The sequence below is a fragment of the Candidatus Poriferisodalis sp. genome, assembly GCF_965208895.1.
Classification (GTDB): domain Bacteria; phylum Actinomycetota; class Acidimicrobiia; order Acidimicrobiales; family Poriferisodalaceae; genus Poriferisodalis.
Genome location: NZ_OZ242363.1, coordinates 57,672 through 519,044, shown reverse-complemented (window position 1 = coordinate 519,044; position 461,373 = coordinate 57,672). Strand labels below are relative to the sequence as shown.

General features: G+C 66.7%; 411 protein-coding genes, 4 tRNA genes, 1 other RNA gene, 9 pseudogenes and 1 other annotated feature (1 of these 426 cut by a window edge). Of the genes and pseudogenes, 174 read left to right on the top strand and 251 right to left on the bottom strand.

Annotated elements, in window-relative coordinates; all coding sequences use genetic code 11:
• Position 1: 1 nt before the first annotated feature.
• Positions 2-1,093, top strand: a complete 1,092-nt coding sequence (hisC, locus tag ACOGJB_RS02455) for a histidinol-phosphate transaminase (RefSeq protein WP_419839244.1) — start codon at positions 2-4, stop codon at positions 1,091-1,093.
• Between the two features lie 141 nt (positions 1,094-1,234).
• On the opposite strand, the gene ACOGJB_RS02450 is transcribed toward hisC, so the two are convergent.
• Complete coding sequence (locus tag ACOGJB_RS02450) at positions 1,235-2,707, bottom strand: pyridoxal-dependent decarboxylase (RefSeq protein ID WP_419839243.1); 1,473 nt, start codon at positions 2,705-2,707, stop codon at positions 1,235-1,237.
• A 199-nt stretch (positions 2,708-2,906) separates the two neighbouring features.
• Between ACOGJB_RS02450 and ACOGJB_RS02445 the strand changes: the two genes are divergently transcribed.
• Both ACOGJB_RS02445 and ung read left to right on the top strand, forming a co-directional pair.
• Complete coding sequence (locus ACOGJB_RS02445) at positions 2,907-3,992, top strand: phosphotransferase family protein (RefSeq protein WP_419839242.1); 1,086 nt, start codon at positions 2,907-2,909, stop codon at positions 3,990-3,992.
• Positions 3,993-4,017: 25 nt separating this feature from the next.
• A complete protein-coding gene (gene ung / locus ACOGJB_RS02440; protein WP_419839241.1) occupies positions 4,018-4,683 on the top strand; it encodes a uracil-DNA glycosylase in 666 nt (221 codons plus the stop codon).
• A gap of 42 nt (positions 4,684-4,725) precedes the next feature.
• Here ung and ACOGJB_RS02435 read toward each other — a convergent pair whose 3' ends face one another.
• The 11 genes and pseudogenes from ACOGJB_RS02435 to ACOGJB_RS02385 form a co-directional block, all read right to left on the bottom strand.
• The gene (locus ACOGJB_RS02435; protein WP_419839240.1) at positions 4,726-5,349 is read right to left on the bottom strand and encodes a VOC family protein; all 624 of its coding nucleotides are present in this window, start codon (positions 5,347-5,349) and stop codon (positions 4,726-4,728) included.
• Positions 5,350-5,446: 97 nt separating this feature from the next.
• Positions 5,447-6,064, bottom strand: a pseudogene (locus tag ACOGJB_RS02430) (CoA transferase); the annotation flags it as partial.
• 68 nt (positions 6,065-6,132) lie between these two features.
• Positions 6,133-6,261 (bottom strand): hypothetical protein, encoded by a 129-nt coding sequence (locus ACOGJB_RS02425; RefSeq protein ID WP_419839239.1) that lies wholly within the window; start codon positions 6,259-6,261, stop codon positions 6,133-6,135.
• Positions 6,258-8,327 carry a xanthine dehydrogenase family protein molybdopterin-binding subunit gene (locus tag ACOGJB_RS02420; protein WP_419839238.1) on the bottom strand — a complete coding sequence of 690 codons (2,070 nt, stop codon included), beginning with the start codon at positions 8,325-8,327 and terminating at the stop codon, positions 6,258-6,260. Before ACOGJB_RS02420 ends, ACOGJB_RS02425 begins: the two co-directional genes overlap by 4 nt.
• A gap of 34 nt (positions 8,328-8,361) precedes the next feature.
• Positions 8,362-8,745, bottom strand: a pseudogene (locus ACOGJB_RS02415) (FAD binding domain-containing protein); the annotation flags it as partial.
• A gap of 6 nt (positions 8,746-8,751) precedes the next feature.
• Positions 8,752-9,780 carry a hypothetical protein gene (locus ACOGJB_RS02410; RefSeq protein ID WP_419839237.1) on the bottom strand — a complete coding sequence of 343 codons (1,029 nt, stop codon included), beginning with the start codon at positions 9,778-9,780 and terminating at the stop codon, positions 8,752-8,754.
• The gene (locus ACOGJB_RS02405) at positions 9,777-10,910 is read right to left on the bottom strand and encodes an aromatic ring-hydroxylating oxygenase subunit alpha (RefSeq protein ID WP_419839236.1); all 1,134 of its coding nucleotides are present in this window, start codon (positions 10,908-10,910) and stop codon (positions 9,777-9,779) included. The genes ACOGJB_RS02410 and ACOGJB_RS02405 overlap by 4 nt, the downstream gene beginning before the upstream one ends.
• Before the next feature lie 229 nt (positions 10,911-11,139).
• A complete protein-coding gene (locus ACOGJB_RS02400; RefSeq protein ID WP_419839235.1) occupies positions 11,140-11,334 on the bottom strand; it encodes a helix-turn-helix transcriptional regulator in 195 nt (64 codons plus the stop codon).
• Between the two features lie 356 nt (positions 11,335-11,690).
• On the bottom strand, positions 11,691-11,960 hold the full coding sequence (locus tag ACOGJB_RS02395; RefSeq protein WP_419839234.1) for a hypothetical protein: 270 nt from the start codon (positions 11,958-11,960) through the stop codon (positions 11,691-11,693).
• Complete coding sequence (locus ACOGJB_RS02390; RefSeq protein ID WP_419839233.1) at positions 11,957-12,547, bottom strand: hypothetical protein; 591 nt, start codon at positions 12,545-12,547, stop codon at positions 11,957-11,959. Before ACOGJB_RS02390 ends, ACOGJB_RS02395 begins: the two co-directional genes overlap by 4 nt.
• Complete coding sequence (locus ACOGJB_RS02385; RefSeq protein WP_419839232.1) at positions 12,504-12,638, bottom strand: hypothetical protein; 135 nt, start codon at positions 12,636-12,638, stop codon at positions 12,504-12,506. The genes ACOGJB_RS02390 and ACOGJB_RS02385 overlap by 44 nt, the downstream gene beginning before the upstream one ends.
• Positions 12,639-13,160: 522 nt before the next feature.
• Between ACOGJB_RS02385 and ACOGJB_RS02380 the strand changes: the two are divergent.
• Positions 13,161-13,709 (top strand): annotated as a pseudogene (locus ACOGJB_RS02380) (IS256 family transposase); the annotation flags it as partial.
• Between the two features lie 121 nt (positions 13,710-13,830).
• On the top strand, positions 13,831-14,424 hold the full coding sequence (locus ACOGJB_RS02375; protein WP_419840661.1) for a transposase: 594 nt from the start codon (positions 13,831-13,833) through the stop codon (positions 14,422-14,424).
• Here ACOGJB_RS02375 and ACOGJB_RS02370 read toward each other — a convergent pair.
• The 4 genes from ACOGJB_RS02370 to ACOGJB_RS02355 all read right to left on the bottom strand — a co-directional run bounded on the left by ACOGJB_RS02370 (position 14,410) and on the right by ACOGJB_RS02355 (position 16,418).
• Entirely contained in the window at positions 14,410-14,634 is a 225-nt protein-coding gene (locus ACOGJB_RS02370) for a hypothetical protein (protein ID WP_419839231.1), read from the bottom strand. The two genes, ACOGJB_RS02375 and ACOGJB_RS02370, sit on opposite strands and share 15 nt — an antisense overlap.
• A gap of 260 nt (positions 14,635-14,894) precedes the next feature.
• Complete coding sequence (locus tag ACOGJB_RS02365; RefSeq protein WP_419839230.1) at positions 14,895-15,089, bottom strand: helix-turn-helix transcriptional regulator; 195 nt, start codon at positions 15,087-15,089, stop codon at positions 14,895-14,897.
• A gap of 339 nt (positions 15,090-15,428) precedes the next feature.
• Positions 15,429-15,671, bottom strand: a complete 243-nt coding sequence (locus tag ACOGJB_RS02360) for a hypothetical protein (RefSeq protein ID WP_419839229.1) — start codon at positions 15,669-15,671, stop codon at positions 15,429-15,431.
• A gap of 36 nt (positions 15,672-15,707) precedes the next feature.
• A complete protein-coding gene (locus tag ACOGJB_RS02355) occupies positions 15,708-16,418 on the bottom strand; it encodes a hypothetical protein (protein ID WP_419839228.1) in 711 nt (236 codons plus the stop codon).
• Positions 16,419-16,611: 193 nt separating this feature from the next.
• Here ACOGJB_RS02355 and ACOGJB_RS02350 point away from each other — a divergent pair, with 193 nt between their 5' ends.
• Positions 16,612-17,364 (top strand): pentapeptide repeat-containing protein, encoded by a 753-nt coding sequence (locus ACOGJB_RS02350; RefSeq protein WP_419839227.1) that lies wholly within the window; start codon positions 16,612-16,614, stop codon positions 17,362-17,364.
• Positions 17,365-17,791: 427 nt separating this feature from the next.
• On the opposite strand, the gene ACOGJB_RS02345 is transcribed toward ACOGJB_RS02350, so the two are convergent.
• The 6 genes from ACOGJB_RS02345 to ACOGJB_RS02320 all read right to left on the bottom strand — a co-directional run bounded on the left by ACOGJB_RS02345 (position 17,792) and on the right by ACOGJB_RS02320 (position 21,298).
• A complete protein-coding gene (locus ACOGJB_RS02345) occupies positions 17,792-18,097 on the bottom strand; it encodes a hypothetical protein (RefSeq protein ID WP_419839226.1) in 306 nt (101 codons plus the stop codon).
• Positions 18,094-18,288: a hypothetical protein gene (locus tag ACOGJB_RS02340; protein ID WP_419839225.1), complete on the bottom strand. Its 195-nt coding sequence runs from the start codon at positions 18,286-18,288 to the stop codon at positions 18,094-18,096. Before ACOGJB_RS02340 ends, ACOGJB_RS02345 begins: the two co-directional genes overlap by 4 nt.
• Positions 18,289-18,310: 22 nt before the next feature.
• Positions 18,311-18,715, bottom strand: coding sequence for a tyrosine-type recombinase/integrase (locus ACOGJB_RS02335; RefSeq protein WP_419839224.1), 405 nt, complete (start codon positions 18,713-18,715; stop codon positions 18,311-18,313).
• A gap of 24 nt (positions 18,716-18,739) precedes the next feature.
• Positions 18,740-19,390, bottom strand: a complete 651-nt coding sequence (locus ACOGJB_RS02330; RefSeq protein WP_419839223.1) for a tyrosine-type recombinase/integrase — start codon at positions 19,388-19,390, stop codon at positions 18,740-18,742.
• Between the two features lie 124 nt (positions 19,391-19,514).
• Positions 19,515-21,050 (bottom strand): IS1182 family transposase, encoded by a 1,536-nt coding sequence (locus tag ACOGJB_RS02325; protein WP_419839222.1) that lies wholly within the window; start codon positions 21,048-21,050, stop codon positions 19,515-19,517.
• 175 nt (positions 21,051-21,225) lie between these two features.
• Positions 21,226-21,298, bottom strand: a tRNA-Ala gene (locus ACOGJB_RS02320).
• 100 nt (positions 21,299-21,398) lie between these two features.
• On the opposite strand from ACOGJB_RS02320, the gene ACOGJB_RS02315 reads away from it, so the two are divergent.
• Positions 21,399-21,785, top strand: a complete 387-nt coding sequence (locus ACOGJB_RS02315; protein ID WP_419839221.1) for a pyridoxamine 5'-phosphate oxidase family protein — start codon at positions 21,399-21,401, stop codon at positions 21,783-21,785.
• A 70-nt stretch (positions 21,786-21,855) separates the two neighbouring features.
• On the opposite strand, the gene ACOGJB_RS02310 is transcribed toward ACOGJB_RS02315, so the two are convergent.
• Both ACOGJB_RS02310 and ACOGJB_RS02305 read right to left on the bottom strand, forming a co-directional pair.
• On the bottom strand, positions 21,856-22,869 hold the full coding sequence (locus tag ACOGJB_RS02310) for an LLM class F420-dependent oxidoreductase (RefSeq protein ID WP_419839220.1): 1,014 nt from the start codon (positions 22,867-22,869) through the stop codon (positions 21,856-21,858).
• Positions 22,870-22,886: 17 nt separating this feature from the next.
• Positions 22,887-23,933, bottom strand: coding sequence for a phosphotransferase family protein (locus tag ACOGJB_RS02305; RefSeq protein WP_419839219.1), 1,047 nt, complete (start codon positions 23,931-23,933; stop codon positions 22,887-22,889).
• Between the two features lie 141 nt (positions 23,934-24,074).
• Between ACOGJB_RS02305 and ACOGJB_RS02300 the strand changes: the two genes are divergently transcribed.
• From ACOGJB_RS02300 to holA, 4 genes are read left to right on the top strand one after another with little or no spacing between them, the layout of a single operon-like run.
• The gene (locus tag ACOGJB_RS02300) at positions 24,075-25,232 is read left to right on the top strand and encodes an MFS transporter (RefSeq protein WP_419839218.1); all 1,158 of its coding nucleotides are present in this window, start codon (positions 24,075-24,077) and stop codon (positions 25,230-25,232) included.
• Between the two features lie 10 nt (positions 25,233-25,242).
• Complete coding sequence (locus ACOGJB_RS02295; protein ID WP_419839217.1) at positions 25,243-25,887, top strand: helix-hairpin-helix domain-containing protein; 645 nt, start codon at positions 25,243-25,245, stop codon at positions 25,885-25,887.
• Complete coding sequence (locus tag ACOGJB_RS02290) at positions 25,874-27,739, top strand: ComEC/Rec2 family competence protein (RefSeq protein WP_419839216.1); 1,866 nt, start codon at positions 25,874-25,876, stop codon at positions 27,737-27,739. The genes ACOGJB_RS02295 and ACOGJB_RS02290 overlap by 14 nt, the downstream gene beginning before the upstream one ends.
• Positions 27,740-27,785: 46 nt before the next feature.
• Positions 27,786-28,757 carry a DNA polymerase III subunit delta gene (gene holA, locus ACOGJB_RS02285; RefSeq protein WP_419839215.1) on the top strand — a complete coding sequence of 324 codons (972 nt, stop codon included), beginning with the start codon at positions 27,786-27,788 and terminating at the stop codon, positions 28,755-28,757.
• Between the two features lie 43 nt (positions 28,758-28,800).
• Here holA and rpsT read toward each other — a convergent pair whose 3' ends face one another.
• Complete coding sequence (gene rpsT / locus ACOGJB_RS02280) at positions 28,801-29,064, bottom strand: 30S ribosomal protein S20 (protein WP_419839214.1); 264 nt, start codon at positions 29,062-29,064, stop codon at positions 28,801-28,803.
• Between the two features lie 54 nt (positions 29,065-29,118).
• Here rpsT and lepA point away from each other — a divergent pair, with 54 nt between their 5' ends.
• From lepA to hemW, 5 genes are all read left to right on the top strand, one after another.
• A complete protein-coding gene (gene lepA, locus ACOGJB_RS02275) occupies positions 29,119-30,960 on the top strand; it encodes a translation elongation factor 4 (protein ID WP_419839213.1) in 1,842 nt (613 codons plus the stop codon).
• Positions 30,961-31,040: 80 nt separating this feature from the next.
• A complete protein-coding gene (gene hrcA / locus ACOGJB_RS02270) occupies positions 31,041-32,114 on the top strand; it encodes a heat-inducible transcriptional repressor HrcA (RefSeq protein ID WP_419839212.1) in 1,074 nt (357 codons plus the stop codon).
• Between the two features lie 11 nt (positions 32,115-32,125).
• Positions 32,126-33,289, top strand: coding sequence for a molecular chaperone DnaJ (gene dnaJ / locus ACOGJB_RS02265; protein WP_419839211.1), 1,164 nt, complete (start codon positions 32,126-32,128; stop codon positions 33,287-33,289).
• A 1-nt stretch (position 33,290) separates the two neighbouring features.
• Positions 33,291-33,581: a helix-turn-helix domain-containing protein gene (locus ACOGJB_RS02260; RefSeq protein ID WP_419839210.1), complete on the top strand. Its 291-nt coding sequence runs from the start codon at positions 33,291-33,293 to the stop codon at positions 33,579-33,581.
• Positions 33,578-34,669, top strand: a complete 1,092-nt coding sequence (gene hemW / locus ACOGJB_RS02255) for a radical SAM family heme chaperone HemW (RefSeq protein WP_419839209.1) — start codon at positions 33,578-33,580, stop codon at positions 34,667-34,669. Before ACOGJB_RS02260 ends, hemW begins: the two co-directional genes overlap by 4 nt.
• Here hemW and ACOGJB_RS02250 read toward each other — a convergent pair.
• The 9 genes from ACOGJB_RS02250 to ACOGJB_RS02210 form a co-directional block, all read right to left on the bottom strand.
• Positions 34,666-36,126, bottom strand: coding sequence for a hypothetical protein (locus ACOGJB_RS02250; protein WP_419839208.1), 1,461 nt, complete (start codon positions 36,124-36,126; stop codon positions 34,666-34,668). The genes hemW and ACOGJB_RS02250 overlap by 4 nt on opposite strands.
• A gap of 70 nt (positions 36,127-36,196) precedes the next feature.
• Complete coding sequence (locus tag ACOGJB_RS02245; protein WP_419839207.1) at positions 36,197-36,703, bottom strand: hypothetical protein; 507 nt, start codon at positions 36,701-36,703, stop codon at positions 36,197-36,199.
• Complete coding sequence (locus tag ACOGJB_RS02240; protein ID WP_419839206.1) at positions 36,693-37,142, bottom strand: hypothetical protein; 450 nt, start codon at positions 37,140-37,142, stop codon at positions 36,693-36,695. Before ACOGJB_RS02240 ends, ACOGJB_RS02245 begins: the two co-directional genes overlap by 11 nt.
• A 12-nt stretch (positions 37,143-37,154) precedes the next feature.
• Positions 37,155-37,556 carry a hypothetical protein gene (locus ACOGJB_RS02235; protein WP_419839205.1) on the bottom strand — a complete coding sequence of 134 codons (402 nt, stop codon included), beginning with the start codon at positions 37,554-37,556 and terminating at the stop codon, positions 37,155-37,157.
• Complete coding sequence (locus ACOGJB_RS02230; RefSeq protein ID WP_419839204.1) at positions 37,553-37,873, bottom strand: hypothetical protein; 321 nt, start codon at positions 37,871-37,873, stop codon at positions 37,553-37,555. Before ACOGJB_RS02230 ends, ACOGJB_RS02235 begins: the two co-directional genes overlap by 4 nt.
• 77 nt (positions 37,874-37,950) lie before the next feature.
• Positions 37,951-38,676: a type II secretion system F family protein gene (locus ACOGJB_RS02225; RefSeq protein ID WP_419839203.1), complete on the bottom strand. Its 726-nt coding sequence runs from the start codon at positions 38,674-38,676 to the stop codon at positions 37,951-37,953.
• Positions 38,673-39,530 carry a hypothetical protein gene (locus tag ACOGJB_RS02220; protein WP_419839202.1) on the bottom strand — a complete coding sequence of 286 codons (858 nt, stop codon included), beginning with the start codon at positions 39,528-39,530 and terminating at the stop codon, positions 38,673-38,675. The genes ACOGJB_RS02225 and ACOGJB_RS02220 overlap by 4 nt, the downstream gene beginning before the upstream one ends.
• Positions 39,527-40,819, bottom strand: coding sequence for a CpaF family protein (locus ACOGJB_RS02215; protein ID WP_419839201.1), 1,293 nt, complete (start codon positions 40,817-40,819; stop codon positions 39,527-39,529). Before ACOGJB_RS02215 ends, ACOGJB_RS02220 begins: the two co-directional genes overlap by 4 nt.
• The gene (locus ACOGJB_RS02210) at positions 40,816-41,523 is read right to left on the bottom strand and encodes a hypothetical protein (protein WP_419839200.1); all 708 of its coding nucleotides are present in this window, start codon (positions 41,521-41,523) and stop codon (positions 40,816-40,818) included. Before ACOGJB_RS02210 ends, ACOGJB_RS02215 begins: the two co-directional genes overlap by 4 nt.
• A gap of 182 nt (positions 41,524-41,705) precedes the next feature.
• Between ACOGJB_RS02210 and ACOGJB_RS02205 the strand changes: the two genes are divergently transcribed.
• The 3 genes from ACOGJB_RS02205 to cysS are packed head-to-tail and all read left to right on the top strand — an operon-like array spanning position 41,706 to position 44,464.
• The gene (locus ACOGJB_RS02205) at positions 41,706-42,059 is read left to right on the top strand and encodes a helix-turn-helix domain-containing protein (RefSeq protein WP_419839199.1); all 354 of its coding nucleotides are present in this window, start codon (positions 41,706-41,708) and stop codon (positions 42,057-42,059) included.
• Entirely contained in the window at positions 42,056-42,850 is a 795-nt protein-coding gene (locus tag ACOGJB_RS02200) for a type II CAAX prenyl endopeptidase Rce1 family protein (protein WP_419839198.1), read from the top strand. Before ACOGJB_RS02205 ends, ACOGJB_RS02200 begins: the two co-directional genes overlap by 4 nt.
• A gap of 42 nt (positions 42,851-42,892) precedes the next feature.
• Entirely contained in the window at positions 42,893-44,464 is a 1,572-nt protein-coding gene (gene cysS / locus ACOGJB_RS02195) for a cysteine--tRNA ligase (RefSeq protein ID WP_419839197.1), read from the top strand.
• Positions 44,465-44,528: 64 nt separating this feature from the next.
• On the opposite strand, the gene nudC is transcribed toward cysS, so the two are convergent.
• The 3 genes from nudC to ACOGJB_RS02180 form a co-directional block, all read right to left on the bottom strand.
• A complete protein-coding gene (nudC, locus tag ACOGJB_RS02190) occupies positions 44,529-45,350 on the bottom strand; it encodes an NAD(+) diphosphatase (protein WP_419839196.1) in 822 nt (273 codons plus the stop codon).
• Positions 45,351-45,483: 133 nt separating this feature from the next.
• Entirely contained in the window at positions 45,484-46,140 is a 657-nt protein-coding gene (lexA, locus tag ACOGJB_RS02185; protein ID WP_419839195.1) for a transcriptional repressor LexA, read from the bottom strand.
• A 154-nt stretch (positions 46,141-46,294) separates the two neighbouring features.
• Positions 46,295-47,023, bottom strand: coding sequence for a dihydrofolate reductase family protein (locus tag ACOGJB_RS02180; RefSeq protein WP_419839194.1), 729 nt, complete (start codon positions 47,021-47,023; stop codon positions 46,295-46,297).
• Positions 47,024-47,284: 261 nt separating this feature from the next.
• Between ACOGJB_RS02180 and ACOGJB_RS02175 the strand changes: the two genes are divergently transcribed.
• Positions 47,285-50,140, top strand: a complete 2,856-nt coding sequence (locus ACOGJB_RS02175; protein ID WP_419840660.1) for a vitamin B12-dependent ribonucleotide reductase — start codon at positions 47,285-47,287, stop codon at positions 50,138-50,140.
• A gap of 54 nt (positions 50,141-50,194) precedes the next feature.
• Positions 50,195-50,371 carry a hypothetical protein gene (locus ACOGJB_RS02170; RefSeq protein ID WP_419839193.1) on the top strand — a complete coding sequence of 59 codons (177 nt, stop codon included), beginning with the start codon at positions 50,195-50,197 and terminating at the stop codon, positions 50,369-50,371.
• Here the strand turns inward: ACOGJB_RS02170 and hemH are convergent.
• Entirely contained in the window at positions 50,368-52,755 is a 2,388-nt protein-coding gene (hemH, locus tag ACOGJB_RS02165) for a ferrochelatase (RefSeq protein ID WP_419839192.1), read from the bottom strand. The genes ACOGJB_RS02170 and hemH overlap by 4 nt on opposite strands.
• Positions 52,756-52,846: 91 nt before the next feature.
• Here hemH and ACOGJB_RS02160 point away from each other — a divergent pair, with 91 nt between their 5' ends.
• The 5 genes from ACOGJB_RS02160 (at position 52,847) to era (ending at position 57,075) form a co-directional block, all read left to right on the top strand.
• Positions 52,847-53,065, top strand: a complete 219-nt coding sequence (locus ACOGJB_RS02160) for a DUF3039 domain-containing protein (protein ID WP_419839191.1) — start codon at positions 52,847-52,849, stop codon at positions 53,063-53,065.
• A 157-nt stretch (positions 53,066-53,222) separates the two neighbouring features.
• Complete coding sequence (locus tag ACOGJB_RS02155; RefSeq protein WP_419839190.1) at positions 53,223-54,185, top strand: PhoH family protein; 963 nt, start codon at positions 53,223-53,225, stop codon at positions 54,183-54,185.
• Positions 54,148-54,759 carry an rRNA maturation RNase YbeY gene (ybeY, locus tag ACOGJB_RS02150; protein WP_419839189.1) on the top strand — a complete coding sequence of 204 codons (612 nt, stop codon included), beginning with the start codon at positions 54,148-54,150 and terminating at the stop codon, positions 54,757-54,759. The genes ACOGJB_RS02155 and ybeY overlap by 38 nt, the downstream gene beginning before the upstream one ends.
• Positions 54,756-56,180 carry a transporter associated domain-containing protein gene (locus ACOGJB_RS02145; RefSeq protein WP_419839188.1) on the top strand — a complete coding sequence of 475 codons (1,425 nt, stop codon included), beginning with the start codon at positions 54,756-54,758 and terminating at the stop codon, positions 56,178-56,180. Before ybeY ends, ACOGJB_RS02145 begins: the two co-directional genes overlap by 4 nt.
• Positions 56,181-56,193: 13 nt before the next feature.
• A complete protein-coding gene (gene era, locus ACOGJB_RS02140; RefSeq protein ID WP_419839187.1) occupies positions 56,194-57,075 on the top strand; it encodes a GTPase Era in 882 nt (293 codons plus the stop codon).
• An 11-nt stretch (positions 57,076-57,086) separates the two neighbouring features.
• Here era and ACOGJB_RS02135 read toward each other — a convergent pair whose 3' ends face one another.
• Positions 57,087-59,057: an ATP-dependent DNA helicase gene (locus ACOGJB_RS02135; protein ID WP_419839186.1), complete on the bottom strand. Its 1,971-nt coding sequence runs from the start codon at positions 59,055-59,057 to the stop codon at positions 57,087-57,089.
• A 124-nt stretch (positions 59,058-59,181) separates the two neighbouring features.
• Here ACOGJB_RS02135 and uppS point away from each other — a divergent pair, with 124 nt between their 5' ends.
• Positions 59,182-59,904 (top strand): polyprenyl diphosphate synthase, encoded by a 723-nt coding sequence (gene uppS / locus ACOGJB_RS02130; protein WP_419839185.1) that lies wholly within the window; start codon positions 59,182-59,184, stop codon positions 59,902-59,904.
• Between the two features lie 73 nt (positions 59,905-59,977).
• Entirely contained in the window at positions 59,978-60,694 is a 717-nt protein-coding gene (recO, locus tag ACOGJB_RS02125) for a DNA repair protein RecO (RefSeq protein WP_419839184.1), read from the top strand.
• A gap of 202 nt (positions 60,695-60,896) precedes the next feature.
• Here the strand turns inward: recO and ACOGJB_RS02120 are convergent, their stop codons facing one another.
• Complete coding sequence (locus ACOGJB_RS02120; RefSeq protein ID WP_419839183.1) at positions 60,897-61,331, bottom strand: hypothetical protein; 435 nt, start codon at positions 61,329-61,331, stop codon at positions 60,897-60,899.
• Positions 61,332-61,442: 111 nt separating this feature from the next.
• On the opposite strand from ACOGJB_RS02120, the gene ACOGJB_RS02115 reads away from it, so the two are divergent.
• The 3 genes from ACOGJB_RS02115 to dnaG all read left to right on the top strand — a co-directional run bounded on the left by ACOGJB_RS02115 (position 61,443) and on the right by dnaG (position 66,554).
• Positions 61,443-62,807 (top strand): glycine--tRNA ligase, encoded by a 1,365-nt coding sequence (locus ACOGJB_RS02115; protein WP_419839182.1) that lies wholly within the window; start codon positions 61,443-61,445, stop codon positions 62,805-62,807.
• Between the two features lie 41 nt (positions 62,808-62,848).
• Positions 62,849-64,396 carry a putative PEP-binding protein gene (locus tag ACOGJB_RS02110; RefSeq protein WP_419839181.1) on the top strand — a complete coding sequence of 516 codons (1,548 nt, stop codon included), beginning with the start codon at positions 62,849-62,851 and terminating at the stop codon, positions 64,394-64,396.
• Positions 64,397-64,475: 79 nt separating this feature from the next.
• A complete protein-coding gene (gene dnaG / locus ACOGJB_RS02105; protein WP_419839180.1) occupies positions 64,476-66,554 on the top strand; it encodes a DNA primase in 2,079 nt (692 codons plus the stop codon).
• A gap of 5 nt (positions 66,555-66,559) precedes the next feature.
• On the opposite strand, the gene ACOGJB_RS02100 is transcribed toward dnaG, so the two are convergent.
• Positions 66,560-66,632: transfer RNA gene (locus tag ACOGJB_RS02100), tRNA-Asn, on the bottom strand.
• Between the two features lie 100 nt (positions 66,633-66,732).
• A tRNA-Ile gene (locus tag ACOGJB_RS02095) sits at positions 66,733-66,805 on the bottom strand.
• A 113-nt stretch (positions 66,806-66,918) separates the two neighbouring features.
• On the opposite strand from ACOGJB_RS02095, the gene ACOGJB_RS02090 reads away from it, so the two are divergent.
• The 7 genes and pseudogenes from ACOGJB_RS02090 (at position 66,919) to ACOGJB_RS02060 (ending at position 74,502) form a co-directional block, all read left to right on the top strand.
• Positions 66,919-68,979 (top strand): ABC transporter substrate-binding protein, encoded by a 2,061-nt coding sequence (locus tag ACOGJB_RS02090; protein WP_419839179.1) that lies wholly within the window; start codon positions 66,919-66,921, stop codon positions 68,977-68,979.
• Between the two features lie 107 nt (positions 68,980-69,086).
• Positions 69,087-70,175 (top strand): ABC transporter permease, encoded by a 1,089-nt coding sequence (locus tag ACOGJB_RS02085; RefSeq protein WP_419839178.1) that lies wholly within the window; start codon positions 69,087-69,089, stop codon positions 70,173-70,175.
• Positions 70,168-71,070 carry an ABC transporter permease gene (locus tag ACOGJB_RS02080; protein ID WP_419839177.1) on the top strand — a complete coding sequence of 301 codons (903 nt, stop codon included), beginning with the start codon at positions 70,168-70,170 and terminating at the stop codon, positions 71,068-71,070. The genes ACOGJB_RS02085 and ACOGJB_RS02080 overlap by 8 nt, the downstream gene beginning before the upstream one ends.
• Before the next feature lie 28 nt (positions 71,071-71,098).
• A pseudogene (locus ACOGJB_RS02075) lies at positions 71,099-71,491 on the top strand (ATP-binding cassette domain-containing protein); the annotation flags it as partial.
• A gap of 12 nt (positions 71,492-71,503) precedes the next feature.
• Positions 71,504-72,811, top strand: coding sequence for an oligopeptide/dipeptide ABC transporter ATP-binding protein (locus ACOGJB_RS02070; RefSeq protein ID WP_419840659.1), 1,308 nt, complete (start codon positions 71,504-71,506; stop codon positions 72,809-72,811).
• On the top strand, positions 72,808-73,989 hold the full coding sequence (locus ACOGJB_RS02065; RefSeq protein WP_419839176.1) for an ABC transporter ATP-binding protein: 1,182 nt from the start codon (positions 72,808-72,810) through the stop codon (positions 73,987-73,989). The genes ACOGJB_RS02070 and ACOGJB_RS02065 overlap by 4 nt, the downstream gene beginning before the upstream one ends.
• Before the next feature lie 87 nt (positions 73,990-74,076).
• Complete coding sequence (locus ACOGJB_RS02060) at positions 74,077-74,502, top strand: DUF1761 domain-containing protein (protein ID WP_419839175.1); 426 nt, start codon at positions 74,077-74,079, stop codon at positions 74,500-74,502.
• Positions 74,503-74,529: 27 nt separating this feature from the next.
• On the opposite strand, the gene ACOGJB_RS02055 is transcribed toward ACOGJB_RS02060, so the two are convergent.
• On the bottom strand, positions 74,530-76,110 hold the full coding sequence (locus ACOGJB_RS02055; protein WP_419839174.1) for a phosphotransferase family protein: 1,581 nt from the start codon (positions 76,108-76,110) through the stop codon (positions 74,530-74,532).
• Positions 76,111-76,155: 45 nt separating this feature from the next.
• Positions 76,156-77,052 (bottom strand): phytanoyl-CoA dioxygenase family protein, encoded by an 897-nt coding sequence (locus ACOGJB_RS02050; protein ID WP_419839173.1) that lies wholly within the window; start codon positions 77,050-77,052, stop codon positions 76,156-76,158.
• Positions 77,053-77,291: 239 nt separating this feature from the next.
• On the opposite strand from ACOGJB_RS02050, the gene ACOGJB_RS02045 reads away from it, so the two are divergent.
• On the top strand, positions 77,292-78,593 hold the full coding sequence (locus ACOGJB_RS02045; protein ID WP_419839172.1) for a dihydroorotase: 1,302 nt from the start codon (positions 77,292-77,294) through the stop codon (positions 78,591-78,593).
• Between the two features lie 7 nt (positions 78,594-78,600).
• Here ACOGJB_RS02045 and ACOGJB_RS02040 read toward each other — a convergent pair whose 3' ends face one another.
• Positions 78,601-79,791, bottom strand: coding sequence for a CaiB/BaiF CoA transferase family protein (locus ACOGJB_RS02040; protein ID WP_419839171.1), 1,191 nt, complete (start codon positions 79,789-79,791; stop codon positions 78,601-78,603).
• Positions 79,792-79,943: 152 nt separating this feature from the next.
• Here ACOGJB_RS02040 and ACOGJB_RS02035 point away from each other — a divergent pair, with 152 nt between their 5' ends.
• The 4 genes from ACOGJB_RS02035 (at position 79,944) to ACOGJB_RS02020 (ending at position 84,017) form a co-directional block, all read left to right on the top strand.
• A complete protein-coding gene (locus ACOGJB_RS02035; protein ID WP_419839170.1) occupies positions 79,944-80,267 on the top strand; it encodes a hypothetical protein in 324 nt (107 codons plus the stop codon).
• A gap of 60 nt (positions 80,268-80,327) precedes the next feature.
• On the top strand, positions 80,328-81,287 hold the full coding sequence (denD, locus tag ACOGJB_RS02030) for a D-erythronate dehydrogenase (protein WP_419840658.1): 960 nt from the start codon (positions 80,328-80,330) through the stop codon (positions 81,285-81,287).
• A gap of 171 nt (positions 81,288-81,458) precedes the next feature.
• The gene (locus ACOGJB_RS02025) at positions 81,459-82,673 is read left to right on the top strand and encodes an NAD(P)-dependent oxidoreductase (protein ID WP_419839169.1); all 1,215 of its coding nucleotides are present in this window, start codon (positions 81,459-81,461) and stop codon (positions 82,671-82,673) included.
• A gap of 36 nt (positions 82,674-82,709) precedes the next feature.
• Positions 82,710-84,017, top strand: a complete 1,308-nt coding sequence (locus tag ACOGJB_RS02020) for an MFS transporter (protein ID WP_419839168.1) — start codon at positions 82,710-82,712, stop codon at positions 84,015-84,017.
• A gap of 59 nt (positions 84,018-84,076) precedes the next feature.
• Here ACOGJB_RS02020 and ACOGJB_RS02015 read toward each other — a convergent pair whose 3' ends face one another.
• Positions 84,077-85,048: a methylenetetrahydrofolate reductase gene (locus ACOGJB_RS02015; protein WP_419839167.1), complete on the bottom strand. Its 972-nt coding sequence runs from the start codon at positions 85,046-85,048 to the stop codon at positions 84,077-84,079.
• Between the two features lie 12 nt (positions 85,049-85,060).
• Positions 85,061-86,770, bottom strand: coding sequence for a formate--tetrahydrofolate ligase (locus tag ACOGJB_RS02010; RefSeq protein WP_419839166.1), 1,710 nt, complete (start codon positions 86,768-86,770; stop codon positions 85,061-85,063).
• A 335-nt stretch (positions 86,771-87,105) separates the two neighbouring features.
• Here ACOGJB_RS02010 and ACOGJB_RS02005 point away from each other — a divergent pair, with 335 nt between their 5' ends.
• From ACOGJB_RS02005 to ACOGJB_RS01965, 9 genes are all read left to right on the top strand, one after another.
• On the top strand, positions 87,106-89,628 hold the full coding sequence (locus ACOGJB_RS02005; RefSeq protein WP_419839165.1) for an FAD-dependent oxidoreductase: 2,523 nt from the start codon (positions 87,106-87,108) through the stop codon (positions 89,626-89,628).
• A gap of 9 nt (positions 89,629-89,637) precedes the next feature.
• Positions 89,638-90,420 (top strand): electron transfer flavoprotein subunit beta/FixA family protein, encoded by a 783-nt coding sequence (locus ACOGJB_RS02000; protein WP_419839164.1) that lies wholly within the window; start codon positions 89,638-89,640, stop codon positions 90,418-90,420.
• Positions 90,417-91,505: an electron transfer flavoprotein subunit alpha/FixB family protein gene (locus ACOGJB_RS01995; protein ID WP_419839163.1), complete on the top strand. Its 1,089-nt coding sequence runs from the start codon at positions 90,417-90,419 to the stop codon at positions 91,503-91,505. The genes ACOGJB_RS02000 and ACOGJB_RS01995 overlap by 4 nt, the downstream gene beginning before the upstream one ends.
• A gap of 187 nt (positions 91,506-91,692) precedes the next feature.
• On the top strand, positions 91,693-93,042 hold the full coding sequence (locus ACOGJB_RS01990; protein ID WP_419839162.1) for a hypothetical protein: 1,350 nt from the start codon (positions 91,693-91,695) through the stop codon (positions 93,040-93,042).
• Between the two features lie 19 nt (positions 93,043-93,061).
• Complete coding sequence (locus ACOGJB_RS01985) at positions 93,062-93,622, top strand: hypothetical protein (protein ID WP_419839161.1); 561 nt, start codon at positions 93,062-93,064, stop codon at positions 93,620-93,622.
• A gap of 204 nt (positions 93,623-93,826) precedes the next feature.
• Complete coding sequence (locus ACOGJB_RS01980) at positions 93,827-95,539, top strand: IS1634 family transposase (protein WP_419839160.1); 1,713 nt, start codon at positions 93,827-93,829, stop codon at positions 95,537-95,539.
• A 188-nt stretch (positions 95,540-95,727) separates the two neighbouring features.
• Positions 95,728-96,051, top strand: coding sequence for a hypothetical protein (locus ACOGJB_RS01975; protein ID WP_419839159.1), 324 nt, complete (start codon positions 95,728-95,730; stop codon positions 96,049-96,051).
• Positions 96,052-96,155: 104 nt separating this feature from the next.
• Positions 96,156-97,109 (top strand): transposase, encoded by a 954-nt coding sequence (locus tag ACOGJB_RS01970; RefSeq protein ID WP_419839158.1) that lies wholly within the window; start codon positions 96,156-96,158, stop codon positions 97,107-97,109.
• Positions 97,110-97,365: 256 nt separating this feature from the next.
• Positions 97,366-98,697, top strand: a complete 1,332-nt coding sequence (locus tag ACOGJB_RS01965) for an IS1380 family transposase (protein ID WP_419837032.1) — start codon at positions 97,366-97,368, stop codon at positions 98,695-98,697.
• A gap of 243 nt (positions 98,698-98,940) precedes the next feature.
• On the opposite strand, the gene ACOGJB_RS01960 is transcribed toward ACOGJB_RS01965, so the two are convergent.
• Positions 98,941-99,696: an IclR family transcriptional regulator gene (locus ACOGJB_RS01960; RefSeq protein ID WP_419839157.1), complete on the bottom strand. Its 756-nt coding sequence runs from the start codon at positions 99,694-99,696 to the stop codon at positions 98,941-98,943.
• Positions 99,697-99,907: 211 nt separating this feature from the next.
• Between ACOGJB_RS01960 and ACOGJB_RS01955 the strand changes: the two genes are divergently transcribed.
• From ACOGJB_RS01955 to ACOGJB_RS01935, 5 genes are all read left to right on the top strand, one after another.
• The gene (locus ACOGJB_RS01955; RefSeq protein WP_419839156.1) at positions 99,908-101,881 is read left to right on the top strand and encodes a molybdopterin oxidoreductase family protein; all 1,974 of its coding nucleotides are present in this window, start codon (positions 99,908-99,910) and stop codon (positions 101,879-101,881) included.
• The gene (locus ACOGJB_RS01950) at positions 101,874-103,769 is read left to right on the top strand and encodes an NADH-ubiquinone oxidoreductase-F iron-sulfur binding region domain-containing protein (RefSeq protein ID WP_419839155.1); all 1,896 of its coding nucleotides are present in this window, start codon (positions 101,874-101,876) and stop codon (positions 103,767-103,769) included. Before ACOGJB_RS01955 ends, ACOGJB_RS01950 begins: the two co-directional genes overlap by 8 nt.
• Entirely contained in the window at positions 103,766-104,710 is a 945-nt protein-coding gene (locus ACOGJB_RS01945) for a 2Fe-2S iron-sulfur cluster-binding protein (RefSeq protein ID WP_419839154.1), read from the top strand. The genes ACOGJB_RS01950 and ACOGJB_RS01945 overlap by 4 nt, the downstream gene beginning before the upstream one ends.
• A 15-nt stretch (positions 104,711-104,725) precedes the next feature.
• Positions 104,726-106,168, top strand: a complete 1,443-nt coding sequence (locus ACOGJB_RS01940) for an MFS transporter (RefSeq protein ID WP_419839153.1) — start codon at positions 104,726-104,728, stop codon at positions 106,166-106,168.
• Positions 106,169-106,236: 68 nt separating this feature from the next.
• Entirely contained in the window at positions 106,237-107,061 is an 825-nt protein-coding gene (locus tag ACOGJB_RS01935) for a hypothetical protein (protein WP_419839152.1), read from the top strand.
• Positions 107,062-107,073: 12 nt separating this feature from the next.
• Here ACOGJB_RS01935 and ACOGJB_RS01930 read toward each other — a convergent pair whose 3' ends face one another.
• The 3 genes from ACOGJB_RS01930 to ACOGJB_RS01920 all read right to left on the bottom strand — a co-directional run bounded on the left by ACOGJB_RS01930 (position 107,074) and on the right by ACOGJB_RS01920 (position 108,956).
• Positions 107,074-107,337: a hypothetical protein gene (locus ACOGJB_RS01930; protein ID WP_419839151.1), complete on the bottom strand. Its 264-nt coding sequence runs from the start codon at positions 107,335-107,337 to the stop codon at positions 107,074-107,076.
• Positions 107,330-107,854 (bottom strand): AAA family ATPase, encoded by a 525-nt coding sequence (locus ACOGJB_RS01925; protein WP_419839150.1) that lies wholly within the window; start codon positions 107,852-107,854, stop codon positions 107,330-107,332. The genes ACOGJB_RS01930 and ACOGJB_RS01925 overlap by 8 nt, the downstream gene beginning before the upstream one ends.
• A 400-nt stretch (positions 107,855-108,254) precedes the next feature.
• The gene (locus tag ACOGJB_RS01920; protein WP_419839149.1) at positions 108,255-108,956 is read right to left on the bottom strand and encodes a hypothetical protein; all 702 of its coding nucleotides are present in this window, start codon (positions 108,954-108,956) and stop codon (positions 108,255-108,257) included.
• A gap of 351 nt (positions 108,957-109,307) precedes the next feature.
• Between ACOGJB_RS01920 and ACOGJB_RS01915 the strand changes: the two genes are divergently transcribed.
• Positions 109,308-109,649: an abortive infection family protein gene (locus ACOGJB_RS01915; protein ID WP_419839148.1), complete on the top strand. Its 342-nt coding sequence runs from the start codon at positions 109,308-109,310 to the stop codon at positions 109,647-109,649.
• On the opposite strand, the gene ACOGJB_RS01910 is transcribed toward ACOGJB_RS01915, so the two are convergent.
• The 9 genes from ACOGJB_RS01910 to ACOGJB_RS01870 all read right to left on the bottom strand — a co-directional run bounded on the left by ACOGJB_RS01910 (position 109,559) and on the right by ACOGJB_RS01870 (position 121,137).
• Positions 109,559-110,305, bottom strand: a complete 747-nt coding sequence (locus ACOGJB_RS01910; protein ID WP_419840796.1) for a hypothetical protein — start codon at positions 110,303-110,305, stop codon at positions 109,559-109,561. The genes ACOGJB_RS01915 and ACOGJB_RS01910 overlap by 91 nt on opposite strands.
• On the bottom strand, positions 110,302-111,711 hold the full coding sequence (gene pglZ, locus ACOGJB_RS01905) for a BREX-3 system phosphatase PglZ (protein ID WP_419839147.1): 1,410 nt from the start codon (positions 111,709-111,711) through the stop codon (positions 110,302-110,304). The genes ACOGJB_RS01910 and pglZ overlap by 4 nt, the downstream gene beginning before the upstream one ends.
• Entirely contained in the window at positions 111,708-112,496 is a 789-nt protein-coding gene (locus tag ACOGJB_RS01900; protein WP_419839146.1) for a C-terminal helicase domain-containing protein, read from the bottom strand. The genes pglZ and ACOGJB_RS01900 overlap by 4 nt, the downstream gene beginning before the upstream one ends.
• Positions 112,497-112,651: 155 nt before the next feature.
• Complete coding sequence (locus ACOGJB_RS01895) at positions 112,652-114,187, bottom strand: trimethylamine methyltransferase family protein (RefSeq protein ID WP_419839145.1); 1,536 nt, start codon at positions 114,185-114,187, stop codon at positions 112,652-112,654.
• A 67-nt stretch (positions 114,188-114,254) separates the two neighbouring features.
• On the bottom strand, positions 114,255-116,519 hold the full coding sequence (locus tag ACOGJB_RS01890; RefSeq protein WP_419839144.1) for an ASKHA domain-containing protein: 2,265 nt from the start codon (positions 116,517-116,519) through the stop codon (positions 114,255-114,257).
• Between the two features lie 10 nt (positions 116,520-116,529).
• Positions 116,530-117,459 (bottom strand): dihydropteroate synthase, encoded by a 930-nt coding sequence (locus ACOGJB_RS01885; protein ID WP_419839143.1) that lies wholly within the window; start codon positions 117,457-117,459, stop codon positions 116,530-116,532.
• Positions 117,456-118,319, bottom strand: coding sequence for a DUF1638 domain-containing protein (locus ACOGJB_RS01880; RefSeq protein ID WP_419839142.1), 864 nt, complete (start codon positions 118,317-118,319; stop codon positions 117,456-117,458). Before ACOGJB_RS01880 ends, ACOGJB_RS01885 begins: the two co-directional genes overlap by 4 nt.
• Positions 118,320-118,331: 12 nt before the next feature.
• Positions 118,332-119,054: a corrinoid protein gene (locus tag ACOGJB_RS01875; protein ID WP_419839141.1), complete on the bottom strand. Its 723-nt coding sequence runs from the start codon at positions 119,052-119,054 to the stop codon at positions 118,332-118,334.
• A gap of 370 nt (positions 119,055-119,424) precedes the next feature.
• The gene (locus ACOGJB_RS01870) at positions 119,425-121,137 is read right to left on the bottom strand and encodes a proline--tRNA ligase (protein WP_419839140.1); all 1,713 of its coding nucleotides are present in this window, start codon (positions 121,135-121,137) and stop codon (positions 119,425-119,427) included.
• Positions 121,138-121,435: 298 nt separating this feature from the next.
• On the opposite strand from ACOGJB_RS01870, the gene ACOGJB_RS01865 reads away from it, so the two are divergent.
• Entirely contained in the window at positions 121,436-125,011 is a 3,576-nt protein-coding gene (locus tag ACOGJB_RS01865) for a DEAD/DEAH box helicase (RefSeq protein WP_419839139.1), read from the top strand.
• Entirely contained in the window at positions 125,008-125,421 is a 414-nt protein-coding gene (locus tag ACOGJB_RS01860) for a hypothetical protein (protein WP_419839138.1), read from the top strand. The genes ACOGJB_RS01865 and ACOGJB_RS01860 overlap by 4 nt, the downstream gene beginning before the upstream one ends.
• A gap of 48 nt (positions 125,422-125,469) precedes the next feature.
• Here ACOGJB_RS01860 and ACOGJB_RS01855 read toward each other — a convergent pair whose 3' ends face one another.
• Complete coding sequence (locus ACOGJB_RS01855) at positions 125,470-126,186, bottom strand: DsbA family protein (protein ID WP_419839137.1); 717 nt, start codon at positions 126,184-126,186, stop codon at positions 125,470-125,472.
• Between the two features lie 113 nt (positions 126,187-126,299).
• Positions 126,300-128,051: an N-acyl-D-amino-acid deacylase family protein gene (locus ACOGJB_RS01850; RefSeq protein WP_419839136.1), complete on the bottom strand. Its 1,752-nt coding sequence runs from the start codon at positions 128,049-128,051 to the stop codon at positions 126,300-126,302.
• 437 nt (positions 128,052-128,488) lie between these two features.
• On the opposite strand from ACOGJB_RS01850, the gene ACOGJB_RS01845 reads away from it, so the two are divergent.
• The 5 genes from ACOGJB_RS01845 (at position 128,489) to ACOGJB_RS01825 (ending at position 131,810) form a co-directional block, all read left to right on the top strand.
• The gene (locus ACOGJB_RS01845; RefSeq protein ID WP_419839135.1) at positions 128,489-129,079 is read left to right on the top strand and encodes a transglycosylase SLT domain-containing protein; all 591 of its coding nucleotides are present in this window, start codon (positions 128,489-128,491) and stop codon (positions 129,077-129,079) included.
• A 78-nt stretch (positions 129,080-129,157) separates the two neighbouring features.
• Complete coding sequence (locus tag ACOGJB_RS01840; RefSeq protein WP_419839134.1) at positions 129,158-129,571, top strand: transposase; 414 nt, start codon at positions 129,158-129,160, stop codon at positions 129,569-129,571.
• A gap of 192 nt (positions 129,572-129,763) precedes the next feature.
• On the top strand, positions 129,764-130,126 hold the full coding sequence (locus ACOGJB_RS01835) for a TA system antitoxin ParD family protein (RefSeq protein ID WP_419839133.1): 363 nt from the start codon (positions 129,764-129,766) through the stop codon (positions 130,124-130,126).
• A gap of 15 nt (positions 130,127-130,141) precedes the next feature.
• A complete protein-coding gene (locus tag ACOGJB_RS01830) occupies positions 130,142-130,726 on the top strand; it encodes an AAA family ATPase (protein WP_419839132.1) in 585 nt (194 codons plus the stop codon).
• 109 nt (positions 130,727-130,835) lie between these two features.
• Entirely contained in the window at positions 130,836-131,810 is a 975-nt protein-coding gene (locus ACOGJB_RS01825; protein ID WP_419839131.1) for a nucleotidyltransferase domain-containing protein, read from the top strand.
• A 68-nt stretch (positions 131,811-131,878) separates the two neighbouring features.
• Here ACOGJB_RS01825 and ACOGJB_RS01820 read toward each other — a convergent pair whose 3' ends face one another.
• Together ACOGJB_RS01820 and ACOGJB_RS01815 are read right to left on the bottom strand one after the other, a co-directional pair.
• Positions 131,879-133,957, bottom strand: a complete 2,079-nt coding sequence (locus ACOGJB_RS01820; RefSeq protein WP_419839130.1) for a DNA gyrase/topoisomerase IV subunit B — start codon at positions 133,955-133,957, stop codon at positions 131,879-131,881.
• Entirely contained in the window at positions 133,954-136,440 is a 2,487-nt protein-coding gene (locus ACOGJB_RS01815) for a DNA gyrase/topoisomerase IV subunit A (protein WP_419839129.1), read from the bottom strand. Before ACOGJB_RS01815 ends, ACOGJB_RS01820 begins: the two co-directional genes overlap by 4 nt.
• Positions 136,441-136,707: 267 nt before the next feature.
• Here ACOGJB_RS01815 and ACOGJB_RS01810 point away from each other — a divergent pair, with 267 nt between their 5' ends.
• Positions 136,708-138,231, top strand: coding sequence for a hypothetical protein (locus ACOGJB_RS01810; protein WP_419839128.1), 1,524 nt, complete (start codon positions 136,708-136,710; stop codon positions 138,229-138,231).
• Here the strand turns inward: ACOGJB_RS01810 and ACOGJB_RS01805 are convergent.
• From ACOGJB_RS01805 to ACOGJB_RS01770, 8 genes are all read right to left on the bottom strand, one after another.
• Positions 138,184-138,591 carry an NUDIX hydrolase gene (locus tag ACOGJB_RS01805; protein WP_419839127.1) on the bottom strand — a complete coding sequence of 136 codons (408 nt, stop codon included), beginning with the start codon at positions 138,589-138,591 and terminating at the stop codon, positions 138,184-138,186. The genes ACOGJB_RS01810 and ACOGJB_RS01805 overlap by 48 nt on opposite strands.
• Positions 138,588-139,115 carry an N-acetyltransferase family protein gene (locus ACOGJB_RS01800; protein ID WP_419839126.1) on the bottom strand — a complete coding sequence of 176 codons (528 nt, stop codon included), beginning with the start codon at positions 139,113-139,115 and terminating at the stop codon, positions 138,588-138,590. Before ACOGJB_RS01800 ends, ACOGJB_RS01805 begins: the two co-directional genes overlap by 4 nt.
• Positions 139,116-139,161: 46 nt before the next feature.
• Positions 139,162-140,784, bottom strand: a complete 1,623-nt coding sequence (locus ACOGJB_RS01795; protein ID WP_419839125.1) for an FAD-dependent thymidylate synthase — start codon at positions 140,782-140,784, stop codon at positions 139,162-139,164.
• Positions 140,785-140,877: 93 nt separating this feature from the next.
• Complete coding sequence (locus ACOGJB_RS01790; RefSeq protein ID WP_419839124.1) at positions 140,878-141,507, bottom strand: hypothetical protein; 630 nt, start codon at positions 141,505-141,507, stop codon at positions 140,878-140,880.
• On the bottom strand, positions 141,504-143,918 hold the full coding sequence (locus ACOGJB_RS01785; RefSeq protein WP_419839123.1) for a DEAD/DEAH box helicase: 2,415 nt from the start codon (positions 143,916-143,918) through the stop codon (positions 141,504-141,506). Before ACOGJB_RS01785 ends, ACOGJB_RS01790 begins: the two co-directional genes overlap by 4 nt.
• Positions 143,915-144,772, bottom strand: a complete 858-nt coding sequence (tatC, locus tag ACOGJB_RS01780) for a twin-arginine translocase subunit TatC (protein WP_419839122.1) — start codon at positions 144,770-144,772, stop codon at positions 143,915-143,917. The genes ACOGJB_RS01785 and tatC overlap by 4 nt, the downstream gene beginning before the upstream one ends.
• Complete coding sequence (locus ACOGJB_RS01775; RefSeq protein WP_419839121.1) at positions 144,769-145,080, bottom strand: Sec-independent protein translocase subunit TatA/TatB; 312 nt, start codon at positions 145,078-145,080, stop codon at positions 144,769-144,771. The genes tatC and ACOGJB_RS01775 overlap by 4 nt, the downstream gene beginning before the upstream one ends.
• 85 nt (positions 145,081-145,165) lie before the next feature.
• Positions 145,166-145,435 carry a hypothetical protein gene (locus ACOGJB_RS01770; RefSeq protein ID WP_419839120.1) on the bottom strand — a complete coding sequence of 90 codons (270 nt, stop codon included), beginning with the start codon at positions 145,433-145,435 and terminating at the stop codon, positions 145,166-145,168.
• A gap of 18 nt (positions 145,436-145,453) precedes the next feature.
• Here ACOGJB_RS01770 and ACOGJB_RS01765 point away from each other — a divergent pair, with 18 nt between their 5' ends.
• Positions 145,454-146,182, top strand: a complete 729-nt coding sequence (locus tag ACOGJB_RS01765; protein ID WP_419839119.1) for a glycerophosphodiester phosphodiesterase — start codon at positions 145,454-145,456, stop codon at positions 146,180-146,182.
• Positions 146,183-146,200: 18 nt separating this feature from the next.
• Here ACOGJB_RS01765 and lepB read toward each other — a convergent pair whose 3' ends face one another.
• The 8 genes from lepB to arc form a co-directional block, all read right to left on the bottom strand.
• A complete protein-coding gene (gene lepB, locus ACOGJB_RS01760) occupies positions 146,201-146,899 on the bottom strand; it encodes a signal peptidase I (protein WP_419839118.1) in 699 nt (232 codons plus the stop codon).
• On the bottom strand, positions 146,896-147,912 hold the full coding sequence (locus tag ACOGJB_RS01755) for a DUF3866 family protein (protein WP_419839117.1): 1,017 nt from the start codon (positions 147,910-147,912) through the stop codon (positions 146,896-146,898). The genes lepB and ACOGJB_RS01755 overlap by 4 nt, the downstream gene beginning before the upstream one ends.
• 149 nt (positions 147,913-148,061) lie before the next feature.
• Positions 148,062-149,420 carry a Pup--protein ligase gene (gene pafA, locus ACOGJB_RS01750; protein WP_419840657.1) on the bottom strand — a complete coding sequence of 453 codons (1,359 nt, stop codon included), beginning with the start codon at positions 149,418-149,420 and terminating at the stop codon, positions 148,062-148,064.
• Positions 149,421-149,441: 21 nt separating this feature from the next.
• Complete coding sequence (gene prcA / locus ACOGJB_RS01745) at positions 149,442-150,182, bottom strand: proteasome subunit alpha (RefSeq protein ID WP_419839116.1); 741 nt, start codon at positions 150,180-150,182, stop codon at positions 149,442-149,444.
• Positions 150,179-151,024, bottom strand: coding sequence for a proteasome subunit beta (prcB, locus tag ACOGJB_RS01740; RefSeq protein ID WP_419840656.1), 846 nt, complete (start codon positions 151,022-151,024; stop codon positions 150,179-150,181). Before prcB ends, prcA begins: the two co-directional genes overlap by 4 nt.
• A 5-nt stretch (positions 151,025-151,029) precedes the next feature.
• A complete protein-coding gene (locus ACOGJB_RS01735) occupies positions 151,030-151,221 on the bottom strand; it encodes a ubiquitin-like protein Pup (RefSeq protein ID WP_419839115.1) in 192 nt (63 codons plus the stop codon).
• A 74-nt stretch (positions 151,222-151,295) separates the two neighbouring features.
• Entirely contained in the window at positions 151,296-152,804 is a 1,509-nt protein-coding gene (gene dop / locus ACOGJB_RS01730) for a depupylase/deamidase Dop (protein WP_419839114.1), read from the bottom strand.
• A gap of 11 nt (positions 152,805-152,815) precedes the next feature.
• Complete coding sequence (arc, locus tag ACOGJB_RS01725; RefSeq protein WP_419839113.1) at positions 152,816-154,579, bottom strand: proteasome ATPase; 1,764 nt, start codon at positions 154,577-154,579, stop codon at positions 152,816-152,818.
• Positions 154,580-154,753: 174 nt separating this feature from the next.
• Here arc and ACOGJB_RS01720 point away from each other — a divergent pair, with 174 nt between their 5' ends.
• Complete coding sequence (locus ACOGJB_RS01720) at positions 154,754-154,987, top strand: ferredoxin (protein WP_419839112.1); 234 nt, start codon at positions 154,754-154,756, stop codon at positions 154,985-154,987.
• Between the two features lie 111 nt (positions 154,988-155,098).
• Here the strand turns inward: ACOGJB_RS01720 and ACOGJB_RS01715 are convergent, their stop codons facing one another.
• The 10 genes from ACOGJB_RS01715 to thrH all read right to left on the bottom strand — a co-directional run bounded on the left by ACOGJB_RS01715 (position 155,099) and on the right by thrH (position 162,225).
• Positions 155,099-155,935, bottom strand: coding sequence for a S1 family peptidase (locus ACOGJB_RS01715; protein ID WP_419839111.1), 837 nt, complete (start codon positions 155,933-155,935; stop codon positions 155,099-155,101).
• Positions 155,936-155,994: 59 nt separating this feature from the next.
• On the bottom strand, positions 155,995-156,834 hold the full coding sequence (locus ACOGJB_RS01710) for a tRNA (adenine-N1)-methyltransferase (RefSeq protein WP_419839110.1): 840 nt from the start codon (positions 156,832-156,834) through the stop codon (positions 155,995-155,997).
• On the bottom strand, positions 156,831-157,082 hold the full coding sequence (locus tag ACOGJB_RS01705) for a hypothetical protein (protein ID WP_419839109.1): 252 nt from the start codon (positions 157,080-157,082) through the stop codon (positions 156,831-156,833). Before ACOGJB_RS01705 ends, ACOGJB_RS01710 begins: the two co-directional genes overlap by 4 nt.
• Positions 157,083-157,092: 10 nt before the next feature.
• Positions 157,093-157,338 (bottom strand): hypothetical protein, encoded by a 246-nt coding sequence (locus ACOGJB_RS01700; protein ID WP_419839108.1) that lies wholly within the window; start codon positions 157,336-157,338, stop codon positions 157,093-157,095.
• The gene (locus tag ACOGJB_RS01695) at positions 157,331-157,732 is read right to left on the bottom strand and encodes a hypothetical protein (protein ID WP_419839107.1); all 402 of its coding nucleotides are present in this window, start codon (positions 157,730-157,732) and stop codon (positions 157,331-157,333) included. Before ACOGJB_RS01695 ends, ACOGJB_RS01700 begins: the two co-directional genes overlap by 8 nt.
• 77 nt (positions 157,733-157,809) lie before the next feature.
• Entirely contained in the window at positions 157,810-158,520 is a 711-nt protein-coding gene (locus ACOGJB_RS01690) for an LON peptidase substrate-binding domain-containing protein (RefSeq protein ID WP_419839106.1), read from the bottom strand.
• The gene (dacB, locus tag ACOGJB_RS01685; protein ID WP_419839105.1) at positions 158,507-159,958 is read right to left on the bottom strand and encodes a D-alanyl-D-alanine carboxypeptidase/D-alanyl-D-alanine-endopeptidase; all 1,452 of its coding nucleotides are present in this window, start codon (positions 159,956-159,958) and stop codon (positions 158,507-158,509) included. Before dacB ends, ACOGJB_RS01690 begins: the two co-directional genes overlap by 14 nt.
• Positions 159,955-160,953: an ROK family protein gene (locus ACOGJB_RS01680; RefSeq protein ID WP_419839104.1), complete on the bottom strand. Its 999-nt coding sequence runs from the start codon at positions 160,951-160,953 to the stop codon at positions 159,955-159,957. The genes dacB and ACOGJB_RS01680 overlap by 4 nt, the downstream gene beginning before the upstream one ends.
• A gap of 55 nt (positions 160,954-161,008) precedes the next feature.
• A complete protein-coding gene (locus ACOGJB_RS01675; RefSeq protein ID WP_419839103.1) occupies positions 161,009-161,491 on the bottom strand; it encodes a peroxiredoxin in 483 nt (160 codons plus the stop codon).
• A gap of 104 nt (positions 161,492-161,595) precedes the next feature.
• Positions 161,596-162,225, bottom strand: a complete 630-nt coding sequence (gene thrH / locus ACOGJB_RS01670; protein WP_419839102.1) for a bifunctional phosphoserine phosphatase/homoserine phosphotransferase ThrH — start codon at positions 162,223-162,225, stop codon at positions 161,596-161,598.
• 102 nt (positions 162,226-162,327) lie between these two features.
• Between thrH and ACOGJB_RS01665 the strand changes: the two genes are divergently transcribed.
• Together ACOGJB_RS01665 and ACOGJB_RS01660 are read left to right on the top strand one after the other, a co-directional pair.
• A complete protein-coding gene (locus tag ACOGJB_RS01665; protein ID WP_419839101.1) occupies positions 162,328-162,891 on the top strand; it encodes a VOC family protein in 564 nt (187 codons plus the stop codon).
• Between the two features lie 110 nt (positions 162,892-163,001).
• Positions 163,002-164,159, top strand: coding sequence for an acyl-CoA dehydrogenase family protein (locus ACOGJB_RS01660; protein WP_419839100.1), 1,158 nt, complete (start codon positions 163,002-163,004; stop codon positions 164,157-164,159).
• 10 nt (positions 164,160-164,169) lie between these two features.
• Here the strand turns inward: ACOGJB_RS01660 and ACOGJB_RS01655 are convergent, their stop codons facing one another.
• From ACOGJB_RS01655 to ACOGJB_RS01640, 4 genes and pseudogenes are all read right to left on the bottom strand, one after another.
• Entirely contained in the window at positions 164,170-165,813 is a 1,644-nt protein-coding gene (locus tag ACOGJB_RS01655; protein ID WP_419839099.1) for a 2-oxo acid dehydrogenase subunit E2, read from the bottom strand.
• Complete coding sequence (locus ACOGJB_RS01650; protein WP_419839098.1) at positions 165,803-167,041, bottom strand: NAD(+)/NADH kinase; 1,239 nt, start codon at positions 167,039-167,041, stop codon at positions 165,803-165,805. Before ACOGJB_RS01650 ends, ACOGJB_RS01655 begins: the two co-directional genes overlap by 11 nt.
• Before the next feature lie 49 nt (positions 167,042-167,090).
• Positions 167,091-168,092, bottom strand: a complete 1,002-nt coding sequence (locus ACOGJB_RS01645; protein WP_419839097.1) for an alpha-ketoacid dehydrogenase subunit beta — start codon at positions 168,090-168,092, stop codon at positions 167,091-167,093.
• Positions 168,089-169,080, bottom strand: a pseudogene (locus ACOGJB_RS01640) (thiamine pyrophosphate-dependent dehydrogenase E1 component subunit alpha). Before ACOGJB_RS01640 ends, ACOGJB_RS01645 begins: the two are co-directional and overlap by 4 nt.
• A 322-nt stretch (positions 169,081-169,402) precedes the next feature.
• On the opposite strand from ACOGJB_RS01640, the gene ACOGJB_RS01635 reads away from it, so the two are divergent.
• Both ACOGJB_RS01635 and ACOGJB_RS01630 read left to right on the top strand, forming a co-directional pair.
• Positions 169,403-171,223: an IlvD/Edd family dehydratase gene (locus ACOGJB_RS01635; RefSeq protein ID WP_419840655.1), complete on the top strand. Its 1,821-nt coding sequence runs from the start codon at positions 169,403-169,405 to the stop codon at positions 171,221-171,223.
• A 36-nt stretch (positions 171,224-171,259) separates the two neighbouring features.
• On the top strand, positions 171,260-172,204 hold the full coding sequence (locus tag ACOGJB_RS01630; RefSeq protein WP_419839096.1) for a calcium/sodium antiporter: 945 nt from the start codon (positions 171,260-171,262) through the stop codon (positions 172,202-172,204).
• A gap of 5 nt (positions 172,205-172,209) precedes the next feature.
• Here ACOGJB_RS01630 and ACOGJB_RS01625 read toward each other — a convergent pair whose 3' ends face one another.
• From ACOGJB_RS01625 to ACOGJB_RS01615, 3 genes are all read right to left on the bottom strand, one after another.
• Positions 172,210-172,626 carry a hypothetical protein gene (locus tag ACOGJB_RS01625; RefSeq protein ID WP_419839095.1) on the bottom strand — a complete coding sequence of 139 codons (417 nt, stop codon included), beginning with the start codon at positions 172,624-172,626 and terminating at the stop codon, positions 172,210-172,212.
• A gap of 490 nt (positions 172,627-173,116) precedes the next feature.
• Positions 173,117-173,266 carry a hypothetical protein gene (locus ACOGJB_RS01620; protein ID WP_419839094.1) on the bottom strand — a complete coding sequence of 50 codons (150 nt, stop codon included), beginning with the start codon at positions 173,264-173,266 and terminating at the stop codon, positions 173,117-173,119.
• A gap of 13 nt (positions 173,267-173,279) precedes the next feature.
• Positions 173,280-174,725 carry an MFS transporter gene (locus tag ACOGJB_RS01615; RefSeq protein ID WP_419839093.1) on the bottom strand — a complete coding sequence of 482 codons (1,446 nt, stop codon included), beginning with the start codon at positions 174,723-174,725 and terminating at the stop codon, positions 173,280-173,282.
• 179 nt (positions 174,726-174,904) lie between these two features.
• On the opposite strand from ACOGJB_RS01615, the gene ACOGJB_RS01610 reads away from it, so the two are divergent.
• The 5 genes from ACOGJB_RS01610 (at position 174,905) to ACOGJB_RS01590 (ending at position 180,523) form a co-directional block, all read left to right on the top strand.
• Positions 174,905-177,097, top strand: a complete 2,193-nt coding sequence (locus tag ACOGJB_RS01610; protein ID WP_419839092.1) for a molybdopterin-containing oxidoreductase family protein — start codon at positions 174,905-174,907, stop codon at positions 177,095-177,097.
• Between the two features lie 95 nt (positions 177,098-177,192).
• The gene (locus ACOGJB_RS01605; protein ID WP_419839091.1) at positions 177,193-178,701 is read left to right on the top strand and encodes a class I adenylate-forming enzyme family protein; all 1,509 of its coding nucleotides are present in this window, start codon (positions 177,193-177,195) and stop codon (positions 178,699-178,701) included.
• Positions 178,702-178,796: 95 nt separating this feature from the next.
• Positions 178,797-179,747 (top strand): YihY/virulence factor BrkB family protein, encoded by a 951-nt coding sequence (locus ACOGJB_RS01600; RefSeq protein ID WP_419839090.1) that lies wholly within the window; start codon positions 178,797-178,799, stop codon positions 179,745-179,747.
• Between the two features lie 82 nt (positions 179,748-179,829).
• Positions 179,830-180,120, top strand: coding sequence for a type II toxin-antitoxin system Phd/YefM family antitoxin (locus ACOGJB_RS01595; RefSeq protein ID WP_419839089.1), 291 nt, complete (start codon positions 179,830-179,832; stop codon positions 180,118-180,120).
• Positions 180,110-180,523: a type II toxin-antitoxin system VapC family toxin gene (locus ACOGJB_RS01590; RefSeq protein ID WP_419839088.1), complete on the top strand. Its 414-nt coding sequence runs from the start codon at positions 180,110-180,112 to the stop codon at positions 180,521-180,523. Before ACOGJB_RS01595 ends, ACOGJB_RS01590 begins: the two co-directional genes overlap by 11 nt.
• Here the strand turns inward: ACOGJB_RS01590 and ACOGJB_RS01585 are convergent.
• From ACOGJB_RS01585 to ACOGJB_RS01565, 5 genes are all read right to left on the bottom strand, one after another.
• On the bottom strand, positions 180,509-181,894 hold the full coding sequence (locus ACOGJB_RS01585) for an McrC family protein (RefSeq protein WP_419839087.1): 1,386 nt from the start codon (positions 181,892-181,894) through the stop codon (positions 180,509-180,511). The two genes, ACOGJB_RS01590 and ACOGJB_RS01585, sit on opposite strands and share 15 nt — an antisense overlap.
• Positions 181,895-183,286 (bottom strand): McrB family protein, encoded by a 1,392-nt coding sequence (locus tag ACOGJB_RS01580; RefSeq protein WP_419839086.1) that lies wholly within the window; start codon positions 183,284-183,286, stop codon positions 181,895-181,897.
• A gap of 194 nt (positions 183,287-183,480) precedes the next feature.
• On the bottom strand, positions 183,481-183,666 hold the full coding sequence (locus ACOGJB_RS01575; protein ID WP_419839085.1) for a hypothetical protein: 186 nt from the start codon (positions 183,664-183,666) through the stop codon (positions 183,481-183,483).
• Positions 183,667-184,052: 386 nt separating this feature from the next.
• On the bottom strand, positions 184,053-185,351 hold the full coding sequence (locus ACOGJB_RS01570; RefSeq protein WP_419839084.1) for an ATP-binding protein: 1,299 nt from the start codon (positions 185,349-185,351) through the stop codon (positions 184,053-184,055).
• 119 nt (positions 185,352-185,470) lie between these two features.
• Positions 185,471-186,829 (bottom strand): AAA family ATPase, encoded by a 1,359-nt coding sequence (locus ACOGJB_RS01565; protein WP_419839083.1) that lies wholly within the window; start codon positions 186,827-186,829, stop codon positions 185,471-185,473.
• 920 nt (positions 186,830-187,749) lie between these two features.
• Between ACOGJB_RS01565 and ACOGJB_RS01560 the strand changes: the two genes are divergently transcribed.
• The 7 genes from ACOGJB_RS01560 (at position 187,750) to ACOGJB_RS01530 (ending at position 195,243) form a co-directional block, all read left to right on the top strand.
• Positions 187,750-188,535 carry a VOC family protein gene (locus ACOGJB_RS01560; protein ID WP_419839082.1) on the top strand — a complete coding sequence of 262 codons (786 nt, stop codon included), beginning with the start codon at positions 187,750-187,752 and terminating at the stop codon, positions 188,533-188,535.
• 559 nt (positions 188,536-189,094) lie between these two features.
• A complete protein-coding gene (locus tag ACOGJB_RS01555; protein ID WP_419837046.1) occupies positions 189,095-190,603 on the top strand; it encodes an IS1380 family transposase in 1,509 nt (502 codons plus the stop codon).
• A gap of 96 nt (positions 190,604-190,699) precedes the next feature.
• Positions 190,700-192,067, top strand: coding sequence for a DUF222 domain-containing protein (locus tag ACOGJB_RS01550; RefSeq protein ID WP_419839081.1), 1,368 nt, complete (start codon positions 190,700-190,702; stop codon positions 192,065-192,067).
• A gap of 201 nt (positions 192,068-192,268) precedes the next feature.
• Entirely contained in the window at positions 192,269-192,580 is a 312-nt protein-coding gene (locus tag ACOGJB_RS01545; RefSeq protein ID WP_419839080.1) for a maleylpyruvate isomerase N-terminal domain-containing protein, read from the top strand.
• Positions 192,463-192,819, top strand: coding sequence for a hypothetical protein (locus ACOGJB_RS01540; RefSeq protein WP_419840795.1), 357 nt, complete (start codon positions 192,463-192,465; stop codon positions 192,817-192,819). The genes ACOGJB_RS01545 and ACOGJB_RS01540 overlap by 118 nt, the downstream gene beginning before the upstream one ends.
• A complete protein-coding gene (locus tag ACOGJB_RS01535; protein WP_419839079.1) occupies positions 192,816-193,754 on the top strand; it encodes an MBL fold metallo-hydrolase in 939 nt (312 codons plus the stop codon). Before ACOGJB_RS01540 ends, ACOGJB_RS01535 begins: the two co-directional genes overlap by 4 nt.
• Positions 193,755-193,953: 199 nt before the next feature.
• Positions 193,954-195,243, top strand: a complete 1,290-nt coding sequence (locus ACOGJB_RS01530; RefSeq protein WP_419839078.1) for an ATP-binding protein — start codon at positions 193,954-193,956, stop codon at positions 195,241-195,243.
• 121 nt (positions 195,244-195,364) lie between these two features.
• Here the strand turns inward: ACOGJB_RS01530 and ACOGJB_RS01525 are convergent, their stop codons facing one another.
• Positions 195,365-196,816, bottom strand: coding sequence for an NAD(P)/FAD-dependent oxidoreductase (locus ACOGJB_RS01525; RefSeq protein WP_419839077.1), 1,452 nt, complete (start codon positions 196,814-196,816; stop codon positions 195,365-195,367).
• A gap of 179 nt (positions 196,817-196,995) precedes the next feature.
• Here ACOGJB_RS01525 and ACOGJB_RS01520 point away from each other — a divergent pair, with 179 nt between their 5' ends.
• From ACOGJB_RS01520 to ACOGJB_RS01495, 6 genes are all read left to right on the top strand, one after another.
• Entirely contained in the window at positions 196,996-197,694 is a 699-nt protein-coding gene (locus ACOGJB_RS01520; protein WP_419839076.1) for a GNAT family N-acetyltransferase, read from the top strand.
• A complete protein-coding gene (speB, locus tag ACOGJB_RS01515; protein ID WP_419839075.1) occupies positions 197,691-198,725 on the top strand; it encodes an agmatinase in 1,035 nt (344 codons plus the stop codon). The genes ACOGJB_RS01520 and speB overlap by 4 nt, the downstream gene beginning before the upstream one ends.
• A gap of 90 nt (positions 198,726-198,815) precedes the next feature.
• Entirely contained in the window at positions 198,816-199,946 is a 1,131-nt protein-coding gene (locus ACOGJB_RS01510; RefSeq protein WP_419839074.1) for an ABC transporter ATP-binding protein, read from the top strand.
• Between the two features lie 104 nt (positions 199,947-200,050).
• Entirely contained in the window at positions 200,051-200,965 is a 915-nt protein-coding gene (locus ACOGJB_RS01505; protein WP_419839073.1) for an ABC transporter permease, read from the top strand.
• 13 nt (positions 200,966-200,978) lie between these two features.
• Positions 200,979-201,815 (top strand): ABC transporter permease, encoded by an 837-nt coding sequence (locus ACOGJB_RS01500; RefSeq protein WP_419839072.1) that lies wholly within the window; start codon positions 200,979-200,981, stop codon positions 201,813-201,815.
• A gap of 115 nt (positions 201,816-201,930) precedes the next feature.
• On the top strand, positions 201,931-203,175 hold the full coding sequence (locus ACOGJB_RS01495; RefSeq protein WP_419839071.1) for an ABC transporter substrate-binding protein: 1,245 nt from the start codon (positions 201,931-201,933) through the stop codon (positions 203,173-203,175).
• A 27-nt stretch (positions 203,176-203,202) separates the two neighbouring features.
• Here the strand turns inward: ACOGJB_RS01495 and ACOGJB_RS01490 are convergent, their stop codons facing one another.
• From ACOGJB_RS01490 to ACOGJB_RS01470, 5 genes are all read right to left on the bottom strand, one after another.
• Positions 203,203-204,441, bottom strand: coding sequence for an acyl-CoA dehydrogenase family protein (locus tag ACOGJB_RS01490; RefSeq protein WP_419839070.1), 1,239 nt, complete (start codon positions 204,439-204,441; stop codon positions 203,203-203,205).
• Between the two features lie 212 nt (positions 204,442-204,653).
• Positions 204,654-205,499, bottom strand: coding sequence for an enoyl-CoA hydratase/isomerase family protein (locus tag ACOGJB_RS01485; RefSeq protein ID WP_419839069.1), 846 nt, complete (start codon positions 205,497-205,499; stop codon positions 204,654-204,656).
• A gap of 108 nt (positions 205,500-205,607) precedes the next feature.
• A complete protein-coding gene (gene infA / locus ACOGJB_RS01480; protein WP_323672860.1) occupies positions 205,608-205,832 on the bottom strand; it encodes a translation initiation factor IF-1 in 225 nt (74 codons plus the stop codon).
• Between the two features lie 206 nt (positions 205,833-206,038).
• Positions 206,039-206,572 (bottom strand): flavin reductase family protein, encoded by a 534-nt coding sequence (locus ACOGJB_RS01475; protein WP_419839068.1) that lies wholly within the window; start codon positions 206,570-206,572, stop codon positions 206,039-206,041.
• A gap of 72 nt (positions 206,573-206,644) precedes the next feature.
• On the bottom strand, positions 206,645-209,782 hold the full coding sequence (locus tag ACOGJB_RS01470; RefSeq protein WP_419839067.1) for a choice-of-anchor R domain-containing protein: 3,138 nt from the start codon (positions 209,780-209,782) through the stop codon (positions 206,645-206,647).
• 317 nt (positions 209,783-210,099) lie between these two features.
• Here ACOGJB_RS01470 and ACOGJB_RS01465 point away from each other — a divergent pair, with 317 nt between their 5' ends.
• The 4 genes from ACOGJB_RS01465 to ltaE all read left to right on the top strand — a co-directional run bounded on the left by ACOGJB_RS01465 (position 210,100) and on the right by ltaE (position 213,983).
• Complete coding sequence (locus ACOGJB_RS01465; protein WP_419839066.1) at positions 210,100-211,044, top strand: nucleotidyltransferase family protein; 945 nt, start codon at positions 210,100-210,102, stop codon at positions 211,042-211,044.
• Positions 211,041-211,184, top strand: coding sequence for a hypothetical protein (locus tag ACOGJB_RS01460; protein WP_419839065.1), 144 nt, complete (start codon positions 211,041-211,043; stop codon positions 211,182-211,184). Before ACOGJB_RS01465 ends, ACOGJB_RS01460 begins: the two co-directional genes overlap by 4 nt.
• A 73-nt stretch (positions 211,185-211,257) precedes the next feature.
• Complete coding sequence (locus ACOGJB_RS01455) at positions 211,258-212,931, top strand: N-acyl-D-amino-acid deacylase family protein (protein WP_419839064.1); 1,674 nt, start codon at positions 211,258-211,260, stop codon at positions 212,929-212,931.
• 47 nt (positions 212,932-212,978) lie between these two features.
• Positions 212,979-213,983 (top strand): low-specificity L-threonine aldolase, encoded by a 1,005-nt coding sequence (gene ltaE, locus ACOGJB_RS01450; RefSeq protein ID WP_419839063.1) that lies wholly within the window; start codon positions 212,979-212,981, stop codon positions 213,981-213,983.
• 296 nt (positions 213,984-214,279) lie between these two features.
• On the opposite strand, the gene ACOGJB_RS01445 is transcribed toward ltaE, so the two are convergent.
• Positions 214,280-216,409, bottom strand: coding sequence for a flavin-containing monooxygenase (locus ACOGJB_RS01445; protein ID WP_419839062.1), 2,130 nt, complete (start codon positions 216,407-216,409; stop codon positions 214,280-214,282).
• A gap of 248 nt (positions 216,410-216,657) precedes the next feature.
• Positions 216,658-217,161: an FABP family protein gene (locus tag ACOGJB_RS01440; protein WP_419839061.1), complete on the bottom strand. Its 504-nt coding sequence runs from the start codon at positions 217,159-217,161 to the stop codon at positions 216,658-216,660.
• A gap of 64 nt (positions 217,162-217,225) precedes the next feature.
• On the opposite strand from ACOGJB_RS01440, the gene ACOGJB_RS01435 reads away from it, so the two are divergent.
• Positions 217,226-217,576 carry a thioesterase family protein gene (locus tag ACOGJB_RS01435; protein WP_419839060.1) on the top strand — a complete coding sequence of 117 codons (351 nt, stop codon included), beginning with the start codon at positions 217,226-217,228 and terminating at the stop codon, positions 217,574-217,576.
• 69 nt (positions 217,577-217,645) lie between these two features.
• On the opposite strand, the gene ACOGJB_RS01430 is transcribed toward ACOGJB_RS01435, so the two are convergent.
• The gene (locus ACOGJB_RS01430) at positions 217,646-217,987 is read right to left on the bottom strand and encodes a peroxiredoxin (RefSeq protein WP_419839059.1); all 342 of its coding nucleotides are present in this window, start codon (positions 217,985-217,987) and stop codon (positions 217,646-217,648) included.
• Between the two features lie 18 nt (positions 217,988-218,005).
• On the bottom strand, positions 218,006-218,188 hold the full coding sequence (locus ACOGJB_RS01425; protein WP_419839058.1) for a hypothetical protein: 183 nt from the start codon (positions 218,186-218,188) through the stop codon (positions 218,006-218,008).
• 33 nt (positions 218,189-218,221) lie between these two features.
• Between ACOGJB_RS01425 and ACOGJB_RS01420 the strand changes: the two genes are divergently transcribed.
• A complete protein-coding gene (locus ACOGJB_RS01420) occupies positions 218,222-219,358 on the top strand; it encodes a DUF1295 domain-containing protein (RefSeq protein WP_419839057.1) in 1,137 nt (378 codons plus the stop codon).
• Between the two features lie 39 nt (positions 219,359-219,397).
• A complete protein-coding gene (locus ACOGJB_RS01415; RefSeq protein ID WP_419839056.1) occupies positions 219,398-220,531 on the top strand; it encodes a DUF1295 domain-containing protein in 1,134 nt (377 codons plus the stop codon).
• A gap of 23 nt (positions 220,532-220,554) precedes the next feature.
• On the opposite strand, the gene ACOGJB_RS01410 is transcribed toward ACOGJB_RS01415, so the two are convergent.
• Both ACOGJB_RS01410 and ACOGJB_RS01405 read right to left on the bottom strand, forming a co-directional pair.
• Positions 220,555-220,628: transfer RNA gene (locus ACOGJB_RS01410), tRNA-Val, on the bottom strand.
• Positions 220,629-220,649: 21 nt separating this feature from the next.
• The gene (locus ACOGJB_RS01405; protein WP_419839055.1) at positions 220,650-221,399 is read right to left on the bottom strand and encodes an inositol monophosphatase family protein; all 750 of its coding nucleotides are present in this window, start codon (positions 221,397-221,399) and stop codon (positions 220,650-220,652) included.
• A gap of 132 nt (positions 221,400-221,531) precedes the next feature.
• On the opposite strand from ACOGJB_RS01405, the gene ACOGJB_RS01400 reads away from it, so the two are divergent.
• The 5 genes and pseudogenes from ACOGJB_RS01400 (at position 221,532) to ACOGJB_RS01380 (ending at position 226,864) form a co-directional block, all read left to right on the top strand.
• A complete protein-coding gene (locus tag ACOGJB_RS01400) occupies positions 221,532-222,101 on the top strand; it encodes a hypothetical protein (RefSeq protein WP_419839054.1) in 570 nt (189 codons plus the stop codon).
• 142 nt (positions 222,102-222,243) lie between these two features.
• Positions 222,244-223,143: an SCO6745 family protein gene (locus ACOGJB_RS01395; protein ID WP_419839053.1), complete on the top strand. Its 900-nt coding sequence runs from the start codon at positions 222,244-222,246 to the stop codon at positions 223,141-223,143.
• A 6-nt stretch (positions 223,144-223,149) separates the two neighbouring features.
• Positions 223,150-224,961: pseudogene (locus ACOGJB_RS01390) on the top strand (glutamine--tRNA ligase/YqeY domain fusion protein); the annotation flags it as partial.
• A 74-nt stretch (positions 224,962-225,035) separates the two neighbouring features.
• A complete protein-coding gene (locus tag ACOGJB_RS01385; RefSeq protein WP_419839052.1) occupies positions 225,036-225,827 on the top strand; it encodes an SDR family oxidoreductase in 792 nt (263 codons plus the stop codon).
• A 149-nt stretch (positions 225,828-225,976) separates the two neighbouring features.
• Positions 225,977-226,864 (top strand): TIGR03619 family F420-dependent LLM class oxidoreductase, encoded by an 888-nt coding sequence (locus tag ACOGJB_RS01380; RefSeq protein WP_419839051.1) that lies wholly within the window; start codon positions 225,977-225,979, stop codon positions 226,862-226,864.
• Between the two features lie 183 nt (positions 226,865-227,047).
• Here the strand turns inward: ACOGJB_RS01380 and ACOGJB_RS01375 are convergent, their stop codons facing one another.
• The 6 genes from ACOGJB_RS01375 to ACOGJB_RS01350 form a co-directional block, all read right to left on the bottom strand.
• A complete protein-coding gene (locus tag ACOGJB_RS01375; RefSeq protein WP_419839050.1) occupies positions 227,048-228,259 on the bottom strand; it encodes a thiolase family protein in 1,212 nt (403 codons plus the stop codon).
• 78 nt (positions 228,260-228,337) lie between these two features.
• Positions 228,338-228,721, bottom strand: coding sequence for a Zn-ribbon domain-containing OB-fold protein (locus tag ACOGJB_RS01370; protein ID WP_419840654.1), 384 nt, complete (start codon positions 228,719-228,721; stop codon positions 228,338-228,340).
• Positions 228,722-228,843: 122 nt separating this feature from the next.
• Entirely contained in the window at positions 228,844-229,521 is a 678-nt protein-coding gene (locus tag ACOGJB_RS01365; protein WP_419839049.1) for a nitroreductase family protein, read from the bottom strand.
• A gap of 46 nt (positions 229,522-229,567) precedes the next feature.
• On the bottom strand, positions 229,568-230,233 hold the full coding sequence (locus ACOGJB_RS01360; RefSeq protein WP_419839048.1) for a hypothetical protein: 666 nt from the start codon (positions 230,231-230,233) through the stop codon (positions 229,568-229,570).
• 147 nt (positions 230,234-230,380) lie between these two features.
• Positions 230,381-230,872, bottom strand: a complete 492-nt coding sequence (locus ACOGJB_RS01355; RefSeq protein WP_419839047.1) for a proteasome activator — start codon at positions 230,870-230,872, stop codon at positions 230,381-230,383.
• A gap of 115 nt (positions 230,873-230,987) precedes the next feature.
• Complete coding sequence (locus tag ACOGJB_RS01350) at positions 230,988-232,124, bottom strand: alkaline phosphatase family protein (RefSeq protein WP_419839046.1); 1,137 nt, start codon at positions 232,122-232,124, stop codon at positions 230,988-230,990.
• Positions 232,125-232,321: 197 nt separating this feature from the next.
• Here ACOGJB_RS01350 and ACOGJB_RS01345 point away from each other — a divergent pair, with 197 nt between their 5' ends.
• Positions 232,322-232,789, top strand: coding sequence for an RrF2 family transcriptional regulator (locus ACOGJB_RS01345; RefSeq protein ID WP_419839045.1), 468 nt, complete (start codon positions 232,322-232,324; stop codon positions 232,787-232,789).
• 5 nt (positions 232,790-232,794) lie between these two features.
• On the opposite strand, the gene ACOGJB_RS01340 is transcribed toward ACOGJB_RS01345, so the two are convergent.
• The 3 genes from ACOGJB_RS01340 to ACOGJB_RS01330 are packed head-to-tail and all read right to left on the bottom strand — an operon-like array spanning position 232,795 to position 234,822.
• Positions 232,795-233,745 carry an RluA family pseudouridine synthase gene (locus tag ACOGJB_RS01340; protein ID WP_419839044.1) on the bottom strand — a complete coding sequence of 317 codons (951 nt, stop codon included), beginning with the start codon at positions 233,743-233,745 and terminating at the stop codon, positions 232,795-232,797.
• A complete protein-coding gene (lspA, locus tag ACOGJB_RS01335; RefSeq protein ID WP_419839043.1) occupies positions 233,742-234,227 on the bottom strand; it encodes a signal peptidase II in 486 nt (161 codons plus the stop codon). Before lspA ends, ACOGJB_RS01340 begins: the two co-directional genes overlap by 4 nt.
• 46 nt (positions 234,228-234,273) lie before the next feature.
• A complete protein-coding gene (locus ACOGJB_RS01330; protein ID WP_419839042.1) occupies positions 234,274-234,822 on the bottom strand; it encodes a TraR/DksA family transcriptional regulator in 549 nt (182 codons plus the stop codon).
• A 109-nt stretch (positions 234,823-234,931) separates the two neighbouring features.
• On the opposite strand from ACOGJB_RS01330, the gene ileS reads away from it, so the two are divergent.
• A complete protein-coding gene (gene ileS, locus ACOGJB_RS01325) occupies positions 234,932-238,180 on the top strand; it encodes an isoleucine--tRNA ligase (RefSeq protein ID WP_419839041.1) in 3,249 nt (1,082 codons plus the stop codon).
• A gap of 33 nt (positions 238,181-238,213) precedes the next feature.
• On the opposite strand, the gene ACOGJB_RS01320 is transcribed toward ileS, so the two are convergent.
• From ACOGJB_RS01320 to ACOGJB_RS01220, 21 genes are all read right to left on the bottom strand, one after another.
• Positions 238,214-238,828, bottom strand: a complete 615-nt coding sequence (locus ACOGJB_RS01320) for a hypothetical protein (protein ID WP_419839040.1) — start codon at positions 238,826-238,828, stop codon at positions 238,214-238,216.
• Between the two features lie 34 nt (positions 238,829-238,862).
• Entirely contained in the window at positions 238,863-239,132 is a 270-nt protein-coding gene (locus ACOGJB_RS01315) for a YggT family protein (RefSeq protein ID WP_419839039.1), read from the bottom strand.
• Between the two features lie 31 nt (positions 239,133-239,163).
• Positions 239,164-239,661, bottom strand: coding sequence for a cell division protein SepF (locus ACOGJB_RS01310; protein ID WP_419839038.1), 498 nt, complete (start codon positions 239,659-239,661; stop codon positions 239,164-239,166).
• A gap of 75 nt (positions 239,662-239,736) precedes the next feature.
• Positions 239,737-240,420 carry a YggS family pyridoxal phosphate-dependent enzyme gene (locus ACOGJB_RS01305; RefSeq protein WP_419839037.1) on the bottom strand — a complete coding sequence of 228 codons (684 nt, stop codon included), beginning with the start codon at positions 240,418-240,420 and terminating at the stop codon, positions 239,737-239,739.
• Positions 240,417-241,304 (bottom strand): polyphenol oxidase family protein, encoded by an 888-nt coding sequence (locus tag ACOGJB_RS01300; protein ID WP_419839036.1) that lies wholly within the window; start codon positions 241,302-241,304, stop codon positions 240,417-240,419. Before ACOGJB_RS01300 ends, ACOGJB_RS01305 begins: the two co-directional genes overlap by 4 nt.
• Positions 241,305-241,426: 122 nt before the next feature.
• Positions 241,427-242,503 carry a cell division protein FtsZ gene (gene ftsZ / locus ACOGJB_RS01295; protein WP_419839035.1) on the bottom strand — a complete coding sequence of 359 codons (1,077 nt, stop codon included), beginning with the start codon at positions 242,501-242,503 and terminating at the stop codon, positions 241,427-241,429.
• A gap of 153 nt (positions 242,504-242,656) precedes the next feature.
• Positions 242,657-243,412 carry a cell division protein FtsQ/DivIB gene (locus ACOGJB_RS01290; protein WP_419839034.1) on the bottom strand — a complete coding sequence of 252 codons (756 nt, stop codon included), beginning with the start codon at positions 243,410-243,412 and terminating at the stop codon, positions 242,657-242,659.
• The gene (murB, locus tag ACOGJB_RS01285; RefSeq protein WP_419839033.1) at positions 243,413-244,372 is read right to left on the bottom strand and encodes a UDP-N-acetylmuramate dehydrogenase; all 960 of its coding nucleotides are present in this window, start codon (positions 244,370-244,372) and stop codon (positions 243,413-243,415) included.
• A complete protein-coding gene (murC, locus tag ACOGJB_RS01280) occupies positions 244,362-245,741 on the bottom strand; it encodes a UDP-N-acetylmuramate--L-alanine ligase (RefSeq protein WP_419839032.1) in 1,380 nt (459 codons plus the stop codon). Before murC ends, murB begins: the two co-directional genes overlap by 11 nt.
• Positions 245,738-246,946, bottom strand: coding sequence for a UDP-N-acetylglucosamine--N-acetylmuramyl-(pentapeptide) pyrophosphoryl-undecaprenol N-acetylglucosamine transferase (locus ACOGJB_RS01275; protein WP_419839031.1), 1,209 nt, complete (start codon positions 246,944-246,946; stop codon positions 245,738-245,740). The genes murC and ACOGJB_RS01275 overlap by 4 nt, the downstream gene beginning before the upstream one ends.
• A 3-nt stretch (positions 246,947-246,949) precedes the next feature.
• Positions 246,950-248,065, bottom strand: coding sequence for a putative lipid II flippase FtsW (gene ftsW, locus ACOGJB_RS01270; protein WP_419839030.1), 1,116 nt, complete (start codon positions 248,063-248,065; stop codon positions 246,950-246,952).
• Complete coding sequence (gene murD / locus ACOGJB_RS01265; protein WP_419839029.1) at positions 248,062-249,465, bottom strand: UDP-N-acetylmuramoyl-L-alanine--D-glutamate ligase; 1,404 nt, start codon at positions 249,463-249,465, stop codon at positions 248,062-248,064. Before murD ends, ftsW begins: the two co-directional genes overlap by 4 nt.
• A 20-nt stretch (positions 249,466-249,485) precedes the next feature.
• Positions 249,486-250,538 (bottom strand): phospho-N-acetylmuramoyl-pentapeptide-transferase, encoded by a 1,053-nt coding sequence (gene mraY, locus ACOGJB_RS01260; protein ID WP_419839028.1) that lies wholly within the window; start codon positions 250,536-250,538, stop codon positions 249,486-249,488.
• On the bottom strand, positions 250,535-251,995 hold the full coding sequence (locus ACOGJB_RS01255) for a UDP-N-acetylmuramoyl-L-alanyl-D-glutamate--2,6-diaminopimelate ligase (RefSeq protein ID WP_419839027.1): 1,461 nt from the start codon (positions 251,993-251,995) through the stop codon (positions 250,535-250,537). Before ACOGJB_RS01255 ends, mraY begins: the two co-directional genes overlap by 4 nt.
• A gap of 9 nt (positions 251,996-252,004) precedes the next feature.
• A complete protein-coding gene (locus ACOGJB_RS01250; RefSeq protein ID WP_419839026.1) occupies positions 252,005-253,930 on the bottom strand; it encodes a peptidoglycan D,D-transpeptidase FtsI family protein in 1,926 nt (641 codons plus the stop codon).
• Complete coding sequence (locus ACOGJB_RS01245; protein WP_419839025.1) at positions 253,914-254,372, bottom strand: hypothetical protein; 459 nt, start codon at positions 254,370-254,372, stop codon at positions 253,914-253,916. Before ACOGJB_RS01245 ends, ACOGJB_RS01250 begins: the two co-directional genes overlap by 17 nt.
• A gap of 33 nt (positions 254,373-254,405) precedes the next feature.
• Positions 254,406-255,359: a 16S rRNA (cytosine(1402)-N(4))-methyltransferase RsmH gene (rsmH, locus tag ACOGJB_RS01240; RefSeq protein WP_419839024.1), complete on the bottom strand. Its 954-nt coding sequence runs from the start codon at positions 255,357-255,359 to the stop codon at positions 254,406-254,408.
• Complete coding sequence (locus ACOGJB_RS01235; RefSeq protein WP_419839023.1) at positions 255,356-255,802, bottom strand: division/cell wall cluster transcriptional repressor MraZ; 447 nt, start codon at positions 255,800-255,802, stop codon at positions 255,356-255,358. The genes rsmH and ACOGJB_RS01235 overlap by 4 nt, the downstream gene beginning before the upstream one ends.
• A gap of 213 nt (positions 255,803-256,015) precedes the next feature.
• On the bottom strand, positions 256,016-256,669 hold the full coding sequence (locus ACOGJB_RS01230) for a lipoyl protein ligase domain-containing protein (RefSeq protein ID WP_419839022.1): 654 nt from the start codon (positions 256,667-256,669) through the stop codon (positions 256,016-256,018).
• 75 nt (positions 256,670-256,744) lie between these two features.
• A complete protein-coding gene (locus ACOGJB_RS01225; protein WP_419839021.1) occupies positions 256,745-257,380 on the bottom strand; it encodes an HNH endonuclease in 636 nt (211 codons plus the stop codon).
• Between the two features lie 15 nt (positions 257,381-257,395).
• Positions 257,396-257,683, bottom strand: coding sequence for a hypothetical protein (locus ACOGJB_RS01220; RefSeq protein ID WP_419839020.1), 288 nt, complete (start codon positions 257,681-257,683; stop codon positions 257,396-257,398).
• A gap of 258 nt (positions 257,684-257,941) precedes the next feature.
• Between ACOGJB_RS01220 and ACOGJB_RS01215 the strand changes: the two genes are divergently transcribed.
• From ACOGJB_RS01215 to ACOGJB_RS01205, 3 genes are read left to right on the top strand one after another with little or no spacing between them, the layout of a single operon-like run.
• A complete protein-coding gene (locus tag ACOGJB_RS01215) occupies positions 257,942-258,922 on the top strand; it encodes an AAA family ATPase (RefSeq protein WP_419839019.1) in 981 nt (326 codons plus the stop codon).
• Positions 258,923-258,950: 28 nt separating this feature from the next.
• Positions 258,951-260,129, top strand: a complete 1,179-nt coding sequence (locus ACOGJB_RS01210; protein WP_419839018.1) for a DUF58 domain-containing protein — start codon at positions 258,951-258,953, stop codon at positions 260,127-260,129.
• The gene (locus tag ACOGJB_RS01205; protein WP_419839017.1) at positions 260,126-262,402 is read left to right on the top strand and encodes a transglutaminaseTgpA domain-containing protein; all 2,277 of its coding nucleotides are present in this window, start codon (positions 260,126-260,128) and stop codon (positions 262,400-262,402) included. The genes ACOGJB_RS01210 and ACOGJB_RS01205 overlap by 4 nt, the downstream gene beginning before the upstream one ends.
• Here ACOGJB_RS01205 and ACOGJB_RS01200 read toward each other — a convergent pair.
• The 3 genes from ACOGJB_RS01200 to ACOGJB_RS01190 all read right to left on the bottom strand — a co-directional run bounded on the left by ACOGJB_RS01200 (position 262,399) and on the right by ACOGJB_RS01190 (position 264,792).
• Positions 262,399-262,776, bottom strand: a complete 378-nt coding sequence (locus ACOGJB_RS01200; protein WP_419839016.1) for a DUF3040 domain-containing protein — start codon at positions 262,774-262,776, stop codon at positions 262,399-262,401. The two genes, ACOGJB_RS01205 and ACOGJB_RS01200, sit on opposite strands and share 4 nt — an antisense overlap.
• A 106-nt stretch (positions 262,777-262,882) precedes the next feature.
• Entirely contained in the window at positions 262,883-264,262 is a 1,380-nt protein-coding gene (dinB, locus tag ACOGJB_RS01195) for a DNA polymerase IV (RefSeq protein WP_419839015.1), read from the bottom strand.
• Between the two features lie 23 nt (positions 264,263-264,285).
• Entirely contained in the window at positions 264,286-264,792 is a 507-nt protein-coding gene (locus ACOGJB_RS01190; protein WP_419839014.1) for an NUDIX hydrolase, read from the bottom strand.
• Between the two features lie 237 nt (positions 264,793-265,029).
• Here ACOGJB_RS01190 and ACOGJB_RS01185 point away from each other — a divergent pair, with 237 nt between their 5' ends.
• The 4 genes from ACOGJB_RS01185 to ACOGJB_RS01170 all read left to right on the top strand — a co-directional run bounded on the left by ACOGJB_RS01185 (position 265,030) and on the right by ACOGJB_RS01170 (position 268,252).
• The gene (locus ACOGJB_RS01185; protein WP_419839013.1) at positions 265,030-265,449 is read left to right on the top strand and encodes a hypothetical protein; all 420 of its coding nucleotides are present in this window, start codon (positions 265,030-265,032) and stop codon (positions 265,447-265,449) included.
• Complete coding sequence (locus ACOGJB_RS01180) at positions 265,446-266,126, top strand: response regulator (RefSeq protein WP_419839012.1); 681 nt, start codon at positions 265,446-265,448, stop codon at positions 266,124-266,126. The genes ACOGJB_RS01185 and ACOGJB_RS01180 overlap by 4 nt, the downstream gene beginning before the upstream one ends.
• Positions 266,127-266,201: 75 nt before the next feature.
• Complete coding sequence (locus ACOGJB_RS01175) at positions 266,202-267,617, top strand: sensor histidine kinase (protein ID WP_419839011.1); 1,416 nt, start codon at positions 266,202-266,204, stop codon at positions 267,615-267,617.
• Between the two features lie 47 nt (positions 267,618-267,664).
• On the top strand, positions 267,665-268,252 hold the full coding sequence (locus tag ACOGJB_RS01170; protein ID WP_419839010.1) for a GerMN domain-containing protein: 588 nt from the start codon (positions 267,665-267,667) through the stop codon (positions 268,250-268,252).
• Here ACOGJB_RS01170 and ACOGJB_RS01165 read toward each other — a convergent pair.
• From ACOGJB_RS01165 to trkA, 3 genes are read right to left on the bottom strand one after another with little or no spacing between them, the layout of a single operon-like run.
• Positions 268,227-269,816, bottom strand: coding sequence for a TrkH family potassium uptake protein (locus tag ACOGJB_RS01165; RefSeq protein WP_419839009.1), 1,590 nt, complete (start codon positions 269,814-269,816; stop codon positions 268,227-268,229). The two genes, ACOGJB_RS01170 and ACOGJB_RS01165, sit on opposite strands and share 26 nt — an antisense overlap.
• A gap of 52 nt (positions 269,817-269,868) precedes the next feature.
• The gene (locus ACOGJB_RS01160; protein ID WP_419839008.1) at positions 269,869-271,572 is read right to left on the bottom strand and encodes a TrkH family potassium uptake protein; all 1,704 of its coding nucleotides are present in this window, start codon (positions 271,570-271,572) and stop codon (positions 269,869-269,871) included.
• Positions 271,569-272,912, bottom strand: a complete 1,344-nt coding sequence (gene trkA, locus ACOGJB_RS01155; RefSeq protein WP_419839007.1) for a Trk system potassium transporter TrkA — start codon at positions 272,910-272,912, stop codon at positions 271,569-271,571. The genes ACOGJB_RS01160 and trkA overlap by 4 nt, the downstream gene beginning before the upstream one ends.
• Positions 272,913-273,085: 173 nt before the next feature.
• On the opposite strand from trkA, the gene ACOGJB_RS01150 reads away from it, so the two are divergent.
• Complete coding sequence (locus ACOGJB_RS01150; protein WP_419839006.1) at positions 273,086-274,624, top strand: FGGY family carbohydrate kinase; 1,539 nt, start codon at positions 273,086-273,088, stop codon at positions 274,622-274,624.
• Position 274,625: 1 nt separating this feature from the next.
• On the opposite strand, the gene ACOGJB_RS01145 is transcribed toward ACOGJB_RS01150, so the two are convergent.
• From ACOGJB_RS01145 to queG, 4 genes are all read right to left on the bottom strand, one after another.
• Entirely contained in the window at positions 274,626-275,810 is a 1,185-nt protein-coding gene (locus ACOGJB_RS01145; RefSeq protein ID WP_419839005.1) for an aminotransferase class I/II-fold pyridoxal phosphate-dependent enzyme, read from the bottom strand.
• A 25-nt stretch (positions 275,811-275,835) separates the two neighbouring features.
• Positions 275,836-276,276: an SRPBCC family protein gene (locus ACOGJB_RS01140; protein ID WP_419839004.1), complete on the bottom strand. Its 441-nt coding sequence runs from the start codon at positions 276,274-276,276 to the stop codon at positions 275,836-275,838.
• Positions 276,277-276,404: 128 nt separating this feature from the next.
• Positions 276,405-277,520, bottom strand: coding sequence for a glycosyltransferase family 4 protein (locus ACOGJB_RS01135; RefSeq protein WP_419839003.1), 1,116 nt, complete (start codon positions 277,518-277,520; stop codon positions 276,405-276,407).
• Positions 277,520-278,731 (bottom strand): tRNA epoxyqueuosine(34) reductase QueG, encoded by a 1,212-nt coding sequence (gene queG, locus ACOGJB_RS01130; protein WP_419839002.1) that lies wholly within the window; start codon positions 278,729-278,731, stop codon positions 277,520-277,522. Before queG ends, ACOGJB_RS01135 begins: the two co-directional genes overlap by 1 nt.
• 84 nt (positions 278,732-278,815) lie before the next feature.
• Here queG and ACOGJB_RS01125 point away from each other — a divergent pair, with 84 nt between their 5' ends.
• Positions 278,816-279,706, top strand: a complete 891-nt coding sequence (locus ACOGJB_RS01125) for a serine/threonine-protein kinase (protein ID WP_419839001.1) — start codon at positions 278,816-278,818, stop codon at positions 279,704-279,706.
• Between the two features lie 3 nt (positions 279,707-279,709).
• Here the strand turns inward: ACOGJB_RS01125 and ACOGJB_RS01120 are convergent, their stop codons facing one another.
• Genes ACOGJB_RS01120 through ACOGJB_RS01110 form a run of 3 tightly spaced genes read right to left on the bottom strand, consistent with a single transcriptional unit; the run spans position 279,710 to position 281,350 of the window.
• Positions 279,710-279,946, bottom strand: a complete 237-nt coding sequence (locus tag ACOGJB_RS01120; RefSeq protein ID WP_419839000.1) for a hypothetical protein — start codon at positions 279,944-279,946, stop codon at positions 279,710-279,712.
• Position 279,947: 1 nt separating this feature from the next.
• Entirely contained in the window at positions 279,948-281,036 is a 1,089-nt protein-coding gene (gene trpD / locus ACOGJB_RS01115; protein WP_419838999.1) for an anthranilate phosphoribosyltransferase, read from the bottom strand.
• Positions 281,036-281,350: a WhiB family transcriptional regulator gene (locus tag ACOGJB_RS01110; RefSeq protein ID WP_419838998.1), complete on the bottom strand. Its 315-nt coding sequence runs from the start codon at positions 281,348-281,350 to the stop codon at positions 281,036-281,038. The genes trpD and ACOGJB_RS01110 overlap by 1 nt, the downstream gene beginning before the upstream one ends.
• Positions 281,351-281,502: 152 nt before the next feature.
• Between ACOGJB_RS01110 and ACOGJB_RS01105 the strand changes: the two genes are divergently transcribed.
• Entirely contained in the window at positions 281,503-281,949 is a 447-nt protein-coding gene (locus ACOGJB_RS01105; RefSeq protein ID WP_419838997.1) for a hypothetical protein, read from the top strand.
• Between the two features lie 40 nt (positions 281,950-281,989).
• Positions 281,990-282,377, top strand: an RNA gene (gene rnpB, locus ACOGJB_RS01100) — RNase P RNA component class A.
• Between the two features lie 221 nt (positions 282,378-282,598).
• Here rnpB and ACOGJB_RS01095 read toward each other — a convergent pair.
• From ACOGJB_RS01095 to ACOGJB_RS01080, 4 genes are read right to left on the bottom strand one after another with little or no spacing between them, the layout of a single operon-like run.
• Positions 282,599-283,195 (bottom strand): histidine phosphatase family protein, encoded by a 597-nt coding sequence (locus ACOGJB_RS01095; RefSeq protein ID WP_419838996.1) that lies wholly within the window; start codon positions 283,193-283,195, stop codon positions 282,599-282,601.
• Positions 283,196-283,249: 54 nt separating this feature from the next.
• Positions 283,250-283,771 carry a hypothetical protein gene (locus ACOGJB_RS01090; RefSeq protein WP_419838995.1) on the bottom strand — a complete coding sequence of 174 codons (522 nt, stop codon included), beginning with the start codon at positions 283,769-283,771 and terminating at the stop codon, positions 283,250-283,252.
• Positions 283,772-283,813: 42 nt separating this feature from the next.
• The gene (locus ACOGJB_RS01085; RefSeq protein ID WP_419838994.1) at positions 283,814-284,599 is read right to left on the bottom strand and encodes a zinc ribbon domain-containing protein; all 786 of its coding nucleotides are present in this window, start codon (positions 284,597-284,599) and stop codon (positions 283,814-283,816) included.
• Positions 284,600-284,633: 34 nt separating this feature from the next.
• The gene (locus ACOGJB_RS01080; protein ID WP_419838993.1) at positions 284,634-286,901 is read right to left on the bottom strand and encodes a transglycosylase domain-containing protein; all 2,268 of its coding nucleotides are present in this window, start codon (positions 286,899-286,901) and stop codon (positions 284,634-284,636) included.
• A gap of 237 nt (positions 286,902-287,138) precedes the next feature.
• On the opposite strand from ACOGJB_RS01080, the gene ACOGJB_RS01075 reads away from it, so the two are divergent.
• Together ACOGJB_RS01075 and ACOGJB_RS01070 are read left to right on the top strand one after the other, a co-directional pair.
• Entirely contained in the window at positions 287,139-287,843 is a 705-nt protein-coding gene (locus tag ACOGJB_RS01075; RefSeq protein ID WP_419838992.1) for a thiamine diphosphokinase, read from the top strand.
• Complete coding sequence (locus ACOGJB_RS01070) at positions 287,824-289,056, top strand: hypothetical protein (protein WP_419838991.1); 1,233 nt, start codon at positions 287,824-287,826, stop codon at positions 289,054-289,056. The genes ACOGJB_RS01075 and ACOGJB_RS01070 overlap by 20 nt, the downstream gene beginning before the upstream one ends.
• Before the next feature lie 77 nt (positions 289,057-289,133).
• Here ACOGJB_RS01070 and ACOGJB_RS01065 read toward each other — a convergent pair whose 3' ends face one another.
• From ACOGJB_RS01065 to ACOGJB_RS01045, 5 genes are all read right to left on the bottom strand, one after another.
• Complete coding sequence (locus ACOGJB_RS01065; RefSeq protein WP_419838990.1) at positions 289,134-290,681, bottom strand: glycoside hydrolase family 3 N-terminal domain-containing protein; 1,548 nt, start codon at positions 290,679-290,681, stop codon at positions 289,134-289,136.
• A 38-nt stretch (positions 290,682-290,719) separates the two neighbouring features.
• Entirely contained in the window at positions 290,720-292,897 is a 2,178-nt protein-coding gene (locus ACOGJB_RS01060; protein ID WP_419838989.1) for a thioredoxin-like domain-containing protein, read from the bottom strand.
• An 80-nt stretch (positions 292,898-292,977) separates the two neighbouring features.
• Positions 292,978-293,487 carry a CoA-binding protein gene (locus ACOGJB_RS01055; protein ID WP_419838988.1) on the bottom strand — a complete coding sequence of 170 codons (510 nt, stop codon included), beginning with the start codon at positions 293,485-293,487 and terminating at the stop codon, positions 292,978-292,980.
• Positions 293,484-294,773, bottom strand: coding sequence for an O-acetylhomoserine aminocarboxypropyltransferase/cysteine synthase family protein (locus tag ACOGJB_RS01050; protein WP_419838987.1), 1,290 nt, complete (start codon positions 294,771-294,773; stop codon positions 293,484-293,486). Before ACOGJB_RS01050 ends, ACOGJB_RS01055 begins: the two co-directional genes overlap by 4 nt.
• A 59-nt stretch (positions 294,774-294,832) precedes the next feature.
• The gene (locus tag ACOGJB_RS01045) at positions 294,833-295,087 is read right to left on the bottom strand and encodes a DUF6457 domain-containing protein (RefSeq protein ID WP_419838986.1); all 255 of its coding nucleotides are present in this window, start codon (positions 295,085-295,087) and stop codon (positions 294,833-294,835) included.
• Between the two features lie 114 nt (positions 295,088-295,201).
• Here ACOGJB_RS01045 and ACOGJB_RS01040 point away from each other — a divergent pair, with 114 nt between their 5' ends.
• Entirely contained in the window at positions 295,202-295,891 is a 690-nt protein-coding gene (locus ACOGJB_RS01040) for a TIGR02453 family protein (RefSeq protein ID WP_419838985.1), read from the top strand.
• A 90-nt stretch (positions 295,892-295,981) separates the two neighbouring features.
• Here the strand turns inward: ACOGJB_RS01040 and ACOGJB_RS01035 are convergent, their stop codons facing one another.
• The 3 genes from ACOGJB_RS01035 to ACOGJB_RS01025 are packed head-to-tail and all read right to left on the bottom strand — an operon-like array spanning position 295,982 to position 302,008.
• On the bottom strand, positions 295,982-298,369 hold the full coding sequence (locus ACOGJB_RS01035; RefSeq protein WP_419838984.1) for a molybdopterin-dependent oxidoreductase: 2,388 nt from the start codon (positions 298,367-298,369) through the stop codon (positions 295,982-295,984).
• Entirely contained in the window at positions 298,366-299,442 is a 1,077-nt protein-coding gene (locus ACOGJB_RS01030; RefSeq protein WP_419838983.1) for an LLM class flavin-dependent oxidoreductase, read from the bottom strand. Before ACOGJB_RS01030 ends, ACOGJB_RS01035 begins: the two co-directional genes overlap by 4 nt.
• A 37-nt stretch (positions 299,443-299,479) precedes the next feature.
• Positions 299,480-302,008 carry a CoA transferase gene (locus ACOGJB_RS01025; RefSeq protein ID WP_419838982.1) on the bottom strand — a complete coding sequence of 843 codons (2,529 nt, stop codon included), beginning with the start codon at positions 302,006-302,008 and terminating at the stop codon, positions 299,480-299,482.
• A 97-nt stretch (positions 302,009-302,105) separates the two neighbouring features.
• Between ACOGJB_RS01025 and ACOGJB_RS01020 the strand changes: the two genes are divergently transcribed.
• From ACOGJB_RS01020 to ACOGJB_RS01010, 3 genes are all read left to right on the top strand, one after another.
• Complete coding sequence (locus ACOGJB_RS01020; protein ID WP_419838981.1) at positions 302,106-303,272, top strand: hypothetical protein; 1,167 nt, start codon at positions 302,106-302,108, stop codon at positions 303,270-303,272.
• 230 nt (positions 303,273-303,502) lie between these two features.
• Positions 303,503-305,125 carry a carboxyl transferase domain-containing protein gene (locus ACOGJB_RS01015; protein WP_419838980.1) on the top strand — a complete coding sequence of 541 codons (1,623 nt, stop codon included), beginning with the start codon at positions 303,503-303,505 and terminating at the stop codon, positions 305,123-305,125.
• A 32-nt stretch (positions 305,126-305,157) separates the two neighbouring features.
• On the top strand, positions 305,158-307,068 hold the full coding sequence (locus ACOGJB_RS01010) for an acetyl/propionyl/methylcrotonyl-CoA carboxylase subunit alpha (protein WP_419838979.1): 1,911 nt from the start codon (positions 305,158-305,160) through the stop codon (positions 307,066-307,068).
• A gap of 61 nt (positions 307,069-307,129) precedes the next feature.
• Here ACOGJB_RS01010 and ACOGJB_RS01005 read toward each other — a convergent pair whose 3' ends face one another.
• Positions 307,130-308,467 (bottom strand): M24 family metallopeptidase, encoded by a 1,338-nt coding sequence (locus ACOGJB_RS01005; RefSeq protein WP_419838978.1) that lies wholly within the window; start codon positions 308,465-308,467, stop codon positions 307,130-307,132.
• 179 nt (positions 308,468-308,646) lie between these two features.
• Between ACOGJB_RS01005 and ACOGJB_RS01000 the strand changes: the two genes are divergently transcribed.
• Positions 308,647-309,543, top strand: coding sequence for an MOSC domain-containing protein (locus tag ACOGJB_RS01000; protein ID WP_419838977.1), 897 nt, complete (start codon positions 308,647-308,649; stop codon positions 309,541-309,543).
• Positions 309,544-309,609: 66 nt separating this feature from the next.
• On the opposite strand, the gene ACOGJB_RS00995 is transcribed toward ACOGJB_RS01000, so the two are convergent.
• Both ACOGJB_RS00995 and ACOGJB_RS00990 read right to left on the bottom strand, forming a co-directional pair.
• Complete coding sequence (locus ACOGJB_RS00995; protein ID WP_419838976.1) at positions 309,610-310,836, bottom strand: CaiB/BaiF CoA transferase family protein; 1,227 nt, start codon at positions 310,834-310,836, stop codon at positions 309,610-309,612.
• Positions 310,833-312,254: a CaiB/BaiF CoA transferase family protein gene (locus ACOGJB_RS00990; RefSeq protein WP_419838975.1), complete on the bottom strand. Its 1,422-nt coding sequence runs from the start codon at positions 312,252-312,254 to the stop codon at positions 310,833-310,835. The genes ACOGJB_RS00995 and ACOGJB_RS00990 overlap by 4 nt, the downstream gene beginning before the upstream one ends.
• A 278-nt stretch (positions 312,255-312,532) precedes the next feature.
• On the opposite strand from ACOGJB_RS00990, the gene ACOGJB_RS00985 reads away from it, so the two are divergent.
• The 3 genes from ACOGJB_RS00985 to ACOGJB_RS00975 all read left to right on the top strand — a co-directional run bounded on the left by ACOGJB_RS00985 (position 312,533) and on the right by ACOGJB_RS00975 (position 315,586).
• Complete coding sequence (locus ACOGJB_RS00985) at positions 312,533-312,925, top strand: limonene-1,2-epoxide hydrolase family protein (RefSeq protein ID WP_419838974.1); 393 nt, start codon at positions 312,533-312,535, stop codon at positions 312,923-312,925.
• 7 nt (positions 312,926-312,932) lie between these two features.
• Complete coding sequence (locus ACOGJB_RS00980) at positions 312,933-313,712, top strand: SDR family NAD(P)-dependent oxidoreductase (RefSeq protein ID WP_419838973.1); 780 nt, start codon at positions 312,933-312,935, stop codon at positions 313,710-313,712.
• A 125-nt stretch (positions 313,713-313,837) separates the two neighbouring features.
• On the top strand, positions 313,838-315,586 hold the full coding sequence (locus ACOGJB_RS00975) for an N-acyl-D-amino-acid deacylase family protein (protein WP_419838972.1): 1,749 nt from the start codon (positions 313,838-313,840) through the stop codon (positions 315,584-315,586).
• Positions 315,587-315,741: 155 nt separating this feature from the next.
• Here ACOGJB_RS00975 and ACOGJB_RS00970 read toward each other — a convergent pair whose 3' ends face one another.
• Both ACOGJB_RS00970 and ACOGJB_RS00965 read right to left on the bottom strand, forming a co-directional pair.
• Positions 315,742-316,974: a PLP-dependent aminotransferase family protein gene (locus tag ACOGJB_RS00970; RefSeq protein ID WP_419838971.1), complete on the bottom strand. Its 1,233-nt coding sequence runs from the start codon at positions 316,972-316,974 to the stop codon at positions 315,742-315,744.
• Positions 316,974-317,378 carry a nuclear transport factor 2 family protein gene (locus ACOGJB_RS00965; RefSeq protein ID WP_419838970.1) on the bottom strand — a complete coding sequence of 135 codons (405 nt, stop codon included), beginning with the start codon at positions 317,376-317,378 and terminating at the stop codon, positions 316,974-316,976. The genes ACOGJB_RS00970 and ACOGJB_RS00965 overlap by 1 nt, the downstream gene beginning before the upstream one ends.
• A 172-nt stretch (positions 317,379-317,550) precedes the next feature.
• Between ACOGJB_RS00965 and ACOGJB_RS00960 the strand changes: the two genes are divergently transcribed.
• Positions 317,551-318,912, top strand: a complete 1,362-nt coding sequence (locus ACOGJB_RS00960; RefSeq protein WP_419838969.1) for an ABC transporter ATP-binding protein — start codon at positions 317,551-317,553, stop codon at positions 318,910-318,912.
• Positions 318,913-318,991: 79 nt separating this feature from the next.
• Here ACOGJB_RS00960 and ACOGJB_RS00955 read toward each other — a convergent pair whose 3' ends face one another.
• The 4 genes from ACOGJB_RS00955 to ACOGJB_RS00940 form a co-directional block, all read right to left on the bottom strand.
• Positions 318,992-319,879, bottom strand: a complete 888-nt coding sequence (locus ACOGJB_RS00955) for an LLM class flavin-dependent oxidoreductase (protein ID WP_419838968.1) — start codon at positions 319,877-319,879, stop codon at positions 318,992-318,994.
• Positions 319,880-319,950: 71 nt separating this feature from the next.
• On the bottom strand, positions 319,951-320,679 hold the full coding sequence (locus ACOGJB_RS00950; protein ID WP_419838967.1) for a M48 family metallopeptidase: 729 nt from the start codon (positions 320,677-320,679) through the stop codon (positions 319,951-319,953).
• Positions 320,680-320,789: 110 nt separating this feature from the next.
• Positions 320,790-322,355: an acyl-CoA carboxylase subunit beta gene (locus ACOGJB_RS00945; protein WP_419838966.1), complete on the bottom strand. Its 1,566-nt coding sequence runs from the start codon at positions 322,353-322,355 to the stop codon at positions 320,790-320,792.
• Between the two features lie 142 nt (positions 322,356-322,497).
• On the bottom strand, positions 322,498-322,974 hold the full coding sequence (locus ACOGJB_RS00940; RefSeq protein WP_419838965.1) for a hypothetical protein: 477 nt from the start codon (positions 322,972-322,974) through the stop codon (positions 322,498-322,500).
• A 211-nt stretch (positions 322,975-323,185) separates the two neighbouring features.
• On the opposite strand from ACOGJB_RS00940, the gene ACOGJB_RS00935 reads away from it, so the two are divergent.
• The 8 genes from ACOGJB_RS00935 (at position 323,186) to ACOGJB_RS00900 (ending at position 332,856) form a co-directional block, all read left to right on the top strand.
• Entirely contained in the window at positions 323,186-324,277 is a 1,092-nt protein-coding gene (locus ACOGJB_RS00935) for an LLM class flavin-dependent oxidoreductase (protein ID WP_419838964.1), read from the top strand.
• A gap of 122 nt (positions 324,278-324,399) precedes the next feature.
• Positions 324,400-325,572, top strand: coding sequence for a Rieske 2Fe-2S domain-containing protein (locus ACOGJB_RS00930; RefSeq protein WP_419838963.1), 1,173 nt, complete (start codon positions 324,400-324,402; stop codon positions 325,570-325,572).
• 56 nt (positions 325,573-325,628) lie between these two features.
• Complete coding sequence (locus ACOGJB_RS00925) at positions 325,629-326,156, top strand: cupin domain-containing protein (RefSeq protein ID WP_419838962.1); 528 nt, start codon at positions 325,629-325,631, stop codon at positions 326,154-326,156.
• A gap of 24 nt (positions 326,157-326,180) precedes the next feature.
• Positions 326,181-326,279 (top strand): SDR family oxidoreductase, encoded by a 99-nt coding sequence (locus ACOGJB_RS00920; RefSeq protein ID WP_419838961.1) that lies wholly within the window; start codon positions 326,181-326,183, stop codon positions 326,277-326,279.
• Entirely contained in the window at positions 326,276-327,997 is a 1,722-nt protein-coding gene (locus ACOGJB_RS00915; protein WP_419838960.1) for a thiamine pyrophosphate-binding protein, read from the top strand. The genes ACOGJB_RS00920 and ACOGJB_RS00915 overlap by 4 nt, the downstream gene beginning before the upstream one ends.
• A gap of 58 nt (positions 327,998-328,055) precedes the next feature.
• Positions 328,056-329,570, top strand: a complete 1,515-nt coding sequence (locus ACOGJB_RS00910; RefSeq protein WP_419838959.1) for a 2Fe-2S iron-sulfur cluster-binding protein — start codon at positions 328,056-328,058, stop codon at positions 329,568-329,570.
• Positions 329,567-331,960, top strand: a complete 2,394-nt coding sequence (locus ACOGJB_RS00905) for a xanthine dehydrogenase family protein molybdopterin-binding subunit (protein WP_419838958.1) — start codon at positions 329,567-329,569, stop codon at positions 331,958-331,960. Before ACOGJB_RS00910 ends, ACOGJB_RS00905 begins: the two co-directional genes overlap by 4 nt.
• On the top strand, positions 331,957-332,856 hold the full coding sequence (locus ACOGJB_RS00900; protein WP_419838957.1) for a VOC family protein: 900 nt from the start codon (positions 331,957-331,959) through the stop codon (positions 332,854-332,856). Before ACOGJB_RS00905 ends, ACOGJB_RS00900 begins: the two co-directional genes overlap by 4 nt.
• A 29-nt stretch (positions 332,857-332,885) precedes the next feature.
• Here the strand turns inward: ACOGJB_RS00900 and ACOGJB_RS00895 are convergent, their stop codons facing one another.
• Genes ACOGJB_RS00895 through ACOGJB_RS00880 form a run of 4 tightly spaced genes read right to left on the bottom strand, consistent with a single transcriptional unit; the run spans position 332,886 to position 337,733 of the window.
• Positions 332,886-333,872, bottom strand: a complete 987-nt coding sequence (locus ACOGJB_RS00895; protein ID WP_419838956.1) for a CobW family GTP-binding protein — start codon at positions 333,870-333,872, stop codon at positions 332,886-332,888.
• A 28-nt stretch (positions 333,873-333,900) separates the two neighbouring features.
• Positions 333,901-335,562 (bottom strand): amidohydrolase, encoded by a 1,662-nt coding sequence (locus ACOGJB_RS00890; protein WP_419838955.1) that lies wholly within the window; start codon positions 335,560-335,562, stop codon positions 333,901-333,903.
• A gap of 43 nt (positions 335,563-335,605) precedes the next feature.
• On the bottom strand, positions 335,606-336,493 hold the full coding sequence (locus tag ACOGJB_RS00885) for an LLM class F420-dependent oxidoreductase (RefSeq protein ID WP_419838954.1): 888 nt from the start codon (positions 336,491-336,493) through the stop codon (positions 335,606-335,608).
• Between the two features lie 19 nt (positions 336,494-336,512).
• Positions 336,513-337,733, bottom strand: a complete 1,221-nt coding sequence (locus ACOGJB_RS00880) for a cytochrome P450 (RefSeq protein WP_419838953.1) — start codon at positions 337,731-337,733, stop codon at positions 336,513-336,515.
• A 160-nt stretch (positions 337,734-337,893) separates the two neighbouring features.
• Here ACOGJB_RS00880 and ACOGJB_RS00875 point away from each other — a divergent pair, with 160 nt between their 5' ends.
• From ACOGJB_RS00875 to ACOGJB_RS00855, 5 genes are all read left to right on the top strand, one after another.
• Positions 337,894-339,066, top strand: a complete 1,173-nt coding sequence (locus tag ACOGJB_RS00875) for an LLM class flavin-dependent oxidoreductase (protein WP_419838952.1) — start codon at positions 337,894-337,896, stop codon at positions 339,064-339,066.
• A 71-nt stretch (positions 339,067-339,137) separates the two neighbouring features.
• Complete coding sequence (locus tag ACOGJB_RS00870; RefSeq protein WP_419838951.1) at positions 339,138-340,610, top strand: AAA family ATPase; 1,473 nt, start codon at positions 339,138-339,140, stop codon at positions 340,608-340,610.
• A gap of 158 nt (positions 340,611-340,768) precedes the next feature.
• Positions 340,769-341,128: a hypothetical protein gene (locus tag ACOGJB_RS00865; RefSeq protein ID WP_419838950.1), complete on the top strand. Its 360-nt coding sequence runs from the start codon at positions 340,769-340,771 to the stop codon at positions 341,126-341,128.
• Positions 341,129-341,318: 190 nt separating this feature from the next.
• On the top strand, positions 341,319-342,110 hold the full coding sequence (locus tag ACOGJB_RS00860; protein ID WP_419838949.1) for an SDR family NAD(P)-dependent oxidoreductase: 792 nt from the start codon (positions 341,319-341,321) through the stop codon (positions 342,108-342,110).
• A gap of 149 nt (positions 342,111-342,259) precedes the next feature.
• Positions 342,260-343,498 carry an acyl-CoA dehydrogenase family protein gene (locus ACOGJB_RS00855; RefSeq protein WP_419838948.1) on the top strand — a complete coding sequence of 413 codons (1,239 nt, stop codon included), beginning with the start codon at positions 342,260-342,262 and terminating at the stop codon, positions 343,496-343,498.
• A 7-nt stretch (positions 343,499-343,505) separates the two neighbouring features.
• Here the strand turns inward: ACOGJB_RS00855 and ACOGJB_RS00850 are convergent, their stop codons facing one another.
• Positions 343,506-344,639, bottom strand: coding sequence for an IS630 family transposase (locus ACOGJB_RS00850; RefSeq protein ID WP_419838947.1), 1,134 nt, complete (start codon positions 344,637-344,639; stop codon positions 343,506-343,508).
• 340 nt (positions 344,640-344,979) lie between these two features.
• The gene (locus ACOGJB_RS00845) at positions 344,980-346,206 is read right to left on the bottom strand and encodes an IS256 family transposase (protein WP_419840790.1); all 1,227 of its coding nucleotides are present in this window, start codon (positions 346,204-346,206) and stop codon (positions 344,980-344,982) included.
• 90 nt (positions 346,207-346,296) lie between these two features.
• Between ACOGJB_RS00845 and ACOGJB_RS00840 the strand changes: the two genes are divergently transcribed.
• A protein-coding gene (locus ACOGJB_RS00840; RefSeq protein WP_419838077.1) for an IS3 family transposase occupies positions 346,297-347,561 on the top strand; the annotation gives its coding sequence in 2 pieces (ribosomal slippage) (positions 346,297-346,597 and positions 346,597-347,561; 1,266 coding nt in all).
• Positions 346,593-346,709: a sequence feature (AL1L pseudoknot), on the top strand. (Overlaps the previous gene by 117 nt.)
• Before the next feature lie 190 nt (positions 347,562-347,751).
• Complete coding sequence (locus ACOGJB_RS00835) at positions 347,752-349,101, top strand: RCC1 domain-containing protein (RefSeq protein WP_419838946.1); 1,350 nt, start codon at positions 347,752-347,754, stop codon at positions 349,099-349,101.
• Positions 349,102-349,354: 253 nt separating this feature from the next.
• Here the strand turns inward: ACOGJB_RS00835 and ACOGJB_RS00830 are convergent, their stop codons facing one another.
• From ACOGJB_RS00830 to ACOGJB_RS00815, 4 genes are all read right to left on the bottom strand, one after another.
• Positions 349,355-349,564, bottom strand: a complete 210-nt coding sequence (locus ACOGJB_RS00830; protein ID WP_419838945.1) for a type II toxin-antitoxin system HicA family toxin — start codon at positions 349,562-349,564, stop codon at positions 349,355-349,357.
• Positions 349,561-349,797, bottom strand: a complete 237-nt coding sequence (locus tag ACOGJB_RS00825) for a type II toxin-antitoxin system HicB family antitoxin (RefSeq protein WP_419838944.1) — start codon at positions 349,795-349,797, stop codon at positions 349,561-349,563. The genes ACOGJB_RS00830 and ACOGJB_RS00825 overlap by 4 nt, the downstream gene beginning before the upstream one ends.
• Positions 349,798-350,173: 376 nt before the next feature.
• Entirely contained in the window at positions 350,174-350,398 is a 225-nt protein-coding gene (locus ACOGJB_RS00820; protein ID WP_419838943.1) for a hypothetical protein, read from the bottom strand.
• Between the two features lie 96 nt (positions 350,399-350,494).
• Positions 350,495-351,397, bottom strand: coding sequence for a nitroreductase family protein (locus ACOGJB_RS00815; protein ID WP_419838942.1), 903 nt, complete (start codon positions 351,395-351,397; stop codon positions 350,495-350,497).
• A gap of 327 nt (positions 351,398-351,724) precedes the next feature.
• On the opposite strand from ACOGJB_RS00815, the gene ACOGJB_RS00810 reads away from it, so the two are divergent.
• The 4 genes from ACOGJB_RS00810 (at position 351,725) to ACOGJB_RS00795 (ending at position 355,475) form a co-directional block, all read left to right on the top strand.
• Positions 351,725-353,023, top strand: a complete 1,299-nt coding sequence (locus ACOGJB_RS00810) for an aromatic ring-hydroxylating oxygenase subunit alpha (RefSeq protein WP_419838941.1) — start codon at positions 351,725-351,727, stop codon at positions 353,021-353,023.
• A 9-nt stretch (positions 353,024-353,032) separates the two neighbouring features.
• Entirely contained in the window at positions 353,033-353,527 is a 495-nt protein-coding gene (locus ACOGJB_RS00805) for an aromatic-ring-hydroxylating dioxygenase subunit beta (protein ID WP_419838940.1), read from the top strand.
• Between the two features lie 73 nt (positions 353,528-353,600).
• Positions 353,601-354,944: an aromatic ring-hydroxylating oxygenase subunit alpha gene (locus tag ACOGJB_RS00800; protein ID WP_419838939.1), complete on the top strand. Its 1,344-nt coding sequence runs from the start codon at positions 353,601-353,603 to the stop codon at positions 354,942-354,944.
• A gap of 9 nt (positions 354,945-354,953) precedes the next feature.
• On the top strand, positions 354,954-355,475 hold the full coding sequence (locus ACOGJB_RS00795) for an aromatic-ring-hydroxylating dioxygenase subunit beta (protein ID WP_419838938.1): 522 nt from the start codon (positions 354,954-354,956) through the stop codon (positions 355,473-355,475).
• A 165-nt stretch (positions 355,476-355,640) separates the two neighbouring features.
• On the opposite strand, the gene ACOGJB_RS00790 is transcribed toward ACOGJB_RS00795, so the two are convergent.
• The 12 genes from ACOGJB_RS00790 to ACOGJB_RS00735 form a co-directional block, all read right to left on the bottom strand.
• The gene (locus tag ACOGJB_RS00790) at positions 355,641-357,221 is read right to left on the bottom strand and encodes an ABC transporter ATP-binding protein (protein ID WP_419838937.1); all 1,581 of its coding nucleotides are present in this window, start codon (positions 357,219-357,221) and stop codon (positions 355,641-355,643) included.
• 82 nt (positions 357,222-357,303) lie between these two features.
• Positions 357,304-358,530: a BMP family protein gene (locus ACOGJB_RS00785; protein WP_419838936.1), complete on the bottom strand. Its 1,227-nt coding sequence runs from the start codon at positions 358,528-358,530 to the stop codon at positions 357,304-357,306.
• A 166-nt stretch (positions 358,531-358,696) separates the two neighbouring features.
• A complete protein-coding gene (locus ACOGJB_RS00780; protein ID WP_419838935.1) occupies positions 358,697-359,629 on the bottom strand; it encodes an ABC transporter permease in 933 nt (310 codons plus the stop codon).
• Positions 359,626-360,774 (bottom strand): ABC transporter permease, encoded by a 1,149-nt coding sequence (locus tag ACOGJB_RS00775; RefSeq protein ID WP_419838934.1) that lies wholly within the window; start codon positions 360,772-360,774, stop codon positions 359,626-359,628. Before ACOGJB_RS00775 ends, ACOGJB_RS00780 begins: the two co-directional genes overlap by 4 nt.
• Positions 360,775-360,818: 44 nt before the next feature.
• Entirely contained in the window at positions 360,819-361,637 is an 819-nt protein-coding gene (locus ACOGJB_RS00770) for an enoyl-CoA hydratase/isomerase family protein (protein WP_419838933.1), read from the bottom strand.
• Between the two features lie 136 nt (positions 361,638-361,773).
• Positions 361,774-362,940, bottom strand: coding sequence for a diaminopropionate ammonia-lyase (locus ACOGJB_RS00765; protein ID WP_419838932.1), 1,167 nt, complete (start codon positions 362,938-362,940; stop codon positions 361,774-361,776).
• A 24-nt stretch (positions 362,941-362,964) separates the two neighbouring features.
• Positions 362,965-364,014: an amidohydrolase family protein gene (locus ACOGJB_RS00760; protein WP_419838931.1), complete on the bottom strand. Its 1,050-nt coding sequence runs from the start codon at positions 364,012-364,014 to the stop codon at positions 362,965-362,967.
• Between the two features lie 59 nt (positions 364,015-364,073).
• A complete protein-coding gene (locus ACOGJB_RS00755) occupies positions 364,074-365,009 on the bottom strand; it encodes an LLM class flavin-dependent oxidoreductase (protein ID WP_419838930.1) in 936 nt (311 codons plus the stop codon).
• A 66-nt stretch (positions 365,010-365,075) separates the two neighbouring features.
• Entirely contained in the window at positions 365,076-367,712 is a 2,637-nt protein-coding gene (locus tag ACOGJB_RS00750) for a molybdopterin cofactor-binding domain-containing protein (RefSeq protein WP_419838929.1), read from the bottom strand.
• 82 nt (positions 367,713-367,794) lie between these two features.
• Positions 367,795-368,721 (bottom strand): N-carbamoyl-D-amino-acid hydrolase, encoded by a 927-nt coding sequence (locus tag ACOGJB_RS00745; RefSeq protein WP_419838928.1) that lies wholly within the window; start codon positions 368,719-368,721, stop codon positions 367,795-367,797.
• Positions 368,718-370,124: a Zn-dependent hydrolase gene (locus tag ACOGJB_RS00740; RefSeq protein ID WP_419838927.1), complete on the bottom strand. Its 1,407-nt coding sequence runs from the start codon at positions 370,122-370,124 to the stop codon at positions 368,718-368,720. The genes ACOGJB_RS00745 and ACOGJB_RS00740 overlap by 4 nt, the downstream gene beginning before the upstream one ends.
• Positions 370,125-370,244: 120 nt before the next feature.
• Positions 370,245-370,502: a type II toxin-antitoxin system Phd/YefM family antitoxin gene (locus ACOGJB_RS00735; RefSeq protein WP_419838926.1), complete on the bottom strand. Its 258-nt coding sequence runs from the start codon at positions 370,500-370,502 to the stop codon at positions 370,245-370,247.
• Between the two features lie 131 nt (positions 370,503-370,633).
• Between ACOGJB_RS00735 and ACOGJB_RS00730 the strand changes: the two genes are divergently transcribed.
• The 6 genes from ACOGJB_RS00730 to ACOGJB_RS00705 all read left to right on the top strand — a co-directional run bounded on the left by ACOGJB_RS00730 (position 370,634) and on the right by ACOGJB_RS00705 (position 379,488).
• Entirely contained in the window at positions 370,634-371,185 is a 552-nt protein-coding gene (locus ACOGJB_RS00730) for a hypothetical protein (protein WP_419838925.1), read from the top strand.
• A 1-nt stretch (position 371,186) separates the two neighbouring features.
• Positions 371,187-371,636, top strand: coding sequence for a nucleic acid-binding protein (locus tag ACOGJB_RS00725; protein WP_419838924.1), 450 nt, complete (start codon positions 371,187-371,189; stop codon positions 371,634-371,636).
• 98 nt (positions 371,637-371,734) lie between these two features.
• Positions 371,735-373,291 (top strand): type I restriction-modification system subunit M, encoded by a 1,557-nt coding sequence (locus ACOGJB_RS00720; RefSeq protein WP_419838923.1) that lies wholly within the window; start codon positions 371,735-371,737, stop codon positions 373,289-373,291.
• Between the two features lie 134 nt (positions 373,292-373,425).
• Entirely contained in the window at positions 373,426-374,466 is a 1,041-nt protein-coding gene (locus ACOGJB_RS00715; protein ID WP_419838922.1) for a restriction endonuclease subunit S, read from the top strand.
• Positions 374,463-377,918: a DEAD/DEAH box helicase family protein gene (locus ACOGJB_RS00710; protein WP_419838921.1), complete on the top strand. Its 3,456-nt coding sequence runs from the start codon at positions 374,463-374,465 to the stop codon at positions 377,916-377,918. The genes ACOGJB_RS00715 and ACOGJB_RS00710 overlap by 4 nt, the downstream gene beginning before the upstream one ends.
• Before the next feature lie 19 nt (positions 377,919-377,937).
• The gene (locus ACOGJB_RS00705) at positions 377,938-379,488 is read left to right on the top strand and encodes an ATP-dependent nuclease (protein WP_419838920.1); all 1,551 of its coding nucleotides are present in this window, start codon (positions 377,938-377,940) and stop codon (positions 379,486-379,488) included.
• A 64-nt stretch (positions 379,489-379,552) separates the two neighbouring features.
• On the opposite strand, the gene ACOGJB_RS00700 is transcribed toward ACOGJB_RS00705, so the two are convergent.
• Positions 379,553-381,124, bottom strand: a complete 1,572-nt coding sequence (locus tag ACOGJB_RS00700; RefSeq protein WP_419838919.1) for a pyridoxal-phosphate dependent enzyme — start codon at positions 381,122-381,124, stop codon at positions 379,553-379,555.
• Positions 381,125-381,208: 84 nt separating this feature from the next.
• On the opposite strand from ACOGJB_RS00700, the gene ACOGJB_RS00695 reads away from it, so the two are divergent.
• Positions 381,209-382,204: an LLM class flavin-dependent oxidoreductase gene (locus ACOGJB_RS00695; RefSeq protein WP_419838918.1), complete on the top strand. Its 996-nt coding sequence runs from the start codon at positions 381,209-381,211 to the stop codon at positions 382,202-382,204.
• 145 nt (positions 382,205-382,349) lie between these two features.
• Here the strand turns inward: ACOGJB_RS00695 and ACOGJB_RS00690 are convergent, their stop codons facing one another.
• Genes ACOGJB_RS00690 through ACOGJB_RS00680 form a run of 3 tightly spaced genes read right to left on the bottom strand, consistent with a single transcriptional unit; the run spans position 382,350 to position 384,864 of the window.
• The gene (locus ACOGJB_RS00690; RefSeq protein WP_419838917.1) at positions 382,350-383,411 is read right to left on the bottom strand and encodes a phosphotransferase family protein; all 1,062 of its coding nucleotides are present in this window, start codon (positions 383,409-383,411) and stop codon (positions 382,350-382,352) included.
• The gene (locus ACOGJB_RS00685) at positions 383,408-383,893 is read right to left on the bottom strand and encodes a hypothetical protein (RefSeq protein ID WP_419838916.1); all 486 of its coding nucleotides are present in this window, start codon (positions 383,891-383,893) and stop codon (positions 383,408-383,410) included. The genes ACOGJB_RS00690 and ACOGJB_RS00685 overlap by 4 nt, the downstream gene beginning before the upstream one ends.
• A complete protein-coding gene (locus ACOGJB_RS00680) occupies positions 383,890-384,864 on the bottom strand; it encodes a DUF7065 domain-containing protein (RefSeq protein ID WP_419838915.1) in 975 nt (324 codons plus the stop codon). Before ACOGJB_RS00680 ends, ACOGJB_RS00685 begins: the two co-directional genes overlap by 4 nt.
• Before the next feature lie 242 nt (positions 384,865-385,106).
• On the opposite strand from ACOGJB_RS00680, the gene ACOGJB_RS00675 reads away from it, so the two are divergent.
• The 5 genes and pseudogenes from ACOGJB_RS00675 to ACOGJB_RS00655 all read left to right on the top strand — a co-directional run.
• Positions 385,107-385,574: a hypothetical protein gene (locus ACOGJB_RS00675; protein WP_419838914.1), complete on the top strand. Its 468-nt coding sequence runs from the start codon at positions 385,107-385,109 to the stop codon at positions 385,572-385,574.
• A gap of 65 nt (positions 385,575-385,639) precedes the next feature.
• Positions 385,640-386,515: a phytanoyl-CoA dioxygenase family protein gene (locus ACOGJB_RS00670; protein WP_419838913.1), complete on the top strand. Its 876-nt coding sequence runs from the start codon at positions 385,640-385,642 to the stop codon at positions 386,513-386,515.
• Positions 386,512-387,792 (top strand): aspartate aminotransferase family protein, encoded by a 1,281-nt coding sequence (locus ACOGJB_RS00665; protein ID WP_419838912.1) that lies wholly within the window; start codon positions 386,512-386,514, stop codon positions 387,790-387,792. The genes ACOGJB_RS00670 and ACOGJB_RS00665 overlap by 4 nt, the downstream gene beginning before the upstream one ends.
• The gene (locus ACOGJB_RS00660; protein WP_419838911.1) at positions 387,785-388,813 is read left to right on the top strand and encodes a phosphotransferase enzyme family protein; all 1,029 of its coding nucleotides are present in this window, start codon (positions 387,785-387,787) and stop codon (positions 388,811-388,813) included. Before ACOGJB_RS00665 ends, ACOGJB_RS00660 begins: the two co-directional genes overlap by 8 nt.
• Positions 388,814-388,852: 39 nt before the next feature.
• Positions 388,853-389,404: pseudogene (locus ACOGJB_RS00655) on the top strand (DUF917 domain-containing protein); the annotation flags it as partial.
• Between the two features lie 120 nt (positions 389,405-389,524).
• Here ACOGJB_RS00655 and ACOGJB_RS00650 read toward each other — a convergent pair.
• The 9 genes and pseudogenes from ACOGJB_RS00650 to ACOGJB_RS00610 form a co-directional block, all read right to left on the bottom strand.
• A pseudogene (locus tag ACOGJB_RS00650) lies at positions 389,525-389,641 on the bottom strand (hypothetical protein); the annotation flags it as partial.
• A 77-nt stretch (positions 389,642-389,718) separates the two neighbouring features.
• A complete protein-coding gene (locus ACOGJB_RS00645) occupies positions 389,719-392,025 on the bottom strand; it encodes a xanthine dehydrogenase family protein molybdopterin-binding subunit (RefSeq protein WP_419838910.1) in 2,307 nt (768 codons plus the stop codon).
• Positions 392,022-392,513 (bottom strand): (2Fe-2S)-binding protein, encoded by a 492-nt coding sequence (locus tag ACOGJB_RS00640; protein ID WP_419838909.1) that lies wholly within the window; start codon positions 392,511-392,513, stop codon positions 392,022-392,024. The genes ACOGJB_RS00645 and ACOGJB_RS00640 overlap by 4 nt, the downstream gene beginning before the upstream one ends.
• The gene (locus tag ACOGJB_RS00635; RefSeq protein WP_419838908.1) at positions 392,513-393,379 is read right to left on the bottom strand and encodes an FAD binding domain-containing protein; all 867 of its coding nucleotides are present in this window, start codon (positions 393,377-393,379) and stop codon (positions 392,513-392,515) included. Before ACOGJB_RS00635 ends, ACOGJB_RS00640 begins: the two co-directional genes overlap by 1 nt.
• A gap of 15 nt (positions 393,380-393,394) precedes the next feature.
• Positions 393,395-393,688, bottom strand: a complete 294-nt coding sequence (locus tag ACOGJB_RS00630; protein ID WP_419840789.1) for a type II toxin-antitoxin system PemK/MazF family toxin — start codon at positions 393,686-393,688, stop codon at positions 393,395-393,397.
• A gap of 11 nt (positions 393,689-393,699) precedes the next feature.
• Positions 393,700-393,909, bottom strand: a complete 210-nt coding sequence (locus ACOGJB_RS00625) for a type II toxin-antitoxin system CcdA family antitoxin (RefSeq protein WP_419838907.1) — start codon at positions 393,907-393,909, stop codon at positions 393,700-393,702.
• A 190-nt stretch (positions 393,910-394,099) separates the two neighbouring features.
• Positions 394,100-394,783, bottom strand: coding sequence for a VOC family protein (locus ACOGJB_RS00620; protein WP_419838906.1), 684 nt, complete (start codon positions 394,781-394,783; stop codon positions 394,100-394,102).
• Between the two features lie 74 nt (positions 394,784-394,857).
• The gene (locus ACOGJB_RS00615; RefSeq protein WP_419838905.1) at positions 394,858-395,868 is read right to left on the bottom strand and encodes an LLM class flavin-dependent oxidoreductase; all 1,011 of its coding nucleotides are present in this window, start codon (positions 395,866-395,868) and stop codon (positions 394,858-394,860) included.
• Positions 395,869-395,922: 54 nt separating this feature from the next.
• Positions 395,923-397,107 (bottom strand): NAD(P)/FAD-dependent oxidoreductase, encoded by a 1,185-nt coding sequence (locus tag ACOGJB_RS00610; RefSeq protein ID WP_419838904.1) that lies wholly within the window; start codon positions 397,105-397,107, stop codon positions 395,923-395,925.
• Positions 397,108-397,287: 180 nt separating this feature from the next.
• Between ACOGJB_RS00610 and ACOGJB_RS00605 the strand changes: the two genes are divergently transcribed.
• The 5 genes from ACOGJB_RS00605 to ACOGJB_RS00585 all read left to right on the top strand — a co-directional run bounded on the left by ACOGJB_RS00605 (position 397,288) and on the right by ACOGJB_RS00585 (position 403,194).
• Positions 397,288-398,058, top strand: a complete 771-nt coding sequence (locus tag ACOGJB_RS00605) for a glucose 1-dehydrogenase (protein ID WP_419838903.1) — start codon at positions 397,288-397,290, stop codon at positions 398,056-398,058.
• Positions 398,059-398,179: 121 nt separating this feature from the next.
• Positions 398,180-400,525, top strand: a complete 2,346-nt coding sequence (locus ACOGJB_RS00600; RefSeq protein WP_419838902.1) for a CoA transferase — start codon at positions 398,180-398,182, stop codon at positions 400,523-400,525.
• Positions 400,522-401,094 carry an O-acetyl-ADP-ribose deacetylase gene (locus ACOGJB_RS00595; RefSeq protein WP_419838901.1) on the top strand — a complete coding sequence of 191 codons (573 nt, stop codon included), beginning with the start codon at positions 400,522-400,524 and terminating at the stop codon, positions 401,092-401,094. Before ACOGJB_RS00600 ends, ACOGJB_RS00595 begins: the two co-directional genes overlap by 4 nt.
• A gap of 103 nt (positions 401,095-401,197) precedes the next feature.
• Entirely contained in the window at positions 401,198-402,748 is a 1,551-nt protein-coding gene (locus ACOGJB_RS00590) for a copper resistance protein CopC (protein ID WP_419838900.1), read from the top strand.
• A complete protein-coding gene (locus ACOGJB_RS00585) occupies positions 402,745-403,194 on the top strand; it encodes a c-type cytochrome (protein WP_419838899.1) in 450 nt (149 codons plus the stop codon). The genes ACOGJB_RS00590 and ACOGJB_RS00585 overlap by 4 nt, the downstream gene beginning before the upstream one ends.
• Before the next feature lie 122 nt (positions 403,195-403,316).
• Here ACOGJB_RS00585 and ACOGJB_RS00580 read toward each other — a convergent pair whose 3' ends face one another.
• The 10 genes from ACOGJB_RS00580 to ACOGJB_RS00535 all read right to left on the bottom strand — a co-directional run bounded on the left by ACOGJB_RS00580 (position 403,317) and on the right by ACOGJB_RS00535 (position 416,144).
• Positions 403,317-404,360 (bottom strand): ester cyclase, encoded by a 1,044-nt coding sequence (locus ACOGJB_RS00580; protein ID WP_419838898.1) that lies wholly within the window; start codon positions 404,358-404,360, stop codon positions 403,317-403,319.
• 109 nt (positions 404,361-404,469) lie between these two features.
• Positions 404,470-405,675: an ABC transporter ATP-binding protein gene (locus tag ACOGJB_RS00575; protein ID WP_419838897.1), complete on the bottom strand. Its 1,206-nt coding sequence runs from the start codon at positions 405,673-405,675 to the stop codon at positions 404,470-404,472.
• A gap of 16 nt (positions 405,676-405,691) precedes the next feature.
• Positions 405,692-406,768 (bottom strand): ester cyclase, encoded by a 1,077-nt coding sequence (locus ACOGJB_RS00570; protein ID WP_419838896.1) that lies wholly within the window; start codon positions 406,766-406,768, stop codon positions 405,692-405,694.
• Between the two features lie 3 nt (positions 406,769-406,771).
• The gene (locus tag ACOGJB_RS00565) at positions 406,772-407,863 is read right to left on the bottom strand and encodes a carbohydrate ABC transporter permease (protein WP_419838895.1); all 1,092 of its coding nucleotides are present in this window, start codon (positions 407,861-407,863) and stop codon (positions 406,772-406,774) included.
• A gap of 33 nt (positions 407,864-407,896) precedes the next feature.
• Positions 407,897-408,763 (bottom strand): carbohydrate ABC transporter permease, encoded by an 867-nt coding sequence (locus ACOGJB_RS00560; RefSeq protein WP_419838894.1) that lies wholly within the window; start codon positions 408,761-408,763, stop codon positions 407,897-407,899.
• Between the two features lie 163 nt (positions 408,764-408,926).
• Positions 408,927-410,447 (bottom strand): ABC transporter substrate-binding protein, encoded by a 1,521-nt coding sequence (locus ACOGJB_RS00555; protein WP_419838893.1) that lies wholly within the window; start codon positions 410,445-410,447, stop codon positions 408,927-408,929.
• 42 nt (positions 410,448-410,489) lie between these two features.
• The gene (locus tag ACOGJB_RS00550) at positions 410,490-411,620 is read right to left on the bottom strand and encodes a hypothetical protein (RefSeq protein WP_419838892.1); all 1,131 of its coding nucleotides are present in this window, start codon (positions 411,618-411,620) and stop codon (positions 410,490-410,492) included.
• Entirely contained in the window at positions 411,617-412,636 is a 1,020-nt protein-coding gene (locus ACOGJB_RS00545) for a LacI family DNA-binding transcriptional regulator (RefSeq protein ID WP_419838891.1), read from the bottom strand. Before ACOGJB_RS00545 ends, ACOGJB_RS00550 begins: the two co-directional genes overlap by 4 nt.
• Positions 412,637-412,719: 83 nt before the next feature.
• Positions 412,720-413,688: a nuclear transport factor 2 family protein gene (locus ACOGJB_RS00540; protein WP_419840788.1), complete on the bottom strand. Its 969-nt coding sequence runs from the start codon at positions 413,686-413,688 to the stop codon at positions 412,720-412,722.
• A gap of 170 nt (positions 413,689-413,858) precedes the next feature.
• Positions 413,859-416,144 (bottom strand): arylsulfatase, encoded by a 2,286-nt coding sequence (locus tag ACOGJB_RS00535; protein WP_419838890.1) that lies wholly within the window; start codon positions 416,142-416,144, stop codon positions 413,859-413,861.
• Between the two features lie 113 nt (positions 416,145-416,257).
• On the opposite strand from ACOGJB_RS00535, the gene ACOGJB_RS00530 reads away from it, so the two are divergent.
• Positions 416,258-416,677, top strand: a complete 420-nt coding sequence (locus ACOGJB_RS00530) for a DUF5367 family protein (protein WP_419838889.1) — start codon at positions 416,258-416,260, stop codon at positions 416,675-416,677.
• Here ACOGJB_RS00530 and ACOGJB_RS00525 read toward each other — a convergent pair.
• Positions 416,649-416,954, bottom strand: coding sequence for a hypothetical protein (locus ACOGJB_RS00525; protein ID WP_419838888.1), 306 nt, complete (start codon positions 416,952-416,954; stop codon positions 416,649-416,651). The two genes, ACOGJB_RS00530 and ACOGJB_RS00525, sit on opposite strands and share 29 nt — an antisense overlap.
• Positions 416,955-417,506: 552 nt before the next feature.
• On the opposite strand from ACOGJB_RS00525, the gene ACOGJB_RS00520 reads away from it, so the two are divergent.
• The gene (locus tag ACOGJB_RS00520; RefSeq protein WP_419840787.1) at positions 417,507-421,487 is read left to right on the top strand and encodes a DEAD/DEAH box helicase family protein; all 3,981 of its coding nucleotides are present in this window, start codon (positions 417,507-417,509) and stop codon (positions 421,485-421,487) included.
• 104 nt (positions 421,488-421,591) lie between these two features.
• On the top strand, positions 421,592-422,227 hold the full coding sequence (locus tag ACOGJB_RS00515) for a hypothetical protein (RefSeq protein ID WP_419838887.1): 636 nt from the start codon (positions 421,592-421,594) through the stop codon (positions 422,225-422,227).
• A 41-nt stretch (positions 422,228-422,268) separates the two neighbouring features.
• Here ACOGJB_RS00515 and ACOGJB_RS00510 read toward each other — a convergent pair whose 3' ends face one another.
• The 5 genes and pseudogenes from ACOGJB_RS00510 to ACOGJB_RS00490 form a co-directional block, all read right to left on the bottom strand.
• Positions 422,269-422,649: a twitching motility protein PilT gene (locus tag ACOGJB_RS00510; RefSeq protein ID WP_419838886.1), complete on the bottom strand. Its 381-nt coding sequence runs from the start codon at positions 422,647-422,649 to the stop codon at positions 422,269-422,271.
• Positions 422,633-422,932: a hypothetical protein gene (locus ACOGJB_RS00505; RefSeq protein ID WP_419838885.1), complete on the bottom strand. Its 300-nt coding sequence runs from the start codon at positions 422,930-422,932 to the stop codon at positions 422,633-422,635. Before ACOGJB_RS00505 ends, ACOGJB_RS00510 begins: the two co-directional genes overlap by 17 nt.
• Before the next feature lie 76 nt (positions 422,933-423,008).
• Positions 423,009-424,160 (bottom strand): annotated as a pseudogene (locus ACOGJB_RS00500) (redoxin domain-containing protein); the annotation flags it as partial.
• Positions 424,161-424,204: 44 nt separating this feature from the next.
• Positions 424,205-425,284: a hypothetical protein gene (locus ACOGJB_RS00495; RefSeq protein ID WP_419838884.1), complete on the bottom strand. Its 1,080-nt coding sequence runs from the start codon at positions 425,282-425,284 to the stop codon at positions 424,205-424,207.
• Positions 425,285-425,378: 94 nt separating this feature from the next.
• Positions 425,379-426,608 carry a hypothetical protein gene (locus ACOGJB_RS00490; RefSeq protein WP_419838883.1) on the bottom strand — a complete coding sequence of 410 codons (1,230 nt, stop codon included), beginning with the start codon at positions 426,606-426,608 and terminating at the stop codon, positions 425,379-425,381.
• A gap of 79 nt (positions 426,609-426,687) precedes the next feature.
• On the opposite strand from ACOGJB_RS00490, the gene ACOGJB_RS00485 reads away from it, so the two are divergent.
• Positions 426,688-426,882 carry an SDR family oxidoreductase gene (locus ACOGJB_RS00485; RefSeq protein WP_419838882.1) on the top strand — a complete coding sequence of 65 codons (195 nt, stop codon included), beginning with the start codon at positions 426,688-426,690 and terminating at the stop codon, positions 426,880-426,882.
• Between the two features lie 83 nt (positions 426,883-426,965).
• On the opposite strand, the gene ACOGJB_RS00480 is transcribed toward ACOGJB_RS00485, so the two are convergent.
• Positions 426,966-428,405, bottom strand: a complete 1,440-nt coding sequence (locus ACOGJB_RS00480; protein WP_419838881.1) for a N,N-dimethylformamidase beta subunit family domain-containing protein — start codon at positions 428,403-428,405, stop codon at positions 426,966-426,968.
• A gap of 80 nt (positions 428,406-428,485) precedes the next feature.
• Between ACOGJB_RS00480 and ACOGJB_RS00475 the strand changes: the two genes are divergently transcribed.
• Positions 428,486-429,196: a hypothetical protein gene (locus ACOGJB_RS00475; RefSeq protein ID WP_419838880.1), complete on the top strand. Its 711-nt coding sequence runs from the start codon at positions 428,486-428,488 to the stop codon at positions 429,194-429,196.
• Positions 429,193-430,419: a nucleotidyl transferase AbiEii/AbiGii toxin family protein gene (locus ACOGJB_RS00470; RefSeq protein WP_419838879.1), complete on the top strand. Its 1,227-nt coding sequence runs from the start codon at positions 429,193-429,195 to the stop codon at positions 430,417-430,419. Before ACOGJB_RS00475 ends, ACOGJB_RS00470 begins: the two co-directional genes overlap by 4 nt.
• Before the next feature lie 290 nt (positions 430,420-430,709).
• Here ACOGJB_RS00470 and ACOGJB_RS00465 read toward each other — a convergent pair whose 3' ends face one another.
• Positions 430,710-430,964 (bottom strand): hypothetical protein, encoded by a 255-nt coding sequence (locus ACOGJB_RS00465; RefSeq protein ID WP_419838878.1) that lies wholly within the window; start codon positions 430,962-430,964, stop codon positions 430,710-430,712.
• Positions 430,965-430,987: 23 nt separating this feature from the next.
• Positions 430,988-432,364 (bottom strand): hypothetical protein, encoded by a 1,377-nt coding sequence (locus tag ACOGJB_RS00460; protein WP_419838877.1) that lies wholly within the window; start codon positions 432,362-432,364, stop codon positions 430,988-430,990.
• Between the two features lie 148 nt (positions 432,365-432,512).
• On the opposite strand from ACOGJB_RS00460, the gene ACOGJB_RS00455 reads away from it, so the two are divergent.
• On the top strand, positions 432,513-433,274 hold the full coding sequence (locus ACOGJB_RS00455; RefSeq protein ID WP_419838876.1) for a recombinase family protein: 762 nt from the start codon (positions 432,513-432,515) through the stop codon (positions 433,272-433,274).
• A 359-nt stretch (positions 433,275-433,633) separates the two neighbouring features.
• Here ACOGJB_RS00455 and ACOGJB_RS00450 read toward each other — a convergent pair whose 3' ends face one another.
• From ACOGJB_RS00450 to ACOGJB_RS00435, 4 genes are read right to left on the bottom strand one after another with little or no spacing between them, the layout of a single operon-like run.
• The gene (locus ACOGJB_RS00450; protein WP_419838875.1) at positions 433,634-434,542 is read right to left on the bottom strand and encodes a haloalkane dehalogenase; all 909 of its coding nucleotides are present in this window, start codon (positions 434,540-434,542) and stop codon (positions 433,634-433,636) included.
• The gene (locus tag ACOGJB_RS00445; RefSeq protein WP_419838874.1) at positions 434,539-435,192 is read right to left on the bottom strand and encodes a hypothetical protein; all 654 of its coding nucleotides are present in this window, start codon (positions 435,190-435,192) and stop codon (positions 434,539-434,541) included. The genes ACOGJB_RS00450 and ACOGJB_RS00445 overlap by 4 nt, the downstream gene beginning before the upstream one ends.
• Before the next feature lie 53 nt (positions 435,193-435,245).
• The gene (locus ACOGJB_RS00440; RefSeq protein WP_419838873.1) at positions 435,246-436,067 is read right to left on the bottom strand and encodes an MBL fold metallo-hydrolase; all 822 of its coding nucleotides are present in this window, start codon (positions 436,065-436,067) and stop codon (positions 435,246-435,248) included.
• The gene (locus ACOGJB_RS00435; RefSeq protein ID WP_419838872.1) at positions 436,052-436,207 is read right to left on the bottom strand and encodes a hypothetical protein; all 156 of its coding nucleotides are present in this window, start codon (positions 436,205-436,207) and stop codon (positions 436,052-436,054) included. The genes ACOGJB_RS00440 and ACOGJB_RS00435 overlap by 16 nt, the downstream gene beginning before the upstream one ends.
• 111 nt (positions 436,208-436,318) lie before the next feature.
• Here ACOGJB_RS00435 and ACOGJB_RS00430 point away from each other — a divergent pair, with 111 nt between their 5' ends.
• Positions 436,319-438,649 (top strand): CotH kinase family protein, encoded by a 2,331-nt coding sequence (locus tag ACOGJB_RS00430; protein WP_419838871.1) that lies wholly within the window; start codon positions 436,319-436,321, stop codon positions 438,647-438,649.
• Between the two features lie 64 nt (positions 438,650-438,713).
• On the opposite strand, the gene ACOGJB_RS00425 is transcribed toward ACOGJB_RS00430, so the two are convergent.
• From ACOGJB_RS00425 to ACOGJB_RS00400, 6 genes are all read right to left on the bottom strand, one after another.
• On the bottom strand, positions 438,714-439,139 hold the full coding sequence (locus tag ACOGJB_RS00425; protein ID WP_419838870.1) for a PPOX class F420-dependent oxidoreductase: 426 nt from the start codon (positions 439,137-439,139) through the stop codon (positions 438,714-438,716).
• Between the two features lie 102 nt (positions 439,140-439,241).
• Entirely contained in the window at positions 439,242-439,754 is a 513-nt protein-coding gene (locus ACOGJB_RS00420) for an adenine phosphoribosyltransferase (RefSeq protein ID WP_419838869.1), read from the bottom strand.
• 227 nt (positions 439,755-439,981) lie between these two features.
• Positions 439,982-440,824 carry a class I SAM-dependent methyltransferase gene (locus ACOGJB_RS00415; protein ID WP_419838868.1) on the bottom strand — a complete coding sequence of 281 codons (843 nt, stop codon included), beginning with the start codon at positions 440,822-440,824 and terminating at the stop codon, positions 439,982-439,984.
• A 99-nt stretch (positions 440,825-440,923) separates the two neighbouring features.
• The gene (locus ACOGJB_RS00410; RefSeq protein WP_419838867.1) at positions 440,924-441,859 is read right to left on the bottom strand and encodes a phytanoyl-CoA dioxygenase family protein; all 936 of its coding nucleotides are present in this window, start codon (positions 441,857-441,859) and stop codon (positions 440,924-440,926) included.
• A 20-nt stretch (positions 441,860-441,879) separates the two neighbouring features.
• The gene (locus ACOGJB_RS00405; protein ID WP_419838866.1) at positions 441,880-442,338 is read right to left on the bottom strand and encodes a nitroreductase family deazaflavin-dependent oxidoreductase; all 459 of its coding nucleotides are present in this window, start codon (positions 442,336-442,338) and stop codon (positions 441,880-441,882) included.
• Positions 442,339-442,435: 97 nt separating this feature from the next.
• The gene (locus ACOGJB_RS00400; protein ID WP_419838865.1) at positions 442,436-443,323 is read right to left on the bottom strand and encodes a phytanoyl-CoA dioxygenase family protein; all 888 of its coding nucleotides are present in this window, start codon (positions 443,321-443,323) and stop codon (positions 442,436-442,438) included.
• A 151-nt stretch (positions 443,324-443,474) separates the two neighbouring features.
• On the opposite strand from ACOGJB_RS00400, the gene ACOGJB_RS00395 reads away from it, so the two are divergent.
• Positions 443,475-444,437 (top strand): alpha/beta fold hydrolase, encoded by a 963-nt coding sequence (locus tag ACOGJB_RS00395; RefSeq protein ID WP_419838864.1) that lies wholly within the window; start codon positions 443,475-443,477, stop codon positions 444,435-444,437.
• Between the two features lie 72 nt (positions 444,438-444,509).
• Here ACOGJB_RS00395 and ACOGJB_RS00390 read toward each other — a convergent pair whose 3' ends face one another.
• The 8 genes from ACOGJB_RS00390 to ACOGJB_RS00355 all read right to left on the bottom strand — a co-directional run bounded on the left by ACOGJB_RS00390 (position 444,510) and on the right by ACOGJB_RS00355 (position 455,379).
• On the bottom strand, positions 444,510-445,799 hold the full coding sequence (locus ACOGJB_RS00390) for a CaiB/BaiF CoA transferase family protein (protein ID WP_419838863.1): 1,290 nt from the start codon (positions 445,797-445,799) through the stop codon (positions 444,510-444,512).
• 18 nt (positions 445,800-445,817) lie between these two features.
• On the bottom strand, positions 445,818-447,191 hold the full coding sequence (locus ACOGJB_RS00385) for a sulfatase-like hydrolase/transferase (protein ID WP_419838862.1): 1,374 nt from the start codon (positions 447,189-447,191) through the stop codon (positions 445,818-445,820).
• Positions 447,184-448,269 (bottom strand): ABC transporter ATP-binding protein, encoded by a 1,086-nt coding sequence (locus tag ACOGJB_RS00380; RefSeq protein WP_419838861.1) that lies wholly within the window; start codon positions 448,267-448,269, stop codon positions 447,184-447,186. The genes ACOGJB_RS00385 and ACOGJB_RS00380 overlap by 8 nt, the downstream gene beginning before the upstream one ends.
• Entirely contained in the window at positions 448,266-450,320 is a 2,055-nt protein-coding gene (locus ACOGJB_RS00375) for a dipeptide/oligopeptide/nickel ABC transporter permease/ATP-binding protein (protein WP_419838860.1), read from the bottom strand. Before ACOGJB_RS00375 ends, ACOGJB_RS00380 begins: the two co-directional genes overlap by 4 nt.
• Complete coding sequence (locus ACOGJB_RS00370) at positions 450,317-451,261, bottom strand: ABC transporter permease (protein WP_419838859.1); 945 nt, start codon at positions 451,259-451,261, stop codon at positions 450,317-450,319. The genes ACOGJB_RS00375 and ACOGJB_RS00370 overlap by 4 nt, the downstream gene beginning before the upstream one ends.
• A 116-nt stretch (positions 451,262-451,377) precedes the next feature.
• The gene (locus ACOGJB_RS00365; protein ID WP_419838858.1) at positions 451,378-453,045 is read right to left on the bottom strand and encodes an ABC transporter substrate-binding protein; all 1,668 of its coding nucleotides are present in this window, start codon (positions 453,043-453,045) and stop codon (positions 451,378-451,380) included.
• Between the two features lie 247 nt (positions 453,046-453,292).
• The gene (locus ACOGJB_RS00360) at positions 453,293-454,504 is read right to left on the bottom strand and encodes a cytochrome P450 (protein WP_419838857.1); all 1,212 of its coding nucleotides are present in this window, start codon (positions 454,502-454,504) and stop codon (positions 453,293-453,295) included.
• A 29-nt stretch (positions 454,505-454,533) separates the two neighbouring features.
• Positions 454,534-455,379, bottom strand: a complete 846-nt coding sequence (locus ACOGJB_RS00355) for a TauD/TfdA dioxygenase family protein (protein ID WP_419838856.1) — start codon at positions 455,377-455,379, stop codon at positions 454,534-454,536.
• A 64-nt stretch (positions 455,380-455,443) separates the two neighbouring features.
• Between ACOGJB_RS00355 and ACOGJB_RS00350 the strand changes: the two genes are divergently transcribed.
• From ACOGJB_RS00350 to ACOGJB_RS00340, 3 genes are read left to right on the top strand one after another with little or no spacing between them, the layout of a single operon-like run.
• Positions 455,444-456,613, top strand: coding sequence for a TetR/AcrR family transcriptional regulator (locus ACOGJB_RS00350; RefSeq protein WP_419838855.1), 1,170 nt, complete (start codon positions 455,444-455,446; stop codon positions 456,611-456,613).
• A gap of 46 nt (positions 456,614-456,659) precedes the next feature.
• Entirely contained in the window at positions 456,660-457,898 is a 1,239-nt protein-coding gene (locus ACOGJB_RS00345) for a cytochrome P450 (protein ID WP_419838854.1), read from the top strand.
• 17 nt (positions 457,899-457,915) lie between these two features.
• A complete protein-coding gene (locus ACOGJB_RS00340; RefSeq protein ID WP_419838853.1) occupies positions 457,916-459,820 on the top strand; it encodes an alkyl/aryl-sulfatase in 1,905 nt (634 codons plus the stop codon).
• A gap of 6 nt (positions 459,821-459,826) precedes the next feature.
• On the opposite strand, the gene ACOGJB_RS00335 is transcribed toward ACOGJB_RS00340, so the two are convergent.
• On the bottom strand, positions 459,827-461,373 hold the 3' portion of the coding sequence (locus ACOGJB_RS00335; RefSeq protein WP_419838852.1) for an arylsulfatase. 715 nt of this gene lie beyond the right edge of the window; the window shows 1,547 of its 2,262 coding nt (coding positions 716-2,262); its start codon lies beyond the right edge, outside the window — the gene reads right to left on this strand; its stop codon occupies positions 459,827-459,829.

Here is a 461,373-nt window from a genome sequence, read left to right as displayed (position 1 = left end):
CATGATCGGACGACCCAGGGCGGCTGTGGAGGGCCTGCCGGAGTACAAGCCGGGCCGGTCGGCTGCGCAGGCCGCCGCCGAGCACGATCTGGCCGAGGCGATCAAGCTGGCCTCCAACGAGAACGCCAACGACCCGCTGCCGTCGGTGGCGAAGGCGGTCGCCGAAGCGGCCTTGGGCATGAATCGCTATCCCGACCACCGCTGCATGGAGGTGCGCGAAGCGCTGGCCGACCGGCACGGTGTGGGGCTCGACCAGGTCACGGTGGGCTCAGGCTCGGTGGGCGTGCTGCAGCAGCTCTTTGCCGCCTATGTCGACCCCGGCGACGAGGTGGTGTACCCCTGGCGCTCGTTCGAAGTACACCCGGTGTTCTGTGCCACCTCGGCCGCCCGCGCCGTCACCGTGCCGCTCACCGACCATGTCTTCGACCTCGACAGCGTGGCTGCAGCCGTGACGGATCGCACCAAGATCGTCGTGCTGTCGACGCCCAACAACCCGACCGGCACCGTCTGCACGACGGCACAGCTGTTGGGGCTGTTGGCCGCTGTGCCCGACGATGTCATCGTGGTGATCGACGAGGCCTACCGGGAGTTCGTCACCGACCCTGCAGTGGCCGACCCGATCGAGGCGATCCTGCCGAGGCACCCCAATGCGCTGGTGCTGCGGACCTTCTCCAAGGCGTACGGGCTCGCGAACCTGCGGGTGGGCTATGGGGTGGGGCACCCGGGCATCATCGGAGCGCTCGACAAGGTGGCCCTGCCATTCATCGTGAGCGGCATCGCTCAGATCGCAGCGCTGGCGTCGCTGGAGCCGCAGGCGGCTGCCGAGCTGGCCGAACGGGTCGCCGGCATCCTGGTTGAGCGCGACCGGGTGAACGCTGCGATGGCAGCGCAGGGCTGGCCGGTCGTGCCGAGCCAGGCCAACTTCGTGTACTTGCCGGTCGGCGACGGGGCGATGGACCTGTTCGTCCGACTGGAGCGCCAGGGGCTCGTGACTCGCCCATTCGAGGGCGAAGGCGTGCGTATCAGCCTGGGCACTCCCGCCCAGAATGACCGGCTGCTGGCCGCGCTGGGGACCTGCGACCCCACACCATGAGCTGGATTGGCTGACCAAGAGGCTGAGCCGATAGGCGAAGCCGTGGCCCGAGCGGCCCGTGAGCGACAGCGAACAAGAGCGGGGAACAATTGGTGCAACAACAGGAAGGCGCACGTACCCGTGCATTCTCTCCAAACCCGGCTAGACGGCGGCTTCGCTGATCGCCTTCCACAGCAGATCCAACTGGACGCGATCGGTTCGGGACTGGCCAACGGCCACCCGGATGATGCTGCGACCGTCCAGCTTCGACGGGGTCAGGTAGGCCACGCCGCTGTCGTTCACCGCTGCGGCGATCGCGTCGGTGGCGCGGTCTGCGGCTTGTGCGCCAGCGTCAGTCTCGTCAGCGGCCCGGCAGCGGAAGCACACCAGCGAGAACGGGTGCGGGGCGACGATCTCGAATCGGTCGTCGTCGTTGAGTTGGCGCGCCAGCTCCTGGGCCATGGCCACGTGATGGCGCACCATCTGCCGGATTCCTGTGGCCCCGTAGCTGCGAAGCACCCACCACAGCTTGAGCGCTCGGAAGCGGCGGCCCAGCGGCACCTGCCAGTTGCGGTAGTCGATCACACTGCCGGCATCGCTCTGGGCGTTTCGCAAATACGGCGGGTCGATCGACAACGCTTCAGTGAGCGCCTCTCGCTCGGCGACGTAGAACGCCGAGCAGTCGAAGTTCACCATCATCCACTTGTGCGGGTTGAACACGTAGCTGTCGACCAGCTCGGCGCCGTCGTTGTGGTGACGGAACTCGGGGCAGATCATCGCCGTGCCGGCATAGGCGGCGTCGACGTGGTGCCACAAGTTGTGTTCGATTGCAATCTCAGAGATGGCCCGCACCGGATCGACGGCGGTCGTGCCGGTGGTGCCGACGGTCGAGCCGACGAACGCCTGCACCAAGCCGGCTGCGGCGTCGGTCTCGATGGCTGCAGCGAGGGCGTCGGGCCGCATCGCCTGGTGCTCGTCGACCTCGATGAGCCGAACGTGCCCGAAACCTGCGATGTTGGCGCCCTTCTCGACAGAGCTATGCGCCTGCGCCGAGGTGTAGGCGACCATCTGCTCGGCGGGCTGGCCGCTGCGAGCGCTCACACGGTGACGGGCTGCAACCAGGGCGACATGGGTCGCGTCGGACGCACTGCCCTGCAGCACCCCGCCACCCACCGAAGTCGTCTTCCAGTGCTCGGGCAGAGCGCACAGATCCACCAGCCAGTCGAGCACGTGGCTCTCAACCTCGGTCACCGCCGGGGACGCCGACCACAGCAGGCCGATCAGCCCGAGTCCAGCGGACACCGCGTCGGCCAGCACCGACGGCGGCGAACTGTTTGCGGGGAAGTAGGCGAACCAGCCCGGATGCTGCCAGTGGGTGACGCCCGGCATCACCACCCGGTCGAGATCGGCCAGCAGGTTCTCGAACGGCTCGGGCTGCTCAGGAGCAGCGTCGGGCAGCAGCGCCCTGATGTCGCCGGGCTGTACGGTGGAAGCCACCGGCAGCGACTCGATGCGCTCCCAGTAGTCGGCGATCCAGTCGATGACTGCCCGGCCGTGCTCGCGGAACTCGTCGGGCGTCATGTGCGGGGGCGGCGACGTCATTGCCGCTGGCACGTCTGGATCGGTCTGGTCCATGGCGGCGACGCTACTGGCGGATGTTGCGGCGACCAGAGGCGAATTCGCTCAGCGCGCGAGACAGTTGTCGCGGGGCTGCACACCCGCAGCCATCGGCGGCACACGTTGCCTAGTGTGTGCGAGGCGCGCTGAAGTCATGGCGCCGCACAGCGCGCCCGCCGGCACCCCGGCAGCGCCACCGGTTGCGAGGGGAGACGAGATGGCGGACGGGGCGGGAGGCCCAGAATCAGCGGGGCCAGCATCGACACAGCCAGTCGTCGGTTACGACGTGCCGGCCGTGGAGGCGTGGATCAACGAGAACGTCGAGGGCCTCGAGCCGCCGTTCGAGTGGTCTCAGCTCGAAGGCGGCCACAGCAACCTCACCTACAAGCTGACCGCCGCCGACGGCACCACGGCAGTGGTGCGGCGACCGCCGATGGGGGAGCTGCTGCCCAAGGCCCACGACATGGGGCGCGAGTTCACGATCATCAGCGGCCTGGGGCCCACCGATGTGCCGGTGGCCATCGCATACGGCTACTGCGAGAGCCCCGAGGTGACCGGCGCGCACTTCTACGTGATGAGCTACGTCGAGGGCAAGCCCATGTTCGAGTCCGCGGATGCCCGTGAGCACCTCACCCCCGACGGCCGGGCGCATGTGGGCATGTCGTTCATGGATGTGCTCGCGGCGTTGCACTCCGTTGATCCCGACGATGTCGGGCTGGGCGAGCTGGGCAAGAAGGAGGATTACGTCGGGCGTCAGATCCGCACCTGGTATCGCTCGTGGACGGCCTCGGCGGAATCGGCGCAGTACGACACTCCCGTCGTGCACGAGCTGCACGACTTCCTGCTGGAGCGCAAACCCGAACAGGGTCCCGCACGGGTCGTGCACGGCGATTACGGGCTGCACAACTGTCTGTTCAATCCAGCCGGGGAACTGCAGGCCGTGCTGGATTGGGAGATCTCCACGCTCGGCGACCCGTTGGCCGACTTTGCGTATGCGCTGAACGGCTGGACCGAGGCGAGCGACGACATCCTGGAGGGTTCCGACCCGCCGACGCTGGTGGACGGATTCGTCGGGCGCGCCGACCTCATCGAGCGCTACGAGCAGCGCACCGGGGCCGACCTGTCGGACCTGTCGTACTACGTCAGCTTCAACCACTGGAAATCGGCGTGCATCATCCACGGCGTGTACGCCCGCTACATGCGCGGCCAAAAGCCCGCCGACGATGTCGACTTGGACCTGTACCGGGCTCGCATCGGCCGCGGCATCGAGCTGTCCGCCGCTGCGGCTGCGGCGATCTCCTAGCGCTGCGGGGCCCGGCAGACCGGCGATGCCGCGCACCGACTGGAATCCGATCCTGCGGGACGAGTTCTCCAAGCCTTACTGGCCGGTCCTGCAGCAGTTCGTCGCAGACGAGCGCGCCCAAGGGCCGGTGTTCCCGCCGCAGGACCAGGTCTTCGCGGCGCTGCACCTGACGCCCTATGCCGAGGTCAAGGTGCTGATCTTGGGTCAGGACCCGTACCACGGCCCTCGCCAGGCTCACGGCTTGTGCTTCTCGGTGCCCCGCGGCGTTCCCCAGCCGCCGTCGCTGCAGAACATTTTCGCCGAGCTGCGTGACGACCTCGGGATCGAGCCGCCGTCGCACGGCAACCTCGAAGGCTGGGCGCGTCAAGGAGTGCTGCTGCTGAACGCATTCCTGACGGTGCGTGCCCGCCAGGCGGCTTCGCATCGTTCGGCCGGCTGGGAGACGTTTACCGACGAGGTGATCCGCGCCGTCAGCGCAAAGCCCGAGCGGGTCGTGTTCATCCTGTGGGGCGCATTCGCTCGCCGCAAGAAATCGCTGGTCGACTTGACTCGCCACGTCGTCATCGAGTCGGCCCACCCGTCACCGCTCAGCGCGCACAACGGGTTCTTCGGCAGCAAGCCCTTCAGCCGCGCAAACGCCGCTCTAGCAGCCGCCGGCCGCCAGCCCATCGACTGGAGCCTGAGCGGTTAGCCAGCTCGAACGGTGGGGTACCGCTCGGCGTCGGACGAGGGTTCAGCGCAGGGTGACGCGGCCGTTGGGGGTGTCGAGCGTTGCCTCGAAGCTGACGGTGTCGCCTGCGGTCACGTCCACGTCGATGCCGATGGTGCTGTGCAGCGCCTTGATGTGGTCCGGATCGGGGTGCGTGCCCGCGAGCGAGACGAGCGTGCAGCCGGTCGGCGTGACCGTCGCCGGATGGGTGGTGTTGCCCCACTCGATGACAAAGGGGACCAGCCCAGGTCCGGCAGACATGGTCAGCGACCAGTGGATCTCCTCGCCGTCGGGCTTCACCCGGCTCATCGCCGAGATCGGGCCTGGATCCTCACCGCAGGCGGCCATGGCGGCGGTCACATCTTCGATGGTCTCGCCCTCAGATGCATGCACGGCGAACGTGATGAGCTGGCCCTCGCTCATGGCGTCGATGGCGAATGGGCGGCCGTGCGGCGGATCGGGCTGCTCGGGGTCGGGGGCGATGATCTCGAGGTAGACGTCGTCGCCGAGGGACATGAGCGTGTTGCGGGTGCCCATCCCCGGATGAGGCCCGCCCGGTGCGGCCGACATGCCGACCAGCGCCTCGACGGCTGCAGTCCCGGCTGCAAGGTTCGGTGCTGCGTAAACGATGTGATCGATGGCTGCCATGCGGGCACGTTAGCCACGGGCGGCAGACCCGTCTGCGCCTGCCGCCGCCGCCTCGCAGGGTCAGCGGCGCACCGACCAGCGAGCACAGCACCGACGACATGGTCGAGTTCATCGCCACGGCCTGCGCCGACACGTCGATGTGCTGGCCCAGCCCTGACTGGTTGCGTTCCACCAATGCGAGCGTCACTGCTGCAGCGGCCTGGCCGGCGGCATGGAGGAACGCTTGGGGCACGCCGACGCCCAGCGGGGCCCGGTCTTCGTCGCCGCACATGTGCATGGGGCCGCCCGATGCCCACACGGTGAGATCGGTGGCTGCCCAGCCGGCCTTGGGACCGGTCTGGCCGAACGGCGAGATCGAGGCGATGACGAGTGCGGGGTTGATCTCGGCAAGTGCTTCGGGCCCGAGGCCGAGCGACGCCATCTCGCCCGGATCGCCTGATTCGATCAGCGCGTCGGCACCGGCCACGAGCCGCCGCAGGGCATCGGCGCCGTCGGGTGTGGCGATATCGAGCTCGACAGATTTATTGCCCCGTGCATAGGGGGAGTGCACGAGCGAGTTGCCTCCGGCATCGAACGGCCCCAGCCGCCGCACCGGCGTGCCGCCGGGCGGCTCGACGGCGATCACTTCGGCTCCCAGCCTCGCCAGGATGAATCCCGCCAGGTGCCCCCGGTCGTCGGTCAGGTCGAGCACTCGATACGGCGACAGCAGCGTCATACGCCCGCCGAACCTATTCGCTTACGGCCCTGGGCTCAGTGTTCTGCTGCCCGGCGGCGACGGTGCGGTCAGCTTCCGGCTTCTCGGATGAGGCGTGACAGCAGCGCGGGCCGAAGCGGCTTGGTGTTGACGTTGACGCCGAGATCGGACAGAGCGTCGGCGACTGCGTTGACGATCGAGGGCACCGCCCCGATCAAGCCGCCTTCCCCGACGCCCTTGAACCCGCCGACGACATCGACCGCACCTGTGCAATGTGGGTGGCATTGGCCATGGTCACCAAGGGCGGATCGTAGAAGTCGGTCTCCTCGATGCCGAAGCTCTCGCCTTCGGGAAGATCGAAGGTGTTCATCGCGTACGCCGTCTCGGCGACTTCCCCGAACGAAAGGGCCCGGCTCGGCACGCCGGCGACGTGCAACCGGCCGCCGGCGACCACGATGTCTTCCGGAGTCGACTCGAGCATCGCCGCGGCGAGCCGCGCCAGCTTCAGCCTGGCCTTCTCCGACGCCCGTATCAGCGCCCCGCCGCCCGTCACTGCGCTGCGGCTGGCGAAGGTGTTCGTGCCATACGGCCCCGCCGCGGTGTCGCCCTCGACGACGGTCACATCTTCCAATCGGGCCCCGAGCTCGTCGGCGACGACCTGCGCGAATGTCGTGAAGTGGCCCTGCCCTGAATGAGCGTGGCTCACGAAGGCTGTCACCTTGCCGGTGGGCTCCACCTTGATCGTCCCGCTGTCGAATCCGGGCAGACGGGTCAGCCCGCGGGCACGCCACCCTGGGGCTCCCGTCCCGCTCACCTCGGTGAACGTGCAGATGCCGATGCCCCGGTACTTGCCGTCGACGAGTCGGCCCTGGGCCTCCTGGCGGGCGCGGAACTCGTCGTAGTTCGCCATCTCCATCGCTTGTTCGAGCGACTCGACGAAGCTGCCGGTGTCGTAGCGGACGCCGACGATGTTGGTCCACGGAAGCTCTGCGGTGGGCACCATGTTTCTCAGCCGAACCTCGGCTGGATCGAGCTCGAGCCGGCGGGCAATCCGGTCCATGATGCCCTCGATCGCCATGAAGCAAACCGGCTGGGCCACGCCCCGATACGCCAGCACCGGCGCGGTGTGGGTGGCGACGGCGGTGGCCGTGTAGGTGTATTCGGTGATCCGGTACGGCCCGACGATCATGCGGGCGCCGCCAGTGGTCTCGAGCGTGCAGCCGAATGGCAGCGCTGAGTAGGCGCCGCCGTTGGTCCGAATCTCGGCCTTCAGCGCGAGGACGATGCCGTCGTCATCGACCGCGGCCTGCACCCGGTAGTGGTTGTCACGGGCGTGCACATCGGTGAGCAGGGCTTCGTACCGGTCCTGGATCCACTTGACGGGCCGGCGAAGACGCAGGGCGAGCGCGGCGCAGACGAACTCTTCGGGGTAGAGGGCCGCCTTGATGCCGAATCCGCCGCCGACGTCGGGAACCACGACCCGCAGGGTTGACTCCGCGACGTCGAGGAACTCGGCCAGGGCAGTCCGCAGCAGATGGTGTATCTGGGTCGAGGAATAGAAGACGAGATTCCCCGCATGCTCGGGCACGGCAAGACACCCTCGGGGTTCGATCGGGACAGCGGTCACACGGTTCGAGTGGAAGTCTTCGGAGATGACATGGGCCGCTGCCTCGAAGCCGGCGTCCACGCCCTCGGTTGCGAATCGACCCTCGTAGTAGACGTTTCCCGGCACTGTCGGATTGACCTGCGGGGCGCCGGGATCGGTCGCTTCGCCGATCTCGGTCAACGCAGGAAGCGGCTCGTAGTCGACGTCGACCAGCTCGACGCCGTCTTCGGCGAGGTACGCGCTCTCGGCCACGACCACGGCCACTGCCTCGCCCGCAAAGCGGACTTCGTCGATTGCCAGCACGTCGCGGGTGTTGAAGCTGTAGCCGGGAAGCTCGATCTGAGCAGCGATCGGCTTCACCATTGCTGCGAGATCGATGCCGGTGAAAACGTCGACAACGCCGTCGAGCGCACATGCCTCGCTCACGTCAATCGACAGGATCCGTGCGTGGGCGTAGGGGCTCAGGACGAAGGCGAGGTGCAAGGTGTTGAGCGGCGCGGGCAGATCGTCGACGAAGCGGCCCTGGCCTCGCAGGAGGTAGTCGTCCTCTCGACGCAGGACGCTCTGCCCAACGGTGCCCTGCCCGACGGCGCCTTGCCCGACGGCGCCTTGCCCGACGGCGCCTTGTCCGACAGTGCCTTGCCCGACAGTGCGGGACCCGACGTTCGCCGGCGGCACTGGTGAGCACGAGCTCGGCCTCCAACGCGAGTGCAACGGCCGGCAGCTCCGCGAGCGGGTCGCAGTGGGCCAGGCTGCCGCAGACCGTGCCCCGGTTGCGTGTGGCGGGCAGCCCGATGTAGGGGAGCGCCTGAGCCAGCAGCGGGCACTCGGCGGCGACCAGCGGGTCGGTCTCGGCATCGATCTGGCGCACGAGCGCACCGACGACGAGGCGATCGCCGGAGACAGCGATGTAGTCGAGCTCCCGGCAGCGGTTGATCGACACGAGCACCTCGGGTCGGGCCAGCCGGAGATTCATGAGCGGAACCAGGCTCTGGCCGCCGGCGAGAATCCGAGCGTCATCGCCGTGGCGGGCCAGGGCTTCGACGACCTCGTCGAGCGACTCCGGTGCGACAAATGAGAACGGTGCGGGCTTCACGGCGACTCAGCCGACGACGGGGTGCAGCTCGGCCGTGAGAGCCACCAGCGACTCGGGTCCCACGATGGCACCGTCTTCGACGACACGTCGGCCGTCGATGTCGATCGTGTGCAGAAACAACACGGCGTCGGGGTGGTTCTCGCCGCCGCCGGGATCCCACCACGGCATGCCCATGCCGATGGCGTTGTTGCCTTGGGCCCGGGTGTCCTCGATGAACGAGTTGCCGGTGACACGGGCCGTGGGATGGATGCCGTGGGTGAAGTGGATGACATACCCGTACTCGCCGTCGGAGCCCGCCCGCCGCAGCGCTCGGTCGGCCACAAATCGCTCATTGCCTCCGCCCCCGATCGCACGGATGCGGCCGTCGATCTCGAGGCTCATGGGTGCAGCGAGCGGCGTGTAGTACTCGTGAAAAATGGCGCCGACCTCGATGCGGCCTTTCACCGTCTCGACATCGGGGAACAGCGTGCATTGGCCCGGTATCAAGACTGTCCCTGGCTTGTCGGCTCGTCGTGGCTTGGAGAATCCACGCTGACCGAGGGCGAAGCTCACGTCGGTGCCGGCGTTGTCGGTGATGCGCACGGTCTTGCCGACTGCTTCATTCACCAGCGCGTCGAAGGCATGGTGCACGGCGAAGTATTGGTCGAGATCGACCCGCCCGAACAGCCTCAACAGGCCACCGGCGTTCAGGTCGGCACCCAGCAGGTAGCGGATGTGGTTGCCCTCCATCGCCTGATCGTGAAGCCCCGAGCCAGCGAGGTAGGGGAACGTGAAGTCGATCCACACGTCTGCGGCCAGCGCCGCGGCCGAAACCGCCGGAGTGAGGTACGGGTCGGCAAGGCGGCCCTGATACGGAAGCGGCGGCATCAGCAGGACCGATGCGTTGGCACCCGCCAGCAATGATGCTTGAAGCACCGCCTGCCAAACCGCCTCGTCGCTGTCAGTGTCGGCGGTGATGAGGACGGTCTCGTCGGGTTCCAAGGCCATGTAGTCGCGCATCAGCACGTCGGCTGCGCGGGCGAGTGCGGCGGTCATGGGGTGGTTCCGCCGATGACGCGGTCGAGATAGCCGTTGAGGAAGTTGTGAACGCCCTTCTCCAGGGTGCTCATGCGCCCGGGCCGGTAGACGGGCGAGCTCATCGCCTTTTGCATCGACTCGATCATCACCCGGTCCTCTTCGAGTACCAGGATTTGGTAGTCGTGGTAGATCTTCAGCGTCTCGGCGAAGTCTGGCCGGTCGAAGAATTCCTCGGGGAACAGGTGGTAGATGACCACCCGGGTGCGGCCCTCGTCGATCGGCCACGCGACCATCGGCCGGATGCAGTCGATGCGGCCGAAGAACGTCAGGTTGGGTGATCTGTACGCAGTGCAGGCGAAGCTGTGCGGCCTGTCTTCGAGCCACGGCATCTTGCCGAGCAGCGGCTCGGCCCCCGGCGTGGGCGGGCCGGCGTTGTAGAAGATCGACAGACCGCCGTCGGGCTTGACGTTCACGTCGTCGGGCTGGAACTTGAAGTTGGCGCCGAAGCTTCCCGCGTGCAGAACACCGACGTGGTAGAAGTCCATCAGGTTCTCGTGCACGAACTTCCAGTTGCACGCAAGGTCGATTTCGAGCTTGTTGCCGAGGCGGCATTTCTCCCACCCGAGGAAAGCGAACTCGTCGTCGATCACGGCCATCGCGTCAGCCAGCGGCTTGGCATCAGGGTCGAAGTTGATGAAGATGTTGCCCCGCCAGACGTCGAGCTGCAGGGGGGTCAGTGCGCAGTCGGCGACGTCGAAGTCCTTGGTCTCGGCCATGTAGGCGGCGCCCTTGAGCTGGCCGTCGAGGCCGTAGACCCAGCCGTGGTACGGGCAGCTGAACGCCTTGAGATTGCCCGATCCGTATGCGATCTCGACGCCTCGGTGGACGCACATGTTGTAGTTGGCGTGGAGCTGACCGTCTCGATCGCGTGACAGCAGCACGGGCTCGTCGACCAGACGCAGCGCCATGAAGTCACCGGGCTCGGCCAGCTCCTCGACCCGTCCTACGTAGAGCCACTCGCGCTTGAAGTACTCGGCCACCTCGCGGCGGAAGATCTCCGGGCTGGCATAGATGGCGCCCGGCGCATGGGTTGCCTGGTCCAGCGCAGCCCTGGTGCCGCTCGGATCGACCCCAGCCGAATCTGACATCACGTCCCCCGTTTCCGCGGTTCCGCATCGCGGAATTCACCGCGCAGCCCGAAACTTAGTAGGGCACCGGCTCAACGACGAAGCCGACGAACCTGCGGGCGGGGGCCGGGACTTCCTGACGAGTCTCTCGGGTGGACGCTAAGGGAAACCGATACCCGCAGGTCAGCACTAGTGCAACCCGTCAGTTACCTATTCGTTACCCCAAACAGCACCCGAAGCAGCGAAGGGTTCAGTTCCCTCGGCGCGGGAGCGAGTCGATCCATTCGGCCACTTCGTCGCTGCGCCAGCGGGCCGCCGCGCCGACGTAGACCGGGCGCGGGAACTCCCCCAGTTCCATGCGCTTGTAGATCTGGCTTCGGCTGATCGCGCAGCGCTCTTCGACTTGCTGCCGGGTGAGCAGCGACACGTCGTCGGCTGCGCTCACCGTTCAGCGGGTGCGCGGGCGACGGTCCAGCCCGACCGGCGCGCTCGACTTCGCAGCCTGCCGATCGCGCCGAGCAGCGTCTCGGCGTCTGCTGCTTCAGCTGACGGTTCCAACGATGCCGAGCGCTCACGGCTCCTCACGCGACCAACGACGACCCGCAACAGCACCTCCAACCCGCAGAGCTAACCCGCATAGTTACTGGGCTTTCTCTGCCAGTCAGGACATTGCGTTAGGACCGTTTCTAGGCGTCGAAGCCCGCTCTCAGCGTGTCCCTGTAGGTCATACAGCAGAGAACCCGCCGACCGGAGCCGACGGGTTCCCCAAAGTTCCAGCGCCGACTAGGCGCAGGGACTCGCCTAGCCCGAATCCGCCAAGCCTTCCGAGACAGCGCTTCGCTCCGCACGACGTTTGAGAGTCTTCTGGCGGTAGATGAACAGAACCGTCAACAGCAGCAGCGCGAGCACGGGCTTGAGAACCGGCCCTGCAAGCGACAGCGGATTGCCTACCTGTTCAAACATCAAAACGAAAGCGAAAGCCCCAGTGAGCACGAAGATGTTGCGACGCACCTTGTGCCAGTCGCGCTGTCGAGATGTCTTCATGGTGTCAGTGTAGTTCGCGGCGCTCACTCGCAGGTTCCCGTCGTCGGGGTGCCATCGCCGTGGTGGCAGACCCATTCGTTGAGAAAGTCCGTCAACGCGTCAAGGTCGCCGGTCTTGTTGAAGTCCTCCATTGCCTCGGTGCAGGCGGCGTCTGTGAACTTGTCCGAATCGCCGTCGTTCTGGTCCTTGGCGTTGTTGACGTTCTTCTGGTCGCTCGGGTCCTGCTCGCCGCTGTCGTCGCCGCTGCTGTCGCCGTCGGGGCTGTCGTCGCTTGGGCTGTCGTCGCTGTCTTCATCGTTGCCCGAGTCTGAGAAGGAGTCAGAAAACGACTGAAGGGCGGCGCTACACGTTGCAACTGCTGCTACCGTCACGGCGGCGTTGGCAGGCGTAACGCTCGCCCCCTCCTCAACAGGTATCAAGAAGAAGCATGCCACGCCCAAGGCGGCTGCCTTTGCAGGGTTAGGCGCTTCTTCCCAGAGATTCTGTAGCGCATCGTGAATACCTTCGAGCGCCTGCCGCTCGCTCTCGGTCAACTCGCGAGTGGTAACCCCGGTAAGCACGAGGAAATGATCAATCGCTGCAATCCACGCCGACTCGCTCGACGCCGTGCTCATCGAGCAGGTCGATCGCGGCGCCGTAGTCGGCGGCGGTGTTCGGGAATGTGTCGTGGGTGATCTCCACGCCGTGAGGGTCGACGATCTCCACGGTGAAGGTGTCCTGGTGGGGGTCGATATCCGCCGACTGGCTCTGTCATAGGGTGCTCCTGCTGGAAGTGATGTTCCGGTGGGTCCCCGAACGGCAGGGGCGCTTCGTCACAACCGAGTCGCCACAGTCAGGCTCCCTACTGGACAGGAGCGCTCCTGCGGGTCCCACGCTCGACGCGACAGGTCAGACAACAGGCACAAGGCCAAAAGATTGTGGAGTCATCGCCGAGCGCAGGACCGGACCGCAGCCCCCTGGCTGGGAGCCCCGGCGACATCAACAGTGACACTCGGAAAGTTTGTGTAAGCGGCGTGGTCTGAGGGTCCCTGGCTGGGTGCTGGGGGCCGGGAAGGATCATGTCTGCGGCTGATCAGAATATGTCGGCTGTGTCGGCGGGAGAGGCCGTCGGCGAGACGGCGATGACCGACTGGGCCGAGCTTTTGGTGGCCCAGGCACGCGCTGAGGGCGTGGAGCCGGCCGGCGACGGCGGTCTTTTGACGGGGCTGGTGCGCCAGGTGCCCCCGGATCGGCCTGGAGGTCGAGACGAGCGAGCATCTGGGCTGCGAGCGTCACGCGGTCGAGGGCCGCGGGTCGGGCAACTTGTGCAACGGGTCGACCCCCAAGACGGTCACCACCGAGATCGGCGAGGTCGACCTTCGGGTGCCTCGTGACCGTGCGGGCACGTTCGAGCCCGTGACGGTGCCCAAGCACCGGCGCCGGCTGGACGGCTTGTCGGGCAATGTGATCTCGCTGTACGCGAAGGGGCTCACCACCGGGGAGATCCAGGCTCATCTCGAAGAGATCTATGACACCTCGGTGAGCCGGGAGACGATCTCGAAGATCACCGAGGGGATCGTCTCTGACATGGCGGCGTGGCAGAACCGCACCGCTCGATCCGGTCTATGCGGTGCTGGGTTCGACGCGATCGTCGTCAAGGCCCTTGACTCCCAGGTCGCGAACAGGCCCGTCTATGTGGCCATAGGCGTGGATCTCGGGGGCGAACGCGACGTCTTGGGCATGTGGCTGGGCCCGTCAGGCGGCGAGGGCGCCACCCAATGGGCGACGATGCTGACCGAGCTGCGAAACCGCGGCCTCGCCGACGCGTCGGTTCGTGTGCTGCGACGGCCTCAAGGGCCTGCCCTCGGCGATCCGGGCGACCTGGCCCGAAGCGACAGTTCAGACATGCGTCGTGCACATGGTCCCCAACAGCGGGCGGTACGCGTCCCGCAAGCACTGGGGCCCCATCACCAAGGCCATGCGCGACATCTCTGCACGTCGCCCACCGTCGAGGCCGCCCAGACACGCTTCGAGAGCTTCGCCGACGACTGGGAAGACACCCTGCCCCGCCATGATCCGCTCATGGCGCAACTCCTGGGACGAGTTCGTGCCGTTCGGGGAGTTCCCGCCCGAGCTGCGCCGAGTCGTGTACACCACCAACGCCATAGAAAGCCTCAACGCCAGATTCCGCAGAGCAGTGCGCCATCGAGGGCATTTCCCCAACGAACAAGCCGCGATGAAAGTCCACCTGCCTTGTCGCCAACGCTCGACACAAGAACCGCACCAACCTCACCGGCAAGACCAACGGCTGGAAAGCCATCCTCAACACCTTGACCGTCCACTACGGCGACCGGATCGCCGACCACATCCGATGAACACCACCACGACCGGATACACAGAAATTCCGAGTGCCCCTGTAGGTCATACAGCAGAGAACCCGCCGACCGGAGCCGACGGGTTCCCCAAAGTTCCAGCGCCGACTAGGCGCAGAGGGCGGCTACTCGACGGCTGACGCCGCTTGCTCGGCTTCGCGTCGGCGGGCGCTCTTGCTGGCCTCTAGCGCCTTTTCGAAGACTCGGAAACTGGGTATCCCGATTGCGGCAAACGCTGGCAAGAACAGGAGATGGTACGTGTCCGATTCGACCCGAGATGCGAGCACACCGAGCGCGCCAAGTGCCGCTAGGAGGATGATCCAGATCGTCCAAAGCTTGGCGGGTGTCATGGTCTCAAGGTAGTTCATGGCGCTCATTTGTGGAACCAGTCGATCTTGCGCGGGTCATTCGCCGAGGCTGGCGAGGGCTGCTTGGCATTGTGCCGCCGCCCATGCTCGATTGTCGTAGCTGCTTTGGTACTGGCTGTATCCGGCACCATTCACGAACAGAGTGACTCCGCTAAGGGAAACCGATACCCGCAGGTCAGCACTAGTGCAACCCGTCAGTTACCTATTCGTTACCCCAAACAGCACCCGAAGCAGCGAAGGGTTCAGTTCCCTCGGCGCGGGAGCGAGCCGATCCATTCGGCCACTTCGTCGCTGCGCCAGCGGGCCGCCGCGCCGACGTAGACCGGGCGCGGGAACTCCCCCAGTTCCATGCGCTTGTAGATCTGGCTTCGGCTGATCGCGCAGCGTTCTTCGACTTGCTGCCGGGTGAGCAGCGACACGTCGTCGGCTGCGCTCACCGTTCAGCGGGTGCGCGGGCGACTTCGCAGCCTGCCGTTCACGCCGAGCTTGGTTGCGCGTCTCAGCGTCTCGCTGCTTCCGCTGACGGTTCCAACGATGCCGAGCGGTCACGGTTGCTCACGCAACCAACGACGACCCGCAACAGTGCGTCCAACCCGCAGAGCTAACCCGTATAGTTACTGGGTTTTCTCTGCCAGTTAGGACATTGCGTTAGGACCGTTTCTAGGCGTCGAAGCCCGTTCTCAGCGTGTCCCTGTAGGTCATACAGCGCAGAGAACCCGCCGACCGGAGCCGACGGGTTCCCCAAAGTTCCAGTGCCGACTAGGCGCAGAGGGCGGCTACTCGACGGCTGACGCCGCTTGCTCGGCTTCGCGTCGGCGGGCGCTCTTGCTGGCCTCTAGCGCCTTTGTGAAGACTTCTTGGCTGAGCACCATGAACACGCCACAAAGTAGCAAGAGCAGGAGACGGGGCATGATCCAATCGGCATGCGACGCGAGTATGAACGTCGCGATGAATGCCGCTAGGGAGATGGCCCAGATCGTCCAGAGCTTGGCGAGTGTCATGGTGTCAATGTAGTTCATGGCGCTCATTTGCGGAACCGGTCGATCTTGCGCGGGTCATTGACCGAGGCTGGCGAGGGCTGCTTGGCATTGTGCCGCCGCCCATTCTCGGTTGTCGTAGCTGCTTTGGTACTGGCTGTATCCGGCACCATTCACGAACAGAGTGACGCCGCCGCGACCTGGGCTCCACGCGGACGCTGTCCACGGGCCGCAGTAGTTGCCCGCCGGGTTCTCGTCGGCCACGTCGTCGCCGGGGCTGTCGCCGTCGGTGTTCTCGTCGCCGGGGCTGTCGCCGTCATCGTCGCCGGGGCTGTCGTCGGCGGTGTTCTCGTCGCCGGGGCTGTCGTCGTTCGAGCCGTCCGGGATGCGTCTTTCGCCGATGGCGCACCCGACGGTTACGAGAAGCTCAGCGAGCACCTTGGGCTTCTTGGCGATCTTGCCCTTCGTGGTCGCGAGCGCCGCGAAGGTCACTGCCCAGCAGCCCGCGGCTGCGCCTCCGGTCCGCACGTCGTCGTTCAGGCTGGTCCACACGTCGGCTAGGTCGCGCAGGTCATTGAGCGTGACGGGGTCGAAGCTACTGTTTTCGAGCAGCGGGTTGAGCGCTTTGAGCAGCTTCTCTTGAGAGTCGCCGTCTGTGTGCAGGTTCTCCCAGTCGATCCCGTTCCACTGGTTCAACTTGTCCGCGGCTTCATTGTTGATCGTCTCGATAACGGCGTCTAGGGCTGCCGCGGTGCCTTTTTCGAGCAGGTACTGAATGCGGGTAGCCAAGTTGTCTGGCGCGTCGTTCTTGCGGCAGTTCTTCGAGCCGTGCCCGCCGGTCTCGGTGTGCCCAGCGGGACAGTGCGAGTCGTCTTGAGTGTGGCAGCCCGAGTCGGTGCTGCTGTCGCCTATGGGGTGCCTGTGACGCTGGTAGGTCCTCAGCGAGCCTTGGTACGGGGAGCACGGGTTGACCGTGTAGGTCGTGTCGGGTTCGGTGCTGTCGGGTTCGGTGCTGTCGGGTTCGGTGCTGTCGGTGTCGGTGCTGTCGGGTTCGGTGCTGTCGGGTTCGGTGCTGTCGGGTTCGGTGCTGTCGGGTTCGGTGCTGTCGGGTTCGGTGCTGTCGGGTTCGGTGCTGTCGGTGTCGGTGCTGTCGGTGTCGGTGCTGTCGGGTTCGGTGCTGTCCGGCTCGGTGCTGCCCTTGTCCTCGGCTTCTGCTGCTTCCTTGCGTTCGGCCTCGGCCTGTTCGCGTCTGCGCTCGTCCTCGGCGACCTGTTCGCTCGTTCTGGTATCGCGCGGCTTGCCCCACAGGTCTTGCTCAGTCGGCGGGTCGTGGCTGTGGCTGACGTTCTGGGTCCAGCACTGGTTGCCTGCGAATGGGTCGTACGCGCAGTATTGCTTGGTCTGGGTGTGTGCCGCCGCGGGCTGCGCTAGCGGCACGACGGCTAGCACCGTCGCGAACGTCAGCAGCGCGAGCAGCGCCGTGGTGAGCCTCTTGGGCATGGTGGTTCCCTCCTACCGGGAGACAAGATGTTTCTTGCCTGAACCACCGCGCCAGCCGATAGGAAGGAACCATGAAGCTTGGCTCCCGCGGATCGGCTGGCGCGGCCCAAGAGGGCACGCGGTGATTCAGGCGAGCGCGACTCTCGCGCGTTTCGCGGACGCGTGCAAGCGCGGGTGTTCGGTGTGGGGTGGGGGACCCTGTTCGCGACGTCGCGGCCTCGGCGCAGGGTCGTAGGGGTGGGTATCGACCTTCACACATCGCCCGCCGGTGGGCGATGCTGCTGTCCGGGGCCACAAGCCCCGCAGCAGCGCTCGCGGCCCGTGCGCTGCCCTCGATGCCTACGCGCCGCCAAGGGCCGCCCTGCCTCGGGCGCTGCGGGCAACCTCGCACGCTGCGCCGCCCGTGATGGCACCGTCCGAACCCAAACAGGCGGGCGGTACCGGTGAGGGGGTCACGAACTCCATGAATGGCCCCTCGGGGCCGCTGGGGGGGCTTGCGCTGAGGTGGCGGGGCGGGACTCCGGGCGGCGATAGGGGGCCGCGTCGGTCAGCTGCGGGCCTAGGAGTCTGGTCGGAAACGGGTGCCGGACCCAATCTGCAAGCCCCTGACCTGCGGTTTTGCATGCGCCAAACACCCGAAACGCGACTTTCCGACCACGCTCCTAGGGCTGCGCGAGAGGTCTTGTTTGGGGCGCGTCGTCGTGGGGGCCGCGAAAGCTCGCCAGATACAGCGCTCCGACCACGGTGATGCGGTCAGCGACGAACGCCGCCCGATAGGTGCCGTCATCAGCCACGCGGTGATTGTTGGCCGCGCCGTCGGGATTGCGCTCGCCGGGGTAGTCGGGGAACGGCACGGCTGCGAGCGCGGCGGGGAAGTCGAGCGCGTCGGCGTGCTCAGCCGTGGGCCTGCCCTGCGCCCACGCGTCGAGCAGGTCCAGCCCGAACCATCGCCAAGCGGGGCCGCTCACCACTGCGCGCGCAGCGCTTCGGCTTGCTGGGCCAGTTCGGCGGCGCTGTGCGGCCCCCCGTTGGGGTTCACCCCATTGCGGGCGCACGCTTGCAGGTATTCCTCCGCGGCAATCGACGCGGAGACTTCGGCGCTCAGCTCGGGTCCGCTGGCGCGTCCGCTGCGTGGGCGGTCCAGTGTCCTGCGTACCATCTCGGGGTCCTTCGCTAGCTAGCTAGCTTGCTCGCTCGCGAGCGGCGCACCGTGTTGGGGGCGGCGTGCTTGCGCCACTCGCCCTCGGGGTCGGCCATGAACCTTCCGGTGCGTTCGTCTCGGTAGCGCTCATTCTTGCGCCGCGGTCGTTTGTGGGCCATGCCCTCAGCATTGCACGCCACCCGGCAGCCCCACCCACCCGGCTCGGTGGGCTGGGGAATACGAGGCCACTGCCGTCGTCGAGTGGCTTGGCCTTTCCCAGCACGTCGAGGGCTTGACTACTGAGAGGCACCCGGTGCTCACCGTTGGCCTTCATACGTTCAGCGGGAATCGTCCACGTGGTGCTCTCGACATCGATTTCGGACCAGCGAGCCCCTCGTGTCTCGCCGGGTCGAACGGCTGTCAGAACCAAGAAGCGCAGGCACAACTTCGACGCTTCGCTGGCCTGGGATTAGGTGATCGTGTCCAGTGCTGCGGCCACCTCTGAGTAGGGGAATGCTCGCTGGTGGTTCTTGACCTTGGGCATCGATGGGAGTGCACCGTCGATTGCTTCGCCGGCGGGATTGGTATCCACCCATCCATGTGCCATCCCATACTGCATCACCATCCGAATGCGCTGGCGCACACGCCGCGCCGTCTCAGGCTTGGTGGTCCAGATCGGTGAGAGGACAGTGATGATGCCGCTGCGCTCGATGCGGTGCAGCGAGGCATTTCCGATACGGGCAAACGCATAGCGCTCGAGGCTCGAGAGCCACTCGTTGGCAGCTTGCTTGTTGCGCCAGCGCGGTCGGTTCATCTCGTGGACCGTCTTCGCTGCGGTGGCGAACGTCGGCACACGGTCGGCTTGATGAGGGCCGAGTGGATCGCCTCCCTCGACGGCGTCAGCACGTATCGCCGCGGCCCGAAGTCGGGCGTCGGCGAGGCTGACTGCGGGGTAGCCGCCGATGCCAACGTCGCGTTGCTTGCCGTCGACGGTCAAGCGCACGACCCACGACCGGGTGCCGCTCGTCTTGACAACGAGCGTGAGCCCATCGCCGTCTGCGTGCTTGTCCGGCGTTGCGTGTTGGACAGTCTTGGAGGTGAGCCGCCTGGAGCGTCGCACGAGTTCCCTTTTCCAGTTCCCATTTTCTAGGAGCTTGGTCGGTTATTGGGGTTTGCGGCGTGTGGGGCAGGGTTGAGGTGTGAGGTCGGGTTGGGGTGGCGGGCTGGGTGCGGACGCGGGTGTGTCACCCGATGATGCCGAGGCGGCCGATGCGGTCGAGGTTGATGGCGGCGGTTCGCCATTCGAGCCAGTGGCCGGCTTTGGCGAGGCCGCGCCACGGCAGGCGTTTGGTGCGGGCTTTGAGGTGGGCGATTTTTCGTTCGGCTTGGGAGCGCTGTCGGTATCTGGCGAGGAATTCGGGTTCGCGGCGTTGGGCTCTGGCGGGGGCGAGGAGCTCTTCGTGGGGGTTGATCTGCACGATGCGGCCGCCGGTGCGTGTGGTGCATCGAGTCTTGAGCGCGCACGCGTTGCAGTCGGCTGCGCTGAAGCGGGCCTGGCGGCGCTTTTGGCCCCGCGGCGGCGGGATCGCGACGGCGACGCCGGCGGGGCAGGTGATCGTCGCTGTTTCGGTGTCGATGCCGAAGTCGGCTTTGGTGAACATGTCGGGGTCTTTGCGGGCCGATATCGGCGGGGCGGGAGCGACCAGGTCGATGCCGCGGCCCGCCGTCGTGTGACGCGTGGGTCCCGACCCGTAGTGGGTGTCGGCGATGATCTCCGCGACCGGGACCGGGTCGGCGTCGATGAGGTCCTCGACCACTGCGGCGTCATGGACGGTCGCGAGCGTCGCTTTCGCCGAGGTGATCAGGTCGGAGTCCGCGTCGGCTGCTATGTGCAGCTTGTAGCCGTCGTAGCGGTCGCTGCGGGAGCGGTGCCCGTGGCGGGCGTCGGGATCGACGGTCGAGATCACCCGATCGGTCGCGGTGCCTTGGCGTATCCGCGCCACCGCCGCGCCGTCGGCGCCGTCGGCGATCTCGACGTCCTGGCCGGCGACGACGCGCAGCAGCTCCGCCGCCGCGGCCACATCGGCGTCGTCGAAGCGGGAACAGAACCCCACGACAGCGTCGGCGTCGCAGAACAGCTCCGCCACCAAAGCCGCCCGGGCTGCGGGGTCGGACCAGTTGATCTGCGGCTTGGCCGCCTCCCCGTAGTCGTCACGCGCCAGCATCGCGGCCAGCTCGCCAGCCGCTTCGGCGTCGATCCCCGACACAGCGTCAACACAGCGGCGGGTCTGAGAACGGATCAGCGTGACAGTGTCCTGAGTCAGCACGCTGTCCTCGATGCCGGTGGAGTCCACGCTGCGGCGATGGCCGATCACCCCGGCGCGCTTGGCTGCGATCTTGACCCGATCCCCCAAGAAGCTCTCCATCCCCGCGCGCACCAGCCGCGCCCGGAACTCCACCAGCACCACATGAGGGATCCCGCGATGATCCAGCGGCAGCCCCAACGCCGCTTTCCACGACATGTCGAACCGCGACCGCCGCTCGGCCTCACGATCGGACACCCCATAGAACAACTGGCACAACAACAACGACGCCACCACCGACGGCGGATGCGACGGACGGCCCCGACCAGACACATACAGCGCATCGAAATCGGCATCGCAGAACAGCTCGCCGCGAGCCCGCCCCAGCGTCGCCAAGAACCCCTCCGATTCCAGCAGACCGCCCACCATCACATCCACATCGAAGAACGAACCCTGATCGTCAGCCGAACCGCGCACCCCTGCATTGTCCCGCGCGCCCCCACACCGAACGCGGAAATCCACCGACTTTCCGACCACCCTCCTAGGGAACTGACGCTGCGACATGGGAACTGCCGAAGCAACCAATCTGCCAGAAATATCCTCTGACCTGCAGTTTTGGGAACTTCTGGGAATCCCTGACGAGTCTCTCGGGTGGAGCTAAGGGGAATTGAACCCCTGACCTCTTCCATGCCATGGAAGCGCTCTACCAACTGAGCTATAGCCCCGAGGCTCCACGACGATACCAGTGCGCTGCCGGGAATTGAGAGTGCATCGAGCGGACGAATCGGTGCGCAAGCTGTGCCTTATGGGCATATCGTCGAGTCCATGAGCATCCCCGTGGAGCCGGCTGATATCGGCCCTCAGATGGAGCGGTTCGGCACGGTGGCGTACGTGCTGACTGTGCGTGACGACGCCACGCCGCATATCGCCCACCTGGACATGCGGCTCGACGGCGACGTGCTGCGCTGCGGCGCCAGCCGGTCGGCCGCGGCGAATGTGACGCAGCGCCCGAACATCTCGGTGCTGTGGCCGCCGTACGAACCTGGCGGCTACTCGATGATCGTGGATGCGGCGGCCCGCACTGTCGACGGTGCCGAGGGTCTCGAGCTGGAGCTGCGTCCGACCTCAGGCGTCCTGCACCGGCCCGCGACACCGGCCACCCCGCCAACCAATCCCAACTGCGCTTCGGACTGCGCCCCGCTGGGCTCCTGAGCTGGTTGGGGCTAGCTCTTCAGGTCGTTGCTGTGTTTGATGCTTCAACGACGCTGCGAGCTGGCTGGCGCTAGCTCTTCAGGTCGTTGAAGATGGTCTGCCAGCGGGAGCGGTCGCCCTTGTAGGGGGCGTAGAAACTGACCCGGTCCACCACGTCGGAGAAGCGACGCTTCAGCTCGGTGGCAACTTGCTCGGGCTCGGCCACCACGGCGAACGCATCGAGAATGTCGTCGTCGACCAGGTTCGCCATCTCGACCCAGCGGCCTTCCTTGGACATGGCGTTCAGCTCGGTCTGCATTTCGCCCCAGCCGTGGCACTCCAGCACGGGCCGGTACGCCGGCGTGGAACCGTAGAACGCGACCTGCTGCTTGGTGGCGTCCTTGGCCTTGGCCATGTCCTCTTCGGTGTTGCCGGTCACGATGAACGACGGGCCCGAGATCGTGATCTCGCTGGGATCGCGGCCTGCGCGCGCAGCACCCCGTTCGATCGCCGGGATGGTCTCCTCACGCAGGTACTTCTCGGTGGTGAAGCCGTGGCAGAGGAAGACATCGCAGGTCTCGCCGGCCACCTCGGTCATCAGCGGGCCGACGCCGGCCAGGGCCAGCCGGGGAGCGCCGTAGGGGTTCGCGCCGGGGTCGAAGAACGGCGTCATCAGCGTGTGCTCGTAGAAGTCGCCACGGAAGTTCAGCTTCTCGCCGTCGTTCCAGCAGGCCCAGATGGCCTTGATCGCCAGGATCATCTCGCGCATGCGAGCGGCGGGCTTGGACCACTCCATCGAGAAACGCCGGGTGATGTGCGGGCGGATCTGGCTGCCGAGCCCCAGGATGAACCTGCCCTGCGACAGCAGCTGGATGTCGTTGGCGCTGTAGGCCAGTGACATCGGGTTGCGGGCGAAGCCCACCACGATGCTGGTGCCCAGCTCCACCGTCGAGGTGGCATGCGCCATGAGCGGGAGCATGGTGAACGGATCGTGGCTGGTCTCTGGCACCCACAATCCGTCGTAGCCCAACGCTTCTTGTTCTTGACTCGACTCGATGATCCCATCGAATCCGCTAGTGACTCCGAGGCCGCCGTCTACCTTCATGGCGGGGACGATAGTGGCTAGAGGCTCGCCAGGACTGACTCGGCTCGCTCGGCCAGCGCCACGATGCTGCGGGGAAACTCGTGCACCTCTGGGGGGATGTCGGGGATGGCACCGCCCACGTACCGGGCATGGACTCCTTCGAGGATGCAGGCCAGGCGCCAGCTCGCGAACGCAAAGAACCAACCCATCGCGCTGACGTCCCGGCCGGTGAGCTCGCCATAGGCGCTCGCCAGCTGCTCGCGTGTCCAGAACCCCGGCGCAGCGGTGGCGTCGTGTCCCAGCGGGTTGAACGCGTCGCCGGCCTCCACCCAGTAGCCCAGCGAGAATCCGAAGTCGGCCAGCGGGTCGCCCAAGGTGGAGATCTCCCAGTCCAACACCGCCGCCAGTACGCCACTCGCCCCCGACAGGCAGTTGTCCAAGCGGTAGTCGCCGTGCACCAGGGTGGCCTCGGACTGGGGCGGGATCGACGCCACGAGCACGTCGTGGACCCGTTCGATGATCGGCAGCTCCCGCGACGTCATGGCGTTGAACTGGCGCCGCCACACGTGCAGCTGCCTCGCGACGTAGTCGTCGGGGCGGCCCAGCGTGTCCAGGCCGGTGGCCTCCAAGTCGGTGCTGTGGATGGCGGCCTGAACCTCCACCAGCTGCCGGCTGAGTGCTCCCCGAGCCTCGGGCGACAGCGCCTCGGCATCGGCCAGTGACCGCAGCACGGTGCCCTCCACGAACCCGGTCACATAGAAATCGGCGCCGTTCACCTCGGCATCGGTGCACAGGCCCACCACCGGGGGAGTGGGGACCGGGGTGGGTTCCAGCGCAGCCAGGATCCGGTGCTCGCGAACCATGTCGTGTGCCCCGGCGAGCAGGTGGGCCAGCGGCGGGCGGCGCAGCACCCAGCGGTTGCCCACGGCATCGGTGACGCGGTAGGTGAGGTTCGAGTGCCCGCCGGCGATGATCTCGAACTGCAGCGGGGGGCTGAGCTCGACGCGCTCGGCCATCCACGCGGTGACCGGCCCAGGATCGATGCCGGCGACCGGGCCGCCCGGTTCGGAGACTGCAGCAGACACCGTCGTTCCCTCCCGAGGTCGAGCCCTGCGGGGCACCATCATGGCCGCAGCCGTGCAGCGGTGCCCGACAGCGGACGGCGCCGTCGGCGTCGCGACATGCCGAGCGGCCTAGCGCGACGACGGCACCAATACGCTGCGCCGGTGCTGTACGTGACGATCTACGCAACGCAGTTCTTCGTCACAGCCTCGCTCGGCGTCGTCTTCGCCTACCTGGCAGACCTCCAGGACCGTTACGGCCTCAGCCACCTGGAGCTGGGCATCGTTGCCGCTGCCGGCTTCGTAGCCGGGCTGGCGTCGCAATTGCTGCTCTCGCCGCTGGTGGACCGCGGCCACCACCGCGTGGTCGCATGGATCTCGGTGCTGTCCGCAGTGGCGGGCTCGTTCGGATTCGTGTTCGCAACCGCCACATGGTCGCTGACCGCGAGCCGGGCGCTGGCAGGCGTCGGCTTCGGGCTGTTCGGGCTGGTCGCCCGCAAGGCCCTGATCGGACGTGACATCACTGGCAGCGGCACCAAGGTGGGCGGCTTGCTGTCGTGTGCGGTGGCGGGGTTCATCAGCGGTCCTGCGATCGGCGCTGCGCTGAGCGGAATCTCCTTCGAAGCTCCGTTCCTGCTCACCGGAGCGCTGATGGCGGTGCTGGGCCCCTTCGCAGCGATGCTGATCGCGAGATCGCCGATCGCTGCGGTGCCCGTGGACTACTCCGATCTCGGAGACTTGCTCCGGCGCCCACGGGTGCAGGCGGCCATCTGCGTGCACGTAGGTGTCTGGGGGCTGATCGGAGTCTTCGACGCGACCGTGGACCGGTACCTGACCGACGTCGGGCTCTCGTCGAACCAGTTGGCCATCGGGCTGCTCATCATCGGAGTCCCGCTCATGTTGCTGCCGCCGTACACGGGAGCGCTCGCAGAGCGCCTCGGAGGTGGTCGGGTCGCTGTTCCCGCGCTCTTGCTGTTCGCGCCTTCGGTGGTGCTGTACGGATGGATCGGCGGCCTGCTGAGCTTCATTGTGATCGGTGTGCTGGAGGCCGTCGGCGAGTCCTACAGCGTGATGGGTGCCCAGGTGCTGGTGCTCGAGGCCGCCGGCGCCGAACGGGCCGCGATGGGCGGCGGGATGCTCGAGGCAATCGGGCTCGCAGTCGCCGGTGCCGCCGCACTCGCCGGCCCGCCGCTGTACGGCCAGATTGGCTCGCGGTGGCTCTTCGGCGGCTGGGGTCTGGTCTGCCTCGCGCTCGCCGGCGCAGCGGCACTGAGATTGAAAGCAGTGAAAATTCCACCAAAGGGAACAACACTCTCGCACTAGGGTCGCAGACATGCGGGCGCCGGACGCTGAGCGCTCAACAGACTGGCGTTCGGTAGCGGCAGAAGCAGCCGGTTTCGCACGGCGGGTCGGAGCAGTACCCGTGTTGGTGCTGCTCGTTGCCGTCGGCGCGCTTGTCGCCGCAGGATTCCTTGCGGGGGTCCGCCACGGCACGCCTGCGCCCATCGACCTGCCGCTCGCGGCGGGCGAGGCGCCGCCGCCGGTCGCAACCACCGAGCCGTCGCTCTTGCAGGTACACCTCGCCGGCGCCGTCCGCCAGCCAGGGCTGTACCAGGTCGCCGCCAGCTATCGCGTCGGTGACCTCATCGACGCTGCCGGCGGCCTGGTGGCCGATGCCGACGGCGCCGCAGTCAACCTCGCTGAACGGCTGCGTGACGGGCAGCAGATCTATGTGCCGGTGGTGGGCGAGCAACCCGCCGCCCCGACCCCGGGCGCGCTTGGGGGCGGGCAGATCGACGTCAACACGGCGACGGCGGCGCAACTCACCGAGCTTCCGGGCATCGGCCCGTCTTTGGCGGCGGCGATCGTCGCCTTCAGGTCCGAGCACGGGCCGTTTGCGACGCTCGACGCACTCGAGCAGGTGCCCGGGATCGGGCCATCCAAACTGTCCCAGCTGCGGTCTCATGCAACCGTCTGAGCCGCCGGGTGCGACCCGTTCGCCGCCGTGCGCTGCGCCCCGCCGTTATCGGGGTCTCAGCACCGTGGCCGACCGGTGGATCGTCGCGGGAGCCGTCGCCGCCGCAGCCGGCGCGTTGTGGGCGCCCCCGGTGGCGTGGTGGTGGGGCATCGTGGCGGGAGCCGTCGGGATTGCCAGCCGTGCACGGGCACTCATTCCGGCCGGCCTGCTGGTGCTTGCAGCCGCCGCCATGGGAGCGCAGCTCGCGGAGTTGAGCGCAGCTACCGGAGGGAGCTTCGACGGCGAGGTAGTGGTGGTCGGCGATCCGCGGTGGCGTTCCGGCGCCCTGGTCGTGCCGTTCCGCGCAACGCTCGATGGCTCCGAGCATCGCTGGGAGGGTTGGGCTCGGGGACCCGCCGCATGGAAGCTGGAAGACGCCGCCATGGGGGAGCGCTGGCGCCTGAACGTGACGGCGGAGCCAGCTGAGCCGGGCGAGCGGCGCTTCCTGTGGCCCAGACATCTCGTCGGGACGGCCCAGATCCACACGGCTCACCGTCTCGATGGCGGTGCGGCGCCGTTCCGTGTTGCCAATTCGCTGCGGCACCTCGTCGAGACGTCGGGCGAATCGCTGTCGCCGCGGGACGCGGCGCTGCTCGCCGGCTTCGTGTACGGCGACGATCGGGGGCAGCTGCCCGAGGTGGTGCACGACTTTCGGGCGACCTCGCTCACCCACCTGCTCGCTGTGTCCGGTTCGAACGTGGCGTTCGTGCTGCTGTTGTTCGCGCCGCTGCTGGCCCGGCTGCGCCTCGGCGCCCGGCTCGGCGCCGTCGCTGTGCTGCTCGCCCAGTTCGCCGTCCTGACCAGGGGCGAGCCCTCCGTGCTGCGGGCCTGTGTGCTCGCCACGCTCGCCGTCGGCGCGCACGCCGTGGGCCGGCGCGCCTCGGCGCCGCGGCTGCTCGCGCTGGCGGTCATCGTGCTGCTGCTCGTCGATCCTCTGCTGGTCCGATCCGTCGGCTTCCAGCTGTCTGTCGCCGCAACTGCTGCCATCGTCATCGGCGCCCGCCCCCTCGCCAGGCTCCTGTGGGGTCCGCCCTGGCTGCGCTTGGCACTTGCGGCGACGCTGAGCGCTCAGGTGGGAGTGCTGCCGGTGCAGCTTGCGGTGTTCGGCTCGCTGCCGCTCGTGAGCATCCCCGCCAACGTCCTTGCGGGACCGGTCGCAGGCCCGGCCATGGTCTGGGGCCTCATCGCCGGATTGGCGGGCGGTGTCTCCGGCGACGCCGTGGCATCGATGTTGCACCTGCCGACCAAGCTGATGATGGGCTGGGTTGCGGGCGTGGCGCGATGGGGGGCGTCGGCGGGCTGGCCTCAGATCGAGGCGGCCGAAGTCGGCTCAGCGTTAGCAGTTGTCGTGTTGTGCGCAGCAGGGGCATTTGTGCTGCGCAACCTTCCGGTCGCGTCTCGTGGCTTGGCCGTCGCCGCGGCCGCAATCGGGATCTGGCTGGTGGCCGGCACGCACCGCCCGCCGCTGCCGGGAGGATCCCAGATCTCGGTGCGCAGCAGCGATCCCGTCGTCGTGGTCGTGGATCGTCCGGATCCGGCCCGTGCGCTGGGCCAGCTCGCCGCGGCGGGAATCGATCGCATCGACGTGCTCGTGGCGCGCTCAGCCAGTCGCGCCGGGCGCGAGGCCGTGCGGGCTCTCGACGCCCGCCACGACATAGCGCACGTCCTCGCACCGGCTGGGCTCGGCGGCAACATCGCCTATGCGACCGTGACCGAGCCCGTCACCGTCGCGGGGCTCACCGTCGAGCCCGCAGCAAAGCGCCTGGCTGTCTCGGTGGAACTAGCGTCGGACGGGTGGCGGCAAGAACCGTGAGCCCGCTGAAGCACGGGCCGGCCGCCGCTGCGGGGGCACGGCGCTGATGGCCGGCGGAACCGTGAGACTCATCAGCGGCAGCGACGAGATTCTCTCGGCCGAAGCCGTGAGAACTGCCGTCGCTGACCTCGTCGGCGATGCCCAGCGGGCCGACGTGCTCGACGAGTACTCAGGCGATGAGTACACCCTCAGCGATGTCGCCATCGCTGCCTCGACGCCGCCGATGCTGGCCACCCACCGGGTGGTCGTGGCCAGGGGGCTCAGCCGCTTTGGCGCAGCCGAGCTCGCCCCGCTGATCGCCTGGTTGGATGATCCCTGCCCCACGACCGACCTCGTGCTCGAGTGGGACTCAGGCCGCGTGCCGCGCCCGCTCGTCGAAGCCGTCGAGGCCACGGGGGGCCAGCGGGTCGCCTCAGATGTGCCCGGCGGGGCACGCAATCGCCGGACATGGCTCGAAGAGCGCTTAGCGGAGGCACCAGTGCAGCTCGACGCTCGAGCCCGCGCGGCCATCTCGGAGCATCTCGGCAACGAACTGAGCCGGCTCGGGGCAGTGCTCGAGACGCTGGAGGCCGTCTTCGGCACAGGCGCCCGGCTTGTTGCAGACGACGCGCTGCCGTATCTCGGCGCCGAGGGCGATGTCCCGCCGTGGGAGCTGACCGACGCGATCGACCGCGGCAACGTCGGTGCGACCCTCGCCGTGCTGCAGCGCATGTGGGGCGCAGGCCGGCATCCCCTGGCGGTCACGGCGACGGTCTCGAACCACATCACCCGCATGGCTCGCCTTGACGGCGCTGATGCGGTGAACGAGAAGGAAGCCGCTGCGGTTCTCGGTCTTCGGGGCTCCACGTTTCCGGCACGCAAGGCGCTCGACGCGTGCCGACGGCGCGGCAGCGACGGCATTGCGCGAGCTGTCGAGCAGCTCGCCACGGCAGACGTGGACATGCGCGGCAGATCCGGACTCGACGCCCGGTGTGTCGCTGAGATCCTGTGCGCTCGGCTCGCCGCCGGCGCCCGCTGATTGCTGGCCCAGACCCAGCAGCCCAGACCCGGCCGTTCAGGCGCTAGGCACCGCTGGCCTGCATCGAGCGGGCGATGAGCCGGGACTTGCGCCGGCCTGCCTCGTTGCGATGGATGACGCCCTTGGCGGCGGCCTTGTCGAGGCGCTTTTGCACAGCGCGGATCAGCTCATCGGTGGGCTCGCCCGCAAGCGCAGCAGCCTGGACTGCCTTCTCGCGGGTTCGCAGCTCTGAGCGAATCGCGCGGTTGCGGACGCGGCGTACCTCGTTCTGGCGATTGCGCTTGATCTGGCTCTTGATGTTTGCCACGAAAGCGTGCTCTCCGTCTCGAAACCGGCCCCGGAGGGTACCGTGCGGCCTGCGATGCCCCACGTGCCCCCTGCGGCTGACATCCCCGACGGCGGTGTCAGAACCGGATCGACCAGCGCTGCTTCTATTCGGAACTTCTCGATCATCGCCCACATCGACCACGGGAAGTCGACGCTGTCGGATCGGATCCTGGAGTTGACGGGCGCCGTCGAGGAGCGTTCGATGCGCGCCCAGTACCTCGATTCGATGGAACTCGAGCGCGAGCGAGGCATCACCATCAAGGCCCAGAACGTCCGCGTGTGCTGGCGAGGCCACACCCTCCACCTCATCGACACACCGGGACACGTTGACTTCGGCTACGAAGTCAGCCGGTCGCTTGCCGCCTGCGAAGGCGTGGTGCTGCTCGTCGACGCAGCGCAGGGAATCGAGGCGCAGACGCTGGCCAACTGCTATCTGGCCCTGGAGTCGGATCTCACCATCGTGCCAGTGCTCAACAAGATCGATCTCCCCGCAGCCGATCCGGACCTGTATGCATCGGAGATCGAACGCGTTCTGGGCATCGACGCGGGCGAAGTCCTGGCGATCTCCGCCAAGACCGGCGAGGGCGTGGAAGCGCTGCTCGACGCGATCACCGAACGGATCCCCCCGCCGAGCGGCGACCCCGATGCCCCGCTGCAGGCGCTGATCTTCGATTCCCACTTCGACCAGTACCGGGGCGTCGTGTCGTCGGTCCGTGTCATGAACGGCCGGTTGTGCGCGGGAGAGCGGCTGCGCTTCATGCATGCCGGCGGCCAGCACCTGTGCGAGGAGGTCGGGCTGCGCCTGCCGGCTGTGACGCCGACCGACGAGCTGGGTCCCGGCGAGGTCGGCTACCTCATCGCGGGCATCAAGGACGTGGCACAGGCGCGCTCAGGCGAGACAGTGACCTCCGCGGCGGCACCGGCGGATGTACCGCTGGCCGGCTACGACGATCCCAAGCCGATGGTCTTTTGCGGGCTGTACCCCGTCGAAGGCGATGAGTACCCCGACCTGCGCGACGCGCTGGCGAAGCTGAGGCTCAACGACGCGTCGGTGACCTTTGAGCCCGAGACCTCCGGTGCGTTGGGCTTCGGGTTCCGGTGCGGTTTCTTGGGCCTGCTGCACATGGAGATCGTGCGTGAACGGCTCGAGCGCGAGTTCGGGCTCTCGCTCATCGCGACGGCGCCGTCGGTGGCCTACCGGGTACGGACCGACGACGATCAGGAGGTCGAGGTCGACAACCCGTCAGACCTGCCGCCTGCCGGTCAGATCGGCGAGATCGCGGAGCCGATGCTCAATGTGTCCGTGCTGACGCCGAGTGCCTACACCGGCGCCGTCATGGACCTGTGCCAGTCGCGTCGGGGCTCGATGATCTCCATGGACTACCTGTCGCCCGAACGCGTCGAGCTGCGCTATGAGGTGCCGCTGGCCGAGGTGGTGACCGACTTCTTCGACCAGCTCAAGAGCCGCACGCAGGGATACGCGAGTCTCGACTACGACCACGCGGGCTATCGCGCCGAGCGCCTGGTGCGCGTCGACATATTGCTCAACGGCGAATCCGTCGATGCGTTCTCGGCGATCCGCCATCGCGACGGCGCGTACCCCTACGGCAAGGCCATCACGGCGAAACTGGCCGAACTCATCCCGCGCCAGCTCTTCGACGTGCCGATCCAAGCGGCCATCGGCGGGCGCATCATCGCCCGTGAGACGGTCAAGGCCAAGCGCAAGGACGTGCTGTCCAAGTGCTACGGCGGCGACATCACCCGCAAACGCAAGCTGCTCGAGCGTCAGAAGGAAGGCAAGAAGCGGATGAAGGCCATCGGGCGCGTCGAGGTGCCCAACGAGGCCTTCGTCTCGGCACTGCGCCTCGACTCGTAAGTCGCGCCCGCTGCTCTTCCCCCTGTTGGACGGAGGGGCATCGGTAGCATCGCGAGGCAAGCTGCCAGGGTCCGCAAAGGATGAGCGGCGGAGGAGTGATGGACGAGCGCAGAGCCACGGTGCTGCAGGCGGTAGTCGAGAACTTCATTGAGAGCGCGCAGCCAGTCGGATCGGCCGCGGTGCTCGACATGACCCGCCTCGATGTGTCGTCTGCGACCGTCCGCAATGATCTCGCAGCGCTCGAAGCAGGCGGCTACCTGATGCAGCCCCACACCAGCGCCGGGCGGGTGCCGACCGAAGCGGGCTACCGCTACTTCGTGGACGGCCTCGGACCGGGTTCGCTGGACAACACGGAGGTCCGACAGGTGCGGGCGTTCTTCGCCCATGCCCAAGGGCAGATCGAGGAACTGCTGTCCGACACCAGCCGGCTGCTGTCGGACCTGACCGAGTACGCGGCCATGGTCGTCGCCCCCCGGCACGATCGAGACAGCATCCGGTCGGCCCAGCTGGTGGACCTCGGGGGCGGTCGGCTGCTGGTGGTGCTGGTGATGTCTTCGGGCGTCGTGGAGCGCACCTACGTCGACGTATACAACAACCGCGAACTCGCAGATGCGGCCCAGGGACCCGCCGCAGGGGCGGCCTCCGCGATCCTGGCCGAGACGCTCGTGGGGCGCACCCGGTTGCAGCCGCCAACGGTGCCTGAGACCGGCGATGCCGCAACCGATGCACTCGTGGCAGCGGCGCTGGCTGCGCTGGCCGACGACCAGCCGCACCCCAGCGAGCTCTACGTGGGCGGGACGGCCAAGATCACCGAGCAGTTCGAAGCGGTGTCATCGCTCCGTTCGGTCCTGTCGGTTCTGGAGGAACAGCTGATGGTCGTGACGCTCCTGCGCAGCCTCGTCGACCGCGGTCTCAGCGTGGCCATCGGGTCCGAGACCGGCATGAAGCCGCTGGCGGACTGCTCGGTGGTGGTCGCGCCCTACGAAGTCGACGGCCGTACGGTCGGCAGCGTCGGATTGCTGGGCCCGACGCGGATGGACTACTCGAAGGCGCTCGCGGCCGTGCACACGGTGAGTCGGCGACTGTCGGCCTCGCTCGGCGACGGTGACGGCGCGCATGCGCTGGCGGGTATCTCGCAGCCGATCCAGCAATAGAGCCGTCACCGATGCCTGCCGACTATTACGAACTGCTCGATGTGAGCCGCGACGCCAACGAGAGCGACCTCAAGCGCGCGTACCGGCGCAAGGCCCGTGAGCACCACCCGGATGCGAACCCCGGTGACGCCGGCGCTGAGGCCCGTTTCAAGGGGATCAGCGAGGCCTATGCCGTGCTCGCCGACCCTGAAGCACGAGCCAGGTACGACCGCTTCGGCCATGAGGGCCTGCGTGGCGGGATGGGCGGCCCGGCGTTCGATTTCGACCTCAGCGACATCTTCGAGTCGTTCTTCGGCGGCAATCCGTTCGGCGGCGGCCGGTCCCGCCGCCGGTCGGGACCGCCGCGGGGCGACGACCACGAGACCGTCGTCGACCTCGATTTTGACGAGGCGGTCTTCGGGGTCGACCGGCCGATCGAGGTACGAGTGCTGGTGTCGTGCGCCGATTGCGATGGCTCGGGCGCGGCCGAGGGCACATCGCCGACGATGTGCAGTGCTTGCGAGGGCATGGGGCAAGTTCGCCAGGTGCGTCAGAGCCTCCTGGGCCAGATGGTCACCGCTGCGCCATGCGCCCGCTGCCGCGGGATCGGCGAGGAGATCGCCGATCCGTGCCGGTCGTGCCGGGGCGAAGGGCGCCAGCCCGAGCAGGTGTCGCTGGTTGTGCGGGTGCCGCCCGGCGTCGATTCGGGTGCCACGCTCCGGCTGAGCGGCCGTGGATCGGCGGGGCCGCGCGGCGGGCCTGCAGGCGACCTGTACGTCCACTTGCGTGTCGCCGAATCCGACGTCTTCGTCCGCCAGGGCGACAGCTTGGTGGCGGAGCTGCCCGTGACGATGCTGCAAGCGGCCCTCGGCGCGAGCGTGCCGTTCGACACATTGGACGGACTGCAGGAACTCGTGGTGAAGGCGGGCACCCAACCGAACGACACGATCCGCTTGAGCGGGCTCGGCGTGCCGCGGGCCAACGGGCGCGGTCGCGGCGACTTGCACGTTGTGGTGCGCGTGGACATACCCAAGAAGCTCTCGAAGTCTGAGGCGGCGAAGCTTCGGGAAGTCGCCAGCGAACGTGGTGAGCAGGTGGAAGGCGGCACCGCCCCTAACCGCGCTGAGCGGGTTCGTGATGATGTCGACGGCGAGGAGTCGCCGCAGCGTCGTCGGAAACGGCGCCAGAGGCAGTGAGATGCCCGACGACCGGCGGACAGTCGATGCGCTTGTGGGCGAGCGGCTGCGGGCGGTGCGAAAACAGCGGCGCATGACGCTCGGCGAGGTCGAGGCGGTATCGGGCGGCGAATTCCGCACGTCAGTGCTGGGGGCGTACGAGCGCGGCGAGCGGGGCGTGGCCGTGAAGCGTCTGCTGCGCTTGGCGGAGCTGTACGGCGTGCCGCCCGCTGAATTGCTGCCGAACGGCGGCCGAGACGGCGGCCAAAGCCAACCGGCATCACAGCGCTACCCGGCCGATTCAGTGCTGTGACAGACGCCGGCAGCGCATCGCCGCCCTTCGGCGTCTATTGCCATATCCCGTTCTGCACGCATCGGTGCGACTACTGCGCGTTTGCAACCTGGACGGATCGCGAGCACCTCATCGACGACTACATGGCGAGCTGCCGCCGCCAGGCCCGCGAGCTGGCGGCGGAGCTTCCGGCGGTGACCTCGGTGTTCTTCGGCGGCGGCACGCCGAATCTGGTGGCACCTGAGCTGCTGGGGGAGGTGCTGGCGGAGCTCCCGCTGGCGGGCGGCGCCGAGATCACGGTGGAGTGCAATCCCGACCTCGTCACCGCCGAACAGATGCAGTCCTATGAGGCGCTGGGCGTGAGCCGCATCAGCCTCGGCGTGCAATCGATGAACGCTGGCGTGCTGGACGTGCTGGGTCGTCGCCACGACCCTGAGATGGTGGCTGCATCGGTTGATGCGGTCCGGCGGGCGGGCATCGGTCAGCTCAACCTGGACCTGATCTATGGCTCGCAGGCCGAATCGATGTCCGATTGGGAGCACACGCTGGTCCGCACCATCGACTTCGAGCCTGATCATCTGAGCGTGTACGGGTTGACCCCAGAGGCTGGCACCGCGCTCGGAGATGATCCGTCCCGCCATCCCGACGACGACGACATGGCCGACAAGTACCTGTTCACCGATGAGCTGTTGGCGCGCGCGGGCTTCGAGGCTTACGAGATTTCCAACTGGGCTCGCCCGGGCGCGCGATGCCGGCACAACCAGCTGTATTGGCGGCAGGGTGCCTACGCGGGCATCGGGTGTGCCGCGCACAGCCACCGTGACGGTCACCGTTACTGGAGCGTTCGCACCCCCGAGCGGTTCATAGCGGCGATCTCGACCGGGACGTCTCCCGTTGCCGGCAGCGAGGAATTGGACCCCGACGAGCGTCGCCTCGAAGCGTTGCAGCTCGCGCTGCGCACCTCCGACGGTGTCCCGGCCGGTTCGCTGCCCCACAACGTGGGGCACCTGCTCGAACCTGCTGGGGAAGGCCGGCTCAAGCTGACCGCTCGTGGGCGTCTGCTCGCCAACGAGGTTTCCGTCCGGCTGGGGCTGCCGTCAGCGCGCTAGCGCTGGGTGGCCTCGGGCGGCTGCTCACCCGCGGGCGCCGGTCGATGCGGCGGCAGTGTCACGTCCAGGTCGCCGTAGTGGATGACCAGCGCGTCACAGGGGAGCTGCGGTGCCACGCCGTCGGCGGCGTCTGGTTCGGGTCTGGTCGTAGACAGTGCACTGGCTGCGAGCGGCACATGGGCGACTCGCACAGGCACAACCGGGCCATCGGTGCCGGACTTTGTGCCGTAGAACCCGACCTCTCCCGTGGTTGGGCTCACGACCGCCAGTGTCGAATGGCCGTCGCAGTCCCAATCGCCGGTGGCCACCAGGTCACCGGAAGATCCAACCGTTGCCTCTGCGTCAGCAAGAGGCGCTGTTGCGGTGCTGTAGAGCAGCGTTGCGCCCTCGCTCACTGGCGCAGGCAGTGCGTCGGAGGCATCGAGAGGTGCTGAGGGGTCACCGGGATCAGCGTCATGGACCGCCGAGTCATCAAGCCCTACGGGAGAGACGCTGGGCGACGACGCGCCGGCAGCGGCGCTGGTCGCTGCGACGACGTGCGGCAGCCGGCTGGTCGATTCGGCCACCGGGCCGCCGCCTGCCAGGGCGCGCCAACCGGCGATCGCAGCGATGGCCAGGGTCACCGCCAGCACTGCGCCCGAGGCGATCCGGCGCCGGTCTGGCGTTGGTGCAAGCGCGCGTGACGCTTGCGGTGATCCGGGACCGATGCCGTCTGACGGCTCGGGATCGGGTGCTTGTGCACGCAGCCGTTCGCGAATGCCGTTGATGTCGTGCGCAGCGATCACGCCAAGCCCTCGAGCGGGCACGACTCCGTCGATGGCCTCGGGGTGGGTGCGTGCCGCGGTGTCGCGCAGGTGTCGCAGGTGGGCGAGCCACGTCGACAGCGGCTTGCCGTCGCGCGGAGCGATCGTCGCTGCGGAGGTGAGGCTCTCACAGGCGCGCAGCGATTCTGCAATCCAGTGACGCTCGCCGGCCTCGGTTGCCGTGCGATCTGCCCGCGTGAGCTCCGAGGCGGCGAGGGCGGCGAGAGCCGCGAGATCCGTGCCTGGCAGATGCTGCAGCTCGTCGGCTGGGCCCGTCGCCTCTCCGAAGCCGCAGAGAACTGGCCGATGCGGCGGGGCCACCAGCACGTGATCGCCGCGCAGTGCGCCATGGCGGATGCCGCGAGCATGCAGCTCTTCCAGCGTCGTGCCGAGCTCGATGAGCAATTCGAGCGTGTCCCGGGGCCCGAGCTGCGGCAATTCGGCGAGCGACGGGGCTTCGAGGTAGCGCAGTCGCATCTCGCAGCGATCGTCGAACTCGTCGAGACTGATGAAGTCGACGACCCCCGCCATGCGCGCTGCGGCGATCACCTGAGCCTCATGACGCAAGCGCGTCCGCTCGGCTCCGTCGGCGTGCTTGATCAGCACTGCACTGCCGGAAGGGTCTTCGCGGACAGTCGGACTTCTGAGCATCATCAAAAGATATAAAACATACTGAGCAATAGCTAAGTAATATGAAACATTGCGCTGCTGTGCCCTCGCGTCTTCAACCAGAGAGCCGGGCGCGCCCGACGGCCTCAGCGGAAACGGGACGGCTTGAGCGTCCGTTGACGTTCCCGATCAAGCCGATGATCCGTCGGGCCGAACCTGAGACCGAGACCCGCACAGCCGACGGACCTGCCGCGGTGATCGTCACCGAGACCGATCCGGGCTCGAATATCGCAGACAGCCGCTCCTGCGCCATTCGCTGGCTCCCCGCAGTGAGCTGGCGCAGTCGGGAGGCATCCACACGGTAGATCCCATGGTGACGAAGAGCGGCTTCGTCGAGCGCGAGCGAGACCAAGTCGTTGGCGAGCGAGGACGCTGCTGCAGATGCTTCGCGCTGTGCCAGGAACACGGCCGCGCTGTCAACGGTGATGCCAGCCAGCAGGACCACGATCAGCACACCGACTGGCACGAGCAGCAGCGCTGAGCCGCGCTCGACGTCACCGGCTTGGGTTGCCGGCGACCTGAGGGCCACAGCGATTGCGGGCGGCTTCGGCCTAGTGCGCACAGGGAGCACGCCCGCTGAGTCCGTGTCGGAATGGATCGACGATCTCGCTGGCGCGTGCACGCACCGACAGCGGCGACCAGCCGCCTCGCAGCAACGCCAGGCGTGGGACCTCCTGGGTCGCCTCGAAGGTCACCCGTTCACAGCGCCGCAGCCGGGTCGAACCGACCGGTTGCACAGACGCCTCGCCCCCGAGCCGGTATCCGGACATGGCCTGCGTGCCTGCGGCGATCGCAGCATCGGTGGCATCCGCGGAGCGCTGCCCGCCATGTTCCACAAAGGACCGTGCGGCCTCCCGGACACCGGCGACGGCAGTGATTTTCGCGTCCAGCGCTGCCCATGTCTGAGCGAACAGCAGCGTCCCTCCGACGAAGACGAGCACGATGAACGGCAGAACCTCGGCCCCGACCACGCCGGCGGAGTCACGTTGAGGGCATCTCACGGCGTCCTCGGTTCACGGGAGACCGGCGAAGCGCGCCAGCTCGCGCCGCACCTCGAAGCGGCGCTCGATGCTGCGTCGTCCGATGAGCGAGGAGGCATCAATGAGCAGCGTCGGCGGCCGCGCCGAGAGCTCCAGGGCCACGATGTCGCGATTCGAGCTCCAGTCCAGCCGTTCGATGCTGATTGCGGGCCCGATGCGCGACCGCAGCCAGCGTTCGGCATCGACGATCGCTGCAGAGTCGCCGCCCCCGAACGCTGCGCGCCGGGTGGCGTCATGACCCACCGCAGTCACGACCGAAGCGCTGTAGAAGTGCATGGCGACCTGGACTGCGAGCATCAGGAACGTCAGGAACGCCAAGATTCCCCACGGCAGGGCGACGAGGCCGGTGCCGCGCTCATCGCGGCGCAACCTCACTTGCCGATCTTCGCGATCTCGGAATTGGTGGTTTCCTCAGCATTCTCCCAGAGCGCCTTGAAGCCGACCCACATGAGGGCGCCGAGCGACGCGATGATCAGCACGGCAATGGCCGCGGAGATGACTCCTTCGCCTCGCTCGTTGCGTCCTGTGCCGCGCCGCAGCGCTGGCCCGATGGCGGGGGACTGCCATCGGGCCAGCGTCGCGATGCCGCCGCTGGCTGTGACCGCGCTGAGCGCAGCGACGGAGATCTCGAGCGCGAAGGCCGCGGCGGTGCCGAGGATGGCAAGAACCGTGGAGAGGGAGGCGGTGTACATGGGGTTGTCCTTTCGGTGAATGCAGGTCGTGGGAGGGGGGAGATGTCGGTGAGGCCCAGCGCCGGCGGATGGGCGGCTCACAGCGCCACGTATCCGCTGAGCGCATCGCTGAACGGAATCGCCAGCAGGACGCTCCCAGGCACGAGCGCAGCGACGGTGACAGGTATCCACACCTGCTCGTTGCGGCGCTCGATGTGGGCGATGAGGCGCCGGTGGGCTTCCATGCGGGAGGAGCGGGCCTCGTCCGAGACCAACGCGGCGATGTCTGTCGTGTCCTCGTGCAAGGTCAGCACGCCGACGAATCTGCGGATTTCCGCCGATCCGGCGTCGTCGGCCCATTCGGCCAGCGCCACCTCGACGGTGGTGCCGCCGGCGACCCGGGTGCCGACGCGCATCAATCCCTCGGCGCAGATCCCTTGGCCGCGACGCGAAGCGGCATCAAGCGCGCCGCTCAGCGACATCCCGCTCGCGAGCAGCATGCCGACCTGCTCGGCAACGATCGGCAGCTCCTCGGTGATCTGTGCGCGCCGCCCGGCAACCTGCCTCTCGAGGCTGTGCTCGGTGGCGCCGTATACGGCGGTGGCCACGGCAAGCGCACCGGCGAACACGAGCGGCAGGCCTATGCCCGCGGCACTCAGCACCCCGCCGGCGGCGACGAGACTTGCTGCTGCGCCGCCCACCTGCCGTGCGCGGAATTCGGACCCCGACCGCGAGCAGCCGGCTCGCCTCAGCCGGGCTGCAAGCTCGGCATCGCCGTTGGCGATCCCGGCGATGCGCTGCGCGAATACCCCGGAGGCGGTCACTGCACGAACACCCGCTTCCGCAGCGGGACCGCCATGATCCGACCCGCCCACAACCAGCAGCCGGCCACAGCGAGCACGCTGAGCACTACCAGAAGCTGACCGTCAGGCGACGCGTAGGCCTGCCTGCCGCTTCCGATGCTCAAGCCGATGACGCCCATGAATGCCGGCACCAGAGCGACGAAGCTGCGCGCGAATCGGGCTCCGGCCTGCTTGGCCCGAGCGTCCGAACGCGCTGCGGCCTCGGCCTGAGCCGCTTCGGCCAGGGCCCGCAGGCGAATGTCGACGCGCACCCCGCCGATCTGGTGCGCAGCCAACAGCGTCTCGCACACCGCGTCCGCGGTCGGGTCCGCGAGCGATGTCTTGAGCACTCGCAGCGACGCTTCGAAATCGGTGCTCAACGACCAAGTGCGGGCCGCTTCGGAGAATGCCAGGCGCATCTCCGGCGGTGCGTGGGCGTCGGCAGCAAAGAGCGCAGCGGGGATCGACTGGCCCCGGTGAGCAACCCCGACACGGATCTCCGCGAGCAGTCGGGGCCACGCCTGCCAGGAGTTTGCGGTGCGCTGCCGGCGCCGCTGTGATGCAGCACAGGGCGGGATCGCCGCACTGAACACTGCGACCAAGGCCGGCGCGGCGATGCCGCCGAAGAGCGTCCAGGCACCTGCCCACCCCCCAACCGCCGCGACAGCGCCAGCCAGCGTGCTGGCGACCAGGCGTGAGGTTGGCCTGGGCGCTGTCAGCGGTGCGGGGGGCTTCGACGGCACCAGCCGCCGCAGCGCCGCCGAGACATCGCCGTCGGGCGTCGCGAGCAGCCAGATGCCCAACGCGCCCGCGCCGATGAACAGCACACCGGTCATGTCGGCGTGACCGGTCGTGCGGCGAGGTCCGGTGTCGCGACGCCGGCGCAGGACAACCGTGAGGCAACGCGCCCCGAGGCGTTCGGAGTCCGCACCGGCGACTCGCCCCCGGCGGCGGGTGCGAACAGCGTCGTCGTTTCGAACGCAGCGTGGTGGTCACTGCCGGTCAGGTCCTCGACGGCAACCACCTCGGTGACGCGCACCCCGTCGGGACCTCGCCGCAGATGCACGACGATGTCGATCGACTCGGCCACAAGCTGGGTGATCGCCGCGACGGGCATCTCGCGAACTTCAGGCGCGAGCTGGCAGATGAGCCGTAGCCGCCCGAGCGCTTGGCGTGCGGAACCCGCGTGAATCGTCGCGTAGCCGGTGACGCCGCTCGACAGCGTCAGCAGCAAGGGGACCGCCTCGCGGTCTCGTACCTCGCCCACGATGGCCACGTCGGGGGCCATCCGCAAGAAGCCGGCCACCAGGCGCCTCAAGTCGACAGGCGCTCGCTCGGTGCGACCCGGTCGGGTCTGCATGGCGGCCACGTTGGGCAGCGGGATGTCGAGTTCGAACACTTCCTCGGCGGTCACGACGCGCAGGTGCGGTTCGAGCTCCGCGGCGCAGCATCCCAGCAGCGTGGTCTTGCCGCTGCCTGGAGCGCCGGCGAACAGGATCGACAGCCGGGCGCGCACTGCAGCACGCAGGAAATCGCTGATCTCGCGGGTCAGCGTCCCGACTGCTGCGAGATCGCTCAAGCTCGAGAACCCGATGCCTGTGAACTTGCGGATGTTGAAGATCAGGTGTCCGCCGCGGCCGATGTCGGGATGGACGATGTGCAGGCGGGCGCCGTTGTCGAGCTGGGCGTCTTGGAGTCCTTCACTGGGGTCCAGCTTGCGATGAGAGGCCGTCGCGTCGTCGATGATTCTCGTCAGCGTGCGCCGAACGTGCTCGTCGTCGTGGAACGACTCGTCATGGTCTGCGCACTGGCCATGGTGCCGCTTGACGAAGATCTCATCAGGGGCGTTGACCATGATCTCCCACACGTCGGCATCGGCCAGCAGCGCTTCGAGAGGTCCGTAGCCGAGCAGGTTGCGCCGGATTCGGTCGGCAACGGCGTCAGCGTCGCTCACCGCGTGGCGGTGAGTGCCGCCCTTGAAGCCGAGGTTCCAACGCCGGATCTCCTCGTGGGCGAGCGCGGTGATCGCACGGTCTGCGCCGGGGGCGCGCGGGTCCAATCCGCTGTGACGAGCGCGCTCAGAAACCGAGCGTTCGATCTCCGCGAGTGGCGTCGGGTCGGTCATGACGTGACCTGTGGCGATGCTCCCCACGCCCGGATCAAGGTGATGGCACCGGCATTCGCCGCTGCGGCCACGGAGACGGCGCTGGCTTGGTCGGGCACCTGCAGGGTGACGATCACCGTGTCTGGGACATGGTCGATGCTCGAGGGGTCGTCGACATCGAGCACGACGGCGCCGGTGGCCACGACCGATGCGCTGTCTGGGGACAGGTGCCCCGACACGACGAGGTCGACTCGCTCGCCGACGGCCACCAGGCCGTTGAGGGCGCGGGGACGATCGAGCTCGACAGAGATGGCATAGCCCGCATGGCGACCGGAGATCGACTGCGGCGAGCCGATGTCGCCACGAGTCAGCAATTCTCCGGCATGTACGGCCTCGACCACGAGACCGCCGACGACATCGGCGCCAGCGCCGAAGACGGTGGCTTCCACCTCGGTCGGCAGGCGAATCGACACCATTGCGACGTCGGCCGCTTCGATCACCCTGCCCGGTGCGAGCCGTGACCGCGCGACAGCGAAGCGGGTCTCGGGCTCAGCGGCTGCCTGCTCGAATGCCCACCACAGCCCGAGCGCTGCCGTGGCGCACAGCACGCCGCCCGCAATGACGCGCGCCTGGCGCGAGTTCTGTTTGGTGCCCGCGCGGGAATTCAGTCCCGTCGCGGACGGGGTTCTTCCCCGTTCGCTCGACAATCGCGTGTCTGCTGCCACGGTACAGATATAACTGTGCCTGATGGAAAATACAAGTAATTTATTGAAATCAATTCATATCAACCCGCTGTATAGACGAATGGCGTACGATGCTCAGCACGGCTATACTCAAAATCGAAATGCGCATCGACTTACTGTGCGCGCATGAGCATCCACCACGGTGCATCGGCAGCGCCAGAACCGTGGCGACCGACGATTATCCGCGAGGTGCGATGGTGCCCGAGACGCCGACAGAGCCAAGCGCAGAGGTCGAACCGTGCGAATTGCCGCCTGAAGCTCTCGACGACGAGATCATCTGGCTGTCCACGCTGAAGGCCGCGAACCGCATGGGCATCACGACCCGGACGTTGTACCGCTTCATCGACCGGGGCGAACTGGCGGCATACAGATTCGGACGCGTGATCCGACTGCGCCTCGACGATGTGAACGCGTTCATCGAGCAGAGCCGAGTCGAGCCGGGAAGTCTCGAGCATCTCTATCCCGAGGCGCGGCTGGCCGACCTCGATGACGAACCTGAGACGGTCGACGAGGTTTGAGCGGCGAGGGAACTCCACCCGCGGACGCCGACGCGCCAGAGGGCGTGTGGAGCACGATCAACCCGCGCTTCGGCGTCCGACCCGGTTGGCGGACTGCCGCCAGTCGGAAGACTTGGCCGAGAGGCCTCGCCCTCCTGTTCGTCATCGGTCTCGGTGGCTCGATCGCCTTGCTGTTCGTCTCGCTGGCAGCAGCGCAAACGGGTTTCGAGTCGACCTTGGAGGATCAGCTGCTCTCGGAGCCACTGCTCTGGCAGTTGATCTCCGTGGCTGTGGTTGCGCCCTTGTTCGAGGAAACTGCGTTTCGCCTGGCTCTCACCGCGCGGCCGAGTCTGGGCAAGCTGGCACTGCCGGGCGTGCTGGCGCTGTCGGGCGTGGCGGGGTTGGTGTACTTCGCACCCGGCGGAGCGTTGATCGTGGCGGGATTCTTCGCAGTGATCGCCGTCGTGGCGTTCGTGCTGTGGGCACAGTCGGCGATTGCTGAAATCGGGCTGGGCGATCCCAGCGAACCCCCTCGCAGCTACTGGTCTGAGCGCGCCGGTCGTTGGTGGTCGGCTCACCCCAGATTGATCATCTGGTGCTCGATCGCAGCGTTCGGTCTCGTGCATCTCGGCAACTACGACGTGAGCCTCTCCGTGGCGGCGGTGGTGGTCTCCCCGGTGGTGGTGAGTCCGCAGATCTGGCTGGGCCTCATGTTCACCATTGCCCGAGTGCGGTATGGGTGGTGGGCCGGTCTGGCGCTGCACACCTGTCACAACCTGGTGGTCTGGAGCGTGATCAGCGCGCTCGACTAAGGGTCCGCCAGAAGTCAAGTCGCGTGGTCTGCGCTCGGAACCATGCGTAACTCTTGGCAATCACACGGATCGTTCGCGCGACTTGACCCGCGGCGGGCCCTAATTCGCAGAAAACCACAGGGTTCGGCGCGCGGCTCGTCGGTACCCTTGGGCCCGATCGGGACTCCGGCATCAGTGAGCTTGCAGATCTTTGACACGATGACGCGGCGCAAGACCGCCTTCGTCCCGCGAACGCCGGGCGAGATCTCGATGTATGTCTGCGGACCGACGGTCTATGACGTGCCGCACCTCGGCCACGGCCGCACCGCGTTGACCTATGACATGATCCGGCGGTACCTGGAGTGGTCTGGATACGAGGTGACGGTGGCTTCCAATGTCACTGACATCGATGACAAGATCGTGGAACGAGCCCTACGGGAGGGTCGCGCCGAGTCTGATGTGGCGGAAGAATTCACTGCAGCGTACGACGAGCAGATGGATCGGCTCGGCGTGCTGCGGCCCCACACCCGGCCTCATGCGACGCACTTCATCTCCCAGATGATTGACGTGATCTCCGGGCTGCGGTCGATCGGGGCGGCATATGACGCACCCGGCAAGGGCGTGTATTTCGCCGTGGAATCGGTGCCCGGATACGGGCAGCTGGCAGGCCGAACGCTGGAGCAGCTCAATTCGGATGCAGGTGCGCGTGTCGACATCGACCTCGACAAGCGCTCACCCGTCGACTTTGCCCTATGGAAGGCCGCGCAACCCGGTGAGCCGCGTTGGCCTACGCCGTGGGGCGAGGGCCGGCCCGGCTGGCACACCGAGTGTGTGGCGATGTCGCTCAGCGCGCTCGGGCCTGGCTTCGACATCCACGGCGGGGGAGATGACCTGGTCTTCCCGCATCACCAGAACGAATGGGCCCAAGTGACCGCCACCGGAGAGTCGTTCGCGCGTTACTGGGTGCACAGCGCCATGGTGAATGTCGGCAGCCAGAAGATGGCCAAGTCGCTGGGCAACTACACGAAGCTCGCCGACGCGATCGACGCCGCGGGTGCCCGCGCTGTGCGCTTGCTGGTGCTGCAGACCCACTACCGGCGGGCGATGGAGATGGGTCCCGCGGCGCTCGAAGCCGCCCGCAGCGCCGTAGGCCGGCTTGATGCATTCAATCGCCGGGTCGAAGGTGCCGGTATCTCGACCGCCGTGGCAGCCGCAGTGCGACGGCCAGACATCGAAGGCGGGACCGCTTCCGATCTGGATACCGAAGCCGTGACGGCGTTCGCAGCGGCCATGGACGACGATTTCTCCACGCCCACAGCACTCGATGTGATCTTCCGGCTCGTGCGCCGCGCCAACGCCTCCCTCGACGCCGCTTCGCGCGCTGAAGCATCCCGCTCGGCACGCACAGCGCTGCACCTGCTCAGCGTCCTAGGCCTCACGTGCGGTGATGACGGAAGCGAAACCCACGTTGACGGCGGGCTCTCCGATGCCAAGGTGGAGGCACTCCTGGCACAACGGTCAGCGGCGCGATCAGCCCGCGACTTCGACACTGCCGACCGCATCCGCGACGATCTAGCGACAGCAGGCATCGTCGTCTCCGACGGCCCCGCCGGAGCCACTTGGCACCGCGCCTGACACCGAGCCACGAGGCACACAGGGGGTCCTGCCGCCTCCGCCGCGGACGCGCGTCTCAGCGCGACTAGACGGCGGCGGTTCGCTGCAGCCAGTCGTCGATGAGCCAGCCGGCGATCGACATGCCGCCTCGCGGGCATGGGGGCAGGTTGTCGGCGGTGTACCAACCGGCCTCGACGATCTCTTCGGGATCGATCTCGATCTCGCCGTCCTGCCAGTCGCAGACGAAGCCGCACATCAGCGAGTGCGGGAACGGCCACGGCTGGCTTCCGAAGTAGCGGACGTTGCTGACGGTGAGCTGGACTTCCTCGTAGACCTCACGCATCACGGCGTCCTCAAGACTCTCGCCGGGCTCGACGAACCCTGCGAGCGCGCTGTAGAAGCGGCCGGGAAACTGCCGGCCCCATGCGAGCAGCACTTCGGGCCCGCGCTCGACCAGCACAATCATGGCGGGGCTGAGCCTCGGGAACGCCATATGTCCGCACTCGCCGCAGACCCTTGCCCTGTCGGAGGCATTGGTGCGGGTCGGGGTCGCGCAGCGCCCGCAATAGCGATGGGTCCGCTCGAATTCGACGATCTGTGCGGCACGCCCGGCGATCTGCCAGTGCTCGTCGGGGATGCGCCCGTAGAGCTTGCGCAGCGGCACCGGCTCGAGGTCGCCTTCGTCCAGCGGCGGTTCTTCTGCGGGATCCATGTCGACCGCCCAGACACCTTTGCCGTCGAGCACGCCCAGGAATGCAGCAGGGGGCGAGCCGTTGCCGACCGGTGCCGCGGGGCTGGCACACAATCCGCCGCCTGGCTCAGTGAACACCGTGCCCGAGCGGATCGGCACCCACACCCGAGAGCTCTCGTCGAGGTCTTCAGGCGGCTGGTTCAGGACCGTGAACACGAGCCAAGTTGAGCACACCGCGCACGCGAGCGCAGTTTCAGAAGTGCCCGCGCCTACTGGCTCATGTCCTAAAGCCGGCGCCGTGTTTGATGCACCGACGGCTACAGCCGCCGCCGTGTTCGATGGTCCGCCGCTACAAGCGACGGATCACCGTCACCACCTTGCCGAAGATGGTGACTTCGTTGGTGGGGCGGATGATCGGGCGATGGTCGGCGTTGGCGGGTTCGAGAATGACCTGGCCGTCGGAGCGCCGGTAGCGCTTGACGGTGCCTTCCTCGCCGTCGATTCCGGCAACGACGATGTCGCCCGGTTCTGCCTCGGGCTGGTGACGCGCCACGACGTAGTCGCGATCCCAGATGCCGGCATCGATCATCGAATCGCCTCGCACCCGCAGCATGAAGAGCTCGCCGCTGCCGGTGAAGTCTGCGGGGAGCGGCAGCAGCTCTTCGACGTTCTGCTGGGCCAGCACGTCGGTGCCCGCCGCGACGTCGCCGATGAGCGGCACGTGACGGGTGGGTCGCCTCTCTCCCTTCACGCCGGTCTGCCAGTCGAAGTTGACGATGAGTGCCCGAGGACGTGACGGATCGCGCCGGATCCATCCGTCGGCCTCGAGCGATCGCAGGTGGCGGTGCACCGTTGCAGGAGAACTCAGATTGACTTGCTCGCCGATCTCGCGGACCGATGGCGGGTAGCCGCGCTCGCGCTGCATCTCGTCGATGAACTCGAGCATGGCGCGTTGACGCTCGCCGAGATGCGCGACCCGCTGATCCGCTGAGCTGATGTTCTTCATTGCCAACCTTTCTTCTCGGACCCCGCGATACCGGACCTTCGTCCGACCTCGCATGTCCGACCTGCCTTCACGATGCCTGCGGTGAGACGGAACTGTCGTTCCGGCCATTACACTAGCAACAACTGTTCGATATAGCGCGCATTTGTTCGGCAGCTCAGTGCTTGGAGCGCGTCCAGCGCACGAAGAGCACACCGTCGTGGGTGACAACCTGCGCCAATGAGTACGCGCGTGGCGCTGCCGACGGCACACGGCCCCCAGGCCCGGCGGTGATGCGCGGAGCGTCGGCTCCCACAGCCAAGGGTGCGTGGGTGAGATTCACCTCGTCCACCAGATCAGCCGCCAGCAAGCTGGCATTCAGCGACGGACCGCCCTCGCACAGCACGACGCGCGCCCCGAGCGAGCCCAAGTGCCGCATCGACTCCGCGAGATCCACAGACTCCCCGCCGGTGCGTACGAGTTCGGCGCGACCCGCCAGCCGCGCCGCGGCTGCGGGATCCGCACTCGCAGTGGTCACCACCAGGGGCAGCGGCGTCGCCGCCGGATCCGGTGGCGGGCTGAACAGCGGCAGCTCTGGGTCGACGCTCAGTGAACCGCTGATCACCGCGATGCGGGTCCCAGATCGCCGCGCTGGGCGGTACCGCTCGGCATTTGCGGTGCCCGCGCCGACCAAGATGATGTCGGCCTGCGCGCGCAGGGCCCCGAACATCGCCTTGTCTGGCTCGCTCGACAGCCCGCCCGACAGTCCGTCGATCGCCGCGGCGCCATCGATGCTCGCCACCATGTTGAGCATCACCCAGGGACGCTCAGCGTGCGACGCACGTGTCGAGCCGGCGGCCTGTGCTGCGTCGATCGTCCCCGCAGGCAAGGGGTACAGCCGCTCCACGCGGCGAGTCTGCCACCGTTGGGCCGAGTGGGCGTTCGGGGTGACGGCAGTCATCCACAGGCTGTGGAGAACCTGTCCACAGCACTGGGCAGTTGTGCACAGCAATTTCCCCATGAAAGCCCCGATGTTCACCACTTCCCGTCCACAGGCGGGCCGTCGTAGCGTGCGTCTGTCATTGGCGGCCACAAGACTCGGCATGCGCGTTCGCGCGAGTCGAGTTCGGTCCGCGACACTGGTGCAGGAGGTAGGCGGCAGGTGACGATGACCGAGGCGCAGCGGGCACAGGGCGAGAGCCCCGAGCGTCGATCTGGCGGCGCGCCGCTCGGTCTGCGCCGGCATTTCACCGCTGAGGGCACTCACCCCTACGACACCGTGCGTTGGGAACGCTTCGACGCTTCCATTACGAACGCGGTCGACGGATCGGTCGCGTTCTCGCAGCCCGACGTCGAGTTTCCTGCCGACTGGAGTCCCACGGCAGTCAACATCGTTGCCCAGAAGTACTTCCGCGGCACGCTCGGCACGCCAGAACGCGAGCACTCGCTGCGCCAGGTCATCGATCGTGTTGCAGGCACGATCACCCGTTGGGCGCGCAGCGACGGCTACTTCGATTCGCCGCAAGAGGCCACGACGTTCGAAGCGGAGCTGTCATGGCTGCTGGCACATCAGCGGGTGGCCTTCAACAGCCCGGTGTGGTTCAACATCGGCGTGCAGGGTGTGCCGCAGCAGGCATCGGCGTGCTTCATTCTCGCCGTCGATGATGAGATGGAATCCATCCTCGACTGGTACGTCACCGAGGGTCGTATCTTCAAGGGCGGCTCGGGGGCCGGCGTGAACCTGTCGGCGTTGCGGGCCTCGTGCGAGCCGCTGTCGGGCGGCGGGACGGCGAGCGGCCCGGTCAGCTTCATGCGCGGTGCCGACGCCTCGGCGGGCACGATCCGCAGCGGCGGCAAGACTCGGCGCGCCGCGAAGATGGTGCTGCTCGATGCCGATCACCCCGACATCGAGGCATTCGTGTGGTGCAAGGCGCGCGAGGAGCGCAAGGCGCGCGCACTTGCCGCCGCAGGTTTCGACATGGATCTCGACGGTGTCGACTCGTTCTCGGTGCAGTACCAGAACGCCAACAACTCGGTCCGGTTGTCCGACGGGTTCATGGAGGCGGTCGACGCAGACGGTCCGTGGGAGCTGCGTGCACGCACGAGTGGCGAGGTCACCTCGGCCATGCGCGCGCGGGAGCTGCTCGGCCAGATCGCTCAGGCGGCTTGGGAATGCGCCGATCCCGGCGTGCACTTCTCGACCACTATCAACGACTGGCACACCGCGCCGGCCCACGGACCCATCAGCGCCAGCAACCCGTGCAGCGAATACGTCCACCTCGACAACTCCGCCTGCAACCTGGCCAGTCTCAATCTGCTGTCTTTCTTCTCGGACCGTGCAGATGCGGGCGGCGGCGATTTCGACATCGAGGGCTTCCGACAAGCGGTGCGGATCACGTTCATCGCGCAGGACGTGCTGGTGAGCCATGCCGACTACCCAACCGAGCTGATCGGCGAGACGTCTCGGAGCTTTCGTCAGCTCGGCCTTGGCTTCACGAATTTGGGAGCGCTGCTGATGGCAGCCGGCGTGCCCTACGACTCGCCCCACGCACGGGCACTCGCGGCATCGCTGACTGCGCTCATGTGCGGCGAGGCGTATGCCACCTCAGCAGACATGGCTGAGCGGCTCGAGCCCTTCGACGGTTTCGAGGCGAACGCCGAGGCAATGTGCGGCGTGCTGCGCAGGCATCGCGACGCACTCGGCGGCATCGAGTCGCCTGGCCACGTCGTGAGCTCCGACAGCGCCGCACCCGGGGAGTCTGGGGCGACGGGTCTGGCTGTGATGGCAGAGGATCTGCGCGTCGCTGCGCGTGCACGATGGGACCGCGCCGTGAGCGGCTGCGAGGCCGGCGGCGTCCGGAACTCGCAAGCCACCGTGATCGCTCCCACTGGGACGATCTCGTTCATGATGGACTGCGATACCACCGGGATCGAGCCCGATCTGGGCCTCGTGAAGCACAAGAAGCTGGTCGGCGGCGGCGACCTGCGCATCGTGAATTCAACGGTGCCGATGGCCCTCGGCCGGCTCGGCTACTCCGTCGGGGAGATCGCCGACATCGAAGGGCACATTTTGCAGACGGGCCAGATTGCCGGTGCACCGCACCTGTTGGATGCCCACCGAGCGGTGTTCGCCTGCTCGATCGGCGACGATGCCATCTCGCCGCAAGGTCACATCGCGATGATGGCGGCCTGCCAGCCCTTTGTCTCGGGTGCCATCTCCAAGACCGTCAACCTTTCCGAGTCCGCAACAGCCGGCGACATCGAAGACCTCATTGTCGAGTCGTGGCGGCTCGGTCTCAAAGCGGTGGCGATCTATCGCGATAACTGCAAAGTGAGCCAGCCGCTGTCGGTCGGGCCCGCAGCATCAGACACTCTCGCATCGGCCGAGGGGGCCACTGCGTCTGCGACCGCTGCGCTGCGGGGAGCGCCTATGCCGCCGCGCAGCCGGTTGCCGCGCAGCCGCCAATCGCGCACGTTCTCCTTCCGTGTCACCGACTGCCACGGCTACATGACCGTGGGCGAGTACGACGACGGGCGGCCCGGAGAGATCTTCCTCACCGTGGCAAAACAGGGCTCCACGCTGGCGGGGATCATGGACGCCTTCGCCATCTCGGTCAGCCACGGCTTGCAGTACGGGGTTCCGCTGCGGTCCTACGTCGAAGCCTTCACCAATATGCGTTTCGAGCCGGCGGGGCTCACCGACGACCCCGAGCTGCGCATTGCCACCAGCATCGTCGACTACATCTTCCGTCGATTGGCGCTCGAGTACCTGTCGTTCGCGCAGCGCAGCGAACTCGGCGTGCTCAGCGTCGACGAGCGCACCGATCCGCCGCTGCCAGGACTCGAGGGCGCATCAGTCGAAACCGCGATCGGGGCCGAGCCGGCTCTGGACCCCCCGTCGTTCCGGACGGAAACGCACGGGTACGCCGATGCGCCGTTGTGCATGACCTGCGGCGACCGCATGGTGCGCGCGGGTTCGTGCTTTGCATGCCGCTCGTGCGGCGCAACCAGCGGCTGCGGCTGAGGCTCGGTCATCAACTGAGCTGAGGGCCGTGGTGCGGTCCATATACTCATGGACATGGCCGACGCCGCGGACCCTCTCAGCGATCTCCGGGACCACATCGACCGGCGATTCGACCAGGTGGACGCCGAGCTTCGAGACGTCAAGCGGATCGTGGGAACCACGAAAGTCGAAACCTCGGCGCTGATCGACGAGGTCGCGAACATCAACCGAAAGCTGCTGAGCCAAGACTAGCTCGCCGGGCAGCACCCAAGTGCGCATGCGTCCGGGTGCGGTACGAGGCGACCGACGGTCGGCCGATCAGCACGCAAGCCTGCCGTCTCCTCGACGAGATCAGCCAGCGCCTCAACGAACAGCGGGTGGGTGCCGACCGAGCGGGCACGCACCATGGTGATGCCTGAACGGGCCGCAGTCGCACGGGCGGTGCTGTCGAGGTCGACCAGCACTTCCATGTGGTCCGAGACGAAGCCCAGCGGGACGACGAGGACGGCACGGCAGCCTTGCGAGCCGAGCTGGGCGAGGCGGTCGTTGACATCAGGTCCCAGCCACGGCACATGCGGCGGACCGCTGCGGGATTGGTAGACGACCTCGATCTCGCCGGAAAGGCCCGCCACGTCGGCGACGGTCGCCGCGGCGTCTGCGAGTTGCGCCTCGTAGTCGCACGTTGCCGCCATCCGGCTGGGCAGGCTGTGCGCGGTGAACAGGGTGTGTACGTCGCTGCGAAGGTGTGCGCCGTCGAGCGCCTCACTGATGCGCTCGGCGACAGCCCCGGCGAATCCGGGGTGATTGCCGTAGACGCGCACCCGCGAGAGCTGAGGTGCGCCGGGCACCTCGCTTGCTGCCCGTGCGAGATCCTCGTGGTACTGGCGGCAGCCCGAATACGAGCTGAACGCGGAGGTCACGATCACGGCGGCGTGTCGGCGAACCTCGCCGACCATCTGGCCGACCGTGTCTCGCAGGTACGGATGCCAGTTGCGATTTCCCCAGTAGCACGCCAACGGCGTGCCCCGGCGAGCGAGCTCGCCAGACACCGCCGACAGCAAGGCGCGATTCTGCTCGTTGATCGGGCTCACGCCGCCGTGACGCAGATACTGCGCCTCAACCTGGGCGAGCCGCTCTGGCGGAACGTCGCGCCCCCGGGTCACGTTGTGCAGAAACGGCCTGACGTCATTGGGGCCATCAGGTCCCCCGAACGACAGCAGCAGCACCGAATCGATGGCTGCAGGCCCCAGTGTCCGCTCTCGTGGGGCACTTCGGAAGTGCAGCACCGTCGCAGGTCTGCTGTGCCCGGCGCTCGCAGCTCGAGCCACATCGCTCGGCTGGGCCACGAGCACGGGCTCGGCGTGTGCGCGAGCCGCCGCCGGCTGATCAGCGGCCTCACCACCGCCGACAGTCGCCAGCGCAACGGCACGCGTGCGCCCGGCTGCGATCAGCAGGGGAACCGAACACAGGGCGACCAGCATCGCTGCCACGATCGTGGCTCGGTAGCCGGCCCCGTCGATCAGCAAGCCGGCGAGTGGGGGTCCGGCGAGTCCGCCGACTCCGGCGGCGGTGTACAACGCGCCCAGGACGCCGCCGAGTCCAGCAAGCCCGAAGAGTTCCGCAGCCACGGCCGGAGACAGCGCGATGAACCCGCCGTAACTGCCGCCCATCACGAATGTGTAGATCACCAAGACCGCGTAGTTGTCGCCGGCGAAGAGCCAGATCAGATAGCTCAGCCCCATGATCGTGAACGAGAACTGGTAGAGCCGCATGAGCGGCAGCATCGTGCCGAGCGCGCCGAGCACCAGCCGGCCGAGCAGCGACGCCAGACCGATGATGCCGATCAGCCATTGACCTCCCGGTTTGCCGAGGTCCTCCAGGTAGTCCTTGATGAAGATGATGGGGACGAACAGGCTGGCGCTGAGCAGGAGCATGGACAGGTACAGCAGCGTGAAGCTCCGGTTGCGCGTGAGCCCGCGCAGCGACGGCATCTCGCTCTGCGGTGCCGGATTGGGAGGTCGCCGAGCACCGATCGCAGCCAGCAGCAGCAATGCCGTCGCTACGACAGCCAGCACTTGAAAGGTGTCCCGCCAGCCGGAGAGCTCGACCAGCCATTCCGCCGTCAGGGCCCCGACGAGCTGACCCAGTCCGATGCCCGCAACTGCCACGCCGAGCGCTGCTGTGCGGTGCCGCTCGAACCACCCGCCGACAACCGAGACCATCGGGACATACGCGCACGCCACGCCGATTCCCACACCGATCACGTAGGTGACCGTTGCCAGCCATAACTGCTGAGCCACGCTGGTCGCCCACAGTCCCGCTCCCAGGGCGACGGCGCCTGCCACCAGGACTCGCCGGGGCCCGTAACGATCGCCGAGGCGCCCGGTGAACACCCCGAGCACGAAGTAGATGAACGTTGAGACGGCGAAGAGCAGCGAGGTGACGCCAGTGCCGATGCCGAATTCGGCCCGGATCGAGGCGAGTACCACGCCGAAGCTGTACTGGACGCCGAAGACGGCGAAGGTGGCAAGCGACGCAGAGAGAGCGACTCCCCACCCGGCGGCGGAATCCAGCCCGGGGCTGCCGGCCGTGCCGGACGTCGGGCCATTTGCGGGCTGGGAAGACGACGTGGTCATACTGGGTCTGGGCTGCCCCTCGACGCACGAACGCACCGCTGCAGCGATTGCGACGCGAACGGGCACATTACTGCCGTACGGTGAAGGCCGTATGGAGACTGAGGTCATCGAGCGCCCCGACACCCGCACGACCGATGGCGACCACGATCGGTTCTCGCACTATGTCGACAAGACTGCGCTGACCCGCTCAGCGGTCAGTGGCGAAACCGTCGTGGCGCTGTGCGGCAAGAAGTGGGTGCCCACCCACGACGGCGAGCGCTACCCGGTATGCCCGGCGTGCAAGGAGATCTATGCCGGGCTGCGGAGCTGATCCGCGAAATTGGCTGATACGCCTTCCCGGTCGCGGGCTAGCCTTGGCTGCATCGTGACCGCACCATCCGTCGGCACCTCCGAATGCCGCCTTGGAGCTCCACCTCAGTGAGCACCGCCAAGCGCGCCGGGCCGTCGAGCGCAGGCGCCTAAGCCCTATGGCGGACACCCAGGTGCGGATTCACGTTCCGGGCAACCATCTCATGGTCGGCGTGCTCGGCCAGCGCGATGAGCACCTGCGGCTCGTCGCAGACCATTTCGCCGATGCCGACATCCATGTGCGCGGCAACGAGATCACTGTCGCCGGCCCCAATGCGGCGCTCGTCGGTCAGGTTTTTGAGGAGATGGTGCAGGTCCTCGAGGCCGGCCAGCGCATAGAGCCCGAGGTGCTCGACCGAGTCATCGACATGGTCGAAGCCGACGAGAGCCCCAGCGACGTGCTGTCCGCCCCGATCCTGCGCGCTCCCAATGGCAGGGTGGTGCGTGCCAAGAGCGCCGGCCAGAAGCGCTACGTGGAGCTCGTGCGCTCCAACACCGTCACGTTCGCAGTCGGGCCTGCGGGCACCGGCAAGACCTGGCTCGCGGTGGCGCTGGCTGTCGACGCGCTGATGTCGAAGGCGGTGCGGCGCATCGTGCTCACCCGCCCCGCAGTCGAAGCGGGCGAGCGGCTCGGGTTCTTGCCGGGGGACCTGATGGCGAAGATCGACCCGTACCTCGCTCCGCTGTATGACTCGCTGTACGACATGCTCGATGTGGAGACTGCCGGCAAGCTGCTCGAACGCAAGACCATCGATGTGGCGCCGCTGGCATTCATGCGCGGCCGCACCCTCAACGACAGCTTCATCATCTTGGACGAGGCGCAGAACACCACACCCGAGCAGATGAAGATGTTCCTGACCCGCATCGGGTTCGGCTCCAAGGTGGTCGTCACCGGCGACCGGACCCAGATCGACGTGCCCGGCGGCAAGAGCGGCCTGCTCGACGTCGAACAGGCGCTGGACGGGATCGGGGGGCTGGCCTTCGCTCGTCTCGGCCGGCGGGACATCACCCGCCACCGCATCGTCGGCGACATCGTGGCGGCATATGACCGGCGTGACGCACAGCGCAACGGCGGCGAGTGAACCGGCCGCGCAGCGGCGCTCGGAAGCGAGCGGCCCCTCGCCGGCCGATGCCTGCGCGCACCTCAGCCGCGAGGGCTCCGGCATCGGCGAGCACAGCGTGCTGATCGCTGACCGCCAGAGCGATGTGCAGATCGACTCTGAGCGTTATCGCGTGCTCGTGTGCCAGGTGCTGGAAGCCGAGGGGGTGCCGCCGGGCTCCGAGACCGCCGTCACGTTCGTCGGCTCCGACGAGATGGCACGGCTGAATGAGACCCACATGGGCCACGACGGGCCGACCGATGTGCTCGCGTTCCCGCTGGACCTCGTGTCAGGCGCGCAATCGCCCGGCGATCGGGGGGCCGGCCCCGTACTGGCAGGTGACGTCATCGTGTGCCCAGCCGTCGCGGCGTCGAACGCCCCAGCAGGAACCCGATCGCGCCCAGGGCACGACGGCAGCATCACCTCGGAAATCGATGTGCTGGTCGTGCACGGCGTGCTGCACTTGCTCGGCATGGATCACGCGGAGCCCGACGAGGCTGCGGCCATGCGCGCCCGCGAATCGGAACACTTGCACAGCTTGTGGAGCCGTCCATGAACTGGGTGCTGGGTGCCGTCGCAGCAGCGATCCTGCTCGCGGCGGCCATGTTCCTGCGATTGATCGAGGCGACGTTCGTGCGCCTCGGACGGGCCCGCGCCTCCGGGCTGGACGAATCCAACGGGGCCAGTGAGCGCCATAACGGCGACAGCGACAACGGGCATGCGAGCGCGCCGACCAAAGCCTCGCTGGAACAGCTCGTTGCAGACCGCGAGATCGTGCTGGGTCCCGTTTCGCTGCTGCGGGTCCTGGCCCAGGTGACGTTGGTGGGCGGCGTCACCTGGATCGCCGCAAACCGCACGGGCCCGGCGGGCATCATCGTCGCGATGGCCGTGACGGCGAGCGTGCTGTTCTGCGTGACCGAGGCGATGCCGCGGCGCTGGGGAGTCGAGGCCAACGACCGGATGGCCCGGGTGCTCGCGCCCGTCGCTCGTGTACTGGCCCGCACAGGGCCGCTCGCCTGGGTTGCGCGCCTGCTCGCGTTCCCGGCGAGGGCGGTCGGACCTGCCGCAGCGCAGGGCGACAGCGGCGAGGTCACCGAGGACGAGTTGGTGGCGCTCGCCTCGGCTGCGGCGCAAGCCAGCCTGATCGAGGACAGCGAGGCCGAGCTGATCGGTCAGATCATGGAGCTCGGGGACACGATCGTGCGCGAGGTGATGGTGCCCCGCCCCGACATGGTCACCGTCGGTCTCGATGACAGCGTCGCCGATGCGCTGGAGCAGGTCATCGCGTCGGGCTTCACCCGCTTGCCGGTGACCGCCGCCAGCGTCGACGACCTGCGGGGAATCGTGCTGGCGAAAGATCTCGTCGCCGCCTACCTGCACGGCACGCCTCCCGATGGGTCGGTCACGTGCGCGCAGGTGCTGCGGCCGGCCACGTTCGTGCCTGAGACGAAACGGGTCAGCGACCTGATGCGCGAGATGCAGGAGTCCAAGTCTCACCTCGCCATCGCCGTCGACGAGTACGGCGGCGTGGCCGGATTGGTCACGCTGGAGGACATCATCGAAGAGCTCGTCGGCGAGATCGCTGACGAGTACGACGCCGACGAGGCGCTCATACAGGTCGTCGGCGACGATGCGTTCCTGTTCTCAGGCCGGCTGCCGGCGTCACGGCTGGCCGAGGTGCTCGAGCTGCGGTTGCCGGCCGGCGACTGGGACACGGTCGGCGGCCTGGTGCTCGACCGCATGGGTCACGTGCCCGAAACGGGAGAGACCACCGAACTCGACGGCTGGTGCCTGTCTGCGCTCGAGGTGGCCGGCCGGCGCATCAACCTCGTCGGCGCCCGGCCCAGTACTGGCTCACACAGTGCCGGCTCACACAGTGCTGGCTCAGACAGTGCCGGCTCACACAGTGCTGGCTCAGACAGTGCCGGCTCACACAGTGCGGGGACCGGCGGTTCGGGCCCGCCGGGTGCCGGGTAGCTCTGGGGGAGCGATGCGCTCAGGCTTTGTGACCCTCGTCGGGCGCCCCAACGCGGGCAAGTCCACGCTGTTGAATTGCCTCGTCGGGGCCAAGGTCAGCATCGCCTCCGCCAAGCCGCAGACCACACGTCTGCGCGTCATGGGTGTGCGACACCTGCGGGACGCGCAGATCGTCTTCGTCGACACGCCCGGCATCGCCAAACCGGTCACGTCCTTGGGCGAGCAGCTCAACGAGACCGCACGCACGGCCATCACCGACCTCGAGCCGGTGGACGTGATCTGCATGGTCCTCGACGCAACCGCCCCGCTGGGCCGTGGCGACCGACTGATCTGGGAGTCGCTGCCAGCGGGTGCGTCCACCGTCGTTGCGGTCACGAAGTGCGATCGGGCGTCGAGAGCTCAGGTGGTGGCCCAGCTCGCTGCCGCAGCGGAATTCGATGCCGGCGCGTACTTTCCCGTCTCGGGGACCACCGGCGACGGCACTGATGCGCTGGTCACCCACCTCGCGGCCGGCCTGGCTGAAGGCCCGGCCTATTTCCCCCCCGAGAGCATCACCGACTTGCCCGACGCGTGGCGGATATCCGAGGCGGTGCGCGAGCAGCTGCTGGCACGGCTGGACGACGAGCTGCCCTACAGCATTGCGGTGCGTGTCACCGACTGGGAGCCGGATCGTATCCGCTGCGACATCGCCGTGGAGCGGCCCTCCCAGAAAGGGATCGTCATCGGTCGGGGAGGACGGATGCTCCGCGATGTCGGGACGGCAGCACGCCGCGAGCTCGGTCTCGACGGCGTGTACCTCGAGCTGCGAGTTCGCGTCGAGCCGGACTGGCAGCGCACCCCTGATGCCGTCGCCCGGATGCTCGCGCCCGAAGCACCCTCGGGCCCGCACGGCTGAGGTCTTCAGGCTCAGCAAACATTCCGCTCCCGGATGGAAACGAGAAACTCGATCGCCTCGGCCTGGTCCACGCTGCGACGCATGGGCGGGAGCGGGTCGAGCAGGCGAGATCGGTATCCGGCGGTAGCGAGCCGTGAGTCGAGCACCGCCACCACCCCGCGATCGGTGGTGGTGCGTATCAGCCGGCCCACGCCCTGGGCCAGCAGGTCCGCGGCTTTGGGCACATCGACGGTCATGAAGGCGTCGTCGCCGGCCGCCTCGCGCCGCGCCGCGGCCAGCGGTTCATTCGGGCGGGCGAACGGCAGTCGGTCGATGGCCAGCAGGGACAGTGCCGGGCCGGCAACGTCCACCCCCTGCCAGAAGCTCATCGTTGCGCAGACGACGGTCGCCGGGTCGTCGCCCAGCGCCTCGAGGAGCGCAGTGTTGGACAGGTCGCGCCCCTGACGGAGCACCCGGATGCCGCTGACCTGTTCGGTAAGTGCGTCTGCGGTGTCATGCAGGGCGCGCCAGCTCGTGAAGAGCGCGAGCGTGCGGCCCCCCACCGCCGAGACCAGTGCCGCCAACTCCCCGGTCGCTGCGGCGCGGTACGCCTCTTGGGTCGGCGCCGGCAGGTGGCGGGCGCAGTACAGCAGCGCATGGGAGGGGTAGTCGAACGGGCTGTCCACCGAGAGATAGGTGTGATCAGCGGCGGGCACACCGAGTCGCGGGACAAAGTGCGGGCCGAGCGTCGCGCTGGTGAGCACGCATGCCTGGCGGCCCCACAGACGGCTGGCCAGCAGATCGCCCACGTCAAGCGGTGCGAGGCGGAGCTGTCCCCGCCCTTCCACCAAGATGACGGTCCCGGCGGGCGGGCTGGCAGCCATCCGCAGCGCAGTGAGCGACTCGGCCGCCAGCCGGCTGACGCGCAGCCGTTCCAGGTCTGGCGAATCATCGCCGGTGGGGCGGCGCAGATCCGACGCGAGCTGCTCGACACGCCCATCGGCTGCTTCGAGCAAGCTGGCCAAATCGCCGGTGATCGCGCCCAGACGGGTATCGCGCAGCGGCTCGAGTTCGCTGGCGAGGCGTGCTGCCACGTCGGCCACGGCATCGGCCGCGGTGCCGCCTGCGCCGACTGCCCGAGCCTCGGCGGCGAGCCGCACGAAGCCTGCGGGGGTGAGTTCCATGCCCGCCACCTGGGTCACCACGGGTTCGAGTTGGTGCGCTTCATCGAACACCACCGCGTCGTGGGGTCCGAACAGGTAGCCGTCGCCGAACAGGTCGATGCAGTACAGGTGCTGGTTGGTCACGACGATTCCGGCCCGCGCCGAGCGGGCACGAGCCTCCTCGGCGAAACAGTGGTGGCCTTGGGGGCAACGCTCGGCGCCGATGCACTCGGTACTGCTCACCGACACCGACGACCACACCCGCGCGTCGGGCGCAACGGTCAGCTCGGAACGGTCGCCGGTACGCGTTCGGGGCACCCACTGCTCGATGTCGGCGAGCTGACGCTGGCGCGCCAGTTCTGCGGGGGATGCGGGGCCGCCCGCGAGGTCGAAGTGCTGCTGCGCATGCTCGCCGAAGCGGTGCCGGCAGAGGTAGTTGTTGCGGCCCTTGAGGACTTCCCACCGCACCGGGCGCCCGAACCGCTCGGCCATGCCGGCGGCCACGAGCGGGAGGTCCTTGCTGACGAGCTGATCCTGCAATGCCAAGGTCGCAGTGGCGATGACGACGCGCTTGCCCGCGGCCGCAGCGAGTGCGGCGGGCACCAGGTAGGCGAGCGATTTGCCGACGCCGGTGCCCGCCTGGCACAGCAGCGTGCCCCCGTCGCAGATTGCTTCGTGCACGGCGGCTGCCATCTCGGCCTGACCGGTTCGCTGCTCGCCGCCGCCAGGGAGCTCGGCGATGACCTCGTCGAGCGCCGCAGCGGCGTCGGCGATCTGCGCCGCAGGCGAATCGGGAGCTGGGGAAAGGTCCCACGGCTCGGCAGTGGGGTCGTCGGACATCTGCCTCCTGACGGTCGGGGGTTGCCGGCTGACCCAACCGTAGGAGACGAACCGCCGGCAATCGTGTGGGTTTGTGAAATCGGGCGCACTCGCCCGCGGCGGCAGGGGTTCTACCCTGCGCAGTGTGAATTCGGGTGCGGGAATCGACCTGTCGCGCCTGCCGACCCACGTGGCCTGTGTGATGGACGGCAACGGACGCTGGGCCCAAGCGCGCGGGCTGCCGCGCACCGAGGGCCACGCCGCCGGCGAGGAGGCCCTCATCGACACCGTGGAGGGCGCGGCCGACATCGGTCTGCAATGGCTCACCGTGTATGCGTTCAGCACGGAGAACTGGCGGCGCCCGCCGTCAGAGGTCCGCTTCCTGATGGGCTTCAACGAGTCGTTGCTGGTGCGGCGCAGCCATGAGCTGCACGAGCAGAACGTCCGGATCCGCTTTGTCGGGCGGCCGGACTCCCGAATCCCGCGGCGAGTGCGGGCACGCATCGACGAGGCCGTCGAGCTCACTGCGGCAAATTCGGGCCTCACCTTTACGGTGGCGTTCAACTACGGCGGCCGAGCCGAGATCGTCGATGCGGCGGCCGGGCTCGTGCGCTCCGGCGTCCCCGCGGACGAGGTCGACGAGGCCGCGCTTGTGAAGCACCTCTACGACCCTGAGATGCCCGAGGTCGACCTCATGATCCGGACATCGGGCGAGAACCGCTTGTCGAACTTCCTGCTGTGGCAGGTGGCATACAGCGAATTGGTGTTCACCGACACGCTCTGGCCCGACTTTCGACGCGGGGACCTGTGTGACGCCATCTGCACCTACCAGGCCCGCGACCGCCGATTCGGCGGCCTGAATCGCTGACCCGCACGTCTCGCATTGCGGCACCACCTCGCTGCAGCCATCACTCGAAACAGCGAAGGGGATACCCCCACAGATGCAATACCGGGACCGGGGAGTGGTGCTGCGCACCTTCAAGCTCGGCGAGGCCGATCGGATCATCACGATCGTCACCTCCGAGCACGGCAAGGTGCGTGCGGTGGCGAAGGGATCCCGGCGGACGCGCAGCAAGCTGGCCGGCCACATCGAACCGCTGCGCCACGTCGATCTGCAGCTCTACCGGGGACGGGGCGAGCTCGACATCGTCACGGGCGCGGTGACGCTCGACCGCTGGCCGACATTGCGTTGCGACCTTGACCGGCTGGGTACCGCCATGACGCTGGCGGAGGCCGTGGACCAGTCGGTGCACGATCGTGGGGACGACCCCGTGCCCTACCAGATGCTCACCGGAGCATTGCGCCGGTTGGACCAGTCCCACTCTGAGATGCTGCTGCCGGCATTCCTGCTGCGACTGCTGGCCCACGAGGGGACCGCGCCGATGCTCGAGGGCTGCGTGGTGGGCACCGGCTGCGAGGACGCGCCCATCGTGGCATTCGACCCCGCACAGGGCGGCGTGACCTGCGAAGTCCACCGGCGGGGACGCCAGCTCTCGGGAGGGGCGCTCGAGATGCTGCGCTTGATCACCGAAGGCCGGGTGAATGCCGTGCTTGACCTCGAGCCCTCCTCCGACACCCACGAGGTCGCAGCGGTCGTCACCCGCATGTGGGAATACCACATGGAAAAGCGACTTCGCAGTGCTGACCTGCTGGGCTGAGGGGCCAAGGACACGTGCCAGAAGGCACAGATGCCATAGCGGAGGAGGCGGCAGGAGACTCTGCGACGTTGCGACCGGTTCCCGATCGGGCGCAACGTGATGAGCCGATGACGTCGGCAAGAACTGCGGGTAGGTGCGCATCTCTCGCTTGCTGGATCGCGGGAGCAGAGGGTTCTGCCGCCTCCTCCGCGGGCGCACTCGTCTAGCGGAACATCTTGGAGCGACTCTGGGGGTTCTCGACGCTCTGATGCAACCGCTTGAAGCGCTTTTCCGCACGCGTATCGGCCGTCGAGCGCCACCACCTGCGGCCGCGCCAGAACGCCCCGGCCAGCGCCAGCAGCCCCAGCACTACCTGGGTGCGAGCCAGCCCGCGGCACAGCGGGTGGCGGCTCTGTGGCGGCTCGTAGATGGTGCCGGTGGTGCGAGCCGTGACATGAGCGGTCGATATGGCATCGCGTAGCTCGTCGAGATCCACGTCGGGCGGGACCAGGCTCAACGGCGGTATCGCGCACGTCCAGTCCACTTCGCCCTCCCGGATGTCCTCGTAAGGACCGCCAAAGACGGGCATCGGCACCAGCAAGACCGCGATGCCCAAGAAGGCGCACAGGAAGACCACGGTGGTGTCACGCAGCCGCATGCCGTCAATGCTAATGAGCGCGGGTCTCTCGCCGGGGCACGAAGTCCGGCCGGCCCATCGGGGCGAAATTCATCCCGGCGGCCCGCACGACCCTCAGTACCCTTGCCGCCCGTGACTTCGCCCACCAGCGCTGAGCCAGCGCCCGACACCGATTGCGAGCCCGCGGCCGATTCCGCGCTGTTCGACAAGATCGTGAACCTCTGCAAGCGCCGGGGAATCGTCTTCGGCTCAGCGGAGATTTACGGCGGCTTTCGCAGCGCGTACGACTACGGCCCGATCGGTGCGCAGCTGCTGCGCAATGTGAAAGACGCCTGGTGGCGCTCGATGGTTCAGATGCGCAGCGACGTGGTGGGCCTCGATGCGTCCATTTTGGGCCCGCCCCAGGTGTGGGAGGCCTCGGGCCACCTGACGAACTTCAGCGACCCTCTGGTGGACTGCACAAGCTGCAAGACGCGCCACCGCGAAGACCAGCTCGACGACCCCGACCAGTGCCCCAACTGCGGCGAGCGCGGCACCTTCACTGAGGCCCGCGCCTTCAATCTCATGTTCCGCACCCAGGCCGGCCCGGTGGAGGGCGCCGGCGCGGAGGTGTACCTGCGGCCCGAGACTGCCCAGGGCATGTTCGTGAACTTCAAGAACATCCTGGAAACCAGCCGCAAGCGACCGCCCTTCGGCATCGCGCAGGTAGGCAAGTCGTTCCGCAACGAGATCACGCCGGGCAACTTCGTGTTCCGGACTCGCGAGTTCGAGCAGATGGAGCTGGAGTTCTTTGTCCCGCCCGCTGAGGCGCAGCAGTGGTACGAGTTCTGGCTGGCCGATCGGTACCAGTGGTACGTCGACCTGGGCATCCCTGCGACTCACCTGCGGCTGCGGCCTCACGATGCCGACGAGCTCAGCCACTACTCCAGCGGTACGAGCGATGTTGAGTTCTTGTTCCCGTGGGGCTGGGGCGAGCTCGAGGGCGTGGCCAACCGCGGCGATTACGACCTGCGCCAGCACGCCTCCCATTCGGGCCAGAAGCTGGAGTACTTCGACCAGGCCAGCGGCGATCGATATGTGCCACACGTGATCGAACCCGCGGCTGGAGCGACGAGGGCGCTCATGGCGTTTCTGCTCGCCGCATACCGGGAAGAAACCGTCAATGACGATCTGCGCACGGTGCTGGGACTCCACCCCCGGCTTGCGCCCTACAAGGTGGCGGTGCTGCCGCTGTCGCGCAAGGAGCCGTTGGGGGCGCTGGCCGGCGAGGTGCTGGCGATGTGCCAACCGCACTGGATGTGCGACTACGACGAGACCCAGGCCATCGGGCGCCGCTACCGCCGCCAGGACGAGATCGGCACGCCACTGTGCGTCACGGTCGACTTCGAGTCCATCGACGATCGCTGCGTGACCGTGCGTGACCGCGACACGATGGCCCAGGACCGGGTGCCGATCGCGTCGCTAGTAGACCATCTCGCAAGCCGCTTAGATCTCTAGCGGCACGAGACGGAAACGAGCCGGCGCGCGCGGGGGTTGGGATGGCAGACGTCGATGCGGGGCTGAGCACTCGCCAGCGGCAGGCCATTGCCGAACTCAGCGTTGACGCAGTGCTCGACGCCCTCCATCCCTCCTTCGAGTCCGCCAGCGCATCGGGCGCTGGCGAGTTCACCGCGCTGACCACCGGATTGGGGGCATCGCCCGGCGCAGCCTCCGGGCTCGTGGCCGTCGGCTCGCAGGCTGCGCTCGACCTCGTCGCTCAAGATCAGACGGTGATCCTGGTTGCCACCGAGACAACACCCGCCGACGTCGCCGCCATGGGCCTGTCGGCAGGCATCCTGACCGCCCGCGGCGGGATGGCCAGCCACGCTGCGGTCGTCGCGCGTGGGTGGGGCATTCCCGCGGTGTGCGATGCACGCGAGATCACGGTCGAATCCGACAGCTTCACTGTGGGCGATCTCCGCATCGGCAACGGCACACCGATCTCGATTGACGGGTCAACTGGCGAGGTGACCCTGGGAGGACGTGAGGTAGCCGGATCGGCGGTGGCCGGCTCTGGGCCGGTTTCGGGCCTGCCAGCAGAGATCACCGAAGTGCTCGGCTGGGCAGACCGCCTCGTGGCCGGCCGGTTCGCTGTGCTCGCGAACGCGGACCTGGCGCCGGATGCCACGATGGCGCGGGCGCTCGGAGCGCACGGCATCGGGCTGTGCCGCACCGAGCACATGTTCTTGCAGCCCGACCGGTTGGAGATAGTCCAGCACGTCATCTTGAGCGGCCACGACGATCATCTCGACGACCTCGTGGCAGCCCAGCAGGCCGACTTCAGTGAACTGCTCGCTGCCATGGACGGCCTGGCTGTTACCGTGAGGCTGCTCGATGCGCCCATGCACGAGTTCCTGGCCGGCGCGGACCCCGAAGCCGCCGCGCCATGGCACGAGCACAATCCGATGCTGGGCGTGCGCGGCGTGCGGCTGGGGCTTTTGCGACCTGAGCTGTATGAGGCCCAGGTTCGGGCACTCGCCGGTGCGGTCGCCGATCGGCGCTCGTCGGGCGGTGACCCGCACGCCGAGATCATGATCCCGCTCGTCTCGACGGCTGAAGAGCTCGCTGCCGCCGTCCGTGTCGTGCGCAGGTCGTGGGAGGAGGCGCAGGCGGGTCCGGCGCCGCCGATCGGCACCATGATCGAAACGCCTCGTGCCTGCCTGATAGCTGGCCAGCTCGCACCCGCAGTGGATTTTGTGAGCTTCGGCACCAACGATCTCACCCAGATGGTGTTCGGCTTCAGCCGTGACGACACAGCCACTCGCGTCATCGCGCCCTACCTCGCCGACGGCCTGCTCAGCGCTGACCCATTCGCCTCGCTGGACTGTGACGGCGTCGGCGAGCTCGTGAACAGTGCACTGGTGGGAGTGCGCACCGTCGCCCCAGGCATGCGCGCCGGCGTCTGCGGCGAGCACGGCGGCGACCCGGCCAGCATCGAGTTCGCTGTGCGAGCCGGGCTCGACTACGTGTCCTGCTCGCCCTACCGGGTACCCGTAGCCCGCCTCGCCGCCGCCCAAGCCCAGCTCGCTTCCGGACCAGAGCGGTAGCGGAGTCGCCAGCAGAACGAGGTGCGGGCAATGAGCCAGACCACCCAGGCGTTGGTGAATCGTTAGCGTCGCAGTGAACATGAGTATTCGGGATTCCGACGTGCAGCGTGTGCGCGAGGCGACCGATCTCGTCGCGCTCATCGGCCGTCGGGTCAGCTTGAAACGTTCCGGCAGCCGCCATGTGGGACTGTGCCCGTTCCATACCGAGAAGACGCCGTCGTTCAGCGTGAGCGGCTCCGACGGCTTCTATCACTGCTTCGGCTGCAAGGCCTCCGGCGATGCCATCACGTTCCTGCGCGAAACCGAGCACTTGGACTTCACTGACGCCGTCGAGCAACTGGCCGCAGCAGCAAACATCACCCTGACCTACGACGCGCCCGGCGCGCAGCGTGCCAACCAGCGTCGCAAGGAACTGCTCGACCTGCTCGAACGGGCGGCCTGCTACTACCACGAGCGTCTGATGAGCAGCGCCGATGCCGGCGAAGCACGTGCGTACCTGCGCCGGCGCGGTTACGACCGCGACACCGTCGTCAAGTGGCGGCTTGGGTACGCACCACCGCTGTGGGATGCGCTGTGCAGACATCTCGATGCTGCAGCGCCGCTGCTGGCAGCAGCCGGTCTGGCCTACACCGAGTCGCGGCGAACCAGCCAAGCCACGGACGGCGAGGATGGTGACGGGGATGGGGACCAGGCGTCGGACTTTTTCCGGGACCGCGTCATGTTCCCCATCTGTGATGCCAGTGGCCGGGTGGTCAGCTTCGCCGGGCGGGTCCTGCCTCGCCCCGATGAGCCGCCGCCCAAGGGCCCCAAGTACAAGAACACCGCCGGCACAGCGGTCTATGACAAGAGCAAGGTGCTGTACGGGCTGCATCTGGCCAAGCAGGCGGCGCGTACCGCGGAGCGCATCGTGGTGTGCGAGGGTCATACCGATGTCATCGGCTGCGACCTGGCAGGCATCTCGGAAGCAGTCGCCACCTGCGGCACGGCCCTGACCGCGCAGCACGCTGAATTGCTTTCGCGCTCGGCCAAGCGCATCGTGCTGGCCTTCGACGCTGACACCGCAGGCCAGACTGCCGCTGAGCGTGTACATCAATGGGAGCGCGCGTACGGGCTCGACGCATTCGTGGCGAAGCTGCCTGCTGGTGCCGACCCCGGCGACTTGGCAGCGTCCAACCCGCCGGCTCTGCGCTCAGCTCTGGACGAGGCCCAGCCGCTGCACACGTTCCGGGCCGAACGGATCCTGGAGCGGGCCGATCTCGACAGCCCTGCCGGGCGCGACCGCGCAGCCGACGAAGCAGCCCAGGTCTTCGCCGTGTATCCGGCGGAAGTCTTGCTGGACAGCGATCTCGAGCCGATCGCGGGCGGTATTCCGATGGACGTCGGCAGCTTCCGCGAACGCGTCGACGCGGCTCGGCGAGGTCTGGAAGATCGCCCGCCATCCGCGGCGTCCGACCCGTACGCAGACGCCCCGCCCCCGCCCGATCCGGGGGAGGACTACCACGAGTCTTACGACGGCGGTGCCTACAACAGCGGCTACCCAGGTGACGCCGGAGTGGCGAGCACTGCCGAATCGCAGCCTTACCGGCGCAGGCGGAGTGCCGGTGCGGTGCGCGCCAAGAGCCCGCAGCAGCGGGCGGCCGACGACGTCAGCCTGCTGGCGGCGGCGCTTGTCCCGCAAGGCAATGCGACGGACCTGCTGGTGCGTGAGCTGTTCGCCACACCAGCAGGAGCCGCGGCATTCGACCGTGTCTGTGCCGGTGCCCCTGTTGGTGACGACCCCGACGACTCTGCCAGCGAGCTGCTTGCTGCCGGCGAGGAACAAGGCGCGACGGTGAGCACAGCGGAGGCCATCGACCGGGCGACGATGGCGTTACGTCACTTCGTGCGGGCAACGCGTCGCAGCGTGGGCGGGAGTGTGGACGGGCCGCATATCGAGCTCGATCGAAACAATGCGAACATCGAGCAATTGCTGAGATGGCTGCTCGACCGGGAGTCTGAGCTGCTCGATGCCTCGGTGCGTGTCGGCGCCGCACAGTCCGTCGTGAGATGGGTGCATTCAGTCCGCAGCGCGCAGCTGCCTGCCGGATCAGGGCTGACAGGGTCGGAGCCCGCCGATGCAGTCACGGCCGGCGAAGCAGAGGCTGCTGGGGTGCAGTGAGGGCGCTCCGGGGGTGGGGCTCGAACCCACGACAAACGGATTAACAGTCCGCTGCTCTGCCAACTGAGCTACCCCGGACCGAACGGACCCTATGAGGACCCGAACGTGCGGAGCAACGATACTGAGTCGGCCGCGCCGAGTTGCGCTGCCGAGGGTGCACAAAGTGTGCGCCGACGCGTGGGCCGGGTGGGGATCGAACCCACGACCCAGCGATTATGAGTCGCCTGCTCTGACCACTGAGCTACCGGCCCAGCAGAACCGTACCGGGCGGGCGTGCCGGAGGGGGTAGGTCAGCGGTGCCGTCAAGGCCTAGTAGTTTGCGCGTAGAGCGCTGCAGCGGCGCCGCACAGGAGGAATACCCACCATGCACACAGGTCCATTGCAGCGCGACGCGCAACATCCCACGAGCAGGTGCCTCCGGCGTTCACGGCGCTCGCTCGGCATCCGGCTGGGCGTGATCCTCGCCGTGTTCGCCTTGATCGCAGCCGCGTGTGGGGGCGGGGACGACGATGAGAGCGGCGAGGCGCCCGCTCCCGATCCCGACACGTCCGAGGAATCCGAGGCGGCGCCCGCCACCACCGTGCCCGAAGAGATGGAAGAGGTCGTCGAAGCCCGTGAAGCCGGCGAGGCGACGGGCGAGGACGTACGCGAAACCGAAACCGGTCCGGTCCACGGTGGCAAGCTCGTGTACGGCATCGAGGCCGACTCGGCCAACCCGTTCGTGCACTACGCGACGTCGTGCGCGATCAGCTGCCGCATGATCTTCCGGGCCATCACCGACTCGCTGTACATCACAGACGCCGACGGCGACATCGTGCCCTACCTGGTCGAGTCCGAGTCGCACAGCGACGACTACATGGAATGGACGATGACCATCCGCGACGGCATCACGTTCCACGACGGCACGCCGCTCACCGGCGAGGCCGTGGCCTACAACATCAACCTCTGCCGGCTGAGCCAGTTGACCGGCCCAGCATTCCTGGGCATCGCCAATGTCGTCGGCGAAGGCCAGACGGTCACCGTGACTGCCAGCCCGGGTCAGCCGCTGGCGACCGGCCTCGGCCCCGCAGGCCGCGCCGAAGTGTGCGGACAGATGTTCAGCCAGGCATGGATGGAGACACTGCCGAACAACCCGCTGTACGTGTCGCCCGCGTCGCCCCTGCCAGAGACCGCACGCACGGCGGCGATCGAGAACGCCACCGGCAATCCCTCCGCGCCGATCGGGCTGGGCGCTTTCAGGTACGTGAGCTACGCGCCGGGCAACGGCAACAGCTTCGTCGCCGAGCGCAACCCGGACTACTGGCGAGGCCCCAACGGCGTCACCGGCGAGAACCTGCCGTACCTTGACGAGATCGAGTTCGTGGTGGCCGTGGACATCCAGGGCCGCTCGAACGGCCTCAAGGCCGGCCAGTTCGACATCATCCACACGGCGAACGCCGACGAGATCGCCAAGTACGAAGGCGATTCCGACTTCGTGCTGCTGCAGGCCAACGACTTCGGCGAGACCAGCCACAGCCTGATCAACGTGGCGTCCGGGGTGAATCCCGTGCTCACCTTCGTGCGGGGCGGCTACGACGCCGACGGCGACGGCCAGCCCGATGAGGGAGAGTTCTGGCCCATGGATCCGCTGGGGCTCAACTCGACGAACCCGCTCGTGCATCTGAGCTGCCGCAAGGCGATGGCGCACGCGTTCGACGGCGAGCGCTACGCCAACGAGCGCCATCAGGGCCTCGTCCAGGTGGCGAACGGCCCGTTCCCACCCGGCAGCGTGGGCTACCTCGAAGAGTCTGGCTTCCCGTCCTACGACCTTGATGCGGCCCGGGCCGAATTCGAGCAATGCAAGGCCGACAGCGGTCAGAATCCGGTGACGTTCTCGTTCAACACCACCAATGACGCCTTCAACGTCGAGTCGAACGAGCTGATCGCGTCGATGTGGACCGAAGCGTTCGGCGATGAGCTGGCCGTGTCGATCGCGCCGATCGAGCAGGGTCAGTACATCGGCCTGGCGCTGGCAGGCGTGTTCCAGATGCAGGGCTGGCGCAATCACGGCGGCGTGGACCCCTCAGAGCAGTGGTACTGGTGGAATTCGGCCACGGCGAGCCCGGTCAACCCGCAGGTGCCCGAGCTGGCGCTGAACTTCGGACGCTTCCAGGATCCCGAGATCGACGCTGCGTTCCAGGTCATCCGGCACAACCCCGACCCGGCCGCACGCAAGGCGGCAGCCGAAGCGGTAAACCGGGCTTTCGGCAAGAACGTCTGGAACCTGTGGACGTACTGGACGCTGTGGGGCGTCATCGCCAACCCGCGGGTGCAGAACATCACGTCCCTGCCCATTCCCGACAATGCCGAAAACTCCTTCCCGGTGATCGCCGGCAAGCACCACCTGGGCCAGATCTGGTGCACCGACGGAGACTGCCAAGGCTGAGCGTTCCTCGGCGCCGTGGTGTCCAGTCGTCGAGGGTCATCTATGACCACGGTTCGATGACCCAACTCCTACGCGACAATCTCGGGCGTATCGTCGCGGCCGCATTGATGGCAGCGATCGCGTGGGCGTGGTTCTGGCGGCCGCCGTTCAGCTGGACGTTCGGGCTGCTGGTGGCGATCGGCACCGTCGGCGCGGTCATCGCTGACGGGCGCTACGCCTTGCGCCGCATCGCGGGGGTGATCCCGATCCTGGTCGGGGTGTCGTTCGTGGTGTTTGCGCTGATGGCGAGCCTGCCGGGCGATCCGGCGATCAACATCCTGGGACCCGCTGCCACGGCGGATCAAATCGCGATCGTCCGCACCGAGCTCGGCCTTGACCAGCCATTCTTCGCCCGCTACGGCAACTGGCTCGGCGACGCAGTGGTCGGCGATTTCGGCGAGTCGGTCCAGCGCCGCGAACCCGTGGCCGTGGGCATCTCCAACGCCATCACCCCGACCTTGCAGTTGATGGGCTATTCGGTTGCTCTCGCTTTGGTGATTGCATTGCCGTTGGGCGTCTGGGCGGGGTACCGGCAAGGGGAGCGGCCGGACCGCGCCATCAACAGCACCATGCTGGGTTTCTTGGCCACCCCGAATTTCGTGCTCGCCGTCATGCTCGTGTTGTTCTTGTCGATCGGCGGGCTCAGCGTGGCCGGCACCGAGTTCGGGTTCCGCGTCCTGCCGGCGGGGACCTATGAGCACATCAGCGACGACGTGCTGCTGCATTTCAAGCACATGCTGCTGCCGTCGCTGTCGTTGGCGATGGGGCAAGCCGCTGTGTTCATGCGCCTGCTGCGCTCAGACATGATCGGCACGCTGCGCTTGCCGTTCATCGACTTGGCGCGCAGCAAGGGGGTGCCGACTCGCCGCATCCTGTGGCGGCATGCGCTGCGCCCGTCGAGTTTCACGCTGCTGACCGTGGTCGGGCTGACCGTAGGTCTGCTCATCGGCGGCGCGCTGATCACCGAGGTCATCTTTGTGCTGCCGGGCCTCGGCTCGTACATCTTCCAAGGCGTGAGCCAGCGCGACTTCATCGCCGTGCAGGGCGGGGTGCTGGTGATCTCGACGCTGTACATCGTGGTGCTCACGATGTCGGACTTCCTGTACCTGGCACTGGATCCGCGGCTGCGCGGCAGGGCGGTCGGCGCCGGTGCGTGAGCGTCCGGGATTGCTGCGCGTGCCCGGCCGTGTGATCCTCGGCGGCGCCAGATGGATCGGCGAGGCGCGTCGGCGCCACGGGATCGTCTTCGTGATTGCTGTGGTGTACCTGATCGTGCTGGCGTTCGCGGCAGTCTTCGCTGACATCCTGCCTATCAAGAACCCGGCGGAGACGTTCCCGGGAACGTCCAAGCAGGGCCCCAGCCTGTCGCATTGGTTCGGCAACGACGGCGTCGGGCGAGACGTATTCAGCCGAGTCATCTACGGCGCGCAGGTGAGCCTGGTGGTCTCGACGGTCGGCACGTTGCTGGCGCTGGTCATCGGCGGCCTGCTGGGCATGGTCTCGGGCTATTACACGGGCCGTGCGGACCGCTGGCTGACCGCCTCGCTGAACGCATCGCTGGTCATCCCGCCGCTGATCCTGTTCCTGGCGCTGGTGCTGTTCCTGGACGCGGAGGCACAGCGCCGCATCTTCATCCTGGTCTTCACCTTCGTGCTGCTGTCGATCGCGCCGATCGCCCGGGTGGTGCGCGCCGCAACCCTGACCTGGGCCGGGCAGGACTTCGTGCTGGCGGCCCGGACGCTGGGAGCGCGTGACGGCCGGATCCTGTTCCGGGAAGTGCTGCCGAACGTGGCGCCCTCGCTGGTCAGCTATTCGCTGATCATCATGGCGGGCTTGATCGTGGTGGAGGGCTCGGTGGCGTTCTTGGGCCTGAGCGTGCCGCCGCCCACGCCCACATGGGGCGACATGATCAACAAGGGGCGGACCAACCTCGATGTCGCGGCGCACATCAGCCTGATGCCGGCCATCGTCATGTTCGTGACGGTGCTGGCGCTCAACTTCGTCGGCGACAAGCTGCAGCAGTTCTTTGAGCCGCGGGAATCTGTGCTGTGAAGTGCTGGGCTGTGAAGGCAGGCGCGTAATGGCGGGCAGCGGCAACGCGCACCTGCGTCCCGAATCGCTGTTGAGCGCGCGCGACCTCGTGGTGGAGTTTCCCGCGGTGGGCGGTCGCACGGTGCATGCGGTGTCGGGCGTGTCGCTCGACCTGCTCGAGGGCGAGACGCTCGGACTCGTCGGCGAATCCGGCTGCGGCAAAAGCACCACCGGCCGGGCGATCCTGCAGCTGCCCCGGCCGACGTCAGGCACGGTGCAACTCGCCGGAGAGGACGTGACCGGGCTCGACGCCGACGCCATGCGCGAGGTGCGCCCCCGCCTGCAGATGATCTACCAAGACCCGATCTCGTCATTGAACCCCCGGCGGCGCGTGCGTGACATCGTGGCCGAGCCGCTGTTCATCGCTCACGAGAACTCCTCGAGGCGAACAGCCATGGCCGTGTGGCAGGAACGCATCGGTGCGTTGTTGCAGAGCCTGCTGGAGCGCCTTGCGGCGCCCATGCGCATCGTGGGCCTCGTGGCCTCGGTGGCGTTCGTGCTGTGGATCCTCTCAGAGGCCGTCGAGGAGCGTGCCGCGGCGCCATGGCTGGGCTGGACAGAGGTCCCTGCTGCGGTCATCGGCTTCCCGGCGCTGGCGCTGGTGCTGCCGGCTGCTGCGGTGGCGCTGGCGCTGGGCTTGACCTGGGTGCTGCTCGCGCTCATGCTGCCTTTCAGCTTGATGTCGCGCCAGTTCGGCGAGGTGGCGGCACCGGTCGGCCTCGCAGGCGTCGCCGTCACCACCGCCGCCAGCGGGTTCCTGCTGTGGCGGACTTGGTCGAGCTTCGGCGGCTGGGCGAAGTGGGTGAACTCCGGCGGGCTGGGTCTGCTCACCGCCGTGCTCATCATGTGGTTTGCGGCGTCGATCGCGAAGCCGGAACGGGCAGGGGCCAGTGGCGTCGCGACAACCCTCAGTGCCATGGTAGTGCTGCAGGTCTTCTACGTCGCCGGTCTCGACGCGGGCGTGAAGCTGACTGTGCTGGTGGCCTCGATCGTGGTTGACACGCTGCTAGTGCGATGGGTGCTGCGGCTCTATCGGGTAAACCGCGAGGCGGCTCGTGAACAAGCCGAGCCGCGCGTGCGTGAGGTGCTCGAATATGTCGGCATCAACCCCGATGACGCCATGGACCGCCGGCCGTGGGAGTTTTCCGGCGGTCAGGCGCAGCGGCTCTCCATCGCTCGGGCGTTGGTCAGTGTGCCGCAGGTGATCATCTGTGACGAGCCGGTGTCGTCGCTGGACGTCTCGGTGCAGGCGCAGATACTGAATCTGCTTGAAGACCTCAAGAACCTCATGGGCCTGACGCTGGTGTTCATCGCGCACGACTTGGCGGTCGTCAAGAACGTGAGCGACCGCGTGGCGGTCATGTATCTGGGCAAGCTCTGCGAGGTCAGCGAGCCCGATGCGATGTTCGACGAGCCTGCTCATCCGTACACGGAGATGCTGCTGGCGGCGATCCCGCAACCCGATCCGGAGGCAGAGCTAGGGTCGGGACGCATCGACGGCGAGCTGCCTTCGCCGATGGATCCGCCCTCGGGCTGCCGGTTCCGCACCCGGTGCCCGCACGCAGCACAGCGCTGTGCTGACGAGGAGCCTGAGATGCGCGAGATTGCACCGGGGCGGTTCGTGGCGTGTCACACACCGCTGATCGGCGAAGCCGCACCCGAACGCGTCGAGATCGCGTCTGCTGGGAGAGGTGCGTCATGACCGACACCTCGATGACGGGCTTTGCGGGGGCTGACGAGCAACCGTTGCTCGACGTCGCCGACCTGCGGACCACCTTCCATACCGCGGTCGGTCCGCTGGTTGCGGTCGACGGGGTCGAGTGGTCCCTGCGCCGGGGCGCTCGGCTGGGCGTGGTGGGGGAGTCTGGCTCGGGCAAGTCGGCGATGTCGCGGTCCATCATGCGACTGCTGCCCAAGTCCAGAGTGACATCGACGGGGACGGTCACCTTCGACGGGGTGGACATGATGTCGCTGGGCCGCCGCGAGCTGTTCGACATGTGGGGTCCGCAGCTCGCCATGGTCTTCCAGGATCCGCTGGGCTCGCTGAACCCGGTCATGAAGATCGGCAAGCAGGTGGGTGAAGGCCTGCGCGTGCACCGGGACCTGTCAGCCAGGGCCGCTCGTGCCGCTGCGCTCGACCTGCTCACCGAGGTCGGCATCCCTGAGCCGCATCGGCGAATCGACGAGTACCCGCACCAGCTTTCGGGCGGCATGCGCCAGCGCATCGTGATCGCCATTGCGCTTGCGTGCAGCCCCCGCCTGCTCATCGCAGACGAGCCGACGACCGCGCTGGATGTCACCGTGCAGGCACAGATTCTCGACTTGCTCGAGACCCAGCGGGCCGAGCGGGACATGTCGCTGGTGCTCATCACTCACGATCTGGGAATCGTGGCAGGCCGCACCGACGAGATCATCGTGATGTATGCGGGTCGCATCGTCGAGCGCGCCCCCACGGCGACACTCTTCGGCAACATGAGGATGCCCTACACCGAGGCATTGTTCCGGTCGATCCCCAAGGTCACCGACGACAGTCATGCCCGCTTGGAGATCATCGGCGGCCAGCCGCCCCGGATGACCGACCTGCCGACGGGCTGCAAGTTCGCCCCTCGCTGCAAGTACGCCCAGGAACTGTGCGTCGCTGAGGAGCCGGCCTTGATTGAGGTGCCGGCAGCGGCCGACAACAATGGCGGGGGCGCCAGGCGACGAGAGACGTGGCGGGACGACGACCTGGGCGACGACAACGACGGCGGCACGCCAGCGGGCGCCCACCTCTATCGCTGCTTCTACCCGGTCGGCACGCCCGAGGCCGCTGAGGCATTCGAGCGCAACGTCGCGTCTGGCAGAGTCAGCGAGGCTGGCGTCGTGATCCGCGCCACCTGATTTGCCGAACGGCAGCTGCGTGTAGGCGGAGAAATACGCTGCGTACGAGAGCCGAGCACAGGCTGTCGGAACTTGGGGGCAAAACACATGGACGCGATGGATTTGGGAAGTCTGAACTGGTGGGCGATCATCGTTGCGATCGTCTTCAACCAGGTGCTCGGCGCGGCGTGGTACAGCACGCTCGCCAAGCCGTGGATGGCCGAAGTCGGGCTGACCGACGAGGACATGGAAGCGATGAAGGGAACCCCGCGGCAGTGGTACCCCTACGTGCTGGCGATCGTGCTCGCGTTCGTCTTCACGCTGGCGCTGGCGCTGCTGGGCCAAGGTCTCGATGTCGACACCTTCGGCGAAGGACTCGGGTTGGGCGTGCTGGCCGCTGTGGGCTTTGTCGTCACGTCCAACGGAATCAACTACGCCTTCGAGGGTCGCAGCTTCAGGCTTCTTGCGATCAACTCTGGCTACCCGCTGATCTCTTACAGCGTCATCGGCGTGCTGCTCGCCCTGTGGCGCTAGCCCGATGTCGGCCTCAAGCGATTTCGTCTAGCTCAGATGCTGGGTCGCGATGTGGCGGAATGCTGAGTATTTGGGCTGGTCGATCGCCGCCTGGTGAGCGACTGAGGTGCGCAGGTAGTCCGCAAGACCCGGTGTGTCGAGTGGCATCGAGCCGTCTCGCAGGGCGTGGACGAGGCGCCAGCGCAGGGTGGTGACCTGCTCGGCGACCGCGGCGTCCCCAGCGGGGCGGTCGCTACTGTTCGCAGCGCTGTCGCCAACCAGCGCAGTCAGTCGCTGCAGCTCGTATCGATGCAGTTGGGGGCCGATCAGGCGTTCCCGCAGCGCAATGTCGATGGAATTGCCGGCTACGAGCGCCAGGAAGTTCGTGCGACCTTCGGTGGCCTGGCGGACCTCGCCGTGCAAGAAGTCGCGCACGCTCTCGAGCAGCTCGTCGACGCGGGGCATATCGCCGGCTGCGGCATGGGCTGCAGCGCTGGTGAGGCTGCCGCCGAGCGGTGACAGCTCGCTGCGTCGACGGCCGAAATCGGGTTCGAGCAGGCCGAGTTCTGCGACCGCCGGCTGGAATTCGACCGGCCCGGGAATGATCAGGTTCACACAGTCGAGCTGGCACTCCGAGCTGCGGCGGCCGATTCCCGGCCGTTCCACGGTGGCGTCGGAACCCGTCCGGTAGCGATCGGCCATGCCCAGGCACCCGACCGCCCACCAGAACGAGCCGAACACCTCCCAGTACTGCACGCGATCTCGGTCGACGGGTGTGCCCGCAACGTCTTGGTAGCCGGCGAACAGGTCCTCGTAGTGACCGAAGCCGCCGACGGGCAGGTGACGCTGGCCGAAGCGCCACGAGTTTGTGCACATCCAGCCCAAGTCACGCATCGGGTCGCCGATATGTGCAGTTTCCCAGTCGAGCACGGCGACGAGGCCTTCGACGGGGTCCACCATGATGTTGCCGTTGCGGAAGTCGTTGTGCACCAGCGTCAATTGCACCGGTCCGCGCCCGGACAACTGCTCGCTCAGCCAGCGAGCGGCGTAATCAATCATGGGCTGCGGGGTCGGCAGCTCCTTGTAGCGGTCCCACGTCTCGGTCAAGTAGTCGGCCGGCTCGAATTGCCGCAGCACCGACCTCAGGCCCGTTGCGTCCACGTCGACGCTGTGAATGCGTGCCATCTCCTGGCCGCACTGGAATGCAAGCTGCTTGCGTGCGTCATCGAGATCGGGCGACCGGGCAATTCGAGCCCCGAGCGTCACCCCATCCAGCCACTCCATGAGAAAGCCGGCGCCGACGCCGTCGGCAGGCTCGAGCACGTAGAGCACCTCGGGCTCAGGCACCCCTGCCGAGCGTGCCGTGCTCATGCACAGCGCCTCGGCAGCCACGCCGGTGACGTTGTCTCCTTCGCGGTCCTCGCCGTCGGGACCCCGACGCAGGCAGATGTCGAAGGACGCCTGGGGATCGGCAGCACGCCGGCAGCGCAGCCGGTACGTCTCCATGCTCGCCCCACCGCTGAGTCGCTCGGCGTCCACCAAGCCGGCGCAATCAGCGATCTCGCGGCGCACTGCAGCATCGAGCGCGTCGAAGAACTGCGGCACGGGGTGCGAAAGCTCGCTGCTCACGACGTGCTTGCTGTTCGGCGACCGGCCCCGAGGGAATACAGCGCTTCAGCCGTCCTTCTGCTGGGAGCCGAAGATCGTGGGCGGGCCCTTGCGCGACCAGTCGGGCGCGCCGTGCATCTGGCGGCCGTCGATGGTGAGCATCTGGGAGGCCTCGCCGCCACAGAGGCGGCCCCCGCTCGAGCCGAGGACGCCGTTCGCGCCGATGTGACTGATCGGGTAGGAGCCGATGGCCGAATAGGTCTGCAGCAGCAGGGGCCGGGGCCGTGGCGAGTTGTTCGGCAGCGATCCGTGGATCATGCAGCAGTTGTGGACGGTGACCGAGCCCGCCGGACCGCCCAGGTACACCATCTGGTCGAGGTCAAGCGTCGCGACATCGGCGTCAGCCATGGAACCCGCCCAGTTCCCGTCCGGTGCGTACTGGTCGTACAGCGGGCCGCGGTGGCTGCCAGGCAGCACGCCCATCGGGGACATCTCACCGTCGACGTCTTCGAGGTAGACGCCGATGGTGAGCGGCGTGAAGTCGGTATGGGGCCAGAACTGGATGTCCTGGTGCCATTTCACTTCCTCGCCGCCGTCGGACCACTTGAAGTTCAGCTTGGAGTGGTGGTAGCGCACCGGCCCGCCGAGCAAGGCCGAGGCGAGCTGCGCCGGTGGACCTTCGAAGGTGAACCGTGCATAGCTCGGGTGCTGGTCGACCGGTGAGATGAGTCGCCGGAGCCGGGGCACCTCTGGTGTGTGGGTGGGCTCAAGGTCGAACACCTTGCCCGAGGCGGTCTGCGAGCGGCTGGCCTCGATGAACTCTGCGGTCACGCTGCGAAGCTCGTCGAGCCAATCCGGTCCGACGAAGTTCGGCAGGCACAGGTAGCCGTTCGCCTCGTAGTCGGCATGCTGGCTGTCCGAGATGAGGCTGTCCGCGGTTGGTGGAGCTTCTGCGAGCGTCATGGCCCAAACCGTACCGGGCGATGAACTCTCGATTCTGTGTACGTAGCCAAACGCCGCCGCAATGGAACGCTCGCCGAGGCGGCCTGTTGCTTTGGAGCCGCGCAGGTAGGTGCGCCCGCTGTGGAGGCGGCAGAACCCTCTGCTCCAGCGATCCAGCAGGTCGCAACGTCGCAGAGTCTCCTGCCGCCTCCACAGCTATGGCATCTGTGCCTACTGGCTCGAGTGCTTAGGGTGAGTCGATGGCTGCGGATCTGGTGATTTCCGGCGGTCGGCTCGTTGTTCCGGCCGATACCGCTGAACCAGTCGATGTGGTGGTCTCCGGTGGCCGCATCGCTGCGGTCGTACCGTTCGGCGAGGCCCCGCAGGCGCAGCGGACGCTGGACGCGTCAGACGCTTGGGTCATGCCCGGGTTTGTCGACATCCAGGTGCACTTCCGCACGCCGGGCGGCACCGACAGCGAAGACATTGCGTCCGGTGCCGCCGGTGCGGCGATGGGCGGCGTCACGGCGTGCGTGATGATGCCCAACACGACTCCGCCCATCGATACGCCCGACATGGTCCGCGACGTGATGGCGATCGCTGCCGCTGCACCCTGCGATGTTCGGACGTCGGCCGCCATCACCGCGGGACGGGCGGGGGAGCGGCTCGCTGACCTTCCGGCGCTCTATCGCGTGGGCGTGCGCGTGTTCACCGACGACGGTGATTGCGTGGCCGATGACGCGCTGATGGCGGCCGCTCTGGAGGCGACCACCGAACTGCCCGGGGCAGTGATCAGCCAGCACGCGGAAGATCCCGCGATGGTTGCTGGGGGAGTCATCAACGCCGGTGCTGTCGCCGAGCGACTGGGTGTGCAAGGGCGCCCCGCACACGCAGAGGTGTCCGTGGTCCACCGTGACATCGAACTTGCCCGGCGAACGGGCGGTCGCTACCACGTCCTGCACCTCTCCACGGCCGCAGCCATGGAGTTGGTCGCAGAGGCAAAGAGAGACCGGGTCGCGGTGACCGCCGAGGTGACGCCGCAACACCTGGTGCTCACTGAAGACGATGTCGAGCGGCTCGGCACGACCGCCAAGATGAATCCGCCCTTGCGACTGGCAAGCGACGTCACCGCACTGCGTCGAGCCATAGTCGACGGTTCCCTGGACGCCGTTGCGACCGATCACGCACCGCATCATCCGGCGCTGAAGGACCGTCCGCTCGCCGACGCCCCGCCAGGCATGATCGGGGTGGAGACGATGGCATCGGTGGTCTGGTCCGAGCTCGTCGTCTCTGGACAGATGTCGCCGGCTCGGTTCGTCGAGGTCATCTCGGCAGCGCCTGCTCGGATCGCCGGCATCGCCGATCACGGCCAGCCGATCTCTGCGGGGTCGCCGGCCAATGTGACCGTCTTCGATGCAGCGAAGCGTTGGACCGTCCAGGCCGAGACGCTGCAGTCGCGCAGTCTCAACTCGCCCTGGGCGGGCCGCACGCTGCCCGGCCGTGTGCGTCACACCGTGCTGGCGGGCCGCCCGGTCGTCGTGGGGTCTGAGCTCAGCGATTGAGTGACGCTTACCAGGCGCCGGCCTCTCGCCAGCGCTCAAGATCCTCCCAATCGACTCCGGCCTCGAGAAGTACCTCTTCGGTGTGCTGGCCGAGTTCGGCGACATCGATGCCGGGTCGCGTGGGTGTGTCCGACATAGCGATGGGGCAGCCCACCCACGTCTGGGTGCCCCACTCGTCATGGTCAGCTTTCACCAGGTAATCGTTGGCGTACGGCTGCTCGTTTGCCACCACCTCCGAATGGCTGCGGACGGCGCAGAACCGTTGTGCTTCGGCTTCGAGTCGCTTTGACCATTCCTCGGTGGAACGGGTGGCGAATACCTCTGCGAAGAACGCCCGCAGCTCAAGTGCCACCTCCCGCGGCACGAAATAGGCATTCCACGTGGGATGGTCTTCGAGGTCGGGGCGTTCGATGGCCCGGCACATGCCTGGCCACAGATGCTCCGGGCAGCCAGCCATGGCAATGGCACCGTCAGAGGTGGGAAATACGCCGTACAACGCGTGCACCAAGGGGTGCCCGCCGTTGGATCGGCCCGCCTCTTCTCCGGTCAGCAGCAAGTGCGTGTACTCCACTGCTTGCAGCCAGATCTGCCCGCCGAGGAGGCTGACATCGACCCGCTGGCCTCGACCCGTGCGTTCGCGGGCGTACAACGCCGCCAGAATTCCGGTTTGCAGGTTCTGCGCGCCGCAATGGTCGGCCACGAGCGCTCCATATGTCGACAGCGGCCCGCCGTCGAAGCCGCTTGAGGCAATCACGCCGCCGGAAGCCTGCCCTGCGATGTCAGCACCTTCACGGTCCGCCTCAGGGCCGTACGGGCCCAAGAAGCTGCCGGCAGCCCAGATGATGCCCGGGTTCACGGAGGCGAGGTCGTCGTATCCCAAGCCCCACTCGTCGAGCGTGCCCGGCTTGAAGTTCGACAGGACCACATCGGCGTTCTCCACGAGCTTCAGGAACGCCTCGCGGCCCGCGTCGACACGCAGGTCGAGCGTCACCGAACGCTTGCCTCGATTGCACGCGATGTACACCGAGGAGTGGCCGTAGTCCTCCAGGATGTCGACGTGACGACCGACGTCGCCGATCTGGGGCAACTCGATCTTGATGACCTCGGCGCCGAGACCGTGCAGCATGGCTGCCGCCTGCGGTCCTTGCACCAGTGTGGACAGATCCAGAACTCGTACTCCGTCGAGTGCTCCGGCCATGGTTTCCCCTTGGTCACAGTGATGTCACAGCAATTGGTGACGATGGTACTGAGCACGCAATGATGCGCTCGCCCGTCGGCAGCCCGTGTCGCGCCGACGCGGGCCCGTTTGCAGTGCACCAATGCAGGCCGCGGCTGCGAGAATGGGATGCCGTGACCGGGACCGCCGCTGCAGCTTCGGAGCTTGACGAAGCATCTGCGCGCACGCTGCGGTTCTCGATCCTCATCTCGGCCATCCGCTGCACGCTGACCTACGTGTTCCTGCCGTACGTCGCGGTGTTCATCGGGCTTGCACCGGGCGTCGGACCGGCGGTCGGCATACCCATTGCGCTGGTCGCGCTCTGGGCCAACGTCGCCAGCATCAGGCGGCACTGGCACTCCGATCACCGCTGGAAATGGCCGGTGAGCGTACTCAACGTCGGGATCATCATCCTGCTGATCATCCTGCTCATTCTCGACGTCGGGCAACTGCTGTAGTTCGCGACGGTCCGACTCCGGTGGAGGCGTCCCAGGGATGTGTCAAGTGAGGTTCGCCGGATGCATGTGCTGATCACCGGGGCCGCAGGAATGCTCGGCCGCAAATTGACCAAGCGATTGGTGGACGCCGGCACGCTGCGGGCACGTCCCGTCGACCGGATCGATCTTGTCGACATCGTCGAGGCGCCGGCCCACGGCTCCATCTGCAGTGCACACGTCGCCGACCTCTGCGAGCCAGGCGTCGCCGCCGAGCTGCTTGACCCGGTCCCAGATGTGATATTCCACCTTGCCGGCGTCGTGTCCGGCGAAGCCGAGGCCAACTTCGACAAGGGGATGGCTGTCAACATCGACGGCTCCCGAGCGCTGTTCGAAGCTGTGCGTTTCGCTGAGGGCACGCCTCGAATCGTGTTCACATCGTCCATTGCGGTCTTCGGCGCGCCATTCGGTGATCCGATCCCCGACGACTTTCATCTGACGCCGCTCACCTCCTATGGCACGCAGAAGATGGTGGTCGAAGCACTCCTCGCCGATTACAGCCGCCGTGGCTTCTTCGACGGCATCGGCATACGGCTGCCCACCATCAGCGTTCGCCCCGGTGCCCCCAATGCTGCGGCTTCCGGCTTCTTCAGCGGCATCATCCGAGAACCGCTGGCTGGACAAAACGCTGTGCTGCCCGTCGCCAGATCGGTGCGCCACAGCCACGCCAGTCCCCGTACGGCAATCGGGTACATGATCCACGCCGCAGAACTCGACAGCGCAGGTCTGGGAGCACGTCGCAACCTCACGATGCCCGGAGTGTCGGTGACCGTCGGCGAACAGATCGAGGCCCTCACACGTGTCGCCGGGCCCGAGGCACAAACTCTGATCGCTGAATCGCCCGATCCGACCATCGCGGAGATCGTCGCCGGGTGGCCCGAACGGTTCGACACCCGGCGGGCTCTGGACCTGGGCTTCGCACCCGATCCGAGCTACGACGACATCATCCGCGCCTACATCGAAGACGATTTCGCCTCCCGTTGAACGACTGCAAGAGGCCTGAACGGCCTGCGAACGCGGCGAGTCGAGGCCAGAAACGCAGGTGGCACCGCGCAGGGCCGCGCGTTTGGCACACTGGCTAGACATGCGGGTATATGTCCCGGCGGCTGCTGCGGCGGCGCTGTGACCGCAAACCCTGTCCTAGCGGTGACGCCGATGCGCATTCTGTTTGCCGACAAGATCGATACCGGCCGTTTGGGCCGGCTCGAAGCTGCGGGCCACGTGTGCATCGTCAAGCCCGAGCTGACCGCTGACGATCTCGCCGACCACATCGAGGGCATCGAAGTCCTGGTCGTGCGCAGCACCGAAGTCAAGCGCAAGGTGTTCAAGGCCTCCGACCGGCTCAGCATGGTGCTGCGAGCAGGTGCGGGAACCGACACGATCGACTGCGACGGGGCTGCCAAGCTCGGCATCTACGTCTGCAATGTGCCGGGCCGAAACGCCGTGGCCGTTGCCGAGCTGACGATGGGCCTGCTGCTGGCGGTCGACCGGCAGATCCCCGATGCCACATCGGACCTGCATGAGGGCCGCTGGAACAAGTCCCAATACATGGGCGCCACCGGCCTGAAGGGTCGCCGGATGGCGATCGTGGGCATGGGTGCCATCGGCATCGAGGTGGCGCGCCGGGCACAGGCATTCGGTATCGAGCTCTCAGCGCTGTACCGCTCGGATCGCTCTGGGACCCTTCTCGCCGAGATGAAGCAACTCGAGATCCAGATCCATCCTGACTGGGACAGCCTGCTGGCCGGTGCCGACATCGTGTCGGTGCACCTGCCTGCCACGCCCGAGACATGCGGCCTCGTCGATGCAGAGTTCCTGGCGAAGATGCCTGACGGTGCCATCCTGCTCAACACCTCCCGCGGCGAGATCGTGGACGAAGGGGCGCTGCTGCGAGCGCTCGACGAGCGAGCCATGCGCGCAGGGCTCGATGTGTTCTGCGAGGAACCGCCCGGTACCGATCCGGACTGGCGCTCGCCGCTTGCGTCCCACCCGCGCGTCACCGGCACGCATCACATCGGTGCATCTACGGTGCAAGCCTCCGAGGACATCGCTGACGGCGTCGTCGAAGTGCTCGAGGCCTTCACTGCAGGTGACGTCGTCAATTGCGTCAATCGGGCGGAGCGACCGCTGGGTCGCAGCACGATCGTCGTCCGCCACCGTGATCAGGTGGGCGTGCTGGCGGGCATTCTCATGGCGTTGCGGGCCAGCGGCATCAACGTGCAGCAGATGCGGAACGAGATCCTGGCCGGACCGAAGCACCACGCAGCAGTGGCGACGATCCGGGTGTCTCGCCGGCCGTCGCGCAAAGTGCTCGACGAGCTCGCCGAGATGGAAGCCGTTCACGGCATCCGGCTCATCAACACCGGCTGAGCATTCGGTACCGCGTCAGCCTCTTAGCCTGACTCGGTGCGCGACACGCCCCGACACAGCCCCATGACGACCATCGTCGTCGCGGGAAGCATCATCACGGCCGTCTCGCTGGGCGTGCGGGCCACCATGGGCCTGTTCACTGACGCGATCGACGTCTCCCTGGGCATCGGCGTCGACACATTCGGTCTGACCATCGCGCTGCAGAACCTGGTGTGGGGCCTCAGCCAACCGCTCGCCGGCGCCATCGCCGACCGCTTCGGGGCCGGGCGAGTGCTGATAGTCGGTGCTGCGGTCTACGCAGGCGGTCTGCTGGTCATGGCGACTGCAGATGGCGCAACGGGCCTTCACACGGGTGGCGGGCTCATCGTTGGGCTGGGCATGTCCGCGGCTTCGTTTGCAGTCGTGCTGTCGTCGATCGGCAAGCTCGTCGAGCCGAACCAGCGCTCGATGGCCTTGGGCATCGCCACCGCCTTCGGTTCATTCGGTCATTTCCTGCTGGTGCCGCTCACCCGGGTCTTCATCGACCTGCTCGGCTGGCGCGGCTCGATGGTCGTCTTGGCCGCTGTCACGATGACCATCGCCGCCGTGGTGCGGCCGTTGCGCACCGGCACTCGCATCGCAGGGGCCCCCGAACCGGATTCGCCTGGCCCAGATTCCACCGGCACGACCACAAGTGCCCCAGACCACGAATCCCTCGGCCAGGTCACCGGCCGGGCACTGCGCCACCGCGACTACCTCTTGGTGAACGCCGCCTTCTTCGTGTGCGGTTTCCACGTGACCTTCGTCGGTGTCCACCTGCCAAAGTCACTGACCGATGCCGGCTACGCAACCAGCATCGCCACGTGGTCGCTGGCGCTCATCGGGCTCTTCAATATCTTCGGAGCATTCTCCGCAGGGGTGCTCGGCGTACGATTCAACAAGAGCCGCTTGCTCAGCATCATCTACACCACCCGAGCCGTCGCCTTTGTGGGCTTGGTGGTGCTGCCGGTCACGCCCGCCGTTGCGCTGGGGTTCGGGGCGCTGCTGGGCGTGGTGTGGCTCGCCAGCGTGCCGTTGACCTCGGGCATCGTGCTGGGCCAGTTCGGCCTGCGCAATGCGGGCACCTTGTTCGGATTCGTTTTCCTCAGCCACCAGGTCGGGGCATTCGCCGGTGCTTACGGCGGCGGATGGGTGCGTGAAGCCACCGGCAGCTACGACCTGTGGTGGTGGCTGGCGGCGATCCTCTCCATTGGCGCTGCCGCCATCCACTTCGCCATCTCGGAACGGCCGGTCCCACGCGACTCTGGTGAACGCATCACCGGTATTCAAGAGTCCGCCGGGCAGGATCTCGTCGGCACTCGCTGAACAGCGAAGTCAACCCCGATCTGACTGTTGAGGCGATCGTGGTGACAGCGACCTTCGCTTCACCTGCGCCGTGAGGATGTCTCGGCTAGTGCTGCATCGCGCCATGCGACCGTGTCGGCGATCGCGTTGAAGGTGAAGACGTGCAGACCGGCTATGTCGAGCCGTTCTGCGTGCGGGGCGACCTGATCGACCAACTCGCTCGGGTCGTAGCCCCCGGGGCGCAGCATGCGGGCCACGGCCCCGGTGTTCTTGCGCAGATAGCGCAGGGATGCTCCGACTCCCAGGCGGCTGCCGATCCGCAGCAGTCGTGCCGGGTCAACCGCCCCGGGAATGCCGAGGTGGACCGGAAGGGTGAGTCCGCTGTCACGCTCGGCCGCCAGCCACTGAACGATGGCCTTGGGGTGAAAACACATCTGGGTGGCTGCATGGCCCTCGATGCCCGCCTCGGCCAACAGCACCTGCTTGACATGCAATGCCTCATGCAGCACGGCATCGGTGATCAGCGCATGACCCTCGGGATAGGAAGTGACGCCGATGTGCAGGAGCGAGTGGCTGACCTCGCGCAGCGCCTCCAGCAGCCCGACGGCGCTGTCGAATGGGCCGGCTGGTGACGTGACGTCGCCGCCGACGAGAAAGATCTCGTTGAGGCCCATCGATTCGATGCGGCCCAGCAGCTCTTCGAGGTGATCACGGCTGGCGACCATGCGAGCCGCTACGTGGGGCACGGGGCGGTGACCCAACGCACACAGCTCGGCGGTCAGATCCAGTGTGTCCTCAAGCGTCTTGGAGGCCGATGCCGTCACCGAGACCGGCGACCCCGCAGGCAGGTGCGGCAGCTGCTCGGCCAGATTGCGCAGTGGGATGAGCTCCCACTGGGCGTGCTGCAGCAAGCGACGGCGCTCGGCGGCATCGGTTTTGGCGAGCGGGCGACGACGACTCGGTGTGCGCCGCCCCGCAGGTGATCCCGCCGGTGCAGAGCGCCACGCGTTCCACCAACACGGCGTCCGGTTCGAATTCAAGAATGCGAACAAGTACGGCTCCGTTCAGCTCAGGCCGACGATGTCGCCGTCGGCATCGAGGTCGATATGGCGGGCGGCCGGGTCGCGCCCGAGCCCTGGCATGGTGCGCATGTCGCCGCAGATGGGGTACACGAACCCGGCACCGACCGACGCCCGGACCTCGCGCACCGGCAGAGTCCAGCCCGTCGGAGCACCCTTGAGCGAGGCGTCAGACGAGATGGACAGGTGCGTCTTGGCGATGCACACCGGCAGGTTCCCGAAGCCGTTGCGCTCGTAGCCGTCGATCTCCCGATTCGCCCGAGCGGTATAGCTCACATCGGCCGCGCCGTACACATTGGTCGCGACCGCGAGGATCTTGTCGCGCAGCGAGATGTCATCGGGATACAGCACCGAGAAGTCCGTCGGCTCTTCGGCAGCCTCTGCCACGGCTTCCGCAAGCTCGGCTGCGCCGGCGCCGCCGTCGGCGAAGTGCGTGCATCGAGCGGAGCGGGCGCCGTACTCGGCGGCGATCTCGGCGATTGCTGCGAGATCGACATCATGATCGCCGGGGAACTGATTGATCGCCACCACCGGAGAGACACCGTGCATCCGCACGTTCTCGAGCTGTTTGCGCAGGTTGTCGCCGCCGGCGTGCACCTCGTCGGGGTTCGCTTCGAGAAGTGCCGGTGGCAGCGGGCGGCCGGCGACGATCCGGTGCTTGCCCGAGTGGGCCTTGAGGCCTCGCACGGTCGCCACGATCACCGCCGCGTCCGGCGACACGCCCGAATAGCGGCACTTGATGTTGAAGAAGCGCTCAGCGCCCATGTCGGCGCCGAATCCGGCCTCGGTCAGCAGGAATTCTGAGGTCCCGATGCCGATCTGGTCGGCAACAATCGAGGAATTGCCGGTCGCGATGTTCCCGAAGGGGCCGGTGTGCACGAGCGCAGGGGAACCCTCCAGGGTCTGCATCAGGTTCGGCTTGATGGCCTCGCGCAGCAGCACTGCCATCGAGCCCGCAGCACCGATCTCTTCTGCGGTCACCGGCTCCCCGCCGGAGGTGTAGCCCAGCACGATGCGGCCAAGCCGGGCTCGCAGGTCCGACATGGACGTGCACAGTGCGAGCGTCGCCATCACCTCGGAGGCAGCCGTGATGTCAAAGCCCGACTCGCGGGGGATGCCGTCGAGGCGACCGCCCAATCCGATCGTGATGTTGCGCAAGGCCCGGTCGTTCACGTCGAGCACCCGCCGCCACGTGATGTTGTGGATGTCGAACCCGGCCTCGTTGCCGTGATACAGGTGCGCATCAAGCATGGCGGCGCAGAGATTGTGGGCAGCCGTCACAGCATGCATGTCGCCGGTGAGGTGCAGGTTGAACAGGTCCATAGGAACGACCTGGCTGTAGCCGCCGCCGGCCGCGCCGCCCTTGATACCGAAGGTGGGGCCCATGGACGGCTGCCGGATGGCAATGGTGGCGGTGCGGCCGATGTGGCCGAATGCCTGCCCGAGACCGACCGTCGTGGTGGTCTTGCCCTCGCCCAGCGGCGTCGGCGTGATCGCAGTCACCACCACGTAGCGCCCGCGGGGCCGGTCGGCCATTGCCTCGACGGCTTCGAGCTTGACCTTGGCCACGCCGGTGCCGTACAGCTCCAGATACTCCGGCGGGATGCCCGCCTCGTTCGCTATCTCGGTCAGCGGCCGAATCTGTGCAGCCGATGCAATCTCGAGATCACTGGGAAATCCGCCCGTTGTCGTCATGCCGTGCACCCCCACATGAATTGAGCCCTCTGCACCCTGCCAGAACCCCGTGACGCGTCTGTGCCACCGGTTCGATGTCGTCAATTGCCGGGTCGTTCGGCTACTGTTCCCCTAGTTGCTGTTCCGCTGAGCGGAACTGTTCCATCATACAGAACAGCAACAACACTAAGAGGCTGAGCCGATAGGCGAAGCCGTGGCCCGAGCGGCCCGTGAGCGACAGCGAACAAGAGCGGGAAACAACTGGTGCGACAACCGGAAGGCCCACCCATTGGCGCATTCTCTCAGCAGCAGGGCTGCGGCATGCTGTTGACCGGCAACGGCGGGGGATGTGAGGAATGAGCGACTTTCCGGCGCGGGCAAGTTGTGTCGTCATCGGTGCTGGGATCGTGGGCAATTGCCTGGTGGGCCATCTCAGCGATCTCGGCTGGACCGACATCGTCCTGCTCGACAAAGGGCCGCTGCCGAACCCAGGCGGATCCACCGGGCACGCCTCGAACTTCATCTTCCCCGTCGACCACTCCAAGGAGATCGTCGATCTCACCGTCGACAGCCAGCTTCAGTACGAGGCGCTCGGCTTGCAGACCACTTGCGGCGGCATCGAGGTGGCGCGCAGCGAAGAGCGCCTCGAGGAGTTCCGTCGCCGTATGACGTCGGCCAAGTGCTGGGGCATCGATGCCCAGCTCCTCACGGTCGACGAAGTCATCGAACTGGTGCCCTTCATCGATCCCGACGTCATCCTTGGCGGCTTCTACACACCGAGCGTCTCAGCAGTCGATTCGCTGGAGACGGGCACGCAGATGCGCCGCCGGGCCACCGAGGCCGGCCATTTGCAGACCTTTGCCAACACCGAAGTCCTCGACATCGAGACTGTGGCGGGCCCGAACCGTCCCCGCATCTGCGCTGTGGTGACCGACCGGGGACGCATCGAATGCGACACAGTCGCGATCGCCTGCGGCGTGTGGAGTCCCAAGCTGGCCCAGATGGCGGGGGCCACCATCCCGCTCACGCCGGCCGTCCACCAGATGGTCGACGTCGGGCCGTTCGACGTGCTCGTCGAGACGAACCAGGAGCTGGCCTACCCGATCGTCCGCGACATGGACACCTTCTGCTACGAGCGCCAATCGGCGGGCTCCATGGAGGTGGGCAGCTATGCCCACCGGCCGATCCTGCACCGCGTCGAGGACATCCCCTCCAACGACGAGGCGGCGCTCAGCCCGACTGAGATGCCCTTCACGCCCGATGACTTCGACCAGCAGCTCGAGGAAGCCATCGAGCTGATGGAGTTCCTGGGCGACGGCGAGATCAAGTACGCCATCAACGGGCTGCTCTCGCTGACCCCCGACGCCGCACCGGTTCTGGGTCCCACCGCCGAAGTAGAGAACCTGTGGTCGGTCGCAGCGGTGTGGGTCAAGGAGGGCCCCGGCGTCGGCCGGCTGATGGCCGAATGGATGACGCATGGCTACCCCCGCCTCACCGATCCACACGGCTCCGACGTCACGCGCTTCTACCCCGGGGACCGCAATGTCATCCACATCGAGACGCGGGCCGACGAGCACTTCAACAAGACCTACGGGATCGTGCACCCACGAGAACAGTGGGCAACGCGTCGCAATGTGACCTGCGGCCCTGCGAAGGCCCGCACCGATGAGCTCGGCGCCTTCTATTTCGAGGCGGGCGGCTGGGAGCGACCGCACTGGTACGAGTCGAACGCCGATCTCGTCGAGAAATACGGCATCGAAGACCGCACCCACGAATGGGATGCCCGCTGGTGGAGCCCCATCACCGATGCAGAGCATCTCCACCTGCGTGAGCACTGCGGTCTGGTGGACGTCTCGCCGTTCCAGGTGTTCGAGGTGTCGGGCCCCGAGGTCGTGCCCTACATCGAGAAGATGGTGGTCAACAAGTGCGATCTGCCAGTCGGGCGCTCGATCTACACCCCTGTGCTCACACATGACGGCGGGTTCCGCTCGGACCTGACCATCGTGCGCCTGACCGAGGATCGCTTTCGCATCGCGACCGGTGCATTCGACGGCGGCCGGGACGAGTACTGGTTCCGTCACAACCTGCCCCCCAGCGGCGTGACGTTCGAGAACCGCACTGAAGCGCTTGCCACGTTCGGCGTGTGGGGTCCCAACGCTGTCGACCTGTTGGCGACGCTGACCGAGACAGATCTTGCCCAGGAGTCGTTCGGATACGGGCAGGTGCGTGACGCGCTCCTGGCTGGGATCCCGACGCAGATGTTCCGCATCTCCTACGTGGGCGACGCCGGCTTCGAGATCTACTGCGCCACCAGTGCCGGCTTGGCCCTGTGGGACGCAATCTCCCAAGCCGGGCGGGACTTCAACCTGCGGCCTGTCGGGGCCGGCGTCTACGGCACGACGGGACGTCTCGAGAAGGGTTACCGCCTCATGGGCGCTGAGCTCGAGAACGAGTACAACCCGACCGAGGCCGGGCTGGCGCGACCGCGAGTGAAAGCTGCCGATTTCATCGGCAAAGAGGCCTACCTCGCCGCCCGCTCCGAAGAGCTGGCCGCCCAGCTGGTGATGCTGCGCTTCGAGAGCCTGCGCTGTGCCGAGGGCTACGACCGCTTCCCCATGGGCGCCGGCAATGAGCCGGTGCTGACTGCTGCGGGGGAGCGAATCACTGACTCCCACGGCAGGGTCAGCCGCGTGACCACGGCGGGGAATGCCCCGTCGCTCGGCGCCTACCTGGCCATGGCGTACCTGCCGACCGAGCTGGCGGTCGTGGGCACCGAATTGTCAGTGATGTACCAGAACGAGCGGTATCCGGTCACGGTGGCGGCCACCGGTTCGAACCTTGCGCTGTTCGATCCTGACGACAGCCGCATGAAGGCCTGAGGGCACCCCGTGCGCATCCTGGTCTGCGTCAAGCGGGTGCCCGCCGTGGGGTCGCGCATCAACGTGACCGGTGACGCTCAGCAGGTCGACACGGCGCACCTGGGCTTCACCACCAGCCCCCACGAGGAATGTGCTACCGAAGAAGCTGCCCAGATCGTCGAACAGCTCGACGGCGACGATCACGCCGTGGTGGTCCTCACTCTGGGTCCCGACGAATCGACCGAACAGCTGCGCTACGCGGCCAGTGTCGGCGGCACCGAGTTTGCGCTCGTCATCGCCGAGGGCGGCCTCGACTGGGATCCCCAGCGAACTGCTGTGGCCATCACCTCCGCCGTGCGAGAGCTTGAAGCCGTTGACGGACAATTCGACCTGATCCTGTTCGGCAACGAATCTGCCGACGGGGGCAACTTCCAGGTCGGCATCCGGGTGGCGCACGCGCTTGGGCGCCCGATCGTGAACGGCATCAAGGGCATCGACGTAGGCGAGCGAGGCTTCACGGCGCGCCGCGAGACCGACGCCGGCTACGAGGTGTACGAGCTCGATGCCCCCTGTGCACTCGGCGTCAAGGAGGGCATCAACCTGCCGCGCTATCCCACCATGAAAGGGCGGCTCGCCTCGCGCAAGGCCCAGATCCAGATGCTCGAGTGCGCACAGGATGCTGCAGCGGGCGGTCAGTCCAGGATTCGGCTGCACCGACCGCCCGAGCGTGCCAGCACCACGGTGACGCTGGGCGACAGCGCCGCGGCGGCACCGGCGGTGGTGGACCTGCTCGACGAGCTGGGTGTGCTGTGAGCGGCGTCGCTGTCCTCGTCGACCACGACCGTGGCGTCCCCTCGGGCGGCGCCCTGGAGGCCCTCACGGCCGCGCGGTCCCTCGCCGTCGATCTCGGCACCGAGGCGAAGGCGGTCGTGCTGGGCGACGAGGCGCTGTTCGAGACGCACGGGCCGGAATTGAGGGCGATCTGCGCCGGATATGGCGCCGCCGTGGTGTACTGCGGCCGCCATGAGCAGCTGGCCGACTACGGCCCCGATGCCTGGGGTGCGGCACTGGCGTCGTTCGTCGAGATAGTGGAACCGTCGGCTGTGGTGGCGTCGGGCACTGACCGCGGTGCGGAGGCGATGGCTCAGCTTGCGGCCCGCCTCGACCTGCCGCTGGTGGCGAATTGTGTGAGCGTGTCAGCGAACGGTTCCGCAGGTGACAGTGGGGCGGGAACGCCTTCCGACGGTGACCCGTGGCAGATCACCCGCATCCAGTGGGGCGGGTCGCTGCTTGAGGACGTGACGCTCAGCTCTGTGCTGCCGTTGCTGACCATCGCCCCGTATTCGGCCGAGGCTGTGCCGGTCGGCGGGGATCAGGCTGAATCCGCGACCGACGGATCGGCGGCTGGGACTGCTGCCGAGGCCGATGTGGTGGTCTTTGAGCCCGACTTGGGACCTGAAGCAAGCCGGACACTGGTGCGTGACCGGGTGACGCTCACCGAGGGCGTCACGCTGTCCACCTCGCCGGTCGTGGTGTCGGGCGGCCGAGGCGTGGGTTCAGCGGAAGGCTTCGCCCAGCTTGAGGAACTTGCCGAGCTGCTCGGCGGTCGCGTCGGCTGCTCGCGTGCGGTCACCAACAACGGCTGGCGCTCGCATTCGGATCAAGTGGGCCAGACCGGCACCCGCATCGCCCCGGAGATCTACATCGCCTGCGGAATCTCCGGAGCGATCCAGCATTGGGTCGGTGCCATGGGTTCGAAGAACATCCTGGCGATCAACATCGATCCCGAGGCCAACATGGTCACCAAAGCGGGATACGCCGTGATTGCCGACCTGCACGAGGTCGTGCCCGCGATCTCCGATGAGATCCGTCGCCGCCGCGACGGCCCGAGCTTCTGAGCATCCTGTCGCCGGACATGGCGGTCGCGCTGGCGGACACCCATGCGCGTCCGCTCACCGGAACCTGAGCAGCTACGTTCGTGACATGGGCGTTCCTTCATCTCCCCAAAAGTGGATTCATCAACGGCAACATCATCTCGGCCGAGTCCGTCGGGGCAGATGGGTGCTAGCTGCGGCACTCGTAGCAATGTTGATCGGCGCCTCGATCGAATCGAGCACGCATGGCGCAGAGGCAACAGCCGATTCTGCTGACCCAGCGGTCGCCTCATACGCACGGGAGTACTCAGTCAGCGAAACCGAGGCCGAACGCCGCTTGGGGCGCCTTGACGCCATCGTCGAAGTGCTCCGCTCTATACGTGACCTTGAGTTCAGGCGCCTAGCTGGCTGGGGAATCGACCACGGCGATACCCTCACCGGCTGGGTGTGGCTGACCGGCTCTGAGGTGCCGAATTCGGAGGCTGCTGCGCTGGCAGATGCGCACTCAGATGTCGAAATTCGCCGAGAGGCCGCATACTCGCTCCAGCAATTGCTAGATTCGCAAGACAGCTTCGGTGATGGCGGCAGCGTTGGTGCGGTCGGCCGTGTCAGTGAAGTACCCGACGCCAGCCTGGACTATTCCGAGATCGTCACCTTTACCTCGATAGACATGTCGGCGAACTCATTGCACATCGGCATCGATCCTGCTCTCGCACCCGTTGCTGCAACAGGTTCGACCGGTTCGCTAGGCGGTGGATCTACAGATAATCCTCACGCACTCGGACCCAGCGGAGTCGGCAGCACCGGCGCAACCGACGCCGAGCTGCGGGCAGCAATCACACGGCTCACATCCGAGTTCGCCGGGCATATCGCGGTTGCCTATGAAGTCGTCGACGGCCGCAACATCGCTAGCGACGCGATGTTCGACGGCGGCCGTGCTATGAGCAGATGCACCTCGGGATTCGCTGCACGTCGCGGCGGCAACGGCCCCTACGGCCTCATCACCGCTGGCCACTGCGACGGAACCATTCGCATGCATGGAGTCTCGTTGCCGTGGGTGTACGGCTACGCAAGCGTCACCGCCGACGCTGAATTCCGTCGCATCCCTACCGGATCGGGGCACGAATTGCGCTCACAGTTCGCCTATGGCGATCAAGCGCCACTCACCATTCGAGTAGTCCGAAGCAAGGCAGACCGGCTCGATATGCACGGGAGGTACCTGTGCCACCAAGGCGGTGTCAGCGGCGTGTCCTGCGGCACCGTCACCAACATTCATCACCGGCCGACAGGTGCTACCGCATGTCGTGTATCGAGCAATGGCGACCCCACGACGTGCCACAACGTCTTCGTGCGCGTCTACGGGTCAAGTCTGGAGGCCTGCGCAGGCGACAGCGGCGGCCCGTGGTTCAGTAGCTCAAAGGCCTACGGCATTCACAAGTCAAGTCAGCGAACTGAGACCTGCAGTGACATCGGCACGTCTGCCATTTTCTCCGCGATCGACGAGGTCGAGGAGTTCTTGGATGCTGAAATCCTCATCAACAACAACGTGACGATCGGTTGAAGAAATCGAGTGCGGCGGCATGCGGGCAGGCGGGACTGACGCGGTCTGGGCAGCAGCAGCGATTTTGACGGCTGCGATAATCGTGGCTGGCTGCGCCGATGCTGCCACCGGTGAAGACTTCCCAGTGCAGACGGCTGAATCCACGACGGCCACGGCACCCCTCGCGACCGCGCCACTAGCCGAGTTCTTGGGAGGTTCAGGATTTGAACCCGGCGATGATGCTGCCGACGCTCGAGTGTGCGGCTACTTGATCATCGAAGATCCCTATATACATGTGCTCGTCACCGAGACAATCGGAGAATCCGCACCTGATTCGAGCATTGAGCCGGGACTTAGCAGAGACGACGACGGCAACCTCATCTACAGCTGGATCAACCTTCCTCGATCGGGTACTCGCTATGACCCGCAGACACGATCGCTGTGGGTATGGGACGTCGGGCCGATGACTGACGGCGACCACGTTTCCGTCGGTGGATATGGCAGTTTCGCCCATACTGACAAGACGGGGGATGCTTACAACGTTCATCAGCGCAACCCTTGGTATGCAAACACCATGAGTCCCGCGAAGCGCCCATGCTGACGTACGCGAGTCAGCTTGTGGGTGCCGGGCCTGACCCGTGGATCGGCGACTGGAAATCAGACCCGAATTTGGCGCCTCGGGCCGGTTTTGGTGGGTGTCAGGCCTGTGACCTGCGGTTTTGTGTTCTGCGAGGGTGTTTCGTGACGAAAATGTAGGGGCGACACAATGCCGCGGTTCGTGTCGCTGCGGTGTTAGATTCGCGATATGTTCGTGAAGACGACGCGACGTCGCAGGGGCGACAAGACGTATGAGTACCTGTCGCTGGCGGAGTCGGTGCGCGACGGCGCGAAGACCCGTCACCGCACGCTGCTGCGTCTCGGCGAGGTCACCGCTTTGCGCCGCTCGGGCCGGCTGGACCGCATCGTCGCCACGCTGGAAAAGCACCTGGAGACCGAACGCGTCGACGTGGGATCGCTGGAAGCCGACGCGGCGCCCGCGGTGGGCGCGGTGGGCGCGGTGGCGTGCGCCGCGGCGCTGTGGGGCCGGCTGGGCCTCGACGGCTGGTTCGCGGCTGCGGGCGCCGAACGCGACGCCGGCCGGCTCGCCGACGCGGTGTTCGCGATGGCCGCGAACCGTCTGGTCGCGCCGTGCTCCAAACGGAGGCTTGGCGAGTGGGCCCAGGCCGATGTGGTCATGCCCGAGAGCTGGCAGGCGCCGTCGCCGTGGCAGTACTACCGGGCTCTTGACCATGTCGCGGATCTCAAGGAGGGCACCGAGGAGTTCTTGTTCGCACGGCTGTGCGACCTGACCAGCATCGACCTGAAATTCGTCTGCTGCGACCTGACGTCCACGTATCTGGAGGGCGCGACGAGTCCCTCTGACCGGTTCGAGTCCAAGGCGTTCGGCTATTCGCGTGACCGCCGCCCCGACCGGCCCCAGATCGTGATCGGCCTGCTGTGCACCGGCGACGGCATCCCGATCGCGCATCACATGTTCGCCGGCAACACCGCCGACGCGTCCACCCTGCCCGACGTGCTCGCAGATCTCACCGCGCGGTTCGCGGTGGGCCGGATCTGTGTGGTCGCCGACAGGGGCCTGATCTCCGCCGACAACGTCGCCGCTGTCGCCGCGGCCGGCTGCGATCACGTGCTCGCCACCCGGCTGCATCGGGACAAAGCCTGCCAAGAGGCCCTCGAGACCATCGACGAGGGCACCCAATGGGCCGATGTGCCCAACCTGAGGTGCCGCGCTGCCGAAGCGGCCCTGGCCGACGGCACCCGCGCGGTGATCGTCGAGTCAGACGCCCGCATGCGACGCGACACCAACCGCACCGCCGAGCTCGTTGCCCGCACCGAGACCGCGCTGCTCGCTCTCGAAGAACGCGTCCGCTGCGGGCGGCTTGTCGATGCCGCGAAGATCGGACGCGCCGCTCAGCGCATCATCGGCCAAAGCGGCGTCGGGCGCCTGTTCGACCTCGACACCGGCGAAGGGCGATTCGTCTATCACTACGACCAAGACGCGCACGCCTACGAAAAGCTGCTCGCGGGCCGTTACGTGCTCACCACCAGCCTCACCTCCCAGCAAGCCTCCGCCGAACGCGTGGTGGCCGCCTATCGGCAGCTCGCCGACGCCCAAGCCCGCTTCCGCACGCTCACCGACTTCGGGCGGCTGCGCCCCATCCGGCACTGGACCGAGCAACGAGTCAGAGGCCACATCGCCGTGTGCGTCTACGCAGCCGTCGCCGAAACCCTCATCACACGCGACCTGCAAACCGCCGACATCGCCGACCCCGACCTGCCCGACCAGCACCTCACCGCCGCCCGCGCCCTGCGAGAGCTCGACCGCATCCGCGAAGTCCGTCTCCGCGCCGACGCCAAACCCGTCACCGTCACCACCCGCCGCAGCCCGCTGCAAACACAGATCCTCGCCGCCACCGCGACCCCCACCCGCCACTGGGACAAAGCCCGCATCGGCTAACACACCACCCCCCGCAGAGACGATGTAGTGGAAACACTCACCGGCCGCGCCCCGCTGACCAGCACAAACACAAAACACGCGCCAAATTCGGGTCAGAAATTGTTGTGCGTCTGGCTTCGCCGCGGAAGGTCTACCGATTAATGAACCTAGTCTGATGGTGTTCTCGCTGACGCGTGAAGGAGCATCAGATGACTGCCAGCGAGGGTCGGCGTCGACCGAAGAAGCTGTCCGCGGAGACGAAGTGGGAGATCTACTTGCAGGTGACCTGCGGAGAGATCACCCAGGCCGACGCGGCCCGGAAGTGGGGGGTAGATGTGTCGACGATTATCTCGATCCGCCGGACGGTGAAGGACGCGGCGCTGGCTGCGCTGGCCCGCAAGCCGGGTCGCCCGGCCGCCGAACGGAACTGGGAGCTCGAAGCGGCCCGGGCAGAGATCGGTCAGCTCACCGAGGCGATCAAGGTCCAAGCGATCGAGTTGGCCGTCGTCCGGGGAAAATCCGGCTGGGACTGAACGGACCGGTCCCGGCGAGAGTCCCCGCCGAGGTCAAAGAGCTGGTCCTCGCTACCGTCGACGACGCCGTTGCCGCCGGGTTCTGGCACACGTGGGCCACCGGTTTGTGGCAGGTCTCCGACGACCGGGTGCACCGTTGGCGGGCCCGCCGACGCGAGCTGGGCACGCTCAGCGACCTCGCCCCGGGAGGCGCGCCTGTGCATGCCTTGCTGGCCGACGAGGTCGCGGAGGTCCTCGCTGTCGCTGAGGAATGGGGACCGGTCGACCGGTCCCATCGCAAGCTCGCCCATCGCGGTTCCTATGAGGGCCGGGTGTGGGTGGCCCCCTCGACGTTCCGGCGTGTTCTGGCTGCTCACGGGCTTGTGCTGCCCCAACAGCCGCCGGCGCCCAAGCGGCCCAAGACGCCGTGGCCCCACTGGCTGGTCTGGGAACCGAACAGGATCTGGATCTGGGACGTCACTCACTTCGGGCGCGCCCGACGGGCCGTGTTCGCCATCGTCGACATGGTCTCGCGCTACTGGATCGCCACCCTGGTCTCTACCGAGGAGACCTCCACCCAAGTGCGCGTCGTCTTCGACCAGGCGCTGCTCGCCCAAGATCTCGACGAGCTGCTCACCGACGACCGTCTCGATCTCGACACCGACGACCCCGACCGGCCCATCCTGCTCGCGGTGTCCGACAACGGCCCGGCCATGACCAGCCACGACACCCGCGCCTACATGGCGATGATGGCCATCGCCCAGCACCACGGCCGACCCCACACACCCACCGACCAAGCCTGGATCGAGAGCTTCTTCGGCCACATCAAGCACGAATGGCCCCACCTCAACGACATCGCAGACCCCGCGCTGCTCGACACAGAGCTGGCACGCATCCGCATCGACTACAACGAAGTCCGGCTGCACGAAGCGATCGGCTACGTCACCCCCGACGACGAACACCACCAACGAGGAGAACCAATCCGCGAGGCCCGCCGGCAAGGCCTCCAACGAGCCCGAACACGACGGCTCGAACACAACCGCCGGACCACCAACAACAACCCCGAGAACACGCCATGACTTGGTTCATTAACCAGCCAATCTCCGCGGAAGACTCAGACACACCTCAAAATCTCGTTGCCTGCCGCAGTGCCTGTGGTTGCAACATCCTGATGTGGACTCAACCTGCTATGGCCGTCGATCATGTGCCCCTTAGCCTGGATCCACCGGTGGGGTGGCGGGTTTGGGTGGTGCGCGTCCACCAGAAAGGCCTCCTGACGTGGCATTTTGCCGTTGACGAATAGTCGGCGTGATGCCATGACGGGAGGCACTTTCTGTGAGCAGCGTAGCTGGGGGTCTGGACCGGATTGAGGCAGTGTTCGACGAGGAGTCTTTGGTCGCCGATGCGGGGTTGTTGTTGGCGGGGTCGCTGGTGGCCCGGCTGGGTCTGGAGTCGTTGATCGATGAGGTGGTGACGCCGCCGGGGTCGGGCCGCGGTTCGGGTGCCAAGGTGCTCACGGCGGTGTGCTCGATGCTGGTGGGCGGTTCGTTCTTTTCGGACGCGGACAGGCTGCGGGCCGCGTCGACAAGGTCGGTGCTGGGGTTCGCGCCTGTGGCGCCGTCGACGTTGGGGACGTTCGCGAGGTCGTTCACGTTCGGTCATGTGCGTCAGCTCGACCGCGCGCAGGAGCTGGCGTTGGGCCGCGCGTGGGACGCAGGCGCCGCCCCTGCGGCCGAGCAGGTCACGATCGATGTCGACTCGACGGTCCGCGAGGTGCACTCCGACGCGAAGCAAGGCGCCGCCTATGGGCATACGCGCACGCTGGGCTATCACCCGTTGGTCGCGGTGCGCGACGACACCGGCGAGATATTGCATTCGCGGATGCGCAAGGGGTCCTCCCAGAAAGGACACCTGCGGTTCGTGTCCGAGACCGTCGCCAGGACGCGGCGGTTGGCGCCACAGGCGGCGCTGACGCTGCGCGCCGACGCAGGGTTCTTCTCCTGGGACCTGACCGAGCGGCTCGACAAGCTCGACGTGAGGTTCCTGATCGCTGTGGGCCGCAACCCCGCTGTCGACAAGGCGATCGCCGCGATCGACGACGACGAATGGACCCCGATCGGCTACACCGACGACGGCGAGGCACACGTCGCCGAGACGACGTTGACCTCGAGCCGGCGCCGCCGCGGCAAGCCCGCTCGCACGGTGCGGCTGGTGGTGCGCCGCACCCGCATCGTCGGCGAGCAAGGCGACCTGTTCCCCGACTGGCGCCACCACGCCGTCGTCACCGACATCGACGCCGAAACGCTCGACACCAAAACAGCCGACGCCGCCTACCGCCGTCACGCACGCGTCGAGCTCGCCATCAAAGACCTCAAAGCCGGCGGCCTCGCCCACAGCCCCTCAGGACGCTTCGCCGCCAACGCCGCATGGCTCGCCTGCGCCGTGCTCGCGCACAACATCGCACGCTGGACAGCGCGCATCGGACACGTCCACGACCCCCGAAAGCTCACCGTCGCCGCCACCATCGCACGCCGCCTGCTCGCCGTCCCCGGCCGGCTCGTCAACCGCAGCGGACGGCCCACCCTGCGGCTCCCCGCCCGATGGCCCTGGGCTCACACGTTCGCCGCCGCGCTCGACAAGATCCGCAGCCTGCCCCAACACTGCTGAACCGCCCCCAGCGCCCAGCCGCCCGGCGCAGCACACCCCCAAAAGCGCAGCACACAACCCAACCCCCCCAAGCCGAACCGGGCACCACCACGCCCCAATGACCCCCATTACGTTGCCGGCGGCCCTGGCGCGACGGCGTCAGGGGCTGGCTGCTCGCCCGGGCGGGCAGGGCTGTTTCCCAACCACCCCACCGGTGGATTCAGGCTTAGGGGGCGTCCGACACTCCCTCCGGTGGATCTGGGCTTAGGCCGGCAGTGGGGCTCGGCCCGCCAGGTGATCGGCCAAGTTCGAGGCAGCTTCGATCAGCAGAAGACCGATGTCGTGGGTGCGATTCGGATCGGGGAAGCGGTATGCCGGACCGTGCACGTGCAGCGCAGCAACCACGGTTCCCTCTTCGCTCAGAACCGGTGCGGCCACGGAGTTGATCCCGACGGCGAATTCCTCGTAGACCCACACATACCCAGCGCTCGCGACCTGCGCCAGCCGTGTCTGTAGCGCTTCGACGTCGACCATGCTGTGCGGAGTCGTCGCTTCGAGCCCTCCGCTGACATATTCGTCAAGCGCTTCGGGGCTGAGGTGAGCCAGGTACACCAACCCTGAGGGCACCAGGTGCATGGGGCAGTACTCGCCTGTCCACGAGCGCACCTGCACCTCGGATTCGGGTTCGACTTGATCGAGGTAATAGACCGTGCGGTCGGCGCGAACGCTCACACCGGCTGTCTCGCCGATCTGGTTGACGAGACTGTGCAAGTGTGGGCGCGCCGCAGCCAGCAGGCTCCGATCGGCGCCAGCCGCACCGATGATGTCGATGAGTCCTTGCCCGAGCCGGTAGTCGCCGCCGGCGTCGTCTTGCACGACGGCATCGACCGCTTCGAGTGATGTGAGCAGGCGAGCCACCGTGCTCTTGGGCAGGCCGACGTTGCCGGCAACGTCGGTGACACCCTGCGGACCTACGGCGAGTGCCCGCAAGACGGCGAACGCGCGAGAGATCGACTGCACCGCAACCACGGTAGCCCGCGGGAGGCGCTGGGCTGTCGTGTGAGCGTGATCTTGTGCCGTATTGTGGAACTGTTCTGCTGTACGGAACGCTGCCGGATGAAGAGACGGTGGGCAATCTATAGTCAGAGTGAAATTGTTATAGCCACGGTAAAGACATGCGGGGTGGCGTAGAATTCGGGTTCACGGCATTCAAGCCGACCGGGGAGGGACAATGCCGCGGGGGAATGGTGCACGACGGGGGAAGCGTCAGGGTCCCCTTGCGCGTCTCGACACGCCGCTCGTACGAGACGGCGGCGTGCTTCGACCTGCTAGCTGGAACGATGCACTCGATCGTGCTGCATCCGGGCTGCGGGCTGCGACCCAGCAGCACGGTGCCGGTGGGGTCGGCATGTTCTCGTGCTCGAAGAGCACGAACGAGATGAACTACGCAGCCCAGAAGTTCATGCGAACGGTGCTCAAGTCGAACAACATCGACTCCTGTAATCGCACCTGACACGCTCCGTCGGTCGTCGGTCTGGCGACAGTGTTCGGATTTGGGGGCGGAACGAGCTCCTACGAGGAAATCACCGAAACCGATGTGGTCCTGTTGTGGGGATCGAACGCACGCGAGGCGCACCCCATCTTCTTCCACCACCTGCTGCGGGGCATCGACAACGGTGCAGTCATGTACGCGGTGGATCCCCGCCGCACCTCCTCAGCCGAGTTCGCGGATGTGTGGCTCGGCCTCGACGTCGGCACAGATATCGCGCTTGCCAACACAGTGGCCCGCGAGATCATCGCCCAAGGACTGCACAACCGCTCCTTCATCGAGCATGCCACCACGGGCTTCGATGACTACGCAGCTTCGGTTGAGCCGTTCACACTCGACGAAGGCGAGCGGCTGACTGGAGTTCCGGCTGAGGCCATTGCCGAGATGGCGCACGCCTACGCCACGGCCGCTCGAGCACAGATCCTGTGGACGCTGGGCATCACCGAGCACCACACTGCAGTCGAGAACGTGCTCTCGCTGTGCAACCTCGCGCTGCTGACCGGCCATGTCGGGCGCCGCGGCTCGGGTCTGGTGCCGCTGCGAGGCCAGAACAACGTGCAGGGCGGCGGCGACATGGGCGCGTTGCCCGATCGGCTGCCGGGCTTCCAACTGCTCACCGACCCGCAGGCCCGAGCTCGCTATGAGAGCACCTGGGGCTGCGAGCTGAATCCCGTTCCGGGAAAACACCTCACCGCGATGTTCGACGCGATGGAAGAGGGCGAACTGCGCGCCCTGTACGTCATCGGGGAGAACCCTGCCGACTCCGAGGCCAATGTGGCACACGCTCGCAAGCTGCTCGAAGGCTTGGATCTGCTCGTGGTTCAAGACATCTCGCTGACGCGCACCGCACGGATGGCCGACGTGGTCCTGCCTGCGGCCGCCGGCTGGGCTTCCAGCGAGGGCACGGTGACGTCTTCAGAACGGCGGGTCCAGCGGGTGCGAGCAGCAGTGCCTCCCCAAGGCGATGCTCGAGACGATGTGCGCATCATCAGCGAGTTGGCATCGCATATGGGAACGCAGTGGACAGCTACCTCAGCGCACGAGCTGTGGGACGAGATGCGGTCGCTGTCACCCTTGCACGGCGGCATGAGCTGGGAGCGACTCGAGGCCAGCGGCGGGCTGCAGTGGCCCTGTCCCGACGAAGACCATCCAGGCACGGAGTTCTTGCACGGCTGGCTGTGGGAGCCTGGCTTGGACGGCCACACGCCGGCCCCCTTCTCGACGGTCGTCCACCGTCCTCCGGCTGAGGCACTCAGCGAGCAGTTCCCGCTTCGCCTGACCACGGGCCGGGTTCTCGACTCGTACAACACCGGTGCGCAGTCGGCTGGTTATTCCTCGCCCATCCGGTCGGGTGACGCTATTGAGGTGAGCCCTGCCGACGCTGCTCAACTTGAGATCGTCGAAGGCGACACTGTGCGCGTGAGCTCGGTGCGCGGCTCGGTGAACATGGAGGTGCACGTCACTGATCGCCTGCCCACAGGCTTGGTCTTCACGACGTTCCATTTCCCGGACCTAGTCGACGCGAACCTGCTCACGAACGATGCCTGGGACCCGCGCAGCGGCACGGCCGAATTCAAGGCTGCCGCCGTCCGCATCGACCCGTTGCGGGACGGTGCCTCACGCCAGGCAGTGGCGGCAGGTGGCGCCGGTGGCTGACCTGCACTTCTCCGATGCGGAACCCACCGCATCGGAACGGCAAGCGGTTCTGGCTGCGCTCAGCGTCAACGGCGCGGGCGACGGCGCAGTCGTTGTCGACCATCCGCGCGTCGTTCGGGGAGGGACGCGGCGTCGCAAGCAGTTGCGGCACCTGCTGTTGCCCGCCTTGCACGCTCTTCAGCGCGAAGCAGGGTGGATCTCGCCGGGGGGTCTCAACTTCGTCGGTCGCACGCTGGGTGTGCCGCCGGCCGAGGCCTATGGCGTGGCCACCTTTTATGAGATGTTCCGCACGGATTCCCCATCCCATAAGCTCAGCGTCCGCCACGTCTGCGTCGATCCCATTTGCGCGCTCGCGGGAGCCGCTCCGCTGGCGGAACACCTCCGCTCACAGGGTCACGCCGTGCACGAGGGTCCATGCCTCGGGCAGTGCGAACGGGCGCCGGCGGTCTTCATCCAGGGACGCCGCGAGCCTGACCGGGTGCCCGCCGACGACAGCGGACCCGATTCGCTGCTCGTGAGCGTCACGGCATCGACCCCCGAATCGCCCAGCTTGCTGCGGCAGATGATCGGGCGCGGCTCCGAGGGCGGCGAGAGCGCCTCGATGGAGGCCTACCGCCAGCGAGGCGGGGGAGCAGCGCTTGAGGCAGTACTGCGCCTCGGGCCTGACGATGTCATCGACCAGGTGAGCGCTGCAGGGCTGTCGGGGCGGGGCGGAGCGGCGTTTCCCACCGGCATCAAGTGGCGGGCAGTAGCCGACGGAGACGGCCCCTGCCACGTGGTCGCCAATATCGACGAGTCCGAGCCCGGAACCTTCAAGGACCGTCTGCTCTGCGAACTCGAGCCCTTGGCGATCATCGAGTCCATGGCCGTTGCCGGCCTGGTGGTCGGCGCGCAGCAGGGCTGGATCTACATCCGCGGTGAATATCCGCTGGCCACCCAGCGCCTGCGCGGGGCCATCGCGCAAGCGCGCAATGCGGGCTGGCTCGGCGACGACGCGGCAGGATCGGGCCAGCACTTCGACATCGAGCTGCGTCGTGGTGCAGGCGCATACATCTGCGGCGAGGAAACTGCGCTGTTCAATTCGCTCGAGGGTTTCCGCGGAGAACCCCGCAACAAGCCCCCTTTCCCCACTACCCACGGGCTGTTCGGGCAGCCCACCGTGGTGAACAACCCCGAAACGTTGCTCAACGTCAGCGAGATCCTGCGCATCGGGCCCGAGGCGTACCGCAGCGTGGGAACCGAGGGCTCGCCGGGGACCAAGCTGTTCTGCCTGTCCGGCCACGTCGGGAGACCAGGGCTGTACGAAGCTCCCTTCGGCACGCCGCTGGGCGAGCTGTTGGAGTTGGCCGGAGGTGTGCAGGGCACGCTGGCCGCCGTGCTGCTGGGCGGTGCGGCAGGCAGTTTCGTCGGGCCAGATGCGCTTGCGCTGCCGCTCTCTTTGGAAGACACGCGTGCCGCAGGCACGACGCTCGGGTCCGGCCCGGTGATGGTCTTCAATGACTCCGCCGACATGAGTGGCGTGATCGGGCGGCTGGCCAAGTTCTTCCGTGACGAGTCGTGCGGCCAGTGCGTTCCGTGCCGCGTCGGCACCGTCCGCCAGCACGAGCTGGTGACGAGAATTCGCCGGGCGGGCGGGCCCACGGAGCCACAACGTGCGCTGCTCGGCGACATCGCAGACGCCATGGGAGACGCGTCCATCTGCGGACTCGGACACACCGCGGCCTCAGCGGTGATGTCTGCCATGCGGCTCGGTCTGCTGGAGGCTGAGCCGGCAGGCGAAGCCGTGGCCCGAGCGGCCCGTGAGCGCAGCGAACAAGAGCGGGAAACAATGGGCGGTGCCGCGGAAGTGGCTCAACAGCGCGACTCGCTGGGAGACTCTGCATCATGAACTCACCCGATCCGGGCGCTGCCACCGAGGTGACGCTGAGCGTCGACGGGCGCGAGGTGGCGGTACCTGAAGGGCAGACGATCCTCGCTGCCTGTACCGCTGCGGGCGTCGAGACGCCGACCATTTGCTGGGCTCCCAATCTCACTCCGGTCAACGTCTGCCGTGTCTGCGTCGTGGAACTCGAGGGGTCTCGCACGCTCGTGCCCGCCTGCTCACGACCAGTTGAAGCCGGCATGCAGATCAGCACCGATTCCGAGCGTGTCCGCCACAGCCGCCGAATGGTGCTGGAGTTCCTAGGGTCGGCGAACGATCTCTCGCAGGCATCCGAGATCGCCGATTGGTCACGGCACTACGGCGCCGACCCTGCCCGGTACGACGCGCCCTGCAGCGACGACAGCTCATCGGGCCCCACAGCGGGCGGCGAGGCCGGGCTCGAACCCGAGCGTGTCGACGAGCCGGTGCGCATCCAGGACGATCTGTACATCCGTGCCTATGACCGGTGCGTGCTTTGTTACAAGTGCGTCGAAGCCTGCGGCGACGATGCTCAGCACACCTTTGCCATCGCCGTGGCAGGGCGCGGCTTTGACGCCCGAATCCGCACCGAGTACGACACCGAACTCCCCGAAAGCGCGTGTGTGTACTGCGGGAACTGCGTTGCTGTGTGCCCCACCGGGGCATTGCAGTTCCGCACGGAGTTCGACTTGCGCGCGGTGGGGGAGTGGCGCCCAGACGACCAGACCGTCACGCGCACCGTGTGCTCATACTGCGGCGTGGGCTGCAATCTTGAGCTGCACGTCCAGGACGAGCGCATCGTCAAAGTCACGTCGCCTGCCGACCATTCGGTGACAAACGGCCACCTGTGCATCAAGGGCCGATTCGGCTGGGAATACGTGCACGCGCCGGCATTCGAGCCGCCTTCGACGACCCAAGCGGAGCACTAACCACCGGTGCCGGCGGTGCCGCTAATCCCTGAACCGAAGCCCACCTCCGAAGGCGAGACTTCCGGCCCCTCCGCCGAACGCGGAGCAACCAACACCTCCGCCGAAGGCGGTGCGCACGACTCGGTACGCAAGACCCGCCGCGAACGGGCGCTCGAGCGCGCCCGCGCGATGGCAGCAGAGCTGGTACCTCAGATTGCGCGTTCCACCGTCGCCAAGCCGCACATCGGCGGGCCGGCGCTCGCGTCACCTGCGGCCCGCAGCACCGCCCTATTCGTGGGCATTGCTCTGCTCATGGCGGGCAATGGCCTGCAGAACACCCTGCTCGGCGTCCGGGCCGAGTCCGAGGGCTTTGGCTCGACGGTCGCAGGCCTGGTCATGGCGATGAACTTCGTCGGATTCCTGGTGGGGTCCGCTGTCGCTCCCCATTTCCTGCGCAAAGTCGGCCATGTGCGTGTCTTCGCCGCTCTGGCTTCCGCTGGAAGCAGCGTGGTGCTCGTGCAAGCGGTATGGGTGAACCCGCTGGTCTGGGGTGCTGGACGGTTCCTGTGGGGCGTGTGTTTCGCCGCGTTGATCGTGGTGGCCGAGACATGGCTGAACGAGTTGGCGACCAACGAGAACCGCGGCCGGATGCTGGCCCGCTACATGGTCATCACGATGGGTGCCATCGCCACGGGCCAGTTCATGGTGGCCATCGCCGACACCGACGATTTCACGCTGTTCGCGGTGGTGTCGGTGCTGGTGTCGCTGGCGCTCGTGCCGATGTCGCTTTCTGCGTCGGCCAATCCTCCCGTGGTGGTGCCCGAACGCGTCGGGTTCCGCACACTGCTGGCGACCGCGCCGACCGGTGTGGTGGTCACCTTCCTCGTGGGTGCGGCGCTGGGCTCGATATCAGGCATCGGAGCGGTGTACGCAGCAGCGCGAGGCTTGTCGCCGATCCAGGTAGCGGCCTTCGTGGCAGCCCCCATGATCGGCAGCCTGTTCGGGCAGATCCCGCTCGGCCGGCTGTCAGACCGCGTGCCTCGACGCCTCGTCATGGTCGTGGCCGCATCCGTTGCCGCCGCAGCGTGCCTGGCCATGCTGGCGCTCGACGAACGCGGCATCGCAGGCATCGCTGTGATGGGCGTGATGGGCGCCTTCGCTTACCCGATCTACTCCCTGGCCGTGGCGCAGACGAATGACTGGCTGCGAGACTCACAACGCACGGGCGCCAGCGCCGTACTGGTGCGCATGAACGGGGTCGGCGCAACGGTCGGTCCGATCTGTGCCGCTATCGGGATGTCGGTCACGCTCAACGCGTTCTACTTCGTCATGGCCGCTGCCCACGTTGCGGTCGCTGTCTTCGTCGCTGCGCGCATGCTGCTCGTCGCGGGGCCGGCCGTGTCTCAGCAGGGCACTTTCCACCCGATCCCTGCCCGCGCCTCTGCCGCGGTGGCTGCGTTGCTGAGGCGACACCGGTGACCGATGCCCTCATCCGCTAGGGCCGTGCTCTCGTCACAGCGCTTCTCTCAGCCGACGCGGGTGCTGTGATGGGGGCGCTGTTCGGCCTGCTCACCTCGATGAGCATCGGCACCAGCGACCTGTTTGGCCGCCGCGTGGTGATGCGCTGCCATGTGCTCTCGGCAATGGTCATCTTTCAGGGCAGCGCAGCCGTGATCGCACTGGCCATCGTGCCCCTTGTTCCCGGCTCGTTCGCGGGCGACGACTTCGTGCGCGGTCTGGTCTCCGGCGTCGGCCTGGGCACAGGTCTCGCTTGCTACTACACCTCGCTGGATCGGGCCGGCTCGGCGATTGCCGCACCCATCGTGGCCACGCTGTCGGCGGTCATCCCGTTCGCCTACACGACACTGCGCGGCCACGATCCGCCCCTCCTCGCGATCATCGGCGCCATGGCAGCCTTCGGCGGTCTCGGGCTGGTGACCGCCGGCGGGACCCGCAGCACCCATGTATGGGAAGGAACTGCGTGGGCGACGCTATCGGGCATTGCCTACGGCGTCGGGCTCGGAGTTCTCGTCGATCTCTCCGAGAGTTCCGGCGCTTGGCCAGGATTTGGTCAGCGGCTCACATCGGTAACCGCCATGGCCGCTCTGGTCGCGATCCGCCGGCTGCCAGCGCTGCCTCCCCCCGAGGTGATGGGCTACGCCTTGCTGACCGGCGTTGCGAGCGCCGGGGCGACCATCTTCTACATCGTGGGCATCTGGTTCGACGCACCGGCAACTGTCGTCGGGGCCTCGATGTTCCCAGTGATGAGCGTCCTTGTCGGCCGGGTCGCGTTCAACGACACCATCAACATTCGTCAGTACATCGGCATCGTTGCGGCCGTCGCAGGCGTCACCGCCGTCGTCGCGTCTTGAGCGGAGGGCGATTCAGTGGGGGAGCGAAGGCTCGGGTAGTTCTTGGCCTTCTTGGAATGGCGGGGGAATGAGGTCTTCGTACATGGCCGGGTCGGGCGGGTAGATGTCGACTACTCCGTCACGGCTGTAGACCACTCCGGTACCCGCTTGGTGGGCGAGCAGGTGCGCGTCCTTGGCGGCTAGACGCAGCGCCTCACTGACGCCTGCAATCCAATCATTTGGGCAGGCTTCACCATTGCTGGGAGCCAGAGGCTGCTCCGGGTGTCGCTCAGTCATGGTCGGGGCTTCGCTCCAGTTCTACGGCTGGTTCCTCAATGTTGTCATACAGTACCCAGCTGTCGACGTCGTGCGAGTAAAGCTCGCGCAGATTGCGCAGGCCGGCGGCGAATCTCCTCCGGACCACATCAGGCGGCACGTGATGCCCACCCCGAGACACCCGCTGGGCGACTCGCCGCACTGCATCCTCCGCCGATGGCAGCGACAAGAAGATCAGCGAGACGCGATAGCCATCCGCCCGCCAGCGGCGGATCTTGCGCAGGTAGCCCCGCCCTGACAGCGTGGTCTCGAAGGCGAAGCTGTGACCTCCTTGTGCGTGTCGGTCGAGTTCGGCGAGCATCAAGCGACCTGCCTGGACATCAGCGCGGCCGGGCTCTGTCGGGTCGAGCCCGGAGGCAATGAGGTCGGCGTTCACAAACGGGATGCCGCGTTGTTCCAGCTTGAGGTAGCGAAATGCGAACGTCGTCTTGCCGGCGCCGTTCGGCCCCGCGATGATCAGAATTTCCCTGACGGCCACGGCCAGTCACAGTACCCAGCCGACGAGCCAGGTCGTGTGCCCATTACTGCGGCAGGCCACGCTGACGGCCCCGGCGGCGAGAACCTGCCCCAGAACGAGATCCTGATCGAAGCCAGACGCAAGTGAGGTGCGGTTCGCCCACAGGAATAGCGCGACCAAGCCCGTGTAGAGCCCCATCCGCCAGAACAAGACGGCTAGCGGACCGAGTTCGGAGATGCGTTTGGAGATCACGCCCGAAGCCGCTCATCCCACCATCGCCACAGCGGCGGCAGGCACGCCTAGCCGACTCCAAGAGTCACTGTACGGAGGACTACACCCTGGCAAGCAGGCGAGTGCGATTGCGGACCCGTATCCGGCGCCTCGAACTGAGCGTGCTCAGAACCATCGCTGGGGCGGAGGCTTAGCGGCCTGCCTCGCCGTTGGCCACTTCGGGGCGGGCGGCGATCACTTGTGGCGTCCGGCTGGTTGCAGCGATCCAGTAGCGAGATTCGGAGCACATCCAACCGACCAGTTCCAGTAGTTGCCCGTGGTCCCGGGACAGGTCGCGCCGATGGATCGGCTCGTGGTGGGCGATCCGATTCCGGAGGAAATGAAGGCGTTGCATGCGATCGGCCACGTCGGCTCGGACTTGTTCGGGGTGGCGCGCGGAGGGGTGCAGCGGGAATGCCGACGCGACAGCGGGCACCCACAAAGACGTCAAGTACGGAGGTTCGCACAGGTAGCGCCAGAATCCGAAGTTCAACTCAGCGATGACCCGGCCGCGCACTTCTGCGCGCCTGCCTCTACGGGTTGCGCGCTGTCGGGCGGCGGCGATGTCTTCTCTGGCCCGCCGAGCGTGTCGGCCCGGGAAGAGCCGCGTCTGGCGGTACCACACGTCTGGCCACCCTGCGGCCGTTCCGTACGCCGAAAGCGCGTTGTCGACTGTGTTGCGGAAGATGACTTCCAGACGGCCGAGATCTTCATGAAGAGCGCCAGCTGCATTGGCGTTCCAGTCGTACAGGCGAACAGCTGCCTCTATCTCGCCGTCAGACGCTTGCAAGTAGGACTCAAGGCGTGACGCCGTCAATCGGACGGCGACCTCTTGGAAGTTGATGATTGACATTCTCTTCCTGGGCCTTAGAATTGTCATCGAAGACCCCGGAACCGTCACTGCTTCGGCAAACGGCCGGGGTTACGCCTTTTCGTAGCTCGAGTGCATCCGCACTGCAGTTCCCGACCCTCCCTTCATTGGGCGCTTGGCGAGTGAGCCAAGTCGAGTTGGGCGCCGCCGATGCCGCGAGTGCCCCAGCGGGCACCGGCTTCAGGCTGCGCACCGTATTCGGCGATTCAGCTACAGCGAAGTGATTTTCATCACATTCCATGCCTAGCTGCATCCGCACGGTAGTGAGCAGTTCGTTTGGATCAGGCGTAGCGAAGCGCGTCGCGCCGGTTCATCAGGCCCGAGTTTGGCGAGTTGTGGTTCCACGCTCGCGACCGCCTCGAATTGCATCCGAGGAACGTGGATGTTGACGAGCCAGGTGGCGAACAGGTTCAGCAGATTCTGCAAGCGTCGTGGTCCATCGCTTGCATGAGCAATGCCTTGAGAAACCTCGAAGGCACAGGACATGGATGCACGCTGCCTACTGGCGTCACTTCAGAGGTCGCGCACTTGGTTGTTCGGGAAGCTTGCAGCGTCGCACAACTCGTGCTGGCCACGTTGGACCGCTACCTCGGAAACCCGCTAGCGGCTCCCGTTTGGGCAGACACCCAGATTCGGCGGTTGAGGCCTTCCGAATGGAGTTCGAGGTGGGGATAACTGGGATCCGGATCCCGCGGGCCTGCCCAGAAAAGCTCTGGGGCCGTGGAAGCGTCACGCATGTCGATTGATGCGATGCATCGATGCAGCATCAGTGTGTGAACTAGCCAAGCTGCGCCGAGTTGGCTAGCTGCCAGCGCTGGCTCGCGGTTCACGGGTTGGCGTCCGCCGCCGTTGACGACCCCAAGCCGTCTCAGGCTTGTGACGGTCTTGCCGGTCGCTTCGAGGACCGTGGAGATTTCACCCCAGCGTGCGACGAGTCTCCGGCGAAGGTCCGGCACTGTCAGCGACTCGGCCAGTGCGAATGAGCGACCGAGCTCCTGGAGTGCGCTGCCTACGAAAGGGACCGTCGCGAGGAGGGCACCAGTGTGCATCAGGCGGCGATCTGGGAAGTGCTCTGGGTGGTCGATGGCCCAGCGGATTGCCCGCGCGGCTGGTTCAGGCGGGCTGATCCAGATGCGCATCACGGCGTGCTTGACCCGAGTCTTGGCATCTGCGTCGGTGGTGTGTTCTCGCAGCGCGATTGTGAGCTGCTCTGAACGCTCGGCGGCGCTGACATCGAGCGAAGCGATCCGATACACGGTCTCGAGCAGCGGCAGGCTCAATGCCCGGTCCAGTGGACGCGGAGACGCGGGGTCGGGTCGGCGCGGGCTCATGCGGAGACCTGAGCGACGGGGACAATCACCTCGTCGAGCGAGATGCCACCGTGGCTGACACGGCTTGCGCCCGTGTGGTAGCCGCTGCGGCCCTTGGCGAACAGTGGGTAGTAGCTGGCGATCTCGGTTGGCAGTCCGGGCGGGTCCCAGCACTCGCCGTGATGTGCGGCCTGCTCGCGCAAGGCGGCGTTCGGATAGACGCGGACGCGGATGCCCGCTTGTTCCACGGTCTGGCCTTCACGCGGCACGGTGCTCGCCTGTGTGGGCAGGTTGCCGTGATCTGACGTGATCCAAGTCTCGAAGCCGGCTTCGCTAGCTGACTTGACGAGCGCCGTGAGGAACCCAGCGCGTGCCCAAAGGTCGACGTCGGCGGCCACCTGACGATCACCGAGTACGTCAGCACCGTGCAGGATCTCATCTACGGCATTGACGACCACCGCAGCCGCGCGTCGGCCAAGCTCCGGGATGGGGCTGGTGTCGTCACCGAGCAACTTGGCGTAGGAAACATCTTCCCCTTCGAGTCCTCGCGAGTGCCAGAACTGTCGCCATCGCCGCTCTTCGGCGCTGGTCGTTCTGAGATGTCGTGCGAACTCGCGAGGCAGCTCGCCAGCGAAGATGGCTTGTCGTGAGACGCTGGTGAGCGTTGGGATCATCGCCAGGCTCCCGGTGGACTCAATGACTTCGAGACCGGCCGCTTGACGTAGCGGGTGCCACTGAGCAAAGCCGAGGCCGTCAATAACGACGAGGAGGATCTTGGACCCGTCCTCGACTCGGCGCGCCAGTCTCGGGGCGACCTGATGCAACGCTGCGAACGGAGTCTGGGCGGACTGGGAGGTCAACGACGCGCCATAGGAGCTTCGTAGCCATGATCGAAAGCTGTCATCGAGCCGTTCCCAGACATGCCATGCGGTATCGGCAACGGGAGGCGGGGACGCCGCAGCAGCTATAGCGGCGCGAACATGCCCCCACCACGATGCTGTCTCGATCCAACCCGCTAAGTCGGTCGGCGCAGCTGGCTGCGCTTCGAGGAGCTCAACGACGATCTGCTCCGAATCCGGCTCGACGGCGCTCGTTAGCTCATCGTCCAGCGGTGTGGTGGGCGTCGGCTCGCGCAGTCGGACCACCTCCACCGCCTCGTTCTCGATGTCCCAGGGAAGATCGGTCGCTATTGCGAAGTCCGTAGACGAAACGCACGCCACGGTGTGCCGCTCGTCGGAGGAGCGACGAATGTCGAGATCCCACGCGCGGCGGAGTCCGGCCCAGTCCTCGACCCGGATCACCCGGCACGTCTTGGAGATCGTGGTCATGGCACTCTTGTCGATCAGACAGTCGGGGTCGAGCAATACCGTTACGCCAGAAGGACGCTTCAGCACACCCGTGAGCTCGCGCGCGATCCAGTCGGTCATGAGTCCACCCGTACCAAGAGCCGGAGCCTGGCTGCGGGCAGCGTCAGCCCTTCTGCCCCGGCCAGCCGAGCGGCAGCTTGGTAGGCATGATCGATGCCCTGTTCAATAATCCGAAGCCAGGTTGTCTCGTTGGGCGTTTGCTGATCGGCGACAGCCACACCGTCACAGCACCGGTCCCAGAGGGTGACGGCGAGATCAGGGCGCACCAACCCTGCATCAGGACGCACCAACCCTGCATCAGGGTGAAACACCGCGGTGGCGTTACGGTCCGTGCCGTCGGAGGTGACCTCCCAAATCGACAACCATCCAGGCGTCGCCTCAGCAACTTGAATGACAGGACACGGCTCGCCCGGTGCCATCTCAGGCAGGGCCGCGAGTACATCGAGCCCATTGGCATCTGGTCGGTTGAGCGTTTCGCGTGTCCGTGTCGCGACTTCGACGAGCGACGCGATGCGGTCCACGCGGCCGGTGCGCTGTTCGATGCGACTTGGCGACCACGGCAAGTCCCAGTTCACAACGACGTGCGCGAACTGCAGGTTGATGCCTTCGCCGCCCGCATCGGTGCTCACGAGTACCTGGGCATCGTCCCGAAACGCATCCTGAGCCAGCACTCGCTCGCCCAGCGACATGCCGCCGTTGATGGCTACAGCGGAGACACCGGCGGCCTCGAGCCGTTCGAGCAACATTTGCTGTGTGGGGATGAACTCGGTGAATACGAGAAGCTTGACGTCAGGATCGCGCTCAGAACGTCGGAGCTCTCCTAGCAACGTGAAGAACGCCTCCACTTTCGCATCCGCTCCTGCGGCGACGGCATCGCGCGCACGCCGCAGCAGGTCATTCAGCTCAGCCCGCTCGCCGTAGAGCGTGATTCGCCCATGGTGGCTTCGGATCGCACTGGCTGTGCTGCATGCTGCAGTTCCGACAGGCCCCTGACACGGCACTAGACGATCGCGTCTGGCTCCTCAGCCTTGCGCTTGGCGATGTACTCGCGCAGCTCGGCGTCGATGGCATCGTCGATCGGCGGCGGTTCGTAGTCGGCGAGCATCTGCTTCATCACACGATTGGCGCGCTGGGCTGCGTCGGGCGAGCCTTCGTCGGCCCATTGCTCGAAGCTGTTGTTGTCGGCGATCGCCGATTGGTAGAACGCCGTCTCGAAGTTGGCCAACGTGTGCGGGTGGCCGAGGAAGTGATCGCCGTGGGGGTTGGTGATGAATGCCTCGACGGCTTGGCCATTGGGTGTCATGTCGACGCCCTTGGCATAGACCTCCATCATCCCGAGCTGGTCGGCGTCCATGATGAGCTTCTCGTAGCTCAGCGTCAGGCCCCCCTCGAGCCAGCCCGCGGCATGCAGCACGAAGTTCACCCCGGCGGCCATGGTCGGCAGCAGCGTCGATGCCGACTCGTAAGCCGCCTGTGCATCGGGTGCCTTGGAGGAGGTGAACTGTCCTCCGGAACGGAACGGCACGCCGACTCGCCGCGCCAGCTCGGCCATCACATAGATCGCCAGACCCGCCTCAGGCGTTCCGAATGTCGGCGCGCCCGTTGCCATCGACATCGACGAGGCGAAGGTGCCGAAGATCACCGGTGCGCCCGGCCGTACCAGCTGGCAGAAGGCCATGCCCGACAGTGCCTCCGCCAGCGCCTGGGCCGACAGCGCTGCCACCGTCACAGGAGACATGGCGCCCGCGAGGATGAACGGCGAGATCACGCACGCTTGGTTGTGCCGCGCGTAGACCTCGGCCGCACCGAGCATGGTGGCATCCCAGCGCAACGGCGACGACGCATTGATCAGGCTCGTCAGCACCGTTCGGTCAGCCAGTTCGCCGCCGAAGGCGATACGGCAGAGCTCGACGGAGTCGCCGGCGCGCTGGGCGGCAGTCACCGAGCCCATCAGCGGCTTGTCGCTGTAGCGCAGGTGCGCGTACACCATGTCGAGGTGGCGCTTGTTGACCGGGACATCCACCGGTTCGCACACCGTGCCGCCGCTGTGATGCAGGTGGGGCAGCATCCACACCAGCTTCACGACGCGCTCGAAATCTGCCAGGGTGGCGTATCGGCGGCCATCGTCGAGATCGGCGACGAACGGCGAGCCGTAGTTCGGGACGAACACCGTGGCATCGCCCCCGATCGGCACGGACCGCGCAGAATTGCGAGCGTGCTGGGTGTAGGCGGTCGGCGCGTTTGACTGGACGATCTGGCGGCACATCCCCCGCGGGAAGCGAACCATCTCGCCGTCGACGTCTGCACCGGCGTCTCGCCACAGCTCCAGCGCCCGGGGGAAGTCCTGGAAGGCCACGCCGACCTCGGACAGGATCGTCTCGGCGTTCTCCTCGATCTGCGCCAAGCCGGCCTCATCCAGCACGCTCACTGGGGGCAGCGACCGCCGCAGGTGGGTGTTGACGGCCACATCTGCCGCAGTGCGCTGGGCCTGGCGGGCTGCGCGGCCGCCTCCTCGACGTCGTGTTCGCTCAGTCATGGTTGCCTGTCATCGTTGCTTGCTGCCTTCCGGTGCAGATCGATCTCCTGCATACCAAGAGCGTGCGTCATCGTCGCCGCCGCTGCCGTGAACGGCGTGAGGACCGGTCACCGGGCACTCCGTCGGGGGCATCGGGACTCGCTCGTGGCGGCAGCGCAATCACCGTCGAGAGCTTCGGCGAGGGGGCCGTCGCGTGGGGGAGTGCCATGGCTGCCACGAAGAGTTCCTGAAATCGGGGCTCGGTGGCGGTCTCGATCTTGCGGATGCTGCGGACGACTCGTTCCATCTCGGCACGCTGGGTGCCCGACAGCAGTGCGCGCAACGCACCCGTGCCCGCGGCGTTGCCCACCGATCGAACAGCATCGGGGTCGCAGTCGCCGATGAGACCGAGCACCATCGCTCTGGTGGGGTCGATATGGGCTCCGAAGGCTCCGGCGAGCTGCACTCGATCTGGCGCGGCAATGCCGGCGCGTTCGCAGAGCAGATCGATGCCGGCGCGCAGCGCTGCCTTGGCCAACTGGACCGCTCGAACGTCATTCTGGGTGATGGTGATGGTCGGACCAGCGGTTCCCTCGGGCGGTTCGTAGAGCACGAATGACGAGGTGCGGCCATCGGAGATCACGCGTGATGCCCGTTCGCCCTCTCTCGACGGCTCAGCGATGGCGCCGTCGGATGACAGCACGCCGGCGAGGTACATCTCGGCGATGACTTCGATGATTCCGGATCCGCAGATTCCCGTGACGCCTGCGGCTGCACTGCGAGAACCGGCTGCGACCCGCTGCTCGATCGCCTCAGCGAAGCCGGGCTCGTCGGACCACAGATCGCAGCCGATGACACGTATTCGGGGAGCCCACGTCGCCGGATCGACGCGCACCCGTTCGATCGCACCCGGCGTCGCACGCTGCCCATGGCTGATCTGGGCGCCCTCGAACGCCGGGCCGGTCGGGCTGGATGCTGCCCACAGACCCGCTGAGCTGCCCAGCACGATCTCGGCGTTCGTGCCCACGTCCACCAGCAGGGTGATGGCCTCGTCGCGGTGCGGGCCCCCGGCGAGCACTGCCGCCGAGGTGTCCGCGCCGACATGGCCCGCGATTGCGGGTCCCACGTACACCCGCGCTGCTGGGCACGCAAGGCCCAGCTCGGGCGCTTCGAGCTCGACGGCAGCGTCGGTGGCCAAAGTGAACGGCGCCTGTCCGAGCGGGGTCGGATCGATGCCGAGGGCGATGTGGATCATGATCGGGTTGCCGACGAGCACCACCTCGAGCACGCCGGCCGGATCTGTGCGGGCTGCCTCACAGAGCTCGCCCGTCAGCGACGCCAACGCGTCGCGGACCAGCGAAGTGAGCTCGGCTGCGCCGCCCGGGTTCATCATCACGTAGGAGACCCGGCTCATCAGGTCGTCGCCGAGGCGTATCTGAGGGTTCATCCGACCTGCCGAGGCAAGAATCTCACCGCTGTGCAGATCGGTCAGGTGACCAGCGAGCGTGGTCGAGCCGATGTCGATGGCGATGCCGAGTGCGGCTGTCACCACATCGGGCCACACCGCCGAGATCATGCCGATGCGCTCGGGCCGTGCAGGCTCATCCCCAGATGGCCCCCGATGCCGGGCCCCGGGCCCGTCTGGCACGCTCCAGCGAACGGCCACGGTCACCAGCCGGCCGCCAGCCTCATCCGGAGTACCCGCTGCGACCGATGCGTGGAGTGCCCCCAGCGCGCCGGGCAGTACCCCGGCGAGCCGGACGTCCCACTCGTCGGCTACGCCGTCGATCACGATTTGCGCGAGGCCGCGGCGCTCATCCAGTGTCGGTGGCGGCACGGTGACCACATGCAGGGTGGACAGCGGGTCCAATGCGATGTCGCCGACGTCGACGGTCTTGCGCACCACCGGGCCGTGCAGCTGGCTGTCGGGCGGTACGTCGACGACGACGTCTGCCTGCACGAGCGCCTGGCAGCCCAGCCGTGATTGCGGACCGAGCGGCCGGCGGCCGCCGTACGCGGCTTCGGTTACACCTGCGGGGCTGAGCGCCTCGAGGCCGGCAGTGATGGCCCATTTGGGAAACGAACCCACCGAGGGGACAACCTGGCAGCGGCCGCAGATGCCGCGCCCGCCGCAGACACTGTCGAGATCGACGCCGAGTTCACGAGCAGCGTCGAGCACCGTGATGCCCGCGCTCACGATGCCCGTGCGCCCCGTCGGGGTGAACACCACCGTGCACGCAGGCGGGCTGGCTGGGGGCTCGTCGCCGCCTTCCGCGCTGGGCGCGCCGATCTCCTCGGTATCCATCACTGAGGCCGAAGCGGCATCGGCGGGCGGGGGCGGGCCCGGCGGCATCGGGGCTCCGTCAGCCGGTGCGAGCGCGACGTCCGCCCCGCCGCCGGGGCCGATCGCCCGCCGCTCCGCCGCCGGCACCGTTCGCGCCCACGCTGGCGCGGTCGCGGTGTTCAGAGATCCACGCGGCGCAGTTCTGGTCGTTGCCCGCCAGGACGTCGCCGGCCATGACGGCTGCCTTCACGTCGGCGTGGAGTGGGTTCATGATGGCCGAGGTCAAGCCTGCGCCGATGGCCATCGCCAGAAAAGTGCCGGTGATCACGTTGCGGTTGGGCAGGCCAAAACTCACGTTCGAGGCGCCGCACGTGGTGTTCACGCCAAGCTCGTCACGCAGGCGCCGCACAAGCTGGAACACCTGTCGCCCGGCAGTCGCCATGGCTCCGATCGGCATCACGAGGGGATCCACCACCACGTCGTGACGGGGGATCCCGTAGTCAGCCGCCGTGTTGACGATGCGTCGTGCCACCTCGAAGCGCACGTCGGGGTCTTCGCTGATGCCCGTCTCGTCGTTGGAGATCGCGACAACGGCTGCCCCGGCACGGGCAACCAGCGGCAGGACGCGTTCCATGACTTCGAGCTCGCCGGTCACCGAGTTGATGAGCGGCTTGCCGACGTATGCGTCGACGCCGGCCTCCAGCGCCTCGATCACCGAGGAGTCGATGCTGAGCGGGACGTCGGTGACCGACTGGACGAGCTTGATTGCGGTCGCGAGCATGGCCGGCTCGTCAGCGAGCGGTACGCCGGCATTGACATCGAGCATGTGCGCACCGGCGGCGACCTGGGCGAGCGCATCGGCCTCCACCCGGCTGAAGTCGCCCGAACGCATCTCCTCTGCGAGCATCTTGCGGCCCGTCGGATTGATGCGCTCGCCGATCATGACGAAAGGACGGTCGAAGCCGATGACGGCCTCGCGCGTCGCGGAGCTGATGACGGTGTCAGTCACGACGCGGTCCGCTGCATCGCGCCGCCGCCGGCTGGCGCCGTCGACGGGCGCGCCGGCGGTTCGAGGCTCACCGAGGTGACTGCATCGGCCAGCTCGCCGTAGCCAGTGCGGACGACCTCCAGCGGCAGGCCCAGCCGCTGCGCCCCGGCTCGAGCACAGGCTTCCACCCGGGCGCGTTCGGTGTCGTCGCCGGTCTGGGTCAACAGCACGACACGCCGGTAGTTGCCGAAGTACATCTCGGCCAGCTCGGGATGGTCGGCGATGCCGAGGCCGTTCCACACCAGCAGGTCGAAGTGACGGGCCAGGTAGTCGGTCAGGTAGAACGTGGCCGGCTCGTCGTCGCTGAGCCGGGCGAAGTCGGCCGCCCCGGCGAAGAACTCATAACAGTGCGCGCCGGGTACGCGGGTCATGGCCGGACCGTTGCCTGCTGCGTGGGCCCGTTCGAATTCAGCGCACAGGACGTCGATTGCGCCGGCGCTGCCGCAATCGCCGTAGCCGAGCAGGATCCGCTCGTAGGTGCGACCTTGCTGGGACAGCCGGTCCAGCCGGGCGCGGACCTCGCCCGCGATGTACGCCGGTCGATTGTGGAGCTTGGCGGGAAGGCACTCGACGTCGATGCCGCGGCCTTCGCCGTCACTGGCGCCCTTCACCAGTGCCTTCAGCTCATTGGCCAAGGCGCCGCAGCCCAGCACCAGCACACCGCGCGACGCGCCAGCAGCGCCGGGGCTCGCAGCCGGGCGGCCCACGGGCCGCGCCGACGCTTGGGCGCGAGCGGCCTCGGCAACCCGGCGGGCACGTGAGCGCCGGCGCCGGGGAGTGCTCGAGTCAACGCTCGACGCCGTATCGGAGGTGGATGTCATCTCACGCTCATCTCACGCTGCGGCGGCACGTCGGGCCTTGATGAGGTCGGTTGCTGTCTCGGCCGCGACCGCAGCATCGCGGCAGTACGCGTCCGCACCGACGGCCTCGCCGAATTCCTGGTTCAGCGGGGCCCCGCCGACGATGACCAGATAGTCCTCACGCAGGCCCTGCTCGATGAGCGTATCCACGACAACCTTCATGTAAGGCATGGTGGTGGTCAGCAACGCCGACATGCCCAAGATGTCGGGCCGATGCTCGGCGAGTGCGCCGAGGAACTCGTCGACGTCGGTGTTGATCCCCAGATCCACGACCTCGAAGCCGGCCCCTTCGAGCATCATCCCCACCAGGTTCTTGCCGATGTCGTGGATGTCGCCTTTCACGGTGCCGATCACGATCTTGCCGATCGGTTCGGCTCCGGTTTCCGCCAGCAGGGGACGCAGAATCGCCATGCCGGCTTTCATGGCGTTGGCCGCCAGCAGCACTTCGGGAACGAACAGGATCCCGTCGCGAAAATCGATGCCGACAATGCGCATGGCTTCCACCAGCGCCTCATTGAGGACCTTGTCGGCCCCCCAACCGCGTCCGAGCAACAGCTCAGTGCCTTCCACGATCTCGGGTCCGAGCCCGTCGTAGAGATCGTCGTGCATCTGGGCGATGAGGTCGTCATCGTCGAGGGCTGAGAGGTCGATCTCCTCTTCAGCATCGGCGCTGTCGACGGTTGCCGCATCGGCCATGGGTTGCCCCCTCGCCATTGTCATGACGCTTGCCGGGCACCCCCGTCCCGGTCGGCTGTCCAAGATTCAGCGTGGCGTCCTGCGGCTGGGCCGTTCCACTCAGTTGCTTCACTGAGTCAAATTGCCATGTTGCTGTTCCGCATAGTGGAACTGTGCCGCAGAACGGTACGGGAGTACGGTACCACGATCCTTGCGGGAACGTGGACATGCGAGGGCACGAATTCGGCGCAGAATGCACTGGTCCGCCGCCAGGTAGCTGAGGCCGAGCGGGCAGCCGAACCTTGCCGTTGTCGCACGAGTTGTTTCCCGCTCTTGTTCCCCATCTTCATGCGATTGGGCTCACGGGCCGCTCGGGCCACGGCTCCGCCTCTCAGGCGCGATGGGTGCCGACCTCTGCGGCTGTCACGGCCACCGCCTCGTCCACTGAGACCAGGCGTGTCTCGCGGGTCGAGCGCCGCATGAGTTCCACGTTGCCTTGCGCCAGGCTGCGAGCACCGACCGTGACCCGGTAAGGGACGCCCACGAGTTCCGCGTCGGCGAGCTTCACCCCCGGCCGCAGCGGCCGATCGTCGTAGAGGCAGTCGACGCCGAGAGCTGCCAGCCCGCTCCGGAGTTCCTCGCCGGCCGCCGACTGCGCCTCATCTGAAGCATCCAGAACGGTGATCACCACCTCGAACGGAGCGACAGCGACAGGCCAGCACAGGCCTCGCTCGTCGTGATGGGTCTCGGCCACGGCTGCCATGGCTCGTCCGATGCCGATGCCGTAGCTTCCCATGATCGGGGTCTGAGCGACACCGTTGTCATCGAGCACTGACACCCTCATCGCTTCGCAGTAGGTGCGGCCCAGCTTGAAGATGTGGCCCGCTTCGATGCACCGCACGATCTCCAGCGGGTTGCCGCAATCGACGCAGTCCTCGCCCGCAGCAACCTCGCGCAGGTCGGCCCAGCGAGGGTCGATGATGTCGCGCTCCACATCCACACCGCGCACGTGCCAGTCGTCGGCATTGGCGCCGGTTGTCATGGATCTGCGGCCTCGCAAGGCCTCATCCGCGTAGATCGGCAGGTGGTCGATGCCGACCGCGCCGAGACTGCCGGGGTTGGCGCCGAGCTCTGCGAGTGTCTCGGCGGCAGTGGCGGGTCGCACGTCGATCGCGCCGCTGGCGTCGGCCAGCTTCTGCAGATTGAGTTGGTGATCGCCCCGCAGGACCACGAGCGTGAGTTGATCGTCGAGGACCATCACCATCGTCTTGATCTGCCGGTCGGCCGGCGCACCTCCCTCGAAGGAGACCAGCGCCTCGATGGTGCGGATGCCCGGCGTCGCGAAACGCTCAGGCGCGTCGCCGGCGGGCGGGTCGTCGAGGGACGGCACTGCTGCGCGGGCGCGCTCGATGTTCGCTCGGTACCCGCAGCGGCTGCATCGAGCCACATCGTCCTCGCCGGCAGGCGACGCCACCATGAACTCGACGCTGGCATCGCCGCCCATGGCGCCCGAGGAGGCCTGCACGGCCATGACCTCGAGGTCGAGTCGTTCGAAGACCTTGTGGTAGGCCTCACGGTGCGCCTCGAATGAATCCTCGAGACCGGCTTCGTCCATGTCGAAGCTGTACGAGTCCTTCATCATGAACTCGCGTACGCGCAGCAGGCCGCTGCGCGGGCGCGGCTCGTCACGGAACTTCGTCTGGATCTGGTACCAGGTCTGAGGCAGTTCTCGATACGAGCTCATCTCCGCCGCAAGCGTCGCAAAGACCTCCTCGTGCGTCATGCCCAGCACGACGTCGGCGTCGTTGCGATCGCGCAGGCGAAACATCTCCGATCCCATGACACCCCAGCGCCCGCTGCGGCGCCACAGATCGCCGGGGTGCATGGCAGGCAGCAGGAATTCCTGCGCACCGATGGCGTGCATCTCTGCGCGCACGATGTCGGCCACCTTGTTGTGCACCCGCAGACCGAGCGGCAACAAGCTGTAGTGCCCGGAGTGCAGCTGGCGGATGAATCCGGCACGCACGAGCAGTTGGTGGCTCGCTGCGGTGGCGTCGCCAGGCGCGTCGCGCAGCGTCGGGATGAACGAATCAGACCATCGCATTCGACGCAGGGTAAGCGGGCAGCCGTTCACATGGTGCGACCTTCCACCGAGACCGCTCCAGTGCGGTGCCGGCACATGCGTTGCGATGTGCTGCGGCTCCAGTACCCTCAGCCAGCGTAACCGATGACTGCACACCGGCGACCGTGTCGCGGACGTGCAGGCTCGGCGGCGGACCGGGGTCACAGCGCCGAACTTGGTGGCTGTGTCCGCAGCGGGTCCTGCATCGACGGTTCGGGTCATGCCCCCCGCGCAGCCCGAACGGGCGCCGCAGTGCACCCGCCGGCCCCCTCATGACTCGATGAGCGACGACGACTCACCTTCTCCGGTTCCGCACCACGGCGCGCCAGCGCTTGAGGAGTTCGCGCCTGCACACGGTGTCGCCTCCAACGGTCACGTCTACGGATCTGGCGAGCCGTCCAACGGCGACGCGCGATCTGCGCTTGCGTCGATGCGCTGGTCCCAGATCGCCCGTCTCGTCTGGGCGGAGGCGCAAGGCACAGCGGCCCAGGCCGAGATCGCCACCCTCTCCACGGATTCGCTGCGATGGGAACGAGTCCTGCTGGACTTGCTCGACCAGACCGAGGCCTCCGTGTCGGAAGCTCGCCGGCTGCCGCGGCCGGTCCGGCGACAGGTGGTGCGAGATTTTGAGACCGATTTCGCCGAACTCGCCGCGGCCTATGAACGCCTGACCGGCCTCGACGCAAGCGAGTCGCCGCAGGATCCAGCACCGGGTCCCGCACCCGCCGATGCTTCCGCCGCTGGGCCGGTTCGAGAATCCGCTGCACTGCAGCTGTCATGGCAGCCAGGACGGATCATCGCCTGGGCCGCTGGGGCCGGTACCGAACCCGACCCCACTGATCGAGTCATGGACCGCCTCGTGGCCACCGGCGCACCCGACAGCGTCTGGCGCCCTCACCCGAACATCAAGCTGCCCGGCGGCATCAGCGCGGAAGCGCTCGTGGCTGACGTCGGCGACGTCTTGGGATGGCTGGTCGGCCTCGATGGGCCCGTCGCAGGCCGCTCGGGCGAAACGGGCGATGCGGCCGATGCAGCCCCGACGTATGCGGAGGTCGCTGCCGGCAACGGTGTGCGGATCGACGACGAGTCGCTGCACGGCAACGAGCAGCTCGACAGCGCCGCGCAAGGCGCAAACGACGAGCGCCTGCTCGGCGTCAGCGCGCTGTGGCTTCGAACTGCAGCGCGCACGGCGGTGGAGCTCGTAGCAGGGGGCCGCACCGTGCCGCGCCTGCACCGTGTTCGCAAGCGTCGCAATCGCAAGCGGCCTGACACGGCGGAATTCTCGGTCCAGTGGCAGCCGGCCTCACCTCCCGCCGACCGGCTGGCTGGCCTCATTGAGTGCCTGCCCGGTGCGGTCGCAGCGCCCGAACCCAAAGCAGAATCTCGCACGACGGTGCAGTCGGCCCTGTCGGGGATGGTCGACGCCATCGTGACCAGCGCCGCGAAGCGGCTCGACGTGCCTGCCGCCTCGCCCGAGCCCCGGAGCCGGGCGGAAATGGCAGAGGCCTTCCTCGCGTACCTCGATGGCACCCGTTTCGTCGGGTCGGCGACCCAGGGCTCGGATCTGGCCCGTCGCATCGAGCTGTGGGCGCGGCCGGTGACTACCGCCGCCCGCCAGTCGCTGGTGGTGCGGCTCGACGAGCCCGACGACGCCGGGGCTTGGCACATGGAGGTGCTCGCCCTCAACCCCGAAGGCGTGACCGAGCCCGTCGAGGTGGCGATGGTGAGCGGCGTCAGCTCGCACCGCACCGAGGTGCGTGATCAGCTCACTCGCCTCGAGCGGCTGCTGCCGGTGCTGATGCGCCCCGGCGGCAAGCGGCGCGGCGAGGTGGTGCTGAGCCAGGACGAGGCATGGGAGCTGATGTCGGTCATCGGCCCGGCGCTGCAATCGGCGGGCTTCAAGGTTGAGGTGCCGAACCTCTCCCGGGATCGCCCGGCCCCCTCACTGCGGCTCACCGCGATCGAGGATGCCGACAGTGCACTTGGCGCGCAGCAGCTCACCGCGGTGAGCTGGACAGCGGTCTTCGGCGATGTGGAGCTCACCGCGGCGCAGATCCAGGAACTGGCCTCACAAGCGCGGCCGCTCGTGCGCGACCGGGGCCAGTGGATCGCACTGGATCACGCAGACCTCGCCGAAGCGGCCGCAGCACTTGCCGAGCGTGCAGAGGTCACCAAACTCACTGGTTCACAGATGCTGCGCCAGGTGCTGGGGCTCGAGGGCCCATCAGTGCGGGGCGGCATCACCATCTCGGGCAGTGGTTGGGCAGCCGACCTGCTGCGCTCTGCGTCAGACATCTCCTCTGCGCCGCGTTCGGCGCCAGCTGGCTTCGTCGGCGAGCTGCGCAACTACCAGGCCGAAGCCGTGGCGTGGCTGGAGTTCCTCGACGGCGCCGGGCTCGGCGGCTGCCTCGCCTTGGACATGGGCCTGGGGAAGACCCCCACGGTGCTCGCTCGCATCTCCGCAGATCGGCGGCAAGCCCCCGCCCTGGTGATCGCGCCGCCGGCCGTGGTGGGCAACTGGGCGTCCGAGACAGCGCGCTTCACACCTGGGCTGTCGGCCATCATCCATCACGGTCCTTCCCGGCGCGAACCCGCAGAGCTCGTGCGGGCACTGCGTGAGGGCACTGGTGCGCACGCCGACGGGCAGATCGACGTGGTGATCACCACCTACGGCACTGCCGTGCGCGACATCGAAGCGCTGTCGGAGGTGACCTGGGACCGGATCGTGGTCGACGAGGCGCAGGTCATCAAGAACCACACCAGTGAGACCGCCAAGCAGCTTCGCCGGCTGTCTGCCCGGATCCGGGTCGCCCTGACCGGCACCCCGATCGAGAACGGGCTCGGCGACCTGTGGGCGATCATGGACTTCTGCAATCCCGACCTGGTGGGCGCGCGCGCACCGTTCATCGCGCAGCTGCAGCGTCCCGGCGATGCACGCGGCGCCGCCGAATCGGCCCTGCATGCGCTCAACGGCGTGCTGGTGTTCCGCCGCACCAAGGCTGAGCCGCAGATTGCCGCCGAGCTGCCCGACCGCATCGACGAGATCGCGCACTGTGCCATGACGCCCGAGCAGATCGGCCTGTACCAGGCCGTGCTCGACCAGCTCATCGTGGACACCGCACAGAGCGAGCAAGCGGGTGAGAAGCGCAAGGGCGCTGTCCTCGCAGCGATCACTGCCCTCAAGCAGATCTGCAATCACCCGCTCAACTACCGCCCCGACGACATCGACGACGAGATCGAGGGGCGAAGCGGCAAGCTCGAACGGCTGCACGAGATCCTCGAGGCGGTGTTCTCGGCGGGGGAGCGAGCGCTGGTGTTCACGCACTTTGCCACCTGGGGCGAGCGCCTGGCCACCCATCTCACCCGAGAGACCGGATACCAGATCGACTGCTATCACGGCGGACTGGGCCGCTCCGCGCGTGATCGGATGGTGCACCGTTTCCAGACCGAGGACGGACCTGGGGCGATGGTGCTGTCGCTCAAGGCGGGAGGCACGGGTCTGAACCTGACTGCCGCGAGCCATGTGGTGCTCTACGACCGTTGGTGGAACCCTGCGGTCGAAGACCAGGCCCGTGACCGGGCTTGGCGCATCGGCCAGACACGCACCGTCATCTGCCACCGCCTCGTCTGTCCGGGCACCGTCGACGAACGGGTGGAAGAAGTCGTCGCAGGCAAGCGGCGCATCGCAGACATGGTGCTGCCGAAGTCGAGCTCCATCGGCGACCTCAACGCCGAGGAACTGCGGAACGCCTTGGGCATCGATTCCGATGCACTCCTTGCCGACGACCCCGAAGGAATCGACTCCAGCGCGCCGGCGCCGACGAGCCTGGCACTGGTCGGCGGGGGCGGATCATGAGCAATCGGCGCCGGCGCAAGACCTCGCGCACTCGCCGCATCGACGGCGCCGAGGTCCAACAGCGCCAGGCTGCCGAGGCGAGCGCAGCGTTCTGGCATGGCACGGCCGTCTCGGCGGCACCGTCGGAACAGGCTGACGCCGTTGGGGGTTCAGCCGCATCGGCGGCGACCAACGCCAGCTTGGCACCGGCGACGCCGCCGGACATCCTCACCGAGACCCGTCCGATCTCGGTCACGACGGATCCGACGTCGACCGTTCGGTCGCTGGGCAAGCCGCCGCTCGCGGGTCGCGAGACTGTCGCGGAGCACTATTTCGAAGCTGTGTATCAGCGCGCCGTGGCCATGGCCGGGGCGCTTGCTGCAGCAGGGGGCCTACTCGGGACCGACGGCGACAAGCCCGCGGAGACCTGACCGCCCAAACCAGGCACGCAGTACCTGCCCAGCGATGAGGGGCTCAGGTCAATCGGCTGCCTGCGGCTCCATGCCGACTTCTTTGCCGCGGTTGATGCTGACCCAGTCGCGTGCCTCGAGATACGGCCGGAAGGTGTCGAAGATCTTCTTCTCGTCGCGAGGCATGTGCTGGATCTCGTACAGGTGCGGGAATTCCAGCCAGCCGAGGACCAGATCCCACATGCGCAGCGCAGCCTCGCCGGTCGGCGGATCGAGCAGGACCGGTCCGAAGATCGCAGTGTCGCCGAAGTACAGGGTCGGCACCCCGAAGCCGCCCGAGTCGATGACCCGCTGGTGCTCGGCCTTGATCTCGTCGTGGGTGGTCTCGTCCTCGATGGAGACATCGACAATCGCCGGATCAGCGCCGATCTCGGTCAACAGGTGCCGAGCTACATCGGGATTGTGGGGGCGGTTGCCGTCGACATGCAGAGCCCTGCCCGACGCCGCGTACCACTTGTCGAGCAGGTCCATCGACTCGCGCCGCAGGATCGCGCCGATGCGCATCATCGACCAGCCGTAGCTCCAGTCGCGCTCCCACGGATGCTTCTTGCCCTCGCGCAGGTTCACCTCTTCGAGACTGAAGAACTTCCAGTTGACCTGCAGATCCAGTTGATCGCGCACGTCGCGCATCCACAGGGAGGTCTGGTATGCCCACGGGCACATCACGTCGAAGTGGAAGTCGACCTCGGTCGGGCCGGTGTACTTGGTGCCGTTGCTTGCGCTCATCTCTTGTATCTCTCCTCTGGTTGCGGGCCGCTCAGCCGCGCTGTGTTCGATGGGCCGCTCAGCCGCGCCCATGTCTGATGGGCCGCTCAGCCGCGCTGTGTCCAATGGGCCGCTCAGCCGCGGCCGTGTCGCAGCAGGCGACCTGGGGTCGCCCCCGTGCACTCGCCGGATTCGAATGTGACTTCGCCGTTGACGATGATCTGGTCGTAGCCCTTGGCCCGCTGCACCCGGCGCCACTCGCCGCCGGGCAGGTCGTGCTCCACGTTGCCGATCCACGGCGGATCGATCTCGAGCTCCTCCATGTCGTAGACCACGACGTCAGCCGCGGCCCCCTCGCGCAGCGTGCCCCGGTCCTTGAACCCTGCCGCATGGGCCGCCAGCGCGGAGAGGCGGTAGTGGGCCTCTTCCAGCGTCACCACGCCCTCGTCGCGCACAAGCCACGTCAAGAAATCGGTGGTGTAGGAGCCGCCGCTGAAGAACTTGGTGTGTGCACCGCCATCGGACACACCGGGAATGGCGTACGGCGACTGCATCATCTCGCCCATGAACTCGGCGTTGGATCCCTTGTCGGGGCCGAGGAACTCCACGTTGAGATCGCCTTGCAGCGACAGGTCCAGCATCACCTCGATGGGATGCTTGCCCTGTTCGGTTGCCAGGTCGCCGACGGAGCGCCCGACGTATTGCTGCATGTCGGCCTGCCGGTTGACCCCCTGTACCACGAGACTCTTGGGATTGCCGCCGACGCCGGCTTGGATGACCTGCAGCCGCCGATCGGCCTCGGCAGCCTCGGCCACGAGCGCATTGCGGAGTTCGGGATCGGACATCTTGGCGATCTTCTCGTCCTTGGTGCCCGTGGTGACCGCACGCCAAGCGGGCGAGGCGTCGTAGAGGTTCCAGTGCTCCAGCGTGAAGGCGAAGCCCGCCCGCCCGGTCCCGCATTGTGCATAGATCGGCAGTTCCTGGTTCCAGCACTTGTCGATCCAGCGAAGGGGCCGGCGGTGTACCTCGGGGTCCTTGCGAGCGGGCGCCACCACGTTGTGCAGGATCGGCCGCTGGGCCGTGGCTGCGAGTACCTCGAGGAACTTGATGTCGGCCCGGATGTCGCCGGTGCCCTGGGTGATCTGGATGAAGCCCTCGTCGCGTTCGGCCAGCACGCTTGCGAGGTTCAAGATGTCCTGGTCACACATGATGTCAGTGACCATGGGGGAGCCGTCGTAGTCGGCTTGCACGCTGTCGGGGCCGAGACGCTGGATGGAGAAGCCGCACAGGCCGGCGTCCATCCCCTCGTGCAACAGCCGGGCCATTTCCTTGCGCTCGGCCTCGGAGGCGGGCACGCCGGCCTTGGCCTTCTCGAGGCCCATGACGTAGGTCATCAGCGACGCCGTGGGCATGTACTGGATGACGTTCACGCCCTTGGGGGCCCGATCAAGGGAGTCGAGGTACTCCGGGATGGTCTCCCAGTCCCAGTCCATGCCCAGCCGCATCGACTCATAGGGGATTGCCTCGGTACGGGTCATCGTGAGCATCGAGCGGTCGCGGAATTCCGGTTTGACCGGCGCGAAGCCGAAACCGCAATTTCCGAGCACCACCGACGTCACCCCGTGATAGCCCGAGATGGTGCACCACGGATCCCAGCGAATCTGGGCGTCGTAGTGGGTGTGCAGGTCGACAAAGCCAGGGGCCACGATCTTGCCGGCGGCGTCGATGACGCGTTGCGCGGTGCCACGGGGACGCCCCCCGAGCTGGGCCACCTTGCCGTCCTTGATCCAGACATCGCCCTTGTAGCGCGGCACCCGTGTGCCGTCCACCACCGTGCCGTTCTGGATGTGGATGTCGAAATCCGTGTCCGTGGATTCGGTACTCATGGAATGCCCCCGCAGCGCTCAGCGATCTGACTGCAACGGCCGCTACGGCACGACAGGCGCACCGGCAACCGGCCCTTTCACGCTACCCGTCCGCTTCGGCGCCTGCCGGGACGGTGATGCGTCAGCGCAGGCAGAGCACCATAGGCTTCGGCCTCGTTTGCCGACCCTTCAAGGCATTGCCTGCTTTGCCCAACCATCTCAAACGTGTGATCACCGTTACGGCGGCCTGTGCCTTCTTGGGCGCGTTCTTGCCCTTGACCCTGGGTGCTGCCCACTCCCTGGAGGGCACCCAGACGCGTCCGTCGGTCCACCCATACACCCAAGGTCCCCTCGAAGCTGCGGGAACGGTTGACTCCAGGGGATTGCAGAGTCCGCTGACCGCCCCGCCGCTGGTTCTGGCTGTCGCGCCATCGCCTGTGCCGCCTCGCGTCGGGGGAGTGGAGACCGCTGCGGTGGTCGAGCATCCGAACCTGCCCGCTTCGCCGCTGGTCACCGCAGACTCGCTCATCGAGCCCAAAGAGCAGTTCCGGCGTACGGTCGCGCCGGGCGTGCCGCTCGCGTGCGATCGCTACCGATCTCAGATTCAGGCCGTCGGCGACTGGGACCCAGACGTTGTGATCGCGCTGATCTGGCGAGAATCACTCTGCAACGAACAGGCGCTCTCCCCGACCAACGACTGGGGCTTGCTCCAGCTGAACGCGACCTGTTGGGCAGGAAAGGGCATCGACGGTCTTCCCCGGGTGCGACAACTGCCCGATCACATCGCACAGGTCGACCTGCGCTGCGACGGTCTCACCGCCGCGACGCCAGCGGCGACGTGGTGCTTTCATGCCAAAGAACAAGCATTTCGCACGGGTCGCCGCCCGGCTTCACCTTGTGATGCCTGGCTGGATCCGAACATCAACCTCCGCGCCGCCTATGAGATCTGGCTCGTCGATGGCTGGCAGCCCTGGTGCTTCAACGATCTGAGCCGGTCCACACCCGCGTGCCGTGCCGCTTCCGAGGCCCCCGCCCCTCCGCGGGACTAGCCAGCGGCCCCAGTGGACTTGTTGGCGCCCAAGTTGGGGTTGGCGCGATTCGATGAAGCTGCAGGTCACAGGCCTGCCATGGTGTGGCGCGGAACGCCGACAACGTCGAGTTTGGAAGGCGGTTCGGCCGAATCCGGAACGCGGCCTGCCGCAGCCGGCGACTCCCACGGCGAGGTCCGCGACGCCTGGCACGCGAAAGAGACCCTGCGGATGACCTACCGCATCGGCGACCACGAGGTCGCCCTCGAAGCGCTCGACGAGCTGTCCCGCGACCTGCGAGACGACACGTACTCCCCGGAGCTGAACCGCCTCGGCCGCACGCTGCGCGCCTGGCGGGCACAGATCACCAACTGGTACCGCTCCGTCCTCTCAAAGAACAGAGTGGTGCACCCTGTGTTTCGCGCGGGCGGATTACTGGATTCTGCTGTCATGGGCCTTGAGGAGGTTCTATGGCACCGAGGGGATATCCGGCGGAGTTCCGGCGGCGTGTGATCGATTTGGTCGAGGCGGGCCGACGACGCAGACGCGGGCGACATAGTGAACGGCACTGGCGATCCACGGAAGCGATCTCCCGATGACCACGCTCGTTTCCACGGATACGCTCCGATGCGCGGAGGATCGCAGCAGCAGCCCCGTGCCGGCGTGGTTGTAGCATTGTGCTACGATCTGATCGGAGGTTGACACATGCCTACAAGCACCCCAGTCAGAGTCGCCCATGACCTCCACGCATCAGCTGAGCAACTAGCTCCGACCATGAACCGGAGCACTTCACAGCAGATCAGCTTCTGGGCCCGCATCGGACGAGCCATGGATCTGTCGCCGCACTCATCCACGCGCAACGTAGATCAGGTTCTCAGTGGCGAGGCTGATTATGACTCCCTCAATTTTTTCGAGCAGGCGATTTTCCGATCCAAGCGAGATGAACGCACAGAGGACCGGCTGCGCGACCTAGACCTTGAGGCCGTGTTCGCGAACGAAGGCCGCTCATACGTCGAGCTGGATGACGAGGGGCGGGTTGTGGAGCGGCCAGCACCCTCGAGAACCTGATCTCGACCGCAGCACATGCTCCCTCCGCTGAAACAGCCGGAGATTCATATCATTGCCGGTCCCAATGGCGCAGGCAAGAGCACCTTCTATGAACTGGTCTTGTCGCCTAGCGGGATGCAATTCGTCAACGCGGACGTGCTCGCGGCTCGCTACTGGCCGAACGAACAGGCGGAGCGTGCCTACGACGCAGCGCAAATGGCGAGCCAGATCCGTGAGGACCTCATCGCCAGTAAACGCTCATTCGTGACAGAGACGGTCTTTTCGCATGAGTCGAAACTTGGCCTGATGCGCAAAGCAGGCCGGAATGGCTACGTCATCACGCTGCATATCGTCATCGTCCCCGAGGACTTGGCAGTTGCGAGAGTGCACAACCGAGTGCGGCATGGCGGACATGCTGTGCCAGAAGACAAGATTCGCTCTCGTTATCAGCGACTCTGGAAGCATGTGGCTGAGGCAATACGAATCGCCGACGACGCCTATGTCTACGACAACTCCTCCGCTGCGAACGCGTACGAGCGCATTGCCCACTACCAGATGGGGCAGAATACGCATCCAGTCAGTTGGCCGACGTGGGCGCCAGCAGACATCGTCGCCATCTGAGCTGATCAACTTGACATAATGTCTATTATCGGCGTTCTTGCACCGACAGCATCGACAGCAACCGTCGGCAAGCAGCGAACCTGTTCTGACCGGCAAGTACGATGGGCGTATGGCCCCAAGTGCCCCGAGCATCGACGATGCACGGCGCGCTGCGGCCGAGCTCGCCTCTGCGGGTGTGGGCCGGGTACTGCTGTTCGGGTCGCTCGCACGAGGCGACACCCGCGCAAGCGATATCGACCTGGTAGCCATCTACGACGATCTCGGCGATTACAGCGACCGCTGGGATCGCCGCTGCGAACTGGCGCTCCGCGCGGAGGCCGCTGCGGGATGCTCGGTCGATCTGTTGGTGACCGACGCCCCCGAGTGGGCGGTTCGCACTCAGCGCGTCCCGTGCTCCCTCGAAGCCCACATAGACACCTACGCCATGCTCCTCACTGACAGCGGAGCACACGTCGACATTGACTGGGACAAGGAGATCGGTTTGCCCGACAATGCCATCGCCGAAGTGCAGACACGTCACCTTGACATGACTGTCGCAGTGTCGAGGCTCGCCGACGCTGCGCGTGTCGGGGACAACGAACTCGACGCCATCGGCGACGACGACACCGAAGCGTTTGTCTCGGCTGAGGAGTGGCGCTTTGCCGGTGCCTGTTCCCAGGCACATCTTGTCGTCGAATGCGGAGCGAAGACCATGATCGCTTTGGCTGCGGGCACCGCACCACCCCGCAGTCACAACATCGACACCCTCGTCGATCTTCTGCCGGCCGATGAACGCAGCGTCTGGGCAGCGCTCACCGCCGATATCGACACCGCAGAGTTCCACCAGTGGCGCCAAGGCGGCACCTACGCCGCAGATCTGCCAATCGACGGATTTGATGAGGACTACCTGGCCACGGTTGCCAGTGTCGCCATCAATGTGGCTGCCCACGTAGCTAGCCGCTGCGCTGCCGCTGGCATCGATGCCGCCCAGATCCGCCTCAGCACACGCAGCGAGCACCGTCTGCGCACCGCACTCGGGGGCCCCATGCGAGTCGAAGCCGACCATCCCATCCGCCACCCTGACAGCTCCAAAGACGCCGAGTAGCCCGGCTGCGTCAACTGCTGCCGTACAGCCGAGACTCGCACCCCCAGCCGCTTCGGAATGATCTTCTGTCAAACGTCGAGCGCGTGGCCGTAGCTGCTGCTGTGGGCGATGATGAAGTTCTTGCGCGGATCGACCGTTGCACCCATCATCACCTCGAATGCCTCTCGGGCGGCCTGGGCGTCGCTGACGGTGATCTGGCGCAGCACCCGTGTCTCAGGGTTGAGGGTGGTCTCGAACAGCTCGTCGTCGTCCATCTCGCCGAGGCCCTTGAACCGCGTGAGCCGGTACTGCCGACCAGCGGCATCCAGTTCGGCGCTGAGCGCATCCCGCTCGACCTCGGAGTAGACAAACCGCTTGTCCTGCCCGATCGTAATGGCGTGAGTCGGTGGCTGTGCGGCATACACCCGCCCGGCGTCGAGCAGCGGGCGCATGTAGTGGTACACGAGTGTCAGTACGAGGCAGCGAATGTGGCTGCCGTCGACATCGGCATCGGCTAACAGAACCACCCGGCTGTAGCGGGTCCGGTCCACATCGAACCCGGACCCGGAGCCTCCGCCCACGGCGGTGAACAATGCCGCCGCCTCCGCGTTGTCGAGTACCGCCTGAGCAGATCCCTTGCCTGCGTTCACGACTTTCCCGCGCAGCGGCAGCACTGCCTGCCAGGCGCTGTCGCGTGCCCGCTTGGCCGGCCCCGCCGCAGAATCGCCCTCCACGATCAACAGCTCGCCCTCGGGATGCAGCCGGCAGTCGGCCAGCTTGGCCGGCATGCCGCCAGACCCCAGCGCCGCCGCCTTGCGCCGCTCGTCCAGTGCCCGTCGGGTAGCCACCCGGTTCACCACGGCCACGGCGATCTTGTCGAGTACCGCCCTGACGTGAACCCGCTTGCTCGAAGCCGACGTTCCAGAGAACCAGTCGCGCAGTTGGTCGCGCACCACGTTGTTGACGATCCGCTGCACTTGAGGGGTGCCCAGCTCACGCTTGGTCTGGCCCCGGAACTGCGGCTCACCGAACGTCACCCGCACGACCGCCACCAAGCCTTCCTGAATGTCCTCCCGTTGGGCGCGGGCATCGTCGCGCAAGCGCCGCAGTTTGCGCAGATCGGCATCGGCCAGCGCCCCGTTCACCGCCGTGGTGAGCGCCCGTTCGAAGCCTGCAGTGTGTGTTCCGCCATCAGGGGTCGGAATGGTGTTGACGAAGCTCACGATGCGGGCTTCGAACGATGCACACCAGCGCATCGCCACATCCACGTCGCAGTGGCGCACAACCTCGGTGAGATGGCCGTCCACCGGCACCTGCTCGGTGAACTCGTCGCTGCCGTGCAGCTTGATGAGGCTTCCCACCGGCTCGTCGTCACCCCGCAGCTGCTCGACGAAGTCGCTCAACCCGCCCGACGACACGAGTTCCTCCGCCACGATCGGCTCGTGACGTCGATCCGTCAGGGCGATCTTCACCTTGGGCACCAAGAAACACGTCTGCTTGGCTCGTTCGCGCACATCGGCGTAGCTGATCGAAGCAGCGGCATCGAACACGTTGGTGTCAGGCCAGAAACGCACCCTCGTGCCGGTCCGATTCGGCGACACCTTGCCCGCGATCTTGAGTGCATGGCCTCGGCGGAAGCGCCCCGCGGCATCGGTGTTGCCTGCTTCGCGGTGCTGAAACTCCAGACGATGAGTGCGACCGTTGCGGTCAACCTCCACTTCCAGCCGCGACGACAACGCGTTCACCACCGAAGCACCCACGCCGTGCAAGCCGCCGGAGGCTCCGTAGGCACCGTTGCCGAACTTGCCGCCGGCGTGCAGCTCGGTGAACACCACCTCCAGCGCCGTCAGGTCGCCCTCCTTGAGGTCGACGGGAATGCCGCGGCCCCGATCCGCGACCTCGTAGGAACCGTCGTCGTGGAACGTGACCTCGATCAGCTTGCCGTGCCCTGCGGCCGCCTCGTCCACGGCGTTGTCGATGATCTCCCACAGCAGATGGGTCAGCCCGCCCGAGCCGGTGCCGCCGATGTACATGCCAGGCCGCTTGCGAACCGCTTCGAGACCCTCGAGCACTTCGATGGCGTCGGCGTCGTAGGAGGCAGCACCTGCTGCTGGACTCGGGCGCATCGGGTCGCCCTCGGCTCGGGAGTCGGTAGTCGCCATGGTCATGCGAACCGATCCTGACCCAGAGCGACGATTCTGGGGCCTGCGCGCCGCGCTCGCAGGTATCGCTTGGTGGGCGCCAGTTCGGGGCGCACCGGCGTGGGGTCCACCCGCTTCGCAGCGTCATCGTTTGCCACTATGGCGGCGATCTGACGGTCGACGCCGACCCATGCGTACCCGACGCATGTCTCGAAGCCGCCGAAGCGCACGGTCGGCGAACCTGCGGTGTCTCGGCGCTGGGCGGGCACCTCGGACATGGAGGTCACCTTGAGCGTGCCTTCGTCGGTGACGACAACCACCAGCGAACCGAACGCGACCTGTGCTGCGGTCAGAACCGTGGCGCCCCCAGCGAGCTTCATGGCGTTCACCCCCCCGGCGTTCGGCCCCTTTGGAGCGAATCCTTCGCACGCGGTGCGCAGCACGTGGCCAGTGGACGACACCAGCGCCATCTCAGCCCCGTCAGGAGCCTCGAACGCAGCTACCAGTCGGTCACGGTCACGCAGTGTCATGGCAGAGGCACCGTCACGGCGTGCCAGCAACTCGGCCGCATCGACACGCTTCGCAGTGCCGCTGCGAGCCACCAGCGCGATGGCACCAGCATTGGCCTCCGCAGTGATCAGCGCCACGATTCGCTCGCCCCTCGACAGGTCGAATATCTCGCTCTGGGGTGCTCCCCTGCTGCCGCGCGCCATTTCGGGAATCTTTCGCGTATCCACTGTGAGCAGCCGCGCACGGTCGGTCAGCGCAGTCACCGTTTCGAGGTCGGACACGGTGACTGCCGTTGCCAGCACGTCGTGGCGGCCGGGCTTGGCCGCGAGCGGATCTTCGGCATGGCGCCGTCCGAGCAGGCCCGATGTCGACAAAGTCACTGTGCTGATGCCGGCCGCTGCGATACCGGCAGACGCGACATCGCCGGCAGCGATTCCCGCCGCTCGGTCCCGACCGTTCGTCTGGGCCGCTTGGGCCGCGATCCGCGCAGCTTCGGCGTCGATCTCTGCACGGGGGACCGGCTGGCTGCGGCGAGGTGCGCCGAAGCGCTCGACCAGATCGTCCAGCTCGTCAGCCACGATCTGACGTCGGCGCTCGTCGGATTCCAGAAGGGCGAGATACGACGCAATGGCATCGCGCAACTCGGCCAGCTCGTCTCGCAGTCTCTGTGTCTCCAGGGCAGTCAGCCGACGCAGCTGCATGTCGAGAATGTGATTGGCCTGCACTTCGGTCAGGCTCAGCCGCTCGATCAGCTCGGCACGCGCAGCTCCCACATCGGCGGAGCCTCGGATGATGGCAATCACCGTGTCGATGGCATCGAGCGCTGTGAGCAGACCCTCCACGATGTGCTCGCGTTCACGGGCCCGGTCCAGCCGGTATTGCGTTCGACGCACGATCACGTCGAGCCGGTGCGCGATGTAGTGCTCGCACAGCTCTCGGACGCCCAGCGTCTGTGGCACGCCGCCTACCAAAGCCACGTTGTTGATGCCGAACGACTCTTCCAGCGGCGTCCTTCGCCATAGTTCGGCGAGCACCTGCTCTGGGTCGGCGTGGGGCTTGCATTCGATGACCAGCCGCATCCCGCTGGTGCGGTCCGACAGATCGTTCACGTCACCGACCTGATCGAGTTGGCCTGCCTTGAGCAGCTCCCGGATCTTTGTGAGCACCCGCTCGGGCCCCACCATGTAGGGCAGCTCGGTCACCACGATGGCCTGTCTGGTCGCTGTCAGCCGCTCGAAGCCGAATTTGGCTCGGATGCGCACCGAGCCTCGCCCGGTCTCGTAGGCCTTGGCGAGTTGCTCGTCGCACACCACCGTGCCGCCAGTGGGAAAGTCGGGCCCCCGCAGCACCTCCATGAGCGTTTGGATTCCCGGACGGCGCTGGGGCCGGCGAAGCACCAGCTTGATGGCCGCGGCAACCTCGGCCAGGTTGTGCGGCGCCATGTTGGTGGCCATGCCCACCGCGATGCCGCTGGCGCCGTTCACCAGCAGGTTCGGCAGCGATGCTGGCAGGCACGTTGGCTCGGTCCGCTCGCCGTCGAAGCTCGGAGCGAACTCCACGGTGTTCTCATCGATGCCTGCCACCATCGTCATCGCCGCAGCGGTGAGTCGTGCCTCGGTGTAGCGGTACGCAGCCGACGGGTCGTCGAGGCTGCCGAAGTTCCCTTTGGGCTCCACCAAGGGCACCGACATGGCGAAGTTCTGACCCATCCGGACCATCGCCTCGTAGATCGCGCTGTCGCCATGAGGGTGGTACTTGCCCATCACCTCGCCGACGACGCCGGCCGACTTGCGAAACGGCGTGCCCGGCCGCAGTCCGAGGTCGTCCATGACGTAGAGGATTCGCCGTTGCACCGGTTTCAGGCCGTCACGGACGTCGGGAATGGCCCGAGCCGTGGTTACAGAGAGCGCATACGGCATGAACGAGTCCCGCATCTCGTCCGCTACGTCGATGTCGCGAATCTCGCGGGCGATCCTCGTCGGAGCGGTCGGTCCGGCCATCGTCTGGGACCCTTTCGGCGACTCGAAGCGGAAGGGCGAGCATGCGCGCGCCATCAATGCCGGGTTGGCCCATGCATCTGCGGGACGCACCGGCGGCTGCATGTGAGGGTACGACGCTTCCAGCAGCTCGCTGAGTCAATTTCGACCCTGCAGTGCGAGCTGGGCTTGTTGAGTCGAACCGTTTGGCTGCGCGGGTTCGGTCGGGGGGCCGAATGCCATTGACCGTCGTTGGGGGACTACCCTGCGGCGCGTGTTGGTGAAGACCTCGTGAGCCGACGCCTCGATGTCGAGTTGACCAGTCGGCGCGACGACGGCTCGTGGACGTGGCGTGCTGCTGGCGCGAAGCAGCCCAAGGGCGTGCTCGACGGAGGACTGCTGCCCCCTGGCGCTGGTGAGGGTGATGTCCTGCGCGTCGACGCAGAGTTCGAGATCGACGGCATCTTCATCACTGGAGTGCTCCCGCCGAAGGCCCGAAGCGGTCGACCCGAGAGCGAGCGGATCGAACTGCTGGGCCCACCCGAACGCAACTCGAGGTCGGTCACCACGACCGGCGTCTCCGGCCGCGGAGGCCGCAGGCGAGGCGGCGAGGGCGGCCGGGAATCAAACCGTGCCGGCGAGCGGGACTCAAAGGGTCCGCGGCGCAAACGCGATGGAGATCGCCGCAAGCGAGACCGCCCCGCGGACTCCGAGGGCGATGAACCGCAGCGACGCAAACGGCGCGAGGGCGACACTCGCCGTCGTGAGGGCGGAGCCAAGCGGCAGCGCCGCGACGCCGCCTCCAAGGCAATGCCCGAGACCCCCGATCGCCCCCCTCGCCCCAAGGCGCGCAAGCTGCGCCCGAGCCGCAAGCACCGCGACGAACTCATCGCCTCGCTGCCGGCCGAGCAGCAGGTGATCGCCGAACAGGTCGCACGCGGTGGCCTCGCTGCGGTTCGCACGGGCATCGACGAGCAGAATCGCAAGGCGGCGGCGCAGGGCGCGCCCGAGGTGCCAGCCGACGGCGTGCTGCGGCTCGCGGAATCGCTCGTCGGACCGGTGCAGATCGCCGAGTGGCACGATCGTGCCGACGCGGCCCTGGCCGGCATCGAACGGGTGGATCTGCGCGATCTCCGCTCCGTGCTGGTGGCTGCCGAAGACTTCGCCCGTGGTGCCGAGGCTCGGGAACTGGCCGACAAGATCCGCGAAGGGCTCAACGAACGCGTCGAAGCCAGCCAGCGCGAGTGGCATGACGAGCTGCGCACGACGTTGGCGGAAGGGCGCGTGGTGCGAGCGTTGCGGCTCAGCTCCCGACCTCCCAAGGCCGGTGCCCCGCTGCCCCCCGAAGTTGCCCAGGAGCTGACGACGCAGGCGAATGCCGCGCTGGGAACCGGCAACTCCCAGCACCGCATCGCCGTCGTGCTCGAAGCGGTTGCCTTCTCACCGGTGCGGCCCTATGTCGTGGTGCCGAGCGTTCCCGCTGAGCCCTCCGAAGAACTGATCGAGGTGGTACGCAAGATTGCGAGCCGGCTGCCTGAAGTCGCGGCAGCGTTCGGCGTGGAGCCGTCAGCCGCGAACCCTCGCGGCCAGTCGCGGCGCGGCCCCCGACGCCGACCGAAGCCGGAGCCGAAGGCCGACGCCGACGAAGCTGTAGCCAAATCGGACGCCGAGGACGCGACAGCCGAATCCGTCGCCGACGAAGCGACAGCCGAATCGGACGCCGAGGACGCAGCAGCCGAGTCTGACGCCGACGAAGCGACAGCCCACTCAGACGCTGAGGACGTGGCGGTCGAGGAACTCGCGCATCCCGGCTGAGAGCGCGAACTCCCCCGCCTCGATCGCGGAAAAGCTCACGAAGCGGGCCTCGGCGGCATCATCGCCGGCAAGTGTCACTGCGTCGGGCAGGCATTCCACGGCATAGTCCAAGATCACGAAGTGCATCTGGTCGCTGATGTGCTCGGTGACGCCGACGAGCTCGCCGCACCGCACGACGAGACCCGTCTCTTCGGCCAGCTCGCGCTCGACCGCGGCACTCAGACTCTCCCCCGGTTCGACACGTCCTCCGGGAAATGCCCACAAACCCACGGCGGGCGGGCGACCTCGCCGCACCAGCAACACTGATTCACCCCGAACGGCGATCCCGCCGACACACACCTGGGGCACCGGAGCGCTCACTGCGGCGAGGTGACGGGCCCGCTCGATGGCTCGGGGGCCGGTGCCAGTCTGCGATGCAGCACCAGCAACCGTGCGGTGAATCCGAACGTCTCGAAGAAGTTCTTGGTGGTGCGGTTCCCCGGCAGCGCCAGCGAGTCGACGCCGACGCAATTGCGCTGCTCACACCATCGCAGCACCTCGCCGATCAGCTCCTCCCCCACGCCGACGTCGCGGGCCCCGGTGGTCACGTACAGGTCGGTGACGCGCCCCAGCCAGTCTCCCGACTGCAACGACTCGACCGCAGCAGCCGCATAGCCCACCGGCGTGCCATCGATCAGCCCAACCCACACGGCCTGATCGGGATCGTCGAGCGCCGCCCGAAGACTCGTGCTGAAGGGCTTCTCGCGCACTTCCCGCCGCGACCAGACCCACCCGCCGCGGGCGTCAGCCTGTTCGGCCACTGCCTCTTGGGCCATGGCCGCCAGAGCGTCAAGGTATTGGCCGCTCGCCGGTACCGCCGCTATTTCCATGGGTACAGCCTCCATGGGCACAGCCTCTTCCCTGGGCACAGCCTCCATGGGCCACGGCCCATCAGGCGGGTTCGGCAGAACGCCGCGCCATGGTGGCCTTCTCGGCGCCGAGCCGCCCGAGCACGCCTTCGGACAGGTCAATGTGGGACATCATCGCTGCCACAGCGCTGTGGCCTGCGACCTCGGCTATCTGGTGGTACATCGCGGTGACGATGCGCCGGTAGTCCTCATGGCCTTGTGGCTGGGACCGCAGCTCGATCAGGTGCATCGCTTCGCGGGCGTTGAATTGCATGGTGTAGCGCACCCGGTACGCCATCGAGACGGCGTAGGAAGCTTCCAGCGGTCCTGCGGCGTCAACAACGGCCTCGTAGAGATTCGCCGACCGCTCCATGACCTCGTCGTAGGCCTCGCCCCCGCCGGCGGCATCGACGAGGCGCGGCACGGTGTACCCGTGACGCGGCGTCAGCGGCTGCCACTCGATCGTCAGCAGGCGATGTCGCTGCAGATCACGGAAGCTGCCGTAGTCGGCGAGCACATCGAACCGGTAGTCGAGCCGCTCCAGCGCCCTGCCCGGGCGGTGACGCCGGTTTGTGCGCTGGCCGGCGTAGCGCTGCACGAGGTCGACGCGCTGAGCTTCGGTCATGTCGGCGACTCGAGCCGCGATCTGCGACTCCGGTAGATCGGTGTAGGGGAACAGCATCGACGCGAGCATCTTGTCTTCGCCGGCGGGATCCCAGTCGGTGAGGACCACCTCGGGTACCGGTTCGGGCGCCTCTTCGGCGAAGAGCTCGGCCGCGAAGTCTTCCATTGCGGTGCGATTGGCCTCGAGGTAGTCCGACCACACGATCCCCCGGTCGGGCTGGTCGACGCGACGCAGGAACGACGGGATGACCTTGCGCAGCTCGGTGAGCATCAGGTCGCCATAGCTGCGCGCTTCGGGCAGCGGGTGCGAACGCATCCGCAGCAGCAGCGCCTCGTAGGCCTGCCCGCTGCCGAAGATGCCGACGTTGGACAGGCTTGCCGCGGGCAGCAGCCCACGCGCGGCGTCGAAGGCCTGCGCCCGGATGGCTCGCCGGTGCGCCAGGTCTCCACCCGCCCCGGCGACGCTGGGCGCCGCATCGTGGTGCTCGGTGAGCCATGCCGTCATGCGCTGAACCATGTCGGCGTAGGAATCGAACATGGCGTCGATATCGCCGACGTAGCGCGTGCCCGCGGCGGAGTTCGTGACTGCGGGCGGGCGGTGATAGCGGTAACGCCCGTGGAGGCGCTCGTCGTAGGCGAGGTAGCGGGTGGACTGCTCGAGGTACGACATCAGCCGTCCCCGTTCCAGCACCTTGGTGAGCAGGTTGGAAGCTTGCTCGCACGCGAGATGCACCGCCCCGAGCTGGGCCACCGAATCGTCGCCGTACTCCACGAACACCCGCTGGTAGAGCTGCTCGGCGCGAGCCACGCCGACCGTGGCGTCGATGGTCTCGTCGCCGGAGATGTCGAGGTCGTCCACGAATTCGTCAATCAGCAGCCGCCGCAGGCTCTTGTGGGTCCGGGAATAGCGGGCGAACAGCGCTCCCTTCACGACCTCGGGCAGGTTCACGAGCGCGAACACTGGATGGCGCAGGTTCGTGACGTACCGCCGCAGGATGTCCTGCTCGGCGAGCGTGAACGTCTCGGCGGTGTAGTGGGTCACCGGTTCACCGGCGGTTCAGGTCGATACACGGCACTTCTGCATGATGGTATGGACCGTTCGCCGAAGCGCGGATACGCAGCATTTCCCGCCGGATCAGAACACGATCACTGCGGCGTCGGGCGCGATGGTCAGGGTCAGCTCGCGGCATCGGCCGACGCGCTCGTTGTCGAGCCAGAGCCCCAGCGGCCGGTCGAACAGGTACTGCGCGCGCTGCACCCGCCGCACGGCGATCGCCGGATGCGGCACGTGGGTGCCCGAGCGCAGCCGGCGGCGGGCGAGGATCCGCTGCGCCAAGCCGAGCGCGGGCTGATCCACACCGGTGCTGAGCACATGCAGTCGCCCGTCGTTGGGGTGGGCGGCCGGTGCCAGGCGCCACCTCCCGAAAGCCTCGGCGCTCATGGCGGCCACCACCGGACCGCGCCACCACGAGTTGCGCGCGACAGCCCCGATGCACGCCCAGTGCGTCTCGCCATCGGCGTTCACCTCGATGAGATCGATCGGCGCTGTTCGAGCACGTTCACTGCGCAAGCGATCGGCCCCGCCCGCTGGTGCGCCCACCACCCGCCACAGGTCGCCGCCGGTCAACCCGATCGGCATCGCCGGCGCATCGCCGGATCGCTGGCGCGCGATCGCGACGCGCAATTCGGCATTGCTCATGGCAATCGGCGCTCGTTCAGCCAGGGCGCCTGCGGTTCCCCACGGCTGGTTGCGCCGGACCGTCATGAGAGCCTGCGAGTACGGGTCACCACGGGCAGCGAGACGAAACCGTCTCCCGGCGCGGCCGTCACCGGCCCGCCGACACGCCCATCGGAAACTCGGGTCGCCGCGGCGACCACCCCGCGATCGAGTGCGGTGTGGGCGCCCGCGGCGGCGCGCCGTGTGTCGCGCTCAGAGGCGACTTCCGCGATGCGGTCAACCAAGTCGATGAGCTGGCGCATCTGGCGCACGAAATCACCAGCGGCCGGTACGTGGTCGCCCTGGGGATCGCCGGGCCACAGGTCGGCGTAGGCCCGCCCCTGCGCCCAGGCGTGGGCAACCGCGAAGAACGACGCATCTGGAGCGCGCGACACGACCACGCTGTGCTGGCGCTCGGCGCGATTGATCTGTGCCGCCAGCTCGGCGATGCGCGCCGCCCGCTCGCGTGTGTCGCCGTCGGGAAAGCGAGGCGCCGGCGGCGGCTGGCTGCTGCGGTGCTCATAGGTCAGCACCGACACCAGCCCCGCCAGTCGAGCCGGCCCCACGCCGTCGAACACGCCCTCACGCAGGCACAGCACCGTCAGCAGGTCGCATTCATGAAAGACGGCCCGCAGGCGGTCGCCCGTCTCCGTGAGCGACCAGCCGTCTGCGCAGCCGAAGATGTTCAGCACCTCGTTCGTGGCGTCGAGCTGGCGGGCCAGGCCTCCCTTGGCAAGCTTGATCCGGTCCTTCAGACGGCTCACTCGGGCCCCGACACGCTCGGCGTTCCGCTCTGCGTCGATGAGTGCCCGGTCGGTGCGCCGGTCTGCGGGCCTGGGGTGCCGATGCCTCCCTGAGTTCGGCGCGCGACCTCGCCCGTGCCCCGAGGAGCGGCCGCGGCCGCCGCCCATCGATTTCAATCGCGCCCGGGCCTCGCGCAGCGCTCTGCGCTCGACTTCCAGCGCTGTGGTCCACTCGCCGATGCGGCGATCGGCCCGCCACTGGGCGAACGACCGCTGCAGCAGTTCAACCGCGGAATCCCGCGTCCGGCTGGCGATGAGGTTGGCGACCATGTTGTACGTCGGCCGGAAGGAGGACTCCAGCTCGAAGTCGTTGCTCGCCGCCAGCCGTGCCGCCTCACCGAAGGCCGTCTGGGGGTGCCACAGCGTGTACGCGTAGCCCACCTCGTCGATCCCGCGACGGCCGGCGCGGCCCGTGAGCTGGGTGTACTCGCCCGGCGTCAGCAGTGCGAAACCGTCTCCCCGGAACCGGCTGAGCTGTTCGATCACCACTGATCGGGCAGGCATGTTCACGCCCACTGCGAGTGTCTCGGTTGCGAACACGACGGCCAGCAGCCCCGCCGAGAAGCACTCTTCGATGGCTTCCTTGAACGCGGGAATCAACCCTGCGTGGTGCGCGGCGACGCCGGCGGTGAGCCGGTCCAGCCATCCTTCGTAGCCCAGTGCCTCAAGGTCGCCGGGGTCGAGATCGGCCGTGTGGGCAACCGCGATCTGGCGCACCTGATGCTGTTGGGCAGCGTCGAGGAACGCTGCTCCCTCAGCGGCGAGCGTCTGCGCCGCATCGTCGCAGCCCTGGCGGGAGAACACGAAGACGATCACCGGCAGCCTGGCAGTCGCAGCCAGATGCTCGACGATCTCAGCGCGCCGCGGCCGGGCCGGTCGCACGCCTCCCCGGCGCTGGCGGCGGTGGCCGCCCGAATGGGAATGCGGCTGTTCCACCAAGCGCTCGATCTCGGGGTTCGGGCGCCCGTCCCGCAAGGTCGGCAAGTCGACGAGGCGGCGGCTGTACCGCTCAAAGATCAGGTAGCGATCTTCGAGGGGCACCGGCCGCTCGGCGGACACCACCGCGGTGCAGCCGCCGGCGGTGGCCTCGATCCATGCTGCTAGCTCGTCGGCATTGCTGACCGTGGCCGACAGGCACACCAGCCGCATGTGCGGCGGCGTGCTGATGATGACCTCTTCCCAGACGGCTCCCCGGTACGGGTCCTGCAGGAAGTGGACCTCGTCCAGCACGGCCATCCCGAATTGGGCGACGTGGCTCGAGCCGGCGTACATCATGTTGCGCAGCACTTCGGTGGTCATGACCACCACGTCGGCGTCAGGGAAGATCACGTTGTCGCCGGTGAGCAGGCCCACCCGTTCAGCCCCCAGCCAGGCGCGCAGCTCGCGCAGCTTCTGGTTCGACAACGCCTTGGTGGGCGTGGTGTATGCCGTTCGCTTGCCGGCCTCGAGGGTCGCTGCGATGGCGTACTCGGCAACCAGCGTCTTGCCCGATGACGTCGGCGCAGCCACCAGCACTGAGCCGCCCTCATCGAGCGCTGCGAACGCCTCGGCCTGAAAGCCGTCGGGAGAGATGCCGCGGGCCGCCAGCAGGTCCTCGAACATCCGTGGCGTGCGGGACCCGTCGACGGCGGCGGCCGGCCCGGCGGCTGGGTTCACGGCGCCGGCTCCCCCGCCTGGCGCTCGTCGCCCGCCGGGGGCGACCGGCGGAAGCGTCGGCGCAGCGGGACGCCGCCGCTGCGACGCCGCAGGATCAGGTACCCCACGAGAATCGACAACTCATAAAAGACGTACAGCGGCACCGACAGCGCCGCGAGTGTGACCGGATCCCCCGACGGTGTGATGATCGCTGCGCCGGCCACGATGCCGACGATGGCGTAGCGGCGGGCCCGATTGAGCTGGGAGGGCGTGACGATTCCCGCAAGCTGGCCGAAGATCAGCACGATCGGGAACTCGAATCCGATGCCGAAGGCCAGCATCATGAACGTCACCAGTCCCAGGTAGGCCCCCGGCCCCAGCAGCGGGTCGACAACGTCGCCGCTGACTGAGATCAGGAACTCGAGCGCCCGCTCGAAGGTGAAGTACGCGAGCACCGCACCGGACACAAAGAGCACGCACCCCGCGAAGACGAACGGGACCGCCCAACGCTTCTCCCGCCGATCCAGCGCCGGCGTGATGAACCGCCACAGGTGCCACAGCAGCACCGGCATTGCCAGCACGACACCCAGGTAGGCGGAGACCTTGATGCGCGTGCGGAATCCTTCGAGCGGCGAGGTGATGACCAGGCTGCATGAGTCGCCCAGCACGCTTGCGGGAGCGTCACGAGCTTCCAGCACCCGGCAATAGGGCGGCAGGAAGATCGACTCCAAGAGCCAGTCGTAGACGATGAGCCCGACGACCATGCCGAGCCCGATGGCCACGATGCTCCAGATGAGCCGGTTGCGCAGTTCGGCGATGTGATCCCAAAAGCCCATCACCGCCGGCCGCGGCCGGCGCCGCAACCAGAGCCTCACGCAGCGCCGTCGCTGGTTGGTCGATCCGGCACCTCAGCAACAGTCTCGCCCGGCGCCTCGGCATCGTCGACGGGCCGAGCCGGCGTGCCGGACGCTTCGGCGTCGCTGTCCGGCTGAGTCGGCGTGGTGGTCTCGACGATCGGCGGCGACAGCGTGGCGTCCATCTCCTGGCGCACATTCGTGGAGAACTCACGCACCTGCCGGAATGCCCGACCGATGCTGCGGATGGCCCCCGGGAGCCGCTTGGGGCCCAGCACGATCAGCGCCACGAGCGCGATGATCAGCACCTCGTTGGGCTGCAGGCTCACGGTTCGATGGTAGAACCCCGGCCCTGCGCGGCGGTTCTGCCGTCTTCCGGCTTGGCTGATCGTGCAGGCGGCATCGGTCGTCGCATCACAGCGGCAGCACTCGGCGAGCGGCCCATCGCAGGGCCAGCCCCAGTGCCCGCTCGGCGGTGGCTTGGCGCAGCGACGGCACATCGAGGCTGTCGATCGCGGTGCGTGCACGCACGACGTCGGCGCGCACCTCCGCGGCTGCCTCCGCGATCGACGCCAAGCTCTGCGCTGTCGCTCGCAGCTCGTGTGCCAGCCGCCGGATCATGACCACGCTGACGGCGGCGAGCAGGCCGAAGGCAACGATCGGCAGCAGCCACAACGTCGACATGAATGGCACGATAGAGGTGTGCCCCCGCAGCCATTGCCGTCACTGCGCACGCCCCCGATTGCATTCGCACACCGCGGCGGGCGGGCTCATGGCCCAGAGAATGCCCTCGCGACGTTTGCCACGGCTCTGGACATGGGGGCGACCGGCCTCGAGACCGACGTGTGGCTCAGCCGCGACGGTCATCCCATGCTCGACCACGACGGCGTCGTGTGGCACCGCGGCGTTCGCCGCCCGTTCAGCTCGTTCGAGCGGGAGCGCATCGGCCCCGACATCCCCACGCTGGCGGAGTTGTACGAGACATGCGGCACCGATTTCGAGCTGTCTGTCGACCTGAAGGACCCCGCGGCAGCCGACGCCGTCATTGAGGTCGCCCGCGCCGCCAGCGCAGAAGACCGCCTCTGGTTGTGCCATGGAGACTGGGACCTGCTCGTCGACGTGCGCGGCCGTACCACTGCCCACATCGTCGACTCCACCCGGGTCCGCCGCATGAAGGAAGGCCCCGAGCGCCGGGCCGCTGCGATGGCCGACGGCGGCATCGACGCGATCAACCTGCCCGCCAAGGACTGGACGGGCGGCCTCGCAGCTCTCTTCCACCGGTTCGAGCGCTTCTGTTTCGGATGGGACGTCCAGCACACACGGTTGGCGTCGGGGCTGCGCAACATGGGCCTCGACGGTCTCTATGGCGATCACGTCGACCGCCTGCTGGCCGGCATCGCCCCATCAGATGCCCGGGCCCAGTCGTGCTGACCCAGTGCCGTTGGAGAACTACAAGCCGCCGAGCCGGTTGGGAGGCCAGAAACGCGCGAACGCTCGACCGACAATCTCGCTCTCGGCCACCGGTCCGAAGACGCGACTGTCCTGACTCGAGCCGCGGTTGTCTCCCATGACGAACACGTAGCCCGCAGGCACCCCGAGCGGACCGAAGTCGCGGGTGTACACGTCGGCCGGCAGGTAGTCCTCGGTCACCGGCAGCCCGTCGACGACGAGCCGTCCGTTCTCTGCTCCGACCCTCTGCCCGCCTACTGCCACAACCCGCTTGATGAGCTCGGCGGTCTGTGCGGGCCGCATCGATTCCGGGGTCCGGAACACGACGACGTCGCCGGGATCGGGGTCGCCGATGCGGTAACTGAGCTTGGAGACCAGCAGCCGGTCGCCGACCGCGAGCACCGGCTCCATCGATTCAGACGGAATGAAGAATGCGGCGATGAGAAACGTCCGCATCAGAAGCGCCAGCACGACCGCCGTCGCCAGCACCCACCCCCACGAGAGCAGGTTGCGCGAGCGCTGGCTCATGGCTCGCCGCACGCGCGGTGGCCGGTGCGGTCGCGGATGTCTGCCCCGCATGCCGGGTGCGCCCCTCACCCCGCCACCGAGGTCGGCACCGCTGGGTTCATCTGGTTGGACCGCGGGTGCATTCCGATCTTCGGCGTCAGACTCGCCGTCAGCCGCGCCGGGAGAGCTCATGATGTCTCCGCGAGCCATGCCGCCGCCGCACCGAGCCAGATGCATGCCTGCTGATCGTCCGCCAGCGGGCGTCCCATCGATGTGACCTGCAGGTCCATGCGAGCGAGCGCATCGTTCACCGCTACGGGCTCGGACCACACCGCCCGCTCGCCCAAGGAGGTGATCCACCCGGCGTCGTCAGGCGTGCTCGCCGCGCCGGCGGGCACCGGCACCACCGTGCGCTGCGGAGACAGCGTCGCGACGGTTCGGGTGTGGTGGCTGACGCCCCGGTGACGTTCCCGCTCGTCGTCCGATGATGCACGCACCGCCAGCGCCGTCGCCGCACCGAGCCGGTCCAGCACTGCCGCGTGGCCGGCTAGGTCCAGCGCCGAGAAGCCCAGCGAGCTGGCGGTGCCGAGGTGCCCAGGTCCGGGTGCGACCACCACACGTTCGATCTGCCGTTGCGCCAGTGCTGCAACTCCCGAGGCGACCGTGACTGCCTCGATGGGCGCGCCGAAGGCCTGCCCAGCACTCACGGCCGCCGCGATCGCGCCCCGTTCGAGGCACGCCGCGGCCAGATCGCTCAGCACGAACGGCAGTGCTCCGCCGTCGGTCATGACGTAGCCCGGCGCGTTGGCTGTGGCGTCGCAGACCGTGGCAGCCAGCGCCAGCGCGTGGCTGTGCAGCACGCACAGCACGACCCTCGTGCCCGCCAGCGAGGGCAGCTCCAACGCCGCGGCCTCGTCAAATGCAGCTTCCCCAGTTACAGCTCCCTCAGGTGCAGCTCCCTCAGGTGCAGCTTCCTCGTACGCATCAACGGGCAGCTGCTCGGCAAGGTATCGGGCCTTCATCACTCGGCCCACGCCGCCGGCGCCCTCGTACGGCGCGCTGAGATTCGTATGTACGACATGGGCGCCGCCGGTGCCGAGGCCCAGGTCGATCGCCGAGGTGTTCACGAGCAGCTCATCACCGACCGCAACCGGGCCGCAGAAATCCGTCAGCGCGTACGCCTCACTCCCGTCGGAGAGTTTCATCCGCTGCAGTCCAGGCCTGACGTCGCGCACTTCAGCGGCCCCCAGGCGCGCGAAGCGCGGCATCTGGCGCCTTCAGCCGGCTGGGTGTCGGCGCCGGACGGCGCTCCGCAGCGGAATCCGGAGAGTCACATTGCGTGTCACCGCACCCATCACAGCGACTCGATCAGCTTGTCGACCCGCTCGTCGTGGGAGCGGAACGGGTCCTTGCACAGCACGGTTCGCTGCGCTTGGTCGTTGAGCTTGAGGTGTACCCAGTCGACGGTGTAGTCGCGGCGCCGCGCCTTGGCTTCACGAACGAACGCCCCGCGCAGTCGAGCCCTCGTCGTCTGCGGCGCTTCCTCGATTGCCCGGCTGACGTCAGCTTCCTCGAGCATCCGCTCCACGTGGCCGGCGCGCTGCATCAGGTAGAAGACACCCCGCTTCGAGTGAACGTGGTGATATTGCAGGTCGAGCAACGCGATGTGGGGGTCATCGAAGCCGGTCGCATGGCGGTCGGCGTAGCCCGTGAGCAGTTTGTGCTTGATGACCCAGTCCACCTCCCGGTCCAGCTTCAGCGGGTCGTCGTTGATCGCTGTCATGGCGTGCTCCCACATGCCCAGCGCACGCGACTCCTCGGGGGTGAGGTCATTGGTCTCGGCGAAGCGCAGAGCCCGTTCGAGGTACTCAGACTGGATGTCCGCAGCGCTGACCTCGCGTCCGTTCGCGAGCCGCACCTTGCGACGGCAGGTGATGTCGTGGCTGATCTCGCGGATCGCACGGATCGGGTTCTCCAGCGTCATGTCGCGCAGCACCACTTCGGGGTCTTCGAGCATGCGCAGCATCAGCGCGGCCGCGCCGATCTTGAGGAACGACGTGTACTCGCTCATATTCGAGTCGCCGACGATGACGTGCAGGCGGCGAAATCGCTCGGCATCGGCATGGGGCTCGTCACGGGTGTTGATGATCGGGCGGCTGCGGGTGGTTGCGCTCGACACGCTTTCCCAGATGTGCTCGGCTCGCTGGGTGATGCAGTAGCGGGCGCCTTTGGCGGTGTTGAGCACCTTGCCTGCCCCGGCGTAAATCTGGCGCGTGACCAAGAACGGGATCAGCACTTCGGCGTAGTTCGAGAAATCGTCGGCGCGGCTGGTCAGGTAGTTCTCGTGGCAGCCATAGCTGTTGCCGGCTGAGTCGGTGTTGTTCTTGAACAGGAAGATCGTGCCGTTGAAGGCTTCTTCGGCCAGCCGCTCGGTCGCGCTGGCGACGAGCTGCTCGAGGATCCGCTCGCCCGCACGGTCGTGGCACACCACGTCATAGACCGAATCGCACTCAGGAGTGGCGTACTCGGGATGGCTGCCGACGTCGAGATACAAGCGGGCGCCATTGGCCAGGAACACGTTGCTCGACCGCCCCCACGAGACCACCCGGCGGAACAGGTAGCGCGCCACCTCGTCGGGGCTCAGCCGTCGTTGCCCCCGCAGCGTGCAGGTGACCCCGTACTCGTTCTCGAGACCCATGATGCGCCGCTGCACGACGCTCACCGTACTTCGCCCCTAAGAATCTTCCTGATCAGCGCTGTCTTCGGGTTCTGCAGCGTCGTCGCCGAGCGCAGCTTCCACCTCGGCGTCGTCGAGGCGCCGGAAGCACCGGCGGCGGTGCGTGGTGTCGGGAACAATCGACTCGAGCAGGGCCACCTCGAGATCCGGCGCGGTGATCTCGCGTTCGGGCCCCGCTAGCGCGGCGCGGGCCAGCCCGATGGCTGCGTCGGCATCGAATTCGGGGTCGTAGCCCTCAGCGACTCGCTCGCGCACTGCATCGGCATCGCCGCCGATGCAGCAGTACGTCTCCTCGTCCATCACGGTCCCGTCGTACTGGATCCGGTAGAGCTGGTTGGCCTCGTCGCCGCTGCCGACCTCGACGACCACGATCTCGACCTCGAGCGGCTTGAGCTCGTGGGTGAAGAACTGCCCGAGCATCTGCGCGTACTGGTTGGCGAGGCTGCGGGCTTCGACGTCTGAACGTGAGTACTGGTAGCCCTTCAACTCGGCATGACGGACGCCGGCAACGCGCAGCTGGTCGAACTCGATGTAGCGGCCGACGCCGCCGAACGCGATCCGGTCGTAGATCTCCGACACCTTGCGCAGGGTCGCGCTGTTGTTCTCTGCCACCAGGGCAATGCCGCCGTCGTACTCGAGCGTCACCAGCGAGCGACCTCGGGCGATTCCCTTGCGGGCGTAGTCCGCACGGTCCTGCATGAGCTGCTCAGGGCTGACATACAGCCCGGGCATGCTCATCGCGGCACCTCGCCTGTACGGGCAGACGACCCTCCGCCGCTCCCGCCGCTGGCGAGATCAGCTTGCAGCGCCGCAAAGACCGCGCCTGATTCCGCATCGTCGAGCTGGCGGAAGCCGTCGGGGCCGATTGCGGCGAGCACCGGATAGATGCCCCTCACCGGGTCAGGCCCGCCGGTGGCGCTGTCCTCGTCAGCGGCGTGCCACAGCGCCTGCACGCTGAGGGCCAGAGCGTCCGGCTCGCTCAGGTCGTCGCGGAACCCGAGCTTGAGGACTGTTCCCGCGTGCAGGCTGCCCGAACCTGCGGTGGCGTAGTCCTGCTCCTCGTAGCGGCCCCCGGTCACGTCGTACTGGAACAGCCTGCCTCGCCCGTCAGCAGGGTCGAAGCCGGCGAAGATCGGCACCACTGGCAGGCCGAGCATTGCCTGGGGCAGGTGCGCCCGGATCATCTCGGCAAGCTGATTCGCCTTGCCCTCCAAGCTCAGCGGCTTGCCTTCGATCTTCTCGTAGTACTCGAGCTGCAGCTGGAAGAGGCGGACCATCTGCACCGCTGGGCCCGCCGCACCGGCTATGGCGACGGCCGAGTAGGAATCCGCGGGAAACACCTTGCGCATATCGCGATGACTGATGAGATGCCCGCTCGTGGCCCGCCGATCCCCCGCTACGACCACGCCGCCGGAACTGCGCACGGCGAGCACGGTGGTGGCGTGGGAGCCCTCAAGGGAGCCGAGGCCGCCCTCGGCAGCAGCGACCTGCGCGAGGTCGCCAAACGGCTCGTTGCCTGTACGTCGCAGCAGTTCGAGAAAACTCGCCCCGGGATCATCGCCTGGGGCGAAGAACGGCATGGGGTTCACTCGCCGCCTTTCTGCACGTAATTCTTCACGAACTCTTCGGCGTTGGTCTCGAGCACATCGTCAATCTCGTCGAGAAGATCGTCGAGTTCGGCTTTCAGTTCGGTTGCCCCTTCCGACGCCGTGTCGGTATGTGTGGTGTCGGTGGTCTCCCTCGGAGCCGACCGTCGCACCTGCTCGCGTTCTGCCATCTCGGGCCTCCTCCGGTTTCGGTTGCCTGGTCTCGAATGCGTGAGCGTTCCGATTGCCGCCTGAAGGGGACCCGCTAGTTGCCCAGCCGTCGCAGCAACTCGGCTGCGTCGCGGCATTCGTCCAACAAGTTACCCACGTGGGTCCGGGTTCCTCGCAGCGGTTCGAGCATCGGCACCCGGCGCAACGGATCCGTCCCGATGTCGAACACCATCGAGTCCCAGTTGGCGGCCACGATCTCCTCGCCGAACTTCTCGAGGCAGCGGCCCCGGAAATAGGCGCGTGTCGTCGGCGGCGGCACCGACACGGCCTCGTTCACCTCGTCGTCGGTGGTGATGCGCTCGAGGCCCACGCGCCGCGCCAGCGACTTGGACGGGCGCAGGTCGTGGTACTGCAGGTCGAGGGCGGCCAGCTTCGGATCGTCCCAGTCGAGGTCGTGGCGCCCGGCGAACCCCTCATACAGACGCAGCTTGGCGACCCAGTCCAGTTGCGTCGCGAGGCTCATCGGATCCGATTCCAACCCGGTGAGCATGCCTTCCCAGCGGTCCAAGATGTCGTTGCCGATGTCGTCGCCGCCGACCGGATCGAGACCGTGGCTCTGTGCGTACTTGCGGGCAAGCTCCAGGTATTCCCACTGGATCTCGATGGCACGCATGTGGCGGCCGTCGACCAGCTCGATGAGTCCCGACAAGGCGGTGTCGAAACTCACCTGGCGGAGCGCCGCGACCGGAACGAGCGGGGTGAGCGGCTCGGACACGAAGTCGTCGTCGATCATGGCCAGCACGAGCGAGGTTGTGCCGAGCTTCAGGTACGTCTGGACCTCGCTCATGTTGGCGTCGCCGACGATCACGTGCAGGCGCCGGTATTTGCGTGTGTCCGCGTGCGGCTCGTCGCGAGTGTTGACGATGGGTCGCTTCAGCGTCGTCTCGAGACCGACTTCCTCCTCGAAGAAGTCGGCGCGTTGGCTGATCTGGAACGGCCGGTCTCCGAACGGCGCCGGCGAGCGGTCGACCATCGGCACCTCGTTGCCCAGCTTGCCGGCCCCGCAGAAGATCTGGCGGGTCACGAAGAACGGCAATATGTGCGTCACGATCCTGCCGAAGGGAACGTCACGGTCCAACAGATAGTTCTCGTGGCAGCCGTAGCTGTTGCCTTTGCCGTCGCTGTTGTTCTTGTGGATCACCAGCTCTTCGTCGTCGGGCAAGAGATTGTTCGCAGCCTGCATGGAGCGGATCAGGATTTCTTCCGCCGCCCGGTCATAGACGACGCATTGGCGTGCGTCAGAGCACTCCGGCGTCGACAGCTCCGGATGCGCGTGGTCGACGTAGTAGCGGGCGCCGTTGGTGAGCACGGCGTTCACCAGGTGCGTTTCGATCTCGGGGGCGAGCGCGTCGAACTCGTTGAAGCCTCTCGCGTCGATGCCCGGCTGCTCGTCCTCGAAGTCCCAGCTGACGCGCTGGCACAAGAACCCGTTGACGTAGGCGTTGATGATCATCGACGACGCCGCAACGGGATTGGAGTCGCCGTTGCAGCGATGGAGAATCCCGAACTCCGTCTCGATGCCAACGACCTTGTGAACCGCCACCGCCCCGGACTCTAGAGGTACTGGCTGGTCTGTACCCGTTCGATGGCTCGGCCGCCGAGCGCCTCGCTGTCGTCGGGGTCGACGAGGGTGCGGATGAACACGATCCGCTCGCCCTTCTTGCCGGAGATCTTGGCCCAGTCGTCGGGATTGGTCGTGTTGGGCAGGTCTTCGTGCTCGCGGAACTCCTGGCGGATGGAGCCCATGAGGTCGTCGTACCGGATGCCGCTGCTGCCGGTGGCCAGCGAACGCTTGATGGCGTTCTTCTTGGCCCGCCGCACGATGTTCTCGATCATCGCTCCCGACGCGAAGTCCTTGAAGTACATCACTTCCTTGTCACCGTTCTGGTAGGTGACTTCCAAGAAACGATTGAGGTCGTCGGGGCGGTACATCTCGTCGACGGTGCGCTCGATCATCACTCGCACGGCCTTGTGGGGGTCTCCCCCGCCCAGATCGGCCACCTCCATCTGGTCGATCGGGAGCTTCGGCGTCAGGTAGGTGCTGAAGATCGACAGTGCCGCCTGCTCGTCAGGCCGGTTGATCTTGATTTTCACGTCGAGGCGTCCAGGCCGCAGGATCGCGGGATCGATGAGGTCTTCGCGGTTGGAGGCACCGATCACGATGACGTTGCGCAGGCCCTCGACTCCGTCGATCTCGGCCAGTAGCTGCGGCACCACGGTGGATTCCATGTCGGAGCTGATGCCGCTGCCGCGGGTGCGGAACAGTGACTCCATCTCGTCGAAGAACACGATCACCGGCCAGCCTTCGGAGGCCTTCTCGCGCGCCCGCTCGAAGATGCGCCGGATCTGGCGCTCGGTCTCGCCCACATACTTGTTGAGCAGTTCGGGGCCCTTGATGTTGATGAAGAAGCTGCGGGCGCCCTGCTGGCCCGACACCTCGCCGACCTTGGCCGCCAGCGAGTTGGCGACCGCCTTGGCGATCAGCGTCTTGCCGCACCCGGGCGGGCCGTACAGCAAGATGCCCTTCGGCGCCGGCAGGTCGTAGGTGCGGAACAGGTCCTGGTGCAGGTAGGGCAGCTCCACCGCATCGGTGATGAGCTCGATCTGGGTGTCCAGCCCGCCGATGTCCTCGTAGGTGACGTCGGGAACTTCTTCGAGCAGCAGATCGTCGACCTCGGGTCGCGGGAGGCGCTCGAGCACGATGTTGGAGCGCACGTCGAGCAGCAGGTTGTCGCCCGATCGAAGCGGCTGATCCCGTAGATCGCCGGCGAGTTCCACGATGCGTTCCTCGTCGGCGCGACCGGTGACTAGCGCTCGGAATCCGTCTTCGAGCACCTCATTGAGGGTGACCACCTCGCCCGAGGTCTCGGGACCGCGTGCCAGCACGATGTTGTAGGACTCGTTGAGTACCACTTCGCTGCCCTCGACGAGCTCGGTGCCGGCGAGATCGGGATGCAAGGCGACGCGCATCTTGCGGCCGCTGGCATGCACATCTGCGGTGCCGTCGTCGTTGCGGGACAGGAACGTTCCGTAGGCCGAAGGCGGCTGGGTCAGCTTGTCCACTTCTTCTCGCAGCGCAGCGATGTGCTCGCGCGCCTCACGCAGCGTGTAAGTCAGCTTCTCGTTCTGCGACACTGCAGCGGACAGCTGCCCCTTGGCCTCCAGCAGGCGCTCTTCGAGCGTGCTGACCCGGGCGGGTGTGTCGGCCAGTTTGCGCCGCAGCAAGGTGACCTCTTCTTCGAGCGCGCGCATGCGGCTGCGGAGCTCGCCCGCGTCGCCCGCATTGCTGCGCCGTGGCTCGTCGTCGCTCTGGTCCATGCGCGGCTGACACTACCCTGACACCGTTGTCTCGACGCGACGCGCGGCCGCGTTCGCAGCCCGGCCGCGGGTGCGTTGCACCGCAGTGCCGTGCAGTGAGCGCGCCGATTCGGTAGATTTCATAGTTGGCTCGGTTCCCCCGGTCGAGCCGCTCCATAGGAAGGTCGCTACACCATGAAGGTCTGGATCGATCAGGATCTGTGCACCGGTGACGGGCTCTGTGAAGAGATCGCACCAGATGTCTTCACGCTGCTCGACGATGGTCTTGCCTACGTGAAGGAAGGCGACAAGGTATTCGCCGAACCGGGTGGCGTCGAAGGTCTCGCAGAGTTCGCCGACTCCCAGCTCGACGCCGTGATCGAATCCGCCGAAGAGTGCCCCGGGGAGTGCATCTTTATTGAGGCGTAAGCCTCGGTGAAGCATCAAACGCGGATTGAGGCGTAAGCCTCAATAAAGCGACAAGCACAGATCGAGGCGTGAGCCTCGCTGAAGCATCAAACGCGGATTGAGGCGTAAGCCTCAACGCAGCGCACACCTTCCGTTCGGTACCTCGCGCAGCTCCTCAGGCTTGGCCCTGACCACGGTGCGGCCCAGGTAGTCGATCCGGGCCTCGACTCCCGACGAAACGAGGAAGCCCATCAATTCGTCGCGGTTGAGCGCGAAGCCGATATCGGCAAGCCCCGGCACCGCGGCGAAGGCGACACCGACGACGCTTCCCTGTTGATCGACAAGAGGTCCACCCGACTGTCCAGCACGAACATCGGCCGCCAGTACATACACACGTCTTCGGGTGCCGTCACCCCACAGACCGCTTGCGTACACGTAGTGCTCGATACGGGCAGGCGACACCTCGAGCGAGGCCCCCGCGGGATAGCCGAGCACGGCCGTGATCGCTCCGAGCCGGCCGCGATCGACGCCCAGCGGCGGCACCGGGGCAGCCGTGCGGAGCAGGGCGAGATCCCGTGCTTCGGAGAATCCCACCACCTCCACTGGGAACGACACTGCCGTTGCGGACTCGCCCGCGACGACATCGATCTCTACTGCTGATGCCCCTGCGATGACGTGGGCAGCTCCGATCAGCAATCCCGAGGCGACGGCAAACGCCGTGCCGTTCGAGACGGGCCCGCAGCCTCTCGCTCGCAGCGGCACTACCGCTCGAGAGATCTCGTCGAGCGTTTCGTTGTCGATCGTGACCGCCGTCGGCGGTGCACCAAGCCACACCGGTCCGTCAACACTATTGATGGTCGCGACGGGCTCTGGGGGCTGACCCGCAAGTCCGGCATCGTCGGGATCGGGCGCGCAGCCGGCCAATGTCAACGCCAGCATCAGCGCGCACAGCGCCACGCACAGCGCCACGGCCGACGCACTGCGCGCACGGGTTCGGGTTCTGATGTGTGGAGTTGCCGCGAGGCCCGTCACGCCTCGATCAATCGAGCGTGCGTCAAGAAGCCGGTGTGGGCGATCATGCGGTGATCGGGTCGCACGGACGCTCCTTCGACGTGCCAGCTGCGGTGCAGCACTTCGATGGTCTCGATCAGGGCCCAAGGTCCGTCTGAGAGCGTGCGGCGCAACTGCTGCACCTGGGTCACCGACGGGTTGTAGGCCACGACAATCCCGCCGCGTCGCAACCGGCCCGGCAGGTGTACCGCGACGCGCCACGGCTCGGGAATGTCGAGCACGGCCCGGTCATAGAAGCACCCCAACCCGGCTGCGGAGCCCGGCTGGGCCGAATTCCGTGGCCCCTCCACGGCGTCGTAAGCATCGCGAAGCTGGACGTCGTAGCGCTCGAGTGCGCCAGGTCCGGCGATGGCCTCGACGTTGCTCAGCGCCCGATTGGCAAAGTCCTCCCGCAGCTCGTACCCGGTGACCGACGCACCCGTGCGCAGCAGCGTTGCCGACAGTGCGCCCGAGCCCACGCCGGTTTCGAAGACTTCCATGCCCGCCCGGACATCGGCCAGCATCAAGATCGCGCCGAGGTCCTTGGGATAGATCACCTGCGCCCCGCGCGGCATCTTCAGCACGTGATCGGCGAGCGTGGGACGGACTGCCACGAACCGTGCCCCCGAACCGGTGCGGAACTTCGAGCCTTCGAGCGAGTTGATGATCGCGTCGTGCTGCACGACTCCTGCGTGGGTATGGAACTCGCCGCTTTCGCGCAGCGTCACGAGGTAGCGGCGCTGGCGGCTGTCGATCATCAGCACGGTCTCGCCGGCTTGCAGCTCGGCCGGCTGCGATGCAGCCGACGCCTGGCTCACGTGCCCTCCGCTGGGGGCAGGTCGTCGCCTTCGCCGCGCTGCACCAGACGGATCACGAGCTGCTCGCCAGCCGCAAGCTCGCTCTGAAACACCACTTCTCGCTCGCGCTTGGCGATGCGACGCAACAGCCGCAGCCCGCTGGCGACGATCGCCGCCGCCAGCCACACCCCGCTGCCGCTGCGCGCCCGTCGCCACAGTGCGTCCGCAGCACGGGCGCCCATGCGCCGAGGTATCACGTTGACCTTCACGCTGGTGGGCCTATACCCGTACGACTTCAACGAGCGTGCTGCGACGGCGCCCTCGGCGGCGGCCGAACAAGAACGCAGCCAGCACCAGGCCCGTGCCGAGCGCTGCGGCCACGGCGACGGCGGCGCTGGACACCTGCTCGACCGTATCGCCCGCCCCGCCCATGATCTCTCGCACGCGCCCGGAGATGTCCGACGGCGTGATGCGCTGGCCATTTGTGCCCGAACCGGTCATGAGTCCCCCGTTGCCCTCAGTCATCGTCATCGCCTGTGGCGTGCTCATCGGCCTTCGGTGCGGTGAGGTCTGCTGCGGCACCGTTGCGCCCCGGCCGCACCGCCCGAATCAGCGCCAGGATCGCCAGCACGAGAAAGGCGACACCTGCCAGGTACGGGACGAACGACCAGTTCGCATTGAAGATGCCGGCTTCTGCCTGCAGCACGCGCACCAGTGCCAGCGTCGCAAGCACAACGCCCAAGCTGACCCCCAAAGCGCCGGCAAGCCCGAACAGCAAGTACCGGCCGAGCCCGCGCAGCGGGCCCACCGTCTCTTGGACGGCATAGGCCCGGAGCATCTCGAAGAGTTCGGAAATCTCGGCTCGCAGGCCGGAGTCTCGTCGAGGCACAGTTCGCTCAGGTCCCGTCTGCTGGGGCACACGCTGCGAGGGTGCAGCCGGCTCCCGCACAAGTCGCCACTCGACATGAGCGGGCCGCCCCCGCCCGTGGGGCGACGCTACCGTTCGCCCAGCAGTTCTTCTACGCCGTCGAGGACCTCCCCGATCACCGCCAGCCGGCGGGCAGGATCGGGCGAGCACAGCATCTGATGGCGGTCGAACGGGCCGGCAGGCACGAGCGACGCGAGCTGGAACGACCAGGCCGAAGCGTCGCCAGGCGTCATGGCCAGGCTCGCAAGCTGATCGTCGACGGCAGCCGATTCGGCCGCGGTGACCCCGATGGCACCGATCTCTGACGCACGCGCCCGCAGGCGGCGCAGGCGAGCGACGGCGGCCTGCCGCTCGGTTGCGGCCACCTCGGCGGGTTCGTCGGGCCAGTCGGCGGCCAGTGCCCTGGGGTAGGGATCGTCCGCCAGCCACTCGACCACCCGGATCCGCCGATCGCCGGCGGCGATCATCATCCAGCGCCCGTCGGGCAGCTCCTGGTGCTCGACGATGGCGGCCAGGCATCCAACATCGGCACGCACGTCGCCGCCGCCGACCTCGCTGCCGCGTTCGATCATCACGACGCCGAAGGGTTCGGAAGTGTCGGTACACCGCCGCGCGAGCGCCCGGTACCGGGGCTCGAAGATGTGCAGCGGCAGCACGCCCCCCGGCAGCAGCGGCGACCCGAGCGGGAACATCGCACGCTCGCGTGCGTCATTGGGCACAGCACGTTCGCGTGCGTCATCAGAAAGAGCACGTTCGCGTGCGTCATCAGGCAGAGCCACGGGCCAATCCTCGCAGGGCGGTGACGTCGCCCACCGGGTAGCGCAGGAGTTGGCCGACCAATGACTCCTGCAGGTCCAAGCCGACACGACCTTCGGGCGGCACGCCATTGAGCATCTGGGCGAACGTCACCGTGCCGCTGTCGGTCTCGATGAACCCGGCCAGGGCGTTGACACCCCGCAGCAGACCGGTCTTCGCATGCAGCCGCCCGGCCGCAGGATGTTCGGCGAAGCGGTGCGAGAGCGTCCCGGTGCGCGCCGCAACCGGCAGCCCTGCTGCGAATTCGCTCTCGGTGCCGAAATGATCGAGAAGCGCGACGAGGAAGCCGCAGGTGACCATGTTCTGACGATCCAATCCCGAACCGTCCACCACCGCGGGACGTGACCGGTCCGCCAGCAGGTCTGACACGATCCGCTCTGCGGCAGCAGCGCCCGCTGGGGTGGTGCCCTCTCCTGCACTTCGCAGGCCGATCTCGCGCAACATCAGCTCGGCGGTGGTGTTGTCGCTCTCGCGCAGCATCTGCTGGATGATCTCCACCAGCGGCGGCGACGTGAGCCGAGCGATCTCGTTCATGCCGCTCGGCGTCGCCGACACGCCGATCTCGACGTCCACCGAGACGCCCCGAACCCGCAGCAGGTCGGCCAAGGTGGAGACAAACCAGCGTGCCGGGTGTTCCGCAGCAGACAGCGTCGTCGTGAAGCCCGTGATGCCGTCGTTCAGATTCAGCGCAGACAGCGGGCCGCTGTTGAGCTGGGTGATGTAACGCTGCGGCCACGTCTCGGGAAACCGTGTCGTGTCGTAACGAGACTCATCCGCGATGAGATTGCCCCGCAGCGTCTCGATGCCGAGCCCGAGGAGTTCGTCGGCAAGGTCTTCCACCGGCGTGCGGAGTTGCGGCTGGCGGCGGTGAGAATCTGCGTACGACTGGGTCATGATCAGCGGATCGCCGCCGCCGACGACCCAGACGGTGCCGTCGAGGGTGCCGTCGACGATCTCGGCATCGGTCAGCACCTGAGTGACGAGCCGTTCATCGGGGTCGACGACGGCCAGCGCTGCTGCGGCGGTGATGAGCTTCTGTACTGATGCGGGGATCACCGGGTCGGGATTGCTCGAGAACACCTCGGTGCCGGCAATCGAGATCGCGAGGCAGTGCGGCTCGGGCCAGTCCGAGCTGAACGCGGTCATCTCGGTGCCGATGTGATGCTCCTGCGCCGCTCGCCACAGTGCATCGGGTGCGCGCTCGGCCCGCAGCAGCGGCAGCGCCGACGGTCCGGGCTCGGCACTGTCGTCGGGCGCAGGCCCAAGAACGGGAGTACGCAGCGATGCTGCGTACTCCGCTGCATCGTCAGCCGATGCGTTCATGCGCAGGGCCGCCACCGTGGGCAGCAGACCAGCCGCTGCTGTCAACAGCACCAGCACGGCCGTGCGCAGGAGTCTCACGTCACGTGAGGAAGGCCGTCGCCTGCGGCAGCACTGTGGCCCTGTGCGCCGCCCATCGCGGCGCTGTGGCCCTGCGCTCCGCCCATGGCGGCGCCGAGCGCCGCAGAGATCTCGCCTGCTTGGGAGGGCACGATTCTTGGACGCGAGTCAGCGGACCGTCCGATGAGCAGCGCGTTCACGTGCGCTTCGGCGGATTGCGCCAGCAGATCCCAGTCCTCGCTGAGGCCGCCGCCGATCACGACCATTTCGGGGTCGGTCAAGATGCACAGATTCGAGATGCCCAGCGCCAGCCAGTAGCTGAACTCTTCCAGCACGTCGAGTGCCGCAGCATCCCCGCGACGTGCCGCAGCAGTGACCGCCGGACCGGTGACCTCGGTGCCCAGCCGCTCGGCGGCAATCCGTGCCAGCGCGGAGCCGGATGCATACATCTCCCAGCATCCCCGCCGCCCGCACGCGCAGCGGCGACCATCCGCCTCGACGATCATGTGGCCGGGCTCCCCGGCCAGCCCACCCGAGCCTCGCAACACGGCGCCGTCGAGCATGAATGCGCCGCCGATCCCGGTGCCGAGCGCCACCATGACGCCGTTGCGGACACCCCGCGCGGCTCCAGAGGCCAGTTCCCAACGGGCGGCGCAGTTCACCTCATTGTCAAGAAACACATCCAGGCCCAGCATCTCGCTGAGTCCCGAGCCGATGTCGGCGCCGTCGACTCCGACGATGTTCGGCGAGACCGTCACGCGACCGTCGATCGTGATCAGGCCGGCCATCCCGACGCCGACCGACACCGGGCCGGATCCGGCCCCGAGCTGGGCCACCATGGCCGCAAGCGTCCTCAGCAACGGTTCGGCGCCGTGAGGCGTCGGCTCGCGCAGGGTCCGCTGCAGCTCGCCGCTGCCATCGGCCGCCACGCCGAAGATCTTCGTGCCGCCGACATCGAAACCGAAGTGCACTGCCGATGTAACCGCATCGTCAGCGCTCGCCGTGTCGGTTGTCATGCGTGTTGCGGCACCCGTTCCCAGGCGCCGCACTCCCGCAGTGGTCTGCTGCGGATCAGAGCTTCCCCAAGATCGAAGAGCAACTCGACACCTCGATGTCGCCTCCGGGCTCCACCTCGAGCGCCGTGACCGTGCCGTCCTCGATGACCGCTGCGTACCGGCGCGAGCGAGAACCCAGGCCGAAGCCCGAGCCATCCATGACCAGGCCCATGGCCTCGGCAAATTCGCCGTTGCCGTCAGCAGCCATCTCGATGCCCTCGGCACCTTGGGCCTGCGCCCAGGCACCCATCGTCCAAGCGTCGTTCACCGAAACGCAGACGATCTTGTCGACGCCCTTGCCGGCAAGCTCGGAAGCGCCTTCGACGTAACCCGGCAGGTGGACGTTGCTGCAGCCAGGCGTGAATGCGCCCGGCACTGCGAACAGCACCACCTTGCCGCTGCCCAGCATCTCGCTGGATTGCACCGGCGCTGGCATGCCGCCATCGTCCAGTACTCGCAGCGTCACATCGGGAATCTGGTCGCCGACTTCGATCGCCATTGCTTTGCTCCGTCCCTAGTAGTTGTCAGAACATGTGGATCGCAGCGTATCCGCGCCGCCCATTTGCCTTGCGGGGTTGCACCGGCGGATCAGCGTCGGGGGCGTCAAGTGCAGCAGCCGCTTTCTGATGCAGGCACCTGCACGCTCTCGATCCAACGCATCAACTCGTCGTAGGTGAATGCCGCAGGCAGGTCCGGGTTCGCCTCGGCCACTGCCTCGGGGCATCGGAACAGGCTCGCGACATCGGCTGCCCGCAGCATGGTGAGGTCGTTGTAGGAGTCACCGACGGCGGTCACGTGGTAGTTCAGCGCGCGGTATGCCTCGACGGCGCGGCGCTTGGCGTCGTTCGCCCGGCGTCGCCAGCCCGCCAAACGCCCGTCGACCACGTCGAGCCGGTGGCACAGCAGGTGCGGGTAACCCATCAGCTCCAAGAAATGATCGTCGAATTGCTCGAAAGTGTCCGAGAGCAGCACCACGACCCAACGGTGGCGGAGCTCGTCGAGGAATTCTCGCGCTCCCTCCAACAGGGGCAGCTCTGCGATGACCTCGCGGATCTGATCGAGCGACACGTCGTGGGTGTTCAGCACGTCGATCCGGTACTGCATCAGCGCGTCGTAGTCCGGCTCGTCACGGGTCGTGCGTCTGAGTTCGTCGATCCCGGTGCGCTGAGCCACCGCTATCCAGATCTCGGGCGTCAGCACGCCCTCCATGTCCAACGCGATGACCCTCTGCACGAGCGCCGAGTCTGTCACGAAGAAACCCGGCGGAGTACTTCTCGGTACTGTGGTGGCGGCTGGGCCGCATCGGGGCTGAGCGGCCATACCGGAGGGGTTGCCATGTCTTCGCGAACCGACGTGCCGCACGTTCGCCTGCCGACCAAGATGGCTCATTGCGTGTTTCGCACCGACGACATTCCGGCGGCGCGCGACTGGTGGTGCACCGTGCTGGCGGCACAGGTCGTCCATGAGAACGAGTTCATCTGCTTCATCTCCTACGACGACGAACATCACCGGATGGCATTCGTCAACCGGGGCCAGCCGGGTCGCTACGAGTCGCGCAAGGGCACGCTCGAGCACATTGCGTACTCGATGGGCAGCTTCAGTGACCTGATGGACCACTACGAGCGGTTGCGCACCGCCGACATCATGCCGGTGCGCACAATCAACCACGGGCCGACCACCTCGATGTACTACGCCGATCCCGACGGCAACGGTGTGGAGTTCCAGGTCGAGAATTTCGCCACGATGGAAGAGTGCATCGAGTTCATGAACGGGCCGGTCTTCGCCGAGAACCCGATCGGGGTGCTCTTCGACGCTGATGTGCTGCTCGACCGCTTCCGCCGCGGCGACCCGCTAGCCGAGCTGGTGCAGCAGGGTTCCGCTCCCGCACCTGCTGGCTAGATCACGCGTCGACAGGTACCGCCGGGCGCGCTCGGCGGTGATGCTCGTATCGTGAGATCGCCGCAGGTGGACGCACTGCGGACGGCACATCTCGGAGGCAGTGAGTGAGCATGACCGTCAATCGCAACATCTACATGAGCGATGAGCTGGAGGCGATCTACGAACAGACGGTCGCGTTCGTGGCCAATGAGGTCACACCAGTCGGCGATGCGTGGGAGGAAACCGGGCAGGTCCCGCGTGAGATCTACAAGCGCATGGGCGAGCTGGGGATGTTCTCGCTGCGCGTCCCCGAGCGGTGGGGCGGTCTCGGGCTCGGCCCGCTCGCTTCGGCGACCTTTGCCGAAGCGCTCGGCACCTCGACGTTCGCTGGCTTCGAGGCGAACATCTTGGTGCACACCGACATGGCACTGCCGCACCTGCTCAATGCAGGCTCCGAAGAACAGCTCGAGCATTGGCTGCCGTCGATCCAGTCGGGCGACACCATGATGTGCATCGGGGTGACCGAGCCCGACGCAGGTTCCGACGTGGCGGGGCTGCGCACCACCGCGGTGCCCGACGGCGACGGCTGGCGTCTCAACGGCACCAAGACCTTCATCACCGGTGCCGTGTACGGCGATGTGATCGCGCTGGCAGCGCGCACCAATCCCGATGACCGCTACGGGATCTCCATGTTCCTGGTGCCGACAGCGGCCGAGGGCTTCGAAGTGGCCCGCAAGCTCGACAAGCACGGCTGGCGCTGCTCGGATACTGCCGAGCTGGTGCTGAACGACGTGTGGCTTCCCGGCGATCATCTGCTCGGCGAGGTGCACCGTGGCTTCTACGCCGCCATGGCGAACTTCCAGAACGAGCGGATGGTGATAGTGGGAATGGGCATCGGTGCAGCTCAGGTCGCGATCGACCTGACCAACGCCTACACCCAGCAGCGCAAGGCGTTCGGCAGCTCGTTGTACGACTTGGGCGCGATCCGTCAACGCATGGCGATGAACCAGGCGCAGGTAGACGCGGTGCGGGCCTCGATGTACCACGCCGCATGGCTGGCTGAGCAGGGCATCGACGCCACCAAGGAGATGTCGGGTGTGAAGGCCTTCGGGGCCGAGGTCGTCAACCGCGTCATGTACGACTGCATGCAGTTCCACGGAGGCATGGGCTACATGCGCGAGTCGACGATCGAGCGGATGTGCCGCGATGCCCGCATCCTGCCGATCGGCGGCGGCGCCACCGAGGTCATGCTCGAAGAGGTCGCCAAGCGCAGCTACGCAGACGTCTGAGCGGCGCGGGCTAGCGCGATTCGAGCCAGTCGCGGATTGCTCCGGCGAACCGGGCTGCGGGAGCGCCGTCGAAGGCCCGGTGGTCCCAGGTCAGCGAGAGCGTGAGCGTCGGGCGGGCTGCCGGGTTGCCATCTGACCAGACGGTGTCTTCGCGGATGCGGCCGACGCCCAAGATCGCCGTGTTCGGCGCATTGATGATCGGCGTGAAGGCGTCCACGCCGAACATGCCCAAGGCGGTCACCGTGAATGTGGCGCCCTGGTAGTCGTCGTAGCCCAGCGTGCCGTCGCGGGCCCCGGTGGCGAGTCGCGTGGTCTCCGCCGCAATCTCGTCGAGGCTGAGGCGGTCGGCATGGCGGACGACTGGCACGAGCAGGCCGTCGTCGAGTGCGACGGCAAGCCCGACATGTATGTGTGGCAAGAGCGCAACCGCGTCGTCGGTGACTTGGGAATTCACCCGTGGATGCTCGCCCAACGCCGCCGTCGCCGCAGCAACCACGAAGTCGGTGTAGCCGGGGACCACTCCACTTGTTGATGCTGCGCCGGTTTCAGGTTCGCCGGTAACGCCACGGTTGTCGGCGCCACCACCGTTGGCATCGTCACGGCCATCGGCGTCGCCACTGCGGGCAGCTTTGGCGAGCGCTTTGCGTTCCGCCACGACGGCACTCATGTCGACATCCATCGTGAGCGTGAGCTGGGCCATCGAGCGCAGGGACGCGCTCATGCGCTCCGCGATCACGCCCCGCATGCCGCGCAGCGGGATCTGCTCTGACGGCGTCTGGGTCAAAGGCGGTGCCGGGTCGGGCGCCGCGGATTTTCTGGACGTTTCGCCCGCAGACTCCGCGGCCCGCCCCGAAGGGGTGAGAGCACCGGCACTCAGTCCGGACAGGAGCGTTCTGACATAGGCGGCTACATCGGCTCGTGAGATGCGTCCATCGGCAGCGCTGGCTTGCACACCACGCAGGTCGGCGCCGAGCAGGTCGGCAAGCTGCCGCGCAGCGAGCGTTGCCGGCGGCTGCACCGACCCATCCGGCCCATGCGTCGGCGACCCCGCTGCCGGCGACGATGCCGATACTCCTGGCCCGGGCTCCGTGGATCCCCCGACGGTTGCCGGATCGGCTGCCTGCGGTGCTTCGCTCGCGGCCCGAACATCTCGCTCGGTGATGCGGCCCTTGGGTCCTGACCCTGCGACTGCTGCCAACTCGACGCCGAGCTCGCGGGCCAATCGCTTGGCCGCCGGCGACGCCAGGATGCGCTCGCCCGGAGCGCGCACCGGCGCGGCAGCAGGTCGGGGGGAGCCTTGCCCAGCCGGGGTGGCAGCAGGTTGGGCGGAGCCTGGGTGTGCCGGAACTCCGCCGGCCTGCACCGGAGCAGCAGCCGGCGGGCCAGCCGGCGCAGTGTCACTGGCCGGCGGTTCCTCGCCGGCCTCCAGCAACCAGCCGATCCTCACGCCGCAGAGATACTCCTCGCCTACCTCGCCGGTCTGGGCCAGCACGCCGCTGCCCGAAGACTCGATCTCGGTCTCGACCTTGTCGGTTTCCACCAGCAGCACCGACTGCCCTGCGGTGACCTCGGCGCGGTCGGGCACCAGCCAACGCAGGATCGTGCCCGACTCCATCGTCAGACCGAGCTTCGGCATCGCAAACTCAACGGCCATCGAAGTCCCCTCGTCCTGCGGGCGCAGGGCTGAAGGGGTAGCGCCGTCGCTGCGCCGCTGCAACCGCTGCGCCCACGTCGATCACATGCGGCCCGTCGGGGTTGACGGTGATCGTTGCCCGTTCGCCGGCGCCCAGCACAATCTCTCGCTCCCCGTCCAGGGCCAGCACGCCGGGGCCGCGCAGCGTGACGGGCTGGCCGAACGCGAGCCGCTCGCACAGGGCAATGTCGATGTCGGAATAGCTGCCGGGCATCACGGCTGCCCGGATTCGCCTGCCGCCCGGTGCTGATCCCGAGCCCGGCGTACATCCCAGGCGCACATGGGCCGCGCCGGTCTCGTGTCGTCGAACTGGGGCCACGGCCGCAGCGATGGCAGACAGCCCCACCGAGTCCGGCTCGGCGATCGCAGCGACGATCTCGCTCACCGATGCCGACTCCCACACGGCGCGTGCGCCCACGAACGATCCCCGCACCAGGCATACGTCCACGAGCGCAACATCGGCGTGCGAGCTCCCCTCCACGGGCATGCGCGAACTAACGAGGCTTCTCGCTGCCGCACCAGTTGCTTCCCGCTCTTGTTCCCCAATTCTCATGCGATTGGGCTCACGGGCCGCTCGGGCCACAGCTTCGCCATCGGGCTCAGCCTCCAGCGTGACGTCGATGATCTTCGCCTGCGATGTGACTTCGGCTACGCCGGCCCAGCCGCTCGCCACCGCTCCCGCGGCGAAGCCGGCGACCGTGGCCTCAAGTTGGAGCGGGAACACGTTGTTGGTGCCGACCGCCAGCGGTACCAGCGGCACATCTCGCCAGCCCTTGGCGACATCGCGCTGAGTGCCGTCGCCGCCGAGCGCAATCACCGCCCCCACACCTCGATCACGGAACTGTGCGGCGGCCAGTTGTGAATCACGGCCGGTATGCCAGCCATGCGCCGCCAGCACCTCGGCGTGCGGCACAGCGCTACCGGAGCCCTCCCCAGTCGGCGGCAGCCTCAGCCCTGCCAGCGCTCGCTCCCCCAGCCGTGCCCGGTCGCCGCTGATCAGCACACGGCTTGCCCCGCCCTCCACTGCGCCCACGACGGCGCGCCGGATAGCGCCGATCTTGACTGCGTCCGAGACCGGCGTGGCGCCCGAGGTCAGGCGTCTGAGGTCTTTGCCGGCAAGCGGGTTGGCAACGATGCCCACTGCGTTGCCGGGCGGTCGTTCCATCGGCGTCATCGAGTTGGCAGCCACTCAGTCAGCCACTCAGCCCGCGTGACCGCCCGACTGCCGGCTGCGCGCCTCACGCGGCGGCGAGGGCTCGGATTCGCTCGCCGATCATGTCGGCGTTGGGCACCCATTCCTTCTCGAGTACCGGGCTGAACGGCACCGGGCTGAACGGTGCGCCGACACGTTCGATCGGTGCATCGAGGTAGTCGAAGGCTTCCTCAGCGATCTGCGATGCAATCTCGCCGCCGAGGCCGCCGAACCGGACCGCTTCGTGCACCACCGCGACGCGGCTCGTCCGGCGGGCCGAGGCGATCACCGTGTCGATGTCGAGCGGCTGCAGGGTGCGCAGGTCGATCACGTCGCACTCGACGCCTTCGGCGGCTAACGCGGTCGCAGCCGAGGTCGCCTCGTGCACCATCCGGCCGTAGGTGACCACGGTGATGTCGTCGCCGGATCGCACGGTGTTCGCCGATCCCAACGGCACCTCGTACATATCTTCGGGCACGCCGCCTTTGAGACCCAGCAGCCGCTTGTGCTTGATGAACACGGTGGGGTTGTCGTCGCGGATGCACGAGATGAGCAGGCCCTTGGCGTCATACGGGTTCGACGGCATCACCACCTTCAGCCCGGGAATGTGGCACAGCATCGCCTCGAGGCTCTGGCTGTGCTGTGCCGCCGCGGACAGCCCGGCACCGGCACTGGTGGTGATCGTCATGGGGAGCGTGGCTTTGCCGCCGAACATGTACTTCAGCTTCGCCGCCTGGTTCACGATCTGGTCCATGGCCACGAGGATGAAGTCCATGAACATCAGGTCGACCACTGGGCGCAGGCCGCTCACCGCAGCCCCGGTGCCGAGACCCACGATGGCCTGCTCGCTGATGGGCGTGTCGACGACCCGCAGGTCGCCGAAGCGGTCGTTGAGCCCTCGGAACGAGCCGAACACTCCCCCGGCCCGGCCGACGTCCTCGCCGGCCACGAAGACGTCCGGGTCGTCGTCCATCATCTGCGCGAGCCCCTCGGCGAAGGCGGCGCCGTAGGCGATGCTGCGCCCGTTGGGGTCGGTTGCCTGAGTCATGACGAAACTCCTGAGTACGCGGGCTGGGTGTAGACATCGACGAGCAGGCTGTCGGGGTCGGGCAGCGGGCTCTCTTCGGCGAACGCGATGGCCGCCTCGATGTCGGCCTCGGCTGCGGCGTGTACTGCCTGGGCGCCGCTGGCGTCGAGCACGCCGGCTGCGGCGAGCCGATCCTCGAACAGCTCGATCGGGTCTCGCTGTTTCCACTGCTCGAGCTCGTCGTCGCTGCGGTATTTCATGCCGAGCGTCTGCACGCCGTGGTGGTTGTAGAAGCGGTAGGTCTTGGCCTCGATGAACGAGGGGCCTTCGCCCCGGCGGGCCCGGCCCACGGCCTCGTTGGCTGCTTCCCACACGGCAACCGCATCCATGCCGTCGACGATTGCGCCGGGCATGCCGTAACCGGCGGCACGGTCGACCACGTCGGTGATGGCCATCGTGCGATCACGCGGCGTGAACTCGCCGTACTCGTTGTTCTCGCAGACGAACAGCACTGGCAGCGACAGAGCGGCTGCCATGTTGGCCGCTTCGTGAAATGCGCCGATGTTCGAGGCACCGTCGCCGAAGAACACCACCGAGACCCGGTCGTTGCCCCGGTACTTGTTAGCGAACCCCGCACCCACCGCGATCGGCACGCCGCCGCCCACGATGCCGTTGGCGCCGAGCATGCCGAGGTCGAGGTCGCAGATGTGCATGGAGCCGCCCTTGCCCCCGCAGTAGCCGGTGGCCTTGCCCATCAGCTCAGCCATCATCCCGCCGTAGTCGCCGCCTTTGGCCACGAGGTGCCCGTGTCCCCGGTGGGTCGAGCTGATCTGGTCGTCGTCGTCGAGGTTGGCGCACACCCCGCGGCGACGGCTTCCTCCCCCACGTACAGGTGCAGGAAACCGGGCAGCCGGTTCTGCTCGGCGAGCTTGCCGGCGGCCTCTTCGAAGTGACGGATGCGCACCATTCGCCGGTGCAGATCCAGCAGTACTTCCGGACTCGGATCCATGCAAACCCCCTCGTCGCACAGGCATCTCACACTAGTGCCGTGTCAGGGAACCTTCGATGTGCGACGCTGCGCCGGAGTTCCCAGTGCGCCTGGCCGAGCTGGGTGGTGCAACCACGCAAACGTTTGTTGACGCGGCACTAGTTCTGGGCCTGCGTGGCCGTCGTGGCCCGAAACCTGCGCAGGAATGCCGTCATGGCCGGCGCGACTGCGCAGAGAACCGACAAGGCATGGGACTGGCGCAGGAATACCGCTGCTGCGTGCTCCGGCGTAGTGTGGCCCGGTGGCTTCCGAACCAGATTCAGATGCAACTGACCCCCGTTCGATGCATCCCGCGGGCGGTCCCGATCCCGGCATCGGACGCGGCGGACTGCGTTCGGCGGCTTGGTTCGACATCGAGGGCGACCCGCTCATGTCGGCGCTCTACCTGGAGCGATACGCCAACTTCGGTTTGACGCGTGAGGAGCTTCAGTCGGGCAAGCCGATCATCGGCATCGCCCAGACCGGTTCGGACCTCTCGCCGTGCAACCGCCACCATCTCGAGCTGGCCAAACGGGTGCGCGAAGGCATCCGCGAAGCCGGCGGCATTGCCTTCGAGTTCGGCGTGCATCCGATCCAAGAGACCGGCAAGCGGCCCACGGCTTCGCTCGACCGCAACCTGGCGTACTTGGGCCTCGTCGAGGTGCTGCAGGGGTACCCGCTCGATGGCGTAGTGCTCACGATCGGCTGCGACAAGACGACGCCGGCGTGCCTCATGGCTGCCGCCACCGTCAACCTGCCTGCTATCGCGCTCTCGGTGGGACCCATGCTGAACGGCTGGCACGAAGGTCGCCGCACAGGATCGGGCACTGTCGTATGGAAGGCCCGCGAGATGTACGCAGCGGGCGAGATTGACGACACCGGATTCATTGATCTGGTGGCCTCTTCGGCCCCGTCGGTCGGCTACTGCTCCACGATGGGCACCGCCACCACGATGAACTCGCTGGCCGAAACCCTGGGCATGCAGCTGCCAGGCTCTGCCGCCATTCCTGCCCCGTACAGGGAACGGGCGCAGATGGCGTACCGAACAGGCCTGCGCATTGTGGACATGGTGCGCGAAGACCTTCGACCCTCCGATGTCATGACCCGCGAGGCGTTCGAGAACGCGATCGTGGTCAATTCCGCGATCGGCGGTTCCACCAACGCACCGATCCATCTGAATGCGATTGCGGCGCATCTCGGCGTGCCGCTCGACAACGACGACTGGCAAAAGCATGGCTTCGCCGTGCCGCTGCTGGTGAATCTGATGCCGGCCGGGGAGTATCTCGGCGAGGATTACCACCATGCCGGTGGCGTGCCCGCGGTGGTCGGCGAGCTGATGCGTGCGGGGCTGCTGCCGCACCCCGATGCGCTGACCGCCAACGGCCGCAGCATCGGCGAGAACTGCGCCGGGGCGCAGATCAAAGACGCCGATGTGATCCGAGCTGCAGATGAGCCGCTGCTGGCCGATGCCGGCTTCATCAACCTGTCGGGCAACCTGTTCGACAGCGCCATCATGAAAACGAGCGTCATCTCCGACGAGTTCCGCGAGCGCTACCTGTCAGATCCCGACAATCCCGATGCGTTCGAGGGGCGAGCCATCGTCTTCGACGGGCCGGAGGACTACCGGGCCAACATCGACAACCCCGATCTCGACATCGACGAGTACTGCATGCTGTTCGTGCGCGGCACTGGTCCGGTCGGCTATCCCGGCGGTGCCGAGGTGGTCAACATGCAGCCGCCTGCGGCGTTGCTGGTGCGCGGAGTGCATTCGCTGCCCTGCATTGGCGACGGTCGCCAGTCGGGTACGTCAGGCTCGCCGTCGATCCTGAACGCTGCGCCCGAAGCCGCTGTCGGAGGCGGCCTGGCATTGCTGCGCACCGGAGATCGTGTGCGGATCGACCTGCGGCGCGGCAGCGCCGACATGCTGGTGGACGACGACGAGCTGGCCCAGCGCCGGGCTGATCTCGACGCGGCCGGCGGCTACCCCGTGCCGCCGTCGCACACCCCGTGGCAGGAGATCCAGCGGTCGATCGTTTCGCAGTTCGACGAGGGCATGGTGCTGCGCCCCGCAGTCAAGTACCGCGACACCGCCCGCACCCATGGCACCCCGCGGCACAACCACTAGCAGCCTCCGGCAACGCTCGATGAGAACTGCTCAGCGATGATCTGGGCCTTGCTGGCGCTGCTGGCGGGGCTGGTCCTGCTGGTGGTGGCCGGGGATCAGTTCGTGGCCGGTGCGTCGCGTCTGGCGACGGCGCTGCGCATGCGGCCCGCCGTGATCGGCGCAGTGGTCCTGGGCTTCGGGACGTCCGCCCCCGAGATGGTCGTGTCGTCGCTGGCGGCCATCGACGGCAATCCCGATATCGGCGTGGGCAACATCGTCGGCTCGAACGTGGCCAATCTCAGCCTGGGCCTCGGCGTGGCCGCGTTGCTGATGCCGATCCCGTTCTCGCGCACCGCGCTGCGGCGCGACGTTCCGTGGTCGGTGGCGACCGCTGCCATCTTCGCCTTGCTGGTGATCGACGGCGACCTCAGCCGGCTCGAAGGCGGGCTGCTCGCGGTGCTGATGGCCCTCACGCTGGTCTGGCTCATTCGCTCGTCGCACGACGACCCCGTGGCCGACGCAGGGCCCGCCGGCCTCGCTCAAGACGCCGGGAGGCCGCTGGGAAGCCTCGTCAGAGCAGTGGTGGGCCTCCTCGGCGTCCTCGTCGGAGCGCAGCTCGCGGTCGAAGGCGCAACCAACCTCGCGGAAGCCTGGGGCCTCAGCGGCGGGTTCATCGGGTTCTCGGTGGTGGCGTTGGGCACCTCGCTTCCCGAGCTGGCGACCGTCGTAGCCGCCGCCCGCAAAGGCCATGCCGAGCTGATCGTGGGCAACCTGTTCGGCTCCAACGTGTTCAACAGCCTCGCCGTGGGTGGGGCGATGGGCTTGGTGGGCGCCGGCGCCATCGATTCGCCGTCGCTGACCGGCTTGGGCATCGGGGCGATGATGGCCGTGGTCCTGCTGGCCTACCTCGGCGCCCTCGTCGGCAAGCGCGCCGGGCGCATCGACGGCATCGCCCTGCTCGCCATCTACGCCGCATCAATGATCCTGCTCGGCACGAGCTGAGCCCGTTAGCGCCTCGCCCTGTGGCCTCTGCCCGATTTGATCGGCAATGCCGACACGCGATCCGACTGCTGCGCCAATGCTGCCAAATCCTTCAAGTCGTCAGTGAGAATCGTGCCAGCAGGTTCGGCCATAGCCACGACGACGGCATCGACTGCTGATCCGCGTCCTGCCAGTCTTCTCAACTCGCCGGCTCGCTTGGCTGTCTCACGAGTCACCGTTTCCAAGACCGAACAGCTCTTCAACAGGATCTCAACGACGACATCATCTTGCGGTCGTCCTGAGAGGCATTCCGCAAGCACGACGGTCGGAATCACTGGTGGCCATAGGCCTTCCCCCACGAGTGCCTCGAAGTCCGACAGCGCCTGCTCGCCACCGCGGGCAAGGTGAGACACAGCGCCGGAATCGAGCACCAGCACACTCATGGGCGAGAGTGCGCAATTCGGGCCCGCTTGATGCTTTCCACAAGTGCTGCGGACCGCCGCCGGTGCTTTTCCGAGGGTTCACCGACTTCTGTGCGCAAGTGAGCTAGGTATTTCTTGGCTTCCGCGAGCAATGCCGCGCGCTCCTCGTCTGGGATTGCGAGCCAGTGCTCCTCTTCGGTATCTGTGCGGCAAGGGCTTCTGTCGTCGAGATCGGCGACAGCGGCGCTCACCGACGCCTGCTTCGCAGCTGCTTCCGTCGCTGGGTTTGCCGGGCGGCGCGGCCCGGGCGCGAACTGACCACCGCGGCCTGAACCTTTCGGATAACGGCGTTGCGCCATGCCATTCACACTACTGAGTACACCAAAGTAGAGGCAATCGAATTTCCGCAGGCCAGCACGGATACGAGAACCTGCTCAGGGCGTCACCATGGGGGTGCTCAGGTGCCAGGTCGCCCGCTCTCGCTGCGCTTGCGGTGCTGCGAGGAGTGCCGTCACCAAGGCTCTTCAGCGATGCTGCGGCGAAGTGCGTCGACCGCTGCAGTGTCCTCGATGACCGTCGGCGGCTGCCGCCGGTATCCCTCAACCAAGGCGCGGTCGATCGACCTCTGCCGCTCGGCCTCGGCTGCGTCCTCGATGCGCATGTCGTCGGGCTTGCTAGGGGGTGGCGGCTAGGCCGCGCTGCCAGATGCCGAGCAGCACTATGCCGAGCAGCGAGCAGGCCGCCGCTGCGTAGAAGGCACCGACTGTGGCGCCGAGGAGCCATGCCGACAGGCCCAGAATCGGCCCGCCGATGCCTGCCGAGAGCTCGAAGAACATCGTGAATGTGCTGAGCGCGCGGGCTCGCTCGTTGGGCGGCACGCCTTCGACCGCTGCAACCATGAGCGCCGGGTACAGCAGTGAGCCGCCGAGGGCCAGGATGACCACTGCGATGTAGAGCCCCAATACCGAAACGAAGGTGCCCATCACGACCATGCCGGCTGCGGCGCCGATGAGCGCCAGCGTGGCCGTGCGTTTCGTGCCCAAGGTGTCGGGCAGCTTGCGCCCGATGATGCGGAGCACCAGCACCAGCATGCTGTAGACGAAGAACACTGGGCCGAGCCAACCGAGACCGTGCTCCTCGGCCAGCTTGGGCAGGTAGCCGTACAGCGCCGGGATGATGATGATCCCCATCGCAAGGATGGTCCCGGGCCACAGGGCCGGCTTGTAGAAGACCCCACCGGCGTTGGAGCTGCCCGGCGGCGGCTCAGTACCTGTCGGCGCCTGAGTACCCGCCGACAGCTGCTCGCTCAGTCTCGTGAACGGTTGAACAGCGTTCCCCCCTTCCCCGACGAGTTGGAAGACCAAGGGGTGTGCGGCGCGTGAGCTACGCATCTCCAGACGCGACGTGTTACTCGCGGCCCCGTACTCCTGGCCGCTCGCAGACCTGTTTGCTTGACCCCCGGCGAAGGGCTGGACCAGTTCGCTCGGCGAGTCCCGTGGAAGAAACCAGCCGATAACGGCCGACAGGGCCATCAGCACTCCCGCGAGGGCGAATGCCGCATCGAAACCCCCGAATGCGAACGAGGAGTCGCCCCACTCCTCGATCATCGTTCCCAGTCCCGGTCCCAGGCCCATGCCGAAGTAGAGGAACACCGAGAACCAGCTGATGGCTTCGCCCCGGCGATCCTCCGGAGCGAGATCGCTGATCATCGCCGCGCTGCCGACGAAGAACATTCCCTGGAACGCCCCGGTCAGCATGCGCATGATCAGGATCACGACGTAGGTGTCGGCCCAGATGTGCCCAAAGAACGTCGCTGCCGTAGTGAAGCCGCCGATGACGATCAGCAAGCGGCGGCCGCGCTCGTCGCCAAGACGCCCGATGAGCGGCCGGGCTGCGATCGCCGTGATGGCGAACACGCCGATGGCAAAGCCGACCGCCACATCGCCGCCACCTGTCTGCTTGGTCACCAGCAACGCCGTGAGCGGCAGCATCGAGGAGAACGAGATCGCCGAGAACAGGGCGCTGATGTTGAGGATCAGGAATGGTCCGCTGAACAGGCGCGCCGGCTCGCCAAGGGGTGGCGCGGCGACTGGCATCGCCGAGAATGTCGTCTGTGCCATGGGCAGTTCGCCTCGTGCCGGCTGCGCCCGGAATCCGATGAGGGCGCCCCGGCTTCGATACGCCATGCTAGGGGTGATGCACTCGCTGCTGCCCAGGGACGTCCTCGGATGAGCGCCGCCGACATCTGCGGCCACCGCGGAGCGCCACACCGAATCTCGTGGCCCAGGGACGTCCTCGGATGAGCGCCGCCGAGACCGTCGTGCGCGGAGCGTGCCACCACGATTGCCCCGATACGTGCGCCTGGGAGGTCACTGTCCGTGGCGGCGTGGCCGTGAACCTGCGGGGCGATCCCGCCCATCCGTTCACCGACGGACAGCTCTGCCCGAAGGTGAACCCGTTCCTCGACCGGGTGTATCACCCCGACCGGCTGCTGCGGCCGCTGCGGCGAAGCGGTTCCAAGGGTGCAGGGCGTTTTGAGCCGATTAGTTGGGACGCTGCGATCGCCGAGATCGCTGAGCGGATCAGCACCGCCGTCGCCCGCCATGGCGGCGAGACGGTGCTGCCCTACTCGTCGGACGGCACCCAAGGGCTCGTGCAGCGGGGCGTCCTGGCCGAGCGCTTCTTTGCCGCGCTGGGGGCCACGAGGCTCAACCGGCACTTCTGTGGCGTCACCGCCTGGTATGGCGCCGCCGATGTGCTGGGGCTGCCGCTCGGTGCCGATCCCGAAGAGATCGCCGGCGCCCGCACCATCGTGCTGTGGGGCACCAACACGCTGCTCACCAACCGCCACATGTGGCCCTACATCGAGACCGCTCGCAACAGCGGGGCGACGGTGATCGTGGTCGATCCCGTGGGCACGATGACAGCGCAGCGGGCCGATTGGCATGTTCAGCCGCGTCCGGGCACCGATGTGGCCTTGGTGCTCGGGCTGATCGGGGTGCTCGACCGTGAGCGTCTCATCGACGAGGAGCGCCTGGCCGCCAGCGCCGGCGGCTGGCCGGAGCTGCGCAGTGAGGCTCGTTCGCTGAGCCTCGGCGAAGCGGCCGCCGTCACCGGCCTCGATGAGGCAGACATCGTTCGCCTGGCACACCGCATCGCGCACGAGCAACCGGCCGTGCTGCGTGCGTTGATCGGCATGGAGCATCGCGAGCACGGGCGTGACATCCACCGGTCTGTGGCTGCGTTGGCCGCAGTGGCGGGTGTCGGCTACATGCGGTCGACGCAGGTGTTCTTCGATACGGCGCTGGCCGATCTTGCCCCGCCGGCGGGCCCGCAGCGTGTCGTGAATGCGTCCGCGCTCGGCGAGGTGCTAGTTGACGCCGGCTTGAACCCGCCGGTGACCGTGCTGGTGAACTACGGCTGCAATCCGGCGGTCGTGGCACCCGACCAGAACCGGGTGATCGCCGGGCTCGAACGCGATGACCTGTTCACCGTGGTGATCGAGCAGTTCATGACCGACACTGCCCGCTACGCCGACATCGTGCTGCCGACCACCACCGCGATCGAGCATCTCGACCTGATGAATGCGTGGGGTCACCTGTATGTGTCGCTGAACCTGCCCGCCATCGACCCCGTCGGCGAGTGCCTGCCCAACAACGAGATCTTCCGCCGGCTCGCTGGCGCGCTGGAGCTTGATGGCCCCGGCCTCGCCGACAGCGATGAACGGGTGGCACGAGACCTGCTGGCGAGCGGCCACCCGTGGCTCGACGGCATCACCTACGAGAGGCTGGAGCGCGAGGGCTGGGCACGACTGGCCGTGCCACCCGGCTGGTCTGCATTGACCGAGCGAGAGGTGCCGCTTGCACCCCGGCCGCTGTCCGATGCGGCCGGTGCGCCCGATAACACCAGCGCGTCCGGCGACAACGGTGACGCTGCCCCCCGCGCAACGCTCGACGCCGCAGCACCGTTCCGACATCTGGGTCCTCTGCAACTCGGCGCGCTTCGGTACCAGCCGGCCATGGAGTCGCCGAGCGGTGACGCTGCGCTGGCCAGGCGCTATCCCCTGTCGCTTATGAGCCCGAAGCAGCACCAGCGGTTCCTCAACAGTTTCTACGGCGGATTTGCCCATCACCTGCCGAACCCGCCCCGACCGCGCTTAGAGATCAGCTCCGACGACGCGGAAGCTCGCGGCATCGCCGAAGACGACCGTGTTCGTGTGTTCAACGACCGGGGCGAGCTGTTCGTCGAAGCGACCATCACCGACCGATTGCAACGGGGACTCGTCGCCGTGCCGTTCGGTTGGTGGGCCGGCGATGCGGCCGGGCGAACCGTCAACGTGCTCACCAACGCCACACGCGGCGACCCCGACGCCAACGTCGGAACTGCGGCTTTCTTCGACACGCTCGTCGAAGTCGAGTCTGCACCCAACAGCACAATCGCTGCCGACACACTCGCCGAAGCTGAAACCGAACCCGCATCCGAGCTGTCGTAGGCAGCTAGCGGCTGGCCACCTCAAACAGCCAGCAGCACGACGCCGCGAACAACCAACAGCTCGCTGTCACCAACAGCTCGCCGTCGTAGCCTGCGATGGCGATGAACGTCGCCGAATTGCTTGAACGTGCGCCCCACGATGATGCCGTCGTGCTCATCGACCGGTCGGCGTCACCGCCTGAGCACGTCACGGCCGGCCAACTCCGGGACCGGGCGCTGCGCTGCGGGGCAGGCCTGGCCGCCCGGGGGCTGGCACCGTTCACGAGGGTCGGGCTGCTCGCTGCCAACTGCGGCCAGTACTACGACGTGATGTTCGGCGCCCCGGCAGCCGGGTTGGTGTTCGTGCCGCTCAACACTCGGCTTCCCGCCGAGACCCAGGCGTACATCCTCGACGACGCCGATGTTCAACTGGTCATCTCCGATGCGGAGCACGCTTCGCTGGTGCCCCCGGGCATGCCGCACATCGTCATCGGCACCCCCGAATGGGATGCCGTGACGGCTCATCAGCCGTTGAGCACCGCAGCCGATGTCCACGACGACGACATCGCCGTGCAGATCTACACCTCGGGCTCGACGGGCCGGCCCAAGGGCGTCCTGCTGACCCATCGCAACGTCACCTTCACGGTGCTCGAGTACGGCGCTGCGATGCCGGGCGAGGTCATGCTCGTCTCCGCCCCGCTTTACCACAAGAACGCTTCCATGTCGTCCAAGCTGGCGTTCGCAAACGGCGGCACCGTAGTTCTCCTACCGGGCTTCACCGCCTCGGGGTACATCGATGCCATCGCAGATCACAACGTCACGATGTGCTCAGGCGTACCGACGATGTTCGCCCTTGTCACCGCCGAGATCGCCTCCCGGGTTGCCGCCGGCCAGGAGGTGCCCGACTTGTCCTCGGTGCAGCGCGCATTCATCGGCTCGGCCCCGCTGACTGAGGCCCTGTTCGACGACGTGCAGCGGCTGCTCCCGGGGGCAGTCGTCTCCAACGGTTATGGCACCACCGAGGCCGTGCTTGAGTTCGGCCCTCATCCCGAGGGCAAGCCGCGGCCCAAGATCTCCGTCGGCCACCAGCACCCCAAGGTCGAGTTGCGGTTGGTCGACCCGAACACGGGCACCGACAGCGATGCCGGCGAGCTGTGGGTGCGCTCCCCCGGTGTCATGACCGGCTATCACAACCTGCCCGAGGTCACGTCCGAACGGCTGACCGACGGCTGGTACCACACGGGCGATCTGATGACCCGTGACACCGACGGCTTCTATTATTTCGTCGGCCGCGTCGACGACATGTTCGTGTGCGCCGGCGAGAACATCTACCCCGACGCCGTCGAGCAGATGCTCGAGAAGCACCCTGCGGTGCACCAAGCCGTGGTCGTCCCGGTGCCCGACGAGCTGAAGGGACAGCTCCCGGCGGCCTTTGTGCGTGTCGAACCCGGCCGCACGCTGACGGTCGACGAGGTAAAGCAGTACGCGCTGGCCAACGGACCCGCCTATGCACACCCTCGCCATGTCTGGTTTGTCGAGGAAATCCCACTGGCCTCGACGGCGAAAATCGACCGCAACGGCCTCGTCGCCCGGGCCGCCGGGCTTGTGAAGGCTGACTCACCCTGAGTAACAAGGGCCACGCGACGGAGGGTTCAGCCCGGGGCGAAGCGCGACATCGCACGACCGAATCTGCAGCCGAAGACACCGCACCGTCCAACGCGATGGCAAACGCAGCCGAAGACACCACGCCGCCCAACGCGACAGCAGACGCAGCCGGAGACACCACGCCGCCCCGCTCGCTGACACGCAACGTCTTGAACATCATCAACGAGACCCGCCAGGATTGGGCGGCCAAGCGCATCGGCGGGCTGTCAGCGGAGATCGCCTTCTTTGCCCTACTGGGGCTGTTCCCGGCGGTCATAGTCTTCGCGGCGGCGCTGGGCTCGCTCGATGTCCTCATCGGCCAAAGCGCAGCCGCCGATACCGAGGCTTGGCTGCTTCAACAGATCAGCAACACGTTCGGTGATCAGAACACGCTCGACGCCACCGTGGCCGATCTGTTCGACCGTTCCGACGCACGGGTCATCACCGTCGGCGTGGCGGTGGCTGCGTATGCGTCTTCGCGCGGCTTCATCGCCGTCGTCCGTGCCTTGAACGTGACACGCGGCCATCACGGCGCTCGCAGTTGGCTGTCGACCCGGCTCGTGGGCTTTGCCCTGACCCTGTTGACGCTGGTGGTTGCCGTCGTGGTGGCGACAATGCTGGTCGTCGGACCGCTGTTCGGCGGCGGCTCCGAGCTGGCAGACCGGCTGGGCGCGGGCCGCTCATTCAGCACGGCGTGGGACTGGCTGCGCTGGCCAGTCGTATTCGTGGCCGTCGTCGCTTGGGCGGCGACGGTGTACCGGATCGCGCCGCTTCACAAGCTCAGATGGCGACGGGAGGTGCCAGGAGCACTGTTGGCGACGGCGTGGTGGCTGGCCGTCTCAGGCGGATTCGGCGTATACCTGCGGCTCGCTTCCAATGGCGTCAACGCCGTATTCGGCCTGCTCGGCGGAGCGCTCAGCCTGCTGCTGTGGCTGTACCTGCTGGCGATGGGCCTGCTCGCCGGCGCCGAACTCAACAGCCTCCTCGACCGCCACCGCCCGCCGCCGTCGGGCGCACGCTGCTCATGACCATGCTCGCCCTTGCAGACTCGGCTTGAGGTTTCGATAATCGCAGGACTGCACCCGCGCATCTATCGCTACTGTTTCCCTCATGGAGCGGATCAACGTCAGCCAGTTGCTGCACAATACCGGTGAGTTGCTCAGCCGGGCCGGAGAGGGTGAGTCGTTCGAGATCACGCGGTACGGCGAGCCTCTCGCTCTGCTCGGACCGTTGCCGGGCGACGACGATCCATTGGGACGACTCGTCGATCGTGGACTCGTCCAGTGCGGTGTGCGGGGCCTGGCAGCGGCGCTAGAGGAACTGCCTCCGTTGCCCGCGGCCCCGTCGGGGACGCTGGCGGGGAGCAAGCGACTCGCAGAGCTGCGTCAAGATGAACGGTGAGGTTTGGGTTCTTGACGCATCTGCCTTCGTCAAGCTCATCAGGCCAGAAGCCGAAACCGCTGTATTGCGCGGTTGGGTGAGACGGCGCCTCTTCGCGTCGAGCGCGCTGTTACTCACCGAGGCACGACGAGCATTTGCACACGATGACGCAGTAACACGACACCGCTGCGAAAGACTGCTCGCCGAGACGCACTTGGTCGATCTGACGGCGTCGGTGCTGGATTCCGCGGGCCGAATGCCCGGCCGCCATCTTCGTTCCCTTGACGCCATCTACCTCGCCTGCGCACTGGAGATCGGTGATGACCTTGCTGGACTCGTGAGCTACGACGCTCGTCAGCTCGCCGCGGCTACGGCTCTGGACATGCGCACGGCCTCGCCCGGTGCGAACTCAAGAGGCGACTGAGCGTTTCGCCGATCTCGCGAGGTGGCACGCGAGGGCTGTGATCTGGGCATCGATGTCGCTGGAGCTGCCGGACAGGTCGATAGCGACGGTGTGAAGCTTCGTGCCGAGGTGCTGCACGGTGATCGTGGACGCGTCCAATTCCACCGCCGAACGTTGCTCCCCAGCAGTGTCGGTGGCGCTGCTGACCGTTCGATCCGGGCCGAGGAAACCATCACGTCGGCCGACGCCTTCGTCTCGGTTGACGTCAGCGCAGTAGATAAGGGTGCCTTCGCTCAGGCCCAGTGCTGTGGTGTAGGCCAGGAGTTGGTAGTAGTCGCCGTGGCGTGCGAGGGGTGCGGCAGCGCCCGCTGCGTTCGCGTCGCTGTCGGTGAGCTTGTACTTGAGGTCGGCGACGCCGACGGTCTCGCCATGGCTGCGCAAGGTGAGGTCTGGTCTGATCTGTACTCGTTCCTCAATGTCGAGATGCGGCCGCAATTGAGCCGCGACCTCGAGCCGTCCGCGAAGTTCACGCTGTAGTCGGGAAGTGACGAACTGCTCGAATAGCTGATTCATGTCCACCATGAATGCCGACGCGGCGGTGTCGCCGTGTTGGTCCTGCAGCGTGCAGTTGGCCAAGATCAGCCGCGCTAGCTGCAAGGCCGGCCGGTAGTGCTCATTGAGCCGGGTGTATTGGATGCGATCGAGGCGCTCCAGTGCCGTCGGCGCCGTGGGTTCGGCCACGCCGTCGAGGGCGCCGAGCAGCCGCCGCAGCCGGCGCCGGTCGTCGTGGGGCACGTCGGGCACTCGCAGCGCAAGCTGGATTGCTGCGGTCAGGCAGCGGTTCTCGTCGACGTCGGCGGTGAAGTCGTCCCATGAGCACGCCATCGGCACCAGCACTCCGCCCCGCCGGAACTGGCGCACGAAGTCGATGCGACCCCGCAGCGCGAGCAGGTCATCCTCTTCGTGCCGGTAGTGGTGGAACAACCCACGCGCCAACGTGGTCTCGGCAGTGCGAGCGAAGAACGACACCAACGCCGGCAGCAGTTCGTCGGTGGTGGCGTAGTCGATGGCCTCGGCCTGCCACGCCTCAGGCGGCAACCCCACCTCCAGCAAAAAGAACAAGTTCTCAGGCTTGATCTTCGGCCGCACGATGATGCGCAGATCGTCCAGCGTGAATGCACCCACCCACTGCCGCGTCGATGCCTTCCACCAGCCAGGCTCCCGGTCAGTAGCCACCGACACCCACGGTGTCTCCCCAAGTCGACGAGCCACTTCATCGTCGAGACGCAAGCGGTCGGTGCTCCACTCGTGAAGCAGGACATGCTGGTTCTCGCCGGCATCGGTCGCCGTCTCAGCGGCTGTTGAGCCGGTTGAGGTTGCTACGTCCGACACCTATCCACCGTCCCGACTGTCAACGCGGTCGCCGTCGTTGGACGGTTGCACTTCATCACCAGCAGGCCCATCCGACTGTTCGCGTTCAGTACCTGAAGAAGTCGCCCCGGAGCCGTGCCGTGTCCGGACCGCATCGAAGCGGAAGCTGTCGATGGCATCTTGACGGCCGAAAAGCTGGTCCTCGATCAGCGGCTCAATGTTGTACTTCCAGATGCGCTGTAGCCCCTCGACGTCCAGGCCGGGCTTCATGAAGTGGCTCGGGCCGATCAGCAGGTGGTCGCCGCCGAGCGCTTGTTCGAGTTCGCTGTTGACTCTGTCCAACATCTCGGCCACCCACGCTTGCTCGGGCGCGTTGTGCTGCGTCCACCGTCGAAGCAGACCCTGCGTCGGCGGGCGGTTCGGGAAGAACGGCACAAAATGGAACCGGCGACGCATTGCGGCGTCAATCAGCGCGATCGACCGGTCGGCCGTGTTCATCGTTGCGATGAACCACAAGTTGGAAGGCAGCACAAATCCGTCGACCGGCCGGTACTGCGTCTGAGTCCACTCGCTGCGATACTCCAGCAGGTAGAGCAATTCGCCCAACACCCGCGGCAAGTTCGCACGGTTGATCTCGTCGATCACCATTACATGCTGCTCGTCCGGGTTCTCCGCGGCGCGCTCGGCAAGCCTCACAAGAGGTCCCGAAGTCAGCTGGTACGTCATGTTGCCGTCATCGTCGACGGCCGGCCGGAACCCCTCGAAGAAATCCTCATACGAATACGCCGGGTGAAACTGCACCAACGAGTACGGACCATTTTCCCCGTAGTCCTCATCGTCTGCGATATCCGTGAGCGCCCACGCCAATCGGCGTGCGAAATACGTCTTGCCGGTTCCAGGCGGCCCGTACAGAATCACCTGCCCCTTGTCCTTGAGCAATGCCACGATTTCCTCAAGAAAGCTGACGTCGCACAGCAGGGAGCGTGCGGCGCTCTCCAAGCGACTCCGGAGGTCATCTGCATCGTCAGACGACGACTCGACATCTCTGGGATCGGGGTCGACGCCATGCTCCGCGACATGTTGATTCTGCTTTCTGATGTCCGCGCTACGAAACTCGTCGCCGACCTCGAAGCTGGGCGACCCTGTGGCCTTGACCACCCTGTTCACCACTTTGTTCCCATCGCTGCGCTGGATCGGCGGTCCCACCCACACAACCTCGCTTGTCCTGGGGCACACCTTGTAGGTAGCTGCGTCCGGCTCGATGTGGCACTTGGCGACCGAGCCGCACGCGCAGTAGTGGGGACCCCACTTGCTCGTCGAGTGGAGCGTGCCGCAATGGGCCGTGGGCTTCTCTGGCGGGCGACCGGGCACGCTGGGTCGCTTCACCTGCTGCCAATACTGCTTGTCGTCCACGACGGCGAACCTACAGGAGGGGCGCGACACGTCTCCCGCTGATGACGCGAATGCGGACTCGTCTCTGCGCGCTGTCGTCGATGCCTGCACGGCGTGTCCCGGCCTGGCTGGCGTCCCTTCGCAGGACGCCGTCTCCGAGGCTCTCCGGATGCCACGTAACACTCCGGACAATGGCTGTCGAGGGCGCTGTGAGTTCAGGCGGCCACGGGTGCGGCATTCGGCGCCGTCTCTGGTGTGTTCCAGAGTTGATCGATGGGCAGCAGGTACAAGCGGTCGCCCAGCTTGAGCGCGTGGCGGCCGGTGTGCAGCAGCACCCCCGCCGCGAACGATCCCGGCTCGGCTCTGTCCATGAGGTCGCGCAGCCACGCCAAGCTGCTCATCTGAGACGGTGCAGGCGACGCAGAGGCCTTGATCTTGAGCGCCCGGCGTGTGCGGGTGCGGCTCGATCAACAAGAACGACTGGGGATCGTCGAGGACTGCCAGATCGTCGAGCGTGGCGTAGGTGCCGCCCCGCTCGGCTGCCTCAGCCTGCTGATGTATATTTCAACAGCTCGCTGATGTCACTTTTGTTCACCGTCTAGTGTGCAATTTGCTTGGGCACTGCACCTCATTCTGGTGCGTCCATGGTTCACGGCATGCGCAAGCCTCGCACTCCGATGGAAGCCCAATTCTGTCGCAGTCAACGAGAAGCAGCAGACCGCATTGCTCGGCCTGTAGCCGAGTGGTGACCACCTGCCGGAATGCCTCGCTGAACGACGATCGCCATTCAGTCGACCTGTGGTGCTCGGCGTGCGCCCCAGAGGGCGGCGATGGGCACGGCTTCGATGTCTCGGTCGATCCAGCGGCGGTGACGGCCGGTGTGCAGCACGACGCCGCCCGCGAATCGCTCGGCAGGCAGGTTGTCTCGCAGCCAGATGAGGTGTCGGGCGTCTTTCGCCGACGGCGCGCTGGCGGACTTGATCTCGAATGCGGCCACACGGAACCCGAATTCGGCGATGAGATCGATTTCGTGCTCTCCTCGCTGGCTGCGAAGGTGATGCAGGTGCACCGGCACCTCGGCCGACTCCGCCTCCGCGCGCAATTGCGCTGTCACGTAGGTGTCGAGCAAGCGTCCGCGCACATCAGGGTCTCGCCGCAGGGAATCGAAGTCGGCCTGTGCCAGCCAAGCCGCCAGACCGGAGTCGCAGAGATACCGCTTGGGCGTCAATGTGAGGCGTCTCAGGCGGTTGGATCGCCATGCGGGCATGTCGACGATCAGGCGCTGGGCGTCGAGAATGTCGTGGTATCCCGACGCGGTCTTGCGGTCGAGGTCGGCAGCCTCAATGAGGGCACTGTCGGGCACAATGCCGGCTGAATGCAACGCGTAGGCCTGCAGGTAGCGACGAAAACGGCTCGGGCTGCGCGGTCGTCCTCGTTCGGCGTCGAATTCCTCGAGGTCTCGCGTCGTCGTGACGTTGACAAAGCTGCGCATCCAGCGTTCGCGTTGCCGGTCGTCGGTCACTTTCAGCGCGCCCGGAAACCCTCCGGCCAGCGCAAGACGCAGATAACCCAGCACATCTGGCGGATCGGCAGGCACCTCGAACCGGTCGGCTGAGTCCCAGCGGTCGAACAGCGACGGGCGGCTCACGTCGCCGAATATCTCGCGGCCGGTGAGCGGCCACATCTGGATGTCCAGAAAGCGGCCTGTGCCCGGCCATGCACCGGCGATGAGATCGTTGCGCGCCGAGCCGGTGACGATGTAACGGCCGGGGTGCCCGTCCGCATCGGCGGCACGCTTGACGGCACCGAGCACTTCGGGCGTGTGCTGCCACTCGTCGAGCAAGAGCGGGAACGGTCCGACGGAGATCGCCGCGTCAGGATTGTCGCGGACGATGCTGGCATCTTCGGGGCGATCGAGGCGCAGCACGGCAGCGGCGTGACGAAGCGCCGTGGTGGTCTTGCCCACTGCTCTCGGCCCGGTGATCATCACCGACGGCCATGACTCAAGATCGGCCGCCAGCGTCCGGTCCGCGATGCGAGCGATGTAGCCGTCGTACGCCGGCAACGTGCCTGCGACTTCATTCATAGCGCAGATCGTAGCCTATTGCTTCCCCATATTTGTAGGTGTATTTATCCCTATTTCCGTGACGCACTTCTTCTTCTGCAATCCTCCCGTTCGTCACGGAGCGAGGTTCCCGACATCCGCTACTCGCTCGCGTTCCCACCCGACTCGTCCTCGTCGATCTCGGTGTGCCCGTCATCGTCATCAACGTGGAGCACAGAGGGCTCCGCAGGCGCTTCTCGAGCATCGGCACCGGGGCCATGCCGTTTCCAAACAGCATCGAAGCGGAAGCTGTCGATGGCGTCTTGACGACCGAACAGCTGGTCCTCGATCAGCGGCTCGATGTTGTATTCCCAGATTCGCCGCACGCTGTCCTTGTCCAAGTCGTCCTTCAAGAAATGGCTCGGGCCGATCAGCAAGTGGTCACCTCCGAGATCACTGCGAAGCCGGCCGTTGACACCGTCGAGCAGATCGGCAATCCACGCCTGGTCAGGCTCATGCCAGCGTCGTAGCAGTCCCGCCGTCGGCTCACGATCTGGGAAGAAGGGCACGAAGTGGAACCGCCGACGCATCGCCGCGTCGATGAGCGCTATCGACCGGTCGGCGGTGTTCATGGTGCCGATGATCCACAGGTTGGACGGCAGCGCGAATCCGTCGACCGCTCGGTACTGCGTCTGAGTCCACTCGTCGCGATACTCCAGCAGGTACAGCAGTTCACCCAACACTCGCGGCAGGTTCGCCCGGTTGATCTCGTCGATGACCATGACGTGAAGCTCATCTGGGTGGTCGGCGGCACGCTCGGCCAGCCGAACCAGCGGGCCTGGCGTTAGCTGGTAGGTCATCTGGCCATCATCGCCGACGGAGGGCCGGTACCCCTCGAAGAAGTCCTCGTACGAGTACGCGGGGTGAAATTGCACCAAGGAGTACGGGCCATTTTCCTCGTATTCCTCATCGTCTGCGATATCCGTTAGCGCCCACGCCAATCGGCGTGCGAAATACGTCTTGCCGGTTCCAGGCGGCCCGTACAGGATCACCTGCCCCTTGTCCTTGAGCAGCTCCACGATCTCGCGAAGGAGCTCCACTCCACACAGCAGCTCACGCGCCGCTCGATCGAGGCGATCCCCGAGGAGGTCAGGATCGGCGGGCGGCGGCTCGGGGCCTCCGCGGCCCGGATCGGTACCGTGTTCTGCCAAATGGAGGACACGGCGCGCCGCATCGTGCGCGCGCAGGCCGAAGACAGTCCCCGAGCTGTCTACCGACCTCAGTAGATCCGGTCCGATGACGTCACGCTGGATTTCGGTCTTCAGCCAGGTGACCGGTCGGCGTTTCTGCACTTCATCCCTCTGCGCCGGGTCGAACTCGAAAGGCCCGTTGACCCGGCCGATCGCGATCGGGGTGCCATCCACCCCCTTCATGGGCATCACGACGAGGTCGCCTTCCTGAATGTCAGCGACGAACGCCCCGACCTGACTTCGGGAGCTTCGGCGGTCGTTGTCGGACATTTCCGGACACCGCGCGTCGAGGAACGCATTGACCTCATCTCTGGACGTGCACCGCTCAAGTTCGCTCCAATCGCCCCAGCCGACCCAACCGATGGTCACGACATCGTTGCGGAGATTGTGCTCGACAGCCTCACCTTGGCTGCCGGCCCGCACCACCCAGCAACTGAATGCCTGAGTGGCCCCTTCTGTGCTTGCTCGAATTCGGGCAATCTCTCTCGCCACCGCCTGACGTGTCCCGAATACGACCTCCGAGTCTCCGAGTTGATGCCATCTCTCGAACTGCAAAAGGCATCAATCGCTTCGTCGTCGAATTTGCCTGGGTCGATACCTTGCTCCAAGGCCCATGGAATCCAAAGCCGCAGGACACTACGGACAGTGTCGAGCGTTGCTGGGGCCCGACCAACCTCGCCGCGCCAGCGAAGGTAGTCGTCCAGTCGCTGTAGCCATAGTTGAAGTTCATCCATGATGGCGAACCTACTGCGGGGCTGTGACACGCCGTCCGGGCCGGTGCCGCATGTGCCGTCGGTTTCGGCTGCTGGCGTGGCAATCTCTGAACCGTGGATGACGAAGCCGACGACACCCTGCCTCTCACGCCTGCTGTTGTGATGTCGGCGCATGAGGCCGCATTGCTGCGGAACCCTGAACTCGTTGCGCAGATATAGGCCGATCAGGCGGATCCTTCTCGGGCCGTCCGCTCCGCAGCGAGACGCCCCCGCGGCACCTCAGGGACGTAGTTTCCGCTGTCGCGGGAGGCAGCACCAACGCCTGTGCGCTACGGGCTCCACGCCTTGGGCGGCCGATCCTCGACATCTCGCCTCGGTAACCACGTTTGCTCGCCGGTCAACAGGGCGGGCCCCCGGCGAGCTTGCGACGCGGCGCCCTGCAAGCACCCCCGCTCGTTGGCTTCTATGGTGGCGCGCATGTGGATTCGACTTCGTCAGATTGCTGTCACCACGGGCGACTTGGCTCGCACCGCTTCCGACGTCCAGAGCGTTCTGGGTGTTGAGCCGTGCTTCACCGACCCCGGCGTCGGCATCTTCGGCCTCAAGAACCTGCTCTGGCCGGTAGGCACCCAATTCCTCGAATGCGTCACGCCGATCGAACCGGATACTGCGGCCGGCCGGTACCAGCAGCGGCGGGGCGGCGACACCGGCTACATGGTCATCATGCAGGTCAGCGACGTCGGTGCCCGCCGTGCTCATGTCGACGAGATGGGCATCCGCATCGCCTTCGATATGAATCATCCCGACCAGGGCCATGTGGGCATGCAGCTGCACCCCGTCGACACCGGCGGTGCGTTCTTCGAGATGGACCAGATGACCGGGCCGGACGGCGATGCCGTGGGCGGCCCCTGGACGCCAGCGGGCAAGTTCTGGGAGCCCTATGTCAACACGGCCCGGGTGACCGGCATTGCTGCCGCCGAGCTGCAGAGCCCCGATCCTGACCGGCTGGCCGAGCGCTGGAGCGAGATTGCCCAGATCGATCTCGGCGCTGATGCCGACGGCCACCCCACGATCGAGCTCGACAACGCCACGCTGCGATTTGTGGCTGAGGCCGACGGGCGCGGCGAGGGCCTCGGCGGCATCGACATGACAACCGTCGACCGTGACGCAGTGCTGACCGCCGCACGAGCAGCGGACTGCTACGTGAATGACAGCCAAGTGGCGCTCGCCGGCATGCGCATCAATCTCGTTGACGCCGGCTGAGCAGCCGACCCGAACGGTCAAGAGGTTGCGCCCTGAATGGCGCAACCGTGGCCCGAACAGCCCGTGAATGCAGGAAAGCTAGAGCGGGAACCACGAGTCGCGATGGTGCAGAGGCTCGCCAATCTGCGAATCCTCGAAGCTGTGCCCCGAACAGCAGGCAAGCGCAACCCAAGCCGACTCACGGACCGTCGCGACCTCGCACGGGCCTGTTATTCGCGACCCGCTGCACACTAGAGCGCAACCCGATTTGAGGGCCGCCACGGCCGTCGCGCAGCAGGCCGAACTCCAGGATTCGCACAATGTTCTACGCGCGAATGTTTGCTTTTGAGAACGCATGTTTGTATACTTGTTTCATGTTGCAGGTGGCATCCCCCCGTGGTGCAGATCAAGAAGCGCTCACCCCCGCTAGCCCTGATTATTCACGAGTCGGGTTGACTGGCTTGTAGGGGTCCGCGGAAAAGCCCCTCTGACCTGCGACGATGCATGCGTTCAAAGTACGCATCGGCGAGTTCAGGGGGGCATCTCCGAGGTGAAAGCTACCAGTGTCACAAACGCGCGGTTGACAGGCGGCGGGGACCGGGTCGTGTGGGGCGCGGGCCTGTTCGCTCTGGGGCGGTTCGCGGACCGTGTCGGGCTGACCGAAGCGTTGTCGGCGGCGGTGCCTGCCCGCGGGGAGCGCGCCCCGGTTCATGACCGTGGCGCGGTGTTGGTCCATGCGTTGTTGGTGCTGGCCGGCGGCGGTGAGGCGTGCACCGACATCGAGTATCTGCGTGCTCAGCGTGAGCTGTTCGGCGAGGTGGCGTCGGACTCGACGCTGTATCGCACGCTCACCGGTCTGGGCCCCGGCGGCGCCGCGGCGCTGATGGGCGCGGCAGCGGCGGTGCGGCCCCAGTTGTGGGCCGACCGTGATCGCGGTCGCCCGCTGATCCTCGACGTCGACTCGACGCTGGTGGAGATCCACTCGGAAAACAAGGAGGGCGCAGCGCCGCATTTCAAGGGCGGCTACGGGTTCCACCCGATGATCTGCTCGGTCGCGGACGGGGAGCCGCTGTGGGTCAAGCTGCGTCCCGGCAACGCCGCAGCGAACGACATCGCCGATCATCTCGAAGTGATCGACGCCGCTGTGGGGACGCTGCCCGAGCCCGACGCGGCCGGGCACCGCGACGGCGACGACAAGAGCCTTGCGGATCGTCGGTTGGTGGTGCGCATCGACGCTGCGGGATGCTCGGCGACCCTCGCCGCGAAGCTGCGTGACCGCAACATCGGCTTCGCTGTGTCAGCACGGTCGAATCGGGGCATCGCAGCAGCCATCCGCGGCGCTTTGGGCGACCCGGATCGCTGGCACAACGTCCCCAAGCGGGCACGCCGGCACCTGCGGCGCGGCTCTCAGGTCGCGGACCTCACCGACCTCGTCGACCTGACGGGCTGGCCCGAGGGGACCCGGCTGACAGTGCGCCGCGAGCCATTGCATCCAGGCGCGCAGCGCAGCCTGTTCCCCAGCGACAACTTCCGATACTGGGGATTCCTCACCGACCAGACCGGCGACGCCGCCCATCTCGACAAGCTGATGCGCTCACACGCCGACGTCGAGAACGCCGTGTGTCGCCTCAACCACAGCGGCCTCGCGCGCATGCCGTTCACCGACTGGCACGCGAACAGCGCATGGGCCGCCCTGGCCATGACCGGCCTCGCGCTCGTGGGCTGGTTCCAGACCTGCTGCCTCACCGCAGCGCTGCGACGAGCAGCCCCCAAACGGCTCCGCTGGCAACTGTGGCACCTCCCAGCGCTCGTGTGCCACACCGCCCGACGCGTCCTATTGCGGCTGCCCCAACAGCACCCCGGCGCCAAAGCGCTGCTCGCCATCGCACACCCCCGCTGGCCCCCACAGCGCAGCGCCCGCACCCCGCGGGCCGGCCCCGCCGCGTCCGCACCCACGCCCCGCAGCATCCCGCGCCCAAACCGAGGCCAAAAGCTGCCCCGCAGAACCCGAGTTCGCACCCCAACAACCCCGAAACGACAAAACAGGCCAACCCTCACGCCCAAAAGACGACTCGCGGCATTCTCATGAATAATCAGGGCTAATGCCTCCATACCGACGTCCACGCCGCCCCTGCCGCCGGCACCGTCCCCTTCCCTCATCTCGGCTCTCGACACGGCATCATCGATGCTCGGCGCATCGTCCGTCGAAGGCGGCTCTGCGGACGAAATCACTGCAGGCTTGGCTGCTGTCTCGAAACTGCGTTCAGCGGTCGACGCAGTCGAGGCGATGCTGATCCACGAAGCGGAACGTCTCGGCAGCCACTGCATCAACACCGAACACCTGCTGCGCAGCCTGGGCCGCTCGGTTCCCGCCGCAAAACGGACGATGCGCCGTGGCCGGATGCTGAGCCAGATGCCGCGCACGGGGGCCGCGCTGGCCGCGGGCGAGATCACTGCCGAGCACGCCGACGCGCTGGTCACTGCTGCTGAGATGGCCGACCCGGCTTCGGCGGACAGCGCAGCGCAGCTCCTGGCCGTGGCCTCGTCATCCAGCCCTGAGCGCACCCGACGAGTTGTCGGCGAATGGGCACGGGAGCAAGGCGAGGGTCTCACACCCGATGAGCGCTACGAGCGCCAGCGCCGCCTACGCACGATGAGCTTCGGACGTACCGACGAAGGGCTGCTGCGGGCCACTGTGCTGTTGGACGATGTCGGCGGTGCCGCGCTGCGCTCAGTGATCGACGATGCCGCACAGCACTTCTTCGAGGCAGACCGCGCGGATCGGCGTCCTGGTGCGCCCGAGCCGCGCAGCTTCGGTCAGTGCCGGGTGGACGCGCTCGAGGCGCTGCTCGGCACCGATGCGCACCGCGCGGCCCAACGCTGGTACGACGAAGACCCTCACCGGCTGTGGGATCGGCTCGATGCAGACTGGAAAGGTCCTCGCCCCGGCGACTTGCCCGCTCTGGCGCCCGCTCACCAGTGCAATCTGCCGAACGGTGCAGTACCGAACGCCCCGACGTTGCCGAGCGCACATTTGCAGTGCGCCCCGCCTCGTGCCGTCGCCGGCCAGCCGGTTGATCAATCGCCGGGCCTCTCGTGCGAAGGGCTGCGACGGCGCAACCAGGTCCTTGTGATCGCAGATCTGCGGGCAGCCATCGGAGACGACAACGCTGCCATTGAGATTTCCGACAGCGGCCCGCTTCCCCGCCGAGTATTCGAACGGCTGGCCTGCCACGCCGACATCTACGGCGTCGTCTTCGATGGCCCAGGGCAACCGCTGTGGCACGGTCGCCGGGTGCGCACGGTCACCGACGCCCAATGGCGCGCACTGGTCGCCCGCGACCGGAGATGCGTGCTGTGCGACGCCGGCCCACAGTGGTGCGAGGCCCATCACGTCATTCTGTGGCAACGGCCGGCGCGTGGCCGCACTGACATCGACAATCTCGTCCTGCTGTGCGGGCGCTGCCACGGACAGGTCCACGACTCCGGGGCACAACTCCGTCGCAGTCCCCCCAACTGTTGGTGGCTCGATTACACACGCCAACTGAAATAGAGGCCAACGCGGACCAGACGGGAAGGGTCCGCGTCGGGGTTGCGCTTGCCTGTGGACACCGGTTGCACCCGCAGCAGTGAACAGTGAGCACGGCGTAGCATCGCCGCGGTGATCTGCGGCGATGCCGTGCCGCAGAGCCGTTCAACAGCCGGCTGCACTACCTGTGCAACACGCGGTCGAACCAGAGAGGACCCATTCACCATGAGCAACACCATCGAAGACTTCAAGCGAGCAGTCGCCTTGTTCGACTCGGTCGTGGCCGACGTGCCCGCCGATGCCTGGGGCAATACGACACCGTGCGAGGCGTGGGATGCGACGGAGCTGGTGCGCCACCAGTGCGGCGTGCTCGACGCCCTTGCTGACATCGCCCGCACCGGCGAGATCAACATGCCCAGATGGCCGGCGAGACTGATGATCCCGCCGCCCGGTGGATTGAGACCCGGGACGGGATCGCCGAAGCGCTCGACGGCGCCGACTTGGCCGCCGAAGGCCAGTACTGGTTCGGCCCCATGAGCTTTGAGGACTTCGTGGGCATGGTGCAGTGGGACCCGCTCACCCACTCGTGGGATCTCAGCCAGTCTGCGGGCATTGCAGTTGAGCTGCCGGAGGACTTGTGCGAGAGCAGCCTCGCCCGGGTCAAGTCGCTCGGCGACATACCTCGCAAGTGGAAGCTCATCTCCGACGAGGTGCCGGTGCCCGAGGGCGCAACTGCGGCACAGCGCTACTTGGGCTACGTCGGACGCCAGCCGTGAGCGGCGCCGGCGCATCAAACGCTGACGCGGGCACCGAGCAGAACGCCGGCGACGCCGAACGCCCCGAGCCGCAGCGCTGGCAGATCGGCGACGTCAACATCACGTCGATCTCGGAGTCGGCCACGCCCACGTCTCCACGGTTCCTCTTCGACGGGGTCACCAAGGGCGGCGTGCTGGCCCGGGCCGAAGCGGCGCCGTGGCTTCGCCCGCATTTCGTCAGCGATGACGGCTACCTGCTCCAGCGCATCCACACCTGCGTGATCTCCGCAGGCGAGCACCGCATCGCCGTCGATACTTGCGTCGGCAACGACAAGCAGCGCTCCAACCCGCTGTGGCATGAACAGCAAGGCCCGTTCCTCGATGACATGACCGCTGCGGGCTTCCCGCCCGAGAGCATCACCCACGTCGTGTGCACGCACCTCCATGTGGATCATGTCGGCTGGAACACCTGTCTGGGTCCCGACGGCGACTGGGTGCCGACGTTCCCCAACGCGCAGTACCTGTTCTGCGCCCCCGAGTACGACTATTGGGCCAGTCACGACGACCTGTTCAACGACGCCGTGTTCGACGATTCGGTCGCGCCGATCGCCGCAGCCGACCGGGCCAACATGGTGGAAGCCACCGACAGCATCTGCTCAGAGGTGTCGTTCCAGTCGACGCCCGGCCATACGCCGGGACATCTGTCAGTCGTGATCTCCAGCGGCGGCAAGCGGGGGATCATCACCGGCGACATGGCGCACGTCCCGATGCAGCTCGCAGACCCCGATCTCAGCTCGATGTTCGACACCGACCCAGACGAAGCTCGACGAACACGTCACGAGGCATTCGGCGACTGGGCTGACGGCGAGACGCTCGTGATCGGCACCCACTTCGGCGGGCCCACCGCAGGCATCATGGTGCCCCACCAAGGCGCCTACCGCCTCGACTGCGACTGAGGCACCGCCCGTTCGCTGTCAGCGCCGCAGCACGGCGCGCACGGCACCGAGACTGCTGGGCGACGTCGGAATCGCCACGACTGCTCCAGCGTCGCCGTAGGCCTGCCCGACCGAGGCCTTGTGTGCAGATCCGAGAATCTGTGTGCAATTCCGAGAACTTCTGCGCGACTCCGAGAGATCATGCAGATACTGTTGCGACATGACGGGGCGATCCGCACTGGGACTTCCGAGCACTAGCCCATTCTCGCCCAACTTCGGGCGGGCGCCACAGTCGCTGGTGGGACGAGACGACCTGCTCGCCGACCTCGGCGGCGGTCTCGCAACTGGGCCGCACGACGCCCGTTACACCAGTGTCCTCATGGGTGTGCGCGGATCGGGCAAGACGGTGCTGTTGAGCGAGATCGAGGACAGAGCCGCCGCTGACGGATGGGTGGTGCTCTCCCTCGACGCAGGAACTCCCGGCTTGCTCGATCGCATCGTGCAGACAGTTCGCAACGCAGACCGCACCTATGAAGCCCTCGGGATGGCGAATCCCGCCAGAACTCGTTCGGCGGAAAGGAGCGTCGGCATCAGGCTCGGCCCGCTGGCGGGGCAGATCTCCGTCACAGAGCACGATGACCGACTGACTCACATGGGCCTGCGGGAATACCTCACATTCCTCGCCCAGGCAGCGCGGCGTAGCGACACGTCAGTACTGCTGACGGTCGACGAGATGCACGGCATCGACAGGACCGAAGGCCGAAGGCTGTCCAACGACATCCAGCACATCACCAAGCGCGGGAACATGCCGCTGGCGTTCGTGGGGGCAGGACTGCTGGAGATGAAGACCACCTTGTTGCAGGACCGCAAGATGACGTTCTTCCACAGGTGCGAGCATTATGAGATGCCGCCGCTCGATGCATCCGACGCCATGATCGGCCTTGCGAGCCCGATCAGAGACGCGGGAGGCACGATCACCGACGAGGCATTGGAGTTGGCCGCCAAGGCTGTCGGGGCGTCTCCGTACAAGCTGCAAGTCATCGGCGATTTCGCGTGGAGGATCGCCGGAGCTCCCGAGAAGTCCATCGACGCCGTGGCTGCACGCACCGCCGTGCAGGCAGCCGATAAAGACGTGAGGAAGAAAGTCGCGCTGCCTGCATGGCATGACCTGTCGAGAACCGATCAACGGGTGCTTGTGGCAGTGGCGTCGATCGATGGCGGGGCTTCGCCGCAGGTCGTCGCGCAGCGGGCCGGCTTGAGCGGCGATCACGCCCAGGAATCCCTCAGCAGGCTTCGCAAGACTGGTTACCTCGACAGGCCGCGCGCCGGCACCTACCGGCTCACCGATCTCGTGCCGCTCGCAACCGTGCTGGATGAGGGAGCGATTCTCGATGAGACAGACTCCGGCGCTGCGCCGCTGTGCCGGCAGTGGATGCCGCAGTCGAACGCCTACTGCATCCTCAACCAAGGGCACTCCGGCGGCCATCGGTCCCGTCACAGAGCGGGCTGATGCGCTGGCGCACATGCGCCCGAGTACGACTGCTGGGCGAATCTCGGGGATTCGTTCGGCGACGCTGCAGCACGATCCTGTTCAGAGAACTGGGCTGTGCGGCCTGATGCTCAAGTCGACATCAGTGGCCGCCGCGCAGCAGCTTGGCGATTCCTGACAGCAGGCGGTCGGGGCGGTCCGACCGCAGCTCCCGGTGGTCGGCCATATCGAGCAGCGCCCGGCTGGCACGAACACCCAGCCAGCGCAGCGGTTCGGGCTCCCAGCGACGGGAACTCACCCCCACCCAGGGCAGGCTGGTGCGCTCGGTGTCGCGCTCGGCAATCAGCTCGGCCATCGTGCGACCGGCGAGGTTGGACGCTGCGACGCCCTCGCCCACGTAGCCGCCCAGCACGCCTTCACCGGTGCGAGGGTCGAAGCGGACGCCGGGCAGCCAGTTGCGGGGAATGCCCAGTACGCCGCCCCAGCGGTGGGTGATGCGTGCGTCGTCCACCTGCGGCAGCATCTCGGCGAGCACCCGCCAGATTCGATGATGCATGCCCGAGTGGGTCTCCGCGTTGGGGACGATCCGCGAACCGAAGCTGTACGGCACGCCTGTTGCGCCGAACGCGATCCGGTTGTCGGCGGTGCGCTGGCCGTAGGTGACCATGCGGCGGTCGTCGGCGAAGCTGGGGCGGTTTGCGAGGCCGATGTCATCGAAGATCTCGTCTGGCAGCGGCTCGGTGGCGATCATCCGCGAGTACACCGGCAGGATGTCACGCCGCTGCCCACGGAGATCGCGGGTGTAGGCCTCAGTGGCGCGGACGATCACCGGTGCCCGCACCTCGCAGCGGCCCCAGCCCGCCGGCGAACCGCGAGCCCCCTCAGCAGCAACCTGCACCGCGCCGTCGCCGATGCCGATCGCTCGGGTCTGCTCGTAGATCTCCACCCCCGACGCCTCGGCGGCACAGGCCAGCCCGAGGGCCAGCTTGGCGGGATCCACGACGGCGGAGGGGCCGAACAGAATGCCGCTGCGGACATCGGTGGCGTTGAGCTGCTCACGTGCCTCGTCGGGGCCGAGCAGGCGGATCTCGCATTCGGTGAGCCCAAAGCTGCGGGCCTCGGCAATCTCGGCCGCCTGGCGCTCGGCTTGGGGAGCAGTGCGGGCGACCCTGATGGTGCCGCCTTTGGCGTAATCGCAGTCGATCTGCTCCGCTGCGGCCACCCGGTCGATCTCGTCGACAGCGTCGAACACCGCCCGCAGCAGATGCAGCGACTCACTCGGGCTCGAACGCCGGGCGTAATCGGCAACCGAACCCGCCAGTTCGCCCACCGCCCAGCCGCCGTTGCGCCCCGAGGCCCCGAATCCGCAGTGGTGCCGTTCCAGCACTGCCACACGCAACGCAGGCTCGAGGCGCTGCAGGTAGTACGCAGTCCACAGTCCGCTGAAGCCGCCGCCCACAATCGCAACATCGACGTCCAGATCGCCGTCGAGGCCGGGCCTGCGCGCGACCGGCGGATCCAGCCGATCGATCCACAGCGGCGTCGTCGACGCCGTCTCGAGCGACCACGGGTCAGAATCTGCGCTCGCCGCCACGACGCGGAACCTAGCCCGGCGATCCGGCGCACCGTGACGCATCGCACAGAGCCGAGCCGTCCTCCGAGTTCGGTCATCGCCGCTCAGGCTCACCGTGTCCGCAGACCGCTGGGGCACGGTCCCCGCAGTAATGTCACGCGCGGCAGCGAGGCGCCCGAGGGCGCCTTGGGGGGTCTGCGATGCGTGAGATCGAAACCATGATGGTCGGCGGACGCTCGGGCCTGCGCTACGCCGTGATCGTGCCGGAGTGGGCCGGCGAACTCGAGTCGCTGGAGCTCGCCTCCCACCCGACGGCCGACCCGGACGACCTGTACGACGCCACGGAGTTCGAGCAGCTTGCGCACGATTTCCCGGAGGGCTGCTTCGCCGGATTCGACGGCGACGAGCTGGTGGCGATGGGGGTGGGCATCCGCTGCGACTTCGACATGGCCAACCCGATTCACACCATCGCCGACTACGTCCCTGAAGATCACAGCGGCAGCGGTCATGTCCCCGACGGCCGCTGGTACTACGGCACCAGCATCGCCACCCGGCTCTCCCACCGCCGCCGCGGCATCGGCGCCGAGCTGTACGAGCTGCGCAAGCAGGTCTGCGTCGATCTCGGGCTCGTCGGCATCGTGGCGGGCGGCGTCATTCCCGGCTATGCCGACCACAAGGCCGACATGACAGCCGATGAGTACATCGCGCAGGTACGGGAAGGCCGGCTGTACGACCGGACGCTCAGCTTCCAGATCGAGAACGGGTTCGAGGCCGTGTGCGGCCTGCCGAACTACATCACCGACCCTGCGACTGACAGCTGGGCGGCACTGATCGTGTGGCGCAACCCTGATCTGGAGGCTGCACCGCAAGGCGAAGCCGTGGCCGCGAGCGACGCATGAGCGACAGCGTCGAGCCCGCGGCGGGCGGAGGGGGCCTGATCTCCGGCGCCGACGCCAACGCCGACGCAGAATCGCTAGGCGACCAGGCATTCCGCTCGGGCGACCTGCACGGCCGCAAGCCGGAGATGACCTACGGCGGTGCGCTGTCGTTCCTGCGGCGCCGCTACACCCGCGACATCGCCGATGCCGACATCGTCGTGTCCGGCATCCCCTTCGACATGGCCACTTCCAACCGGCCCGGCGCCCGGCTCGGGCCGCGTGCCATCCGGGCGGCGTCGACGGGGCTCGCCGAACTCGACGCCTACCCCTTCGGTTTCGACCCCTTCGACCATCTCGCCGTCGTCGACTACGGCGACTGCTTCATCGACTACGGCCATCCCGCCGAGGCAGTCGAGCGCATCGAGAGCCACGCAGCACAGATCCTCGCCCATGACGCGCAGATGGTGACCTTCGGCGGCGACCACTTCGTCACCTACCCGCTCCTGCGAGCCCATGCCGCCAAGCACGGCCCGCTCGCGCTCATCCACTTCGACGCGCATCCCGACACGTGGCCCGACGACGAAGGGCGGCTCGATCACGGCTCGATGTTCCTGCGGGCGCTGCGCGAGGGCATCATCGACCCTGAGGCCTCGGTGCAGATCGGCATCCGCACCCACAACGACGACTGCGGCTTCACGGTGCTGGGCGCCCCGTGGGTGCATCGCAACGGTCCGTCAGCCGCGCTGGAGGTAGTGCGGGAGCGAGTCGGCGACCGTCACGCCTACCTCACCTTCGACATCGACTGCCTCGATCCTGCGTTTGCACCGGGCACCGGCACCCCCGTGGCGGGCGGGCTGACCACGGCACAGGCGCTCGAGATCGTGCGCGGTCTCGCTGCGTTCGACATCGTCGGCATGGACGTAGTCGAGGTTGCGCCTGCCTACGACGTGTCTGAGATCACAGCACTCGCCGCGGCCACCATCGCGCACGACTTCATCTGCACCCAGGCCGTGCGGGCCGGGGCGCCGCCCGACCCGGTGGGGCTCACGTGAGCGCCAATCGGCCCAGCGGGCCGCACCAAGACGGTGATTTCGGCCGACGGGCACCGACATGAACGACGACCGCCGCCCACGAGGTCGCCGATGAGCAGCCCTGCTGGCCGGCCCGAGCCCGCACCAGGGACCCCTGCCGTGGAGATGCACGGCATCTCCAAGCGATTCGGTGATGTGGTTGCCGTGGACGGCGTCGACCTGCAGATCGGCGACGGCGAGTTCTTCGCGCTGCTGGGCCCGTCGGGATGCGGCAAGACCACCACGCTGCGGATGATCGCCGGCCTCGACATTCCCAGCGAAGGGCGCCTGGCCATCTTCGGCGAAGAAGTCGCCTCGTGGCCCCCAGACCGCCGCCCGGTCAACACCGTATTCCAGGCCTACGCCCTGTTCCCGCATATGACGGTGGCGCAGAACATCGCGTTCGGACTGGCGATGCGCGGCATCCGCGGTCCCGAGGCCGACCGCCAGGTCGCGGAAGCCACTGCCCTCGTGCAGCTCGAAGGCATGGAGCACCGCCGGCCGTCGCAGCTCTCGGGCGGGCAGCAACAGCGCGTAGCGCTCGCACGGGCCCTCGTGAACCACCCCAAAGTGCTGCTGCTCGATGAGCCCTTGGGCGCTCTGGACCTCAAGCTGCGCCAGGAGATGCAGGTGGAGCTGAAGGCCCTCCAGCGCGAGGTCGGCATCACGTTCGTGTTCGTGACCCACGATCAGGAGGAAGCCTTGGCCATGAGCGACCGGGTGGGCGTCATGTCCGAAGGCCGCTTGCTGCAGGTCGGCACGCCCGCTGACGTGTACGAGCATCCCGCCAGCCGCTTCGTGGCCGATTTCATCGGACGGACCAACTTGCTCGAAGGCGTCACCGAGGATGCCACAGCGGTGCGCCTGAATGCCGGCGAGGTGGTGGCGGCCGCGAACGAACTGCCGCCAGGCTCCCCTGCCGCCTTGAGCGTTCGACCCGAGCAGGTGCGGCTGCATTCTCCCGGCGAGGCGCCCGAGGGCGCCCCGTGCCTCAGCGGCGTCATCACCGACGCCACCTATCTCGGGCACGCTTTCGTGTACACCGTGGCGGTCGACTCCGCGCCAGGCGCCTACGGATCAGATGCGGGCAGCCACGGAACCACCATCACTGTCCGCACTGAGACCGGCTCAGCCGCACTCGCTGCCGGCGAGCCGGTCGCCGTCACCTGGTCCCCTGCATCCACGACGGTGGTGGCCGACTGATGCCCACGGTGCGCCGTGCCAAGCCTGCAGTGGCGCAGCCGACGGCCGCTGAATCCAATGCGCCAGCGTCCAAGACGCCGGCCGGGTCCAATACGCCAGCGTCCATGACACCGGCCGGGCCCAATGCGCCAGCGGCCAAGACACCGGCCGAGATCGCCGAGCAGCGCAGGAAGCGGCGCACGGGCACGCTTATCGCCGCGCCCGGGGCGCTGTACCTGCTGATCTTCTTCATGGCGCCGCTGGGCCTCATCACGGTGTACTCATTCGCCACACGCACCTCCACGGGCCGCACGTCGCTGAGCGGCTGGAACCTCAACTCCTACGAGCGCATCGCCGACGACGTCATCGTGGGCATCATCGCCCGGTCGGCGTGGCTCGCCTTCCTCACGACGGTGCTGTGCTTGGCAGTTGCCTACCCGTTCGCCTACTACCTGGCCACTCGCCCTCCCCGGCTGCGGGCACGGCTGCTCGTGCTGGTGATGATCCCGTTCTGGACCAACGGGCTGGTGCGCATCTTCGCCATCCGCTTCTTGCTCGGCTCGAACGGCCCCGCCTCCGCGCTCAGCGAAGCCATGGGCTTTGGCACCTTCCGGATCCTGTTCACGCCCACCGCCGTGGTGCTGGGCATGGTGTACGGATTCTTGACCTTCATGGTGCTGCCGCTGTACGTGGCGCTCGAGCGCATGGACTGGCGCCTGGTGGAGGCCGCCCGCGACCTCTATGCGAGCGGCGCGAAGGCGTTCTGGCGGGTGACGGTGCCGCTCACCCGCTCGGGCATCGTGGCGGGCTGTGTGCTGGTGTTCGTGCCCAGCTTCGGCTCCTATGTGGTGCCCGAGATCCTGGGCGGCGCAAAGACGCTGCTCATCGGCTCCTATGTGGCACGCCAGTTCCAAGCAGCCCGAAACTGGCCCCTGGGCGCCGCGCTGAGCGTGCTGATCATCGTGGCCATGCTCGTGGCGGTTGCTGTCAACCAGCGCAATTCCGCCGATGCCGAGCGCACGGCGGCGGGCGCACCATGAGGAGCCGAAGGTCATGAGCAACCTGGGCACCGCCGGCGCACGGCGCTCGACGAGACACCTGCTGAAGGCCAATGCCTGGTTCGTGTTCGCATTCCTGTACGTGCCGATCATCGTCCTGGTGATCTTCTCGTTCAACGACTCCGAGCGGGTCAATGTCTGGCAGGGCCTGTCGGCCCGCTGGTATGGCGAGGCGCTGGGCAACACGCAGATCATCAGTGCGTTGCGGGTATCGCTCATTGTCGCGATCAGCTCCACCATCGTCTCGGTGGTGCTGGGTACCGCCGTGGCGCTGGCACTCGACCGCTACCGCTTCAAGGGCCGACGGGCGCTCGACGGCACGGTGTACCTGCCCATCGTCATTCCCGATATCACGATGGCCGTCATGCTGCTGGTGTTCTTCGCCGAGGCGTTCAAGCTCATCGACATCATCGGCCCGAGGCTCACCCTGGGCGTCACGACGGTCGCCCTCAGCCACATCGCGTTCAACATCTCGTTCGTCGCCGTGGTCGTGCGCGCCCGGCTGGATCAATTCGACCGCACGCTCGAAGAGGCCGCTCGCGATCTGTATGCCACGCCGTGGCGTACGTTCAGGAGGGTGACGCTGCCGCTGATAGCGCCGGGCATCGCCGCGGGCGCCCTGCTGGCGCTGACGCTGTCGCTCGACGATGTCGTCATATCGGCGTTCACGGCAGGGCCGGGGGCGACGACGCTGCCGGTGTACGTGTTCAGCTCGATCCGCCAAGGGGTGACACCCGAGCTCAACGCAATCTCGACGCTCATGCTGGCGGCCTCGATCACCCTGGTCGTGGCCTCGCTTGCGCTGCAGCGACCCCGCGCCAGCACACCGTGACCCCGACGGCGTTGGGACGCCCACGAACAACCACACGAAGCCCGATATCGGAATCCAACCAATGATTCGAACATCTACAGCGACGTTCCGCCGGAGCGTCAACAAGGGAGGAACAATGCCCAACCCATCCAGAACCATCCGCCGACTGCGACGCAGCCGGCGGCTGGCGCTTGCGCTCGCAGCCGTGCTGCTGGTGGCATCGTGCGGAGACTCCGATGAGGACAGCGACGCTGCTCCAGCCACCACTGCGGCAGCAAGCGATGCGAGCGACGCCGCGACCACGGAGGCAGACGACACCGCCGCGGCAAGCGACACCGCCGAAGCTGCCGAAGCCGGCGACGGCTGCGAGCCCGGCGAGACCGACGGCGACCTGGCGTTCTACAACTGGGCCGACTACATCGACGAGGAACTGCTGGCCGCCTTCGAGGAGGAGACCGGCATCAACGTCGACTACTCGGTGTACGAATCGAACGAGCAGATGCTCACCCAGGTCGAATCAGGTGCGGCCATCTACGACCTGGTCGTGCCGTCCGACTACATGGTGGCGCTGATGATCTCTGAGGACCTGCTGGCGCCGCTGGACTTCGACGCTCTGCCCAATGCGGCGAACATCGACGACGCGTGGGCCAACCCGCCCTTCGATCCTGACCACCGCTTTCACGTGGCGTACCAGTGGGGCACGACCGGCATCGGCATGACCTACGACGTGCTCGATGCGCTCGGAGGCGAGTCATCGTGGGCGGTCATCTTCGATCCCGAGACCGCGGCGCTGGTGCCGGGCGGCATCTCGCTGCTCGATGACGCTCCTGAGACCGTTTCGGCTGCGCTGAAGTATCTGGGCTACAGCATCACCGAGACCATCGAGTCGGGCAACGAGGAGGCGATCCGCGAAGCCGGTGCCCTGCTGCGGGACACCAACGATCGGCTGCTCAAGTACGACTCGGTGACCTTCGGCGACGACCTGGTCAACGGCGAGGTGGACGTAGCGCACGGCTGGAGCGGGGGCTTCGCTCAGGCGTTCTTCGAGACCGACGCGTACGAGACCCACGTGTACACGATCCCCGCCGAGGGCGGCGTGCGCTGGGTGGACACCATGGCTATCCCGCACAATGCCGACAACGTGTGCTCGGCCCACGCCATGATCAATTTCCTGCTCGACGCAGAGAATGGCGCCGCGCTGACCAACTACACCTACTACGGCAGCCCGAACGAGGCCGCAACGCCGTACATCCTCGACGAGATCCTCGAGGATCCGGGCATCTACCCGCCGCCGGAGGTGTACGAGCGGCTGGAGCTGATCCCGCAGATGGGCGACCTCGGCCTGATCGTGCAGGACATGCTGACCGAGGCCAAGAGCTGACCCTGTGACCCGATGGGTCGGGGTGTCTCAGTTGCGAGGCACCTCGACCCAGGGGACGTCTTTGTCGATGCGGGGCTCGCCAGGAAGGCCGAGGACCTGCTCGCCCAGGATGTTCCGCATGATCTCTGAGGTGCCGCCCTCGATGGAGTTGGCGCGCACTCGCAGGAAGCCGTGCTGCACGCCGCCGTCGGATCCGTCCACCGACAGGTCTCCCGGACGGCGGAACGTGTAGTCGTACCCGACCAGCCCGTCGGCGCCCATCATGTCGACCGCACAGGTCATGAGGGCCTGGTTGAGCTCGGCGAAGGCCAGCTTGGCGATCGACATCTCGGGTCCCGGGTTGCCCTTGCGCCGGTTCTCGCCGGCTCGCATGTTGGTAAGGCGCAGCACTTCAGCTCGGGTCCACAGCTTGGTCAGTCGATCCTTGGTGACATCGTCGCGATCGGCTTCTTCACGCTGTTTCCACAGCTTCACGAGCACAGAGATCGGCCCGGAGCCCCGCTTGGGCGGGCCGGCTCCCCCGGCGCCGATGGCGTTGCGCTCGTTCATCAACGTGGTCAGCGACACCCGCCAGCCATCGCCCACGTCGCCGACGCGGTTTGCGTCGGGCACGCGTACGTCGGTCATGTAGACCTCGTTGAACTCGGCCTCGCCGGTGATCTGGCGCAGCGGACGCACCTCCACGCCGGGCGCTTTCATGTCGAGCGCGAAGTAGGTGAGCCCCCGGTGCTTGGGCACCTCGGGATTGGTGCGGGTGACGAGCATGCCGAAGTCGCCGAGGTGCGCCAGGGTGTTCCAGACCTTCTGGCCGTTCACCACCCACTCTTCCCCGTCGGCCACTGCCTTGGTCGCCAGACCGGCGAAATCGCTGCCCGCTCCGGGCTCGCTGAAGAGCTGACACCACAGCTCTTCGCCGGTAAACATCGGCCGCAGGAAGCGCCGCTTGACGTCTTCGCTGCCGTGGGTGTGGATGGTCGGCCCGGCGAGGTGCATGAAGAACGTGACGGGCTTCTGGGGCCGCGCACCAGCCGCCCGCAGCCGTTCTTCCACCCGTCGCTGCAGCTTGGGGCTCACGCCCAGCCCGCCGTGGCCCTCGTCGAAGTGCACCCAGGCCAGCCCGGCATCGAACTGCGCGCCGCGGAACTCGACGTAGCTCAACTGCTTCGGATCATGGGAGGCGAGCAGCTCATCGATGACAGCGTCGACCCGCGCAGCAGCGGGATCAGCGGTGCCTTGGGCAGCGGGGGCTTCGAGGGTGTCGGTCATCGCGCCATTCTGCCAGCACCGCGCAGCCGCTGACGCTGCGCAACAACAAACTCAGCGCTGCCGCACACAATTAGCGCAGACACACTCCGTCAGCGCAAACGCACACAATCAGCGCGAATGGCGACATCATGCGGCAGGCCAGCTATAGCGAAGCCGTCGCCGGGGCTGTACGCGAACAAACTCGGCGCAGCCGTCGGCACCGCACGTTCGGGTCAGTAGCGCTCGCCCGGGAATGACGGGTCGGTCTTGGCCAGGAACGCCTCTGCACCGTGGGACATGTTGCGAGGAATGAGCACGGCTTGGTGCCCCATTTCGACGTCAAGCTGGTCGGCGAGGTCTCGCTGCATGGCGCCGTCGACGGCGGAGCGGATACGTGCCATCGCGGCCGGCGAACTCCGCCGGAGCACATCGATTGCCTCGGCCACCGCAGCATCGAGCTCGTCGTCGTCGACCGTCTTCCACACCAAGCCCCACTCGGCGGCTTGATCGGCGCTGACGCGCTCACCCAGCAGCGACATGCCCAACGCTCTGGCCCTGCCGACGCGCATGGGCAGCTGCCACGTGGTACCGAGGTCGGGCACGATCCCGAGCCGAGGCCCGAATGTCGCTACGAAGAATGCCGACCGGGCAGCGATGGCCACGTCGCACGACATCGACAGGCCGATGCCGCCTCCCGCGGCCACGCCGTTGATGCGGGCGACGGTCGGCACGGGGCACTCGGCCACCGCCTGGATCGCCGGATGGAATGCATTGTCCATCGAGTCGGTGGTCGCCTCCCCCGCTGCGTCAGCATCGACGCCTTCGGCACCGTCGGCGGCAGCATTTCGCAGATCTGCGCCGGAGCAGAAACCGCGTCCCGCTCCTGTGAGCACGACCGCTCGCACCGACTCGTCGGCCGCCACCATCCCGAATGCCTCAGTGATGTCGTTCATGAACTCGTCGTTCATGGAATTCAGCGTCTCGGGTCGGTTAAGCGTGACCGTCGCCACGTCCCCCGCGCGGTCCCGCTCCACGCTGTAGCTCACCGTGCCGTTCGACGGCTGCGCTGTTGTGCTCATGTCGATTCCCTCGCTCGTGCAATCTGGCTTCCTCGCGGAGCGTAGAGCGCGCAGATGGCCCTGCGCCGGGCAACCGCCCCCCGCAGAACCGCTCGGGATCGTCGTGATCTACTTGTAGCGGTAGGTGATACGGCCGCGGCTGAGGTCGTAGGCCGAGACTTCTACCTGCACCCGGTCGCCGGGCAGGATCCGGATGTGGTGCTTGCGCATCTTGCCGCTCAGGTGCCCCAACACCTCGTGCCCGTTGTCGAGCTCAATGCGGAAGTGGCCGCCCTTGAGTGCTTCGACGGTTTTCCCCTCGAGCAAGATGGCGTCGTCTTTGACTTTCGGCACATGATTTCCCTGGTCGGCGGCATGTTCTGCATCTCCGCCGCAGCGGAGCTCGCAAGGCATCCCATGGTAGCCGGGCCGATAGATCGTCGCCTGAGGGAACCGTGAGGCCCGCCGAATTGGCGCCACGCCGTACGCAGATGAGCAGGTCAAGCTCTGCTGAGTCCCTGCTCAGCCGGTCAACCCTGCAGGCCAATCCGCACAAATGGCTAATGGCGCTTGACGCCGCCGTATTTCATCCGGGTGTCGGACATGGAGGCGAGCCGCACCTCGTCGTCATTGATGCCTGCCGCCACGAGCTCGCCCATGAACAGCGTGTGAGTGCCGAGATCCACGCTGTGACGCACCTCACAGTCCATCCAGGCAGCAGCGTCGACGAACACCGGCACTCCTGTGTTGGCCTCGTACACCGACCAGCCGTTGAGCTTCCCGGTCGCCCGTCCTGCGCTGTCGTCCCCCGCCTCGTAAGCAGCGGGCTTGGAGAATTTGACAAACGGTCGGGTGTTCTCCGCATTCCACAGGTTCACCGAGAACGAGCCGCCCGCGGAGATCAGCCGGTGGGTGACAGCGGTGTTGTCGACACCGATCCCGATGATCACCGGCGCCATCGACAGCTGGGTGATCCAACTGGTGGTCATGGCGTTGCGCTCGTCGCCGGCTCTCGAACCCACCAGCGCAAGCGCATTGGGGATTTTCCACGTCACCCGGTTGACCAACTCGTCGGGCAAGTCCGCAGTGCTCATGGCTGCACCTTAGGACTTCCTGTCCGGGGATTGAGCTGTGGCCGTCGCCGCAGGCTGTTGTGGTTGTTGGGGTTATGAGGCTGCTGCTTGGGCGGTGAGCGCTGCCTGCACTTTGGGCAGCGTGTCGATGCCGTCGGCCCAGCCGTGACGGCGTGACCGGTCGAGCCACGCTGCGATGCGGTCGTCGCTCATGCCGCCGCTGCGGCCTTCGAGCCGGTCGAGCACCGCTGTCCAGTCGCGTATCCCTGCGTGGTGGCTGCGCGCCCTGAACGACGCGATGTGCGCTTGGACCTCCGCGATCAGCGCCGGGTCCATCACGTACGCCGCCGGCGGCTCGTCGTCGTCAGCCACGGTGGCCGTCGCCGCGGCTGCGGCGCCCACGGTGTAGCCGTCGCCATTAGCCACCGCAGCGGTGATGGTCCCGTCGGGCTCGTCAGTGCTGTCGCCGACGGTGTCCACGGTCAGCGTCGCCGACGACGAACCGGCGGGGATCGTGACCGTGCGCGTGCCTGCGGTGACGCCGTAATCGCCTGCCGCCGCGATCGTGACCGACACAGCCAAGTCCGCTGCGGGCGCAGGCGACGCTGCCACCGTGAAGCTCACCGCGGATCCCTCGGTCGCTCCTGACGCGGACACGACAGTCACCTCAGGCACGACGACAGGCTGGTGCTGCGGCTGCTGCTGGGGCTGGCCGTCGCCGACAGGCTGCTGCTGTTGCTGTTGCTGTTGCTGTTGTTGTTGTGCTGTGTCGTGGGCTTGCTTGGCTTCGATCTCGGCGACTACCTGGTCCCACACCGGGCTGCTGTACCTGCTGGCGTTCTGCCGCGCCTCGGCCAGGCTCAACGCGCCGCCCGTCACGTCGGCAGGGTCCAGCGCGCCGATCGCGGCGAGCGCCCGCTGCCAGCGGTTCACGTGCGCGAAGCCGTGATGGGTCTGCGACGCCAGATACTGCACCGCGGAGACGACCTGGGGGTCCGCCGCATACGGCACCGGGTCCGCGCCGCCGCTGTCCGCGTCGGGGACGGCCTGCTGCTGATCGGCCTGCTCTTGGTCCTGGCCGTGGGGGGGTGCTTGCTGGCCGTCGGGCACCGGAACGCCGTCGGACACCGGAACGCTGTTGTCGTCGACGCTGGGAGAGGTCTCCAGGTTCGGCCCGTAGCTGACCGTCACCCGCCGATGCGCCGACGGCTCGCCGTTCGCCCGCTCCAAGCTCATCGAGATTTCATAGTTGCCGCTGGTGCCGTACAGCGCCGGGTCCAGCGTCAAATCGACCCGCAACAGCCTGTCCCAGTGCTCCGGCCTGATATGCATCGCGTACCAGTGCCTGGGCCCCGCGACCTTCGAGTACGACAACGGACTCGCACCCGCCTGATCGGCGCGATGCACCGTCGCGGCCACCGGCGCGTTGTCCCACGACCCGTCCGGGCGGCCGCTGCGCAGCCGGATCCGCAACGTATCCCAGCACAACCCCGCAGAACGGCGCTCGCAGTCAGGCGGCCCGTCGACCCGGAGCCAGAAACGTCCCAGCCCCGAACGGCTCTCGCCCGCACGGCTCAACACGCTGACCCGGTCGATCACGGCCCCATCGGCGCCCACAGCATCGAAACTCCTCAGATCGTCGTCGACCACCCGCACCGCCATGTTGAAGTCCGACTCCGCCTCAGCCTTGGACTCGCTTCGCCGCAAAATCTTCGACAGCGACCCCGACGTGTCCCAGTTCTCGCTGAACACATGACGAATGATCCGCGTATCAGACCTCACATCACTGTCGTGAGCAGCAGTCACCGTCACCGTGCGCGGCTCATCATGATCGCGATGCGTCCACGACACCACCGGCGGATCGAACGACAAGCCCTCACCCGTCGGAGTGATCGTCAACGGCGACCCCGGCGCCGGAACGTTGAAATTCCGCACCGTGTAGGAAACCGAGCCGCCCTCATCGACACGCAGACACTCCCGCTCACGACACCCGAAACTGAAACGCGGGTCCGGGTCGAACACCGGATCCAACCCCCGCGAACGCTTCACCACCACCGTGACCGGCGCGAACGCCACCGACGCATCGCTCGACGACAACAACAACTGGAACTTCGCGTCAGGCCCATTAGCGGGCAGCCCATCCGCACCAGAAGCCACACCAGTCACCTCCACCACCCGAAAGCCCTTATGCAGCACAGGCTCCTCAATAGACGTATAACCCGCCCAGTCCGCAGCAGTGAAATCGAAACTCATCGACCCAGACGGCTCATACCTGTCCTGATCCGACCAACCATCCCTACGGTCAACAGCGGACCCAACCTGATCACCTTTAGGAGCGGAGCCAACCAAGCGACCGCTGCCGGGAATAAGACTGGTCTGCACCTGAACGCCCACGACGCCGTTCGACCCATTATGGCCATTCGCGTACTTGCGGCCCATGAACAACTGATCCGGATGATTCACCCTGACCCGCGACGGATCAGACGACACCACCGTCACCGGCACCCGGCCAGTCACCTCCTTAGCCAAGTCCAGACGCACAGACACCGTCTGGCCCTCACGCACGTTCACCACCGAAGGCGCCGACACCAACAGATCCGACGCCGCATTCGCCGCGCCGTTCAGGCCGATCTTGATGATCTCCGTGCGAGGGGCGGACCACGAGCCGCTGCTCACATTGGAGCTACGCGCAAAGCTGCTGTCAGCGATACTGAAGCCGGGCGTCCCGCCCGAGTCCTCGTCGTCCGAAGCCGCGCTGTCGACACGGTTGATGCCCGAAAGACTGCCATGGTTGTCGAGCACAACGAAATACTCGGTGTCCGCCGCGAGGCTGATGCCGCTCCCCGGCGCCGCGAAACGCAGCCTCTGAACACTGCTGAACGGCGAGAAAGCCGGCCACGCCAACGTCCCGACAACACCGCCGGGGCGGCCGTCCGACTCAGCATGCACCGACACCGACAGCTTCGAAGCCGTAGCAGCATCAGTCAACTGAGCAAACTGCACATCGACACTGCCCAACGTGTAACCCAACGCGTTGCCGCCCGTCGAGAACGCCTGCGCAGCATCAAACAAATGCAACTCGTAGTCGTTTCCCTCGCTCTGGCCCAGATTGCTCACCAACACCGGGTCAGGCGTCTGCGCCCCCGCCGACGACAACGGCACCACCGCCAACAACGCCGGCAACAACAACGCCGCCAGCAACGCGCGCGGCACGCGGCCGCCGGCCCTCATACGCACCGACCCCCCCCCCCCGGGAATCGCGCCGCTCACACCGACACCACCAGCAACTCTCGAACCCGACAACTGACCGCTCATCCGAACAAGCCTTCCATTCCCCACTGCACCCAGACCGGGCCCAGGCCGCCTACAGATTTCATCCGCCGGCAAGCATGCACCGCTCCACACCCAAAGTCAACAACACGTGCGGCACCATCCGCCCCAGCCCCAGCATGCGGTCGGCGAGCACGAGCGACGTGCCCGATCCCCTGTGACGCCGCTTCCCGGTTGACCTGCTGCCTCTGTCCACGACGCACAGGTATTCTCGGCTCATGGCCGCCCCGGATCTTGCTGCCGCGCGTCGTGCGGCTGACGAGCTGGTACGCGCCGGCGCGGGCCGGGTACTGCTGTTCGGGTCGCTGGCGCGCGGTGAAGCTGGCCACCGCAGCGACATCGACCTGGTGGCGATCTATGACGACCTGGGCGACTACAGCGACCGCTCAAAACGCCGCTGCGTACTGGAGGCCAAGGCCGGCGAAGTCGCCGGATGCCCCGTCGACGTAGTGGTCACCGACGCACCCGAGTGGGCGATTCGCACCACGCGGGTGACGTGCTCGGTTGAGGCCCGCATCGCCGGCGACGCAGTCGAGCTGGCTGACACCGGACACCACACCGGGATCGACTGGCACAAGGAGATCGGATTGCCCGCTGACCCAACCGCCGAACTGGCCAGCCGTTTCCAGGAAATGACTGAAGCAGCGCTGCGCCTCGAAAACCAGCTGCGACCCTCCCGCGCCGAGATCGACGCCGCCGACCAAGGCGACGCGGACGATCATCGCCGCATAGAAGGCGTGCGCTTCGCCGCAGCGATGGCCGAGGTCCTGTTGGTAGTCGAGTCAGCGGCAAAGATCACCCACATCGTCTCTGTCGGCACCGCGCCCGCATGGAGCCACAACATTCGCGGCTTGCTCAAGAGCCAGCCCGAAACGGTCCGACACACCTTTGAGACCCTGGCAGGCAGCGCCGTCGACCTCGCCACGCTCCACCTGTGGCGACAGTCCAACTATGTCGACAGCCGCCCCGAGCTGCCATCCGAACACTCCCTCAGAGAGCACTGCACGGCGGCGCTCGACATCGCCGCCGTGGCAGCGGACCAGTGCCGCCGCCAAGGCGTCTCCGGAACTGATCTCGGCCGCTGGGACCGACAGGTCGGGCGCGTCACTGAGGTGCTCGCCGGCCCGATCCGCCACTCAGACGACCGCGGAATCAGCCCGTGACCCCCAGCCGCCACTACGACGATCTGGACCCCACCCGTCGGCGCCTCGGCTGCGTCGGCGAGGACTTGCATGCCGACGAGCCGGGGTCTGCGCGGACCGACGCTGGGCCGCTCACAGACTGGCGGAACGGGCGCGACTAGCGTGATCGTCGCTGCCTCGGGCCAGCCGGCCCGAGAGCGCGAGCGCGTAGACGGCGAGCATGGGGACAGCGACATGGCCTACGAACTGAAGATCACCGGCGGGACGATCATCGACGGGACCGGCGCCCCTCGCTATGTCGGCGACGTGGGCATCAGCGGCGGCAAGGTGGTGGCGCTCGGCTCTGCCCCTGCTGAAGCGACCCAGACCATCGACGCCACCGGGCGCATCGTGTGCCCCGGTTTCGTAGACATCCACACCCACTATGACGCCCAGGTCATGTGGGACCGCCTGGTGAGCTGCTCGCCGTGGCACGGCGTCACCACGATCGTGATGGGCAACTGCGGCTTCTCGGTGGCGCCCACCCTGCCCGACCACCGCGACCTCATCATGCGCACGCTCGAGAACGTCGAGGGCATGAGCGTGGACGCGCTGCGGGCCGGCCTGGGCGACTGGGGCTTCGAGACCTTCCCGCAGTACCTCGATGCACTCGAATCCAACGGCGCCGCGGTGAACATGGCGGCGCTCGTCGGTCACACAGCGGTGCGCATGTACGTGATGGGCGAAGAATCCACCGAGCGGGAAGGCACACCCGAAGAGATCGCCGCTCAGCGAGACCTGGTGGCCGAGGCGCTGCGGGCCGGCGCGCTCGGCTTCGCCACCTCCAAAGCGGCCACTCACGTCGGCTACGAGGGGCGCCCGGTGCCCAGCCGGGCTGCCACTACCGACGAGATCGTCGAGATTGCCCAGGCGCTCGGCGACGCCGGCGGCGTGATGCAGGCAACGGTCGGCCGGGGCCTCAGCCACGACGAGTTCGCCCGCATCGCCGAGACTACCGGCGCACACGTGAGCTGGACAGCGCTGCTTGGCTCGGCACGCGGGCCAGGCAGCCACCGCGCCGAGCTGGAGCGAGCCCATGAGATCGCCGAGCGGGGCCTGCCGGTGTTCCCCCAGGTTGCGGTGCAGCCCATCCAGTTCGAGATGAGCTGGAAGGCGCCGTTCATCTATGAGGCCCTGCGCTGCTTCACCCCGGTGTCCCAGAGCGACCTCGAAGGCCGCAAGCGCTACTACGCCGACGCCGACTGGCGGGCCGAGTTCAAGGAGAAGGCCGGCAACGGCGGCAAGATCGGGGACCGCTGGGCTCGAACCGAAGTCAGCTACCTGCCCCACAATCCCGAGTTCGAGGGCTGCAACGTGCAGCAGATGGCCGACGAGGCCGGCCAAGACCCGGTGGACTGGGTGCTCGACATGGCGCTCGACGCCGACCTCGACATGCGCATCGTCCAGGACGTGATCAACCACGACCCCGACGACATCGACGAGCTGCTCCACGACCCGACAACGGTGATCGGGCTGTCCGATGCCGGGGCGCACGCCAGCCAGCTCTGCGATGCCAAGTACTCCACGGAGTTCCTGCAGACATTCGTGCGGGGTCGGGGCAGTTTCGATCTCGAAACCGGCATCCACATGCTCACCCAGCGTCCCGCCGAGGTGTTCGGCATCACCGACCGGGGCACGCTGGCCGAAGGCAAGCCCGCCGATGTGGTGGTGTTCGATGCCGACGAGGTGGGCCACTTGGGCAAGCGGCGGGTGTACGACCTGCCCGCCGGCGCCGATCGGCTGATCTCCGATGCGAAGGGCATCGACGCGGTGGTGGTGAACGGCACTGTCATCCGCCGGGACGGCGCCGATGCGGTCGACCCGCACGGCCCGCTGCCAGGCAAGCTGCTGCGCAACGGCAAGGCCTGAGCCGCTCCCCTGCCGTTCAACGCACGCCGCATGGCAGGCTTGCGGCCGTGATCGATCTCCGCTCAGACACTGTTTCCCGCCCCACGCCGGCCATGCGGGCCGCCATGGCCAAGGCTGAGGTCGGCGACGACGTCTGGGGCGACGACCCCACGGTCAACGAGCTCGAGCACTACACGGCCGAGCTGCTGGGCAAGGCCGCAGCGCTGTATGTGCCCAGCGGCACACAATCCAACTTGTGCGGGCTGTTGGCGCATTGCGAGCGGGGCGACGAGTACATCGTCGGCCACCACGCTCACACCTACATGTACGAGGGCGGCGGCGCAGCCGTGCTGGGCAGCATTCAGCCCCAGCCGGTGCCCACTGACGACACGGGAATGCTCAATCTCGCAGCCGCGGAGGAGGCCGTGAAGCCCGATAACAGCCACTTCGCCCGTACTCGCCTGCTGTGCCTCGAGAACACCATCGACGGCAAGGTGCTGACGCCCCGCCAGCACCAACAAGCCCGCGACTTCGCCGACCGCCACGGCCTCGGGCTGCACCTCGACGGCGCTCGGCTGTGGAACGCAGCTGTGTCGCTGGGCCAGTCACCTGCCGAGGTTGCCGCTCCGTTCGACACCGTGTCGGTGTGCCTGTCCAAGGGTTTGGGCGCCCCCGTCGGCTCAGTGCTGTGCGGCAGCGACGATCTGGTGGGCAAAGCGCGCCGCTGGCGCAAGGTGCTGGGCGGCGGGATGCGTCAGGCCGGCATCATCGCCGCCGGCGGGCTGTACGCCCTGGCACACCACATCGACCGGCTCGCCGACGACCATGCCAACGCACAGCGGCTCGCAGAAGGGCTCGCGGCCATCGAGGGCATCACGGTCACCGGCTGCAACACCAACATGGTTTTCTCACAGCTCGACCGGGACGACTCCACGCTCGCCAAGCGAGTCGAAGGCAGAGGCGTGCTGGCCGACTGGCGCTTCGGGCGCTCCCGGATGGTGCTGCACCTCGACGTCAGCAACGCAGACGTCGACACTGCGCTGAAGGCCATCAGCGCCGAGCTGGCGGCATAAACCCGGCTTGTACGGCGCACCCGGTTGCTACGATTTGCAGACAGAGGGCAGGGCCGTCGCCAGAGTGGACGATTTTGGCAGTTCGACGGCCCCGCCCCTCTGCCGAACATAGCCATGTGCCCAAGCGCGACGTCAGGGAATTTCAGTACGTCTCATTGCACAAGAGTTCGCTAGCCTGCGCGACAGGGCCAGCCTCTCCGAGTGCGAGCTACACAAGCCTGCTCTGACCACACTCGGCTGAGGCTGGCCTCAATGGCGAGTATAGGCACCCGCCAGACACCGCCCGGCGAGCAATTTCAGTCGGCGACGAGTTCCCGATGCGCCGCCCGCGGCTCGCACATGTAGTCGTCGAGATCGGCTTCTTTGGTCATGTCGAAGTAGTCGACGTTGCGCCATGGCGAATTGACCACGATGCGGCCTGACTCGTTGCGGTAGTAGCTGGTCATGCCGGGGTGCATCCAGACCATGTTCTCGTGTGCCTCGTCGACGCGGCTCCGGTAGTCAGCGTGCACCTCGGGGCGCACTTCGACCGCTCCGAGGCCGCCAGCACACATCTTGGCGATCATGTCCATGATGTAGCGCACCTGCATCTCCACGACGAAGATGAGGCTGCCGCCGTGGCCCGGCTGCAGGTTCGGGCCGTAGAGGGTGAAGAAGTTCGGGAAGTCGGGCGTGACCGTGCCCAGGTAGGCGCTCGCGTCGTCATCGCCCCACGATTCGCGCAGGGTCCTGCCTGAACGACCCGCTGCCTCATAGGTGGTGATGAAACGCAGCACGTCAAAACCCGTGGCGAGCACCAGCACGTCGGCCTCGCGCTCGGCACCGTCGGCCGTGCGGATGGTCTGGCCCGAGATCTCCGCAATGGGATCGTCGACCAGCTCGACGCTGGGATTGCGCAGCATCCGATACCAGCCGTTGTCCATCAGCATCCGCTTGCCGAAGGGCGGATAGGTGGGCAGCACCTTGTCCAGCAGCTCATCGGCCCGGTCACCCAGCTCGTCGGTGACGTAGCGCGTGAAGTACTTGCGGTGGGCGTCGTTCTGAGCGTTGAGCGAACGTTCGGGGTGCTCCCAGTCGGGATCCTTCTGCAGGGCAGTGTGAATGCGGTCGTTGAACGTCCACCCCAGTCGCACCCGGTACCACGCCCGGTACAGCGGCACCGCCTCGAACAGCGTGCGCATCGCATCGGGAACGGGCTTTCGGAACTGGTCGAACGGTGCAGCCCAGTGGTTGGAGCGCTGGTAGATCGTCAGCGACTCCACGTCATCCTGGATCTCTGGAGCGGTCTGCATGCAGCTCGCACCGTTGCCCACGATCGCCACGCTCTTGCCTGTGAGATCGGCATCGGCAGGCCAGCGCGCTGTGTGCCAGGTCTCGCCGCTCCACGTTTCCAGACCTTCGATATTGGGCCGGATCGGCGGGTTGAAGATGCCGGCAGCGCTGATGACGACGTTCGCTTCGATGATCTGCGTGGAACCGTCGACGCCCTGGGCGTGCCCGTTGGCACCCGGTGCCGTGGCCGCACCGTCGTCTCGGCGGCGTAGACCCGTCTCGTCGGGGGTGGCGCTGAGTCCGAGCCTGCCCGTCTCCCAGCGGCCCTCGTTGTCGGTCACATGGCGCACCTCGGCACGCCAGACCTGCCGCTCGGCGTCGTAGCTGATGCGCTCGACTGACGTGTTGAACCGGATGCTGCGCCGCACGTCGAAGTCGTCGGCGACCTTCTCGAGATAGCCGTGCAGCTCATCGCGCAGGCAGAAGTACATCTTCCAGTCATGCGGGGCGAACGAGTACGAGTACAGGTGGTTCGGGGTGTCCACGCCGGCACCGGGATAGCGGTTCTCCCACCAGACCCCGCCGACCGTGCCGTTGCGCTCGATGACCTCGTAGGGCACACCGGCCTGCTTGAGATTGATGGCGGCGCACAGCCCCGAGGCACCTGCACCGATCACCAGCACCTTGAAGCCGGGCGGAACATTGATGGGGTCGTGGTCCAGGAACTTGGCGAGCCCGAGCTGTGCAGCCGTGAACGCGCCGTACTCGTCGGGCACATGCTCACCCATGGCGGTGGCGAGCATCCGGGTGATGAGCGTGTCGTCGGGCTCGGGAATTGCCATCGGGCGCCCGTCCCGCCATGCCGCAATGGCTTCCAGCGCCGCCTCCCGCACTTCCAGCTGGTGCTCGAGGGCAAGGCCGCCGGTGTCGTTGTCGCCGAGTCCGGGCTCACGCCGAGGCCGGTACGGCTCCTCCAGCCAATGCAGCTCGCCGGTCATCTGAACCAGCACCATCAGCAGCGTCGGGATGTTTGCCACCGTGACCGCTGCAGCAAGCGTCTCGTCGTCCACATCGGGGCGGCCTGCTGCGGTCGGAGCGCCGTACGCGGTCCCATTCGCACCATGTGCTGCATTCGCCTGAGACACCTGTGACATCGCTCCCCCTCTGCCCGCGGACCAGCGTAGGGCTTGACGCCTTGACGATTCCGAGTCGGTGCTGCCACCGGAGTCCAAGGCACCGGACAGCTCGGTATCACCGCGCGGTACCCTGATGGCTCGGATCCGACAGGTGAGACGGAGGCTGCGCTTCCCTGCTGTGGATGTGGTGACAGCCCCCGCCTCACGGATCAGAGTGGTGCTGTCCAGCACGCTGGACGCCTTGGTTTTCTTCCTGGCGCAGCCGGTCAGTTCTGCTTGGTGAGTTCGCCGCGCAGGTGGTGCAGGAGTTCGCCGTGGCCGACGGCAGCCATCCACAGCTCGGAGATCAGCGAGGGCCCGCCATCGGTTCCCAGCCCGACAACGCTCAGCTCCCGCCGCACCGACGTCACTTCCTTGGCCGACGGAGTCATGCCCACTTCTTCGCTTCGCAGCTCGATCACGAGACCGTCGTCGGAGGACCGCACTGTGCCCAGGTGGATCTCGGTGACGCCAGACGGCTGCGCCAGGGTGAGCTCGAGCTCACCGCCCGGCAACGCTCGGATATAGCCCGCTTCGGAATGCAGCGGTTCGCCGGTGACGCTGTTGCGTGTGCGCTGGATCATCGACACGAACGGCTTGCCCACATGTCCGAACGTCAACTCCTCGGTGTAGGCGAAGTCGTCGATGGTCGGGTAATGACCGGTGCCGCCGCCTTGCCAGGTTCCCAGCAGCAGGGCAAGCGGTTCGCACTGCGGGTGCAAATCAGGCATTCCTGCAACCTACTTGGACCAGCCTCAGCGCCCGGGACCACTACAGCCTCTATGGTCTGCCGCCATGAGCGGAGCCATCGAAGTCGGATTCACTACCAGCGAGACCCACCGGGTGACGGACGAGATGTCCCCGCCGCACCTGCCGAACAAGGTGCTGTCCACGCCCGACATGGTTCGCCTCATCGAGGGCACCTGCCTGTTCGGCGTGCAGCCCCTGCTGGAGGAGAACCAGACCACGGTGGGGATTCACATCTGCGTGAGCCACCAGGCCGCAGTGTCCTCGGGTGAGGACGTTCTCGTGACCGGCGAGATCAACGAAGTCGACCGCCGCCGCTTGGTCTTCGACATCAAGGTCACCCACGGCGACACGCTCATCTCCGAAGGCACGCACCAGCGGTTCATCGTCGGCGGCTAGCCGCCGAGCAGCCAACACCGGGCGCCTAAGAGCCGAGCAATCAACACAGGGCGGGCAAACGCCGAACGGTCAGCCTTGGCGCTGTCGCATCTGCTGGACGAAGCGCAGAATCCTCATGGTGTCGATAGCAGTGAAGCGGCCGATCGGGCCCGTGGAATAGCACGCTTGGGCGACCTTGCCGCCCGGCGCCAGGATGAACCCGGTGGCATGCAGGATGCCGCGTTTCTCCTCGGTGTACGCACCGGTGAGCGACGACACCTCGGCCACGTCGGCGCTGTGCAGCATTCTCAAAGTGCGCAGATGCAGGCCCTCGGCCAGGCCCGCAGTGGTGTCCTTGTCGTCCACCGACAGCGCCACGACGCTGGCGTCAAGAGTCTTCAGCAACGAGCCGGCACCGTCGAAGTCAACCAACTGTTGACGGCAGTACGGTCACCAATGGCCCCGGTACATCAGCACGACGCCCCAGCCGTCGCCGAAGACCTCGGGAATGGTGACCTCTTGGTCGTCCAGATCGCTCAAGGTGATCTGGGGGAACGCGTCTCCGCTGTCGAGTTTCATGAGTTGCCGCACCTTCCTGCCGTCGACGGCAATAATCGTAAGCGGCCACGTCATCGAAGGCTCGAATGACGGGAAGGGCGTTCTCACATGATCGAATGGCTCGGCATCGACCATCTGTTTGAGTTATCCGGTGGCGAGGCGGTGTTGGGGTTCCTGACGCCGCTGATCGTCTGCGCCGCCGTCTTCGTTGCGCACATGATCCTGCCCGCCCGGCGGGTGACCGGCTACGCCACCAACCGCGAGACCGGCGAACCTCGCAGCTACCGGCTCAACGGCGTGCTGGTGTTCGCCTTGGCGCACGTCGTGTGGGCATTCGAGCTCACCGGCATGCCGCGCGACTGGTTCTACCGGTCGACCATGTACGCCATCTTGGGCGGGCTGATCACTGCCGTCATCGCGACGACCATCGTGGTGTTCAGCCAGCCCGAGGGCTCCCAGAAGAACCCCTTCTTGGCGTGGTGGTTCGGTCGTGCGCAAGAGATGCAGTTCTTCAACAACCGCTTCGACCTCAAGATGTACTTCTACATCGTCGGCGGCACGATGCTGTCGCTCAACGCGTGGTCCGGGGCGGCGTGGCACATCGACGCAGTCGACGATGTCAACCCCGGCTTGATCCTCTACGTCGCCATCAACTCCTTCTACGTCTTCGACTACTTCGTGTGGGAACGGGTGCAGCTCTACACCTACGACCTCATCCACGAGAACGTCGGATTCAAGCTCGTGTGGGGCGGGCCGTTCGTATGGGGCTGGATGTTCGTGCTGCCGCTGTGGGGCTTGGCGCCCGTCGCCGATCCCGGATTCTCCGGCGGTCCGATGTACTTCTGGCTGATCGGCTGCGCCGCACTGTTCCTGGTGGGCTGGACGATCTCTCGCGGCTCGAACATGCAGAAGTACACGTTCAAGCGCTGGCCTGAGCGGAAGTTCCTCGGCATCTTCGAGCCGGAGGTGATCGAAGCCGGCGACCGCAAGATCTTGTGCAGCGGGTTCTGGGGCAAGGCAAGGCACTTCGGCTACTTCGGCGAAGGCCTGTACGGAATTTCCGTGGCGCTGGTATTCGGGCACTTCACCAACCTGTGGTCTTGGACATATGTGGTGATGATCGTGACCTTCTTCGTTCCTCGCCAGTTCGAGGACGACAGGCAATGCGCCGAGAAGTACGGCGAAGAGAAGTGGGCTGAATACCAGGCCCGAGTTCCCTACCGGATCATCCCGGGCATCTTCTAGAGGCGGTCGGCTGCCCCGGCAGCGGAAAGGAAGCCAGCGATGTTCGAATGGCTCGGCATAGAGCACTTGGTCGAGCTGACTGCGGGCGAGGCGGTGCTGGGGTTTTTCACACCGCTGCTCGTGTTCGTCGCCTTCTTCGTGCTGCAGATGGTGCTGCCCGGAAAGCGCGTCCCCGGCTACGTCGTCGACCCCAAGACCGGCCAGCCCCGCAGCTACCGGCTCAACGGCTTGGCAGTGTTCGTCGTGGCCCAGGCGCTGTGGTGGTTCGAGCTCACGGGCATGCCGCGCGACTGGTTCTACCGTTCGTCGCTGTACGCCGTGGCCGGCGGCACGGTGCTGGCCGTCGTCATGACCCTGGTGGCTGTGTTCACCCAGCCCGAAGGCGACGTCAAGAACAAGTTTCTGGCGTGCTGGTTCGGGCGCGCCCCCGAGATGCAGTTCTTCAACGGCCGCATCGATCTCAAGATGTACTTCTACATCGTCGGCGGCACGATGCTGTCGCTGAATGCCTTCTCGGGCGCGGCCTGGCACTACGACAACTTCGACGACCCGAACCCGGGCGCCTGGCTCTTCGCGGCGTTCTTCACGTTCTACGTGTTCGACTACTTCGTGTTCGAACGAGTGCAGCTGTACACCTACGACATCATCTACGAGCGCCTCGGCTTCAAGATGTTCTGGGGTGCGCTCATCGTCTACGGCTGGATGTTCATCATCCCGATGTGGGGCATGGCCGCGCATGTCGACCCCCCGCACGCAGGCGCCTGGCGGTATCTCTGGCTGATCGTGACGCCAGCGCTGTTCGTCGTGGGCTGGTGCATCAGCCGTGGCGCCAACATGCAGAAGTACACGTTCAAGCGATGGCCTGAGCGCGCCTTCCTGGGCATCAGGCCAGAGATCATCGAGGCCGGCGAGCGCAAGATCCTGTGCAGCGGCTTTTGGGGCGCATCCCGGCATCCCAACTATCTGGGCGAGGGCTTCTACGGACTGGCCCTCGCCTTGAGCTGGGGCCACCTCGGCAACCTGTGGGCGTGGGTCTATTTCGGTTACGTCCTCGCTTTGTTCACCTACCGCCAGATGGACGACGACAAGCGCTGCGCTGAAAAATACGGCCCCGACAAGTGGGCGGAGTACCAGCGGCGGGTGCCCTACCGGATCATTCCGCGCATCTACTGAGCGGACCTGCCGGGGCGCTGGGGTGGGCGCTGCAGGACTCGAACCTGCGACCCCCTCCTTGTAAGGGAGGTGCTCTCGCCAGCTGAGCTAAGCGCCCCCGTCGGCCCGGTCTCGCAGGCTACCGGCGGTCCCGCTGGCCGGAGCCGTCGAGCAAGCTCGCAAGCTGCGCTGTACTGGCGGCGATGGGCCCTCGGCGCTCGCCGTGGCTGAGGTGAAACAGTTCTTTGTCGTCGGCCTCGCCGGTCCATGCTCCTGCCTCATCGCAGATCAGGATGCCTGCGGCGTAATCCCAGACGCCGTGGTTGGAGTTGAGGTCGATGTAGCCGTCGAGGCGGCCGCAGGCGACCGCACACAGATCCAGCGCCGCCGAGCCGAGTACCCGAACCTGCCAGACCCGCAGTTCGGGGCCGGGACGTCCCGACACGCCGATGACGGCCCGCTCTCCGGTCTCGCGACCGCTGGGGCTGATCGGGTGGCCATTCCGGTGTGCGCCGCCGTCGGCTGTGGCCGTGAACTCCTCGCCCGACACGAGGTGGCGCACGAGACCCGCCACCGGTGTGAGCCCGTCGACGACACAGAGGCTGACGCAGTAGTGCGGGATGCCCCGTGAGGCGTTGGTGGAGCCGTCGACTGGATCGACGATGACCGTTTCGTCGCCCGAGCCAGAGCGCAGGCCGGACTCCTCGCTCAGCACACCCACGCCTGCCGCGTCGAGCACATCGAGCGCTGCTGCGTCGGCGATCTGGTCCAGCGCATATTGATCGGGACGGTCACCACCGTCATGCCAGCGATCGAACGTGCTGAGCGATGCCTGCACCGCGTCGGCGGTCTCTTGCAGCAGGCCGAGCCAGTCGCCGACGGCCGTCATCGGGCGGAGGCTACCGACGGTTTGCTCGGCTGTTCTGGCATCGACAGCCACGCTTGCAGTATTCGGTCGAGCCGTGCCGTTCGGGGCTATAGCCTCCGCGCATCATCTCAGCGCCGCGTGGGGGGCATCCCGATGGCAGCGATCGACATCACCGGCTACGTGGCAAGTCTGAAGGACCATGCGCACGCGCATGGGTTCCACATCCACGACGAGCGCCAGTTCATCGAGACCTACAGCCTGCGTCAGACCTGGGAAATCGACCTTCATCCAGCGGAAGCCTGCGGCGGCCCGCTCGACCTGCACCTCACGCTCGAAGCCGACCCGCGGACGCTCCTGTCGTTCGAGGACGTGCTGTGGGCAACGCCTGAGAACGATCTGCCTCCCGACGAATTCTGGCTGCCGCTGATCTTCACGTGGGCCCTGCCGCCGCTGGACCACAGCCCCGACATGCTGGTGCTGGCCACCGACCTGGCGGGTCTGGGCGGCACAGCCCTGCCGGTGGAGGTGTCCGCCATCGACTCGCTCACCTCGGTGACCGACCCGGCCAGGCGGACGCTGATGATCGTGGCCCGCCGGGAACTGTCGCTCCAGGCGCTGCTGCAGGGCGAAGACGACATGTGCGGCCCGTTCGACCTGTGCACCAAGATCTGCGACTACCTGCTGCACCACGCGAACGACTGGTACGACGAAGTACCCGCATAGCGCCGTTGCCTTGAGACGCTGCGGTATGGCTGAGCGCGCCATACCATTGCGCCGACCGCGAGCGGCCCAACCAACACTGCCCGGGCCCGGGCAGCGGACGCCCGCCCAGATCGCACCGCGTCGTGCAGCCGAGGAGTTCCCCATGGGCGAGATTCCACGTACCGAAGACCGCCGCAGCCCCATCCGGCGGATGGGCCGCACGGTCGAGCCCATCCACACCGTCGCGTACTACTCACCGGAGATCTACGGATTCAACGACGACGGCTTCAAGGGGTGGTGGCATGCCTACTTCGCGTACCGCTCAGCCCCCATGGGCAGGGTCAGCGCTGCAACCGTGACCGCGGTGTTTTACAACTTCGCCCCGCGCATGGTGGAACGAGCAGTGCCGGGCTGCTGGGACATCATGGAACCCGACGCCGTTCGTGCCCGCCAACTCGAGTTCACGACGGCCTCGATGCAGCGGGCCTTGGGCGAGTACCCAGACCCCGACGACATCGGGGCGGCGGCGGCTGCGCTGCGCAGCTTTGCAGGCGATCTGCCCATCGGTGCACGCCCCCTGTACGCGGGCTGGGCATCGGAACCGTGGCCGAGCGACAGCACTGGCGGCGGTGACGTCATGGACCTCTGGCACGGCTGCACGCTGCTGCGCGAGTTCCGCTTCGACGCCCACAACATCGCCCTCGCCGCCGGTGACCTCGACCCCGTCGAGTGCCACGTGATGATGACCACCGGTGGCCATGGCAACGGTGCAACCATCCAGAAGATCCGCGGCTGGAGCGCCGAAGAGTGGGACGCGGCGTGCCGACGGCTCATTGATCGGGGATGGATCACTGCTGAGGGCGAGCAGACGCCCGAAGGCAACGCTGCGCGCCGAGCCGTCGAACACGACACCGACCGGCTGTCGTCAGATGCGGCCGATGCGTTGCCGCCAGGCGATCTCGACGCACTTCTGGAACGGCTCGAGCGCATCACGGGCTACCTGGTGGAGACCGGCATCGTGGCGGGTGTCTGGCCGCCTCCCCACGTCACCGTCGCAGCCTGAGGTCCCGTGCCTGAGCGAACCGGGCCCGCCAGCGCTGCCGCCTCCCCGAGCGAGTCGCCCGATGGCGGCGGGCGCGATTTCATTCGCGATCAGGTCGTCGACGACCTGGGGTCGCACCGCTTCGACGGCAGGGTCCAGACCCGCTTCCCGCCGGAACCGAATGGGTATCTCCACATCGGGCACGCCAAGGCGATCTGCTTGGACTTCACCGTGGCCTCCGAATTCGGCGGCCGCTGCTTTCTGCGCTTCGACGACACCAATCCCGCAACCGAGAGTCCCGAGTACGTCGACGCCATCGTCGACGACGTGCGGTGGCTCGGCTTCGAGCCCGACGAGATCCGCTACGCATCGGACTACTTCGCACAGCTCTACGAGTGGGCTGAGCATCTGATCGAGCGGGGTCTGGCCTACGTCGACGATCAGGACGCAGCGACCATCTCGGCGGGGCGGGGAGGCTTCGGCCGCCCAGGCACCGAGAGCCCGCACCGCGCCCGGCCGGCCCCGGAGAACCTGCGCCTCTTCCGCGAGATGGCTGCCGGCCAGCATCCCGAAGGCAGCCGCGTGCTGCGTGCCCGCATCGACATGGGGCACGAGAACATGCAGCTGCGCGACCCGGTGATGTACCGCATCCGCCATGCTCACCACTACCGCAGCGGCGATCGCTGGTGCATCTACCCCACCTACGACTGGGCACACGGCCAGAGCGATGCCATCGAGGGCGTCACCCATTCGCTGTGCACGCTGGAGTTCCGCGACAACCGTGCGCTGTACGACTGGTACCTGGAGCACCTGCCGCTGGCCGATCTGGGTTACGACGGCGACCGCCCGCATCAGACCGAGTTCGCCCGCCTGGAGCTGACCCGCACGATCACGTCCAAGCGGATCCTGCGCCGTCTCGTGGAGGGCGACTATGTCGACGGCTGGGACGACCCCCGGCTGCCGACGCTGCGAGCGCTGCGCCGACGTGGCTATCCCCCCTCAGCGATCCGGGAGTTTTGCGCGTTCATCGGGGTGGCACGCACCAACAGCCGCCACGCCCCGGAGCTGTTGGAGTCGTTCGTACGCACCGAGCTCAACGCGACGGCCCCACGGCGCATGGCTGTATTGAGGCCGCTGAAGCTGGTGATCACCAATTGGCCCACCGGCGACGACGGGACGCCGGTCACCGAGTATCGAGAGGTGGTCAACAACCCGGAAGATCCATCGGCGGGCACCCGCCAAGTGCCATTCAGCGGGACGTTGTGGATCGAGCACGAGGACTTCCGGCTGGAAGCGCCGCCAAAGTACTTCCGGCTCACGCCAGGTCGCGAGGTGCGGCTGCGTGCTGGCTACTTCGTTCGCTGTGTTGACACTGTGACCGACGCCGACGGGCACGTCACCGAAGTGCACTGCACCTATGACCCCGAGACTTCGGGCGGCCAGGCCCCAGACGGTCGCAAGGTCAAGGCCACCATCCACTGGGTCAGCGCCGACCACGCCGTGCCGATCGAAGCCGCTCTGTACGAACGGCTCTTCGATGCCGAGCTTCCGGGCGAGCGCACCGACGATCCCCTCGATGATCTGCATCCGAACTCACGAGAATTGTGCGCCGGCGTCGCCGAGCCCGCCATCGCCGATGTCTCTCCCGGTGAAGTGGTCCAATTCGAGCGCCTCGGCTACTTCTGCGCCGACGGCGACAACCCGGTTGCCGGCGGCGATCCGGGCTCCGTCGGCGCCGACGAACCCGGCAACGCTGCACGCCCAACCGACGACGTTCCTCCGCTGTTCCATCGCACCGTCGGCTTGCGTGACGAATGGGCGAACATTCAGAAGCGGCAGCGGCAGGCTGCTGGCGGCGCTGGCTCCGCACGGCAGGGCCGCACCGCAGATCCGATCGACTCAGGAGGCGGCAGGTGAGCGAACCCGAGGAAACCGCAGCTGCAGACACCGCCGATACACGCCCCTCTGGCCGGGTGGCGATCGTGACCGGCGGCGGAACCGGCATCGGTCGAGCGTGCGCGCTCGCACTCTCCGAGGCCGGCTGGCAGATGGTCGTGTGCGGTCGCCGCCGTGAACTGCTCGACGAGGTGGCGGAGCAATGCACGAGTGAGGTCGTAGCCGTCACCGTCGACGTCTCAGCTCCCGAACAGGTCGACGCACTCTTCGCCGCAGCCACCGACCGGTTCGGCCGGGTCGACCTTCTGTTCAACAACGCCGGCATGGGCACCCGTCCCGTGCCGGTGGATGAGCTGCCGATTGCCGACTGGATGGCCACGGTCGGGGTGAACCTGACCGGTTCGTGGCTGTGCGCTCGTGCAGCATTCGCCCAGATGAAGCGTCAGCGGCCCTCGGGCGGGCGGATCATCAACAACGGCTCGGTGTCGGCACAGACACCGCGACCGCACTCGTCCCCGTACACCGCCACCAAACACGCGATTACCGGGCTGACCAAAGCCCTGTCGTTGGAAGGCCGCGACCACGGCATCACCGTCGGGCAGATCGACATTGGCAACGCCGAGTCGCCCCTGACGGCACCGATGGCCACGGGCGTCCCCCAAGCCGATGGCAGCATCCGAGCCGAACCCTTGATGGATGTCGACGACGTGGCCCGAGCCGTGCTGTACATGGCAGAGCTGCCCGCAGACACCAACGTGCTCACCATGACCGTCATGGCCAACGGCATGCCCTTGGTCGGTCGCGGCTGAGTGCCTCAACGGATAGTGCACAGATGTCATAGCTGTGGGAGCGGCAGGAGACTCTGCGACGTTGCGACCGGCTGGATCGCGGGAGCAGAGGGTCATGCCGCTCCCGCAGCGGGCGCACGCACCCGCTGCGGCTCCTTAAGCTGCGCGCCATGAAATTTGGGTATCTGACGGGAAATCACTACGGCGGCATCGATCCAGGCGATCTGGCCCAAGAACTCGAAGAACGGGGCTACTACTCGGTCTGGTACCCCGAGCACACACACATCCCGACGTCTCGCGAGAGCCCGTACCCCAACGGCGGCCAACTGCCAGGCACCTACCTCCACATGATGGACCCGTTCGTCTCCATCGGCGTCGCAGCCGCACGCACGTCGACGATCAAGCTCGGCACCGGTGTCTGCCTCATCCTGCAGCACGACCTCATCGACCTCGCCCGCACCGTGGCCTCAGCCGACGTGTTGTCGGACGGTCGCGTCGTGCTCGGCATCGGCGTCGGCTGGAACCGCGAGGAACTGGCCGATCATCGGCCCGACATGCCGTTCCGCCAGCGCTATGGCGCCATGCGAGAGCGTGTCGCAGCCATGCGATCGATCTGGGAGAACGACCCGGTGCCGGCCCACGACGGCCGCTGGGACGCTCACAGCGAGTCGTGGATCTATCCCAAGCCGGCAAACGGCGCTGTCCCGGTGGCGCTCGGCAATGCCGGGCCACTCGGTATCCAGCATGCAGCGGAGTACGCCGACGAATGGTGCCCCATCGACGTCGGCGTCATGAACGTCACCGGCAAGCCCGACGTCACCGGCGGCATCGAGCGATTCCGTCGCTTGGCAGCCGAGGCAGGTCGCGACGATGCCAATGACATCCCGATCACGCTCTACATCTGGGGCAGGCCCAGGCTGGACCGGTTGGAGGCCTACGCCGACGCAGGCGTGAGCCAGTTCGTGTTCACACCCGTCAACTTCGACCTGCCTTCAGCAGACGAGACACTGCGCTACCTCGACGACCTGACACCGACGCTCGAAGCGTTCGAAAACTAAGTCTCGCTGCCGCCTTCGACGAAGTAGAGTGCCGCAGAGGCCAGCCTCAGCCGGGTGGCCGAGTCTGAGAAGGCGCTTCACCCGGAGAGGCTGGCCCTCTCGCGAACGTAGTGACAGCCTCGCTCTTGTGCCTAACGAATTTCGCCGCATTTCACACAGAGTTGCAGGCAGCTCAGGATGCGACTAGAGGCCGGAGCGCTCCAGGATGTGCACTCCGCAGCTCGAACCGAGGCCGATCACGTGGGCCAGGCCGACCTTGGCGTCGGGTACCTGGCGGTCGCCGGCTTCGCCTCGTACGTGGGTGGCAACCTCGAACAGATTGGCCACGCCCGTCGCACCGATCGGGTGCCCCTTCGACAGCAGCCCGCCGGACACGTTGACCGGGATCTCCCCGTCGCGCCACGGACCGCCCTTGTCGATCCACTCGCCGGCGCCGCCTGGCTCGCACAGCCGCAGGTTGTCGTAGTGCCGCAGCTCGGCGGTCGCGAAGCAGTCGTGCAGCTCCACGAGGTCGAGTTCTGCCGGATCGACGCCGGAGGCCTCGTACGCCTCGTCGGCAGCGTTGCGCGTCAGCGTGTTGACATCGGGCTGCACCTGGCAGCCCTCGGTCCACGGATCTGAGGTCAGCACCGAGGCCGAGACCTTGACGGCTCGTCGCTGCTGCTCACGAGACAGCGTCTTCAGCTTCTCGTCGGAGACCAGCACGACCGCCGCCGAGCCGTCGCCGGTCGGGCAGCACATCAGCAGGGTGTTCGGGTAGGCGATGACCTCGGAGCCCATCACCTCGTCCAGCGAGAATGCCTTGCGGTATTGCGCCAGCGGGTTCAGCGTCGAATGCTCGTGGTTCTTCTGCGCCACCTTGGCGAACTGCTCGAAACCGACGCCGTCGTTCTCGTAGGCGTACTCCATGCCGGCCTGCGCAAAGACTCCGGGCATCATGTTGGTGCCTAGGCGGCCTTCGACGCCCACCACGGAGCCGAAGCGACCCTTGCGCTCGAACACCTGCTTGTCGGAGCGGGCGGCCCGATCGCCACCGAGCATGCCCATCTTGCCCATCTGCTCGACGCCCACTGCGAGGCCCATCTGCGCCTCGCCCGCCTTGATCGCCATCATCACGGTGCGCACTGCCGTAGCGCCGGTGGCGCAGGCGTTGGCCACGTTGAAAACGGGGATGCCGGTCTGCCCGATCTGCTTCTGAAGGCGCTGGCCGACGCCGCCATTCGCTTCGTACAGACAGCCTGCGGCCAGCACGTCCATGTCGGCCATGGTCACCCCGCCGTCATCGAGCGCCCCGAGCGAGGCCTGTGCGGCGAGGTCGATCAGGTCTTTGTCGGCGTAGCGACCGAACTTGGTCATGGATGTGCCGAGAATCCAGACGGGATCTTGGTTGCTCATGGCTGCTCTCTTTCGGTGATCTGGTTCTTGGTGAATGGTGCTCAGGTCAGATGCTGTGGTGGTTGCCGGGGCGGAGGTTCACGCGGCCTCAGGCTCGTAGCCGAAGGCGACAGCTTCGACGCCGTCGTCGTCTGTCGCGGTCACATAGGTGGCGAGACGAACACGCATCCCGAGTGTCACTTTGGAGGGCTCGGGCTCGACGTTGATGATGTTGCTCTTGACACGCCCGCCCCCGTCGAGATCCACGACAGCCGATACGTACGGTGCAGGCACTCCCCGAGCTGCACGGTGCACGATGGTGAAGGTCCGTACCGAACCGGTGTTGGCGAGCCGTGACGCCGTGAACTCCCGCGCCCCGCACGCCGCGCAGGCATTGCGTCGATCGAAGTAGGTGACCCCGCACGCATCGCAGACGTTTGCCACCAGGTGAGGGTCGTTGCCGAGGTGCAGGTATTCCACCATCGAGATCTGGCTCGGTGGATCATTGTTCGGCGCGCTCTCGTCGGCCACTTCAGCGATCCTCCCGCGTCGAGCCACATGCTGCGGCCTGCGCCATCTCAGCACAGCCGTAGCGCAGAAACTTATCAGTGACCCAGCCAGCGGCCCCGGTGCACCACGGGCCGGTCGGCAACGGTGCCGTCGGCGGCGGCGGGGTCCGGTTCGGCGCCGAACAGCGGGCGTCGCGGGCGCTTCTCACTGGCCGCATGCCCACCCGCAGCCTCCGCGGATCGATCCGGCCATCCCATTGCAATCACGCCGATCGGCTGGTGCGACGCGGGAACCCCGAGGGCGCCCGCGACCGCATCGGCGTGTTCGAACATCCCGAAGAAGAGCACGCCGAGGCCCTCGTCGATCGCGGCGTACTGCAGTGCCATCGCGGCAAATGCTGAGTCCACCGTCCAGTACGGCGTCGCCCACGCCCCAGCGTCGCTGCCGAGGCCGGTCGGTGCTTTGTCGGGTTCGCCATATCGCTCGACGTACGCGCTGGGATCCGCCCAGACAGTGACGAGCACCGGGCAGGCGAGCAGGCTTGCCCACCGAAAGCCCTCCCGCCGGTCTGGGGGCATCGCGGCGTCCCAGTAGCGCGCCGTCTCGTCGGGGCCTCGAAGCACGACGAAGTCGAAACCCTGGGCATTACCGGCCGAGGGGACCCGCCGAGCGGCGTCGAGCACATGTGCGAGCAGCGGCTCGTCAACGGGATCGGCCAGGAAATGCCGGGTCATCCGTCGCCTGCGGGCGAGTTCGCTGAAGGCTCCGGTCACCAGCGCACGTGCTCGGCTCAGCCCCAGACCCGCAGGGTCCAGAGCGCTACAGCAGCTTCGCGAGGTCTTCGCGGCTGGCCCATCCGAACGCGATGAGTGCGTCGCCGTTCGCGGTGTCGAATCCGTCGAAGATGTCGATCAGTGTCGGATCGAGCTTCTCGGGCCGGGGAGCGGTGTGGTTCAGCACAAACGACGGCCCGCCGTCTCCGTACACCTTGAACTCGCGAGCCTTGTACTCGCCCTGCACGTCGAAGCGCTTCGCCAGCCGACGTCCCCATGCGCGGTCCTCGCCGTTGGGCTCGTAGCCCGGACGCGGCACCACCCGATCAAGCGGCTTGAACGCCGTGAAGGCTGCAGCGTCGGCCATCTGGCACGCCACCAGCACGTCCTCGTCGGGGAACGCCAGAACGGCTCGCCGAAGCTGATCGGTCATCATCGACCGCAACGCGCTGTCGCGGCGGGCGGAACGCCGCGTGGCGCCGGCACCCATCAGCACCGTCGGATCGCCGCCGACCCGCTCGAGCGTGCAGAAGCCGTAGGCGGCCAGCTTGGTGCCGTCTCGCACGTGGGTGACGAGCACCCAGGCGTCTCGCTGCTTGGACAGATGCCCAACGTCGAAGTGAACGTTCTCGCCGCTGACCAGTTCGGCCATCTCGGAGATCTCAGCATCGCTGAGTGCCGTGCAGTCCTTTGTCTCAACCTCGAGCGCCATGTGGTTCTCGCCCCCTGCGATGCTTGCTGGCCGATCCTCCGGTGGCCGGCCAATCCAATCCTTCAGTGCTTGTTCAATGCGCGTGCGCACCCGGAGGCCTGACGATGCCAAGCGTGCGGCGGTTGCCGCCGGCCGACTTCGCCCCGGTCACAGATAGACACCGCCACGCTCGGCCCCACGAGGCTGTTGCGGTTGACCGCCCGCCTCGAGGGCGTTGCCTCGCATGCTGCGCAACTGCCGCTCGGCCATCATCTGCTGTGCCGAGACCGCCGCCTGGATGCCGTGGAACAGCCCCTCGAGCCATCCCACGAGCTGAGCCTGCGCGATGCGCAGCTCAGGTCCCGACGGGATGTCGTCGTCCAATGGCAGCACAAGTCGGTTCAGCTCATCTGCGAGCGGTTCGGACAAGGCAGTCGCCAGCTCGTCGACTGACAGGTGATACACGTCTCTCATGCGGTCGCGACCTGCTTCGTCGAGTTCCGCGTGGCGGACTTCTTCCAGCAGCTTCCGGATCATGCCGCCGATGCGCATGAGCTTCGCCGGTTCAGGAACGAAAGGCTCGTCGACATCGTCTTCTGTGAATGGTCCGCCATCCAGCAGCTCACCCTGTTCTGGGTCTTGAACCGAATCGCCAACCACCACCAAAATGCTATCTGGCAAGAAATCCATCGCCCCCGGCCCAGAGTGCTCCCGCCCGCATAGACACTGGCGCAAACGTGGCGAGGCCGTGCCGCCCGGGCCGCTTGGGACCGGCTTACATCAGCGCGAAGGGAACCAGCATCTCCTCCGAGGTCAGGCCTCCGTGACGGCCGATGAGCGGGTGATGCGGCTGGTCCTCGTCGGGCATCGTGAACGCCTGCAGGCCCCGGGGCACGAGCGCGACATCGCCGAGCCGGCGTCGGGCTGCCTCGGTGACATGGCGACCCAGCCACCGTTCGTCCAGCACCTGCTCCACGGGGGCGGCCTCGGCGATATCGGCGTAGCGCTCACAAGAAGCGACGAGTTCAGATGCGGCACCCGTACAAGCGTGCAGCCACAGCATTCTGGCTTCGCCGGACCAACCGTCGGTGAGTTCGGTGACTTCTGGGTCGATCATGATCGGAGGCTCGGAGACTTCGACAACACCATGATCAGCGGTGACGATCAACGGGATCTCGTCGCTCACATCGGTGCGCAGCGCGACGGCCAGACGTTCCACTCCGGCGAGGGCAGAGCGGTAACGGTCGCCCAAACCAAATTCGTGAGCGACCTTGTCCAGCGTGTCGTAGTAGGCGAATACGAGCTGAAAGCCCTCGTCGACCGCACCCCGCACACACTCCACGATGGCGGCGACATCGCGCCATCCACGCATTGAGCCGCCGCGGAGGTGTGCAGCGCTGAACCCGCTGTCGCGGAACTCCGAGCGTGTCACTACCGCCACCGGCTGACCGCAGAAGGGCTCAACGGGCTGCAGCTCGTCGGGCGGCAGCTCAACTCGGACGTCGCGCCCGCCAGCGCGCCAACGAAGCGCATTGAGCAGTCCCAGCGAGGTCGGAATGCGATAGCCGACAAGCCCATGCTCGCCGGGTGCTGCCCCTGTGGCCAGCGACGTCAGGGCAGTCGCGGTCGTGCTCGGAGCAACAGTGGTGACCGGCGAGGTCGCGTCGCTCGCTGCGGCAAGCGACGGTGCCAGCGAGCGATGACGGTGCAGCTGGTGCCATCCGAGCCCGTCCACGACGAACAGGACGACAGTGCGCGCCGCAGCGACCGCATCGTCGATGAGTTCGGTTGCCACGCCGGCGAGCAGACCTGGCGCCACGCCCGTGATGCAGCGGCCGTCGTATGCCGGCAGGATGCGATCAAGGACCAATGGCTCGCTGTCCGCTTCGAGGTCGGTGGCGACGGCTTCCATGACGCCGACCCTAAGGACTCGACCGGGTAGGCACAGATGCCATAGCGTTGGAGGCGGCAGGAGACTCTGCGACGTTGCGACCTGCTGGATCGCGGGAGCAGAGGGTTCTGCCGCCTCCAACGCGGGCGCACCTACCCGCGCCGCTCCTCAGAGGCTGAGCCGATAGGCGCAGCCGCGGCTGGGGCTACGCTGCCATCGTGGCGGTCTCGACGCGGGGAGACTACGCAAGCCGCGCGTTGCTGTCCCTGGTCCTCAACGACAACGGCCGACCGACATCGGTGCGCGACATTGCGGAGCGCACCGGCCTGCCCCAGCCATACCTCGAGCAGATCTTGCTCGCGCTCAAGGGGGCCGGCCTGGTTCGATCGAAGCGCGGAGTCGGCGGCGGCTACGTGATGGCCCGTGACCCGGCCGACGTCACGATCGGGATGATCGTGCGGGCTGTCGACGGTCCGATAGCCCTCGGCGACTTCGGCCAGCCCCATCAAGACGGCGCCTGCGATCACGAAGGGCAATGTGTGCTGCTCGCGATCTGGGACTCGGTCGGCCATCGCATGCGCGCCGAGCTGGACTCCTACAGCCTCGCCGCCGTTGCGGAGGTGGCCCGGGGACTCGCGCCGTGGCCAGCGGCTGCCGTCGAGACGCTCGAGCCCCCCGGCCGCTGAGCGATTCAGTCCGTCGGGAATGCCGACGGTTCTGAGCCGAACCTTGCCAGCGCCTCGGCAAAGTCCTTCGGCATCGGTGCGCTGAAACCCATTTCGGCACCGGAAGCGGGATGGCGGAACGTCAGCCGGGCCGCATGCAGAAGCGGACGGCCGATGCCGAAAGGATCAGGGACACCGTAGGTCAGGTCTCCGAGCAGCGGGCGCCCGATGCTGGCCAGATGCACCCGGATCTGATGCGTCCGTCCCGTCTCGAGCCCGCAGCGAAGCAGGGCGGCATCACAGGGATGGACATAGGTCTCCACGGCGCTGTAGTGCGTACGGGCCTCACGGCCCTCGGCCGATACGGCCATGAGCGTGCGATGCTCCCGATCCCGTCCGATCGGGGCGTCAATCGTGCCCGTCGGCGACGGCGGATGCCCGCGCACCAGCGCTGCATAGATCCTGCGGACCTGCCGCCGCGCAAGCTGCTCGACCAGGCCTTCGTAGGCCGCGGGACTGCGTGCGCACACCATGACGCCGCTCGTCCCGCGGTCGAGCCGGTGCACGATGCCGGGCCGGTCGGTTTCGCCCACCTCCGCCATCTCGGGATATCGCTGGACGAGGGCATCCGCGAGCGTGCCGTGGGGGTGTCCGGTGCCCGGATGGGTGACCACCCCAGACGGCTTGTCGACCACGACGAGGTCACGGTCGGCGTGCAGTACATCGAACGAGGCGATCTCGCGGTGCCGCTCACGGACCGGCGCCGCAGCCCGCACCTCGGTCACCTCGACCCTCGAACCCGGCGCGACCCGCACCGAGCCAGCCCGAACCACCTCGCCGTCGATCAGCACGCAACCCTCGGCAACCATCTTCGACGTGTCGGAGCGAGAACGCCCGGTCAGCAACGACAGCGCCCGGTCGATCCGCTCACCGGACAGTGATTCGGGAATCTCGAGACTCAGCAGTCGATCGCTCACTCAGGCGCCTCTCCGGCGGCGAGGGCACTGCGCCGCTCGCTGCGATAGAGGTGGAACAGCACCACGACGAGTCCGACGGTGATGGCAGCGTCGGCCACGTTGAATATCGGCCACCACTGCAGGTCGATGAAGTCCACGACAGCACCGCGCCCCCAGGCAGCTCCGCGGAACAGCCGGTCAGCCAGATTGCCGAGCGCTCCGCCGATGATCCCACCGAGACCGACTCCGGCCCACGCTCCTTGCACACGGCGCCGGAAGTACCACAGCATGCCGACGATGACGATGGCCGCAATCGCCAGAACCGGGCCCAGACCGCTGCCTGCGGAGAAGGCAAAGCCCGTGTTGTGAACAAGCCGCAGACGCAGTGTCCACACCAGGTCGATGATCTGATCGTCGAGCGCGGCAGTGGCCCACGTTTTCGTGATCTGGTCCGCGCAGAGAATGACCCCGGAGGTGAGGACGATCCTGAGATTGGGGGTCACGCGGCTGCGTGCAGGGGACGGGCGCGGTGCGAACCCCTGGTGCCCCTCAGAGCCGGCGCCATGCCGGACCACTGCTCTTGACCTCCACCCGCATCGAAGCGTGCGGGATGGCCTCGAGGCGCTCCTTGGGGATCGGCTTCCCCGAGACGACACAGATGCCGTACGTGCCATCTTCGATGCGCGCCAATGCAGCGTCGATTTCGGCGATCTCCTCACGCTCGCGAGCTGAGATCTGCAGCGCCCGATCGCGCTCCACGGCGATGGAATCCCCTTCGCCGGATTCCTCGTCGAACTGGACATCACCAGGTTCGCGCTCGTTGACGAGCTGCTCGGCTTCGGCTTCGTACCGCTCTGCGTGCGCGGTATAGCGGCGGCGCTCGGCCAGCAGGGCCTGGCGCTGCTTTTCGAGAAACACCTCGCCGAATCGCGACTTCGTGGCCTTGCGGCGCGGCGCTGCCTTCTTCTTGGGTGCCGTGGCGGCGGCGCTGGCCTTCTTTGCAGTGGTCTGAGCCCCGGAGGCGTTGGCAGACTTCTTGCGCGTAGGCGCCTTTTTCGCGGCAGCCTTGCGGGCGGAAGCCTTCTTCGCGGTTGCCATGGCCCCTCCCCTCCGCGGCGAAGCGGCATTCTAGGTCGTCATTTCGGTATGTGGTCGGAACATCGAGGCGCTGTCGATTCCGATGCCTCAGGGGTACCCTCGCTGTCTCGTGGGTCGGCTCGTGGGCCAGCCCGTACTCTCGGCGGGACAAAAACAGAGCCTGCAGGAGGCGCTGGTGAAGCGAGAGCCGGTCGACACCGTGTACCCACGCGTGCCTGCCCAAGCGGACTTCCCGCAGATCGAAGAGCGGATTCTCGCGCGCTGGCACGATGAGGAAACCTTCGAGACGTCCATCGCCAACCGTCCCGCGGACGACGAATTTGTCTTTTACGACGGTCCGCCCTTCGCGAACGGGCTGCCCCACCACGGCCACTTGCTGACGGGGTACGTGAAGGACGTCGTCCCCCGCTACCAGGCGATGCGCGGTCATCGGGTCAATCGACGCTTCGGGTGGGATTGCCATGGCCTGCCCGCCGAGATGGAGACCGAGCGCGAGCTCGGCGTGAGCGGGCGGGCTGCGATCACCGACTTCGGCATCGAGCGCTTCAACGCCCACTGCCGCGATTCGGTGTTGCGCTACACGGCCGAGTGGCGCAAGACCGTCACCCGCCAAGCACGCTGGGTGGACTTCGACGACGACTACAAGACGATGGACCTGCCCTACATGGAATCGGTCATGTGGGCGTTCAAGCAGCTCTGGGATCGCGGTCTCGTGTACCAGGCGTTTCGCGTCATGCCCTACTCCTGGGGCGCGGAGACGCCGCTGTCGAACTTTGAGATTCGGCTCGATGACGCCACGAGGCCCCGGCAGGATCCTGCCATCACGGTTTGGTTCGAGCTTCACGATGCAGACGACACAGCCGGCCCAGACATCACAACCGGGCCGCACAGCACCGCCGGGCCGCTTCGCCTGCTCGTCTGGACGACGACGCCTTGGACGCTGCCCTCGAACCTGGCGATCGCCGTCGGGGCAGACATCTCCTATGCGGTCGTCGAATCGGGTGCGCTCGGCGGCGGTCGTTTCGTGGTTGCGGCTGACTGTCTCGAGCACTGCGCCGCCGACCTCGAGCCGTACACGGTGATCGGCACGCTGAGCGGCGCTGATCTGGCAGGGCGCAGCTACAAGCCGATGTTCGACTTCTTCGGCCATCGCACCGAGGCGTTCCGGGTGCTCGCCGGCGACTTCGTGGACACCTCAGAGGGCACAGGCGTGGTTCACCTCGCGCCCGGCTTCGGCGAGGAGGATCAGTCGCTCTGCGAGGCCAACGGCATCGAGATCGGCGATGCCGTGCCGGTGGACGACCGGGGCTGCTTCACCGAGCCGGTGACGCCATGGGCCAGCCTCAACGTGTTCGAGGCAAATCAGCAGATCATCGCCGAGCTCAAGCAGCGCGACCGGGTGCTGCGCCACGACAGCTACGAGCACAACTATCCGCACTGCTGGCGCACCGACACGCCGATCATCTACAAGGCCATCAGCTCGTGGTACGTCAAGGTCACCGAGATCTCCGATCTGCTGGCCGAGACCAACCAGCAGATCAACTGGGTGCCCGGTCACGTGCGCGACGGCCGGTTCGGCCAATGGCTGGCGGGGGCGCGTGATTGGTCCATCAGTCGCAACCGGTTCTGGGGCTCACCGATCCCGATCTGGATGAGCGACGACCCTGACTGCCCGCGAATCGACGTCTACGGCAGCCTCGACGAGCTGGAGGCGGACTTCGGGGTGCGGCCCGCTGACCTGCACCGGCCGTTCATCGATGAGTTGACGCGCCCGAATCCCGACGATCCGAGCGGCCGCTCGACGATGCGGCGTGTGCCCGAGGTGCTCGACTGCTGGTTCGAATCGGGTTCGATGCCCTTTGCGCAGGTGCATTACCCCTTCGAGAACAAAGAGTGGTTCGAGAAGAACTTCCCGGCCGATTTCATCGTGGAGTACATCAACCAGACGCGGGGCTGGTTCTACACGCTGCATGTCCTGGCAGGGGCGCTGTTCGGCCAGCCCGCATTCCAGAACGTGATCTGCCACGGCATCCTGCTCGCTGCCGACGGCAACAAGCTGTCCAAGCGGCTGCGGAACTACACCGAACCCACCGACATCTTCGCCAATCAGGGCTCTGACGCTCTTCGGTGGTACCTGATGGCCACCAACATCGTCCGAGGCGGCGACACACGGATCACCGACGCGGGCATCGACGAGGTCGCCCGCCAGGTGCTGATCCCCATCTGGAACTCCTACGCGTTCTTCACGCTGTACGCGAACGCGGACGGCTACGAGGCCACGTTCCGTGTCGACTCCGCAGATGTGCTCGACCGGTACTTGCTGGCGAAGACCCGGGCCACGCTGGAATCGGTCACGGCCAGCTTCGATGCGTATGACCTGCCTGGGGCCGCCGCCGAGCTGCAGTCGTTCATCGATGCGCTGAACAACTGGTATATCCGCCGCAGCAGGGGACGGTTCTGGGGCGAGACATCCGCCGAGGGGCCCGCTGGTGACGGCCCATCGAGCGGCGACCGGGACGCGTTCGACACCCTCTACACGGTGCTGAGAATCTTCGCCGCCATGGCGGCGCCGCTGCTGCCGATGATCACCGAGGAGATCTACGGCGGGCTGACCGGCGGCGACAGCGTCCACTTGAGCGACTGGCCGGACGCGGCGATGCTGCCATCCGACCCCGAACTGGTCGAGCGCATGGATGCGGTGCGGGCCGCCGCTTCGGCTGCGCTGCGGGTGCGCGAGGACGCCGGTTTGCGGGTACGGCTGCCGCTGCAACGCGTCACGGTGGCCGGGGAGGGTGCCGAGTTGCTCGAGCCCTACGTTTTCCTGCTCGCAGACGAGATCAATGTTGCCGAGGTGATCCTGAGCAACGACTTGGGCACGGCCGCGACGCATGTCCTGCGGCCGAATGGCTCCGCGCTGGGACCACGCCTGGGCGCCGCGGCCCAAGAGGTCTTCGCTGCGGCTCGCAGCGGCGATTGGCAGTCATCGGCCGACGGCAGCGTCGCCGCAGGCGGACATGAGCTGCACCCCGGCGAGTACCAGTTGAGCCTGCAACCTGCCGAGAGGGCCACCACTTCAGTTCTGGAAGACCAGCAGCTCATCGTGGTGCTCGATACCGCCGTCACGCCCGAACTCGAAGCGGAGGGTGCGGCGCGAGACTTGATCCGCACGGTGCAGCAAACACGCAAGGAAGCCGGGCTCGACGTCACCGATCGGATCCATCTGAGGATCCGCTGGAGCCCCCCGCACCTCGAGGCAATACGAGATCATGAATCTCTAGTGGCTGCGGCCGTGCTCGCACAGCAGATCGAGTGGCTCCCCGGCACCGGCGTGCCGGAGGTTGACGTCGCGCGCGTCTGACCGTACGCCGGCTCAGAAAGCGGGCTGTGCCCGCTAGGCCGAGAGCGGTTCCTTGCGGATCAGCGCATCCAAGAACGGATCGTCGAGCTCGGAAAGTGCAAGCGGCGGCCGGTCGGAGCTGAAGTCGGGATCTGCGGAGTCAGCTGCATCGTCAGCATCAAGGTCATCTTCAGCGTCGTCGCCCGCCTCACGAATCGGCCCTGCGTCGATCACGTCAGCGGCGGCATCAGGCTGTTTCGCAGCGTCGGCGGGGCTCGTGGCAAGCGGGGCGACGATTGCGGGCATGGCCGGCGCTGCCTCGGTGACCTCGACGGTGTAGCCGGCCTCGGTAAGCGTCTTGGAGATCTCGGTGCGCACAAGTCCCGACAGCGCCTCGGTCAGGTCATCGCTCGCCGTCTTGAACGCTTCGTCGAGTGCCTGACTGCCCGCCGCTTGCAGCACTGCGAGTGCATCTGCGATCTGTGCGACGGTCTCGGGCGAGAGCTGCACCTCGACAGGCTGCGATGGAGAACCCGACTCCACGCTGGTCATGCGCTGATCGATGTCGGAGATCTGCGTCGCCAAAGTCGCGAGCTGCGCGCCGATCGTCTCGAGCAAGCCCTCGCCTTCCTTGTCGGGGGGCTCGACAGGAGAAGTTGGGCTCGCCATAGCGCGGAATGTACCAGCCTTGCGGCGATGATCCCTAACCGCCGGAGCTGCCGCAGATGAACGCACGAAACACCTGCAACCCGATGAGCAGCACGATCGGCGAGAGATCCAGCGCCATGCTCCCGAGCCGAACCGCCGGCAAGGCTCGGCGGAGAGGTCCCATGATCGGCTCGGTGATGCGCACCAGCCACGTCCGCACCACCGTGACCGGGCTCTCCGGCGACAGCGGGATCCAGCTGAACATGACGCGCGCGAAGACCGCGACGATGTACAGCAGCAGCAGACCGCACAGCAGGTCTGTCACGGTGTCTCCCGGGGTTCCCGGCTGGAGCGTCTCAGCGATCGACGTCCTGTGCGGAAACCGAATGATGCTCGCCGTCGCTCACGACGACGTTGAATGGCACGAGCATGTACACCGCGTTGGCGACCTTGCGCATCTCCCCGTCGCGGGCGTAGCACAGCCCGCTGGCAAAATCGAGCAGCCGGCGGGCCGTGTCGCGATCGAGCCCCTGCAGGTTCAAGATGATCGGCTGGTCACGCTTGAAGCGGTCTCCGATCTGCTGCGCGTCATCGAACATCCTGGGCATCAGCACAAAGGGCTGCGCCGTCGATGTCGCCACCCGGCGCACTGCGGAGGCCGGCAGGTCAGCCGACGAATGCGGCCCCGCCGCAGGCGCTCGCTCGACCACGGTGACACCGCTCTGGCTGGTCTGATCGGCAAACGTGTCCGTCGCAGGCAGGTCTCCCGGAACGGCGCGTTCGGCCGGCGGCGCATAGCTGTCATCAGGGCCCAAGCCCAGATAGCTCATTGCCTGCTTCATGAACGATGCCATGCAGAACCTCAATGAGAACGGCCTCGATGCGGAAACTGTCTCGACTGCAAAGGGTACCGACTTGTCAAGTTGGGGTCAGGCACCCTGCGTGGGGGCATCTCGCGGCGGTCGATTGCCGAACAGGGCAGTCCCGATGCGCACCATCGTCGAGCCCGCCCTGACGGCTGCTTCGAGATCGGCACTCATGCCCATGCAGCGCTGCTCGAGTTGGTGATGGTCAGCAAATCGGGCGACCTCGTTGAACGCGATTTCGATCTGCACCGGCGAGCCTTGCGGGCCGATCGCCATGCAACCTGCCACTTCGAGCCCTTCGGAACGTGCGACTGACACCAACGCCGAGGCCTCGGCGGGCTCACAACCGCCCTGGCTGGCGGCGCCGCTCACGTCGAGATGCACGAAGACCGCTGCGCCCGGTGCATGGTGCGCGATCTGGGAGACGAGCCGCACCCGATCGACGCTCTGCCACACGCCCACTACGCCCGCTAACTGGCGGACCTTGTTCGACTGCAACCGTCCGATGAAATGCACATCGACGGCGTTCTTGGTCACCGAATCCAGCTCATCCCATTTCCCCCGCAGCTCCTGTGCATAGTTCTCACCGACCATCGTCAAGCCGGCGGCCGCTGCAGCTTCGATTGCCGAGTGGTCGAAGCCCTTGGTCACCGCCACGATGCCGATCTTGTCCGTATCGCCTCCGGCATCGGCGATGCGGTTGCGGACCCGCTCGACTCGCCGGCGGACATCTGCGGTATCAATCACCCCGGGGCCTCGCCTTCCGGGTCGACCTCCAGGCGGCCGAGCGGAGAGGCGAACCGTCCCGTTGTCGCACCACTTGCTTCCCGCTCTTGTTCGCTGTCGCTCACGGGCCGCTCGGGCCACGGCTTCGCCTCCAGGCGGCCGAGCGGAGAGCTGAACCTTCCCGTTGTCGCATCAGTTGCTTGCCGCCCTTGTTCGCTGTCGCTCGCGGGCCGCTCGGGCCACGGCTTCGCCTCTAGGCGGATCAATACCGCTGTGCGGCCGCGCTCCCCACGGGCCCGATGCGAGAAGTAGCGCTCGTCCGATGCCGTGCAGCGCCCGATCTCGCAGTCGATGACGGCCCCATGGCGTCGCAAGGCCAGCCGGGCAGCCTCGCCGAGATCGAGTGCCGGCGTGCCCCACGATGTCGTCGCAGCCACCGAAGGCCCGAATGCGGTGATTGCTGCGGAGAGCTCACAGGCGCCGAACTCGTAGTGCAGTGCACAGATGTGGGGCCCGATCACCGCACGCACGTCTCGAATCCCGTGACGGCGGAGCTCAGCGAACGTTGCGGGCACGACGCCGTCGAGCAAGCCCCGCCAGCCTGCGTGGATCACTGCAACAGCCCCGTCACCGTTGGCGTCCGCCCCGTACAGCGCTACCGGCACACAGTCGGCGCTGCGCACTGCGAGGGTGGCCTGCGGTGCCGATGTCCACGCTGCGTCTGCACAGGTGCCCCGGTGGCCCCCGGGCCGTGTGACCTCTACCACCCGCGTCCCATGCACCTGACGCAACACGGTCACCGCCGAAGGAGCGGAACCATCGAGAGGAGCGCAGTCACCGTCGCAGCGTTCGGAGACCATGATGCGCACCAGGCTGTTCCCGCAGCGCCGACGCAGCGTCAACATGCCACATCACCTCAGACCGGAGCGCCTAGCGATCCGGTCCGCAGCGTCGTGCGAAAACGTGCAGACCCGGCGGCCAGTGCCGTGATGTCGCTGTTGGTAGCAGTCGCGGTGGGGCCCTGACGTCACCGCAGGAAGCTGGGGACGTCGAACGACTCATCGTCATCGTCATCGTCGCCGAAGGGGTCGGCGAGATCGTCGGTCTCGCCCGAGGCGGTGAAGTCGCCCAGCGTGCCGCCCCCGGAGCGGCCTGGCGCGTACCGGTCAAAGCCCGCAGCGATGACCGTCACGCGGATCTCTTCCCCGACAGAGTCGTCGATCACGGTGCCGAAAATGATGTTGGCCTCTGCGTGGGCCACTTCACGGATGACTTCGGCTGCTTCGTTGACCTCGAACAACCCGAGATCGGGTCCGGCAGCAATGTTCAGCAGAATGCCACGGGCCCCTTCGATGGATTCCTCGAGCAGTGAGGATGACACCGCCTGTCGGGCCGCGTTCTTGGACCGATTTTCGCCGTGCGCACGGCCGATTCCCATCAGCGCCGTGCCGGCGCTCGACATGATCGTCTTGACGTCGGCGAAATCGGTGTTGATGAGGCCTGGAGTGGTGATGAGGCTCGAGATGCCCGACACGCCTTCCCGCAGGACATCATCGGCCATCCGGAACGCATCGATGATCGAAGTGTGCTCGCTGGCCACGGTCAGCAGCCGGTCGTTCGGGATCACGATGAGAGTGTCGACCCGCTCTTTGAGCCGTTCGAGGCCCTGCTCGGCCTGGATCTGGCGGCGCTTGCCCTCGAAGGAGAATGGGCGCGTGACCACACCGATGGTCAACGCCCCCACTTCCCTGGAGATCTCGGCCACCACTGGGGCGCCGCCTGTTCCGGTGCCGCCGCCTTCCCCGGCGGTGATGAACACCATGTCGGCACCTTGCAGTGCTTCGGCGATCTCGTCGCGGTGTTCTTCAGCCGCCCGGGTGCCGATCTCGGGGTCACTGCCCGCACCCAACCCGCGCGTCAGCTGGCGGCCGATGTCGAGCTTGACGTCGGCGTCGCTCAGCAACAGCGCTTGTGCGTCGGTGTTGACGGCGATGAACTCGACACCGCCCAAACCGACATCGATCATCCGGTTGACGGCATTCGAGCCGCCGCCCCCGACACCCACCACCTTGATGACTGCCACGTAGTTCTGTGGTGAGGCCACAGGGCTCCTCGCGTTCGCTGGCCAGCCGCGACACCAATTGTGCCGCTGGCGAGCACCTCCTAGGGAAAATAGCGCAATCTACGACCGTACTGATGTCTCTGGTGATGGGCAAGGTCCGCGTCCGGCGAATGCCCGGCCGATCGGCAGGCGAATCTAGCCAGTCGAGCGAAGAACCGGGAGGTGCGGAACCGACACGTCCAAGACTGCCTCAGAGCGCTCGAGCCCCCCGATGACGGCCGCGATTGCCGCAGTCTTGGCCCCGATCGCCGATTCATCCCCCAACGCCACCTCAATCTGGCGATCCCCTGGCAGTTGTCGCACGCGAGCGCGTATGTCGCCGCGCTGGTCACGCCAGAGAGCAGCCACCTCGAATTCGGGCTGACCGCGCGCCGCATCCACCACTGCGAGCAATGCCCCTGCATCGCTCGCAAGGAATCTGCCCGGTCTCGGTGCGGCGGCGATTCCCGACAGTCGCGGCAGCTCAGGCAGAACCGAGAGCGCCGAGGTGAGGACCCGACCTTCGATGTCGATGAGCACCCATTCTTGCGGGGCCGACAGCGCGATGGCGGCTGCGGTGCGTTCGACGATGTCCACGCTCACCGACGCCGGCCAGTGCCGCCGGATGCGAGCGTGCGCGATCCACGGCAGATCCTCCAGCGAGCGCTCCGCCCCGCGCACATCCAGCGTTCCCATGAAGTCTCCCGGGTCGATGCCAGCGGCTTCGCTCGCCTCGTCGTAGCTGACGCGATGCAGGCCACCGAAATCGACACGATCGACTTCGAAGGTTCCCGCCGCGAGCAGTATCGCGGTGGCGGATCCCGCTACGGCGACGAGAACGATCGCAGTCAGCCACCGGCGACGACGAGGTCTGCGCGATCGGGCGGATTCCGGAGATGATGGGGGCGCCATTCAGGCCAGCATCGGTGCGGGACCGAAGCCCACCATGCGGATTTCTGGCTGCAGCACGATCCCGGTCGACTCGGTGACGCGGCGCCGAACCTCGGCCATCAGCGCTGCGACATCGGCTGCGGCGCCGCCGGGATCAGAGACGATGAAATTCGCGTGCAGACGTGAGACCTCAGCCGTGCCGATGCGCAAACCCCGCAGACCCGCACGATCGATCTGAGCACCGGCTGAATCCGTGGGCGGGTTCATGAAGACGGAGCCGGCATTCTGACCGCCGGGCTGGTTCTCCCTGCGCCAGCGCACGATGTCGGTGATCCGATCCGTCACGGTCTCCGGCGGCGCCCGGTGCCCGCTCAATCGCGCGCTCACCACGAGGTGCCGATCCCCCAGATTGCTGCGTCGGTAGCCCAGCCCCAAGGCCCCGAGAGGCATCTGTTCTGATTGGGGGGGTGCGCCGAGCTCGTCGAGATCGACGATGTCGACGTCGATCAGGCAGGACGCCATGTCGCTGCCGTGTCCTCCGGCATTCATGCGCACGGCCCCGCCGATCGAGCCCGGCACGCCGACTGCCCATTCCAGCCCGCCGATGCCGGCCGCGGCGCACTGGCGGGCCAGTACCGGCAGCGCCACCGATGCGCCGGCAGTGACCGTGGCATCGGAACGATCCAACTCGATCCTGGCGTAGGCGTCGCCGAGATGCAGTGCGATGCCCTCGAATCCCCGATCCGCGATCAGCAGGTTCGATCCTCGCCCGACGACCAGAATCTCCAGGCAGGAGGCCGCACGGGCTTCTTGCACACGCTGCAGGTCATCGGGGCCATTGGCGATAAACGCGACGGCGGCCGGACCCCCGACTCGCGAGGTCGTCAGTGCGCCCAGCGGTGCGTCGGTGCGCGCACCGTCGCCCAACACCTCTGCGGCACGTTGCACCGCTTCGGGGTCGGACCATCGCTCAGGGGGCATGCAGCAGCTCATCGGGGAGCGTCGTCAGGTCACCTGCCCCCAAGGTGAGGCACAGGTCGCCGGTCCGCAAGCTGGCGCTGAGATACGAACGCAGCTCCGCGCGTCCCGGGAGGTAGGCCACCGACGCGAACGGATGCGAATCCAGCACCGCGCCGAGCACCAGCTCGGTGGAGACGCCAGGGCGGGGCAGCTCGCCGGCGGCATAGATGTCGGTCAGCACCAATTGGTCGACGCCGGTGAATGAGTCGGCGAAGTCCTGCCACAGCGCTGCGGTTCGCGAGTAGCGGTGAGGCTGGAAAACGGCAACGATCCGGTTCCAGCCACCACCGCGAGCGGCGGCTATCGCGGCGGTCACCTCGGTGGGCAGGTGCGCATAGTCGTCGATGAACGAGACTCCGTCGCGCTCGCCGCGCCGCTCGAATCGCCTCGCAACGCCAGCGAATCGTCCCAGTGCCTCAACCATCGGCCCTGCAGCCGCACCGAGTTCGAGGGCTGCTGCGAGGGCGCCGGCGGCGTTCGCGACGTTGTGCAGCCCGGGCAGCGGCAATTCGCATCTGCCGATCGAGGTAGCGCCTGCGAACAGTTCGAACGTTGCGCCGGTCCGCGACGTGCGCGCGTCGGCGATGCGGTAGTCGGCGCTGGGAGCGGTGCCATAGGTGACACAGCCGCCGATGCGCTCAGCCAAGGCACTCGCGTGCCGGTCATCGGCGCACACGACGCGCGGTCCTGCCGCACTGCTGGCGAAGTTCTCGAATGCGGCGGCAAGCTCGGTGAAGCTGCCGTAGCGGTCAAGGTGATCGGGCTCGATGTTCGTCACGAGCACCGCATCGGCGCCGAGCTCGGTGAAGGTGCCGTCGGACTCGTCGGCTTCGACGACGAACCACTCCCCCGCTGTGTCCCACACAGCACCTGAGCCGATCTCGTTGAGCTCGCCGCCCACCAGGAACGACGGGTGCTCGCCCGCGGCGACGAGGCAGAGTGCCAGCATCGATGAGGTCGTCGTCTTGCCGTGCGTTCCGCCGACCGCCAGCGTTCGCTTCTGGCGGCAGATCCCCGAGAGCAGCTCGGCTCGGCTGAGCACCGGGATGTCCCGTCGCCGCGCCTCATCGAGCTCCGCGTTGTCGTACGACACAGCGCTCGAATGAGCCACGATGTCCGCCGAGCCGACGTTGGCTGCGGAGTGACCGATGGCGACTCGGGCACCGTGAGCGGCCAGCCGTGTCATGCCCGGGCTTGCCCTGAGATCGCTCCCGCTGATCGCATGGCCCATTTCCGCAAGCACGAGCCCGATTGCATTCATGCCCGCGCCCCCAGCCCCCACCAGATGGATGCTCCGCACCTCGGCGAGATCAACCGGTGGATTGGTCATCGTCGGTGCTCTTGGGGCGGGTGAGCAGCGGGTGCGACCGAGTGCGGAACCGCCGAACTGTGCTCAATCACAAGCTGTGCCACGCGTTCGGCAGAGTCACGACGGCCAAAGTTGGCATCTGGGGGGCACGGCGATGCCCCATGGCTCTGGGGTGCAGCACATCTACGACGCTCCGACACCCGGTCGATTTCTGCGAGCATCCGCTCGGAATCGAACTCTGCGTCGGGAACTACCCGACCCAGGCCGGCTGCAGCCAACTCCTCCGCGTTTCGGCGCTGGTGGTCGTTGGTCGCGATGGGCAAGGGAACGAGGACAGCCGGCGTGCCGATCACGGACAATTCTGCGACCGTGGAAGCACCGGCGCGGCAGATTGCGAGGTCGGCCGCGGCCATCGCGACAGGCAACTGCTCATCGAAGGGCACCGCTCGGTACCACTCGCTGACCCGTGAGCCGTCGGGCCGGCGCGACGGGGACGGGGGTCGGCTCTCCCAGTCGCGCTTTCCCACGACGTGGTAGACGAAGACGCCGTCGCGCTCCCGCAATGACTCCAACGCCGACCAGACCGCTGAATTGATCCGCAGCGAGCCCAGCGAGCCGCCGAACACCACGATGGCGGTCGCGTCGGCGGGCCAGCCGAGCCGGGCGCGAGCATCACCTGATTCGAGCGCAGCTTTGATGACTTCGGGCCGCACGGGATTGCCGGTCACGATCTCGCGGTGCAGCCCAGTCCCGCGCACCGGAACAGCCGCGGCACGAGCGAAGCGACCCAGAAGGCGGTTCGTGGCCGATGCGACGGCGTTCTGCTCCGTGATCACGAGCGGCACGCGCCACACCACCGCTCCGACGGTCGCGGGGAGCGCCGCGTAACCGCCCAGCGACAGCACGGCAACGGGGCGCCGGCGCCCGACGAGCGCTACACCGCGCAATGTGGCCCAGCCAAGGCTGACTGCGGCACGTGCGTTCGCCAGATTCAGCCGCCGTGCCGTGAGACCCCGGCCGCCGAGCAAGGTCGAATGAAAGCCCGCTGCGGGCACGATCTGCGAGTCGATTCCCCTGGCGCTGCCGACGAATTGGATCGCTTCGGAGGGCCAGCCGCGGTCGGTCAATGCCGAGGCGACCGCCAGTCCGGGCATGAGGTGCCCGGCAGTGCCGCCCCCGGCGATCAAGACGCGCGGGGCGTTCGGGCCTCGGTCGCGTGGCGGCACAGTTCAGCCGGATCGCCGGGTCACGTTCAACAGCAGACCCGCAGCTGCTGCGGTCACGACAAGCGACGAACCGCCGAAGGACAGAAATGGCAGGGTCACACCGGTCACCGGGAGCAATCCAACCACACCGCCGACGTTGACCAGCGTCTGCAGCACGAACCAGATCGAGATTCCTGCTGCGAGCAGCGTTCCGAACAGATCAGGTGCCTTCTGGCTCGTCCGCAGTCCTCCGATGCCGACGACTCCCAGCAGCGTGAGGAGCCCGAGGGCACCGAGAAGGCCCATCTCCTCGCCGACGATGACGAAGATGAAGTCTGTGGGGGCATTGGGCACCCAGCCCCACTTGGCCTGGCCTGCTCCCAGGCCGGTACCGCGCAGACCCCCCTGTGCCAGGCCGACCAGACTCTGGAAGGTCTGGTACCCGCTGTCGGCCCGTTCCGAGATCGGATCCAGGAACCCGGCCAGGCGCGCTCGGCGGTACGGCGCTGCGATCGCCAGCAACGGCGCCGCCACGCCGACGATCAGGGCGATCTTGGCGAGATCGCGGCCCGGCAGGCCTGCCACGAACAGCATCCCCACCCCGATGCCGGCCAGGATGAGCGTGGTTCCCAAGTCGGGCTGCAGCAGTACCAGCGAGCATCCGACCGTGAGCAGCAACATCGCGGGACGCAGGATCCGGTCGGGCCGGGAAATCTGCTCCTTGCGGGCGTCCAGAAATGCAGCCAGCGCAACGATGAGTGCCAGCTTGGCCAGCTCTGAGGGCTGCACGCTGAACTGTCCGATCTCGATCCAGCGGCGAGCACCGCCCGAACGCTTGCCGACCACCAGCACCGCGACCAGCAAGCTCACGCTGACGGCCGCGAACGGCAACGCCATGCGTCGCCAGTGGCGGTAGTCGACGCCGAGGGTCACCAGCAGGACGGCGACAGCGACTGCCACCGACCACAGATGGCGGGTGAAGTACTGCAGGGGTCGGTCGGGCGCACCGATCCCGGTAGCCGATGTCGCCGACAGCACCAACACGACGCCAGTGAGCAGGAGCAGGAACACTGCTGACAGGAGCGCCGCGTATCGCACCGACGGGCCCGATTGAACGCCCCGAACGTCCTGGGAGTTCATCGACCCTCCCGCGGTGAGACCCCCAGGCCGAGGCCCTCGGCGAGGTCGGACACGGCCGAGATGAAGCGCTCACCGCGCTCGTGGTAGCTGGAGTACCAGTCGAACGATGCGCATCCGGGCGACAGCACGACGTCGCCGCAGGGCTGGGCCATGGCGTAGGCGATCTCGACTGCTGCGGACATCGAGTCGGCGCGCGCCAATTCGATGCCCTCGCACCCCGGCTGGCTGAAGCACGCGACGACCTCTAGGGCGGACTCGCCGATCGCCACGACACCGCGCAGGTGCGGGGCAGCCACAGCCAGTTCGTGAAGGTCGAGGCCCTTGTTCCGCCCGCCGGCAATCAGAATCGCATCTGAGAACCCCCGCATCGCCGCAGCGGTGGCGTGGGGTGCTGTCGCCTTGCTGTCGTCGTGGAAACTCACATTGCCGATGCGCCCTGCGTGCGCCAGGCGATGCGGCAGACCGTCGAACGCTCGCAGTTCTGTCGCCACCGCATCCGCGTGAGCGCCCATCTCCAGAGCGATCGCCGTCGCCGCAGCGGCGTTCGACAAGTCGTGCGGGCGTTGCCGCGGCAACTCTGCGGTCGCCACGATGTCCTCGTCGTGGGCCACCAGGACACCGCGCTCGAAGCGCACGTCACAGGGCGCATGGAGATGCTGCGGGGTCGCAAAGGTCACATGGCGCGAGCGGATCCCGATCGTCCACGGTTCGATGTCGGCGTCACCGAAGGGGATCACCGCGATGTCCTCGGGGCCTTGCGCAGCCCAGATCCGGGCCTTCGATGCGGCATAGTCGCCTAAGCCGGCGTGCCAGTCGAGATGATCGGGCGCCAAGTTCAGCCACGCAGCCACAGCGGGGGCGAACCGTCGCGCACGGTGAAGCCGGAACGACGATGCCTCCACCACGAAGGTGGAGACGTCGGAGTCGATGGCGTCTACCAAGGCGATATCGGTGTTGCCCGCACCCACGGCGCTGATCCCGCTGCGGTTCAGGATTCGCTCCACCAACACAGTGACCGTGGTCTTGCCGTTCGTGCCGGTGATCGCAGCGAGCGGCCGGGTGTCCCACTGTGCCGCGAGGTCCAGCTCGCTCACGATCGGAACTCCCGCGGCGGTTGCCAGCGTGTAGCTGGGGTGGCGGGGCGGCACTCCCGGTGAGGGCACGATGGCTGCAGCCCCCCGGACCAACAGCTCGAGCAGATCGACATCGGTGGAATCGTGAATCTCCGCGACGACGATTCCGGCCCCGGAAACCCTCGACGCTGCGTCGTGGGGCCTGTCGTCGGCCATCACCACCTGGTGACCGCGTGCCGCCAGTGCCGATGCCACCGCGCAGCCCGTCACGCCCATGCCGACGACGACCACCGGGCCGTGGGAAGGCTCGAGGTCGACGTGCGCCATCTGAGAGGCGGGTGAACCCCTCACAACGAGCCTGCCGGAAGTTCGACGAGGTCCAGGCTCAGAAAATCGGCGTAGTACAGGCCCAGCGCAATCGCCACGAGCAGGCTGTTCACGACCCACAGACGGATCAGCACGGTGGTCTCGGGCCATCCGCCGAGCTCGAGGTGGTGGTGCATGGGGGCCATCCGGAACAGGCGGCGCCCAAACAACCGGAACGAGCCGACTTGGATGATGACCGACGCCGTCTCGATGACGTACAGGCCGCCGATGACCGGAAGCAGCAAGTCGACATGCAGGAGCATCGCGAGCCCGGCCATGGCCGTACCGATTGCCAGCGAGCCCGTGTCACCCATGAAGATCCGTGCGGGCGGTGCGTTCCACCACAAGAACCCCGCACAGGCGCCAGCCATAGCAGCAGCCACGATGGCCAGGTCGAGCGGATGCTTGACGTCGTAGGAGATGGGATGGCGGAATGCCCAGTAGCCGATCACGACGAACGCGGCGAATGCCACCGTGGCTGCTCCGGCGGCAAGGCCGTCCAAGCCGTCTGTGAGGTTCACCGCGTTCGACGCTCCCAAGACGATGACCACAGCCCACAGAACCCACACCGCGGCAGGGACCTGCAGCGAGTTCGCGTCAAGCCGGGTGAATCCGACTGCTGTGTCGAGATCGACCCACCACACCGACGCCACCGCAAAGCCGATGCCCACCGCAATGAGCCCGATCAGCTTGGCCCGCTTGTTCAGTCCCAGGTTGCGCTCGCGGCTGACCTTGATCCAGTCATCGGCCAGGCCGACGAGGCCTGCGGCGCTGACCGCCGACAGCAGCACAATGCCTGAGCGTGTGATCACCGTCTCGGCGCGCAGGTGGCTGACCACGTAGCCCACGACCGCAGCCGCGACGACCGCGACGCCGCCCATCGTCGGGGTGCCGGCCTTGGTGATGTGCCCCCGGGGGCCGTCGAGACGGATCGGCTGGCCGACGCCTCGTGCTTGCAGCCACGGAATGAGGTAGCGAGTTCCCACCAGCGACACGAACATCGCCGAGCTGGCGGCAATGAGCAGGGCGATCATGGCTGTGCGTTCCTGCGCCGCAGCCAGCGGGCCGCGACTGCTGCGTCATCGAACGGCACGGAGCGATCCGCCGTTGCCTGGGTGGTCTCGTGGCCCTTTCCCGCCACCACGACGACGTCTCCTGCCCGAGCGCCGGTGACGGCCAGCGAGATTGCGCGGGATCGATCGAGCTCGACATGGAGGCCGTCGTCGGCGTCGTGCCTGTTTCCGGCGCCCTGCGCGATCTCGGCCGCTATGCGGGCGGGATCCTCGCTGCGAGGGTTGTCGGAGGTCAAGACGATGACATCGGCATGACGATCTGCCGCTGCGCCCATGAGCGGCCGTTTTGATCGGTCGCGATCGCCTCCGGCGCCGAAGACCGCCCAGACGCGTCCGTCGGGAGCACCCAGCTCACGGGCGCTGGCCAGCGCAGCGGCGAGCGCGTCGGGCTTGTGGGCATAGTCGACCAGCACCGTGACGTCGTCGCCGGGGCCGCTGACGGGCCACAGGCGACCGCGTACCGGGGCAATGGCCGCAATGGCGGCTGCGACATCGTCGTCGTCGAATCCGAGCGCGCTCGCCGTCGCAGCGGCGGCCGCGACGTTCGCGGCATTGAGGCGCCCCAGCAGCCCGCATTGGACGGGCCGGCCGCGCCATCGGCCGCTGAGTCCGTGAGCGCTGACGACCACCTCGTCCACGTCGGACGGCTGCCACTCGATCACACTGGCCGTTGTACCAGCGACGGTCGATGCCAAGCGGCGACCCCACGCGTCGGCCACGTTCAGCACGGCGATCTCGCTGCGGCCGTCGAACAGGCGCGACTTGGCGTCGAAGTAGTCCTCCATGGTCTCATGGAAGTCGAGATGCTCATGACTCAGGTTGGTGAAGACGCCGGCAGCGAAGCTGGCGCCGTCCACCCTGCGCTGGGCGAGCGCGTGGGATGACACCTCCATGACGACCATCTCTGCGCCGCCATCCGCGGCCTCGCTGAGGCGCCGGCACAGTTCCGGTGCCTCGGGAGTCGTGTGGGTCCCATCGAGCGTGCCCATGACCTCGCACGCCGTGCCGCAGGCGCCCGCGACGGCCGCAATCGCGTGCGTCACCGTGGTCTTGCCCGATGTCCCGGTGACACCGATGACCGTGCAGCGCTTCCACGGCTGACCCCACACGGCGGCTGACGCCGGCCCCAGCGCGGCTCGCACGTCCGGCACCGCGATCTGAGGCACATCGACCTCGAGGATCTCCGAGACCAGCAGGGCTGAGGCGCCTGCGGCGATCGCCTCTGCTGCGAAGCGGTGACCGTCGTGGTGCTGCCCGGCCACGCAGCCGAACATCGCCCCGGGCGTGACCGAGCGGCTGTCGTGGGTGATGCCGCGCACGAATACCGGCTCGCCGCCCACCGACGCCACATAGTTGCCGCCGATCGCCGTGGCCACTTCGGGGACCGACATCAGGTGCGTCGGTGACGACGAGCTCATCGGCGCAGCTCACGCATCGGGCGACACCTGCAGCATCCGCAACGCGTATTCGGCGATGTCCGCGAAGACCGGCGCAGCCACGATCCCCGCCCGGTACTCATGGGGTTCGTCGAGCACGACGACGACGGTGAGTTCGGGACGATCAACCGGAAGGAAGCCTGCGAACGAGCTCGTGTACGTATCGGCGCTGTACCCGCCGTCGGGGCTGGGCTTCTGCGCTGTACCGGTTTTGCCGGCGACCCCGAAGCCTTCAATGGCGGCCCGCTTGCCAGTCCCGGAGCGGACCACGTCGGCGAGGATCGACTGCATCTGAGATGCGGTGCTCGGCGACAGGATCCGGCGCGTCGCCGCGGCGTCGGCTGGTCGAAGCGTTCCGTTGCTGTCCACGCTGCCCAGCACGAGCCGAGGAGTGACATGGACACCATCGTTGGCGATGGCGTTGTAGGCAGCGGCAAGCTGTATCGCAGTGACTGCGATGCCCTGGCCGAACGCGATCGTGGCGAGGTCGGTACCTCGCCATTGGTTCGCTGCACGCAAGATGCCACGGCTCTCACCCGGCAGCGCCCCAGCGTTGTCGGTCCCGGTCAGGCGGCCGAAACCGAATGAGCGCAGCGACCGCTGCAATTCCGTCGCGCCGAGTCGTTCGGCGAGCTTGATCGTGCCGATGTTCGATGAGTGAACAAGGATTTCCGAGGTCGTCATCTCGCGGTCGACAGCGGAATACGGCTCGACGAACGCCTTGTCGGCGAATGTGTAGGTAGCCGGTGTGGCATGCAACTCGTCGGGCGTGGTGAGTCCTGCTTCCAGTGCCGTCGCGATGGTGAAGCTCTTCGCCACCGATCCCGGTTCGAACGCGTCGGCGTACGCAGGGTTGTAGGCAACCGGCCCGACCTCTCCTGTGTCGTGATCACGGTCGACCGCGGCCAATGCCAGGACATCTCCGGAGTCCACCTGCATCACTACCACCATGCCGCCCTGCGCACCCGTCGCCTCGACTGCTTCGTGGAGCGATCGCTCGGCAACCCACTGCATCTGGGTGTGCAGGGTGAGGACCACGTCATCACCGTGGCTCACCGGTTCGAAGTGCTCGGTGCCGGTCGGCAGCGGCATGCCGCTCTGGGCGATCCGGGCCACTTCACGGCCGTCGGTTCCGCCGAGCACCTCGGCGAACTGCTGCTCGGCGCCCCCCAACGGGTTCTGGTCGATGTCGGTGACGCCGAGCAGCCCGCGAGCGAAGCCGTCGCCGTTGGGCCGGAGCCGAGACGACTCGCCCCGCACACCCACTCCGGCGAGCTGCAATTCCTGCACCGCAAGCCCCTCCGACGGACTCACCTGGCGCGCCACATAGACGAAGTGCCGATCGCTCGCGAGCCGCTCGGCGATCACGTCGGCGTCGATGTCGAGGACTGTCGCCAGCACAGTCGCTGTCTGGTACGGAGCGGTCACCAGGCGCGGGTCGGCCCAGATGGTGGGGAGATGGTCAGAAACTGCGAGCAGGTTGAGATTCCGATCGAGGATCGCCCCGCGGACCGACTCCAGCTCCCATTGCGCCGTTCCCTGCTGATCTCCGAGGGCGGCGTAGGTCTCCCGGTCGAGCAGCTGCACTTGAACCAGGCGGGCGCCCAAAGCGGCGAGCGCAACGGCGCTGGCGATGATCAGCAGCAGTGCCCGCCGGCGCGGCGGGCCGGTGCGAACTTTGCGCCGGCGCGGAGGTGGCTGCGCTCGACCGGATTCGGGGCGCCGTTCAGGTTCCGCCGATGATCCCTTCGCTCCCGCAGAGGGGTGCCATGTGGGTGACTTCGGCGATTCTGACCGCTTCGCTGAGGCGGTGCGCGACCGCGCAGCAGGCTGACGCAGCCCTGGAGGTGCACCCATTGACGGGTGCCATGACGCCGGAGTGGCACGGCGTTGCGTCCGATCAAGAACGTCGGTCATGCGCTGTAGACGCGTCGGTCAGCAGCGTCTTGATCGAGAGCCAGTCCCCGCCTTGACGCGTGCTGCTTTGCGGCGGATCTACCGCCGCGATGTGACGCGGCTCGATCCGCACGTCGATCGGATCGGGAGCATTGACGAGGCCGAGCGCGCCGATCCCCATCAGTTCGATCTCCGCAGGGCCATGCAGCATCTGGAGCTCATAGCGGAGATCGATCAGGCGTTCCCGCTCGGTGGCGATCCCCGATTCCAGTTCCGACAGGCGATATTGACCCGCGGCGAGCACCGAGTGAAACACCGCGAGTCCCGCAAGCACCGTGATCGCTGCAGCCGCCAGCAGCGCAGTGACGCCGACGAGGCGCAGCCCCGCCGCGCGTCGCGCAGGCACCCGCACCAGCGGCGGCGGGGCATCCGCGACGGTGAGATGGGCGGTGGCGAGAGCCATCGAACGATGCTCGGATCCGGGAGGGCGAGGTGATCAGTGACGGGCTGGTTCGAGCCGCTCAGCGGCACGCAGCAGGGCGCTGGCGGCCCGCGGATTCCGCTCTACTTCGGCCGCGCTGGGCCGGGTGACCTTACGACGCAGCAGGCGGACAGTGGGTGCCGCGCCACAGATGCACGGCAATGTCGACGGGCATTCGCAGACGCCGTCGGCCGCTTCTCGCAGAATGATCTTCACGGTGCTGTCTTCTCCTGAGTGATAGGTGAGCGTTGCGAGGCGCCCGCGTGGCCCCAAGCGCGCGAGCGCGGCTCGCATTGCGGGTTCGATGAGGTTGAGTTCGTCGTTCACTTCGATGCGGATCGCCGCGAACGTGCGCATGGCCGGATGGCGCCGGCCGCGCCGGGCCGCAGCAGGCACCGCCGACTTGACGACGTCGGCGAGCTGCGCGGTCGTGTGCAATGGCCTGGCCGCCACGATTGCGGCAGCGATGCGGTGGGCGTACCGCTCGCCGGCGTGGTGCCTCATCAGCTCGCGCAGTTCAGCGAGCTCGTAGGTATTGACGACGAGTTGCGCGTCGCGTCCGGAGCGTGCGTCCATGCGCATGTCCAGCGGAGCGTCGTATCGATGCGAGAACCCGCGCTCGCGCGAATCCAGATGGTGGCTGCTGACGCCGAAGTCGAACAGCACGCCCATGAGCGGACCCGTCGGGGCCGCATCGACCAGCTCGCCGAGGCGGTCGAAGCGTTCGCAGCAGAACGTGACGCGGTCTCCGTACGCCGCGAGACGCTCCTGTGCGGCCGCGATTGCCTCGGGATCGCGATCGATCCCGAGCAGCCTCCGCTCAGGGTGCTGATCCAGGAGCGCCTCTGCATGGCCGCCGCCCCCGAGCGTCGCATCGACGAACAGGCCGCCCTCAACGGGAGCGAACAGCTCGGTGATCTCATCGATCATGACGGGTTCGTGGAACGACCGGGCGGCGACGGCGCTCACGCCTGCTCCGATGGTTCGTCGCCGCTCTCGGGCGATGCCAGCAGCGATTCGCCCTGGGCGTTCATCTCCTGCCAGCGACCCGCATCCCAAATCTCGACTTCGTCGATGGCGCCGATCACGACGCAGTCGCGCTGCAGTCCGGCGAATCGGCGCAATTCCTCGGGAATCGCGATGCGGCCCTGCTTGTCGGGCAGGACCCGCGCAGCTCCGGCACCAAATGAGCGCTTCGCTGCGCGTCCGTGCGGTCCGCCGGAGTGGGATCGCTCCGACATCTGGCCCGCGATCTCGCCGAACCGATCCGGTGTCATGAGCGCAAGACAGCCCTCGCTGTGCTTGATCAGAAAGCCGGACGGCTCAAAGGAACCGCGAAAGCCCACTGGGAGCACGATGCGGCCCTTCGTGTCGAGCGCGTGCTCATGCTGACCGACGAACAGACTCTCCAACGCAGGGCCTCCGCAGCGCTCGGATAGGAACCGGGATCACATGGGCATCTGTGCCCCTGCAAACCACTTCGCACCACTTTATGGGTCAAACACCCACTATGTCCACCCCGAATGTGCCAAGTCGCCCGTCGCCGGCTCTGCTCGCCGCCGTCGCCGGCCGTGCTCGCCAACGCTGCGGGACATGGCGCCCCGCCACGGGCGCGCCGGAGAGCTTCAGGCGTCGTGCTCGGTGATGAACCCCATAAGCAGCCGGGCGATCTCCGAAGGTGAGTTGCTGACGCCGAAGTCCGCCCAGCCCGCCGCGCGATCGCGGATCAGATCTGACGTGCCGGAATCCACAGCCGACGCCAGGGGCCCGAGCTCGAATCGCTCATAGGCGACGCATTGGAAGCGGCTCCCCTCGCGGGTACGACGCTGAGACACGCCGACCAGCTTCCGGCCGCCTGCGGTGACCTCGCCCGGACCCAGCGACGCGAAGCACACCAGGCCCTGCGATGGGCCCGCCTCGTAGGGACCCCGATGCGTGCTCGCAGGCACGCCCACGTGCGAGAACGCCATGGCCAACCGGCGCCCCAGCCAATGGAATGCCTGGCTGACGTCTGATCGCCACAGCGGATCCCCCGCTGGCACGAAGACGTCCACCCACACGATCGCTGCGGGGTCGAGCCACACCAGTCCCCCGCCACTGCGCCGGCGAACCAGGTCGTCGCGCATGCCGCCATAGGGATCAGGGCTCGCAGAGCCCAAGACCACGGCGGGCGCGGTCGGCCGCAGCCTTGAGATGCGACGTCGGCCGTCCCGCGGCATCGGGCGCGCATGCAACAGCCCGGCGGTCGCCTGCCATTCGTCGCGTACCCACGCACTCACAGGCCCACGATGGCAGACCGCCCGGGCCATGGCTGCGCCTCGCGGCTCAGCCGCTCAGGCCTGCTGCGGGTCCACTCAGACGAGCTGAGGACGCAGGTCGGCGAGATAGTCGGTCCACTCTGCGGGGGCGTCGCCTCGCATTGCGGCCACGACAGCAAGCGGTTCGGGAGCGTACGGAGTCTGGCGCAGCCGGTAGCGGCCATCCGACAGCAACGAGTCGCCCTTGCCCACGTTGCAAGCCCGGCAGCAGGCCACCACGTTTTCCCACGTGTGTTCACCGCCGCGGCTGCGAGGGTGAACATGGTCGATGCACTCCGCCCGATTCCCGCAGTACTGGCAGCGGTAGGCGTCGCGGGCGAACACCGCCCGCCGGTGCAGCGGCGCCCGTCGGCGGTACGGCGCCCGTGCGTGGTACCTCAGCCGCACGATCGAAGGCACAGACATCGTAAGGCGCGGCGAACGAATGCTGCCCGGCCGGGCGTGGATGACGTCGGCTTTGCCCGCCAGCACGAGCAGCAGGGCGCGTCGCACGGTCGTGATCGACAAGGGCTGGTAGGTGACGTTGAGCACCAGCGTCCGATCCGACAGCACGGAACGAGCCCGTGAGATCGTCGGGTCACGCAGGACGCGATGGCCATTGCGTGTGCCGTATGTCTTGGCCGCATCGCCAACCGATTGCGACGCATACGCGACGGCTCCCGGTGAAGTCATGTCAGGGGCCTCATGTCACGTACGAACCGCAACGGCGGCCGGCCAACGTCGGCACCATTCCAGCCATTGGATCAGATCGGAGGGTTCCGCGGCCGCATCCGCTTCGCTGCCGACCGCAGTCAGCAGGCGGAATCGCACATAGTCACGGTGAGGCAGCGGCAAGAACGGCGCTCGGGTCCACCAGCGATACGGAACCAGTCGCCTCATGGCGCTCGCCGCAGTGATCCACAGATGCGGGCGCGTTGCAATCGCAACCAGCGTCGCCCCCAAGCGAGGGCTGCGCAGAGTACGTGGTCGGCGCACCGGGCCACCTTAGATGCTGAGCCCCGGGCCCAAGCGGCCCGTGAGCGCAGCGAACAAAAGCGGGAAGCACAGCCCAAGCGGCCCGTGAGCGCAGCGAACAAAAGCGGGAGGCACAGCCCAAGCGGCCCGTGAGCGCAGCGAACAAAAGCGGGAAGCACAGAGCCCAAGCGGCCACGCTGAGTAGCCTCAGGGCGTTCTGAGCCTGCCGATACCAGCGAGCCAGATCGTTCCCCGTCGCATCCCCGAAAGTCAGCCGCCGTGCGTAATCACACCGCCCCGCAAACGCACGTGGCCGATGCCGAGACGTTCCGGCAGACGTTCGAGCGGATCACGGCGAATGTGGAGCAGGTGATCCGCGGCAAGACCGACGCCGTCGGACTCTCGCTGCTGTGCCTGCTGTGCGATGGGCACCTGCTGATCGAAGACGTGCCTGGCGTCGGCAAGACCAGTCTCGCCAAATCGCTGGCAGCCTCGATCGACGCACCGTTCGGGCGGATTCAGTTCACGCCCGACGTTCTGCCGTCCGATGTCATCGGCGTGAACGTGTGGGACGAGCGCGAGCGCACATTCGAGTTCCGTTCCGGCGCGCTCTTCTCCAGCATCGTGCTCGTCGACGAGATCAACCGGGCCTCACCGAAGACGCAGGCGGCGCTGCTCGAGGCGATGCAGGAACGCCAGGTCACCACCGACCGCACGACGCGCCCGCTCGGCCAGCCGTTCATGGTGATCGCCACCCAGAACCCGATCGAGCATGAGGGCACCTACCCGCTGCCCGAATCACAGCTCGATCGGTTTCTCATGCGGATCAGCATCGGCTACCCCGACGCGGACTCGGCCATCGAGGTGCTCAATCTCCACGACGGCACGACGGAGATCTCGCTCGAACCGGTTGCGACAGCAGGCGAGGTGCTCGCCATGGCACGCACCGTCACGGAGGTCCATGTCGCGCCGGTGCTGCGCCGCTACATCGTCGCCGTGGCCGACGCCTCACGACAGCGCGGCACGATCACGCTGGGCATCAGCCCGCGTGCGACACTCGATCTCCAGCGAGTTTCCCAGGCACGCGCACTCGCTGCGGGCCGGAACTACGTGGTGCCCGACGACGTGAAAGCTGCCGCCGAACCAGTGCTCGGCCACCGGATCAGACTGAGCCCCGACGCACAACTGCAGGGCTTGACGCCCCAGACAGCGCTGCGCGACGTCTTCGAAACCGTCGCCGTGCCCACCGCCGCCGGCTGACGCCCGTTTCGATGCCCCGGGGGGTCGCATGCTGACACGGCGGGGCCTCTCGGTGGCGATGGGCTCTGTCGTGGCCGCTGGAGCTGGGCGCCTCTTCGGCATGGGCGAGCTGCTCGTTCTTGCCGTCGCGGGCCTCGCACTGGTCTGCAGCGCTGCGGTATGGACCCGCACGCGCCGAATCCGTCTGCGGATCCAGCGCTCGGTGCAGCCTGTGCGGGTCCACGCAGGCGGCAAAGCACGGGTGCAACTCGCCCTCACCAACCTCGGCGGGCCATCCCCGGTGCTGCATGTGACCGACCCGGTCAGCGGCACGCTCGGGGCACGACTGCGGCTCGGCCCGTTGCTCGCCGCAGAGCGCCTGAACACGTCGTACCTGCTGCCGACGCAGCGCCGGGGTCGCCTGGAGATCGGTCCGGCGGCGGTCGATGTCGTCGATCCGTTGGGCTTGTCGCGCACCCCGATCGGGTCCGGCCCGCGGACGATGCTCGTCGTGTATCCCGCAACGCAGACACTGGTGCCGCCACGCCTTGCTCGGGGCCCTGAGCCGCTGGGACATGCAGCCGACGCTCACACGCTGCAACGCATCGGGGAAGATTTCTACGCACTGCGCGACTACACGGCCGGCGACGATATTCGCCGCATTCACTGGCCGTCGACTGCCCGTCTCGGCCGTCCCATGGTGCGCGAAGACGAGGTCCCCCGCCGCAGCCGGGTCACGGTGATGCTCGACACCCGCAGTACTGCCTTCGACGAAGCTCGTTTCGAGCTGGCCGTGTCGGCCGCGGCCAGCGTGGTGCTCGCCTGCGCCGCTCGGCACGATCCGCTCCGGTTGCTCACGGTCGCTGGGGCGGATACGGGCTTCGTGACCTCGGGGGAAGGCTTGGCGCAGCTGTTCGACCACCTCGCCGACGTCTCCACTTCGGCATCGGGATCGTTGCGCAGCGCACTCGCAGCCGCAGCGGCCACTGCGGTGGGCGCGGTGGTCGTCGTGCTCGGAGGGACGGCCCTTGATGCGGCTCGGGATGGCGAGGCGATCGCAGCTGCAAGCACGCGCAGATCGTCGATGACGGTCATCCGCATCTGCAGGTCCGGCGATTCCCTGCCGCCGGCCGGTCCGAGATTCCTCGACATCTCCTCCGCCGCCGAGCTCGGACCCAAATGGGCAGCAGCCCAGGCGTCTGAACAGACCGCAGCAGTTCGATCATGAGGGGACGAAGTCTTTGGCAGGTGGAGATCTCCCTGTGGCTGGCGACGCTGGTGTCCGTCCTCATCGCTCGGCGGCTCTTCGACACATGGGACTACGCACCCTTGTGGCTGATCCTGGCGATGGGCGGGCATGCGTCGGCCGCAGTGACGAGGCGGCAGCGCTGGCCGCTCGCGGCGGCTGCGACGGCGTCGGTGGTGATGCTGATCATTGTCGAAGGGCTGGCGCTCTACTCCGACACCTTGTGGCTGCGCGTGGCGCCCAGCGCCGAGACGCTCCGTCACGCCGCCGCTGACATCGCCGCAGCATGGAGGGCATTCGGCATCGTCGAGGCGCCGACACCTGCCACTGCCGGGTTCTTGGCAGTCGGCGGCGTCGCCGTCTGGCTCGCAGCATTCGTCGCTGACACGCTGGCGCTGCGTGCGAAGTCGATGGGCCCCGCATTGCTGCCAGCATTCGGCGTGCTCGCATTCGTGGGGGCATTGGGCACCGATGCGTGGCGCATTCGCAGCGCTGCCGCCGTCATCGTGTGCGCCGTCGCCTTCGCAGCCGCATACGGCATCCACCACACCGGCGACCGCACAGCGGTCGGATCATCGGAGCAGCGGCGTGCGTCGGTGCCGATGCGTACAGCGCTGCGCTTGGGCACCGCCGCGGCGGTGGGCGCAGCGCTGCTGGTGCCACTGCTGCCAGGCAGCGACGCTCCGGCGATCGTTTCATGGAAAGACCTCGATGGCAGCGCCCCCGCGTCGCGCGTGACGATCAGCCCCCTCGTCAACGCCCAAGGTCGCTTGGTGGGCACCTCGGGTGCAGAGCTGTTCCGCGTCCAAGCAGACGAGCCCGCGTATTGGAGGGTCTCGGGCCTCAGCCGCTTCGACGGGACGTTCTGGGGATCCGAACAGGTCTACGGAAATGCGACCCGACACTTGGGAGCGCGCGCCGATGACGACCTGCTCACCCAACGGTTCACCGTCGGGGCGCTCGACAGCATCTGGCTGCCGGCCGCGTACGAGCCGGTCGGCTACCACGGTCCAGATGTGCTGTACGACCCCGAGACCGGCACGCTGGTCACTCAGCACAGCAATGAGCTCGAGCCCGGGATGACCTACACCGTCCACTCGGATGCCGATGTTCCCTCCGTCGCCGGGCTCGTGGCCGCCGGCGACGAGGTTCCGCCCGACATCGCCGAGACGTACCTGGCGCTGCCCGAGGATTTCAACGAGCGCGTCGCAGGTCTCGCCGGCGACATCACGGCCGACGCGACGGGCCCCTATGCCAAGGCGCTGGCGCTGCAGAACTTCTTCCTCGAGAACTTCGTGTACGCGCTCCGGGTGCCCAGCGGGCACGACACCGAACGCATGGAACAGTTCTTGTTCTCCGAACGGCGCGGCTATTGCGAGCAATTCGCGGGCACCTACGCGGCGATGGCCCGAGCGATCGGATTGCCTTCGCGTGTTGCCGTGGGTTTCACGCCGGGCGAGCTCGTCGACGGCACCTTCGTGGTCAGGGGCGAGCACTATCACGCGTGGCCAGAGATCTGGATTGGGGGGCGCTGGGTGTACTTCGAGCCCACGCCGGGGCGCGGGGCTCCAGGGGCTGTGGTGTACACCGGCGTGGCACCCCAGCAGGTGGTGCCCGGCGACCCAGACGCGGCTGGTGAGGCGGGCTCCGGATTCATCGGGGCGCAGGGTCTCGAAGATCTGGAAGGACTGTCAGGCGATCTCGAGGGATTCGTGGACGTCCTCGATTTCGAGGGTTCACAGTCGCCCACCGGCAGATGGTCGGAGTGGCTCGTCGTGCCGTTCTACGCCGTACTGGCAGTCGGCATCGGATGGCTCATCACCGTGCCGTCGGTCGTGCGCATCCGCCGAGCGCTGCACCATCGCCGGGCGCGTCACGATGAGCGCGCCGCGGTCGCCGCTGCGTGGGACGACGTTGCGGAGACCCTGTTCAGTCTCGGCATCGATCAGCGGGCCACCGAGACGCACACCGAATTCGCCGATCGTGTCGACCGCCGGCTGCGCATCGATTCCGGCGAGATGCATGCTCTGGCCACTGCCGCTCAGGAAGCGGCTTTTGCCTCTGAGCCGCCGGCGCCGCAGACGGTTGCAGGCGCCAAGGAGCATGCGCAGCACCTCGAGACGCGCATCCAGTCTGCTCGCAGCCGATGGGACCGCCTGGGGACTGCCTGCCGCCCGGCGGCGATGGTCGCCGGGCCTCGCTCGCGGCGCCGCCGACGCAGCACGCTCGACGGCGAGATGACGAAGGCCGGCTAGCTGGGGTCGTCGCGGAAACGGCGCCTCATACGGTCGCCGAAGGAGTCCGAACTGTCGGGCTTGGTGCGCTTGGCGATCGAATCGGAGACTTTCTCGAGACCCAGCCTGCCCATCTTGCGAACATTGCGCTCGATCACGACTGCACTCGCGAACACCACCAGGAATGCGACGAAAGACAGCGCGAAGTGCACCTGCAGGCCTAAGCCGATGCCGACCAGACCCAGGATCCCGCCGAGCACAGCCCAGCGGATGTTGCGCAGGGCATGGCGAGTCAGCGTGGTCTCAGACACTTCCCGCGCGAACTCCGGGTCAGTGTCGTAGAAGTCCTTCTCGATCTCGAGCAGGATCCGTTGTTCGTCTTCGGAAAGCGGCACGCACAGACTCCAAAATGCTGTCTCGCCGGTGTTGGGTCCAGTGTAGGACCGCGCCCAGCACTACTTCCACGCGCCCCGCGTGCTTCGCGCCGACAAAGCCGTGAACTCAGCGGCCCCAGCGGCATTCGCCGGGCTGACCGCCTCGCAGCGCAGCCGACCCGTGCGCAATCACGGCACGGCCAAAACGGTCTCGAATGGCGTCCAGGGCGTCAGCAAGCTGGAGGTCGAGCTCAGAGTCGCCGGTCGGGCCGCAGTCCGTGTCGCCGCTGCGCGCTGGCTCAGCACCGGACCGCAGGCCCAAGTCGAATGCGAGCTGGAGTGGGGCCGAGGGCTGCGCGGATTCTTCGTCGACAGCGGCTGCGTCGGACTCGGTCCCGCCAGACGCCGTTTCCTCCAGGTTCGACACCGCCACTCCCAGCAAACGGATTCCCCCGCCCAGATCGAGAGTGCTGATGAGCCGCTGTGCCACCTGCGCGACTGTCGTGCCGGTTTGGACCGGCTCGTCGAGCGTGTGAGCTCGCGTCCGCAGCGAGAAGTCAGGATGCTTCACCTTGACCGTGATGGTCCGCCCCGACAGCCCGTGGGCGCGCAGACGGGACGCGACGGCATCGGCGAGCCGAATCGCTTCGCCTCGAATGAGAACTGCATCATTCAGATCGAATTCGAATGTCTGCTCGTGGCTGATCGAACGCGGAATCCCGCCTCGATGAACCGGCCGGTCATCACGTCCCTGTGCGAGTGCCGCCAGGTGCGCGCCGTGCGCCGTGCCGACAGCGGAGATCAGCCGCTCCAGCGGCACCGCCGCCAAGTCGCCCACGGTGTGCACATCGATCTCGTGGAGCCGACGCAGCGTCACCGGTCCCACGCCCCACAGCGCCTCCGCGCGGTGGGCCCGCAGGAATTCCAGCTCGTCCGCGACACAGACCACCCGAACACCGAGCCCTGGCTCGGGGCCGGTCGCGCGCACGGCCGGCTTCGCCGCTTCCGAGGCGAGCTTTGCCAAGGTCTTGTTGGAGGCGACGCCGACGGAGCATTCGAGTGCCACCGCGTCGCGGATGGCGTCGCGCAGGTGCCACGCGATCTCAGGCGACGGGCCGAAGAGCCGGTGGGCGCCGGAGACATCCAGAAAGGCCTCATCCAGCGCAATCGGCTCCACATGAGGCGTGACCGACTCAAAGACCTCCGCGATTGCCGAAGAGGCCTCGACGTAGCCAGAGAAATCCGATGTGATGACCGCAGCCCCCGGACACAGCCGGCGCGCCTGTGCGGTCGGCATCGCCGCGTGAACGCCCGACGCCCGCGCTTCGTAGCTGGCCGATGCGACGACACCGCGCCTGCCTGATCCCCCGACGATCACCGGGCGCCCGACCAGCGACGGATCGCGCTTGCGTTCCACCTCCACGTAGAACGCGTCCATGTCGACGTGCAGGATCGGGAGCTCGCTGGGATCGGTTGGGTCGGACAATCGATGCGGTGATCGGCTCATGGGACTGCGGTGGGTGGCTGCGGTCAGCGCCCCTCGGGCGTCACCACCAAGCCGCTGCGGTGATCGCCGGTCACGGTGTAACGGAACACGTGGCCCCGCGGAGCACCGCCGTCCAGGTACGCGAGCAGCGGTTCAGCCATCCATGCGTACTGGCCCCTCAGCAGATCTTCGATCTCGCCGATGCGCACCCATCGAGCGTCGAAGACGATGCCATCGGGATCGTCGATATCGAGGTCGCCGCTCCACTGCTGGGCCTCGTGAACCTCGACCTTCAAGAACCAACCGGGCCCGTCGGTGCCATCGGCCTCGACGGTGTAGAGGGGTCCGTCCCAGGCTGCGACCTGCAAGCCGGTCTCCTCGGCAACCTCACGGGTCAATGCCCCGAGCACCGTCTCGCCTGGATCGACGACGCCGCCCGGCGTACTCCAGTCGGTGCTGCCATTGCGTCGACGGTTGTTGACCATGAGCACAGCGCCGTCGTGCGCGAGAATGCCGCCGGCAACAGCCCATCGGTGCATGTCAGAGGGCACTGCGGCAGTCTGCCACGCAAGCCGGGCGCCTGAGCCGACACCCGACGCAGCGCACCGCACACCTAAAGGATGCGCGGATAGGTGAACCTTCCCGCTCTCGCACCAGTTGTTTCCCGCTCTGTTCCCAATTTCCATCGACTCGGCGCTCACGGGCCGCTCGGGCCACGGCTTCGCCTATCGGCTCAGCCTCTTGGGCGATTGACGGTCTGGGTCCCGTCTGGCCGTACCATGGCACGGGTGAGCGTGCAGGGCGACGACTGGCCGCACAGCGGTCCGCAGACACCAGGCCCCCCCGCCAGCGCCGACGATCCGATGGACGGCGGCATCGGGCTCACTGCTGCGCCCACCGCGTTGCCCTCCGTGCTCGCCCGCGCTGTGGCCTTCGCCGCGATTGTCGTCGCCGCAGTCTGCGGCGGGCTTGCGGGCTGGGCGACGGGCGCCCTGCAGTGCAGCCTGGACTGCGTCGGCCCCGCACTGGGCGGGACCGTCATCGGAGCGCTGGCAGCCGCGGCAGGCGTCGCTGCGCTCGCAGCGCTCGTGCTGCGCTCCATGAGCGAGTGGGCCGACCAGGCCTCAGTACAGCTTCGCCCCCGCAGCACCCCACAGGGGCGGCGCCGGGCCGGGGCTCGTACTGACAACAAGGCGGTACGGAAGTGACCACCAACGTTCTCGCAGTCGAAGATGACGAGCGAATCCGTACGGCGCTGCGCCTCGCGCTGGAAGACGAAGGCTGGCAGGTCAGCGAGGCAGAGTCGTGCGAGGAGGCTCTTGAGCAGTTCACACCTGAGAGCACCGACGTCGTGCTGGTCGACATCATGCTCCCGGGTCTCGACGGGTTCGAACTGTGCCGCTCGATCCGCCGCATCAGCCATGTGCCGATCATCATGGTGACTGCGCGTGACGACACCCATGACGTCGTAGCCGGACTCGAGGCCGGCGCCGACGACTACCTCACCAAGCCCTTCGCGCCCAAAGAGCTGTCTGCCCGCATCAGGGCCCTGCTGCGCCGAAGCCGAACGGTGGACGGCAGCGGCCTGCCGCGCACAGTCGGCGATCTCGACATCTACCCCGACGAAGGCGTCGTGACCAAAGGCGGCGACGAACTGCACCTGACCAAGACGGAATTCCGACTGCTCTGCGAGCTGTCCGACAATCCCGGCAAAGTGATGAGCCGCGAGCAACTGCTCGAGCGAGTCTGGGGCTACGACTACTTCGGCGACGGCCGGCTCGTCGATGTTCACGTGCGCCGACTGCGCCTCAAGATCGAGGACGACCCGGCCAGCCCGCGCTACGTGGCGACGGCCCGCGGCTTGGGCTACAAGCTGCGATCCTGACATGAGGTTGCGGTGGCCGCGGCCACTGCGGCGGCTGCTGTGCCCGATGGCGGCACCCGCTCGCAGGGTGGTGACATGAGGTTGCGGTGGCCGCGGCCACTGCGGCGGCTGCCGCTACGCGCCCGCGTCGTCGGGGCGTTCACGCTCGGCGCGATGCTGGCGGCGTTCCTGCTGGTCGTCATGACCTACAGCCTTTCCCGAGGCTCGATGCTGGGCCTGCGCCAAGATTCCTCCGAGGCCCAGTTCTTCGCGAACGCGACCCAGGTGCAGGGCTCGCTGCGTGCGGAGAGCCCCGACTTCGCCGTCCTCCTGGAATCGCTTCCCAGCCTCAGCGGCAGCCGCTCCATCGTCCGCACCGGACCCGACATCTGGCGATCTCCGTCGCTCGTGCCCAGCGACCTGCCCGACGAGTTTGTGGCTGCGGTGGAGCGGTCTGAAGAGGCCCACGCGATGCGATACCGGCTCGACGGTGTTCCCCAGCTCGCGCTGGGTCTGCGCCTGCGTCCGTCTGCGGTGTCCCAGCTCAGCGAAACGCTGTACTTCGAGGTAGTCCCCCTCTCAGAGATCGAGGCCACGCTCGCCAGCCTGCGCCTGATCCTCGGCGTAGGCGCCGCGCTGACGGTGCTCATCGGCGTCGCCGTCGGCGCCTGGGCCGGCGGACGGCTGTTGCGACCGCTGGCAACGGTGTCCGATGCTGCGAACTCGATCGCTCACGGCCGGTTTGACACGCGCGTCGAACGCAGCGACGACCCCGATCTCGCCGTGATCGTGGAGTCGTTCAACGACATGGCCGATGCCATGGAACGCCGGATTGCGCGTGACGCCAGGTTCGCGTCCGACGTGAGCCACGAGTTGCGTTCACCGCTGCAGACCCTGCGTAGCTCGATCGACTACCTCAGCGGCCATCGCGACGAACTGTCGGCTCAAGGTGCAACTGCGCTGGATCTGCTCGCTTCGGAGGTCGACAGGTTCCAGCAGCTCGTACAGGACCTGCTGGAGATCTCCCGCCCCGATGCGGACGGTTCGGTCTTCGAACGCGGCCTCGTCAACATCACCGAGTTGGTCCAGCATCGCGTCGCCACGCACGGGCCCGACGTCACACTGGACATCAGCGCGACTGCGACCGATGCAGTCGTGATCGGCGACAAGCGAGGACTCGCGCAGGTCTTCGACAACTTGTTGCGAAATGCCGACAAGCACGGCGGCGGCGTTGCCCGGGTGGAGATCTCCCGGCCGGGCAATTCGGTTCGAGTCGCCGTCGAGGACGACGGCCCGGGGGTCGCGCCGTCCGAACGCGAGCTCGTCTTTGAGCGTTTCACACGCGGTGCTGCGGCGCGCAAGCGAGGAGCTGGCAGTGGCGCTGGTCTCGGACTGGCGCTGGTGTACGAGCACACCCGCCGACATGGGGGAACTGTGCACGTGGAGGCACGCCCCGACGGCCGGCGCGGAGCGCGTTTCGTCGTCAGACTTCCCATTGCAGGGCACCGATGAAGCTCTCCCGCTGCGCAATGAAATGCCTCGGCGCAGCCATCGGTTGCGTGATTGCGACTACCGGGTGCGGATTGCCCACCGACGACGCTCCTTCCCGTGTCGAGGTGCCGGCAGGCGTCTTTCCCGAACGCAACAACCAACCCGTCGTGGGTGCAGCTCCCGATACGCCGACAACCTCGCTGCATGCGGTCTACTTCCTGCGCGACGGCCTGCTCGTGGAATTGCAACGTCCCCTCGCAGCACCGGTCTTCCTCGATGCCCCTCTCAACAACCTGCTGGCTGGCCCGACACCGGCCGAAGCCGAGAACGGACTCGAATCCGCGATCCCGGCCGGCACCGAGGTCGTGGACGTGCAGCTCTTGCGGAACAACGTCGTATCCATCCACCTCAATGAGGTGTTCTTCGAAGTCGAAGGCGCCCAGCGGGTGCGCGCGGTGGCACAGCTCGTCCTCACCGCCTCAGCGCTCGCACGAGACAGCCAGGGCGTGCTGTTCTTTCTCGACGGCGTCGCGCAGTTGCTTCCCGACGGGGCCGGGACAATTGCTCAGGTCCAGCCCGGCGAGCTTCCTCGCGCGCTGCGGGTAGACGACTTCAGCGAGTTGATGCCGCTCACTCCCCTGCGCTCTGTCTCTTGAGCGCTCGTGTGGATGCGTGGGTCTCCCGGCGAGTCAGCCGGCGCGGTCCGCGTTGTGCAGCCTGGCGCCCGTAGCGCGAGCGAGTGCCAGCCCGCATCGCCGCTACGAACATCAGCATCGTGGGAAACACTTCGAGGCGGCCGAACAGCATGAGCACCATCATCACCGGCCGCGACGCACGCTCGAACGCCAGCGCCGATGACGTCGGCCCGGCTTCGCCCAGCGCCGGGCCGACGGTGCCGATAGCCGAGACTGCTCCGGAAAAGCCGGTCTCGAGATCGTTGCCCAGTGCGGTCATCAGCACCCCGCCCGCCAGAGCAAGACCCAAGTAGAGCAACACGAATCCCAGCGCCCGCGCCGCCACGTCCTCAGCCACGGTGGTGTCGCCGATGCGCATCGGCAGCACGGCTCTGCGGTGGCGAGCGCGGATGACCTCGCGGACCGCGTAACGGGCCACGATCTGCAAGCGCAGCACCTTCATTCCGCCTGCGGTCGAACCCGTCATGCCGCCCACCAGGAACAGCGCCAGCAGGACGATCTGCGCGGAAGGCGTCCAGAATGGCGAATGGGTGTAATCGGTGAGGCCGTAGCCGGTGTTGGACCCCAGCGACGCTGCGTAGAAGGCTGCCTCGCGGATGTTCTGGCCCAGGTCGAGCTTGCCGGAGTTGAGCACCAGCAGCGCAATCGCGGCACCGCCGATGAGACCCAGGTACCAGCGCAGCTCCGAGTAGCCACGCAGTCTCGAACGCGTACGCATGATCGTGTGCCAATGGATCGAGAAGCTCGCGCCGCACGCGATCATTCCCACAATCACCACCAGCTCCACGGCCAGCGAGTCGAAGAAGTCAATCGATGCCGAATGCGTCGAGAAGCCCCCCGTCGCCACGGTGGTGAAGGCGTGCGCCACCGCGTCGAACAGGCTCGTACCCGCTGCCAGCAGAGCCAGTGCGACCGCCACCGTGAATCCGCTGTACAGCATCCACAGCCGCCGAGCCGTGGCCGCTATGCGCGGGGTGAAGCGATCGGCCGTCGGGCCGGGCGCCTCGTTGGCGATGAGCTCCAGCCCGCCGACCTTCAGTGCGGGCAGCACGCTCACGGCGAGCACGATCAGGCCCATGCCGCCGAACCACTGGGTCATGCTGCGGAAAAAGAGGATCCCGTGGGCAACCCCGTCGATGTCGGCCAGGATCGTGGCGCCCGTGCAGGTGAAACCCGACACGGACTCGAACAACGCGTTGTCGGCTTCGCTCCAGCCGATCACGCCGCTGAACAGGTACGGCATCGTTCCCGCTATCGAGACCGCCAGCCAAGCCCAGGCCACCGAGGCGAATGCCAGCGGCGAATCGGACCGGTCCGAGGCCGTGGTCGAGCCCATCATGGCGCTGCCGGCACTTGCGGTGATCGCGGCGGAGGCCGCCAAGGCGAGCGCTCCCCCGCCGCCGTCGATGAGCGCGACGCCTGCGGAGACTGCCATGCCCGCAGCCACCAGCAGCAGCGCCACACCGCTCACGTGCACCGGGGTGGATTCGAAGCGACGCCCCGCCAGCAGGGTCGAGACGTTCATCGACAACGCGACCTGCGCTGCGGGCGCCCCAGAGGTGCCGTTACAGGGTCGCTCATCGCACCCTCACCCCGTAGGCCCTGCGGCGACGCCATTGCCCGTGACGGACCGCAGCCACTGCCGGATAGACCGCGACGCTCAGCGCCACCGCCGTCGCGGTCACCGACATACGCCCTGCCAGCATGAGCAGCCCTGCGGTGAGGCGCCCCAGCCAGCCGACCGCTGCCAGGTGCCCGGTCGAGCCCACTGCAGGCACCACGCTCGACAGCTCCGGATCGACATACGACACAGCGGGCCCGACATTGGAGAGCGCGGATACGGCGTAGCTGAGCGCGCCGACGATGTCGAGCCCGCTGGCGCCGAGCAGGATCGCCGCGGGAATCAGCAGCAGCGCTGCGAGCAGCAGTTCTCCCACGATGCGGCTGATCGTGGTCTCCGAGATGGTCGAGCGGCCCAAGCGCAGCCGCTCGGCCAGCGATGGGTAGATGGCGCGGCGCAGCTCGCGCCCGATATAGGAAGCGAGCGTCAGCAGACGCACAACCTTGAAACCGCCGGCCATGGATGCGCTCATGCCGCCGATCACCATGAGCACCATCAGAATCGCTTGGCTGCCGGTCGACAACTCGATGAAGGACGCTGTCTCGAAGCCGGTCGTCGAGATCACCGACACCACCGCGAACAGCGACTGGCGGAAGTGCTCATGGCCGAAGAGGTGCCCGAAACCGAAGTCGTCACGGGTCCACAGCGCCACGGTCACGGTGGCGAAGACGATCAACGTGACATACAGCCGGAACTCATAGCTCCGAATGAACCGGGCCGGATCACGGCGCCGGATCGCCAGGAACATCAGCGGCAGGCTCACGCCGCCGGCGGCCATGCCGAAGATCGCCACCCATTCGATAGCCGCCGAGTCGAAATGACCCAGTGAGTCCGCGTACGTGGAGAAACCCCCGGTCGATGCCGTGGTCAGTGCGTGCAGCACGCTGTGGGTCAGCGGCATGCCCGCCAGCGCGTAGCCGACGGCGACCAGCACGGTGAGAGCCGAGTACAGCAGCAGCAGGCGGCCCATCGTGCCGGCACTGCGCGGCGCCAGCCTGCGAGCCGAACGGGTCGCCACTCCCCCATCGGAGTCCAGTCCGCCGACGCCGAGGTGTGGCAGCACACGCACCAGCACGACGATGAACGCAGCCCCGCCCAACCACTGCCCCGCCGCTCGCAGCGCCAGCATCCCGCCCCCGAGTTCCAGCTCTCCGCCGCCGGGATCGGCTGGCAGGATCGTCGTGCTGTTGGTCCCGGTCACTGTTGCAGCTGCCTCGGCGAAGGCTGTCGCCACCGCTGTGGGTGCTACCGCCCCGGTCGCGAGGTGAGCTATCGCCACGGCGGCCACCGCAGCGAACGACCCGAGCACCAACGCTGTGAGGGTCTGGCGTTCGGTGATGCGCCGCTCGAAGCGGCACAGTCGCAAGAGGGCCAGGGCGAACAGCGCGATGGCAGCGCTTGCGATCAGCAGCGGGACCGCATCAGTCCCGGACTCGCCTCCTGCTGCAACCTGTGCTCCGAACAACCAGTCGAACACTGCGCACGCTGCCAACACTGGCGATGCGGCGGCCAGCACCACCAAGGCCGTGATGGCAAGGGTCGATTCGTACGGCCCGCGCGCCCACTTGTGCAGCGAGCCATCGACGGCTCGCACCGCGCGCACCACCAAGCGGCGCAGCCTCTCGCGCTCGGCAGCCCGGCGAGCCGGACGGGGTGTCACCGAAAGGCCTGCTTGACCTCGTCCACGCAGTCCGGCGTCACAAAGGCGACCACGTGGTCCCGCGCCCTCAGCTCGCTGCGGCCCCGCGCAATGCGGGCCTTGCCGTCGCGCACGACGGCGGCCAGCAGCATCTGGCCGGGCAGGTGGAGATCGTGCACGCTCGATCCGTCAGCCTTCGAGCCAGCGCCCACCGCGAATTCGAGCACTTCGACATCACCTTCGAGGAAGGTGGCGACCGCTGTGACGTCGCCACGGACCATCCGCAGCACCATGTTGGCGCTCGCGGTTCGGGGCGAGAGCGCTGCGTCGATGCCGACCTGTTCCAGCAGCGGCAGCAGCGACAGGCGATGCACCACCGCGATCGTCTCGCCGGCGCCCTCCGACTTGGCGTACAAGCAGGCCAGCACATTGGCGTCGTCCTCGCCCGTGGCCGCGACGACGGCGTCGAAGCTGCCGATGTCCTCGCGAGCGAGGACATCGATATCGGTGATGTCGCCGTGCAGCACCAGAGCACCTGCGTGGCGCTCGCTCAATTCGAGACACCGTTCATGCTGCAGCTCGATGATGACCACGTCGATGTGACGTTCGAGCAGGCGGCCCGCCAGCAACCCGGCGGTGCGACCTCCGCCCAGGATCATGACCCGGCGCAAGTCGGAGCGGCTGAGCCCCATGATCTCCATGAGCTCGCGCCGGCCCTGACGGCGGCAGACAACCCTCAGCAGGTCATGGGGCTGCAGCGTCGTGTCGCGCCGCATCACGGTGACGTCGCCGTCGCGCGACAGCGCCCCGAAGATGAAGTCCCATTCCGGCTCGTAGTAGGCGCCTACCTCGGCCATGGTCTTGCCGACGAGCGGGGCATCTTCGGCAAGCCGGGCACCTACCACGAGGACTTCGCCGTTCGCGAGCTCGTTGATGTCCGAGACGCCGTGGTACACGAGCAGATCCATGATCGCGTCAGCGGTCTGTTCGTCGGGGTCGAGCACCAAATCGACGCCGATCGCATTTCGCAAGCCGCGGCCCGGTCTGCCACGCAAGTCGCCGTCCTGCAGCCGTGCGACGGTCGCCGGCACACCCGCCTGCTTCGCCTGCATGCACGCCAGCAGGTTGACCTCGTCGGCGTCGGTGACGGCCACGACGACTTCGGCGCGATCGAGGCCGGCTTCGGCAAGCACGCTGGGATTGGTGCCGCTCCCAGTCACCGTGAGCAGGTCGACCTCGGAGGCGAGCGCATCGAGGCGCCCTGAATGCCGGTCGATGACGATGACATCGTTGCCCTCACGGCTGAGGCGCTCGGCGATGTAACTTCCGACCTCGCCGGCCCCCACCACGAGAATCCTCACAATTGGCGACCCTACTTCGGGCCACAGAGGCTGCGCCGCATGGCGCAGCCGTGGCCCGAGCGGCCCGTGAGCGCAGCGAACAAGAGCGGGAAACAATGGGTTGCAAAGCAACAATGCTCGTCAATCCGCGCATCCTCACTGGAAAGGGATGTCATCATGACCTGGGAGGCTCCATGGCTCTCGTTGTAGCAATCGATGCAGGCACTACCGGCGTGCGCTCGATGGCAGTGGACGAGACCGGCACCGAAGTGGCCTACGCCTACCGGCCCTTCCCTCAGCACTACCCCGGTCCGGGATTGGTCGAGCACGACCCCAACGACATCTGGATGGCCACGGTCACCACCCTCGGCGAGCTCTGCGCCAACCTGCAGGCACTCGACGACGGGCAGATGCCGGCAATTGCCGCAATCGGCATCACCAATCAGCGCGAGACCGTGGTGGCGTGGGACCGACGCTCGGGTGAGCCCCTCGCGCGCGCCCTCGTCTGGCAGGACGTCCGCACTGCGGACCGATGCGAAGCGCTCGAAGCCGCCGGCCACCTGCCGCACGTCCGCCGCCTCACCGGCCTGGTCCTCAGCCCGTACTTCAGCGGCACCAAGGCCGAGTGGCTGCTGGGCGACGGCGGCGTGGAGGCCAACGCGAACCTCGCCATCGGCACCGTGGACAGCTGGCTGATATGGAAGCTGAGCGGCGGCGCTGCATTCACCACCGACGCGACGAATGCCTCACGCACGCTCCTGTACGACATCACCGCCGGCAGTTGGTCGGCCGAGATGTGCGACCTGCTGTCGGTGCCCCCCGAGGCTTTGGCGGAGATCCGCCCCTCGGTGGGACGGTTCTGCCAGACCGCAGACACCACGGCCCTCGGGCCAGGCATCGCGGTCAGCGGCGTCGCCGGCGACCAGCAAGCGGCGCTCTTCGGCCAGTGCTGTCACGACGTCGGCATGGCCAAGAACACCTACGGCACAGGGTCGTTCGTGCTGATGAATGTGGGCGATACATGCCCGGAACCGATCGACGGGCTGCTCACGACAGTGGCTTGGGATCTCGGCGCCGGACCGACCTTCGCGCTGGAAGGCTCAATCTTCGCCACAGGTGCAGCCGTGGGCTGGATCACCGGCATCCTCGACGGTCCAGACGACGCAGCAGATGCCGAAGTTCTGGCCCGCAGCGTGCCCGACAGCGCCGGCGTGGTTGTGGTGCCCGCATTCGCCGGCCTCGGCAGTCCCTGGTGGGATCCGAACGCTCGCGGAGCGATCATGGGTCTCACCTTTGCGTCCACTTCGGCGCACATTGCACGGGCCACGATCGAGTCCATGGCGTTGCAGACCCGCGATGTCGTCGAGGCGATGAGCACTGGGGCAGGCCGTGGCATCGCAGAGCTGCGCATCGACGGCGGCGCAGCGATCAACAACCTGTTGTGCAGCATCCAAGCCGACCAGCTCGGTGTCCCCGTCAGCCGACCGGTCGTGACCGAGACCACCGCCATGGGTGCAGCGATGCTGGCTGGGCTGGCACAGGGCGTGTGGTCGTCGCCTGCCGAGGCAGCGTCGGTGTGGCAGCTCGACCGGCGCTTCGAGCCTTCGGGCGACCAGACTTCGGCTGCGGCGCTTCACGCGCTGTGGCGACAAGCGCTCGAACGGACGCTGCGCTGGCCGGCGGGCGAGTCATCTCGCTCCATCGCTGCGGAGCAAGCGCCCGAGCCGGACTGACTCAGTCGGCGGGCGTGAGCAGGTCCAAGGCACCGCGAAGCTGGCTGACCGCCTGACGGATGCGGTGCTCGTTCTCCACGAGTGCGAATCGCACGTGGCCTTCGCCTCCAGGACCGAAGCCGACGCCTGGGGACAGAGCGACATTTGCCTCAGAGACCAGCAGCTTGCAGAAATCGACCGAACCCAGGTGGCGGTACGGCTCAGGGATCTTCGCCCAGGCGAACATCGTGCCCTTGGGCGGCGGAAGCTCCCAGCCGATGCGGCCGAGGCCCCGCACGAGAACATCGCGCCGGTCGCGGTAGGTCTCACGCACTTCGGAGGGGTAGTCCTGCTCCTCGTTCATCACCACCGTGGCTGCGATCTGAATCGGCTGGAACGTGCCGTAGTCGAGATAGCTCTTGAGCTTGGCGAGCGCCGCGATCACCTCTGCGTTCCCCACGCAGAACGCGACTCGCCAGCCCGCCATCGAGAATGATTTCGTCAGGCTGTAGAACTCGACCGCGACGTCCTTGGCGCCTTCGGCTTGGAGGATCGAGGGGGGCTCATAACCGTCGAAACCCAAGTCCGCGTACGCGAAGTCGTGAACCAGCACGACCTCGCGTTCACGTGCGAAGTCCACAATCCGCTGCATGAATTCGAGGTCGACGCAGGTCGTCGTGGGATTGTGCGGAAACGACAGCACGATCACCCGCGGGCGCGGCCACGAGTACTCGAATCGCTCCACCAGACGCTCGAAGAAGGTCTCGCCGACATCCAGCGGTACCTCGCGCACGCTCGCACCGGTGAACAGCGGGCCGAAAATGTGAATCGGATAGGAGGGCGCTGGCACCAAGCAGGCGTCGCCGGGTGCGAGCAAGGTCCACATCAGATGCGAGAAGCCTTCCTTCGCTCCGATGGTGTTGATGATCTCGCTGTCGGGATCGAGTTCGACGTTCCACTTGCGGCGATACAGGTCGCCAACGGCAGCGCGCAGCTTGGGGATGCCGCGACTGGCCGAGTACCGGTGGTTGCGAGCGTTGAGTGCAGCCTCGGCCAGCTTCTTCACGGCACGTTCGGGCGACGGCAGGTCTGGATTGCCGAAGCCCAAATCGATGACGTCGGCGCCGGCGCGCCGACGCTCGATCTTCAGCGTGTCGATGATGGTGAAGACGTACGGCGGCAGGCCACTGATGCGGCGGAACTCCATGGCGCTGGCGGCGATCCTCGGCGCCCTAGCTCGCGGGACCGGACTCGAGCCGCGCTGCGAAGTCGGCCAGCGCGGTGTGGGCGATGCGCCGCTCTGCGCGGCGCTTGACAAAACCAGGCAGCGGTACCGCCAGCACCAACGCGAGCTGATACAGCACTTCGGTGCGCCCCGGCTCGGCTGTCGGATTGAACTCGTATCTGCCGTCGAGATGCTTCACGACATCGCCGTCGACCAGTTTCCACGAGATGCGGTGCGGCGCCCCGCTGTGGTCGTATGCAAGCGAGTACTTCGCTGAGCGCCCCAGCGCCTCGACGCGGAACGAGGCCTGTGTTGCTCGACCTTCGGGATCGCTCTGCGTCACCGTCGCCGCAGAAACGTCGGTAGCCCACTGCGGGTACTGCTCGATGTCAGAGATCAGCGCATAGCAATCTTCGGGAGACGCCGTCACGACCGTGGTCATTGTCATCTCATCGATCATCGTTGCGTCCCGCGTCCTGTGTGCTGACCGGCCCCCATTGTCTCAGCGGCCGCATGCATGCGCCACAGGGTAAACCCGCAGCAGTCGAACCCCCTGCTTTCTGCTGTGGAAACGCGCTAGCGGGACAGGGCCGTTTCGAGCTTGGCTGCGAGCCCGTCGTAGGAGAAGTGCTGTTCGGTCTGTTTACGCGCCGCAAGCCCCATTGTTGCCCTCCGTTCTTGTGAGGACAACAGATCGTCGATGGCGGCGGCCACATCGTCCACGTCCGCCGGCCGTTCCACGACGAGCCCCGTCCGGCCGTGATCCACCGCTTCATGGCTGCCACCCGAGCGGCCCGCGACCGCGGGCACCCCGCATGCAGCGGCCTCGACGAACACAATGCCGAACCCCTCTTGCTCCAGTCCCGCCCACCGGCTGCGACACGGCGCTGCGAAGACATCACCCATTGCCATGAAGCGCGGCACGTCATCGGCGCTGATGCGGCCCATGAAGGCGACCGGGGCGTCCAGGCGCCGGGCACGCCGCTCCAGTCGCTGCCGATCACGTCCCGCGCCCCCTATCGCCAATGTCAGCCCCGGATGCTTCGTTGACAGCCGGGCCACAGCGTCGATGACGGTGTCAAAGCCCTTGCGCGGAACGAGTCTGCTCAGGCAGACCACCAGCGGCCCCCCCTCCACGCCGAACCTGCGGCGGGCCCCCAAGCGCTCGTCGGCTCCGAGCGGCACGAACCGGTTCGTGTCGACTCCGGGCGGCACCACGGTGACGGGCAGCGCACGCGACGCGCATCGCTCTGCTTCGCCAGCCGCGTACCCCCCTGCTGAGATCACCATCGAGGCATCTCGAAGCACCCCAGCCAGCACGGCACTGAGGCCCCCTAAGCGGGCAGGGACCGTCACCTCGGCGCCGTGCAGCACGACGCCGTAGGGCATGCCCAGTCGCGGACCCAGCGCGCCGAGCGGCAAGGCCGGGTCGAGCAGCACGATCTCAGCGCCAACCTCCTCCGCCAGAGCGCGAATTCGTCTCGCCAGACTGGGATGCGGCAACAGCACCCGATTGCGGGTTCGCACGATCCGCATGGGCTGGCCGGCGTCGAAGTGCGCTGCACCCCGGTGCGGGGTCGTGAGGATCGTGGTGGACTCGGGCGGCAGGCGGCGCCACAGCTCCCAGAGATAGTTCTGGATGCCCCCGATCTTGGGCGGGAAGTCGTTCGTGACCAGCAGATGCGGACGCATCAGCCCGCTGCGTACCGCGGTGGCACCGACATGACCAGCTCAGCCGCCACAAGACCATCCGGATCGTCGTCGCCGAGGCCGTTGCATCGTGCCTCGGCGACAAGTTCGTCTCGACCCAGCCGGCGCGCCGCCCACACTGCGTGACCGGCAACGACGTCGGACGTCGATGCGAGCGACCGCCGTAACACCTCATCGACGGCGGCAACTCCGGGATCGCCGACATTGCCGAGCACGACGAGGGCGTTGCGTCGCAGATACGACGGTTGCCGGCGCGGCACATACCAGTGCCCGAATGCCGTCATGAGCTCGTCGTCGGTCATCTGCAGCAGTTCCACGACGTCGACAGCGTCGCTGCGCGTTGCGCTGTCGCCACTGCGGCCGAGCTGGACCGGTTGGCCGCGCTGAACCGCTGGGGTGGAAGGTGGTGCGGCCGCCGCATCATCGTTGAAGGGGCACACGGTCTGGCAGTCGTCGCAGCCGTAGAGGCGATTGCCGAGGGCGACACGGTGCTCAGGCGGGAAGGCGCCCGCCGCCTGGACAAGCCAGGCCAAGCACCGGTTGGCATCGAGCACGCCCGCGGTGTCGAGGGCCCCGGTGGGGCAGGCCGTCTGGCAACGGCGACAGGTGCCACAGCCGTCGGATTGCACCTCGCTCGTCGCCGGCAGCTCTGCGGTCGTGACCACCGAACCCAGCACGGTCCACGACCCGAGCTCTCGCGACAGCAGCATCGTGTTGTGACCCAGCCATCCCAGCCCGGCGCGGGCCGCAGCGGCGCGATCGACCAAGCGATTGTCGTCACAGACCGCGACTGCGGCGAAGCCACTGCGCTGCAAGACCTCGCAGATTCGATCGAGACCTGCTCGCAAAGCCCCGTAGGCATCGGTTGCCACGTACGCCGCCACGACACCGTCTCGATCGCTCCGGCCGGCCGGACGTTCGGGGGGCGCGAGCGAGTCCGGCGGATCGTAGGTGCGGGCACACACCACGATGCTGCGAGCCCCCTCGAGGATGTTCCCGGGAGTAGTGGAACGCTCGGGCCGCCCATAGGTGAACCACATGCCCGCGTGCAAGCCGGCTGCCTTGCGCTCGTCGATCGCCTGGCGCGCTTGGGTGAACGGCGCTGCGTCGGTCACACCCAAGGCATCCAGGCCAGCAACGGCTGCAACGTGCCGAACCTGTTCGAGCAGCGAACGATCTGCGCCTGGCACCATCGCCCAAGTGTGCCGTGACGATGAGGCTCACTCGTACGTGCTTCGATTTATGCTGGAAGCGGCGATAAAGCCGCGGCCGGTGCGATGTACGAAGACCAAATTGACGTCTGGGTAGGCCGCCAATACGGCCCGTACAAGATCACCGGTCTGCTCGGGCGAGGCACCGTGGCGCACTGCTACCGGGCGACGACGTTGAGAGGCGACGAGGTCGGGCTCAAGGTGTTGACGCCCTTCGCGGAGGCACGGGCGGAGATCCGCTCGCTCTTCGAGCAGGAGTACGAGCTGATGGCCCGCCTGGACCATCCGAATGTCCTCGCCGTCCACGGCGCCGGTGTCATCGGCGGTGCCCACTTCATGGAGATGGAGATCGTGGAAGGCGAGACCCTCGCCGACCGGTGCGGCAGCCGCCACCCCCCGACACTCGCCGAGAGCATTGCCGTTGTCCAGCAGATGTGCGCAGCGCTCGACCACGTCCACGAGCACCGGATTGTTCATCGCGACGTCAAGCCGTCGAACATCATGCTCGACTCCGAACCGGACAGCAGCGACCGGGCCGTGCTGTTCGACTTCGGCCTGGCGTACGACGTCGACGGACCCCCTTCGCCACCGGGCCGGGTCTACGGATCGCCCATGTACCTCTCCCCCGAGCAGGCGCTGGCCCAGCCGGTGGATGCTCGCACCGATATCTACGGGCTTGGGTCGACGCTGTATGTGCTCGCCGTGGGCTCAGCGCCGTTCTACGGGGAACGGAACGACCTGCTGCACGCACATGTGCGCACGCCGCCGCCCGACCCTGCCGAGCGGGGCGTATCTGCCGAACTCTCCGAGATCATCCTGACGGCTATGGCAAAGTCGCCCGATGACCGCTTCTCCAGCGGTGCCGACCTTGCGGCCGCTCTGGCCGCAGTGGAAATACCCGCCCAAGAAAGCGAACGCCGCCGAGGCCTCCTGCGCCGGCTGACAAGCCGGGCATAGAACTCAGCTGACGCCGTGGCGGTAGCGCTCGACTATCTCCGCTTCGTCGACCCCGTACACCAGCACCGTCTCGTCGGGGCCATCGTCGAAGGCGATGATCGCCATCACACGCCGATCCCCCGGCCGTACCCCGACGACCGTGCCTGTGGTGCCCACGAGCGAGCTGCGACGCTCGTCGGACGTGCTCTCCAAGCGGACGATGTCCCCCACGCCGAACGGCAACGAGAGGCCAACGACCACGTCAACTGCTGCTTGTGGCCAGTTCGTTCGTGAGGCTGACAGCCGCTTCGAGCTTTGCCGCGGCGCGTCCGTCAGCCACGGCGTCACGCGCCATCTCAAAACCCTCGGCGAAGTCCGCTGCGAGGCCCGCCACCACCAGTCCTGCGCCAGCATTGAGCTGCACGATCTCAGCCTTGGGACCTGTCTCGTTTCCGGCAACGATCGCTCGGAAGATCTCTGCATTTTCTTGAGGACTTCCGCCCCACAGCTCTGCTCGATTGACGCGCTCCAGCCCGATGGAAGTGGGATCGAACTGGAACTCGTTCACAATCTCGCCGTCGCGCACTTCGTAGATACGCGTGAGGTCGGTGAGGGTGATCTCGTCCAGCCGATCAGCGCCATGGACTACCAGCGACCGTTCCGAGCCGCGGGCGGCGAGAACTCCCGCTACTCGTGGGGCCATGACTGGGTCGCTCACTCCGAGCACCTGTCGCCTCACGCGAGCGGGGTTCGACAGCGGGCCGAGGAAGTTGAACGTGGTGGGCACGCCGAGTTCGGTGCGCACGGGCCCGGCGAATCGCATCGCCGGATGGAACCTCTTGGCGAACGCAAATCCCAGGCCGATTTCCGCGATGCATCGCTCGACCGACGGCCCGTCGAGATCGGTCGCCAGACCCAATGCGGACAGAGTGTCGAACGATCCTGACGACGACGTGGCCGCGACGGATCCGTGCTTGCAGATCACAGCGCCCGCGGCGGCAGCCACGAACGCTGCCATGGTCGAAACGCTGAGCGCGTGACGCTGCCGAACCGGAGCCCCGCCGCTGCCGACGATGTCGATCGTCCCATCGGGAGCGGTCAACGGGACCGCTGCGTCGTGCATGGCATCTACGAGCCCGGTGAGCTCGGGAACAGAGCCGCCCTTCATTCCCAGGGCGATGATGAATCCGGCAAGCTGGGCGTCGGTGGCACGCTCGCCCAAGATGCTGCCCAGTGCGGCACGCGCAACTTCGGGGCTGAGGTCGATGCCCGCCACCAAGTCCGTGAGCACAGCCTTCCAGCCGCCGTAATGCTCGAGCGGATGTACCTCGTCGGAATTTGGGCTGACCATCAGTTCGAGTTGGCAGCCGCCTGCGCGTTGCGAGCGCGCGCTGCGGCGCGGCGCCGTCGTCGAATGATGCGAACACGCTCGGCGGCGGTCTGCCCACCCCAGACGCCTTCTTTCTCCCGGACCGAAATCGCGTATTCCAGGCATTCGCCGGACACCGCACACACTCCGCACACGGCCTTCGCCTCGAAGGCCGCATCGTCATCGCCCGCTGCGTCGCTCTCGGGCGGGTAGAAGATCTCGGCCTCGAGACCCCGGCACGCCGCATGACGTTGCCAGGCGAGCATGTCGGTAGTGAGACCTCCGTGTTGGTCCACGACCACCCGGATGGGGTCCGCGCTCGCCGGTCGCGGCCTCGCGGTGTGCGTGGAGGTGCGGGGCGTTGCAGTGACAGTAGGCATCTGTCGCGCAATCTTGCCGATGCATTGCCGCTTGTCAAGACCTTATTGAGCGTTCAGTATGACGTGACATGCGCAGTCTGTTGCAGATATTCGGCCGAAGCGTCGAGCGGCGAGCAGTCGTCGCAGGCGCTGCGGTGTCCACTGGGACTGCCCTGGTGGCCGGTGTCGTGGCCGGGAGCTTGGTAGCGGAGCGGACAACAGCGGCATACGCCGTGAACGGCTTGCTCTTTTTGGGAATGATCGCCGGAGGGGCGGTGGCCGCCGCGAGGGCGAGCGAACATCATCTGCTGTCGTCCGTGCTGAGCTCGGGCCCCGTGATGACGCTTGCCGTGGTGGTGCAGATCATTCGCCGATTCGGCTCCGGCGAAGCGGTCGCGGCGCTGGGCCTTCCCCTGGTGATGCTGCTGGCGGCATCGCTGGCAACGCTGGGTGGCGTGCTGGCGGGCATGGCGCGGCAGCGTCGGCGCTCGCTGCTGGATCCCCACCCCGAACCGCGTCGCAGGCGCCGGCACTGATCGAAGGTCCGGCTGGCGGAACTAGCCTGATTGCCTGCGGTGAGTCGGCCGGGTGGCCGCGGGCTGTGCTGCTTCGGCGCTCCGCAACACGCGGAGCAGTACGCAGGGCACAGTTCGAGGAAGGTCGGGACTCCACAGGGCAGGGAGCTGGCTCGCAACCAGGCGCCGCGAGGCGACGGAAAGTGCAACAGAAAGCAAACCGCCGATGGGTCGGGCCCCGTGCCCGGCCACAGGCAAGGGTGAAACGGTGCGGTAAGAGCGCACCATCGCCGGGGGCGACTCCGGCGGATCGGCAAACCCCTCCCGGAGCAAGGCCAAGCAGGGATCGGACGGCCCGTCTCATGATCCCGGGTAGGCCGCTCAGATGGATGGCCACCCCGACGGCAGCAGCCGACGGACAGAATCCCGCCTACAGGCCGGCTCACCGCTTCCCGCTCTAGAGGGTGACCCCGTCGATGAGTGGGCCGTCGATGAGTGAGCCCGCAGCGGAGGCAGCAGAACCCTCTGCTCCCGCGATCCGGCAGGCGAGAGATGCGCACCGCACCGCATTTCTTGCCTACGTCATCGACGATTCACGGGGCATCCACTCGGGAACCGGTCGCAACGTCGCAGAGTCTCCTGCTGCCTCCGCTGCTATCGAAGCTGTGCCTCAACTGCTGAGGTGGGACGTGTCGTTGAACGTGCTGAGTCTGGGCACGCCGGCCCGGAAGTGGATGCGCGCGATCTGGGCCTGGGAAACGTGGATTCGCCAGGAGATCTCTTCTTCGGTGCCCAGCACCCATCGCACCGCCGACTTAATCGGCGACACATGGGTGAACACCGCGATGTTCCGAGATGAGGCTTCCTCGGCCAAATCATTGCAGGCAGCCCCGACACGTTTGTTGAGCTCCACCAAAGACTCGCCGCCTGGCAGCGTGAATCCGGGGTCAGAACGCCATTGCCGCCACATGTTGGGACGTACCTCGGAGATCGGCGCTCCGTCCCACTCGCCGTAATCCAGCTCCGCCCAGCGTTCGTCGACGGTCATCTCCATTCCCAGCAAACGACGCGTGGCCTCCGCGGTCTGGCGGGCCCGTTTCAGTGGCGAGGACACGATCCTGTCCGGCCGCTGATCACCGAGCGACAGCGCGGCAGCAATCTGATCCGCTTGCTGAATCCCCACCTGGTCGAGTTCGTTGTCGACCCGACCCTGCAGAAGACCTGCCGCGTTGGCACTCGTGCGCCCGTGGCGCACGAGGATCAGCATGGGCGGCCGTGACGCACGAGAATCAGCATGGGCGGCCGTGACGCACGAGAATCATCAGGCATTGCCTCCGCCGGCTCCACGCCGGTACTGCGGTCCAGAACGGTACGCCAAACGGCCGGTCCGCCAGAAGTCGGTTCGAGCCGTCCGGCTGTGCACCATCGCGGACGCGCGCCAGATCCACCAGCAGCCGGCGAGGCCTGCGAGTTCCATCATGGCGATCAACCAGATTCCCCGAGCGGCCAGCGGAAAGGTCGCATCGGCGGCATCCCCGCCGAACGGCCACCAGAACAGTGTGGACTGCAGCCACGCGCCATCGAACAACTGGTGCCAGAAGACGCCGATGGGCAGCGCCAGCCAGCGCCGACGCGCCCGGCGCCGCCCAACCGTCACCAGCATCACCGCGATGAGCCCGCCCGCAGGCAGCGCCAATGAGTGCATGACGGGCGCTCCCCCGCTCGCAACGTGCAGGACGTCGGGCAGCAGCGCGCCCGCCACGATGAGGCGATGATCGATCGCAGGATCTCCGAAGGTCCAGCGCATGGCGACCAGCGACGTCGCCACAAACCACAGCAGCATCAGGCTGGTCTCCCGCGGCGCTGGTTCGGCTCAGCCGCTCGCTCAGCGGACCAGCAGAGCACCGCACTGGGGGCACTCGGCGAGCTCGTCCGGCCCGAGGTGCAAGATCTGCTCGTAGTCGACCGAGGAAACCTCGAGGTGGCACGCACTGCAGGTGGTGCCGACAAGCCGTCCGAGGACGGGTGCCCCACGGGCTGCTGTGCGGCGTCTCTCGTACACCGTGACCAGGGAGGGATCGGCTGAGGCCACGAGCGACTCACGTGCGCTGAGCACCTCGCTGCGTTCGCTGGCGGCCTGGCTCTCGGCGGCTGCGATGGAGGCATCGGCGACATTCATGCGTTCACGAGCTTCCGACTGGCGCGCTGCCAGTGCGGCGCGAGCATCGTTGAGGGGCTCAAGACCCTCCATCAGCTCCAGGATGTGATCCTCGATCTCGGTCTGGCGCCGAGCGAGCGAGGCCGCTTCAGTCGTGAGTGCTTCAGCCTCCTTGGGCGACGTCAGGTGACTCTCGTACAGTCGCTCGGAGTTGTGGGCACGCTTGGCTTCGATGCGCGCAACTTCATCTTCGTGCCGCCGCTGCTGGCGTTCCAATTCAGCGATCTGAGCGTCAAGCACCTTCGCCTCCGCAGCGAAAGCGCGCATCTCGGATTCGATATCGGCACGGACCGCGCGTTCAGGCAGGTGCTCGACATGATGAGTGATCTGATCGAGTCGTACGTCGAGGTCGCCTATCTGGGCGAGAACTTCAATTCGACTCGGCGCCGAAGCCTCCGCAGCGGAGCCCGTGCCGAGCCCGGAAGCGCCAGGTCCAGGGGCTTGGGAGTTCATCGCTGTCGGGCAGTCAGGTGATCGTGCATCGAGCTCAGGCCTGGTCGTCCTCAGTGGCGTCGGTGCCCGTTTCCGTGCCAGTCGGATCGGCGTCTTCGGGCGGGATGGATTCGTCAGTATCGCCGATGGGTTCTGTGGCCCGCGCCCCGAGTTCGGTGGCAATCTGCGTGCAGCGAATCCACTCGAACCTCGAGTCGCCTTCACCTGCCGGCACTGCGACCTTGCACAGCGCGTCCGGCAGCGGCTCGAATGTGTTGTCGTCGGTTGGCCGGACCATGCTGCACGGCAGGTCGAATTCGAGCGGCGGCTCCGAAGGCGACACTGCTACTGCAACCGAGCACGTGTCCCCGGACAGGAAGAGGTACTGGCTTGCTCGCGGCGGCGGTGGCGCGGGCGAGAACCCTCGCAATGGGGTGCCGTCCAAGGCCCGCCCCATATAGGCAGCCCAGATGCGAGCAGGGATCCACCCGCCGGTCGCCCGGCGGTCCTGGATCTCACCCATCGGTACTTGCTCGTCGGGGTGACCCATCCACACCGCAGTCGACATGTGCGGGGTGTACCCGACGAACCAGGCGTCATGGAACGACTGCGTCGTCCCGGTCTTGCCCGCAGAGATCTGTCCGCTTGCCAGCCGAGATCGCGTGCCGGTTCCCGATTGCACGTTCTCTTCCAGCACGGATGTCACCCAGTCCGCCGTCGATGGCGCCACCACCCGCCGCCCGTGCGGCACGTGCTCGTAGAGCACTTCGCCGAAGTTGTTCTCGATGCGAGTGACATAGAACGGCTCCATCCTCACGCCGCCGTTGGCGAACGTGCCGTACCCCACCGCCTGCTCAAGCGGTGTGACCTCCTGCGCACCGAGCGAGATCGACGGATACGGCAAGAAGCCGTCGTCGCCTGAGCGGCCGACGAGGCGGTTAGCCATCCCCACGACCTCGTCGAGTCCCGTGACCAAGCCGAGTCGGACGAACGCACAGTTCGAGCTGGCAGTCGTCTGGTCCTTGATGGTTGAGACCCGACCTGGGCTGTTCGCGAAGTTGCTCACTTCGTAGTCATCGAGCGGCGGGTTGGGGAAGACGCACGGTCCCTGGCCGCTGATCGTGTCGAAGGGATAGAGGCCGGCGCGCTCGATCGCAGCCGCAAGGACATAGGTCTTGTACGACGAACCGGGTTGCCGCCGGCCCTGCGTGGCGAGATTGAACTCGGAGTCACTGAAGGCAGGGCCGCCGATGAAGGCGAGCACTGCTCCCGTCGACGGATCGACGCTGACAATGGACACTTCGAACTCGCCGGTGCCTTCGGGCAGGACTTCGGCCACCGAGGTACGCATGGCCGTCTGCAACTCGGGACGCAGCGTCGTCCACACCCTCAGGCCGCCGCCGAATACTTGGCTGAAACGTGCCTGGTAGGTGTCGCCGAGCGCCGGATTCGACAGCAGCGCCCGCCGCACCTCCACCAAGAAGTAGTCGCGTCGCAGCGCCACATCGGTACGGCGAGGCGACAGGTTGCGGCTCGGCAGCGGCCGGCGCTCAAAGGCGTCCCGCTGGGTCTCGCTGATGACCCCGGCGTCAACGGCTTGCTGCAGCGATCTGCTGCGGCGGCGCGTCATCGTGTCGATGTTCTGATCGAACCCGTCAAACAAGCCGGGGCTGCGAATCAAGCTGGCGAGGAACGCCGCATCACCGACATCGAGCGCCGACACGTCCTTGCCGAAGTAGGTTTCGGCCCCTGCTTGCAAGCCGTAGGCCCCGTTCCCGAGGTACACCTCGTTGACGTAGAACTCGAGGATCTCCTCCTTGGTGAAGTCCTCCTCAAGCCGGGCCGCGATCACCGCTTCGCGAATCTTGCGATTGAAGCTGCGCTCGCTGCCGACCACGCGGAGCTTGACGATCTGCTGAGTGATGGTGGAGCCGCCCGATGCAATCCCGCCTGCGGACACGTTCGATACCAAGGCTCGTGCGGTCGCTCGCAGATCCACTCCGTTGTGGAGCCAGAACTTGCTGTCTTCCACGGCGACGATCGTGGCAATCACGTCGGCGGGGACTTGGTCCAGCGTGATGATCTCGCGGTCGATGTCGTTGAGCAGGATGCCGATCTGACTGCCCGCGGAGTCGAAGACTTGGGTTCGCTGGGCGCCGGGCCGAAGGTCGATCGTGATGTGGTCGCGATCGCGTTCGACGGCGTCGAACGTGCGAGCGACGTGCGGCGCGGAGGCTCGTGCGCCGACGGTGACGACGGCCGCGCAGACCGCGATCATCACGGCGAGCAGGGGCAGCCTGGCGAGGCGGCGGGCGACGTCCACGTTGTTCTGCAAGGTACCGGGCCGGACCGCGCAACACTGTGCGCCCGCTGGGCAGGCGGCAGTGCCTTCTGCTCCAGCGATCCGGCCGGTCGCAACGTCGCAGAGTTCACTGCGCCCGCTGTGGCGGCGGCAGAACCCTCTGCTCCCGCGATCCGGCAGGTCGCAACGTCGCAGAGTCTCCTGCCGCCGCCACTGCTATGACATCTGTGTTGGGCCGCTCGGGGTCACACTGGTGTCATGGGGTCTGCTGGGTCCGGCGAACCGTCCGCCGATGTTGCGCGGCTCGATGCGCGGTGCGTCTGGATCATTGACGGCGGGCCGAACGCGCCGCGCCGGTTGCCGCCTGGCGAACCCACTTGTGTGATCGCCGTGGACCGCGGTCTGGCTCACGCTCTGCGCTTAGGCCTGCGACCTCACGTGGTCCTCGGCGACTTCGACTCCGTCGATCCCGGCATGCTGAACCGTGCCCGCGAAGAATGGCCCGACCTCGTCGTTCAACGGCATCATCCCGACAAGGCGCACAGCGATTTGGACCTGGCCTTGAGCTTCGCCTGGAGTCTGGATCCCGATGGGATCGCCCTGTTGAGCGGCGCTGGGGGCAGGCTCGACCACATGATGATCGGCGTGACGATGCTGGCCCGGCCGCGGTACGCCGCGCTGCCGCTCACCGCCTACATCGGGACGAGTGTCGTGCGCGCTGCAACCGCAGGCATGACGTTGCCGCTGCCGTTCGAGGACGGGAACCTGCTCTCGTTGCTCGCGGTCGGCGGGACCGCCAGCGTGCTCACGAGGGGGCTGCGCTGGAACCTGACGGCGCTGATGCCGCTGCGCAGCGCATCATCTCTCGGGCTCAGCAATGAGCTTGCAGCGACTTCTGCCCGCCTCGAAGTGCGCGCAGGCACCATCCTCGCGATTCAGACACATGGCACAACGCTTCGGTAGAGGCCGCGCCCGGCGCGCCGGCATCGGTGTCGCAGTTGCGTGCGCGGCGGTCCTCATTGCAGCTGGATGCGGCGAGACCGACCGCGGATCCGCTGCGGTGCGCGTCCTGACACATCGCGACTTCCATCTGCCTGCAGAGGCGCTCGAAGCCTTCACCGAAGAGACGGGTATCGAAGTCGTCGTGTTTCGCGAAGACACCCCTGACGACGTCATCGATCTGCTGGAACGCAGCCGCGCCCACCCGGTCGCAGATGTGGTCGTCGGCATCGACACTTTGGACCTTCAACACTTCATCGATGGAAGCCTCACCCAGCCCTACGCACCGCTGGCACCCGGGCCGCTGGTGGACGACTTGGCCGTGGACGACCATGCATTGACGCCTGTCAGCTACATCGACGCCTGCCTCAACTACCTGCCGTCCTTCTACGTGGTGCCCGAACGGCGTATCGATGAGCTGCCCGATGCCGAGCTCTTGCCGCCACCGGTTCCGGGCGGACTCGATGCGCTGTGGGACCCAGCCCACGCAGGCACGGCGGTGATCCCCGATGCCGCGACGGCCAGGATGGGCGTCTACCTGCTGGTTGCGTTGGAGCGGCGGTATCCCGAACGCGGCGACGACGAGGCGACACCGTGGCCTCAGGTGCTCGACCAGATGCTCAGGTGGGACGTCGAACTCGCGCCTAGCTGGGAGATCGCGACGTTCGAGCGGTTTGCGGGCGGGGAGCCGCCCCCGGAGCGGCCGATCAGTCAGGACGATCCCGATCCGGTGACGCTGGCGTCGCTGCGCGGGCGCCGGCCGATGACGTGGGGCACTACAGGGTTGCCGTCGGTGTACGCCGAATACCAGCCCGGCCTGCCTCCCGCGCTGGACATCGCAGTCGTGACCGAAGACTGCGTCCGGATCGGGTTCTATGCCGGCGTCGTGGCGGGCGCGCAGAACGCTTCCCTCGGCGGGCGGTTGATCGACGCCATGGGTGAGCCGCTCTTCCAGTTCGGCATCAGCGATCGCTTCGGCTCGAGACCTGCTCGCAGTGACATCGTGAGCGCGCCTGAGTGGACTGAGTTCGGAGTGACGGTGCATCCGTACCGGCCCGATCCTGCCTATGTGGGCGCGAACTGGAAAGAATGGCAACTCACCTGGAGTCAGGTGGTGCGGAACTACCGCACGGGGCCTCCGCCGCCGGAACCGGAAGTAACCGTGACCCTGCCCTAACGGCCGCTGTCACACTGCTCGGCCTAGCGGCCACAATCACATTCCTCGGCCTAACGGCCACTGTCACCTTTGTCGGCCTATCGGCCGACCAGCGTCGGGTCGTAGAGGACTGGGCGGCCCAGTCCGTCACGACCGACCAGGGTGCACGCGAACACCCCTTTCGAGCGGAGCACGTTGTTGGCCGCATCGTCGAGACGTTCCAGGCTGAGTCGCCCCTCGGTGACCGCCGCCTCGATCTCAGCGAATGCGGCGGCGGCATCCTCCAGATCACCGACGAGGGCGAGGTCCGCGCCAGCGGTGACCGCCAGCAGTGCGGCTTCGCTCACCGACCACTGGCTGCGGATTGCGCCCATGATCAGCGAGTCGGTCACGATCAGCCCGCCATGGCCTAGCTCGTCGCGGAGCACGCCGTCGATCGCCGCCGGCGACAACGACGCCGGCATCCCCCCGGTCAGGCCGGGAACGTGCAGGTGACCCACCATGACCGCCGCGTCGGTGGCCCCGATGACCGCTGCGAACGGGATCAGGTCGCGTTCGCGCAGCTCGTCCAGCGGCGCCGTCGACGCCAGTTCGTCATGTGTGTCCGCAGTGGCCCCGCCGTGGCCCGGGAAGTGCTTCACCACCGGGACAATCCCCCCTGCGCTGAGACCTTCCACCGTCGCCAGGCCATAGTCGGTGACCGTCGCCGGATCGTTCCCGAATGACCGGTCCCCGATGCCCTCGCCGGCACCGACATCGATGACCGGTGCGAAGTTCATGGTGAACCCGAGTTGGGACATCTTCCGAGCGTGATCCGCTGCCCGTTCGGCAACCTCCTCGGGCGACCTGGCAGTCTGAGCTGCCGCCGAAGGAAGCGTCCCCACGACGGCGGCGAGTCGCTGCACCCGACCACCTTCCTCGTCGACCGCGAAGATCAGCGGCACCCGGCCTGCGAAATCCTGTAATTCGGCGATGCGGCGCCAGACATGCTCGGTGATGGGTCCCTGGAGCAAGACGCCCGCAATACGGCGGTCACGCGCCTCCTCGACTGCAAAACCCAAAGAGCGCTCGCCCAGCGCCGTCATGATCGTCTGCCCGATGCGCACGGGCAGCGACAACTCGCTGGTGCACCATCGATCCACATCGGTCCACCACGCTCCCGAGAGCAGTTGGCGAACCCCGACCCCCGAGAGCCAGCCCAGCGGCCGCTCCTCCCCGGTGAAGACGGTCGGTCCCGGATCGCCGATGGCGACCTCAGAGTTGTCGGCGAGCTGCAGCCAGACACCGAGTGCCCCAGGCGCCCCCAAGCGGGCACCGACGACTTGGGTGTGCAGTTCGGGCGGGTCGCTGACGATCGGCAGGATCGAGGTGCCGACAGGTTCGATCGAACCGTCCACGCCGACCACCCAATAGCCGACACCACCAGGCCCGCGCAGCACCGCCACGATCCGGGGTGCGTCCGGCGCGCCCTGCGATCCGTCAGCGGGGTCATCGGGTGCGACCGTGATGAGCGGAGGTGTCTCGGGCTCACCCGAGGTCTGAGCTGCGGCCCGAGGCAGCAGCGCCAGCCAGACGGCGGCAGCAACCAGAGCTGCCGATGCGGCGCCGAGTCGTCTGCATCGCAGTCGTCTGCTCCGGTGCGACACGGTCGGCAGCGACCTTGCGGAGCTGCTGGCGTCGATGGTCACCCCGATCCCAGGCGTTGATCCAGTTCCTCGGCCGACAGCAACTGATGCGGCAGCTCAATGCTGTTCGCGCCGCCTGGATCTACCTCGATCGGCGCAGTGAAGTTCACATCTCGAATGAGACAGAACGTCTCGTCCACAGCCGGGCAGTAGAACACCACCGCCGTGGCGCTGAGCACGGCGCTGCCGGATTGCGCGTCGACCGTTGCTGCGAGGCGCACGGGCATCTCAGGTCCTCGGGCTTCGTAGCGAGTGCTGCCTTGTGGGCTGATCACGGCGGTGTCGCCTGAGGACCATGTGAACTCGAACAACCCGTCGGTGTTGAACTTGTACCCCTCAGGCACCACCAGTTCGAGCACGACCTCGACGGGACCCGGTGCGACTCGCTGGGGCGCCAGCACGACCTCGTCTTCGATCACACCCGCCATCGTCACGGTGGCGATCTCCAGATTCGACAGTGCCAGCGTGGACAGCTCGCCGGTTTCCAGATCGAGCATGCGGATCCGGTGGTTGTTGGTGTCGGCCACGTACAGCGTGTCCGAGGTGGCGCTGAGCCCGCTCGGCTCGGCGAGTTGTGCTTGCGTGCCGCTGCCGTCGTGCAGGCCCGCCTTCCCGTCGCCGGAAACCACCGTCGATGTCATCGTTTCGAGGTCGAGCGCCTTGATCCGGTGGTTGTAGGTGTCTGCGATGTACAGCCGGCCCTGCCCGGGAGCGTTGCCCACGTATTCGATGCCGATGGCGTGCTGCAGCAGCGTGTCACTGAAGCTGCCGACTTCGTCGCCCCACACGAACAGGTGCTTGCCCACCAGCGTGTTCAGCTGGCCGTCGAGGCCGAATGAGATTCGCCGCACCGCACTCGCCTCGGGATCGGTGAAGTAAAGCGCCGCCGCGTCTGCTGCGAGGCCCGATGGCTGCGACAGGGTGGCCTGCAGCCTGTTGCCGTCGTCGAGTCCTTCGGCCCCGGTTCCCGCAAACAGGCCGAGTGCCCCGCTCGTCAGGTTCATCAGCCAGATCTGGTGCCGCCCCGCACCTGCGATGTACAGCACATCGCCTTCGAGGTGCAGGTCCCAAGGCGAGGCGATGGCCGTCACTGCAGCTGGCCCGGGCCGGAAGGCGGTGACCGGCTCACCGGTCCCGGCGATGGTGCCAACCTGCCGGCCCTGCAGGTCTGCGGCCCGGATGAGGTGATTCTCGCGGTCGGCGATGTACAGCGTGTTGCCGTCGGGGCTCAGTGCCATGCCTTGGGGACGCCGGAACGTCGCCTCGGTGAATCCGCCGTCTGCACGTCCCTCGGCCCCGTTGCCGATCACGTCGATGAGTTCGCCGTCGAGCGTTGCAATCAGCACCCGATGGCGTCCCGTATCAGCAATGAAGAGCCGATCGCCTGCCTCGTCGGCAAGCACCTTGCCGGGGAAGCTCAGGACCGTCGGCAATGGGGGCGCTATGTCGAGCAGCTCGCCGAGCGGTGTCGGATCGATGAGCCCGTTGTGGCCGAACTCCTCTGCCATGACCGAGATCGCCGGTTCGAGAGCGGTGTAGACGCCCTCTCCGGCGTACTGACCGACCACCTTTCCCTCAGGATCGATGACAACGACAGTCGGCCAGGCGTTGACGCCATAGGCATTGCGCAACAGTTCCTGATCGTCGTTCACGATCGGGTGCTGGCGGCCGTAGCGGATCGACGCTGCGCGGACAGCCTCGGATTCGCGCTCGCTGGGGAACTTTGCCCAGTGGACGGCAACGACCACCACTTCATCGGGATATTCCTGCCCGAGCCGGTGGAGATCGGGAATGATGTGGATGCAGTTGATGCAGCCTTGGGTCCAGAAGTCGAGGATGACGATCTTCCCGCGCAAGTCGGTGCTCATCGACGGCGGCCTGCTGACGTTGAACCAGTCGTATCCGGCCGGAAACTCCGGGGCTGCAACGCTGCCCTGCAGCGTCAGCGGCACAGTGTCGGTGACCGCGGTGGCGCTCGCAGCTTCGGTGCCAGCAGTTGCAACCTCGTCTTGCGCGTCGCCGGTCGCCGGCTGCGAGTCGTCAGTGGCGCTCTCGGAGACGTCGCCAGTGTCTGGGGCTGCCTCCGGCGTCTCGGGCGAAGCGCACGAGACGGCCAGCAGCAGCGTGACGGCCGCGACGAACAGGGCGCGTCGAGCCGGCCAGCGGTGAAACCGCATGTGCCTGCGGTGTGACCGCTCGTGTCGGTCTGGACCGTGGGGACTGCGAGCTGCCCCTCCGTTGGGGCGCCGCATCGCCGTCACGTCCTTCGGACGGTGCGGCGCGAATCGATCACACCGGTGTCAAAACCGGCGCGGTGCAGGCCCCCGTGAAACCTGGCGTGCTCGATCTTGAGACAGCGATCCATTACCACGTCGAGGCCGGCATCGTGGGCCAGCTTGGCGGCCTCTGCACTCCACAGGCCGAGCTGTACCCACAAGGCCTTGGCGCCGATCTCGACGGTCTCAGCCGCAACACCCGGCAGATCCGCGGGCCGGCGGAACACATCCACGAGATCGGGCACCACCGGCAGGTCGGCAAGGCTCGGGTAGCACGGCTCACCCAAGACCTCATCAGCCACCGGGTTCACGAAATACACATCGAATTCGGTGCTGGAGCTGAGCAGGTAGGTGGCGACGAAGTTGGACGGCCGCGCCGGATTCGCCGAGACGCCCACCATTGCGACCGAACCTGTCCGCTGAATGAGAGCCAGCCGGTCGGCCGCACTGGGCTCAATCCAGCCTTCGACCGGTTCGTGGACAATCGTCATGCGGGCACCGCCTTCGCGAGGGCTTGGTCCAGATCCCAGAGGATGTCATCGAGGTCTTCGAGGCCGACGGACAGCCGGATCATGTCTGCGCTGACCCCTCCTGCCGCCAAGGCCTCTTCGGAGAGCTGCTGGTGCGTTGTGGACGCCGGATGGATGACCAGCGTGCGGGCATCGCCGACGTTTGCCAGGTGGCTAATCATCTGCAATGCCTCAATGAAATCTGCTCCCGCTTGGCGCCCCCCCTGCACACCGAAGGTGAAGATGGCGCCCGGTCCCTGCGGCATGTACTTGCGTGCGAGATCCCGGTAGGGGGAGGATTCGAGACCCGAGTAGCTGACCCAGCTCACCGCCCGATGGGCTTCGAGGTGTTCTGCAACGGCTTGCGCGTTTGCGACATGTTCGTCCATGCGCTGAGGCAGCGTCTCGAGCCCTTGCAGCAGCAGGAACGCGTTGAGCGGTGACATGGCAGCGCCGATATCACGAAGCTGCTCGACCCGCAGCTTGGTGCAGAAGGCGTACTCGCCGAAGTTCTCCCAGAAGCGCATGTCGTTGTAGCTCGCCACGGGCTCGGTCATGTTCGGGAAACGGCCGCTGCCCCAGTCGAAGCGACCCGATTCGCTGACAACCCCGCCGATCGAGTTGCCGTGCCCGCCGATGAACTTCGTCGCCGAGTGCAGCACGATGTCGGCACCATGCTCCATGGGACGGCACAGGTAGGGCGTCGCAAAGGTGGAATCGACCACGAGCGGCAGCCCGTGGGCGTGAGCGACCTCGGCGATTGCTGCCAGATCTGGGATGGAGCCCGAGGGGTTGCCGACGATCTCGGTGTAGCAGAACTTGGTGCGGTCGTCGATGGCGGCGGCGTACGCGTCGACGCTGTCACCGTCGACGAAGCGAGCTTGCACGCCGAAGCGTCCCAGCGTCACGTCGAACATCGTGTGCGTGCCGCCGTAGAGCGCAGACGAGGTGACGAGGTTGTCGCCCGTCTCGCACAGCGCGGCCGCTGTGAGGAACTCCGCCGACATGCCCGAGGCAGTCGCGACAGCTCCGATGGCGCCTTCGAGGCTCGCGACCCGCTCCTCGAACGCGTTGACCGTGGGGTTGGAGATGCGGGAGTAGATCGTGCCGTATTTCTGGAGGGCAAAGAGGTCGGCGGCGTCGGCAGTGTCCTCGAACACAAAGCTCGTGGACTGGTAGACGGGGACCGCACGAGCTCCTGTGGCTGGATCTGGTCGACCGCCCGCATGCAGCGCGCGCGTGCGGAATCCGAACTGGTGATCGCTCATCGAGAGCAGCCTAGGACGGGCCTGTTGCCCAGTGAGTTCGCCCGTTGCGCATGGTCAGCTCAGCGTGGCCGCTCAGCGGCGTGTCGCCGGGCGCGTTCGAGCGCTTCGGCAGGGTCGACGCCGGCAACACCTGCCATCCAGCAGGCAATGGGTGCTGCAATCCGCTCAGAGTCGTGAGCCGCCACGCCTGCGAGATCCAGCAGCGCTTCAGTGATGTCTTCATTAGGGGCAGGCGCCCCGATCACTTCGGAGAAACCTGCCAGCCACTCCCGGGCCGTCGTGGATCGAGTCTCTGAACCGGTCCCGTCGCTCATGGCTACAGCGTACGTTTGACGAACCACGACGCCCTCGAGAATGCACTCGTCCGACGAGCAGCGGCTCGCTACGGTGCGGGCGACCAAGGGTCACACATCACATAGGGGACAGCGATGAGCGACTACGAGGGCATCTTCGGGCCAGAGCTGTACGAGTTTCTCGAAGAACTCGAGGCCAACAACAACCGGGAGTGGTTCAACGAGAACCGTGAGCGGTACGAGGAGGAAGTGCGCGAACCTGCCTTCGATCTGATCCGAGCAGTGCGGCCGATGCTCGCCGAGATCTCCCCGAACATGACGGCTCGTGACACCAAGGTGGGTGGCTCGCTGATGCGGGTCTTTCGCGACACACGGTTCTCCGCGGACAAGACGCCCTACAAGACCAACGTGGGCATCCAGTTCCGGCATCTGCGCGCCAACGACGTCCACGCTCCCGGCTATTACGTCCACTTGTCCACCGAGAGCTGCTTCTTCGGCGCCGGGAGCTGGATGCCGGATCGAGACGCATTGGCGGCCTACCGGATCGCCATCGACGAACGCACCGAGGCGTGGATCGGGGCCCGAGACACCTGCCAGTCCGACGGCTGGCGGATGGAGGGCGAGCGGCTCAAACGCTCGCCCCGCGACTGGTCCATCGATCACCCGATGATCGAGGACCTCAAGCGCAAGAGCTTCATAGCTGTGCGTGACTTTGACCACAGCGCGGCGCTCAAGCCCGAGTTTCCAGCGGTCATCACCGCCTGGTGCAACGAGACGCGTCCCCTCATGGCCTTCCTTTGCGGAGCGGTGGGGCTCGACTTCTGACGCAGAAGGGCCGCACGGCAGCAGCAGGGCGATCTGCAGCCACCCAGCAAATCCGCCCTCAACGCTTGACAACAGCTCGAGTGAGGCGGCCTAGCTCGACTTCAGCGGAACTATCTCGGGCGGCTGGTACGACTCGACAGCTGGCGGTTCGCCGTCGTAGCGCTCGACCTCAACGAGGCAGGTGTGCGCTGACGGTCCTTGGGCAAGGCGACTGGTGCCGATGTCAGCCGTGAGCGTGTTGGGGTTGCCGGCTCGGCAGGTGCCGTCGGGCGCAGGGTCGTACCAGGCGCCGGTCGAGAGCTGCACTGCCTCGGGCATGACGGCGTCGTCGATCGTCGCGCCGGCCAGCGCTGCCCCGCGGCCGTTGAAGATGCGCACAACGTCGCCGTCACTGATGCCGCGGGCGGCCGCCGTGTCGGGGTGCAGCCGCACGGGTTCGCGACCGGCCACCTTCGTTGCCTGGCTGGGTGCCGCATGGTCGAATTGGCTGTGAAGTCGGGCCTTGGGCTGATTCGACACCAAGTGCAATGGCCATCGGTCGCTGCCGGCACCCCCCAACCGCTCGTATGGCTCCATCCACGCCGGATGCGGCGGGCAGTCGTCGTAGCCGTACTCGGCGATCTTGTCGTTCCAGAGTTGGATCCGGCCGCTGGGCGTTCGTAATGGCTTGCCAACCGGGTCAGTGCGGAATGCCTCAAGAAAGATCTGCTCGGGATCACCCATCAACGCCATCCCTGGCGCCATCAGATAGCCGTCCCGGCGAAAGTCCTCGTACGGCGGGGCCTGCGGATCCGCAGCGCGGTGAATCTCGTAGATCACCTCGATCCACTCGTCTGCTGTTCGTCCTTCGGTGAACTGCTCGCCGAAGCCAAGGCGCTCAGCCAGACGGGCGAAAATCCAGTAGTCGTCCCGTGACTCCCCCACCGGTTCGGCCACCGCTGCCATTGCGATCAGCATCGTTTCGGCGCCGCCGATGTCGTTGCGCTCGAGTGGCGTCGTTGCCGGCAACACGATGTCGGCACGCCGCGCAACTGGTGTCCAGAACGGCTCCTGCACCACAATCGTCTCGGGCCGCTGCCACGCCCGCATCAAGCGATTGAGATCCTGGTGGTGGTGGAACGGATTGCCGCCCGACCAGTAGACGAGCCGCACGTCCGGAAAACGACCGCTCCGACCGTCGAAATCGAATGTCTCACGGGGGCCCTCCAGCATCTCGGTGATGCGCGAGACGGCGATTGTCGGCGGTCCGGGCTGGCGCATCGGCACCGGGAGCCCAGGAATGCGGGCACGCGTCTGTCCCGCGCCGGTATTGCCTTGGGTGCCGAAGCTGAAGACGTATCCCCCGCCGGGCAGGCCAACCTGGCCCAATGCGCACGCCAGGGCCAGGGCCATCCAGTACGGCTGCTCGCCGTGATGAGCCCGCTGGGTGGACAGGCTGAGGTTGACCAATGTCCGCTTGGCAGCCATCTCGTGTGCCAGCGCAACGATGTCTCCAGCGTCGATGCCGGTCACCTCGGCCGCCCATTGGGCCGTCTTGGGAGTGTCGTAGTCGACCGCGTCTGCCCACGGCGTGGGACCAGTCCAGTCGCCACAGGCCGCGGCGAGGCCCTCGCCCATCACGTGCGCCCGAAGCCGGTCCCAGCCGTCGCAGTAGGTCGCCAGGAAGTCCAAGTCCGCCAGACCATCCGTGATGAGCGTGTGAATGATCCCCGCCATGAGCGCCACATCGGTGCCGGGCCGTATCGGCAGCCAGCGCGCCTCGGCGGCCTTGTCGAAGTCATCACGCAGTGGCCCGACATTCAGGAAATCCACGCCCGCGGCTGCCGCCCGCGTGACCCAGTCATTGTGGTGATGCGGGCCTTGGCCGCCGTAGGTGACGTGGTTGTTGGTCGCCCGCATTCCCCCGAAGCACACGAACAGCTCGGTGTGCTTGCAGATGACCGACCACGACGTCTGCCGAGCAATGCCGGCGTGGTACCCCATGCCCAGCATGTACGGGAAGATTGCCTCAGCCGCGGCAGACGAGTAGGTGCCCTTCTGGTCGGTGCAGCCGCCGAAGAGGCGCATGAAGCGGTGCTGCTGGCTGGACGCCAGCCCGAAGCGTCCCGCAGAGCCCCACCCGTAGGACCCGCCGAAGATCGAGGAGTTGCCGTGTTCGTCGCGGACGCGGGTCAGCTCCGCAGCCACCAGGTCGAGCGCCGTGTCCCAGTCGACCTCCACGAACGGCTCGCTGCCCCGTAGGTGAGTGGCCGAACCAGGTCCGTCTCGCAGCCAGGATTGCCGTACTGCTGGACGCATGACCCGGTTCTCGGCGAAGTGTCGCAGCGACTCCCCCAGATGCGACGGCTCCGGATCGGTGGGATGCCCGCGCACTGCCAGCACTTCGCCGTCGCGCGAGTCGATGAGGAACGATCCGAAGTGCGTACCCATTGCCGTCGTGCGCACGCCAGCGGGCGAGGCGTCGTTTGCCGCGTTCATGCCGATGCCGCCGCGGCGTCGGACTGTCGGGTCCGATCTTGCGCGCCCGTTCGCCGCTTCCACACGTCGGCCAGGAGTTCGAGGCTGGTGATTCGTTCCGCAAGCCCGAACGTGGATGTGTGGATCATCAGCTCGTCGGCTCCCGTCGCATCGGCGAGTTCTTCGAGTGCGGCCACCGCCTCACCGGGATCCCCGACGATGGCGTTCGTCGGCATGGTGGCGGCGCGCTGCCATTCGGGATGCGACATCGCCTCGTCCGGCGAGAACAATGGCCAGAACCGACCCGTGCGAATGCCCCATCGCCGCAGCAGCGACGGTGCAGCGTGGTGCTGCGCCGTTTCAGTATCAGCGGCCGTGACCAGCCCGACACTCACCATGACGTGCGGCTCGTCCAGTACGGCAGATGGCTGGAAGCGCTGGCGGTAGAGGTCGAGCGCGCCCAGCACGCCGCCGCCGTCGAAATGGTGGGCGAATGCGAACGGCAGGCCCAAGTAGCCGGCCAATTGCGCTGAGTAGCCGCTGGATCCCAGCAGCAGCACCGCAGGTGCCGAGGTGGCTTTCGGCGTTGCCCGGAAGTCTGACCAAGGCCCCTCGGTAGTGCGCACATCGCCGAGGTACGCCATCAAGTCGATCAGGTGGCTCGGAAAGTCGTCCACTTGCCAGGGGTCGGGCACTGCGCCGTCTTCGGCAGGCCCTCGCACAGCGGCGGCGGAGATGCGATCGCTGCCAGGTGCTCGGCCGACGCCGAGGTCGACGCGCCCCGGATGCAGCGCTTCGAGCATTGCGAACTGCTCAGCGACGATTGCCGGGCTGTGATTGGGAAGCATGACGCCGCCCGAACCCAGCTTGATCCGCTCAGTGTGAGCAGCAAGGTGGGCAATCAGTACCGCGGGCGACGTGCTTGCAACGGTGTCGATGTTGTGATGCTCGGCCACCCAGAAACGCACGTAGCCCAGCCGGTCGGCTGCCCGGGCAAGCTCGGTGGTCTCTGCGAGCGCCTGCGCGCTGGTGCCGCCGTCGGAGACGGTTGCCAGGTCCAGCGCGGACAGCGGCACAGGTTGTGCAGAACTCACGGCGTCAGGCTAAAGCCGGAGCCGGCGCAGCGAGCCCTCAGCCCAGTGCCCCAGCGGCGGCGGCGTCAGCGATCTGTTCGTCGCTGAGACCGAGTTCGGAGCTCAGGACGTCGTAGGTGTGCTGGCCGAGCATGGGGGCGGCGTGGCGGGGGCCATGGTCGTAGCCGGCGATCTGGTACTGGTGGCCGGAATAGGGCACGGTTCCCATTCGGGGGTGCTCCAGCCACCGGTGGAAACCGCTGTGGGCATACTGCGGATCCGCGAGCAGGTCGCTGCTGCGCTGCACCATGCCCGCCGCGATCCCAGCGCCTGCCAGGAGTCGTTCCAGATTTACGGCGTCTTGGGTGCCCGTCCACGCGGAAATCTCGTCGTCAATGGCATCGTGGGCCGCGAGCCTGCCTTCCAGAGTTGACAACTCGGCTGCCTGGGCCCACTCCGGCGCCCCCATCAGCCCGACCAGTGTCTTCCATTGGGCGTCGTCGCCAATCGTGATGGCGCACCACCGATCCTCGCCCTCGCACGGGTACACACCCTGCGGTGCCACATCGGGATTCCGGTTGCCGTTGCGGGTGGCCACCGTCCCGCTGCCGGCATAGTCGGCCAGCTCAGGTGCCAGGAATTGCAGGCCGCATTCAAGCTGTGCTGCCTCGATGACACAGCCCTTGCCCGTGCGGCGCCGACGATCCAGTGCCGCGAGCAGTGTGGCGGTGATGATGCGGGGCGAGATCGTGTCGGTATAGGCGAGATACGGCCCGTCCGGCGGCAGATCGGGCCACCCCACGACGGGATAAAAGCCGGCGATGGCAGCGGCGTGATAGCCGAAGCCGCCCATTCGCGACAGCGGGCCGCCGCTTGCCAGCAGCGACGTATGTACCACGATGGCGTTCGGGTTCAGCTCCGCGATGAGATCGTCGTCGGCGATGTTGCGGGCGAACGTTCCCGGCGTCCACGATTCCACGACGACATCGGCCCAGGCGATCATGCGGCGGGCGATGTCGACGCCCGCAGCCGTCTTGAGGTCGATGTCGATGCTGAGCTTCGACGTGTTGAACGTACCGAAGAAGTGCGCCATGTCGACATCGATGACGTTGTCCTTGAACGGCGGATTCGCGCGCAGACCGTCGATACGACCGGCGGATTCGATCCGCACGACCGTTGCGCCGTGGTCCGCGAGCGACTTTGCCGTGATCGGGCCGACGCCGATCCAGCTGAAGTCCGCGACCCGCAGCCCTGCGAAGGGAAGCTCGCTGTTTCCGACAGCCCACGCGTTCGGTTCGGGCGCGGACTCTGGCGGCCCGGCTGCTCCGCCAGGCGCTGCGGTCACCTCGGCGCTCCCAGCCTCCGCCCGGATCTCCGCTCCGTGCTCGTCAATCAGCGGCGGCCGTCGCCGCGTGCCGATGCGAACGCCGTCGATCGTCGCCGGTCCGCCCGCAAGCTCCACGCCTGAGGTACCCGCGAGCTCCACCGGACGCCAGAAATCGCGTACCCGCAGGTGCTCGAATTCGACCAGGTCGGCCACTGTGTGAACAGGAGCGATGGTCTCGCCCAGCTCCACCGATCGCTCCAGGAGTTCAGCGTTGGTGTGCCGCTCGCACAGCCCCACCATCGCTTGGTAGAGCTCGTCGAACGTGCGGCTGACCGGCTCGCCCCTCGAGGCTCGCAGGTCGTAGGTGTCCCAGTCTTCGTCGTGCCAGCTCTCGTCGGCCAGGCCCTCTTCGATGTACCACTCCAGCAGCCGACCAGTTGCCACTCCTCGAGCAACGCCGATCGCCCACCCGTCCCGGGTCCGGTAGCGCATCTGCAGCGGTGCGGCAAGGTTCACCATGGTGCCCGAGCGCTGGAAATCCCGACCGCAGATGGCATGGGTCTCCATGGCGTTCAGCAGCGTCCACGTCATGGCGGCCTGGGCCGACACGGCGACATGCTGTCCATCTCCGAGGACACGCATGCGGGCATGGGCCATCAGCCCTGCCGCGGCGGCCTCTGCACCGGCGTGGCGCCACGCCTGTGCGATCGAGGCCTTTACCGGCGCCCGCTCGTAGACGCCCTGCATGTTTGCAGCGCCGCCGAGTGCCGCCAACGACAGCTCCGAGGCAGGATCGGCGCTGCGAGGGCCGTCGAGTCCGAACGGCGTGACCTGGACATGGACGACCCGATCGTTCAGCGAGCGCAGATCCGCATGGCGGACGCCAGCTTCGGCCAGCGTGCCGGGCACGCCGGATTCGTAGACGAAGTCGGCGCTGCGCACGAGACGCTCGAAGACTTGGCGGTCGTCAGTGTTGTCGAAGTCAAGAACGACAGCGCGCTTGTTCGAGTTATAGGCGCAGAACTGCCAGCTGCGCAGGTCCGCCGAAGCGGCATCAGTGTCTGCCCCGCTGGAGACCCGAAGCGGCAACGCCGAACGGGCCGAGCTTCCTCCCGGCGGCTCGATCTTGATCACGTCGGCACCCAGCTCAGCCAGCATCCACGGACCGAGTTCGCCGCGGTGATCGGTCAGATCCAGCACTCTTGAACCCGCAATCGGAGCCGTCGCCGAGTCGGGAGCGATGTTGTCGAGTGGATCCATCTGCCGTCCGTGACCTGGTTGCCGGCCTGCTGCCGCAATGCGTCGCCCCACGACGATACGCAGGCGACCGGGGTGGCTGTGCGGTTAGCTTGCCCCGATGGCCTCGTCTGACTCCGGGGGACGATGGCTCGGGCCGCCCGAGCTCGGCGACGAGATGCTCGCTCGCGTCCGCGCCTGCGGGGAGCGCAGCGATGCCGAGCGCATTCCCGACCGCGGCATCATGGCCGATCTCGGTCGGCTGGGTCTCATGCGCCTGCTCGTGCCCGACGAACTCGGCGGACTGGGTCGCCATCCAGCGGAGTTCATCGAGTTCACGCGCCGGCTGTCCTATGAGCACCCCTCGACGGGCTGGGTCGCCATGACCTGCAACGAGGAAGCCGAGATATTCGCGGCACATCTCGAAGCCAAGACCGTGTCTGGCTTCTACGTCGAACATCCCGACGCCGTCATCGCCGGCTCGGGTGTGCCTCGGGGAGTTGTACGCCCTGTCGAGGGCGGCTGGTTGGCGAGCGGGCGCTGGACGTTCGTCAGCGGTTGCACCGCAGCCGACTGGTGGGTGGTGGCCAACGTGGTGGAGGGCACGCAGCCCAAGGACCTCTGCCACATCCTGATCCCGGCCGACCCGGGCCTCATCGAGGACACTTGGCATACCGTGGGGCTGCGCGGAACCGGCAGCAACGATGTGGTGCTCAGCGAGCACTTCGTGCCGGCTCACTATGCGGCGGTGGTGGCCAACTACTCGCTTCCCAAACCGAACGAGCACCCCTTCTACCGCCTGCCTTCAGGCCTGCGATTCCCATTTCCCAAGACCGGCGTGGCGTCGGGAATCGCCCGCCGCGCAATCGACGAATTCGCCGCGCTGGCCGACACGAAGACCCCGCTGTTTGCCCGCTCGGAGTTGGCGTCGCGACCCGATGCGCACGCCGCGATGGCCCGCGCGGAAGCCTTGCTCGGAGCTGGCCAGGCGTTCGTGGCCGATCAGCTTGATGAGATCTGGAGCACCGCCGCCGCGCATGGCGAAGTGACGCCCGCCCAGCACGCCCGCGCACGGCTGGCATGCTCGTGGAGCGTCCAGAATTGCATCGAGGCGGTCGAGACGCTCGTCACCGCAGCCGGCAGCACTGCCAACTTCACCGCTTCACCGCTCGGCGGGCTGCTCAACGACGTGCGAGCGGTGGCTGGACACTTCATGGTGGGCAGCTACCAGATCGACACGGCAGGCCGGGTGCTGCTGGGCCAGGACTCAGGCGACCGCAATTTCTGACGAGACCTGGGAGAGTGCGCGGATAGGTGCACCTTCCCGTTGTCGCACCAATTGTTTCCCGCTCTTGTTCGCTGTCGCTCACGGGCCGCTCGGGCCACGGCTTCGCCTATCGGCTCAGCCTCTGATCGCTGTGGGCGCGGATCGCGTGACAGCCAATAGCTATGGCCCGTGCGCGACCCGTACGATCTTCGGCGACAGAATCGCACCCGGCTGATGGGCATCGCTGGCAGATGAGACAGTTCGCAAGCCGCATCGACACCCACGGCGACGGGTTCGCCAAGAATGCTGCCGCGTACGGTGACCTGCTTGCCACGCTGCGCGATCGCCAGCAGTTCGCCATTTCCGGTGGCGCAGGCCGGGAGCGCTCCATCGAACGCCACCACTCTCGAGGCAAGATCCTGCCGCGGGACCGCATCGACCTGGTCTGCGATGCCGCAACGCCGTTCCTGGAACTCTCGACGCTGGCCAGCTGGGACATGTACGACAACAGCGCCCCCGGTGCGGGCATCGTCACCGGTATTGGCGTTGTCTGCGGTGTCCCGTGGATGTTCATCGCCAACGACGCCACCGTGAAGGGCGGCTCACTGCTGCCGATCAGCATCAAGAAGCATGTGCGTGCCCAAGACATCGCCGCAGAGAACGGCCTCGGCGTCATCTACCTCGTCGACTCGGGCGGTGCGTTCCTGCCGTTGCAGGACGACATCTTCCCTGACAAGGACCATTTCGGCGGCAGCTTCTACCGCCAAGCCCGGCTCTCGGCGCAGGGCCTGCCGCAGATCTCGGTGGTGCTCGGCGGCTGTACCGCGGGAGGGGCGTACGTTCCGGCGCTCAGCGACGAAGTGATCATGGTCTCGGGCATCGGGCGGATCTATCTCGGCGGGCCCCCGATCGTGAAGGCGGCGCTCGGCGAGATCATCGAGCCCGACGAACTCGGCGGCGCCGCACTGCACACCCGGGTCTCGGGTGTGTCCGATTACATGACGCCCGACGAGCGATCCGCCTACGGCAAGCTGCGCGAGCTGTGCGCAGCCGCCAACCAGCGATCGGTTGGCCACCGGGAGAACTGGTTGTCATGGACGCAACCGGAACCGCCTCACTACGACCCAGCCGAGATCTACGGCGTCGTTTCCGCTGACGACCGCATCGGTTTCGACGCCCGTGAGATCATCGCCCGTCTCGTCGACGGTTCCCGCTACGGGGAGTTCAAGCCCGAATGGGGCAACGACATCACCTGCGGCTTCGCCCGGATCTGGGGCTTCCAGGTCGGCATCATCGCCAACAACGGGATCATCTTCTCCTCCGATGCGCTGAAGGCCACGCACTTCATTGAGCTCTGCGAGCAGCGCCGGGTGCCGTTGCTGTTCCTGCAGAACACGACGGGCTACATGGTGGGCAGCGATTCGGAGGCAGCCGGCATCGCCAAGCACGGGGCGAAGATGGTGTCCGCGGTGGCCAATGCCACCGTGCCGCGCTACACGGTGCTCATCGGCGGCTCATACGGTGCGGGCAACTACGGCATGTGCGGGCGCGGCTTCAACCCTCGGCTCCTGTTCGCCTGGCCGAACAGCCGCATCGCCACCATGTCCGCCGAGACAGCCCAGACCGTGCTGGTCGACATACGCCTCGCGGGGATGCGCGGCACCGAGACCACCGACGAGGAGATCGCTGCGATGCGGGCTGAGGTCGCCGACCAATACGAGCGCCAGAGTGATCCGTACTACGCCACCGCACGCTTGTGGGACGACGGTCTCATCGATCCCGCCGACACTCGCGACGCTCTCGGTCTGTGCCTCGCGCTGGCGGCCCGACAGGACGCTCCCGCACCAGGCGGCGGCCTCGTGTACCGGATGTAGCCGGCAGTCGTGTTCGCCAAGAGGCTGACGCCATGAAGCTGCTGGTCGCCAACCGGGGTGAGATCGCAAGCCGCGTCTTCGCGACTGCACGGCGCTTGGGATGGCGCACCGTTGCGGTGTTTGCCGAGCCTGACAGGGACGCGCGCTTTGTTCGCGAGGCAGACGAATCACGATGCATCGGCCCTGCGGCGCTCGACCAGTCGTACCTAGACATCAACGCCATCTTGACGGCGGCGGCCGAGACCGGTGCCGATGCCGTCCACCCCGGGTACGGCTTCCTGTCCGAGAATGCGGGATTCGCTCAGGCCGTCGGGGACGCCGGGCTGACTTGGGTGGGCCCTCACCCCGATGCCATCGCCCAGATGGGCGCCAAGGTGGAAGCGCGGGCCATCGCAGAATCGGCGGGCGTCCCGATCATTCCGGGCGCCGCGACCGGCGACCTCAGCGCTGCGGCTTCGGGAATCGGCTACCCGGTGCTGGTCAAGGCATCCGCCGGAGGCGGCGGCAAGGGCATCCGCATCGTGCGTTCGTCCGACGAGTTCGATGCTGCCCTTACAGCGGCACGCACCGAGGCGCTGCGTTCATTCGGCGACGATCGGATCATCGTCGAGCGCTACATCGAGCGTCCCCGCCACGTCGAGGTGCAGGTGGTCGGCGACCAGTTCGGCAACGTCATCCACCTCGGTACGCGTGATTGCTCATCGCAGCGGCGCTACCAAAAGCTCCTCGAAGAAGCGCCGGCACCGAACCTGCCCGATGCCACTCGCGACGGTCTGCACGGAGCGGCCGTGGCCCTCGCCCGCCACATCGGGTACGACAACGCCGGGACCGTGGAGTTCATCGTCGATGCGGACACTGGCGAGTTCTTCTTCCTGGAGATGAACACCCGCCTGCAGGTCGAGCATCCGGTCACCGAGGCGATCACGGGGCTCGACCTCGTGGAACTGCAGCTACAGGTCGCAGGCGGGGCAGCCCTCGGCCTCAGACAATCCGATGTGACGTTCGGCGGCCACAGCATCGAAGCTCGCATCAACGCCGAGGACCCTGTCGACGGCTTCAGCCCCCGAGCGGGTCCCGTTCGCCATGTGCGAGTGCCGTCCGGTGTCCGCTGGGACTCCGCAGTCGAACCCGGCAGTGCAATCACGCCGTACTACGACCCTCTCGTGGCGAAGCTCGTAGTCGCCCGACCTGACCGCGAGACGGCGCTCGACGCTATGAGCGAAGCTCTCGATGGACTCGTACTCGGCCCGGTGCCGACCAATGCGGGATTTCTGCGCTGGCTCGTCGAAACCCCGCAGCTACGCAGCGCAGAGATGACCACCGACGTGATCGACGCGCTGAGCGCCGACGAGATGCCTGCGCCCCCGACGAGCGACCAAGTCGCCGGGACTGCCGCGACAGCATGGCTGGCCTCGATGCAACACGACCGAGTTCGGGACGACAGCGGCCCGTGGGCATGGCTCGGGCCGTTCCGGCTGACCGAGCACCGATCTGTGGCCGCGGTGCTGCTGCGCGACGCTGCGGGCGATCTTCATGAGGTGGCTGCCGCATCGATCAACGACGCTGAGTCGAGCGTCAACGTCACCTCGAGCGCCGATGCGGGCTCAGTTGCCGTCAACCTGTACGGCTACACAGTCGCCTTCGACGTGCCAGATCGGTCCGACGCCTGGACCCCGACGGCAACCGATGACACGGGTTCGGTCGACGCCATTGCGGCACCGTTCCCAGCCGTGGTGGTCGAAGTGAGCGTCGTGCCCGGCGATGTTGTGGCCTCCGGCGACACCGTCGTAGTGGTTGAAGCCATGAAAATGCTCCACTCGCTCTCGGCGCACGGCGCCGGCACCGTCGCCGATGTTCGCTGCGCTGCGGGCGATGCCGTCGAGGCGAACCAGGTGCTGGTCAGCTTCGTAGGGGCTGACCCGGAACCCGAAGAGCTGAGCTGATCGCAACAGACGTATCGGCTGCGGCGGGCTACATCGAGGGAATCAGGTGCTCAGCGCGTAGCTAGACGAGACCGAGGGGCAAGTTCGTCAGCACCTCGTTGCCCATATCGGTGATCAGCACTTGCTCTTCCAGCTTGACGCCTTCGCCCCCCGATCTCGGGCCGACGAACGCTTCCACGCACACGACCATGCCGGGCTCGAGCACGCCGTCGTAACCGACCTGATCCCACTTGTGGCGGAACATCACCGACGGGTACTCGTCGCACAGGCCCACCCCGTGCGCCAAGGACGTGTAGTGGCGGTATTTGTCAGGATCGGGGTACCAGGACGCCTCGGAGAGCTCCCGGAATGTGGTTCCAGCTTGGAACAACTCGGTATTGCGCCGGATCTGCTCTGCTGCCAGCGACCACGTGTCGTGCTGGGAAGCCGACGGCCGGCCATCGCCGCAGAGCCAGGTACGCGACATGTCGACGCATATCCCGTATGCCCCGACCAGGTCAGTATCGAAACCCATCAGCTCTCCGGCTTGCACTCGCCGGCTGCTGGCTTCGTGGTACCAAGGATTGGTTCTCGGCCCCGACGACAGCAGCCTCGTCTCAATCCACTCGCCGTAACGACGCACACTGCCCGCCCAAAAGGCCGCCCAGAGGTCCAGCTCGCTCACGCCGGGCTCGAAGATGGCTTCCATCTCAGCGATGGCGGCCTCGCACGCATGCACTGCGCAGCGCATGGCCCGGATCTCCTCGACGCTCTTGACTGTGCGCGCCGTCTCCATGAGCGGCTCCCCCGCCACGATGGCGATGCCCTTCGATTCCAGCGCGCGGGCGGCGCCCAAGTCCAGCCGGTCGACTGCCACCCGGCAGCCGCTCAGGCTGCCTGCGGTCCGAGCGTGCTCTGCGACGAGACCAGCAACCTCGGCGGCCCAGCGGTGGGCGATCTCATCTGCCCGCGGTCCGGCGAGGAAGTGCGTGTACGACGGCGCCGGGCGGATCTCGTCGACGACCTCGGAATGCGCGTCGAGAAACTCGCCGTCGGAGAACTCGAAGACGACGACGGGACCGTCGGTGTTCACCACAGCGAAACGGACCGCATTGTGCATGGTCCACAGCGACATATTGGTCGTGTCGGTGGCGTAGCGGATGTTGACCGGGTCGTACAGCAGCGCCGCATCGCAGTCTGCGCCTCGCAGCTGCTCGCGGACGCGTTCCAGCCGGTAGCGGCGCAGAGCCGACCGGTCGGGAAGCTGAAGTCCTGCCGCGATCCACTCGGCCTCGAGCTCGGGGCCCGGGCCGATGGCATGCATGTTCAGCGCTGTGTGGTCAAGCAGCCATTCGGGGGCTTCGGCACGTCCGACGCCGATCTTGGGCCGGTGGCGACGTTCGAATCCCTGCAGTGCCATGCCTGGGCGTCCTTCGGGAGGTCTGCGAGGCCTCGCAGAGAGACCGAGACACTGATGCGCTGCGAGCCTAGGACAACGCGCATTGGCGAACCTCCTCGCTGACGAACTGATTGTTTTCCGCTCTTGTTCGCTGCGCTCACGGGCCGCTCGGGCCACGGCTTCGCCTCTAGGGTCTGACCATGACAACCGAGAGCCACGGCGGCGGAACGCTCAGCGGGATCACCATTCACCCCATCAAGGGCTGCCGCCGCGTCGAGCTCGACTCGGTCGTGATCACCCAGACGGGTCTCGATGGCGATCGCGCTTGGCAGGTGGTGACCATCCCTGACCAAGACGGCGCTCTCGGCGAGGCCGTCACGCAGCGCCAGAACGCAGCGCTTGCCACCGTGGTTCCGATTCCCATCGACGGCGGCTTGACCATCAGCGCACCCGATGCCGGCACGATCGACGTGAAGCGGCCCGATGCCAACGACGTCACCGTGCGGGCGCTGATCGGCGACGAGGTGGCCTGCGCCGACGCCGGGGACGAAGCCGCCGAGTTCTTCACCGAGGTGCTGGGCTTCGGGGCCAGGCTCGCAGCGCTCACCCCCGAGTCGTCCCGGCCCATGCGGCTCTTTCGAGGTCGCCTCACTGGTTTCGCTGACGCGGCGCCGGTGCTGGTGGCCAACATGGCTTCACTGGACGATCTGGTTGCTCGGGCCTCAGAACCGTTCGGGATCGAGCGCTTCCGGGCGAATCTCATCGTCACCAACAACGAACCATGGTCCGAAGACACGTGGACCGACTTCTCGATCGGAGATGCCGATTTGGTCGCACGGGTTGAGTGGCCTCGCTGCTCCGTCCCTCAGATCGACCAGGACACCGGCGAACGGCACCGCGAGCCCGCCTTGGTGCTGCGCAAGCACCGCTGGTGCTATTCCGCGGAAGGCTTCTCGAAAGGCATGCGGGGAATGCTGGAAGGCAATGCCATGTTCGGCATCGGCTGCACCATCGATCCCGAAGGCGCTGTGGTGTCGGTGGGCGATCCGGTCACTGTCTCAGCTACCGGTCCGCCGCTGCTCGCACCGCCCCGCTGAGGCCGCCGACTCTTTCGGGGTCAGCCGCTGAAGCGGAGCACGCTCCGGTCGATGAGGTCGGCGGTCTCAGGTCAGCTCGCCGAGAACCTCGTCGGTGTGCTCGCCCAGCATCGGGGCCCGCTGCCAAGCCCACCAGTCGCCATCTGTGGTGAACGGCGAGCCGGGCACCGTGAAGTCGCCCAGCACCGGGTGGGATTCGGTTCGCCACCAACCCACTGCTTCGAGGTGCGGGTCGTGGCGCAGGTCGCCGACAGTGTTGACCGGGGTGATCGGAATGCGTCGACGCTGGCCTTCCACGAACAGCTCCTGCTTCGTGAACTGAGTTGTCAGTTCCTCGACCCAAGCATCCACCGCCTCAAGGGCCTCGCGGCGCACCACGATGTCGACGAAGATCTCGTCCAGAATGCCCTCGTTGCCGGTCAGCTCGTGCACCCACTGTGCCATCGCGTTCCAGTGGGCCGGTTGGATGGCGATGATCGCCACATGACCATCGGACGCTGGATACAAGCCCATCGGGCTCGTGACCGGTCGACGATTGCCGGCCCGCGGCCGCGGCACCTGGTCGTCGAGGTAGAGCGGCACGCCGGTCTCAGGCGACAGCCACAGGCCGACTTCCTGCAGCGACAGATCGATGGTCTGGCCCAGCCCCGGCTCGCCGGCTGCCGCGGCCTGGTTGCGCGCACGCACCGACATCATCGAGCCGATGACCGCGTGCAGCGACGCCCCGTGCATCAGCACGCCGATCTCGCCCGCAGGTGCCAGCGGCGGTCCGTGGGGAAATCCCACGGTGGACGCCAGCCCGCACGATGCCCAGCCGATGAGGTTCGACGAAAGCCAGCCACGGCGCGGCCCAGTCATGCCGAACGGCGTGATCGACACCCACGTCAAGTGCGGGAATCTCTCGACGATGCCCGCGACACCCAATCCCCCCTGGCCGCTGTTGGCGAGCCACGGGTAGCTTTCCTGGGTCCCAGGCAGCGCGTCGTCGAGCACCACATCGGCCGAACCGATCAGTGCGACCAGAGCTTCGGCATCGTCGGCGTTGGTCGGATCCAGCACGACACTTCGCTTCGAGGCGCCGAAGTACGCCCACCACAGGCTCGCTTCGAGACCCTCATGGCCCGGTGCCAGCGGCGGCATCCTGCGAATCGGATTGCCATCAGGCGGCTCCACGCAGATCACATCGGCGCCGAGCGCCGCCCACACGCGGGTGCCGTATGCGCCTGACAGGCCGGTCAGGTCGAGCACCCGCACGCCCGCCCATGGGCCTGACCCTCGCTGCGCGACGTTCACGCCGCACCGCCGGTGACGTTGCCGTGGGCGTCGTAGATGTCGGCGATCCCGAGCGATTCGTACCACCGGTCGAAGGGGCGCTCCAGGGTGACCTCGGGCCGGGCGTCGGTGAACGCCAACCCGTCGTCGACCAACTGCTGCGCTTCGCTGTCGGAATAGCCGAGTTCGGCGAGCACGTCGATCGTGTCGCCGCCCATATTCGGACCCGCACGGGTGACATAGGGCGGCGTTCGGCTCATGCGCAGCGGATTGCGCACGAACAGATCCCGTCCCAGCCTGGGGCTCGGCACCACCGAGTACGGGCGGCGGTCGTGCACCTGCGGGTCGACCATCACGCCGCGATGATCGAGCACCTCGTAGGCCGCGACGCCCAGGGCTTGCAGCTCAGCTGCGGCCTGCTGCGCGCTGCGACGGGCGGTCCACGACGACAGCTCAGCGTCGATGGCGTCATGGTTGGCGATGCGGTCAGCGAGCGTGTCGTGCGGGTAGGTCGCCAGCGCCTGGCTCCCGCTGCCGTCGTGCGCCTCGATGGCCGACCATTCGGCGAGCGCCGCAAGCGAGAGCCACGCCTCGTCGCTCTGCACTTCGATGGCTACCCAGCGGTCGTCGCCCGCGCAGGGGTAGATGCCGGCGGGTGCTGCCCACGACACCCGGTTGCCGTTGCGGAACGGCTCCGGCACGCCCAAGTCTTGGCCCAGCAGGTACGGACCCAAGAACGACACGGTGGTTTCGAGCTGACTGATGTCGATGAATCGACCCTCCCCGGTGCGGTCGCGTTCATGCAGAGCGCTGACGATCGCCAACATCGCGTGCAGACCGCCCATGTAGTCCGGCGGTGCGATCGAGGGAATGCCGGCTGGCTCCTCGTGGGGGAAACCCGTCAGCGCATCCCACCCCACCAGCGGGGCCTGGTTCGGTCCGAAGGCTCGGAACGGGTAGTACGGCGTGTCGGGGTCCACGCCGAATCCGGTCATGCCCGCATAGATGATGTTCGGCGACACTTCAGCCACCGAGGCGTAGTCGAGCCCGAGCTCGGCCATGCCCGGCGCGGCGAAGTTCGTCAGGAAGACGTCACAGGTGGCCAACAAGCGCTTCGCCGCTTCGAGCGCCTCGGGCAGTTTCAGCTCAAGACCCACCGATCGCTTGCCGGCCGACATCTCAGGCACGTAGGGACTGGTGTCGCAGAAGACATCGGCGAGCTCTGGATCACGCGCCCATGCCGAGCCGAACGCTCGCGCCACGTCGGGATAGCTGTGGGCCTCCACTTTGAAGACCTCGGCCCCGTGATGTGCCATCGCCTTGCCACAGCATGGCGCCGCCACAGCGATGCTGATCTCGAAGACCCGGACCCCTTCGAGCGGCCTCCGCTGTGCTGTGCGGGGCGCAACGGCCGCTTCGGATCGCTGCTCAGCTTCCATAGCCCGGCGACCTTAGAGGACGCGCGAGAGGTGATCGTCCCCATTGTCGCACCAGTTGTTTCCCGCTCTTGTTCGCTGTCGCTCACGGGCCGCTTCGGCCACGGCTTCGCCTGTGGGCTCAGCCTCTTGCTCGCAGCATCCGTGACCGCTGATGCCCTTCCTCAGAGCCGTCACAGCGGCACTGGATCGTGCCGCGTGCTAGGACAAGGACCGCGCCGAAGCACACGCAGAGGCCCGTAACGCCAGTGCGTATCCGGACGAGAGAGGACAAGCCAACCATGTCAGATTCCGCCACCGACTCGCCCACCGAGGTCGTCGGCAAGTTCATCGCCTGCATCGAAGCAAAGGACCTCGACGGAGCGGTCGCCCATGTCTCCGACGACGTCTACTACGACAACGTGCCGGTCGGCGACATGAACGGCCCCGATGCCATGAAGGAGTTTCTGGGGGGCCTGACGAGGGGCGACGGCCCTGTCGAATTCGAAGTGCTCCGCCAAACCGCCACTGGCAACACCGTCATGAACGAACGGGTCGACCGCTTCCACACCGGTTCGGGCCGACAGATCGAGCTGCCCGTCATGGGAATCTTCGAGGTCAACGACGGACTCATCACGTTCTGGCGCGACTACTTCGACAACGGCATGTTCATGCGCCAGATCAAGGGCGACTGAGCCCGCCGTGGCCTACCAGTACGACGGCTTTGACCTGAGCGGCAAAGTCGCAGTCATCACGGGCGGCAACGGCGGCATCGGTCTCGGGTACGCCCGAGGCATCGCTGCTGCGGGCGCCGACGTCAGCATCTGGGGCACCAATCCCGACAAGAACGCCGCTGCTGAGGCGGAGTTGCAAGAGATCAACCCCTCCGCCAGCGCGCTGCAATGCGACGTCTCCGACGAGCAACAGGTCGAAGAGGCCATGGCAGCGGTCGTCGAGCGCTACGGGCGCGTCGACGCCTGCTTCCCCAACGCCGGCATCGGCACGCAGAACCAGAAGGGCTTCCACGAGCATTCCAACGAGGACTGGTTCAGCGTCATCGACGTCAACCTGCACGGCGTGTTCTTCACGCTGCGGGCCGCAACCCGCCAGATGATTGCCCAAGGCGAAGGCGGGTCGCTGGTGCTGACCTCCAGCGGCACGGCCATCCAGGGCGCTGCACGAGGCCAGGCATATGCGGCCACCAAGGGGGCGATGCTGGCGATGATGATGGGGCTGTCGGTCGAGATGGCTCGTTACAAGATCAACGCAAACGCCGTCATCCCCGGCTGGATCGACACCGCCATGACCGAGCGGCTGTTCACCTGGGACAAGTTCGTCGACAACGTGATGCCGCGCATCCCGATGCGCCGCTGGGGTGTGCCCGACGATTTCGGCGCCATCGCGGTGTACCTGATGAGCGACGCCGCCCGCTGGCACACCGGCGACGTCATCAAGATCGACGGCGGTTTCAGCATCTTCTGACCTCAGGCGCCTAACATCGCTGCCACGGCGGTGCCGGTGGGTCGGGGGCCCAGACGGCGAAACCGTCAGATTGATACCGGGGCGCTGCGGGTTCGCGCGTGCCGGACTCCAGTTGAGGGGGACTCGTGGAGGAATACGACATTCACATCAAGGACGGCACGATCGTCGACGGGACACGGGTGCCGAGCTTTCGGGGGGATCTGTGGATCTCCGACGGGCGAATCGCCCAGGTCGGCGGCCGTCCCGACAAGCCGGCCCGCGAAGTGATCGACGCCGGCGGCTGCATCGTCGCTCCGGGCAGCATCGATCTGCACACCCACTACGACGCGCAGATCCGCTGGGATCCTTACTGCTCGATCTCGAGCTGGCACGGCGTCACCTCGGTCGTGCTCGGCAACTGCGGTTTCGGTTTCGCTCCGTGCAAGCCCGACTTCCGGGAACGCTCGATGCTCACAATGGTGCGCACCGAAGCGATCCCGCTGGCCGCAATGGAAGAGGGCATGCTGCCGAAGTGGGACTGGGAGACCATCCCGGAGTACCTCGACTCGCTGGACGCGGCCCCCAAGGGCGTGAACGTCCTGCAGTACATGCCGACGGCGTCGCTGATGATCTACGTGATGGGCCTCGAAGCTGCGAAGTCGCGGCCGGCCAACAACGCCGAGCGCAAGGAGATGCAGCGACTGCTGCACGAAGGCATGGACGCCGGGCTGTGCGGCTTTTCCATCCAGCGCCTCGGCCCCAACTCCACCCAGTCCGACTTCGACGGCACGCCAATGGTCACCGACACGATGATCGACGACGACATCTTCGTGCTGGCCGAAGTGCTGCGCGAACGTGACGAGGGCTTCATCCAGCTCACGCAGGCCACGAGCGCCGATGTCAACAACCCCGAAGACCTCACCTTCAAGCGGCGGCTGGCCGAGGTCAGCGGGAGGCCGATCATCGACAACGTGGTACCCGTCAGCCAGCGCAACCCCCGGGTGCACGAGGAACGGCTCGAGTGGCTTGAGCAGGCCCACAACGACGGGCTGCGCATCTTCGGTCAGGGTGCTTCGATCCGCACCGGTTTCGCGTTCTCGCTCGACGAGTGGAACCTGTACGACTCGAGCCCGGCGTGGCGCGAGGCCACCACGGGCACGGTCGAGGAGAAGATACGAAAGATGTCTGACCCGGCCATCCGGGAGCGCCTGCGCGCCGAGACCGACGAAGCGGCAACGCTGTTTGCGAACACGCAGGGCGCTGTCGGCGGGCCGCCTCGCAAGCTGGTCGTCCAGGGCGTGGCTCGCCGGGGAGACATGCAGAAGTACGTGGGCAAGTCACTCGGCGAGATCGCGGAGATGGAAGGCAAGCACTACATCGACGTGATGCTGGACCTGTCGCTCAAGACCGACCTGAAGACCGAATTTCTGGGTGAGGGTCCCGACTTCAACGTGGACCACATGTCGGCGGTGTACACCGATTCGCCGTACACGATTCCGGGCGTGTCCGACGGCGGAGCACACACCAAGTTCTTCACCGGCGGTGCGTGGACGACCGACTTCTTGGCGTGGATCGTGCGTGATGAGCAGCGGGTGACCGTCGAGGAAGCGCACTACCGGATGTCGGCGCTTGCCGCCCATGCCGCGGGCTTCAAGGACCGCGGCGTACTCAAGGAAGGCGCCCCGGCCGACATGCTCGTCTACGACATGGACGAACTGGCCATCGATCCCGAGTGGATCGGCGAGGCGGTTTACGACCTGCCCGGCGGCGAATGGCGCCGCGTCCAGCGTGCCCACGGCTATCGCCACATCCTCGTGAACGGCGTCGAGACATTCCAGGACGGCGAGTGCACGGGCGCCACGCCCGGCAAGCTCCTGCGCCACGGCCGCGGCTAGCACCTTTTGTCCTGTCGCCCGGCGGGGCGGGTCCTGTCACCGCCGTGTCTCCTGCGCGGGCGCGAGCGCCCGCGCGCCCCGCAGTCGTCGCAAGCTGCGGCTGCGGGGACCCCGTTCGGTGCCACCCACCCCGCCTACCTGACCGCTGCTGGCAGCTAGTTCGCGGCAATCACCTCGGCGAGGGCTGCGACGCCCTCGCTGATGTCCTCCGCCGACAGGCTGCCGAAGCACAGCCGCATGCGGCGCGCTCCCCACTCGGGGTCGACTGACCAAGCGGCGCCTTCGTTGAATTGGATGCCTCGCGCCGCAGCGGGTGCGAGATAGCGGGCCGTGTCTGTTCCCGGCGGGAATGTCAGCCAGACGAAGATTCCGCCCTTGGGGTCGGTCACCTGCACTGGTCCGCCGAGCTGGATCGCCACCCGGGACAACGCACCCAAGTGGGTGTTGACGGCGTGGCGCATCACCGCACACTTCTCTCGTAGCGTTTCGCGCAGTTGGTTCACGTGGTCGTCGAAGTGCGCCGCTGCGTACTCGGCGAGCACGAGCTGTTCCAGTGCACCCGTGCCCGCGTCGTCCTTGAGGGCCATCAGCTGGCGCACGATCGGCACGTCGCCGACGATGTAGCCCACCCGCAGCGCCGGCGCGATCGACTTCGAGAACGAGCCGCAGTAGATGACCACGCTCTTTTCCTCCGAGTCGGCGCAGTCGAGCGCTCGCAGCGTTGGCGGTCGCTCGCCGGTCCACTGGAGGTCTGAATAGCACTCGTCCTCGAAGATCGGCACGCCGAAGTGCCGGGCGATGGCCAGGATCTCCCGTCGGCGCTCGACGGGCATCACCGAGCCGGTCGGATTCTGGACGGTCGGGATGGTGTAGATGAACCGCGGCGGTGTGCCTGCAGCAGTCAGCTCATCGAGCAGCTGTTCGAGCCGCTGCGGGACAATCCCATCGTCGTCGAGCTCGACTCCGACGCACCTGGCGCCGCGCCGGGCGACTTTCGAGATCATCCCGCCGTAGGTGGCCTCTTCGGCAACCACGACATCGCCCGGACGCAGGAACGCTGTATTGACGAGGTCGAGCGCCTGCAGCGAACCGGACACCACCAAGACCTGCTCGGTGCTCGTCGGCATGTGCGCGTTCGCCGCCAGCGATGCGGCAACGAATTCGCGCAACCCCTCGAAGCCCTGGGGATTGCCGCCGAGGTTGTAGGTGGCGAGCTCGGAGCCGTGCTTTGCGAGTACCGCCATGGCCGCTTCGGTCAGTCCACCCACCGGCACACTCGGCGAGTCGTTGTTCCCGCCGACGAAGCTGAAGCGCGGGATCGGCGTCCAGGCCCCGGCTGGCTGCGGCAGGCCCTCGACCATCTTGGCTGCCATGTCGAACGGGGGCATCAGGCGTCCGAGGCCACGATCCGCTGGGCGAACAACCACTGCCCGTCGACCTTGCGCACGATGTCGTCGTAGTGTCCGACCAGCAGGATCGTGCCGCCTTCAGGCAAGGGCTTGACCATCTGGATGTGGCTGAACACGGTGGCTTGATCGGCGTCACCGTCGGCGACGACGTTGGTCACCCAGTGCTGCGCTGAGTAGAACTCGGCGTATTGCTCCTCGGTGGAGTAGGCCTCGGCGAAGGCCCGCAGCTCATCACGGCCGTTGAACGTGCCGACAATCCCGATGAATTGCCCGTCCGGTGTGAACGTGTTGGCGTATCCGTCAGCGTCGCCAGTGTCGATCGCCTTGTTGTAGCGAGAAATCAGGTCTCGGATCTCTACCCGGTCGTCGTTCGTCAGTGCCACAGCGCTCCCCCACGGTCTGTCGGGCGTGTCGCCGTCAACCTACTTCGGCACAGATCGCGAGGCTCCGGCCCGCTGTGCGTTAGCTATGCCTACCGGCCTGCAGCAGGCAGCGTCACCATTGAGCATTCACCATTCTGGATACGTACCGACTCCCTTGCTTATACTTCGACTGGTGCGCACGGTCCGGGCATTTCGGTCGAGGCGAGACCGGCGACACGCCGACCCGGCAGCGCCGGACGATCTGGCTCGCAACGGCCGAGATCGGCACTGGCCGGGGGCGCGCTCCATCATCCTCGACGGCATCTCCCACTCCTACACCCAGGCTCCGCCGCTCGGTTCCTCCGATGGCGGTGACCTCACCGACGAGATTTCCGGGGGCTGCTACTCGGTGCAGGACCTGTCCCTGCATGTCGCGCCGGGTGAATCCGTTGCATTGCTCGGCCCCAGCGGCTGCGGCAAGACCACGCTGCTGCGACTCATCGCGGGGCTGGAACGCCCCCTCGCCGGCACCATTCAGCTCGGCGACAGGTTCGTCTCGGGACCGTCGGGACGGGGCGGCACATGGGTGGCACCTGAGTCACGCCGAGTCGGGATGGTGTTCCAGGACTGGGCCCTCTTCCCTCATCTCACCGTGGGCCGCAACGTCGGCTACGGGCTTGAGCGGTCCAAGCGAACCCCCGACCGCATCGCCGAAGCGCTCGAATTGGTGGGTCTCGGCGGCTTTGCCGAACGCATGCCCGCAACGCTCTCCGGCGGGCAACAGCAGCGTGTCGCCTTGGCGCGTGCGCTTGCGCCGCGCCCGGGCGTGCTCCTGCTGGATGAGCCCTTCTCCAATCTGGACTCGTCGCTGCGCGAGGACGTTCGCAGCGAGGTTCGCCGGCTGCTGATCGAACTGGGCATCACGGCGGTCTTTGTGACCCACGACCAGGACGAGGCGTTTGTCGTCGGCGACCGGGTCGGCGTGCTCTGCGAGGGCCGCCTCGCACAGGTCGACACGCCCGATGGCCTCTACCGACGGCCAGCAGATCCGTTCGTAGCAGACTTCGTGGGCACGGCATCTTGGCTGCGCTGTACGGCCTCTGGCGGGGTCGCGCACACAGCGCTGGGCCGCCTGCCGCTCGGCGGAGCAGACGCTGCAAATAGCAACGGCGCTCATTCCGACGTACGCGCAGCCGATGCAGCGACTGATCCCGTGACCGGCCCGGTGGATGTGATGCTCCGTCCCGAACAGCTGCGTCTGGCACCGGGAACCGCGGCGGAGGTCGAGCTCGTGGAGTTCTACGGGCACGATTCGATGGTGGTGGCGAACCTCGACGGCACCCATCTGCGGGTGCGCTGCGGGCCCGATCCGAACGTCCGGCGCGGCGATGTCGTCGCAGTCGAGTTCATCGGCACCGATGTCGTCGCATTCGCCCCACGCGGCCAGTCCGCACACAGCCTCTTCGAGAAAACCCTGGAGCGAGCCGAGGTGCGAAACCCCGCGGGAACCGACAGCTCACCTACTCCTGCCGAATTGGAACTCTTCGCCGACTGATCGGCTGACCCGCTGTCGGGGATCTGACCCCAAGATCGAGCAGCGCCATCAGGCCGAGAGCGCGACCACTGCGGGCCGCTCAGCGCGCGCGCAGCGGAGCGATGACCTGTTCTGCGAATCGATGCGCCGGTTCGGCGCTGTCAGGGTTGCCGAAGTCGAGCACGAAGTGGCGGATGCCGACGTCCACCAGCGAGGCCAAGAACTCGACGTACTCGGCCGACTCGCTGTCAGTGGTGGGCAGTGCGCGTTCAACGGTGGTCGACATCTCCAAGCCGGCCGGATCGCGTCCGAGCCGCTCGAGCTCGTCTGCCACGATCCCGCACTTGCGACGCAGTGATTCGAGATCTCGCCGCCATGGCGTGTTCCAGATATCGGCATGGCGGGCGGCCACCCGTAGGCCGATCTGCTCTCCTGAGGCGCCGATGCAGATGGGCGGGGCAACCTCGGGCAGCGGCGGCGCCGCCGCACCATCGATGCGGTAGTACTCGCCTTCGAAGCTCGGGTCGTCCTGCGTCCACATCAATCGGCAGATCGTGATGACCTCCTCGAGCTGGGCAAAGCGCACTTTGGGTGACGGGAATTCGTAGCCGTACGCCTCGTACTCGTCGCCGCGCCAGCCGGCGCCGATGCCCAGGATGAAGCGGTTGCCCGACAAGTACTGCAGCGTCGCCGCCATCTTCGCCGTCAGCGCCGGCGGCCGGTAGCCGTGCCCGAGCACGTGATGGCACAGCTGCACCCCGTCGAGACGCGCCGCACACCAGGTGATCGTCGTCCAGGCTTCGAGGAACGGGTCGGTCTTGGCGTCGAAGCCATAGAAATGATCGGCAATCCACAGCGAGTCGAAGTGCCCGATCACCTCGGGCAGGAGCCACTCCACCTGGTCGGCCACGATCGACCGGTGGTTGCTCCAGCGGTTGCCGATGCATGGCGACAACCATCCAAACCTGAGTGCATTCTCCGCAGTCACGGTGTCACGCTAACTGGGTGGCCCGACCTGCCTCCGGTCCGGTGGACCGGCATCCGAGCGTCCAGCGATGATCACAGCGGCAGCGTTCCCTCGACCGAATGCAACGCTGCCTTGCGCTCGGCAACATCGGGGAGCACTTCGGCGACGAGTTCCCAGAATGCGGGTCCATGGTTTCGCTCGGTGAGGTGCGCCAACTCGTGAACCACGACGTAGTCGAGGAGTCGCGGCTCCAGCATCACGAGCCGCCAGTTGAACCGGAGAGCACCGTCAGCGGCGCAACTCCCCCAGCGCTTGCGCTGATCCCCGATGAGTACTTCAGGCTTGGCGCCACGCCCCAGGTCGGGCCACCATCGCTCGACGCTCGTCGAGACGTGTTCGAGTGCACGGAGCCAATACCACTCGTTGACGGCACTGCGAATCTCGTTCGCAACATCCTCTTCCGCCACCTCAAATGGCAAGAACACCTGCAATTCCCACGGTCGAAAGCGCACGTCGACATCGAGAACGACACCATTCTCGACGACGACATTCAGGTCTCGCCCAAGGTAAGGAAGCGAACTGGGCAGTTCGCTCGGGCTCGGTGCAGCGCGGGCTGCCGCCAATCGATCGAGGATCCAACGCGCCTTCTGCCGGACGAACCCGTGTATCTCGTCGGGAGGAGTCGCTACGGGCACTGCTACACGGACACCGTCTGGGCCCACACTGAGTTGCATCGTCTTGTGCCGCCGCGTGCTGCGCCTGACCTCGAATCCGATGACGGCGTCACCGAATCGGATCTGGTCGATCTCGGAGAAGATCACCCCGCGATAGTGCCCTCTCGCGCGGGCAAGGCCCATCTCATTTTCTGGAAGTCCTCATGTGTGCACCGGTTCGGCTCGCGCCGGGCCTGTCGCGCCGCGCGCCCAGCACGTCAGGGACGCACGGCGCGCTTGTTCGGTCGGCGGGCCAGCTCTGCGAGCACCGGCTGAGCCAGCTTCACGAAGGTGCAGGCCAGCCGGCGGGTCTCGCGGGGGTCGATGAGGTCGACGACATCGCCGTGCATCGCCGCCTTGAACGGCGATCGCAGCCGCAGCAGTCGCTCCTCGATCATCTCTCGATGCGCCTCAGGATCGGGGGCCGCGTCGATCTCGCGTCGGTACGCCGCCGCTACGCCGCCCTCGATGGGAATGCCGCCCCACTCCCCCGCCGGCCACCCGAAACGCAGGTTGAGCGCATGGGGCAGCCCGATGCTGTTCGGTGCATCGGCAGCCACGCCGTAGGACTTGCGTACGTTGAACTCCACCTTCGGCACGCTCGCTTCTGCCGATGCGATCAGCGCCCGCACTCCCCGGCGCATCGTGGCCTTGCGCTCCGCAGCCGAGCCCAGCATGAATCCGGGCATGTCCAAGAAGATCACCATCGGCAGGTTGAACGCGTCGCACAGGTCCACGAAGTGCGCGTACTTGTCGGCACCGTCGCCATCCATCGCACCGGCCAGCCGCATTGGGTCACTGCCGACGACACCAACGCTGTAGCCGTCGAGCCGGGCGAAACCGGTGATGATCGCCCCGGCATAGTGACGGCGCATCTCGAAGAACTCACCGTTGTCGACGACGTGGCGGATCAGCGCCCGGGCGTCGTAACCGGCTCGGCGATTCGTGGGGATGATGTTCAGCAGCTCTTCGGGCCGGCGATCCGGCGGGTCGCCGGTGTCGACACGCGGCGCCACCTGCGACACCGTGTTCGGCAAGTACGAGAGGAACGCGCGGATCTGGTCGAACGCGTCCTCCTCGTTCTCGGCCACGTTGTCGACCTGACCGCTCTCGTACACGTGCATCCGATAGCCGCCGAGTTCCTCCTTGGACAGGTTCTCGCCCGTGGCCCGCTGCACCACGGGAGGCCCCGACGGGAAGATCTGCGACTGGCCCTTCACCATCACCGTGAAGTGCGACATCAACGCTGCGGCCGCAGGCCAGCCAGCCACCGATCCCATGATCCCCGCGGCCACCGGCACCTTGGTCAGCATCTCCACGCCTTGCCACCACATGTCGCCCGAGGGCAGGGCCATCTGGCCCGACTCCTCGTCGGACCGCGAGCTGTGGCCGACACCCTCGCGCAGTTGCACATACGGGATGCCGTAGGTGATGGCCAGCGGCTGGGCGAATTGGTGCGGGATCTTGTGGACGTTGTGGGGGCTGCCGCCCGAGATGGTGAAGTCGTCGCCGCCGATCGCCACCGGCCGGCCGTCGAGCTCGGCAAGGCCCATCACGTAGCCGCCCGGCGTGAACCCGATGATGTTGCCGTCGTCGTCATACTCCGGGCCGCCCATGAGACCCCCCATCTCGATGAACGAGCCCGGGTCGGCCATCTTGGCAATGCGCTCGCGCACCGTGTAGCGGCCGCCTTGGTGCTGGCGGTCGATGCGTTCAGGCCCGCCCATCTCCGAGGCCAGCTCCTTGAGATACGCAATCTCAGCGATCGCGTCCTCCCAGCTCATCCCCGGCTTCCATGTCTCCCGATCCGGGTCAACTGGCATCCATGCGCTCCGATCTCATCGGCCCGATCGCGTCGTCGGTCGCACCTGCGGTGGCCCGACGGTCGCCAACCAAGTCCCTACGAATGTACGTGCCCAAGCAGTCTCACGACCCGAGCGGCGGCTCAGGGCCCTGGTACTCCAGGAAGCAATAGCCCAAGCTCGTCGCGGCAATCAAGCCAGATTCCCCCGAGTCCTCAGTTGTGAATCCCGTCACTACGTCGCCGACGTTGAGAACGATTGGTTCTCGTGCATCGCGCCGCGACCGTGACTGGCCTTCCGGCAGCTCGGCAGTCGCTGACGGTCGAACCGTCACGGAGCGGCATTCGTCTGCCGAGAGCATGTGCCACCGCCACCAGCCGGCTCGGATGCCCTCGCCGACCCTGCACGAGACATCTGGATGGTCCTCGCCAAAGTCGCTCTGCCAATCGAGCAGCTCTGCCGGCTCCGGACCTGAATGTGCCCTGCAATGCCAGAGCCCAGCCGACTGCGGCTCGGCACATGCACCCAGCAGCGATGCCACCAGAATCGCCGCCATGGCTACGGGCGCCCGCTTCTGCACCAATTGGCGAAGGCCGGTCACAGCGAACAGAACAAATGCCCGCGCGCAGCAGGAAGCGCGATCAACACGACCGTCGCGATCGCTACACCAGGCAGCCACCAGGCCCGATTCCGAAGACGGGTCACCGTGCTGACTCTATGTGGGGAAGTGTGACGGCGGTTGACGACGGCAGTAGGTTTCCGAGCTGAGGCGTCGGTGTTTGAGGCGCCACTGAAGCAGACAGGGGATGCACATGGAATTGGGACTGTTCACGATGCCGAGCCACCCGCCCGAGCGCGACTTGCGCGAGGGCTGGGAGTGGGATTTGCAGGTCATCGAGTGGGCTGATGAGTTCGGCTTCGGCGAAGCCTGGATCGGCGAGCATCATGCGGCGAAGTGGGAGCCGCACCCCGCCCCGGATTTGCTGACGATCGAGGCGCTGCGGCGGACCAAGAACATCCGCATCGGTCCTGGCGGATTCCTGTTGCCCTATTACCACCCTGCCGAGCTGGCCAACCGGATCTCGCTGCTGGATCACATCTCCGAAGGCCGGCTGAATTTCGGTGTCGCCGCCAGCGGCCTCCCCAGCGACTGGGAGATGTTCGGCGTCGACGGCATGGCCGGAGAGAACCGCGAGATGACCCAGGAGTCGGTCGAGTTCATCCTGAACCTGTGGAGCCAGGAGCCCGGCTGGACGCACGACGGCAAGCACTGGAAGGGCTCGGTCCCCCACGGCATGCCCGACATGGAGCTGGTGCATCACCTGCGGCCGCTGCAGCAGCCGCATCCGCCGATCGGCGTTGCCGGGCTCAACTCGCCGTCGCCGACGCTCGAGATGGCGGGCGAGAAGGGCTGGATCCCATTGAGCCTGAATCTCAACCCGCAGTACGTCAGCGGGCACTGGGATTCCTACGAGGCTGGAGCTCGCCGAGCCGGGCGAGAGGTCAGCCGCAGCGACTGGCGGATGGTCCGCGAGGTATTCGTGGCCCCCACCGACGAGGAGGCCTGGGAGCTGTCCTACGGCGGGATGATGGGCAGGATGATGACCGACTACTTCATCCCCCTGCTCGGCGCCTTCGACTTCCACAAGTTCCTGGTGGACGAACGCAATCCACCCGCGGGCGGCGAAGTCACCGTCGAGTACTGCGCCCGCAACAACTGGTTCGTGGGCTCGCCCGAGACCGTCGCTGCCGACATCGAGAAGGTGTACGCGGACGTCGGCGGGTTCGGTCACCTGTTGCTGTTCTGCTTCGACTATGCCGACAACCCCGATGCGTGGCGTCGTTCGATGGACCTGCTGGCCAACGACGTCATGCCCCGCGTGGCGCACCTGACCGGCGACTAAGAGGCTGAGCCGATAGGCGAAGCCGTGGCCCGAGCGGCCCGTGAGCGACAGCGAACAAGAGCGGGAAACAACAGGTGCGACAACCGGAAGATTCACCTAATGGCGCTTCCTCCAAGCCACCGATGCCTGCCCGTCTGGCGCTGGAGCACACGGCTCGGGCGCTGGTCGGGCGCGTGCGGGGCCGTGTATCGCAGTACACGGGCATCGGGAACCGGCAGATTGCACGGCGCCCGCCCGCATGGCCACCGCTGGCTGAACTGCCCAAGGGCGACCCGCGGCTCGGGCTGCGAGACCGCTGGTACTTGCTGGGCACTGCCGACGCGGTGCACGACACGCCAGTGGCCACCCGCTTGCTGGGCGAGGACCTGGTGCTGTGGCGCGATGGCTCTGGAGCGCCCCACCTCATGGCCGACCTTTGCCCGCATCGCGGAGCCAGGCTGTCGATCGGCGATGTCGTGGGCGATGAACTGCGGTGCGGCTATCACCACTGGCGCTTCGACGGCAGCGGCCAGTGCACCTCGGTGCCCTCTCAGGGCGGAGCGTGCTCGCTGGCTGAGCGCACCAAGGTAAGCGTGACCTACCCGGTCGCCGAGGAGGCCGGCTACCTGTGGGCCTGGATCGGCGAGTCGTCGCCGGCAGCGCTCCGCCTGCCGGCCGAATTCACCGATGATCGCTACTCGACGTTCCCCGAGAGCGTCGAGTGGGGTGCAAACTGGATGCTGGCGCTCGAGAACCTCGTGGATCTCATGCATGCACCGTTCCTGCATGCACGCTCGATCACGCTGAACGAAGGCATCACCCATGACCGTGTCGTGGTCGACGATCACGACGACGGCTTCGAGGTGCGCCGCCGCGACCAGGCCGGGACGAACTTCGACTGGATCGACATTCACACCGGCGATCTCGCATACGTCCGCCTCGACATCCCATTGCCTCCCAGCGCCGGGCCCGGTCCCCCGCTGCGGATCCTGGGGTTCCTGACACCACGCGACAATGCCGCGACGCTCGTGCACTTTCCGCGGTTTCGGGAGGTCGCCGGACGTGAACGTCGGATCTGGCGAACGCTGTACCGGCTGCGCCTGCGCGGCACACACCTGCATGTGCTCAACCAGGACAAGGAGATGCTCGAGAGCCTGCGCACCACCGATGAGGCCCGGCGTGACGAGCATCTGGCGCAAGCGGACCGGCCTGTGGTGCACTTGCGTCGCGCACTCGAGGCTGACTTCGAGGCGCAGCGGGCGCGATTCGGGCTCGCCACTGAGCCCCAACCCGCCCCGGTCGCGCTCGCAGACTGACTCGTACCCTGCAACCGTCGCACCCGCCACATGTCGAACACGACAGGACACCAACGATGAGCCAGACCACCGCCGACCGGGCCGAAGCAGCAGGAACGGCTGACCTCGAGGCCCGCATCGATTCGATGTGCGCCATGCGCGACACCCGGCGGGAGGACTGGGACACGCTGGCGTTCCAGACCAAGGCCGGCCCGCAGTACCGGCGTGCCCAGATCCGCTACATCGGCTCTGGCGGTACCGGCAACCACGAAAGCGACGATCGGGCGCTGGCTGCTGAGCACTTCACGTTCTCCAACATGCTGCTGCCGCCGGGAGCTGAAGGACCCGAGCACACCCACCACGACGTGGAGGAAGCCTTCTTCGTGCTCGAAGGCGAGCTTGAGATCACGATCCACGCCGGCGACGATTCGGCCACCCGGCTGCTCGGTTACCGCGACCTCATCAAGATCCCCGCGGGAACGGCCCGCTCGCTGCGCAATGTCGGCGACACCGACGCTCTGTTCGTCGTGATGCTGGGAGCGTCAAAGCCTCAGCTCCCCACCTATCCCCCGCACTCCCCGATGGCGGGAATCACGCGGGACTGAGGCGCTCGCACGACCAGCGTCGCCATGAGCCTGCACGGGCACGTTTCGTTGCTGCTGTCGGATGAGTCGGCCTACATCACCGGGCAGACCATTGTGGTAGACGGCGGCTTCGTGATGCCATGAGCCGAGCCTTGCCGCGAAACGGCGGCGACCTGCTGGTCGAAGTGCTCACCTCGCTCGGCATCGATGCTGCTTTTGGAGTGGTGAGCGTCCACAACCTCCCCCTCGTCGATGCGCTGGCCCACCGCTTGCGATGGGTGCCCACCCGCAGCGAAGCAGCCGCGGTGAACGCCGCCGACGGCTTCGCCCGGGTGCGCGGCACGCCCGGCTGCGCGGTGACGTCGACCGGTACGGGAGCAGCGAATGCGGCCGGGGCCTTGGTGGAGGCGCTCACGGCTGGCTCGCCGGTGCTGCACCTCACCGGACAGATTCCCAGCGAGCATCTCGGTGCGGGACGCGGTGTCATTCACGAGACACGCGACCAGCTCGGGATGCTGCGGTCGTGCTCGGTGTGGGCGGCAACGGTCGGGGCGGCGCCGTTGGCCGATTTCGCCCAGGCAGCCCGACGGCTGGGCACCCACCCTCGTGGACCGGTCAGCCTTGAGTGGCCGATCGATCTGCAATACGGCCAAACCGAACCCTTCGACGCAACCACGACCGACAGCTCGCGGCACACCGTCGGAGCCCCCGAATCCGACAATGACGCGTTGGAGAGCGGTGCTGCGCTCGGCACTGCAGCAGTGCCTGAACTCGACGAAGCAGCGCTGGAACGAGCTGCCGATCTCATCGCTGCTGCTGAGCGACCCTTGGTGTGGGCAGGCGGTGGTGCCGTCGGCTGCCGCGCCGTGCTCGACGACTTGTTGCGCTGTACCGGCGCCGGCCTGTTCACCTCGAATGCGGGCCGCGGCGTGCTGCCCGAATCCGACGACCGGGTCATCGGCAACTTCGCAGCGTCTGCGACAGGCGCCGAGCTGCTCGCCCAAGCCGACGTGCTCATCTCGATCGGCACGCATTTCCGATCGAACGAGACCCGCAGCTACCGGCTGTCGCTGCCTCGATGGCACATCCAGATCGACATCGACCCAGTGGCCATCGGCCGTTCGTACCCGGCCGAGGTCGGCATCGTCGGCGATGCGTGCGTGGCGGTCGCCTCGCTCGTCGAGCGTCTCGGAGGTGGCCGAACCGCCTTGCAGCCGGAGTGGCGCGACACCATCACTGCCACACGCCAACGTTGCCGAGCCCTGCTGCGCCGGGACATAGGACCATACGCATCAATCTGCGACATCATGGCGGGCGTGCTCAGCGACCGGTCGCCCCGTGTGCGAGACATCACCATCCCCAACAGCTCCTGGGGCAATCGCCTGCTGCCCGTGATCGACCCTTCCACCAACGTGGTTCCCCGTGGAGGCGGCATCGGACAGGCCGTGGGCATGTCCATCGGCGCATCGATCGCCCGTGCCGATGAGCCAACCATGGTGATGGTGGGCGACGGGGGCCTGGTGCCCCAGCTCGGCGAGCTGGCCACACTGGCTCAAGAAGAGCTGCCGGTCACCGTGGTCGTGTTCGACGACGGCGGCTACGGGGTGCTGCGCAACACGCAGGACCGGCACCTCGGAAGGCGCTCGGGCGTGGATCTGCGCACGCCTGATCTGGCCGCGGCTGCGGCGGCGTTCGACTTCGGCTACTTCGATGTGGCGACGCCCAATGAGTTCGCCGACGCCTTCGAGTCGGCCACGGCTGCTGGGCACCCGCAGATGATCCGGGTGGACTGCGACGCACTGGGGCCGATGCCGGTCCCCTTCGTACCGCCCGTCGAGATGCCGACGAGCGCAGACCGATGACGCTGCGCTTTGCACCGCACGATGACGCAAGTTGGCCAAGCGGCAAGATGATCAGATCGTGAGTACCACCGGTACCGATTCCGACGCCCAGACTGCGGCAGGGCTCATCTCTCGCAGCCACCTGGGCATCGAGCCGTTCTCGCTGTACCGGGCCGACTCGCTGACTGATGCTGCGTCGATGATCGCCTCTGGCGCATGGGCACATGCGGGCGGGATTGACGTCGCCCAGCGGCTCCGCGACGGTGAAGCGGCACCGGCCCTCGTGCCGCTGTGCAAGCCCGGTCGGGGGTCGCCCGACGGGCTGGACCTGCTCGACGAGATCTCACTCGGCGACGGGGTGCTGTTCATCGGCGCGGCGGTCACCCATGCTCGGATCGAGACAGACCAGCTCGTGCGGGCTCACCGACCGGATCTCGCCGATGCCTGGCGGACCATCGGCAACGTCCGCATCCGGTCCACCGGCACGATGGGCGGCAACCTCATGGCGTTCGATGCGGGCTACGACGCCGCGCCGATCCTGGCCGCCGCCGGAGCCTCGCTGATCTTCGCCGATGCCGATGGGTCGCAACGACGCTGCGCAGTGGCGGATCGCCCGCGAGACCGCCTGCTGGTCGGTTGCGAAATACCTCTGGCCGGCCGCATCGTCTACGACCGATCGCTGAAGCCGGTCGTCTCTGTTGCCGTCGGCGACGAATGTGTGGCGATCGGTTGTGCCTATCAGGAGGTCGAGGTGCTCCCGGCCGGCGCCACAGACCCTCCCGAGGTCGGCGTGGCGCTCGCCGAACTGCCCGACCCGATTGGCGACGCGTTCGCTTCCGCTGCCTACCGGCGCCGCATGATCAGCGTGCTCGTGAACCGGTGCCTGCAATCCCACATCGAGACGGTTGGCTCCGATGAGGCAGAGGAAACCGGCGTATCTGCGAGACCGACCGCTCCCGCGTCTGCCCCTTCCTCCGCCGAAAAGCTCCGCGGCGACACCGCTGCACCGGCCGGGCGACCCGCCAAGACGCTGCCGGACGCTTTGGCGGGCGACGCGGCGGACGATTCGATCGACATAGCCATCCGGCTCAACGGGGAACCGTTCCCCATCTCCGCGCCGCCGTCGGAGATGCTGGTGGACACCATCCGCACACGCGCTGGCCTGGGCGGTACCCGCGTCGGCTGCGATCAAGCCGTCTGCGGCGCCTGCACCGTGTTGATGGACGACACGCCCACTGCGTCGTGCTCCACGTTCGCCTGGCAGACCGACGGCCGTGAGGTGCTCACGATTGAAGCAAGCCACATGGCTGAGACCGGCGCTCCGACGGCTGACCCGGCCGCGACACTGCCCATTGTCCAATGGGCATTCGCCGAACTGAGCGCCTTCCAGTGCGGCTACTGCACACCTGGCTTGATCCTCACCGCGAGCGCCCTGCTTGCCCGCCATCGGGACCCCGACCGCACGACCGTCTGTGATTGGCTGGACTCCAACATCTGCCGCTGCACTGGCTACCTGATGGTCATCGAAGCTGTTGAAGCCGCCGCTGCAGCGCTGCGCCTGGAGTCCGGCCCCGCCCCCGACGAGACACCATGACTCGCTCGGACGCCGCCGCGAAAGTCTCGGGCACTGCCCCCTACGCGGTCGATGTCGCTCTCGAAGGCATGCTGCACGCCAAGGTGCTGCGTTCACCTCACCCGCACGCCCTCATCACCCGCATCGACACGGTCGCTGCCTCTCAGGCACCTGGCGTTCGGGCGGTCCTGACCCGGCAGGACCTGCTCAACGGCGAGCTGCGCGAGCGCTGGGCGGCCAATGACGGAGAGCACCGCCCATCGGAATCCCCGCTCGTGGCGTCGCACAGCTACGGCTACTTCATCAAGGACCAGCCGATCCTCGCGCTCGACCGGGTGCGCTACCTCGGCGACGCAGTCGTAGCGATCGCGGCGGACACTGAGCTCGACGCGGCGCGTGCACTGGAGCTGGTGCGGGTCGACTACGAGCCCCTGCCCGCCGTCACCGACTTCGACGCTGCGCTGGCCGACGGGGCCCCCGAAGTGTTCCCCGAAGCACCACTGGGAATGACCCCTGCCTACGGCCAGGGCGCCAGCGGCGGCACTCGCCCCCGACCGAACGTCTGCTACCGCTTCGGCTACGAGACCGGCGACCCCGCTGCCTTCGATCACTGCGATCATGTTTTCACCGACGTGTTCGGCTTCGACGGCCGCCAGCAGCACCTGCATCTCGAACCGTTCGTGTCGGTTGCTCGATGGACTGGGCCTCGGTGGTCGGCCGCAACCGCCGGCAGCGACGACAGCACTACCAGCAGTCGCCTCGAACTCTGGTCGAGCTGTCAGAACCCGTTCCCGGTACGAAAGGAAATCGCTCGACTGCTGGGCATCGGCGAGCACCGGGTTCGCATGCAGGTCGGCTACCTCGGCGGCGGCTTCGGTGCCAAGAACGGCTGCAAGACCGAGCCGATCGCGACGCTGCTCGCGCTCAAAGCCGGGACGCCCGTCCGGTACTGCCTCACGCTCGACGAAGGCTTCTTGACCATGCGCCAGCACAACGCACGGCTGACGCTGCGGACCGGCGTGATGGCCGACGGCACGCTCGTTGCCCGAGATGCAGAGGTGCTGCTCGATGCGGGTGCCTATGCCGATGCGAGCCCGCTCGTGGCCGAGAAGGCCGGCTACCGGGTGGCAGGGCCGTACCGGTGGCAGCACATCCGTACGGTGACCGATGCGGTACTCACCAACACCACGCCGGCGGGCCCATTTCGCGGCTTTGGCGGCACGCAGGCCAACTTCGCCTGCGAGAGCCAGATCGACATGATCGCGGCACGGCTCGGGCTCGACCCCGTCGAGCTGCGCCGCCGCAATCTGATCGGCCTCGGCGAGTCCTACGTACCCGGCGAATCGGCCATGGACTCCGACTTGACCGAAGGGCTCGATCTGGTGGCCAGCCATATCGGCATGGACGAGCCTCGCCCGCCGGGTCGGGGGCGCGGCGTAGCAGTCGGCTTCAAGGACTCGGGCGGGGTCAACAAGCCGGCACAGGCTCGGGTCAAAATCGCCACCAGCGGCGATGCATGGGTGCAGTGCGGCACCGTCGAGATGGGCCAGGGGGCACAGACCGCGTTGCGCGAGGTCGCGGCGCGCGTGCTCGACGTGCCCCGGTCACGGATTCACTGGTCTGACCTCGACACCGATCACACCCCGTTCGATCAGGGAACGAACGCCTCTTCGGCGATCTCGGTGATGGGCCAAGCCGTCCAGAAGGCCGCTGAGGCCGCGCGCCTGCGCCTGTTGCTGTTCTCGGCCACAGCACTGGGTGTGCCACTCCAGCGAGTCGAGTTCCGGGACGGTCTCGTTTTCATCGTGCCTCCGGACGGCATCGGCGAGCCCGAGGGCCGGCCGCTTGCCCCACTGGTCATGGGCACCTACGGCGGGACCGGTTACGAGTTCACGGGCGAAGGCTTCTTCAAGGCTCCCAGCGACAGCCACGCCCCGCTCGAATCGCCGTGCGTCTCGTGGGAATACGGCTGGGGCGGTGCCGAGGTCTCCGTCGACCTCGAGACCGGCGCGGTGACCGTGCATCGCCTGGTCGTCTCCGGTGATGCTGGGACCGTGCTGCACGAGGGAGCCTGCCGCGGCCAAGACGAAGGCGCTGCGGTCATGGGGTTGGGCGGAGCGCTGTTCGAGACCATGCGATTTGACGATGGCGTGCTCGCCAACGGACGGCTCGTCGACTACCGCGTGCCCCGATCCAGCGACCTGCCCGCGGAGTTCGTCTCGATCACCCAAGAGCAGGGCCACGGGCCGGGTCCCTTCGGGTCAAAGGGCCTCGGCGAGGGAGCGATGCTGCCCGTTGCATCCGCGATAGCGAATGCAATTGCCGACGCGACCGGGGTGAGGGTTACCTCGATGCCCCTCACCGGCGAGACGGTGCTTGGGGCGCTTGACGCCGCCCGGGACACGCCGTGAGCACCTCCGCCGAGGCTGCGTGGGGAATCACTCATCTGCGACACGTCGCGCTGGCATGCAGCGCTTTCGACGAATGCCTCGACTACTACGCCGGCCCATGGGGACTGCGGCCGCTGGGCGATTCCGACGGCCAGACGGCGGTCCTGCGAGGCACCGGAGCTGAGCACCATGTGCTGGAGCTGCATCGAGCCGACCGCAACGGCATCGATCACATCAGCCTCGGCCTCGCCGATGATCGGTCAGTCGACGAAGCAGCGGCAGGGCTGGCGGGCCGCGGCGTGACCCTGCTCAGCGAGCCCGCCGAGCTGGACCGGCCGGGTGCCGGATACGGGTTCCGCATTGCCGACCCCGAAGGCCGGATTGTCGAGCTGGCGGCCCGCACGCAAGCCGTCTCAGCCCTGCCCGACGACGCCACGCCGGCCAAGATCGCCCATGTCGTGCTCAACACTGCCGACATCGAGGCACTGTGCGACTGGTGGTGCGACGTGCTGGGCTTCCGCGTGAGTGATTGGAGCGAACGCCAGATGGTGTTCCTGCGCTGCAACGCCGATCACCACTCCATCGCCTTCAATCGCTCCGAGTGGGCGTCGCTCAACCACGTGGCCTACGAGGTTCCCTCACTCGACGCATACATGACTTCGCTCGGGCGGCTGGCCCGGGCAGGTCACGCCGTCGGCTGGGGCCCCGGACGCCACGGCCCGGGAAACAACGCATTCGGCTACTTCGTGGACCCCGCGGGCACGGTGCCCGAGGTCACTGCCGAAGTGCAGCAGGTCGACGAGGCCACCTGGGTGCCACGAACATGGCCGCGCACACCCGAGCTGTCGGATCGCTGGGGCACAGCCGGCCCGCCGTCGCCCGAGATGCGCCAGCACATGGCCGGTTCGCCCGAGTAGCCGACCAGCCTGCTCACCCGCCGCTGCGGCTAACCGAGTCGCTGCAGGGAAACTGCTGCCCAGTCCGCTGCCTCTTGGGAGCTGCAGATCAGCACGATGGCGGGATCGTGCACGTCTGTTGCAGGCATGATGCGCCAGCTTCGCCCGACTACCTGCACCGCGTGGGTGTCGCCGCCGGGGCTGGAGAACCACCCTTTCGCTCGCAGCAGCGAAGGCGGCGGGTCCTCAAGCCAGCGAGCAACTTCGGCCACATCCCATGATCCCGCTGGCGTCGCGACCGCACTCGCAACGTTGAAGGGGTGCTCGCCCGAGTCTGCACGGAATGTTGCCCCCCGCATGGCGGCGCCAAGCAGCACCCGGGGGTCGATGCGGCCGTGTACCGAAGGAACGACCATCCGCCCCGGTGCAATCTTGCCGATCCGGCCGATCAAGGCCGCAGCCTCGTCGCCATCCACCTCGTCGACCTTTGACAGCACCACCACATGAGACACGTCAATCTGACGACGCACAGCAGGTCCGATGCGGGGGTCGTCCAGCTGGGAGGCGAGCTGCTTCGCGTCCACCACTGCCACGACGCCGTCCAGCGTGCAGCCCGCTGACGCCTCGACGGCCAGCGCCAGCGTGGCAGGATCGGCGACCCCGCTGGCCTCCACCACGATGGCGTCGCTGGTCTGCGAGCCGGCGAGCCCTTCGAGGGTTTCGGCAAGGTCGTCGACCAGAGCGCAGCATGCGCAGCCGTTGGTGAGCTCAACCCGATCCAGTGACCGTGACGCAACCGGCAATCCGCGAATGGCGGCTGCATCGATGTTCACGGGCCCGATGTCGTTCACGACCGCAGCGATCCGCAGCCCGGCGGGCTCGGTCAGCAACTGACGCAGCACCGTGGTCTTGCCGCTGCCGAGGAATCCTGTCAACACCGTGACGCCGACGGCTTCTCCGCCGGCTTGATCAGGCTTGCGGCGCGCCGCCGCGATCGAGCCGACGGTGGCTTGCCACGCAGCATCCAACTCGCTCATCAGTAGACCCGGGGAACGATGCGCCACGTCACGAGGTGGGCTCGCCTCCCAGCACCGTGTCGTGTACGGAGATGTCTCGCAGCGCCATCGGATCGACCTCGTAGGGGTCGTCGTCAAGCACGGTGAAGTCAGCCAGCTTGCCGGCCTCGATCGAACCCAGCCGGTCGTCACGGGCGAGCACGTGGGCTGCGTCGATCGTGATGGCACGCAGCGCCCGGTCAACTGAGATCCGCTCCCCCGGCGCCAAGACGGTCTCGCCGTCGGCGCCCACCCGGTTCACGGCACACCATGCCGCCAGCAATGGCGACAACGGCGTCACCACTAGGTTGAAGTCGCTGTGCAACGCAAACGTGGCGCCGGCCCGCTCCAGTGAGCCCAACCGTGCCGTGGCTTCGCTGCGGTCGGGGCCGAAGCCATGGTCGGCATGCAGCTGCGCCCGGAAGTGCACGAAGTAAATGTTCACGCTGGCGAGCCCGCCAAGCGCTGCGAGGCGCTTCGCCTGCGCCGGTGTCGAGATGCAGTAGTGCTCGATCGTGAAGCGGTGATCGAATCGCGGGTGCTCGGCCTGCAGTGCAGCGAGCGTGTCCAGCGTCATGTCGACGGTGCGGTCGCCGTTCGCATGGGAGTGGATCTGCACGCCTGCCTGCCAGAACGGCCGCATCCGCTCGACCATGTCCTCCCACGGGACCTCCCCGGTGTGGGCGGTGTCCTCGTCGAGGTAGCCGGGCGCGTTCATCACCAACGTCATCGACGGGTACGAGCCGTCGTTCACGTACTTGACTCCGTGCGTGTTGAGCCGGTCGTCGCCCTCCGCTCGCTTCTGGGCCAAGAAGTCGAGCATCTCGCTGCCGTAGCTGCGCACCAGTTTCGGCTCGAAGGGGATCATGTAGATGCGCAGCGGGAACGTGCCCTCCGCGATGGCAGCCGCATGGTCGTCCCACTCGGGCTCGAAGCCGTCGGCCATTCCCCACAGCAGGTCGGCCGTCGTGGTGACGCCAGCGGCACGGGCGACCGCACCCATGCGGTCGATGGCAGCCCGACCCGTGCCCGGCCCGAAAATCGAGGCCGCCACCGGTCGATTGGCCCGTGCGGTCGCTTCGGTCTCCACGAACCAGCCGTTCAGCCGACCGTCGGGGTAACGGCCGAGACCGTGGCCGATCGAATCGTCGTCGACGCCGATCAGCTCGAGCATCGGGGAGTTCGCATAGACGATGTGCGGCGCGTATGCGCACACCCACAGCGGCACCGTGTCGCTGATGGAGTCGAGCATGTCCCGGTCGACGTGGCCGTCTTGGCTTGCGGGGTCGTAGCCCCACGCGGTGAGCGGTTCGCTCGGATCGCCATGCTCGGCGGCCAGCGCTCGCAGCTGGTGGAGCACCGCGTCGCGGTTGGGCAGACCCTTGCGCAGCCCCGTCGGCGAGGCCGAATCGATCGGGCCGACGTAGTGCAGCCCCATGTAGGTGCCGCTCAGCCGCAGGTGCGTATGGGGGTCGATGAAGCCCGGAAGGATCACCTTGCCCGCGTAGCGGTCGTCGACGTCGTAAGGGTTGCGCCGCAGCCACGGCTGCATCGACTCCATCGAACCCACCGACACGATCCGCCCGTCTGCCACCGCTACGGCATCCGCGTGCGGCCTGCCGGGATCCATCGTGTGGATCCGCGCCGCTGGGTACACCGTGATCTGGTCCATGCGCCATCCCGCTTATGTCGTGGGCTCTCCGCGCAGTTCTAGTTCAGCCCACCGAGGTGATGAAGGTCTCCAGTGCGGCGACGTGCTCAGCCGTGCTCTGAAGGTCGGCGGCGGGATTGCCGCCCCACTCGCACGTCGTGCTTTGGCAGTTGATCGAGAAGTGTGTGAAGCCTGCGGCCCGGGCGCCATCGACGAGCGCAGTCCATCTGTCCGGGCCGATGCCGAAGTTGGCCTCGCCCTCAAGCGCGAACTCAGCTGGATCGCGCCCCTGATCGGCGAGCAGCTCCCGCAGCCGGTCAGCCAGCGCGACCGTGTCGGGTCCCGAATCGCCGAACGTGAAACCATCGCCATGGCGAGCTGCTCGTCGCAGGGCGGCCGGTGTGTAGCCGCCGAACCAGATCGGGATTCGACGGGCGGGCCGTGGCCGGATGCCGGCCCGGTCGATGCGATGGAACTCGCTGCGATAGTCGATGACGTCGTTCTCCCACAGCGCACGGATCACAGCGATCTGGTCGTCCAGCAGCGCACCTCGCCGCTCCCATTCGGCGCCGAGCGACTCGTATTCCACGTAGTTCCAGCCCGATCCCACGCCGAGCCGAAACCGCCCCCCCGACAGCAGGTCCACCTCGGCAGCCTGCTTGGCAACCAGGGCGGCCTGGCGCTGCGGGAGGATGATGATGCCGGTCTCGAACTCGATCGTGCTGGTGACGCCCGCCAAGTAGCCGAAGAGCACGAAGGGCTCGTGAAAGTCGTCTCGTTCGGTGTACGGCCCCCAGAAGGCCGGTTCACGCCCTGCGTGCTCGGCGCCGAGCACGTGGTCATAGGTGACGATGTGCGAGTAGCCCAGCGCCTCAGCGGCTTGGGCCCAGTCGCGCAGCGCAATCGGGTCGGTGCCGATCTCGCAGGTCGGCAGTACTGCCCCGAATTCCATCAGCCCGCTGCTCCGGCGCTCAGTTCAGAATCCGCAGCGGCACGCTGCTGGGCCCGCGGATCGGCCCGACCGACCACTTGACGTCGTCGGGGTCGACGGCCAATTCGAATCGTGGATACCGGTCCAGCCAGGCATTCAGCCCGACCCGGAGCTCCATCCGGGCCAAGTTCGAGCCGAGGCACCGGTGGACGCCGACACCGAAGGCCATGTGGCGATTGTCCTGGCGGTCCATGACGAAATCGTCAGGCCGGTCGAAGTACTCGGGATCGCGATTCGCCGAGGGGTAGGCGAGCAGCACTCGCTCCCCGCCCGACACGGGGCACCCCGCTATCTCGGCATCTTCGGTGATGTAGCGGGCAATCGTCACCGGGCTGTAGTAGCGCAGGAACTCCTCCACCGCCGTCGGCATCAGGTCCCGATCGGCGACGAGGCGCTCCAGGTCCTCTCGATGGGTGCCCAGGTGCAGCAGCATCGAGCCGAGCGACGACCAGGTCGTGTCGATACCGCCCAGCATCAGCACAAACAGCGCTCCGATGCGTTCCTTGCGGCCGAACGGGCGGGTGGTGCCGTCAGGCTGCTCGGCCTCGGCTTGCAGCACGGTCTTGACCAGGTCGTCGGGGGCGTCGTCGCCCTGGGAGGCACGATCTCGCAGCTGGGTAGCGAAGAACTCCTGCACCTCTCGGGACGCCTGGCGCGCAATTTCCAGGTCGTCGAGGCCGTCCTTCAGCATGCCGTCGGCCCAACGTCGGAAGCTCGGACCCATCTCGGGCGACACGCCGAACAGGTACCCCATGACATCGATCGGCAAGAGTTGCGCGTACTCGATCGCGCCGTCGACGACGTCCTGCCCCTTGGTGTTTTCGAGCAGCTGCTCGGCCATCGCCACCACCGTCGGCTCAAGCTCGTCGGTGGCCTTGGGACTGAATGAGGGCAGCAGCGCCCGGCGGATCGGGCCGTGCTCGGGCGGGTCCAGCGTGATCGGGGGGATCTCCAGGCCGATGTTGTCGGGATGGTTGTCGTTGACGATGGTGATGCGATTCGAGAACGTCTCGGTGTCGCGTGCGGTCTCGACGATGTCGGCATGGCGGCTGACGAGATACGCCCCATGGAAGCGGTCCGTGTGGGCCACCGGGCACTGCTCACGCAGGTCACCCAAGATGTCGGGTCCCTGCGCAGCCCATTCGTCGCTCAGGTGGTCAAAATCCGTCGCCCAGTCGGCGACCGGGGGTCGCTGTGCCATGTCGATCTCCGCTCCGTCGCTACTGCGACGATGTCATTCCCTGCTGGCTGAGGGGCCCGCACGTGTTCGTGCGATGGTATTCGCCAATGTGACGGGCTCGCCGGAAAGCCTTGGGGCGTCTCCGGAGGCATGGACCGGACGGGGCGCGTACCGTGGTGGCGTGCCGTTGTCGGTGATCGGGATGATCGGCGTGTCGCCGCCCAAGGACGACTCGACGGTGCACGTCATCGAAGGCGGGCTGTCCCGCCAATTCCTCGAGGACTTCGCCAAGGCGCACGATGAGGCCGGCTTCGACCTGGTGCTGGTTGGCTACACCTCGACATCGGCAGACGGTTGGTCGGTGGCGACCCACGCCGCCTCGGTGACCGAACGGCTCGGCTACCTCGTCGCGCACCGGCCGGGCTTCGTGGCTCCCACGCTGGCGGCCCGCAAGGCGGCGACGTTCGACCAGCTCAGCGGTGGCCGCTTCGCGCTGCACATCATCGCCGGAGCCAGCGACAAGGACAATCAGCGCGACGGCGACTACCTGCCGAAAGCCGACCGCTATGCCCGCGCCGGCGAGTACATCGACGTGATGCGCCGCACGTGGACGTCGCCGGAGCCGTTCGACCACGAAGGGCACTACTACCGGTTCGGCAATGTGCGCGCAGATGTGCAGCCGCTCCAGCAGCCGTCGCCGCCGATCTTCTTCGGGGGCTCCAGCGACGAGGCGCTGGAGATGGGGGCACAGCGCTGCGATGTGTATGCCGTCTACGCGGAGCCTCGCGCCGCTGTGGACGAGCGATTCGCGGACTTCCGCCGCCGGGCTGCGGCGTACGGCCGCACACCGCGTTTCTCGATCAGCGTACGGCCCATCTTGGGTGATTCCGAAGGCGAAGCGTGGGATCGGGCCAATCGCATCTTGGGCGGCATCGAGGCTGCGGGGACCGACAAGCTGACCGTGGCGGGCAGTCACCGGGGCAAGCCGTATGACCATGGCGGCGAAAGGATGCTGGGCTATGCGGCTGCGTCCGATGTCCACGACGAGCGGCTCTGGCTGAAGATCGCCGAGGCCACCGGTGCTCCCGGCAACACCTCGTGCCTCGTCGGCACTCCGGAGCAGGTCGCCGAATCGATCCTGCGCTACTACAAGCTCGGACTGCAACCTGGGGGCGGGCTCAGCGACGTGGGTTACGTGCTGATCCGGGGGTTCGACCCCTTCAACGACGCCGTGGAATTCGGCCGCGAGCTCATCCCCCGGATCAAGCAAGGCGTGGCCGAGACCGACGCCACGTCAGGCGAGAGCGAGGCCGCTGCAGATGCCGACGTCACCGCCATGGCCGCTGCCGACTGAGTGTCTCAAGGGCCACGGGTAGCCTGTCGTGGCATGAGCCGAATCGCCGCCGTGGGTTGTCGAGCGACCCAGTGAGCACGACGGTTCCGGCTGTACCGGAGTTCCGCTTCCGCAACCTTGGGCCGATTGCGGAGGGCACTATTCAGTTGCGTCCGTTGACGATCCTGATCGGCAAGAACAACACCGGTAAGACGTACACAGCGCAGGCGATCTACGCTGCCTATAAGGCCCTCGAGCGGGCTAACGGACCGGCTACGCCACCGCTCACAGGCGACGAGTCGTTTGACCTCATCAGCTGGATAAACCACCCAGCCGAACCGCTCGGCGTCGAGACAGCAGCGGCCTTCACTGGCAAGTTCCAGACATGGCTTGGAACACGGCTCGAACGTGCGAGCCGCAATCTCGCAGACCGCCTCGCAATCTATTTCGATATCGAAAACCTGAGCGAGCTGAAGCGTTGGCGGGCCAGCGGCGAACTCGACATCGCTGTCCATTGTCGGCAGTCCGAGACCGAGTCAAGAGCTCTCTTCACGCTCTCCGGCGATCACGAGCATGCTCCGTTGGACACACTCGACATCAGCAGTCTGCGCGAGACGCGTGTCGTCGAACTGCTGGATGAGTTCTTGGCCGCTTCATCGGGCGGCGCCGCGGCGTCCCGCAGTGAGCTGCTACAGCGCAGAGCAGCGTCGTTGCTCAGCGATCACTTGTGGTACCGCCACCTGCTCCCCGCATCCGGCCTCGGGGGTGATGCGCACTACCTGCCTGCAGGGCGATCAGGCTTGCTCGAAGCATGGACAGATGTCGTGCGGATCCGGCTGGAGCAGGACCGAGACGGCCTTGCCCTCACCGGGCGTGAACCCGCTGCTCTCGGCGGCATCGCACTTGACTTTCTCATCGAACTCCAGCAGTTGACGAGTCCCCGATCTGAGCGACGGGCATGGCAGAAACCGCTGAGGCGCCCCATCCGGGTCGCGCCTGAAATCCCCTCCGCAGCGACTCATCTCGAGCGCCTCATCGGCGGGGGCGTAGTAGTTGCCCGAGGCCGCGAGCGCGTGCCCTCGTTGAGCTATCAGCACGGCAAGCAGGTCATTCCGGTGCAGCGTGCGTCCTCCATGGTCGCCGAGCTTGCTCCGCTCATCAGATGGATCAGCGACGTGCTCGGCCCCGGGGATCTCTTGCTGATCGACGAGCCAGAGGCACACATGCATCCCGAGGCGGTGCTCGCGGTCGCCCAAACGCTCGTCGCACTCTCGCAGGCCGGTGTGAGGGTGCTGTGCACGACACACAGCACCGATTTCCTTCATCAAGTTTCGAACTGCATGCTGCGGGCGGCTCAGGTGCCTTCATCGGGTTCAGCGGACGCCCCCTCGATCAGCGTCGACGACCTCGCCGTATATCGATTCGAGCAGGGTGAACACGAGCAGGGTTCGACGGTGTCACCTGTCGAGGTCGATCCAGCATGGGGGATACCCGAAGACGAGTACGTTGCCGTGGCGGAGCGCTTGGCCGACGAAACTGCACAGCTCCTCGGCGAAACCCGGTGAGTTCCGATGTCAGCCAATTGCCGTCCTTGCACACGGCCTGCGAGTGCAGGCTGGACAGTCCGCCGCCCTCGGGCCGCATTGGCCCAAGCGGAAACAGACCAAATGAGGCAAGCCCGAACCCGATCAGCAAGGACAACTGCACCGTCACGATCGAGGGATTGATCGCAGCGTTCGACTGCGACGAGTGCCACGCGTTCGAGGCCGACGAACTCCGCCCTGACGTCATCGCACTTCGGGAATGCGACGGCAACATTCAGTGGATTGTCTCCGAAATGAAGCTCACGATGCGCGAGCGGGCGGGCCGGCAAGCCGCTGCGGGCCTGGCCAAACTCGGTGACCATCCGCTCTACGCAGCCCAACTTGACTCAGCCCAGGTCGTCTTCGTGGTCAAGAGGCGCCGCAAAAGTGACCGCATCATCATGCGCGCAATCGGCACCATCCGTGAAGGTCGCTGGATCGTCAATCCTCTACTGCTTGATTCCGGAAGCACTCACCGCTGCTCGACCGCGAACGCGTAGGGGTTGGTCCTCGCTGACGGGCCCGGGCACTGAGTCGGGTCGGCAAGCGCGGTGGTTGGGTTGTCGGCAAGACTGGATCAACTGACTGTGTGCTCCATGGCCAATCGTCAGTCCCATCTGGGCGGCGCTCGCCGGCATGGCCGCATCAACAAGACAGTTCTGAGCAACGACCCACAAGAGGACAAGAGCCATGATCGACTTAGACCTTTCGGGACGGGTGGCGTTCGTCACCGGCGCGAGCAAGGGCATCGGCAATGCCTCGGTGCGGCTGCTTGCCGACCACGGGGCGACGGTCGGCTTTTGCGCCCGCGGTCCAGAAGCAGTCTTCGAGCTGTCTGCCTACCGGCCGCCGTCGGGGTCTGGATCAGTTCACGGCTACTTCGGCGACATGTCGGAAGTCGATGCCGTGCAGGAAATCCTGGAATTGGCCACATCGCAGATGGGCCCCATCAACATCTTGGTGAACAACGTCGGGGCGTCGCCGTCGCGCAATTTCCTGTACATGTCCGACGACGACTGGACCAGCTTGCACGAGCTGAACCTGATGTCGGCGGTGCGCTGCACCCGTTTCTGCCTGCCGCATATGCGCGAGCAGAAGTGGGGTCGGGTCATCATGATCGCCAGTGGCGCCGCGTTTACGCCGAATGCCGCGCTCATCGACTACGCCGCCACCAAGGCCGCGATGGTGGCCACAGCGAAGGCGCTGGCGGGCAAGTACGGCGCTGACAACGTGCTCACCAACACTGTCATCCCGGGGCTCATCCGCACCGACATGTGGGAGCGAGCGGCCGCCGAGATTGCCGAAGCGAATGACACCGACGCAGAGGCGATCTTCGCCCGCAACTCCACAGGTGTTCCCCAGGGCCGCTACGGCACGTCAGAAGAGGTGGCATCGGGCGTGGTCTTTCTGGCCAGCAATGCTGCCAACTACATAAACGGCACCTGCCTGACGATCGACGGCGGCGTCGGCACCCACGTCTGAGCCGGCGGCCATTCACGCCGACCGCAGCAAACGATCGCGGCCCTGAAACTTCGCGCAGCCGCGGGCTAGCTTTCGGGGCGCAGAGGCGCCCACCGCTAGCAGGGCGCCAAGCCGGCCAACGAACTCACCGACGAAACAGGAGCACCGACATGGCGCACGCTTACACCGACAAAGGCCTCGAGATGCAGGAGGCCGTGCAGTCGTTCATGGACGACCACATCTATCCCAACGAGCAGGAGTACCACGACCAGTACGCCGAACTCGCTGCTGCGGGAGACGTGCACGCCACTCCGGCGATCATGGAGAAGCTCAAGGCGGCTGCCCGTGAACGAGGCCTGTGGAATCTGTTCATCCCCCACCTCGACCCACAGGCGCCCGGCACCAAGCTTTCCAACCTGGACTACTCACCGATTTCAGAGCAGCTCGGCAAGGTCACGTTCAGCTCTGAGGCGCTGAACTGCTCCGCTCCCGACACCGGCAACATGGAGATCCTGAACCTCTATGGCTCCGAGCGGGTCAAGCAGCAGTACCTGGCGCCACTGCTCGAAGGCGAAATCCGCTCGACGTTCTCGATGACCGAGCCCGAGGTCGCCAGTTCGGACGCCTCCAACATTCGACTGCGGATCGACCGCGACGGCGACGAATACGTGCTGAACGGGCGCAAGTGGTTCTCCTCGAACGCCCTGCGGCCAGAGTGCCAGGTGCTCATCGTGATGGGCAAGAACGACCCTGACGGTCCGCGCCACCGCCAGCAGTCGATGATCGTGGTCCCCCGGCATGCCGAGGGCATCACCGTGGACCGCGACCCGCTGGTGTTCGGTTTCCACGACCGGGGCGGCCACCCCGAGCTCGTGTACGAGAACGTGCGCGTGCCCGAGGACCACATCCTCGGCGGCGAGGGCGAAGGCTTCGCCATCAGCCAGGCCCGTCTCGGCCCGGGCCGCATCCACCACTGCATGCGTTCGATCGGCGTCGCCGAGCGGGCGCTGGAGTACATGTGCAAGCGGGCTCTCGAGCGCGAGACGTTCGGCAAGCCGGTCGCCCAGCAGGGTCTGATCCAGGACTGGATTGCCGAGGCCCGCATCGAGATCGACCAGTCCCGCGAGTACGTGCTGCACGTGGCGCACCTCATGGACACCATCGGCAACAAGGCCGCTGCCCAGGAGATCTCAGGCATCAAGGTGGCCGTGCCCAACATGGCGCTCAAGGTCATCGACCGGGCCATCCAGGTGCATGGCGCCGGCGGCGTGACCCAGTTCTTCCCGCTGGCAGAGATGTACGCACACATGCGCACGCTGCGGATCGCGGACGGCCCCGACGAGGTCCACAAGATGACCATCGCCCGCCGCGAGCTCCGCCGCCACGATCCCGACTTCAGGATGAGCTAGTGCCGTGTCAGCAAACGTTTGCGCGGTTGACGATGTCGTTGAGTTTCTTGTCGGCGGCGTTGTTGTTGCGCCAGCGGATGTAGCGGCGGATGATTGATGCCTGCTCTTTGTGGCTGGGGTGGTCGGTGCCGTCGACGCAGAAGTAGCGCAGGGCTTGGAAGTGGGCTTCGATTCGGTTCAGCCATGACGCGTAGTGCGGCGTGTAGGCGAGCTCGACGTTGTTGGCTTGGGCCCAGTCGCCGACTCGGGTGTCTTTTCGGGTGGACAGGTGCGGCGAGAAGTTGTCGAGCACGATGGCGATGCGGACCTCGGGCGGGTACAGGGTGCGCAGGTAGCGGCAGAACGCGAGGAACTGGGTGCGGGTCTTGCGTTTTTTCATGTGCCCGTAGAGCTTGTCGCCGGCCAGGTCGTAGGCGGCGAGCAGGTGGCGGACCCCGTGGGGCCGGGTGTAGGTCGCTCGCCGTCGGCGCCGCGGCCCGCGGTTGGGGTCCTTGTGGCTGCCGCCGACCGGAGCCCACTGCTTGCCCGGGTGCGGCTGCAAGTTGAGCGGCCCGAACTCGTCCACGCAGATCACCACCGCCGGGTCGTCGGGCTCGGGCTCGGTCTTGCCGTCAGCGATGCCGTACAGCGTCACGATCCGGTCCTTTTTGGCCTCGAAGTCGGGATCGTTGGACTCCTTGTAGGTCTTCATCGCTTGAAAGGAGACACCCTCGTCGCGCAGCAGGACCCGCAGGCCCTCATGGCTGATGTCGTCGACCACCCCCTTCGCGACGAGATGCTCGGCGAGCTTCGCCAAAGACCACGTCGAGAACGGCAGCCCGCGATCAGCGGGCCGCCCCACAGCGATCCGCTTGACCTCGGCCCGCTGGGCCGCGCTGAACCTCGGAGGACGGCCGCCCCCATAACGGGGATACAGCGACTCGAACCCGTCGGCGTTGAAATTGTGGATCACCTCACGAACCCGGTCCTCGCTGGAGAACGCCAACGGCGCGACCTGACCCACCTCCATGCCCTGCGCGGACCACAGCACGATCTGCGCTCTTCGCCACGTCACCACCGACCCCGACGAACGACGCACCAGCCCCAGCAGCCGGCCGCCCTCATCGGCACTGATCTCCCTCACACGAACACGCTCAGCCATACCCCCGATCACACCACAACCCGCCAACCCACACGCGGACGCGCACCCCCAACGTTCCCTGACACGGCACTAGGACCTCGAGAACATCAGCTATAGCCGGATGGCGTACGCCATCCTCATCAATGGAGGACTCTCGTGCCGAAGGCTGACTGCTACGAAGGGTTGACATTGGCTGCAGCGCTACGAGCACTCGCTGACCACCACAGTGCTCCACACATTAAGCACATCACCGCCGACGAAACAACACTGCTTTACCGGGCGACGGAACGGCTCGAACAGGTCATTGCAGCCTCAACGGGCGGGCCTGTCAGATTTTTTGTGTATCCGGCTGTGGTGGTTTTCATCGAATGTAGGCGGCGATCCGGTCGCCGTAGTGGACGGTCAGTGTGTTCAGGATGGCTTTCCAGCCGTTGGTCTTTCCGGTGAGGTTGGTGCGGTTCTTGCGTCTGGCGGTGGCGATGAGGTAGAGGACTTTCATCGCTGCCTGTTCGTTGGGGAAGTGTCCTCGATGGCGCACTGCCCGTCGGAATCTGGCGTTGAGGCTTTCTATGGCGTTGGTGGTGTAGACGACTCTGCGCAGCTCGGCGGGGAACTCGAGGAACGGCACGAACTCGTCCCATGACTGCCGCCACGAGCGGATCATGGCGGGGTAGGTGTCCTCCCAGTCGTCGGCGAACTGGGCGAACCGCGTCTGGGCGGCCTCGACGGTCGCTGAGGTGTAGATGTCGCGCATGGCTTTGGTGATGGCGCCCCAGTGCTTGCGGGACGCGTACCGCAGGCTGTTGCGGACCATGTGCACGACGCATGTCTGAACTGTCGCTTCGGGCCAGGTCGCCCGGATCGCCGAGGGCAGGCCCTTGAGTCCGTCGCAGCACACGATCAACGCGTCGGCGAGGCCTCGGTTTCTCAGCTCGGTCAGCATCGTGGCCCATTGCTTGGCGCCCTCGCCGCCCGATGGGCCCAGCCACATGCCCAAGACGTCGCGTTCTCCTTGAAGATCCACGCCTATGGCCACATACACAGGCCTGTTGGCGACCTGGGAGTCGCGGACCTTGACGACGATCGCGTCGATCAGCAGCACCGCGTAGACCGGGTCGAGGGGCCGGTTCTGCCACACCGCCATGTCAGCGACGATCTCGTCGGTGATCTTCGAGATCGTCTCCCGGCTCACCGAGGTGTCATAGATCTCAGCCAGATGGTCCTGGATCTCGCCGGTCGTGAGCCCCTTCGCATAGAGACTGATCACGTTGCCCGACAGCCCGTCCAGCCGGCGGCGGTGCTTGGGCACCGTAACCGGCTCAAAGGTGCCCGCACGATCCCGAGGCACCCGCAGCTCGACCTCGCCGATCTCGGTCGTCACCGTCTTGGGCGTCGACCCGTTGCGAGAGTTGCCCGACCCGCGGCCCGCAACCGCGTGACGCTCATAGCCCAGATGCTCGCTCATCTCGACCTCCAGGCCGATCTGGAGCACCTGGCGCACCAGCCCCGTCAAAAGACCGCCGTCGCCGGTCAGCTCCACCCCCTCAGCACGCGCCTGGGCCACCAACAGCTCGGCCCAGTCCTTCATCGCCGTCTCGCCGACGGCCTCTCCCGCCGGCACAGCTGATTCGCACTGGGTTTCGCGCAGGCTCCAAGGATTGGAGCGAGCATGGGATCTATGGACACACAAGCGGGGCGGGCGGCGACGTCGCGTCGGTATTCGGCTGAGCAGAAACAGCAGGCGGTGCGGATGGTGTTCGCGTTGCGCGAAGAGCTGGGCACCTCGGCTGGGACGGTGACGCGTGTGGCGCGTCAGCTGGGCTATGGCGAGGAGTCGCTGCGCCGCTGGGTGGCTCAGGCCGAGGTCGACGCCGGGGCTCGACCCGGCGTGTCGAGCGCTGAGAGCGGCGAGCTCAAGAAGCTTCGCCAGGAGAACCGCGAACTGCGGCGAGCGAATGAGATCTTGCAGCGGGCGGCGGTTTTTTTCGGGGCGGAGCTCGACCGCCGACAGCGATGATCGTCGAGTTCGTCGACGCGAACCGCGAAGAGTTCGGGGTCGAGCCCGTCTGCGCTGCGTTGCAGGCGGCCCCCTCCACGTATTGGTCGGCCAAGCGCCGGCCGCCGTCAGCGCGTGCGTTGCGCGACGCCAAGATGATGCCGCTGCTGTTGGTCCTGTGGCAGGCCAACTACTGCGTCTATGGGGCGCGCAAGCTGTGGGTGGCGGCCCGGCGAGCGGGCCATGACATCGGCCGCGACCAAGTGGCTCGGCTGATGGGCCTGCTCGATATCCGGGGTGTCCAGCGGACAAAGCGGGTGCGCACCACCCGGGCGGACCCCAAAGCCGCCCGGCCGCCCGATCTCGTCGAGCGCGACTTCACAGCCGACGCGCCGAACCGGCTGTGGGTCGCGGACCTCACCCATGTCCCCACCTGGTCCGGCGTCGCCTATGTGTGCTTCATCACCGACGCGTTCTCCCGCCGCATCGTGGGCTGGCGGGTCGCGTCGAACATGGCAACACAGATGGTGCTCGACGCGCTCGAGATGGCCCGCTGGGCACGCGGCGCCCGCCTCGAAGGGCTCATAGCCCACGCCGACGCCGGCAGCCAGTTCACCAGCATCCGCTACAGCGAACGGCTCGACGAAATCGGCGCCGTCCCGTCGATCGGGTCGGTCGCCGACTCATATGACAACGCCCTCGCCGAGGCGGTCAACTCGCTCTACAAGACCGAGCTGATCCGCGGCCCAGGCCAAGGCCCGTGGCGCACGATCGACGACGTCGAGCTCGCCACCCTCGGCTGGGTGCACTGGTGGAACACCGACCGCATCCACGGCTACCTCCACGACCAGTCACCCGACCAATTCGAAGCCGCCTACGCTGCGGCGAACACCGACAACCACCAAACAAAAAACCACAACATTCAGCCTGCGCAAAACCCAGGGTGAATCACAGCCGACATATTCTGATCAGTCACAGACATGATCCTTCCCGGCCCCCAGCACCCAGCCAAGGACCCTCAGACCACGCCATTTACACAAACTTTCTGACAGGCCCCAACGGGCCTTGCCGCCGACGCCGACATCGCTCCGGTGATGCCAATGCCCCAGCGTGCCGTAAGCGGATAGGGGAGCCGTCATGTCTCGAAAGCTGCTCACATCTGCGGTCGCTGTGCTGCTCATGACCCCGCTGATCCTGCCCGCCGCCGCGTCGGCGCAGGCATCGGGCGCATATATCGACGGCGCTGAGCCGTGGACCGAGTCCGATTGCGCCGCTGACATCCCCATCGTGGTGGGCGCTGACGCGAAAGCGCAGTCGGACATCTACAGCGCTGTCACCCTCGCCGGAGCGATCGGCACCGATTGCGTGATCCTCGCGGGACCCCGAGACGGTGACATGGCAGCCGCCCAGCGGGCACGTCTCGAAGCCGCCGCCGACGGCGGGTACGTCGTGGGCGGCACCGCCGCGGTGCCCGAAGCCAAGATCGGGGGACGCGGCGGCATGACACGGCTCGGCGGCTCTACCCGCTGGGCCACCGCGCAGCAGGTCGGCAGCGAGGCTGCCGCGCTCGCCGCCGGCGCCGAACCCGAGACCGCGACCGCTCCGGGCACAGCGCTGGCAGCGCCCGCCGACGTGACAGCGCCCGGTCTGTATCTCGACGGCGCCGAGCCGTGGACCGCATCGGACTGCGCCGGTGATGCCCCCATCGTCGTGGGCGGCGACGCGAAAGCGCAGTCGGACATCTACAGCGCTGTCACCCTCGCCGGAGCGATCGGCACCGATTGCGTGATCCTCGCGGGACCCCGAGACGGGGCGATGCCCGCCAGCCAACGCGCACGTCTCGAAGCCGCCGAGCCGGGCGGCTACGTGCTCGGCGGCATCGCCGCGGTGCCCACAGCCAAGCTCGCCGGACGCGACATGACACGCCTCGGCGGCGTCACCCGCTGGGCCACCGCGGAACTCGTCGGGCGACGCGCCAGCGGCGACACCACCGCAGGTTCCAACACCGCAACCGAAACCGACAACAACGACGACACAGCAGCCACCAACTCACCACAGTTCACCGCGGTGTCCGCCGACTGGTGGCATTCGTGTGGGCTGCGCCCCGACGGCACAGTGACCTGCTGGGGCTGGAACGAACACGGGCAGGCTGATGCGCCGTCGGGCTCGTTCACCGCGGTATCCGCCGGCGGCTTGCATTCGTGTGGGCTGCGCCCCGACGGCACAGTGACCTGCTGGGGCTGGAACGAATACGGGCAGCCGCGAGCGCCGTCGGGTTCGTTCACGGCGGTGTCTTCCGGCAGCAACCATTCGTGCGGGCTGCGCAGCGACGCCACAGTGACCTGCTGGGGTTACAACGAGGACGGGCAGGCTGATGCGCCGTCGGGCTCGTTCACCGCGGTATCCGCCGGCGACCGGCATTCGTGTGGGCTGCGCCCCGATGGCACAGTGACCTGCTGGGGCGAGGCATCATTTGGGGCAGGCTGATGCACCGCCGGGTTCCTGACATCCTGAGCGACTGACAGGGCCGCTGCGCTGTCGTGCTGCACGGCGGCGGCGCTCATGATGCGCTCGCTGGCGAGTCCACGGCGGTGTCGGCGGCGTCGCAGCACGACGACACGGGATCGGGGCCCGCAGCGGTCAGGTCCGGCCGGCGGCTGCGCCCAGGCATCGAGGCTCACGGCCCACGGGTGAGCATCTCGGCGGCGTGGCGGCGGGACGCGACAAGCGCGAGACGCGATCAGGCCTGGTCAAAGGCCGCCTTGTCGAGTTCGAGGTCGCGCATGATCGCCCGAATCGTTCCGAGGCGCAGGTCCCGTCCGCCCCAGTTGGGGATCGTGGTGCGGGTACCTGTGGCCAGGTTGCGCCAGATCTCGTGCGAGCTTCGCGACTGGCGATCGAACTCGCATCCGAGTGACTTCAGTTTCCGGGTGAGTTCCCGATAGGTCACACTGCGATGACGAGCTCGCCGGCAGCGGCAATGGACGAAGGGAGTTCGTCGCCGTGCTCTTCGTGCGATGCAACAAAGTCCGCCGCGACTCCGTCGAGGTTGCGCAGCGCCTCTTCGGCGGTCTCGCCCCACGCACGGCACCCCGGCAGCACAGGCACTTCGGCCAGATACATGTGCTCGGTCTCCTCGCAGGGCGCCTTCAGGGTGTAGGGCAACGTGTAGGTCTTCGACATCGTTCACGTCCCCAAGGAAGCCGTTTCGCGTACCGGCAAGGGTAGTTCCCGAATTTGGGCGTTCCCGTGACGACGCTCCGAATAGCGGAACGGCGGACTCCACCGGTGGTTGCGAGTGATCGGTCCTGAAGCCTGGGAAGCAGCCAAGAACCGTTGAACCCGGTCAGCGACCGCATCTGACGCGCCCCGACGCGGGTGGGACTGTGCGGGCGCGGCAGGTAGCTGGGCCTTCATCGCGGTCAGGACCGTGCAGCGATGGCGGCCGTGTCGCTCCGCGTTTTCTGCCGTGCGGCGAGGTCTTTGATCTCACGGAGGATCACGGTCTTGCCTGTTCCCGACTGAGCTCACGCATCCGGAATGTGCTGTTCCGGTTGAGTCAGTTTCGATCGGTAGCGCTGTCTCCGAATTCGACGCGCAGGACCGAGACATTTGGAACTGACTCCACGTCTCGCATGGCAGAGCACAGCGCCTCGTCTCGTGTGGGCGCTGAGCGCGCGAATTCCAACGTGTCGCTTCCGATGGTCGCATCGCCGCAGCCAGCCTCGTACAGGGCATCGAGCGTGGCCCAGTCGAGAAGATCAGCCCCCTCGGTGACCAGCACAAATCGAAAAGCTCTGCTCGGCTCCTTTAGCGAGACATCGCTTGCGGTCATCTCACCCCGATCCATTGGTGGAAGGATTATCGCTCACCGATGCAGCTACATCTCGAGCTGCAGGACCAGGGCGTCCAGCGTGCGTCGCACCTCGGCCAACACGGTCGACGGGTCGTCGCCGGGATCGACCAACGCGTGGAGACGCAGCCGGCTTCCCCCCGGCACCTGCTCGAGGTCGAATCGCCAGTGGTCGGGTGGCGAGTCGAGCGATTCGATGGCGGCCCGAACCGCGTCGGGTTTGGCCTTGAGATCGACCTCGTCGACGACGCCTGGTCCGCTCTGCGTCTTGGTGCGGCCGTAGCGATCGAAATAGGCGATGTCGCGGGCCGGGTAGCGCCGCGCCGTCGGCTTGAAGTCGGTGCCGACTGTGTAGGCCACCGGAAAGAGGCAAATCTGGGTCACACGGTCGGGCAGTTCCAGCAATTCGGCGACCGCCGGCGCTTCGTTGAGATACATCGTGGTCCAGACCGTCCCCAGGCCTCGGCTTCGGAGTGCGACCATGAAGCTCCAAGCCGACTGGATCACCGAGTCGAACAGCCCAGGCCGTCCGCTGCCGTCGTGGCGTCCGAGAATCGTGGGGATGACGAGCGCCGGCGTCCTGGCGATGTTCTCGCCGAGATGGCGGGCACCGGCCATCAGTCGTTCGTTCTGGTGGCCGCTGCCTTCCAGCCGCTTCGCGGTCTCAATGACCCAGTCGACGCCGGCCGACAGGTAGAGCTCGGCCAGCCGATCCTTGGTCTCTTGATCTCGGATGATCATCCACCGGCGGCTGCCGTTGTTCCCTCCGGTCGGTGCCTGTTCGGCGACATCGATGCAGTCGAGGATGACCTGATCATCCACCTCCCGGTCGAAGTCGAGACGTTGGCGCACACCCCGGGTCGTCATCAACGCGTGATCGACGATTGCTTGATAGGCGGGCGTGCCCGGTGCGAAGGCCGGCTCAGCCATCAGCTTGGGCGCTCACTCAACTGAAGATCGCTCACGTCCAAGTTCCTCCGGCTGGCAGTTCGCTGGCCGCACTCGACGACCTCTCGCCTCGAGGGTAGTCATGTGGCTCTTTGGGGCTCCCAGGGTGCGCCAGATGGACAAACCACTCCTGGTGACCGAAGCGCACCCAACTAGCTTGGCGTCATGCTCGCCGACGACGAGATGGACGAGAACCACTTCCCGATCCTGTGGCGGCGTGACGGTTACCGAACGCCCGGGATCTAGGGCATATCAAGCGGCGAACGGGCGTGAACGCCTAGCGTTCGATGACATCGAGGGAGAACATCGATGGCTCTGACAGTGCTGAGTTCGCCGGCAACGAACGACTACCGGCACCTTGTGCAGGACGATCGCGTCCACGGCAGCCTGTACACCGATCCGGGCGTTTTCGCGGACGAGATGGAGCGGATCTTCACCGACGGCTGGGTCTTCGTCGGACACGAGTCCGAAGTACCCGACATCGGCGATTGGGTCGCCCGGCGGCTGGGCAACGAGCCCGTGCTCATGGTGCGCAACCGTGACGGCGCTATCAGCGTGGTCGCAAACCGCTGCGCGCATCGCGGCACCACCCTGTGCCCACAGAACGACGGGAACAACCGCAACTTCCGCTGCTCGTACCACGGGTGGACCTACGACCTCGACGGCACGCTGCTCGGTGTTCCTGGGCCGAAGGGCTTTCACAAGGACACCGCCGATCTGGGGCTCGACCGCCCCGGCCAAGTCGACGGCTACCGGGGCTTCGTGTTCGCCAATCGCAGCGGCACCGCCGGGCCGCTCAGCGCCCATCTCGGTGCAGGCGGCACCGACCTCATCGACCGCACGTCGAACATGTCGCCCACCGGCACGGTCCGGCTGTCTGCTGGCTGGATCGGCCAGCGGATCGACTCGAATTGGAAGATGTGGCCCGAGAGCGACCACGACGGCTACCACCTCAACTTCACTCATGCGTCGATGGCCCGGGCAGTCCCCGACACCTACTACGACGAGATCGTGATGACCGGCGAAGGGGCCTCGGAGTCCGCCACGCGCGCCTACGACGGGGGCCATCTCGAGCTCGACTTCCGCCGTAGTTACACCTCTGAGCTGGCTTGGCTCGGCACTACCCGTGAGAAGGTCGCCGACTACTGCGAGGCCCTCGAGCAGTCCTACGGACCCCAGAAGGCCAAGACGATCATGTGGGACGGGCCGCCGCACGCACTGGTGTTCCCGAACCTGTTCCTGGCTGAGATGAACATCGCCCGGATCGAGCCAGTCTTGCCGGGCGTCACGGTGCACCACCACACTCCCCTGCTGGTCGAGGGCACCGATGAGAGCGTCAACCGGCGACTCGTGCTGCAGTCTGAAGCGGCGATGGGCCCCGCATCGTTCTTCCTGACCGACGACGCGGTCATCGCCGAGCGCATGCACCGGGCCTTCGAAGGCGCCGCTGTCGGAGACAACGGCTGGGTCGATCTCAGCCGGGGCCTCGAACGCGAGCATGTCGAAGACGGGCAGCGCTGGAGCGACATCACCGACGAGACCACCAATCGCGGTTTCTGGCACCACTACCGCGATGTCATGGCGAACAGTCCGCACAACGAGGCCTGAGCAGTCGCCGTGGCGACCGTCGACGAGCCGACGCGCCGTGAGGTCGAGGCGTTCGTGTATCTCGAAGCCCGGCTCGCGGACGAGTCCCGCTATGACGAGTGGGAAGCATTGGTGACCGACGACATGCACTACTGGGTGCCGTTCGGTCCCGGCGACTACGAACCCGGCACCCGGATCAGCTACATCAACGACAACCGGGCCCGCCTGGGCACCCGCATCCGCCAGCTCGCAACCGGTGTCCATCACGCACAGGACCCTCCGTCGTCCATGCGCCGGGTCGTGTCGAACATCGAGATCCTGAGCGCCGACGGCGATGAGTACGACGTCGGCAGCAACTTCGTGCTCTACGAGCACGCCGTTCAAGCAACCGGGCACCTGCGCCTGTGGGCGGGACGGGCGACACATCGCTTGCGGCGCACGCCCGAGGGCCTGCGCATGGCCGCCAAGAAGGTGGAGCTGGTGAACTCCACGTCGCCGCTGCCGAACCTGCCCTTCATCATCTAGCGACGCTGTCGCAGCAAGCCCAGCCGGCGGGGCCCCTGATGCAAATCGAGGCCGAGGAGTAGTCTCGACTGCGATGGAGTTGGCCGCCGAATCCTCGACCGTCGGCGTCGGCAGGGACTACACGCATCTGGTGCAGGACTACCGCGTGCACGGGAGCCTGTACTCGGACCCGGCCGTGTTCGCCGACGAGATGAAGCGCATCTTCACCGACGGCTGGGTGTTCGTGGGCCACGAATCGGAGATTCCCGACGCTGGGGACTGGGTCGCTCGGCGGCTCGGCGCCGAGAACGTGCTCATGGCCCGCACCCACGACGGCGATATCAGCGTGGTCGCGAATCGCTGCGCCCATCGAGGCACCACGCTGTGCCCGCAGACCGAGGGCAACAGCCGCAACTTCCGCTGCCCGTACCACGCCTGGACTTACGACCTCGACGGGACACTGCTCGGTGCTCCCTTCCCCAAGGGATTCCAGAATGGAAAGCCCGACGTGCGGCTCGACCAGCCCGGCCAGGTCGGCGTCTACCGGGGTTTCGTGTTCGCCAACCAGAGCGGCACCGCCGGGCCGCTCAGCGAGCACCTCGGCCCTGGAGGCAGCGACCTCATCGACCGTGCCGCGGACATGTCGCCCACCGGACGGCTGCAGCTCAACGGCGGCTGGCTCGGCCAGCGGGCCGATTCGAACTGGAAAATGTGGCCCGAAAGCGACAACGACGGCTACCACATCATCTTCGCCCACGAGTCGTTGACGGCGTCGCTGCTGGCCGGCAGCCAGTACGAGGACGTCATCCTCGGAGGCGAGGGAGAGACCGCCTCGGTAGCGCGTGACTACGGCGGCGGTCACGTCGAGCTCGACTTCCGAGCCAGCTACACCACCGAGCTGGCCTGGCTGGGGGCGCCCCGCAGCAAGGTCAACGCCTACTGCGACGACCTGGAAGCGGCCTACGGCGACGACAAGGCGAAACAGATCATGTGGGACGGGCCGCCGCACGCCTTCGTGTTCCCGAATCTGTTCTTGGGCGAGATGAACATTGCCCGCATCGACCCGCTCGCACCAGGGCTCACCGAGCACTTTCACACGCCGCTGCTGGTGGAGAGCTCCGACCCGGGCATCAACCGGCGCGTGATCCTGCAGTCCGAGGCAGCGATGGGACCGGCGTCGTTCTTCCTTCCCGAGGACGTCGTCATTGCCGAGCGCATGCACCGGGCCTTCGACACCAATCCGACCGATGAGCATGCATGGGTCGACCTCCGCCGAGGCATCGAGCGCGAACAGCGCTCAGACGGGCAGCGCTGGAGCGACATCACCGACGAGACGACCAGCCGGGGCTTCTGGCACCACTATCGGCACGTGATGTCGAGGATCGGCGAGGCGGCCGCGGCCTCCCCCAACGGGTCGCCGGGCAACGGTCAGGGCTGAACTGCAGCAATGTCGGCCGTCGACGAGGCGACACGCCGCGAGATCGAAGAATTCCTTTACCACGAGGCGATGCTGGCGGACGAATCCCGCTACCCCGAATGGCTCGAGCTGGTCACCGACGACATTCACTACTGGGTGCCCGCCGGGGACGGCGACTACGAGCCCGGCTCTCGTGTGAGCTTTCTCAACGACAACCGCACCAGGCTCGCCACCCGCATCACCCAATTGATGAGCGGCCGGCGCTACTCCCAAGTGCCGAAGTCGCCGATGCGGCGGATCATCTCGAACATCCAGGTACTCGCCGTGCATCCCGACGGCGACGGAGATGGCGGCAGCGCCGACGAGTACGAGGTGGGCAGCAACTTCGTGCTGTACGAGCACGCCGTGCAGGCGACGAACGACATGCGCGTCTGGGTGGGTCGCACCACCCATCGCCTGCGCCGCACCGACGAGGGCCTGCGAGTCGCCCGCAAGAAGATCGAGCTCGTGAACTCCACCTCCGCGCTGCCGAACATGTCGTTCATCATCTGAGCGAGCCATGACGCACGCCCTGAAGGACCAGTCGTGCATCGTCGGGGTCGGTGAAACAGCGTTTGTGCGGGGCGCTGAGCGGACCGTGCTGAGCCAGGTGGCCGAAGCGTGCAGCCGTGCCGCCGCCGACGGCAGCTGTCGCATCGCCTCGCGCTGAACCCGAACTCAGACCGCTGCGGGCTCGTCTTCGCTGACGCCGGTCATGAGCAGGCCCACTCGGTCGGTGGTGGCTTCGGCGCGGGGCAGATTGCACATGGCACGGCCCTCGTACAGCACCACCACACGATCCGAGAGCTGCATGGCCTCGTCGAGATCCTCGGTGATAAGCAAGATCGCCGCACCGGCGGCCCGCTTCTCGAGCAGTCGCTCGTGCACGTACTCCGCGGCGCCGATGTCGATGCCGCGAGTGGGCTGGGCCACGATCAGCACGTCAGCTTCGGCACTGAACTCCCGGGCGATGACCACTTTTTGGATGTTGCCGCCGGACAGGTGCGACGTCTGGGTCGCGATCGACGGTGTCTTGACCGCGAACCGACGCACCAGATCGCGGCATCGTTCCGCAATTGCCCGGAACTGCAGCAAACCGGCACGCACATAGGGCCGGTGCTCGTACTCCACCAGCATCAGGTTCTCTGACACCGAGAGCTCACCGACCGCGCCATGCCGCATGCGTTCTTCGGGGACGAACGCAACGCCGCGCCGACGCACCTGCTTTGGCGCCGGTGTCGGGATCGGTTTTCCGCGCACCTCCAGCCTGCCGGATTTCATCGGCCGCAGACCGAAGATCGCCTCGGCCAACTCACGCTGCCCGTTGCCCGAGACGCCGGCGATGCCCACGATCTCGCCGCTGGAGACGCTGACCGAGAAGTTCTCGAGTGCTGCGTTACCCCGGTCGCCCTCGACGTGCAGGCTGTCGACGACCAACAGGTCGTCACCGGTCGGCTGAGGCGGGACATCACGGCCGAGCCGTACTTCACGGCCGACCATCATCGAGGCCAGGCCCTCCCGGGTCGTCTCCGACGGTGTGGTGCGGCCCACGACCCGGCCGTCACGCAGGACCGTGATCTCATCGGAGATCTCCATCACCTCGGCCAGCTTGTGGGAGATGAAGATGAGAGCGCGCCCCTCGTCGGTCAACGATCGCAGCGTGGCGAACAGATCGACAACCTCGGGCGGTGTGAGCACCGCTGTGGGCTCGTCCAGCACCAGGATCCGAGCGTCGCGGTACAGCGCCTTGAGAATCTCGGCCCGCTGACGCTCGCCGACCGCGAGTTGCCAGATGTACGCGTCAGGGTCGATGGCCAACCCGTGCTGCTCGGACACCTCGATGAGCCGACGGCGCACCGGGCCCATGTCGGCGAGACCGCGCCGCCCGTGCAAGCCCAGCGCCACATTCTCTGCCACTGTCAGGGTGGGCACCAGCATGAAGTGCTGGTGAATCATGCCGATGCCGTGGCGAATGGCATCTGCGGGCGACGTCACCTCGATCTGTTCGCCTTGGATCTTGACCGTGCCCTCGTCCTGGCGGTACAGCCCGTAGAGGATCTTGACGAGCGTGCTCTTGCCGGCGCCGTTCTCTCCCAGCAGCGTGTGGACGTGCCCGGGCTGCACGACGAGGTCGACGTCCTCGTTGGCGATGACGCCCGGGAAACGTTTGGTGATGCCGCGCATTTCCAGCATCAGCGGTGCCGGGGCCTCGTTCGGTGTCGAGACCCCGGCAGCCGTCGTGCCGTCGTGCCGATTCATCTGGCGCGCTGGGAGTTCATGACCACGAGTGCTTCACGCGTCGGTGCAACCTCGCAACCTCCCGCAGCCTGCAGCGACTGGCCTACTCGATGCCCGTCGAGATCGAGCCGTCGGCGATGCCCGCGATGGTTGCCTCCGCAGCCGCTTGGATCCCAGCGTCAAGGCCGTAGCCGTCATTGAATTCGATCTCGATGCCGCCGTTGGCGAGCGTGGCGATCATGACCTCGCCGCCGAGCGTGCCGGCTTCGATCCTGTCGATCATGTCCGCCAGCAGCACTTCCCAGTGGTACACCTGCGAAGCGACCACGATGCTCTCACCGAGCGCAGTCTGATTGGCTTGTGTGCCGAACCACGCCACGTCGTGCTCGTTGGCGACACCGGTCGCTCCCACAACCATCTGCGCCGAACCGGTCAGCACATCGGCGTTGTTGGAGATGTGGGCCTCGGCGGCTTCAGCCGCCAATGCGACATCGCTGAACGAGTCGGTGTACACGATGTTGGTCGTGATGGACGAGTCTGTCGCCGCCACGCCCGCAGCAAAACCGTCGACGTAGAGCTTTGCGTCGCCCACCGGGATCGGGCCGATGACACCGATCACGCCTGTCGCGCTGATCTGTGCTGCGACTGTGCCCGACACGTAGCCGCCTTCATCAGAACGCACCGTGTAGGCAAAGACGTTGGCATGGCCCATGAAGTCCGCAGCGGTGCCCCAGGCAAAGGAAGTGTCTGGGAAGTCCGGAGCGATCTCGCCGAGCGGTCCGCCGTATTGGCTGCCATGGGCGATCACAAGGTCGAAGCCGTCCTCGGCGTAGCCGCGTATGGCCGCAGCCGCTTCCTCCACGATGAAGGTGCCGTCAGTCACAGCAACCTCGACCGCACGGGTCTCTCCGATCGCGTTCACTGCGTCGACCATGCTCTGTGTGAATGCGAGGTCGTTGCTCGCACTCGGCGCGACAATCGCGATGCGCAGCGGCGCCGCCATGTCGTCTTCAGCTTCCATGTCGTCGTCCGCTGCCATGTCGTCGTCGGACTCCATGTCGTCCTCGGACTCCATGTCGTCGTCAACGGCAGCAGCGTCCGTCGCAGCGGTCCCAGATTCGGTCACAGCGGTGCCCGAATCAGCGTCATCGGAATCTCCGCATGCCGCAGCCAGCAGGGTGAGCGCTGCGAGCGCCACCAGCAGCGACGTCAAGCGGCGACGCGTTCGCCGCTTCGGTGCGCCGGATGGCGCAGTAGGTGCAGACATGAGATCCTCCCAGAAGGTGTTGAGCGGCAGCCGGAGTTCGCGCGGGCAATCCGCGACAAGCATGTGGCCCTCCGACTCCCCAGAGATGCTAGGTCACCTTCATGACCCGCCGTGTCGTGCACTGTCAACTTTGGGTGCCGGGCGTGTTTCGGCAGCGTTGCGATGGTTCGGAACCAGAACGGAACGAATCCGGTGGGGCGACGAGCAGGCCTGCGTCTCCGCACGGTCTCTAGCCGTCGCGTTCAAATGGCACTGTCAGGGCCGCCGGCGCGCCGATGCGTCGGCTTACCAAAACGAGAACCACGATGGTGAGCACCGCAGGCGCCATTGCCGCAATCGTCGATGACGCTCCCACGATGATTCCGAGCGTCTTGAGCTGCAGCACCGTGGACGATACGACGCCGAACAACAGCGCCCCGGCCATCACGCCACTGGACCGCCAAGCCCCGAAGTACACCAGCGCCACGGCGATGAACCCCTGACCTGACGTGAGGTTCTGCTGGAAGATGCCGACGTCAAGCGCCAGCGTGCCGCCGGCCAGCCCAGCCATCACGTTGCCGATGATGATCGCCTGGGTGCGCACGATGTTGACACGTACACCGAGCGTGTCGGCAGCCTCGGGCGTTTCGCCGACGGCTCGGACATTGAGGCCGAACGTGGTCCGGTTCATGGCGAACCAGACGACGGGCACCAGCGCGAACGCCGCGTAGGTCAGCAGGCTGTGCTCGAAGAGCACCTCGCCGACCACGGGCAGGTCGGCGAGGCCGGGAATCCGCACCGTACCGAGCCCGTCGATGGGGATCGGTGTGCCCACCTGCTTGCGGAACAGCAGGTCCGTGAAGCCCAGGCCGAACAGGAATATGCCGATGCCGCTGATGCCTTGCGTGGCGTGCATGACCACGGTGATGAAGGCGTACACGCACCCCATTGCCGCGCCAGCGATCAGCGCTGCGACAACGCCGGCCAGCGGGCTGCCGGTGCGCGACGCCGTGATGTAGGCGGCGTAGGCCCCGATCAGCATCACGCCCTCCACGCCGAGGTTGAGCACCCCAGAGCGCTGACCGATGGTCTCGCCCAGGGCCGCCAGAAGAAATGGCGTTGCCAGCCGTATGCCGGAGGCAAGCGTGGCGACGAGGACGGTGACGGTGAAGAATTCGCTCACGCCCGGCCCCCGTAGCTAGCGATCCCGCCTGCCCAGGTCCGGAGCCGGTCGCGCAATCTCAGGCTGCCGACCACGAACACCACCACGACACCGTTGAGCGCAACCACCAGCGCCGCGGGAACCTGTGTGGCTCGCTGCATGTCGCTGCCGCCGGTGAGCATCCCGCCGAACAGGAACGAGGCGGGCACGGTGAAGATCGGATGCAGTGCGCCAAACAGAGCCGCCACAATGCCGTTGAAGCCGGCGTTCTGGGTGAAGGCTGCCGCGCCACCCTCGCCGATCAAGCGATGTGACTCGCTGCCGAACACCAGCACCGCGCCGGCGATGCCGCAGCAGGCCCCGCTGAACGCGAGCGCCTGGGTGATGCTTTTCTTCACGGCCATGCCGGCGTACTGGGAGGCGTCGGGGTTGTGGCCCACCGACCTCAAGCGCATGCCCAGTGCGCTGCGGAACATCAGCAGGTAACCCAGCACCGCCACCAAGATGGCGATCAGCACGCCGATGTGGAGCCGGGTTCCGCCGGGCAGCAGCGGCAGGTCGGCGTTCTCGCTGAGACGACGGGTCTGCTGAATCTTGATGGCACCGGGTTCGATGAGCAGGTCCTGCAGCAGGAAGCTCAGCAGGTGCGCCGCGACGATGTTCATCATGATCGTCGAGAGGATCTCGTTGACGCCTGCGTAGGCCTTGAGCGCACCGGGGATCGCGCCCCAGAATCCGCCGCCGATCGCGCCGGCGACGATCACCATCGGCACCAGCAGGACGCGCGGCACGTCGTCGAAGGCCATCGACGTCACGGTGGCTGCGATGGCGCCCAGGATGATCTGCCCTTCTCCGCCGATGTTGATGACGTCGGTGCGGAAAGCGATGCAGATGCCGACGCCCACCAGTGCGAGCGGCATCGCCCGCACCGCAGTGTCGGCGAGGTTGTCGGCACTGCCGAACGCGCCCGTGACGAGTTCGCCGTAGGCGACAAGCGGGTTCGCGCCGAAGGTGAGCAGCATCACTGCGCCCACGATCAGCGCTGCGATTGCTGCAAACGCCGGAACGGCGACGCCTACGAACGGGCGCAGCAGCCGGGCGAGCCGGCCGACAGGGACGTCCGGAGTCGCGCCGTCGTCGTCGCCCGTGAGAGATCCCAGCGCCATGCCCCCCCTTTCTGCGTCGCTGCTGCCTGCGTCCCAGGTAGTGGTTAGTCGAAATTCGGGGCGCGCTTTTCCACGAACGCTCTTTGAGCCTCGCGGGCGTCGCTGCTGTGGAATGTCTCGCCTTCGAGGCTGAGCGACAGCGGCAGGATCTGCGCTGACATCTGTCGGATCCAATTGTTGATCGGCACCTTGGAGGCGCTGATGGCCTTCTGCGGTCCTGCGGCGAGCTGCGCTGCCTTCTCGAGCGCTGTATCGAGAATGGCATCGTCGTCGACCAGGAAGTTGACGAGCCCCATGTCATAGAGCATCTGACCGGTGACTCGTTCGCCGGTCATCAGGTGCCACTTCGCCCGGTTCACACCCATGAGCAACGGCCAGATGACTTGGCCCCCGTCGCCGGCACCGATGCCCATGTTGACGTGCGTGTCAGCGAACACCGAGCTGTGCCCCGCCACGACGACGTCGCACAGCAGGGAGATGTTGGCGCCGAGGCCCATCGCGTATCCCTGCACGGCGGCGATGATCGGCTTGCGCAGCTCGAGCAGGTGGTCGACGATCTGGCGTCCCTCTTCGAAGCTGACCGCCGGCCCGCCGGTGTCGCTGAAGTCGCCGCCGGCGCAGAAGGCACGCCCTGAGCCGGCAAGCACGACGACCTTTACGTCGTCGTCAGTCTGCGCATCGCGCGTGAACGTCGCCATCTCGTGATGCATCTGCCCGTTGATCGCATTGAGTCGCTCTGGGCGGTTCAGCGTGACGACAGCCACGCCGTTGTCACGCTTGTCGATGAGCATCGCCTGATAGTTCGCTTGGTCCAGCGGCATTGCGTGCATCTCCTTGATTGCGAGTCCCGAGTCGTCGCTCAACGTACTGCGGTCAGACTGTGCCCGATCGACCTCACCGCACAGCGGTGAGACTGTGCCCGATGGTGCTCACCGCACGGCGGTGAGGCTGAGTCCGATGGTGCTCACCGCACAGCGGTGAGGCTGAGTCCGATGGTGCTCACCGCACAGCGGTGAGCACCCGGCCTACCTCGGTGTGGGGCCGGCCGACGATTCGTTCGTAGTTAGCCGGGTCGGTGGCACCCTCGGTAACCATGACGAGCACCGTGGCATTCGCCAGGTCGTCGAGCGCATCGCGGCCCTGTTCGTCAGCCAGCAGCGCCCGCAGGCCCGCCAGCGATGCGCTGCCGGTCTCGCCTGCCACAACCTGTGCACCGGCGAGATCGGCCATGGCCCGGCCGGCGGCGTCGCTGTCGACCGAGACGCACCAGTCGACGCCGCTGGCCATCATCGGCCAAGCCAGCGGCGAGGGCACCCCGCAGTTCAGGCCCACCATGATCGAGCGGTGCGGTCCGGGAGTCTCGGTGATCTCCCCGGCCAAAGTCGACGCCTGCACGCAGTTGGCATCGTCGGGCTCGACCGATACCAGCACAGGCCGGTGCTCGCCACTGCGGTAGTGGGTGACCGCTGCGGCCATGAAGGCTCCGACGCCGACGGGGACCGCCACGAGATCTGGCTGGCCGATGCCATTCGCAGCGAGCGCATCGTCTACTTCGGCGAAGATCGTGGTGTAGCCCTCGGCGACGTTGGCGGGGATGGTCTCGTAGCCGGGCCAGGAGGTGTCCGACACCACCAGGCAGCGGTCACTGGCCATCTCGGCGCTCTGCTCGATGGCGTCGTCGTAGGTGCCGTCCACGACAGTCACCGTGGCGCTCTCGTCCTGTATGGCAGCGATACGAGCCTGCGAGGTGCCGATGGGCACGAGAATGTGGGCGTCGAAGCCCAGGAGTCGAGCCATGAAGGCGACGGCCCGGCCGTGGTTGCCGTCAGTAGCAGCCGCGAGCGTCATCGGCCGCAAGTGCGCCAGGCTGGCCGCCAAGGCGTTGATGTTCGCCCACGGCGGCGGCTCGCCGCCGAGGTGCTCGCAGATGGCGCGGTACGAGGCCCACGACGCACCCAGGATCTTGAACGAGGGCAGTCCCATCCGCTGGGTCTCGGCCTTGACCAGAACTCGGCCGACGCCGAGGCTGTCCGCGAGCCGGGGTGCGTCGATGACCAGCGTGGGCGCATACGCAGGCAGCCGGCGATGAAATGCCCGCACCTCAGTCGGCGCGGCAGGCCAGTCGCGCCCGTCGTACAGCGGGTTGCGGGTCACCAGTGCAGCCATCGTCGTTCTCCCCAATCCAAAGTCTCAGTCAAGTTCGTCGAGCGCAGCGAAGAGCCGTTGGGCTTGCTCTGAGGCCTTGGCCCGCACTTCGACCGGATCGATACGTGTAGCGACGCCGTTTGCCAGCACCTGTTCGCCGTCAATCGTGACGTCAAGCGCGTGGACGCCGGGTGTGTAGGCGAGATGCCAAGGGTCGTCGCTCGGGTAGGACCAGCGCACGGCGTCGTTACGGGCCTCTGGCATGAGCGCCCACCCGTGCGCGAGCCACTCCCACGGCGCATCCGGACCCGCCGTTACGTCGTGCTCGCGCAAGCGTGCGTACGCGACACGGAACTCGTCGAGCATGTCGGCACCGATCCCGTCCGTGCCTAAGGCGATGGGGTTCATGTCGGCGAACCTGACGGGGTTGGCATAGCCGACTGCGTTATTCATGTTGGACCGAGGGTTGTGCACGATCGTGCCCTCAAGACCGTGCACGGTCGGCAGGTGGACACCATGGATGAGCAGCCAACGCTCGTCGCTGAGTCCGGCCAGCCGTTGAGCAGCGTCGGCGTCTGGCGGGCCTTCGGCAACGTGGATGTGGACGCCGACACCATGGCGGCGGGCGAGGTCCGCCGCAGCAGCCAGGGTGTCGTTGGTGCAGGTGAACGACGCGTGTACGCCGACGTATCCCCGACCCCCAGCGGCGAGGAAGCGATCGTTCTCCGCGAGGCCGCGCCGCGCCCCATCGACGCCGTGACGGTCGGTGACGCCGTAGCAGCAGCTGATGCGCACTCCGACCTCGGCACAGGCCGCTGCGATGACATCGAGCGAGCCTTCGATGGCATTGGGCGATTCGTGATGATCGACAATGGCTGTGCAGCCTGATTCCAGCGCTTCGAGCGCGCCGAGTTTCGCCGACCACTCCAGCATCTCGAGATCGAGCGCTCGGTCGAGGCGCCACCACACCAGCTCGAGGATCTCAGCGAAGCCGCCTGGCGTGCGCGGTGGCGGAGGCATTCCCCTCGCCAACGCCGAGTACAGGTGATGGTGCGAGCACACCAAGCCAGGCGTTGACGCACCCCCCTCACTCACGGCTGCGAGCGTAATCCCGGTGCTGAGGCCTTCTGGGTCGCCTGGGCGTGCCAGCGCCGTCAGCTGCGCAGCTCGGGGAGCAATTCGACGAGGCGGTCGAGCTGGGTGTCGACGTCGGATGATGCCAGGCGGAGACTGATGTGCTCGCAACCGGCGTCGATGTAGCTCTGCAGCCATGCTGCCACCTGCGCCTGCGTCCCCGAATACGTGCCCAGGAGCCGGCGCACCACCTCTGCGGGGGCGCCGTAATAGAGCTTGGAGTGCTCGTCGACTTCAGCAGCGGCGGTTTCGGGATCGCCGATGTTGACGGTCAGGTAGGCCGCCGCGGTGATCGAGGCCGGGTCTCGTCCTGCGTCGGCTGCGTGAGCACGCATCGTCACGAGCTGTTCGGCGAACGCATCCACCGCGGGAGCGGTCGGGAACCAGCCGTCGAAGTGCCGGCCGGCCCGCTCGAGCCCACGAGGCCCCGAGCCGCCCAACCATAGGCGGGGACCGCCCTCAGTCACGCACACTGGCTGAAGCCGCTGCGCCGTTGGAGTGCCATCGGCCTGCCAGAGTTCGCGGGCATCGTGCACGATCTGCATGAGCTGGGTGCCCCGCCGATCGAAGTCGCCGCCGACGAGGTCGAAGTCGGCGTTGACATCGGGTGCGGGTGGGCCTGCGCCGACACCCAGGATGAGCCGGCCTCCAGACAGCGCATCGACGGTGGCGGCCTGCTGGGCGAGCTGCGTCGCATTTCGCATCGACGCGAGCAGCACCGCTGTGCCGATGTCGATGCGCTCGGTTGCAGCTGCAACAGCAGCGAGCACCGAGAGCGGTTCGGCCCGCGGCTTGGCCAGCAGCGAGTCGCCGATCCATGCAGCAGCGAAACCGAGTTCCTCGGCCTGCACCGCTAAGTCGACAAGCCGGCGGGGATCACCGTCATGGGGGGCGTACATCGCGAGCTCCCGTGACGGCAACAGCAGGCCGAACGTGACTGAACCAGGTGATGTCATGGCCTGCACTCTGCCACCCGCGCCGCCACCGGGCGTGATGACCGGCTCAGCCTTGCTTGTGTCGAGCTATACCCAGGCGTCGGCCCGCTCGCGGTTCGAGGGGTTGCGCATCGGCAGCTCGTTGTGCCATTCGCCTTCGTACTCCCGCAGGGCCGCTGCGACCGCTCCCGCCGTCGGCACGAGCCCGATCTCGCCGACGCCCTTGATGCCGTAAGGAGCGCCTGGCTGGGGCGACTCCACCAGGATCACCTCGACGTCGGGCATGTCCTTGGGCCGGATGATGGCGAGGCTGCGCAGCGTGGAATTGAGCGGCCGACCATCGGCGTCAGCAGGGAAGCCCTCGCTCAGCGCATAGCCGAGTCCCATATGCACGCTGCCTTCGATCTGGCCCTCGCACAGCACAGGGTTCACGGCCCGGCCGACATCGTGCGCTGCGATGACCTTCTCTACCTCGCCGGAGTCGGGATCGAGAATGACGACCTGGGCGGCGTAGCCGAACGTCGAGTGGATAACTGGGTTCTCCAAGCCCTCCGACAGCGAGTTGGTCCAGTCGACCCGGTACTCGCCTTCGTAGTCGACCTCGGGCTTGCAGCCGTCGGCCAGAGCAGCGCGGCACGCATCGGCCACTGCGCCTGCGCCCATGAGCGTGCCCCGGCTGCCGGTGGTCTGGCCCGCACCGAGCTCGCGCGTGGAGTCCACGATCACTCGCACCGCCTCAGGATCAACGCCGAGTTCCTCCACGGCGACCTGCAGCGCGACGGTGTGCACGCCTTGGCCCATCTCGGTCCAGCAGTGACGAACCTCGACTGTGCCGTCGTCACAGAAGCGCACAATCGCCTTGGCGATCTCCTTGAAGCCGTTCCCGAGGCCGGAGTTCTTCAGTCCCAGTCCGATCCCGACGGGCTTGCCGGCGGCGCGGGCTGCCTCGTAGGGCTCACGCACGGCGTCGAGGCAGGCCTGGGCCCCGAGGCAGCCGTCGTCCATGATCTGGCCCGGTCCCCACACTCCCCCGGGTACCACCACGTTGCGCTGGCGCATTTCGAAACCGCTGATGCCCACCGCTTCGGCCAGCCGGTCCATGACGCCTTCCATGGCGAACTGCGCCTGGTTCGCGCCGAAGCCTCGGAAGGCGCCGCACACCGGGTTGTTGGTGCGCACCGCAACCGACTCGACGTCCACTGCAGGCACCAGGTATGGTCCGGTGGCGTGGCCCGCCGAGCGTTCCAGCACCTTCATGCCCACTGACGCATACGGGCCCGAATCGCCGAACATGCGCGCCCGCACAGCGGTGAGCTTGCCCTCGACGTCGCAGCCGACTTCGTAGGTCATGCGGATGGGGTGCCGCTTGGGGTGCATGAGCAAGGACTCTTCACGCGACAACGTGATCCGCACCGGGCGACCGGTCAGCCACGCCGCCAGCGCCGCGTGGGCCTGGTTCGACATGTCCTCCTTGCCGCCGAACGCGCCCCCGTTGGAGACCAGCTCAGTCGTGACGACCGACGGGTCAAGCGCAAGTACCGCGGCGATGTCGTTGCGGTCATCCCAGATGCCCTGGCCGCCGGTGTAGACGTGCAGTCCCGCAGGGAGCCCGTTGGCAGGCGTGGGCACGGCCAGGGTGGACTCGGGCTCGAGATACGCGTGCTCGATGCGTTGGGTCTGGAAAGTCTCCGTCACCGTGTGGGCCGACGCAGCCAGCGCCGCGTCGATGTCGCCGCGGGAATAGGTCGAGCGCGACAGGATGTTGCCGTCGAGCTCCCACACAGCGTCGATGTCGCTGTCCTTCACCCGTACCGGGTCTGTCATGGGCTCAAGGACGTCGTAGGACACCTCGATCGCTTCGGCGGCACGCCGAGCAGCGGGCCGATTGTCGGCAACGACGATCGCCAGCACGTCGCCGAGGTAGGACGTTCGCCCGCCGACGGGGATCATCACCGGCCAGTCCTTGTGGATGAGGCCCACCCGCAGCACTCCGGGGATGTCGGCGGCGGTGAACACGGCTTGCACGCCGGGCATGGCCTGAGCTGCGCTGGTGTCGATCGACAGCACATCGGCACGGGCATGGTCGGCGAACCGCAATGCGCCGTGCAGCATTCCGTACGGGGCTGTCACACCGCTGATCGACGAGTCGATCACGATGTCGTCGATGTAAGGGCGGCTGCCCAGTGTGAGCTCGCGGGCCTCGTAGCGGACACCGGAACTGCCGATGCCCTTGGGCGGCAGCGCCACCGGCACTTCTCCCGCCGCCAGCGATTCCACCGCATCGAGGATCTTCGTATAACCGGTGCAGCGGCAGAGGTGCCCGCCGAGATGGCGGCTGGCTTCCTCACGTGTCAATGCCGAGCCCTTGCGGTCCAGCAGAGCCTTCAGCCGCACCACGATGCCCGGCGTGCAGAACCCGCACTGCAAGGCACCGTGCGCCGCGAAGGTGTTCGCCATGGCGTCCAGCTCGGCTTCGTCGAACCCCTCGACAGTGGTGATCTCGGTGCCCGCCGAGCGTTCGAGGCTCGTCTGGCAGGCCACCCGGGCCTTGCCGTCTACCAGCACCGTGCAGCAGCCGCATTGACCCGACGGCGCACACCCGTCCTTGGGCGAGATGATCCCCAGCTCATCTCGCAATGCCGCCAGCAGGTGCTCATGGTCGCTGGCGACCGTGACCGGCGAGCCGTTCAGCACGAACCCCGTCACCGAGTGCTCTGCCGTCATCGAATACCTCGTCTCCGGAACCCCATTTGTCCCTTCCCCGCTGGCTATTGTCGCACCGCCGCGCAGTCAATCGCACCACTGCTCACGGTGGCGGGACGACGCCCTTCTGCTTGCCGATGAGCTGGTAGGTCTCGGGCCGGCGGTAGCGGTCGAAGTTGAACACGGTGTCCTTGTACTGCGAGCACCAGTCCAAGTCGCACTGGGCCGTGATCAGCTCATCGCCGTCGGTGACTGCCTGGGCGACGATCTGGCCCGACGGCGCGATCACCGCCGAGTGCGCCAGCGACTCCACGCCTTCCTCGGTGCCGCCCTTGGCGACGCCGACCACCCAGGTGCCGTTCTGGTAGGCGCCTGCCTGCATCACCAGATGGTTGTGGAATGCCTGCAGCGGGTCCTGGATCGGGTCTGGCGCGTAGTGCAGCGGCGTGTTGTAGCCGATGAAGATCATCTCGACGCCTTGGAGGCCCATGACGCGGTAGGTCTCGGGCCAGCGCCGGTCGTTGCACAACGCGATGCCCATGACACCCCCGAATGCCCGCCACACGCTGAAGCCCTCGGCGGACTCCTCGAAGTAGCGCCGCTCGAGATGCTGGAACGGGCGCTGGGGCTCGTGCTCTTCGTGCCCGGGAATGTGCACCTTGCGGTATTTGGCGAGGAGGGTGCCATCGCTGTCGACGAGGATGGCGGTGTTGTAGCGGTGTCCATCCGGGGTCAGTTCGGCGTACCCCAGGTGGAAGCCGATGCCGAGGCGCTTGGCTTCGTCGAACAGCGGCTGTGTCTCCGCAGAGGGCATCTCGGTCTCGAAGTACGCGAGCAGCTCAGGTGAATCGTCGGGGAAATACCACCGGGGAAAGAAGGTGGTAAGCGCCAGTTCGGGGAACACCACCACTTCGCAGCCTCGCTCGGCGCCCTGACGAAGCAGGGCGATCAGGCGCTTGACCACGCTGGCGCGGGTCTCATAGCGGGCGATCGGCCCGAGCTGCGCTGCGCCGACGGTGAGCGGTCTCATGTCGTCGCCCCGCCGTCTGTCGTGCGATCTGCCCGAGCACGCGCATTGCCATCGAACTCGCCACCGACGCGCCCGCCAGACCTGAGATCAATTCCGGCGTCGGGTTGAGTCTCAGAGCGGCCCGCGGGCTCGGCGCGGCCCAGTTCGTCGTCGATTTCGCCGTTGGCGAGACGCCACACCACATCGGCCAGCAGGTTCGCCCCCGCTTCGATGTCTCGCGGTGCGGTGTACTCGGCTGGGTTGTGGCTTACGCCGTCGAAACTGGGCACGAAGATCATGGCTGTCGGGCACACCCGCGCCAGCATCTGCGCGTCATGACCTGCGCCCGAGGGCATGCGGCGGTGCGTCAGACCGGCCTCGGCGGCACATTGCTCGACGAGGTCGATGACGGCCGGATGGAACTCGACGGGTTCGAATCGGGCGGTGCGACGCATCGACGCGTCGAGGTGCTCCGCCTCGGCGTTGCGGGACACGATCTCGTCGAGCCGCGACTCGGCGTGGCGCAGCATTGCTTCAGAGGTGTTGCGCAGGTCCACGGTCATCGTCGCCGAGCCGGCGATGACGTTCACGAGGTTCGGCACCAGCGAGATCGCGCCCACCGTGCCGACCTGTGAGTCGCCGATGTTGTGCGCCAGGTCGCGCACCTCGTTTGCGATGCGGCACGCCGCGAGGCCCGCATCTCGCCGCAGCGGCATGGGCGTCGTACCTGCGTGGTTCGACTGGCCCCGCAGGGTGACCTCGGTCCATGAGATGCCCTGCACGCCTTCCACGACGCCGATCTGGGTTTCGTGAAACTCCAGCACCGGGCCCTGCTCGATGTGCAACTCCATGAAGGCGAACGGGACAGTGCCGGGCACTGGCGCCGCGCCCCGGTAGCCGATGCGGTCGAGTTCGTCGCCGACTGCGATGCCGTCGCGGTCGGTGATCTCCAGAGCTTCCTCGAGGGCCATGCCGCCCACATACGCGAGGCTGCCGAGCATGTCGGGAGCGAACCGGCTGCCTTCCTCGTCGGTGAAGTACCCCACCGACAATGGGCGTGCCGGCATCCGGCCGCTGGACAGCACCGACTCGATCACCTCCAGGCCGGCCAGCACGCCGAGGTTGCCGTCGTAGCGCCCTCCGGTGGCAACGGTGTCAATGTGACTGCCCATCATCACCGAATCGGCAACGCGGCCAGCCTCGGTGCAGGCCACGACGTTGCCGAGCCCGTCAATCGTGATGTCAAGACCCAGGTCGGCCATCCACGTACACACCAAGTCCCGCCCGTCGCGGTCCTCGTCAGTGAGCGCGAGCCGGCAGTTCCCCTGCGTTCCCTCGATCGCCCCGATCTGCGCCAATTCGTCGAGGCGCCCCATCAAACGCTCGCCGTCAATCTCCGGCGCTCCCCCAGCCGATCCGCTCATTGGCTCATTCTCGCACCGCCGCCCACCCGCGCCGCATCGCACGCTGCTCGCGGGCTTCGAGCGTCAACAAACGCTCGTCGACGATCAGGGGGATGAACACGGAAGTGTCGAAATAGGCAATCACCTGCGCTGTTCAGCCACCAGATCACTCACTGGTGCCGTTCCTGTGAACTCGGCCGTCACCAGTGCCCGACGCGGGGCGCTCGCAGCGGTCACCACTCCTTCAGCGATCAGCCGGTCAATTGCACGAGGACCTGCAAGCGGAATCAGCCGCGCGAACGCCTTACCGTGATCTGTGACCACCACCTCCGCGCCGTCCCGCACTGCCGCCAGATAGCTGCTGAGATGGTCTCGCAGTTCGCGTACGCCAGCCTCCATGCCGCATTTGTAGCGCTTCTTGATCCGCATATGTCGCCATTTCCTGGCTGCGCCGACGGCCACCCGTGTGCCTTCGCCGCCATGACATCTAGATTTCTGGCGTCTTGATTTCAGATGTCTAGAATCTGGATATGGTCATTGATCTCGAGTTGCCGCAGCCTTACAGCCGAGAACTCAGCGCCTCCGACTTCAACAACGACGCCCACGCAGCAAAGTACCGAGGCGAGATCGGTCGGTGCCCCGAAGCATGGCTGAGGCTCTTCTCAATCCTCAACGACCCCGAGAATGAGCGACGGCTCACCGACGCCGAGATGCACGGGTTTCCGGCATTGTGCGGCGTTGCACGCTTCGTCGAGACAGATCCGGTCATCAGCAGCGCTCTTGCGGACAGCGGGTCTTCATTGCGACTACGGCAGGCCATCGGCGTCGCCATCAAGCTCAAGATGGCGAAGCTCGGGTGGCTGCCCACCGGCCGCAAGGGTGCCGTTAGACGGTCTCACTACTTCACGAAAGCAGAGCACTACGCCGCCGACAGCACCATGTACACCGATGCCGCAACCCGGGCGCTCCATGCACTCGACGCCGTCGCTGCGATCGGCAGCGCAGAAGAGCGCGAAGAGACGGCGCTGCTCCTGACGGACGCGTTGGCGGCCAGCCGACACGCCGAAGGACGCCCGTTCTGACGTGATCATCGTGCTCGACAGCGGCCCGCTCGGGCTGCTCAGCAACCCGACGCCACGAGGTCCGGCGAACGAAGCCCGGGAGTGGGCGCTGGCCCATGGTGCCATTGGCACAGACATCGTGCTTCCCGAGATCGCCGACTACGAGGTGCGGCGTGAGCTGATCCGCTCGGGCCGGACTGAAGGCGTCAAGCGCCTCGACGAACTCTGTGCTGGGTTGAGCTATGCGCCGCTGTCCACCGCGATCATGCACGACGCTGCTGCACTCTGGGCTGAGGCACGCAACAGGGGGCACCCCACCGCCCACCACGCAGCGCTTGACGGAGACGTCCTTCTCGCAGCCCAAGCACGCCGACTCGCCGCCGCCGCTCCAGGCGAATCGGTCGTCGTAGCGACCACTAACGTCGCTCATCTGGAGCGCTTCGTCGATGCCATGCCTTGGGCCGACATCTAGCCCAGCTCACACTCGTGAGGGACGGCCCAGAAGGCAAGCTCTGTCGTAACCCCTGCCTGTATGCGCGGGGGCCGCGCTGCGGGCGAGAATGGGCGGTCATGGTGACGGGTGAGCTGAAGCGGCAGATCGATGCGGTGTGGAACGGCTTCTGGTCGGGGGGCATCTCGAACCCGCTGGAGGTGATGGAGCAGCTCACCTACCTGCTGTTCGTCAAGGCCCTCGATGAGCAGCAAACGCTCGCGGAGAACAAGGCGAATCGCACGGGTGAGCCGATCCCGGCCGAGGACGACATCTTCCCTGAGGGGCAGGCGTTCCAGCCCGAAGGGCGGGCCGAGGGTCGGCCGTACCGGGATCTGCGCTGGTCGAAGTTCAAGAATCTGCCTCCATCCGAGATGTTCGACATCGTCGAGAACTACGTGTTCCCGTTCCTCCAGCAGCGAGCCGACGAGAGCACCCATGCCAAGCACATGACCGGCGCCAAGCTCACGATTCCGACGCCTGGGCTGTTGCAAAAGGCAGTGGACGGGCTCGACGCGGTCGAGATGGCCGACCGGGACACCAAGGGCGACGTCTACGAGTACATGCTCTCGAAGATCGCCGCGGCCGGCCAGAACGGCCAGTTCCGTACGCCGCGGCACATCATCGAGCTGATGGTCGAGATGATGGCGCCCCAGCCCGACGACGTGATCTGCGATCCGGCCAGCGGCACCTGCGGTTTCTTGGTTGGCGCCGGGGAGTACGTCCGCCGCGAGCACCCGAGCGCGCTCACGCGCCCTGCCGCGTCGAAGCACTTCCACAACGGGATGTTCTCGGGCTACGACTTCGACAACACGATGCTCCGCATCGGTTCGATGAACATGCAGCTCCACGGGGTGCAGAACCCGAACATCAGCTACCGGGACTCGCTCGCCGAGGATCACGCCGGCGACACCGAGGCCTACAGCCTGATCCTCGCCAATCCGCCGTTCGCCGGGTCGCTCGACTACGAGGGCACTGCCAAGGGCCTTCTGCAGGTCGTCAGGACCAAGAAGACCGAGCTGCTGTTCGTGGCCCTGTTCCTGCGGTTGCTCAGACCCGGTGGCCGGGCGGCCGTGATCGTGCCCGACGGCGTTTTATTCGGCTCGACGAAAGCGCACAAGGAACTTCGCCGGATCTTGGTCGAGGATCAGAAGCTGGATGGGATCGTGTCGCTGCCCGCAGGTGTGTTCAAGCCGTACTCGGGAGTGTCCACAGCGATCTTGCTGTTCACGAAGACGAACTCTGGTGGCACCGATCTCGTATGGTTCTATGACCTACAGGCGGATGGTTACAGCCTGGACGACAAGCGTGACCGACTGCTCGACGAAACCGAGCTTGGCGCGCTCGCCACGGGCCTGACGGAAGAGGGCCACAGGAGCAACAACCTGCCCGATGCGTTAGCCCGCTGGCGAGAGCGTCACGGTTCGGAGATGGAGCGAGCGCTCACCGAGCAGTCATTCTGTGTGCCCAAGGCGGAGATCGCGGCCTGCGACTACGACCTCAGTATCAACCGCTACACGGAGGTCGTCTACGACGAGGTTGAATACGCGCCGCCGTCTGAGATGCTCGAGGAGCTCGCCGTTCTTGAGCGAGAGATCTTGGAAGGCATCCAAGACCTGAAGGCGCTGCTGACATGATTCGGCGCGTTCCCGTACGCGATCTGGCCACACAAGTTCGAGGCGTCACCTATAAGTCGGCAGAAGCATCGGTTACCCCACAGATCGGTACTGTGGGAGTGGTCCGCGCCGGGAACATCGTTGACGGTGAGTTGATGAACGGCGACCTCGTGTACGTGCCCGCTTCGAGAGTGACTGAGAAGCAGTGGCTCAAGCGGGGTGACGTGCTCATCGCCGCTTCCAGCGGAAGTCTCGATGTCGTAGGAAAAGCAGCGCGCATCCGCCGCGACGAAGAAGTCGCGTTCGGAGCCTTCTGCAAAGTGCTGAGACCCACCTCCGAGGTAGACGCCGGCTACTTTGCCCACTTCTTTCAGACGAAGCCCTACCGGCGCCACGTAATGCGTGTGGCAGCGGGTTCCAACATCAACAACCTCAAGGGCCGCGATCTTGACGACATTGAAATACTGCTGCCGCCGATGGAGGACCAGCGGCGGGTCGCGGCGGTGCTGGATGCGGCCGAGGCGCTGCGGGCTAAGCGCCGTCACGCGCTTAGCAAGCTTGAGGACCTCATCAACGCCGTATTTGTCGAGATGTTCAGCAAGAACGCCTCGGATGTGTCATGGGACGAAACGACGCTCGGCGAAGTAGCGGATATTGTCTCAGGTGCGACCCCGAAAACGTCCGTCGAGCGCTATTGGGACGGAGAAGTTCGTTGGGTGACACCGAAGGACTTAAGCGGCTTGCAGGGGCCGTACATCGACACAACGTCTCGGACTCTCTCGGCCGATGGCCTGAAGAGTTGCTCTGCATCGCTGCTGCCGTCTGGATCCGTCTTGCTGAGCTCGCGCGCTCCGATCGGATATGTCGCCATCAACAAAGCTCCGATGGCGACGAATCAAGGCTTCAAGAGTCTCGTGCCGGACTCGTCTCGCGTTGACCCAAGATTCCTGTGGGCGTGGTTGCGGCGTCACCGGCCTCAGCTTGAGTCGCTCGGCAGCGGAGCAACATTCAAGGAAATCTCGAAGAGGGTTGTCGAAGGAATCGACATATCTCTCCCACCGATCAGGCTGCAAGCGCGATTTGGTGACGTGCTTGATGCTGTGGAGACAATGCGCACCAAACTTTGCGACATGCTTGTCGAGATAGACGCGCTTTGCGCGTCGCTCCAGCAGCGGGCGTTTCGGGGGGAGCTGTGAGCGAGTCGCAGTTCGCGTTCCTCGAATCCGAGTTTCAGCCGGAGTTCGAGTCGGCGTCGCGGGCTGAGGGGTACTCGCTGTCGGATCCGGGTGCCGCGGTCATCTATGCGCGCAAGTGTCTGGAATCAGCCGTGAAGTGGATGTACCTGCACGACTCATCCTTGCCTGCGGCCTACGACGACATGCTCAATACGCTGTTGAACGAGGCTGCGTTCAAGGTGCTGGAAGGCGGCCGGATCTTCGACGTGGCACGGAAGATCCAGAAGGCGGGGAACCGTGCGGTGCACGAGTCGAAGGCCCCATCGAAGCTGGAGGCGGTCGAGATTGTCTCAGCGTTGTTCCAGTTCTGTCTGTGGTTCGCATTCACCTACGGCCGTACATCGAAGCCAGATCTGTCGCTGCGATTCAACCCACACCGATTGCTTGACGCGGGCGAAGCCGAGCGGGCAACGCTGCGCGAGCGCCAAGAGCTCGAGGCGCGGTTGGAGCACGAGTCCGGAGAGCTCGCCGCTGCCCAGGTGCGGCTGTCGGAATCGACTCGCACCGCCGAGGAGTTGAACGCCGAACTGGCGAAGCTGCGGGCAGAGGTCGCTGCGGCGAAGAAGAAGGCGGCCGAGACGGTCCCGCCGGAGGCCTTCGACTGGTCTGAGGCCGAGACGCGCAAATTCAAGATCGACGCCCTGCTGGCCGAAGCCGGCTGGACCGATCTCAGCGAGGGTCGAGACACCGAGTACGAGGTGCACGGGATGCCCTCCGCCTCGGGCATCGGCTACGTGGACTATGTGCTGTGGGGTGCCGACGGACTTCCCCTCGCCGTGGTCGAAGCCAAGAAGGCGCTGGTCGATCCGAAAGTTGGCATGGAGCAGGCGAAGCGGTACGTCAAGTGCCTGGAGGACGCGACCGGGCATCGGCCGCTCATCTACTGCAGCAACGGCTACGAGCACTGGCTGTGGGACGACACCCAGTACCCGTCCCGGCGAGTGCAAGGGTTCTGCACCCGCGACGAGCTGGCATTGCTCATCCAGCGGCGTACGGCTGGCAAATCGCTGGCGTCACTGGGCGTCGGCGAGCAGATCGTCGACCGCCACTATCAGTGGCGAGCGATCAGCGCCATCGCCGAACACTTCGAGCACAGCAAGCAGCGCAAGGCATTGCTGGTGATGGCCACCGGCGCGGGCAAGACCCGCACGGTGATCGCCCTGGTGGACCTGCTGATGCGAGCCGGGTGGGTGAAGCGGGTGCTGTTCCTGGCTGATCGCACGGCCCTCGTGAACCAGGCAGTGAACGCCTTCAAGACTCACCTGCCCGACTCGGTGCCGGTGAATCTGGTGACCGAGGGCAACGTGGACGGCCGGGTGTATGTGTCGACCTATCAGACGATGGTCGGCAAGATCGACGAGTTCCGGGCCGACGGGACTCGCCGGTTCGGGGTGGGGCACTTCGACCTGGTGGTGATCGACGAGGCGCACCGCTCGGTATATGGCAAGTACCTGGGCATCTTCGAGTACTTCGACTCGCTGCTGATGGGCCTGACCGCCACGCCCAAGGACGAGGTCGACAAGAACACCTACGACTTGTTCCATCTGGAGACGGGGGTGCCCACCGACGTCTATTCGCTGGAAGACGCCATCAACGACGGGTTTCTGGTGCCGCCTCAGAGCGTGTCGGTCAAGTTCAAGTTCGTGCGTGAGGGCATCCGCTACGACGACCTGAGCGAAGACGAGAAGGACGACTGGGACGAGCTGGACTGGGGCACCGACGATGAGGGCAGCCCGTTGGCGCCGCCCGAGGCGGTCGACCCCGCCGAGCTCAACAAGTGGCTGTTCAACACCGACACCGTCGACCGGGTGCTCAAGTACTTGATGACCGAGGGCGTCAAGGTGGCCGGCGGCGACCGGCTGGGCAAGACGATCATCTTCGCCAAGAACCAGCGCCACGCCGAGTTCATCAAGGAGCGCTTCGACGCCAACTACCCGTCGCTCGATGCCGGGAACTTCGCTCGGGTCATCACGCATCATGTGAAGTACGGCCAGAGCCTGATCGACGACTTCTCCAACAAGGCGAAGGCACCGCACATCGCGATCAGCGTGGACATGCTGGACACCGGCATCGATGTGCCCGAAGTCGTCAACTTGGTGTTCTTCAAGCTGGTGCGGTCGAAGACGAAGTTCTGGCAGATGCTCGGGCGGGGGACCCGGCTGTGCGAGGACCTGTTCGGGCCCGGGGAGGACAAGACGCACTTCAACGTGTTCGACTTCTGCGGGAACCTCGAGTACTTCAGCCAGCCGCTGGTGCCGGCGGAGAAATCGAGCGGCAAGTCGCTCAGCGAGATCCTGTTCTCGACCCGGTTGGAGTTGCTTCAGACGCTCGATTCGGTGGCGGCGCTCGGCGACGAACGGGCTCAGATCGCAGCCACGCTGCACCGGACCGTGGCGTCGATGAACCCCAACAACTTCCTGGTGCGCCCCCACTTGGAGCTGGTGGAGCGGTTCAGCTCGCTCGAAGCGTGGGAGACGGCCTCGCTGGCAGACCTGGCTGAGCTCAATGAGCGAGTGGCCAAGCTGCCTGACCAGCTCGATGCCGACACTGAGGACGCCAAGCGCTTCGACGTGGTGATGCTGAATGCGCAGTTGGGCCTGCTGCGGCGCGAGCCGTTCGAGCGGCAGCGCAAGCGCATCATTCGTGTGGCGTCCGCGCTGGCGGACCTGGGCACTGCGATCCCGGTGCTGGCTGAGCAGCAAGAGCTGATCGCCGACATCCAGACCGACGAGTGGTGGGCCGACGTCACCTACCCAATGCTCGAGGACGCCCGCAAGCGGCTCCGCAACCTTGTGCAGCTCATCGTGCGCACGAACAAGAACGTGCTCTACAGCGACTTCGCCGATGAGTTCGGCGGGGCCAGCGTGATCAAACTGCCTGGCACCGGTGAGCCGGGCGGCGATGGTGAAGCTGGGGACGATGACGACGCTGATGGCGGTGACGAGTTCGCCCAGTTCCGCAAGAAGGCGCGGCACTTCCTGAAGGAGAACCTGGCCGAGGATGTTGTGGCCAAGGTCCGCAGCGGCGAGACATTGACGCTCGTCGACATGAACGCCCTTCAGCGTGTACTGGTGGCGGCCGGCATCGGCGACACCGACACCTTCGCCGAGGCGTCAAAGCGGGCCGGCAGCTTCGGTCTGTTCATCCGCTCGCTGGTAGGGCTCGACCGGGCCGCAGCGAAGCGCGCCTTCGCCACGTTCCTCGACGACAAGCGCTACAGCGTCAACCAGATCCGCTTCGTCGAGATGGTCATCGACTACCTCACCGAGCACGGCACCGTCGAAGAGCGCCGCGTCTACGAGTCACCCTTCATCAGCGTGGCACCCGAAGGACCCGACGCCATCTTCGTGCCCGACGACGTCGACGAGTTCTTCGAGATCGTCAAGCACCTCCGCAACACCGCCGCCGTTTAGGCAGTTAGGCACCAATCCCATGACGGAACGACGCACAGCCGCTCTATGGCGGCAACTGCAGGCCAAGAAGAGCCACATGCCGCATTTCTTGGCAGCCATCGAGGTGGACGGATTGCGAGGCCTGCGCGACCTCCGAGTTGTCTTCGACTACCCCGTCAGCGTGGTTGCAGGCGGCAACGCAACAGGCAAGACGACAGTCCTCTTCGCGGCCGCGTGCGCCTACGCCGTCCCCGGCGCTGCCAGCCGCGACTTCGTGCCGTCCACGCTGTTCCCCAGCTACAGCCCGTCTGCGGGAGGGCGCTCCGACACCCTGGGCGATGTTTCGCTGGCGTACAGCTACGCAACACCTGAGGGCGATTACCGGATGCGATGGCGCAAGCTGAAGAGCTGGAACCGAAGCTACTTCGGACGGAAAGCTGCGTCGCAGCCCACACGCGATGTCTACCTGCGCACCTTGAGCAACCTGACCAACCCTTCAGAAGTGCGCGGCGTGCTGAGCATGTCACGCGCGTCGATTGCTCCTGCCGAGACGCTGCTCACGGCAGCCGAAGTGAGCTTCGCACAGCGCGTACTGCCATTTGCCTACGACGAGGTGGTCGACCTGCAAAGCGGCAAGAAGCGTCTGCTCTTCGCTGCACGGCACAACGGCCCGAGCTATTCGGAGCTGCATATGGCCTCAGGCGAGCGTGCCGTGATGCACCTGGCCCAACAGGTCACTCACATGAACGACGCGCTCGTGCTCATCGACGAAGTGGAGGCGGGGCTGCACCCTTGGATCCAGCAACTGCTCATGGTGGAGATGCAGCAGCTCGCACTGCGCAACAACCTCCAAGTCATCGTCACGACGCATAGCCCAGTGGTACTCGACGCCGTGCCCGAAAACGCTCGAATATTCCTGCAGCGAGACGACGATTCGAGAGTCTCCGTTGTGCCTGCCTACCGAGACCTGATTCAGAACGCGCTCTACGGACGTTCACAGGATGCCTTGAATATTCTCTGCGAGGACGACGTAGCTGAAGGGCTCATTCAGGGGATATTGGACCACTTGCTGCCGAGTCTGAATCTCCCGCCCGAAGCGATACGTATCGGGCGCGACACCGGGATGGCTCAGTTCCCCGAGCATGCACGTGCTCTGCAGAAATTCGGCCAGGCCGCCAACATGATGTATGTGCTCGACGGAGACGCACGCGGTACTCATCACGAGCGGAAACTGCGTGAAGCTGCGGGTGACTCCGCTGGCATCTTCTTGCTTCCGGGAACAGACTCACCGGAAGAATGGATGTGGGAGCAGCTTCGGCTCAGCGACGATCTTGCTGAGGACCTCGGACTGGCTTCCGCCTTGCTCAACGAGCGTATGTCGAACCTCGACGCACTGTACGGCGCTGCTTCGGACACCCCAGGCAACATCGCCAAGGCCAAGGTTTCCGACCTCGCGGGAGACGCGAATCGCACTGCTGCCGACATCGGACGGATCATCGCACGCAGACAAGCCGCAGATGCCGCCAGTTCGTTGAAGCCGCTCGTCAACGACATCGCGGACGCCATCACCCGGTGGCGAGAGCCTGCCTGACGTCAGATACAGAGCATCGTGCTTTGGTGAAGTGCGGTCGCGGACGCCGCGATTGGCCGTGCGATCACATGAATGTGGCGGCGACTTCGTCGTTGAGCTCGTTGATCATCTCGTCCCACAGGCGGGGCAGGCCTCGCAGCGAATCCCAGAAAGCCTGGTCGCGGCGCGCCTCGAAGTCCTCCAGCGGGACACCTTGCTGCTCGACCCAGGTGTAATAGCCGAGGTTGAAGATCCGGTCTCTGCCTCGGTCTGACAGCACCTCGATGTGAGGGGCATCGGGACTGCGGGCATCGGGCGTGAGGTGCTGATCGATGATGCTGCGAGCCGCGCCCGCATCGAAGCTGCCCGCGTGCCGCTGCGCGAGATGACGTTCCCGCTCGGAGAAATACATCTCGAACCCGTCGGTGGCGACGGTCATGACCACGTCGTCGGGCCCGAGACCCAACTCGTTCGCGGCACGGGCAGCCGCCAGCGTGTTGCAGATCGACGAATAGCCGAAGTGCCCGAGGTGGTCGAGCACCCACGACGCCGCGCCGAGGTGCTCACGCAGCCCATCACGGCCCGCGTCGGTGTTGAACACAAGCCCGAGCCCGTCGGTTGCCCGGTCGCTGACGCCGACGATGACGTCGGTGTTCATGACGTTGTGGATGAGGGGGATGTGCTTGTCGCCGATGCCCTGGATGTTGTGCTCGCCGTAGCCGTTGTAGAGCATGGTCGGGCATTCGAGCGCTTCGACCGCCACGATCTGTGCGCCGCGTTCGTCCTTCAGCCGGTCGCCGGCACCGAGCGTGCCCGCAGAGCCGCTGGCCGCGACGAACGCAGCGAGACTCAACTCATTGCCTTCCGGCGAGCCTCCCCGCAGGTGCTCGAACACCGACATGAGCGCGGCACCGGTGACTTCGTAGTGGCCGATGTGGTTGGAGAACTCGCTGAACTGATTCAGGATGAAGTTCGTCGGATCCCCCGACAGCTCCGCGCAAGCGTCGTAGATCTCCTTGACGTTGCTTTCCGAGCCGGGCGTGCGGATGACGTCGGCAGGATCGGCGATCCAGCGCTCGAGCCACTCGAAGCGCTCCCGGCTCATGTTCTCAGGCAGCACTGCCACGCCGCGGCACGCCATGATGCGGCTGATGGCCACACCCCCGCGGGCGTAGTTGCCCGTCGAAGGCCACACTGCGCGGTGTCGTGTCGGATCGAACTGACCCGAGACCACCCGTGGTGCAAGGCAGGAGTACGCAGCCAGCACCTTGTGCGCGCCGATCATCGGGAACCGGTTGCCGAACAGCACGACGACCTTGGCCGGAGTTCCCGTCAGCTCGCTCGGCAGCACGACATGCTCGGGGACCTCGGTCCGTCCGCCGGCGCCGTCGTTGAACCAGTGGACCCGAAACAGGTTCAGCGGATCGGCGGAATCAGGGTCGACCGTCGCCAACGCCTCGGTGATGTCAAGGTCGATCAGCGTCGGATCGGCGAGTTCGGCGAAGGTGGGCAGGCGGATGCCCTGTTCCCGGAACTGTTCGACAACATGAGAGCGCCCGTCGGGGTCGGTGACCTCGGTTGCGAGTTGGGCGGCGTAGCTGGCGGGAAATTGCCCAGCGGTCCCCGACCCCCCATTCGGTGAAGTGTGGTTGGCCATACCGGACTGAGGCTATGTTCCGCGAGCGGCACCCCGATGCGCGCGGGGACGACGGCGACAGGGCGCACAGGAGGACGTTGACTCATGACGACAGCTCGAAATGCGCTGTACCTGCAGGACGCTCACACGATCACCGAGGCAATGGGCTTCACGCAGTACGCCGAGGAACGCGGCTTCGAGGCCGTCTGGCAAGCCGACTCGCGGCTCGTACGCGAAGCCAGCGTGCCGATGGCGGCGTTCGCCGCAACCACCTCTCGCATCAAGGTGGGTGCGGGGGTCATCGACATCTGGTCGCGCAATCCGGCTCGATTGGCTTCGATGTTCTCGACACTCGACGACCTCGCGCCCGGTCGCATCATCTGCGGGCTGGGCGCGTGGTGGGACCCGCTGGCAGCCAAGGTCGGCATCAGCCGAGCACGCCCGCTCGGCGCTATGCGCGAGATCACCACCGTGGTGCGGGCGCTGCTCGCAAACGAGAACGTCACGTTCCACGGCGATCACGTGCATCTGGACGATGTCGAGCTCGACTACGTGTACCAGGAGCGGCGACCCAAGGACGTACCGATCTACATCGGCGCGACCGGCATGAAGATGATGGAGCTAAGCGGCGAGATCGCGGACGGCGTCGTGCTCAACTACCTCGTCTCGCCCGACTACAACAGCCGCGCCATGGAGGCGCTCGAGCGGGGCGCCGCGTCGGTCGGGCGCAGCGTGGACGATCTGGACCGGCCTCAGCTGGTGGTGTGCTCAGTACACGAAGACCGTGCGACGGCGCTGGACATGGCACGCAACATGGTCACCCAGTACCTCGGCCAGCAGCCGCACATCATGAAAGCCTCAGGTGTGCCCGACTCGCTGCTGGAGGAGGTCGGCAAGGTGCTGACCTGGCCCGCCACCGCTGAGCAGGTAGAGGCGGCATCGCGGCTGGTGCCCGACGACATCGTCCAGATGCTCACGGCCTCGGGCACGCCTGCGGAGGCCCGTGAGGCCGTCGACGGCTACCTGGCCAACGGCGCTACCTGCCCGATCCTGTATCCCTTGGGCGACGTCGAGGCGATGATCGACGCCTTCGCAGTCTGACCCTGACGCTGCTCGCCGAAGCCAGCGGCCGAGCGTCGCCTAGTGCCGTGTCAGGCAAACATCGGTGTGTCGGAACCTGCCCAGACACCCGCAGTGATCGGCCGATGCCGGAAGTGCAACAGCGCAAACGCTTGCTGACACGGCGCTAGTAGCCCAACTCGGTCGCAGCACGTTCGAGTGCAACGGTGACCGACCAATGCGTGCGGGCCAGCCGCAGGTCGTTGTTCGAGCCGTCGGCGTACAGGCCTGCAGCGCTCATCCAGAACGCCGCAGAGCGCATGGCGTAGAGCAACTGGAAATAGGCGCAGCGCTCCTCGTCGATCTCGATGCCGGTGGCCTGCTGGTAGCGATCCATGAACAGCTCCCGCGGCACGACATTCGACAACAGGTCCGTGCCCTCCCGGTTCAGCTCGGTGAGCACATAGGCAACGTCGTACATGGGGTCGCCGATGACCTGCAGCTCCCAGTCGAGAACTGCTGACACCCGGTCGTCATGGATCAGGACATTGCCGGTCCGAAACGCACCGTGCACGAGGGTGAGCTGTTCCGTCGACGGTGCGTTGTGCTTCAGCCAGCCGATCAGGTCGGCGAGGATCGGATGGCCCCGATGGCCGGAGTCGGCAATGAGCGTCTGCCATTTGGCGATCTCGCGCAGTGCAAAGTCGCTGCCGTCCCCGGGCACGCCCAGGAATCCGAGCTCTGCCGTTTGCCAGTCGACGTTGTGCACCGCAGCGAGCGCATCGGTGAAGCTGGCCGGCAGCACGCCGCGCTCGGCAGCGGCGGCGTAGTACTCCCGCCCCGCCCTTCGCCACGGGCTCGGGCATTCGCCGACCACTCGTTCCATCACGATCGCGGGAGCACCGAGAACCGCAGGGTCGGGTTCGTACCAGAAGGCCCGCGGCGCGGGCACGTCGGTGTGCTCGAGGCAGCGCAATACCCGGAATTGCTCTTCGAGGTCGGATTCGTGCCGCAGCAGGGCGTTGCCCGGGTCGCGTCGCAGGCAGAAACCCTGACGCTGCTCGTCGGCGCCGTCGGACCAGACGGCGTCGAACAGCCACGTCTCGTGCGACCAGCCCACCGCAATGCGCTCAGGAGTGGCGATGTCGACGGGGCCGCTGGCGCCGAGACGATCGCGCAGATACTCGCCGAGAACGCCAGCGAGATCTCGATCGTCGGGTGTCGTGTTTTGCCCTCCTACTGCGATCACTGCGCGATCTCCAGGCGGCGGTCGATGTCTCGGCGCAGCACCCGACGGATCTCCGCAAGAGCGGCGCCGACCACCCGGTGGGAGGGATCCCACCTGTAGAGCGCGTCGATGACCTCAGATACTGCCGCTATCGACGCATGGCTGCGCATGCGGGCGACTGCGTCACGCACTTCCCCGGCGACCTGTGCGTCGGCGTCTGCGGGGACACCCTCGGGGACCTGTGCGACGGCGCCTCGAGGGACGTCTGCGGGCGTATCTGCACCGGCCAGCACTGCGTCGAGCTGATCGGCCAGAGCTGCGACGTCGGCGACCTCGGCTGTGCGGTGTTCGTCGGACAACCGGGCCTGCTTCGCCAGACGGTGCAAAATCACCGACGCCATAAACGCCTGGGTACGGGCGTACTCGTCATCGACTGCCGGCGCGATCTGGGCGCGCACAGTGTCGGCGAGCCGTGACAGCAGCCCGTGGTCGTCGAGGCTCATGATCTCGAACTGGGAGTCGACCAATCGCCGCTGCGCTTGGCTGCAGCGAAGCGTCGAACCGGCCACATGTCCTGGTCCTCGCCCCACCACGTCCCCACGCCGTCCACGTCCCAGCGGATGAGGCTGTTGATGTCGATGAAGCTGTGCCGGTTGATGATGATGCGGCTGAGCGGGCTGCCGGTCGCCACGAAGGAGCCGCCGGCTGCATCCACGGCGTCGATGCGGATCTCGGTAATCCATCCCTCGGGGCTGCGGCTCACCGTGCGCTCGCCGTCCACGAGGCCGACCTGGGTGTCGCCGTGCTGGACGAACCCGTACGAGACCCGGTCCAGCCCGTCGCGGGCGTTCGTGACTGCGAGGAAACCCGACCCGTCATCGGAGGCGCCGGTGACGTACGCGGCTTGACGGGGACGGTCCTCTGGTCTACGTCCCCAGGTGCGGTCGCGCATCGACCAGCAGTCGATATCGATCGGCTCACCGGCTAGCTCGATGGTGCCGGTGATCCTGCCGATCTGATCGAAGTGCGCTGAATGGCCGAAGGTCGAGCCCCCCGCCGTCAGCGGCCGCGGCGGCAGCACGGCCTCGAAGCGCAGATCGGCGGTGAATCGGCCCGGGTCGTCGTAACCGAGCCGGTACGCCAACGTCGGGGTCTCGACCTCGACGCTGACCCCGTTGGGCAGGGTCGCATCTCGCAGGTCGAGTTCCGGCGGCAGCCGCAGGGCGGTGAGATTGGAGCTGTAGAGCACTTCCCAGGGCAGGTGGGCCGTGTCATCCCACACCCAAGCCCCGCCCGAGATGGTGCCGATGTTGTGGCGCGCCAGCGTGTAGAGCCAGCCGCCGAGCGCTCGTTCGCGATGATGGAACGAGAACCACGCCGTCTCGGTAAACCACCAATCGTCACCCTTCAGATGCGCGTGAAAGGCGTCGTCGTCTGGCGTGAAGACGGGAACGCTGTCGGGGTGCTGACTCACCTGGCGCAGCGTAGAACGGCCGGCCGGCTCAGGACTTGGCATGCGGGGCGCACGTGGCTGGGGTTCGGCGGTCTGTGCCCACGATCCCCACGGCTCAGGGGCACTCGGACGGCACCTGTACGTATCTCTTTTCAGTATTTGTCAATAAATTCAATTGCTTTTAGTGTCACAACCTGTTGATGTGTGCTCATGACACTGCGCAGATATGTCTCATCACCGGCGCGCACATCGGGGGTCGGGCGATGACCGCCGGAACCGTCCCGCTACTCGCCACGGGCGTTCCTGTGCCGGTATTCGTCGCGTGGACGGCGGCCGTTCTTCTGGTCGCTGTCGGAAAACAGTTGCTGCTCCTTCGGAGCTACCGCCGTTTCGTCCGTGAGACCGAAGCCAAGATCCGGCGCCTCGAACAGCGCTCCGACGAGTACGAAGAAAGGGTCGACGCCGAACTCGCCCAACTGCGAGCCGAACTCGACGCCTACGGCGCGTGGAGCGATGCGAACGACCGCTTCTTCCACCACGGCTTGGTGGCCGTATCCCACATGCTCGGAGCGAAGGCACTGCCAGCGCGTCGAGCCTGCGCGACCGAGCGGCTGCGCACCTCAGAACGGCGTGCAACCGAGACAGCATGGCGCCCGGTACCGATCCGCACCGGAAGCTCCCCGCCCACCAAGCGTCCGACGGTACGCGTGCAGCGACGCACCTGCCAGTAAGCACACCCGGCGGCACGCGCCGCACAAGGACGGCGCTTGCCAACGGCGACGCGTACTGTTGCGGCATGGCCGAGCTTGCCCGTTTCACGCTGGACAGCCCCGAAGAAGAGATAGCCGAGGTAGTGCGGATTGACGGCGGCGCGATCATCGAAGACGCCATTGATCTGGACATGGTGGAGCGGCTCGAGGCCGAGCTGCGGCCATGGATCGACAAGACACCAGGCGGTCTCGACAATTTCTCGGGCCACAACACCACCCGTACCGGGGCGCTGGTGGCCCGCTCGCCAGCGTGCCGTGAGCTGGTCATGCACGACAAGGTCATCAGCTTGGCCAACCGGTTTCTCAGTCCTTACACCAACAAGATCCAGCTGCACCTGACCCAGGTCATCAACATCAAGCCCGGCCAGGGCACCCAGCCGCTGCACCGAGACCGTCTGGCATGGGGCGGCTACATCCCCGGCGAAATCGAGCCTCAGTTCAACACCATGTGGGCCGTCACCGACTTCACACCCACCAACGGCGGCACCCGGATCGTGCCGGGAAGTCCCGGGTGGGACGAGGAGCGTCGAGCCACCGACGACGAGAAGACCCAGGCCGCGATGGGCGCCGGCTCCGTGCTGCTGTACTCGGGCTCGGTGATCCACGGCGGTGGCGAGAACCGCAGCGACGCCGACCGCACCGGCATCAACATCACCTACACGCTCGGTTGGCTGCGCACCGAGGAAAACCAGTTCCTGTCCTGCCCGCCTGAGGTCGCCAAGGAGCTCGACCGCGAGTTAGCAGACCTGATGGGGTACTCGATGGGCAACTACGCGCTTGGGTACTACTCCGATCCCCACGGCATGCCCGGGCCGGTCGACCTGCTCACACCGGAAATAGCGCTGGGCCGCAAGCCGAGCTCGAAGCATTCCAACTCCGTACTGCTGAACCCTGTGGAGTGAGCCAGTCGCTTCAAGCACGACGTGAGCGGGCGCTGGGCGCCGGCTCACAGCTCTTCTACACCGAGCCGCTGCACATCGTGCGAGGCGAGGGCGTCGAGCTCTTCGACGCGGACGGTCGCCGCTACATCGACATGTACAACAACGTGCCCTGCGTGGGTCACGGCAATGCCCGCGTGGCAGAGGCCATGGCGGCCCAGCAGGCCACGCTGAACGTGCACAGCCGGTACCTGCACGAGGGCATCGTCAGCTTCGCCGAGCGATTAGTGGCGTTGCATCACGACGGGATCGAGAGCGCTGTCATCACCTGCACCGGCACCGAAGCCGTCGAGGTGGCTATGGCTATGGCTCGCATCGCAACCGGACGCCGCGGTGTCATCGCCACCAATGCCACCTACCACGGCAATACCGAAGCGGTGATCGCGTTGCGTCGGGCGGCGATGAGGCCCGACGAGCACCCCGACGTGGCGACGTTCCCGTATCCCCAGCAATTGCGTCCGATCCGGGCAGGGCTGGATAGCCACGCACTCGCCGACGCCTACCTCGACGAGCTGGCGACAGCCATCGAACGGCTGGAGTCCTCTGGTGCCGGCGTCGCCGCTGTCATCTTGTGCTCGATCCAGGCCAATGAAGGCCTGCCGGACATACCGGGCGACTTTATAGCGAAGGCTGCGGATCTCGTGCGAGCCGCCGGCGGCTTGGTGATCGCCGACGAGGTGCAGGCCGGCTACTGCAGGACCGGTCGCTGGTGGGGCTACGAATTGACCGGCTTCGAGCCGGACATTGCCGTGATGGGCAAGCCCATGGGGAACGGCCTGCCGCTCGCGGCCACAGTCGCCAGCCGGGATCTGGTCGAACGCTTCCGGGGCGAGACCCGCTACTTCAACACCTACGGCGCGAGCCCGCTGCAAGCTGCCGTCGGGCACGCCGTCATCGACGAGATCGAGGAGCGCGGGCTGGCCGCGAGCGTCGCAGAGCTCGGATTCGGGTTGCGAACGGCACTGGTCGAACGCGCCGAACGATGCCCATGGATCGGCGATGTCCGGGGCCACGGGCTGTACATCGGAGTGGAAATGGTGGAGCCGGAGGGCGAGCTGGTGCCTGACCCATCACGGGCGGTGGAGTTCACCGACCGGTTGAAAGACCAAGGCGTGCTTGCTTCGAACGCCGGTGCGTTCGCCAACGTGCTGAAACTCCGCCCGCCGCTCGTGCTGCAACAGTCCCACGCCGAGGAGTTCCTGGCTGCGTTCGACGCGGTGCTGCAGGAAATCGATGGCTGACGGGTTTGCTACCCGTTACGAACCAGCCGTCCGAGAGGCACTGCGCGCATTCGGCATCGAGACTGCGCGCCTGCAACTGGTCGGCATCAGCGAGAACGTCACATATCGGGCCGACGACGATCGCTCCGGAAAGGCCTACGTGCTGCGACTGCACCGGCCCGGCTACCACTCTCTCGACGAGCTCAACTCCGAACGCGTGTGGCTGGAGGCACTTCGCAGCAGCGGCATCTCGGTGCCGACGCCTGTTGACGCACCCGACGGTCGCTACTTCGTGCCCGTGGGCGTTGCCGGGAACGAGACGCGGCAGGCTGGGCTCAACGTCTGGGCGCCAGGAGAGATTGTCGGCGAGCTGCTCACCGCTCACGACCGCAACACCGACGCAACTGGACCGCCCGAGATCGCCGCGCCGTTCAGCCAGCTCGGCGGCCTGATGGCGGCGATGCACAACCAGGCGGCCGGCTGGACGCCGCCGTCATCGTTCCGGCGCCATCGCCTGGACTTGGACGGATTGCTCGGCGATGCTCCCTTCTGGGGTCCGTTCTGGGAGAACCCGGTGCTCGATGGGCGCGAGCGGGAGCTGCTCATCACGGCCCGCGATCACTGCCGGGAACGGCTTCGCCGCTATGGCGAGCCGCGCCGCACCTTCAGCATGATTCATGCCGATCTCCATCTGGCAAACCTGCTCACCTGCGACGGGCAACTGAGCGTGATCGACTTTGACGACGCCGGTTTCGGGTGGCACCAGTACGACATCGCTGTGGCGATGTTCCATTCCCGGGACACCGCGGACTTCCGCGCTGCGCGGCAGGCATTCCTGCACAGCTATCGAGCAGTTCGCCCGATCAGTGATGACGACTTGGCGCTGGTGCCGATGTTCGAGCTCATCCGCGGCATGGCCATTCTCGGCTGGCGGGCCGCTCGGCCAGAGGTTCCGTGGCCCGACGGTCAACTCGAGATGTTCCGCAAGGGAGTCGTTTCTGGGTGCGAGCGCCTGCTGAAGAGCTCGCCGACCTCGACCTAATCGGAGGACACACCGCCGTCATCGACGGCGGAGGAGACGGTGGCCGCCAGGGCGCTAGAGAGCCATTTGGGGCGGAAGTTCGATGCCATCGCACCGTTCGAGATGGGCGGCAGCAACTCGATGGTGCCGATGGTGGTGGCCGCGGCCATGGACATTCCCATCGTGAACGGCGACGGCATGGGGCGAGCCTTCCCGGAGCTGCAGATGATTACCTACCTCATCTACGACGGCAGCCCCTACCCCGCCGCCATTGCCGACGAGCGAGGCAGCCAGATGGTCATCGCCGAAGTGCCCGACGCCAAATGGCTCGAGCGCATAGCCCGAGCAGCGACCGTCGAGATGGGCGCTCACACGGGGCTGGCGTCGGCCGTGATGGACGGCGTATACTGCCGCCGCTCGATCATCCCGAACACGTTGCGGCTGGCCAGCGACATCGGCCATGCGGTGCATCACGCCCGTGAGGTCAAGGACGACCCCAGCGAGGCGATCCTGGGCGTCGCTGGGGGCATGCGATACCTCCGCGGCAAGGTGACCGATGTGCACCGGCGCAACGCGGCGGGGTTTGCACGCGGCCAGATGACCGCGGCGGGCATCGGCGAGACGCCGGGCGCACCATCCGCATCGGCTTCCAGAATGAGAACCTCGCCATCTACGAGGACGACCCACCAGCGCGTTGGTGAAGTGCGTCGTGCCGATCATTACGGCGCTAATCGCATCGGGAGACAGATGGTGCTTGTCGAGCAGCGACCGCACTGCGGTCACAATCCCGTCGGTGACCTCCGGAGTCGTAGGTGCCTTCGCCCAGCCGACGACCTCATCGGCCGACATGGCGACCGTAGCGGTGTTGGTCCCGCCGACGTCTACGCCGATGCGCAAGGGCGCAGGCGGCGGCAAACCTGCGGCGTTCATTGCGCCCGCTCCAGGGCGTCGAGCACGTCCGCGGGCGTAATCGGCAGCGTGTCGATCGGTGCGCCGATGGCGTCGGAGACCGCATTGGCAACAGCAGCCGCTACCGGGACGACGGGTGGCTCGGCGGCGCCCTTTGCACCGTAGGGGCCAGCGGAGTCGGGGTGTTCCATCACGATCATCTCCACCTTCGGCACGTCTGCGGCCAGCGGCAGGCCATGTTCCTTGAAGGTGCGCTGAACGTAGCGGCCGTGGTCGATATCGACGCGCTCGCTCAGCGCGAAGCCCAAGCCCTGCGCGACGCCGCCCTGGATCTGACCGGCAAGGGCGGCTGGATGAATCGCCCGCCCGACCTCCTGGCAGACTACGTAGCGATCCACGGTGACCTGACCGGTGACCGGATCGACGCTCACCTCGGCCTGGTGAAGGTGATACGTGGGCGTCGGCCAGCCCTTGATCAGCATGCCGGTTGCACACATGGGATCGTGCTGCGGTGTCGGGGTGACGTAGGACGCACCAACGGCGATCGGCCCTTCGGACCATGTGGCTGCCTGTGCGACCTGACCGAGAGTCACGCTGGCAGCGGGCACCCCCGCGACCGTCACGACGCCCTCGGCGATCTCGAGGTCTTCGGGGGCCGCTTCGAGCATGTGCGATGCCTGGTCGATCACTTGGCGTCGCACTTCCGCTGAGGCGTCGGCGATGGCCCGGCCCACCACATGCGTGGTGCGGCTGCCCTGTGACCCAGCGTCGTAGCCGGTGGCGTCGGTGTCGGGCATCGTGATCATCACATCATCCGCAGCAAGTCCGAGTGCCTCGGCTGCGATTTGCCGCAGGCCGGTCGCGACGGCACCGGAGCCATTTTCGGTCGCCGAGGTGATCACCGTCGCGGTGCCGTCCTCGTTCAGCTTCACCGTGGCATGACCCGGCATCGGGTTGGTCAGCCAGACCGACGCAGCCTGGCCGACACCGCGCAGCACGCCATCGCCCGAACTCTTCGATGCTGCTGTGCGCTCCGAAATGGCGTGCCAGGGTGCGAGCTCGTCGACTCGTTCAAAGGCCTCATGCAGGATCGAGACCTCTTCGAGCGGCTGCCCGTTGCGCATCAGCTCGCCATCTTGAGACAACGACGTCAGCCGATACTCCCGGCGATCGCGGCCAAGCGCATCCGCGATGGCATCCATGTGACGCTCGTTGGCGAACACCAGCCAGGGTCCGTTCACTCCCCGGTAGGCACCGGTAGGCGCCGTGTTCGTGTACACGTTGCGGGTCCGTATCCGAGCGGTGCCTACCCGGTAGATCGAGCCGAACACAAACATGGGTATGGCCGACAGTGCTGGGCCATTGTTGGCATAGGCACCGCTGTCGGACACGATCTCGACCTCGGTCGCCAGGATCGTGCCGTCACCCCGCACAGCAGAGCGAACCGACGCCAGCGCGTTGGCCCGGCATGGCGCCACGAGCCGTTCTTCGAGTGCACTGTGCTGCATGCGCACGGGACGGCGATATCGCTGGGCCAGCAGCGCAGCGAACGCTTCGACGCTGACATCGAGCTTGGCGCCGAAACCCCCGCCGATGTGGTGACCGACCACCCGCAACGACGAAGGCTTGACCGCCAGCATTTGGGCGATCCGGTCGCGCAGGCGGAACGGGTACTGGTGAGAAACCTCGATGGTGTAACGGCCCGACTCGAACACAGCCAGCGCCATCTTGGGCTCCAGATGCGCTTGATACTGCCGAGGCGTCCGGTAGGTGCCCTCTACCACCAGGTCTGCAGCAGCGAATGCCGCATCAAGATCGCCGGGATCATGGACCACCTCTGCCACCACGTTGCCGTCGCGCCCGATATCGGCACCGCCGGCCACGGCGAAGCGATTCCATTCGGGATGGACCAAACGAGCACCTGGTGCGAGGGCCTGCTCCGGCGTGGAAATCGGCTCGATCGGCTCGATGTCGGCGACGACCGCGCTTGCGCCAGCCTCGGCTGCGACCCGGCTTTCAGCGACCACGATTGCCAACGGCTCTCCCTCATAGGCCACATAGTCGGCGGCCAAGAATGGAGTGTCAGACACGATCACACCGGTGCGCCAATCCGGCACGTCAGCCGCCGTCAGCACCTCCAGCACACCGTCGATCGCCAGAGCGAGGCGCGTGTTGACGGCACGGATCTGTCCGGCAGCGACAGGTGACCGGGAGACTGCAGCCCACAACATTCCCGGCCGGGCGAGGTCGGCGCCGAAGACTGCTTCGCCTCGCAGCTTTGCGTCAGCATCGCTGCGGGCTGGGTTGGCGCCGAGCGCGCTCATGGTGACACCGCCCCGGCGGCGTCGAGCGCGGCGTCGACGATCTGCTGGTAGCCCGTGCAGCGGCAGATGTTCCCTGCGAGCGCCTGACGGATGTCGGTCTCGGAGGGATCCGGCACGTCGTCGAGTAACGCCGTCAGCACCATCAGCACTCCGGGCGTGCAATAGCCGCATTGGACGGCGGCATGGCTCACAAAGGCCTGCTGCAGCACCGTGAGCTCACCCGCACCAGCGAGCCCTTCGACCGTGCGAATGGTGCGGCCATCCATCGACCCGGCGGCCGCGATGCACGATGCAACGGGCGCGCCGTCCACCAGCACGGTGCATGCACCGCACTCGCCTTCACAGCACGCTTCCTTCGGACCGGTGAGAGCGAGACGCTCGCGCAGCGTGCCCAGCAGGGTCTCCCCCGCTCCAACGTCAAGCACGTGGGGCCGTTCGTTCACGACCAGCCGGATCGACACGGACTGCTCGCCCCCAGCGGCAGCCATTAGCTGTCCGCCCCGGAGATGTCGGCGACGCAACGGTCCGCGAGCCGGCTCAGCAGGCCGGGAAGCACCCGTCGCCGGTAGCGCGCCGCCTCGGTCCGTTCGGGCGCTGCGGCACTCGCGAGCTCGGCACCGGCTTCCGCGCAGTCGACGCGGCCACCGTCGATCTGGATTCCCAACAGAGCAGTCTCGGCGCTGGGCACCCGGTGCGGCGACCGAGTCCCGCCGCACACCGCGACACGGGCGCCGCTCACGACTCCGCTCGGAGTCACGGACAGCCGCAGCGCCAGGCCTACGACTGCAAGGTCCATGGCACTGCGTCGCCCCACCTTGAGGTATCCCTCGGCGCTGCGCTCGCCGATTGGCTCCAGCTCGACGGCACGCAGCAGTTCTGTCGGTCGTAACGCCGTCGCGCCCGCTCCCGTCAGAAACTCGCCCAAGTCCATTCGCCGCCGGCCCGATTTCGACACCAGCGTCAGCTGAGCATCGGAGACCAGCAAGGCCGGAAGAGTGTCAGCCGACGCCGCCGCGGTACACACGTTGCCGCCAACTGTGGCCACTGTCTGGGTCTGCCAAGCCCCGACTGCCGCGGACGCTTGGGACAGGGCCGGATGCCGCAGTGCGATGAGCGAGGCCGTGGCGAGCCGGCGCAGCGTGACCAGAGCGCCGACGCTGGTCGCCCCGCCGACGTCGGAGATCCCCTGCAGGCCGTCGATGCCGCTGATGTCGATCAGCGCAGCCGGCGACCGCTCGCCGCGCAGGTACTGCGGCATCACGTCGGTTCCGCCCGCCAGGATGCGGCCTTCAGTGCCCCAGCGGCTCAGCTCGTCAACCGCCTCGGCGACGCTGCGAACCCTGCTGAACTGCACTATCGCCGTCGCCCCTCAACAACCCAATGCGTAAGAAATTGCCCGACAGACAGACCACATGGTCGTAGACCCCAATTCGCCGAGGCATTCGCCCAGCGAAGCCCGCCGGACGGTATGCAGGCCATCGCAATTGATGACGGACTCAGACGGAAGGTCGACCTCGGTGACGTCGAGCGGAACCTCAACAGCGAGTCCTCGAATCGTCGTAGTTATTTCGGCAACCGTCACTAGCTCACGCACACCGATGACCTCTGGGCGCGTCAGCACGAGCACCGGTCGCCTCTTGGCGCCCACGCCAGCCCACCTCACCTCGCCCCGGTTCACTCGTTACCCCACGCCTCGGCGTCGTCCCAAAACTCGTCGGGTTCTTCCGGGATTCGTTCATAGGCCGCACGATCAGACTCGCCGAGGGCTCGTTTCACGGCGGCTGCCACGCCTTCTCGCGCAGCGGCGGAGATGTTGACGCTCAGGTGGTGAGCCTGCTCAGCCAGCTCGCGGTCCAACGTGAACGTCGTCCTCGTTGTTGCCATTACACTGTTATATCATCTAGTGCTAGCATAGTTGTATAGCAACCGAGATGACCCGTGCCATGAACGCGTCGATGGCGCCCGTCCAGACGGCTCCAGCCGGGCCGAGTTGCTCCCCATCCGAGCCAGTTCGGTTGGCAGCGGACCGGCTGCCGCCGGACGATTGCGATGGGAGAACAGGCGCACCCAGTGCTCAGTCGGCGGTCACTGGTGGGGTCGTCTCGCTCATGCGGTCCCACACCACCTGGTCCGGCAGGCTCATGACCATGTCGTAGTGGTCTTCGGGCATGAGCCGCGGCATGCCGGTATCGGACGACGGCTGCGAAACAGGCTCAGCGGGACGGATGTAGTCCGCCGGGTTCTTCAGCCGTTCGAGCTCGGACCCGGAGATACCGCAAAGGTCTTGTACCTCGGGGTCCACCCACTGCTCCGCGGGAATAGCCGACCCGCACGCCACCTCGAGCGCCAACCCCTCGGGGCCGGCGAAGTAGACGGACTGGATGAAGCCGTGGTCGATCGGCCCGAACACCTGCACGCCACGATCACGGATGCGATCCCGCAGCGCCATCAGGTCTTCGAACGTGTCGACGTTGAAGGCGACGTGCTGCATGGTGCCAGCGGTGACCGGCTCGCCGGGCCCGCCCGCGTGAGTGACGCCCAGCTCGATGTCCTTGGCGTTGTCGGGATGCTGCACGAACGCCACGTAGCTGTCGGGCGCCAGCTCCACGAAACCGTGATAAGTGCCGTCCACGCCGTGCATCCAGTACAGGGCCTTCAGCGGCAAACCCAGCACGTCGCACCAGAACTCCAGCTGGCCCTTCATGTCGCGAGTGGAAAGCGCGAGGTGGTTCACGCCGTTGGGATGTAGTGCAGTCATTCGAGCCGCCCCCCAAGTTCAGTTCTCTCGCGACTATATGCCTTGAGGATTCAGGGCAAGCAACCTGAGCGCGCTCAGGAAGTAGCCATCGGCGCAATCACATGCTCGGCGAACAGATCGAATGATCGGTCCACCTCGTAGTTCGTGAGATCACCCCACGCAAACACACCGACGAAGTAGTCGGTGCCTGCCTCCTCGGCGAACCGTTCGCAAACCGAACGGATGGTCTGTGGCGAACCGACCACGACCGCCTCGAAGTGCTTCGCCTTGTCGTAGTCGCCGCCGAGCGTCGGGTCGTTCGGCGGGATCATCTCGTAGCGACGGAACAGCCGAGTCAGGTGCCCGGTGAACGCAACCCACGTCCGGCGCCCGATCTCGTCGGCCTCGTCATCGGTGGGTGCGACGACCAGTCGCCGCAGCCCTCCGATCATCGGCGAGTGGTGGCTGCCGATGCCGTCGTCGCGGAGCAGCTCGTGGTAGCGCGCCGTGCTCCCGGCCACCGCAGCCAGCGGCCCGGCGGCCATCGTGCGCACGCCCATCTCTGCGGCTGTTTCAAGCTGGCCCGGCCGCCACAGCGGCGGGTAGGGCTTTTGGTACGGCTCGAACTCGATCGGCACGTCGCCGAACGAAAAGAACTCGCCTTCGAAGCTGAAATTCCCGTTCGTCTGCATGGCAGCCAGGATCAGCTCGAGCGACTCGTCGGTCTTGGCAATGGCGTCTTCGGGGTCGAGGCCCCACAGCAGGTGCTCGGGGACGCTGATTCCCTTGCCGAAGCCGAACTCCAGCCGGCCCTCGGAGAGCTGGTCGAGCATGCACAGTTCCTCGGCCAGCCGGATCGGGTGGTAGAAGGGAAGCAGGTGCACCAGCGAGCAGATGCGGATGCGGCTCGTGCGCTCGATCGCTGCAGCGAGGTACACGTTGATGCTGGGTGCAGCGTCGAGCGGAATCAAGTGGTGCTCGGACTTGTGCCAACCCCACACGCCCGCCTCTTCGGCTCGTACGAGCAGGTCCAGCCGGTGCCGGTACAGCTCGTGCCACGGCACGTCTCCCGGCTGTTCCAACTGATCGAAGATGCCGAAGCGCACGGAGCGAGAGTACTTGCGCGCCGCCCGATCGGCTGAGCCGACGTGCGCCGGCGCTCAGATGATGGCGCTCTCGACGAACGGCCGACCCTCGACGATGCGCCGATAACCCAGCGGCGTCAGGTCCAGCGTGCGGTACTCGCCATAGGCGATCCACTCCGAGACTGCACGGCCGATGGCCGGCGATTGCTGCATGCCATGCCCGGAGAATCCGTTGGCGAAGATGAAGTTCGCTATCTCGTGGTGGGGTCCGACCACGACATTGTGATCGAGCGTGTTGTAGGCGTAGTGACCCGCCCACTGGCTGGTGACCTTGAGGCGTTCGAATGCCGGCACTCGGTGCACCAGCGCCGGCCACACCTTGTCCTCGAAGATGTCGTGGTCCATGGCGAAGTCGTCGTAGTCGACGGCGGGGTCGATGCCTGGTGTGCAGCCGCACATGTAGGCGTCACCGTCGCTGCGCATGTGGACGCCGGTGGGATCGATGGTGAGCGGCAGAGCGCGGTCGAGAGGCTCGGCGGCTTCGAAGATGTACGTGTAGCGCTTGCGCGGCTCGACCGGCAGGTCGGCGCCGACCATCCGAGCCACCTCGATCGCACGCGGGCCTGCCGCATTCACCAGCGTTTCGCACCGCACCGTCTCGCCGGACCCCAGCACCGCAGCCTCGACCCGCCCCTCAACTACGACCAGATCAGCAACCTCGGCAGTCACGTATTCGACGCCGTTTTGGCGGGCCTTGCGCCTCCACCAGTCGAACATGGTGCCCGAGTCGAAATAGCCCTCATCAACGAGATTGTGGCTGCCGCACACGATGTCGTCGACGTTGTAGAAGGGGTAGGCGGCCTTGATCTCGGCGGGGCTCATAATGCGGGTGCCTGCGCCGAGCTCAGCCTGAATTGCCTGATTGGAGCGCAGGGTCGCCGCGAAGTCGTCATCGCCGGCGAGGTACATGTAGCCGAAGTGGTGCACGAACAGGTCGGGGACCTCAGGATCGCCGCCGAGACGCTCCCGAAAGTTGCGCACGAAGTCAGCCCCGAATCGGGAGATCTCAACGTTGAGCGGGTTAGAAAACTGCTGGCGCATGCAGCTGTTGGTCAGCGATGTCGAGGCTTGCGCGTAGGTGGGGTCGCGCTCGACCACCAGCACGGTGCCGTCGAAGCCGTCGTCGGCCGACAGCGCCCAGGCAATCGACGAACCAATTACGGCACCTCCCACGATCACAACGTCGTAGCTGTCGTTCATCAATCACCGTTCTGTCGCAGAATCCGGTCCCGAGCCGGCCCTCGAAGACCCAAGCCGATCGCCAAAGATGATGGCAGTCCTCGCTTCCGCCAGAAGGCACAGCGGCCGTACCGCCTCGAACGGGCGCGGGAGTCGGGGACAATGGCCCACAGAGACTGCGTCAGTTCAGGGAGGATTTCCATGAGGCTGCAGGGCAAGGTGGCGTTGATCACAGGAACGGGCAGTGGCATTGGGCGGGCGACGGCTCTGCGATTCGCTGCGGAGGGCGCTCGCATCGTCGCCGTCGACATCGCTGCGTCCAACGACGACACCGTGGCGGAGGTACGGGCCGCAGGCGGCGAGGCCATCGCTGTACGTGCCGATGTGTCTGCGGAATCGGACATCGCAGCCGCCTTCGGTCGCGCCGAGGACGAGTACGGCGGACTTGACGTGGCCTTCAACAACGCCGGGATCATGCTCGATGACGACACCGACGCCGTAGCGACCACCGACGAGACGCTCAAGCGCACGTTCGAGGTCAACGTGAAAGGCGTGCTGTACGGCTGCAAGTACGCCGTGAAAGCGATGCGGCGCCGCGGCGGCGGATCGATCATCAACACCGCATCGTTTGTCGCGTCGGTCGGCGCTGCCACGCCGCAGATCGCCTACACCGCCTCCAAGGGCGCCGTGCTGTCGCTGACCCGGGAACTCGCGGTCGTCCACGCTCGCGAGAACATCCGCGTCAATGCCCTCTCCCCCGGGCCGCTGCGCACCGAGATGCTGATGTCGTTCCTCGACACACCCGAGAAGAAACAGCGCCGTCTGGTCCATGTGCCGATGGGCCGATTCGGCGAAGCAGACGAGATGGCGGCAGCCGCCCTGTTCCTGGCATCAGACGACTCTTCCTACATGACCGGCGCGAACCTCCAGATCGACGGAGGCCTGACCGCCGCCTACGTCACTCCCGAGTAGCGCCGCCTGGAGCTCGGGCGCTTCGCATCGCTCGCTGGCCGTTCGGCGTCCAGCACTAGTGTCCGGTCGCAGGAGCAGCGGCAACGCGAAGTCGCCGCAGGATCGACGCCTGGGGGGCGGGATGCTTGGTCCATATCGGGTGCTGGATCTCACCGACGAACGGTGCTGGTTCGCCGGCAATCTGCTGGCCCAGCTCGGCGCCGATGTCGTGCTCGTGGAGCCTCCGGGGGGGTGGCCGCGTGGCTATGCCCACGACGCCTACAACCGCGGCAAACGGTCGGTCGTAGCGGCTGACGCCGACGAGGTGGCCGACCTCGCCGCCGGAGCCGACATCGTGCTGCACAACGACGCCACACCGTTTGTGCTTGACCTCGGGGCCTTGCGCGAGGCGAACGAGCAGCTCATCACCGTGCACATCACTCCCTGGGGCGAGACCGGGCCGAAAGCCGACTGGAAGGCGACCGACCTGACCCTGTTCGCATCCAGCGGCCAGCTGGCGGTGACCGGCGACAGCGACCGGCCCCCAGTGCGCATCAGCATCGCCCAAGCGTGGCTCCACGCCAGCGCCCAGGCTGCCGTCGCAGCGCTCGTGGCGCTCGAGCACCGGGCCCGTTCCGGACGAGGCCAGCACGTGGACCTGTCCACCCAACAGGCAGTCTGCGAGACGGCTCTGTCAGCGATCCTCTACGCGCCCGCCGGCTTGGAAGAGGTGCAACGCGAGGCAGGCGGCGTGCGCTTCGGCGCGCTCATGCTCCGCACGATCTACCCGTGCAAGGACGGCTACATGATCGTCACCGTCGCCTTCGGTCCGATGATCGGCCCGATGGTGCGCCGATTCCTGGCATGGATGAACGAAGAAGGCTTCTGCGACGACGAGACACTCAACAAGGACTGGGTGAACTTCGCATTGCAGCTGCAGAGCGGCGAAGAGACCATCGACGTCATCGAAGGCGTAATGGCGGACATCGCCCGCTTCTGCCTCACGAAGACGAAGGCCGAGATGATCGAGCGGGGCCTGCGCGAGTCGCTGCTCGTCTGCCCGGTCAACACCCTCCAGGACGTGCTCGACAGCCCGCAGCTTGCCGCACGCGAGTTCTGGGACGACGTCGACGGCATCCAGCTTCCGGGGCGATTCGTGCTGGCCGATCGCACGCCCCTGCAGCCCCTCGGTCCGCCACCCGAAGCGGGCGCTCACACAGAGGAGCTGCGGGCCGACTCCGGCGCAGGCCTGCCATCACCGCCGGAGCCGCTGCCCGACGGCGCCCGCTCGGACAAGCCCCTGGCCGGCCTCAAGGTCGCCGATCTGGCCTGGGTTGCCGCCGCTCCCCTGGCAACGAAGATCCTGGCGCATTGGGGCGCCACCGTCGTGCGCGTCGAGACCCAGAACCGACCATGCCTGCTGCGAGGCGCCCTCGGCCATCGAGACGACGTGGCAGACCAGGAGAATGCCATCGCCTGGCATTCTGCGAACGCCAACAAGATGACGATCTCGCTTGATCTGTCCAAGCCCGAGGCTCGTGAGGTCGTGCGTGATCTCGTCGCATGGGCCGACGTGGCCATCGAGTCGTTCACGCCCGGCACGATGGCCGCCTGGGGACTCGGCTACGACGATCTCCGGCAGATCAACGCCGGCCTGATCATGGTGTCGAGCTGCGTGATGGGCCAGAGCGGCCCGCACCGCGACTTCGCCGGCTTCGGCAACATGGCTGCCTCCGTCGCCGGGTTCTTCGACATCACTGGCTGGGACGACCGAGGACCGGCCGGCCCGTACCTTGCCTACACCGACTACTGCTCGCCCAGATTCACGGTGTGCGCCCTGCTCGCCGCCCTCGACCACCGCCGCCGCACAGGCGAAGGTCAGCACCTGGACTTCTCCCAGATGGAGGCAGCGGTGCACCTGCTGGCGCCCGCCATCGCCGAGATGCAGGCCACCGGCATGAGACGGACCCGGCGCGGCAACGCCGACGACCACATGGTGCCCCACGGCGTGTACCCGGCTGCCGGCGATGACCAGTGGATCGCCATTGCGATCGAGGACGATGACCAGTGGCAGTCACTGGCGATCGAGATGCGCCGGGAGGATCTCGCCGATCTCGACCAATCCGCCCGCCGGACCCGCCAAGACGAGCTTGACGAGATCATCAGCGCCTTCACCGCCCGCCAGAACGGTTCGGGTCTCATGCATCGCCTCCAGGCGCACGGCGTTCCCGCTCACTACGTCCAGAACTCGGGAGCCTGCATCGACGATCCGCAGCTCGCCCATCGTGGACACTTCCAATGGGCGCCCCACCAATACGCCCGCCGCGCAGTGATCGACGCCGTGCCGTACACACTGTCGGAAGCCCACAGCGGCTTCGACTGGGCCGGGCCCACCTACGGCGAGCACACCTTCGAGATTCTCGGCGACATCCTCGGCTACGACGCCGACCGCATCGCCGAGCTGGCTGTCGCCGAAGCCCTCGAATGAGCGGCAGCGGAACAACTGCCGATGCCGGAGCTGACTTCGGGCGAGGCAATCAAGTGAAAGGGGCGCACCAGAGCCCGCGGCTGGAGGCGGCGCTCGGCGACATCACCGTCGAGCAGGTTGATGCCGTCGTGAATGCCGCCAATGAGACTCTGTTGGGCGGGGGCGGCGTAGACGGCGCCATCCACCGGGCCGCGGGGCCTGAGTTGCTCGCACACTGCTGCACCCTCGGCGGCTGCCCGACCGGTCAGGCCAAGGTCACGCCGGGATTCGGGCTGCCCGCCCGCTGGGTCATCCATACCGTCGGGCCGATCTGGCACGGCGGCCACCACGGCGAAGCCGAGCTGCTGGCCTCGTGCTACCGGGAGTCACTGGCCCGCGCCGGTGAAGTAAGCGCCCGTTCAGTCGCCTTTCCTGCCATTTCCACCGGTGTGTACGGCTATCCCTTCGAGCCCGCCACGCAGATCGCCGTGGAAACTGCGCGAAGCACGCCCACTGACGTCGCATCGATCCGTTTCGTCTGCTTCAACGACAGGGTCCTGAGCGCTTACCAAGCGGCTCTGGCTGATTGATGCCGAATGGCATCGCATTCTGCGAGCGTTCACAGCAGATTGCCAGTTTCTGCGACAAGATTCGAACTCGGTGCGCCTGAGATCGCTGTGCTTGAGAGTCGTCATGTTGGCACTGGCTTTCGGAGCCGCGCTTGCGCTCGTCATACAGGCGCCAGCGGCTGCTCACACGGGCCTGGATACTTCGCAACCGGCTGACGGCGAAACCGCCGACGATCCCGTCTCGCAGATCTCGCTCACGTTCAACCGTCCGGTCGAACCGGCCGGGAGCGGTGTCGCCGTGTTCGACGAGCACGGCGATGAACGCCGTCCTGCCTCGCTGAACTCTGCCGACAGGCAGACTTGGCTGCTGAACTTCGAACCGCCTTTGTCTGGCGGGCAGTTCGAGGTTTCGTGGCGGGTCGTGGCCGAGGACGGCCACGTCGTCGAAGGTTCATTTGGGTTCACGGTGGCTGGGAGTCCCGACCCCTCAGCGGCATCGACTGGGGAGGCGAGCAATGCGTCCGACAGGGAGTTCCCCGACGAAACCGCCGACTCTGCGGAGGGGGTTCGCTCAGCCGGTGACGGCGCGTCTGCAAGCTCAACCGGCTCTGCCCGCGACGACGATCCACGCCCGCCGACGATGACTGTGGCTGACCCGCCGTCGGTGCCCGACACTGCGGAGAACGCGTTCTCGACTACTTCGATGACGAACGCGGCTGCGGAAGATCTCGGTGGAGCAGAACGCACCGCGACATCGCAGGCACTGCACCGCAGCTCAGGAGCGACCGGCGCACAGAGGTTCGCGGACTCGATGCGGGTCTTGGGCCTGTTGGCGACGTTGATCATCGTGGGCGGGTTCGCGTTCATGGCATTCGTCGTACGCGACGAGCCGCTCGAGCGGGCCCGCTTGCGGGCGTGGGTTCGCTACGGCGGACTCCTGCTCGGGGCCAGCGCAATTGTCGCGGTGCTGACCCAGGCCGCCATCGTCAACGACGACTGGTCTGCGATCTGGACGGTCGATGCGATCACCGGAGTTCTCGGGACGCAATTCGGTCTAGCCGCATGTCTACGGCTGGTCGGCGGCCTCGCTGTGTTCACGGCATCGCGTCACGAAGCACCGCATCCCGACAGGTCCGTACTGGCGGCGGTCGGGATCGTCGGCGCCGTCGGGATTGTTGCGGCGTATTCCCTTGACGGTCATACAGTCACCGAGGGACCGAGGTGGTTGCACACGGTGGCCAACCTGGCCCACGTGAGCGCTGCCGGCGTGTGGAGCGGCGGTCTGGTGATGCTCGCCAGCGTCGTCCGGCGTCGTCGCCGCAGCCGCGAAGTGATCCGGTACCTGGTGCGCTTTTCTCAGTTGGCATCCGTTTCGTTTGTGCTTGCGGGCGTTGCCGGCACGGTCATGGCAGTGCTCGTAATGGACCAACTTTCCGACCTATGGTCAAGTGCGTGGGGCCGCCTGCTGCTCGCAAAGATCGCCCTCGTGGCCGTCGCCGCAGCCTTGGGGATGCGCAACCGCTGGGTCCATATGCCCGTCGCAGCGCGAATCGCTGCCCAATCGGCCGAGGATCCGGTACACGAGCGATTGTTCCGAACTGTGGCCACTGAGGCCGTGCTGCTTGGATGCGTCGGCGTCGTCACGGCCTTTCTCGTGGGAGCATCTGTACTGTGACCGGAAGTACAACCGGGCTTCGGATCGCCGTGGCGATATTTGTCACCTGCGTGATAACCGCAGCCTGCGGTGCCGATACCAGCGAAGCCGGCGACACGTCGGCTACCGAGCCGCCCCCCGCACAGACCGCTGAGGTGACGGCTCCCACGAGCACTGCTACTGCGCTGGTTATTCCCGACGGAGCTGCGGTGTACCAGCAGTACTGCGCCGAGTGTCACGGGGTCGACCTGCGCGGCACTGACAAGGGCCCGTCGCAGCTCTCCATCATCTACGAACCCAACCACCACGGCGACTTCGCATACCGGGCGGCGATCCGTGAGGGCACTCGAGAACACCACTGGTGGTTCGGCGACATGCCGCCTGTCGAAGGCATCTCCGATCTCGAGATCGAGAAGGTGATCAGCTTCATCCGCACCGAGCAGGAACGTCTCGGGTTCGAGCAGTAGGGGCTCTGTGCGCGCGGGAGCCGCCGAGTTGTGTGGTCGATGCAGGAGAGATGCGATGCAGTGGCGGTGGCAGAGGCGGTTTGCTCTGCGGCCAGGTCGATGCCGGGCAGCGCACTGGCCGGCTACCTAGCGGCGAGTTCGGACATCCGCGCCAGCACGTCGACGCCGATCTGGTCGTAGACGTGCAACAGGTCGATCAGCACCCAGTTCTCCCGGATCTTGCGCTCGACCGAGCCATCGGGCATCTCCCGGCGCTCGATGCGCCAGAAGTCCAGGCTGCGCATCGTGATCTGCTGGCCAGAGGTCGCTATGCCGAGCCATCCGTCGCCCGTCAGCGTCATGGCCATGCCCGGCCACCCGGTGACGCCGACGTAGGCACCGTCGCCGAAGAAGTGCCCGTCGCCGGCGTAGCCGCCGCGCCGGTCCGGCATCGCCCGGAGGAACGGGATCTGGTGAAATCGGCGGAACCCGTCCACGCCGCGACCGGTGCCGATGCCGTGCGGCCCGTACCAGCTGAACCTCGGATGCCACCAGCGCTCAAGGCGCATCGCCTCGGCGGGTTCCCGCGGGTGGCGCCCCATGTCGGAGAGCATGCCGATGACGTGATCGACGCTCGCCTGCGATTCCGCTGCGTCGCGAGGCCCGGCAGCGAGACCGTCGCCGGTCGCCGGCGAGGGCACCAGCCAGTCTCGTCCGAGGCTCGGCGTCATCGGCCAGACGCCTGCGTGCATCATGACCTCCGGCAGGTCCCAGACGGCCTGCATCTCGACGATCCGCTGATCCTCGAACCGGAAGAACTCGTGATACCGCATCGCCGCAGGTCGACCTGTGGCCGGGATGCCCAGCCACGAGCCGGTGAACGTTCCCATGTATGAGCCCGCGCATCCGACCCAGTGCTGACCGCCGGGGTCCGCTCCGGCGATGACGATGTACTCGCGCCGCTCGATGTCGGGCCAGGCCGCTGCCAGCGGAGCGAATGCCTCGATGTAGAGACCGTCCGGCCCGGCGAGGTCTTCGAACGGATGGGTGAGCCGCGCGGCTGCGTCGGGTGCGAACACACGGCGCAGCTCCGCCCGCACGCTTGCCGGGTGGTAGTCGTACAGCGCGGCGCGCAAGGGCCGCAGCAACGCTTGGTGGCCGCGGTGCAGATCGTCGGTGGAACTCATGTCGTCACAAGGTGCGCTGATGACTCGACCTCCCCCATGCGATGCCTGCTGCTTCGCACTCTGGCTGGCTGCGTCACCGGCTCTTCGGGCCCCCGCTGCATCATCGGGTTCAGGTGCCGATGGCCAGGTGGCTCTGGCGGTCGAAGAAGTGCAGATTCCGGACATCTACGTTCACTCGAATGCGCTCGCCCACCCGAACCCGGGTCTCGGCTGCAAAACGGGCAGTGCAGCGTCCTGTGTCCCGCATCTCGTCCAGTGCATCTGGATCACCGCTCTCTACTCCCTGCGCGTCGAGGTTGAAGTGAACCAACGTCTCTGCACCGAGCGCCTCGCGGACTCCGACGACCGCATCGAGACGCTGATCGTCGGGGTGCTCCGTGGCCACTGCGGCATCCTCGAGGTGTTCGGGCCGGATGCCCACCACGACCGGCTGGTCGAGATAGCCGGCCAAGGCCGACTGCGCTGCGACCACCGATGCCGGAACGGCCAGACGCTGATCCCCGAGCGTGAGCACACAGTCGCCGTCCGCCTCAGTGCCATCCGACCCGCCGCGGCCAGACTCGAGGCTGCGCGACAGGGTTGCTTCGTACAGGTTCATTGAAGGCGAGCCGATGAATGCCGCAACGAACGCATTGGCAGGATGGGCGTAGAGATCCTCAGGAGAGTCCACCTGCTGCAGCACGCCGTCCTTGATGACTGCCACCCTGTCCCCCATGGTCATGGCCTCAACCTGGTCATGGGTCACGTAGAACGTCGTGACACCGAATTCCCGTTGAATGCTGGCGATGTCGGCTCGCATCTGCACACGCAGCTTGGCGTCAAGGTTCGACAACGGCTCATCCATCAGGAACAGCTCAGGCCGCCGCACGATGGCACGCCCCATCGCCACCCGCTGGCGCTGGCCGCCCGAGAGCTGCGCCGGCTTGCGCTCGAGGTAGTCCGTCAGCTCCAGCACGCGTGCGGCGCTGCGCACTTGCTCACTTCGCTCGGCCTTGCGCACTTTGCGCAGCTTCAGCGGGAAGCCGATGTTCTCAGCGACGGTCATCTGCGGGTACAGCGCATAGTTCTGGAAGACCATCGCGATGTCGCGGTCCTTGGGCGCGACGTCGTTCAGCCGCCTCTCGCCCACGAACAGATCGCCCCCGGTGATCTTCTCCAAGCCGGCGATCATGCGCAGCGCCGTGGACTTGCCGCAGCCGCTCGGACCCACCAGCACCAAGAACTCCCCGTCGGCAAGGGTCAGGCTGAGATCGGTGACCGCCTCGAAGCCGTTCGGGTACACCTTCGTCAGACCGCTCAGTGTGACGGTGGCCATGTGGCGCCCTCCATCGTCAGAACTCCTCGATTCCCAAGAGCTGGCGCATCCGCTCCAGCGGCTGCAGCCCTTGCTGAGAGAGCCAATGCAGCAAGTCGATGAACACCCAATTGTCGGCCAGCTTGTCGCCCTCGCGCCGATACACGTCTACCACCCGCATCTCCGCCCGGTCGCTGGCGGGCAGGCCCAGGTACCCGCCTCGCGGGCGGTTGGTGACGTTCGCCCAGCCGAACCAGGCCGCGTAGCAGCCCTCGGCAATGCGGGCGACATGGCCGTGGAATTCCTTGTCGCCCAGCCCGAACCGGAACGGGTACGAGTGCTGCTGCTGGTAGCGGTCGATGGTGTAGGACGATCCGATGCCGTCGGGTCCGATCCACAGCATGTCGTCATGCCAGCAGCGAGCGAGCACCTCACGGGGCATGCGGTCCGAGCCTTGGTCGCCGGCGATCCGGTTTGCCTCGTCGAGGTCGCCCGCCATGCGCCACGCCAGCTCCAGCGTCGCGGCGGTCTCATCAGGGTCCTGCGGCGCGGCGAGGACGCCGTCGGCGGTGCGAGGACCCAAGTAGATGCCCGGCTGTCCCGTAGCAGGCGGCAGCGGGTAGTGGCCTGCCTGTCGCATGATCGCTATCAGGTCCACGAACAGCGCCGACTCGGCGATGCGGTCGCCTTCGACCCGGTTGAACTCGACGTAGCGGACGGGCATCACCCGGCGGGTCGGGGGGATGTCGAGCCACGCCGCATCGAACAGCCCGACGAAGTGCCCCATGGAGCACACCCATGTCGTGGCACCCCCGTCTGCATCGTTGTCTCCGGCCAGGAACACGTCCATGCGCCGCTGCAACGGTGCCATCGCAGCATGCAGCGGCGCCCAGAAGGCCTCGGCCACCGCGTCAGCGCCATGCTGCTCGTAGAAGGGATGCATGCCTCTCCACAAGAAGCCCTCGGCCGTGCTCGATGCCAGTGCGCCGACGATGTCATCGGCAGCGCCGCCCCCGCTGCGGCGCGGATGCGCGAGGACGCCGTCGATTGCACGGTGATAGTCCAAGACCACCGACTTCGCCCGCTGAACGTGTCCATGAATGTTCTCTGCCACAGATCAGCCCTTCACCGCACCCGCACCGAGGCCCTTCACCAAGTGCTTCTGGAACAAGATGATCACGATCACGATCGGCAGCGTGATGGACACCGAGGCCGCCGCTGCTTCGGTAATCGTGCGGCTGCTCTCGCCACCCGTCAGCGAGACGATGGCCACCGGCAGCGTCCACTCCGTGGGGGCAAGCACCCGCACGAAGAGGAACTCGTTGTAGGCCAGCAGCATCGTGAACAGCCCCGTGGCGATGATGGCGGGCCACATCACCGGGATGATCACCTTGCGGAATGCCTGCAGCCGGGTGGCGCCGTCCATCATGGCGGCCTCCTCCAGCTCCTTGGGCACATCCATGAAGAAGCTGCGGAACATCCAGATGGTGAACGGCTGGTTGACCGCCACCAGCGCCAGCACCAGCACGAGGCGGGTGTCGAGCAGCTGCAGCTGGTCGATGAACGGCACATCTATCAGCGGAAAGTCGAAGGTGCCGACGCCGCTGGACTCCAGCCAGTCGTCGATCCACGTGGCGCCGAAAAAGTACGGCAGTACGAATGCGCTTCGAGGAAGTGCCCTGAAACCCAAGGCCACGATGAGGATGACGGCACCTGAGATGCCCGTGAATCGAGCGAGCCCATAGCCGGCCAGCAGCCCGATCGACAGCGAGATCAGCATCGTGAGAATCGTCACTACGATGCTGTTCACCAGGAAGTCGTACTCGTCGTTGGTCTCCCAGATCTTCGGGAATCGCCACATTGCTGCGAGCAGGACGACGCCGGCGCCGCAGAACCACGGCCAGCCGCGCCGCATCCGCTTTCCGATCAACCCGGCCAGCGCAGCGATGAGCCCCGCCGCGGCGATGTAGGCGAGCACCCCCCACATGCCGACGTCGTCGTCGCCCAACCAGAATGCCCGGTAGGCGTTGGCCGTGGTCTCGTATCCCCACAGCACGGGCTCGCGCGCCAGGACGTCCCGCGTGAACTTGACCGATGTCTGCACGGTCCACAGGAACGGCAGCACCGACCAGATGCACAGCACCCCGAGCATGACGTGCAGCGGCACGCGCCGCGCGACGCGGCGGGCCGTGGTGGAGGTGCCGCGCATGTCAGGCGCGCACCGGGTCCAACGCGAGCGCACTCATGTGCGCTCCGAAATCTGGTCCTTGTAGGACCGGTACAAGAATGGGACCAGCACCACGAGAATGCCGATGACGGTCAGCACCGCCATCGCATTGCCCTTGCCCACCCTGCCGATGTCAAACGCTGTTGCGATGCGGACGTTGTACACCTGCAGCGTGTGCGCATCGGTGAAGCGGTTCCCGGTCCACACGAATACTTGGTCGTATATCCGGTACATGTCCATCACCGAGATCAGCCCGACGAACAGCACCAGCGTGCGCAGGTGCGGCAGGACCACATGCCACAGATTGCGCCAGAATCCTGCACCGTCGATGGCCGCCGCCTCGAGCCGTTCGGAAGGGAGCGTCTGCATCCCGGCAAAGAACGTGATCATCGCAAACGGCATGACTGCCCACACCGCCTGGATCACGATGAGATAGCGAACATTGCCTGAAGTGATCTGGAACGGGTCGTCGAAGATCACCTGCCAGAGCCATGCGATCAACCCGCCCCGGTCGAACAGGTCCTTGTACACCAGCGACCCCACGACCGGAGTGACGATGAACGGGGTCAACAGCGCAGCCATGTAGAAGCTGCGCCCGCGCACCACCCGGTCCAGCATCAGCGCCACGGCGAGCCCGAGCACCATCTGAATGGGCACCACCAGCACGACAAACAGCATCGTCCAACGGAACGCGGCCCAGAACTCGGGATCGGTCAGGATGTCGGTGTAGTTCTGCAGCCCGATCCACGTGGGATTCTTGAGATCGCGCAGCAGCAGCCGATGGAAGCCCAGCCAGACGGTCGTCGCCAAGGGCACGACCATGAGCAGCACCATCACCGCGACGCTGGGGACGGTGAAGAACCAGAACGTCCTGCGTTCCACTCAGGTCCCCCTTCGACTCACTCCATGCCCTTGGTTCTGCGAGAAGCCGACAGGCACCGGCAGCCGAGCCTTCCCGCCGTGTTCCCCGCTCCCGCTGCCCTGGGGCGACACCGCAACACGGTGCCGCCCCAGGTACACGGAGGGAACCCGATGAGCTGCTGGTCTAGTTGAGCAGCCCCTGATCGCCGGCTTCGGCGCGATACGCAGCCTCGGCGGCCGCGAGCGCCTCCGAAACGGGCGTGCCGTCGAGGATCGTGATGAGCGCCTCGCCCAGCTTGGCCCGGGCGATGCCCGCAGCGGGATGCGTCAGGTCGGCGCCACGTCCGTTCACCAAGCTTGCTTGCGCTGCGGCGGCGTCGCGTGGGCCGTTGGGATGGCTCACCCCGTTGCGGGTGACCAAGCCGAACTCAGCGGCGGCCTGCATGCTCTCCAAGTCGGTGGCTGCGAGCATCGCCAGGAAGATCGCTTCCACCTTGTCGGCGGGCGTGCCGACAGGAATGCCCCAGCCATCGATATAGGCAGGCGCGGCAAGGATGCCGCTGCCGGTGCCCAATGCGGGCGCGAACTCGATCTCGCCCACGACGATCGATGCCTCGGGATCGTCCATGCCCGCTGCGCGCGAGGCCCATGTGTGGCCCAGAATCGCCTCACGGGTCTGGAAGGCCGCTTGCACATCATCGGTGCTGTACGAGCTGGCGATGCCCGGCGCGCACTCGTCGACCATCCGCTTGAGGGTCGTGGCCGCTGCAACACCCTCGGGGCTGTTGAAGTTCGGCTCGCCCGTCTGCGGATCGATCGGCGTGACGCCCATCGATCCCAGGACCGAGTCGAACTCGATCTGCCATGCCCAGCCGGCCGACAGCATGTACAAGAAGCCGATGTCGTAGCCGCCCTCGATGACCGCCTGGCACGTCTGGAATGCCTCGTCGAAGGTTGTCGGCACCGCCAGGCCGAGTTCTTCCAGCGCCGGCTTGTTGTAGAAGACGTGCATCGTGTTCGACACCATGGGCACCGCGTAGATCCGGTCGCCGATCGAGGCCATTGCCCAGAACGCGTCGTCGATCTCATCGAGGTCGAACTGGTCGCTGTACTTGGCGACGAGATCGTTGAGCGGCATGAGGAAGCCTTGATTGGCCAGCTCGCCGATGAACGCATTCGAGCCCTGGTACAGCTCGAAGGTGGGCGACCCGGTCGCTGCGTCTTGGGTCATCGCGCTGCGAGCCTCGACGCTGTCGAGGAACTGCAGGTTGAAGCGGTAGTTGCCCTCCTCGCAATCCTCCAGCTCTTCGGCGTACTGGGTGATGATGGGGAATTCCCAGCCAATCGCGTCGATCTCGATCTCCTCAGACGGGTTGGGAATCGGGCACTCGTCGGAGATCAGCTCAGCTTCCATCATGTCCCCGTCGTCGGAGGACTCGTCTTCCATGTCGCCGTCGTCGCCCATATCGTCGTCCATGGCGTTATCCATGGCGTCGTCCATGTGCTCGTCGTCCATGGCGTCGTCATCCGTGGATTCATCGTCCCTATCGTCGTCGGATGAGGCATCGGGCTCGGCGGTCGTCGCGCTTGGAGACGACCCGCCGCCGCCATCATCGTCGTCGTCGTCGCCACAGGCCGCAGCCAGCAGCACGAAGGTGAGAAGGACAGCGATCAGCCGCCACGCCTTCCCTTTGGTGGTCATCATGAGGTTCCCTCCCGGGTGATGCATGCGAACGGGAATCGGGGCTCAGGACCCGGTTCCCAACAACTCGAGCGGCGCGACATAGCCGGCCGCGTCGAGACCGAAACCCGCATCGGAGGCGCGTGCCAGCATTTCTGCCGGCCATTCGACCCGGCTGGGGCCGTCGCCACCGGTGACGATCACTGCGTGCGCCGGCGTCGTGCCGACATTGCGCAGATCCCGCCATGCCGATGCGGGGACAGATGCGAGCGAACCCATGACGGGCCTCGCGCAGACTTGATGGGCCGGCTCGTTGAGCGCGACTTCCCAGTCACCGTCGATGAGCAGCAGCACTTGGCTGTCGCCGTGGCGATGGAGGCCCGTCGATGCCCCCGGGTCGGCCCGCAGCCATTCAAGAGCGAAGCCGTGCGGCGTGCGGATCGGAGGCCGGCTTCGCCGGTCCTGGGACAGCCCGTACCCGATGACCGGCGCCAGCTCCACAGCGTGCTGCAGGCCGAGAACCGTCGACAGCAGGCCAGCCGTTGACCAACACAGCCGATCAGGTTCCACGAGGCAATGGTCGAGCTCGGGCGTGCTGTAGCTGTCGATGCCAGCGAGCTGCTCGTCGCTCAACGGCTCGAGGAGGTCGTCGGGGACAACACCGTTTCGACCGTCAATGAGCGCATGGTCACGCCCGAGGTACATGCCGGTTTCAGCTGCCTCGCGCAGCACCCTCGGCTCCCAGATGATCCCGCCGGTGTCGTCACCACCGAGCACGACGAACAGGAATCCGTCGTCGGGACCGGTGTTCTCGAAACCGCGGAACACCCATGTCGGCGCCGAGAAGACAGCGTTGGGCGCCAGTTCGACAGACTGCTCGCGCTGGCGGCCGATATCGACCCGCCAACTCCCGCGCGTGCAGATGAACACCTCGGGCGTGTAGTGCAGATGGGCATTGTTGTAGATGCCGCTTGGCATCGTGGCTGCGCCCACGTTGAACCCGTGCGGCTCGGCAATGCTGACGTGCTGGCCGGCATTCTGCGAGACGCCAGGGCCCACGAAGGAGTAGCTGGCCTTGCCCTTGGAACGCTCGATGCGGACGTCCACAAAGGCCTCTGTGTCGGCCACAAAGTCCTCGGGCTCCACGATGCGTGCGACCAGCCCGGCCTCAGTGATACGTGGCGCGGGCGTCGTCATCGGCCGTTGCGCTTTGTGGTTCGGCCGATGCGCAGATGGCCGTCTACGACAACGTCGCTCGGCCGCGCCGCCGACGCGGCGTCGACCAGAAGCTCGGCCGCATGCCGTGCGAGCAGTTCGGTCGGCTGCACGAGCGTTGTCAGATCAATTCCCGCCCACGAGGCCTGCGGCAGGCCGTCGAACCCCGTCACAGCGATGTCGCCCGGAACACGGACGCCCCGCGATTCCAACCCGTCGATCACGCCGAATGCGACTTCGTCGCTGCCCACCATGACAGCGTCAGGCGCGAGCCGTGCGATGCGCTCAGCGCAGGCATAGCCCGCGTCGTAGCTGAACGCGCCGGCCTCGACGTAAGGCAGCGCGACCCCGTGATCACCCATTTCGCGCGCTGCGCCCCGGTAACGGGCTTGATCGGTCGAGATCGACGACACCCCACCGACGAAGACTGCGGTACGGCAGCCTTGATCGACGAGGTGGCACGCCAGCAGCCGGCAACCGGCTTCGTTGTCCACCGACACCGATGAGACCAGTCCAGCGGCAGCCGGCTGGTTGAACGCCACAGTCGGGCTCGACTGGCGACGCATCGCACTGAGTTGGTCCGGGCGGATGCTGGCCGAGGCGAGCAACAGCCCGCTGACGCGGTACTGGCGGACGATGTCGAGCACATCGTCGACCTCGCCTGGATCAGCGAAGCTGAAGAGCAACAGTTGGCGCCCCCGGGTTCCGAGTTCACGAGTGACCGCAGCGAGAACGTTCTGCCAGTACTCGCCATATGCGGGCACCACCGCACCCACCACATTGCTCTGCCGGGACTTGAGCCCCCGAGCGAAGGCATTGGGGGCATAGCCGAGCCTGGCGGCCGCCTCGCCGACCCGTTCGCGTGTCCGCTCAGAGACCAGGTGCGGGGCTGAGAACGTACGTGCCACGGTTGCCTGCGAGACACCGGCCTCAACAGCCACGTCCGTGGAGGTCGCGGGGCGCGTCCGGACTCCGGGATGCGTGCTGTCCCCTGCCACGCTGCGAACCCTATGAATACGTAGTCATTCTGTCAAGCGCGACGCGGCATGATCCCCTGACCTGCATGCTGCGAACGCAGTCCTCAGCCAGTGTGCAGGAGGATCTGCTTCCACACAGCCGTGTCGTCGATCAGCACCCACTCGCGAGCGATGCCATCTGGTCCGAATTCGCAATGGCTGATCCCCATCACATGAGCCTCTGCCCCGGTCGGCGAGCCGAAGCGGCCCCGGCCGTCGTGGACGCCGTCGAGCGACCACCGCAGAGCTGCACGCGGCGGCTGGTCCGGGTCGCGGCGGCCAATTCGGTGATGGATCGTGAAACGTGCCGACGGGAACGAGGATCTCAGACCCAGCCAGAAGCCATCGGCCCCGCTCCACCCATGATCCGTGACTCCGCCAGCTAGTTCGAGTTGGGCGGCGCGGTTGTACCCGGCACGTACGGCGGCCAGATCGCCTGCCATGATCCGGCTGAGCGTCTCGCCATAGCGCACACCGTCAGGGTGATCGTCGCCTGAGCTTCGGTAGCCACCGTCGATGTCGGTTGCAGGGCACAACGGCTGCGTTGCGCGCTCATGCCCGCCTTCTGCCTCGATCTGGCGCGCAGCGAAACTCTTGGGATCGATACCCAGCATGCGCACGATGGCGCCTTGATCACGGACGAGCCATTCGTCGTAGATCTGATCGCTTCTCGCTGCGCAGTCCGCAATGGTCCGGTACCTCAGCCGGGTGCCGGTGGCTGCACCATAAGCCCCGTCGCCGAGATGAGTGGCCGTCGACAGGATCCGATGTGACGACAGGAAACCGTCACCGCCATCGCTGCACCAGATGACATCCTCGCCAAGCAGTTGCCGATCAGGGAACTCCGCGAGTGTGGCCAAGGTGGCGGCGATGACCGATTGGTTGCCGACGACGACGCCGGTGGGCGAGCGAACGATCACGCCGTCGGAATAGAAGCGGTTGAGGGTATGCACGCCACGGTATTCCCAGATGGTCTCGGTGACGCGCAGGATGTACTCGCGAGGGTCCCGGAATTCCTCCCCAAAGCCCTTCATGTCCATGCAGCGGCTCCTGCGCCTTTGTCCAGCAATCCCTGCTCGCGCCATGGCGGCGCTCGACGCCTCGTTGCATACGTAACCATTGCTGATCACGCTATGCAAACGCGCTGGGTGATTCTCACGCGACTCTCGGCGACCGGGGCGGCGACAAGTGTCCCTGGAGATCGCTACTGGCGGGCCATCTCGGCTCGGGCGGTGGCGGCGACGTCGGCTTCGGTCCGTGCCGACAGGTTGATCTCCACCTCGTGCAGGGTTCCGGAAAATGGGAACGAACCCTCGTAGCGCTCTGACACCGTCGAGCCGTAGTCGTGGCCGACGCTGGAACCGACCGACGAGATCATCCGCATCATGTACGGCAGATCTGCGGTGCCGGCCTGCTGACCGTCCACCTCCAGTTCGATGACGCCGCCCGCCTTGTCAGTACGGCGAAGCCGCATCGATAGCTCGCAGTCGCCCTCGGGCACCTTGAGGGACGATTCCACAACGGTGCGATTCCCAAACGCGCTGTAGTCCACGACGAGGTGTTCGTTCTGGACGAAGACCGACACGCCGGCGCTTGCGGAGCCTGTCGCCCAGATGACGCCCTCGTCGCCCACGCCCCGGCTCACCCGGGCGGTGAGGTCGAACAGATTGCCACCGGCAGCCGGGGTCGCTGCCACGGGGATCCGCGACAGCGGCGGCCGGTACACGTAGCGCCGGCTCGGCGGATGCGGCGAGTTCTCTCGCAACCGTGCCCCGAACAATGAAATGCCTTGGCGATCGTCAAGCGGCAGTACGCCGTTGCGCTCGGCTTCGTCCCACCACAGGCTGATGAGCTCCTCAAGACGCTCGGGTAGGTCGGCCGCAAGGTCATTGCATTCGGAGGGGTCCGCCCCGAGGTCGAACAGCTCCCACGGCTCAGTGTCGAAGTCGTCGCCTGGCCTGTGCCGTACCACCGCCTTCCACCAGATGCCGTCTGCGCACGCAACCAGGGCACGCGACCCGGAATTCTCGAAGTACTGCAGCGTGTTGGTGGCCGGTGCATCGGGGTCTGCCAGTACCGACGCAAACGAGTCGCCGGTGACCGGGAGCTGGCCCAATCCTCGGTGCACATCGGGCGCAGTGACCTCGAGGAGTTCATAGACGGTGGGAGTCACGTCAGACACGTTGACGAACTGGTTCCGCTTGGTCCCGCGCTGTTCGGCCGCGATGCCGGCCGGCCAGTGCACCACCATCGGTACATGCACCCCGCCCTCGTGTGTGTTCTGCTTGTACCAGCGGAATGGCGAGTTGCCGCATTGAGCCCAGCCCCACGGGTAGTTGGTGTGGCTGTTGGGCCCGCCGATGTCGTCGAGCCGCTCGACGACATGTTCGATCGGCTCAGCCACCTGGTTGAAGAAGCTGAATTCGTGCATCACACCGGTCGGTCCGCCCTCTTGGGATGCACCGTTATCGGCCATCACGATCAAGATCGTGTTGTCGAGCTGGCCGAGATGTTCGAGTCCGGCGACAAGCCGCCCGATCTGATCGTCGGTGTGGTCCAAGAATGCAGCAAAGGCTTCTTGCAGCCGGCAGGCCAGCTTCTGCTCGTTTTCTGAGAGCGCGTCCCACGGCCTCACGCCCGGGTTCAGCGGGGCCAGCACGGTGTGCGACGGAATGACGCCCAACTCGACCTGCCGGTCGTACCAGCGCTGGCGCACCACATCCCAACCTTCGTCGTAGAGACCCCGGTACTTCGCGAGGTACTCCGGCGGTGCCTGATGCGGAGCGTGCGTAGCGCCGAAGGGCACGTAGGCGAAGAGCGGTCGATCGGGACGCACACCCTTGCTGTTGTTGATCATCCGCAGCATCTGATCGACCAGATCTTCGCTGACGTGATACCCGTCCTCGGGTCGCGCGGGCGGGTCGATCGGGTGATTGTCAGCGACAAGTTCGGGGAAGAACTGATCGGTTTCGCCTTCGAGAAATCCGTAGAAGCGATCGAAGCCGCGGCCGAGCGGCCATTGGCCGAACGGGCCGGCGGCAGAACCGCTGTCGGTCGGCGCAAGGTGCCACTTGCCCGTGCAGAACGTGGCATAGCCCTCGTCGCGCAGGACCTCCGCGATGGTGGCCGCGTGGTTGGTGATGTGGCCGAGCTGGTTCGGGTAGCCGGTCTGGAAATTCGACACCGAACGCATGCCGACGGCGTGCTGCGACCGTCCCGTCAGCAGCGATGCCCGGGTGGGCGAGCACAGCGGCGCGACGTGGAAATTCGTGAACTGGATGCCGTTCGCGGCGAGGGCGTCGATGTGGGGCGTGTCGATGTCTGACCCGTAGCAGCCGAGCTGGGCGAACCCGGTGTCGTCGAGCAGCACGAACACCACATTCGGCGCCCCGGTAGGTGCTTGGGGATGCTGTTCGAACCAAGGCTCAGACTCAGCGACAGTCCGGCCGATTCGGCCTCCAAATGACGGGAGTGCGCCCGGCGTAGCCATGGTGAGCCTTTCGTGGGGAATTGCACCGGGACGCTACGCCACGTTGTCAAGAACTACCGTCCTGGGGAGTCGCTCGACTGCGACGCCCCCTTCGTGAGAGGACCACGCAACCAATGCCGACCCAAAGTCGACTCACCTATATCCAGCACATCATCTTGATGATGGTGATCGCCGTCGTCGGCTGGGCCGTGTTCCTGGGGCTATTCCTGCTGATCTTCACCGACAACTACGAGCCGTCGGAGTCCCGCACCGTGTGGTGGGTCTGGCTGATCGTCGGGACGATCGTCACCGTGATCACCATGTTCGTGTGCTTCCGGGTGCTGCAAACGCCCCGGCAGTGGCGCAGCTCAGCCGCAATCGCGCTCTTCGCACCCGCAATGTGCCTGGACGCGCTCACCACCACCTACTTCAACGACTGGTTCGATCAAGGCATCCACGACGACACCGCCTATTCGGCACTCATCCTGGGCGCCGCCGGCATCTGCCTGCTGCTGGCCATGTTCATCAACAAGCCCACCGCCGACAAGCCATAGGCATCAGTTCTTGCGTCCGCGCCCGGACTCGTATCGTTCGTTGAGACGCTCGTTGGCGTGCTTGCTCGACTTCGTCGTCGGTGATCGGCCCGAACTCGGATTCGTAGTCCGCAATCGCCTCGCCGAGAGCCCGGAGCCGACGTCGATGCTCGCTCTTGTCCGCCATTGCCTCGTTTACCCAGGCGCTCACCGACGATGCCTCCCCAGCGCTCACTGCGGCGCCCGCCTCTCGCAGCAGGTCTTCATCGACCGTCAACGTAATCCGTCGCTTCGTCATACCTTCATCGTATTTCCGGTACGCACGCCACGCCATCCGGCCGATACAACCTGTTCCACATCATCTTGGGCTGACCGCTCGAAGTCCCGCCTCCGTGGGCTTCAGGGGCCGAGGGCGCTGATGGGCACCACTCGGACGCGTCTTTGCGGCGGGAGGCAGCACCGACCGACACCACCGACTGCCTCAGCAGACGCCGGCACGCAGCGTCGAGCCTCCACATACTGCGTTTTGTAGGCCTTCCATGCGGCAGTTTGGAGATCGTCTGTGCCTCGATTCAGAGTGTTTCCGACGTGGCGGCAGCAGTGATGCCGCACGGCACCGTCGCGCTGGGCCACAATTGCCCGAGCAACTGGAGGCATCGATGAGCGAGACGAGTCCAACGCGGATCACCCCAGAGCAAGACGAGATTGAGCTCACCGGGTTTGCGACCCGCGGGATGCGCCGCGAGGACATCGACTTGGCCTCGCTGAACTTGCCTTTCGCTGACCCCCCCCCCCCCCCAACCCGGATGCTGAACCTGCGGTAGAAGGACTCGTCACGGTCGGCGAGGTCATCGAGCGCATACGTACGACCAGCCGTGACGAATCCGAGACAGGCCGGTGGTTCGAGGAACTCGTCAAGATCGTCTTCCTCGAGAGCCCCGAGTACGAGATCGACGAGATCGAGCACTGGGGACGCTGGCGCGAACGTCAGCAACTAACCGGCCTCAGCGGCAGAGATACCGGCATCGACCTCGTCGCGCGCCACCGCGACGGCAGCCACATCGCCATCCAATGCAAGTGCTACGCACCGACGCGACGGGTCGCCATGGCCGACATCGACTCGTTCTTGGGCCAGTCGCAGGCCACAGATGCCGCCGATCAGCCGGTGTTCGCGATGCGGTGGATCGTCACGACATCGCCATGGACCAATAACGCTCTTGCAGAGGTCGACAGCCTTGGTTCCTCGCTTCGCCGGATCGATTTCCTGCGCCATGAGTTCGAGAAGATCAGCGAGAAGCTGCAGGAGCGGCCTGTTCGTGCGCCTTGGCCACGCCAGCGCGAGGCCATCGACAAGGTCGTCGAGGGCTTGTCACACCACGACCGGGGCCGGATGATCATGGCCTGCGGCACGGGCAAGACGTTCACCTCGCTGCGCATCGCCGAGAGCGTGGTCCCTAACGGAGGACGCATCGCGTTCGTGGCGCCGAGCATCGCATTGGTGGCCCAAGCACGCCGAGAATGGCTGCTGCACACGACGCGACCTCTTGAGTGTGTGGTCGTCTGCTCCGACGAGTCCGCAGGCGGCCGCTCCGAAAGCGCGACCGAGATGCGGGTCTCCGAACTGGAGTGCCCAGTGACGACGTCGCCGCAGCAAATCGGAGTGATGCTGGACCCCACCCGTGACACAGACGCGACACGCGTGGTGTTCTGCACGTATCAGTCGCTGCAGCGGCCCTGCGAGGCACAGAGCGAACACGCTGCCGGGGCATTCGATCTGGTCATCTGCGACGAGGCGCACCGCACGACGGGCGCTGTTTCCGATGCGGCTGGAAGCCGTCGGGGCAGCGGCTTCCAGATGGTCCACGATGACAACCGCTTGCGTGCCCGCAAACGGCTCTACATGACGGCGACCCCCCGCATCTACACCGCCTCGTCCAAGGCATCGCTCGCCGGACGCGGCATCGAAACCGTCGACATGAACGACTTGGATGTCTACGGCCCCGAGCTGGAACGCCTGTCGTTCAAGGAAGCAGTCGAGACCGACATGCTCGCCGATTACCGCGTGATCGTATTGGGCGTTCACGACAGCGCCGTTCCGGCGGGCATGCGACAGCGGCTCATCGACCTAGGCGACGAGTCTGCCGAATCGCAGACGGGCGGGCCGAAGCCGCTCGTGGTCAGCATCGAAGACCTTCAAAGGCTGCTCGGCATGTCGCTTGCCATCAACGGTATGGCAGAGGGCAACGAACTCGAGGTGCCTCGGCGGCTCGACAGCACCATCGCTTTCGCCAATTCCATCGCGAGATCGAAGTTCTACGCGATGGGACTTGCCGACTCCCAACTGCGTGCACTCATCACTCGACGCAGGCGCGCGCACGGAGAGACGGAAGGGGCCACCAAGGTCGAAGCGACTCACCTCGACGGGACTGTGCCGGCCTTCGAGCGCAGCGAGGAACTGCGCAAGCTCGCGCGGACTCGCACCGACCGGTGCGCTCGCGTGATCTGCAATGCGAAGCTGCTGACCGAAGGGGTGGACGTGCCGTCGCTGGATGCGGTGGTGTTCATGGAGCCCCGCGACAGCCAGGTCGACATCGTGCAAGCCGTCGGGCGAGTCATGCGGCGTGTCGAAGGCAAGAAGCTCGGCTACATCGTGATCCCGGTCCCAGTGCCCCCGGGTGAAGATCTCGCAGCGACACTCGAAGCGGGCGGAAGCGGCTACGGATCGGTCGGCCAGGTGCTGAGAGCGCTGCAGGCCCACGACACTCGCCTCGCCGAGACTCCGGCCCGCTTCGTCACGGCATGCGAGATCACTCGCCCACAGCCGGCGGGGAATCGGGGCGACGGCGACGACCTGGCAGAGAGCGTCGATGAGCCGGCGCAACTCACGCTCGATCTGCACAAGGCGGACGCTGCCATCTATGCGCATGTCGTCGCCGCGTCGGGTCTGGGATCGGCAGGAAAGCTCGTGGCGGACGATCTGGGGCTTGCCGTGACGTTCGCCGGTGCCCGGTTCAGTGAAGGCGACCTGGCGCTGGCGCTGGCGGGCGCTCTGGGCAACCTCGCTGTTGACGACACCAACAAGACCGACATCTGCAAGGTCGCCGCCCTCGTGCTGATCAATGCCTGCCTGCTACACCGTCGCCTGCGCGAGGTGCCGCGGTTCGGCGATATCGCCGATCTGGCCCGCGTGACCGGCGCCTTCGATCCCGCAGCGGTTCTGGCAGAAGCGTGGGAGCGGATTCTCGAGCACGACTACGAGCCCGTGTTCGGACCTGCCCTGTCCGTGCTGGGAGAGCTGCCGTCTCGGCCGTTCGCAGTCGAGGCGCTGCGAAGCCTGGCCGAGTGTGCGAACCGCACCGCCGATTCGCTCAGCGAGATGGGCTACGACCACGCCGGCCCGCTGTACCACCGGATCCTGCCCAATGCAGCCGCGTATGGCGCGTTCTACACCAAGAATCTGTCAGCGCTCATGCTGGCGCGACTGGCCATCGACGAGGACTTCGCCGACTGGTCCGATTCCGATCAGATCGCCCGCCTGCGAATCATGGACCCTGCTTGTGGGACCGGGACGCTCCTCATGGCAGCGCTGCGGGTGCTCAAGCAGCGCGTCCACGATGCTGGCCGACAGGCGGGCGGCGCCGATGCTGGCTCCGACGATTCCGACCTGTACAAGGCAATCGTCGAGAACGTGCTCCACGGGCTCGACATCAACTCGCCGGCCATCCAGTTCGCTGCATCGAACTTCACCTTGGGCGCGCCGACCGTCGACTACCGCAAGATGAACCTGTTCACGCTCCGGCACGGCCCCCAACCCGATGGATCGATGATGGCGGGAACGCTGGAAGTCCTCGGTTTCGCCGAATCCGAGGCGTCTCTGCGAAACCTCGTGCGACGCGCCGAGGCAAGGAGCGTGGGCGCGCAGCTGGCGGACTCCGGGGCCAAGTTCCCGATCAGCGACATAGATCTCGTCATCATGAATCCCCCGTTCACCAACAACGTGAAAAAGAACTCCCAATTCTCGCCCGCTCAGAAGAAAGCCATGCAGCAGCACGAGCTTGGGCTGCGCGATGTCTTGCTGCAGGTCGATCCGGCGGCCGGTGCGACCATCGACGCCAACAGCATCCGCACCTACTTCACACCGATCGTGGAGCGAATGTCGGCCTCTCGAAATGCAACCGTCGCCTCGGTGGTCCCCACGACTGCGTGTACCGCCTCATCGGGGCAAAACGAGCGGCGCTTTCTCGCGGACCGGCTCCACATCGAGACGGTCGTCACGTCGCACGACCCGAAGAACATCAACTTTTCCGAGAACACCGGCATTCACGAGTGCCTGCTCGTCGCCCGACGTCGCGATGACCAGTCTCATCCGCCTACGAGCGACCCACCCACCCGATTCGTGTCACTGCGCAAGATGCCGTTGACCCCCGCGGAAGCACTCGCCATGGCCGACGCGATCGCAAGCGGCGAGCTTGGCGAGTGGGGCAACCTCACGCTGTGGCCAGCCGAGCGCGTACGCGATGGCGATTGGTCGCCCGTGCAGTGGTATGACGGAAATCTGGCCGGAATCGCATCGGCGCTGGAAGCCGGCGAATTCGCTCCCGCCGGTTCGGCTCACTCGCTGACGAACGGGGGGGGGGGTTCGGTCCCTCCGGTCAAGCCATTCGGGGCGCCTTCCGCCCCACCGAACGCGACACCGTCTTGGGCCCGACGGGCGAGCAGTCCGGGGCGCCTTCCGCCAGGCGAATTCGAGCCGACCGTGAGGCGACACGCAGTGGGGCCGGGCGGGCAGCGCATCCAAGACGCATTCCGGAAACGAGGGAACCGTGAATAAGCCGAAACGTCCGTATCGGAGCCTGCTTGAGCGAGTTGCTCTGAGCCGAGCCTCGGCCCTGCCGGCCGTCGCATACAAGACGCCTTCAAGCCGACGAGTCAATCATGAGCTATGACGCGTTCTGGTCGGTCTCGTCGAAATTGCGTATGACCATGCGCGGCACCCCGGAGCAACGAATCGAACCGCGCCCCGGCAAAGAGCAGCTCGCTGAGCGCTACTGGGAGCAGCGAAGCAAGCTGCTTGTCGCCAACAAGCACGACACCGTAGCGGGGAGGCTTGTGGCTGTCTTCAGCGATGCTCCTTCGGTCGGCTCAGGCTGGGTTCCCGTATCAGTCGCGAACGACGACGAAGCTAGATCTCTTTGCGTCTGGTGGAACAGCACGCCCGTGCGCGTGATGCTGCTCAATCGGCGCACAAGAAAGCTGACCTATCCATCGTGGTCACTGGACCAGCTTCGGGGCATCTTGGTGCCATCGTCCGACAACCCTGGCTGGGGTGACTTGCTGGCGGCCTACGAAAAGGCTTGCGACATCGAGTTGCTGCCGTTGCGAGACGGGGAGCTCTGCGAAGGCAGGCGCATCATCGACTACGCAGCGGCTCGGGTACTCGCTGTACCTGAGAGCACGATCGCCGACTGGCGCCGCCGACTGGCCCGCGAGCCGACAATCTCCAACCGGGCCGCCGAGGCAGCCGAAGGCGAAGCGACGCAGCTATCAGAAGCGGAAACACACATCGGTTGAGGTCTGGACACGCCGCCCAGCAGCGTTCACACTCTGAGAGGTCAGACCGGGATGACGTCGACGTCGAGTTGGGCAGCGTCGACGAGCGCATCCATATCGGCAGGATCGGAGGTCACGATCTGGTCACCGGGGTGGCACAGCGCGACAAGCGCAGCGTCGACGGCGTCGACCAATCCAGTCCGTGCCAGCAGAACACCGGCCCGACGGCCGAGATCATTGTCGAGAGGCACGACAAGGGTGCCGAGCAACGCCATCGCCAATCGGGCCTGCCGTCCCGATCCGCCACGCCACACCTGCGCCACGATGCCGCCATGGGTCAGCGGGGGGCTGCCCTCGAGGTGCGCATCGTCCACCCGTCGCCACAGGGTTCGATCGTTGCGCTCCAAGGCGACGAGTGCGCCCGCGTCAAGCACCAAGCTCACGCTGCGCCCTTCGACGAGTTCCGTCGGCGCGGACCTTCTCGGCCGCAATCGTGTCGAGACGGCGTTGTTCTTCGAGTTCCTCGTCGGTGATCGGCCCGAACTCGGCTTCGTAGTCCGCGATCGCCTCGCGGAGAGCCTTGAGGCGACGTCGACGCTCACTCTTGTCTGCCATTGCCTCGTTCACCCAAGCGCTCACCGATGACGCCTCCCCCGCTGCCACTGCATCGCTCGCTGCCTCGATGAGATCCTCATCGACGGTGACCGTAATGCGGCGCTTTGTCATACTTTCATCTTATTTCCGGTATGCGCCCCGGCGAATCGCTCGGGCTCTGCGGTGACGATGACGCGGCGCTTGGCTGTCGGCCCAGCAGGCGCTTGAGGCGGTTGACAGCCGGCGTCCAGATCCAATCGGGCTCGGTGAACCGGCGATGGTTCTCGTCGGGCAGTCCCATGGGGTCGTAGTAGTTCTTGTCGGTGTTCTTGCGCAGGTAGGCCGACTTCTTCAGCACTTGCATGTACGCGAACAGGGTTCCCTTGTGGGTCCAGCCCTGCCGGTGGTAGTTCCAGTTGTCCGGTGCCAGTTGCTGCGCGGCGTCAAAGTGCCGCAGTGCACGCTTGCTGTCGCCCGTTGCTTCGAAGTGCAACGCCAGCTTGAACGTGGGCTCCGCCAGCAGGGTGTCGTCGTCGACGGGCTTGAGACGAGCGGCCAGTTCCTCGGGGGACCAGACGAAATCGCTGTCAGCTCCGCGATCGATCCAGTCTCTCGTGGCATGCGCGAAAGCGTCGTTGCCCAGCCGTACCTTGCCGAGGCCGAACTTGATGGTGGTCTCATCGGGGAACACGCCCTCGTTGCTGCGAACGATGCGCCCCTCCTCGTCGATCCACGCACCTGACGGCACATTGACCCAGCCGAACAACGAGCTAATCCGGTGCGTCGGGTCGACGATGCATCGGAACGTCGGCGACGCCTTATCGAACCACTTGCCTGCAGCAGCTTCGCCTTGGGAATCCTCCGCAACGCTGATCAGCTCGAAGCGGTCAGCGCCGATCGATTCGTACAGTTCCTGCCAGACCGGCAGGTTGACCCGGCACCCTCACCACGACGCCCAGCTGAACAGCACCACCTTGCGGCCGCGCAGCTCAGACAATCGCACCGTGTCACCGTTGCGGTCCGTCATCTCGAAATCGGGGGCGAGCCCCGACTCCAGCCCCATGCGACGGACTTCGGGCACGGAGCCGAGGCTCCACACGCCGTCGTCGTGCACGTACTTCTGGCCGATCTTGTCGGCGAAGGCCGAGTAGCAGAACCACACCCAGTCGTCGGCATCAGCGATCCACTCTTCACGCTCAGCCTCGAAGAGCGGTACGCATATCTCCCCGAGGCACACCCCCTCAGGCTTCAGCTGCCAACCAGTGGCCTCGGCGAGCTGATCGACCCGCACCCACAGCTTGTGCGTGTCATCGCTTCGCTGAGCGATGTCGCTGGTGCTGTCACTCGTCAAGACAATCACTGCTGACCCCTGCTCTTGGGTCCCATTTCAGCCGATGGCCGCTGCTATGGGAGACCACCGCCCGGGTCGAGACCCAGCACCACACGGCCATAGCTTTCATAGCCGACATCGGAGACCATGAGGTGTGATTGCACGGTGTAGATGTCGCGCAGGATGCGACCCATGTCGTTCGCCAGCATGACCGCGCTTCCGCCTGCGTACCGGAACAGCTCGCTCACCACGTCGACTGCCTCGTCGGTGCACCAGACCGCGGCGGCTTGGGCCTCGGTGACGAGCGCCGGATCGGGCGGGCCGGTGGCGGCCGAGTCGAACATGCGCTCAAGCGCCTCGGCCATCCCCGAAGCGCAGGCGTTCATCCGGATGGCGCCGTGGCCGACAGCCCGCTGGAAGACCTGCCGATCGGCGACGCTGGTCCCGCCGAGATAGCCGCGCTTCTTCTCGATTGCGGCATAGCTCATGGTTCGCAGCGCCAGCCGGCCGAGGGCGTAGGCGAAACTGCCGTGCTCGTTCACGACATACCCCGGCAGGCCCAGCCGGTGCAGCGCCCCTCCCCGCAGCAGCTCGGCCCCCAGCAGATCGGTCGCGAACCTGTCGGGCACGAACACGTCATCCAGCTCGTAATCGCAGCTGCCCGTGCCGCGCATGCCCAGCGTGTGCCAGTTGTCGTGCAGGATGACTTCGCTGGTCGGCACCAGCGCCCTGATCAGTGGCGGGTCGTCGCAGAAGACCGGCACCATCACCCAGTCGGAATGCTCGACGCCGCTGCCCCACGCCCACCGGCCCGACACCTGATACCCGCCGTCGACCTTTCGAGCCATTCCGCCGGGCCGCAGCGCTCCGGCCATGAAGGGGAAGCCGTCGGCGAGCACTTCGTCGACGGCATCGTCGGTCAGCTGAGCCAAGGTGGCGCCCGACACCGCCGCCGTGATGAACATGCACCACGCTGCGGCCGGGTCAATCATGACCACCGCCTCGATCACGTCCATCTGCACGACCGGGTGTGCTTCGGCCCCGCCGACCTCGCGCGGGGTCTTGAGCATGAACAACCCCGATTCACGCAAGGCCTCCACCGAAGTCGACGAGAGCCGGCGTGCCTGCTCGGATTCGTCCCGGCCTGTGGCCAATGCATCGGCAGCCGATTCGACTGACGCGAGCAGATGCGCCCGGTTCGCGTCTCGATCTGCCGGAAACTGATTCTCTCGGGGGCCCACCGCGGGCTCAGATCCCCTCGACGATGCGCTGTATCTCGCTGAGATCCCTCGACAGCAGCGAGGCACGGACGTCATCGGGTCGGTCTGCGAACGTGGGGTCGCACTGGGGGCCGTTGAGGTTGTGCACGCCCGATTCCTCGACCGTCGGACCCCACTGGTTGCCGCCGTTGTCTCCGAACTGCCCGGGATCGGTCATGTCGATCGTGTTCGGTCCGTAGCTGGCATCCACCCGATCGCCGTCGCACATGTGCTCGTGGACGTGGCCGTAGGGGTCGTGCCAGTAGTCATAGACCTGCGAGCCGTAGACGTGGCGCCCGATGCCCCATGCCAGGTTGTACGGCGATCCTTCGGCGGCTCGCTCCCGGAAGTGCATATGACCCCGGAAGACGTCGTCCATGCTGAACACCTCAAACGCTGCATGGCTGAACTGCGCCTCCGGTGTTCCATCCATGAGTGGCAGCACAAGGACGGTGTGGTGGTCGGTCAGGGCAGCGCCCCGGTCCATGCGCATGAACTGAAACATCACATCGGAGCCTGTCGCTTTGATGAGCTCAACCAGCGGCGGCGGGAAATGCTCCTCAGCGCCAGGGGGGATGATCATTCGAGCGGCGTCGCTCACGAGCATGCCGAAGGTGTCCGACAGGAATTTCATGAAGGCCTGGTGAGCTCCCGGAGGAACGGCCGCCACCACGTGGCCGAGCCGATACACCTCGGGCGGCCCGGGATCCTTCTTGATCGGGTAGCGGTTCCCGGCCACGTCCTGCTCGACACCTGCCCGCTCGTCGACCCCGGCGTGGTTGTAGGTGATGCGGTCGCGACGCGGTGCAAGCGGCACGGCGTGCTGGCCGTGAACCGCTTCCAGCACGAACCCGGTGATCGGTTCCACGAAGTGAACTCTCTTGCCGCCGCCGAGCCGGCCCTCGGCACCGCCGATGTCATGAATGGGCGAGCAGCCGGGCACCGCATCGGCCAACGCAACCAGATCGTCCTCGGAGTCGACTTCAAACGCCCAGCCAATGAACTTGGCGGGACCGCGATGCACGACATGCAGGAACGGCATCGGTTCGAGGCCACGCGAGATCAGCACGTCCTCGTCGCGGTGCGCGACGACGAGACCGAAGTCGTTGACAAACGTCTCCATCGCGTCGAGATCGGGTGCCGAGAACCGGATGTACGCGATATCGGCTGCCTTCACAATGGGTGCCGCCGTTTCGGGCAGTGTTGCGGTGTCAGTCATGTCGCCTCCTCGCGGGCGCAAGTACGGTAACCCAGCGGCGCGACGAGCAACAGGGCCAGTACCGCAGCCGCCAGGAGCCGTGTCTGCCGTGGAGCGCCGGGGCATCACCTACGAGGAGGCTCGGGCAGAGCAGGAGGCGATGATGAATGCCAAGCGGCTCGGTCGTCCCGAGGAATTCGGCGACGCCTTTGCCTTCATGTGCTCGGCGCAGGCCGGCTTCATCAGCGGCCAGAGCCTCCAGCTTGACGGCGGCAGCTACCCCGGCGTCTTCTAGCCGGCATCACCGCCGTTGCGGCCGTCGCCCACGCCGACTGTGTTCCGAATCGTTGCTCGCGCGACATTTGGTTGTTCGCCAGCTCAGTCGACGTGGCGGCCGATGACGTTGCCGGTAACCGTCGCCACGTCATCGTGTTCGAGGCCGTAGGCCCAATCCGTACACCCAGTAGTGAACACCTCGCCGAGACCCCGCTGGAACCAGCCCATCACCGCGGCGCCGTGCGCAAACCGCTCCCGGTTCTTGGGCGTGTCGCCGCCGCCGAGTCGCTCGGTGACCCAGTTGAGCTCGCCGACGTAGCTGTCAGGCATCCCCGGTGGGGCTTCGGAGGTCTCCCACAGGTGCGCCGGGGCCGTGCCGAGCACCTCGAAGTTGGCCGGCGTGCCGCCGGTCCCCGTGGCCACTGGCAAACCGTCCGCCAGCGCCAGCTCACAGCCGTCGCACTCGTAGCCCACGACGACGGGCTCGCCGCCGAGCACGTCGCCCGCGATCAGACGCAGGCCGTCGAACGCCCAATGGTCCGGCCGCCAGATCGTGTAGCCGCCGGAACCCTTGGGAGCCCGCCGGCAGTGGGCGTAACCGCCTCGGGTAAAGGAGACCCCGGTCATTTCCGACTCGGGCCTGCCGGTGAGCGGGTCGCTCCACATCGTCGACACCGTGTGCTCTGCGTCGGTCCCCATCACGGGGTCGAGATGGAAGTCGAGCTTGTAGCCGATCACCCGATCGTTGTCACCGAAGCGGACCTGCCAGAACGAGGTGTTGCCCGAGAAGAACGCGGCAGCGCCACCGGAGTCGACCCAGCTCTCGACGTGGTCACGCATGGCCTCGGACCAGTACTCGTCGTGGCCGACGCTGATGTACAACCGGCGTCCGTCGAGCAGGTCGGGGCGGTGGTGCAGATCCAAGCTCGTCGCATAGTCGAGTTGGATGCCGTTGCGTTCCGCCCAGCTGACGAAGAGTCGCTCCCAATTCGCCCACCCCGCGGCGGCGGACCAGTACGAGTAGTTGTCGAAGTACTCGTCGACCTCTGGACGGGGCAGCTGCCCAAAGCGGGCGACGCGGTAGCGATGGGGGTCCGGCTTGTCCAAGAATCCCCGTGGCAGCGGCCGTTGCTGGGAGGACACGTGCCCGCCGGTATAGAAGCTCGGCCCGCCCCAGTCGTTGTAGGCCGCCCACGTCGAGGTGGACAGCACGAGCAGTGTCTCGCCCGGCTCGGCCGCACGGACGACAAAGAACGCTTCGGCGACCTCGCCGTCAGGGCCAGCCAAGCGCACCAAGTGGAAGCCCGGCTGCCACGCAGGATCGATCTCTAACTGCAGCGTCGGCGTCCAGCCGCATCCCTCGGTGGCACAGTCGTCGGGGACCGGCTGCTCTGCGGTCGCCACCACCCATGAACCCACGAGTTGCTCGTCTGCGCCGATCCGCAGCACCTCGACGCGGCATGAGCCACCGTCCGCGCTGACCATCAGGTCGATGTTGTCCCCCGCCGCACCGCTGTGCGGCCAGCAATAGCCCGCAATCATGCGGCGACCGTAGTGGTAAGGATCCCATGCTCGCTCCAATCCTTGGAGCCTGCGCAAAACAGCGTTGGTAACATTCGTACATGAGTTCCGAGCCGGCGCAGCAACGCAGCAAGTCCGCTGCCGCCCGCGCCTGGATCGAACACCTGCCCGCCGGGACATGGTTCCGGTCTGTCGCGGTCCCCGGCAACAGGCATCTGGCAGGCAACGTCCTCGCTCGACTGCTCGCCGAACCGCAGCCGATCATCGGCCGAGCATCTCGCGGCATCTACTGGCGGCAGCCGCCTCCGGTGTCACCGCGTTACGGGAAGACGCCGCTGCTGACAGACGACGCCGTGTCGTTGCTAGGGCCTCCCGGTTCCGCGTATGCCGAATTCGGGGCGCTCAACCTGATCGGCTGGTCGACCCAGAAGCCGTACGGCGTCACTCTCGCGGTCCCGTACCGAAACTTGATGCCGCCGCGCATCCGCCTCGGCGGTACCTATCCCCAATTCAAGGAACGCTCAAACCGGAGACGCAGAGAACTCAACTGGAACGAGGCGAACTTGCTTGAATCCGCCCGATTCGCAGCACGGGCCGATTACCACAGTTGGGATCACGCCATTTGGCTTCTCGTGGAAGCCAACGGCTGGATGAAGCACGGCGCGCCGATCTGCAAACAGCGTGTCCTGTGGTCCGCCGAAACGGAGCCCCGGTCTCGAGGCAGCGTGCTCAGCGACAGCGAGAACCGAGGGTTCGCCGAGACGCTCACCCGACTCAAACGAGACCTCCCGGACATCGTGGAACCGTCATGACGTTCCCTCGTCGTCCCCCTGAACGCCGCAGGTGCCTAGCCCCGCGACGTCGAGCAGGGAGATGCCAGAATTATGCCGACACCTGCCCGATCGTTGAGCACCGCATCGGATCGGCAGGCGCGACGAACGCCGCCGACTACTCCGCCGACAACACTGAGCACGCCATGCGCTCGTCGGGTTCGCTTGTGCGTCCCGCTGCGGACGTCGGGCGACGCCTCCACGACGACAGCGGACTCTTCGACGCGGTCGTGAGCCGCGCATCCGCTCATTACGGCCTCGCCGACAGCATGATCATTGCCGACTATTGGCTGATCAGAACGCTGCATGCATGGATTCAGGCCGTAGGCAACGGCTATGTGCAGCGGCGCCACCCGGATCCGAATCTGTCCGAGGTCGAGAACCGAGCCGGCAAATTCGTCTTCGCCGGAGGCACGTCGCTGTCAGCAGCATGGGGAATTGCAGACCGGTGGTCCGAAGACATCGACATGGTCCTCAGCCGGTCTCCGCTGGCAACGCCGAAGCAACTGCGGCAAGCGTGCGAGCAAGCCTTCCGGGCGACAGCGAACGGCGCAGACAGCCACCACACGGTCACGGACAAGAGCGACGCGCACAGCTTCGCGTCGTTCCTGCGAGACACCAAGACCGTGGCCCGCGTCGATGTGGCGTTCAAGCATCTCGCGGCACCTCAGATAATGACGCAGCGGGAGACGGCAATGTCGCTGATCGGCAGAGTCGTCGACGACGACCTGCTCGACGACTGCCCCGAACTCGGTGGCTTCGAAGTCGAAACGCTCGGCCCCTGCTCAGTAGCGATGGACAAACTGCTCGCGCAGACGCAGACATCCGAGTCGGGAGACCTCGAACACATCGCCGAACGGGCCCGCGACGTGTACGACCTGGCCTGCATCGCCCGTGAGCAACATCGTTTCGAAGGCCACATCGGCCGCGACAGCAGCGCGCTGCTGCGCATCGCCGAGGACTGGCACCCTGACGGCATCCGGCGCCCCCCTGACGGATTCGCGTCCTTGCGGGCATACGATCAGAGCACCGACGAGCATGAAGCGCTGGCCGCCGGCTACGACCAAGTCCTCGACAACATGGTCTGGGGCGACAAAATCCCGCTGAACGAAGCCATCCATCTGGCCGTCAGTCTCGACCCCGGACCGCGGGAACCTCCCCGAACGCTCGCCTACGACCCGCGCGTCGCCTATCCGCGGCACTGAACGCCCCGAAATTCACATCGGAGGGAGTGTCGGACGTTCCCTTGTCAAGCGGCGAGCGCTCACGCCGACAACGACGACCCGCCACAGCGCCTCCAACCCGCAGAGCTAACCCGCATAGTTACTGGGCTTTCTCTGCCAGTTAGGACATTGCGTTAGGACCGTTTCTAGGCGTCGAAGCCCGTTCGCTGAGTGTCCCTGTAGGCCATACAGCAGAGAACCCGCCGACCGAAGCCGACGGGTTCCCCTCAGTTCTTGCGAGTGCTAGCGCTGTCACGCCTAAGCGCAGAGACTCACTGCACGCCCGAAGGCTCTGCCCTCGCAGCCTCACGGCGGCGCAGCACCCGTCTCGTGCCGACGGTGCCACACACAACCAGGAAGCACGGGCACGCGACCAATATGGCCAACGGCGGAACACCGAGAGTGTCCACCGCGTAAAAGATCGCCAAGGACACCATGAAACCAAACGCCAACAACCCGACGAATGACCAGACGGACAACCGGGTTGGCGAAGCGTAGGCCTGCGTCGTGTTCATGGGTGTGTTCATGGGTTCAGGGTAGTTCGGGGCGCTCATTGGCCGAGGCCGGCGAGGGCCGCTTCGCATTGCTCGATGGCCCAATCTCGGTTGTCGTAGCTGCTTTGGTACTGGCTGTATCCGGCACCGTTCACGAACAGAGTAACCCCGCCGCGACCCGGGCGCCACGCGAACGCTGTCCACGGGCCGCAGTAGCTGCCCGCCGAGTTCTCGTCGGCCGCGTCGTCGTCGGCCGCGTCGTCGTCGGCCGCGTCGTCGTCGGCCGCGTCGTCGTCGGCCGCGTCGTCGTCGGCCGCGTCGTCGTCGTTCCGGCTAGCAAAGTGCTGTACCGCGATGACAGCAGCAGTCACTGCCGCTGTGCATGTGGCGTCCACGGTTATTTTGCCCGCCGGAGACGCGATCCACGCGACCCAGCCCGGCGCTGCTGCACCTCCCGACGCGACGGTGGTCTTGGTGATTGCGAGGACCAGCACGCCGCATCCCACGGTGGACGCCGCAGCCGCGATGACCACTTTGGCCTCGGTCGGGGATTCGTCCCAGAGATCCTCCAGCTCCTGGCCGAGTTCCACGGCCAGGTCGCCGGGGTCGGGCGGGTCGCCCAGAGCCTCGAGCGCGTCGATCAGCCCGCTATACGCGCGGTCGTTCAGAGCCTCGAGCGCGTCGATCAGCTTGCTAACCGCGGCGTCGTGCAGAGCCTTGAGCTTGCTCATTGCCGCTGCGATCCCATCGGAGCCTTCGCACTGGGCGGGCTGGGTGGGCAGCGTGGGCGGGGTGTTGGTGCCGTCGTTGACCTTGTTGAGCGCGTCGATCAGGTTTTCTGCGTAGTCGCCGCAGATGTCGGTCGTGGTGGTTTTGCGCTCTTCCTCGGCCTCTAGGCGCTTGCGCTCTTCCTCGGCTGCGATGCGCTTGCGCTCTTCCTCGGCCTCTAGGCGCTTGCGCTCTTCCTCGGCTGCGATGCGCTTGCGCTCTTCCTCGGCCTCTAGGCGCTTGCGCTCTTCCTCGGCTGCGATGCGCTTGCGCTCTTCCTCGGCCTCTAGGCGCTTGCGCTCTTCCTCGGCCTCTAGGCGCTTGCGCTCTTCCTCGGCTGCGATGCGCTTGCGCTCGGCCTCTGCTTGTTCGCGTTTGCGCTCGTCCTCGGCGGCTTGCTCGCTCGTTCTGGTGTCGCGCGGCTCGGTGTTTGCGGGCGGCGGGGCGTAGCAGCTGGGGGGGGTGCCGGTCATGCCTGCGGGGCATCTGTGGACGTGGGAGACGTTGACGGTCTCGGTCCAGCACTGCTGGCCGGCGAAGGGGTCATAGGCGCAGCGCTGCACGGTCTTGGTCTGGCTGTGCGCCGCTGCGGGTTGCGCGACCACGGCGAGCGTTGACGCAACGACGAGCAGCGCCAGCAGCGCCGCGAGAGTCCGTTTGGGCATTGGAGGGTCCTTGGTGAGCGGATCGGCTGATGTGAGCGATCCGCGACCTCGTCGGCGCCGGAGAGGGACCCATGCAAGTGATACCGCCCGCGATGCCGACGTGATCGCGAATCCTTCATTTCGGATACAGAACGGGCACCGTTGTTCCATGACTGAACAAGCACACGTATCCCGCCGCTTGAAGGCGGTCTCATATGCACGGGTGTCCACCGGCGCACAGGCCGAGTCAGGCCTCAGCACCGAAGCTCAGCACTGCGCCGTGGACCGAGCAGCAGCCGACCGCGGCTGGCAGATCATCGAGCGGATCACCGACGACGCCGTCTCGGGCAGGACGCCCACCCAGCGAAGGCCTCGACTTCGCGCTGCGCTCGAGCAGCTTCGAGAGGGACGCATCCAAGTGCTCGCCGTGGCACGCTCGGACCGCCTCGCGCGCTCGACGATCGAGTTGCTGCGTCTCTACGAACGCGCCGAGATCGAGGGCTGGACGCTCGCCGCGCTTGACGCCCCAGTCGGTCTCGCGTGCCCCGAAAGCCACCTATTCATAGGCGTTCGCGCCCTTATCTCGGAGTTCGAGTCCGCTATGGCAAGCGCCCGCACCACCGAGGCGCTGGCGATCGCCCGCAGCCGCGGCGTGCGCCTCGGGCGGCCCAGCCAACATGACGAGGCCACCAAGACCCTCGCCTCGCATGCGCGCGCCGAAGGCCGCAGCCTCGCGCAGATCGCTGCCGAGCTCACCTCACTCGGGATACTGACTCCCACAGGCAAGACGACATGGAGCCGCTCATCGGTTCAGTCCCTGATGCGCACCATCGCCCACGACCAAGCAACCCGTGATCGCGCCGAAGCGCACGACCGCGCCCAACTCCCCCCAAGCCGCGACAACGACCCGCCGCCGCCGCGGGCCGCGTGACGTATCCCTGCGAACCAGCTTGACGCGCCGTCGATGGCTGCATACGATACGAACGTTTCAGATACACCTCGAAACAGCGACTGACCAGTGGATTCAGACAATCACAGCGTGTCTCAGGAGGTCTGTGGGCAGTAATCCCATCGCTGCGGGAGTGCGATGCAGACCGTCTCTCGTGCGACCTCAGCGAATAGCGCGTTCGGCTGCGGACCGAAGTGGCGAGCGCGCCCGTGGACCTGCGGAGCGACTACGCGTTCCTTGCCGTGGCCGCCCATCATCACTGCTGTGCGACCAGCAATAGCCCGCGATCATGCCGCGACCGAACTTGTCTCGTCTCCGTCGCGGAGCGGGTGAGTTTGTTCTCAGTCGGCTGCGATGAAGTCGATGAGCACCTGGGCCAACTCGGGTCCCTTGTCTTCCTGCAGGAAGTGCGACGCGCCTTCAATGGTGACATGCGCTTGGTTCTGGGCGCCCGGAACCATCCGACGGAACGGCTTGTCGGCTCCAGCGGTCACGGGGTCGCTATCGCTGAAACAGCACAGGAACGGCTTTTCGAACTGCGCCAGCACACCCCACGCCTCGCGGTTCGGCTGAGCCTCGGGATCGTCGGGAGATGTGCACACATGCGACGGCCAGGCGCGTGCGCCGGACTTGTACGAGTCGTCCGGGAACGGCGCGTCGTAGGCGGCGATGACGTCGGCGGGGAACTCCGTGAGGCACCCGCCGTTCACGATGTCGCCGATCGGGAAGACCGGTGACTCCCGAGCGAATTTCTGCCAGTTCATGAAGGCTTCGCTGGGCTGACGGTCCCCGGTGGGCAGGCCCGTGTTGGCTATCGCCACTCGGGCGAACCGGTCCGGCTGCGCCGTGACGAGCCGCAGGCCGATCAGACCGCCCCAGTCCTGGCCGAAGAAGGTGATGTCGCGCAGGTCCAGCGCGTCGAAGATCAGGCTCGACATCCACGCCACGTGGCGGGCGTAGCTGTAGTCGGACTGCTCGGCGGGCTTGTCGCTGCGGCCGAAGCCGACTTGGTCCGGCACGATCACCCGGTGCCCGGCTTCGGCGATAGGCCCGATCATGTGGCGGTACAGATACGCCCACGACGGCTCGCCGTGCAACAGCAGCACCGGGTCGGCGTCGGACGGTCCCTCGTCGAGGTAGTGGACACGCAGCGTTCCGTCCTCGCCGTCACCGATCTCGACGTAGTGCGGCTCGAAGTCGTAGCCCGCCAGATCGGCGAAGCACTCGTCGGGCGTGCGGAGGATCTTCATGGTGATTGCTCCTGTGACTCGATTTCGGCGAAGACGAATTGTGGGTCCGCGTCGGGCGGGGCGATCCGTTGCAGGCGGGCGGTGAATCCCAGGTAGTCCCATATGAGGTGCTCGCCCTCACGCCTGCGGCGTACCTCGATGGGGCCGGTGCCCAAGAGGCTGCGCCGCGAGGCGATCTTCCTCGTCGCGTCGTCTGTTGTTTCCCGCTCTTGTTCGCTGCGCTCACGGGCCGCTCGGGCCACGGCTTCGCCTTCCGGCTCAGCCTCTGAGTCGAGACCGTGCGGCCGCAGCACGTGGACACCGTCCTCGAAGCTGGCGATCACGTGGATCTCGACCGACTTGTCGAACTCGGCTACGTCATGGACGCCATTGCGCAGTGTCCCGTCACAGCGCATGTCGTGAATGATGCCGGCGCCGGTCACCACCACCCGATCAGCAGCTTGCTCGATCCGCTGCACGTGCCCGAGTGCAGGATGTTCAGGCTGGATGGCGCCGTCGGCGACAACCTCGATGGTCCGCCAGAAACCCCGCATGTCCGGCGCACCGTCGCACAACGGCTCGGTGCAACCCGTCAGGATCGGCGGCGGCCATCGCGTCCAGCCCCCGGTGGGCGTGTAGGCGACTGGGATGGAGTCGGCGGTCGCTGTCATGGGATTCCAGTCTCTGGCAGGCCGGCGAGTGTATGGCGTCGGTGTTGAGCGGCTCAGAGTGCGATCGTCGTGAGGTCGTCACCGATGACGATCTCGCCGTCGAAGTGCGCCGCGGCCAGCTCGATCCATTCGGGGTACTGCTCGGGGGTGGGCGCGGGGACCATGTGCGTCAGCACCAATCGCTTGGCGCCGACTCTGGCCGCAGTCTGCGCCGCTTCGACCACGCCGGAGTGGTAGTCACCGATGTCCTGGAACATCTCGTTGGGGCTCAGCTCGACCAAGTCCTTCCGTATGACGGTCTGTACATAGGCGTCGGCACCCGCTGCCAGCTCGTCCACGCCGTCGCACGGCACGGTGTCGCCGACCACGGCGGCCACAGCGCCGTCATGGGCAAGCCGGTATCCGAGCGTGGGCCGCACCGGTGCATGATCGGTGGCCGCAGTGCTGACGTGAACGTCGTTGACGTCGAAGGTGTCTCCCGCTTCCAACTCGGTCACTTCGACTCTCGGGCCGTTGACCAGCGTGTCGTGGTGCTCGATGCGGTAGCCGATGTCGGCTTCGAGGGCGCCCATCTGGCGTTCGACGAATTTCGCCGTGCCCGGCGGGCCGTACACCTGCAGGGTCGCGTTGCCCTGGCTCATGATCCAGTGGGTTGTGATCACGTCGTTGAGCGCACACACATGGTCGCTGTGCAGGTGGGTGATCAGCACCGCACTCAGGAAGATCGGCAGCGAGCCGCCGCCGGCCATGCGCATGACGGTGCCACGGCCGGCGTCGATGAGGATGTGCGTGTCGCCGGCCTTGACCAGCGTCGACGGACCGGCTCGGTTGGCGTCAGGCAGCGGCGAGCCCGTCCCGGTCAGCACGATGTCCATGCGATTCTCCCCGTATTCTCGGAGGCGGCGGTCAGCGTGAGGTCTGCTGAAAGGCGACGCAGGCTCGCGATGCTGCCGACCGGCCCTCCGCCGACGACGATCGCGTCGTAGTGCTGTCGATCGGCGGGTGTCGCTGACACGGCCGCAACCCTAAAGGGCACCTGGGGACAGCGAAGCGGGCTGACCGCGATACCCGATGAGGCCTACCGATATGGTCCGCTCACGTCTCGCTGACGTTGGGAGGTGGACGAATGCGATCACGGGCTCGACGTCAGCGCCGCTTGGCCGCCGTGCTCGTGGCTGCCGCGATGATCGCGGCTGGCTGCACCAGCACGGCCGACGACGGTGTTCGGGCGGCCCCGAGTCTCGCCTCCGATGCAGCCCCGTCCACCACCGAGCTCGCCCCGGACGCGGTCCCCTCTACGACCACTGCGTCAGTAGCACTTCGAGAGGACGGCGAGGCCCTGCCGCGCGAGGCCTATTTCGACCTCGGCCACGTGCTCGACATCAGCATCGAGATCGCCGTCGAGGACTGGGACACCCTGCGTCACCAGACTCGCACCCTCGCGGACGTATTCGCGGAGATCGAGGAATACGGCCTCTCGCGGCCCTTCGCCAGCATCTACACGTGGTTCAGCGCCACGGTGACCGTCGACGGCCAGATGCACGCAGCGGTGGGTGTGCGCAAGAAGGGTTTCGTCGGCTCCCAGAGCTCCACCAAGCCGTCCCTCAAGCTCCGCTTCGACAAGTACGTCGACGATCAATCCCTGTCAGAGGGCATGAACCGGATGACCCTGAACAACAGCGTTCAGGACCCTTCGATGGTCAACACCTGCCTGTCGTTCCGGGTGTTCGCCGCTGCTGGCAACCCTGCACCGCGCTGCAACTTCGCCACCGTGTCGGTGAACGGCACCGATCTCGGGCTGTACGTACACGTCGAGGAGTTCAAGGCCCCGTTCCTCTTGCACCATTTCGGGAGTGCTGAAGGCAACCTGTACGAAGGCACGGTCAGCGACTTCACGCCGGAGTTCCGCGGCACATTCGAGAAGAAGACCAACGAAAACGCCGACGACTGGTCCGACATCGACGCCGTGGTCGCAGCCCTGAGCGACCCTTCCGAGGCCGGACTGGCGGCGCTGGAAGAGATCGTCGACCTCGACCGCTTCCTGTCGTTCTGGGCGACCGAAGTACTGGTGGGTCACTGGGACGGCTACGCCGGCGACCGCAACAACTACTGGTTCTACCGTGTGCCCGACGGCCGGTTCGTGTTCATGCCGTGGGGCACCGACGGCACATTCCACCTTTCCGACGACCCCAATCCATTCGACAACATCTCCAATCCTCCGCCGTCGGTGCTGGCGCTTACCGCCATTCCCAACCGCTTGTACAACCACCCGGATTGGCGGGCGAAATACGTCGCACGGCTGAAGCAGCTTCTGGACGACATCTGGGACGAGACCGAGCTGTTGGCGGCGGTCGACGAGATGGCCGCCATCGTGCAGCAACACGCCCTTCCCGCCGAAGCCAGGACGGCAGCGGCCGACACCGAGCGGTTGCGGACCTTCATCTCCAAACGCAAAGCCGAAATCCTCGCAGATCTCTCGCCCGCGCCTCCCGAGTGGCCCGAAGCCGAGTGGCCCGAAACCGCGTTGACTGCGCCGCCCACCGGGGGGTCAGGAACCCTAGAGGTCACCTTTGAGACGACCTGGGGCAGCAACTTGAGCCCCAATCCGTTCGGGCAGGGAACAATCCACAACCTGGTGCTGGACGGATCCCCCGAGTCGATTGACCGCATCGGGGTTTTCGCCGGTGACGCCAACCCCGACGAGAGCATCCTGCTTCCGGAGATCGACAGACCTGCGTCCATCGTCGTCGCAGGGCTCGATTCCGACGGCTCGGTCAACGGAATGTCGTTGGTCATCGACCCGCGCCAGCTGGTGGCGGGCCGAACGCTGGTCATCGGCGTGGATGCCATTGCGGGAGGAATCTGGTCGATCCCGGCGGGAGCGTCGTCGCCGGACAGCTTCTCGCCGTTCACCGAGGGCGTACTGGAGCTGTCGAGCGGCGGAACGACCCCCGGCGCCGCTATCGCCGGTGCCTTCTCGGGTGCATACGGGTGGTCCCCATCGCCGTCTGGCGTCAGCGGCGCAGACGCCCAGGGCGCCGACCCTTCAGATTCGCCGCTTGATGTCGGGTTGGTCATCAATGAGGTGGCCGCCAAGGGCGATCCGCTGGACTGGTTCGAGCTGCACAACGCATCGCGGGTGCCCATAGCGCTCGACGGCTTCGAGATGGCTGACGATCTCACGGACGTCGGGAAGCGAGTGCCCTTCCCAGCCGGCACAGTCATCCAGCCAGGTGCATACATGCAATTCAGCCTCGACAAGGACGGCTGGCCCGGCTTCGCGCTCGGGAGCGACGAAGAGCTGGGCATCTGGCTGCTGGACGGGACACTCGTCGCCAGCGTCAACTGGGACGACGGCCAGTCGGGTGCGAGCCAGAGCTACGCCCGAGTGCCCGACGTCACCGGACGATTCGAGACGGTCGACGCACCCACGCCAGGCGCTGCCAACCAGCCGTGACGTGACGGCGCCTCGTTGGGCGCTGTCGTGGCGAGTGCTGTGCTGCGTTTGAGGTCGAGACCGCCTACACCGGGGTGTGCTCGAAGGGCAGGTCTTGGTACAAGTACTGGGTGACCGTGACCCGCAACGCGACGCCCGTGTCTCCACGGGCCGGGAACGGTTTGCCCGTGTACTTGTGGCTCAGCGCGTCGATGACCGCCATATCGGCGTCGGGCTCGACCACGCACGTACCGCGCATCTGCAGCTCCTCGTAGGGGTTGTCGATATCGACGATCGAGATGGCCACGCGTGGATCGCGCACGATGTTCTGCGTCTTGAGCGACTCCTCACCCGTGGCCATGATCACCGTGGATTCGTCGACGAGGTCGATCCAGACCGGGTCGAGCTTGGGCGACCCGTTCGCACGGACAGTCGCGAGGTGCGCGAAGTTCGGCCTGCGCACCAGGTTCTGAGCCTCCGCGCTCATGATCTTTGCTGTCGGTGTGGTCATGTCTGGCCTCGCTCAGTGGATCCCTCGGTCAGGCCCACCGTAAGCGCGGTCACGGCGCCAACGCCACGCCTCGGCCGTTCGTACCCAATGCCGTCGCGCTCCCTACTCGACGGCGATGGCCGCAGCGATGTGTGTCTCGCCGAGTTGCTGCCGACCTGCGAGGAACGCAAGCTCAACAATGAACGAGTAGCCCACCAGGTTGCCGCCGCCGAGCGCGACCAGTCGGGCACTTGCAGCAGCCGTCCCGCCAGTGGCGAGCACATCGTCGACGATCAGCACATTCGCCCCGTCAACGATGGCGTCGGTGTGCATTTCCAGGCGTTCAGACCCGTACTCGAGCTCATAGCCGGCGCGCAGCGTCTCGCGCGGGAGCTTGCCCGGCTTGCGAAGCGGCACAAAGCCAGCATCGAGCCGATCCGCGGGCATCGAACCAATCACAAAGCCCCGAGCCTCAGGCGCCACAACAAGGTCGACGCTGTGGTCCCCGAACGGCTCTACCAGCTCATCAACACAAGCTCGCAGCCCCGCCGCATCGGCCAACAACGGCGTGATGTCCTTGAAGACAATCCCCGGTCGAGGAAAGTCCGGAACATCCCGAATCAGCGACCTCCACACAGGCCACTCTCCTAGCAGAGGCTCACGCAGAAATCGTTGAACCGTACGCGCGTTGCGCGGCTTGCTTCGACACCCCCAGCATGACCCCGATCATGGACCAACTTCGACCTTCGGCGCGTGCAGACCGCACAGCCTCCGCGAGTTGCTCGTCGATGGCGTCACGTCGAGTCGCGAGTTCGCTGATGAGCCGAAGCGAGGCCGTATCGGATTCGACGAGGTCTGCCGGGTTAACTCGATCCGCCCACTCTTGCAGTGCCTTGGCGCGCTGTGATCTGGTCTGGCTCATCGCACACCAGTAAACAGATCGGAGATGTAGGGCACTTCAAAGTTGCCCGAAGGGTGGTGATGACCAGGAGTTCTCGCAGCCGTTGCGTGGACTCTGCTTCGCCCAGATTGTCGACCGCTGCCTGCATTTTGGTGGTTGAGCTCACCACCTGGATGAACAACTCATGTGTCATCGGCCAACTCCACTCGCAGGCCGTACGTGTGACGTGCGCATAGCCAGCCGCTGACAACTCGGTGATGACATCAAAACAGCGGTAATCCCGTGAGTAACCCGGACTGTGCTCTTCAAGAAACGCCTCGTATGCGTCGAAGACGGGCGAGCGCTGCCAGACACGATTGTTCTGGATGATCCCGATGAGTCCACCAGGGGCCAATACCCGCTGAGCCTCGGCGTAGAAGCGGGCGTGATCGAACCAATGCAACGCCTGAGCAGCGACTACCAGACCCGCTGACGCTTCCTCCATGGGCACATCTTCAGCACTGCCGACACGGAATTCGATGGCTGTGCCGCGGCTGTCGTTCGCAGCCTGGGCACGCATGCCCTCGCCGGGTTCAATCCCGACGATTTGCCAATGCGGCAGCGCAGCCGCAAGCTGCCTGGTCGCAATACCGGTTCCCGATCCGACATCGGCTGCCACTGCCGGGACGGGACGATCGTCGAGCATGGCGCGCAACGCCCTCCACAACGGTTCGGGATATTGAGGCCGAGCCCGGCTGTAGGCACCGGCAAGCTCGTTGAATGCCTGGTGCCGATCGCTCTTCGAATGGTGGAGCGGCGACGTCACCGGCACATGATGCCTGGGCCCGGCGTTTCCCCACTCCCGTGTCGGCCGGACTTCGCAGCGCAACAGGCGGTCAGCGGCAGGCCCGCCCATTTGTCCCGATCAGCGGGGCCAGACCCGGGGGAATCTCTCGGCGCCGTCGAGATCGTCGCCGTCCTGCAGCCCGACTGTGTTGCGGAACGGCTCGGGCGACGAGGCTCGCTTGTAGAAGGTGACGTCCTCGCCTGCGAAACGCACCGAGGCCGCTCTCCGCAGCCGGTCCGCGCTGGTATTGCCCAGCGAGCCGTGCAGCGTCATCCAGTGGTGCACGATCACGTCGCCGGGCCCGGCCTCGTACCTGCGTATGTCGAAATCCTCAGGGTGGTCGTCGATCGCCGGGAGTTCGTCGAGACCGTCGAAACTCAGGCCCGGGAGCTTGAAAGTTCCTTTCAGGGTCACGAAGTCATTCGGCTTGAACACCTTGCCCCAGCGATGGCTCCCAGCGACGTAGCCCATGACGCCGGATTCCATCGTGACCTCATCGACGGGAACCCAGCAGACCGCCACCTTGGTGCCCTGGAGCAGCCAGTACGGCTTGTCCTGGTGCCACGGCGTGCGCACACTCGAACCGGGTTCCTTCATGAACAGTTGGTCGCTGTAGAGATTCACGCGCTCGCTGCGGGTCAGAGCAGCGACAATGGGCGGCAAGGGGCCGTTGACGTGCATGTCGCGCAGCCCGGCGTGCCAACTGCACGCGTCGGTCTCCACGATGTTGCGCCCTACCGGCACGCGATTCGGCTCGGTCGCCAGCGTCGAGACGTCGTGGTTCTCCATCATCTGGCGCACACGCTCGGCGACGTCCACCCTGCTTCCGGCTCGGCTCGCGCCGGTCACGAGCCCCTCGCGGCCGACATCGGTTTCGCGGTTGAACACTCCGTCGAGGACAACTCGGAATTCGTCGACCCAGTCGAGGGGACAGATGTCGCGCAGCACCACGACGCCGTCGCGGTCGTAGGTCTCCAACTCGGCGTCGGTGACCGCGCGGGTGGGGTCATTCATCGGACACCCCCGATCGAGGGCTAGTTGCGGACGAGGCGGAAGACGGGGATCTCGCGGCCGTGCTCGCCGGCGCTCGTCTCGTACTCGGCGAACTGCGGCATCAGCGCAGCCTGGGCATCGAAGAGCCGCTTGCGCTCGTCGCCCTCGGTGAGTTGCGCAGTGGCCTCCCACTTGTCGGTGCCCACCTCGACGGTGACGGTCGGGTTGGCGACGAGGTTGTAGTACCACAGCGGGTTTTCCGGGGCGCCGCCCTTGGAGGCGATGACCACGATGTCGTCGCCATCGGTGGAGTACACGAGCGGCGAGCACAGTTCCCGGCCGGTCTTGGCCCCGGTCATCGTGACAAGAACCATCGGTGCCCCATTGAGCCAGCCGCTGCAGTTGCCCTCGTTCTCGCGGAACTCCTTGATCACGCCTTCGTTCATCTTCAGAAAATCCATCAGGTACTCCTGCCCGGAATCGAGCTCGACGCTCGTCAAATCAGCTGCGTCGCGCCACAGCGACGACGCAGCACGCTACCGCCGACGCGGCCTTCGAGCGGGTGATCGGGCCCGACGAGTCGTCTCAGCTGCAATCTCAACCCGACTCACGGGCGGCACCTACCACGTCCTGCATCTCGCGGGCGTGGCGCAGCCACAGGCCGCCTCCGTTGTAGGGGCGCGGATCGTATGAGCTGTGGCCGAGCAGTCGCTGGACGCGTTCGCTGTGGCCGGACAACTCGCCCAGGCCGAAATCGAGTGGGCTGGCTTCTTCGGGCGTCAGCCAACCGGCGACGAAGCTGCAATGGAATGCCCGGCGCCACTGGTCTGCCGTCTGGTTGGCGCCGCCGCCGTGCAGCACATATCCCGAGTAGACGAGCGCGTCGCCCGGCCCAAGCTCGGCCGGCACAGACTCTCGCTCTTCATAGCGAGCAATCTCGGACTGCCGATGGCTGCCCGGCACCACCCGAGTCGCGCCCAACTCCTCGGTGACCTCCTCAAGCCCGATCATGGCGCTGATCGTGACCTCGGGAGAATCCGGCCACGTGGCCTTCACGAATGCCCACCAGTTGTTGGCGTCCCGATGCAGCATCTGCTCGGACTCGCCCGGGCCGATGTACATCACCTGTGCCGTGTTGAGCCAGTACGAGCCGCAGATCGGCAGCAGCACCGCATCGGCGACTTGGGCGTAGAGCTCGTTGTCGAGGACATCGAAGAACGCCGGTGTCAGACGGGCCAGGCTCGAGAACCGGATCGTGTTCGCCCCGACGAAGCCCTTGCCGTCGTCGCCGAGGCCCTGCGTGGCACCGCCAGGCTCTTCGCCCCGGGCAAAGTCATCAGCGGCTTCACGTATCTGGGCAATGGTCTCGACGGGGAACATGCCTTCGACAATGACGCCGCCGTCTTCCTGCAGCGCCGCGAGTACGGGTTCAAGGCCCGCCGCAGCAGGAGTCCTTTGCAGGGAACGAACGGCGGTCATGCTCATGGCAACACGTCTCAGAATCGAGGCCCGCAGGCCGGGCGGTTCCTCCAAAAACTACTCCGCAGCAGGTACGTCGCATCAGCCCCAGCGGCCCTGCGGAGCTGGGGCCGATTCGGGCATCATTTGCCGACATCGACGAATCCGGCAGGCACCCATGACTGACTTCGTACGTACTGACGATGCGCATTTCGACGCACTCACCGACTGGGACTACGAGCCCCGCTACCACCAGTGGAAGGATCTGCGAGTCCACTACATCGACGAAGGCCCCTCTGACGGGCCGGTGATGCTGCTGCTGCACGGCATGCCGACTTGGGCGTACCTGTACCGCACCATGATCCCGGGTCTCGTCGAGGCCGGGTATCGCTGCATCGCCCCCGACCACCTCGGTTTCGGCCGCAGCGACAAGCCGACCGACCCGAACTGGTACTCGATCGCCCGCCACTCCGAAGTGCTGAGTTCGTTGATATGCGGTCTCGACCTGTCGGACATCTCGGTGGTCTGCCAAGACTGGGGCGGCCCGACCGGCCTCGCCCAGGCGGCAATGATGCCGGACCGGTTCAGCCGGCTCGTGATCATGAACACCTGGCTCCACCACCCGGAGTTCGAATACGACGAGAGCTTCCTGCAATGGATCGCCGCGTGGAAGCCAGGCGGCCGATATGCGCACCCGCAGCCGAGCATCGGTCTCGTGCCCCTGTTGGCCGGACGCATGGTCCGCCCACGCGACGTGGTTCCGGCGATCAAGGCCGGCGTCGAACCGGAACTCGAAGGCGAAGCAGCCCTGAGGTACGCGGGATTCTCCGCGCCGTTCCGGGGCCTGCCCGAAGAAGGCTTCAACGGCGCCCGCTGGTTCCCGCTGTCCATCCCCGTCGGGAACTACGACAGCGGCAACGGCGCCGGTCAGGAACTGCACTACCGGGTGCTGCTGGGCTGGGACAAGGCCGCCCACTTCGTCTGGGGCGCCCTCGACGACGGTTTCAATGAGGAGTGGGGCCGCATGTGGGCCGCGCAGATGAACGCACCGATCGACGTGCTTCCAGACGCCGGTCACTTCCTGCAGTTCACCCACGGCCCCGAGATCGTCGAGCACATCCTGCGACGCGCCGACGACTGAGCCGCGCAGCGGCCGGCCACACGGCGGCGGCCGGTCGAGCGCGGCACACCGCCAACTGCTGACGACGTGCGGTCAGCCGTCTTCGACTACCGAATCGGCCACCAGGCGCTCGACTGCGGCTGGTTTGAGACCGATCTCGGCCAGCATTTCGCGGGTGTGCTCGCCGTACTGCGGTGAAGCGTCGAGGGTGGGGTTGGCAGCCTCGCTGAATCGCAGCGGCATGCCCGATGTCGTGTAGCGGCCGAACGCTGGATGCTCGATGTCCACTACGTAGTCGTTGGCCCGGATCTGTTCATCTTCCAGCGCCTCATAGGGCATGAGGTACGGCCCGCACGGGAACTCGACTGCCCGGAACGCCGCCAGCCACTCGGCGGTGCTCCGGGTGCGGAAGAGCGCCTCGGCCGCTGCCACCACCTCTGAGAACTCCTCAGAGTGGGGCCGGTGCAGATCAGCAGTCGGCAGACCGGTGACCTCATGGAACTTGTGCCGCAGCGCCGGACTCAACCCCGCCACGCTGATCATTCCGTCAGCGGTCATGTACGTGCGGAAATAGATCCGGAATGCGCCGGCACCGGGGATGATTCGCTCCTCATAGATGCGACGCTGGTCGACGAAATCCACACTGGCAGCGCGGGCAGCCGCCAAATCCTGTTTCAGTTCGGCGAGCACCTCCTCGTCGGTCTCGAAGCCGCCGATCATCGGTGTGGCGAGTGACATCGCCGTGCCCAGCAGCGAGCTGTCGACCCGCTGCCCCCGCCCAGTCAGATCGCGATGACGCAGTGCTGCCACCACGCCGAGCGCCGAGATCATGCCAGTCCCGAAGTCGTTCACTGCAGGCCGTGTGGCCGACGGCACGCCGTGCTCGGCCCGGTTCATGATGAAGCCCGCGCCGCTGCGAGCCTGTACCAGTACGTCGTAGCCGCCGAGGTGGGCATCGGTGCCCTCGGGCCCGAAAGCGGTGTGCGCGAGATACACGAGGCGGGGATTGACCTTCCCAGCGTGGTCGTAGTCGATGCAGTAGCGCTTGAGGTCCCCTTGCTTGAAGGCAATCAGCGCTACGTCCGCCCAAGCGAAGAGACCGTCGACGACCTCGGGGGCATCAGGGTGAGCCAGGTCCAGCACCATCGCCCGCTTGCCGGGGTTGATCAGCGCGTAGGCCTTGGCTTCCATCGGAGCCAGCGATGCCAGCGATCGCATGGCATCCCCGCCGGGCGGCTCGACCTTCACGACATCGGCACCCATACCTGCCAGCAAACGGCCGCAATGGGGGACGGCTGCATTCTGGGCGAACTCCACCACCTTGATGCCGGCGAGGATTCCGCCATCCCCGCCGACCGATGCCGGATCAACTGGGGCATTCATCGGCGCCGGCCCCCACGATCAACGAGCATGTGGCGGTTCGTAGGGATCAGGGGTGCCCACCGGTATCAGCGGGTGCGCGGCAACGCTGTCCCAAAACTCGGCCACCGCGGCCATCACGGGCCGCTGAACCCAGGTGTTCGACGGCAGGAATACGTCGTGGCGCTCGCGGGGATCCTCGTAGAGGTTGAACGCCCGCGGAATCGAGAGCTCCACCGGCGGATCCCTCATGAATTCCTGCCAGATGAAGTGCAGCTTCCAGTTGCGCCACTTCACCGCGTGCAACCGGTCGGCCACGAAGCACAGCACCGACGCGCGCCCCGAACGCTCCGACGATCCTTCCAGCAGCGGCATCAAGTCGATGCCATCGATCGGACGGTCGGCGGGAACGTCGGCCCCGGCAACGGCCGCCAGAGTGGTGAAGATGTCGGTGGCATGCGCGAGCTCGTTGCTCATGCGTCCAGCGGGAATCCTGCCCGCCCAGCGCGCGATGAACGGCACGCGCAGGCTGCCCTCCATGGCGGTGAAATACGAGCCTCCCCATGGACCGGTCCAGCCTCTCCAGGGAAGGACGTCCTCCGCGCCGTTGTCGCTGGTGAAGATCACCAGGGTGTTCTCAGCGACATCCAACTCGTCGAGCACGCCGACCAAGCGGCCGACCCGGTCATCGGTCTCTCGGAAGGCATCGGCGAAGTCGCCGAGCCCGGTGACCCCGGCGTAGTCGGGATGCGGCAGGGTCGGAAAATGCGGGAACGCCAGAGGCAGGTACAGGAAGAACGGCTGCTCGTCCGACACGCATTCGCGCATGAAGTCTTCGCCCCGCCCGAACGCCTCGGCGTCGAATAGGGCCCGCTGGTTGACGTCGTAGTCGCCCAGCGATCTGGCAGGCTGCCCGCGACGCCCTTCGAACAACTGCTCGGGAGGCACGACATCGGTGTCGTAACCCGCTTCGGTGGACCACAACGACGAGTCGTGCGTCTCGGTCAGGCCCCACCACTCGTGGAAACCGCGTTCATGCGGCTGTCGGCCCGGTCCGTCCCCAAGATGCCATTTTCCGAAATGCGCACACCGGTAGCCCTCGACGGCGAGCAATTCGGGCAGGGTCACCTCCCAGCGAGTGAGGCCGCTCGGCTGTCCCGGCAGCGGAATGCGAACGGTCCCCGAGCGGATGGGGTTGCGACCAGTCATCACCGCAGAACGTGACGGCGTGCACTGAGCCTCCATGTTCATGTTCGTGAGACGCATGCCTTCGGCTGCCAAGCAGTCAATGTTGGGCGTCGGCACGCCACGGACTCCCCCACCGCCGTAGCACCCCAGCTCGCCGTAACCGAGATTGTCGACGAACACGAACAAGATGTTCGGACGGCTGGGCTCGGCGCCGGATCCTTCAGCCATCGACATCGGACGCCTGTGTCTGGGCCGCAGGAGACCCGTCCGGCTGAGCGGCCAGCTCGCTCACTGGCCGGCCGGCGAGCATCGGCCCGCTCGTGTGCAGATGGCACCACACCGTCCCGCCGGTTGCCGTCGGCACAGGTTCGGGAAACGATTCCCTGCAGACATCCATCACATGAGGGCACCGTTCAGCGAACGGGCAGCTATCGGATGGCGCCCTGCCGCTGGCACCAGCCACCCCTTGGGCCAGCTCGCGCCGTCGCTGTGACTTGACGTGCTGCACGGCGGGGTCGGGATCGGGAATCGACGCAAGCAGGAGCTCGGTGTACGGATGAGCCGGGCGTTCGCAGATGTCATCGGATTCGCCTAACTCGACGATGCGGCTGTGGTACATGACCGCGATGCGGTGGCACGTGTGACGCACGACTGCCAGGTCGTGAGCGATGAACAGGTAGGCCGCGCCTGTCTCGCGTTGGAGCCGTTCGAGCAGGTTGATGACCTGGCTCTGGGTCGAGACATCAAGCGCAGACACCGGCTCGTCAAGCACCAGCAGATCAGGCTCGGTCGCCAACGCTCGGGCTACGGCAATGCGCTGCCGCTGACCGCCCGAGAACTCATGGGGGTACCGGTCGAGATGGTGTTGCTGCAGCCCGACTTGGGTGAGCAGCTCGCCGGCCCGCTCTCGGGCAGCGCTGGAGTCCATGCCGAAGTGAATGCGCAGCGGCTCCGCAATGATGCTCCCCACCACCATGGACGGATTGAGCGAGCCGACAGGGTCCTGGAACACGACTTGCACGACCTTGCGATACTCGGTCGGCGCGCTGCGGCCAAAACCCGTCACGTCGAAATCGCCGAGACGAATCGATCCGCTCTCGGGCCGCAGAAATCGCAGGACTGCCCGCCCGAGCGTGGTCTTGCCCGAACCAGACTCCCCCACGAGCCCGAGCGTGTCCCCGGCGTCGATTTGCAACGACACGTGCTGAACCGCACGGACGTCGGGCAGCTTCTGCCACGGCAAGGCACCACGCCCGCCCGGGAACACGATCGTCAGATCGTCGATTTCCAGCAGGGGCGCGCTCATCCAGGCTCATCCCCGCCTGAGGACTGTTCCCATCCGGCGACTCCGACGGCGGCGGCGTGCTCCACGCCCTGCAATTCGAGTTCGTGGCTGCGCTCGCAGCGAGTGAGCGACGCACCCATCGCTCGCAACTCGACGGGGCCGCGCCGGCATTCGACTGCCTCGTATTGACAGCGGTCTGCGAAGTGGCATCGATCTGGCCATTCCCACGGCGGAGGAACGACCCCTGGAATCGTGGGCAGGTCGCCTGAGCGCGGCTCATTTCGCGGAATCGCCGCAATGAGTCCTTCGGTGTAAGGGTGACGCGGCGCAGCGAATACCTCCGCCAAGCGACCCGTCTCGACGATCTCTCCCGCATACATGACCGCAACTCGGTCGGCCAGGTCGGCCACGACGCCCAAGTCATGGGTGATGAGCAAGACTGACAGGCCACGCGAACGGGCCAGCTCTCCGACAAGATCGAGCATCTGACCCTGCACGGTCACATCCAGCGCCGTCGTCGGCTCGTCAGCGATCAGCAGTTTCGGCTCGCAGGAGAGCGCCATGGCGATCATGACCCGCTGCGCCATGCCGCCGGAGAACTGGTGCGGGAATGCGTCAATGCGCTTGTCAGGCTCGGGTATGCCTACCTCTGTGAAAAGTTCGATGACCCGCTCGCGCGCCTCGCGTTTGGTCATGCCCAAATGGACCCGCAAAGGTTCCGCGACCTGACGACCCACCGTGTAGGCAGGATTCAGCGCAGCCGATGGCTCCTGGAAGATGATGCCGATCTCCCGGCCGCGAATCCATCGGAGCTCGTTGAATTCCATCCCGACGAGCTCTCGGCCGTCGAGCACGATGGATTCCGCTGAGGCCTGGCCCGGGTCGGGCACCAAACCCATCAGCGACAGCCCGGTGATGGTCTTGCCGGAGCCCGATTCGCCGACGAGTGCCATGACTTCGCCACGGCCGATGTCCAGATTGACATTCTGCACGACAGTCATGTCGGTGCGTTCGCCGGGCTTGGGGAAGACGATGTCGAGTCCTCGCAGGCTCAGCAAGGGGTCGCCGCCGCCGGGCGGCCTTGGGGGCGCTGCCGCTGCGCCGCGCTCCTTGGGGATGACATCGCCGACGCCTACCCGCCCGCCGCGCGCCTCACGGGCGAATGCGTCGCGCAGCCCGTCACCGAACACATTGAATGCGACCACCGTGAGAAAGATGGCGATACCCGGCGGGATGGCCGGCCAGATGGTGCGGTCGATGCTGATCTCGGCATCGCGCAGCATCCGGCCCCAGCTGGCCTGGCTCGCATCTGCGCCGATCCCGAGGAAACTCAGGGCGGCTTCTGCCAGCACCGCCTGGGCGAACAGCAACGTGGTCTGTACGATGAGCGGTGGCGCAATATTGGGCAGGATGTGGCGCCACATCACGCGCCGTTCCGAAGCACCCGACGCCTTCGCCCCGTCGACGTAGAACTCCTCGCGCGCAGCGAAGACCTCAGCTCGCGTCAGACGGGTGATGATCATCGAGAACACCAAGCCGATGGCCAACATTGCGTTGGTGAGCCCGGTTCCCAGGCCGGTGATGATGGCCATGGCCATCACTACCGCTGGCACCGCGACAACGATCTCCACGAATCGCATCACGATGCGATCCACCCATCCGCGGAAGTAGCCGATGGTCAGGCCCAGCGGCACGCCGATGGCGAGCGCCACAAGCACGGCTTCGGCGCCGGCGATGAGTGCGTAGCGAGCGCCGAAGAAGATGCGCGTCAAGATGTCGCGACCGACATGATCGGTGCCGAGCAGGTATCCACTGTCGCCCGGGCTGAACAGGATGTCCTGGAAGCGGGTCGCGAATGTCTCATCGTGCGGCGTCAACAGAGGCGCAAACAGCGACACCAGGACCACGAGCACGAGGTAGGCCGCGCCAGCCATCGCCACCTTGTTGCGCCGGAGCCGTGCCCAGAAGCGGCTCCGCATCTCGCCAGCGGCCGATTCACCCGGCGACGGCGTGGAACCAGCCACGTTGCCGATGTCCCCTGCGCCGGCCAGACCTGCGAGTGCGTCGCTCATTCCGGCCTCACCTTCGGATTGAGCCAGGCGTAGCTGAGGTCGAGCACGATGTTGACAACGACGACGACGAGCGCAGTCACCATGACAAAGCCCAGCAGGGCCGGCATGTTCTGGCGCAGGATGGCATCGACACCGAAGCGTCCTAATCCGGGCACGTTGAACACGAACTCGACGAAGATCGATCCGCCGATCAGCGCCGAGGTCTGAAACCCGGCCAGCGTGACCACGGGGATGGCCGCATTGCGGATGGCGTGTCGTGAGACCACGCGTCGTACCGGAAGCCCTTTGGCGAGCGCCGTGCGCACGTAGTCCCGCTGGAGCACGCCGATCATCGACGAGCGGGCCTGACGAGCAATCGCTGCTGACGCGGAAATGCCGAGAGCGATGCACGGCAGTATCAGTGCCTCGATCCAAGTCGTGATGGAGTCGGGCTGAGTCGTGGGCCAAATGGCCGGCAGCCACTGCAGCTTGACTCCTACGTAGTACGCCAGCACTAGGCCGATCCAGAAATTCGGCACGGCGAGGCCGAGCGACGAAACGACCGTGATGGTCCGGTCCGGCCACCTGCCTGTCTTCAATGCGGCGAACACCCCGAACGCACTGCCCACCGCTATCGACACGATCAGCGAGCCGAACACCATGGACAGGGTCACCGGTATGCGATCCCGCAGCTCGGTGGTGATTTTCTCGCCGTTGAACCAGTTGGTACCGAGATCCCCCACAATTGCGCTGTTCAGCCAGTCCCAGTACTGGACCACCAGCGGGCGGTCGATGCCGAGCTCAGCCCGCTTCTCGGCGATCACCTCCAGCGTCGCATCCTCGCCCACGATGGTTGCCGCGGGATCGACCGGGTTCACCTGAGCCAGGAAGAACACCAGCGTGGCTACGCCGAACATCAACGGAATGGCCGCGACGACTCGACTCACCAGCAGACGGGTCAACGCATCCCACCCTTCTGCCTCATCGAGAATCCCCCTCTGACCGCTCGAAGACCAGTGGCCGGGAGCCTCAGCTCCCGGCCACCGTCAATGATCGTATGGGAAAAGGCTTCAGCCGATCAGTTGTTGATCCGCACACCGTACGGCATGGGCGCCTGCATGTTGAGGCCCATGGTCACCCCAGTGAGGTACGGGGCGTACATGCCGTTCTGTCCTCCGTGTGCCAGCGGCAGTACGACACCGAGGTCGATCAGGCCTTCCATGACTTCGGCGTAGCTCTCGAACGACTCCGCAGGATCAGTCGCCTCGAGTGCTTCGAGCAGGGTCGCATGCAGCCCAGCGGTGTCGTCGAGATTGAAGGCGTTGAATCGGCCTTCCTTCGCGGTGAACTTGCCGAGATCGCGGGCGGGGTGCACCAACAGATCGCGGAACCACGACATGCCCCAATTGCCCCCTGCGGTTCCCGGTCCGAGCTCGCCATTGTTGATCTGGATCAGATCGATGCTGATGCCGGAGGCTCCGAGCATCTGGATCACGAACTCCACGATCGGGTTGATGGCAGGCATGATCGGCATCTGGATCGTCACGCCGTCGGGGTAGCCGGCCTCAGCGAGCAGGCGGCGCGCCTCTTCGGGGTCATAGCTGTACTTGTCGTCAAGCTCCGGCACGTTGAATTGGGTGAACGCCGGCGGATAGATGCCGCCGAGGCTGTCGGCCTTGCCCGAGTGGATCGCATTGGCATACGCGTCACGGTCCAGCGACAGCAGGATTGCGCGCCGCACACGTTCATCGCCGAGCGGCTCATCGATGACGCCGTCACGGCCCGTGATCAAGATGTATGCGAAGAAGTTCGGCACCGAGACCAGCACCATGTCCGCTTCGAGAGCTGCGTCGATCTGGGCGTCACGCGTCGTCGCCATGATGTCGGCTTCCCCGGTCAGCAACGCGTTCAAGCGGGCATTGTTGTCGGGAACGGCAGTGACCGTGACCGTCTCGACGCCCTGATCAGCGGGATTCCAGTAGTTGGGGTTGAGATCGTACACCTCGGTCACGCCGGCCTGGCTGTCAGCCTCTGACCAGATCCACGGCCCCGAGCCTTGCGGGTCACGGGTGAGGTCTCGCCCGTCCAGCGCGTTCGGGCTGATCATCATTCCCATGACCATCGACATCTCAAGCGGGAACTGAGGCGCTGGGTTGGCGAACTCGACCTCGAAGGTGGTGTCGTCGATGACGCGGGCTTCGGCGAAGACTGCCCATGTCGCAGCGTTCGGGTTGCCTGCGAACGAAGCGTGGTAGTTCATGTTGTCCACGGCGACCTGGGCATTGAACGCGGCTCCGTCATGGAAGACCACATCGTCACGCACGGTGAAGCGCCAGACGTTCGGCGATGGCTGGGTCCACGATGTCGCGAGGGACGGCTCCAAGCTGAGGTCGTTGCGTTGGCGCGTCAGCGTGTCGTAATGCGGGTAGAGATAGGCGCTCTGAGCCGTCTGGCTGGCCGCCGGATTGAAGCTCGTCACCGGGGAGAACTCGACCATTCGCAACGTGCCCTCAGGTTCGGGCACCGGAGCCTGCGTCGTCGTCACTGCGCCTTGCGTTGTGGTTGTCTGCTCGACCGCAGCGATCGTCACCTGTGTCTGCGCCTGTGTCGTCGCAGGTGCGGGTGTCGCCGCGGTGGTCGCCGGCGCCGCCGTCGTTGCCGACGCAGTACCGGATCCGGAATCCGAGTCTCCGTCTCCGCCCCCGCAGGCGCTCGCCACCAAAGCGAACGCGAGCAGCACAGTCATGAGGCGCGTCACGCGCCGTGTAGGCCCTCTCACGAGATTGCCCTCCCAGAATTCTCTGCGCCGTCCCCTGAAGTCCACAGCGCTAGCCAAGTGGCTGCACGATAGTGAGCCTGCGCCCTATCGCGCTTGACGGTGTGCTACGGCTTTGTGACGGTTGACGCAGAGCAGGTCAGCAATGGGGCCGTGCTGGGTTACCAGCGACGAATTCTGGGTTTCAAATGGCGAGGAATGCCGGGGGCGCTGTAGGTCAATCGATGACGATTGGGATCGAGCGAGGCCCGCGGATCTGCCCCGTCGACCAGGTGACTTCCGCCCCGGGTGCGATCGAGTACTCCGGAATGTGCCGGAGCCAGGTGTCGAGTGCGAATTCCATCTCGAGGCGAGCCAGATTCGAGCCGATGCAGCGGTGGATGCCCGAGCCGAATGCGATGTGCCGATTCTCGGCGCGGTCGATGACGACCTCGTCGGCCCGATCGAACTTCTCAGGGTCCCGGCACCCGATCGGGAACGTCATCATCAGGTGGTCCCCCTCGTGCACGGCGACACCGTTGATTTCTGCATCGGTTGTGACCCGCCGCACCACGTTGACCGGTGCGTACGCCCGCAGAAACTCTTCAATCGCAGTCGGCAGCAATTCGGGTTCCGCCACCAGCCGTCGCCGGTCGTCGTCGTGAACGGCGAGGTGCCACAACGCCGCGCCGATGGAGCTCCAGGTTGTGTCGATGCCGGCGATCAGCTGCAGCACAAGCATTCGCTCAATGAGGTGATCGGGAAGCGGTTCTCCTGCCATCTCGGTGGTGACGAGATGGCTGATCAGGTCGTCACCGGGCGTCTTGCGTCGCTCGGTCATCGCTTGAGCCATGTAGTCGCGGATTTCCGCTACCGCTCGCTGCATCGCTACCGCATCATCCAGCCCGACCTGCAGGATTTGGCGGACCCAATCGCGGAACTGATCGCCATCGGCGGGGTCGATTCCCAAGATGACGGCAATTGCCCCAACAGGGATGTGCTGGCTGTACTCGACCGCCGCGTCACCGTGACCTCGCTCGACGATCACCCGGACTCGTTCCTCGCAGTCCGCGGCGATGTGCTCACGCCACTGCTCGATTCGTCGCGGCGCGAAGAACGGCAGCAGCGTTCGCCGAATCTCCAAGTGTTCTGGAGGATCGCTGTTGATCGGCGGGAAGTAGCCGCGATCAGCAGTGCCTCCACGCCGAATGCCATGGTGCACGTTGGAGAACGTCTCGGCGTCATTGGCGATAGCGACGATGTCGTCATAGCGCAACGGGAGCCATGCGCCCTCGTTGAACCGCTGTGAGTGCGCTACCGGGCAGCGTTCGCGCAGCTCCTTCCATATCGGATAGGGATCGCTCACCCATGCGGGGTCGTTGAAGTCCCAGTCGGTGGCGAAGTCGTCGACGGGCGGAATGGCAGAGGTGGCATCGTCGGTGTAAGTCATCGCTGCACTTCAATCTCGGCGCTTGTGGTTCACACCGGTCGGTCGCCGACCAGCGTGACTCGTTCCATTCGCCGGTGCCGTCCCCCATGGTCAGGCACGGCGTAGTGCTGCGTGCAGCGATTGTCCCACTGGGCGATTGATCCTGGGCGCCAGCGAAACCGGCATTGCACCTCCGGCAACATCGACTGCTCGTACAGCCGGTAGCGGAGACTCCGGCTCTCTTCGGGTGTCATGCCGTCGATGGTCAGCACGAACGACCGGTTGATGTACAGAATCTTGGCGCCGGTCACCGGATGCGTGCGCACGATGGGGTGCTTCTGGTCGGGGTAGTCGAGCGCAGCCTGTTCCCGTTCCTCGGCACTCATGTTGCGGCCGAACGCCTTGACGAACGAGTGAATCGCGTACAGCCCGTCGATGTCGTCCTTCAGGCTGTCAGGCAGCAGCTCATACGCCAGTTCCATGTTGGCCCAGCAGGTATCGCCGCTGTACGGCGGGACGATCCGACCCAGCAGCACCGAGCCCAGGGGCGGGCACTCCCGAAACGAGACGTCGCTGTGCCAGGTTTCTGCAGCCTGGAATTTCTCCGCTGTCGACTCGAGCACGATGATCTCGGGGTGCTCGGTCACATTGCGCGTAAAGGGATGAATCTCCAGCTCGCCAACTGACTGTCCGTAGGCCACATGCTGGGCCTGCGTCAGATCCTGGTCGCGGAAGAACAGCACCTTGTGTGACATCCATGCATCGTGCAGCTCGGCGATCAGCTCGTCATCGAATTCACGCAGGTCGACCCCTGCGATCTCTGCGCCGATCGTGCCGGTCAGCGGCTCGACCCTGAATCGGTTGTAATCCTTCGGTTTCACGGCGTCGATACGCACGTCGTTTCCCCTCTGCAGCAGATTGCGGCGCTCCGCCGCGTCGTTCTGGGCCTAGATTAGCCGTATGGCTGCAACGGACGCCGACCACCGCAGTCGCTCGGGACTCCATCCTGCGACTGCGGTGGTCGAGGCCGCGACCGAGCTCCTGTCGGCCGAGCCACCTTCCGCAGTCTCGGGCCGGCGCATCGCGGAGGCCGCTGGCGTCAACTACGCGCAGATCCACCGGCACTTCGGCTCCAAGCGAGAACTGTGCCGCCACGTGCTCGACCGGCTCAGCAATGCGTTCGTCGCAGACGCCTTCCCGCCCGGCGCCTTGGTGCCCACCGCCGGAACGGTGATGCGGCACGACACCTTTGTGCGGGTGCTGACCCAGATCCAGCTCGATCAGGCGACACTCGCGCTGCGGCCCGAGAATCCGATCGTCCACCGCTATCGCGATGGACTGCGGATGCTGCGACCCGAGCTGACCGCCGACGCGCTCGACACGTGCGTAGTGCTGTCGTGCGCCATGCAGCTCGGGGTGAGCATCCACCGGACCCCGCTCGTGCGTTCGGCCGGCCTCGACGATGTCACCGAGCTCGCTGACCGCGAGTTGGTGATGATGATCGAGCGTCTGCACGCCGGGCGAGGACCATTCGTCGGGGACGAGATCCCGGCCCGGCCACTGCAGGCACGCGGGCCTCGCACACCGACGCGATCGCGCACTAGCGGCCGAGTCCAAGTCGAGAGCCGTCTCGTGGCCGCAGCCATCGAACTTCTGGCCAGCAGAACGCCCGCTTCAATCTCGGGGCGCCAACTGGCTTCGCGAGCCGGGGTCAACTACGGACTCATTCACCACTACTTCGGCTCTGCGGGCGAAGTGCTGACTCAGGCGTCGCGGCAGATGCGCGACCAGTTCTACGCAGCCGAGTCGGGCCCCGACTCCATGCCGGACTTCTTTTCCATGCGGGAATACCTGGGCTACGTGCGAGCGCTGACTCACGTCGCACTCGACGCCAAATTGGCGCGCGAGGGTGACCATTTTCCGGTAGTCGGCGCATTGCTCGACCGGCACCGCAGCCGGTATGGCGAGCCGAACCCGTCCCAACGCTGCCGCTACGTGCTCGTTGCTGCGGCTCAACTGGCGTGGACACTTTTCGAGCCACTCTTCGCCACAGCACTGCGGCGAAACCCGCGAGAGCTTGAGCCGCGCGCCGCCACACTGCTCGCCCGCATGCTCGACTTCGAGATGTAGAGACTTTCCCAAGATTCAGTACTCCGAGCCAAGAAGGAAACCGCCCATGACCGATACGGCACCCGTCGACGACTGGGACACCGACTACGACATTTACGACCCGGGCTACGTGACCGATCCGGCACCGGTGTGGGAGGAGCTGCGCGGCCGCTGCCCGATCGCTCACACCGAACGCTGGGGGGGCTCCTTCCTGCCGACCCGGTACGAGGACGTCCAAGCCATGGCGAAGATGGTCCCTGGGCTCTCGAGCAGCGATGTGCTGGTGACATCTCCCCCTCCGGAGCTGGTCGAGGAACTGCTCGCAGACCCGATCTTTCAGCAGTACGGCGTCAACGCTGCGCCGATCTCCGAGGATCCGCCGATTCACGGCTGGACACGTCGGCTGCTGCTCCCACACTTCTCACCAAAGGCCGCCGAATCGCACCGCCAGTACACCGAGGATCTCGCGAACCGCCTCATCGACGGGTTCATCGATACGGGCCACGTCGACGGCGCCGAGCAGTACGCCCAGCAGATCCCCCCTCGGGTTATCGCCCACCTCCTCGGGATCGACGAGAGCAGGGTGGACGACTTCACCTACTGGGTGCGCTGCGTTCTGGAGCTGGGTCTCACAAAGCCTGATCTGCGCAGGAAGTACCGGCTCGTGATCCGAGAGTTCTTCTTCGAGGTCGTGAAGGAGAAACAGGCCAATCCCGACGACGGGTTCGTCTCGGCCCTGCTGGCGGGAACCGACGATGAGGGCAACCCCATCGATCCGATCATGGTGGTCGGCATGCTCAACCTGCAGCTCATCGCGGGCATCGACACCACGTGGAGCTCGATCGGCTCAGCCTTGTGGCACTTCGGCACTCATCCCGCCGATCGCGAGCGGATGTTGGCCGAGCCGGACCTGTGGCCCTCGGCCATCGAAGAACTGCTGCGCTTCTACGCGCCGGTGACCATGGCACGTCGAGCTGCAGCCGACGTGCAGATCGGCGACGTGACGATCCCCGAGGGCAGCAAGGTGCTGATGAACTTCCCGGGCGCCAACCGCGACCCGGAGGTCTTCGAGCGACCCGACGAAGTGATCCTGGACCGGCCGCACAACCGCCATGTCGCGTTCGGTGCGGGCATTCATCGCTGCGCAGGCTCGAATCTGGCCCGCCTGGAGATGAACGTCGCGCTGCGCACCTGGTTCGAGCGCATTCCGGACTTCGAAGTGAGCGAGCCGCAAGAGGTCACCTGGGCGGGCGGGCAGGTCCGCGGCCCTCGGCACCTGCCGATCCGCTTCCCAGCCGCGTCCTGAGCCGGCGAGGCGACAACGTGACACCGGGCGGGCATGGCCGTGATCTGAACGACGACGGTCCATCCGGACAGCGAACGCCGACAGAGTTCACCGCTGCGGCCAATAGCGCAGCGGCGGTCTCCTTCGACGACCCGGGCGACTTCGAACGAGCCTCCCGCGGCCTGATCGCACAGATCGACGACGGTCGCGTCACGATGGGCGACCACGTGGTGTTCGACGTGGCCCGCCACGCCTTCGTCAACGAATCAGCCGAAGCTCCGCCGTCGGTGCATCCGAGCCTGTGGCGACAGGCACAGCTCAACGTCCATCACGGTCTGTTCGAGGTGACCGACGGCGTGTGGCAGGTACGTGGCTACGACATCGCCAACATCACGTTCCTCGAGGGCTCCGAGGGCTGGCTGATCATCGATCCCCTGACCACCCGGCCGTCGGCCGCGGCGGCACTGGATCTCGCCAATCGCACCCTCGGTGCCCGCCCTGTTCGGGCGATCATCTACACGCACTCGCACGCAGATCATTTCGGCGGCGTGCTCGGCGTGACAGATGCCGACGCCGTAGCCAACGGTGACGTCGAGATCGTCGCACCCGAGGGATTCCTCGAAGAGGTCGTGGGCGAATTCGTCATCGCCGGCCCGATCATGGGACGACGGGCCGCGTACCAATTCGGGCCGCTGCTGCCGCCCGGGCCATTGGGCCACGTCGACTGCGGCCTGGGCTCGGCAATGGGTCTGGCTCGATCGGACCTGCTCGCTCCCACCGACATCATCACCCGCACCGGGGAGGAGCGTGAGCTCAGCGGCATCCGGATCGTGTTCCAGAACACGCCCGATGCCGAAGCGCCCGCAGAGATGAATTTCTTCTTTCCCGACAAGAACCTGCTGTGCATGGCCGAGAACTGCACGCACACGATGCACAACCTGTACCCGATCCGGGGTGCGCAGACGCGCGACGCGCTGGCGTGGAGCAAGTACATCGCCGAAGCTCTGGAACTCTGGGGCGATGACACCGACGTCATGTTCGCCAGCCACCACTGGCCCCGCTTCGGCAATGCCGACGTGCGGGCGTTCCTGTCGATGCAGCGCGACCTGTATCGCTGGATGCACGACCAGACGATGCGCCTCGCCAACCAAGGACTGCGGCCCACCGAGATCGCGGCCCAGATGCGCCTGCCCGCCGAGTTCAACGAGTCTCACGTGCAGGGCTACTACGGCACCGTCTCGCACAACTGCCGCTCGGTCTACAACCGCTACCTCGGCTGGTACGACGGCAACCCGGCCAACCTCGATCCGCTGCCACCGGTCGAAGCGGGCGCCAACTATCTCGAGTTCATGGGCGGCGCCGATGCCGTGCTAGCGAGGGCCCGCGAGAGCTTCGAGCGCGGCGAGTACCGCTGGGTGGCCCAGGTCGTCAACCACGTGGTGTTCGCGGACCCGCAGAACCGGGAGGCCCGCAGCCTGCAAGCCGATGCTCTGGAGCAGCTCGGCTATCAGTCAGAGTCGGCGACGTGGCGCAACGCCTACCTGATGGGCGCGAAGGAGCTGCGAGAAGGCACGCCCGACTGGGGCCGTGTCCCCACCCGAGACATGTCCCAGGCCATGAGTGTCGAGCACCTCTTCGATGTGATCGGCATCCGCTTCGACCCCGACGCCTTCGATGCTGGGCCGGTCACGTTCAATTTCCATATCACCGACCTCGGCGAGGATCATGTGCTCGGCGTCGGCCGCTCAGCCGTGCATCACCGGGCGCACTCGGTCGATTCCGATGCCGTCGCTTCGGTCCGCATCGACCGAGCGACGCTCTTCGCGGCACTCAACGATGCGAGTTCGCTCGATCGGGCTGAGGTCACCGGCGATCGAAACCTGCTGCATTCCCTGCTGGACACGCTGACGGTCTTTGAGACGGCACCCCTGATCGAGCCCTGAGCGGGCCTACTGATCGACGAGCGCGTTCTCCGATTCCACAGCCGCTGCTTCCCTGAGATCGTCGCGGTCGTTGTCCAGCCGGAACTCCACGTGCCGCAGCACACCCTCGAACGAGTTCGGCCCGGTGTATGCGGCGCTGACGGTGGGGCCGAGGTCGCGCCCCACGTCCATGCCGTACAGCGACTGTCGGTACGGCATCGTCGTCAGATCGACCGAACCGAGGTCCCGCGCTGGCCCAGCGCCGACCCGTTGCCACAGCGTCACTGTGCCAGCGTGCTCGGCGCTCTTGGTGTAGCGGACGCCCAGCTCGACGTCGCCGCGCGGCACCGGCTCGCTTGCCCGCAGCTTGGTGGGACGCCCGAGGTTGTTGTATTCGAAGCACAGCACGCCGTCGGCAATCCACATCACGAGCCCGCCAGTCCTTGACCCGAAGGCCACGAGCACCCCGTCGGTTCCCGTCGAGGTATCTGCCGACGCGACGATCTCGAACGACCGATTCCGCACATCGGGGCACTTGAACCGCTCAAGATGGGGCATGCCTGCGGGGTAGCGCAGACGGGTCGCTACAGCGTCGGGACCTGGCTGGCGCAAAACGAACAGCTCCACTCCCCGATCGTCGAGAGGCAGCACGTTGTAGTTGTCGGCCTCAGACCACCACAGCTCGATCAGCTCAACCAGCTTGTCAGGATGCGTCTCGGACAGGTCGTGAATCTCGGCGAAGTCGTTGCGCGTGTCGTACAGCGCCCAGTCGTCCTCGCCGAACGGCACACCTTGTCGATGCATGGTCACCGCCTTCCATCCGTCGCTGTAGACGGCCCGATGGCCGAGCATCTCGTAGTACTGCGTGGTGCGGCCCGAAGGTGCCTCGGCGTTCGCGGCATCGAAGGTCGGCCGCATGGAGATCCCTTCGACAGGCTGCTGGGAAACGCCGTTGTGAACGTCTGGGGCCTCCACGCCGACCACGTCGAGGATGGTGGGCATCACATCGATCACGTGGTGATACTGATCGCGGATGCCGCCGGCATCAGTAATGCCCGCGGGCCAGTGCACGATCAGCGGATCTCGGATGCCGCCCTCGTAGGTGTTCTGCTTGTAGAAGCGCAGCGGCGTGTTGCCCGCCTGTGCCCAGCCCCACGGGTAGTTGTTGTAGAGGTTGGGGCCGCCGATCTGGTCCACGAACGGCATCATGTCGGCGACCTCGAGCCTCTCGCGATTGAAGAAGATGTTCTCGTTGGTCAGCCCGTGGCGCCCGCCTTCCTGGGAAGCGCCGTTGTCTGAGAGCAGCACGATCAGCGTGTCGTCCAGCAAGCCGGCACCCGCCAGGTAGTCCGTCAGCCGTCCGATCTGGTCGTCGGTGTGGTCGAGGAACGCAGCGAACGTCTCCTGCATGCGGCAATAGAGCCGTCGATGGTCACCGTCGAGCTCGTCCCACGGCTTCACACCCGGGTTGCGCGGTGACAGCTCGGCGCCAGCGGGCACCACCCCCAGCTCCCGCTGGCGGGAGAACCAGCGCTCCCGTGTGACGTCCCAGCCCTCGTCGTAACGGCCCCGGT

Excerpts from the sequence above, each read along its gene's own strand:
- ACOGJB_RS01855 (WP_419839137.1), bottom strand. The coding sequence starts at position 126,186 with ATGAGCGCAAGCAACGGCACCAAGTACACCGGCCCGACCGAGGTCGAC.
- ACOGJB_RS02450 (WP_419839243.1), bottom strand. The coding sequence starts at position 2,707 with ATGGACCAGACCGATCCAGACGTGCCAGCGGCAATGACGTCGCCGCCC.
- ACOGJB_RS01770 (WP_419839120.1), bottom strand. The coding sequence starts at position 145,435 with ATGTCGACGTTGTGGCTGCTGCCGATCGTTGCCTTCGGCCTGCTCGCC.
- ACOGJB_RS01360 (WP_419839048.1), bottom strand. The coding sequence starts at position 230,233 with ATGGCGCTCGAGGTTGAGACAAAGGACTGCACGGCACTCAGCGATGCT.
- ACOGJB_RS01290 (WP_419839034.1), bottom strand. The coding sequence starts at position 243,412 with ATGGCGCCCCCATCATCTCCGGAATCCGCCCGATCGCGCAGACCTCGT.
- ACOGJB_RS01085 (WP_419838994.1), bottom strand. The coding sequence starts at position 284,599 with ATGAACTCCCAAGCCCCTGGACCTGGCGCTTCCGGGCTCGGCACGGGC.
- recO (WP_419839184.1), top strand. The coding sequence starts at position 59,978 with ATGCAATACCGGGACCGGGGAGTGGTGCTGCGCACCTTCAAGCTCGGC.
- dnaJ (WP_419839211.1), top strand. The coding sequence starts at position 32,126 with ATGCCTGCCGACTATTACGAACTGCTCGATGTGAGCCGCGACGCCAAC.
- ACOGJB_RS00670 (WP_419838913.1), top strand. The coding sequence starts at position 385,640 with ATGGCCGAGCTTGCCCGTTTCACGCTGGACAGCCCCGAAGAAGAGATA.
- denD (WP_419840658.1), top strand. The coding sequence starts at position 80,328 with ATGCATGTGCTGATCACCGGGGCCGCAGGAATGCTCGGCCGCAAATTG.
- ACOGJB_RS01300 (WP_419839036.1), bottom strand. The coding sequence starts at position 241,304 with ATGTTGACGCTGCGTCGGCGCTGCGGGAACAGCCTGGTGCGCATCATG.
- ACOGJB_RS00795 (WP_419838938.1), top strand. The coding sequence starts at position 354,954 with ATGTCGGCCGTCGACGAGGCGACACGCCGCGAGATCGAAGAATTCCTT.
- ACOGJB_RS00705 (WP_419838920.1), top strand. The coding sequence starts at position 377,938 with ATGACGGAACGACGCACAGCCGCTCTATGGCGGCAACTGCAGGCCAAG.
- ACOGJB_RS00475 (WP_419838880.1), top strand. The coding sequence starts at position 428,486 with ATGAGTTCCGAGCCGGCGCAGCAACGCAGCAAGTCCGCTGCCGCCCGC.
- ung (WP_419839241.1), top strand. The coding sequence starts at position 4,018 with ATGCCGCGCACCGACTGGAATCCGATCCTGCGGGACGAGTTCTCCAAG.
- ACOGJB_RS00880 (WP_419838953.1), bottom strand. The coding sequence starts at position 337,733 with ATGGCACAGCGACCCCCGGTCGCCGACTGGGCGACGGATTTTGACCAC.
- ACOGJB_RS01830 (WP_419839132.1), top strand. The coding sequence starts at position 130,142 with ATGCTCCCTCCGCTGAAACAGCCGGAGATTCATATCATTGCCGGTCCC.
- ACOGJB_RS01470 (WP_419839067.1), bottom strand. The coding sequence starts at position 209,782 with ATGAGGGCCGGCGGCCGCGTGCCGCGCGCGTTGCTGGCGGCGTTGTTG.
- ACOGJB_RS01465 (WP_419839066.1), top strand. The coding sequence starts at position 210,100 with ATGGCCGCCCCGGATCTTGCTGCCGCGCGTCGTGCGGCTGACGAGCTG.
- ACOGJB_RS01125 (WP_419839001.1), top strand. The coding sequence starts at position 278,816 with ATGTACGAAGACCAAATTGACGTCTGGGTAGGCCGCCAATACGGCCCG.
- ACOGJB_RS01490 (WP_419839070.1), bottom strand. The coding sequence starts at position 204,441 with ATGACCGACACCCTCGAAGCCCCCGCTGCCCAAGGCACCGCTGATCCC.
- ACOGJB_RS01445 (WP_419839062.1), bottom strand. The coding sequence starts at position 216,409 with ATGTCACAGGTGTCTCAGGCGAATGCAGCACATGGTGCGAATGGGACC.
- ACOGJB_RS00675 (WP_419838914.1), top strand. The coding sequence starts at position 385,107 with ATGACCGCCGGAACCGTCCCGCTACTCGCCACGGGCGTTCCTGTGCCG.
- ACOGJB_RS00575 (WP_419838897.1), bottom strand. The coding sequence starts at position 405,675 with ATGGCCACCGTCACACTGAGCGGTCTGACGAAGGTGTACCCGAACGGC.
- ACOGJB_RS00885 (WP_419838954.1), bottom strand. The coding sequence starts at position 336,493 with ATGGAATTCGGGGCAGTACTGCCGACCTGCGAGATCGGCACCGACCCG.
- ACOGJB_RS02220 (WP_419839202.1), bottom strand. The coding sequence starts at position 39,530 with ATGACCGGTGTGCTGTTCATCGGCGCGGGCGCGTTGGGCATCTGGCTG.
- ACOGJB_RS01945 (WP_419839154.1), top strand. The coding sequence starts at position 103,766 with ATGAACTCACCCGATCCGGGCGCTGCCACCGAGGTGACGCTGAGCGTC.
- ACOGJB_RS01675 (WP_419839103.1), bottom strand. The coding sequence starts at position 161,491 with ATGGCGATCGAAGTCGGCGACCAGATTCCCGATGTGACGCTGCGAGTA.
- ACOGJB_RS01140 (WP_419839004.1), bottom strand. The coding sequence starts at position 276,276 with ATGACAATGACCACGGTCGTGACGGCGTCTCCCGAAGATTGCTATGCG.
- ybeY (WP_419839189.1), top strand. The coding sequence starts at position 54,148 with ATGACCGGCGTGACGCACAGCGCAACGGCGGCGAGTGAACCGGCCGCG.
- holA (WP_419839215.1), top strand. The coding sequence starts at position 27,786 with ATGGCCGGCGGAACCGTGAGACTCATCAGCGGCAGCGACGAGATTCTC.
- ACOGJB_RS00985 (WP_419838974.1), top strand. The coding sequence starts at position 312,533 with ATGTCAGATTCCGCCACCGACTCGCCCACCGAGGTCGTCGGCAAGTTC.
- ACOGJB_RS01570 (WP_419839084.1), bottom strand. The coding sequence starts at position 185,351 with ATGAATGAAGTCGCAGGCACGTTGCCGGCGTACGACGGCTACATCGCT.
- ACOGJB_RS01050 (WP_419838987.1), bottom strand. The coding sequence starts at position 294,773 with ATGAGCGATCACCAGTTCGGATTCCGCACGCGCGCGCTGCATGCGGGC.
- ACOGJB_RS01790 (WP_419839124.1), bottom strand. The coding sequence starts at position 141,507 with ATGACGGTCCGGCGCAACCAGCCGTGGGGAACCGCAGGCGCCCTGGCT.
- ACOGJB_RS02045 (WP_419839172.1), top strand. The coding sequence starts at position 77,292 with ATGGCTGCGGATCTGGTGATTTCCGGCGGTCGGCTCGTTGTTCCGGCC.
- ACOGJB_RS02315 (WP_419839221.1), top strand. The coding sequence starts at position 21,399 with ATGAGCATCCCCGTGGAGCCGGCTGATATCGGCCCTCAGATGGAGCGG.
- ACOGJB_RS01070 (WP_419838991.1), top strand. The coding sequence starts at position 287,824 with ATGGCACAACGCTTCGGTAGAGGCCGCGCCCGGCGCGCCGGCATCGGT.
- ACOGJB_RS01350 (WP_419839046.1), bottom strand. The coding sequence starts at position 232,124 with ATGGAAGCCGTCGCCACCGACCTCGAAGCGGACAGCGAGCCATTGGTC.
- ACOGJB_RS00385 (WP_419838862.1), bottom strand. The coding sequence starts at position 447,191 with ATGGCTGAAGGATCCGGCGCCGAGCCCAGCCGTCCGAACATCTTGTTC.
- ACOGJB_RS01870 (WP_419839140.1), bottom strand. The coding sequence starts at position 121,137 with ATGCGATGGTCTGATTCGTTCATCCCGACGCTGCGCGACGCGCCTGGC.
- ACOGJB_RS01625 (WP_419839095.1), bottom strand. The coding sequence starts at position 172,626 with ATGAGTGTGCTGGTGCTCGATTCCGGCGCTGTGTCTCACCTTGCCCGC.
- ACOGJB_RS00595 (WP_419838901.1), top strand. The coding sequence starts at position 400,522 with ATGAGCGGCAGCGGAACAACTGCCGATGCCGGAGCTGACTTCGGGCGA.
- ACOGJB_RS01485 (WP_419839069.1), bottom strand. The coding sequence starts at position 205,499 with ATGAGCACAACAGCGCAGCCGTCGAACGGCACGGTGAGCTACAGCGTG.
- ACOGJB_RS01895 (WP_419839145.1), bottom strand. The coding sequence starts at position 114,187 with ATGACTGAGCGAACACGACGTCGAGGAGGCGGCCGCGCAGCCCGCCAG.
- dinB (WP_419839015.1), bottom strand. The coding sequence starts at position 264,262 with ATGAGCCGATCACCGCATCGATTGTCCGACCCAACCGATCCCAGCGAG.
- ACOGJB_RS01655 (WP_419839099.1), bottom strand. The coding sequence starts at position 165,813 with ATGGCCGTTGAGTTTGCGATGCCGAAGCTCGGTCTGACGATGGAGTCG.
- ACOGJB_RS00645 (WP_419838910.1), bottom strand. The coding sequence starts at position 392,025 with ATGAGCGCGCTCGGCGCCAACCCAGCCCGCAGCGATGCTGACGCAAAG.
- ACOGJB_RS01105 (WP_419838997.1), top strand. The coding sequence starts at position 281,503 with ATGCGCAGTCTGTTGCAGATATTCGGCCGAAGCGTCGAGCGGCGAGCA.
- hrcA (WP_419839212.1), top strand. The coding sequence starts at position 31,041 with ATGAGCGGCGGAGGAGTGATGGACGAGCGCAGAGCCACGGTGCTGCAG.
- ACOGJB_RS00380 (WP_419838861.1), bottom strand. The coding sequence starts at position 448,269 with ATGAGCGCGCCCCTGCTGGAAATCGACGATCTGACGATCGTGTTCCCG.
- ACOGJB_RS01820 (WP_419839130.1), bottom strand. The coding sequence starts at position 133,957 with ATGACCATGGCGACTACCGACTCCCGAGCCGAGGGCGACCCGATGCGC.
- ACOGJB_RS01060 (WP_419838989.1), bottom strand. The coding sequence starts at position 292,897 with ATGCGGTTTCACCGCTGGCCGGCTCGACGCGCCCTGTTCGTCGCGGCC.
- ACOGJB_RS02230 (WP_419839204.1), bottom strand. The coding sequence starts at position 37,873 with ATGTACACCGCCTCCCTCTCCACGGTTCTTGCCATCCTCGGCACCGCC.
- ACOGJB_RS02215 (WP_419839201.1), bottom strand. The coding sequence starts at position 40,819 with ATGACCGACCCGACGCCACTCGCGGAGATCGAACGCTCGGTTTCTGAG.
- ACOGJB_RS01825 (WP_419839131.1), top strand. The coding sequence starts at position 130,836 with ATGGCCCCAAGTGCCCCGAGCATCGACGATGCACGGCGCGCTGCGGCC.
- ACOGJB_RS00810 (WP_419838941.1), top strand. The coding sequence starts at position 351,725 with ATGGCTCTGACAGTGCTGAGTTCGCCGGCAACGAACGACTACCGGCAC.
- ACOGJB_RS02445 (WP_419839242.1), top strand. The coding sequence starts at position 2,907 with ATGGCGGACGGGGCGGGAGGCCCAGAATCAGCGGGGCCAGCATCGACA.
- ACOGJB_RS01245 (WP_419839025.1), bottom strand. The coding sequence starts at position 254,372 with ATGGCTCTCGCCACCGCCCATCTCACCGTCGCGGATGCCCCGCCGCCG.
- ACOGJB_RS01520 (WP_419839076.1), top strand. The coding sequence starts at position 196,996 with ATGCGTGAGATCGAAACCATGATGGTCGGCGGACGCTCGGGCCTGCGC.
- ACOGJB_RS01395 (WP_419839053.1), top strand. The coding sequence starts at position 222,244 with ATGGGCGAGATTCCACGTACCGAAGACCGCCGCAGCCCCATCCGGCGG.
- ACOGJB_RS00790 (WP_419838937.1), bottom strand. The coding sequence starts at position 357,221 with ATGAATCGGCACGACGGCACGACGGCTGCCGGGGTCTCGACACCGAAC.
- ACOGJB_RS01645 (WP_419839097.1), bottom strand. The coding sequence starts at position 168,092 with ATGACTCAGGCAACCGACCCCAACGGGCGCAGCATCGCCTACGGCGCC.
- arc (WP_419839113.1), bottom strand. The coding sequence starts at position 154,579 with ATGGACCAGAGCGACGACGAGCCACGGCGCAGCAATGCGGGCGACGCG.
- ACOGJB_RS01990 (WP_419839162.1), top strand. The coding sequence starts at position 91,693 with ATGTTGATCGGCGCCTCGATCGAATCGAGCACGCATGGCGCAGAGGCA.
- ACOGJB_RS01435 (WP_419839060.1), top strand. The coding sequence starts at position 217,226 with ATGAGCGGAGCCATCGAAGTCGGATTCACTACCAGCGAGACCCACCGG.
- ACOGJB_RS02410 (WP_419839237.1), bottom strand. The coding sequence starts at position 9,780 with ATGACCGCCGCACTCGCCCGCGCAGCCGACGTGCTGATGCGCGACTAC.
- ACOGJB_RS01440 (WP_419839061.1), bottom strand. The coding sequence starts at position 217,161 with ATGCCTGATTTGCACCCGCAGTGCGAACCGCTTGCCCTGCTGCTGGGA.
- ACOGJB_RS01755 (WP_419839117.1), bottom strand. The coding sequence starts at position 147,912 with ATGAAACTCTCCGACGGGAGTGAGGCGTACGCGCTGACGGATTTCTGC.
- ftsW (WP_419839030.1), bottom strand. The coding sequence starts at position 248,065 with ATGAACTCCCAGGACGTTCGGGGCGTTCAATCGGGCCCGTCGGTGCGA.
- ACOGJB_RS00970 (WP_419838971.1), bottom strand. The coding sequence starts at position 316,974 with ATGCCCCCGTTCGACATGGCAGCCAAGATGGTCGAGGGCCTGCCGCAG.
- ACOGJB_RS02435 (WP_419839240.1), bottom strand. The coding sequence starts at position 5,349 with ATGGCAGCCATCGATCACATCGTTTACGCAGCACCGAACCTTGCAGCC.
- queG (WP_419839002.1), bottom strand. The coding sequence starts at position 278,731 with ATGGTGCCAGGCGCAGATCGTTCGCTGCTCGAACAGGTTCGGCACGTT.
- ACOGJB_RS01405 (WP_419839055.1), bottom strand. The coding sequence starts at position 221,399 with ATGACGGCCGTCGGCGACTGGCTCGGCCTGCTGCAAGAGACCGCCGAC.
- ACOGJB_RS00720 (WP_419838923.1), top strand. The coding sequence starts at position 371,735 with ATGGTGACGGGTGAGCTGAAGCGGCAGATCGATGCGGTGTGGAACGGC.
- ACOGJB_RS01175 (WP_419839011.1), top strand. The coding sequence starts at position 266,202 with ATGAGGTTGCGGTGGCCGCGGCCACTGCGGCGGCTGCCGCTACGCGCC.
- ACOGJB_RS01700 (WP_419839108.1), bottom strand. The coding sequence starts at position 157,338 with ATGACTGAGGGCAACGGGGGACTCATGACCGGTTCGGGCACAAATGGC.
- murB (WP_419839033.1), bottom strand. The coding sequence starts at position 244,372 with ATGCCCCCTGAGCGATGGTCCGACCCCGAAGCGGTGCAACGTGCCGCA.
- ACOGJB_RS01860 (WP_419839138.1), top strand. The coding sequence starts at position 125,008 with ATGAGCAATCGGCGCCGGCGCAAGACCTCGCGCACTCGCCGCATCGAC.
- ACOGJB_RS02370 (WP_419839231.1), bottom strand. The coding sequence starts at position 14,634 with ATGACACCCGCCAAGCTTTGGACGATCTGGATCATCCTCCTAGCGGCA.
- ACOGJB_RS00505 (WP_419838885.1), bottom strand. The coding sequence starts at position 422,932 with ATGACAAAGCGCCGCATTACGGTCACCGTCGATGAGGATCTCATCGAG.
- ACOGJB_RS00915 (WP_419838960.1), top strand. The coding sequence starts at position 326,276 with ATGAGCCGAGCCTTGCCGCGAAACGGCGGCGACCTGCTGGTCGAAGTG.
- ACOGJB_RS01600 (WP_419839090.1), top strand. The coding sequence starts at position 178,797 with ATGGCAAACGCAGCCGAAGACACCACGCCGCCCAACGCGACAGCAGAC.
- ACOGJB_RS01975 (WP_419839159.1), top strand. The coding sequence starts at position 95,728 with ATGACTGCCAGCGAGGGTCGGCGTCGACCGAAGAAGCTGTCCGCGGAG.
- ACOGJB_RS01495 (WP_419839071.1), top strand. The coding sequence starts at position 201,931 with ATGCCCAACCCATCCAGAACCATCCGCCGACTGCGACGCAGCCGGCGG.
- ACOGJB_RS02175 (WP_419840660.1), top strand. The coding sequence starts at position 47,285 with ATGACCGAGGCGCAGCGGGCACAGGGCGAGAGCCCCGAGCGTCGATCT.
- ACOGJB_RS00430 (WP_419838871.1), top strand. The coding sequence starts at position 436,319 with ATGCGATCACGGGCTCGACGTCAGCGCCGCTTGGCCGCCGTGCTCGTG.
- ACOGJB_RS00930 (WP_419838963.1), top strand. The coding sequence starts at position 324,400 with ATGCCTGCCCGTCTGGCGCTGGAGCACACGGCTCGGGCGCTGGTCGGG.
- ACOGJB_RS00625 (WP_419838907.1), bottom strand. The coding sequence starts at position 393,909 with ATGGCAACAACGAGGACGACGTTCACGTTGGACCGCGAGCTGGCTGAG.
- ACOGJB_RS01095 (WP_419838996.1), bottom strand. The coding sequence starts at position 283,195 with ATGCTGATCCTCGTGCGCCACGGGCGCACGAGTGCCAACGCGGCAGGT.
- ACOGJB_RS00735 (WP_419838926.1), bottom strand. The coding sequence starts at position 370,502 with ATGGAGGCTGGCGTACGCGAACTGCGAGACCATCTCAGCAGCTATCTG.
- ACOGJB_RS01330 (WP_419839042.1), bottom strand. The coding sequence starts at position 234,822 with ATGGCAACCGCGAAGAAGGCTTCCGCCCGCAAGGCTGCCGCGAAAAAG.
- ACOGJB_RS01150 (WP_419839006.1), top strand. The coding sequence starts at position 273,086 with ATGGCTCTCGTTGTAGCAATCGATGCAGGCACTACCGGCGTGCGCTCG.
- ACOGJB_RS00815 (WP_419838942.1), bottom strand. The coding sequence starts at position 351,397 with ATGGCTGAGCCGGCCTTCGCACCGGGCACGCCCGCCTATCAAGCAATC.
- ACOGJB_RS02085 (WP_419839178.1), top strand. The coding sequence starts at position 69,087 with ATGGCAGCGATCGCGTGGGCGTGGTTCTGGCGGCCGCCGTTCAGCTGG.
- dnaG (WP_419839180.1), top strand. The coding sequence starts at position 64,476 with ATGAGTATTCGGGATTCCGACGTGCAGCGTGTGCGCGAGGCGACCGAT.
- ACOGJB_RS01510 (WP_419839074.1), top strand. The coding sequence starts at position 198,816 with ATGAGCAGCCCTGCTGGCCGGCCCGAGCCCGCACCAGGGACCCCTGCC.
- ACOGJB_RS02050 (WP_419839173.1), bottom strand. The coding sequence starts at position 77,052 with ATGACGCTCGCAGAAGCTCCACCAACCGCGGACAGCCTCATCTCGGAC.
- ACOGJB_RS01910 (WP_419840796.1), bottom strand. The coding sequence starts at position 110,305 with ATGAGCCCGCGCCGACCCGACCCCGCGTCTCCGCGTCCACTGGACCGG.
- ACOGJB_RS00605 (WP_419838903.1), top strand. The coding sequence starts at position 397,288 with ATGAGGCTGCAGGGCAAGGTGGCGTTGATCACAGGAACGGGCAGTGGC.
- ACOGJB_RS01075 (WP_419838992.1), top strand. The coding sequence starts at position 287,139 with ATGGGGTCTGCTGGGTCCGGCGAACCGTCCGCCGATGTTGCGCGGCTC.
- hemH (WP_419839192.1), bottom strand. The coding sequence starts at position 52,755 with ATGACCACGTCGTCTTCCCAGCCCGCAAATGGCCCGACGTCCGGCACG.
- ACOGJB_RS01035 (WP_419838984.1), bottom strand. The coding sequence starts at position 298,369 with ATGAACGCGGCAAACGACGCCTCGCCCGCTGGCGTGCGCACGACGGCA.
- ACOGJB_RS00715 (WP_419838922.1), top strand. The coding sequence starts at position 373,426 with ATGAACGGCGACCTCGTGTACGTGCCCGCTTCGAGAGTGACTGAGAAG.
- ACOGJB_RS01375 (WP_419839050.1), bottom strand. The coding sequence starts at position 228,259 with ATGAGCAACCAAGATCCCGTCTGGATTCTCGGCACATCCATGACCAAG.
- speB (WP_419839075.1), top strand. The coding sequence starts at position 197,691 with ATGAGCGACAGCGTCGAGCCCGCGGCGGGCGGAGGGGGCCTGATCTCC.
- cysS (WP_419839197.1), top strand. The coding sequence starts at position 42,893 with ATGCGTAACTCTTGGCAATCACACGGATCGTTCGCGCGACTTGACCCG.
- ACOGJB_RS01370 (WP_419840654.1), bottom strand. The coding sequence starts at position 228,721 with ATGGTGGAATACCTGCACCTCGGCAACGACCCTCACCTGGTGGCAAAC.
- pglZ (WP_419839147.1), bottom strand. The coding sequence starts at position 111,711 with ATGACCGACTGGATCGCGCGCGAGCTCACGGGTGTGCTGAAGCGTCCT.
- ACOGJB_RS01590 (WP_419839088.1), top strand. The coding sequence starts at position 180,110 with ATGAACGGTGAGGTTTGGGTTCTTGACGCATCTGCCTTCGTCAAGCTC.
- ACOGJB_RS00660 (WP_419838911.1), top strand. The coding sequence starts at position 387,785 with ATGGCTGACGGGTTTGCTACCCGTTACGAACCAGCCGTCCGAGAGGCA.
- ACOGJB_RS02135 (WP_419839186.1), bottom strand. The coding sequence starts at position 59,057 with ATGTCCGACGACCCCACTGCCGAGCCGTGGGACCTTTCCCCAGCTCCC.
- ACOGJB_RS00445 (WP_419838874.1), bottom strand. The coding sequence starts at position 435,192 with ATGACAGCGACCGCCGACTCCATCCCAGTCGCCTACACGCCCACCGGG.
- ACOGJB_RS02010 (WP_419839166.1), bottom strand. The coding sequence starts at position 86,770 with ATGACGACAACGGGCGGATTTCCCAGTGATCTCGAGATTGCATCGGCT.
- ACOGJB_RS00400 (WP_419838865.1), bottom strand. The coding sequence starts at position 443,323 with ATGAGCATGACCGCCGTTCGTTCCCTGCAAAGGACTCCTGCTGCGGCG.
- ACOGJB_RS00390 (WP_419838863.1), bottom strand. The coding sequence starts at position 445,799 with ATGAATGCCCCAGTTGATCCGGCATCGGTCGGCGGGGATGGCGGAATC.
- ACOGJB_RS01090 (WP_419838995.1), bottom strand. The coding sequence starts at position 283,771 with ATGCTGCTGTGGTTTGTGGCGACGTCGCTGGTCGCCATGCGCTGGACC.
- ACOGJB_RS00620 (WP_419838906.1), bottom strand. The coding sequence starts at position 394,783 with ATGACTGCACTACATCCCAACGGCGTGAACCACCTCGCGCTTTCCACT.
- ACOGJB_RS00425 (WP_419838870.1), bottom strand. The coding sequence starts at position 439,139 with ATGACCACACCGACAGCAAAGATCATGAGCGCGGAGGCTCAGAACCTG.
- ACOGJB_RS00640 (WP_419838909.1), bottom strand. The coding sequence starts at position 392,513 with ATGGCTGCCGCTGGGGGCGAGCAGTCCGTGTCGATCCGGCTGGTCGTG.
- ACOGJB_RS01025 (WP_419838982.1), bottom strand. The coding sequence starts at position 302,008 with ATGGATCCACTCGACAACATCGCTCCCGACTCGGCGACGGCTCCGATT.
- ACOGJB_RS01545 (WP_419839080.1), top strand. The coding sequence starts at position 192,269 with ATGAGCAACACCATCGAAGACTTCAAGCGAGCAGTCGCCTTGTTCGAC.
- ACOGJB_RS01890 (WP_419839144.1), bottom strand. The coding sequence starts at position 116,519 with ATGCCGCCGGGCCCGCCCCCGCCCGCCGATGCCGCTTCGGCCTCAGTG.
- ACOGJB_RS01005 (WP_419838978.1), bottom strand. The coding sequence starts at position 308,467 with ATGGCACTGCAGGGATTCGAACGTCGCCACCGGCCCAAGATCGGCGTC.
- ACOGJB_RS00530 (WP_419838889.1), top strand. The coding sequence starts at position 416,258 with ATGCCGACCCAAAGTCGACTCACCTATATCCAGCACATCATCTTGATG.
- ACOGJB_RS01735 (WP_419839115.1), bottom strand. The coding sequence starts at position 151,221 with ATGGCAGAACGCGAGCAGGTGCGACGGTCGGCTCCGAGGGAGACCACC.
- ACOGJB_RS00945 (WP_419838966.1), bottom strand. The coding sequence starts at position 322,355 with ATGAGCTGGGAGGACGCGATCGCTGAGATTGCGTATCTCAAGGAGCTG.
- ACOGJB_RS00745 (WP_419838928.1), bottom strand. The coding sequence starts at position 368,721 with ATGAGACCGCTCACCGTCGGCGCAGCGCAGCTCGGGCCGATCGCCCGC.
- ACOGJB_RS00855 (WP_419838948.1), top strand. The coding sequence starts at position 342,260 with ATGGCGCACGCTTACACCGACAAAGGCCTCGAGATGCAGGAGGCCGTG.
- ACOGJB_RS00700 (WP_419838919.1), bottom strand. The coding sequence starts at position 381,124 with ATGGCCAACCACACTTCACCGAATGGGGGGTCGGGGACCGCTGGGCAA.
- ACOGJB_RS00550 (WP_419838892.1), bottom strand. The coding sequence starts at position 411,620 with ATGACGACGCCCGCGCCACGTATCACTGAGGCCGGGCTGGTCGCACGC.
- ACOGJB_RS00515 (WP_419838887.1), top strand. The coding sequence starts at position 421,592 with ATGAGCTATGACGCGTTCTGGTCGGTCTCGTCGAAATTGCGTATGACC.
- mraY (WP_419839028.1), bottom strand. The coding sequence starts at position 250,538 with ATGATCGCCCTGCTCATTGCCGCCAGCTCGGCGATGTTCGTGTCGCTG.
- ACOGJB_RS02250 (WP_419839208.1), bottom strand. The coding sequence starts at position 36,126 with ATGATGCTCAGAAGTCCGACTGTCCGCGAAGACCCTTCCGGCAGTGCA.
- ACOGJB_RS01630 (WP_419839096.1), top strand. The coding sequence starts at position 171,260 with ATGATCTGGGCCTTGCTGGCGCTGCTGGCGGGGCTGGTCCTGCTGGTG.
- ACOGJB_RS02375 (WP_419840661.1), top strand. The coding sequence starts at position 13,831 with ATGGTCCCCAACAGCGGGCGGTACGCGTCCCGCAAGCACTGGGGCCCC.
- ACOGJB_RS00365 (WP_419838858.1), bottom strand. The coding sequence starts at position 453,045 with ATGACTGTGCTGCTCGCGTTCGCTTTGGTGGCGAGCGCCTGCGGGGGC.
- ACOGJB_RS02145 (WP_419839188.1), top strand. The coding sequence starts at position 54,756 with ATGAACTGGGTGCTGGGTGCCGTCGCAGCAGCGATCCTGCTCGCGGCG.
- ACOGJB_RS02310 (WP_419839220.1), bottom strand. The coding sequence starts at position 22,869 with ATGAAGGTAGACGGCGGCCTCGGAGTCACTAGCGGATTCGATGGGATC.
- ACOGJB_RS01475 (WP_419839068.1), bottom strand. The coding sequence starts at position 206,572 with ATGAGCACTGCGGACTTGCCCGACGAGTTGGTCAACCGGGTGACGTGG.
- ACOGJB_RS02290 (WP_419839216.1), top strand. The coding sequence starts at position 25,874 with ATGCAACCGTCTGAGCCGCCGGGTGCGACCCGTTCGCCGCCGTGCGCT.
- ACOGJB_RS01720 (WP_419839112.1), top strand. The coding sequence starts at position 154,754 with ATGAAGGTCTGGATCGATCAGGATCTGTGCACCGGTGACGGGCTCTGT.
- ACOGJB_RS01320 (WP_419839040.1), bottom strand. The coding sequence starts at position 238,828 with ATGGCGAGCCCAACTTCTCCTGTCGAGCCCCCCGACAAGGAAGGCGAG.
- prcB (WP_419840656.1), bottom strand. The coding sequence starts at position 151,024 with ATGCCGTTCTTCGCCCCAGGCGATGATCCCGGGGCGAGTTTTCTCGAA.
- ACOGJB_RS01040 (WP_419838985.1), top strand. The coding sequence starts at position 295,202 with ATGAGCGACTACGAGGGCATCTTCGGGCCAGAGCTGTACGAGTTTCTC.
- ACOGJB_RS01610 (WP_419839092.1), top strand. The coding sequence starts at position 174,905 with ATGAGCGCCGCCGAGACCGTCGTGCGCGGAGCGTGCCACCACGATTGC.
- ACOGJB_RS00890 (WP_419838955.1), bottom strand. The coding sequence starts at position 335,562 with ATGGACCAGATCACGGTGTACCCAGCGGCGCGGATCCACACGATGGAT.
- ACOGJB_RS01635 (WP_419840655.1), top strand. The coding sequence starts at position 169,403 with ATGCATCCCGCGGGCGGTCCCGATCCCGGCATCGGACGCGGCGGACTG.
- ACOGJB_RS00350 (WP_419838855.1), top strand. The coding sequence starts at position 455,444 with ATGGCTGCAACGGACGCCGACCACCGCAGTCGCTCGGGACTCCATCCT.
- ACOGJB_RS02090 (WP_419839179.1), top strand. The coding sequence starts at position 66,919 with ATGCACACAGGTCCATTGCAGCGCGACGCGCAACATCCCACGAGCAGG.
- era (WP_419839187.1), top strand. The coding sequence starts at position 56,194 with ATGCGCTCAGGCTTTGTGACCCTCGTCGGGCGCCCCAACGCGGGCAAG.
- ACOGJB_RS01415 (WP_419839056.1), top strand. The coding sequence starts at position 219,398 with ATGTTCGAATGGCTCGGCATAGAGCACTTGGTCGAGCTGACTGCGGGC.
- ACOGJB_RS02060 (WP_419839175.1), top strand. The coding sequence starts at position 74,077 with ATGGACGCGATGGATTTGGGAAGTCTGAACTGGTGGGCGATCATCGTT.
- ACOGJB_RS01680 (WP_419839104.1), bottom strand. The coding sequence starts at position 160,953 with ATGACAACCGACACGGCGAGCGCTGACGATGCGGTTACATCGGCAGTG.
- ACOGJB_RS02155 (WP_419839190.1), top strand. The coding sequence starts at position 53,223 with ATGGCGGACACCCAGGTGCGGATTCACGTTCCGGGCAACCATCTCATG.
- ACOGJB_RS00695 (WP_419838918.1), top strand. The coding sequence starts at position 381,209 with ATGACGACAGCTCGAAATGCGCTGTACCTGCAGGACGCTCACACGATC.
- ACOGJB_RS00375 (WP_419838860.1), bottom strand. The coding sequence starts at position 450,320 with ATGAGCGACGCACTCGCAGGTCTGGCCGGCGCAGGGGACATCGGCAAC.
- ACOGJB_RS01530 (WP_419839078.1), top strand. The coding sequence starts at position 193,954 with ATGACGGGGCGATCCGCACTGGGACTTCCGAGCACTAGCCCATTCTCG.
- ACOGJB_RS01255 (WP_419839027.1), bottom strand. The coding sequence starts at position 251,995 with ATGAGCTCGTCGTCACCGACGCACCTGATGTCGGTCCCCGAAGTGGCC.
- ACOGJB_RS00455 (WP_419838876.1), top strand. The coding sequence starts at position 432,513 with ATGACTGAACAAGCACACGTATCCCGCCGCTTGAAGGCGGTCTCATAT.
- ACOGJB_RS01455 (WP_419839064.1), top strand. The coding sequence starts at position 211,258 with ATGGCCTACGAACTGAAGATCACCGGCGGGACGATCATCGACGGGACC.
- ACOGJB_RS00480 (WP_419838881.1), bottom strand. The coding sequence starts at position 428,405 with ATGATTGCGGGCTATTGCTGGCCGCACAGCGGTGCGGCGGGGGACAAC.
- ACOGJB_RS00750 (WP_419838929.1), bottom strand. The coding sequence starts at position 367,712 with ATGACGGCAGAGCACTCGGTGACGGGGTTCGTGCTGAACGGCTCGCCG.
- ACOGJB_RS02295 (WP_419839217.1), top strand. The coding sequence starts at position 25,243 with ATGCGGGCGCCGGACGCTGAGCGCTCAACAGACTGGCGTTCGGTAGCG.
- ACOGJB_RS00825 (WP_419838944.1), bottom strand. The coding sequence starts at position 349,797 with ATGTCGAAGACCTACACGTTGCCCTACACCCTGAAGGCGCCCTGCGAG.
- ACOGJB_RS00525 (WP_419838888.1), bottom strand. The coding sequence starts at position 416,954 with ATGACGAAGCGACGGATTACGTTGACGGTCGATGAAGACCTGCTGCGA.
- trpD (WP_419838999.1), bottom strand. The coding sequence starts at position 281,036 with ATGGTCAGCCCAAATTCCGACGAGGTACATCCGCTCGAGCATTACGGC.
- prcA (WP_419839116.1), bottom strand. The coding sequence starts at position 150,182 with ATGAGCATGCCCGGGCTGTATGTCAGCCCTGAGCAGCTCATGCAGGAC.
- ACOGJB_RS01310 (WP_419839038.1), bottom strand. The coding sequence starts at position 239,661 with ATGGCATCGTTCATGAAGCAGGCAATGAGCTATCTGGGCTTGGGCCCT.
- ACOGJB_RS01010 (WP_419838979.1), top strand. The coding sequence starts at position 305,158 with ATGAAGCTGCTGGTCGCCAACCGGGGTGAGATCGCAAGCCGCGTCTTC.
- ACOGJB_RS00730 (WP_419838925.1), top strand. The coding sequence starts at position 370,634 with ATGGTCATTGATCTCGAGTTGCCGCAGCCTTACAGCCGAGAACTCAGC.
- ACOGJB_RS01595 (WP_419839089.1), top strand. The coding sequence starts at position 179,830 with ATGGAGCGGATCAACGTCAGCCAGTTGCTGCACAATACCGGTGAGTTG.
- ACOGJB_RS01540 (WP_419840795.1), top strand. The coding sequence starts at position 192,463 with ATGGCCGGCGAGACTGATGATCCCGCCGCCCGGTGGATTGAGACCCGG.
- ACOGJB_RS02005 (WP_419839165.1), top strand. The coding sequence starts at position 87,106 with ATGAGCGACTTTCCGGCGCGGGCAAGTTGTGTCGTCATCGGTGCTGGG.
- ACOGJB_RS01875 (WP_419839141.1), bottom strand. The coding sequence starts at position 119,054 with ATGGCCGATGCGGCAACCGTCGACAGCGCCGATGCTGAAGAGGAGATC.
- ACOGJB_RS02360 (WP_419839229.1), bottom strand. The coding sequence starts at position 15,671 with ATGAACTACATTGACACCATGACACTCGCCAAGCTCTGGACGATCTGG.
- ACOGJB_RS00555 (WP_419838893.1), bottom strand. The coding sequence starts at position 410,447 with ATGATGACCACCAAAGGGAAGGCGTGGCGGCTGATCGCTGTCCTTCTC.
- ACOGJB_RS01135 (WP_419839003.1), bottom strand. The coding sequence starts at position 277,520 with ATGCGTCCGCATCTGCTGGTCACGAACGACTTCCCGCCCAAGATCGGG.
- ACOGJB_RS00850 (WP_419838947.1), bottom strand. The coding sequence starts at position 344,639 with ATGGCTGAGCGTGTTCGTGTGAGGGAGATCAGTGCCGATGAGGGCGGC.
- hisC (WP_419839244.1), top strand. The coding sequence starts at position 2 with ATGATCGGACGACCCAGGGCGGCTGTGGAGGGCCTGCCGGAGTACAAG.
- ACOGJB_RS01420 (WP_419839057.1), top strand. The coding sequence starts at position 218,222 with ATGATCGAATGGCTCGGCATCGACCATCTGTTTGAGTTATCCGGTGGC.
- ACOGJB_RS02110 (WP_419839181.1), top strand. The coding sequence starts at position 62,849 with ATGGCAGACGTCGATGCGGGGCTGAGCACTCGCCAGCGGCAGGCCATT.
- ACOGJB_RS02120 (WP_419839183.1), bottom strand. The coding sequence starts at position 61,331 with ATGCGGCTGCGTGACACCACCGTGGTCTTCCTGTGCGCCTTCTTGGGC.
- ACOGJB_RS00765 (WP_419838932.1), bottom strand. The coding sequence starts at position 362,940 with ATGGCTGCACTGGTGACCCGCAACCCGCTGTACGACGGGCGCGACTGG.
- ACOGJB_RS01000 (WP_419838977.1), top strand. The coding sequence starts at position 308,647 with ATGACAACCGAGAGCCACGGCGGCGGAACGCTCAGCGGGATCACCATT.
- ACOGJB_RS00600 (WP_419838902.1), top strand. The coding sequence starts at position 398,180 with ATGCTTGGTCCATATCGGGTGCTGGATCTCACCGACGAACGGTGCTGG.
- ACOGJB_RS01880 (WP_419839142.1), bottom strand. The coding sequence starts at position 118,319 with ATGACATCCACCTCCGATACGGCGTCGAGCGTTGACTCGAGCACTCCC.
- ACOGJB_RS02040 (WP_419839171.1), bottom strand. The coding sequence starts at position 79,791 with ATGGCCGGAGCACTCGACGGAGTACGAGTTCTGGATCTGTCCACACTG.
- ACOGJB_RS00990 (WP_419838975.1), bottom strand. The coding sequence starts at position 312,254 with ATGGAAGCTGAGCAGCGATCCGAAGCGGCCGTTGCGCCCCGCACAGCA.
- ACOGJB_RS00800 (WP_419838939.1), top strand. The coding sequence starts at position 353,601 with ATGGAGTTGGCCGCCGAATCCTCGACCGTCGGCGTCGGCAGGGACTAC.
- ACOGJB_RS01380 (WP_419839051.1), top strand. The coding sequence starts at position 225,977 with ATGAAATTTGGGTATCTGACGGGAAATCACTACGGCGGCATCGATCCA.
- ACOGJB_RS00345 (WP_419838854.1), top strand. The coding sequence starts at position 456,660 with ATGACCGATACGGCACCCGTCGACGACTGGGACACCGACTACGACATT.
- ACOGJB_RS01660 (WP_419839100.1), top strand. The coding sequence starts at position 163,002 with ATGACCGTCAATCGCAACATCTACATGAGCGATGAGCTGGAGGCGATC.
- ACOGJB_RS00440 (WP_419838873.1), bottom strand. The coding sequence starts at position 436,067 with ATGGACATCGTGCTGACCGGGACGGGCTCGCCGCTGCCTGACGCCAAC.
- ACOGJB_RS00490 (WP_419838883.1), bottom strand. The coding sequence starts at position 426,608 with ATGACTGACACCGCAACACTGCCCGAAACGGCGGCACCCATTGTGAAG.
- lepB (WP_419839118.1), bottom strand. The coding sequence starts at position 146,899 with ATGAGCTCTCCCGGCGCGGCTGACGGCGAGTCTGACGCCGAAGATCGG.
- ACOGJB_RS02340 (WP_419839225.1), bottom strand. The coding sequence starts at position 18,288 with ATGGTACGCAGGACACTGGACCGCCCACGCAGCGGACGCGCCAGCGGA.
- ACOGJB_RS02260 (WP_419839210.1), top strand. The coding sequence starts at position 33,291 with ATGCCCGACGACCGGCGGACAGTCGATGCGCTTGTGGGCGAGCGGCTG.
- ACOGJB_RS01980 (WP_419839160.1), top strand. The coding sequence starts at position 93,827 with ATGTTCGTGAAGACGACGCGACGTCGCAGGGGCGACAAGACGTATGAG.
- ACOGJB_RS01400 (WP_419839054.1), top strand. The coding sequence starts at position 221,532 with ATGGCAGCGATCGACATCACCGGCTACGTGGCAAGTCTGAAGGACCAT.
- ACOGJB_RS01920 (WP_419839149.1), bottom strand. The coding sequence starts at position 108,956 with ATGTCAATCATCAACTTCCAAGAGGTCGCCGTCCGATTGACGGCGTCA.
- ACOGJB_RS01605 (WP_419839091.1), top strand. The coding sequence starts at position 177,193 with ATGGCGATGAACGTCGCCGAATTGCTTGAACGTGCGCCCCACGATGAT.
- ACOGJB_RS01850 (WP_419839136.1), bottom strand. The coding sequence starts at position 128,051 with ATGAGTACCGAATCCACGGACACGGATTTCGACATCCACATCCAGAAC.
- ACOGJB_RS01145 (WP_419839005.1), bottom strand. The coding sequence starts at position 275,810 with ATGGAGTTCCGCCGCATCAGTGGCCTGCCGCCGTACGTCTTCACCATC.
- ACOGJB_RS00860 (WP_419838949.1), top strand. The coding sequence starts at position 341,319 with ATGATCGACTTAGACCTTTCGGGACGGGTGGCGTTCGTCACCGGCGCG.
- ACOGJB_RS00610 (WP_419838904.1), bottom strand. The coding sequence starts at position 397,107 with ATGAACGACAGCTACGACGTTGTGATCGTGGGAGGTGCCGTAATTGGT.
- ACOGJB_RS00920 (WP_419838961.1), top strand. The coding sequence starts at position 326,181 with ATGAGCCTGCACGGGCACGTTTCGTTGCTGCTGTCGGATGAGTCGGCC.
- ACOGJB_RS02390 (WP_419839233.1), bottom strand. The coding sequence starts at position 12,547 with ATGAGCACGGCGTCGAGCGAGTCGGCGTGGATTGCAGCGATTGATCAT.
- ACOGJB_RS00895 (WP_419838956.1), bottom strand. The coding sequence starts at position 333,872 with ATGAGCGAGTTGGATGCTGCGTGGCAAGCCACCGTCGGCTCGATCGCG.
- ACOGJB_RS01835 (WP_419839133.1), top strand. The coding sequence starts at position 129,764 with ATGCCTACAAGCACCCCAGTCAGAGTCGCCCATGACCTCCACGCATCA.
- ACOGJB_RS00845 (WP_419840790.1), bottom strand. The coding sequence starts at position 346,206 with ATGAAGGACTGGGCCGAGCTGTTGGTGGCCCAGGCGCGTGCTGAGGGG.
- lepA (WP_419839213.1), top strand. The coding sequence starts at position 29,119 with ATGCCCCACGTGCCCCCTGCGGCTGACATCCCCGACGGCGGTGTCAGA.
- ACOGJB_RS00360 (WP_419838857.1), bottom strand. The coding sequence starts at position 454,504 with ATGACTTACACCGACGATGCCACCTCTGCCATTCCGCCCGTCGACGAC.
- ACOGJB_RS01615 (WP_419839093.1), bottom strand. The coding sequence starts at position 174,725 with ATGGCACAGACGACATTCTCGGCGATGCCAGTCGCCGCGCCACCCCTT.
- ACOGJB_RS00785 (WP_419838936.1), bottom strand. The coding sequence starts at position 358,530 with ATGCTTGTCGCGGATTGCCCGCGCGAACTCCGGCTGCCGCTCAACACC.
- ACOGJB_RS01210 (WP_419839018.1), top strand. The coding sequence starts at position 258,951 with ATGCTGACACGGCGGGGCCTCTCGGTGGCGATGGGCTCTGTCGTGGCC.
- ACOGJB_RS00565 (WP_419838895.1), bottom strand. The coding sequence starts at position 407,863 with ATGCGCGGCACCTCCACCACGGCCCGCCGCGTCGCGCGGCGCGTGCCG.
- ACOGJB_RS02405 (WP_419839236.1), bottom strand. The coding sequence starts at position 10,910 with ATGTCAGATTCGGCTGGGGTCGATCCGAGCGGCACCAGGGCTGCGCTG.
- ACOGJB_RS01045 (WP_419838986.1), bottom strand. The coding sequence starts at position 295,087 with ATGAGCGACGGGACCGGTTCAGAGACTCGATCCACGACGGCCCGGGAG.
- ACOGJB_RS00580 (WP_419838898.1), bottom strand. The coding sequence starts at position 404,360 with ATGAGTTCCACCGACGATCTGCACCGCGGCCACCAAGCGTTGCTGCGG.
- ACOGJB_RS01205 (WP_419839017.1), top strand. The coding sequence starts at position 260,126 with ATGAGGGGACGAAGTCTTTGGCAGGTGGAGATCTCCCTGTGGCTGGCG.
- lexA (WP_419839195.1), bottom strand. The coding sequence starts at position 46,140 with ATGAAGAACATCAGCTCAGCGGATCAGCGGGTCGCGCATCTCGGCGAG.
- ACOGJB_RS00590 (WP_419838900.1), top strand. The coding sequence starts at position 401,198 with ATGTTGGCACTGGCTTTCGGAGCCGCGCTTGCGCTCGTCATACAGGCG.
- ACOGJB_RS01565 (WP_419839083.1), bottom strand. The coding sequence starts at position 186,829 with ATGTCCGACAACGACCGCCGAAGCTCCCGAAGTCAGGTCGGGGCGTTC.
- ACOGJB_RS01865 (WP_419839139.1), top strand. The coding sequence starts at position 121,436 with ATGAGCGACGACGACTCACCTTCTCCGGTTCCGCACCACGGCGCGCCA.
- murD (WP_419839029.1), bottom strand. The coding sequence starts at position 249,465 with ATGGCGCACGTCGACCTCGAGCCTTCCCACGGCCCGGTGGTCGTCGTC.
- ACOGJB_RS01250 (WP_419839026.1), bottom strand. The coding sequence starts at position 253,930 with ATGACCGACGTTCTTGATCGGACGCAACGCCGTGCCACTCCGGCGTCA.
- ACOGJB_RS01665 (WP_419839101.1), top strand. The coding sequence starts at position 162,328 with ATGTCTTCGCGAACCGACGTGCCGCACGTTCGCCTGCCGACCAAGATG.
- murC (WP_419839032.1), bottom strand. The coding sequence starts at position 245,741 with ATGACCAATCCACCGGTTGATCTCGCCGAGGTGCGGAGCATCCATCTG.
- ACOGJB_RS01985 (WP_419839161.1), top strand. The coding sequence starts at position 93,062 with ATGCGGGCAGGCGGGACTGACGCGGTCTGGGCAGCAGCAGCGATTTTG.
- ACOGJB_RS00925 (WP_419838962.1), top strand. The coding sequence starts at position 325,629 with ATGAGCCAGACCACCGCCGACCGGGCCGAAGCAGCAGGAACGGCTGAC.
- ACOGJB_RS00835 (WP_419838946.1), top strand. The coding sequence starts at position 347,752 with ATGTCTCGAAAGCTGCTCACATCTGCGGTCGCTGTGCTGCTCATGACC.
- ACOGJB_RS01165 (WP_419839009.1), bottom strand. The coding sequence starts at position 269,816 with ATGAACGTCTCGACCCTGCTGGCGGGGCGTCGCTTCGAATCCACCCCG.
- ACOGJB_RS01500 (WP_419839072.1), top strand. The coding sequence starts at position 200,979 with ATGAGCAACCTGGGCACCGCCGGCGCACGGCGCTCGACGAGACACCTG.
- ACOGJB_RS01055 (WP_419838988.1), bottom strand. The coding sequence starts at position 293,487 with ATGACGATTGTCCACGAACCGGTCGAAGGCTGGATTGAGCCCAGTGCG.
- ACOGJB_RS01800 (WP_419839126.1), bottom strand. The coding sequence starts at position 139,115 with ATGGAGGCTGTACCCATGGAAATAGCGGCGGTACCGGCGAGCGGCCAA.
- ACOGJB_RS00540 (WP_419840788.1), bottom strand. The coding sequence starts at position 413,688 with ATGAAGGGCTTTGGGGAGGAATTCCGGGACCCTCGCGAGTACATCCTG.
- ACOGJB_RS00470 (WP_419838879.1), top strand. The coding sequence starts at position 429,193 with ATGACGTTCCCTCGTCGTCCCCCTGAACGCCGCAGGTGCCTAGCCCCG.
- ACOGJB_RS02070 (WP_419840659.1), top strand. The coding sequence starts at position 71,504 with ATGGCCGTGTGGCAGGAACGCATCGGTGCGTTGTTGCAGAGCCTGCTG.
- ACOGJB_RS02065 (WP_419839176.1), top strand. The coding sequence starts at position 72,808 with ATGACCGACACCTCGATGACGGGCTTTGCGGGGGCTGACGAGCAACCG.
- ACOGJB_RS01425 (WP_419839058.1), bottom strand. The coding sequence starts at position 218,188 with ATGACGTGGCCGCTTACGATTATTGCCGTCGACGGCAGGAAGGTGCGG.
- ACOGJB_RS01935 (WP_419839152.1), top strand. The coding sequence starts at position 106,237 with ATGGGGGCGCTGTTCGGCCTGCTCACCTCGATGAGCATCGGCACCAGC.
- ACOGJB_RS00465 (WP_419838878.1), bottom strand. The coding sequence starts at position 430,964 with ATGAACACACCCATGAACACGACGCAGGCCTACGCTTCGCCAACCCGG.
- ACOGJB_RS00775 (WP_419838934.1), bottom strand. The coding sequence starts at position 360,774 with ATGGCGCTGGGATCTCTCACGGGCGACGACGACGGCGCGACTCCGGAC.
- ACOGJB_RS01575 (WP_419839085.1), bottom strand. The coding sequence starts at position 183,666 with ATGAGCAGCTTGGCGTGGCTGCGCGACCTCATGGACAGAGCCGAGCCG.
- ACOGJB_RS02160 (WP_419839191.1), top strand. The coding sequence starts at position 52,847 with ATGGAGACTGAGGTCATCGAGCGCCCCGACACCCGCACGACCGATGGC.
- ACOGJB_RS01620 (WP_419839094.1), bottom strand. The coding sequence starts at position 173,266 with ATGCGCATCGAGGACGCAGCCGAGGCCGAGCGGCAGAGGTCGATCGAC.
- ACOGJB_RS00460 (WP_419838877.1), bottom strand. The coding sequence starts at position 432,364 with ATGCCCAAACGGACTCTCGCGGCGCTGCTGGCGCTGCTCGTCGTTGCG.
- ACOGJB_RS00905 (WP_419838958.1), top strand. The coding sequence starts at position 329,567 with ATGACTCGCTCGGACGCCGCCGCGAAAGTCTCGGGCACTGCCCCCTAC.
- ACOGJB_RS00685 (WP_419838916.1), bottom strand. The coding sequence starts at position 383,893 with ATGAGCCTCGACGACCACGGGCTGCTGTCACGGCTCGCCGACACTGTG.
- ACOGJB_RS01015 (WP_419838980.1), top strand. The coding sequence starts at position 303,503 with ATGAGACAGTTCGCAAGCCGCATCGACACCCACGGCGACGGGTTCGCC.
- ACOGJB_RS01550 (WP_419839081.1), top strand. The coding sequence starts at position 190,700 with ATGCTCGGCGCATCGTCCGTCGAAGGCGGCTCTGCGGACGAAATCACT.
- ACOGJB_RS01560 (WP_419839082.1), top strand. The coding sequence starts at position 187,750 with ATGTGGATTCGACTTCGTCAGATTGCTGTCACCACGGGCGACTTGGCT.
- ACOGJB_RS01225 (WP_419839021.1), bottom strand. The coding sequence starts at position 257,380 with ATGACTTCACCGGGAGCCGTCGCGTATGCGTCGCAATCGGTTGGCGAT.
- ACOGJB_RS00450 (WP_419838875.1), bottom strand. The coding sequence starts at position 434,542 with ATGAAGATCCTCCGCACGCCCGACGAGTGCTTCGCCGATCTGGCGGGC.
- ACOGJB_RS00935 (WP_419838964.1), top strand. The coding sequence starts at position 323,186 with ATGGAATTGGGACTGTTCACGATGCCGAGCCACCCGCCCGAGCGCGAC.
- ACOGJB_RS01840 (WP_419839134.1), top strand. The coding sequence starts at position 129,158 with ATGGTGTGGCGCGGAACGCCGACAACGTCGAGTTTGGAAGGCGGTTCG.
- ACOGJB_RS01815 (WP_419839129.1), bottom strand. The coding sequence starts at position 136,440 with ATGGCCGGACCGACCGCTCCGACGAGGATCGCCCGCGAGATTCGCGAC.
- ACOGJB_RS01930 (WP_419839151.1), bottom strand. The coding sequence starts at position 107,337 with ATGACTGAGCGACACCCGGAGCAGCCTCTGGCTCCCAGCAATGGTGAA.
- ACOGJB_RS02025 (WP_419839169.1), top strand. The coding sequence starts at position 81,459 with ATGCGCATTCTGTTTGCCGACAAGATCGATACCGGCCGTTTGGGCCGG.
- ACOGJB_RS00535 (WP_419838890.1), bottom strand. The coding sequence starts at position 416,144 with ATGGCTACGCCGGGCGCACTCCCGTCATTTGGAGGCCGAATCGGCCGG.
- ACOGJB_RS02170 (WP_419839193.1), top strand. The coding sequence starts at position 50,195 with ATGGCCGACGCCGCGGACCCTCTCAGCGATCTCCGGGACCACATCGAC.
- ACOGJB_RS00410 (WP_419838867.1), bottom strand. The coding sequence starts at position 441,859 with ATGAATGACCCCACCCGCGCGGTCACCGACGCCGAGTTGGAGACCTAC.
- ACOGJB_RS01020 (WP_419838981.1), top strand. The coding sequence starts at position 302,106 with ATGGCCTCGTCTGACTCCGGGGGACGATGGCTCGGGCCGCCCGAGCTC.
- ACOGJB_RS00740 (WP_419838927.1), bottom strand. The coding sequence starts at position 370,124 with ATGAGCGGATCGGCTGGGGGAGCGCCGGAGATTGACGGCGAGCGTTTG.
- ACOGJB_RS01505 (WP_419839073.1), top strand. The coding sequence starts at position 200,051 with ATGACACCGGCCGGGCCCAATGCGCCAGCGGCCAAGACACCGGCCGAG.
- ACOGJB_RS00755 (WP_419838930.1), bottom strand. The coding sequence starts at position 365,009 with ATGACATCACCTGGTTCAGTCACGTTCGGCCTGCTGTTGCCGTCACGG.
- ACOGJB_RS00395 (WP_419838864.1), top strand. The coding sequence starts at position 443,475 with ATGACTGACTTCGTACGTACTGACGATGCGCATTTCGACGCACTCACC.